475 protein-coding genes, 2 tRNA genes, 1 other RNA gene, 8 pseudogenes and 3 riboswitches (2 of these 489 only partly in view) are annotated in these 461,373 nt (G+C 44.2%); of the genes and pseudogenes, 97 read left to right on the forward strand and 389 right to left on the reverse strand.

Annotated features, from left to right (window positions below; genetic code table 11):
• From smc to MNQ98_RS19925, 11 genes are all read right to left on the reverse strand, one after another.
• Window positions 1-1,136, reverse strand: partial view of a chromosome segregation protein SMC gene (smc, locus tag MNQ98_RS19875; protein WP_241929791.1) — the 5' portion only. 2,434 nt of this gene lie to the left of the window's left edge; the window shows 1,136 of its 3,570 coding nt (coding positions 1-1,136); it begins with the start codon at window positions 1,134-1,136; its stop codon lies off the left edge, out of view.
• A gap of 215 nt (window positions 1,137-1,351) precedes the next feature.
• Window positions 1,352-2,050 carry a ribonuclease III gene (rnc, locus tag MNQ98_RS19880; RefSeq protein WP_277883673.1) on the reverse strand — a complete coding sequence of 233 codons (699 nt, stop codon included), beginning with the start codon at window positions 2,048-2,050 and terminating at the stop codon, window positions 1,352-1,354.
• 12 nt (window positions 2,051-2,062) lie between these two features.
• Window positions 2,063-3,301, reverse strand: coding sequence for a beta-ketoacyl-ACP synthase II (fabF, locus tag MNQ98_RS19885; protein WP_241929792.1), 1,239 nt, complete (start codon window positions 3,299-3,301; stop codon window positions 2,063-2,065).
• A gap of 158 nt (window positions 3,302-3,459) precedes the next feature.
• Entirely contained in the window at window positions 3,460-3,693 is a 234-nt protein-coding gene (gene acpP, locus MNQ98_RS19890; RefSeq protein WP_046677908.1) for an acyl carrier protein, read from the reverse strand.
• A gap of 111 nt (window positions 3,694-3,804) precedes the next feature.
• Window positions 3,805-4,554, reverse strand: a complete 750-nt coding sequence (fabG, locus tag MNQ98_RS19895; RefSeq protein WP_241929793.1) for a 3-oxoacyl-[acyl-carrier-protein] reductase — start codon at window positions 4,552-4,554, stop codon at window positions 3,805-3,807.
• Window positions 4,555-4,639: 85 nt separating this feature from the next.
• Entirely contained in the window at window positions 4,640-5,569 is a 930-nt protein-coding gene (gene fabD / locus MNQ98_RS19900; protein ID WP_241929794.1) for an ACP S-malonyltransferase, read from the reverse strand.
• Between the two features lie 34 nt (window positions 5,570-5,603).
• The gene (locus MNQ98_RS19905) at window positions 5,604-6,596 is read right to left on the reverse strand and encodes a beta-ketoacyl-ACP synthase III (RefSeq protein ID WP_241929795.1); all 993 of its coding nucleotides are present in this window, start codon (window positions 6,594-6,596) and stop codon (window positions 5,604-5,606) included.
• Window positions 6,597-6,604: 8 nt separating this feature from the next.
• Entirely contained in the window at window positions 6,605-7,591 is a 987-nt protein-coding gene (plsX, locus tag MNQ98_RS19910) for a phosphate acyltransferase PlsX (RefSeq protein WP_241929796.1), read from the reverse strand.
• A gap of 26 nt (window positions 7,592-7,617) precedes the next feature.
• Window positions 7,618-8,190: a transcription factor FapR gene (gene fapR / locus MNQ98_RS19915; protein ID WP_241933983.1), complete on the reverse strand. Its 573-nt coding sequence runs from the start codon at window positions 8,188-8,190 to the stop codon at window positions 7,618-7,620.
• A 171-nt stretch (window positions 8,191-8,361) separates the two neighbouring features.
• Window positions 8,362-8,535: a 50S ribosomal protein L32 gene (gene rpmF, locus MNQ98_RS19920; RefSeq protein ID WP_006211382.1), complete on the reverse strand. Its 174-nt coding sequence runs from the start codon at window positions 8,533-8,535 to the stop codon at window positions 8,362-8,364.
• 53 nt (window positions 8,536-8,588) lie between these two features.
• On the reverse strand, window positions 8,589-9,098 hold the full coding sequence (locus MNQ98_RS19925; RefSeq protein WP_241929797.1) for a YceD family protein: 510 nt from the start codon (window positions 9,096-9,098) through the stop codon (window positions 8,589-8,591).
• 188 nt (window positions 9,099-9,286) lie between these two features.
• Between MNQ98_RS19925 and MNQ98_RS19930 the strand changes: the two genes are divergently transcribed.
• Entirely contained in the window at window positions 9,287-10,522 is a 1,236-nt protein-coding gene (locus MNQ98_RS19930; protein ID WP_241929798.1) for a nucleotidyltransferase, read from the forward strand.
• Here the strand turns inward: MNQ98_RS19930 and MNQ98_RS19935 are convergent.
• Window positions 10,512-11,552 (reverse strand): SepM family pheromone-processing serine protease, encoded by a 1,041-nt coding sequence (locus MNQ98_RS19935; RefSeq protein WP_241929799.1) that lies wholly within the window; start codon window positions 11,550-11,552, stop codon window positions 10,512-10,514. The two genes, MNQ98_RS19930 and MNQ98_RS19935, sit on opposite strands and share 11 nt — an antisense overlap.
• 116 nt (window positions 11,553-11,668) lie before the next feature.
• Between MNQ98_RS19935 and MNQ98_RS19940 the strand changes: the two genes are divergently transcribed.
• Complete coding sequence (locus MNQ98_RS19940; RefSeq protein WP_241929800.1) at window positions 11,669-12,892, forward strand: nucleoside recognition domain-containing protein; 1,224 nt, start codon at window positions 11,669-11,671, stop codon at window positions 12,890-12,892.
• Here the strand turns inward: MNQ98_RS19940 and coaD are convergent.
• The 6 genes from coaD to MNQ98_RS19965 form a co-directional block, all read right to left on the reverse strand.
• Window positions 12,870-13,385, reverse strand: a complete 516-nt coding sequence (gene coaD, locus MNQ98_RS19945) for a pantetheine-phosphate adenylyltransferase (RefSeq protein ID WP_241929801.1) — start codon at window positions 13,383-13,385, stop codon at window positions 12,870-12,872. The genes MNQ98_RS19940 and coaD overlap by 23 nt on opposite strands.
• A gap of 5 nt (window positions 13,386-13,390) precedes the next feature.
• On the reverse strand, window positions 13,391-13,981 hold the full coding sequence (gene rsmD / locus MNQ98_RS19950) for a 16S rRNA (guanine(966)-N(2))-methyltransferase RsmD (RefSeq protein WP_241929802.1): 591 nt from the start codon (window positions 13,979-13,981) through the stop codon (window positions 13,391-13,393).
• 219 nt (window positions 13,982-14,200) lie between these two features.
• Complete coding sequence (locus MNQ98_RS29650) at window positions 14,201-14,329, reverse strand: hypothetical protein (RefSeq protein ID WP_277883674.1); 129 nt, start codon at window positions 14,327-14,329, stop codon at window positions 14,201-14,203.
• Window positions 14,330-14,965: 636 nt separating this feature from the next.
• Window positions 14,966-15,091, reverse strand: coding sequence for a YjcZ family sporulation protein (locus MNQ98_RS19955; protein WP_241929803.1), 126 nt, complete (start codon window positions 15,089-15,091; stop codon window positions 14,966-14,968).
• Between the two features lie 182 nt (window positions 15,092-15,273).
• Window positions 15,274-15,513: a helix-turn-helix domain-containing protein gene (locus MNQ98_RS19960; RefSeq protein ID WP_241929804.1), complete on the reverse strand. Its 240-nt coding sequence runs from the start codon at window positions 15,511-15,513 to the stop codon at window positions 15,274-15,276.
• A 90-nt stretch (window positions 15,514-15,603) separates the two neighbouring features.
• The gene (locus tag MNQ98_RS19965) at window positions 15,604-16,197 is read right to left on the reverse strand and encodes an HD domain-containing protein (RefSeq protein ID WP_241929805.1); all 594 of its coding nucleotides are present in this window, start codon (window positions 16,195-16,197) and stop codon (window positions 15,604-15,606) included.
• A 199-nt stretch (window positions 16,198-16,396) separates the two neighbouring features.
• Here MNQ98_RS19965 and MNQ98_RS19970 point away from each other — a divergent pair, with 199 nt between their 5' ends.
• Both MNQ98_RS19970 and MNQ98_RS19975 read left to right on the forward strand, forming a co-directional pair.
• Window positions 16,397-18,388 (forward strand): elongation factor G, encoded by a 1,992-nt coding sequence (locus MNQ98_RS19970; RefSeq protein ID WP_241929806.1) that lies wholly within the window; start codon window positions 16,397-16,399, stop codon window positions 18,386-18,388.
• Window positions 18,389-18,412: 24 nt separating this feature from the next.
• A complete protein-coding gene (locus MNQ98_RS19975) occupies window positions 18,413-19,084 on the forward strand; it encodes a tetratricopeptide repeat protein (protein WP_241929807.1) in 672 nt (223 codons plus the stop codon).
• 102 nt (window positions 19,085-19,186) lie between these two features.
• Here MNQ98_RS19975 and MNQ98_RS19980 read toward each other — a convergent pair whose 3' ends face one another.
• From MNQ98_RS19980 to rpiA, 8 genes are all read right to left on the reverse strand, one after another.
• Window positions 19,187-19,822: a GDSL-type esterase/lipase family protein gene (locus MNQ98_RS19980; RefSeq protein WP_241929808.1), complete on the reverse strand. Its 636-nt coding sequence runs from the start codon at window positions 19,820-19,822 to the stop codon at window positions 19,187-19,189.
• 119 nt (window positions 19,823-19,941) lie between these two features.
• Window positions 19,942-23,106, reverse strand: coding sequence for an MMPL family transporter (locus MNQ98_RS19985; RefSeq protein WP_241929809.1), 3,165 nt, complete (start codon window positions 23,104-23,106; stop codon window positions 19,942-19,944).
• Entirely contained in the window at window positions 23,090-23,569 is a 480-nt protein-coding gene (locus tag MNQ98_RS19990; RefSeq protein ID WP_241929810.1) for a MarR family winged helix-turn-helix transcriptional regulator, read from the reverse strand. Before MNQ98_RS19990 ends, MNQ98_RS19985 begins: the two co-directional genes overlap by 17 nt.
• A 399-nt stretch (window positions 23,570-23,968) precedes the next feature.
• Entirely contained in the window at window positions 23,969-25,498 is a 1,530-nt protein-coding gene (ahpF, locus tag MNQ98_RS19995; RefSeq protein ID WP_241929811.1) for an alkyl hydroperoxide reductase subunit F, read from the reverse strand.
• A gap of 9 nt (window positions 25,499-25,507) precedes the next feature.
• Window positions 25,508-26,071 carry an alkyl hydroperoxide reductase subunit C gene (gene ahpC, locus MNQ98_RS20000; RefSeq protein ID WP_208918801.1) on the reverse strand — a complete coding sequence of 188 codons (564 nt, stop codon included), beginning with the start codon at window positions 26,069-26,071 and terminating at the stop codon, window positions 25,508-25,510.
• Between the two features lie 201 nt (window positions 26,072-26,272).
• Entirely contained in the window at window positions 26,273-26,701 is a 429-nt protein-coding gene (locus tag MNQ98_RS20005) for a GNAT family N-acetyltransferase (RefSeq protein ID WP_241929812.1), read from the reverse strand.
• 38 nt (window positions 26,702-26,739) lie between these two features.
• Entirely contained in the window at window positions 26,740-27,189 is a 450-nt protein-coding gene (locus tag MNQ98_RS20010) for a MarR family winged helix-turn-helix transcriptional regulator (RefSeq protein WP_208918799.1), read from the reverse strand.
• A 22-nt stretch (window positions 27,190-27,211) separates the two neighbouring features.
• Window positions 27,212-27,904, reverse strand: a complete 693-nt coding sequence (gene rpiA / locus MNQ98_RS20015) for a ribose-5-phosphate isomerase RpiA (protein WP_241929813.1) — start codon at window positions 27,902-27,904, stop codon at window positions 27,212-27,214.
• 83 nt (window positions 27,905-27,987) lie between these two features.
• Between rpiA and MNQ98_RS20020 the strand changes: the two genes are divergently transcribed.
• Complete coding sequence (locus MNQ98_RS20020) at window positions 27,988-28,185, forward strand: hypothetical protein (RefSeq protein ID WP_208918797.1); 198 nt, start codon at window positions 27,988-27,990, stop codon at window positions 28,183-28,185.
• Between the two features lie 60 nt (window positions 28,186-28,245).
• Here the strand turns inward: MNQ98_RS20020 and MNQ98_RS20025 are convergent, their stop codons facing one another.
• The 8 genes from MNQ98_RS20025 to MNQ98_RS20060 form a co-directional block, all read right to left on the reverse strand.
• Window positions 28,246-28,800: an O-acetyl-ADP-ribose deacetylase gene (locus MNQ98_RS20025; RefSeq protein ID WP_208918796.1), complete on the reverse strand. Its 555-nt coding sequence runs from the start codon at window positions 28,798-28,800 to the stop codon at window positions 28,246-28,248.
• Between the two features lie 90 nt (window positions 28,801-28,890).
• Window positions 28,891-29,337 (reverse strand): hypothetical protein, encoded by a 447-nt coding sequence (locus tag MNQ98_RS20030; protein ID WP_208918795.1) that lies wholly within the window; start codon window positions 29,335-29,337, stop codon window positions 28,891-28,893.
• Between the two features lie 70 nt (window positions 29,338-29,407).
• Window positions 29,408-30,151, reverse strand: a complete 744-nt coding sequence (locus MNQ98_RS20035) for a TraX family protein (protein ID WP_347272223.1) — start codon at window positions 30,149-30,151, stop codon at window positions 29,408-29,410.
• A 68-nt stretch (window positions 30,152-30,219) separates the two neighbouring features.
• Window positions 30,220-31,197, reverse strand: coding sequence for a diaminopimelate dehydrogenase (locus MNQ98_RS20040; protein ID WP_241929814.1), 978 nt, complete (start codon window positions 31,195-31,197; stop codon window positions 30,220-30,222).
• Between the two features lie 418 nt (window positions 31,198-31,615).
• Entirely contained in the window at window positions 31,616-31,879 is a 264-nt protein-coding gene (locus MNQ98_RS20045) for a hypothetical protein (RefSeq protein ID WP_241929815.1), read from the reverse strand.
• A 91-nt stretch (window positions 31,880-31,970) separates the two neighbouring features.
• Window positions 31,971-33,176 carry an SLC45 family MFS transporter gene (locus MNQ98_RS20050; protein WP_241929816.1) on the reverse strand — a complete coding sequence of 402 codons (1,206 nt, stop codon included), beginning with the start codon at window positions 33,174-33,176 and terminating at the stop codon, window positions 31,971-31,973.
• A 4-nt stretch (window positions 33,177-33,180) separates the two neighbouring features.
• Window positions 33,181-33,918 (reverse strand): glycerophosphodiester phosphodiesterase, encoded by a 738-nt coding sequence (locus MNQ98_RS20055; RefSeq protein ID WP_241929817.1) that lies wholly within the window; start codon window positions 33,916-33,918, stop codon window positions 33,181-33,183.
• Window positions 33,919-34,185: 267 nt separating this feature from the next.
• A complete protein-coding gene (locus tag MNQ98_RS20060) occupies window positions 34,186-34,950 on the reverse strand; it encodes a DsbA family protein (RefSeq protein WP_241929818.1) in 765 nt (254 codons plus the stop codon).
• Window positions 34,951-35,167: 217 nt separating this feature from the next.
• On the opposite strand from MNQ98_RS20060, the gene MNQ98_RS20065 reads away from it, so the two are divergent.
• On the forward strand, window positions 35,168-35,608 hold the full coding sequence (locus MNQ98_RS20065; protein ID WP_241929819.1) for a MarR family winged helix-turn-helix transcriptional regulator: 441 nt from the start codon (window positions 35,168-35,170) through the stop codon (window positions 35,606-35,608).
• 17 nt (window positions 35,609-35,625) lie between these two features.
• Complete coding sequence (locus tag MNQ98_RS20070; RefSeq protein ID WP_241929820.1) at window positions 35,626-36,849, forward strand: MFS transporter; 1,224 nt, start codon at window positions 35,626-35,628, stop codon at window positions 36,847-36,849.
• Between the two features lie 56 nt (window positions 36,850-36,905).
• Here the strand turns inward: MNQ98_RS20070 and bcbE are convergent, their stop codons facing one another.
• From bcbE to MNQ98_RS20095, 5 genes are all read right to left on the reverse strand, one after another.
• Window positions 36,906-38,186 carry a bacillibactin exporter BcbE gene (bcbE, locus tag MNQ98_RS20075; RefSeq protein WP_241929821.1) on the reverse strand — a complete coding sequence of 427 codons (1,281 nt, stop codon included), beginning with the start codon at window positions 38,184-38,186 and terminating at the stop codon, window positions 36,906-36,908.
• A gap of 91 nt (window positions 38,187-38,277) precedes the next feature.
• Entirely contained in the window at window positions 38,278-39,978 is a 1,701-nt protein-coding gene (locus MNQ98_RS20080) for a methyl-accepting chemotaxis protein (protein ID WP_241929822.1), read from the reverse strand.
• A gap of 270 nt (window positions 39,979-40,248) precedes the next feature.
• Window positions 40,249-42,576 carry an RNA polymerase recycling motor HelD gene (gene helD / locus MNQ98_RS20085; RefSeq protein WP_241929823.1) on the reverse strand — a complete coding sequence of 776 codons (2,328 nt, stop codon included), beginning with the start codon at window positions 42,574-42,576 and terminating at the stop codon, window positions 40,249-40,251.
• A 273-nt stretch (window positions 42,577-42,849) separates the two neighbouring features.
• On the reverse strand, window positions 42,850-43,908 hold the full coding sequence (locus tag MNQ98_RS20090; RefSeq protein ID WP_241929824.1) for an FUSC family protein: 1,059 nt from the start codon (window positions 43,906-43,908) through the stop codon (window positions 42,850-42,852).
• A 93-nt stretch (window positions 43,909-44,001) separates the two neighbouring features.
• Entirely contained in the window at window positions 44,002-44,580 is a 579-nt protein-coding gene (locus MNQ98_RS20095) for a phosphatase PAP2 family protein (protein WP_241929825.1), read from the reverse strand.
• A 254-nt stretch (window positions 44,581-44,834) separates the two neighbouring features.
• Between MNQ98_RS20095 and MNQ98_RS20100 the strand changes: the two genes are divergently transcribed.
• Together MNQ98_RS20100 and MNQ98_RS20105 are read left to right on the forward strand one after the other, a co-directional pair.
• A complete protein-coding gene (locus MNQ98_RS20100; RefSeq protein WP_241929826.1) occupies window positions 44,835-47,108 on the forward strand; it encodes a glycosyl hydrolase in 2,274 nt (757 codons plus the stop codon).
• A 43-nt stretch (window positions 47,109-47,151) separates the two neighbouring features.
• Window positions 47,152-47,574 (forward strand): HIT family protein, encoded by a 423-nt coding sequence (locus MNQ98_RS20105; RefSeq protein WP_241929827.1) that lies wholly within the window; start codon window positions 47,152-47,154, stop codon window positions 47,572-47,574.
• 83 nt (window positions 47,575-47,657) lie between these two features.
• Here MNQ98_RS20105 and MNQ98_RS20110 read toward each other — a convergent pair whose 3' ends face one another.
• The 4 genes from MNQ98_RS20110 to MNQ98_RS20125 form a co-directional block, all read right to left on the reverse strand.
• Window positions 47,658-47,852, reverse strand: a complete 195-nt coding sequence (locus MNQ98_RS20110) for a hypothetical protein (RefSeq protein ID WP_241929828.1) — start codon at window positions 47,850-47,852, stop codon at window positions 47,658-47,660.
• A gap of 58 nt (window positions 47,853-47,910) precedes the next feature.
• Window positions 47,911-48,945 (reverse strand): tRNA 2-selenouridine(34) synthase MnmH, encoded by a 1,035-nt coding sequence (gene mnmH, locus MNQ98_RS20115; RefSeq protein ID WP_241933985.1) that lies wholly within the window; start codon window positions 48,943-48,945, stop codon window positions 47,911-47,913.
• Between the two features lie 46 nt (window positions 48,946-48,991).
• Window positions 48,992-50,041: a selenide, water dikinase SelD gene (gene selD, locus MNQ98_RS20120; RefSeq protein ID WP_241929829.1), complete on the reverse strand. Its 1,050-nt coding sequence runs from the start codon at window positions 50,039-50,041 to the stop codon at window positions 48,992-48,994.
• 124 nt (window positions 50,042-50,165) lie between these two features.
• Window positions 50,166-50,327: a hypothetical protein gene (locus tag MNQ98_RS20125; RefSeq protein WP_241929830.1), complete on the reverse strand. Its 162-nt coding sequence runs from the start codon at window positions 50,325-50,327 to the stop codon at window positions 50,166-50,168.
• Window positions 50,328-50,507: 180 nt separating this feature from the next.
• On the opposite strand from MNQ98_RS20125, the gene MNQ98_RS20130 reads away from it, so the two are divergent.
• Together MNQ98_RS20130 and MNQ98_RS20135 are read left to right on the forward strand one after the other, a co-directional pair.
• Window positions 50,508-51,740, forward strand: coding sequence for a peptidyl-prolyl cis-trans isomerase (locus MNQ98_RS20130; protein WP_241929831.1), 1,233 nt, complete (start codon window positions 50,508-50,510; stop codon window positions 51,738-51,740).
• Between the two features lie 138 nt (window positions 51,741-51,878).
• Complete coding sequence (locus tag MNQ98_RS20135; protein ID WP_241929832.1) at window positions 51,879-52,226, forward strand: LytTR family transcriptional regulator DNA-binding domain-containing protein; 348 nt, start codon at window positions 51,879-51,881, stop codon at window positions 52,224-52,226.
• Window positions 52,227-52,304: 78 nt separating this feature from the next.
• Here the strand turns inward: MNQ98_RS20135 and MNQ98_RS20140 are convergent, their stop codons facing one another.
• Together MNQ98_RS20140 and MNQ98_RS20145 are read right to left on the reverse strand one after the other, a co-directional pair.
• Window positions 52,305-52,919: a YdcF family protein gene (locus tag MNQ98_RS20140; protein ID WP_481856778.1), complete on the reverse strand. Its 615-nt coding sequence runs from the start codon at window positions 52,917-52,919 to the stop codon at window positions 52,305-52,307.
• Window positions 52,920-53,028: 109 nt separating this feature from the next.
• Window positions 53,029-53,640, reverse strand: a complete 612-nt coding sequence (locus MNQ98_RS20145; RefSeq protein WP_241929833.1) for a TetR/AcrR family transcriptional regulator — start codon at window positions 53,638-53,640, stop codon at window positions 53,029-53,031.
• A 156-nt stretch (window positions 53,641-53,796) separates the two neighbouring features.
• Here MNQ98_RS20145 and MNQ98_RS20150 point away from each other — a divergent pair, with 156 nt between their 5' ends.
• Both MNQ98_RS20150 and MNQ98_RS20155 read left to right on the forward strand, forming a co-directional pair.
• On the forward strand, window positions 53,797-54,465 hold the full coding sequence (locus tag MNQ98_RS20150; protein ID WP_241929834.1) for a DUF2306 domain-containing protein: 669 nt from the start codon (window positions 53,797-53,799) through the stop codon (window positions 54,463-54,465).
• A 186-nt stretch (window positions 54,466-54,651) separates the two neighbouring features.
• Window positions 54,652-55,329, forward strand: a complete 678-nt coding sequence (locus tag MNQ98_RS20155; RefSeq protein ID WP_241929835.1) for a YwaF family protein — start codon at window positions 54,652-54,654, stop codon at window positions 55,327-55,329.
• Window positions 55,330-55,400: 71 nt separating this feature from the next.
• Here the strand turns inward: MNQ98_RS20155 and MNQ98_RS20160 are convergent, their stop codons facing one another.
• From MNQ98_RS20160 to MNQ98_RS20175, 4 genes are all read right to left on the reverse strand, one after another.
• Window positions 55,401-56,390, reverse strand: coding sequence for an aldose 1-epimerase (locus MNQ98_RS20160; protein WP_241929836.1), 990 nt, complete (start codon window positions 56,388-56,390; stop codon window positions 55,401-55,403).
• A gap of 131 nt (window positions 56,391-56,521) precedes the next feature.
• Window positions 56,522-58,198, reverse strand: coding sequence for a glycerol-3-phosphate dehydrogenase/oxidase (locus tag MNQ98_RS20165; protein ID WP_277883675.1), 1,677 nt, complete (start codon window positions 58,196-58,198; stop codon window positions 56,522-56,524).
• A 167-nt stretch (window positions 58,199-58,365) separates the two neighbouring features.
• Window positions 58,366-59,856, reverse strand: a complete 1,491-nt coding sequence (gene glpK / locus MNQ98_RS20170) for a glycerol kinase GlpK (RefSeq protein WP_241929837.1) — start codon at window positions 59,854-59,856, stop codon at window positions 58,366-58,368.
• Window positions 59,857-59,972: 116 nt separating this feature from the next.
• Complete coding sequence (locus MNQ98_RS20175; RefSeq protein WP_241929838.1) at window positions 59,973-60,536, reverse strand: glycerol-3-phosphate responsive antiterminator; 564 nt, start codon at window positions 60,534-60,536, stop codon at window positions 59,973-59,975.
• A gap of 335 nt (window positions 60,537-60,871) precedes the next feature.
• On the opposite strand from MNQ98_RS20175, the gene MNQ98_RS20180 reads away from it, so the two are divergent.
• Both MNQ98_RS20180 and MNQ98_RS20185 read left to right on the forward strand, forming a co-directional pair.
• Window positions 60,872-60,997 (forward strand): Gfo/Idh/MocA family oxidoreductase, encoded by a 126-nt coding sequence (locus tag MNQ98_RS20180; protein WP_241929839.1) that lies wholly within the window; start codon window positions 60,872-60,874, stop codon window positions 60,995-60,997.
• A 24-nt stretch (window positions 60,998-61,021) separates the two neighbouring features.
• The gene (locus MNQ98_RS20185; protein WP_241929840.1) at window positions 61,022-61,861 is read left to right on the forward strand and encodes a sugar phosphate isomerase/epimerase family protein; all 840 of its coding nucleotides are present in this window, start codon (window positions 61,022-61,024) and stop codon (window positions 61,859-61,861) included.
• A gap of 114 nt (window positions 61,862-61,975) precedes the next feature.
• Here MNQ98_RS20185 and MNQ98_RS20190 read toward each other — a convergent pair whose 3' ends face one another.
• The 5 genes from MNQ98_RS20190 to MNQ98_RS20210 all read right to left on the reverse strand — a co-directional run bounded on the left by MNQ98_RS20190 (window position 61,976) and on the right by MNQ98_RS20210 (window position 67,312).
• The gene (locus MNQ98_RS20190) at window positions 61,976-63,400 is read right to left on the reverse strand and encodes an NAD-dependent succinate-semialdehyde dehydrogenase (RefSeq protein WP_241929841.1); all 1,425 of its coding nucleotides are present in this window, start codon (window positions 63,398-63,400) and stop codon (window positions 61,976-61,978) included.
• A 126-nt stretch (window positions 63,401-63,526) separates the two neighbouring features.
• Window positions 63,527-64,486, reverse strand: a complete 960-nt coding sequence (locus MNQ98_RS20195; protein WP_241929842.1) for a siderophore ABC transporter substrate-binding protein — start codon at window positions 64,484-64,486, stop codon at window positions 63,527-63,529.
• Window positions 64,487-64,669: 183 nt separating this feature from the next.
• On the reverse strand, window positions 64,670-65,428 hold the full coding sequence (locus tag MNQ98_RS20200; protein WP_208918768.1) for an iron ABC transporter ATP-binding protein: 759 nt from the start codon (window positions 65,426-65,428) through the stop codon (window positions 64,670-64,672).
• A complete protein-coding gene (locus MNQ98_RS20205; RefSeq protein ID WP_241929843.1) occupies window positions 65,425-66,369 on the reverse strand; it encodes an iron chelate uptake ABC transporter family permease subunit in 945 nt (314 codons plus the stop codon). The genes MNQ98_RS20200 and MNQ98_RS20205 overlap by 4 nt, the downstream gene beginning before the upstream one ends.
• Window positions 66,359-67,312, reverse strand: coding sequence for an ABC transporter permease (locus MNQ98_RS20210; protein WP_241929844.1), 954 nt, complete (start codon window positions 67,310-67,312; stop codon window positions 66,359-66,361). The genes MNQ98_RS20205 and MNQ98_RS20210 overlap by 11 nt, the downstream gene beginning before the upstream one ends.
• Before the next feature lie 482 nt (window positions 67,313-67,794).
• Here MNQ98_RS20210 and MNQ98_RS20215 point away from each other — a divergent pair, with 482 nt between their 5' ends.
• Together MNQ98_RS20215 and MNQ98_RS20220 are read left to right on the forward strand one after the other, a co-directional pair.
• Window positions 67,795-68,400: a nitroreductase family protein gene (locus tag MNQ98_RS20215; RefSeq protein ID WP_241933988.1), complete on the forward strand. Its 606-nt coding sequence runs from the start codon at window positions 67,795-67,797 to the stop codon at window positions 68,398-68,400.
• A gap of 165 nt (window positions 68,401-68,565) precedes the next feature.
• A riboswitch (TPP riboswitch) is annotated at window positions 68,566-68,666 on the forward strand.
• Window positions 68,667-68,741: 75 nt separating this feature from the next.
• The gene (locus tag MNQ98_RS20220) at window positions 68,742-69,341 is read left to right on the forward strand and encodes a Ykof family thiamine-binding protein (protein ID WP_241929845.1); all 600 of its coding nucleotides are present in this window, start codon (window positions 68,742-68,744) and stop codon (window positions 69,339-69,341) included.
• A gap of 192 nt (window positions 69,342-69,533) precedes the next feature.
• Here the strand turns inward: MNQ98_RS20220 and MNQ98_RS20225 are convergent, their stop codons facing one another.
• Window positions 69,534-70,247: a nucleotidyltransferase domain-containing protein gene (locus tag MNQ98_RS20225; protein ID WP_241929846.1), complete on the reverse strand. Its 714-nt coding sequence runs from the start codon at window positions 70,245-70,247 to the stop codon at window positions 69,534-69,536.
• 142 nt (window positions 70,248-70,389) lie between these two features.
• Here MNQ98_RS20225 and MNQ98_RS20230 point away from each other — a divergent pair, with 142 nt between their 5' ends.
• Both MNQ98_RS20230 and MNQ98_RS20235 read left to right on the forward strand, forming a co-directional pair.
• Window positions 70,390-71,112: a class I SAM-dependent methyltransferase gene (locus MNQ98_RS20230; protein ID WP_241929847.1), complete on the forward strand. Its 723-nt coding sequence runs from the start codon at window positions 70,390-70,392 to the stop codon at window positions 71,110-71,112.
• Between the two features lie 199 nt (window positions 71,113-71,311).
• The gene (locus tag MNQ98_RS20235) at window positions 71,312-72,562 is read left to right on the forward strand and encodes a methyl-accepting chemotaxis protein (RefSeq protein ID WP_241929848.1); all 1,251 of its coding nucleotides are present in this window, start codon (window positions 71,312-71,314) and stop codon (window positions 72,560-72,562) included.
• Window positions 72,563-72,834: 272 nt separating this feature from the next.
• On the opposite strand, the gene MNQ98_RS20240 is transcribed toward MNQ98_RS20235, so the two are convergent.
• From MNQ98_RS20240 to iolC, 28 genes and pseudogenes are all read right to left on the reverse strand, one after another.
• Entirely contained in the window at window positions 72,835-73,284 is a 450-nt protein-coding gene (locus tag MNQ98_RS20240; protein WP_241929849.1) for an NUDIX hydrolase, read from the reverse strand.
• Window positions 73,285-73,459: 175 nt separating this feature from the next.
• A complete protein-coding gene (locus tag MNQ98_RS20245) occupies window positions 73,460-73,597 on the reverse strand; it encodes a hypothetical protein (RefSeq protein ID WP_241929850.1) in 138 nt (45 codons plus the stop codon).
• A 47-nt stretch (window positions 73,598-73,644) separates the two neighbouring features.
• The gene (locus MNQ98_RS20250) at window positions 73,645-74,538 is read right to left on the reverse strand and encodes a protein kinase family protein (RefSeq protein ID WP_241929851.1); all 894 of its coding nucleotides are present in this window, start codon (window positions 74,536-74,538) and stop codon (window positions 73,645-73,647) included.
• 97 nt (window positions 74,539-74,635) lie between these two features.
• Window positions 74,636-75,616 (reverse strand): hypothetical protein, encoded by a 981-nt coding sequence (locus tag MNQ98_RS20255; protein ID WP_241929852.1) that lies wholly within the window; start codon window positions 75,614-75,616, stop codon window positions 74,636-74,638.
• Between the two features lie 15 nt (window positions 75,617-75,631).
• Complete coding sequence (locus MNQ98_RS20260; protein WP_241929853.1) at window positions 75,632-76,630, reverse strand: BtrH N-terminal domain-containing protein; 999 nt, start codon at window positions 76,628-76,630, stop codon at window positions 75,632-75,634.
• Between the two features lie 10 nt (window positions 76,631-76,640).
• Window positions 76,641-77,576 (reverse strand): helix-turn-helix transcriptional regulator, encoded by a 936-nt coding sequence (locus MNQ98_RS20265; RefSeq protein WP_241929854.1) that lies wholly within the window; start codon window positions 77,574-77,576, stop codon window positions 76,641-76,643.
• Between the two features lie 93 nt (window positions 77,577-77,669).
• Window positions 77,670-77,861 (reverse strand): hypothetical protein, encoded by a 192-nt coding sequence (locus MNQ98_RS20270; RefSeq protein WP_241929855.1) that lies wholly within the window; start codon window positions 77,859-77,861, stop codon window positions 77,670-77,672.
• A gap of 199 nt (window positions 77,862-78,060) precedes the next feature.
• On the reverse strand, window positions 78,061-78,273 hold the full coding sequence (locus MNQ98_RS20275; RefSeq protein WP_208918753.1) for a hypothetical protein: 213 nt from the start codon (window positions 78,271-78,273) through the stop codon (window positions 78,061-78,063).
• A 290-nt stretch (window positions 78,274-78,563) separates the two neighbouring features.
• The gene (locus MNQ98_RS20280; RefSeq protein WP_241929856.1) at window positions 78,564-78,749 is read right to left on the reverse strand and encodes a hypothetical protein; all 186 of its coding nucleotides are present in this window, start codon (window positions 78,747-78,749) and stop codon (window positions 78,564-78,566) included.
• 152 nt (window positions 78,750-78,901) lie between these two features.
• Window positions 78,902-79,429 carry a DinB family protein gene (locus MNQ98_RS20285; protein ID WP_241929857.1) on the reverse strand — a complete coding sequence of 176 codons (528 nt, stop codon included), beginning with the start codon at window positions 79,427-79,429 and terminating at the stop codon, window positions 78,902-78,904.
• 238 nt (window positions 79,430-79,667) lie between these two features.
• Complete coding sequence (locus tag MNQ98_RS20290) at window positions 79,668-80,144, reverse strand: GNAT family N-acetyltransferase (protein ID WP_241929858.1); 477 nt, start codon at window positions 80,142-80,144, stop codon at window positions 79,668-79,670.
• Between the two features lie 12 nt (window positions 80,145-80,156).
• Window positions 80,157-80,951, reverse strand: coding sequence for a lipid II flippase Amj family protein (locus MNQ98_RS20295; protein ID WP_241929859.1), 795 nt, complete (start codon window positions 80,949-80,951; stop codon window positions 80,157-80,159).
• Between the two features lie 86 nt (window positions 80,952-81,037).
• Window positions 81,038-81,895 (reverse strand): aminoglycoside 6-adenylyltransferase, encoded by an 858-nt coding sequence (locus tag MNQ98_RS20300; RefSeq protein ID WP_241929860.1) that lies wholly within the window; start codon window positions 81,893-81,895, stop codon window positions 81,038-81,040.
• Window positions 81,896-81,912: 17 nt separating this feature from the next.
• Entirely contained in the window at window positions 81,913-82,659 is a 747-nt protein-coding gene (locus tag MNQ98_RS20305; protein ID WP_241929861.1) for a GNAT family N-acetyltransferase, read from the reverse strand.
• Window positions 82,660-82,723: 64 nt separating this feature from the next.
• Window positions 82,724-83,512, reverse strand: a complete 789-nt coding sequence (locus tag MNQ98_RS20310; RefSeq protein ID WP_241929862.1) for a class I SAM-dependent methyltransferase — start codon at window positions 83,510-83,512, stop codon at window positions 82,724-82,726.
• 11 nt (window positions 83,513-83,523) lie between these two features.
• Window positions 83,524-84,426: a sugar phosphate isomerase/epimerase family protein gene (locus tag MNQ98_RS20315; RefSeq protein WP_241929863.1), complete on the reverse strand. Its 903-nt coding sequence runs from the start codon at window positions 84,424-84,426 to the stop codon at window positions 83,524-83,526.
• Between the two features lie 22 nt (window positions 84,427-84,448).
• On the reverse strand, window positions 84,449-85,423 hold the full coding sequence (locus MNQ98_RS20320; protein ID WP_241929864.1) for a S66 family peptidase: 975 nt from the start codon (window positions 85,421-85,423) through the stop codon (window positions 84,449-84,451).
• Between the two features lie 20 nt (window positions 85,424-85,443).
• The gene (locus MNQ98_RS20325) at window positions 85,444-86,508 is read right to left on the reverse strand and encodes a Gfo/Idh/MocA family protein (protein WP_241929865.1); all 1,065 of its coding nucleotides are present in this window, start codon (window positions 86,506-86,508) and stop codon (window positions 85,444-85,446) included.
• A 16-nt stretch (window positions 86,509-86,524) separates the two neighbouring features.
• The gene (locus MNQ98_RS20330; RefSeq protein WP_241929866.1) at window positions 86,525-86,995 is read right to left on the reverse strand and encodes an SRPBCC family protein; all 471 of its coding nucleotides are present in this window, start codon (window positions 86,993-86,995) and stop codon (window positions 86,525-86,527) included.
• 108 nt (window positions 86,996-87,103) lie between these two features.
• Window positions 87,104-87,199, reverse strand: a pseudogene (locus MNQ98_RS20335) (DinB family protein); the annotation flags it as partial.
• 325 nt (window positions 87,200-87,524) lie between these two features.
• The gene (locus MNQ98_RS20340; protein ID WP_241929867.1) at window positions 87,525-88,142 is read right to left on the reverse strand and encodes an NUDIX hydrolase; all 618 of its coding nucleotides are present in this window, start codon (window positions 88,140-88,142) and stop codon (window positions 87,525-87,527) included.
• A 15-nt stretch (window positions 88,143-88,157) separates the two neighbouring features.
• Window positions 88,158-88,697 (reverse strand): hypothetical protein, encoded by a 540-nt coding sequence (locus MNQ98_RS20345; protein WP_241929868.1) that lies wholly within the window; start codon window positions 88,695-88,697, stop codon window positions 88,158-88,160.
• A gap of 261 nt (window positions 88,698-88,958) precedes the next feature.
• Window positions 88,959-90,548, reverse strand: a complete 1,590-nt coding sequence (locus tag MNQ98_RS20350) for a solute:sodium symporter family transporter (RefSeq protein ID WP_241929869.1) — start codon at window positions 90,546-90,548, stop codon at window positions 88,959-88,961.
• Window positions 90,549-90,617: 69 nt separating this feature from the next.
• Window positions 90,618-91,664, reverse strand: coding sequence for a Gfo/Idh/MocA family protein (locus MNQ98_RS20355; RefSeq protein WP_241933989.1), 1,047 nt, complete (start codon window positions 91,662-91,664; stop codon window positions 90,618-90,620).
• An 84-nt stretch (window positions 91,665-91,748) separates the two neighbouring features.
• Window positions 91,749-92,645, reverse strand: coding sequence for a myo-inosose-2 dehydratase (iolE, locus tag MNQ98_RS20360; RefSeq protein WP_241929870.1), 897 nt, complete (start codon window positions 92,643-92,645; stop codon window positions 91,749-91,751).
• Window positions 92,646-92,802: 157 nt separating this feature from the next.
• Window positions 92,803-94,737, reverse strand: coding sequence for a 3D-(3,5/4)-trihydroxycyclohexane-1,2-dione acylhydrolase (decyclizing) (iolD, locus tag MNQ98_RS20365; protein ID WP_241929871.1), 1,935 nt, complete (start codon window positions 94,735-94,737; stop codon window positions 92,803-92,805).
• Between the two features lie 44 nt (window positions 94,738-94,781).
• A complete protein-coding gene (locus MNQ98_RS20370; RefSeq protein WP_241929872.1) occupies window positions 94,782-96,233 on the reverse strand; it encodes a CoA-acylating methylmalonate-semialdehyde dehydrogenase in 1,452 nt (483 codons plus the stop codon).
• Window positions 96,234-96,290: 57 nt separating this feature from the next.
• Entirely contained in the window at window positions 96,291-97,289 is a 999-nt protein-coding gene (gene iolC, locus MNQ98_RS20375) for a 5-dehydro-2-deoxygluconokinase (RefSeq protein ID WP_241929873.1), read from the reverse strand.
• Between the two features lie 411 nt (window positions 97,290-97,700).
• On the opposite strand from iolC, the gene iolG reads away from it, so the two are divergent.
• The 3 genes from iolG (at window position 97,701) to MNQ98_RS20390 (ending at window position 100,694) form a co-directional block, all read left to right on the forward strand.
• Window positions 97,701-98,726: an inositol 2-dehydrogenase gene (iolG, locus tag MNQ98_RS20380; protein ID WP_241929874.1), complete on the forward strand. Its 1,026-nt coding sequence runs from the start codon at window positions 97,701-97,703 to the stop codon at window positions 98,724-98,726.
• A gap of 24 nt (window positions 98,727-98,750) precedes the next feature.
• A complete protein-coding gene (gene iolB / locus MNQ98_RS20385; RefSeq protein ID WP_241929875.1) occupies window positions 98,751-99,554 on the forward strand; it encodes a 5-deoxy-glucuronate isomerase in 804 nt (267 codons plus the stop codon).
• 132 nt (window positions 99,555-99,686) lie between these two features.
• Entirely contained in the window at window positions 99,687-100,694 is a 1,008-nt protein-coding gene (locus MNQ98_RS20390) for a LacI family DNA-binding transcriptional regulator (protein ID WP_241929876.1), read from the forward strand.
• A 158-nt stretch (window positions 100,695-100,852) separates the two neighbouring features.
• Here the strand turns inward: MNQ98_RS20390 and MNQ98_RS20395 are convergent, their stop codons facing one another.
• A complete protein-coding gene (locus MNQ98_RS20395) occupies window positions 100,853-101,713 on the reverse strand; it encodes a MurR/RpiR family transcriptional regulator (protein WP_241929877.1) in 861 nt (286 codons plus the stop codon).
• 281 nt (window positions 101,714-101,994) lie between these two features.
• Here MNQ98_RS20395 and MNQ98_RS20400 point away from each other — a divergent pair, with 281 nt between their 5' ends.
• Together MNQ98_RS20400 and MNQ98_RS20405 are read left to right on the forward strand one after the other, a co-directional pair.
• Window positions 101,995-103,056 carry a Gfo/Idh/MocA family protein gene (locus tag MNQ98_RS20400; protein ID WP_241929878.1) on the forward strand — a complete coding sequence of 354 codons (1,062 nt, stop codon included), beginning with the start codon at window positions 101,995-101,997 and terminating at the stop codon, window positions 103,054-103,056.
• A 20-nt stretch (window positions 103,057-103,076) separates the two neighbouring features.
• The gene (locus MNQ98_RS20405; RefSeq protein ID WP_241929879.1) at window positions 103,077-103,919 is read left to right on the forward strand and encodes a Gfo/Idh/MocA family oxidoreductase; all 843 of its coding nucleotides are present in this window, start codon (window positions 103,077-103,079) and stop codon (window positions 103,917-103,919) included.
• A 64-nt stretch (window positions 103,920-103,983) separates the two neighbouring features.
• On the opposite strand, the gene MNQ98_RS20410 is transcribed toward MNQ98_RS20405, so the two are convergent.
• The 48 genes from MNQ98_RS20410 to MNQ98_RS20645 all read right to left on the reverse strand — a co-directional run bounded on the left by MNQ98_RS20410 (window position 103,984) and on the right by MNQ98_RS20645 (window position 153,904).
• On the reverse strand, window positions 103,984-104,514 hold the full coding sequence (locus MNQ98_RS20410; RefSeq protein ID WP_241929880.1) for an HXXEE domain-containing protein: 531 nt from the start codon (window positions 104,512-104,514) through the stop codon (window positions 103,984-103,986).
• 34 nt (window positions 104,515-104,548) lie between these two features.
• On the reverse strand, window positions 104,549-107,818 hold the full coding sequence (locus MNQ98_RS20415; protein WP_241929881.1) for a DEAD/DEAH box helicase: 3,270 nt from the start codon (window positions 107,816-107,818) through the stop codon (window positions 104,549-104,551).
• Between the two features lie 174 nt (window positions 107,819-107,992).
• Window positions 107,993-109,102: a GerAB/ArcD/ProY family transporter gene (locus MNQ98_RS20420; protein WP_241929882.1), complete on the reverse strand. Its 1,110-nt coding sequence runs from the start codon at window positions 109,100-109,102 to the stop codon at window positions 107,993-107,995.
• A 14-nt stretch (window positions 109,103-109,116) separates the two neighbouring features.
• Entirely contained in the window at window positions 109,117-109,359 is a 243-nt protein-coding gene (locus MNQ98_RS20425) for a hypothetical protein (protein WP_241929883.1), read from the reverse strand.
• Window positions 109,360-109,365: 6 nt separating this feature from the next.
• Window positions 109,366-110,568: a Ger(x)C family spore germination protein gene (locus MNQ98_RS20430; protein WP_241929884.1), complete on the reverse strand. Its 1,203-nt coding sequence runs from the start codon at window positions 110,566-110,568 to the stop codon at window positions 109,366-109,368.
• A 23-nt stretch (window positions 110,569-110,591) separates the two neighbouring features.
• Window positions 110,592-112,190 (reverse strand): spore germination protein, encoded by a 1,599-nt coding sequence (locus MNQ98_RS20435; protein ID WP_241929885.1) that lies wholly within the window; start codon window positions 112,188-112,190, stop codon window positions 110,592-110,594.
• A 267-nt stretch (window positions 112,191-112,457) separates the two neighbouring features.
• Window positions 112,458-113,567: an ethanolamine utilization protein EutH gene (gene eutH / locus MNQ98_RS20440; protein ID WP_241929886.1), complete on the reverse strand. Its 1,110-nt coding sequence runs from the start codon at window positions 113,565-113,567 to the stop codon at window positions 112,458-112,460.
• A gap of 24 nt (window positions 113,568-113,591) precedes the next feature.
• On the reverse strand, window positions 113,592-114,134 hold the full coding sequence (locus tag MNQ98_RS20445; protein WP_208918715.1) for a BMC domain-containing protein: 543 nt from the start codon (window positions 114,132-114,134) through the stop codon (window positions 113,592-113,594).
• Window positions 114,127-114,402 carry a EutN/CcmL family microcompartment protein gene (locus tag MNQ98_RS20450; RefSeq protein WP_241929887.1) on the reverse strand — a complete coding sequence of 92 codons (276 nt, stop codon included), beginning with the start codon at window positions 114,400-114,402 and terminating at the stop codon, window positions 114,127-114,129. The genes MNQ98_RS20445 and MNQ98_RS20450 overlap by 8 nt, the downstream gene beginning before the upstream one ends.
• 15 nt (window positions 114,403-114,417) lie before the next feature.
• Window positions 114,418-115,125 (reverse strand): ethanolamine utilization protein, encoded by a 708-nt coding sequence (locus MNQ98_RS20455; protein WP_241929888.1) that lies wholly within the window; start codon window positions 115,123-115,125, stop codon window positions 114,418-114,420.
• A 27-nt stretch (window positions 115,126-115,152) separates the two neighbouring features.
• Complete coding sequence (gene eutD / locus MNQ98_RS20460; RefSeq protein WP_241933990.1) at window positions 115,153-115,779, reverse strand: ethanolamine utilization phosphate acetyltransferase EutD; 627 nt, start codon at window positions 115,777-115,779, stop codon at window positions 115,153-115,155.
• Between the two features lie 10 nt (window positions 115,780-115,789).
• Window positions 115,790-116,590, reverse strand: a complete 801-nt coding sequence (locus MNQ98_RS20465) for a cobalamin adenosyltransferase (protein WP_241929889.1) — start codon at window positions 116,588-116,590, stop codon at window positions 115,790-115,792.
• A gap of 137 nt (window positions 116,591-116,727) precedes the next feature.
• Window positions 116,728-117,018, reverse strand: coding sequence for a propanediol utilization microcompartment protein PduA (pduA, locus tag MNQ98_RS20470; RefSeq protein WP_106766209.1), 291 nt, complete (start codon window positions 117,016-117,018; stop codon window positions 116,728-116,730).
• Window positions 117,019-117,094: 76 nt separating this feature from the next.
• Window positions 117,095-118,549 (reverse strand): acetaldehyde dehydrogenase (acetylating), encoded by a 1,455-nt coding sequence (locus MNQ98_RS20475; protein ID WP_241929890.1) that lies wholly within the window; start codon window positions 118,547-118,549, stop codon window positions 117,095-117,097.
• 26 nt (window positions 118,550-118,575) lie between these two features.
• The gene (locus MNQ98_RS29655) at window positions 118,576-119,298 is read right to left on the reverse strand and encodes a BMC domain-containing protein (protein ID WP_277883676.1); all 723 of its coding nucleotides are present in this window, start codon (window positions 119,296-119,298) and stop codon (window positions 118,576-118,578) included.
• A gap of 12 nt (window positions 119,299-119,310) precedes the next feature.
• On the reverse strand, window positions 119,311-119,964 hold the full coding sequence (eutL, locus tag MNQ98_RS20485) for an ethanolamine utilization microcompartment protein EutL (RefSeq protein ID WP_241929891.1): 654 nt from the start codon (window positions 119,962-119,964) through the stop codon (window positions 119,311-119,313).
• Window positions 119,965-119,985: 21 nt separating this feature from the next.
• A complete protein-coding gene (gene eutC, locus MNQ98_RS20490) occupies window positions 119,986-120,942 on the reverse strand; it encodes an ethanolamine ammonia-lyase subunit EutC (protein WP_241929892.1) in 957 nt (318 codons plus the stop codon).
• An 18-nt stretch (window positions 120,943-120,960) separates the two neighbouring features.
• Window positions 120,961-122,325: an ethanolamine ammonia-lyase subunit EutB gene (locus MNQ98_RS20495; RefSeq protein ID WP_241929893.1), complete on the reverse strand. Its 1,365-nt coding sequence runs from the start codon at window positions 122,323-122,325 to the stop codon at window positions 120,961-120,963.
• Window positions 122,326-122,354: 29 nt separating this feature from the next.
• Entirely contained in the window at window positions 122,355-123,785 is a 1,431-nt protein-coding gene (gene eutA, locus MNQ98_RS20500; RefSeq protein ID WP_241929894.1) for an ethanolamine ammonia-lyase reactivating factor EutA, read from the reverse strand.
• 135 nt (window positions 123,786-123,920) lie between these two features.
• Window positions 123,921-125,339: a sensor histidine kinase gene (locus tag MNQ98_RS20505; protein ID WP_241929895.1), complete on the reverse strand. Its 1,419-nt coding sequence runs from the start codon at window positions 125,337-125,339 to the stop codon at window positions 123,921-123,923.
• Window positions 125,332-125,904 carry an ANTAR domain-containing response regulator gene (locus tag MNQ98_RS20510; protein ID WP_241929896.1) on the reverse strand — a complete coding sequence of 191 codons (573 nt, stop codon included), beginning with the start codon at window positions 125,902-125,904 and terminating at the stop codon, window positions 125,332-125,334. Before MNQ98_RS20510 ends, MNQ98_RS20505 begins: the two co-directional genes overlap by 8 nt.
• Before the next feature lie 70 nt (window positions 125,905-125,974).
• Window positions 125,975-126,406, reverse strand: a complete 432-nt coding sequence (locus MNQ98_RS20515) for a EutP/PduV family microcompartment system protein (RefSeq protein WP_241929897.1) — start codon at window positions 126,404-126,406, stop codon at window positions 125,975-125,977.
• A gap of 11 nt (window positions 126,407-126,417) precedes the next feature.
• On the reverse strand, window positions 126,418-126,771 hold the full coding sequence (gene eutS, locus MNQ98_RS20520; RefSeq protein ID WP_208918701.1) for an ethanolamine utilization microcompartment protein EutS: 354 nt from the start codon (window positions 126,769-126,771) through the stop codon (window positions 126,418-126,420).
• Window positions 126,772-126,967: 196 nt separating this feature from the next.
• Window positions 126,968-128,110, reverse strand: coding sequence for a 1-propanol dehydrogenase PduQ (locus MNQ98_RS20525; protein WP_241929898.1), 1,143 nt, complete (start codon window positions 128,108-128,110; stop codon window positions 126,968-126,970).
• A gap of 394 nt (window positions 128,111-128,504) precedes the next feature.
• Window positions 128,505-128,656, reverse strand: a riboswitch (adenosylcobalamin (AdoCbl) riboswitch).
• A gap of 76 nt (window positions 128,657-128,732) precedes the next feature.
• Window positions 128,733-129,125, reverse strand: coding sequence for a VOC family protein (locus MNQ98_RS20530; protein WP_241929899.1), 393 nt, complete (start codon window positions 129,123-129,125; stop codon window positions 128,733-128,735).
• A gap of 38 nt (window positions 129,126-129,163) precedes the next feature.
• A complete protein-coding gene (locus tag MNQ98_RS20535; protein WP_241929900.1) occupies window positions 129,164-130,063 on the reverse strand; it encodes a PhzF family phenazine biosynthesis protein in 900 nt (299 codons plus the stop codon).
• A gap of 124 nt (window positions 130,064-130,187) precedes the next feature.
• Complete coding sequence (locus MNQ98_RS20540) at window positions 130,188-130,919, reverse strand: serine hydrolase domain-containing protein (protein ID WP_347272267.1); 732 nt, start codon at window positions 130,917-130,919, stop codon at window positions 130,188-130,190.
• A 222-nt stretch (window positions 130,920-131,141) separates the two neighbouring features.
• The gene (locus tag MNQ98_RS20545) at window positions 131,142-131,741 is read right to left on the reverse strand and encodes a superoxide dismutase family protein (protein ID WP_241929901.1); all 600 of its coding nucleotides are present in this window, start codon (window positions 131,739-131,741) and stop codon (window positions 131,142-131,144) included.
• Between the two features lie 292 nt (window positions 131,742-132,033).
• Entirely contained in the window at window positions 132,034-132,516 is a 483-nt protein-coding gene (locus MNQ98_RS20550) for a GNAT family N-acetyltransferase (protein WP_241933992.1), read from the reverse strand.
• 107 nt (window positions 132,517-132,623) lie between these two features.
• Window positions 132,624-133,088: a GNAT family N-acetyltransferase gene (locus tag MNQ98_RS20555; protein ID WP_241929902.1), complete on the reverse strand. Its 465-nt coding sequence runs from the start codon at window positions 133,086-133,088 to the stop codon at window positions 132,624-132,626.
• A 254-nt stretch (window positions 133,089-133,342) separates the two neighbouring features.
• The gene (locus MNQ98_RS20560; RefSeq protein WP_241929903.1) at window positions 133,343-134,215 is read right to left on the reverse strand and encodes a sugar phosphate isomerase/epimerase family protein; all 873 of its coding nucleotides are present in this window, start codon (window positions 134,213-134,215) and stop codon (window positions 133,343-133,345) included.
• On the reverse strand, window positions 134,212-135,522 hold the full coding sequence (locus tag MNQ98_RS20565; protein ID WP_241929904.1) for an alpha-L-fucosidase: 1,311 nt from the start codon (window positions 135,520-135,522) through the stop codon (window positions 134,212-134,214). The genes MNQ98_RS20560 and MNQ98_RS20565 overlap by 4 nt, the downstream gene beginning before the upstream one ends.
• Window positions 135,523-135,546: 24 nt before the next feature.
• Window positions 135,547-137,217 carry an ABC transporter substrate-binding protein gene (locus MNQ98_RS20570; protein ID WP_241929905.1) on the reverse strand — a complete coding sequence of 557 codons (1,671 nt, stop codon included), beginning with the start codon at window positions 137,215-137,217 and terminating at the stop codon, window positions 135,547-135,549.
• 35 nt (window positions 137,218-137,252) lie between these two features.
• Window positions 137,253-138,149 carry a carbohydrate ABC transporter permease gene (locus MNQ98_RS20575; RefSeq protein WP_241929906.1) on the reverse strand — a complete coding sequence of 299 codons (897 nt, stop codon included), beginning with the start codon at window positions 138,147-138,149 and terminating at the stop codon, window positions 137,253-137,255.
• 13 nt (window positions 138,150-138,162) lie between these two features.
• Window positions 138,163-138,978, reverse strand: a complete 816-nt coding sequence (locus tag MNQ98_RS20580; protein ID WP_241929907.1) for an ABC transporter permease — start codon at window positions 138,976-138,978, stop codon at window positions 138,163-138,165.
• Between the two features lie 258 nt (window positions 138,979-139,236).
• Window positions 139,237-141,534 (reverse strand): helix-turn-helix domain-containing protein, encoded by a 2,298-nt coding sequence (locus MNQ98_RS20585; protein WP_241929908.1) that lies wholly within the window; start codon window positions 141,532-141,534, stop codon window positions 139,237-139,239.
• Window positions 141,535-141,697: 163 nt separating this feature from the next.
• The gene (locus tag MNQ98_RS20590; protein ID WP_241929909.1) at window positions 141,698-141,907 is read right to left on the reverse strand and encodes a GNAT family N-acetyltransferase; all 210 of its coding nucleotides are present in this window, start codon (window positions 141,905-141,907) and stop codon (window positions 141,698-141,700) included.
• Window positions 141,904-142,137: a hypothetical protein gene (locus tag MNQ98_RS20595; protein WP_241929910.1), complete on the reverse strand. Its 234-nt coding sequence runs from the start codon at window positions 142,135-142,137 to the stop codon at window positions 141,904-141,906. The genes MNQ98_RS20590 and MNQ98_RS20595 overlap by 4 nt, the downstream gene beginning before the upstream one ends.
• A gap of 26 nt (window positions 142,138-142,163) precedes the next feature.
• Window positions 142,164-143,375, reverse strand: coding sequence for a VWA domain-containing protein (locus tag MNQ98_RS20600; RefSeq protein WP_241929911.1), 1,212 nt, complete (start codon window positions 143,373-143,375; stop codon window positions 142,164-142,166).
• A 2-nt stretch (window positions 143,376-143,377) separates the two neighbouring features.
• Window positions 143,378-145,729 (reverse strand): DUF5682 family protein, encoded by a 2,352-nt coding sequence (locus MNQ98_RS20605; RefSeq protein ID WP_241929912.1) that lies wholly within the window; start codon window positions 145,727-145,729, stop codon window positions 143,378-143,380.
• Window positions 145,726-146,829 (reverse strand): ATP-binding protein, encoded by a 1,104-nt coding sequence (locus MNQ98_RS20610; protein WP_241929913.1) that lies wholly within the window; start codon window positions 146,827-146,829, stop codon window positions 145,726-145,728. Before MNQ98_RS20610 ends, MNQ98_RS20605 begins: the two co-directional genes overlap by 4 nt.
• A gap of 14 nt (window positions 146,830-146,843) precedes the next feature.
• Window positions 146,844-148,709, reverse strand: a complete 1,866-nt coding sequence (locus tag MNQ98_RS20615) for a HEAT repeat domain-containing protein (protein WP_241929914.1) — start codon at window positions 148,707-148,709, stop codon at window positions 146,844-146,846.
• 25 nt (window positions 148,710-148,734) lie between these two features.
• Window positions 148,735-150,168, reverse strand: coding sequence for an SWIM zinc finger family protein (locus tag MNQ98_RS20620; protein ID WP_241929915.1), 1,434 nt, complete (start codon window positions 150,166-150,168; stop codon window positions 148,735-148,737).
• Between the two features lie 633 nt (window positions 150,169-150,801).
• The gene (locus tag MNQ98_RS20625; protein ID WP_241929916.1) at window positions 150,802-150,957 is read right to left on the reverse strand and encodes a hypothetical protein; all 156 of its coding nucleotides are present in this window, start codon (window positions 150,955-150,957) and stop codon (window positions 150,802-150,804) included.
• Window positions 150,958-150,990: 33 nt separating this feature from the next.
• A complete protein-coding gene (locus MNQ98_RS20630) occupies window positions 150,991-151,209 on the reverse strand; it encodes an STM3941 family protein (RefSeq protein WP_347272224.1) in 219 nt (72 codons plus the stop codon).
• Between the two features lie 146 nt (window positions 151,210-151,355).
• On the reverse strand, window positions 151,356-151,949 hold the full coding sequence (gene pgsA, locus MNQ98_RS20635; protein ID WP_241929918.1) for a CDP-diacylglycerol--glycerol-3-phosphate 3-phosphatidyltransferase: 594 nt from the start codon (window positions 151,947-151,949) through the stop codon (window positions 151,356-151,358).
• Window positions 151,950-152,076: 127 nt separating this feature from the next.
• Entirely contained in the window at window positions 152,077-152,964 is an 888-nt protein-coding gene (locus tag MNQ98_RS20640; RefSeq protein ID WP_241929919.1) for a TIGR01777 family oxidoreductase, read from the reverse strand.
• 223 nt (window positions 152,965-153,187) lie between these two features.
• Window positions 153,188-153,904 (reverse strand): RNA polymerase sigma factor, encoded by a 717-nt coding sequence (locus MNQ98_RS20645; protein WP_241929920.1) that lies wholly within the window; start codon window positions 153,902-153,904, stop codon window positions 153,188-153,190.
• A 172-nt stretch (window positions 153,905-154,076) separates the two neighbouring features.
• On the opposite strand from MNQ98_RS20645, the gene clpP reads away from it, so the two are divergent.
• Complete coding sequence (gene clpP / locus MNQ98_RS20650; RefSeq protein WP_241929921.1) at window positions 154,077-154,661, forward strand: ATP-dependent Clp endopeptidase proteolytic subunit ClpP; 585 nt, start codon at window positions 154,077-154,079, stop codon at window positions 154,659-154,661.
• A 94-nt stretch (window positions 154,662-154,755) separates the two neighbouring features.
• Here clpP and MNQ98_RS20655 read toward each other — a convergent pair whose 3' ends face one another.
• The 13 genes from MNQ98_RS20655 to yqeK all read right to left on the reverse strand — a co-directional run bounded on the left by MNQ98_RS20655 (window position 154,756) and on the right by yqeK (window position 163,357).
• On the reverse strand, window positions 154,756-155,220 hold the full coding sequence (locus MNQ98_RS20655) for a double zinc ribbon domain-containing protein (protein WP_241929922.1): 465 nt from the start codon (window positions 155,218-155,220) through the stop codon (window positions 154,756-154,758).
• 76 nt (window positions 155,221-155,296) lie between these two features.
• Window positions 155,297-156,109, reverse strand: a complete 813-nt coding sequence (locus tag MNQ98_RS20660; protein ID WP_241929923.1) for a class I SAM-dependent methyltransferase — start codon at window positions 156,107-156,109, stop codon at window positions 155,297-155,299.
• Entirely contained in the window at window positions 156,084-157,097 is a 1,014-nt protein-coding gene (locus MNQ98_RS20665; protein WP_241929924.1) for a phosphotransferase, read from the reverse strand. The genes MNQ98_RS20660 and MNQ98_RS20665 overlap by 26 nt, the downstream gene beginning before the upstream one ends.
• Before the next feature lie 19 nt (window positions 157,098-157,116).
• A complete protein-coding gene (locus tag MNQ98_RS20670; protein ID WP_241929925.1) occupies window positions 157,117-157,572 on the reverse strand; it encodes a VOC family protein in 456 nt (151 codons plus the stop codon).
• 20 nt (window positions 157,573-157,592) lie between these two features.
• Window positions 157,593-157,757 carry a hypothetical protein gene (locus MNQ98_RS29930; RefSeq protein WP_481856779.1) on the reverse strand — a complete coding sequence of 55 codons (165 nt, stop codon included), beginning with the start codon at window positions 157,755-157,757 and terminating at the stop codon, window positions 157,593-157,595.
• A 231-nt stretch (window positions 157,758-157,988) separates the two neighbouring features.
• On the reverse strand, window positions 157,989-158,561 hold the full coding sequence (locus tag MNQ98_RS20675; RefSeq protein WP_241929926.1) for a TetR/AcrR family transcriptional regulator: 573 nt from the start codon (window positions 158,559-158,561) through the stop codon (window positions 157,989-157,991).
• A 209-nt stretch (window positions 158,562-158,770) separates the two neighbouring features.
• Complete coding sequence (locus tag MNQ98_RS20680; RefSeq protein WP_241929927.1) at window positions 158,771-159,313, reverse strand: GrpB family protein; 543 nt, start codon at window positions 159,311-159,313, stop codon at window positions 158,771-158,773.
• Window positions 159,306-159,962, reverse strand: coding sequence for a hypothetical protein (locus MNQ98_RS20685; protein WP_241929928.1), 657 nt, complete (start codon window positions 159,960-159,962; stop codon window positions 159,306-159,308). The genes MNQ98_RS20680 and MNQ98_RS20685 overlap by 8 nt, the downstream gene beginning before the upstream one ends.
• Before the next feature lie 60 nt (window positions 159,963-160,022).
• Window positions 160,023-160,568: a nucleotidyltransferase family protein gene (locus MNQ98_RS20690; protein ID WP_241929929.1), complete on the reverse strand. Its 546-nt coding sequence runs from the start codon at window positions 160,566-160,568 to the stop codon at window positions 160,023-160,025.
• A gap of 80 nt (window positions 160,569-160,648) precedes the next feature.
• The gene (locus MNQ98_RS20695) at window positions 160,649-161,137 is read right to left on the reverse strand and encodes an NUDIX hydrolase (RefSeq protein ID WP_241929930.1); all 489 of its coding nucleotides are present in this window, start codon (window positions 161,135-161,137) and stop codon (window positions 160,649-160,651) included.
• A gap of 40 nt (window positions 161,138-161,177) precedes the next feature.
• On the reverse strand, window positions 161,178-161,495 hold the full coding sequence (locus MNQ98_RS20700) for a GNAT family N-acetyltransferase (protein WP_241929931.1): 318 nt from the start codon (window positions 161,493-161,495) through the stop codon (window positions 161,178-161,180).
• A gap of 109 nt (window positions 161,496-161,604) precedes the next feature.
• Window positions 161,605-162,717 (reverse strand): transposase, encoded by a 1,113-nt coding sequence (locus tag MNQ98_RS20705; RefSeq protein WP_241929932.1) that lies wholly within the window; start codon window positions 162,715-162,717, stop codon window positions 161,605-161,607.
• A 19-nt stretch (window positions 162,718-162,736) separates the two neighbouring features.
• Window positions 162,737-163,357 (reverse strand): bis(5'-nucleosyl)-tetraphosphatase (symmetrical) YqeK, encoded by a 621-nt coding sequence (gene yqeK / locus MNQ98_RS20710; RefSeq protein ID WP_241929933.1) that lies wholly within the window; start codon window positions 163,355-163,357, stop codon window positions 162,737-162,739.
• 267 nt (window positions 163,358-163,624) lie between these two features.
• On the opposite strand from yqeK, the gene MNQ98_RS20715 reads away from it, so the two are divergent.
• A complete protein-coding gene (locus MNQ98_RS20715; protein WP_241929934.1) occupies window positions 163,625-164,137 on the forward strand; it encodes a DUF1572 family protein in 513 nt (170 codons plus the stop codon).
• 75 nt (window positions 164,138-164,212) lie between these two features.
• Here MNQ98_RS20715 and MNQ98_RS20720 read toward each other — a convergent pair whose 3' ends face one another.
• The 12 genes from MNQ98_RS20720 to MNQ98_RS20775 form a co-directional block, all read right to left on the reverse strand.
• On the reverse strand, window positions 164,213-165,310 hold the full coding sequence (locus MNQ98_RS20720) for a sensor histidine kinase (RefSeq protein WP_277883677.1): 1,098 nt from the start codon (window positions 165,308-165,310) through the stop codon (window positions 164,213-164,215).
• On the reverse strand, window positions 165,307-165,981 hold the full coding sequence (locus tag MNQ98_RS20725) for a response regulator transcription factor (protein WP_241929935.1): 675 nt from the start codon (window positions 165,979-165,981) through the stop codon (window positions 165,307-165,309). The genes MNQ98_RS20720 and MNQ98_RS20725 overlap by 4 nt, the downstream gene beginning before the upstream one ends.
• A gap of 31 nt (window positions 165,982-166,012) precedes the next feature.
• Window positions 166,013-167,782 (reverse strand): ABC transporter ATP-binding protein, encoded by a 1,770-nt coding sequence (locus tag MNQ98_RS20730; protein WP_277883678.1) that lies wholly within the window; start codon window positions 167,780-167,782, stop codon window positions 166,013-166,015.
• A gap of 659 nt (window positions 167,783-168,441) precedes the next feature.
• Window positions 168,442-168,798, reverse strand: a complete 357-nt coding sequence (locus tag MNQ98_RS20735; RefSeq protein ID WP_241929936.1) for a Rieske (2Fe-2S) protein — start codon at window positions 168,796-168,798, stop codon at window positions 168,442-168,444.
• A gap of 32 nt (window positions 168,799-168,830) precedes the next feature.
• Window positions 168,831-169,886: an amidohydrolase family protein gene (locus MNQ98_RS20740; RefSeq protein WP_241929937.1), complete on the reverse strand. Its 1,056-nt coding sequence runs from the start codon at window positions 169,884-169,886 to the stop codon at window positions 168,831-168,833.
• 27 nt (window positions 169,887-169,913) lie between these two features.
• Window positions 169,914-171,461: an extracellular solute-binding protein gene (locus MNQ98_RS20745; RefSeq protein WP_241929938.1), complete on the reverse strand. Its 1,548-nt coding sequence runs from the start codon at window positions 171,459-171,461 to the stop codon at window positions 169,914-169,916.
• A gap of 41 nt (window positions 171,462-171,502) precedes the next feature.
• On the reverse strand, window positions 171,503-172,363 hold the full coding sequence (locus MNQ98_RS20750; protein ID WP_208918651.1) for a carbohydrate ABC transporter permease: 861 nt from the start codon (window positions 172,361-172,363) through the stop codon (window positions 171,503-171,505).
• Between the two features lie 13 nt (window positions 172,364-172,376).
• A complete protein-coding gene (locus tag MNQ98_RS20755; protein ID WP_241929939.1) occupies window positions 172,377-173,297 on the reverse strand; it encodes an ABC transporter permease in 921 nt (306 codons plus the stop codon).
• A 196-nt stretch (window positions 173,298-173,493) separates the two neighbouring features.
• Window positions 173,494-175,797, reverse strand: coding sequence for a helix-turn-helix domain-containing protein (locus MNQ98_RS20760; RefSeq protein ID WP_241929940.1), 2,304 nt, complete (start codon window positions 175,795-175,797; stop codon window positions 173,494-173,496).
• A 517-nt stretch (window positions 175,798-176,314) separates the two neighbouring features.
• Window positions 176,315-176,614: a hypothetical protein gene (locus tag MNQ98_RS20765; RefSeq protein WP_241929941.1), complete on the reverse strand. Its 300-nt coding sequence runs from the start codon at window positions 176,612-176,614 to the stop codon at window positions 176,315-176,317.
• Window positions 176,615-176,760: 146 nt separating this feature from the next.
• Entirely contained in the window at window positions 176,761-177,999 is a 1,239-nt protein-coding gene (locus MNQ98_RS20770; RefSeq protein ID WP_241929942.1) for an acyl-CoA thioesterase/bile acid-CoA:amino acid N-acyltransferase family protein, read from the reverse strand.
• A gap of 230 nt (window positions 178,000-178,229) precedes the next feature.
• Window positions 178,230-179,474 carry a serine hydroxymethyltransferase gene (locus MNQ98_RS20775; protein WP_241929943.1) on the reverse strand — a complete coding sequence of 415 codons (1,245 nt, stop codon included), beginning with the start codon at window positions 179,472-179,474 and terminating at the stop codon, window positions 178,230-178,232.
• A gap of 244 nt (window positions 179,475-179,718) precedes the next feature.
• Between MNQ98_RS20775 and pdxR (MNQ98_RS20780) the strand changes: the two genes are divergently transcribed.
• The gene (gene pdxR / locus MNQ98_RS20780; protein WP_241929944.1) at window positions 179,719-181,149 is read left to right on the forward strand and encodes a MocR-like pyridoxine biosynthesis transcription factor PdxR; all 1,431 of its coding nucleotides are present in this window, start codon (window positions 179,719-179,721) and stop codon (window positions 181,147-181,149) included.
• Between the two features lie 48 nt (window positions 181,150-181,197).
• On the opposite strand, the gene MNQ98_RS20785 is transcribed toward pdxR (MNQ98_RS20780), so the two are convergent.
• From MNQ98_RS20785 to MNQ98_RS20800, 4 genes are read right to left on the reverse strand one after another with little or no spacing between them, the layout of a single operon-like run.
• Window positions 181,198-182,412, reverse strand: coding sequence for an acetylornithine transaminase (locus MNQ98_RS20785; protein WP_241929945.1), 1,215 nt, complete (start codon window positions 182,410-182,412; stop codon window positions 181,198-181,200).
• A 58-nt stretch (window positions 182,413-182,470) separates the two neighbouring features.
• A complete protein-coding gene (gene pdxS, locus MNQ98_RS20790; protein WP_241929946.1) occupies window positions 182,471-183,352 on the reverse strand; it encodes a pyridoxal 5'-phosphate synthase lyase subunit PdxS in 882 nt (293 codons plus the stop codon).
• Window positions 183,353-183,366: 14 nt separating this feature from the next.
• Complete coding sequence (locus tag MNQ98_RS20795; protein ID WP_241929947.1) at window positions 183,367-184,593, reverse strand: benzoate/H(+) symporter BenE family transporter; 1,227 nt, start codon at window positions 184,591-184,593, stop codon at window positions 183,367-183,369.
• A 21-nt stretch (window positions 184,594-184,614) separates the two neighbouring features.
• Window positions 184,615-185,358, reverse strand: a complete 744-nt coding sequence (locus tag MNQ98_RS20800; RefSeq protein ID WP_241929948.1) for a YggS family pyridoxal phosphate-dependent enzyme — start codon at window positions 185,356-185,358, stop codon at window positions 184,615-184,617.
• 303 nt (window positions 185,359-185,661) lie between these two features.
• Here MNQ98_RS20800 and pdxR (MNQ98_RS20805) point away from each other — a divergent pair, with 303 nt between their 5' ends.
• Both pdxR (MNQ98_RS20805) and MNQ98_RS20810 read left to right on the forward strand, forming a co-directional pair.
• Window positions 185,662-187,089, forward strand: coding sequence for a MocR-like pyridoxine biosynthesis transcription factor PdxR (gene pdxR, locus MNQ98_RS20805; RefSeq protein ID WP_241933994.1), 1,428 nt, complete (start codon window positions 185,662-185,664; stop codon window positions 187,087-187,089).
• Window positions 187,090-187,110: 21 nt separating this feature from the next.
• Window positions 187,111-187,404 carry a hypothetical protein gene (locus tag MNQ98_RS20810; RefSeq protein ID WP_241929949.1) on the forward strand — a complete coding sequence of 98 codons (294 nt, stop codon included), beginning with the start codon at window positions 187,111-187,113 and terminating at the stop codon, window positions 187,402-187,404.
• Between the two features lie 85 nt (window positions 187,405-187,489).
• Here the strand turns inward: MNQ98_RS20810 and MNQ98_RS20815 are convergent, their stop codons facing one another.
• Together MNQ98_RS20815 and MNQ98_RS20820 are read right to left on the reverse strand one after the other, a co-directional pair.
• Window positions 187,490-188,587 carry an alpha/beta fold hydrolase gene (locus MNQ98_RS20815; protein WP_241929950.1) on the reverse strand — a complete coding sequence of 366 codons (1,098 nt, stop codon included), beginning with the start codon at window positions 188,585-188,587 and terminating at the stop codon, window positions 187,490-187,492.
• On the reverse strand, window positions 188,584-189,177 hold the full coding sequence (locus MNQ98_RS20820; protein ID WP_241929951.1) for a TetR/AcrR family transcriptional regulator: 594 nt from the start codon (window positions 189,175-189,177) through the stop codon (window positions 188,584-188,586). Before MNQ98_RS20820 ends, MNQ98_RS20815 begins: the two co-directional genes overlap by 4 nt.
• Before the next feature lie 385 nt (window positions 189,178-189,562).
• On the opposite strand from MNQ98_RS20820, the gene MNQ98_RS20825 reads away from it, so the two are divergent.
• Window positions 189,563-190,474 (forward strand): AraC family transcriptional regulator, encoded by a 912-nt coding sequence (locus tag MNQ98_RS20825; RefSeq protein ID WP_241929952.1) that lies wholly within the window; start codon window positions 189,563-189,565, stop codon window positions 190,472-190,474.
• Window positions 190,475-191,065: 591 nt separating this feature from the next.
• Here MNQ98_RS20825 and MNQ98_RS20830 read toward each other — a convergent pair.
• The 15 genes and pseudogenes from MNQ98_RS20830 to MNQ98_RS20900 form a co-directional block, all read right to left on the reverse strand.
• A complete protein-coding gene (locus MNQ98_RS20830; protein ID WP_241929953.1) occupies window positions 191,066-191,983 on the reverse strand; it encodes an aminoglycoside phosphotransferase family protein in 918 nt (305 codons plus the stop codon).
• Between the two features lie 338 nt (window positions 191,984-192,321).
• Window positions 192,322-193,167, reverse strand: coding sequence for a sulfurtransferase (locus tag MNQ98_RS20835; protein ID WP_241929954.1), 846 nt, complete (start codon window positions 193,165-193,167; stop codon window positions 192,322-192,324).
• Between the two features lie 26 nt (window positions 193,168-193,193).
• Window positions 193,194-193,967 (reverse strand): ABC transporter ATP-binding protein, encoded by a 774-nt coding sequence (locus tag MNQ98_RS20840; RefSeq protein ID WP_241929955.1) that lies wholly within the window; start codon window positions 193,965-193,967, stop codon window positions 193,194-193,196.
• A gap of 21 nt (window positions 193,968-193,988) precedes the next feature.
• Window positions 193,989-194,993 (reverse strand): ABC transporter substrate-binding protein, encoded by a 1,005-nt coding sequence (locus tag MNQ98_RS20845; RefSeq protein ID WP_241929956.1) that lies wholly within the window; start codon window positions 194,991-194,993, stop codon window positions 193,989-193,991.
• 41 nt (window positions 194,994-195,034) lie between these two features.
• Window positions 195,035-195,811: an ABC transporter permease gene (locus MNQ98_RS20850; protein WP_241929957.1), complete on the reverse strand. Its 777-nt coding sequence runs from the start codon at window positions 195,809-195,811 to the stop codon at window positions 195,035-195,037.
• 4 nt (window positions 195,812-195,815) lie between these two features.
• Complete coding sequence (locus tag MNQ98_RS20855; RefSeq protein WP_241929958.1) at window positions 195,816-197,162, reverse strand: LLM class flavin-dependent oxidoreductase; 1,347 nt, start codon at window positions 197,160-197,162, stop codon at window positions 195,816-195,818.
• A 70-nt stretch (window positions 197,163-197,232) separates the two neighbouring features.
• Window positions 197,233-198,213, reverse strand: coding sequence for an aldo/keto reductase (locus MNQ98_RS20860; RefSeq protein ID WP_241929959.1), 981 nt, complete (start codon window positions 198,211-198,213; stop codon window positions 197,233-197,235).
• Window positions 198,214-198,431: 218 nt separating this feature from the next.
• Window positions 198,432-199,016, reverse strand: coding sequence for a DJ-1/PfpI family protein (locus tag MNQ98_RS20865; RefSeq protein ID WP_241929960.1), 585 nt, complete (start codon window positions 199,014-199,016; stop codon window positions 198,432-198,434).
• A gap of 28 nt (window positions 199,017-199,044) precedes the next feature.
• Window positions 199,045-199,992: a GNAT family N-acetyltransferase gene (locus MNQ98_RS20870; RefSeq protein ID WP_241929961.1), complete on the reverse strand. Its 948-nt coding sequence runs from the start codon at window positions 199,990-199,992 to the stop codon at window positions 199,045-199,047.
• 25 nt (window positions 199,993-200,017) lie between these two features.
• The gene (thyX, locus tag MNQ98_RS20875) at window positions 200,018-200,674 is read right to left on the reverse strand and encodes an FAD-dependent thymidylate synthase (RefSeq protein WP_481856780.1); all 657 of its coding nucleotides are present in this window, start codon (window positions 200,672-200,674) and stop codon (window positions 200,018-200,020) included.
• Between the two features lie 170 nt (window positions 200,675-200,844).
• Window positions 200,845-201,474, reverse strand: coding sequence for a pyridoxamine 5'-phosphate oxidase family protein (locus MNQ98_RS20880; protein WP_241929963.1), 630 nt, complete (start codon window positions 201,472-201,474; stop codon window positions 200,845-200,847).
• A gap of 34 nt (window positions 201,475-201,508) precedes the next feature.
• On the reverse strand, window positions 201,509-201,967 hold the full coding sequence (locus MNQ98_RS20885) for a GNAT family N-acetyltransferase (RefSeq protein WP_241929964.1): 459 nt from the start codon (window positions 201,965-201,967) through the stop codon (window positions 201,509-201,511).
• A gap of 111 nt (window positions 201,968-202,078) precedes the next feature.
• Window positions 202,079-202,171, reverse strand: a pseudogene (locus MNQ98_RS20890) (HAD family hydrolase); the annotation flags it as partial.
• A gap of 47 nt (window positions 202,172-202,218) precedes the next feature.
• The gene (locus MNQ98_RS20895; RefSeq protein ID WP_241929965.1) at window positions 202,219-202,713 is read right to left on the reverse strand and encodes a GNAT family N-acetyltransferase; all 495 of its coding nucleotides are present in this window, start codon (window positions 202,711-202,713) and stop codon (window positions 202,219-202,221) included.
• 143 nt (window positions 202,714-202,856) lie between these two features.
• The gene (locus tag MNQ98_RS20900) at window positions 202,857-203,717 is read right to left on the reverse strand and encodes a helix-turn-helix transcriptional regulator (RefSeq protein ID WP_241929966.1); all 861 of its coding nucleotides are present in this window, start codon (window positions 203,715-203,717) and stop codon (window positions 202,857-202,859) included.
• 132 nt (window positions 203,718-203,849) lie between these two features.
• On the opposite strand from MNQ98_RS20900, the gene MNQ98_RS20905 reads away from it, so the two are divergent.
• The 3 genes from MNQ98_RS20905 (at window position 203,850) to MNQ98_RS20915 (ending at window position 206,885) form a co-directional block, all read left to right on the forward strand.
• A complete protein-coding gene (locus MNQ98_RS20905) occupies window positions 203,850-204,908 on the forward strand; it encodes a Gfo/Idh/MocA family protein (protein WP_241929967.1) in 1,059 nt (352 codons plus the stop codon).
• Window positions 204,909-205,114: 206 nt separating this feature from the next.
• Window positions 205,115-205,993 carry a sugar phosphate isomerase/epimerase family protein gene (locus MNQ98_RS20910; RefSeq protein WP_241929968.1) on the forward strand — a complete coding sequence of 293 codons (879 nt, stop codon included), beginning with the start codon at window positions 205,115-205,117 and terminating at the stop codon, window positions 205,991-205,993.
• Window positions 205,994-206,024: 31 nt separating this feature from the next.
• Window positions 206,025-206,885, forward strand: coding sequence for a sugar phosphate isomerase/epimerase family protein (locus tag MNQ98_RS20915; protein WP_241929969.1), 861 nt, complete (start codon window positions 206,025-206,027; stop codon window positions 206,883-206,885).
• A gap of 111 nt (window positions 206,886-206,996) precedes the next feature.
• Here the strand turns inward: MNQ98_RS20915 and MNQ98_RS20920 are convergent, their stop codons facing one another.
• From MNQ98_RS20920 to MNQ98_RS20940, 5 genes are all read right to left on the reverse strand, one after another.
• Window positions 206,997-207,563: a DUF1697 domain-containing protein gene (locus tag MNQ98_RS20920; RefSeq protein WP_241929970.1), complete on the reverse strand. Its 567-nt coding sequence runs from the start codon at window positions 207,561-207,563 to the stop codon at window positions 206,997-206,999.
• A 132-nt stretch (window positions 207,564-207,695) separates the two neighbouring features.
• Window positions 207,696-208,919, reverse strand: coding sequence for an FAD-dependent oxidoreductase (locus MNQ98_RS20925; RefSeq protein WP_241929971.1), 1,224 nt, complete (start codon window positions 208,917-208,919; stop codon window positions 207,696-207,698).
• A gap of 66 nt (window positions 208,920-208,985) precedes the next feature.
• Window positions 208,986-209,546: a YeeE/YedE thiosulfate transporter family protein gene (locus MNQ98_RS20930; protein WP_241929972.1), complete on the reverse strand. Its 561-nt coding sequence runs from the start codon at window positions 209,544-209,546 to the stop codon at window positions 208,986-208,988.
• A gap of 20 nt (window positions 209,547-209,566) precedes the next feature.
• The gene (locus MNQ98_RS20935; protein WP_208918612.1) at window positions 209,567-209,794 is read right to left on the reverse strand and encodes a sulfurtransferase TusA family protein; all 228 of its coding nucleotides are present in this window, start codon (window positions 209,792-209,794) and stop codon (window positions 209,567-209,569) included.
• 72 nt (window positions 209,795-209,866) lie between these two features.
• On the reverse strand, window positions 209,867-210,556 hold the full coding sequence (locus tag MNQ98_RS20940) for a YeeE/YedE thiosulfate transporter family protein (protein ID WP_241929973.1): 690 nt from the start codon (window positions 210,554-210,556) through the stop codon (window positions 209,867-209,869).
• Window positions 210,557-210,706: 150 nt separating this feature from the next.
• Here MNQ98_RS20940 and MNQ98_RS20945 point away from each other — a divergent pair, with 150 nt between their 5' ends.
• Complete coding sequence (locus tag MNQ98_RS20945; protein WP_241929974.1) at window positions 210,707-211,591, forward strand: LysR family transcriptional regulator; 885 nt, start codon at window positions 210,707-210,709, stop codon at window positions 211,589-211,591.
• A gap of 7 nt (window positions 211,592-211,598) precedes the next feature.
• On the opposite strand, the gene MNQ98_RS20950 is transcribed toward MNQ98_RS20945, so the two are convergent.
• The 24 genes from MNQ98_RS20950 to MNQ98_RS21070 all read right to left on the reverse strand — a co-directional run bounded on the left by MNQ98_RS20950 (window position 211,599) and on the right by MNQ98_RS21070 (window position 228,178).
• The gene (locus MNQ98_RS20950; RefSeq protein ID WP_241929975.1) at window positions 211,599-211,814 is read right to left on the reverse strand and encodes a sulfurtransferase TusA family protein; all 216 of its coding nucleotides are present in this window, start codon (window positions 211,812-211,814) and stop codon (window positions 211,599-211,601) included.
• Window positions 211,815-211,929: 115 nt separating this feature from the next.
• Window positions 211,930-212,823 (reverse strand): GNAT family N-acetyltransferase, encoded by an 894-nt coding sequence (locus MNQ98_RS20955; RefSeq protein ID WP_241929976.1) that lies wholly within the window; start codon window positions 212,821-212,823, stop codon window positions 211,930-211,932.
• Between the two features lie 382 nt (window positions 212,824-213,205).
• Complete coding sequence (locus MNQ98_RS20960) at window positions 213,206-213,736, reverse strand: SMI1/KNR4 family protein (RefSeq protein WP_241929977.1); 531 nt, start codon at window positions 213,734-213,736, stop codon at window positions 213,206-213,208.
• A 120-nt stretch (window positions 213,737-213,856) separates the two neighbouring features.
• Window positions 213,857-214,297: a GNAT family N-acetyltransferase gene (locus tag MNQ98_RS20965; protein ID WP_241929978.1), complete on the reverse strand. Its 441-nt coding sequence runs from the start codon at window positions 214,295-214,297 to the stop codon at window positions 213,857-213,859.
• Window positions 214,298-214,450: 153 nt separating this feature from the next.
• A complete protein-coding gene (locus MNQ98_RS20970; protein WP_241929979.1) occupies window positions 214,451-215,035 on the reverse strand; it encodes a Type 1 glutamine amidotransferase-like domain-containing protein in 585 nt (194 codons plus the stop codon).
• Between the two features lie 20 nt (window positions 215,036-215,055).
• Window positions 215,056-215,274, reverse strand: coding sequence for a helix-hairpin-helix domain-containing protein (locus MNQ98_RS20975; RefSeq protein ID WP_241929980.1), 219 nt, complete (start codon window positions 215,272-215,274; stop codon window positions 215,056-215,058).
• Between the two features lie 426 nt (window positions 215,275-215,700).
• Entirely contained in the window at window positions 215,701-216,096 is a 396-nt protein-coding gene (locus tag MNQ98_RS20980) for a VOC family protein (protein WP_241929981.1), read from the reverse strand.
• Between the two features lie 182 nt (window positions 216,097-216,278).
• Window positions 216,279-216,875 carry an HAD family hydrolase gene (locus MNQ98_RS20985; RefSeq protein ID WP_241929982.1) on the reverse strand — a complete coding sequence of 199 codons (597 nt, stop codon included), beginning with the start codon at window positions 216,873-216,875 and terminating at the stop codon, window positions 216,279-216,281.
• Entirely contained in the window at window positions 216,872-217,189 is a 318-nt protein-coding gene (locus MNQ98_RS20990) for an NUDIX hydrolase (protein ID WP_241929983.1), read from the reverse strand. The genes MNQ98_RS20985 and MNQ98_RS20990 overlap by 4 nt, the downstream gene beginning before the upstream one ends.
• A 160-nt stretch (window positions 217,190-217,349) precedes the next feature.
• Window positions 217,350-217,730 (reverse strand): isochorismatase family protein, encoded by a 381-nt coding sequence (locus MNQ98_RS20995; RefSeq protein WP_241929984.1) that lies wholly within the window; start codon window positions 217,728-217,730, stop codon window positions 217,350-217,352.
• A 215-nt stretch (window positions 217,731-217,945) separates the two neighbouring features.
• On the reverse strand, window positions 217,946-218,497 hold the full coding sequence (locus MNQ98_RS21000; RefSeq protein WP_241929985.1) for a YfiT family bacillithiol transferase: 552 nt from the start codon (window positions 218,495-218,497) through the stop codon (window positions 217,946-217,948).
• A gap of 189 nt (window positions 218,498-218,686) precedes the next feature.
• Entirely contained in the window at window positions 218,687-219,067 is a 381-nt protein-coding gene (locus MNQ98_RS21005; protein ID WP_241929986.1) for an AAA family ATPase, read from the reverse strand.
• 39 nt (window positions 219,068-219,106) lie between these two features.
• Window positions 219,107-219,682, reverse strand: a complete 576-nt coding sequence (locus tag MNQ98_RS21010; protein ID WP_241929987.1) for a hypothetical protein — start codon at window positions 219,680-219,682, stop codon at window positions 219,107-219,109.
• Between the two features lie 86 nt (window positions 219,683-219,768).
• Window positions 219,769-220,545: a Cof-type HAD-IIB family hydrolase gene (locus MNQ98_RS21015; RefSeq protein ID WP_241929988.1), complete on the reverse strand. Its 777-nt coding sequence runs from the start codon at window positions 220,543-220,545 to the stop codon at window positions 219,769-219,771.
• 98 nt (window positions 220,546-220,643) lie between these two features.
• The gene (locus tag MNQ98_RS21020) at window positions 220,644-221,150 is read right to left on the reverse strand and encodes a hypothetical protein (protein ID WP_241929989.1); all 507 of its coding nucleotides are present in this window, start codon (window positions 221,148-221,150) and stop codon (window positions 220,644-220,646) included.
• A 98-nt stretch (window positions 221,151-221,248) separates the two neighbouring features.
• Window positions 221,249-221,626, reverse strand: coding sequence for a VOC family protein (locus tag MNQ98_RS21025; RefSeq protein WP_241929990.1), 378 nt, complete (start codon window positions 221,624-221,626; stop codon window positions 221,249-221,251).
• Window positions 221,627-221,649: 23 nt separating this feature from the next.
• Window positions 221,650-222,099: a GNAT family N-acetyltransferase gene (locus MNQ98_RS21030; protein WP_241929991.1), complete on the reverse strand. Its 450-nt coding sequence runs from the start codon at window positions 222,097-222,099 to the stop codon at window positions 221,650-221,652.
• A 271-nt stretch (window positions 222,100-222,370) separates the two neighbouring features.
• Window positions 222,371-223,351, reverse strand: coding sequence for an alpha/beta hydrolase (locus MNQ98_RS21040; RefSeq protein WP_241929992.1), 981 nt, complete (start codon window positions 223,349-223,351; stop codon window positions 222,371-222,373).
• 96 nt (window positions 223,352-223,447) lie between these two features.
• Window positions 223,448-223,984 carry an NUDIX hydrolase gene (locus MNQ98_RS21045; protein WP_241929993.1) on the reverse strand — a complete coding sequence of 179 codons (537 nt, stop codon included), beginning with the start codon at window positions 223,982-223,984 and terminating at the stop codon, window positions 223,448-223,450.
• Window positions 223,981-224,910, reverse strand: coding sequence for a GNAT family N-acetyltransferase (locus tag MNQ98_RS21050; RefSeq protein WP_241929994.1), 930 nt, complete (start codon window positions 224,908-224,910; stop codon window positions 223,981-223,983). Before MNQ98_RS21050 ends, MNQ98_RS21045 begins: the two co-directional genes overlap by 4 nt.
• Window positions 224,911-225,075: 165 nt before the next feature.
• The gene (locus MNQ98_RS21055; RefSeq protein ID WP_241929995.1) at window positions 225,076-225,522 is read right to left on the reverse strand and encodes a GNAT family N-acetyltransferase; all 447 of its coding nucleotides are present in this window, start codon (window positions 225,520-225,522) and stop codon (window positions 225,076-225,078) included.
• 119 nt (window positions 225,523-225,641) lie between these two features.
• The gene (locus MNQ98_RS21060) at window positions 225,642-226,556 is read right to left on the reverse strand and encodes a diacylglycerol/lipid kinase family protein (RefSeq protein WP_241929996.1); all 915 of its coding nucleotides are present in this window, start codon (window positions 226,554-226,556) and stop codon (window positions 225,642-225,644) included.
• Window positions 226,557-226,714: 158 nt separating this feature from the next.
• Window positions 226,715-227,785 carry a hypothetical protein gene (locus MNQ98_RS21065; RefSeq protein ID WP_241929997.1) on the reverse strand — a complete coding sequence of 357 codons (1,071 nt, stop codon included), beginning with the start codon at window positions 227,783-227,785 and terminating at the stop codon, window positions 226,715-226,717.
• A gap of 48 nt (window positions 227,786-227,833) precedes the next feature.
• Window positions 227,834-228,178, reverse strand: a complete 345-nt coding sequence (locus MNQ98_RS21070) for a winged helix-turn-helix transcriptional regulator (RefSeq protein ID WP_241929998.1) — start codon at window positions 228,176-228,178, stop codon at window positions 227,834-227,836.
• Window positions 228,179-228,315: 137 nt separating this feature from the next.
• On the opposite strand from MNQ98_RS21070, the gene MNQ98_RS21075 reads away from it, so the two are divergent.
• Window positions 228,316-228,939, forward strand: coding sequence for a flavin reductase family protein (locus MNQ98_RS21075; RefSeq protein ID WP_241929999.1), 624 nt, complete (start codon window positions 228,316-228,318; stop codon window positions 228,937-228,939).
• A gap of 97 nt (window positions 228,940-229,036) precedes the next feature.
• Here MNQ98_RS21075 and MNQ98_RS21080 read toward each other — a convergent pair whose 3' ends face one another.
• Complete coding sequence (locus MNQ98_RS21080) at window positions 229,037-229,483, reverse strand: acetyltransferase (RefSeq protein ID WP_241930000.1); 447 nt, start codon at window positions 229,481-229,483, stop codon at window positions 229,037-229,039.
• 97 nt (window positions 229,484-229,580) lie between these two features.
• Window positions 229,581-230,486 (reverse strand): helix-turn-helix transcriptional regulator, encoded by a 906-nt coding sequence (locus MNQ98_RS21085; protein ID WP_241930001.1) that lies wholly within the window; start codon window positions 230,484-230,486, stop codon window positions 229,581-229,583.
• A gap of 74 nt (window positions 230,487-230,560) precedes the next feature.
• On the opposite strand from MNQ98_RS21085, the gene MNQ98_RS21090 reads away from it, so the two are divergent.
• Both MNQ98_RS21090 and MNQ98_RS21095 read left to right on the forward strand, forming a co-directional pair.
• The gene (locus tag MNQ98_RS21090) at window positions 230,561-231,088 is read left to right on the forward strand and encodes a dihydrofolate reductase family protein (RefSeq protein ID WP_241930002.1); all 528 of its coding nucleotides are present in this window, start codon (window positions 230,561-230,563) and stop codon (window positions 231,086-231,088) included.
• Window positions 231,089-231,361: 273 nt separating this feature from the next.
• Window positions 231,362-231,766, forward strand: coding sequence for a RidA family protein (locus tag MNQ98_RS21095; RefSeq protein WP_481856654.1), 405 nt, complete (start codon window positions 231,362-231,364; stop codon window positions 231,764-231,766).
• Between the two features lie 200 nt (window positions 231,767-231,966).
• Here the strand turns inward: MNQ98_RS21095 and MNQ98_RS21100 are convergent.
• The 14 genes and pseudogenes from MNQ98_RS21100 to MNQ98_RS21165 all read right to left on the reverse strand — a co-directional run.
• Window positions 231,967-232,359, reverse strand: a pseudogene (locus MNQ98_RS21100) (HD domain-containing protein); the annotation flags it as partial.
• An 11-nt stretch (window positions 232,360-232,370) separates the two neighbouring features.
• Complete coding sequence (locus MNQ98_RS21105; protein WP_241930003.1) at window positions 232,371-232,970, reverse strand: class I SAM-dependent methyltransferase; 600 nt, start codon at window positions 232,968-232,970, stop codon at window positions 232,371-232,373.
• 56 nt (window positions 232,971-233,026) lie between these two features.
• Entirely contained in the window at window positions 233,027-233,548 is a 522-nt protein-coding gene (locus MNQ98_RS21110; RefSeq protein WP_241930004.1) for an 8-oxo-dGTP diphosphatase, read from the reverse strand.
• Window positions 233,549-233,601: 53 nt separating this feature from the next.
• On the reverse strand, window positions 233,602-234,714 hold the full coding sequence (locus tag MNQ98_RS21115; protein WP_241930005.1) for a Gfo/Idh/MocA family protein: 1,113 nt from the start codon (window positions 234,712-234,714) through the stop codon (window positions 233,602-233,604).
• A 603-nt stretch (window positions 234,715-235,317) separates the two neighbouring features.
• Window positions 235,318-236,433, reverse strand: a complete 1,116-nt coding sequence (locus MNQ98_RS21120) for an aminopeptidase (protein WP_241930006.1) — start codon at window positions 236,431-236,433, stop codon at window positions 235,318-235,320.
• Complete coding sequence (locus MNQ98_RS21125) at window positions 236,414-236,977, reverse strand: GNAT family N-acetyltransferase (protein ID WP_241930007.1); 564 nt, start codon at window positions 236,975-236,977, stop codon at window positions 236,414-236,416. The genes MNQ98_RS21120 and MNQ98_RS21125 overlap by 20 nt, the downstream gene beginning before the upstream one ends.
• A 141-nt stretch (window positions 236,978-237,118) precedes the next feature.
• On the reverse strand, window positions 237,119-237,448 hold the full coding sequence (locus MNQ98_RS21130) for a low molecular weight protein tyrosine phosphatase family protein (RefSeq protein ID WP_241933996.1): 330 nt from the start codon (window positions 237,446-237,448) through the stop codon (window positions 237,119-237,121).
• 86 nt (window positions 237,449-237,534) lie between these two features.
• Complete coding sequence (locus MNQ98_RS21135; RefSeq protein WP_241930008.1) at window positions 237,535-238,077, reverse strand: histidine phosphatase family protein; 543 nt, start codon at window positions 238,075-238,077, stop codon at window positions 237,535-237,537.
• Window positions 238,078-238,138: 61 nt separating this feature from the next.
• On the reverse strand, window positions 238,139-238,603 hold the full coding sequence (locus tag MNQ98_RS21140; RefSeq protein ID WP_241930009.1) for an NUDIX domain-containing protein: 465 nt from the start codon (window positions 238,601-238,603) through the stop codon (window positions 238,139-238,141).
• Between the two features lie 100 nt (window positions 238,604-238,703).
• Entirely contained in the window at window positions 238,704-239,483 is a 780-nt protein-coding gene (locus MNQ98_RS21145) for a Cof-type HAD-IIB family hydrolase (protein WP_241930010.1), read from the reverse strand.
• 199 nt (window positions 239,484-239,682) lie between these two features.
• Window positions 239,683-240,048, reverse strand: a complete 366-nt coding sequence (locus MNQ98_RS21150) for a hypothetical protein (protein ID WP_241930011.1) — start codon at window positions 240,046-240,048, stop codon at window positions 239,683-239,685.
• Window positions 240,049-240,111: 63 nt separating this feature from the next.
• Entirely contained in the window at window positions 240,112-240,495 is a 384-nt protein-coding gene (locus MNQ98_RS21155) for a hypothetical protein (RefSeq protein ID WP_241930012.1), read from the reverse strand.
• Window positions 240,496-240,501: 6 nt separating this feature from the next.
• The gene (locus MNQ98_RS21160) at window positions 240,502-240,945 is read right to left on the reverse strand and encodes a hypothetical protein (RefSeq protein ID WP_241930013.1); all 444 of its coding nucleotides are present in this window, start codon (window positions 240,943-240,945) and stop codon (window positions 240,502-240,504) included.
• A gap of 292 nt (window positions 240,946-241,237) precedes the next feature.
• Window positions 241,238-241,639 (reverse strand): VOC family protein, encoded by a 402-nt coding sequence (locus MNQ98_RS21165; protein WP_241930014.1) that lies wholly within the window; start codon window positions 241,637-241,639, stop codon window positions 241,238-241,240.
• A 469-nt stretch (window positions 241,640-242,108) separates the two neighbouring features.
• Between MNQ98_RS21165 and MNQ98_RS21170 the strand changes: the two genes are divergently transcribed.
• On the forward strand, window positions 242,109-242,906 hold the full coding sequence (locus MNQ98_RS21170) for an anti sigma factor C-terminal domain-containing protein (protein ID WP_241930015.1): 798 nt from the start codon (window positions 242,109-242,111) through the stop codon (window positions 242,904-242,906).
• A 109-nt stretch (window positions 242,907-243,015) separates the two neighbouring features.
• Here MNQ98_RS21170 and MNQ98_RS21175 read toward each other — a convergent pair whose 3' ends face one another.
• The 7 genes from MNQ98_RS21175 to MNQ98_RS21205 all read right to left on the reverse strand — a co-directional run bounded on the left by MNQ98_RS21175 (window position 243,016) and on the right by MNQ98_RS21205 (window position 246,665).
• Window positions 243,016-243,426, reverse strand: coding sequence for a GNAT family N-acetyltransferase (locus tag MNQ98_RS21175; RefSeq protein ID WP_241930016.1), 411 nt, complete (start codon window positions 243,424-243,426; stop codon window positions 243,016-243,018).
• Window positions 243,427-243,510: 84 nt separating this feature from the next.
• Complete coding sequence (locus tag MNQ98_RS21180; protein ID WP_241930017.1) at window positions 243,511-244,173, reverse strand: 3'-5' exonuclease; 663 nt, start codon at window positions 244,171-244,173, stop codon at window positions 243,511-243,513.
• 67 nt (window positions 244,174-244,240) lie between these two features.
• Window positions 244,241-244,675: a serine hydrolase family protein gene (locus tag MNQ98_RS21185; protein WP_241930018.1), complete on the reverse strand. Its 435-nt coding sequence runs from the start codon at window positions 244,673-244,675 to the stop codon at window positions 244,241-244,243.
• Window positions 244,676-244,685: 10 nt separating this feature from the next.
• Window positions 244,686-245,144 carry a serine hydrolase domain-containing protein gene (locus MNQ98_RS21190; protein ID WP_241930019.1) on the reverse strand — a complete coding sequence of 153 codons (459 nt, stop codon included), beginning with the start codon at window positions 245,142-245,144 and terminating at the stop codon, window positions 244,686-244,688.
• A 180-nt stretch (window positions 245,145-245,324) separates the two neighbouring features.
• Entirely contained in the window at window positions 245,325-245,741 is a 417-nt protein-coding gene (locus MNQ98_RS21195; protein WP_241933997.1) for a GNAT family N-acetyltransferase, read from the reverse strand.
• A gap of 81 nt (window positions 245,742-245,822) precedes the next feature.
• Window positions 245,823-246,230 (reverse strand): 3-hydroxyacyl-ACP dehydratase FabZ family protein, encoded by a 408-nt coding sequence (locus MNQ98_RS21200; protein WP_241930020.1) that lies wholly within the window; start codon window positions 246,228-246,230, stop codon window positions 245,823-245,825.
• A gap of 177 nt (window positions 246,231-246,407) precedes the next feature.
• The gene (locus tag MNQ98_RS21205) at window positions 246,408-246,665 is read right to left on the reverse strand and encodes a histidine phosphatase family protein (RefSeq protein WP_241930021.1); all 258 of its coding nucleotides are present in this window, start codon (window positions 246,663-246,665) and stop codon (window positions 246,408-246,410) included.
• A 31-nt stretch (window positions 246,666-246,696) separates the two neighbouring features.
• Here MNQ98_RS21205 and MNQ98_RS21210 point away from each other — a divergent pair.
• Window positions 246,697-247,188 (forward strand): annotated as a pseudogene (locus MNQ98_RS21210) (IS256 family transposase); the annotation flags it as partial.
• A 73-nt stretch (window positions 247,189-247,261) separates the two neighbouring features.
• Here MNQ98_RS21210 and MNQ98_RS21215 read toward each other — a convergent pair.
• From MNQ98_RS21215 to MNQ98_RS21245, 7 genes are all read right to left on the reverse strand, one after another.
• Window positions 247,262-247,606 carry a DDE-type integrase/transposase/recombinase gene (locus tag MNQ98_RS21215; RefSeq protein WP_481856655.1) on the reverse strand — a complete coding sequence of 115 codons (345 nt, stop codon included), beginning with the start codon at window positions 247,604-247,606 and terminating at the stop codon, window positions 247,262-247,264.
• A 598-nt stretch (window positions 247,607-248,204) separates the two neighbouring features.
• Window positions 248,205-249,926, reverse strand: coding sequence for a MutS-related protein (locus MNQ98_RS21220; RefSeq protein ID WP_241930022.1), 1,722 nt, complete (start codon window positions 249,924-249,926; stop codon window positions 248,205-248,207).
• 509 nt (window positions 249,927-250,435) lie between these two features.
• On the reverse strand, window positions 250,436-251,254 hold the full coding sequence (locus MNQ98_RS21225) for an aminoglycoside phosphotransferase family protein (RefSeq protein WP_241930023.1): 819 nt from the start codon (window positions 251,252-251,254) through the stop codon (window positions 250,436-250,438).
• Between the two features lie 276 nt (window positions 251,255-251,530).
• Window positions 251,531-251,797 carry a hypothetical protein gene (locus MNQ98_RS21230; protein ID WP_241930024.1) on the reverse strand — a complete coding sequence of 89 codons (267 nt, stop codon included), beginning with the start codon at window positions 251,795-251,797 and terminating at the stop codon, window positions 251,531-251,533.
• Between the two features lie 148 nt (window positions 251,798-251,945).
• Complete coding sequence (locus MNQ98_RS21235) at window positions 251,946-252,137, reverse strand: hypothetical protein (protein ID WP_241930025.1); 192 nt, start codon at window positions 252,135-252,137, stop codon at window positions 251,946-251,948.
• Window positions 252,138-252,473: 336 nt separating this feature from the next.
• A complete protein-coding gene (locus MNQ98_RS21240; protein WP_241930026.1) occupies window positions 252,474-252,722 on the reverse strand; it encodes a hypothetical protein in 249 nt (82 codons plus the stop codon).
• Between the two features lie 124 nt (window positions 252,723-252,846).
• Window positions 252,847-253,230 (reverse strand): contact-dependent growth inhibition system immunity protein, encoded by a 384-nt coding sequence (locus MNQ98_RS21245; RefSeq protein ID WP_347272268.1) that lies wholly within the window; start codon window positions 253,228-253,230, stop codon window positions 252,847-252,849.
• A 1,000-nt stretch (window positions 253,231-254,230) separates the two neighbouring features.
• On the opposite strand from MNQ98_RS21245, the gene MNQ98_RS21250 reads away from it, so the two are divergent.
• Window positions 254,231-255,010, forward strand: coding sequence for a prolipoprotein diacylglyceryl transferase (locus MNQ98_RS21250; protein WP_241930027.1), 780 nt, complete (start codon window positions 254,231-254,233; stop codon window positions 255,008-255,010).
• A 515-nt stretch (window positions 255,011-255,525) separates the two neighbouring features.
• Here the strand turns inward: MNQ98_RS21250 and MNQ98_RS21255 are convergent.
• From MNQ98_RS21255 to MNQ98_RS21355, 21 genes and pseudogenes are all read right to left on the reverse strand, one after another.
• Entirely contained in the window at window positions 255,526-255,945 is a 420-nt protein-coding gene (locus tag MNQ98_RS21255; protein WP_241930028.1) for a GNAT family N-acetyltransferase, read from the reverse strand.
• Between the two features lie 75 nt (window positions 255,946-256,020).
• Entirely contained in the window at window positions 256,021-256,437 is a 417-nt protein-coding gene (locus tag MNQ98_RS21260) for a hypothetical protein (protein WP_241930029.1), read from the reverse strand.
• 256 nt (window positions 256,438-256,693) lie between these two features.
• Complete coding sequence (locus tag MNQ98_RS21265) at window positions 256,694-257,260, reverse strand: histidine phosphatase family protein (RefSeq protein WP_208918554.1); 567 nt, start codon at window positions 257,258-257,260, stop codon at window positions 256,694-256,696.
• 896 nt (window positions 257,261-258,156) lie between these two features.
• A complete protein-coding gene (locus MNQ98_RS21270; RefSeq protein WP_241930030.1) occupies window positions 258,157-259,962 on the reverse strand; it encodes a vWA domain-containing protein in 1,806 nt (601 codons plus the stop codon).
• A complete protein-coding gene (locus MNQ98_RS21275; protein ID WP_241930031.1) occupies window positions 259,962-261,023 on the reverse strand; it encodes an AAA family ATPase in 1,062 nt (353 codons plus the stop codon). The genes MNQ98_RS21270 and MNQ98_RS21275 overlap by 1 nt, the downstream gene beginning before the upstream one ends.
• A gap of 458 nt (window positions 261,024-261,481) precedes the next feature.
• Window positions 261,482-262,021 carry a histidine phosphatase family protein gene (locus MNQ98_RS21280; protein WP_241930032.1) on the reverse strand — a complete coding sequence of 180 codons (540 nt, stop codon included), beginning with the start codon at window positions 262,019-262,021 and terminating at the stop codon, window positions 261,482-261,484.
• Window positions 262,022-262,235: 214 nt separating this feature from the next.
• Window positions 262,236-263,099: an alpha/beta fold hydrolase gene (locus MNQ98_RS21285; protein WP_241930033.1), complete on the reverse strand. Its 864-nt coding sequence runs from the start codon at window positions 263,097-263,099 to the stop codon at window positions 262,236-262,238.
• 257 nt (window positions 263,100-263,356) lie between these two features.
• A complete protein-coding gene (locus tag MNQ98_RS21290; RefSeq protein WP_241930034.1) occupies window positions 263,357-264,250 on the reverse strand; it encodes a GNAT family N-acetyltransferase in 894 nt (297 codons plus the stop codon).
• 710 nt (window positions 264,251-264,960) lie between these two features.
• A complete protein-coding gene (locus MNQ98_RS21295; RefSeq protein ID WP_241930035.1) occupies window positions 264,961-265,386 on the reverse strand; it encodes a GNAT family N-acetyltransferase in 426 nt (141 codons plus the stop codon).
• 341 nt (window positions 265,387-265,727) lie between these two features.
• Window positions 265,728-266,465 carry a WecB/TagA/CpsF family glycosyltransferase gene (locus MNQ98_RS21300; RefSeq protein ID WP_241933999.1) on the reverse strand — a complete coding sequence of 246 codons (738 nt, stop codon included), beginning with the start codon at window positions 266,463-266,465 and terminating at the stop codon, window positions 265,728-265,730.
• Between the two features lie 1,399 nt (window positions 266,466-267,864).
• A complete protein-coding gene (locus MNQ98_RS21305) occupies window positions 267,865-268,191 on the reverse strand; it encodes a hypothetical protein (protein ID WP_241930036.1) in 327 nt (108 codons plus the stop codon).
• 290 nt (window positions 268,192-268,481) lie between these two features.
• Window positions 268,482-268,775: a hypothetical protein gene (locus MNQ98_RS21310; RefSeq protein WP_241930037.1), complete on the reverse strand. Its 294-nt coding sequence runs from the start codon at window positions 268,773-268,775 to the stop codon at window positions 268,482-268,484.
• Between the two features lie 15 nt (window positions 268,776-268,790).
• Window positions 268,791-270,383 (reverse strand): oleate hydratase, encoded by a 1,593-nt coding sequence (locus MNQ98_RS21315; RefSeq protein ID WP_241930038.1) that lies wholly within the window; start codon window positions 270,381-270,383, stop codon window positions 268,791-268,793.
• Between the two features lie 156 nt (window positions 270,384-270,539).
• Window positions 270,540-271,097 (reverse strand): TetR-like C-terminal domain-containing protein, encoded by a 558-nt coding sequence (locus tag MNQ98_RS21320; protein ID WP_241930039.1) that lies wholly within the window; start codon window positions 271,095-271,097, stop codon window positions 270,540-270,542.
• Window positions 271,098-271,358: 261 nt separating this feature from the next.
• Window positions 271,359-271,865 (reverse strand): DinB family protein, encoded by a 507-nt coding sequence (locus MNQ98_RS21325; RefSeq protein ID WP_241930040.1) that lies wholly within the window; start codon window positions 271,863-271,865, stop codon window positions 271,359-271,361.
• 414 nt (window positions 271,866-272,279) lie between these two features.
• Window positions 272,280-272,807: a GNAT family N-acetyltransferase gene (locus tag MNQ98_RS21330; protein ID WP_241930041.1), complete on the reverse strand. Its 528-nt coding sequence runs from the start codon at window positions 272,805-272,807 to the stop codon at window positions 272,280-272,282.
• Window positions 272,808-272,876: 69 nt separating this feature from the next.
• Window positions 272,877-273,494: a zinc dependent phospholipase C family protein gene (locus tag MNQ98_RS21335; protein ID WP_241930042.1), complete on the reverse strand. Its 618-nt coding sequence runs from the start codon at window positions 273,492-273,494 to the stop codon at window positions 272,877-272,879.
• Between the two features lie 135 nt (window positions 273,495-273,629).
• On the reverse strand, window positions 273,630-274,160 hold the full coding sequence (locus tag MNQ98_RS21340; protein WP_241930043.1) for a GNAT family N-acetyltransferase: 531 nt from the start codon (window positions 274,158-274,160) through the stop codon (window positions 273,630-273,632).
• 383 nt (window positions 274,161-274,543) lie between these two features.
• Window positions 274,544-275,669, reverse strand: a pseudogene (locus MNQ98_RS21345) (aminopeptidase).
• 221 nt (window positions 275,670-275,890) lie between these two features.
• On the reverse strand, window positions 275,891-276,166 hold the full coding sequence (locus MNQ98_RS21350) for a hypothetical protein (protein WP_241930044.1): 276 nt from the start codon (window positions 276,164-276,166) through the stop codon (window positions 275,891-275,893).
• A complete protein-coding gene (locus MNQ98_RS21355; protein WP_241930045.1) occupies window positions 276,153-276,359 on the reverse strand; it encodes a hypothetical protein in 207 nt (68 codons plus the stop codon). The genes MNQ98_RS21350 and MNQ98_RS21355 overlap by 14 nt, the downstream gene beginning before the upstream one ends.
• 228 nt (window positions 276,360-276,587) lie before the next feature.
• Between MNQ98_RS21355 and MNQ98_RS21360 the strand changes: the two genes are divergently transcribed.
• A complete protein-coding gene (locus MNQ98_RS21360) occupies window positions 276,588-276,725 on the forward strand; it encodes a sporulation protein YjcZ (RefSeq protein WP_241930046.1) in 138 nt (45 codons plus the stop codon).
• 395 nt (window positions 276,726-277,120) lie between these two features.
• On the opposite strand, the pseudogene MNQ98_RS21365 reads toward MNQ98_RS21360, so the two are convergent.
• The 8 genes and pseudogenes from MNQ98_RS21365 to MNQ98_RS21400 form a co-directional block, all read right to left on the reverse strand.
• A pseudogene (locus tag MNQ98_RS21365) lies at window positions 277,121-277,933 on the reverse strand (DUF2785 domain-containing protein).
• A gap of 201 nt (window positions 277,934-278,134) precedes the next feature.
• Complete coding sequence (locus tag MNQ98_RS21370) at window positions 278,135-278,665, reverse strand: GrpB family protein (protein WP_347272227.1); 531 nt, start codon at window positions 278,663-278,665, stop codon at window positions 278,135-278,137.
• A 230-nt stretch (window positions 278,666-278,895) separates the two neighbouring features.
• Window positions 278,896-279,375, reverse strand: a complete 480-nt coding sequence (locus MNQ98_RS21375; protein ID WP_241930048.1) for a hypothetical protein — start codon at window positions 279,373-279,375, stop codon at window positions 278,896-278,898.
• A gap of 184 nt (window positions 279,376-279,559) precedes the next feature.
• Window positions 279,560-279,955, reverse strand: coding sequence for a zinc ribbon domain-containing protein (locus MNQ98_RS21380; protein ID WP_241930049.1), 396 nt, complete (start codon window positions 279,953-279,955; stop codon window positions 279,560-279,562).
• 417 nt (window positions 279,956-280,372) lie between these two features.
• The gene (locus tag MNQ98_RS21385) at window positions 280,373-280,945 is read right to left on the reverse strand and encodes a DinB family protein (RefSeq protein ID WP_241930050.1); all 573 of its coding nucleotides are present in this window, start codon (window positions 280,943-280,945) and stop codon (window positions 280,373-280,375) included.
• 229 nt (window positions 280,946-281,174) lie between these two features.
• The gene (locus MNQ98_RS21390; RefSeq protein ID WP_241930051.1) at window positions 281,175-281,357 is read right to left on the reverse strand and encodes a hypothetical protein; all 183 of its coding nucleotides are present in this window, start codon (window positions 281,355-281,357) and stop codon (window positions 281,175-281,177) included.
• Window positions 281,358-281,602: 245 nt separating this feature from the next.
• Window positions 281,603-282,064, reverse strand: coding sequence for a GNAT family N-acetyltransferase (locus MNQ98_RS21395; RefSeq protein ID WP_241930052.1), 462 nt, complete (start codon window positions 282,062-282,064; stop codon window positions 281,603-281,605).
• Between the two features lie 230 nt (window positions 282,065-282,294).
• Entirely contained in the window at window positions 282,295-282,819 is a 525-nt protein-coding gene (locus MNQ98_RS21400) for a GNAT family N-acetyltransferase (RefSeq protein WP_241930053.1), read from the reverse strand.
• A gap of 1,338 nt (window positions 282,820-284,157) precedes the next feature.
• On the opposite strand from MNQ98_RS21400, the gene MNQ98_RS21405 reads away from it, so the two are divergent.
• Window positions 284,158-285,366, forward strand: coding sequence for an IS110 family RNA-guided transposase (locus MNQ98_RS21405; RefSeq protein ID WP_241930054.1), 1,209 nt, complete (start codon window positions 284,158-284,160; stop codon window positions 285,364-285,366).
• 163 nt (window positions 285,367-285,529) lie between these two features.
• On the opposite strand, the gene MNQ98_RS21410 is transcribed toward MNQ98_RS21405, so the two are convergent.
• From MNQ98_RS21410 to MNQ98_RS21450, 9 genes and pseudogenes are all read right to left on the reverse strand, one after another.
• Window positions 285,530-285,910, reverse strand: coding sequence for a hypothetical protein (locus MNQ98_RS21410; protein WP_241930055.1), 381 nt, complete (start codon window positions 285,908-285,910; stop codon window positions 285,530-285,532).
• 227 nt (window positions 285,911-286,137) lie between these two features.
• A complete protein-coding gene (locus MNQ98_RS21415) occupies window positions 286,138-287,061 on the reverse strand; it encodes a DUF7638 domain-containing protein (RefSeq protein ID WP_241930056.1) in 924 nt (307 codons plus the stop codon).
• A gap of 291 nt (window positions 287,062-287,352) precedes the next feature.
• Window positions 287,353-287,838, reverse strand: coding sequence for a hypothetical protein (locus MNQ98_RS21420; RefSeq protein WP_241930057.1), 486 nt, complete (start codon window positions 287,836-287,838; stop codon window positions 287,353-287,355).
• A 431-nt stretch (window positions 287,839-288,269) separates the two neighbouring features.
• Window positions 288,270-288,365 (reverse strand): competence inhibitor ComI, encoded by a 96-nt coding sequence (gene comI, locus MNQ98_RS21425; protein ID WP_019419116.1) that lies wholly within the window; start codon window positions 288,363-288,365, stop codon window positions 288,270-288,272.
• A gap of 409 nt (window positions 288,366-288,774) precedes the next feature.
• On the reverse strand, window positions 288,775-289,296 hold the full coding sequence (locus tag MNQ98_RS21430) for a DUF6933 domain-containing protein (protein ID WP_241930058.1): 522 nt from the start codon (window positions 289,294-289,296) through the stop codon (window positions 288,775-288,777).
• Between the two features lie 143 nt (window positions 289,297-289,439).
• Window positions 289,440-289,991: a GNAT family N-acetyltransferase gene (locus MNQ98_RS21435; protein WP_241930059.1), complete on the reverse strand. Its 552-nt coding sequence runs from the start codon at window positions 289,989-289,991 to the stop codon at window positions 289,440-289,442.
• A 234-nt stretch (window positions 289,992-290,225) separates the two neighbouring features.
• Entirely contained in the window at window positions 290,226-290,756 is a 531-nt protein-coding gene (locus MNQ98_RS21440; protein ID WP_241930060.1) for a GNAT family N-acetyltransferase, read from the reverse strand.
• A 146-nt stretch (window positions 290,757-290,902) separates the two neighbouring features.
• A pseudogene (locus MNQ98_RS21445) lies at window positions 290,903-291,052 on the reverse strand (tyrosine-type recombinase/integrase); the annotation flags it as partial.
• Window positions 291,053-291,368: 316 nt separating this feature from the next.
• Window positions 291,369-293,951 carry an adenosylcobalamin-dependent ribonucleoside-diphosphate reductase gene (locus MNQ98_RS21450; RefSeq protein WP_481856781.1) on the reverse strand — a complete coding sequence of 861 codons (2,583 nt, stop codon included), beginning with the start codon at window positions 293,949-293,951 and terminating at the stop codon, window positions 291,369-291,371.
• Between the two features lie 362 nt (window positions 293,952-294,313).
• Between MNQ98_RS21450 and MNQ98_RS21455 the strand changes: the two genes are divergently transcribed.
• The gene (locus MNQ98_RS21455) at window positions 294,314-296,140 is read left to right on the forward strand and encodes a DEAD/DEAH box helicase (RefSeq protein ID WP_481856656.1); all 1,827 of its coding nucleotides are present in this window, start codon (window positions 294,314-294,316) and stop codon (window positions 296,138-296,140) included.
• A 1-nt stretch (window position 296,141) separates the two neighbouring features.
• Entirely contained in the window at window positions 296,142-297,101 is a 960-nt protein-coding gene (locus MNQ98_RS21460; RefSeq protein WP_241930063.1) for a YqhG family protein, read from the forward strand.
• A 112-nt stretch (window positions 297,102-297,213) separates the two neighbouring features.
• Here MNQ98_RS21460 and MNQ98_RS21465 read toward each other — a convergent pair whose 3' ends face one another.
• A complete protein-coding gene (locus MNQ98_RS21465; RefSeq protein WP_241930064.1) occupies window positions 297,214-297,513 on the reverse strand; it encodes a hypothetical protein in 300 nt (99 codons plus the stop codon).
• A gap of 85 nt (window positions 297,514-297,598) precedes the next feature.
• On the opposite strand from MNQ98_RS21465, the gene MNQ98_RS21470 reads away from it, so the two are divergent.
• Entirely contained in the window at window positions 297,599-298,405 is an 807-nt protein-coding gene (locus MNQ98_RS21470; protein ID WP_241930065.1) for a hypothetical protein, read from the forward strand.
• A 299-nt stretch (window positions 298,406-298,704) separates the two neighbouring features.
• Here the strand turns inward: MNQ98_RS21470 and MNQ98_RS21475 are convergent, their stop codons facing one another.
• Complete coding sequence (locus MNQ98_RS21475) at window positions 298,705-298,902, reverse strand: YqzE family protein (protein ID WP_241930066.1); 198 nt, start codon at window positions 298,900-298,902, stop codon at window positions 298,705-298,707.
• A gap of 154 nt (window positions 298,903-299,056) precedes the next feature.
• Here MNQ98_RS21475 and MNQ98_RS21480 point away from each other — a divergent pair, with 154 nt between their 5' ends.
• Window positions 299,057-299,860 carry an N-acetylmuramoyl-L-alanine amidase gene (locus tag MNQ98_RS21480; protein ID WP_481856782.1) on the forward strand — a complete coding sequence of 268 codons (804 nt, stop codon included), beginning with the start codon at window positions 299,057-299,059 and terminating at the stop codon, window positions 299,858-299,860.
• 116 nt (window positions 299,861-299,976) lie between these two features.
• On the opposite strand, the gene MNQ98_RS21485 is transcribed toward MNQ98_RS21480, so the two are convergent.
• Together MNQ98_RS21485 and MNQ98_RS21490 are read right to left on the reverse strand one after the other, a co-directional pair.
• Window positions 299,977-300,924, reverse strand: coding sequence for a divergent polysaccharide deacetylase family protein (locus MNQ98_RS21485; protein ID WP_241930068.1), 948 nt, complete (start codon window positions 300,922-300,924; stop codon window positions 299,977-299,979).
• Window positions 300,925-301,044: 120 nt separating this feature from the next.
• A tRNA-Leu gene (locus MNQ98_RS21490) sits at window positions 301,045-301,128 on the reverse strand.
• A 174-nt stretch (window positions 301,129-301,302) separates the two neighbouring features.
• On the opposite strand from MNQ98_RS21490, the gene MNQ98_RS21495 reads away from it, so the two are divergent.
• Window positions 301,303-301,707: a YhjD family protein gene (locus tag MNQ98_RS21495; protein ID WP_241930069.1), complete on the forward strand. Its 405-nt coding sequence runs from the start codon at window positions 301,303-301,305 to the stop codon at window positions 301,705-301,707.
• A gap of 137 nt (window positions 301,708-301,844) precedes the next feature.
• Here the strand turns inward: MNQ98_RS21495 and MNQ98_RS21500 are convergent, their stop codons facing one another.
• The 4 genes from MNQ98_RS21500 to MNQ98_RS21515 form a co-directional block, all read right to left on the reverse strand.
• Entirely contained in the window at window positions 301,845-302,174 is a 330-nt protein-coding gene (locus MNQ98_RS21500) for a carboxymuconolactone decarboxylase family protein (protein ID WP_241930070.1), read from the reverse strand.
• Window positions 302,175-302,236: 62 nt separating this feature from the next.
• Window positions 302,237-302,458 (reverse strand): hypothetical protein, encoded by a 222-nt coding sequence (locus MNQ98_RS21505; RefSeq protein ID WP_241930071.1) that lies wholly within the window; start codon window positions 302,456-302,458, stop codon window positions 302,237-302,239.
• A gap of 186 nt (window positions 302,459-302,644) precedes the next feature.
• Complete coding sequence (locus tag MNQ98_RS21510; RefSeq protein ID WP_241930072.1) at window positions 302,645-302,974, reverse strand: hypothetical protein; 330 nt, start codon at window positions 302,972-302,974, stop codon at window positions 302,645-302,647.
• Window positions 302,975-303,096: 122 nt separating this feature from the next.
• Complete coding sequence (locus MNQ98_RS21515) at window positions 303,097-303,669, reverse strand: xanthine phosphoribosyltransferase (protein ID WP_241930073.1); 573 nt, start codon at window positions 303,667-303,669, stop codon at window positions 303,097-303,099.
• Window positions 303,670-303,840: 171 nt separating this feature from the next.
• Between MNQ98_RS21515 and MNQ98_RS21520 the strand changes: the two genes are divergently transcribed.
• A complete protein-coding gene (locus tag MNQ98_RS21520) occupies window positions 303,841-304,884 on the forward strand; it encodes a YkvI family membrane protein (RefSeq protein WP_241930074.1) in 1,044 nt (347 codons plus the stop codon).
• 529 nt (window positions 304,885-305,413) lie between these two features.
• Here MNQ98_RS21520 and MNQ98_RS21525 read toward each other — a convergent pair.
• The gene (locus MNQ98_RS21525; RefSeq protein WP_241930075.1) at window positions 305,414-305,614 is read right to left on the reverse strand and encodes a hypothetical protein; all 201 of its coding nucleotides are present in this window, start codon (window positions 305,612-305,614) and stop codon (window positions 305,414-305,416) included.
• Window positions 305,607-307,196, reverse strand: coding sequence for an MFS transporter (locus MNQ98_RS21530; protein ID WP_241930076.1), 1,590 nt, complete (start codon window positions 307,194-307,196; stop codon window positions 305,607-305,609). Before MNQ98_RS21530 ends, MNQ98_RS21525 begins: the two co-directional genes overlap by 8 nt.
• Before the next feature lie 228 nt (window positions 307,197-307,424).
• Here MNQ98_RS21530 and MNQ98_RS21535 point away from each other — a divergent pair, with 228 nt between their 5' ends.
• A complete protein-coding gene (locus MNQ98_RS21535; protein WP_241930077.1) occupies window positions 307,425-308,297 on the forward strand; it encodes a LysR family transcriptional regulator in 873 nt (290 codons plus the stop codon).
• A gap of 439 nt (window positions 308,298-308,736) precedes the next feature.
• Here the strand turns inward: MNQ98_RS21535 and MNQ98_RS21540 are convergent, their stop codons facing one another.
• The 3 genes from MNQ98_RS21540 to MNQ98_RS21550 are packed head-to-tail and all read right to left on the reverse strand — an operon-like array spanning window position 308,737 to window position 314,390.
• Window positions 308,737-311,943 (reverse strand): AAA family ATPase, encoded by a 3,207-nt coding sequence (locus MNQ98_RS21540; protein ID WP_241930078.1) that lies wholly within the window; start codon window positions 311,941-311,943, stop codon window positions 308,737-308,739.
• Complete coding sequence (locus tag MNQ98_RS21545; protein WP_241930079.1) at window positions 311,940-313,250, reverse strand: metallophosphoesterase family protein; 1,311 nt, start codon at window positions 313,248-313,250, stop codon at window positions 311,940-311,942. The genes MNQ98_RS21540 and MNQ98_RS21545 overlap by 4 nt, the downstream gene beginning before the upstream one ends.
• Window positions 313,251-313,265: 15 nt before the next feature.
• A complete protein-coding gene (locus MNQ98_RS21550) occupies window positions 313,266-314,390 on the reverse strand; it encodes a glycosyltransferase family 4 protein (RefSeq protein ID WP_241930080.1) in 1,125 nt (374 codons plus the stop codon).
• 106 nt (window positions 314,391-314,496) lie between these two features.
• On the opposite strand from MNQ98_RS21550, the gene MNQ98_RS21555 reads away from it, so the two are divergent.
• Window positions 314,497-315,663, forward strand: coding sequence for a GGDEF domain-containing protein (locus tag MNQ98_RS21555; protein WP_241930081.1), 1,167 nt, complete (start codon window positions 314,497-314,499; stop codon window positions 315,661-315,663).
• A 147-nt stretch (window positions 315,664-315,810) separates the two neighbouring features.
• Here MNQ98_RS21555 and MNQ98_RS21560 read toward each other — a convergent pair whose 3' ends face one another.
• The 3 genes from MNQ98_RS21560 to MNQ98_RS21570 all read right to left on the reverse strand — a co-directional run bounded on the left by MNQ98_RS21560 (window position 315,811) and on the right by MNQ98_RS21570 (window position 319,010).
• Entirely contained in the window at window positions 315,811-316,611 is an 801-nt protein-coding gene (locus MNQ98_RS21560; protein WP_241930082.1) for an HAD family hydrolase, read from the reverse strand.
• A 69-nt stretch (window positions 316,612-316,680) separates the two neighbouring features.
• A complete protein-coding gene (locus MNQ98_RS21565; protein WP_241930083.1) occupies window positions 316,681-317,427 on the reverse strand; it encodes a pseudouridine synthase in 747 nt (248 codons plus the stop codon).
• Window positions 317,424-319,010: an RsmB/NOP family class I SAM-dependent RNA methyltransferase gene (locus tag MNQ98_RS21570; RefSeq protein WP_241930084.1), complete on the reverse strand. Its 1,587-nt coding sequence runs from the start codon at window positions 319,008-319,010 to the stop codon at window positions 317,424-317,426. The genes MNQ98_RS21565 and MNQ98_RS21570 overlap by 4 nt, the downstream gene beginning before the upstream one ends.
• Window positions 319,011-319,148: 138 nt before the next feature.
• Here MNQ98_RS21570 and MNQ98_RS21575 point away from each other — a divergent pair, with 138 nt between their 5' ends.
• Together MNQ98_RS21575 and MNQ98_RS21580 are read left to right on the forward strand one after the other, a co-directional pair.
• On the forward strand, window positions 319,149-319,673 hold the full coding sequence (locus MNQ98_RS21575) for a thioredoxin family protein (protein WP_241930085.1): 525 nt from the start codon (window positions 319,149-319,151) through the stop codon (window positions 319,671-319,673).
• The gene (locus MNQ98_RS21580; RefSeq protein ID WP_241930086.1) at window positions 319,670-320,128 is read left to right on the forward strand and encodes a PCYCGC domain-containing protein; all 459 of its coding nucleotides are present in this window, start codon (window positions 319,670-319,672) and stop codon (window positions 320,126-320,128) included. Before MNQ98_RS21575 ends, MNQ98_RS21580 begins: the two co-directional genes overlap by 4 nt.
• A 137-nt stretch (window positions 320,129-320,265) precedes the next feature.
• On the opposite strand, the gene MNQ98_RS21585 is transcribed toward MNQ98_RS21580, so the two are convergent.
• Genes MNQ98_RS21585 through MNQ98_RS21595 form a run of 3 tightly spaced genes read right to left on the reverse strand, consistent with a single transcriptional unit; the run spans window position 320,266 to window position 322,652 of the window.
• Complete coding sequence (locus tag MNQ98_RS21585) at window positions 320,266-320,718, reverse strand: DUF309 domain-containing protein (RefSeq protein ID WP_241930087.1); 453 nt, start codon at window positions 320,716-320,718, stop codon at window positions 320,266-320,268.
• On the reverse strand, window positions 320,708-321,532 hold the full coding sequence (yjbM, locus tag MNQ98_RS21590) for a GTP diphosphokinase (protein WP_208918501.1): 825 nt from the start codon (window positions 321,530-321,532) through the stop codon (window positions 320,708-320,710). Before yjbM ends, MNQ98_RS21585 begins: the two co-directional genes overlap by 11 nt.
• Before the next feature lie 25 nt (window positions 321,533-321,557).
• The gene (locus MNQ98_RS21595) at window positions 321,558-322,652 is read right to left on the reverse strand and encodes a quinone-dependent dihydroorotate dehydrogenase (protein ID WP_241934000.1); all 1,095 of its coding nucleotides are present in this window, start codon (window positions 322,650-322,652) and stop codon (window positions 321,558-321,560) included.
• Window positions 322,653-322,837: 185 nt separating this feature from the next.
• Between MNQ98_RS21595 and MNQ98_RS21600 the strand changes: the two genes are divergently transcribed.
• A complete protein-coding gene (locus tag MNQ98_RS21600; protein WP_208918500.1) occupies window positions 322,838-322,975 on the forward strand; it encodes a hypothetical protein in 138 nt (45 codons plus the stop codon).
• Here the strand turns inward: MNQ98_RS21600 and MNQ98_RS21605 are convergent.
• From MNQ98_RS21605 to MNQ98_RS21615, 3 genes are all read right to left on the reverse strand, one after another.
• Window positions 322,972-324,375, reverse strand: coding sequence for a L,D-transpeptidase family protein (locus MNQ98_RS21605; RefSeq protein ID WP_241930088.1), 1,404 nt, complete (start codon window positions 324,373-324,375; stop codon window positions 322,972-322,974). The two genes, MNQ98_RS21600 and MNQ98_RS21605, sit on opposite strands and share 4 nt — an antisense overlap.
• Before the next feature lie 195 nt (window positions 324,376-324,570).
• Window positions 324,571-324,807, reverse strand: coding sequence for a ferredoxin (locus tag MNQ98_RS21610; RefSeq protein WP_241930089.1), 237 nt, complete (start codon window positions 324,805-324,807; stop codon window positions 324,571-324,573).
• A 129-nt stretch (window positions 324,808-324,936) separates the two neighbouring features.
• A complete protein-coding gene (locus MNQ98_RS21615) occupies window positions 324,937-326,235 on the reverse strand; it encodes a DNA polymerase IV (protein ID WP_241930090.1) in 1,299 nt (432 codons plus the stop codon).
• 183 nt (window positions 326,236-326,418) lie between these two features.
• Here MNQ98_RS21615 and cimA point away from each other — a divergent pair, with 183 nt between their 5' ends.
• Window positions 326,419-328,038: a citramalate synthase gene (cimA, locus tag MNQ98_RS21620; protein ID WP_241930091.1), complete on the forward strand. Its 1,620-nt coding sequence runs from the start codon at window positions 326,419-326,421 to the stop codon at window positions 328,036-328,038.
• A gap of 69 nt (window positions 328,039-328,107) precedes the next feature.
• Here cimA and MNQ98_RS21625 read toward each other — a convergent pair whose 3' ends face one another.
• Window positions 328,108-328,662, reverse strand: a complete 555-nt coding sequence (locus tag MNQ98_RS21625; protein ID WP_241930092.1) for a TlpA disulfide reductase family protein — start codon at window positions 328,660-328,662, stop codon at window positions 328,108-328,110.
• A gap of 569 nt (window positions 328,663-329,231) precedes the next feature.
• On the opposite strand from MNQ98_RS21625, the gene MNQ98_RS21630 reads away from it, so the two are divergent.
• Window positions 329,232-329,741: a M67 family metallopeptidase gene (locus MNQ98_RS21630; RefSeq protein ID WP_241930093.1), complete on the forward strand. Its 510-nt coding sequence runs from the start codon at window positions 329,232-329,234 to the stop codon at window positions 329,739-329,741.
• On the opposite strand, the gene MNQ98_RS21635 is transcribed toward MNQ98_RS21630, so the two are convergent.
• Genes MNQ98_RS21635 through MNQ98_RS21645 form a run of 3 tightly spaced genes read right to left on the reverse strand, consistent with a single transcriptional unit; the run spans window position 329,727 to window position 333,016 of the window.
• A complete protein-coding gene (locus MNQ98_RS21635) occupies window positions 329,727-330,467 on the reverse strand; it encodes an exonuclease domain-containing protein (protein ID WP_241930094.1) in 741 nt (246 codons plus the stop codon). The genes MNQ98_RS21630 and MNQ98_RS21635 overlap by 15 nt on opposite strands.
• Entirely contained in the window at window positions 330,464-331,543 is a 1,080-nt protein-coding gene (locus tag MNQ98_RS21640; protein WP_241930095.1) for a DUF294 nucleotidyltransferase-like domain-containing protein, read from the reverse strand. Before MNQ98_RS21640 ends, MNQ98_RS21635 begins: the two co-directional genes overlap by 4 nt.
• A 36-nt stretch (window positions 331,544-331,579) precedes the next feature.
• Complete coding sequence (locus tag MNQ98_RS21645; protein WP_241930096.1) at window positions 331,580-333,016, reverse strand: ammonium transporter; 1,437 nt, start codon at window positions 333,014-333,016, stop codon at window positions 331,580-331,582.
• A gap of 284 nt (window positions 333,017-333,300) precedes the next feature.
• Between MNQ98_RS21645 and MNQ98_RS21650 the strand changes: the two genes are divergently transcribed.
• Entirely contained in the window at window positions 333,301-333,732 is a 432-nt protein-coding gene (locus MNQ98_RS21650) for a MerR family transcriptional regulator (protein WP_241934001.1), read from the forward strand.
• Between the two features lie 29 nt (window positions 333,733-333,761).
• On the forward strand, window positions 333,762-334,439 hold the full coding sequence (locus MNQ98_RS21655) for a zinc metallopeptidase (RefSeq protein ID WP_241930097.1): 678 nt from the start codon (window positions 333,762-333,764) through the stop codon (window positions 334,437-334,439).
• Window positions 334,440-334,527: 88 nt separating this feature from the next.
• Here MNQ98_RS21655 and gltC read toward each other — a convergent pair whose 3' ends face one another.
• Window positions 334,528-335,460 (reverse strand): glutamate biosynthesis transcriptional regulator GltC, encoded by a 933-nt coding sequence (gltC, locus tag MNQ98_RS21660; protein WP_241930098.1) that lies wholly within the window; start codon window positions 335,458-335,460, stop codon window positions 334,528-334,530.
• 77 nt (window positions 335,461-335,537) lie between these two features.
• A complete protein-coding gene (locus MNQ98_RS21665; protein ID WP_241930099.1) occupies window positions 335,538-336,155 on the reverse strand; it encodes a rhomboid family intramembrane serine protease in 618 nt (205 codons plus the stop codon).
• 123 nt (window positions 336,156-336,278) lie between these two features.
• Between MNQ98_RS21665 and tpx the strand changes: the two genes are divergently transcribed.
• Window positions 336,279-336,797, forward strand: a complete 519-nt coding sequence (gene tpx / locus MNQ98_RS21670) for a thiol peroxidase (RefSeq protein ID WP_241930100.1) — start codon at window positions 336,279-336,281, stop codon at window positions 336,795-336,797.
• Between the two features lie 62 nt (window positions 336,798-336,859).
• Here tpx and MNQ98_RS21675 read toward each other — a convergent pair whose 3' ends face one another.
• The 3 genes from MNQ98_RS21675 to MNQ98_RS21685 all read right to left on the reverse strand — a co-directional run bounded on the left by MNQ98_RS21675 (window position 336,860) and on the right by MNQ98_RS21685 (window position 338,459).
• Window positions 336,860-337,252, reverse strand: a complete 393-nt coding sequence (locus MNQ98_RS21675; RefSeq protein WP_208918487.1) for a DUF1499 domain-containing protein — start codon at window positions 337,250-337,252, stop codon at window positions 336,860-336,862.
• 170 nt (window positions 337,253-337,422) lie between these two features.
• Window positions 337,423-337,613: non-coding RNA, 6S RNA (gene ssrS, locus MNQ98_RS21680), on the reverse strand.
• A 36-nt stretch (window positions 337,614-337,649) separates the two neighbouring features.
• Window positions 337,650-338,459, reverse strand: coding sequence for a DUF624 domain-containing protein (locus MNQ98_RS21685; RefSeq protein ID WP_241930101.1), 810 nt, complete (start codon window positions 338,457-338,459; stop codon window positions 337,650-337,652).
• Between the two features lie 188 nt (window positions 338,460-338,647).
• Here MNQ98_RS21685 and MNQ98_RS21690 point away from each other — a divergent pair, with 188 nt between their 5' ends.
• Complete coding sequence (locus MNQ98_RS21690) at window positions 338,648-338,758, forward strand: YjcZ family sporulation protein (protein ID WP_481856657.1); 111 nt, start codon at window positions 338,648-338,650, stop codon at window positions 338,756-338,758.
• A 141-nt stretch (window positions 338,759-338,899) separates the two neighbouring features.
• On the opposite strand, the gene cshA is transcribed toward MNQ98_RS21690, so the two are convergent.
• Window positions 338,900-340,492, reverse strand: coding sequence for a degradosome RNA helicase CshA (gene cshA, locus MNQ98_RS21695; protein WP_277883682.1), 1,593 nt, complete (start codon window positions 340,490-340,492; stop codon window positions 338,900-338,902).
• 289 nt (window positions 340,493-340,781) lie between these two features.
• Here cshA and MNQ98_RS21700 point away from each other — a divergent pair, with 289 nt between their 5' ends.
• The 4 genes from MNQ98_RS21700 to MNQ98_RS21715 all read left to right on the forward strand — a co-directional run bounded on the left by MNQ98_RS21700 (window position 340,782) and on the right by MNQ98_RS21715 (window position 345,209).
• Window positions 340,782-341,603, forward strand: coding sequence for a YitT family protein (locus MNQ98_RS21700; protein WP_241930104.1), 822 nt, complete (start codon window positions 340,782-340,784; stop codon window positions 341,601-341,603).
• 181 nt (window positions 341,604-341,784) lie between these two features.
• Window positions 341,785-341,973 (forward strand): hypothetical protein, encoded by a 189-nt coding sequence (locus tag MNQ98_RS21705; protein WP_241930105.1) that lies wholly within the window; start codon window positions 341,785-341,787, stop codon window positions 341,971-341,973.
• A gap of 281 nt (window positions 341,974-342,254) precedes the next feature.
• Window positions 342,255-343,424, forward strand: a complete 1,170-nt coding sequence (locus MNQ98_RS21710) for a putative glycoside hydrolase (RefSeq protein ID WP_241930106.1) — start codon at window positions 342,255-342,257, stop codon at window positions 343,422-343,424.
• A 417-nt stretch (window positions 343,425-343,841) separates the two neighbouring features.
• Window positions 343,842-345,209, forward strand: a complete 1,368-nt coding sequence (locus tag MNQ98_RS21715) for an MATE family efflux transporter (protein ID WP_241930107.1) — start codon at window positions 343,842-343,844, stop codon at window positions 345,207-345,209.
• Between the two features lie 42 nt (window positions 345,210-345,251).
• Here the strand turns inward: MNQ98_RS21715 and MNQ98_RS21720 are convergent, their stop codons facing one another.
• From MNQ98_RS21720 to MNQ98_RS21730, 3 genes are all read right to left on the reverse strand, one after another.
• The gene (locus tag MNQ98_RS21720) at window positions 345,252-345,452 is read right to left on the reverse strand and encodes a DUF3906 family protein (protein ID WP_241930108.1); all 201 of its coding nucleotides are present in this window, start codon (window positions 345,450-345,452) and stop codon (window positions 345,252-345,254) included.
• An 85-nt stretch (window positions 345,453-345,537) separates the two neighbouring features.
• Entirely contained in the window at window positions 345,538-346,509 is a 972-nt protein-coding gene (pfkA, locus tag MNQ98_RS21725; protein WP_208918479.1) for a 6-phosphofructokinase, read from the reverse strand.
• A gap of 20 nt (window positions 346,510-346,529) precedes the next feature.
• Window positions 346,530-347,612 carry a tetraprenyl-beta-curcumene synthase family protein gene (locus MNQ98_RS21730; protein WP_241930109.1) on the reverse strand — a complete coding sequence of 361 codons (1,083 nt, stop codon included), beginning with the start codon at window positions 347,610-347,612 and terminating at the stop codon, window positions 346,530-346,532.
• A 296-nt stretch (window positions 347,613-347,908) separates the two neighbouring features.
• Here MNQ98_RS21730 and MNQ98_RS21735 point away from each other — a divergent pair, with 296 nt between their 5' ends.
• Window positions 347,909-349,078: an MFS transporter gene (locus tag MNQ98_RS21735; RefSeq protein WP_241930110.1), complete on the forward strand. Its 1,170-nt coding sequence runs from the start codon at window positions 347,909-347,911 to the stop codon at window positions 349,076-349,078.
• Between the two features lie 205 nt (window positions 349,079-349,283).
• On the opposite strand, the gene MNQ98_RS21740 is transcribed toward MNQ98_RS21735, so the two are convergent.
• Window positions 349,284-349,481 carry a cold shock domain-containing protein gene (locus MNQ98_RS21740; RefSeq protein WP_208918476.1) on the reverse strand — a complete coding sequence of 66 codons (198 nt, stop codon included), beginning with the start codon at window positions 349,479-349,481 and terminating at the stop codon, window positions 349,284-349,286.
• Window positions 349,482-349,665: 184 nt separating this feature from the next.
• Here MNQ98_RS21740 and MNQ98_RS21745 point away from each other — a divergent pair, with 184 nt between their 5' ends.
• The 5 genes from MNQ98_RS21745 (at window position 349,666) to MNQ98_RS21765 (ending at window position 353,590) form a co-directional block, all read left to right on the forward strand.
• Window positions 349,666-349,899 (forward strand): hypothetical protein, encoded by a 234-nt coding sequence (locus tag MNQ98_RS21745; RefSeq protein ID WP_208918475.1) that lies wholly within the window; start codon window positions 349,666-349,668, stop codon window positions 349,897-349,899.
• A 5-nt stretch (window positions 349,900-349,904) separates the two neighbouring features.
• On the forward strand, window positions 349,905-350,087 hold the full coding sequence (locus MNQ98_RS21750; protein WP_241930111.1) for a hypothetical protein: 183 nt from the start codon (window positions 349,905-349,907) through the stop codon (window positions 350,085-350,087).
• A 200-nt stretch (window positions 350,088-350,287) separates the two neighbouring features.
• Entirely contained in the window at window positions 350,288-352,078 is a 1,791-nt protein-coding gene (gene pepF, locus MNQ98_RS21755) for an oligoendopeptidase F (RefSeq protein ID WP_241930112.1), read from the forward strand.
• 84 nt (window positions 352,079-352,162) lie between these two features.
• A complete protein-coding gene (locus MNQ98_RS21760; RefSeq protein ID WP_241930113.1) occupies window positions 352,163-352,486 on the forward strand; it encodes a LapA family protein in 324 nt (107 codons plus the stop codon).
• Window positions 352,487-352,555: 69 nt separating this feature from the next.
• Window positions 352,556-353,590: a M42 family metallopeptidase gene (locus MNQ98_RS21765; RefSeq protein WP_241930114.1), complete on the forward strand. Its 1,035-nt coding sequence runs from the start codon at window positions 352,556-352,558 to the stop codon at window positions 353,588-353,590.
• Window positions 353,591-353,712: 122 nt separating this feature from the next.
• Here the strand turns inward: MNQ98_RS21765 and MNQ98_RS21770 are convergent, their stop codons facing one another.
• The 7 genes from MNQ98_RS21770 to hemE all read right to left on the reverse strand — a co-directional run bounded on the left by MNQ98_RS21770 (window position 353,713) and on the right by hemE (window position 360,716).
• The gene (locus MNQ98_RS21770) at window positions 353,713-355,662 is read right to left on the reverse strand and encodes an ABC-F family ATP-binding cassette domain-containing protein (RefSeq protein ID WP_208918470.1); all 1,950 of its coding nucleotides are present in this window, start codon (window positions 355,660-355,662) and stop codon (window positions 353,713-353,715) included.
• A gap of 74 nt (window positions 355,663-355,736) precedes the next feature.
• Window positions 355,737-356,537 (reverse strand): DUF92 domain-containing protein, encoded by an 801-nt coding sequence (locus MNQ98_RS21775; protein ID WP_241930115.1) that lies wholly within the window; start codon window positions 356,535-356,537, stop codon window positions 355,737-355,739.
• A gap of 31 nt (window positions 356,538-356,568) precedes the next feature.
• A complete protein-coding gene (locus MNQ98_RS21780) occupies window positions 356,569-357,192 on the reverse strand; it encodes a fumarylacetoacetate hydrolase family protein (protein ID WP_241930116.1) in 624 nt (207 codons plus the stop codon).
• 1 nt (window position 357,193) lies between these two features.
• Entirely contained in the window at window positions 357,194-357,973 is a 780-nt protein-coding gene (locus MNQ98_RS21785; protein ID WP_241930117.1) for a glycerophosphodiester phosphodiesterase, read from the reverse strand.
• Window positions 357,974-358,227: 254 nt separating this feature from the next.
• Window positions 358,228-358,488: a hypothetical protein gene (locus MNQ98_RS21790; protein WP_241930118.1), complete on the reverse strand. Its 261-nt coding sequence runs from the start codon at window positions 358,486-358,488 to the stop codon at window positions 358,228-358,230.
• Window positions 358,489-358,651: 163 nt separating this feature from the next.
• A complete protein-coding gene (gene hemH / locus MNQ98_RS21795; RefSeq protein ID WP_241930119.1) occupies window positions 358,652-359,602 on the reverse strand; it encodes a ferrochelatase in 951 nt (316 codons plus the stop codon).
• A 58-nt stretch (window positions 359,603-359,660) separates the two neighbouring features.
• A complete protein-coding gene (gene hemE, locus MNQ98_RS21800; RefSeq protein WP_241930120.1) occupies window positions 359,661-360,716 on the reverse strand; it encodes a uroporphyrinogen decarboxylase in 1,056 nt (351 codons plus the stop codon).
• 183 nt (window positions 360,717-360,899) lie between these two features.
• Between hemE and MNQ98_RS21805 the strand changes: the two genes are divergently transcribed.
• Window positions 360,900-362,162: an MFS transporter gene (locus MNQ98_RS21805; protein ID WP_241930121.1), complete on the forward strand. Its 1,263-nt coding sequence runs from the start codon at window positions 360,900-360,902 to the stop codon at window positions 362,160-362,162.
• 533 nt (window positions 362,163-362,695) lie between these two features.
• Here the strand turns inward: MNQ98_RS21805 and MNQ98_RS21810 are convergent.
• From MNQ98_RS21810 to MNQ98_RS21840, 7 genes are all read right to left on the reverse strand, one after another.
• On the reverse strand, window positions 362,696-364,180 hold the full coding sequence (locus MNQ98_RS21810) for an N-acyl-D-glucosamine 2-epimerase (protein ID WP_481856658.1): 1,485 nt from the start codon (window positions 364,178-364,180) through the stop codon (window positions 362,696-362,698).
• A gap of 30 nt (window positions 364,181-364,210) precedes the next feature.
• Window positions 364,211-365,071 carry a Gfo/Idh/MocA family oxidoreductase gene (locus MNQ98_RS21815; protein ID WP_241930122.1) on the reverse strand — a complete coding sequence of 287 codons (861 nt, stop codon included), beginning with the start codon at window positions 365,069-365,071 and terminating at the stop codon, window positions 364,211-364,213.
• Window positions 365,071-366,147 carry a Gfo/Idh/MocA family protein gene (locus MNQ98_RS21820; RefSeq protein ID WP_241930123.1) on the reverse strand — a complete coding sequence of 359 codons (1,077 nt, stop codon included), beginning with the start codon at window positions 366,145-366,147 and terminating at the stop codon, window positions 365,071-365,073. Before MNQ98_RS21820 ends, MNQ98_RS21815 begins: the two co-directional genes overlap by 1 nt.
• Window positions 366,148-366,163: 16 nt before the next feature.
• The gene (locus tag MNQ98_RS21825; protein WP_241930124.1) at window positions 366,164-366,988 is read right to left on the reverse strand and encodes a carbohydrate ABC transporter permease; all 825 of its coding nucleotides are present in this window, start codon (window positions 366,986-366,988) and stop codon (window positions 366,164-366,166) included.
• 1 nt (window position 366,989) lies between these two features.
• Entirely contained in the window at window positions 366,990-367,943 is a 954-nt protein-coding gene (locus MNQ98_RS21830) for a carbohydrate ABC transporter permease (RefSeq protein WP_241930125.1), read from the reverse strand.
• Between the two features lie 75 nt (window positions 367,944-368,018).
• On the reverse strand, window positions 368,019-369,341 hold the full coding sequence (locus MNQ98_RS21835; RefSeq protein WP_241930126.1) for an ABC transporter substrate-binding protein: 1,323 nt from the start codon (window positions 369,339-369,341) through the stop codon (window positions 368,019-368,021).
• Between the two features lie 203 nt (window positions 369,342-369,544).
• Window positions 369,545-370,477, reverse strand: coding sequence for a helix-turn-helix domain-containing protein (locus MNQ98_RS21840; protein ID WP_241930127.1), 933 nt, complete (start codon window positions 370,475-370,477; stop codon window positions 369,545-369,547).
• Between the two features lie 179 nt (window positions 370,478-370,656).
• On the opposite strand from MNQ98_RS21840, the gene MNQ98_RS21845 reads away from it, so the two are divergent.
• Window positions 370,657-371,856, forward strand: a complete 1,200-nt coding sequence (locus tag MNQ98_RS21845; RefSeq protein ID WP_241930128.1) for an acyltransferase family protein — start codon at window positions 370,657-370,659, stop codon at window positions 371,854-371,856.
• 141 nt (window positions 371,857-371,997) lie between these two features.
• Entirely contained in the window at window positions 371,998-373,014 is a 1,017-nt protein-coding gene (locus MNQ98_RS21850; RefSeq protein WP_241930129.1) for an alpha/beta hydrolase, read from the forward strand.
• Between the two features lie 80 nt (window positions 373,015-373,094).
• Here MNQ98_RS21850 and MNQ98_RS21855 read toward each other — a convergent pair whose 3' ends face one another.
• The gene (locus MNQ98_RS21855; protein ID WP_241934003.1) at window positions 373,095-373,721 is read right to left on the reverse strand and encodes an O-methyltransferase; all 627 of its coding nucleotides are present in this window, start codon (window positions 373,719-373,721) and stop codon (window positions 373,095-373,097) included.
• A 174-nt stretch (window positions 373,722-373,895) separates the two neighbouring features.
• Here MNQ98_RS21855 and MNQ98_RS21860 point away from each other — a divergent pair, with 174 nt between their 5' ends.
• Window positions 373,896-375,044, forward strand: coding sequence for a THUMP domain-containing class I SAM-dependent RNA methyltransferase (locus MNQ98_RS21860; protein WP_241930130.1), 1,149 nt, complete (start codon window positions 373,896-373,898; stop codon window positions 375,042-375,044).
• A 105-nt stretch (window positions 375,045-375,149) separates the two neighbouring features.
• Entirely contained in the window at window positions 375,150-377,132 is a 1,983-nt protein-coding gene (locus MNQ98_RS21865; protein ID WP_481856783.1) for an LTA synthase family protein, read from the forward strand.
• A 121-nt stretch (window positions 377,133-377,253) separates the two neighbouring features.
• On the opposite strand, the gene MNQ98_RS21870 is transcribed toward MNQ98_RS21865, so the two are convergent.
• The 6 genes from MNQ98_RS21870 to racE form a co-directional block, all read right to left on the reverse strand.
• Window positions 377,254-377,520: a hypothetical protein gene (locus MNQ98_RS21870; protein ID WP_208918454.1), complete on the reverse strand. Its 267-nt coding sequence runs from the start codon at window positions 377,518-377,520 to the stop codon at window positions 377,254-377,256.
• 129 nt (window positions 377,521-377,649) lie between these two features.
• On the reverse strand, window positions 377,650-377,871 hold the full coding sequence (locus MNQ98_RS21875) for a YuzB family protein (RefSeq protein ID WP_208918453.1): 222 nt from the start codon (window positions 377,869-377,871) through the stop codon (window positions 377,650-377,652).
• Between the two features lie 27 nt (window positions 377,872-377,898).
• On the reverse strand, window positions 377,899-378,201 hold the full coding sequence (locus MNQ98_RS21880; RefSeq protein ID WP_241930132.1) for an iron-sulfur cluster assembly accessory protein: 303 nt from the start codon (window positions 378,199-378,201) through the stop codon (window positions 377,899-377,901).
• Window positions 378,202-378,281: 80 nt separating this feature from the next.
• Complete coding sequence (locus tag MNQ98_RS21885) at window positions 378,282-378,557, reverse strand: hypothetical protein (protein WP_241930133.1); 276 nt, start codon at window positions 378,555-378,557, stop codon at window positions 378,282-378,284.
• Between the two features lie 124 nt (window positions 378,558-378,681).
• Window positions 378,682-379,884, reverse strand: a complete 1,203-nt coding sequence (locus MNQ98_RS21890; RefSeq protein ID WP_241930134.1) for a M14 family metallopeptidase — start codon at window positions 379,882-379,884, stop codon at window positions 378,682-378,684.
• Between the two features lie 160 nt (window positions 379,885-380,044).
• On the reverse strand, window positions 380,045-380,851 hold the full coding sequence (racE, locus tag MNQ98_RS21895; protein ID WP_277883683.1) for a glutamate racemase: 807 nt from the start codon (window positions 380,849-380,851) through the stop codon (window positions 380,045-380,047).
• Window positions 380,852-381,283: 432 nt separating this feature from the next.
• Here racE and MNQ98_RS21900 point away from each other — a divergent pair, with 432 nt between their 5' ends.
• Together MNQ98_RS21900 and MNQ98_RS21905 are read left to right on the forward strand one after the other, a co-directional pair.
• A complete protein-coding gene (locus tag MNQ98_RS21900) occupies window positions 381,284-382,369 on the forward strand; it encodes a nitric oxide synthase oxygenase (RefSeq protein WP_241930136.1) in 1,086 nt (361 codons plus the stop codon).
• A 472-nt stretch (window positions 382,370-382,841) separates the two neighbouring features.
• A complete protein-coding gene (locus MNQ98_RS21905) occupies window positions 382,842-384,686 on the forward strand; it encodes a stalk domain-containing protein (protein WP_241930137.1) in 1,845 nt (614 codons plus the stop codon).
• Window positions 384,687-384,750: 64 nt separating this feature from the next.
• Here MNQ98_RS21905 and MNQ98_RS21910 read toward each other — a convergent pair whose 3' ends face one another.
• The 5 genes and pseudogenes from MNQ98_RS21910 to MNQ98_RS21930 all read right to left on the reverse strand — a co-directional run.
• Entirely contained in the window at window positions 384,751-385,095 is a 345-nt protein-coding gene (locus MNQ98_RS21910; RefSeq protein WP_241930138.1) for a YtxH domain-containing protein, read from the reverse strand.
• 21 nt (window positions 385,096-385,116) lie between these two features.
• The gene (locus MNQ98_RS21915) at window positions 385,117-385,569 is read right to left on the reverse strand and encodes a DUF948 domain-containing protein (protein ID WP_241930139.1); all 453 of its coding nucleotides are present in this window, start codon (window positions 385,567-385,569) and stop codon (window positions 385,117-385,119) included.
• Between the two features lie 225 nt (window positions 385,570-385,794).
• Complete coding sequence (locus tag MNQ98_RS21920; protein WP_241930140.1) at window positions 385,795-386,214, reverse strand: DUF86 domain-containing protein; 420 nt, start codon at window positions 386,212-386,214, stop codon at window positions 385,795-385,797.
• A 70-nt stretch (window positions 386,215-386,284) separates the two neighbouring features.
• Window positions 386,285-386,572: a Dabb family protein gene (locus MNQ98_RS21925; protein WP_241930141.1), complete on the reverse strand. Its 288-nt coding sequence runs from the start codon at window positions 386,570-386,572 to the stop codon at window positions 386,285-386,287.
• Between the two features lie 152 nt (window positions 386,573-386,724).
• Window positions 386,725-387,363: pseudogene (locus MNQ98_RS21930) on the reverse strand (FAD-dependent oxidoreductase); the annotation flags it as partial.
• Between the two features lie 205 nt (window positions 387,364-387,568).
• Window positions 387,569-387,668, reverse strand: a riboswitch (purine riboswitch).
• Between the two features lie 291 nt (window positions 387,669-387,959).
• Here MNQ98_RS21930 and MNQ98_RS21935 point away from each other — a divergent pair.
• A complete protein-coding gene (locus tag MNQ98_RS21935; protein WP_241930142.1) occupies window positions 387,960-388,568 on the forward strand; it encodes an XRE family transcriptional regulator in 609 nt (202 codons plus the stop codon).
• 122 nt (window positions 388,569-388,690) lie between these two features.
• Window positions 388,691-388,885 carry a hypothetical protein gene (locus tag MNQ98_RS21940; RefSeq protein ID WP_241930143.1) on the forward strand — a complete coding sequence of 65 codons (195 nt, stop codon included), beginning with the start codon at window positions 388,691-388,693 and terminating at the stop codon, window positions 388,883-388,885.
• 54 nt (window positions 388,886-388,939) lie between these two features.
• Here the strand turns inward: MNQ98_RS21940 and MNQ98_RS21945 are convergent, their stop codons facing one another.
• Complete coding sequence (locus MNQ98_RS21945) at window positions 388,940-390,193, reverse strand: WD40/YVTN/BNR-like repeat-containing protein (protein ID WP_241930144.1); 1,254 nt, start codon at window positions 390,191-390,193, stop codon at window positions 388,940-388,942.
• Window positions 390,194-390,424: 231 nt separating this feature from the next.
• Here MNQ98_RS21945 and MNQ98_RS21950 point away from each other — a divergent pair, with 231 nt between their 5' ends.
• On the forward strand, window positions 390,425-390,964 hold the full coding sequence (locus MNQ98_RS21950) for a glucosaminidase domain-containing protein (protein ID WP_241930145.1): 540 nt from the start codon (window positions 390,425-390,427) through the stop codon (window positions 390,962-390,964).
• An 84-nt stretch (window positions 390,965-391,048) separates the two neighbouring features.
• Here the strand turns inward: MNQ98_RS21950 and MNQ98_RS21955 are convergent, their stop codons facing one another.
• The 7 genes from MNQ98_RS21955 to MNQ98_RS21985 form a co-directional block, all read right to left on the reverse strand.
• Entirely contained in the window at window positions 391,049-391,762 is a 714-nt protein-coding gene (locus MNQ98_RS21955; RefSeq protein WP_241930146.1) for a stalk domain-containing protein, read from the reverse strand.
• A gap of 216 nt (window positions 391,763-391,978) precedes the next feature.
• Window positions 391,979-392,449: a hypothetical protein gene (locus MNQ98_RS21960; RefSeq protein ID WP_241930147.1), complete on the reverse strand. Its 471-nt coding sequence runs from the start codon at window positions 392,447-392,449 to the stop codon at window positions 391,979-391,981.
• Window positions 392,437-392,955, reverse strand: a complete 519-nt coding sequence (locus MNQ98_RS21965) for a MauE/DoxX family redox-associated membrane protein (protein WP_241930148.1) — start codon at window positions 392,953-392,955, stop codon at window positions 392,437-392,439. The genes MNQ98_RS21960 and MNQ98_RS21965 overlap by 13 nt, the downstream gene beginning before the upstream one ends.
• Complete coding sequence (locus MNQ98_RS21970) at window positions 392,924-393,349, reverse strand: TlpA family protein disulfide reductase (RefSeq protein ID WP_241930149.1); 426 nt, start codon at window positions 393,347-393,349, stop codon at window positions 392,924-392,926. Before MNQ98_RS21970 ends, MNQ98_RS21965 begins: the two co-directional genes overlap by 32 nt.
• Before the next feature lie 52 nt (window positions 393,350-393,401).
• The gene (locus tag MNQ98_RS21975) at window positions 393,402-393,674 is read right to left on the reverse strand and encodes a helix-turn-helix domain-containing protein (RefSeq protein ID WP_241930150.1); all 273 of its coding nucleotides are present in this window, start codon (window positions 393,672-393,674) and stop codon (window positions 393,402-393,404) included.
• Entirely contained in the window at window positions 393,671-393,832 is a 162-nt protein-coding gene (locus MNQ98_RS21980; RefSeq protein ID WP_208918433.1) for a YvrJ family protein, read from the reverse strand. The genes MNQ98_RS21975 and MNQ98_RS21980 overlap by 4 nt, the downstream gene beginning before the upstream one ends.
• On the reverse strand, window positions 393,829-394,476 hold the full coding sequence (locus MNQ98_RS21985; RefSeq protein ID WP_241930151.1) for a sigma-70 family RNA polymerase sigma factor: 648 nt from the start codon (window positions 394,474-394,476) through the stop codon (window positions 393,829-393,831). The genes MNQ98_RS21980 and MNQ98_RS21985 overlap by 4 nt, the downstream gene beginning before the upstream one ends.
• A 427-nt stretch (window positions 394,477-394,903) precedes the next feature.
• Here MNQ98_RS21985 and MNQ98_RS21990 point away from each other — a divergent pair, with 427 nt between their 5' ends.
• Window positions 394,904-395,629 (forward strand): hypothetical protein, encoded by a 726-nt coding sequence (locus MNQ98_RS21990; RefSeq protein WP_241930152.1) that lies wholly within the window; start codon window positions 394,904-394,906, stop codon window positions 395,627-395,629.
• A gap of 126 nt (window positions 395,630-395,755) precedes the next feature.
• Here MNQ98_RS21990 and MNQ98_RS21995 read toward each other — a convergent pair whose 3' ends face one another.
• On the reverse strand, window positions 395,756-396,580 hold the full coding sequence (locus MNQ98_RS21995) for a hypothetical protein (protein ID WP_241930153.1): 825 nt from the start codon (window positions 396,578-396,580) through the stop codon (window positions 395,756-395,758).
• A gap of 110 nt (window positions 396,581-396,690) precedes the next feature.
• Here MNQ98_RS21995 and MNQ98_RS22000 point away from each other — a divergent pair, with 110 nt between their 5' ends.
• The gene (locus MNQ98_RS22000; protein WP_208918429.1) at window positions 396,691-397,275 is read left to right on the forward strand and encodes an N-acetylmuramoyl-L-alanine amidase family protein; all 585 of its coding nucleotides are present in this window, start codon (window positions 396,691-396,693) and stop codon (window positions 397,273-397,275) included.
• 140 nt (window positions 397,276-397,415) lie between these two features.
• On the opposite strand, the gene MNQ98_RS22005 is transcribed toward MNQ98_RS22000, so the two are convergent.
• The 10 genes from MNQ98_RS22005 to MNQ98_RS22055 all read right to left on the reverse strand — a co-directional run bounded on the left by MNQ98_RS22005 (window position 397,416) and on the right by MNQ98_RS22055 (window position 408,545).
• The gene (locus MNQ98_RS22005; protein WP_241930154.1) at window positions 397,416-398,501 is read right to left on the reverse strand and encodes a helix-turn-helix transcriptional regulator; all 1,086 of its coding nucleotides are present in this window, start codon (window positions 398,499-398,501) and stop codon (window positions 397,416-397,418) included.
• A gap of 192 nt (window positions 398,502-398,693) precedes the next feature.
• Window positions 398,694-400,439: an ABC transporter ATP-binding protein gene (locus MNQ98_RS22010; RefSeq protein WP_241930155.1), complete on the reverse strand. Its 1,746-nt coding sequence runs from the start codon at window positions 400,437-400,439 to the stop codon at window positions 398,694-398,696.
• Complete coding sequence (locus MNQ98_RS22015) at window positions 400,432-402,228, reverse strand: ABC transporter ATP-binding protein (protein WP_241930156.1); 1,797 nt, start codon at window positions 402,226-402,228, stop codon at window positions 400,432-400,434. Before MNQ98_RS22015 ends, MNQ98_RS22010 begins: the two co-directional genes overlap by 8 nt.
• 18 nt (window positions 402,229-402,246) lie before the next feature.
• Window positions 402,247-403,041, reverse strand: coding sequence for an energy-coupling factor transporter transmembrane component T family protein (locus tag MNQ98_RS22020; RefSeq protein WP_241930157.1), 795 nt, complete (start codon window positions 403,039-403,041; stop codon window positions 402,247-402,249).
• The gene (locus MNQ98_RS22025; RefSeq protein WP_241930158.1) at window positions 403,038-404,774 is read right to left on the reverse strand and encodes an ABC transporter ATP-binding protein; all 1,737 of its coding nucleotides are present in this window, start codon (window positions 404,772-404,774) and stop codon (window positions 403,038-403,040) included. The genes MNQ98_RS22020 and MNQ98_RS22025 overlap by 4 nt, the downstream gene beginning before the upstream one ends.
• 5 nt (window positions 404,775-404,779) lie before the next feature.
• Entirely contained in the window at window positions 404,780-405,391 is a 612-nt protein-coding gene (locus MNQ98_RS22030; RefSeq protein ID WP_241930159.1) for an ECF transporter S component, read from the reverse strand.
• Between the two features lie 76 nt (window positions 405,392-405,467).
• Window positions 405,468-406,466 carry a helix-turn-helix domain-containing protein gene (locus MNQ98_RS22035; RefSeq protein WP_241930160.1) on the reverse strand — a complete coding sequence of 333 codons (999 nt, stop codon included), beginning with the start codon at window positions 406,464-406,466 and terminating at the stop codon, window positions 405,468-405,470.
• A gap of 536 nt (window positions 406,467-407,002) precedes the next feature.
• Window positions 407,003-407,311, reverse strand: a complete 309-nt coding sequence (locus tag MNQ98_RS22040; protein WP_241930161.1) for a MazG-like family protein — start codon at window positions 407,309-407,311, stop codon at window positions 407,003-407,005.
• Window positions 407,308-407,709 carry a GNAT family N-acetyltransferase gene (locus MNQ98_RS22045; protein WP_241930162.1) on the reverse strand — a complete coding sequence of 134 codons (402 nt, stop codon included), beginning with the start codon at window positions 407,707-407,709 and terminating at the stop codon, window positions 407,308-407,310. Before MNQ98_RS22045 ends, MNQ98_RS22040 begins: the two co-directional genes overlap by 4 nt.
• Before the next feature lie 287 nt (window positions 407,710-407,996).
• On the reverse strand, window positions 407,997-408,545 hold the full coding sequence (locus MNQ98_RS22055) for a pyridoxamine 5'-phosphate oxidase family protein (protein WP_241930163.1): 549 nt from the start codon (window positions 408,543-408,545) through the stop codon (window positions 407,997-407,999).
• 485 nt (window positions 408,546-409,030) lie between these two features.
• Here MNQ98_RS22055 and MNQ98_RS22060 point away from each other — a divergent pair, with 485 nt between their 5' ends.
• The gene (locus tag MNQ98_RS22060; RefSeq protein ID WP_241930164.1) at window positions 409,031-409,210 is read left to right on the forward strand and encodes a hypothetical protein; all 180 of its coding nucleotides are present in this window, start codon (window positions 409,031-409,033) and stop codon (window positions 409,208-409,210) included.
• Between the two features lie 83 nt (window positions 409,211-409,293).
• On the opposite strand, the gene MNQ98_RS22065 is transcribed toward MNQ98_RS22060, so the two are convergent.
• Window positions 409,294-409,377 (reverse strand) — tRNA-Leu (locus MNQ98_RS22065).
• Between the two features lie 309 nt (window positions 409,378-409,686).
• Here MNQ98_RS22065 and MNQ98_RS22070 point away from each other — a divergent pair.
• From MNQ98_RS22070 to MNQ98_RS22080, 3 genes are all read left to right on the forward strand, one after another.
• Window positions 409,687-410,442: a Gmad2 immunoglobulin-like domain-containing protein gene (locus MNQ98_RS22070; protein ID WP_241930165.1), complete on the forward strand. Its 756-nt coding sequence runs from the start codon at window positions 409,687-409,689 to the stop codon at window positions 410,440-410,442.
• A 76-nt stretch (window positions 410,443-410,518) separates the two neighbouring features.
• Window positions 410,519-411,037, forward strand: coding sequence for a sigma-70 family RNA polymerase sigma factor (locus tag MNQ98_RS22075; RefSeq protein ID WP_241930166.1), 519 nt, complete (start codon window positions 410,519-410,521; stop codon window positions 411,035-411,037).
• A 13-nt stretch (window positions 411,038-411,050) separates the two neighbouring features.
• Entirely contained in the window at window positions 411,051-411,962 is a 912-nt protein-coding gene (locus MNQ98_RS22080) for a DUF4179 domain-containing protein (protein WP_241930167.1), read from the forward strand.
• Between the two features lie 114 nt (window positions 411,963-412,076).
• Here the strand turns inward: MNQ98_RS22080 and MNQ98_RS22085 are convergent, their stop codons facing one another.
• From MNQ98_RS22085 to MNQ98_RS22130, 10 genes are all read right to left on the reverse strand, one after another.
• Complete coding sequence (locus MNQ98_RS22085; protein ID WP_241930168.1) at window positions 412,077-413,048, reverse strand: copper amine oxidase N-terminal domain-containing protein; 972 nt, start codon at window positions 413,046-413,048, stop codon at window positions 412,077-412,079.
• Between the two features lie 135 nt (window positions 413,049-413,183).
• Entirely contained in the window at window positions 413,184-419,516 is a 6,333-nt protein-coding gene (locus MNQ98_RS22090; RefSeq protein ID WP_241930169.1) for a glycerophosphodiester phosphodiesterase family protein, read from the reverse strand.
• A gap of 100 nt (window positions 419,517-419,616) precedes the next feature.
• Entirely contained in the window at window positions 419,617-420,336 is a 720-nt protein-coding gene (locus MNQ98_RS22095; RefSeq protein ID WP_241930170.1) for an MgtC/SapB family protein, read from the reverse strand.
• A 44-nt stretch (window positions 420,337-420,380) separates the two neighbouring features.
• Window positions 420,381-420,998 carry a glycerol-3-phosphate responsive antiterminator gene (locus MNQ98_RS22100; RefSeq protein WP_241930171.1) on the reverse strand — a complete coding sequence of 206 codons (618 nt, stop codon included), beginning with the start codon at window positions 420,996-420,998 and terminating at the stop codon, window positions 420,381-420,383.
• A gap of 85 nt (window positions 420,999-421,083) precedes the next feature.
• Window positions 421,084-421,878 (reverse strand): HAD-IIA family hydrolase, encoded by a 795-nt coding sequence (locus tag MNQ98_RS22105; protein WP_241930172.1) that lies wholly within the window; start codon window positions 421,876-421,878, stop codon window positions 421,084-421,086.
• Window positions 421,879-421,906: 28 nt separating this feature from the next.
• Complete coding sequence (locus MNQ98_RS22110; RefSeq protein ID WP_241930173.1) at window positions 421,907-422,656, reverse strand: MBL fold metallo-hydrolase; 750 nt, start codon at window positions 422,654-422,656, stop codon at window positions 421,907-421,909.
• An 11-nt stretch (window positions 422,657-422,667) separates the two neighbouring features.
• Complete coding sequence (locus tag MNQ98_RS22115; protein ID WP_241930174.1) at window positions 422,668-423,480, reverse strand: carbohydrate ABC transporter permease; 813 nt, start codon at window positions 423,478-423,480, stop codon at window positions 422,668-422,670.
• A gap of 18 nt (window positions 423,481-423,498) precedes the next feature.
• Entirely contained in the window at window positions 423,499-424,344 is an 846-nt protein-coding gene (locus MNQ98_RS22120; protein ID WP_481856660.1) for a carbohydrate ABC transporter permease, read from the reverse strand.
• Between the two features lie 187 nt (window positions 424,345-424,531).
• Window positions 424,532-425,839: an ABC transporter substrate-binding protein gene (locus MNQ98_RS22125; protein ID WP_241930175.1), complete on the reverse strand. Its 1,308-nt coding sequence runs from the start codon at window positions 425,837-425,839 to the stop codon at window positions 424,532-424,534.
• Between the two features lie 265 nt (window positions 425,840-426,104).
• Window positions 426,105-427,838, reverse strand: coding sequence for a glycerol-3-phosphate dehydrogenase/oxidase (locus tag MNQ98_RS22130; protein ID WP_241930176.1), 1,734 nt, complete (start codon window positions 427,836-427,838; stop codon window positions 426,105-426,107).
• A gap of 655 nt (window positions 427,839-428,493) precedes the next feature.
• Here MNQ98_RS22130 and MNQ98_RS22135 point away from each other — a divergent pair.
• A complete protein-coding gene (locus tag MNQ98_RS22135) occupies window positions 428,494-429,843 on the forward strand; it encodes a lytic polysaccharide monooxygenase (RefSeq protein WP_241930177.1) in 1,350 nt (449 codons plus the stop codon).
• A 115-nt stretch (window positions 429,844-429,958) separates the two neighbouring features.
• Here the strand turns inward: MNQ98_RS22135 and MNQ98_RS22140 are convergent, their stop codons facing one another.
• The gene (locus tag MNQ98_RS22140; RefSeq protein ID WP_241930178.1) at window positions 429,959-431,095 is read right to left on the reverse strand and encodes a 5-methyltetrahydropteroyltriglutamate--homocysteine S-methyltransferase; all 1,137 of its coding nucleotides are present in this window, start codon (window positions 431,093-431,095) and stop codon (window positions 429,959-429,961) included.
• A 547-nt stretch (window positions 431,096-431,642) separates the two neighbouring features.
• Between MNQ98_RS22140 and MNQ98_RS22145 the strand changes: the two genes are divergently transcribed.
• From MNQ98_RS22145 to MNQ98_RS22170, 6 genes are all read left to right on the forward strand, one after another.
• Window positions 431,643-432,068 (forward strand): VOC family protein, encoded by a 426-nt coding sequence (locus MNQ98_RS22145; RefSeq protein WP_241930179.1) that lies wholly within the window; start codon window positions 431,643-431,645, stop codon window positions 432,066-432,068.
• A 178-nt stretch (window positions 432,069-432,246) separates the two neighbouring features.
• Window positions 432,247-433,275 (forward strand): helical backbone metal receptor, encoded by a 1,029-nt coding sequence (locus MNQ98_RS22150; protein WP_241930180.1) that lies wholly within the window; start codon window positions 432,247-432,249, stop codon window positions 433,273-433,275.
• A gap of 16 nt (window positions 433,276-433,291) precedes the next feature.
• Entirely contained in the window at window positions 433,292-434,284 is a 993-nt protein-coding gene (locus MNQ98_RS22155; protein WP_241930181.1) for a FecCD family ABC transporter permease, read from the forward strand.
• Window positions 434,285-435,088, forward strand: a complete 804-nt coding sequence (locus MNQ98_RS22160) for an ABC transporter ATP-binding protein (protein ID WP_241930182.1) — start codon at window positions 434,285-434,287, stop codon at window positions 435,086-435,088.
• Window positions 435,072-435,581: a HugZ family pyridoxamine 5'-phosphate oxidase gene (locus tag MNQ98_RS22165; protein WP_241930183.1), complete on the forward strand. Its 510-nt coding sequence runs from the start codon at window positions 435,072-435,074 to the stop codon at window positions 435,579-435,581. Before MNQ98_RS22160 ends, MNQ98_RS22165 begins: the two co-directional genes overlap by 17 nt.
• Before the next feature lie 23 nt (window positions 435,582-435,604).
• A complete protein-coding gene (locus tag MNQ98_RS22170) occupies window positions 435,605-436,063 on the forward strand; it encodes a DinB family protein (protein WP_241930184.1) in 459 nt (152 codons plus the stop codon).
• 160 nt (window positions 436,064-436,223) lie between these two features.
• Here the strand turns inward: MNQ98_RS22170 and MNQ98_RS22175 are convergent, their stop codons facing one another.
• The 7 genes from MNQ98_RS22175 to MNQ98_RS22200 form a co-directional block, all read right to left on the reverse strand.
• A complete protein-coding gene (locus MNQ98_RS22175) occupies window positions 436,224-437,132 on the reverse strand; it encodes a LysR family transcriptional regulator (RefSeq protein WP_241934005.1) in 909 nt (302 codons plus the stop codon).
• Between the two features lie 124 nt (window positions 437,133-437,256).
• Window positions 437,257-437,742 carry a competence protein ComJ gene (gene comJ / locus MNQ98_RS22180; RefSeq protein WP_241930185.1) on the reverse strand — a complete coding sequence of 162 codons (486 nt, stop codon included), beginning with the start codon at window positions 437,740-437,742 and terminating at the stop codon, window positions 437,257-437,259.
• A gap of 44 nt (window positions 437,743-437,786) precedes the next feature.
• Window positions 437,787-438,437, reverse strand: a complete 651-nt coding sequence (locus tag MNQ98_RS22185; protein ID WP_241930186.1) for a hypothetical protein — start codon at window positions 438,435-438,437, stop codon at window positions 437,787-437,789.
• Between the two features lie 26 nt (window positions 438,438-438,463).
• Window positions 438,464-439,090 carry a hypothetical protein gene (locus MNQ98_RS22190; RefSeq protein WP_241930187.1) on the reverse strand — a complete coding sequence of 209 codons (627 nt, stop codon included), beginning with the start codon at window positions 439,088-439,090 and terminating at the stop codon, window positions 438,464-438,466.
• 125 nt (window positions 439,091-439,215) lie between these two features.
• The gene (locus tag MNQ98_RS22195; protein WP_241930188.1) at window positions 439,216-440,526 is read right to left on the reverse strand and encodes a WD40 repeat domain-containing protein; all 1,311 of its coding nucleotides are present in this window, start codon (window positions 440,524-440,526) and stop codon (window positions 439,216-439,218) included.
• 19 nt (window positions 440,527-440,545) lie between these two features.
• Complete coding sequence (locus MNQ98_RS29775) at window positions 440,546-440,704, reverse strand: hypothetical protein (protein WP_347272229.1); 159 nt, start codon at window positions 440,702-440,704, stop codon at window positions 440,546-440,548.
• Complete coding sequence (locus MNQ98_RS22200; RefSeq protein WP_347272230.1) at window positions 440,704-441,036, reverse strand: SMI1/KNR4 family protein; 333 nt, start codon at window positions 441,034-441,036, stop codon at window positions 440,704-440,706. Before MNQ98_RS22200 ends, MNQ98_RS29775 begins: the two co-directional genes overlap by 1 nt.
• Before the next feature lie 376 nt (window positions 441,037-441,412).
• On the opposite strand from MNQ98_RS22200, the gene MNQ98_RS22205 reads away from it, so the two are divergent.
• On the forward strand, window positions 441,413-442,567 hold the full coding sequence (locus MNQ98_RS22205; RefSeq protein WP_241930189.1) for an acyl-CoA dehydrogenase family protein: 1,155 nt from the start codon (window positions 441,413-441,415) through the stop codon (window positions 442,565-442,567).
• A 167-nt stretch (window positions 442,568-442,734) separates the two neighbouring features.
• Here MNQ98_RS22205 and MNQ98_RS22210 read toward each other — a convergent pair whose 3' ends face one another.
• From MNQ98_RS22210 to MNQ98_RS22260, 11 genes are all read right to left on the reverse strand, one after another.
• On the reverse strand, window positions 442,735-443,250 hold the full coding sequence (locus tag MNQ98_RS22210) for a hypothetical protein (protein ID WP_241930190.1): 516 nt from the start codon (window positions 443,248-443,250) through the stop codon (window positions 442,735-442,737).
• 64 nt (window positions 443,251-443,314) lie between these two features.
• Window positions 443,315-444,622 (reverse strand): DUF1963 domain-containing protein, encoded by a 1,308-nt coding sequence (locus MNQ98_RS22215; RefSeq protein WP_241930191.1) that lies wholly within the window; start codon window positions 444,620-444,622, stop codon window positions 443,315-443,317.
• Window positions 444,623-444,803: 181 nt separating this feature from the next.
• On the reverse strand, window positions 444,804-446,177 hold the full coding sequence (locus MNQ98_RS22220; RefSeq protein WP_241930192.1) for an ABC transporter substrate-binding protein: 1,374 nt from the start codon (window positions 446,175-446,177) through the stop codon (window positions 444,804-444,806).
• A gap of 81 nt (window positions 446,178-446,258) precedes the next feature.
• Window positions 446,259-447,083 (reverse strand): carbohydrate ABC transporter permease, encoded by an 825-nt coding sequence (locus MNQ98_RS22225; protein WP_241930193.1) that lies wholly within the window; start codon window positions 447,081-447,083, stop codon window positions 446,259-446,261.
• A complete protein-coding gene (locus MNQ98_RS22230) occupies window positions 447,080-448,012 on the reverse strand; it encodes a carbohydrate ABC transporter permease (RefSeq protein ID WP_481856661.1) in 933 nt (310 codons plus the stop codon). Before MNQ98_RS22230 ends, MNQ98_RS22225 begins: the two co-directional genes overlap by 4 nt.
• A 265-nt stretch (window positions 448,013-448,277) precedes the next feature.
• The gene (locus MNQ98_RS22235) at window positions 448,278-448,862 is read right to left on the reverse strand and encodes a nitroreductase family protein (RefSeq protein WP_241930194.1); all 585 of its coding nucleotides are present in this window, start codon (window positions 448,860-448,862) and stop codon (window positions 448,278-448,280) included.
• 223 nt (window positions 448,863-449,085) lie between these two features.
• On the reverse strand, window positions 449,086-450,099 hold the full coding sequence (locus MNQ98_RS22240) for an AI-2E family transporter (RefSeq protein WP_241930195.1): 1,014 nt from the start codon (window positions 450,097-450,099) through the stop codon (window positions 449,086-449,088).
• Between the two features lie 179 nt (window positions 450,100-450,278).
• A complete protein-coding gene (locus tag MNQ98_RS22245) occupies window positions 450,279-451,193 on the reverse strand; it encodes an aminoglycoside phosphotransferase family protein (protein WP_241930196.1) in 915 nt (304 codons plus the stop codon).
• A gap of 149 nt (window positions 451,194-451,342) precedes the next feature.
• Entirely contained in the window at window positions 451,343-452,176 is an 834-nt protein-coding gene (locus MNQ98_RS22250; RefSeq protein ID WP_241930197.1) for a carbohydrate ABC transporter permease, read from the reverse strand.
• Window positions 452,177-452,212: 36 nt separating this feature from the next.
• The gene (locus tag MNQ98_RS22255) at window positions 452,213-453,103 is read right to left on the reverse strand and encodes a carbohydrate ABC transporter permease (protein WP_241930198.1); all 891 of its coding nucleotides are present in this window, start codon (window positions 453,101-453,103) and stop codon (window positions 452,213-452,215) included.
• 92 nt (window positions 453,104-453,195) lie between these two features.
• Window positions 453,196-454,596, reverse strand: coding sequence for an ABC transporter substrate-binding protein (locus MNQ98_RS22260; protein WP_241930199.1), 1,401 nt, complete (start codon window positions 454,594-454,596; stop codon window positions 453,196-453,198).
• A gap of 236 nt (window positions 454,597-454,832) precedes the next feature.
• Between MNQ98_RS22260 and MNQ98_RS22265 the strand changes: the two genes are divergently transcribed.
• The 3 genes from MNQ98_RS22265 (at window position 454,833) to MNQ98_RS22275 (ending at window position 457,216) form a co-directional block, all read left to right on the forward strand.
• A complete protein-coding gene (locus MNQ98_RS22265; protein ID WP_241930200.1) occupies window positions 454,833-455,165 on the forward strand; it encodes a ribosomal protein L7/L12 in 333 nt (110 codons plus the stop codon).
• Window positions 455,166-455,277: 112 nt separating this feature from the next.
• Window positions 455,278-455,958 carry a G1 family glutamic endopeptidase gene (locus tag MNQ98_RS22270; RefSeq protein WP_241930201.1) on the forward strand — a complete coding sequence of 227 codons (681 nt, stop codon included), beginning with the start codon at window positions 455,278-455,280 and terminating at the stop codon, window positions 455,956-455,958.
• Between the two features lie 226 nt (window positions 455,959-456,184).
• Window positions 456,185-457,216 carry a YdcF family protein gene (locus MNQ98_RS22275; RefSeq protein WP_241934007.1) on the forward strand — a complete coding sequence of 344 codons (1,032 nt, stop codon included), beginning with the start codon at window positions 456,185-456,187 and terminating at the stop codon, window positions 457,214-457,216.
• A 49-nt stretch (window positions 457,217-457,265) separates the two neighbouring features.
• Here the strand turns inward: MNQ98_RS22275 and MNQ98_RS22280 are convergent, their stop codons facing one another.
• Window positions 457,266-459,224 (reverse strand): stalk domain-containing protein, encoded by a 1,959-nt coding sequence (locus tag MNQ98_RS22280; RefSeq protein ID WP_241930202.1) that lies wholly within the window; start codon window positions 459,222-459,224, stop codon window positions 457,266-457,268.
• A gap of 258 nt (window positions 459,225-459,482) precedes the next feature.
• On the opposite strand from MNQ98_RS22280, the gene MNQ98_RS22285 reads away from it, so the two are divergent.
• Window positions 459,483-460,676: an oxalate decarboxylase family bicupin gene (locus tag MNQ98_RS22285; protein ID WP_241930203.1), complete on the forward strand. Its 1,194-nt coding sequence runs from the start codon at window positions 459,483-459,485 to the stop codon at window positions 460,674-460,676.
• An 11-nt stretch (window positions 460,677-460,687) separates the two neighbouring features.
• Here the strand turns inward: MNQ98_RS22285 and MNQ98_RS29660 are convergent, their stop codons facing one another.
• Window positions 460,688-460,819: a hypothetical protein gene (locus MNQ98_RS29660; protein WP_277883685.1), complete on the reverse strand. Its 132-nt coding sequence runs from the start codon at window positions 460,817-460,819 to the stop codon at window positions 460,688-460,690.
• A gap of 39 nt (window positions 460,820-460,858) precedes the next feature.
• A protein-coding gene (locus MNQ98_RS22290; protein ID WP_241930204.1) for a Gfo/Idh/MocA family protein crosses the window boundary here: on the reverse strand, window positions 460,859-461,373 show its 3' end. 757 nt of this gene lie beyond the right edge of the window; only the last 515 of its 1,272 coding nucleotides appear in the window; the start codon falls outside the window, past its right edge; the stop codon is at window positions 460,859-460,861.

Genomic DNA, 461,373 nt, shown 5'->3' on the forward strand with positions numbered 1-461,373 from the left:
TCTTGCTGCTGGCTAATTCCGCCAGTAACGCCCACCAGCTTTGCTTCCTCTGCAGAAAGATTATCTCTCAGTTCAGCCAGCTCTTTCTGCAGAGCGCCAAGCTTGACCTTCATTGCGGCCAGTTCTTCCTGCCGGTCGTTCAGGCGAGTATCTCCAGATTCTACGTTCTGGGATAACTGATCGCGAGTCCGCTCCAGATTGCGGCGACGCTCCTTTAGAACTTCACCGTAACCCTCATTTTTTTCGAATGATTCACTGTACTGCAGCAACTGGTTCTGGATTGTTTCAACTTCCTCTTCCAGCTGACGGAGTGCTGAACGATCGTTCTCCAGTTTGGCATCATGTGCAGACACCACCGTAGACAACGCCAGCTGTTCTTCCTTCAGCTGCTCTAGCTTGGCGTTCGCCTCACTCCATGCGCCATGTATCTGTTCGATCTGATACACATACAACGATATTTCTTGGCGCTTCAATAACTCTTTAAGTTCCTTATAACGTATTGCCTTCTCCGATTGATCCTTCAATGGTTCAATCTGGTCCTCAAGCTCAGTTACAAGATCGTGGATACGAAGCAAGTTCTGCTCCGTCTCATCCAGCCTGCGTACAGATTCCCGCTTACGGGACTTATATTTCACAATACCCGAAGCTTCCTCAAATATACCCCGGCGATCCTCGGAACGAGTACTTAAAATCTCTTCAATCCGGCCTTGTCCGATAATGGAATAAGCCTCTTTACCGATACCAGTATCCATAAACAATTCAGTTATATCTTTCAGTCGGCATGACTGTTTGTTAATTAAATATTCACTATCACCGCTGCGATGTACACGACGGGTTACAGTCACTTCATTAAAATCAAGCGGGAGCACATGGTCTTCATTATCCAGAGTCAAGGATACTTCGCCATAGTTCACAGCCTTACGCGCATCACTTCCGGCAAAAATAATATCCTCCATCTTGCCGCCACGAAGCGATTTAGCACTTTGTTCACCCAAAACCCAGCGGATGCCGTCAGAGATATTACTCTTACCACTTCCATTTGGGCCGACGACTGCAGTAATTCCCCGAACGAACTCCATTTCCGTCTTGTCGGCAAACGATTTGAAACCCGCTAATTCTATCCGTTTCAAAAACATATATTCCAAATCACCTCTACCGTTATTGTACCATATCGAATAATCTCAAGCTGTCGTTAAATCCCTGTATGTAAGGAAGCTTCTCTTAACATGAAGTTCCCTTCATCTTCTAAGTGAAGGACAACGAAAAAGAGCAAAAAACAGTCGTGAACTCGGGTTTCCGGTTGTCCTCTTGACTGATCTTTGCTCTTTGTTTGTCCTCACATCGGCGAAGCTTAGGCGTTTGCGCGTTTCAGCTGCTTTAAGGCTACCGCCGCTGCCTGCTGCTCGGCTTCTTTCTTGGATCGGCCACTGCCGCGTCCAAGACATTCGCTTCCCATAAATACCTCAGAGACAAACTCACGTTCATGCGCAGGTCCCCGCTCTTCAACGATACGATATTCCAGCGTACCCATACCGTGATGCTGTGTTAGTTCTTGAAGCTCGGTCTTATAATCGCTCATTTGAGGCCGGCCGTTCACCGTGACCGATCGGAATACATGATCACTCAAAAATGAACGAACTGCCTCTAATCCTTGATCGAGATAGAGCGCCCCCACAAAAGATTCGAACACGTCGGCAAGAAGAGCCGGGCGGGTTCGTCCGCCCGTCATTTCTTCTCCCTTGCCTAAGAGCACATAACGGCCAAAATCCAGTCTTTCAGCAAATTTGACCAACGAGGGCTCGCAAACGATTGCGGCCCGGAGTTTTGTCAGTTCCCCTTCTGGACGATCTGGGTAAAGGTTGTACAAGAACTCACTCACCGTGAGTTCCAGTACGGCGTCACCCAGAAATTCCAGACGCTCGTTATCCTGACTCTGGCTAAAACGATGTTCGTTGACATATGAGGCGTGGGTAAAGGCCTGCTTCAGCAGCATCCCGTTACGAAACTGGATTTGAAGTTTATGCTGTAACTGCTTCAGATCTCCACTCAACACACTGTCCCCTTACTCGGCGTATTTTTTCAGAATAATGGTGGCGTTGTGGCCCCCAAATCCAAACGAATTGGACATAACGATGTTCAATTCGGCTTTTCTTGGTTTATTTGGCACATAATCAAGATCGCATTCTGGATCCTGATCCTCAAGATTAATCGTAGGAACGATCGTCTGGTTTCCAAGGCTCATTGCACAAATAACGGCTTCCACACCGCCTGCAGCACCAAGCAAATGGCCTGTCATCGATTTGGTGGAGCTCACCGCAACTTTATAAGCATGATCGCCCAACGCCATCTTGACTGCCTTGGTCTCCGAACGGTCGCCAACCGGTGTGGATGTTCCATGAGCATTGATATAATCAATGTCTTCCGGAGTAATACCTGCATCTCGAATAGCCATCTTCATACAACGTGCTGCACCATCCGGATTAGGCTCGGTAATGTGGTAGGCATCAGCGCTTAATCCATAACCGATAACCTCAGCGTAAATTTTGGCACCGCGCTTCTGTGCATGCTCCAAAGATTCCAGTATCAGCACCCCAGCACCTTCACCCATTACGAACCCGTCACGCCCAGTATCAAACGGACGGCTTGCCTTCTCAGGCTCATCATTACGGGTTGACATCGCACGCATCGCGCAGAAACCGGCCATGCCTGTTGGACGGATGGTAGCTTCAGCACCACCGCACACCATTACGTCAGCATCTCCGCGCTGAATCAAACGGAAAGAATCACCGATAGAGTGGCTGCCGGTAGCACAGGCGGTCACCTGAGTTGTGTTCGGTCCTTTGGCACCCAAGTTAATCGACATTTGGCCAGAAGCCATATTAGCGATCATCATCGGAATGAAAAACGGACTTACACGCTTAGGGCCCTTTTCCAGCAATATGTTATGCTGGTCTTCCCATGTTCCCAATCCGCCAATGCCGGAGCCAATCGATACACCGACACGTTCTGCTTCAGCGTTAACACCAATCTTAATTCCGCTGTTTTCAAGCGCTTTACTGCCTGCTGCAACCGCAAACTGGACAAAACGGTCCATCTTGCGCGCTTCCTTGCGATCCATGTAATCTTCCGGATTAAAATCCTTTACTGATGCGGCAATCTGTGTCGTATAGCCACTGACATCAAAGGCTTCAACATGCGACACACCAGATTTACCACTCATCAGACTATTCCAAAATGTTTCGAGGTCTTGACCCAAGGAGGTCATGACACCCATTCCTGTTACAACCACTCTTTGATTCAAACAGACTCACCTCTATATGGACTGCCCCTACTTTTCCAAAGACTGCAGAAAGTTCAGGGCAGCAATAATCTATCAAATTGATTTAATACATGAAATTCATTTTCTTGAAATGTGGAGAAGTCCCGCCTTACAACAAGAACGGGACTCAACTTTAAGACTTAGGTATGAGATTGTATGTACTTAACAACTTCACCTACGGTCGTAATTTTCTCTGCATCTTCATCAGAGATCTCCATATCAAACTCATCTTCCAATTCCATCACCAATTCTACTACGTCGAGAGAATCAGCTCCAAGATCATCTTTGAAAGATGCTTCTAATGTTACGTCGGCTTCGTCAGCACCCAGGCGGTCGACGACGATGCGTTTCACGCGTTCCAATACATCGGACATCCGGCTCACCTCCTCTTTGGTAATTATACGAGATATGATTTCAAATTGCCATAGAAGGCAATTGAAAACGTTATTTATTGCGACGGATTTGCTGTCATGACGAAACCGTCCTTACATATACATCCCGCCGTCTACATGCAGGACCTGCCCCGTCATATATGACGCTCCGGAAGAGGCCAGGAAAGTAACGACATCTGCGATCTCTTCCGGCTTTCCAAGACGTGCAAGCGGGATATCTCCCATAAGCTTTTCACGCATGTCTTCCGGCAGCTCCCGCGTCATGTCTGTATCAATAAATCCAGGCGCAACCGCGTTTACTGTAATTCCACGAGAAGCAAGCTCACGTGCTGCCGATTTCGTCAGACCGATGACTCCTGCCTTCGCTGCAACATAGTTGGCTTGTCCCGGATTACCGAGCGCTCCTACAACAGATGAAATATTAATGATGCGCCCATAACGCTGCTTCATCATCGGACGGGTTACCGCTTTGAGACAGTTAAACACACCCTTTAGATTTGTTTCGATCACTTGATCGAATTCTTCTTCTTTCATCCGCATGATTAAATTATCTCTAGTAATCCCCGCATTATTCACCAGAATATCAATTCTGCCCCATGCATCGATTACTTGCTTAACGAGAGCATCAGCTTCAGCGCTGATTCCGACATTGGCTTTCAAGGCAATCGCCTCTACGCCTTTGGCCCGTATTTCAGCTATAACTTCATTGGCGGCAGCCTCATTACCAGAATAATTCACAGCGACATTAGCCCCCATGCCCGCTAATGCGAGTGCAATACTGCGCCCGATACCGCGGGAAGCGCCTGTAACCAGAGCCGTTTGCCCTTTTAAAGCTTCGATCATGAATGTACCTCCTTTCCTCGAGTTTACCCATCTAACTGCTGCTTCAACTCATTAGAGGTTGTTCAAAATTTTTTTGAACACGAACTTAAAGAGTTTCAAGCTCTTTAATGCTGCTTAGACTGTTAATATTGATAAGCTTCACACTTTTATCAATTTTCTTAATTAATCCGGTAAGAACATTGCCCGGCCCAATCTCTACAAAGGTATCGACGCCTTGACTGATCATCCATTCCACACTGTCCTGCCATAAAACCGGGGAATAGACCTGTTCCACCAGCAGTTTCCGGATTTCTTCAACGTCGCTGACCGGAAGAGCAGTCACGTTGGCTACAACAGGCACAGCCGGAGCAGACAACTTAACATCTTTCAGCTTCCCAGCGAGACGATCAGCTGCATCTTTCATCAGAGATGAGTGGAAAGGACCGCTGACTTCCAGCGGAATAGCCCGCTTGCCGCCTGCTTCTTTCACACGTTCTGCAGCAGCGCCCACACCTTCTGCGGAACCGGAAATGACGATCTGACCCGGACAGTTCATGTTAGCAAGCTCAACAGGTGTTCCATCCTCTGAAATACTGCAGCACAGATTGCTTAACGCTTCACGGTCGGCTCCCAGGACAGCAGCCATAGCACCTTGTCCGCCTGGTACAGCTTGCTCCATATACTCACCGCGCGCACGGACAATCACCACGGCCTCCTCTAAAGACAAAACTCCTGCAGCTACCAGTGCACTGTATTCACCAAGGCTGTGACCGGCCACATAATCGGGAGTGATACCCTTTTCGCGGAAGGCCTCCAAATATGCCACGCTCGCAGCAAGAAGTGCAGGCTGTGTGTTGTAGGTTTGCTTCAGTTCCTGTTCGGGACCTTCAAATATAATAGAGCTAAGCGAAAATCCAAGACTTTCATCGGCGGTTTCAATGACTCGCCGGGAAGAGGGAATCTCTTCAAACACATCTTTAGCCATACCTATCGACTGTGCACCCTGTCCGGGAAACACAAATGCTATTTTGCCCAAATGTACGGCTCCTCTCAGCTGATTTAATTTAAAATTACCATTTAAGTACGGATGCTCCCCAAGTCAGACCCCCGCCAAAACCAACCATAACGACGGTATCGCCTTCCTTTATACGGCCCTCTTCGCGCGCCTCTACCAGAGCCAACGGAACGGAAGCTGCCGAGGTGTTGGCATACTTGTCTACATTGATCATAACTTTTTCATCCGGGAGATTTAAACGCTCCTTTGCGGATTGAATAATCCGGACATTTGCCTGGTGAGGAATAAACAGGTCGATATTTTCTTTGGTTACACCCGCTTTGGACAATACCGTCTCTGTTGCAGAGCTCATGACCCGAACAGCGAATTTGAACACTTCACGTCCGTTCATATAGATAAAATGCTTATTTGCTTCCAGTGTATCCGCTGAAGCTGGCAAACGGGAGCCGCCTGCTTCGAGATACAAATGAGCGCCGCCAGCGCCCTCTGCTCCAAGGTCAAACGCTTGGAAGCCGCGTCCTTGCGGCACTTCACCAAGAATGACTGCACCTGCACCGTCACCGAACAAGACGCAAGTATTGCGGTCCGTGTAATCTGTAATTCGCGACAGACAATCTGCGCCAATCACGAGCGCATTGTTGTACATTCCTGTCTGCAAGAAATTCGTTGCCGTCGCCAGCCCATAGACGAATCCTGAGCAGGCTGCCGACAAGTCAAACGCTGCCGCTTTTTTCGCGCCAAGACGATCCTGAAGCAAGCAAGCCGTGGAAGGAAAGGACATGTCGGGCGTAACGGTAGCTACGATGATCAGATCCAGATCCTGTCCCGTCATTCCAGCTGACTCCAATGCCTTTACAGCGGCTTCGTAGGCCAGATCCGAAGTTGCCTGATCCGGTGACGCGATATGCCGCTCCTTAATGCCTGTGCGAGAGACGATCCACTCATCGCTCGTTTCCACCATTTTTTCCAAATCACTGTTCGTTAAAATTTTCTCAGGGACATATTTGCCAGTACCAATAATACCAACCGAACGTAAATTGTTGTTCATATTCTCACTCACTTCCCGCTAATTTCGTTTGAAATGCTTTCGACCAAACGATTTTGCATGGCTACTCGAGCTTGACGAACCGCATTTTTAATTGCGTTGCCGTCTGCTGAGCCGTGGCTCTTGACCACAAGACCGCTTAATCCAAGGAGAGGTGCCCCTCCGTGCTCTTTGTAATCCATGACTGACTTTAGATTTTTTAGCTGTGGCATCATCATGGCGGCTGCCAATTTTGTCTTCAATGACTGACTGAACTGTTCCTTAAGCAGTGAGAATAGCGCTCCAGCGGTTCCTTCGATCGATTTCAACAGGATGTTTCCCGCGAATCCGTCGCAAACCAGTACGTCGCAAACGCCGTTCATTACATCACGAGCCTCCACATTGCCAACAAAATGGATCGGGAGTTGTTCAAGCAGAGGGTATGCATGCTTCGTCAATTCGTTGCCTTTGCCTGGTTCCGTTCCGACATTCAGCAAGCCTACACGAGGCTTGGAAACTCCGTGAACCTTTTCACGGTACAAGCTTCCCATCAGTGCATACTGCTGCAAATGCTCCGGCTTGGAATCCATATTCGCACCCAAATCCAATGCTAGTACACCTTTACCGTCCAGTGTAGGAATCATCGGTGCCAGTGCAGGACGTTCAATACCCTGCATCCGTCCCACAACGAGCAATCCGGTTGTCATCAGTGCACCTGTATTCCCTGCCGAAATCATGGCTTCCGCTTCACCCTCACGGATCATTCTTCCGGCAACAACCATCGAGGCATCCTTCTTGCGGCGCACTGCCTTAACGGGCTCGTCTTCCGCCTCAATGATCTCGCTCGCATGGCGCAATATCAGGTTCGAGGGCCGCTCCTTGAGAAACGGCTCCATTCGTCCCTGATCGCCGACAAGAATGATCTCGGTGTCTTTCCATTCCTGTGCTGCAGCTACCGCTCCTTCCACCGTGCTCTGCGGAGCGTTGTCACCGCCCATGGCGTCTATAGCAACTCTCATGTTGTATCCTCCTTTGCTTGGCTCTGTTACTCTCCTGTCGACCGGTATACGATGAAATTACCCTGGAACACCATTTCATCACTGACATAAGTGAACACTTCAACTTTAGCCTTGTCCTTCTGGCCTGCGTTTGAACGCACATATGCTTTTGCAATACACTTCTCTCCAAGCCGAACCTGCCGTAAAAAACGGATATCCGCCGAGGAAGTGAGCGCAATTTCATCATTGATAACGGCGACCGCCAAAGAATTAGCCTGAGCAAAAACATAATGTCCTCTCGCAATCAGCGTCTTACTGAATACATGCTCATCCCGGATCTCGAATATCGATATGCCGCTCTTGTCCAACTGTAAATCCACCACATCACCGACCACCTCATCCAGTGACAGTGAACGGACCTGATCGTATGAGTGCTCCGCCATCTGTTTCATCCGCTCTCGAAGCTCAGGAATGCCGAGTTCCATCCGGTCGAGGCGAATCGTCTGTATGCTCACTTTAAGCTGGCGCGTCAGCTCACGGTCCGTGACAAAAGGGTTATCATCAATCAGCTGAATCAAACTCTGGTGCCGGTCTTTTTTGGTTAGACGTTCGATGATGATACAACTCCTTCTGCCGCAAGGGCGCCATTCTCATAATATATGTAAAAGTTAAACCTTAATATTAGAACCTGGTACTAATGTGTAGTATAAATCATGTTAGTATAAAAAGAAAGAGGCAACCAGACAAAAAAAATAGCACCTCACCAGAGATGAAGTACTACTTGTTAAAAACTATTGTTTGATGATCTCTCTTGCTTTGTACGTTCCGCACACTTTACATACGCGGTGAGCAAGTTTCAATTCTCCGCACTGTTCGCATTTCACCATACCTGGCACAGCCAGTTTAAAATGAGTACGACGCTTATCACGACGTGTTTTGGACGTTCTACGTTGAGGTACTGCCATGTTCCCACCTCCTTATCAGTTCAACCCGCTTTCACGGGATGTCATATCCATCATCATTTAAAAAAGTCCTTCAGCCCAGCCAGCCTCGGGTCGATCACTTCTGTGTCGCAATCGCAGGAGTCTTGGTTCAGATCTTTACCACAACTTGGGCAAAGTCCCTTACAATCCTCACTGCAAACCGGGGCCAGCGGCAAGTAGAGCACCAATGCTTCTTCCACATACTGAGCGAGATCCACACTCTCGCCTTTCACGTACGTGATGTCTTCATCTCCATCCTGAACATCGTCAGGATTCTCTACCGGCTGGAATACTTCATGAAAAGGGATGTCCAGTTGTTCAGTAACCGACTTAAGACAGCGAGAGCATTTTATCTCAAGCTGACCTTGTAACCGTCCACGAACGTCTACCGAGCCCGTGATGGATGGAGTCGCCTTTAGGTCCACTTCAAGCGGTGTTACGGCGATAATCTCCTTCCGGCCTTTAACAGCACGGCTTACATCCACGGTTTGATGGAACTGTAACGGTTGATCGCTGGTTGTCAATTTTCGAAATTGAATAAGCATATCCATCACTCCAAACAAACAAAGATTATTATACCGATTTATAGAGACTTTTGTCAACAGCATTTCCTGCAAGTTTCACGCTGAACTTGTTATTGCAGTATAGTACTGACATGGCCGTGTACCTTCAATTATTCTTGCAGAACAATCAAAGAATTATGATATATTTTTAGCACAAGGAGTTGGTATTGGTGAAAACTGTTGGAATTATCGTGGAGTACAACCCGCTGCACAACGGCCATGTGCTTCATTATACAAGATCCAAAGAAATAACGGGTGCCGAAGCCGTAGTTGCGGTCATGAGTGGCCCATTTCTGCAGCGCGGAGAACCTGCGCTCGTTAATAAGCGGGCCCGTACAGAAATGGCTTTACGAATGGGTGTTGATCTTGTCATCGAGCTGCCAACAACCTATGCTGTGCAGCCTGCAGAATGGTTCGCATACGGTGCTTGTGCTCTTCTGAATGCAACCGGGGTCGTGGACTGCCTTTCCTTCGGCTCTGAAAGCGGAACACTCCAGGATATCCTTCCGCTTGCTGAAAGGCTTACCGAGGAAAGCGGAGAGCTCCGTCAGGAAATTGCAAAGCGCATGTCGTCCGGGAGTAATTTTCCATCCGCATATGCCGCTGCAGCCGCAGCCGTAACCGGTGCCTCAGAAACATCCATACATACTTTAACACAGCTGCTATCTCAGCCCAACAACTCGCTGGGTCTGCATTACTTGATAGCACTTAAACGACTCGGTAGCCAGATCGTTCCTTATACAATTCCACGGGACAGTGCGCAGTATCACGATTTAGTACCTGCTGCCCCATCCATTGCCAGCGCAACTTCCGTCCGGAAGCTGATTCTGGAAAGAGGGCTTGATTCAGTAGCTTCGTACGTCCCGGATTATACCCTTGATATTCTTCACCGGGAATTCACTGAAGGACTTGGGCCCATGGACTGGGAAAGGTTCCGTCAGCCGATGTTCCATGCTCTTTTTACACAAGATGTCGCTAAGCTGGAGTTGTATCATGAAGTTACCGAAGGTTTGGAGCACCGGATTCATCGGCTTCTCCCCCAGCTTGCGGAGCCAACTGTGGAATCTTTACTGGACGCGTTAAAGACCAAGCGCTATACCCGAACTAAGCTGCAGCGTATGCTTCTGCACATTTTGCTTCATCACAACAAATCCGAGATGACGCGTAAGCAGCTCGAAGAAGGACCGGGCTATATCCGTATCCTCGGATTCAGCGCAACAGGACGAGCTCTGCTTAAGGAAATGAAAGAGACGGCCTCACTCCCGGTGATCGTGAGACCGTCCACCTTCAATCATCCCCATCTGGCGCGGGATCTCGAAGCGGCAGCCATATATGCTAACGCATGCCCGAAACCCTCCGTATCAGCGATGTTCAGCGATTATTTTCTGCCTCCGGTTACCCTTTAGGAGGCAGATTGTTCATGTAATCGACTGCATCCTGCAGCTTGTCAACCGGGACCAGTTTCATGGCGGTACCAATGCGGTCTGCTTTGGCCTTCGCTTCGTCGTAATTTTTGCGCGGAACGAAGAATAGCTCCGCCCCTTCCCGATGGGCGGCCACGATTTTATGTTTCACTCCACCGATCGGCCCTACCGTTCCCTCTTTATCGATGGTTCCGGTTCCGGCCACACGGTAGCCTTTACTCAAATCCCCAGGTGTGAGTTGATTGTAAATCTCCATCGTAAACATAAGACCAGCTGAAGGACCACCGATCTTGGTGTCGGTGAAGGTTATACGATCATCCGGATTGTCTGGTTCGATCTTCTGCATTGTGGCGATGATTACGCCTAAACCGGGCCGTTCGGATCCGGTTTTGTCGTCCTTAATCGCGACCAAATGCACCTGTTCAGTTACAGGTTTACCGCCACGCTCTAGTTTCACTTCAACAACGTCTCCGACCTTTTTTGCAGACATCAGCTCTGCTAGCTTGGCATTGTCTGAAGCCGGATTCCCATCCACGGACAGAAGCTTGTCGCCAGGATGAAAAAACTCCTTATTCGCCGAATCCCTCGGAACCGAAATGACAAACATGTAAGCCGGGATAATCCTGTAATCAATACCCGCCGCATGATAAGCTGCTTCCATCGCCAGAGACTGAGAGGAATTCATGTAATACACCTGGGTAGCCGCATACTCCTCTTTACTTTGGTTGCCAAGCTTCTCTTCTTTTTGTACCACTTCCGCATTTGAATTAAACGCAGCCATAATCAGCAGTGCCGTATTGGCATAACTCGCCGAGACCGTTGTCAGCATAAAAGTACCCTCTTCAGCTGGGTCACCTTTTTCAACAGAAATCATCGGTCTTATTTCCTCAGCGCTACCCGGCTGATACACCATGTAAGGTGTGGGCATGTACACAACCACGTACAGCAAAATTCCAACAAGCACAAGATATAAAAGTACTCTTAATCCACTTGGTTTAACGGTTTTTTTCATGGTTTTCCCTTCCCTCTGGTATGTCTCTCGCCACTCCTGACACCGCATATGGTCTGACGGTTGTCTCCTCTGCATAAAATGGTACTAGCCATGTTTACGCGGAGAGGAGAATCCTTATGAATAAAGCTAATGCCGTCAACCGGTCTTCCAGCCTGTGGACCACCGTTCTTCTTGGAGCCGCAGCTTTTCTGCTGGTACTGGCTGTCGTCAGCGCTCCTGAATCTGCGTTTCAAGCCTCTCTTCAAGCTTTAAAACTGTGGTGGAACATTGTATTCCCCGCCCTGCTCCCTTTTCTTGTCCTTGTAGAGATTATTATTGCCTATGGCTGGGCTCACGGTGTCGGTATTCTTCTGGATCCCTTCATGCGAAAAATATTCAAAGTGTCTGGTAGCGGGGGCGCGGTGCTGATTACCGGAATGATTGCAGGCTTTCCAGCAGGGTCCCAGGTTACTGCCAGTATGGTGAAACAAGGAGATCTCGGTGCCCAAGAAGCCGAAAGACTCGCCGCTCTATCGCATTTCTGCAACCCGATGACCATCATGGTCGTGATCGGCACCGGACTTCTTCATCAGCCTGCGGCCGGATATTTCCTGCTGATTGTTCACTGGTCTGCCGGTTTGCTGGCAGCGTGGACATACTCACTCAAGCGAAGAGGTCTGGACCGAGCGGAACTTGAACACCCAGCAGGATCAAATAAATTCATAAAACAGACAAAAAACGCCTCATTACTGCTTCGTGCGGCAAATGCAGCTTCCGAGGCACGTACGCGTGATGGACGCAGCTTCGGCAAGCTGCTTGGTGATTCCGTTACACGTTCGGTCCAGACGCTAATGATGACCGGCGGCTTTATAATGATTTTTGCGGTCATCGTTAAAGTGTTGTCCACTTATTTGTTTCCGTATGCTCCTTCCTACACAGCAGGCCTGTTGGAAATTCATATTGGAGCCCAGATCATTAGTGAAGGCACTTTTTCATCCTCTTCATTCCAATTGGCAATTCTGTCAGCCATGCTCGCATGGAGCGGTATCAGCGCACACCTTCAGAGCCTTTCGGCGCTTGCAATAGGCAGCACGAAATGGATGGTGTTCGCTGGAAAAAGACTTCTGCATGCAGCTTACGCCTTCTGCCTCGCTATCATCTTTTGGAAACCCGTCGGTTCCATTACTTCCGCAGTGCTTCCGGCATTCGGTGTTGTACCGCAAAAACCTCTGCAAGATGAGCACATATTTAACCTATGGGGCGGTTTTCATGTAGTTCTGAAGTGGCAAATTTTAACCGCTCTTATCTTAATGTGCTTATTTTGGATCGGCTCCCGTTTTATTTCCCGACATTCCCGTTAAACTTCTGACGGAGCGCTTTATCAACCTCCGGGCTCACCAAATCGGTCGTGTCTCCGTTGAAATGGGCAATTTCTTTAACAAGACTGGAACTGAGATAAGAATACTTCGGATTGGTCATCATGAATATCGTTTCTGCATCAGGATTCAGCTTGTGGTTCGTGGATGCCATCGTCAGCTCGTATTCAAAATCAGTAACCGACCGGATTCCGCGTACAATAACTTGGGCATTTTTTTTACGGACATAGTTAGCAAGCAAATCCCGGAAGCCGTCCACCTCCACATTCGGCAAATGCGATGTGACTTGGCTGAGCAATTCCTTTCGTTCCTCTAAGGTAAAGAGGGGGTTTTTGCTTAAGTTGTTAAGCACGGCCACGATCAAAAGATCGAACTGTTTAGAAGCCCTTGTAATAATATCCATATGCCCCATCGTTACAGGATCAAAGCTGCCTGGATAAACGGCAACGCGATATGTACTTTTTTGCTGTCTTTTCATTGATGTTATTCCTCCTCGCCGGATTTCTCCGACTCGCTTTCAAGTTGTTCATACTCATATATCGATACGGTGGTCTCACCATATTTGGCTGTTCGCAAATGGCAGAAGCCGCTAATTTCCTCGGGATACGAATAGCTTGACTCGTATTCCAGCACCAATAAGGCTCCTGCACTTAGCAGCCCCCGGGTTGCCATCTCAGTCATCAAGACATCACCGTTTTTCATTCGATAAGGAGGGTCCAGGAACACGAGGTCGAAGATATACTTCCTCTTTTCCAATGCTTTTATTGCCCTTCCCGCTTCATTACGATACATTTCAGCACAGGGTTCAAAGCCCGTTGATTTCAGGTTAGCCTTGATCGTATCAATGCTCTTCGGTTCCATATCGATAAATACAGCCCGCTCCATTCCCCGGCTCAGCGCCTCAATTCCAAGTCCGCCTGTACCGGCAAACAAATCCAGAACGGTCCCTCCATCAAAATACGGACCAATCATGCTGAAGATCGCTTCTTTCACTTTATCCGTCGTCGGACGGGTACCCATGCCCGGCACGCTTTTCAGTGGCCTGCCTTTGGCTCTTCCCGCTACTACTCTCACTGCAAATCTCACCCGTTCCATGTCCAAATGTTGAATGCCGACAAACAGAAACGACTTCGTCGTACCTCTCAAATGACGACGGCGTTTCTGCGAGAAATATAAGCCAAGTATAAGTGAATTCTTAAACTTGCTTATATTTTGAAAAAGGCATTTTATGAGATTATCGTAACACAATCACCCCGCATATGAAAAATGAATCATACCCGCCTTCAAATATTTTTAATAAACAGGTATATTTCCATCTGTGAGGGGCATCCTTGAACTATCGACATCAACGTATGTCGTAGACAACCGCGGAGAAGACTTACGTTTCCCCATAAGCTCTTCGTCCGGTTTCTCCTCTCCCATGATGGAACCTCCTCGGAGGTTCCTGAACAAAAGCCCTGTAGAGTCAAGATTTTTACAGGGCTTTTGTTCTTTTTTATCTTAGGGGTAAGAACTGTATAGAAGGCTTTATGTATTAGGATACATGGCTCAGTAAACATTATGATGGTTGGATGATTCGCTGGGTTAAAGACGATTATTATTTCAAAATGAATAGCGATCAATTGAATTTAGATGAAATGATTGCTATAGCTACTCAAGTAACGTGATGTGATAAGTAATGTTGTATGTAATACAACATTGGAGAATCAGAATGTCTGAACCTACTGATATTGTTGTAGATTCTACAACAATCCCTTCTGGAAAGAGGTGAATAAATGATCTCCTCTCTTACTTATTGTATTGAATACAACAATTCGTCCTTCGCCACTTTATAACGGAATAAAATTGCACTTTATACAACACTGACTTAAATCCTGTTGGATGATATGAGCAGTCACTTTCCACGTATGGGGGTTCATTCAAGTTCATATAGGTTTTCCATATGTGTATCAGTGATTTAAGCAATAAAACCCAGCCTATATGGCAGGGTTTTATATCGACGGTCTCTACTCGTCACAGTTTGGCCCGCGTTCGTCTATCGTGGGCCAGTATCAAGGATTAGATAAATGCGCCTGTAATAATCACCATGAACAATTCCAAAATGGCACCTACAGAAGAGCCCATTCCGTATCCACCGTAACCTCCAGCTGCTCCGCTCTCATTAATCCCTCCTCTTTTGATCATAAGATTGATGAATTCGCCTATCAGCTTTAGCGCCGACGTAGCTTAAAGAAGAAAGTAGTTTTTCTTGCGAGATGAGGTTGCTGTTTACTCCGAAGTTTATACTTTCTTATCTCATAAAAAAAAGCGTGCCGATATATTCATCGGACGCGCTGATCCATATAACATTCTATATATCTGCATAATTACTTTACCGCTTCATTCACAGAATTCTTGTCAGGTAACTCAGAACGTCTGCGCCGATCGATGAGCCCTTCTTCTCCATGTTCCCGATATTTCCGCATCCACACCTTCAGCCGACCGATATCAGATATCTCCAAGGCTTCTGCAACTTCTTTTTTTGTCATTCCATCCAGCCGCATGGCGACTGCCTTCTTTTTAGTCTCCAGACTGTAATAATGAAAAATCTGTCCCTTTTTCGCCATTGATATCACCTCTACCGATATATATCGGCTTAATCAGGCGTTTTTTCAATATATGTTGACTTTATCTTACTAGCCTTTATGCGTTTACAATTAGGGCAGCAAATATCCTCTGCGTACCGCATCGTCAATCAACTCTTTCGCCCACTCACAAATGCCAGGCACAGAGGAGGATATAGATTCAATTCGCGACAATACTTGTGCGGAGGTCACGCCATGTTCGCGCCATGACTTCCCTTCAATCGCATAATTGTGCAGCAAAGGCTGAAGCCGATCCATCGCACAGGCGAATTGTGCATCCCGAGAGGAGCCTTCCTCAAATTCGAGCCACAACGCCATCATGTCCTTACACTGATCTTCAGGCAAAATACTGAATATCCGCTCCGCTGCGGCTCGTTCACGCTCAAACTTCCCCACACTTCCCTGAACGTCATACGCAAAAGTATCACCCGCATCAATTTCGACCAGATCATGTATCAGCAGCATTCGAAGAACACGCAGAAGATCCGGTTTGATTCCTCCTACAGCATACTCCTCAAGCACTGCTGCCATAAGCGCAATATGCCAAGAATGCTCCGCATCGTTCTCCCGTCTTGTACCATCGGTAATATACGATTGTCTAACGATATTTTTCAGCTTATCCACTTCACGAATAAAATCCAGTTGTCTTAAAAAACGTTCATTCATGCTTGATTCCCCCTAAAATATCTTGCTTCCACATAACCTAAGCATACTTAAAAACAAAAGGCAGTCCAGAAAAATCATTTTCTGTTCTGCCTAATGCTTCTTTACGGTCCTTCTGGAGATTCATCATGCTGCTGAGAACGATAATAAGTGTGATATACTTATCTAGTATTAAAACAACAATTCGTAGGAGCCTAAACAGATGCACAAGACCCCGATTCGTAATGTTGGTATCTTCGCTCATGTCGATGCTGGAAAGACGACAACCACCGAGCATTTGCTGTTTTGCAGCGGAGCTATACGCAAGCTGGGCAGCGTTAATGATGGTACCGCCCAAACCGACCAGTTGGAGGTGGAACGCGAACGGGGCATATCGGTAAAATCCGCCTCAGCCTCGCTGGAATGGAACGGTACAAGGCTCAACCTGATCGATACACCGGGACACGTCGACTTTCTGTCCGAGGTGGAGCGGCCGCTCAGGGTCATGGATGGTGCTGTACTTATCATCTCCGCAGCCGAAGGTATTCAATCCCAGACCGAAACCGTCTGGCAGACCTTGCGTTCGCTCAGGATTCCAACCTTGCTCTACATAAATAAAATGGATCGGACAGGTGTCGACACCAAGAGTCTGATGGATGAAATCCGGCGTGTACTCTCCCCTGACATCTTTCCTGTAAACTTACCACTTGGTGAAGGAGAAACTTTTCATAGCGTGTCCTCTATCTGGAGCGATAGTGACAGCAGCAACCCTGCTGTCGAGACCAGCCTGCATTATGCAACGGAGCTGGCTGCCGGACTCGACGAAGACCTGCTGGAGCGTTACGTTGAAAACGGCACTCTTCCGAAAGAAGACATTCGAAATAAACTTAAAGAATATACCCTTATTGGTCAATCCTTTCCCGTCTGTTTCGGAGCTTCTCAACGAGGCATCGGTATCCGTGAACTGCTGAATCATATGACCGAATACCTGCCGGAAGCCGGCGGCAATGAAGGTGCTGAGCTGTCAGGCGTCGTATTTAAAATCGAGCGTGACTCAAATATGGGCCGGAGAGCATATGTACGCCTCTATAACGGTATTTTGAAAAACCGCGACTCCCTCTTTAACTCCACCAGAAACATCACCGAGAAAATCACCCAGATCCGCAAAATGGATAGCGGCGGTAAACTGGTAGACACCGGCCAGGCGGCAGCAGGCGACATTGCGGCTGTATATGGTCTGGTACAGACCCGGATTGGAGACATCCTCGGAAACATTGAAGGCGTTCCTGCCTCCCCTGAGATGGCGGTTCCGCTACTAACGGCGCAGGTCCGAAGCAAGGAAGCTTCACGATATCAGGAATTAGCAGAAGCACTCCAGGAGCTTACAGATGAAGATCCGTTGCTGGATTTTCAATGGATGCCGGTTGAACGGGAGCTTCATTTGAAAGTGATGGGAACCATTCAGCTGGAGATATTGGAAAACATACTTTTAAACCGATACCACCTTGAGGTCGTCTTTGATCCGCCTTCGGTCATTTACAAAGAAACGCTGGCTTCGACAGCCCAAGGCTTTGTCGCTTACACGATGCCTAAACCTTGCTGGGCGGTGCTGCGTTTCGACATGAAACCCCTTCCCCGCGGCAGCGGTCTAGAGTACAGTTCCATTGTCCGGAATGAGAATCTTCTCCAGAGTTATCAGAACGAGGTCGCAAGACGAGTACCGGAAGCCCTTCGCCAAGGACTATTCGGCTGGGAAGTAACCGATCTTAAGATCACACTCGTAGAAGGCGAGCATCATGTGTGGCATACACATCCACTCGATTTTGTCATTGCCACACCGATGGCAGTAATGAACGGGCTTGCAACTTCAGGAACCGTACTGCTTGAACCTATGCTCCGCTTCCGGCTGACTGTGCCTGAGGAGAATGGCGGACGTATGCTCAGCGACCTCGTCCAAATGAGAGCCATATTCGACAGCCCAGTCATCTCCGGAGACCGCTGTATCGTAGAGGGGGTTGTACCCGTAGCCGAATCACTCGATTTCCCTATTCAAGTTCGCTCTTTAACCGGCGGACGGGGCGTGTGGACTACTTCATTTGCCGGCTATGAAAAATGTCCGCCCGGAAGTAACGTCTCACGCGAACGCCGGGGTGTTAATCCGCTGGACCAGTCCCATTTTATTCTCAGCATGCGGAATGCTTTATCCAATGTGTAACGAATTAATAAATGGAGGATAAAAATGGGTAACTTTATTGGGTTTCTTTTATTATGGAGGATTTTGGGTAACCCGGTCTTAGCCATACTGGTCATACTTCTTATCGTTTATTTATTGGACCGCCGATTTATCGGATTGTTTCCAAGCTTCACCCGCCCTTTCAAACGGATGCGCAACATCTCCAAACTTCGTACCATAATTTCGAACAGTCCAAGTGATGTATCTTCACGGCACGAGCTTGCCAGACTGCTCATTGAACGCCGCAAATACAAGGAAGCTTTGGAGCTACTTGAATCCATTCATGCCAGCTCTGAAGATTCCGCGGAATATTGGGATGATCTGGGGACCTGTCACCTGAACACCGGGAACATTCCGCAAGGTGAGCAATATATTTTACAAGCACTCGAGATGAATCCCAGAGTAAAATACGGACGGCCTTATTTAAGGTTGGCGGGGGCTAATAAAACTAGTGATCGTGAAAAAGCAATCTCCTACGTTCAACAATTTCAAGCCGCACATTCCTCCTCCAGCGAAGCTTATTACTTACTCGGATCCATGTACAAGGATCTTGGAAGAAACGAAGAAGCGAAACAGGCCTTCAAGGAATCCGTGGAAGTGTACAAGTCATTGCCAAAGTATAAGAAGCGCCAGGAACGAAAGTGGGCTGTTCGAAGCCTTCTAAAAAGCACCCTATAAATCTGCATGGATAGACTTTTACCAATTCAAAAAAATCGGCTCCTTCAATCAAGGAGCCGGTTTTTTTATACAAATATGCGGTGAGGCGCCGTGTACTTACCTCTACTTTAAAGGCTTGTACCCAAGCTGGTTCAGCTGCTCTGCAATAACACGATGTCCTTTCGTGCTTGGATGGACGCCATCAATAGAGAGCATCTCTTGCTCCCGGCCTAAAAACCGGGAATATACATCGGCTACACGAAAATAACCCCCATCTCCCAATCCTATCAAGTACCTGTTAAAGCGTGTAACATATTCTGCTGCATCTCCCCAGGAAGGATACGGATTGTACAAGCCCACTGCCCTAATCATGTATGGCTGTCTGCTGCCTGTCTTTAATTTACGAATGGCGCCGAGACTGCCGGACATATTTTGCTGACAACGAATTAGAGCTATATCCAGCTTCGATTTGTCTAGATGACCTCCTGACGACTTTACAGCACGGATCAGATCATTCCCTCCAATAGAAATGGTAATGATATTCGCTTCTTTTAAACGACTCCGGAACCTTGGATCTCTCATCACCCGTTCATATAGCTCCTCTGAGGTTAACCCGTTGATCCCCAAATTGTCATAAGCTACAAACTGCTGAAGATGTATCTCGGACATCCGCCTGTATAACGGCACAAAACCGCTGCCAGGCATAGCCCCAATCCCGAAGGTCAGGGAGTCGCCAACAGCGGTGTAATGGTACACCACCCCATTCACCTCCCCCCCGCTCATGTTAGATATCATATGATTGATCCGCGGTATCCGAAACGGAAAGTAGCCTCGTTTGAACGGAAAACCTTGGTAAGGGGGGGGGAAGATGATAGGAGTTACATATTTAAGCTTTGATGATGATCATCAGACTGTGATTTAGCCCCGCTAAATGGCCACCAATTGCCTTTACCGAACATTTTCACCATCACGGGCACAAAGAACGGCAGGAACACCAATGCGTAGAGCACAAGACCGGTTAGTACAACTGTTGCTATCTGCATCATAGACAGGACGCCTGATGGATACATGGCTGCAAAGGTACCGCCCAGGATCAAGACCGCTGATAAGATGACCGTACCCATATTTCTCATAGCATGGAGTATTGCATCCTGCACATTCATCGTTTTGTTCTCGTTAAAACGGTCCATCAAGAAGATACTGTAATCCACACCAAGTGCCGTAAGCATAACGAATCCAAAGAACGGAGTCGCCCAACTTATGCCCGAGTATCCCAACAGATCAACAAAAACAAATTCGGTCATTCCAAGTGACACATAGTACGTAATGATCAGTGAGAATAAAAGATAGATCGGCATAATGATGGACCGCAGCAGAACGATCAGAATCAGCAGTATTCCTGTCATCATCAGGATGACTGTCCGGTTATAATCCTCATCCGAAATCATTTTCAAATCCGCAAATGTGCTAGTTACACCGCTGATTGCCCGTTCGGCATTTTCCAGCTTTGTACCTTTTACTGCACGAGTCACTGCATTTTCTATTTCTTTCACACTGTCCAATGTATCGGCAGCATATGGATTTCCTTCAAAAACAACATCGATAGTCATGATTTTCCGGTCCGGTGACAAGTAATTGTCAAAAGCCCGCTGCATATCCTTATGGCCAAGCGCCTCCTGTGGAATAAAGAACCCACTTAATTCTTTATCCGGCGCTGCTTGAATTTGTGCAAGATAATCTTGCGCAGTACCCAGTCCTCCGCTGATCTTCGCAAGTCCATCGACGCTTTGATTCAGGCCATCTGTCAGCTGAGAAATCTGGCCTGACAATTGGCCAAAAGCTTCCTGAATTTGCTCCTGTCCTCCCTGCAGTTGCTCCATACCGGATTGAATCGAAGGAAGTTTGCCTACGACTTGGCCTTGACCGCTTGCCGCTTGTTGAAGCCCTTTTTGTAATGCGTTCATGCCGGAAATCAACTGGTCAAAGCCATTGGCGAGTGCCTGTTGACCGGATGCCGCAGCTGCAAAGCCTTTATTGGCTTTATTCAAGCCGTCTGCTGCTTGTTTAATCTGCTGCTGCATTTGGGTCAGCCCTGCAGCAAGCTGAGAGGTACCTTTACCTGCCTCACCGACAGTACCGCGTATCGTTAAGTAATCCGCATCCTGAAGAAGTTCCGGTCGAGATGCCTCCAAACGTTTAAAGGAAGCCTCTAGTCCGTTCAGGGCTCCGGCAACGCCGCTAAGTTTCCCCTGAATTTCAGTCATCGCGGTGCTCAAAGCACCTACCCCTTGAGCTGCCTGCCGGTAACCTTTAAGCAGCTCGTTATTGGCGGTCGCAAGCTGCTGGGCACTTTGTTTTGCCGTTTGAAGACCTTTCTTAAGCTCACCACCCCCAACAGAGCCACTCTGTACGCCGTCCTGAATTTGCTTGAGTGCATTACCTAGCTCCCCGATCCCTTGATTCAGTTCAGCAGTACCTTGAGTCAGTTTGCCGCTGCTTTCTGCCGCTTCTCTAAGTTTAGGCTCATTTTGACTTAATTGTCGGCTGGCCTCGGACAGTCCCTTTTGAATTTCTGATAAACCGTCCGTCGTCTGATCCAGCCCTTCATTCAAAGTTCCGACCTGTTCGGAGATCTGGAAATCCTGGATTTCATCTCCAGTCGGACGAGACAAGCTTCGGACAGAGTCTACGTCATTTACCTTCAGCAGCTCACGTGATATTTTTTCCGTCAAAGCCATATATTCGCCTGTATCCATCCTGTCATCATTTTTGATGACGACCGTTGCCGGCATGGATTGACCTGCACCGAAGCCCGCTTCTATGAGGTTAAAGCCTTTAACGGATTCATAATCTTCACTGATTTCTTCCATACTGTTAAACGACAGCTGCCCGTTATACGTAAACAGAAATGGTGCGCAAATGACGGCAACAATCAGAAGCGCTGCCAATGGACGCTTGAGCGAGAAGGAACCCGTAAGGCCCCAAATCCGGCTCTCTTTATGCTCCAACGAGCCTTTTGAAGGCCAGAACAGCTTATTGCCAAGCACCGCCATGAAAAAAGGCACCACCGTATACAGCGCTGCGAGCATAACCGCGATGCCGATCGCTACAGCTACCGCAGACCGGTAAAGGATAAACTGCGATAGTCCGATGGACAGGAACCCAATAAAAACGGCAAGGCCCGAGAAAAATACCGTTTTACCGGCTGTTCGATAGGTTTCCACGATCGCTGAAACAGTATCTTCCTGACGCATCAGCTCTTCCTTGTATCGACTGATCAGCAGGATACAATAGTCTGTACCGATCCCGAACATGACCGCAACCATAAAGATTTGCGTAAAGGTGGACAGCGGAAAATCGACCGTGTCCACCAGAAAAGCCACGACGGACTGCGACACCAAATAACTGATACCTACCGTCAGCAAAGGGACCAACGGAGCAACAAACGATCGAAACACGGCAAATAAAATTACAAGGATAAATATAATGGTTATGTATTCCGTCTTTTTGAGTCCATCTTCCGAGCCCTGAATCGTATCCTCATTAATCAGTTCATTACCAGTAAGAAAATATTCCACACCGATATCGCCAAGTGTTTCATGCACCTTCGTTCTCAGTTCTTTAACCGGCATCTTATCCATATCTGCTGAGACAGCGATCATAATGGTCTTGCCGTCTTTGGATATCATCTTGTCTTCAAGAGCAGGTTCGTCAAATGGATTCATAATCGTATCAATACCTAATACATACTGCTGTGCTTTTAAGTCGGAAACAGCTTTCTTAACCTTACTTTTTCCAGCTTCCCCCAAACCGTTTGAGTCATAAAAAACCATGGCGGATTGAACCAGATTCCCTCCGCCCTTGCCTGTATTCATCTCTTTCAATATCTGGGCTGCTCGGGTTGAAGAATATCCATCCGGAACAGACAGCTGTCCTTTTTCCCGGACCAGATCACCGATCGATGGAGCAGTAAACAGCATTACAACAGCAGCAGCCAACCATAATACGACGACAACCCATCTGGCTTTAAGTATCGTTTTCATTCTCTAGCCCCCCTCCATGCTCCTGCATCAGTCTGGCCAGCTTTTCATACAATGTAATAAAGTGCTCCACTTCCCCCTCGTCAAAATGGGTCAAATACGACGACACAAGTGACTGCAGCTGAAGCTCGGCCTGTTGATGCATACTGCGACCATTTTCTGTCAATGTCAGATAGACCACTCTGCGGTCTTCCTCATCACGTGCTCTCTCAATCCAGTTCCGCTCCACCAATCTGTTGACAATCGCCGTAATGGAGCTTTTGCCGACAAACAATAAATCCGCCAAAAAAGTAGATGTACATCGTTCATTATTGTGGATCAGACACATCACTTGATACTGCTCGCGCGTCAGCTCAACGCCGATCCCTTCACGGGTATCCGCTAGTATTCGTCTGCTAACCATCATATCTGCCTCTATATAACGTTTGATCCAGCTCTCCGCATGTTTCAGATCGATGTTGCTCACCCCTGTCCTATTTAGTTCACTAATCAAACTATTTTATGATGAAACTATATCCACTTATGAAACAATTGTCAAATTTTATGAAAAGGTTTGTTTGTTCGTTGTTGAAGGAAGTATATATGAACTACCACTTGGAGCTAACAGTAAATTTTTCATGTTAAAATGAAAAAAACGCAGTACGTAAATATGCAATCAAATGCATAATGTACGTACTACGTTTCAACCAATAAACTAAGAACGAGCGCGGCGCCACTAGCTGTTAGTCCATATGATTATTTAATACAGAATATCTCAGTTACTTAATGGGATAGCATAACAATAGCCCACACTTTGTGAAAAATGAGGGCCACTGTTCGCTTACCTACCAAGAGATTAAGCACTTGCTCTTCATAACAATATCGATTAATTGCGGATCAGATAATCGAAAGCACCTAAAGCTGCAGTGGCGCCAGATCCCATAGAAATGATGATCTGCTTGTATGCACTATTCGTACAATCGCCGGCAGCAAATACTCCAGGTACGTTGGTATCACCGTGGCTGTTTACAACGATTTCACCCATGCGAGTTCGTTCAACCGTGTCAGCTAACCATTCTGTATTTGGTAGAAGACCGATCTGTACAAACACACCCTGCAATTTGATATGATGAGTTTCTTCTGTCTCACGATCGATGTAGGAAATACCATCAACCTTGTCCGTTCCGGTAATTTCTTTTGTTTGCACGTTCTTAAGAACAGTAACATTAGGCAGGCTGTAAAGGCGATCTTGCAGCACAGCATCAGCCTTGAGCTCTGGCGCAAACTCTAGAACCGTTACATGTCTCACAATACCTGCCAGATCAATCGCAGCCTCAACACCTGAATTACCGCCGCCAACAACCGCGACATCTTTGCCTGTGAACAAAGGACCATCACAGTGCGGGCAGTAAGCTACCCCTTTGTTCTTGAACTCTGCTTCACCAGGTACACCGATATTCCGCCAACGCGCGCCTGTCGATACGATTACTGTCTTACTCTTTAGAACAGCACCGTTTTCGAGTTCAATTTCGATGAAATCTCTCTTTTCCAGACGCTTAGCACGCTGTGATTTCATAACATCGATGTTGTACTCTTTCACTTGCTCTTCAATACTGGCTACGAGCTTAGGACCTTCTGTATATTTCACACTGATAAAGTTCTCAATGCTCAACGTGTCATTGACCTGACCGCCAAATCGTTCAGCAACAATACCTGTGCGAATCCCTTTACGCGCTGCGTAAATCGCCGCACTTGCACCCGCTGGGCCACCGCCAACAACAAGTACATCATACGGATCCTTATTGTCAAACTCAGATGCGTCCGGACCAGTACCCAGCTTAGAAAGAATGTCTTCAACCGTCATACGACCGCTGTCGAAAAATTCACCATTGAGGTAAACGCTTGGCACAGCCATTACTTCCTTGCTCTCTACCTCTTCTTTGAATACCGCACCGTCAATCATCGTATGAGTAATACCAGGATTGAAGATACTCATCAAGTTCAGAGCCTGTACAACATCAGGACAATTATGGCAGCTCAGGCTGATATAAGATTCAAACTTATATTCGCCTTGAATGCTCTTGATCTGATCGATTACACTTTGCTCAACCTTTGGAGGTCTTCCGCTAACCTGTAATAGAGCCAATACTAATGAAGTAAACTCATGACCGAGCGGAGTTCCAGCAAAGGTTACTCCAGTATCTTCACCTACACGATTTACACTAAAGCTTGGAGTTCTAGATAACTGTGTCTTTTCTACCGTTATCTTCGTAGACATGCTGGCAAGTTCATCTACCAGAGCCATCATCTCTTGCGATGCATCATCCTCGCCTACACTAACTTTTAGCACCACATCGCCTTCCAGGAGCTGGAGATATTGTGCTAGTTGAGTTTTTATTTCTTGATCTAGTGTCATCTTGCCACCTTAAATCTTGCCTACGAGATCGAGGCTTGGCTTCAGTGTTTCTCCACCTTCTTGCCATTTCGCTGGGCACACTTCACCTGGATTGTTGCGAACATATTGTGCCGCTTTAATCTTGTTAATAAGAGCACTTGCATCACGGCCAATGCCACCTGCAGTAATCTCAACGGTTTGGATAACGCCGTCCGGATCAATGATGAATGTACCGCGATCTGCAAGACCTTCAGCTTCGATCAATACATCAAAGTTGCGGGAAATCACATGGGAAGGATCACCAATCATAATGTACTCAACCTTGCCAATTGCAGGAGAGCTTGCATGCCATGCTTTATGTGTGAAATGAGTATCTGTAGATACAGAATATACTTCAACACCAAGTTTCTTTAAAGTTTCGTATTCGTTCTGCAAATCTTCGAGCTCAGTAGGGCAAACGAATGTAAAGTCAGCTGGATAGAAGCAAACTACGCTCCATTTACCTTTGAAATTTTCTTCTGTAACATCGATAAAATTACCTTTTTGAAATGCAGATGCTTTGAATGGTAGTACTTCTGTTCCGATAAGTGACATATTTATAATCTCCTTTAGATGTATTTTTGTGAATAGAGATATTCAGAAGCTGTAGATAACATATTCTGAACTCACTTTATAATAATTATTATTAGATAGTTAGTCGAACTTGTCAAGTTGTTTTAGAATAATTATAATTAACAAAACAGTGAACTCTTTAAATTAGTTTATTCATCATTTTACCAAATTCATATCAACATACTACTCTTCTTCCTCTTCCACTTCATATACACAGCGGTAACGTTCAACCCCAGGGTAAAGCTCTCCAAGACTGTAAATCTCAAATCCGATGCTGCGGTAAAAGCCTACGGCTTCCTCATCCGTTTCTGCAATAACACGCGCAGGCTTTTGCTGCAACAGCAATTCCAAAATCATACCACGGCCGTAATCTTTGCCTCTGTTTTCCGGTGTTACCGCAATGTGCTTGATCGTCATTTCATCTTCTACTTTGTCGACACCAATGATGCCTACAAGCACTCCTTCTTCTTCATATCCGTACAATTCCAGTCCATTAGGTTTACGGTAAGCTTCTACCGCTTGATCCAATCTCTCCGGATCCGGGAAGACGGAGTAAGCAAGCAATTCCTTAACCTCCAGATCCTCCAGACGGGAAGAAATTTGTTTTATCATCGTCATAACTCCATTCCAAATAGTATCTCAATCTCATATTACTGCAATTTCTGTGAGGTAGTACCGAGCTTCCTGAGTAGAGCTGACGCCTGCAGCTTCTCTTCATCCGTCAGACCGCTTACCGCGTGCGCAATCTTCTCTTTATGTACGGAGAATATACGTTCAAACAGCTCCCTGCCCTCATCGGTCAATTCAGCGTAAATTACACGGCGATCCTCTGCCGATGCTCTTCTGATGAGCAAATTCTTTTTTTGGAGCTTGTCCACTACATACGTAATATTTCCACTAGAAATAAGTACCTTCTCGCCAATTTTTTGCAGTGGCTGCGGTCCTTTGTGATACAACACGTCCAGTACTCCAAATTCAGTTGAGTTGAGCCCATGACTTTGAATGCTCCGGTTAGAGTGAGCCATCACGGAGTTGTATGCCCGTGAAAGCACTACTAATAAGTATAATGACAAATCTTCATGTTCCTGATTATCCGACATGCTTTTTTAACCTCCGAAATCATTATCCCGAGTTGTTTTTTGTTGTTATTGCCATGACATCCACAGACCCGTCACTACGCCCGATAAAAGCTATGTCTGCCATGCCGATGAACAAGCCATGTTCCACAACACCCGGAATTCCCCTCAATTCCTGCTCCAGCTGTTCAGGAGAGTTTATTATACCAAATTCACAATCCGCAATGTAATTGCCGTTATCCGTTACATACAAGTTCCCCGCTTCTTCCAGCCGAAGCCGCACGCTGCACCCCAATCTCTCCAATGCAGCGTAAGTCCACTCCCTCGCAAAAGGTACAATCTCAACGGGCAGCGGAAAGTTCCCCAATGAAGAAACTGACTTACTCTCATCGGCCACAATAAGAAGACGATCACTGTGGAAGGCGGTAATTTTCTCTCGAAGTAGAGCACCTCCACCACCCTTGATCAAGCGAAGCTCTGGATCGAGCTCATCCGCGCCATCAATCGTGAGGTCAAGTCTGCCGATTTGGTGAAGGGGGGTTAGTGTAATTCCGTGCTCAATTGCCAGCTTTTCCGAAGCCTTAGACGTAGCAACCGCTTCAATGGACAGCCCTTCCTTCACACGTTCTCCGATTCGGACGATGGCCCAATAGGCAGTAGATCCGGTACCGAGACCAACCTTCATGCCATCCTGAATATATTCAACTGCTTTTTCTGCGGCATTCTTTTTCATATTCATGCTGTTCTTTCTCCTTTGTTGTTAAAGAATATCGTTTCTGGAGGTATAATAGTCATGACTATTATACCTACGGAGGAATGAATATGCGTACCGGGAATCAGATACAATCCAAGATTAACGAATTATCCATGCAAAAGAAAATGCTTCAGTCCAGAGCAGCTTCCCTGCCTGAAGATAGTGTCGAGCGTCGCAATTTAAACCAGCAGCATTCACGGCTTGATGATATGATCACCATGCTGGAATGGGTGCTGGATGAGCCGAACGGCAAATACCATATGTAGTTAACAATTTTAAACGGGGCTGCGCTCCGCAAGCCCCGTAATAACGTTGTAGACAGCCTGTTAAACATAGTGTTCCAACCACTGAACATACAAATCCGTATTGTCTGATTCGAAACATACAAAATCAATCTGCTCGAGTCGGTTATCCTGCCGATCTTCTCTGAGAAATTCAGAGACCGCTTTCAAAGCAACATCACAAGCGGGCGATTTGGGATATCCGTAAATACCGGTGCTAATATTGGGAAACGCAATGCTTCGTGCTCCCACTTCATTCGCCAGCTGCAAACTACTTCGGTAACAATCTGCCAAGGTTTGTGCTTCACCACGGCCTCCGCCTTCCCAAATTGGACCGACGGTGTGGATAACATGCTTGGCGTCCAAATTTCCTGCACCCGTAATTACTGCGTGACCTGGAGGACATCCCCCCTGGAGCTTTCGGATTTCCTTGCACTGCTCCATAATCTCAGGACCGCCTATCCGGTGAATGGCTCCGTCAACACCATTACCGCCCAAGAGGCCGGAATTCGCTGCGTTTACGATAATGTCACCCGTCCAAGCCGTAATATCGCCTGATAATACGGAGATCAGTGTCTTTCCGATGGTTATCGTTTTCATACGGAAAATCTCCTTTCGGCCTTATTCCTGTTCATTACCCCCTCAGAGGGGAGGTTGACTCTATCCACAGCATTGTTATTTTAACAGTTCCTATTTCGTTTGGCTTGCAGCCGCCTCTGAACGATTGGCAGCTTCAGAGAGCCGATCCGCCATTCGTATTTCATCCTCACTCTGCAAAGCTTCCACTTCCGAACGATAACCGATAAACGTTCCTCTTTGATGAGCCTGAATCATATGTCTCATCATTATCGTTCCTGCCTCTTCTAATTTCAAATCCCCGCTGCTTTCGTGAGTAACTCTGCACAAAACAGCCTTCATTATTCCGTTCAAGTCACGGTATTCCATGATCCCCAGCGGCACCATAGTCCTTCGGTCCTCTTCGGTTAATTCCCTCGTCATATAAAGTGTATATTCAGAGGAAGGCACTGAAATGTATGCTGCCTGCTTCTTTTCGGCAATCAATTTTGAATTCCGAAAAGCTAAATATCCTGCCACAGCAAGCAACAACAGACATACCGCGATTCCTACCTTTAGCATTAAATCCTCTCCTTATTAAATGCAACTCCAGACTAAAGCTTTATAGTCATGTAATATCTTCCGGTTCCAGTTATTTCCACAGCTGTATTGTGGCGAGTAGTAACATATGCAGCGGATAAAACGATCTCCATATCCAGGAAGGCACGCGGAACGACTCAATCCGCTTCCACACGAGCGGGCCGTAAGCAATCAGTATGGTCGGCAGCAAACTCCACAGCTGCAGTTCCCAACTATTTAAGAAAAGATACAGCATATTCAGCATCAGATGCCACGGTACAAGTAAGTAGGCTGGAGAGTACCTGAATATCAGAATGAGCAGTAGACCATAGGCGCCGTAATCAAAGGGAAACATCTCCATAACGATACTTGCGGCAGCGACAATTCCGATGGACAGCAGCAAGGAATCAGAGCGGTCCAATATGTGCAGTACAACCGCACCGGCCAAAAGTGAAACGACCACATTCAATCCATAGGGATTGATTGCAAGCTGATACGGAATTTGGGACAATAAAGCGATCATACCCAGACGAAACATATAGCGAGGCCTTGATGAAGTGTGGATATAACCCTGAACAAGACCATAGACATAAAGGGGAAATGCAATACGCCCGATGATTCTCCAAATTTCCTGTCCGGAAAAAAAGACAAGTCCAACATGATCAATCAGCATCGTTAGCATGGCCAGCAGCTGCACAACATCCCTCCCCAGCTTATAACGCAAAATAGGCTCATTTCTTGTTGCAATCTTTATTCCATTATGAGTTGCTTTTCCTTTGTCTGCAAGCTCAAAACAATCTATGAAATTATCGTTCATTCATCCAGAAAAACGCCCGTCCCCCTTGAAGGGTACGGGCGCAGATTAAATCCGTTATATACCTACTATTATAAAAGTTCCTTACGAAGCTGCTCCGGTGATTTCGGAGACAACAGTCCGAATGGAATATCAAACACGGTTTTCGCACCGGCGTCACCAGCTTGTCCCAACTTAAAAGCGGCACGTGCATAAGCCACGAGCACACTTGCGGTAAATTCGGGATTGCTATCCAGCTTCAGACCGAATTCGATAATCTGCTTGCTGTTTTCTCCAGTACGGCCGCTGCGCAGCACTGTACCCCCGTGTGGCATGTTGGAATGGTCGCGCTTCAGCTCTTCTTCACTGATAAAGTTTACTACCGTATCATAATCAGCGAAATAGTTCGGCATTTCTTTAATTTCAGTCTCAATCGCAGCTTGATCCGCTCCTTCTTCAGCTACGATATAGCATTCACGAAGATGCTTGTCGCGGGTGCTGAGTTCCGGATTCTCACCGCTGCGTACACGCTGAACAGCTTCTTCACGAGGAATCGTGTACTGCACACCATTCTTCACGCCGACAACACGGCGAATGGCATCAGAATGGCCCTGACTTACACCCTTACCCCAAAATGTATATTCGTTTCCTTCTGGAAGTACTGCTTCTCCAAGCAGTCTGTTCAAGGAGAATAATCCCGGATCCCAGCCTGTTGAGATCACGCTGATTTTACCGCCCTTGCGTGCGGATGCGTCAACACTTTCGTAATAAGAAGGAATTTTAGCGTGTGTATCAAAACTGTCTACTGTATGAAACAGTCCTGCCAAGGCCGGACCCTGTTCCGGCAAATCAGTAGCCGAACCACCGCAAAGGATCAGTACATCGATTTGTTCTTTATAACTATCCAGTTCAGATATATGTACCGCTTTCGCTTCCGAGGATACCCCTTCAGGATCACGTCTGGAAAATACGGCTTTCAGTTCGAAGTCACTATTCTGCTTAATGGCCTTCTCTACCCCGCGGCCCAAGTTTCCGTATCCTACAATCCCCACTCTTATCTTTTGTGTCATATTACGCCTCCTTATATTTTGCTTCCGCTATTGTACCAATAGTTTCGTCATTTTTAAACAATAGCCAGCATATTTATCGGATTTTTTTTATTATTATACCTTGGTGCTATTTCGTTAAAGTCAACGTTACTCGGCCTCGACAAATTCTCCCGTAACAACTCTGCCATTCACATGAACCGTACTTCCATCCCAAACAAAGGCCGCTTCTATGATTTTACTATCTAGTCCCGTTAGCACAACTAAAGGGCTACCACGTGGTGGCAACCCCTTATTTTCATGTTATTCAACTATTTATTCCCAATTTATAATAATTATAATTCCTGTTTTCAATATCAATATCGTTTTGAAATTCAAAATTGTATCTCTACACTCTATAGTAAAGATGTTTTTGCTCGTGACTTAATTCAATAAGCTAAACCTAGTGTCCATAGCTATGTGATTCCGCAGCGAAGTTCTGTAGTACTCCATAAACAACAAGAAAAATAGTCATCACAATAAGTCCATAACCTGTCCAACGCAATATTTTACTATTCAGGCTATGTTTCTCATTCAGTTTTGTTGTTTTGATAAATAGCCATCCGACACATATCAATAACGCCATTACAAATGCAGATTGTGCAAAGGTTTCCACAGGAGACTCCTTTCGTTTAATTTTGACGATAATAATGTGGTAAATGTTCAAAATCCCCCTAAAGTATCAGCGGTTTCCCATATAGGTTTTTCAAATGTCTACTTTAAGGGGTACACTTCAAATCAGAACGGTGGTTTCAGTTTTAAGAGTTAACTGCTGTGTCTCCATGCCCAGATCGATTCATCGTCTCCGGATGACGGATCATGGATACACAGAACAATGCAATCAACATACTGCCCGCTGCACAATAGAACAGAACTGAATATCCAAATGCATCAATAAGCTGACCCAGCAGCGGCGGTGAAGAGATGGCGGCAAGTGAGGATACAAGATAGTACATCCCGGTGCGTGTACCAATACTCTCTTCCGATCCGGTAGATACGATGAACGGGTAAGAGTTAATGTTGATACACGCCCAGAACAAACCTCCGATCGTCAGCAATATCCGCAGCACCAGCAATGAATTGATCAACGGGACGGATGCAAATACGACCAAGAGTCCTGCAACGCCGATAAATATTACCCGCTTCTTCCCAAATTTGCTTCCGAGCCACCCGCTTGGAATAGCAAATAGTACAAAAGCAAGTGAAAAGAATGTCAGCGAGAACGACGCTTCTGATTTCGTCAGTCCCATTTCATTTTTGCCGTACAAGGTAAAAAGGGTTTCCACACCTTGATAAGCGACAAACCAAAAGAAGATGGCTAAGAGCAGGAGGATCGTTGTACGATTTAACTGACCCTTAAACGATATTTTTGTTTTGGCCTCGGCTTGTGCGACATAACCCGGTGCATCCCGCTTCTCTTTAATAAAGCGCATCAGAATAAACATGGAGATCAGAGTGACGCAAGCCGCCGCAATGAACGGGAACGAAGGATGCGCTTTAAACAATACCGATCCGGCACCAAATGCAATGATGGAACCTAGGCCCCCCATAAAGTTAATAACACCGTTGGCCCGGGTACGGTTTTTCTCGGCTGTGATGTCGGGCATGAGCGCAACCGTTGGAGAACGATAAAGGCTCATAGCGAGATTCATCAGCACCATAAATAGAATCAAAGTTACCATTCCGGTGTGAAATGGAATGATTGCTGTAAACAAGGCGCCTAGCGGCATGCCGATGAGCAGATATGGCATTCTTCTTCCGAAGCGGGTATGAGTCCGGTCGCTGCGACTGCCTATCCATGGCTGTAAGAATAGAGCAAAATAATTATCGATGGTCATAAAAAAACCGATCCATGCAACGCTCGATATGTAGTCCTCAAGAAAAAAGGGGACAAAAGCGTTATATAATGCCCAGGTAATACTGATACTGAAAAAACCGAATCCTAACAGCCACGTTTTTTTCACATATTCACGCTCCTTCAGTACGAAGCAGTCCGTCAAGCCGATCCGGGTAGTCGGTAATTATACCGGCTACTTTAGCCGCAATCAGACGCTTCATTTCTTCCGGTTCATTAACAGTCCACGGATGGTACACGATACCGCATGCTTTGGCTTCCTCAACCCATTCAGGTAGCACAGCATATTTTAAAGCATGCAGCGCATCAGCGCCTACAGATTGGCCGTATTCCCAAGCCTTGTACAGTCCTTCTACATACAAAATACCTGTACGGATTTCAGGGGCAATGGACTTGCATTTTACGAGTGAATAATGATTAAAGCTGGAGATGACAACCCGATCCTCCATCCCGAAACTTCGGATACTGGCGATTACCTTTTCTTCCAGCTCTGGATATTGGATGCTCCCGTTTTTCAGTTCAATGTTTACAATGGTACCCCGATCTTTTGTCAGCTCAAGCAGCTCCTCCAGCGCAGGCAACCGCTCTCCACGGAATTCCTCACTGAACCAGGAACCCGCATCGAGCTTCTGGATTTCTTCGAACGTGTAATCTTTAACAAATCCCTGTTCACCAGTCGTTCTGAGAACCGTTTCATCATGAATTAGAATCAGCTTTCCATCCTTAGTCATCTGGACATCTGTCTCGATTCCTGTTGCTCCGAGCTCCAGTGCCTTGCGGAATGCCGACATTGTGTTCTCTGGGCATACGCCAGATGCCCCCCGGTGTGCAAAGTTGATAATTTGTGTCATGTTGAACTCCTCCTGATCGTCTTATGGATTTATTTCTATAGTAGCCCCTAATTGTTAAGGCTGTGTTTAATGAGAGCAAACAAACTCAAGCAGGTAATTCGCTCCCTCATCCTTATTCCACATGTATGATCCAAACCCTGTAAAAATCCGTTATAAAAACGATTTATTTTTAGGTATCACTACTTTCTTCCCATTATTCTTCATGACAAAAAGCCAGACGCATTCTCTCGCGTCTAGCTTCATTACCGGAAAATAATCCAAACTTCATTACTTCCCGTTTTTCTCGATATATGCCTGTATTTCTTCAAACGTAGGATCTTCAAACTTTACACCATTAACAAAGACAGTCGGGGTTCCTTGAACCCCCTGCTTATTCGCGATATCCAGATCACGTTTGATGTTCTTGATATACTTTTCAGACTTCAGATCTTCTTTAAATTGTTCCAATGGCACTTCGGGCATTTCTTGCTCCACCAGATCAGTAATAAAAGAATAGGTCGCCCATTCTTTACTTTCGTCACCTTGTCGTTCCGTCATCAGTTCATGATACTTCCAGAAATAAGCCGGGTCCATTTGATACAGTGTCTCTCCAGCTAAAGCGGCCAAGATGGAGTCCGGACCGAGAAACGCCATATCAACATATACAAAATTGGCTTTCCCTGTATCAATATACTCTGTTTTCAATCGGGGAAATACCTCTTCTGTCCATATTTTGCAGTAAGGACATTTATAATCCGAAAATTCTACGATTTGAAACGGCGCTGATGAGTCCCCCAAAACTGGTTGATTCTCAACATCAAAGTCTTCCGGCACTTCACCGGCCTGGACCTGGTTGAGATCAGGATATTTCATGCTCTCTTCTCCGCCTGATTTATTATTCAGGACAAACAATGTAGTAATAGCCGCAATAACGAGGAGACCCAAAATAATTCCAGTGAACACCCTTTTACGCTGTGACAATGGATTTACGGATTTTGACGGTTTTGGCTGTGAACCGGAATGATTAGACTTTTTACGCTTGCTTTCCCCCAAGTTCTCTCCTCCTTTTTCCTATTGAGATTTAGAATTATAAATAAGCTATCAAACTGACTCTAGGACAAATCTCTCTTTCATCACATAAATATCGCATAAATATGGGCAATTTAATCACATAAACATAGGCAATTTATTGACAATCATAACTTGTTATGAATACAATTGTTTAGACAACTATTTTTTTGGAAAATGACTGAAAGCGGTGAGTTATTTCTTGAACAATCCTGAAAACAATCCTTCGATCGGATTCCAGCTCGGTTTAACCTACCGAAGAGCCACGAATCTGTTTGCACACAAATTAAAACCTTTTGATATTACACCTGAACAGTGGTCTGTGCTAAACCAGATCGCAATCAGCGAAGGATTGAATCAAAAAGAAGTTGCGGCAAGAGCCGATAAAGATCAGCCGACTACGACACGCATACTCGATTTATTAGGAAAAAAAGGGCTCATTCGGAGAGAAGTTTCACCCCATGACCGCAGAGCCTTTTTGCTGCATATTACGGAAACCGGCAAAGAGCTGATCGCATCCACAACTTCCATAGAGCAGGAGTGCAGCCGTATTATTGCCGAAGGTATCGATCCGAAGCAGATAGAACTGTTCTGGGACATCATCTCTCGTATGAACGCAAACATCGAACGAAATCAGACATAACAGGAGAGATAAAATCCATGAATGACCTAATCAAAACAAACAAATTGTGGACCAAAGAATTCGTCACATTAATGCTAAGCAATCTGTTCTTGTTTCTCACCCTTCAGATGCTTTTGACCACACTGCCGGCTTATGCAAAGGAAGCCTTCGGGGCCAGCCCGACACAGGTTAGTCTCATCACAAGTGTATTTGCATTTAGCGCTATTGCATCCCGGCTGTTTTCCAGTAAAGCTCTGGAAAAGGGAAAACGCAGGCAGCTGCTTTACATCGGCCTCTTTATATCTCTGATTGCAACTCTTGGCTATTACTGGGCCACTGGCATTGGTGTTCTGTTGCTTATGCGCGTTTTATTCGGCATCGGCTTCGGAATGACCAGCACTTCCTTCCCGACGATGGCTTCGGATGTAATACCGGCTAAACGCCTCGGAGAAGGAATGGGTTATTTCGGCTTGTCTACCACCCTTGCCATGTCCATTGGACCTATGATTGGTTTAACTCTTCTACAGGGCGGAGGATTCACTCCGCTTGTTATTATCACATCAACCATAAACATTCTCATATTTCCGTTAGCTTTTTTACTTACCTCGAGAACACCTAAAAACCATAAGGAGCCGGCACCTGAACCTATTCAGGAAGGCGGGAAAACTTCCGTCATACGTCGTTTACTCCTCCCTTCTGTTTTGAACTTCTTGACATCAGTTACATATGGTGGACTTCTAAGTTTTCTCGCTGTATACGGAGATGAAGTCCAACTGTCCAATCCGCAATATTTTTTCCTGTTTAATGCCCTTGCCATTATTCTGATTCGTCCCGTATCAGGCCGATTGTATGACCGATATGGACACAAAGCACTATTAATTCCAGGCGCCTTGTTGATGCTGGCTGGTCTTGTACTCCTTACTTATGCATCTTCGACCGGAGGTCTGCTTATTTCCGCAATTTGCTACGGCCTTGGTTTCGGTTCTATGCAACCTTCACTGCAAACCTGGATGATCCAGGAAGTTCCTGCCCAGCAGCGTGGTATGGCCAATGGGATGTTCTTAAATTCATTAGACTTCGGGGTGGCCATCGGCGCCATGATTCTAGGAGCGATTGCCCGATACTCCAGCTACACCATTATGTATCGTTATTCTGCCATTGCCATGGTTTTATTAATCATCATTTATGCGGCAGCTCTCATCAAAAGTTCCGTCTCCCGAAATCCAGATATCAACCAGACCGAAGCAGATCAATCCATTTAATTGTTCAGCTTGTTGAACTAAACATTTCTCACGAAATAGAACATAAAAAAACCTTGCTACTTACGGGCAAGGTTTCTGTTGCTCAATCCATGCGGCTTTTTAAACTGCATCTTCCGGGAACTTCCTCCACCACGACCCTGTTCTCTCTCCTCAGGCTTCACGGCAAAGAAAGTTAATAGCGCTCCGATCCCTGACACTGCGGCCAGCACAATAAACAGTACCCAATGATTGGCTCCAAGCAAAAGAGATACGACGGGTGGCCCCAATGAGACCCCTATGAAGCGCATACTGCTGTAAAGTGATGTAATCGTTCCTCGCTGCTCTTTCTCCACACCCTCGGTCAGAAGGGTGTCCATACATGGAAGCGTAAGCCCGATACCAATACTTCCAATAGTCATCAGACTTATAACAAAATATATCTGATCACTGAATCCTGTTATGATCAATGAGGCTGTAAGCAGTGTCATTCCCGTAAATCCGGTCCACTTCATAGCTGTCTTATTATTTCCTATAAATTTCCCTGCCAAAAAAGAAGCTAAACAGAGTCCAGCGAGCGGTATAGCCAGAACAAGACCTTTCAGAACACCCTTTAATTGATACGTTGATTCCAGTATCTCCGACAAATAAAAGAGAACTCCAAACACTCCAAACATAGCAATGCCGCCAATCGCAAAAATCGCATACAGCCATCGGCCCTTTTCATGAAGTACCTCTTTCGTGGTTTTCAAAAATTCACGGACTGACTGCTTGTTTTCTTTATGCTTAGGCGGTTTTACAAGAAATATGACCAATAGAATAGAGATTAAGCATAACGCGGGTATCGCTATAAACGGAAGATACCAGATAATACTTCCCAAAAAGGCTCCTAATATCGGACTTACAACTTTACCGAACGTATTCGATGTTTCGATAATTCCTAAACTTTTACTAACTTCTTCTTCTTCCTTAAACATATCACCTACAAGTGGAATCACAATGGGAAAGGCACCGGCCGCTCCTATACCCTGAAGCAGCCTGCCTGCCAAAATTACGGTGTAAGCTCCCATTCCATCCATCAGCCAGGCGGCAACCGCTGAAACCCCACCTCCTGCAGCAGCAATAATCAAGCTTGGTATAATTATTTTTTTGCGCCCGTAACGGTCTGAGAGATACCCGGCTATGGGAATAAGTAGTATGGCAACAACGGCATAAACCGTGATCAGCATACTGACCATAAACGAGCTAATACCTAAAGCTCTTGAAATTTGGGGTAAAATGGGAATTAGCATAGAATTGCCTAACGTCATGATTAACGGTATGGATGCAAGGGCAACCAAATCCCATTTCTTGTTTTCCATGAGAAGACCACCTTTAACATCATTTGCTTCACTCTATATTGTGGGTTCTTTCTCACGTAATATTCATGGCAAAAAGGTGGTTTACAATTGATTACACTTTAAAACCGGACATGAGTTGCTGCAGATGATTTGAAAGTTCATTTAACGTTTGAATACTGTTTGTGATTTCCTCCATCGAGGCCAGCTGTTCTTCAGTTGCAGCGCTGACACTTTGAGTACCTCCAGCCGTTGTTACCGTAATCTCAGAAATCCGTCTAACCGATTTAACAATCCCATCCGCACCATAATTCATCTGTTCCGTAGCTGCACTCACTCCGGCGATTTGATCGTTCAGTTCCCCAATCGATTGCTCGATATTTTGGAAAGCTTCTTCAGCTCCCTTTGCAACATTCATGCCTTCCATTACGGATTGGAGCCCGTTCTCCATCACTAGTGTCAGATCCATAATGTCACGTTGAATTTGTTGAACGAACTGACTGATTTCTTCTGATGATGCCGATGATTGTTCCGCCAGCTTTTTCACTTCCGAAGCAACTACAGCAAATCCTCTTCCATGCTCACCAGCCCGGGCTGCTTCGATCGAGGCATTCAGGGAAAGCAGGCTCGTCTGGGTCGCCACATCCTTAATCATGTCACCCATAGCTCCAATACTGGCGGCTTTTTGGCCCAATGCCTTCACAGCCTCAGTTGACTGACTTACACTACTGCGTATATTTTCCATCTGCTGCATCGTATGAATAATTGCCTGCTCACCCTCTCCCGCGAGTTGATTCGTTTTGCTTGAGAGTTCTGCAGTTACCTGAGCCGTTACTGCGATCTGTTTCATTCCGTCTGCCATTTCATAGACAACGGCTGAAGTAGCCTCCGTGTCCTGAAGTTGATTTTCTACCCCCGCCGCCAACTCCTCCATAATACCCGAGGTGTGCTGTGTAGCCTGACGGATCTCCTCTGAACTGGATTTGAGCATCACAGTAGATTCCGCCACCTGACTGGCAGCATCTTGAACTTGGAGTACAATTTCCCGGAATCCTTCATTTAGCTTGTTGTAGGCACCAGCCACTTCTCCGATCTCATCCTTCGTCTGGATGCTGACCTTCGTTATCAGATCCCCTCCACCTTCTGCAATCTTCAAGAGTTGCTCACGCATCCGACTTAGAGGAGAAATCGATCGAACTAGGAAAAAGCTCTGAAGTGCGTTATATACAACCACGGCTATACCAACAACCAGAACAATTCCGTTTTGAATATTAGCCTGTTTGCTGATTGCATCCTGTCGTTCTGCCATCTCTTTATCTTTTTCTTCCGTGAATTCTTTTATCATAGGTTCAAAGGATTTGCGAATTTCCCTTTCAAGCCCAAAGGCCTCCTTATAATCGATAAAAGGATTGAGCTTTTTCTGTCCAAGACCTGCCTTGATTAACACTTCTTCTACCGCATCATTGTAAATGGAATATCCCATAGAGATCTGATGAAACCTCTTTAACTCGGCAGGCTCTGAAGACGCCATCTTTTTCGTCTCTTCTAATAACTGAACAAAAGAATCTTGTTTCTTTCTCAGATCGTCTATAAATAACTGATCTCCAGACAGCAAAAATCCTCGTTCATCATTCGCTATACCCGCAAAATACAACTGCATTTCATTCAGATTGTAGACAATCTGCTGATCCAATTCGATGATCGATGTGAATTTCCGTTCCGTTGCTTTTGAAGAAATAAATGCACTAATGATCATGCAAGCTATCACCGTAGTTACAACGGTTGAGGAGATTATTAATTTCGTTCTAATTTTCATTTGACAGCACCTATCCTTATGTAAGTTTCCCATCCATATATATCTTTCGACAGGATAAGCAGTGAAATGAATAGGTTAGTTAAAAGCCTCAATGTGTGTTCAGAGTGATTGTGAATATTTTGTGAACTTTCTGATATGTGATTTCGCTTTCAAGGAAAAATTTATTATTTATTCAAATCATAAACATCCTGAGCCATAAAACGAAGCAGGCCTCCCAGGAATGAATTCTCGGGTGACCTGCTTTTGTTTTTTGGATAACCTTATTTAACATTAATTCTGAGGGAGAAAAGTGCTCTTTTCACCCACGTGGTAAATGTGAAGCTCATGCATCGCTCGCGTGCAAGCAGTATAAAACAACTTCCGCTCACTTTCTTTGCTGTACACTTCATTCGATCCATTATATATAATCACAGCATCAAACTCCACGCCTTTGGCCAAATAGGCCGGCACGACAAGTGTACCTTTTTCAAATGCAGGGGTGTTCTTTGTAATGAGTCTTACCGGAATTTCCGCCGACAGCTGCTTTTGAACACGCCGGCTTTCCTCTTCCGTCTTACAAATGACTGCCACATAATGATATCCCTTGTCATGGAGACTGCGAATATCGGATATGACCGACTTCGTCAATTCAGCTTCTGTCTTTACTGGAATAACACGAGGCTCCTCGCCAGGGCGGTTAAACGGAACGATGACCTCTCCCCCCGGAATCATCTTCCGTGTAAATTCAACGATCTCATAAGTGGACCGGTAACTCCGTGTTAGGTTGATCACTTCTGTCTCTTCTTTTCCGTATAAGCTGACTAGATTCTCCAAACTTCCCAGCGCTTCACCGTGAGCATAAATGGCCTGATTAAGGTCGCCTAGAACCGTCATTTTTGCACGTGGGAATAGCCGTTTGAGAAATTCCAGCTGAAAGGCTGAATAGTCCTGCACCTCATCCACGATAACATGGCGGATCGATGTGTTCGTCCGGAAGCCTTGCAGCAGCTCTTTCAAATAAAGAAACGGAGTTGCATCTTCATAAAATAGTTCCTTATGTTCGATCTTCTGCATCGTCTGACTGCACACTTCACTCCAGCTGCCAGGCAAAGCCGCTTCATTTCCTGCCAAACGTCTGAACAACCGTTCGTCCGCAAACAGCTTTCGATACAACCCTTTAACATCAACAAACCGGAACCGCTTGATCCAGCGCCGCAAAGGTTTGAGACGGTCACTAACCACCATACGCCCGAGAAGTTCCTTCTCCTGATCAAAATCGTTAAAGCTGTCTTCCTTCTTGCTCTGTTTTCGCCGCATCGTTTGATAAGCACGGTGATAATCATCCGGATCCATCAACTCGATCTGATCCTCAACCCATGGCGCTTTTCTCTCTTCATGCGAAAAATCGGATAGCCTCTTCAGCATCCACTCTCTCATTAAGTCGAGTCTTCCGGCGAGTTTAACCGCAGAGTCATAACCATAGAACTGAGCAGCCATCTCATCTCCACTTATGATGACCCTGCCCTGAAAAACAACGGGCCTAAACATCATGCCGTCTCTCTCTAACAGGTCTTTATACGAACGAATAACATCCAGATAAGGCACGGAAGACTTATAAGCTATTCCCATTAGACGCGCCCGGTGAGCCGGTGTATCTGGTGCATTCAACAAAATTTCGGTCTGTGTAAACACATCTTCCAGCTCGAATTCCCTTCCGAGCCGATGCTCCAGATAAGATTGGAATGTTGTCTGCTGCATGTTCTCTTCCCCGAGCTCTGGCAGAACCGTTGAAACATAACTGTTAAAGAGGGGGTTCGGCGAGAACAGGATCATCTGATCGGCCTGCAGCACCTCCCGGTATTTATACAGCAAATAAGCAACTCTCTGAAGGGCAGCCGAGGTTTTCCCGCTTCCGGCAGCACCTTGAACGATCAACATACGTGTCTTGTCATTCCGAATGACTGCATTCTGCTCTCTTTGAATCGTAGCCACGATACTTTTCATACGATCATCAGCGCTGTGGCTGAGCACCTGCTGCAGAAGCTCATCACCAATGGTCACTCCTGTGTCAAATAGGACCTCAATGACTCCATCATGAATAACAAACTGCCGCTTCAGGCTCATCTCTCCCGTTACAGTACCGGAAGGCGTCTCATACCGGGTTATTCCCGGTGCTCCATCATAATATAAGCTGGAAATCGGAGCACGCCAATCATACACAAGAAAGGTCTCCGAGTCGTCGTCCATAAAGGAACCGATCCCTAGATAAATAGACTCCTCCTGGTTCATTCCTTCTTCTCGGAAATCAATCCTCCCAAAATAAGGTGAGTAAACGAGCTTCTTATATTTTTTCAAAGCTTTGCTGGACTGCAGGTGGGATCTCTCTCTTTCGGAAAGAACCTGGGCCTGCTGCCGCAGGTTGGTTGACGTCTCGCCCAAATCATCAGGGTTACTGAAATTGACGGTCACCTCATCCCAGAATTCTTTACGCATGCCAATGACATCACCACGCACTAAACCGACATCCGCCTCAAGTTGAGTAATTTTACTGCTGATTTTAGCCGTGACATCCGTTACCCGCGTTTGTTCGTCTTTCCAATCCTGATCGCTGATAGCCATCTTTTCATCCCCTTATGCACTGGTTGACAGCGTGCTTAATCCATGATATAATTGGATTGCATCAGACATAACATTGATATATCTGTACAATCAGACCAAGATTTATTTTATCAGTCTACACCACATTAATCAATATGGTAACCCAGAAGTCGGCTAAACTAGCCGGTTTTTTTGTGTTTACTTATAAATAAACAGGCTGGACTTTCTGTGCCCGCCTGTTTATTTATATAATCGCACTTCATTATGATTCGTATAACGACGTCTTTACTACCCTTATTTCTTGAGCCAGGCCAGTATTCCTCCGTTGTTATCCTTATCCTCCACGAAACGGCTGATGTGATCCGCAACTCTGTTTAACCGCTCTAATGTATGGCCATAGTCATACATTGCCGCTGCAACAATCGTCAACCGAAATCCCCCGGGCTGCATACCCGCCCCACATATCACCTGATCCATAAAAGCCTCGTTCTGTTCTGCCATACACTCGGCCTCATCCCCATTAGGCTTCAGTATATCTTCAAACTTCCACAATATATGCTCATGGAATTTGATGAGCCGTTCGAGATTCGCATCAAATTGCTCATCAATTTCCTCACTACGCTGAACCTGAAAATAGTGATTCTCCACGGCGTTAAGCACTTCATACCCTTTTTGGAGCGAGCTTAACAGGTGCTTATACACAACCAGCTGTCTGGAGTGGCTGAATTTTGCACGCTTCATTTTTTTCTGCTCTTCCTCAAACAAATTGTACTTGTCAGTCAGAGATTTAATCGTCCCCTCCAGACCGTTCAATTCATCCCGGTAAACGGAGTCCTTGATTTCGTGGGAGATAGCGGTTCGGAGCAGCAGTGACATTTTACCGAATACGCTGTTGATTTGCTTGAAATATTGCTCTCTCGGCTTCGGGGGAAAGACCAAGATATTAATCAGAAATGCTGAAACGATACCTATCAGTGTCAAAAAGAACCGGTTGATGGCAAAATCCCATTGTCCGGATGCTTCCATGACCGAAATGACTGTGACCAGGGTCAGACCGATCGTCTCTCCCATATTCAATTTAATACAGATCATAATAACCAGAATACACACAAGTCCTACGGAGATAGGTTGATTGGTAAGAAAATATCCTCCAAGCATCGCGATAATAGCACCAAGTGTGCTGGTCTGCAATTGGTCAAGGAAATACTTCCAAGACCGATAAATTGAAGGCTGCATTGCAAATATCGCTGCGATTGCAGCACCGACCGGCGAAGTAATGCCGAGCAGCATCGTCAGGTAGAGGGCTAAAGTTACAGCCAAGCCCGTCTTAAACATTCTTGCACCGAAGGCCATCGACAGCCCTCCTTAACATATTTCTATGGTCACTATTCATGTATAATGGATAAGAACTGACCATTGCAGTAACCCATCTCATATACGAAGTAATTACCCTTTGGGTTCCACTGTTATGCAGTTTCTGCTTCTTAGAGACTCGTACATACCGATAGAGAACATTAACCATGAACAACTTGCCAAATACCCACCAATGACATCACTTGGGTAGTGAACTCCCAGATAAATTCGGCTTAGTCCAATGCCCAAAATCATCACACTGAATAAAATCAGAACAAAAACTCTGCGTAATACGTTATCTAAATGCTTCCACAGCAAATAGGTTAATATCCCGTACAATGCAAAGGCAGCCATCGAATGTCCGCTCGGAAAACTATATCCGGTTACTTCTACCAAACGGTTTATATCGGGTCTTATTCGGCGAAACGACATTTTCAATACCATATTCAATATTTGAGATCCCAATACTACAGTAAAGAAGAGTATTATTTCTCTCCGAAGCCGCAACGCATATAACAAGACAGATACGGCGGCACAAATCACAATAATGGGAACTGTGGAACCAATGTATGAGAAGCCTTTGGCGATATCCGTTATCGCAGGCTGTTCAAATCCACGGACAAGCTCTATGAAAAAGGAGTCGAACCCGAACACTCTATCTAACACAACCATGACGGCTACTCCTGCGAAAGCAAGAAACGAAAGAAAAGATAAGATCCAAAACCGTCTAATCCGGGTATTAGAATATGTATGGTTGTGACTCATGATGTCATCTCCCTAATGCTTGCCTCATTTATAATGTGGACCAGAAACAAGATAGTATCATGTTCCCCAGCTGTTGTACAGCTATTTCCAATATGTTTATTTTTTCGTAAAAATCTAATTATTATCACCAATTCATCGAAAAACTTTTTTAGGAGGTTTATATGCAATACAAACGCTGGATCACTGCCGCTTTAGGAGCAGTTATATGTGTTTCATTGACCGCTACTGCCCATGCAGACACAGGAGAAGTGCTTACCGGAGCCGGATCTTATACTACTGTTCTTCCGCCTGGAGCCGCTGAAGCCCAGCCTGACATTTACAAAACATCCAGGGTGACCGGTAAAATGCCTACAAATGACTGGTGGAGTAGCCTTGCATGGGATACCTATTCGGAAGCACAATACCCCCATCCTCTTGCGATAAAGAACGAGGAAAGCGGCATACAAATTTTTAATCCGAGCCCGCGAATATCGGCAGACAACACTGCGATCTCTGGCACGTTGGATGATACTCGTGATTTTACGGTTGGACATTCAGGTATAGCCACCTTTCCGGATGCCAAGGTCGATGATTATAACGATTGGTTTGTCAGAGCCGAGTACAAGTCCGGGACGAAGTCAATGAAGGTTACATATGGTCACGGTTCGCCATTCGTATATTTCACTTATACAGACGGAGATCCGCAAATTTCATTTCACTCCACGCCGGAAGTCTGGTACGGAAATGCGTCCAGTTCAGCTATAGGAGTAACCATTGATGGTGCCCATTACGGGCTTTATGGACCGACAGGCAGTACTTGGAGTGGTATTGGCAGCCGTAAGCTGACCAATTCGCTTCATGGCAGGGACTACTTCTCTATTGCCGCATTACCGGATAACAAACCTGCAATCCTTGAAAAGTACAGGCAATATGCTTATTCACATGTTACAGATACCAAGGTCAGTTGGAAATATGACCCTTCAACCAGTGAGGTCACAACGACGTATACATATGATACGGAACCAAAAGAAGGGAGCCAAAATGGGACCATTTTCGCCTTATACCCCCACCAATGGAAACATTTATCCAGCACTTATCTTCTTCCATACATATATCCATCGGTTCGCGGCCAAATGAAGACGGGTGAAGGCAGCTCTTTTCAAACAAAAATGAAGTTTACAGGTGTGCTTCCCTCCCTGCCGGACAAAGGTTCCTACGACCGGGACAAGCTCGCTCAATATATAGAAGAAGCCAAAGATGAAGACTATTACGGTGCTCCTGACACCTATTCGGTCGGAAAGCATCTTGGAAAGCTGACAGCTCTTGTACCGATTGCTGAACAAATAGGAGATACGATAGCCGCAGAACGGTTTCGCAGTGAAATCAGGTCGCGTTTGGAGGATTGGTTAAAAGCCAGCGATATCTCGGGCAATCCAAATCCCTCCGAGTTGTTCTATTACAACAGCCAGTGGGGCACACTCATTGGTTATCCCGCAAGTTACGGTACGAATATAGAACTGAATGATCATCACGTTCACTACGGATATTTTTTGAAAGCAGCCGCTGAAATCGCAAGGACGGACAAAAGGTGGGCCAGCGACAGTCAGTATGGTCCCATGGTTCAATTGCTGATTCGGGATATTGCGAGCATGGACAGAAACGACCCGCTGTTCCCGTTTCTTCGCAACTTTGATCCCTATGCAGGACATTCCTGGTCTTCGGGTCATGGCAGATTCGGTGATGGGAACAACAACAGCTCCTCTGCTGAGACCATGAACGCCTGGGCAGCGCTTATTTTGTGGGGAGAAGCAACTGGAGATACAGATACACGGGATCTCGGCATTTATTTATATACAACAGAAATGAATGCTATAAATGAATACTGGTTTGATACGGCTGGCACGAATCACTCTTCCAGCTTTACACGATCTAACGCGAGCATCATCTGGGGTGGTAAAACGACCGGAGATTCAACGATGTGGACTGCCAATCCGGAAGTGGTTCACGGAGTGAACTGGCTGCCAATCACGGGTTCTTCTCTATATCTGACCCAGTACCCTGCCTATGCCGGTAGGAATTATGAAACCATGGTTGAAGAAAACGAAGGAACAGATTTCAATGCATGGGAAGATCTCGTGTATATGTACTTAGCTATTTCAAACCCTACGGAAGCTGCAAATATGTTCGCTGCTCAAGCGAGTTCCATGGTACCGGAGCAAGGTAATTCAAAGGCAAACGCGTATCATTGGATTCACAATCTAGAGGCCTTAGGTACCCAAGACCCGGACATTACCTCAGACTATCCGCTGTATGCTGTTTTTGATAAAAACGGGCATAAAACCTATGTGGTCTATAACATGACTGATTCTGAGAAAACCGTATCTTTCTCAGATGGTACAGTGATAACCGCTTCTCCAAATCGTTTTACGATTATATCGAAAAAAGAGAGCCCTTAATACGGATCTTTCGATAATTGGGTACTATATGGAGGGAATCTAAATGAATTGTTTAGGCTGTGATTTGGCAAATAAGCGAGAACCAGTCCACCTGGTATATGAAGATAATTATGTTACTTGCTTCTTAGACCATGCCCCATTTAATGAAGGGCACGTTTTAATATTGCCTAAAAGACACATCAGATACTTTGATGAGCTTGACGAATATTCTGCAAATTCATTAATAAAAGCATCCATGCTTATATCACATGTCATAAAAAGAGTATTTCATCCTGATGGCATTACCGTATGTCAAAATGGTGGAATGTTTGATGAACTAACTCATTTCCATATGCATGTGGTTCCAAGATATGAAGGACAAAACTTTGCGGATTTTTATACAGAAGATGGAGACGATCGTATTGAAGAAGAGACTAAGTTAGCAGAGAGTAAAAGAAAAATTATTGATGCCATTAGAGCTAATTGAATATTTACAATAGACTAAAAATTAAAAAGGGACAGTCCCAGGTCAATGGACCTTTTGGGACTGTCCCTTTTTTGATTGATGATTCAATTGTATATAACCCAAATGGTCACAAATGCGGCCAAAGCAAGTACATAGAGCAGTACCAGTCTCACCATATTCGTTTTCGTCCTGCGCTCATATTTCGGGCTAGACTTCTTGTTTTCCTGAGATAAGCCTACCATGACAGTGGCTACACCTCCGATTAACGCTAAAGCAATGACAATGACATAGGATATCACGTCATATCCCCCTTCATCTGTAGTCGATAGTCGGAGATGTGCTTACATCGATGATGAATCAGAACCGCCCATCCAAAATATCCTTAACTGCCTGCACTCCTTCTTCGATACTGCCGACGTGCAGGACAATCTGTGTGCTCTCGTCATAATGACGGGAAGAATGATCATACTTCGGATCATAATAATGTGTCAGCAGCAATTGTATAGCTTCCGGATACCGGTCTTCGGCAAGACAGCGTCCAATCTCTGCGGCGACAGGTGTATGGATCCGCTCTTTGATCCGCTTGAAGGCCTCTACATATTCATCTTTGAATTCGGCTGGTCGATAATCCTTCATAATCTGCGAGACGCGTTCTTCCATAGGCATATCCATAACGATGGCCGTACCGGCCTCCTTCTTCTCAATAAGGAAATCCGGGATGACAACCTTACCGACTCGTTTACTTTCCGCTTCAATTAGAACATATGGTGATCTTCCAACTTCTTTTAACCGTTCAAGCAGCAGAGAGTCAAATGTCTTCTGATTGCGGGAGCTGAGACCGATATGTCCGAAGATCGATCCACGGTGACCCGATAAACCTTCCAGGTCAATGACCGGATACCCTTCCTGCTGCAGTTGCTGTAGAACAGCGGTCTTGCCGGTTCCGGTGAATCCATGAAGCACAAAAGCCTCTGAGTCCAGTTTCGTCTGCTCCAGTGTTTCGACGACCAGCTTACGATACGCTTTAATCCCGCCTTGCAACCGGTACACATGAATATCCATCAGGGAGAGCACGGTGGCTGCTGTCCGGCTGCGCATACCGCCCCTCCAGCAGAATACCGCCTTATTGCCTTCAATGCCCTTAAATTCCTTCACAAAAGCTGGAAGCTTAGCAGACATGATTTCCAGACCGCGCTCTTTGGCCGCATCGACACTAACCTGTTTATACAGGGTCCCTATCTCCGCTCTTTCCTCATCATTAAACACCGGAATATTACTGCTGCCTGGTATGGTTGACTCCTTGAACTCCGATGGAGATCTAACATCGATCAGACTGATTTTTTTACTGCTCTGAAGTTCAAGCAGTTCCTCCACACTGATGTCTTGAAACATATCCGTACGCTCCGCTCCTTTGATCCATGCAGGACCACTCTGGTTGTTATTCGACAACAATTCTTCCCGGATGATCGGCTGTTACACGTCCGATCAAGCCTGCCTCAACGCCTGCATCCAAAAGTTCTTGAAGCAGCTTTCCTGCTTCGCTCTCCTCAACCGCAATCAGCAGACCTCCTGAAGTTACTGCATCACACAAAATCCAGCGGTCAACTTGGTCCATCTGTTCAGGGAAATCTACAGAATCGCTGACGTGATTGTGGTTATTTTTCGTACCACCGGGAATCACTCCAGCTTCGGCCATCTCACGGACACGCGGAAGTACAGGCACTTGGTCTTTTACGATTCTGATACCTGCCCCGCTGCCTTTTGCCATTTCAAGTGAATGTCCCATCAGACCGAAACCTGTTACGTCTGTACAAGAATGCACATTATAGTGCTCCATGATTTCAGCAGCTGTCTTGTTAAGCCCCGCCATTACTGAAGTCACCCGAGCAATCTCTTCTTCACTGAGCAGATCTTTCTTAATGGAGCTTGTCAAAATACCTACACCAATCGGCTTTGTAAGGATAAGTGCGTCGCCAGGCTTCGCTCCTGCGTTGGTCCGAACCTTGTCTGGATGAACGATACCGGTAACGGCCAAGCCGAATTTTGGCTCTTTGTCATCAATGGAATGTCCTCCGACAAGAGTCACCCCTGCTTCTTTCAGCTTATCTCCCGCTCCGCGTAATATATCAGAGAGAACTTGCTTGTCCAGTGTCGAGATCGGAAATGCTACAATGTTTAACGCTGTAAGCGGTTTGCCGCCCATTGCGTAAATATCACTTATCGCATTAGCTGCTGCAACCTGACCGAATGAATACGGATCATCAACGATCGGAGTGAAGAAGTCGACGGTTTGTACTATAGCAAGATCATCCGTCAAACGATATACACCTGCATCGTCACTTGTATCCAAACCGACCAGTAAATTCGGATTGTGTTCCGCAGGCGGAAGTGTGCGAATAACTTCGGCCAGATCCGCCGGTCCGATTTTGCAGCCGCATCCCCCTTTTGAAGAATAAGAAGTCAGTTTGATTTTTTCAGGTTGGTTCATATGATGGATCATCCTTTCATGACGGTTATCATCTGTACTTTCAACATACAACAACCCCGGAAATGCTATGCTGATCTCGCAGCATGAAGCACCTCCCGGGGGCTAATCAACAAGGAGTCGTTTTTTAGTTAATTTCATTATATGAAAATGCCGGCATTAAGTCTATTCGTTTCCACTCCCTCAAATTGGTGAAGCTAAAGGAAACAGCAGCCTCGCCTTCATCTTTTTTGCGGTTATGGGCATGCTGTTTGTTATTCCAGCTACGGCAAAAATTCCAATCTTCCATACATTTATCTCATTACTGAGCGGAATACTAATGCTATAAAAAGCTATACTTCCTAAATATTGGTTTATTTTTTCAATATTTTTATCATTTCTTAAGGTAAGCCGTTTGTTTATCTGGTAAAGTGATAAAAGATAATAACAACTCATTATTAGAAGCAGTTGAAGGGAGTCAATGATTTTAATGAAAGAAAATGATGATCTACAGCCAACGAACAACGGACGTCCGGAGGATGATAGGGGACAAGCCCAGGATCAGAACCCGAATGTAACGCCAGATCCTGTCACACCTGATGAGAATGAAATCCTGCCGGAAACGCCGGATTCAGACAAAAGCTCCGAAGAAATATCTGATTTGGAACCTGCTCGGGACGAACTTACTCCACTGGATGATGTTGCGGTCCAACCATCCGAATCTGCAGAATCTCTTACAACTGACAGTGGTGATATAAACGAAACCCCGGCATCAGGAAACGGAAGCGGCGGCGGAGGCAAAGGCTGGATGATCGCATCTCTGCTATTGGCGGCCGCACTGATTGTCGTCCTGATCGTGAATCCATTTGCTAAGAATAGCGGCAAAGAAGCAGTAGCCTCCATAAATAATGTCGACATTACAAAAGATAAATTGTACGACTCACTTGTTAAGGCTGGTGGAGAGCAAACCCTGGAGGCTCTCATCACAGAGGAACTGCTCAAGCAAGAGCTCAACAAGAAATCCATCAAGATCACAGATGCTCAAATTAATGAAGAAATCAAATCCTTAAAGAGCATGTTCCCATCGGAAGAAGATTTCAATACAGCTATGAGCTCCAGTGGAATGACGATGGACATACTGAAAGACCAGACCAAAATGCAACTTGAGTTGACTCAACTGATGGGCGACAAAGTGAAAGTGACAGATGAAGAAGTAAAGGAAGTTTACGACCAGTATAAAGACAGCTTTGCTACACCTGAGGAAGTTCGTGCTTCCCATATTCTCGTCGAGACGAAAGAGGAAGCCCAGAAGATCATTAAGCAGTTGCAAGACGGTGCCGACTTTGCGGCCATTGCCAAAGAGAAAAACCAAGACGCTACGAAGGAAACCGGGGGCGACCTTGATTTCTTTGCACGCGATTCCGGTATGGATAAAGCCTTTGAAGATGCAGCCTTTAAGCTGAAAAAGGGTGAAATTACCACTGAACCGGTAAAAAGCTCCTTTGGATACCACGTCATTAAAGTGACTGACCGCAAAGAAGCAACGAATCCAACGTTTGAAGATAAAAAAGAGGAGATTCGCAAACAGCTCGTTTCTACGAAAGTGAACGAACAGTCCGTTGCGTTTATCCAAGAATTGAAAGACAAAGCGAAGATTACGAACAGTCTTGAAAAGAAAGAAGATAAAGGCGCTAGTGAGTCGGGTAAATCTTCAGCGAAATAATATTCAAAAGTACCCTATGCTATCAAAGGCATAGGGTACTTTTTTGTTAAATTTTAAAAATCCCTTTTATGCACCCGGAAAACGTGTTAGAATGAAAGCGTTATCAAAAAAATGATAATTGAATAAGGGGGAATCAGAATGATGAGGTGCGCACCAGAATCCAGAAATGTGTATGAGGACTTCGTGGTCGAGACGGACATTCTGTTCTTTAAAACCGGAACCCACGGGTTGGTCAGCTTTCACGGCAGAAATTATAATATAAAAAAAAGAATGACTGCCGAACAAATCACCTCGCTTTTATCCGGAAAACAATTCTTTAATGTTGGCGGAAACTGCTACGTTAATGTAGACAAAGCTACGGATGTCGAACAAGGAATTGTTTTTTTTGGCGAAAAGGCACCGTCCTCAAAATTTCTTCGTATTCCAAGAAGAAAGCAAGAACCGCTCAAACGACTCATGGCGGGGGTCAAACAGCCTGTTACATAGTCCCTGCTAGATGAAGGGGGTGTCCCAAAAGGTCCATTGACCTGGGACGCCCCCTTTATCTTTCGCATAGTTCTTATGTTAACGAAACGGCGAAACCGCTTGATAACCGATATAGAAAAATACTTCCCTAAGCAAGAATGGCAGCTTGGTGCTCCAGCTCTTATAAGCACTGTTGACAGCAGGTGATGAATAAGCAACCAAATTCAGGTCGTCCGCCATAACCATTGCTCGTTTCATATGAAGCGGGTCGCTGACGATGATGAAAGAGGTGATTCTTTCACGTTCTGCAACGATTTTAGCATTATATAAATTTTCTTCGGTAATAGTAGAGGTTGTCTCAGTTAAGATATCCTCGGTCTTCACTCCATGACGAAGTGCATATGCTTGCGCGGCTTCCGCCTCGCTAATCTCGCCTTCTCCTCCACTGCCTCCCGTGAAAATCAACTTCTTCACATTTCCAGTATCGTACAGCTTAATAGCATGGTCAATTCTCCCCTTCAAGACAGGCGAAGGCTCTCCGTTAACAATGCCTGCACCCAGAACTATAGCTGCATCGGCTTGAACAAGGTTTGTCTTCTGTCCAAAGGACCAGATAGAATAGGCTGTATACATGACGTATATGAACAGAATGATTACCAGCATAAGAAGAAATCGCAGCGTTCTGCTTTTCTTTAGAGATTTTTTCCGACTAATGAAATCGCTGGCCATACATGCCCTCCTATGCGTTATGGGGTTTATCCCCCTAAGAAGCTCACGTTCTCCCGGCAATCGCCATCTTAAAACGCCTGGCTGCAGTGCTTGATTAGGCTTCGTTATCCGATTTTTTCGTGCTGTATGCCGTTAAGAGTTGCTCGATATAACGGATTGTATATAAAGCATGCTTATTCTCCTTTGTCAATCTGCTGATCATAATTCCGCCTTGCATCGTGGATAAAATGAAAGAAGCGACCGATTCGGTATCCAGATCCGATCGAAATTCTCCGCTCTCTACCCCCATTTGCAAAATTTCGCGAATGAACGCAAGCATGCGATCGAAAGAAGCGACCGTAAGCTCCCGAAGAACCGGGGTTGAATGGTCGCTCTCCACTGCGCTGATCAGGAACGGGCAGCCGCCTTTTAACGGAGGATTGTGAACAGGATCGTTGTAGACGTTGCAGAAAGCGAGGATTTTGCCCGCTGCGGTAGGAACTCTCTCGATTGCCTGATTAAAGTGACGCCCTACTAACTCGCACGCATAAGCAAATGCCTCCAAAGCAATCTCGTCTTTGCCGGAAAAGCTTCGGTAAATTCCTCCTTTGGTAACGCCTGTCGTTTCGATGATATCTTGTATCGACGATCCCGAGACTCCCTTTTGGTTAAAAAGCTCCGCGGACTTCCGGATGATATGGAGTCGCGTTTTTTCTCCTTTGCGCATGGAACGTCCCCCTTTGCCGTAACTCGTCAGAAACTCGTCCTTATTTTGTAACATTTGACGAATAAATTATAGCACGAATCGGTATATGATCGAAAAAAAGAAACCGAACGGTACGGTTTTTTAAATCCAACTCAATTAGAAAGAGGTTAGCGAAGGATGAACAAGAATAAGAAGCTGTACGGGGTCGTGGCTATTGCCGCATTTGTGTTTATTTTTTACATCGTGTACATGTATTTTTTTCGCGACCCGAATGCATCCACGTTTCTAAGCAGCAAAACCGATACGAGGCGTCCGCCCGACGTCGAGGCCTGGTTAAACGTCATGCGAGTCCATGCCATTCTCGCCTGTATCGCCATGGTACTTGGAATCGTTAACTTTTCCAAACGATTTCTCCGGAAATTTCGAACGTGGCATCGCATAAATGGCTATCTGTATTTATTGTGCGTCGTCGTTGTCGTCGTGACCTCCGGTTACATGGCGCCGTACTCGACCGGAGGAAGAATAACGAGCATCGCGTTTAATCTATTAAGCATGGTCTGGCTGGCGATGACGATCGCAGCGATCGTGAAAATCAAGAAGAAACAGATCGTTCGGCATCAAAAATGGGCCGTTCGAAGCTTTGCGTTCTGCTTTACGAATATGTTCATCCATTTGTACACTTCAATTTTGCATTACGGGTTCGGTGTCCCCTATGTAGACAGCTATACCGTCGGTATTTTCGCTACGATCGCCACTCTATTCCTGCTAGCTGAGTACGTTATCCGGAACATTCTGGAGCTCCACACGCACAACGCTTCAACTGGCATTAATTCGAATGTACATTGAGACGTTATTAATTTTAATGATTTTAAGCTCAATTTTTTCAGTTCATGGTAATATTCATATATAGAAAAAGTTCATCACCCGTACTCTAAGGGAGGTCTCTCCATCAAATCGTTATTTGATCCAAATTATCCACATGCTTTCAAGGCTTTCTCTACAGAACATTGGATTATTCTTGGCTTACTACTTGTGCTGATCTTGACTCTATTCTTTTGCCGGAGAGTAATCTCGTCAAGACCCGCTGTTCGATCCACCCTGAAATGGATCCTCATTGCAGCGCTGCTGCTGCCTGAAATTAGCCTTCAATTATGGTATGTATCGAGCGGCATATGGGACCGCACCACATCCCTGCCGCTAGAGCTATGCAGCCTGACGATGTTACTTTCCGCAATTATGCTGATGACTGGCAGCCGTAAAATATATCCGTTGGTGTACTTTGCTGGCATTGGCGGTGCACTTCAGGCGGTACTCACCCCAAGCCTTGATTATCCATTTCCGCATTTCCGATTTTTCCATTTCTTTGTGGCCCATCTCGCGATCATTATTGCACCCTTATATATGACGTGGATACGAGGATATCGCCCTAACTGGAAGTCCATTGGCTGGACTATGGTGTTCCTGAATGCTGCCGCACTTGTTGTAGGACTATTCAATCTTGCGTTGGATTCCAATTACATGTATCTGATGAGCAAGCCATCCACACCATCTATTCTGGACTTGCTGGGACCGCATCCCATCTATATCCTTGTGGAAGAATTGTTCGCACTCGCCCTGTTTATTGTCATGTTTGCCCTGTTCTTTGCCATACCGGACCGCTTAAGGAAAAGCCGAGCCAACTGTACCAAGTCGCTGGAACGTTCTGTGTAACAACAAAAAAGCGTATGGGATCTCTGCTTAAGACGCGAAGATTCCATACGCTTTTATAATTGAGCGTGATTCTACTTTACATAAAACCGGGATATCTCTTCCCATATTTCACCTGGTGCGAGACTGAACAGACCAATTTCATCACTCGGGAGATCCACATGCGGTGCATTGACTAAATTAACCTGAGGCTCAGGACAGAAATACTGTTTGCAAGCTTTGTTGTTCCAAATCATCCACTGCTTATATGAAGTGCCGACATCGTAAACCAGGGTCTTTCCGATCTTGGAATCCGTCAGCTCCATACGGTTTCTGCCGTTTTGCGGAACTGCTGTGTAGTGATTGTCCATCTCATCGAAATAAGGACTAATCCCTTCTCCACGCATCTGCTCCTCTTCTACCGTCAAAGCTTGATACTTGCCTGTCGGCAGCATGCGTTCATTCAATTCCCAGCGCTGCCCAATCGTGAATTTCACCTTACAGTCATCTGAAGTACTTCCTTCCGCAAATGGTGCGTTCACTGTCGTATGGAAGGCCAAAAGGCAAGGCATCAAGTTATCTCCATTATTGCGGATGAATACCTGCTGTGATAATCCGGCAGCACTCAAGGAGTAGCGGAGCCGAAAGCTAAACTTATGTGGCAGCATCGCAAACACCGGATGCTCTTCATCGATCTTCACACTCACAGCAACATAACTTTCTGATGGGGTCGTTCCAAACTCCTCCACAGTCCAAGGAATGGTATGTAAAAAACCGTGCAAGTGATTACCCGTAGCCTCTTCATTTACCGGGAATTGATATGTTTGTCCGTTCCACGGAAACTTTCCGTCCTCATAACGGTTCGGCGGGAACAACACAGGTATACCGTGTACTCCTGGATTATCCTTGAATTGTCCCATCTCTGACTCAGCAGGCTCCCGTAGGAATCGGTAACCGCTTTCCTTATCGCGAAAAGCAATCAGGTTTCCCCCAATTTCCGGCAAAATAACGGCCTCATATGGACCGAACTGCAGCCATACGGCTTTCTCTCCCTGATATGGTCCTTCGAACGCCTTGTGGTTCATCGGTTGATCTCTCCTCTCAATGTGACATATATAGATTACCATACCCTACCTTCCGGTCAAGATTCTATATGTCACATGAATCTGTCACCCTGGTCAGAAATGACCGAGGGTGAGTTTCATGTATATGAACGTTACTCCGTCCGTGCCGGTCTTGTAACTTCTGCGAGTTCTCTTTCCAGTTCCCCTGCAAACGTTTCTTTCTGCTCTGGGGTCCAATCCATTACCGAAGCCATGTACTGAATCACCGGTTCCTTCCACTTCAATGTCCATTCGATTTTAAAAAGCAGTGAACCAGTTCGGCGGATGAAGAAATCTACAGGTTTGACAGCCATTTCATGCTGAATCGCATATACAAGCGGAACAATTACAGACAAGGGAAGATCGTTTTCATCTCTGTTATTACCGATCTCATGCGCCAGCTGGAACAGCTTCTCGGCATTGGTACCATACGTCCTTACCCAACTTTCGGCAAGCTTGGAATCCAATCCTTGACTTACGCCAAACTGTGTCTTTTCGCGAATAAAAGCAGGGAAATTAGCAGCCCCCCCCACATTACCGCCGGAGATCGGGAGATTTTTCGTTTTGCAAGAGCCAAACGCCTGACCGCCCCCTTCTTGAATTCGCTTAGCAACCAGATTAACAACGGTATCAGCCATTTTCCGGTAGCCTGTCAGCTTCCCTCCAGCAATGGTGATCAATCCAGATGGTGATTCCCATATTTCATCCTTACGTGATATTTCGGACGGGTCCTTGCCTTCTTCCAGAATAAGAGGTCTAACTCCTGCCCATGCAGACTCAACGTCTGATCCAATTAACTTCACATTTGGAAACATATAGTTTACCGCTTTTAGAATATAGTCCCGGTCTTGAACGGTCATGAATGGATGTCCGGGATCATTTTTGTAAACCGTATCGGTTGTTCCTACATAGGTTTTTCCGTCCCGCGGAATGGCAAAAACCATACGTCCATCAGGCGTATCGAAATACACAGCCTGCCTTAAAGGAAACTTTGACTGATCGATAACAAGATGTACCCCTTTGGTCAGTTGGAGCGTTTTCCCCTTTTTAGAGCCGTCCATTTCACGTACCCGATCCACCCACGGTCCGGTGGCGTTCACTATTTTATGGCCCGACACCGTATGAACCCCCCCGTTCAGCATATCTTTCACGGTGATTCCCGTAATCCGTCCGCTTGCGTCATAGTTCAAGGACTCTGCTTTCGCATAATTGATCAATTCAGCACCGTGTGCTGCTGCTTCTTTGAGCACTTCAAGCGTCAGACGGGCGTCGTCAGTCCGGTATTCGACATAATAACCGCCACCTTTTAACCCATCCTGTTTCAGGAGCGGCTCTCTGTTTAAGGTTTCAGTTGGGGACAGCATAGTACGCCGCTCGCCCCGCTTAACGCCAGCCAAGAAATCATAAACCTTAAGTCCGATAGATGTGCTGAATTTACCGAATGTCCCTCCTTGGTGAATAGGCAGAAGCATCCACTCCGGAGTCGTGACATGCGGCCCATTCTCATAAACCACAGCCCGCTCCTTACCGACTTCTGCCACCATACCCACCTCAAACTGTTTCAGGTAGCGTAGCCCTCCATGAACAAGCTTGGTCGAGCGACTGCTCGTTCCTGCTGCAAAATCTTGCATCTCCAGCAATAGAATACTTATGCCGCGAGTCACCGCATCCAAAGCGATCCCAGCCCCGGTTATACCGCCGCCAATGACAATCAAATCATAGGTGCTGCCTGCCATATCCTCAAATTTCTGTTTCCGATCCATACTTGAAAAAGATTTCGACTGCTTCATTTTTGTATGTCCTCCCCGAACAAACCTCATTTATTTGCGCAAAAGACTGCAAAAAAAAGAGACCACGAAGTACGCGGAAACGCCAGAATAAACGGCGTCCGCGACATGTGGTCTCTCCTAGTCTCCAGACGTGTATTAACTTATGGATTATTATAACACATAAAATTTTAATGAAAAGCCATTGCTGCAAAAATAGCCTTTTTCCAACCTTTGTAAAGCTGCTCCCGCGTCTCTTCACTCATGCCAGGATCAAATCTCTGCTCTACACTCCACTTGTTACAGATCTCGTCTTGGTCCTTCCAGTAACCTACAGCCAACCCTGCTAGATACGCGGCTCCTAGAGCTGTTGTTTCACTAATAACAGGGCGTTCCACAGGCACGTTTAATATATCACTTTGAAATTCCATAATAAACGTATTGGCTACCGCACCGCCATCTACACGCAGCGCTTCAATCTTGTATCCCGAATCCTCTTCCATGACGGACAGAACATCCCTTGTTTGATATGCAAGTGATTCCAGCGTTGCCCGGATGAAATGCTCTTTAGTCGTCCCTCTTGTCAATCCGAACACTGCCCCGCGGACTTCACTATTCCAATAAGGGCTTCCTAGTCCGACAAAGGCAGGAACCACATACACGCCTTCTGCAGATTCAACCCGTCTAGCATAAGGCTCGCTATCCTTGGCTTCCCGGAACATACGCAGTCCGTCTCTAAGCCACTGGATCGCAGATCCGGCTACAAAAACGCTGCCTTCAAGCGCATACTGAACTTTTCCGTCTATCCCCCAGGCAATTGTCGTAATCAGTCCATGCTCGGATTTTACCGGTTTATCACCGGTATTCATCAGCATAAAGCTACCTGTACCGTACGTTGTCTTTACCATTCCTTCTTTAAAACAGGTCTGGCCGAACAAGGCAGCCTGCTGGTCACCTGCCGCACCGGCAATCGGCACTTCCCGGCCGAAGAAATGATAGGCAGCCGTATTGGCGTATACCTCGGAGGATGGTCTGACTTCCGGAAGCATGATTTTTGGGATATCCAGCATCTCCAGCAGCTCGTCATCCCACTTCAAGTCATGAATGTTATACAGCATCGTGCGAGATGCATTGGAGTAGTCTGTTACATGCACCTGACCGCCGGACAACTTCCATATAAGCCAGGTATCAATGGTACCGAAGAGAAGTTCCCCCTGCTCCGCACGTTCGCGCGCCCCGTCAACATGATCAAGAATCCATTTGATTTTCGTTCCGGAAAAGTACGGGTCAACCAGCAGCCCGGTTTTGTCACGAACTTTTTGGTCATGCCCTTCCGCAATCAGCTGCTCACAAATATCGGACGACTGGCGTGACTGCCATACAATCGCATGATAAACCGGAACTCCTGATTTGCGGTCCCATATAACGGTGGTCTCCCGCTGGTTGGTGATGCCGATCCCGGCAATCTGCTCGGTTTTCACTCCGGCTTCGGATAAACAGGTTGCAATGACAGCCAGGATGGAGCCCCATATTTCATTTGCATTTTGCTCAACCCAGCCGGGTTTGGGAAAGTACTGCGGAAACTCTTTCTGAGCTGAATACACCATATTTCCTTCCTGATTAAACAATATCGCGCGGGAGCTGGTTGTGCCTTGGTCCAGCGCTAGTATGTATCGCTCCATTTATGGTTTCCCCCCTTTGCAAATCGTCACATAAAAGATTAAGGTTTCATGTAAACGATGTCAAATAAGTCATTGCAATTTCTTGGACCCATCTCTCACGGAGAGCAAGTAAGGAACTAGCGGCCCGGGTAATAATGCTCAAACAACTCTTTGCTTGAAGTTGTAACTGCCGTAGCTCCTGCCGAAACTGCTTCCTCCACCTGCGTTGGAGTCCGGATCAAACCTCCAGCAAAAATCGGGATTCTGGTACGCTGGTGCACCTCTTCAATCATATGCGGCATTGCTCCAGGCAACACTTCAATATAGTCGGGCTGGGTCTTCTCGAGTAAGGCGTAGTTCTTCTCCAGAGCTAGCGTATCCAACAAGAACACTCTCTGAATCGCAACAATACCTTTCTGCTTTGCCTTCAAAATAACGCTGGATCGTGTGGAAATCAACCCGTCCGGACGAATTTCCTGACACAAGTATTCTGCAGCGTATTCATCGTTTTTCAATCCCTGGATCAGGTCCGCATGAAGAAACATGCGTTTCCTTGCTTCGCGAATTAGCCGATACATATGGCCCAGACGGGCGACGTGCGTATCCAACAGGACACCGTATTGGTATGTGCTCTCCAAAATTTTATCCAGCTGCTTCATCTGTTTTGCAGCAGGAAGTATTTTCTGTCCGTGAAAGCTCATGTTCTTCACTCCTCAGTTTTATGTTCTCTATTTATTAGCTCGCGAATCATCTATCGGCAAGAACCACTGAGTTCATATCGTTCTCAACCCAGGTGTATCCCAGGGACTTATTCTATTATTTTTTAGAAAACCCCTGCAAAATATATTAAAATCAATTGGTTTTTTGACGAAAAGTTTGTGCTTTTCTCCATCGTCATCGTCAGTGTGTAGAAGCAGCGTTGCTATTAACTATTTCATTGAGGGAATCGCGATGTACCGGAATTAAAGGGTAACTACATGTATATATTGTACAGACACCGACAGGTAATGTTCGATTTAAAAAAGGAGCATCCTGAATGATAACAGTTCTAATCGTTGGTGCCGGTACAATGAGAAGCATGCATGCCTCTGCTTATGCGACCATGCCAAACGTGCAACTTGTTGGGATTGCTGATATTAACGAAAATGAGCTTATGCCATAATCGGATGCAAGGAGGGATATAATCATGCTGAAAGGTATCAATCAGTGGGGATTTCCCGAGGGAACTTCTTTGGAGGACATGTTTCATCATGCCAAATTGGCTGGATACGATGCGGTGGAGCTTAACCTTAATCCATCCGGTGGAATCGGGCTGACGATGGAAAGCACAGCTGCTGATGCAGAAGCAATTCTTGCACTTGCCACAAAGCATGGAGTTAAGCTTCGGAGCTTATCTACCAGCTTGCTGTGGCGTGCACCTTTATCAGCAACAGATCCGGTAGTCAGAGCTGAAGGTGCTGCTGTTGTAACGAAGCAAATTGAACTAGCTTCTCTACTCGGTCTGGATACGATTTTAGTCGTCCCCGGTGTTGTAAACGCTGACAATCCTTATGATGAATGCTACAAGCTGAGTCAGGACGAAATCAGGAAGCTGCTTCCTATCGCTGAACAGCATGGTGTATACATTGGTATCGAAAATGTGTGGAATAAGTTCCTGCTCTCTCCGCTGGAAATGAATCGGTACATTGATGAACTGGATTCTCCAATGGCTGGTGTCTATTTCGATGTAGGCAATATCCTGCAGTATGGCTATCCCGAACAGTGGATCCGGATTCTCGGACACCGCATCAAGAAGGTTCATGTTAAAGATTTCAACACGAATATCGGCAATGGCACCGGGTTTGTACCGTTACTTTCAGGAAATGTGAACTGGAGTGAAGTTCGCAGGGCACTGCATGAAATTAGTTATAACGATACATTGACTGCAGAGCTCAGTCCTTATGATGCAGATCCTTTCCAGATGGCATATGACACCTCCCGACAGCTTGATGTTATTCTCGGCAGCCCAAATCCCTCTCAGGAGTAACAAGGAAATGATTAAAGCAGGCCTGTCCTGCTTAGTGTATAAATATTATATGACAAAGAAGCCGTGTTGGGCCTGCCCTGAACGGCTTCTTTGTTTGTTCTTTAATTCAATCAGCTATAAACCAAGTGAAATGTACTTGGTTTCAAGAAACTCCTCAATTCCATAGTGTCCACCTTCTCGGCCAAGCCCACTTTCTTTGAAACCACCGAATGGTGCCTGTGCCGTGGAGGGGAGAGGATCATTTATGCCGACAATGCCATATTCCAGCGATTCAGCGATCCGTACAGCTTCTCCCAGATGTTCGGTAAACACATAAGCTGCAAGACCATATGGGCTGTTGTTCGCCCGTTTCACCACTTCCTCGACGGAAGAAAATACAGCAATGGGAGCAACTGGACCGAATGTCTCTTCATTCATACATAACATGTCATCGGTCGCGTTCATAATGACCGTAGGGTGAACGTACTGACCGTGACTTCCAACAGAAGAATCATTTCCGGTCAAAATAACTCCGCCTTTTTCTGTCGCATCTTTGATCTGACTTCTAACTTTCTCTGCTGCTTTTGCGTTGATAAGTGGCCCAATATCTATCCCTTCATCCATCCCGTTTCCAACCTGAAGTGTCTTGGTCCGTTCAGCCACCTTCTCAGCAAACACGGACGCCACAGACTCCTCCACATATATACGGTTGGTACACACACATGTTTGTCCGGCGTTCCGGAATTTGGACAAGATGACCCCATCTGCAGCTTTGTCCAGATCTGCTCTCGCTGTGACGATAAACGGAGCATGTCCGCCCAGTTCCAGTGAAAGCTTCTTAACATTACCTGCTGCCCCAGCCATCAGTTTCTTCCCTACAGCGGTTGAACCTGTGAACGACAGCTTTCTGACCCGGCTATCCTGCTGCCATGCCTCAGCAATCTCGCTCGCCTCACCTATTACAACATTTATGACACCAGCAGGTATTCCCGCTTTTTCTGCCAGCTCTACCAGCTTGAGCGCAGTATATGGCGTCTCCTCTGAAGGTTTAATGACGATCGTACAACCGGCGGCCAGTGCAGGTGCTGCCTTTCGGGTTATCATAGAAGCTGGAAAATTCCATGGCGTAATTGCAGCGACTACACCAACAGGCTGCTTTGTTACAATGATTCGTTTATTGGGAGAGGAAGACGGAATGGTCTCGCCGTAGATTCGTTTCCCTTCTTCTGCATACCAGCCAATAAAGCTGTTGGCATAATTAATTTCTCCTGCAGCTTCTTTCAGTGGTTTGCCCTGTTCAAGGGTCATGATCTTCGCCAGTTCATCCGTATGCTCTGCGATCTGTTCATACCAGCTTCGCAGCAGCTTTCCTCGCTCATCGGCTGTTAACCCCGACCAGACCGGGAACGCATCGAAAGCTGCATCTACCGCCAATTCAGCTTCGGTCCGTCCGCCTTTAGACACTATTCCGATGATTTCACTGGTAGCTGGATTCACAACATCAATTTGTCCGGATGCGTTCACCCACCGTCCGCCGATATACATGCTGTTAGGATACATGTTATAAACCTCCTCTTCAGTCTTGAGTATTCATTATCCTCTAATAGTAACCGGCTTTTCAAACAAGCAAAACAACGAAAACACCGATGCCTGAGGACAGACACCGGTGTTTCTTGTCGTATATTGTTATTTCACACCTGCGTTTACTTCTTTAACCATTTCCGATACGGATGTCAGTCCACCGCCGGAAAGGTACCAGTAGTTTGGATCCAGGTAAACAATATTTCCTTCTTTGTAAGCATTTGTTGTCTTCACAAGTTCGTTCTCTACCACATCTTTTGCACCAGAAGCTTCACCGCCTGTAGTTACGACAGCTCCACGGTCAACAACGAACAGATAGTCTGGATTTTTCTCTACGATATATTCGCTGGAAATATCCTTACCGTGTGTACTGATTTCAATACCAGGGTCAACAGCTGTAAATCCGAATACGTCATGCAGGATGCCAAAACGGGATCCAGGACCATAAGCACTGATCTTTCCTTCGTTCGCCAAAATAATTAGAGCGTTCTTTCCAGTAGCTTTAACCTTATCGTTCAGTGCTTCAATGTCTTTATCAATGGTTGCCAATTCTTCTTTAACCTGGCTTTCTTTACCGAAAATTTGGCCGAGAGTATTCATATTTTCTTTGAAAGAATCCATATATTTCGTTGTGTCTACGCCCATGTAAATCGTTGGCGCAATTTCAGAAAGCTCTTTGTATGCATCGCTCTGTCTGCCGGAAATAATAATGAGATCTGGGCTAATTTTGTTGATTTTTTCAAAATCCGGTTCTTTCAATCCACCCACGTTCTCATATTTACCTTCACTATATTTGGACATATAAGGTGGAACATTCTTTTGAGGAACACCTGTAACCTCTACGCCCAGCTTATCCAGTGAGTCCAATACACCAAAATCAAATACTACAATTTTCTGAGGATTTTTCGTAATTTCAGTTTCTCCAAGTTCATGCTTAATGGTCATTTTATCGCCTGTAGCCTCTTCCTTATTACCGCTTGCACCCGTTCTCTTCTCATCAGAACCACATGCGGCAAGAGCTAGTGTAAGTAAGGATACCATGAACAACATCAACATTTTCTTCATTTCTTAACACCCCTGTTTTATTTAGTTACTATATTTAATATAAATATTAGAAAATAAGGTTAAATTTTACATTTTCATGCCATAAGAGATCCCTCCGCTTTGCTAAGCAGACCCCTTTAAATTTATGAACGAATAAGCTCATTCGCATATCTTATTCCTTTTTAACTTTGTCCCAACTAACGCTTATGCGTAGTAAACACAAATCTTGTTATCGTTAATCTCTTCAATCTCAATGTCCATATCATAGATTCCTCTAAGCACATTGCTCTGGATAATCTTATCTGTTCTGCCCTCATTCTCAATTTTGCCGTCTTTTAGAGCTACGATATAATCCGAGTAGCAGGACGCAAAGTTGATATCGTGAATGACAATCACAATCGTCTTATCCAAATCCGTCACCAATTTTCTGAGGATTTTCATGATTTGGACAGAATGCTTCATATCCAAGTTGTTAAGCGGCTCATCAAGCAAAATATAATCTGTATTCTGAGCGATTACCATGGCGATATAAGCACGTTGAGTTTGACCGCCGCTCAGCTGATGCAGATATTTATCCTGCATGTCTTCCAGCTCCATGTAACGAATGGCTTCATCGATATATTTCTTGTCCTCATTCGTTAATCTGCCCTGAGAGTAAGGGAAACGCCCGAAGGATACCAGTTCTCTAACGGTCAACCGAAGACTGATATGATTCGACTGCTTCAAGATCGAGATCTTCTTGGCAAGGTCGCCACTCTTCCATTGGCTAACTTCCTTACCTTCAATCATGATCTCTCCACTGTCTTTCGTAACCAGTCTGCTGATCATGGACAAGAGGCTACTTTTACCGGCACCGTTCGGTCCGATAAATGACGTAATCTTACCTTTAGGTATCGAAACCGATACATTATCCACGACTTTTTTGCCGCTGTAAGCTTTAGATACGTTAGTTACCTGGATCATGATTTACTCTCCTTTAATAGCAGATATATGAAATAGATGCCGCCGATAAAGTTAATGATGACACTCAGCGTTGTTGAGAATGTAAACACTCGTTCAACAATTAACTGACCTCCGACCAGAGCTATAATGCTGATCAAGATGGAACCTGTAATTAAGTAGGAATGACGATAAGTTTTCATAAATTCATACGCCACGTTAACAACAAGGAGTCCCAGGAATGTGATTGGACCGACAAGGGCTGTTGCCACCGAAATCAGAACCGCCACGATAATAAGCATTCTTTTGACAACATAATCGTAATTCACACCCAGGTTGATCGCATGTTCACGTCCTAGCGCCAGTACATTGAGATACTTGAAATACCTAGCGAAATAAATCAGGGTAATCGCCACTACTATGAAAGCGATGACTAACAATTCTGTTTTTACATTGTTGAAACTGGCAAACATTTTGTCTGAGACAAACTGGAATTCATTCGGATCGATCAACACTTCCATAAAGGAAGATAAGCTTGAGAATAACGATCCGAAGATCATCCCGATTAATAGAAGAAAATATATATTATTTCCTTCCCTTCGGAACAAAATCTTGTACAAGACTCCCGAAAAAAGAATCATGCCGCCGACATTGATCAGAAAGTTTATGTTACCCAGCTCATACAGCTTAAAAGAACCGAAAGCGAATATGACAAATGTCTGTATTAAGACGTATAAGGAGTCCAGTCCCATGACGCTTGGCGTTAAAATTCGATTATTAGTGACCGTTTGAAACACCGTGGTAGACAGCGCAATTGAGCCGCCTGTTAGAACAATCGCCAACACCTTCTTGATTCTTCTCGGCAGCGCGTAATCCCAGTTACCTCCAATATCAATGAACAAGAAGAGGCCTATCAGGATGAGTGCCACCGCGGCCAGCAGACCGGTTTTGGCTTTATATGTCATATGCCTTTCTCCTCATCAGTAAGTAAATGAATATACCGCTTCCGATTACACCCACGGTTAAGCTGATCGGAATTTCATAGGGATAAATGATAATTCGGCCGATGATGTCGCAGAAGAGAACAAATGCGGCCCCGAGCAGTGCGGTATGCGAAAGGCTTTTTTTCAAATGATCCCCCAAGTAAAGACTCACGATGTTTGGTACAATCAACCCCAGGAAAGGTATCATACCTACAGTCAGAACTACTGAAGCTGTCACCAGAGCCACAATGATCAAACCGATGTTAACAACTCTCCGGTAACGAAGTCCCAGATTTGTTGCGAACTCCTCTCCCATGCCCGCCACTGTAAACTTATTAGCGAACAAGTAAGCCAGAATGACCAGAGGAACACTTATGTACATCAGCTCGTACTGCCCCTTAATGATCATCGAGAAGTCACCCTGCAACCAAGCAGACATGTTCTGAATAAGATCATATTTATAGGCAAAAAATGTAGCGATCGAGCTAATAATATTCCCGAACATCAATCCAACCAACGGGATAAATACGGCATCCTTGAATTTGATCTTGTCGAGGATCTTCATAAAGATCATCGTACCTGCAAATGCAAACAGGAATGCAACCAGCATTTTGATCAGAGGACCCGTGGTTGAGAACACCAGCATCGCTACCAGAATACCCAGCCTTGCGGAATCCATAGTCCCTGCCGTTGTTGGAGATACGAATTTGTTCCTGCTGAGCTGCTGCATGATCAAGCCGCAAATACTCATACTGACTCCCGCCAGAATTAGACTGATAAGCCTCGGTATACGACTGACTAGCATAATATGCTGTTGTTGCTCCGTCATGCGGAACAGGTCAAGCGGTGAAATGTCCTTTACTCCTATGAATAAGGAAATAATGGATAACACCACTACTGCTGCAATCAAGTATCTTTTATTCATAGCTCTTCCTTCTATGCGGGATGCAGTTCCGGTATGATCCGGCTGGATGTGGATATCACTCTCAATGAGATTGATTATCATTTGCGATCTAAAGTGAATTATATCATCACATTCTCAACCCGACAAGTATAATTGAGAATCAAACTCAATTATATTTTTAATTTTTAGAATATCTGTTCATCATTTGTTCATAATATTAAGTTTCTTACATGATAAGATCACTTGTTTAAATCGCTTGGTTCAATTATTTGTTTAAACTTCAAAAAAAGTGATTAATAAAAATCTTGACAAAGCATTCTGTATTATACTAAGATACTTACGTATCAATCATTTCTTACAAAACGTAAGTTAGTGAACGTTGTGAGAACTCCATACGATTGATCCGAGTATTAGAAACCAAGATGCATAATCACAGGTATATCAAGGAAATGCTTATATCAGGTGAAAATGCAAAAATGATAATTTTAGGAGGATTTTATTTTATGTCAACAGATTTCAGCACTGCCCTCAAGAATCGCCGCTCCCACTATGCAATCAGCAAAGATTCCGTTATTTCGGATGAGCGTATCCAGGAAATCGTAAATGAAGCTGTAAAACATACTCCGTCTTCTTTTAACTCCCAAAGCGCCCGTGTGGTTGTACTTTTAGGAGAACAACACGATAAGCTGTGGAACATGACAGAAGGTATTCTTAAAGAAGTTGTAGGCGGAAGTGAGGAGCAATTTGCACCCACCGCTCAAAAAATGGCTGCTTTCCGTGGAGGTTACGGCACTGTTCTCTTCTTTGAAGACAGCAGCGTTATTTCACACCTGCAAGAAAACTTTGCTCTTTATGCGGATAACTTCCCAATCTGGTCTCAGCAGTCTTCCGGAATGCTTCAGTTCGTAGTATGGACAGCACTTGAAGCAGAAGGTCTTGGTGCTTCCTTGCAGCACTATAACCCACTGATTGATGAGAAAGTAAGAAACGAATGGAACCTTCCTGAAAGCTGGAAGCTTATAGCTCAAATGCCTTTCGGCAAACCTACAGCCAAGCCTAGCGAGAAAGAATTCCAACCTCTTGAAGATCGCGTAAAGCTGTTTAAATAAGAACCTATTCAAGAAAGCACCGATTATAATCGGTGCTTTCTTTCATTATTTATAGTATCTTATACATATTGATATATCCTGGTCACGGCGCGTACAATATCGCTATAACGATTTTATCTTCAATTCATTGAAGTTCATTTTCACTCAACTTACTGACTCATTTTCAAGCTGAACTAGGGGTGCCTCGTGCTGAGAGACGAATTGTTCGTCAACCCTTACTACCCGATCTAGGTCATACTAGCGTGGGGAAGTGGAGCTTTATGTTTATTTTGCTATAAGCATAAAACTGCACTCCTTCACAGGGTGCAGTTTTTTTATATCTTATTAGGAGGTTATTATGTATGAATAATCCAGCATGCGGGACCAGCAGGATCGTAGGCTGCCGTTTCTCTGTATTTCCGATGACAGACAGGTTCGTTCAGGTCATTACAGAAGCATTGGCGTCCGTAAACACGGACAAGGTATGGATGTATACCGATGATTTATGTACTTGTATTAGAGGCAGAGCTGAACATGTATTTGACGTAACCCGTGCGATATTCGCGCATTCAGCGGCCACTGGCGTACATACCGTATTTAATGGAACATTCTCCATTGGATGTCCAGGCGACAGCAAAGGTGATGTGTATATGTCTGAAGATGATACACGTATGAACGAAAGTCTTGCGGGTTCCGCTAATATTGAAACTGCTTGTCATTTCTCGCTCTATCCACTCGGCACAGAAAATTATATGGACATCATATACCAAGAGGTTGAGCGAGCAAAATCAAAAGGGACTTTAACACAAGGCATCCACTATGCCAGCCGACTGGACGGCACATTATCAAGGGTGTTCGACACGCTCGAAGATGCCTTTATGCATGCAATTCAAACTGACCGAAGCCATCTGGTTATGACAGTTGTGGTATCGGCCAATAGCCCTTCACCAAAAGAAATCTAGCACATGATACTATCACACAAAACAAAGATGAGCTCGGCCTGATTGCAGGCCGAGCCTTGTTTCTTTTGTTCTGCTTAGTTGCTTATACCCATGTGGATTCCTCCTGAGTTTAAGTTTCGTGTGATCTAAAATCACATTATAAATGTATTGAGATGGAAGCGATTTGGTAACGACCAATACCCCCAATCTCGGCTATTCTTCATACCCGATTAAATGAGGTCCTCCATAAGGCTGTAGGAGTTTCGGCACAAATTCAAGCAAAGCTCCCCGGTCATCGTGAACATACAGCATCTCAAGTGCGTCCTCCAAATCCGTCGCGATGCTGGAATTAAATGCAGACAGCAAGCGATATAATGTCTTTCCTTCACCCGTCCAATGTTGATTTGCTCTAAGAATAAACTCGCAAAGCAGCATAGTCAATTTTTGAGCGATAAACCACATTTCTACACGTTTGTCTGAGGCTTTTAAATCCATCATAAATTCGGTTACAGCATAACGGGCTACATCAATATCAAATGAAGTATAGGGCAACGGGCCATAATCCAGATCGCTTTGGGCTTCTTCTCGAATCTTCTCCCCTTCCGGGCGGGAAAGTATTACCCTCCCTTCTGCAAGTATCCGCTGCAGAGTTGGATTTCCGGCCATTACACCTGCATCAAACTGCTCCCGGTATCCTGACGTTGTCAGGAAGAACAGTTCCACGACCCAGCCGAATGATTCAATCGTTTTTCGATTGAAGTCTTCCACACTGTCATCTATAAGCACAATATCGAGATCAGATTGTTCGTTGTGCTCTCCTCTGCCTGCACTTCCTCCTAAAACAGCTATCAAGCAATTCGGATAGTCCCGAAATATCAGTTGTTTGGCTGCCTCAAACGGCTCAGTTTTCACGATGCGTTCCCCCATTGTTTGATAAATACCTCCTCAGCCGAGAAAAACGGGCTCAAATTATTAAATTCAGCTAAAACCCCAAAGGTACCTTAAACATATGGTAAATAGACGAATACACTTTACACCGAATAAAGGAAGAATTGGGGGACTCAAGATCATGAACTATATCAACATGCTATCCAAATTAGGAATGGGAAGCGCTCATCCGGGAGGATTTGAAGCAACCCTAAGGTTATTCCGGAAAGAACCAATTCCCCTAGGCAGCCGTATTTTAGAAGTAGGCTGTGGGACCGGTAGAACTGCATGTCACCTGACCGAGCAAGGATATAGCGTTACCGCTATTGATCTGCATGAGAACATGCTGAATAAAGCCCGAATGCGTGCTGAAGCCATGGGTCTGGATATTAACTTCCTTCAGGCTGATGTGTGCTCTTTACCATTTGAGGATGAGCAGTTTGATTACGTGATTGCAGAGTCAGTCACGGTATTCACCAATGCAACCGAATCGTTATCCGAGTACTGCCGGGTATTAACCAAGGGAGGCACGCTGTACGACCGTGAATTGCTGATGGACAAACCGATGCCGTCTGAAAAGCAGAAAGAATTAGAACAGTTTTTTGGCATCCCTCGTCTCATGAATCGTGAAGAATGGCGCAGTCATCTCATGGAGAGTGGATTTTCCTTTGAGGAAGCTTTGGAATACAACCACTTTACAGATCAAATGAAACAGGAACAAATCCGACACCTGGATACGCTTGAATGCCGGGATGAAGGCGCACTGTTTGATCTGTCCCTATGGGAAACATTATTTCAACATGACCGGATGATATTGGACAATACGAATTTTTTGGCTTCCGCCTTGCTCAAAGCTGTAAAGTGATGATTTGAGGTTCATATCCAAGGGGAAAAGAATTGTAGACCCACCTTCTTTTCCCCCTCTGGCTTTTTACCAGATAGACTATTTGGACTATTTTTTATTATTTTAAATCCATACAATGTAATTCGTTATATCTACTCATGTCGAACAATGTTATAATCGTGGTAAATATATCCTATGCTTAAAGGAGGAACTCTTTCTCATGTCGTGGTTCAACAAGCTACCGATCTCCAGTAAAATAACAGCTGCTTGTTATGCGATAGCTGTTCTATTTGCAGTTCCAATGCTGCTAACCCTAATCGTTCTCGGCAAAACCGTAATAGGGATTCTGCTTGTCGCTACACTCGCCCTTCTTACATACCCGCTTTCGCGGATAATCGAGAGAACGCTTACACAATCTTTCGCTGATATTTCCAATGTTTCATCCAAAATTGCCAAAGGCGATTTCACTTTTAAAGTGGAAGAAATCGGAGGCATGTCAGATCTGAGCCGAACTTTTAACAGTATGGTTGAGAGACTTCGAAAAATTTTGCAGGAAACTTCGGATATCACTCGTACAGTCATGAGATCCAGTCGTGATATATCAGACAAGAACCATAACCTGATCGAAGTTATGAACCAAGTGTCCCTTTCTTCCAACGAGTTGGCTGTAGGAGCGAATGAAATATCGGAAGATGTGTCCGAGATGAGTGAGTCAATCCGTGAGATTGAGCAGATGGTCAGCAATTATACAGATTCCACAAAAGAGATGAACCAACGTTCTATAGAAACACTCGGCTTAGTGGAACAAGGACGCATATCCGTTTCGAAACAGTCTGCCGGAATGAATAGAAACATTGAAGCCACCGAAAAAGTAGCGGAATCAATTGATGCCCTCTCCAAAAATGCTAGGGGGATTACCAAAATCACCGAAACAATCTCGGAACTTGCTGAGCAGACTAACCTGCTGTCGCTAAACGCCTCGATTGAAGCTGCACGAGCTGGGGAGCATGGCGCCGGGTTTGCAGTTGTTGCTCATGAGGTTCGCAAGCTCGCGGAAGAGTCGACTTCTTCCACACGTGAAGTGTTTAATCTTGTACGCAGCATTGAGCATGACATTAAACTTGCCGGGCAGAACATTAAAATTAATGAAGAAGTGGTTCGTCAACAAACTGAAATGATTCATGAAGCGGAACAAGTCTTTTTGGATATCGTTACAAGTGTGCAGTACATAACTGAGCAAATCTCCGCCTTCTCCAAAGAAAGCGAATCGATGCTGGAAAGCGCTCAAAGTATATCTGCTGCGATACAGAACATATCAGCCATTACTCAGGAGTCAGCTGCCGGCACCGAGCAGGTATCCGCCTCCATGAACGAAGGAATCGTATCCATCAAGAAAATGGCGGAAGAAGCGGAAGCTATGAATGACGCTGTATTCCAGCTCCAAAAGACGATCAATGTCTTCAAATTTTAAAAGAGTTTAATGTTATGAGGGTGTCCCAAAAGCTGCTCGTTGAACAATCCGAAATCAACAGGGACAACAAAACAAAGCAAGCCACCTAAGGATGAATTGAAGTGCCCCCTGTCTACTTGACAGGGGGCACTTCATTTGGTTTGCTTTTTCTTTATTTTTGAAAGATATCCTTCAGCAACGAATCCAAGTACCCATTTCCCCGGAAATATTTCATAACAATATTTAAACCACTGAGCTTGTTTGAATCGGGTTGAGCTTGCTGATTGCGAGATTCATTGTTCATGATCTCCTTCAGTAAACAACTGCTCCGTTATCATTTCAACAAATGGAGTGATCGGGATAAATTCCAGCTTTTCCAATGGTATCCACTCCGCACCGAGTGAGTCCTGCTGATCACCTTCTCGATTGATCGGGGCTTTGTCATCCTCTAACTCCACCTGATATATAATACCGATATGGTGCATCTCCTCCAGCTCATCTTCGGTCCGCTGATAAATGATCGTGCAGGAAACAGCGGTTTTCATGATCCCACGAATTGCTGTCAGTCCAGTTTCTTCGTGAAATTCACGCTTTAATGTCTGTTCAGGTTCTTCTCCGAACTCAATCGAGCCGCCAGGCAAATCCCACTTGCCTAAATAAGGTCCTCTCGCTTTACGTATCAACAGTATACGACCATCCTTAATCAGAACCCCATAAACACCGAGATGCGTATATTTTTCCACTGAACTCACAACCTTTTACTTAAAAATCTGTTTCTTCTGTTCTTTATTTTTCTATGAATCCGGTTCATCTTTAAAATTTTCTAATCGGAATGCTGCTTCTCCCCACACCGCAGCCTAAGTCTAACACTTGCAGATCCCTATAATCCAGCAGTTCAACTGTAACGCTATATTTTTTTCACAAACCTAGATCCTTAAATTTCAACACCCGGTTATCTTTAACAGCTACGAAAGTAAAATAAGACGATTCTTCCATAATCCTCTTCATCCGACTGCCCATCTGCTCACGCTCTGTCGGGTATCCCAGATCGTCCATTAAAGCCGCCAGATCTTCCAGATCTTTCTCCTAATAGCAGCGTATGTTTAGCATATGTTTCCCTCTCTCATGTGACATGCCTCTCTCCAAAATGAAACAAACTCGGCAACACTCTTATACCGCTCGTCTCTGTTCGGGCTGACAGCTTTAACCGCAATTTTATGTAAGGCCTCCCCGGCATCCCATCTGTCCACCGAACGGTCCAGCTCACCTCCGAGTAATCCAAAGGCAATCGCGCCCATATTAAACACATTGGTCACGCTATCAATTACCGCACCGCGTTCAAACTCTTCAGGTGACATAAACCTGGACGAGCCCCAGAGTCTTCCCATCGAATTATAAAATGGTTTCTGCTGATACATGTCAATGTCACATACGCGGACCGTGTGATGGATGAAATCATATAAAATACTGCCGTCATAAAAATCGACGGCAACAACGTTATTCTGTTCCACATAGACATGAAAATCAAAAATATCATTTAAAGATTGCAGCCTTAACTCGACCGGCAGCTGTCTAAAACGGAAGTAGGGAGAATCTGGATGGGTGTATTTTGCCGGAGGTGGATATGTTTCATGCGGATGCAGATTTTCTCCTGCAAACCATTCAAATACGGCAGCATATCCCGATCCGACAGGATAATGGTTCAGCAGCTTAATCAGGGAAAGATGACTCAGCTCCTCATACAGGTGAATTCCTTTCTTTAAACGGTTTACAGCATCGCCCGGTTCTCCATTAAACTCCAACGTTCGTGCCCCTGCATATTTTATAAACTTTCGCGTGCCATCCGCTGATTCCACTCCAAAGCTGATATTTCCGGAATCCTGCTGGGAAAATACCTGAAAGACACGTCCCTCATCCTGAATCCACTCGAAGTTATGGACTTCCCTTAAATCAAAAATAACATCACCCATCTTGATCGTTACATTAGAATTTTTCATCCTGTGCCCCCTTATAGAAACAAAATAGACCGTTCTCATCCAGAAAACGGCCTTTATACTAATCAGAACTGTTTATTATTATATTCCAATAAATTACTTATCTCAATCCAATATCCTCAAACCGATTATGTATGTTCTCACTTAACATTAGTCTCAATTCTTGTACTGCTTCCTCTTCCCGCTGCTGGGCTTCCATAAATAGCGGAATAAGCTGTTTGGCTCTCGTTCGACTCCCCGCAAGGCTAGTACCAGCTCGGGGTGTCTTTTGAACAATATCATCAAATCGTTCAGCCACATTGCCGTACAGCTCAGCCGCATTACTGTACACAGGCCACATATTTTTCAGAGAGAACATATATTGGGCGATATCCTGCTTCGCGGCCCCGTAACAACGAAAGGTTTCCAAGGCGCCTTCCTCGTCATAATATCCGCTTTGAAGAGCTTCTATAATGGCAGCATACGCCTGCCTGCCGCAAGCATACTCACTTGAAGGCAGCATAATGTCATGGGTCTCCCATTTGCTTACCGCCTGCATCAGCGACTCCTTATAAATCTCATCAATGTCCATGGCGATTTGTTTTTCATACAGCTGATAATACCAATATGGGGAATGGTTACAACCGAAATCCTCATATCTAATCGTTTGATACTCATCACTAATTCCATCACAATAAAAAAATGTCTGTTGTTCATCATCATAACCCGTAACGACAACAAAAGAATCCTTCCATACCAGTGCTCCCGTTCCCCGGGTAATTGATTGCTTGATATCTTGTACAGCAGCCTTTTGATACAGCGAAAAGGTAGGCTGAAAATGAAAACCTGCATGTTGTGTTGTCGTTAGCCCCAGAAGATCAGCAGCTACAAAATGCTCAGCCATCCAATTGTAGGCTGTGGCGGAGTCAACGGATAATCGGCGGTTTACCGTAAAGCGGAAAGCCATCGCCGTCATACCCGATAAAACAGACTTTGAGCAGTTCACTGAACCTCTATGCATCAAAATAGCATAAAGAGCGTCGATGTAGGAAAGGGATTCTCGTCTCATATGTAAATCGGATAAAATGATCCGTTCCATCATTTAGCACTCCTTTCGTTATCGAACCATATGTGCGCCCCACCTTGGAATCGTGCTTCGCTTAGAGTCGGGGTAACGTCTGGAAATATCTCTGAATTGATTGACAGCCTGATCTTCTATATCTTTAGCCGCAAGCAGAGCTTCAATAAGTACCGGGATGTACGCCCTGTTTATCTGTCTTCCGTTTTGCGAGTCCGTTAGGTAATTCGCCAGCTCTCCTATGACTTGTGTCAGCTGTGAATACAGTTCATAAGCTGGCTGAAGATCAGGCCACAGCACGACTGCTTCCCGTAAATAATTTTTGATCTCATTTCTCGAATATATATAGGAATCCAAAATATAGACGGCGCCAAATTCGTCATAAATGCCGTTCTCCAGTCCACGGATAAGAAAATCGTAAGCCAGTTTGCCTGAAGCGATATCCGTCGAAGGTAGTGTTTTATGAGGGATATCCCAATCTTGTATAGCAAGCCTCAAAGATTCCAGTATCATATCTTTTAGCGGGACGTCTACTTTATCTCCCAGCAACTGAATAGACCAGAAATCTGTGCTATTCAATCCAAAGTTGTCGTAGAGTACAATCTGATCTTCGAAAGAATAACCGTCTTGTATAAAAAAGACCTCATCTTCATCATCATATCCACGAATCACGCCGAATTCCGGAAGCCAGTAAATGACACCTATGCCTTGGTTCAAGCTTTCTTTTACCCATTGTACAGCCTCTTGCTGATAGCGGTGAAATGTCGGATGTCTTGTATAGCCTCCATCGCTTACGGTATAAATTCCAAGGTTATCTATAGCCGGCAAATGCTCTGTCCCCAACTGTCCGTAGGCCGACACAGACATCGGCAGCAATCTCTCATGCACAGTAAACTTAAAGGCCATTCCTGTAAGACCTGACAACATATACTTCGCTCCCTGAAAAAGACCCCTCGATGTAAGTACAGCATAAAGACTGTCTGTAAACGATTTCGACTCTCTTTTCATATCGAGATGATCCAAATATATCCCGCTCATAACACCCACATTACTCCTTTAATGTGTCAGTTGAATGTGCATTCGTTAAATCCAATTGCTCCATTATGGACTCGCAGCGGCTCCTAAGCTTAGTTCTTAGCCATTTGGGTGAGGACAACTCCTGCCATTCGGTCATATGAATCATCAGATCCTGCAAAAACAGCTCTGCTTCATAAAAATCAATTCGGTATGTACGATCTTCGATTTCATGAGCAGGATACCCATACCACGTATTGCAGGCAATCGGCTGCCTGAACACCATCTGTGCCTGAAAAGGTTTTGATCTTATACGCAGGGCATCTGCGTTTCCATACAAATAACTGGGCGTGATCATTTCGACCTTCTCCTCAGTCACTTTCAAATGCTTGATTCGGTCCAGACGCAATTCAACGTCTGTTTGTTGTTCAATGCAGTTTATACGAACATAATCTGCACTATATTTAGATAAAAGCTGAAGCGGGCATCCTATAAAAAATATTTCGCCCTCTTCTCCTCTATACAATATTTGCACAATAAGTGAATCCCGAACGGCATGAGTCAGCAGCTCAAAAAATCGCAACACTTGCGGGCTAACGTTAAATACCGGAAGACGGGTACTTTCCAGCTGCTCGTCCGTAAAACGCCCAAGTAAATGCGCAACCCTTCGGACGGAAGACGAATTCTCATAATCATAGCTGCGATAGCGATGGGCAAGGTAGTTAAGTACTCTTTTTTCTTCTTCGGTCATGTAAAGGAGAGGGAGAAGAAACGTTTTATCTTTATAGCAATAGCCTCTTTTTTTGGCAACGTACGTCAGAGGAGCTCGCAGCGAGATTTCTAAATATTCAATATCACGCTGCGCCTGGCGTGTGGATATCTCAAACTCCTCGGCCAATAAACGGCTGTTCGGGTATTTTCCTTCCCGAATCTGCTGATCGAACCAGTGTATCCGATGCATATTGCTCATAACGGTGTCAACTCCCCTCTGCCATTGTAACCAACATAAAGCGCCCGCTCCCTCCATAGGGAACGGGCGACGCCTTCAATTCAGCCTGTAGAATCAGCTGGCTGAAATTGCATCTACCTTCGACTGTGGTGCCTTATCACACCGTTTACATACTTTAACGGCTGTTCCGTCTGTTTTCGTCCGAGGATATAGCAGCTTAATTCTGCTGCTATGACAGACAGGGCATGTACCTCTGCCACGTGAAGGTAAGTTCCAGAGGGAGCGCCCTCTTTTTGGTTTGGACATTCTTTGCTAACCTCTTTTCATCTAATCTCATCTTAGAACGTCTTCCTTAATATGGGAAGCAATTTTATTATATTACATGTGCTACGACATAAAATGTCGTAGCACTAAGGCAATTAATAAATTAAAAGGCTTTGTTAAATTATATTGTTGATTTTATAGTGAAAAAGAGACCCTCAAGTTGCGAAGGTCTTTTAGTTAATCAATTATTCATCTTTCGGTTGTAAACAACTCTTGACCAAAAGTAAACAGCACAACCTATCAATAAGATTGTCATCTGCCAACCAGAATCACCCTTAATGAAAAAACCATAAAGTGACCAAATCAATAATGCTAAGGTATAAAAGATAAATCCATATTTTGCAGATTGGTCACTCTGATATTTCTCCATTTCATCAGCTTTTCGTAATTTCATTTGACTTCCTCCTCATAAATAAATAATGTAACGCCACATATATTTGCGAGTTCTTCCTGAGAGAGTTTCATATTTCTTCGTTATAAATGTAAAAAACTTTTTACACTCATAATTATAATACATCGTCTCAGTATGTCAAATTGTTTTTACATTCAGATTGGACAAATTAAGAAAACCGCCAGCTGCTCGATGAACGAGCGCTGGCGGTTCTAAAGTGCACAATTACCGATGGTCCTTCCCATCGATATGCAAAAAATTTATTGTGTTATCGACCTTATGCAGGTACCCTATTAAATCGCCGCATCAATCCTGGTCTGCGATGCTTTGTCGCACCGCTTGCATACTTTTAAAGACGTGCCGTCGGATTTGGTTCGTGGATACAGCAGTTTAATGCGGGTACTGCGGCATACCGGGCACGTGCCCCGACCGCGGGCAGGCAAATGCCATAGGGAGTGTCCTCTTTTTGACTTGGCCATTTTTTCACAAACCCCTTTTCCTCAAAATTTCACCTGAAACGGATAACCGGACCGAGTTGAAATGTGATGAGCGTCATGGGAAGAAAAAAGTCTATCTACGTACCTCTAAGAAGGCTGGCCGCATTTAGGGGTAGTTATTCTGCTGATATATTCTAATGTCTCGTATCTGTAATCGGGCCTTTCCCTTCAGCCAAAAGCTTTGTCAAATAAACAATTTGTCCGGTATGATATCCGTAATGCTCAGCCACATAGAACAGATGGCTTTGAATCGGGCGTACATAATAAGAATCTGAGCTTTCCGTATTTCCAACTCTCATTCGCTTCCAATCCTCAGGGTCGTACCATATCTGTACTTCACGTTGTAAATCCTGATCTAGCAACTCACCCAATACAGATTCCGATTGCTGACGGACATCTTTCATCCGGGTAAGAATCGCACTAACATTCATTCCACCGTTCATCGTAAATTCATTAGAACGTTCTCGGATAAACGGCTTGTTTCCGATTCCGCTCACGAAATGCTGGTATTCGTTACCGGCCAGATGAATGCACAAATTTCCGATGCTTAGCATTTCTCCGTTTACTCGCTCCCAGATCTGTTCATCCGAGAGCCGATTAAGGCAAACTTCAATTCTCGCCAATTGGGTGTTCATCTGTTTCAACACGTCTTGGACAAACATATCTTATACCTCCTCATGTGTACCATATTTATGTTCATTTTGTTGATTTAGTCATGATGGTCGTTATTTTCATAAGGAATAATAGTATATTTATGTTTCCGATCCCGGCTTTCCCTTCAGTCTCCATCTTATCGTACCGTATATAATGGCAATCAAGATAAACCCTCCGGCGGAATAAATCAATCCACCAGCCGAAACAAATGACAGTACTAAACACTACAGATTCAATCACAATCTGCTATAAATCTTTAATAAAGGTCACACGTGAGAACCCTTTCGTATAATAATCCGTTTCGTACTTCAGTTCCTGATAACCCAAAGAACGATAGAAGGCCAGTGTCTCTTCATTTCCCGGGTGACCTAACGTAGATAACATGACACTGCTAATTCCTTGTGCCTTTAACAATAGGGATAGCGATTTAAGCAAGTCCTTTCCGATTCCCTGTCTTTGATGTTTAGGAGACACGACTACACCAACGAATTCATACAGCCTTTGGTCATCGTTATGAATGTATCCCGCATGACCTACCACTTGGCCCCTCTCATGTTCAGCCACAACGTACTGCGACTTTGTCAAATCACGATCAAATAAATAACTAGCCCAACGTTCTGGGTACATATCAAGCACAAAATCCGGAAACTGAAGAGGATACTCCTTCATTAATTTTTTTACGGATTCCTGATCCTGCTCCTGTAAAAAACGAAAATTAATCATCGAGATCCCCCCTTATAGTAAAGTAGTAACTGCCATACTGATCAGATAGGCAGCAGGTACGATAACAAGCTGTGCAAGCATCGTTCCAAAAAAACGTGTGACCATTAAAAGTGTATATACCTTGCCGAGCTGATCTCTCGTTTCCGGTTCATGAGTCGCTTTATCTGTAATGAGGCCAAGCTGGGGATCGATAAATATCGTTAGTATAATGGTGGCTATACCATTGATGATACCCGAGGCTTGTGAAGCCGTTGTGCTTAACTCAGGTACGATATGGGCCGCATATAAAGATGACAGCACACCTACTGTATAAAAGGCCGTTACCAAGACGTTCAGCAAGATAAACCGCTTGGGAATACCCAAATATCGGAACTGACTGATCTTAAGTGTTGGTCTTCTAAAATAATGCTTCGTATTTTTGAGCTGACCTATCGTTACGCTGGAAATGAGCTTGGGGATCGATCCAGCCACTTCCAGCTTCGCTATAACTCGGGCGAACAGGTTCACGAACGTGGGAAACAGCACAATGGCAATCAAGGTGCCAACAGATGCTGCAAGCAGGATAAATCGAAAATATCGGAGCACATCAAAGGAAGGATCTATTCGGGCATAGTCTACAAATTTGGCTGTCAGCGGAGCCTGAATCAGGTTAGAGGTTCTCGACACGAGCACAATAATACCAGTCAGAGACAAGGCGACAGCAATTTTGTTTAACTTCACGCCGGCATACCGGGCGGAATAGGACAATGTTTCCGCCGTGTGGATGACCATCGTCAGAACAAATACGATTATGAGGCTGTTCACCATAGGCAGTACTCCTCTCCCACTCTAGAGAACATAAAGGGTTTCATCTGGACAAGCCTGTTAAGTTAATCCAAAGATTTCGTTTCATATCATTGTTGTTCTTGCACCCCGGTAACCCATGCTGTGACCCTTAAATCAAGCTCATCCGGGTAGTCTATATTCAACTTCTCTGCCGTTTCCAGAGAAATGTCGCGGAACAGATTCATGGTTGAGATCAATGCTGTCCAGCTGTCCTCCTGATTGAAACGACCAAAGACACGATCAAGCTGATCCATTACGTCAGCTTCGACCCATTCACGCATAAATTTACCGGCATGCCATATATCCTGCTTATGGTACACAGCTACTGCATGCCATTCCATCATTTTCAAGAGCAACTGTTTCATATCTGTATCTCTGGTTTTGGCGATCCATAATTCATTGCGCAGTATCTGCTTAGCGACATACATGGAAGCGAACCAGAACATATTCACCACCTGAAGAAACTCCTCATTGTGAACAGGTTTAGGATTAATAGATAATACCTCTGGCTTTCCATCAGTAATCTGAGCTAGACAAGAATCCTTATCTACAATAATCCGGAATCCTCTGTTAAAACCTTCGGGTATGCTTCCTTCTTGTATCTTGATAAGTTCGGTATCCGATTTAATTACAAAGTCAGCTTGCAACCCGCCTGAAAATAACACTAACCGTTCAACATCTCCACCTGAAGTGGTGGATACAAAACTGGTCCAAGGATTACCTATCTCTTTCAACCAGGCATCGTTGCCAATATAAAAATCCGATCGAGACGTGAATATGACGATATCCAAGTCAGACCATTCATCTGCTGGATGATCTAATCTAGCTCTGGATCCAACAATTACTGCGGCTCTGATATCATCGACCGTGTCAATCCAATGAATAAAGTCACTTTCAAGCTCCTTATAACTTCCATTCACGTCCATGAAAGTAGGCACTCCTCTCACTCCACCGTAATATTAAAATCCATCCCATACGGATGAAGTCCTAACTTTTGAGCTACTCGTTGAGAATTCAAATTGTCCCAGGACGTACTGTAGAGCGGTATGCGACCTTGCTTTAATACTTCGCAAATCCATTGGGCAGTTACCTTTGTAGCCAGTCCTCTCCCCCTGAAATCTTCTACGGTTGAAAGACTTGCTTCAGTAGCTCGGTCTGAGATTCGGGCGGAGCAACATAGCGAGACCACTTGACCCTCCCATACGTAACCGACTATCGGCAGATGTTCTGTGAGCTTAAGCGTTAAATGATCAAAATGTCTGCTAAGCATATGAGCATTATTTTCGTTGATCACCATTACCTGTTCATCTTCCATAGGCGGTGGGGTGCTGTGAAGATATGCGTAAGCTGGACCAATCCATACATTTTTCACTGCACTATATTTTCCGATGATTTCACAAAGCTTTACAATGTTTATAGATGATTTGATATGATCATTTAGCTCTTCTGCAATCGCCTCGGGTAAGCGATCACTTATATACGTATGCATGGAATTACGTGTTTTCCCAATAAAAAGCGTAGGTGAATCTGTCTCGCCCGGTTCGTTTATTCTAATCATCCGCCCTGTTTCATCCAAAACATACAATGTCGAAGCCTGAATCTGCATCAGCTGATCGTCATTTAGATCAATGCTCTTCATAAAACTACCTTTATAATCATCCTGCTTCGCTTCTCTAATGATAAAATCCATGGTGTCCTCCAGTAGTTTGATATAAATCCGTATCAGAGTTTATCTAATGTTGTTCCACATGGATTTAACAGCTCTTCCGTTTGGCAATCCATAGGGTCCATCGGTCTTGTTCCTTTATTTCATCGTCTTGCCTATCTTGCAATTTTTCAAGTATATAGGCAACGAGCTCCCCAAGTTCATGATCATTAAGGTCATGAAGAATAGATCGGCCTGTTCGATTCAGCAAGTCCTGCTCCAGTTCGGCTATATCATGATAGGTTCTACGCGTTTCCCAGAAGGAAATCTCTTCAATCTGTTCAAATTGATTCGCAGAAAGGCTTTGTGCTACGACAAGACTCGTATGCCTGCGCCCCGTTTCCTTCTGAATCAATCTAGGGTATCTCTCGAAAAAATATCCACGAATGTGGTTCACACTTCCAGGAAGAAGACAATCTGCCTGGGTCCTGTCCTGCACAATGATCAATCCGCCCGGCTTTAGCACACGAGAAGTTTCCCTGAAGCAGGCATCTAGATCCGTAATGTGATGAATAAGAGCCCGCTCCAAGATCAAATCCACGCTCTGCTCTGGCAAACCGGTATCAAGCGCATCCCCCTGCATAAAAGTTATATTATCGTAAGAGCTGCAGTTATCCCTTGCTCCATCCAGATTGGATCTGGAGAAATCCATACCTATGACACGGCTCGCTCCCAAATCTGCCAATGCTTTGCTGTATATCCCGCCACCACATCCGATATCGAGTGCAACCCCAGGATTTTTACCGACATATGGTCGCATAAGTTCAATCCACTCGTGATCGGCTGTTCTTGCAGCGTAAGTATGTTTATTTTTTCCGTCATGAAAATCAATGGTCATCGCCGTATCTCCTATAAGTGTCGATATGACACTGATGTTAGTCCGAGCAGCCGTGCAGTTCTCTCATATTCTTCAAACAATTGATCCTTACTGATCAGTTCATGGTTATGCTCGAAAGTAAGGTGGAACTCTTGATTCCGCTCAGACAAATATTCAAGATATCGATGGGAATCTCCGTAGCTTTCATCCTCGTCATGCTCAGGCAGCACCGGCAAATGATGTTTAAAAGTATCATCCGAGTAAACGACGTTGCTGTAATGCACCAAATAAACCTGAGAAGCCAAAGTCTCCATGAAGTTATACGGATCAAAACCCTCAAACGCTCGGTGTGCGATATCCAGCCTTGCCGTGTCGATGACCAAGCTGATGTCGGGATTATTTAAGAACGATTGAATAAACACATCTTCGTAATCCCCGAAAAAATCATGCTCCAGCACAATACGTTGTCTGTACTGCTGCTGCAGCTCGGATAACCTCTCAAACAGCCGTTCGGAAATGTCCCGAAATTTGGATTTACTTAATTGATCATACTCATATCGATTCAATGAATCTGGTAGTTTCAGATAAGGGACATAAGGCTGCTGATAAGTCGGATAGAATGGATAGTGGAACAAAATATAATCCGCCCCACACTCTGCCGCAAGCCTAACTTCTGTCGTTATTCGTTCTAATGCCTCTCTATATTGCTCCGGGTCAGGAGAATTCAGAGTAGGCATTGAGTAGCCATATGTACCGAGAATAGGACCGTGAACACCAAACTTGAGGTTTTCGTTCATGCAGAATCGGCTTACCTCTTCAACGGCTTCTTTGCTCGGATACTTCGAAATCTCCATTCCGCTAATGAAATCATTCGATATATCATTCCATCGATCCAGCGTAAATTGATGCCACATTCCTATCTGAAGACGTCTCATCTTTTATTACCTCCATCCTTACCTACTCTGTAATACTCAGCTTCACTTCTCCACCAATTGCTTCGAGAGTTGCTTCTCCACCGACTGGAATCGTAATTTGCGGTGTTGTATGTCCAAAGTTAACGTCGGCTACTACAGGCAGGTGCTCCAGTTCTTTCTTGGATTTGATAATATCGTGCAGGAGTTGTCCGCTCATCTGTGATTCACGTTGAAACCGTCCGATAACGATTCCTTTAACATCATGAAAACCGGGCTGATGAATGAGTGATTGCAGATCACGATCAAACGTCGGTGGCTGCGATTCCAAGTCATCTTCAAGAAACAAGATGGCGCCCGCTAAACTCGGCATAAACTCTGTCCCATGCAGCAGGTTGAGTGTACACAGATTAGCACCGATGATTACACCTTCCGCTTTTCCTTCATTAATGACATAAGGGCCATCGTTCTGAATAAATGTCCGGTTCTCCTGATCCATATACCAGGCGTCATCACTCCATTCCGCTGATGAAAGTACCGATACAGGCGCCTCTTGGAACATCATTTTGTAAAAATATTCGGTCGTATATTCAATCCCGTGAAGCATGCCAAAGGTTGAATAATGCGGACCAGAGTACGTGATTAACCCTGTCTTAGCGTATATAGCGCTGCTCAGTGCCGTGATATCTGAATATCCGCACAATCTCTTAGGATTCGATGCAATAATATCATAATCAATATAGCTCAACAGCTGATTGCAATTGTAACCGCCAATCGTAGTGAGAATGCCCGAAACATTTGGGTCCAGAAATGCTTCATGTAAATCTTGAATTCTGGATTCGATAGACGAAGAACTAAACGCGTCACTTTCCTCGCAGTACTTGGAGTATGTTACAGTGAGCCCCATCTCACTCAATCGTTGCTCAGAAAGCTTACGTTGTTCTTTTGCGATAATAGACATACTCCGTGAAGGTGACAGGATACGGATCTCATCACCTGGCTTGAGCTTTTGTGCTTTCATATTAACTCCTCCTCTATGTTCTAGCGACTATAGTTCACTTGTATTCTTGAATGTGTGTTCGCGGATGCAATGATTGCATCAAGTACAGATTGAACTTTATGTCCATCATCGAAAGTTGGTAAATCGACTAGTCCATCATCACCGTTTATCGATTTATGTAGTAAATCTACCATTGGATAAAACCCACTATAGTAATGTTTAAGTGGAGCTTTTAATTCATATGGCGGTTCCATTTGGTTGATCTCAAGCTCCTTAAAATCCCCACCAAAACTTAACTGAATGGACTGGTCATTCCTCATGATCAAAGTTCCTCTACTTCCGTAAATCTCTAGAGTCCAACCCGTACCTCTAATACCGGGATAAAAGACATCAGCCGTAAAAGAAGCATCGTTTCTAAAGTTACCCATGATTGAAAATGCATCATCTGTGTTCCTATTTTCTATTTCAGTAGCTCCTGAAAAGCTAGGGACAACCGTTCTCATACTAGCGTATACATGGTCGATTTCTTCTTCCAACCACCACATCATTGAATCCAGCATATGCGAGCCTACAGCAAATAAATGTCCTCCACCAGACTCTTTTTGCCCTTCCCATCCTCTAGGTTGAGTCGCTAACGCTTCATATCCAGAAAAACTCCCCTGGTACTTCATATGATGTATACTGCCAAGTTCACGATTCTTCAAAATTTGTTTGATCCGCTGCCTAACAGGTGTTAATCTCCATTGGAAATTTACAAATCCTTTGCGCTTTGTTCCGATGATTTCATTCATCATCAGCCGAGTCTGATCCGAATTCATTCCTAGTGGTTTCTCACATAATACATGCAATCTGTTCTTCAGTGCTTCCATTGTCATTGAACAATGATGTACTGGAGCAGAAACAACAGATACTAAATCCAGTTCCTCCGCTTCAAGCATCTTATTCCAATCGGTGTATTGTTTAATGTTGGGCATATCCTTTTCACTGAGACCTCGATGCACACTGGCAATACACTTCACTTCAAAACCCTCATGCATTTGAAATATAGGAGCGTGTACTGACGCCCCAAACCCGCCTCCAATGATACCAACGCGAATTTTTTGCATGTATTCTATCCCCCAGTTAGTAGTATTCTCGGCTGTACTCCTCGATTCTGCTCTTTAATTCTCGATTTCGGTACATTAAAAACTGGCGCATATACGCCTTCAGCACAACTCTCTCGGCAATCCATCCGAACGGACCTAATGGCGCCTCCAGATAAAGAACATCCTGCATTATCGTCGTAATCCCTAAATCGATGAAATGATGCTCATGCTTCAGGCTTTTGAATGCTCCACGGCTCATCGTATCTACAAAAAGATACGGCCTTTTGTACTCCGTAATTTGTGAAGCCAGCCTCTGCCGGATCAGAAAGTGGGTCGCTTCAAAAGTGACAAACTCTCCTTGTCCGATCATGCCGCTCGTGACTCCCTCGACCGCATGTTCTTTTGTATGAGGCCACACAGTCTGTGTATGAAGATCGATATCCCTGGCAAAATCAAAACAAATGTGAATAGGTGCCATGATTTCAATTTCTGTTGCAATCTTAATCAAAAGATTTACCCACCTTTATGTATTCTCTCTACTACTTAACACGACAGATGTTTCAACTTGTCTCTCAGGAATATTCCAGTACGTTTGAAGCAATGCCTACTAACTTTTTCACTGCTTCAATCTTTTTCGGATCATTCGGATCTGTCCCCGATGGTTTATCTTATCCTCGAACACATGAAACCACATGAAATAATAGTTAGCCGGAATAAACGGCTATCTGCGGAGTAAAACCATCGAGATCCGTTACCGGGTAAATGCTATCCATATCCATATTCATCATCAATCTATCACTCCTTACCTAGTAAGAAGAAACGCCTTCGACGTCCTTATTAAAGGACGTCGGTGTTTCTTCGAGAAATATAAGCCAAGTATCAATCTGAAATTTATTCTTTCTTATATTTCAAAAAAGACACCAAGCACGATTAAGCTTGGTGTCTAATATAAATCTTATCTTAGGTGTTATCTGCTGTTAACAGTATACATCAAATGGCTTTCCCCGGAAATGCCATTACATTCATCAGGTGCAATGCTAGTCAAACCACACATCTTTTGCCGGATTCCGAAGATACTCGAACATCTGCTGAAGCTGTTCCTTGGAGTTGCGTTCCAGCGATAATTCCGGCAAGTTATTTTCGCTAAAGAAACCAACCTCTGAGGTCTCTACTCCACCTGCCGCTTCTCCCCCAGTTAGTTCGCATTGGATAAACATCTTATATACATGCTGAGATGCAGGCGGATGATTATGGAATTTCTTGTCCAGCACTGCCAGCAGTCTGACAGGCCGAGCATCATAACCGGACTCTTCCTTGATCTCTTTTACGACAACCTCTTTCGCCGATAGCCCAATGTCCGCCCATCCGCCCGGAAGTGCCCATACTCCATCGAGCCTCTCCTTGACTAGAAGAATTTCCCCCTCTTGAAAAACAACCCCGCGCACATCCACCTTCGGCGTTGGGTATCCAGTGTCACTTGCAAACAATGTCCGAATCTTCTCATGCTTCATATCGGTGTATTCATGTAAAATCGAAACGCTTAGTTCCCGCAACTGCTCAAATCGTTCTTTATCATAAACATCCTTGGAATAGGCAAGGCCCGCCTGGCTGATCGCCTGAATCTCCTTCGCCCACTCAAGCCACTTCTGAGTCATTGTACTTCCCTCCATTTATTCTAGCGGTTTAACCTGATCTTTCCAGCGTGCCATAAAATATCGATTGGATATTTTGAGGGCTTCCGTACGATCACTCGCCGGTGCTGAAATCATTAGTCCATCTCCCCCGTTCCAGCCACTCCGGTCTGGACCGTATTGCTCATTTACCTCTATCGAGAACTCGCTCATATCTGCATTTGTGTACATTGAACCGTAGTTATAAGCATATAAGCTGTCATCACTATAACCTCTGTAAGCAATTAACGCGGGACTGTTATCTCCGAAAAATTTTATAACGAGCTCTCTCTGATTGACAGGTACGGGAAGCTCTTCATTTTCAATATGGATGGTCCCAGTAAATATTCTTTCCCCTTTGAAATTCCGCTTCATCTTACCATTGATGTTGACGGTGACAGACTCTTCGAAGTCCTTGTTCTCTATCCCTAGCCTATACTTCACCCCTTCTACTGTATGATGAATAGACTTCGGAACCATATACCAAATGACGCCAGCCACGGCAGCAATCAACAGACCCATCAGTATAGATACGGTCACTTTTCTGATACTCCACTCTCTCAGGCTAGACTCACCCCGATTCCCATAAATTTCATTATTAATATATCATATGAAAAAAAATAGAGGGTGTTCTAAAGATAGATTTTTATGAAAATGGAGTCCTCACTCATTAGTTGATTGCGCTGCTAAACGCACAAGAGGGCGTCCGTCCCTCAAGACAGACACCCTCCTCTATTTACAGTTAACTAGTAAGCGGTTTCAAATATTCTAATAATGGCTGCTTCTTAATTAGACATATCCTCAAGCCGCAATCCCAAGCGGGGAGAACAGCACATACATTGCGATCATCAATATAACCATGACAACCGTAAATACTCTCGCATGTTTCCATGGTGTCAAGTCTACCTTGCCTGAGTTGTACAGTTCGAAATCTTCATCTCGCGGCGCAAACTTGCCAACAATAAGCATAACAAGCACACACACAGGGAACAGCACACTTAAAATATACAAGAAGTTAATCTCACCTAAGAAGAACTTGGACAACGCATAGAGTACAATGTGCGCACACAGCGCAATTTTCGGTGCAATCGCTGGTACTCGCTTCGTGAAGAATCCGACCACAACCGCCGCGATAATCGGCACATTATAGAATCCGAACATTTCTTGCAAATAATAGTACAAGCCTGATGGTGCGAATAGAATAAGCGGTGCTATTGCTACCGATACGAGGCCGAGCACGATAGCAAATATACGGCCAGCTTTCACCAATTGCTTCTCTGTTGCTTGCGGTTTGAACATCGGCTTGTAAATATCCAACGTAAACAACGTCAAAGAGCTGTTCAATGCTCCGTTGAAGGAGCTTAGGATTGCACCGAACAATACAGCCGCGAAGAATCCGGATAACAATGTTGGCAATACTTCGATAACGAGCGAAGGATACGCCATATCCGCATTTGATAATGAGTTATTGAACAAGTGATACGCAATGATACCTGGAATAACAAGATAGAAAGGTCCAATTATTTTGAACATACCTGCATACAGAACGCCCTTCTGGCCTTCCTTCAAGTTCTTCGCACCTAATGTACGCTGCACGATCGCCTGATTTGTACACCAGTAGAACAAGTTGTTGAATAGTAGACCGAAGAAAATCGTAACGAATGGAACAGGTGAACTGCTGTCACCGATAGAATTCAGCTTTTCAGGTTCCTTTTGCAGCAATGTGTTGACACCATCGACAAGGTCCCCTCCCCCTAGTGCAACAAGACCAAGAACCGTAATTAACAGTCCGCCTACAATGAGACCTACCCCATTCAATGTATCTGACAAGGCACAGGCCCGCAGACCACCGAGAACAACATACAGGATACCGACAATACCAATCACCAATGAAACGACGAGTACCATTCCAAAGTCACCGAAGCCAAAAATAGAGGACAAGTTAAAAATCGTATCTAACACAAGCGCACCTGAGTAAAGAACTGTTGGAAGATACGCCATCGCATAACCGAGCAAGAACAAGATCGAAATAATTTGACGTGTACGCATGTCATAGCGCTGCTCCAGGAAGTCTGGAATCGTTGTAATACCTGCTTTCAAATAACGGGGCAGGAAGACAAACGCCATGAAAATTAACGCGATTGGCGAAGTAACCTCCCACGCCATAACGACCATGGATGAGCCATAGCTCTGTCCATTCAAACCCACCATTTGCTCGGTGGATAAGTTCGTCAGGAGTAGGGAGCCCGCAATGACGATCCCCGTCAAACTGCGTCCGCCTAAGAAATAACCATCTGAACTGTTCAAATCTACCGCTTTCGTCTTATGCCACGAATACCACGCTATGAAGCACGTATACAGTAAAAAGGTAATGACCGTGATGTACAGCATGCCTTTATTCCCCTTCCGCTCATCGAGTAACGATAGTAGCCTTTCTGCTTGCAACTTGCGATTCTGTATCTATTTTCTAACGACAGACTGCACAGCGACCAACTGGCCCGTCTCGAACGATTGCTTGCACGCATATCCTAAAATCGTCGACTGAACACCATCCGCTACCGTTACTTCCGGCTTCCGATCTTCACGGATATAGCGGATGAATTCAATCACTTCATCCACATAAGCCTGTTCGAACCGCTCCAGGAACCCGCTCGCACACTCGCGTACGACTCCGCGCTCATCCATTAGCGCAACTTGATTCTTCTCTGGTATCGTACCAATACGCAAAGAGCCATGTGTCCCGATAATTTCTGTCTCGATATGATAACCATGGACACAGTTCCGACCTGCCACGAAAATCCCCATCTTCTTGCCCTCGAATTGCACGAGAGCTGCTCCTGTCTCTGCATCCTGAAGCTGTTCAAGATCTGGATAACGATGTGAACCGCCAATCGCCCATACCGTTTCCGCCTCAGCGTCAAGATACCAACGTGCTAGATCGAGATCATGAATCGCCATGTCGAGGAACAATCCACCACTGTAGTTGCTCTTAGCGAACTGCAGGAAGCTAGGCATCGCCTGAGCAGGATCGAGTCCATAACAGCGGACAAGCACAGGCTCGCCAATTGCTCCCGCTTCAATCTGCTGCTTGGCATAAACGTAAGAGCGGTCATAGCGTCTCATAAATCCAAGCATAAATACTTGATCAGGATGACGCAGTACAGCTTCCTGCACACGCAGCGCTTCTCCCACATACAGGCCAAGCGGCTTCTCGGAGAAGACGTGGAAGCCTGCTGCCAAGGCTTGCTCGATCTGCTTACAGTGGAAGCCAGATGGAGAAGCGATGAAGATCGCATCAAGCTCATTATTGCGCAGCATTTCTTCGTAATCTGTATATCCGTACGGAACGTCAAGATCACGCTGAGCAGCTTCCACTTCCTCTTCCTTCACACTGCATACAGCCGTCAATGTGCAGTGCGGTATCCGGAATGCCAAGTTCTCTGCATGCTGCCTTCCTAATCGGCCTAAGCCGACTAAGCCAACCGATATGTGCCTGTTGTCGTTCAATTGCACGCTCCCACTCCCTTTTCCCAGGTTACACTCGCTTTGCTAGAAGGATTAAACCCACTTCAGCGGTTGAATTCCCCTCGTCTATACGCCTGCTTTGTCACGAATATAACCTCTCGCCTTTATTGCATATTCCAACGGATTCGCCTTCGCCGGGTCCTGTTCTGCCTCTACGAGCAGCCATCCTTCATACGAAGCGCCCGATAATTCCTCGAATACAGGAGTGAAGTCAATACAGCCATCTCCCGGAACTGTGAACACACCGGACTTCACGGCTTGCAAGAAGCTCATCTGCTCCGTACGAACTTGATGCGCAACGTCCGCCCGCACATCTTTCAAATGTACATGCTTAATACGACTCATGTGACGCTTCAGCACATCTATATGGTTCTCGCCCGAGAACACGAGGTGACCGGTATCATACAGCAAGGATACAAGTGCTGGGTCCGTACTCTCCATAAGACGGTCGATCTCTTCTGTCGTCTGTACGCCTGTTCCCATATGATGGTGGTAGACGAGATGCATTCCCTTCTCCCGAGCCAATTCCCCGAGCCCGTGCAACCCTTCTACGAGACGATTCCATTGTTCATCTGTAAATACAGGCTTGTTTGCGAATAACGACGTCTCCATTTGACCTTGGATGCTGTGACCTTGCTCTGAAACAACGATCACCTTCGCACCCATTGCATGCAGGAAATCACGATGTTCGATGAACAGTCTAGCCGTCTCTTTATAGTCCTGGACGGTCAAGTGTGCGCTGAACCACGCACTTGCCACTTCTAAGTTTCTTAAGTTTAACGCCTTATGTAAAGCGCTTACATTTTTGGGGTACTTATTACCGATCTCCGTGCCTATGAATCCTGCCAGAGCCATCTCACTAACACACTGCTCAAACGTATTGTCGCCGCCCAATTCAGGCATGTCATCATTCGTCCAACCGATAGGGGCAATTCCAAGCTTTACGGTACCTGCTGCAAACATGTCCATTCCTCCCAGCTTAAGTGACTATCTTTTTAATCCCTTTAAAGAAGACGGAGGGTTAAGGTGATCTCCTTTTGATCTTGTAAAAGCTCGATCACCTTTCCTTCTTCCGCTATTCACTGAACTGCATACCAGTTCCCTGATTATTGGTGTTTCATTAGTAAGGTCTTGCCTGTTTCAAATGGTGCTCTCGGTCCACCGACGCCTGCTTAATTCCAGCCTGATCTGACATTTGAGCAACACCTACATTCCACCAAGCGCCATAACCATCTGTCATTGTCTTTGGTAGTACCTTAATGTCCAAGAGCGTTGATGTCGTCTGTTCTTTCGCCCACTCAATCGCTTCAGCGAGCTCGCCCTTCGTACGTACGGTACGAGTTGCGACACCATATCCAGCAGCACTTTTGGCAAAGTCGATCAGCAGTAGCTCCCCGTCGAGCTTACCTGTCGTCAGGTTGCGTGCTCGGAATTCTGTACCAAAGCTCCCCATGCCATGACCCATCTGCAAGTTATTAATACAGCCGAAGCCGATGTTGTCAAAGAGCAGTACGTTCACTTTTTGCCTTTCCTGCAAGCTTGTGACCAGCTCGGAATGCAACATCATATAGCTGCCATCCCCGCAAAATGCATACACTTCCCGCTCGGGCTCCGCGATCTTTACACCGAGAGCTCCAGAGATTTCATAGCCCATACAGGAATAACCATATTCCATGTGATACGTGTTCGGTTTCTCCGACTTCCACATCCGTTGCAGATCTCCCGGCAGACTGCCTGCTGCACCAACGATGACCGCCTCTTCATCAAGCAGATCATTCAATGCTCCCAGCACCTGCGTCTGCGTCAGATGGCTGTTCAGCACCTGCGCATATTCCGGCAAGGCCTCATTGAGATGACCTTCAATCTCTGGCTTGAAGTTGCTTGTGTCATATTCGATCTGTGCCAGCCTATTCCACTCTGCCGTCCACGATTTCTTCGCAGCTTCAACCTCAGTCTTATAGGTCGACTTATAGCCAACCTGCACAAGGCGCTCATGCAAAGTGAGGAGTGCGGTGCGGGCATCCGCTACGACACTGACCGCATCAAGCTTACCAGCATGGAATGGCGAGGCATTAATCGTCAACACCGCTTTGTCAGGGTGCCCGAACAATTCCTTCGAACCCGTAGTGAAGTCGGTGAACCGTGTGCCGACACCGATAATGAGATCGGCTTCGCGTGCTAGCTTGTTAGCCGCTTCATTACCCGTAACCCCAATCCCGCCTACATTCCACGGATGGGATGCAGGAATCGCGCTTTTTCCAGCCTGCGTCTCGACGATCGGGATGCGGAACGCTTCCGCGAACGCTATCAAGGCTTCTCCTGCCTCGGAGTAGCGAACACCTCCGCCGCACACGAGTATCGGCTTCCGTCTCTCGCGGATAAGATCTTCTGCCGCCTTGAGCGCCTCTTCGCTCGCAGGGCGGCGCTCGATGCGATGTACTCGGCGCTGAAAGAAGGACAGCGGATAATCGTACGCTTCCGCCTGCACATCCTGCGGAAGTGCGATCGTGACTGCTCCGGTATCCGCCGGGTCCGTCAGTACGCGCATCGCTTGAATCATCGCTGACATCAACTGCTCAGGACGAGATATGCGATCCCAGTACTTACTAACTGGGCGGAATGCATCGTTCGTCGAGATCGTCATGTCATACGTCTGTTCGATCTGCTGAAGCACCGGATCTGGCTGACGGGAAGCGAATGTGTCACCCGGCAGCAGCAGCACCGGGATCTGATTCGCTGTAGCCGTTGCGGCAGCAGTTATCATGTTCGCTGCACCTGGCCCGACAGACGAGGTGCAAGCGCAGATTTGTCTACGACGCTTCTGCTTCGCAAAAGCAACAGCAGCATGTGCCATGCCTTGCTCATTCCGGCCTTGGTATACTTCAAGCTCCCCAGACGCCTCCTCCAGCGCCTGTCCTAGACCGAGCACGTTGCCATGCCCGAATATCGTAAAGACTCCTTTTATAAATCTCTCCTGCTGTCCATCCAACTCTATATATTGTTGATTCAAGAACCGAACCAGCGCTTGGGCTGTCGTCAATCGAATCGTTGTCATCGTTAGAACCAACCACCTTTCGATCACCGCTTACAGGTGTGGGATTACCACCGAGTCGTTACCATCTTCTTGCGTGTATAGAACTCCACTCCGTCCGTGCCATTTGCATGCAAGTCGCCGTAGAACGAATCTTTCCATCCTGAGAACGGGAAAAAGGCCATTGGAGCCGGAACGCCGACGTTCACGCCAAGCATACCTGCATCGATATTTTCACGGAACTGGCGCATATAAGCACCGCTGCCTGTGAAGAGACAAGCACCGTTCGCAAATCGGGACTCATTCGCCCACGCAATCGCTTCATCAAGACCCTTTACTCGCACGATGGAAAGCACTGGAGCGAATATTTCATCCTTCCATATCTTCATCTCTTGCGTCACTTCATCGAAGATCGTCGGGCCTACGAAGTAGCCTTCACCAGACGCCTGAGCATCGTTACGACCGTCGCGCACGAGACGTGCTCCTTCTTCAACACCAGCCTCAATATAGCTGAGAGTGCGTTCCTTGTGTGCTTCACGAATAACTGGACCTAAAAATACGTCTTCTTCTAACCCGTTACCAATGTTCATGTCATTAGAAGCTTTTACTAGTCGGGATACGAGTTCATCTGCCACCGCTTCATGTACGAGTACTACGGAGCAAGCCATACAACGTTCGCCAGCAGAGCCAAATGCCGCATTAACGATTTGGTTCGTTGTCACATCCAGGTCCGCATCTTCCATGACGATGGAGTGATTTTTCGCCCCGGTCAAAGCTTGGACGCGCTTTAAGTTCGCCGTACCACGCTTGTACACATACTCCCCTACTGGCTGCGAGCCAACGAAGGAAATTGCTTTTACAAGTTTATGATCCAAGAGCCCGTTCACTACATCGTGCGCACCATGAACAATATTCAAGACACCTTTAGGTAAGCCTGCTTCTATGAACAGCTCAACGAGGCGAATCGCCAATAGCGGTGTGCGTTCAGATGGTTTCAGCACGAACGCGTTGCCGCAAGCAATCGCAAGCGGAAACATCCAGCAAGGCACCATCATCGGGAAGTTGAATGGAGTAATACCACCGACAACACCGATCGGATAGCGATACATACCAGATTCGATGTTCGTTGCAATATCTGGAAGCTGCTTACCCATCATTAATGTAGGCGCACCTGCTGCGAACTCAACGCACTCGATCCCACGCTGAACTTCACCATACGCTTCCTTAAAGTTCTTGCCGTTCTCCTGTGTAATTAGCTTCGCCAGCTGGTCCCAATGTTCTACCAAGAGCTGCTGATAACGGAACAGAATGCGCGAGCGGCGCGGAACAGGTGTGCGGGACCATGTCTTGAACGCCTCGGCGGCAGCTTGCACAGCCTCATTTACTTCTTCTGTTGTGGAGAGCGGCACATGTGCAATCACTTCTCCTGTTGCTGGATTGTATACAGGTTCAATATGAGTGGATGAAGAGGATTTCCATTCTCCTCCGATAAAATTGCGAACGGTCATTTCTGCTGTCATGATTATTGTTTCCCCTTTCGCTTATTGGATTGGATAAGCATTATCTATATAAATTCGTTACAGTTGAATACGTTCTGTTGTCTCCATGAAGGTCCGCAGCTCTTCTGCTGTTGGCATCGCTTCTGAGCAGCTGTGGCGCGAAATAACAATTGCAGCGGAAGCACTGCCATAATCCATCGCCGTTGCCACATCATGTCCTTGCATCAATGCATAGATCATAGCTGAAGCGTAAGAGTCACCTGCTCCGAACGTCTTAAGTACTTTCGTTTTGAAAATACCGCCCTTGAACGACTGCCCTTCCTTCGTATAAGCAATCGATCCCGCACCGCCATGTTTGATAATAACAACCTGCGCATGATGGTCGAACCAAGTCTGAGCAGTTAGTTTGTCATCTGCCTGCTGGCCATCGAACGATTCCATCATGTCGAACTCCTCACGTGTTCCGATGATGAAGTCGCAGTACTGCGCCGCCAGCTTATAATAAACCGCTGTTTCTGATGTATCCTTCCACGTGTACGGTCGGTAGTCCAAGTCGAAAAACACGAACACACCGTGCTTGCGGGCGTAGGATAGAGCAACAAATACCGCTTCCCGAGACGGGCTTGCAGCTAGTGCAGTCCCGGAGATTAGCAGTGCCTTCGCCTTCTTGATGTAATCTTCGGAAACTTCCTCAGGACACAGCAACAGGTCTGCGACATTGTCACGGTACATCAAAATGCTGCAATCTTCGGGACTTTTAATCTCTGTGAACGCCAACCCTGTCACCGCTCCTGTATGATCAACGGCTAACTGAGTCGCATCGATGCCCTGCTCCTCTAAATACTGCTTGATAAATCTTCCCATTTGATCATCCGCAATTTTGCCTATGAACCCGCTCTTCAGCCCGAGTCGTGCTACACCAATGGCGATATTAGCCGGAGATCCTCCTACATATTTCGTGAACGTCCGTGTCTGTTCCATCGGACGGTTGAATTCATTTGCATTTAAATCAATACATAGTCGGCCCAGCGAGATAAAGTCGAGCTGTCGCTCCGCTGGAAATTGAATCGTATTCATTTCAGTTCGCACCTCCATGGTCAGATACCGTATGTGTTGCTTCTCAGCTATACCCTTTCCTTCATGTGACACATTGTTCTGTGATCGACTAAACGATCTGTCTGAAATCCTGTCATGTTCATGTCGTGCTGTGATGTTATGAGTTGGAGTTAAGCGCTTACCTTATGGCTCATTATAAACATACAATTTCGCCAATGTAAACGCTTTTTCACAAGGTTCTTAAGTTCTTTATTTCACAATCCCTATTTATTACCTTTATAAAAAAACAGCCTTACAACAAGCAAAAAACGTTGTTTAACTACGTTATTAAATTCACAACTTGAAAAAGAAAACGTTGTCACGTATGCTAGTGGCATGAGTTAAGCGCTTTCCCTAAATAATCATTCTATGTCAGAGAAAGCAGGAGATATTATGTTTCAAGTAGGTATAATTGGCGCCGGACGAATCGGCAAACTTCACGCTGAACATATTCAACGCACATCGATGGCACGTGTCCGTGCCGTATCTGACGTCAATATGCAAGGTTTGGATACTTGGGCATCCAGCCTTCATATTCCGGTAGTAACTGACAACTATCAAGACTTGTTAAATGACCCTGATATTGATGCAATATTCATCTGCTCGCCAACGAGTACACATGCGACGATCATTCAAGAAGCAGCACGTGCCGGCAAGCATATATTTTGCGAAAAGCCTGTAAGCTTCTCGGTAGAAACTACGGAACTGGCACTGCAAGCTGTGTACGAAGCGAATGTGATGCTGCAAGTCGGATTCAATCGCCGCTTCGACCATAACTTCAAGAAAGTTCGCGATACCGTACAAGGCGGTGTCATTGGCGAACCGCATCTTTTACGAATTACATCGCGTGATCCTGAGCCGCCTCCAGCTGAGTATGTAGCGAAGTCCGGCGGTCTGTTCATGGATATGATGATTCATGACTTCGATATGGCTCGGTATGTCGTGCAGAGTGAGGTTGTGGAGGTATATGCACAAGGCGCAAATTTGATCGATCCGAAAATTGGCGAACTGAACGATGTTGATACAGCTGTCGTTATGCTAACTTTTGCGAACGGCGCGATCGGAATTATCGAAAACAGCCGTAAAGCTGTTTACGGCTACGATCAACGTATCGAGGCATTCGGCTCCAAGGGCTGCATTTCTACGGAAAATGATCGCCCTTCAACCGCAGTCATTTCGACAAGTGATGGGGTTATGATAGATAAGCCCCTTTATTTCTTCCTGGAGCGCTATACACAAGCGTATGTGCAGGAGATTGAAGACTTTTTCCGTTCAATTCAAGGAGAGTTCCCTATCGTATGCGATGGCAATGACGGTTTGCAGGCGGAACGACTCGCGCAAGCAGCCAAGGAATCCCTTCTTACGGGTCGTCCGGTCAAGCTTAATCATGTGACTGTGTTAGATCGAAAATGTTTATAAACAGCACAAAGGAGGCAAATCCCTATGTCTAAGCTTATCGTCTCTCCGCATACACGCGATGCGAAAGGAAATATTGTTCGCGTCACACCTGAGAGTGCGGGCTGGAAATATGTTGGATTCGAGGTATACTCCTTGAAGTCCGGCGAGACTCTGCAGCGAAATACGAACGATCAGGAAGTTTGCCTAGTACTCTTGAGTGGAAAAGCAAATGTGAGCACAAAAGAAGAACAATTCGGAGTTATTGGACAACGTATGAGTGTGTTCGAACGCATTCCTCCGTATTCTGTCTACGTCCCTAACGACGATCAGTACACAGTCGTAGCAGATACTGATCTTGAACTTGCAGTATGCGCAGCACCAGGGCGCGGCACGTACCCAGCCCGTCTTATCCGACCAGAAGATGTCGGTGTCGAGACACGTGGTTCGGGAAGCATGGAACGTCACATTCAAAACATTTTGCCTGAGCAAAATGCTGCTGATAGCCTGCTCGTCGTGGAAGTATATACACCGGGTGGACATTGGTCTAGTTACCCACCGCATAAACATGACCAAGATAATTTGCCGCATGAATCCTACTTGGAGGAAACGTATTACCATGAAGTAAATCCAGGCCAAGGGTTCATCATGCAGCGGGTATACAATGATGATCGCTCGCTCAACGAGACGCTTGTCGTGCCTAACCGTAATGTCGTGCTGGTGCCGGAAGGGTATCACCCTGTATCTGCGCCTCCAGGGTATGATTCGTATTATTTGAATGTAATGGCAGGCCCGACTCGGACGTGGAAGTTCCATAACGATCCTGATCATGAGTGGTTATTCCCTCGATAAGTACATCTGAACTATCTGCAGTAAAGCTATAATATTAAACAAGGGAGAATGGGTGTAGTCCATTCTCCCTTTGTCCATTCTCCCTTTGTTGCTTATAATAGATTTAAAGGATGACGTATGAAGGAGAAAGCTATGAAATCAACAATATACGATGTGGCCAAAGCGGCAGGCGTCTCTATCGCAACGGTATCCAAAGTTGTGAACAAAACTGGTAACATAAGTCAAAAGACACGCGAACATGTACTCAGTATTATGGATGAGCTGCAATATCAGCCTAGCGTCGTCGCTTCCGCACTGACAGGGAAGAAAACATCTACCTTTGGACTTCTCCTGTCAAATATTGCAAACCCATTCTTCGCAGAAGCAGCACGCTCCCTTGAAGATGAAGCACGAGCGGCGGGCTATAGCATCGTAATGTGCAGTACCGATAATGAGGACGAGCGGAGCGTGAATTATCTTTCTCTCTTGCAGCGCAAGCAGGTCGATGGGATGATCATTGCGTGTCACTTCACGGACTGGTCACTGCTTCAACCATATTTGGCAACCGATATGCCTGTCGTACTCTTCTCAAAAGATATTCCTTCCTTAGACGTACATACCGTAACGGTAGATGATTATAAAGGTGGCTATCAGGCGATCGAGCATCTTATTCACAATGGGCATCAGCATATCGGTATCGTAGCCGAAGCAGGTCCGAGTGGCGATCACCGGATTCAGGGTGGACAGCAAGCGATGAAAGAAGCCGGCATTACATACCGTTCGGAATGGATCACAAACGTTCATTCCTCCATTCGAGATGGCTACACCGGGGCGCGTCAAATGCTAGAGCAATCTGAACGGCCAAGTGCTATCTTTGCCTGCAACGACATGCTCGCTGTCGGTGTACTGCAAGCAGCGCAGGAGCTGGGACTGCAAGTTCCAAGTGACCTCTCTATCATCGGCTTTGATGATACGTTGCTGTCGCAGATCGTACAGCCACGGCTTACGACTATTTCGCAGCCCATTACAGATATGGCACATCACACGATCCAACTGTTACTGCGTCATGCAGGTACACCCGATATGTCTAAGCAAAAAGCTATTTTTCAGCCGAAGCTTATTGAGGGGCGTTCGACGCAAGCCATCACACCTACATCATAACTCAGTCTTGATTCGTCGAGTGCTCTCGTATATGTGTAGCGTAGATTGCTGAACACAAAGAATGGTCTGGCCGATACTTCAGCCAGACCGAGGGGAAATTGAAAGTTTACTTGCAGAAGCCGAAATGGGCTTCATTTTTTAATGCCCATTACAACAATTTAATACAGCTTGTCAGAAGTCGCCTTCGCGGTGAGCTCCTTGAACTTCAACGCTTGATCCTTCATTCGAAGCGATACGCCTACATTCAACAGATCAATAATGGAGAGCTGCGAAATTTTAGCCGCAAGGGAGCTGCTTGAAAGCGGGTTTTCACGTGCAACCATAATGAGTACATTATCGGCTATTTTGGTAATAGGAGAACGGGCATTACTTGTAATCGCGATGACCTTGGCTCCAGCTTTTTTAGCCAGCAGCAGGTTCTCATTCGTATCCTTCGTGCTGCCAGATATCGAAATACCCACAGCGACCGAATCATCTGAGAGCAGAGCTGCCTCGACAGCCTGAAAGTGAGTGTCAGTACTGGCGCCTCCCCGTTTGCCTATACGCAGAAAGCTTTGTGCTGCCTGCATTGCTGTAAGTCCAGAGGAGCCTACACCAAAAAACTGAATCTGGTTCGCATGATGAAGAATATCTATAGCCTTGCCAAGCTCTTCGGGATTTACGAGCTCCCGTGTCTGTTCCAGTGTTTGAATATGTGCCGTAATAATTTTGTTCGTTAGTGTGGAAGGGTCGTCCTTCTCGGTAACTTCCGTGTGAAGATAATCCATAGGCTGAACTAAATCCTGAGCCAAGGATAGCTTAAAATCTTGAAATCCTTGGAACTTCAGCTTCCGGCACAATCGAAGAACCGTTGTCTCGCCTACATCCGCTTTACTTGCTAATTCAGTCACCGACTGATAAATGATCTCTGGTGCATGCTCCAGTATATATTGGGCTGCTTTTTGCTCTGTTTTGGTAAGACCATTGTAGTGACTTCGTATGTGCAGCAAGGTTTTACCTGCTTCCTGTTTGACATCCACTCCGTTCAACCTCCTTGCTTAGATGTCCAGTAAAAATTCCATGGACACGCCAGATACTGTACATCAATATAACCTAATTTGTTGAAATTTTCATCCTTGCGTTTCATGCATAGGATGAAATGACGGAAAGAGTCTGAAGCTTACACAAGAATGGAAATATCGATACCGTTCGGCCTAGTCAATTTATAAACCAGAAACGATTCATATTTTTGGGCATGATCCTTCCTGTGCAGAAATATAAAGAAACTAGAACTATTGCCAAACTTACAGGAGGGATTAAGATGGGAACAACGAAAGTGGCCATCATCGGATGCGGAACGATAGCCAAATCGGCTCATATTCCTGCATACCTGAATAACCCAAACGCTGAAATAAAATATTTCTGTGATTATAACAAGGAAAATGCAGAGCGTTTCGTGAAAGAGTATGGGTGTGGTTTAGCAGTACAGAATTACCACGACATTTTGGATGATCAGGAAATCGAGGCTGTCTCGATATGTACCCCGAACAACGCACATGCTATCGTCTCAATCGATTTTTTACGTGCAGGCAAAAATGTGCTGTGTGAAAAACCTGCTGCACGTACATATGCCGAAGCACTGGAAATGCAAAGAGTGCAGCACGAAACGGGCAAAGTGCTCAATATCGGAGTGGTCAACCGCTTCAACAAAGGTGTTAATATTATTAAAAGTCTGATCGAAAGTGGCGAGCTTGGAGAACTGTACCACGTCTATGCCAGCTTCCGTGCCCACCGTTCTATCCCTGGTCTTGGAGGCGCTTTCACAACAAAAGCCGTTGCAGGCGGCGGTGTGATGATCGATTGGGGGGTACACTTTCTTGATGTGGTTATGTACTGTTCAGGAGATCCAACACCGAAAACGGTAACTGCTCAGACTTATTCCAAGCTCGGACGAAAAATGAAGGATTACACCTATATAAACATGTGGGCTGGCCCTCCCAAACACGAAGGCACTTACGACGTCGAGGATTTTGTCACAGCCGTCATCCGTACAGAAGGTCCGAGCATAACAATGAACGGAGCCTGGGCACAAAACATTGGTGAAGAAGAGATGTATATTGATTTTCTGGGGGACAAAGCAGGAATCCGTCTGCAATACGGCAGTGACTTTAAAATGTACAGCGCAAAAAACGGCGTCCTGCTGGAAACCAGTCCGAAATTCAACGCCGGTGACCATTTCCAAAATGAAATCGACGCCTTTCTGGAATGCATCCATACAGGCGAAAAGCTGCCATCACACATTGACACCGTTATCGTTACCGCAAAAATGATTCAGGCCATTTATGATTCATCAGAGCAGCAAAAGGAAATTATTTTCGACTAACCAGCTAGGAGCGTGAAGAAATGACGAAAAAAATCGGCTTCATCGATTATTTTCTCGATGAATGGCATGCAGAAAAATACCCGGAATGGATTGAGAGCGCCTCGGGCGGCTCGATGAAAGTGACATACGCCTACGGTAAAATAGACTCTCCAACCGGACGAAGCAATGCTCAGTGGTGTGCGGACAAGGGCATTCAGCTCCGCTCTTCCATTGAGGAAGTCATCGAGGAGAGCGATTATCTGATCGTTCTCTCTCCCGATTACCCTGAATTCCATGAAGAGCTGTCGCAGCTTCCGCTCCGTTCAGGTAAACCAACTTACGTTGATAAGACGTTTGCCCCTGACAGGCAGACTGCGATCGCCCTGTTCGAGACTGCACGTGAGTATGGTACCCCACTTTATTCCAGTTCCGCTCTCCGGTTTGCAGCCGAATATATGGAGACCGAACGCATCGGAATCGAAACCATTTGCAGTGTCGGGCCCGGACGGTTTGAAAATTACTCGATTCATCAGATTGAACCGATTGTGTCTCTCATGGGAAGTGACGTCAAACGGGTGATGTATATCGGGACAGCGAATTCGCCTGCACTGCTCATTGAATTTGGTAACGGCCGACAAGCAACGATTAACCATTTTGGATGGGAGTGCCCTTTTACACTAACTTTGAATTACGAGTCCGGGCAGGCCAAAATCGTAAAGCCTGAGTCTAATTATTTCGGCTCGTTCATATCTCAAATGCTGCAGTTTTTTGAAAGCGGTGAGCCAAAGGTCGATCCTGCGGAGACGGTTGCCATTATTACCATCATCGAATACGGCCTGAAAGCAGCCGCTATACCCCATCAATGGGTGGAGCTACCGTCCTGATCATCATGAAAACAACAAAAACCGTCCAGATCATCGGACGGTTTTTGAAGGTCAGTTCATACAGTTAGTTCACAACTTTTTTGCCGAGCTTATGCCCAACCAAGACGACCGGTACCATAAGCAGCCCTAAAGGAATGCTCCATAAAACCTGACTCCACGTTACCAATCCATCAGAGAGCAAGCGGTAAAACAAGAACAGGCCATACGGAAGTGTGATGATTACAGCCGTAACAACCCCCGGCGTATATCTTCTTAAATAAATACTTTGACCAAGATGAGTAAACACATGAATGAAAAACAAACTGTTAAAGGCCAGAAACATTAAAAACTTCCCCTGCTCCGCAGCCATAAACGTAAACGGGATGAACACAATCAGCTCCAATAGTACGGCAACGGCAAATTGACTGCTATTAATTTGGAACAGGTTCTCTAGTCTCTTCTTCATGAAACCCGGCACTTTCTTAATAACATCCGTCCGGTTCTTCTCAATCCAAGGACCAACCCAGATAATCTCTTCGAGATCATGAATTAGAAATGCAACAACAAACAGCCATACTAACGTTGGTATACTCATTTCCATAAATAATTCCGGCATATTATCTCCCCCAGACCCAGATCTATTAAACTGCTTAGATCATCAATATTTCCCGGATCTCCTGTTCCGTAAGTGCTGTCAATACTTCCTCTCCAGGTTGAATAATTTCCTCGATTAAATCTTTCTTCTTCTGCTGGAGCTCGTACATCTTATCTTCCACGGTACCTTGCGCAACAAGACGGATCACCTGCACTATATTCTTCTGTCCGATGCGATGTGCACGATCTGCCGCTTGCTGCTCAACGGCAGGGTTCCACCACAAGTCGTACAAAATCACTGTATCTGCGCCAGTTAAATTCAGTCCAGTACCGCCTGCTTTCAGAGAGACCAGGAACAAATCCCTCTCCCCTTCATTAAATCTACTGCATAAAGTAACCCGCTCCGCAGCTGGCGTCTGGCCGTCCAGATAAAAAAATGAGACACCCTGATCCCCTAGCTCACGGCCAATGAGGCCCAACATCTCTGTAAACTGCGAAAAAATGAGCATCCGCTTTCCTGCATTCCGGCACTCTTCTATAATTTCCATCAGTTGCTCGAACTTGGCAGAACTACCCTCATACCCCTCCACAAACAATGAGGGATGACAACACAATTGACGAAGTCTGGTTAAGCCGGCAAGAATCTTGATACGGTTCTTTTGAAATCCTTTCTCGTTCAAATGCTTCAAGGTTTCATGTTGCAGCTTGGCCAGATAAGCGGCATACAGCTTCTTCTGCTCTGGCAGCAGCTCGGAAGCTTGCAGCGTCTCGATCTTATCAGGCAGCTCCTTCAATACATCGGATTTCAGCCGGCGCAGCAGGAATGGCCGAATACGCTTTGCCACTGTTTCCCTAGAAAGCTCATTAAAGGCCCTCCTTTCCGGAAACAATTGTGGAAACACAGCATCGAATATGGTCCATAGCTCTTCCATTTTATTCTCTACCGGCGTTCCGGTAAGTGCAAAATGGTACATCGCATCAATTGCTTTTACGGCGTGTGCTGTCTGGGTAGCATGATTCTTAAACGTCTGGGCCTCATCCAAAATTACCGTATGAAATGATTTCCCTACATAAATAGTAATATCTCTGCGGAGTAGCGGGTACGAAGTAATTACAACATCTACTCGTTCGGTATTCTGCAGTGCAGATGCCCGCTCACTTTTCGTGCCATCAGCGATGACGACTTGGACCTCAGGCGCAAACCTTTCCAGCTCATTTTTCCAGTTGTACATAAGTGATGCCGGAGCGACAACCAACGCAGGTTGCTTTCGTTCTCGAATCTCAGACAGAACCGAAACGATAAACGCGATGCTCTGCAGTGTTTTGCCGAGACCCATATCATCCGCCAGGATACCTCCAAATCGGTAGAACGCCAACGTCTTCATCCACTGATAACCGTATACCTGATAGTCCCTCAGGACATGAGACAAACTTTCAGGTACCGGGAAATCCAAATGGTCCGGATTCCGAACATGCTCCAGAAGACGTCTCAAAGACTTTTCCAGCTTTATGGAGTTCCCATGACTATCGGAGTCCATGAAATACAACGCGCGAACCGCAGGCAAACGCATTTCGGTACCATTCAGATCCGATAGATTGATCCCCATCCCATTCATAAAATGAAGCATTCCCTGAAACTCTGTACTTTCCAGCGGCATTAGAGCACCGTCCGGCAGCTTGTGAAACTTGCGTTTCTCTTCCAGAGACTTCAGAAGCTTGCGTACTTCCGCCTCTGGTATTCCATCCATATCAAACTTAAACTGCAGCCATTCCGTCCGTTCATCCATGCTTACCGTCACTTTAGGAGGAATAGCTCCTTTAAACAGCCGTACCTTCACCGCAGAGGTAGCATAGACCTTCAACAACTGTTCCAGCTGCGGAACAACATGATACAGAAAATCGTACTCATCATCCTCGTCATCCAGAAAATATCCGCCCTCTGTCTTACTGAAACGGCTTTGTTCCATAAGCTCCAGAATTCGATTTTCCTGATCTCCGTTACGCATCAGAATCCGGCCTTCGCCCCGCTGTTGGTACGTTTCCTGAAGAGGATTCATAATAATATCGCCGTATTGAAATTCAAGACCCGCCAACAGCCGGTCCTTTACCCGATCCAGATACAAGCGTGCTGCAAGTGGAGTCTGTACGATCCGGTTAGAGACGACCTGAGAAACACCGACGCTGCCGAGCTTTCTTAATCCTGGTATGACCTTTTCCATAAAAGGTTCCATCTGTTCCGGAAGGATACCCATAGTGTTCCTGCCTGAGTTCTCAAGCATATGTTTCATATCCGAGAGTTTTGCGCATTGATCCCCAGGCAGCTTCCACAGCTTCCCTTCCGCAAGGACCAGCTCATACGCTTCCAAAACCATCATATTCTCCAGCCCTTGTACGTGCAGCTGATAGCCTTCAGTCTCCTCACGGACTTGGTCAAACTCAAAATGAGGCGGAATCGCGCCATCACTCAAACCGAGACCATCATACGTAACCCCATCCTGCTCCAGCTTTATGGATGGTGCTTTTACAAGCAGCGGATATAAATCTCCCCAGACAAATGGAAGAATTAATAACATCCGCTCACCACTGAGCTTGCTCGGCTGAACATTGGCAAACGTACCGGACGTCTCAAGGTACATTTGCTCGCTGCTGCATATTTCAATAAACTGCCGAATAATATCGTCATCCTCTTTTTTAAAGCTGTGAAGCTCAGGGTCGTACGTGAAATGCTTCGAAAAAGCATAACTTTCTTTACGCTGAACTCGATCGAGAAATTGCCGGATGTTTTGCACGATATACATTCGCTTGGGACCGATCTTCATCTCAATGCCAAACCTATATTTCCGGTATCCATAAGAGATCACTCGGCATACAAGCTCAATATCAAGTACCGTTCTAGTATCAAAATAGGTCTGCGAACGGCTTGGACGCAGGTGCTTGTCTTCAAAGAGTTCCAACATCGTCTTCGTAAGCATAATATCTACATCCGAGACACCTGTTTCCTCCTCAGAAGAGCGCATTTCTGAATACAAATCCCCCTCTATTTGAATATCTAATATATACAACAGTAAGGCAGCTGTATGTTTGCAGTGCTTATCAAATGAAAAAAAAGACGAGCAGGTACATGCCGCCTCCACTTCTCCATTATCATAAATCTTCACTTCTACATCGCAAATCTGGTCACCATCGACCCTCGCATAAAAAACAGATTCACTTGGATTAAAACTTGTAATCGAAACTTTGCCAGACCGAGCGTACATTACTCCTTTGTTAAAAGAGGTCCGTCCGCACAACGATTGGATGACTTGTTCATTTATTGGAAAGCTCATCCCAAATCCTTTCTTTTACCTTATCAATTGGACAAGCCGGTATGGATTGCCAAATCTACTATAACAGAATAAGCCCAGTAAGAGCCACTGAAGAGCGGCTCTTACTGGCTTATGGTTGAATCTTTTTTTTACCGGAGCCTAAAGCCAATATCATCGTTCCCCGGGATGAGCAGATCATTTTTTCTTTTTGGTCCCAGCTAACTTTCGTAACCCATGGATCAGAAGCAGCAGCAAGGGTAGCAGCAATCCAATAGTCAATATATAAGGAATCCATATTCGGGAATCGAAGTTCTGCTGGTAGGCGACATTGGGGTAAACGATGACCGAAATAGCCACTAGAAGGATGCCCAGAGGTAGTACCAACGGCCGATAGTCACTTAGATTGAATATGTAGGCCAGGGCGAGCGCCATGAAATACAGATACAGGGTCAATCTAAAGTAGAGTGATATGAACCATATGATCGCCATAATCACTTCAATTCGTTGCAAAAAGTTGCCGATATTAATTTTTTGAGCTAGCAGGTAACTGGGAAAAAAACTATGTGAAATAATCTCGGGGCCGAATACCAATATCGATAATGCCACGATCAAAGCAATCACAAGCCCGCCAATCAAGCTTCCCAGAACAAAAGCTTTTCGGGCTTCCCGAGGCTGATTCACGGCAGACGAATGAATCATCAGCATCAAAAAGTGTGGGAGAAATACTAATGAGACGAAGGAAAGAACTCCTGGCCAAATGGGGCCGACTCCCCGTTCGAACACAGGCTGAACATTCTCCAGTTTGATCCGTGACGCTACTAAAATAACTAAAGAAACGTAAAGCAGTATAAACCAAGGGAACATCAATTCGGCCGAGCGGGCCAGCGTTTCCAGACCGAGCCTTACGCCCATGACCACCACAATGGCAAATAGAATATTTACAGCTTGTACCGGCGTTTCGGGCATTATCTGAGTCGTCAAGAAGTTTCCGAGATAATGTAATACTCCGGGAACAATGATGATTAAAGTAATGATGATCAGCAGAGATAGAACTTTTCCCAGCCATTTGCCCAAAGCTTTCTCCATGATTTGAATCAGATTCATCTGGGGATACAGCCCGGCTAAAATATTATACAACACGGTTAGACAGAGCCCGCAGGCCACGCCAATGAGGGAGGCGATCCAAGCATCCTGCTTGGCTATATAAGCTACGCTCGATGGAATGACCAGAATAGCGCTGCCGATTGTGAAAAAAATCGTTAAGATCGTAAATTGTCTTGCTGAAATTTTGACCGGTTCTTGCATAAGTTCACCTCAGTTCATTTAACGATTAGACCGATTGCGGCCAACAGATCACTGAGCGGTTTAAACATTACAGTGATCCATTCCAGAGGGCTGGGAATATCGCGATTAATATTGACAATAATACTGCTCACGACACCGAAGAGCAGCAGGATGGAGAATACCCAAAGTTCCTTTTTTTGTTTTTTTTTGATTAAAGGGGGGATCTCCAGCCAGACAATGAGAGCCCCAACCGCAATGATAACCGCAATAGCGAGCATATTAAGCTACTCCTTCGTATTGTTCAGAAATGAATCTCCAACCGTTCCGATTCGTCGAATTTTGACTTTGACCTTGATATGAACCGGTAAATCGGTAAAATAGCGCTCATCCCAGTCCTCTTTCATTTTCTTCCATGCTTTCGGATCGGCCCGTCGAATCGCTTCACCGAATCCGAAAATATCCGCGCCGAAAGAGTTCTGCGCCTTCTTGATTGCTGACTCCATCAACGATATGATTTCGGCTTCCGACTCTTTTTCAATCTGTCGAATCGTTTCTGTTTTGATCAGTTCCAAGTTTCTGCACTCCACTGCGGCGATATTTTGCTCCGCTTGGAGGGTGACATTCACTTGAGGCTGCCCCTGTACAACACGGCCTTTTATCTTTGCTTTTGTCCGAACGACCTCTGTAGTAAGCTTGCCTCCCCCCAGACAGTCCACATGGCCGGCCGTGCTTTTGACATTCCCGCGGATATAGTTATAACCCTTGCTCTCTTCCTCGTTTAACCAGCCAATCAATTTGTCTTCCTTAAATGCGGCAAGCCCCGAATCTTTCAGTTCAGTGGAGATATCGATGTTTTCGACATTTTTCTTTGAAACTCCGACCTTCGGGTCTCCAACGATTCGAAGTCCGGACAGGACAGGGTGCTTGCCATCGTCGATAAGATCCCTGATCGTTTCATCCAGCGTGTCCGTCAAACTGGGAGACCAGTATTTCTCGGATGTCTCCAGTGTGTTAAATAGTTTGTTTGCCGGGACTTTCTCCAGTGGTGTCATGATTTTTAACACCTCTTCCGCAGAACTGTTCTGAGTCACTACAAGGTAAAAATCGCTCCGGATTTCTTGATCCCGTTGCAGGAGATCCAAGCTTTCGGCCATTCCTTCCCGGGCAAGGGATTCACCGATCAGGAGCATCCTCAGGTGGGAAAAATAAATTTTTCGCGGACTGAGGGTGCTCATCCTCCGCACGGCTTCCAATATGGTGTCGCCCTCCGTCGTATACAAGATGGCAGGAGATAAGCCTTGCCCTTTACCGGAAGCCACTTCTTTAGGATTCACCACCTGAACCGATACCCGATATTGTTTTCCCACCTTATCGAGCCCCATCCCTACCGCAATGGCGATCTCATTTAGTTCCCGGCGATTCCAGCATCCTGTCAGAAAAGAGGTCAGAATAAGGAACAAGAACAGACTGAGTACGTATCGTTTCATCCTCCTCTGCCTCCTTTCGATGTTTACTTTTGTGATTTACGGGAAGTAGCGCTGTTTTCCCGCTTGATATTTTTCTGATTGGTCAATCGCGGACGGGTAAGCAACAGGCTGTGAGGAAACCGGAAGAGCGCATCCTTGTTGTCACTGGGAATCAAAGGTGCAAGTGGCGCCATATAAGGCACGCCAAAGGTTCGCAAGCTGCAAAGATGCAGGACAAGAGCGATGCAACCTACGAAAATGCCGTACAATCCGAAGGAAGCGGCAAGTCCCATGAAAGGAAAACGCATCATCCGAAAAGCGATGGACATGTTGTAGGCAGGCAGCACAAAGCTTGATATGGCTGTGATTGAGACGACAATGACCATGGCGGCGGAGATAATTCCGGCCTCAACGGCCGCTTGCCCGATAACCAGCGTGCCTACAATGGAGACGGCTGCTCCAATGTACTTCGGCATGCGGACGCCAGCTTCACGCAGAATCTCAAAGGTAACCTCCATCATGAGCGCCTCGATGAAGGCGGGAAAAGGAACGTTTTCCCGCTGCGCTGCGAGCCCGATCAGCAAACTAGTCGGCAACATTTCCTGGTGAAATGTGGTAATGGCGATATAGAGTGATGGAGCCAGCAAGGCGATAAAGGCCCCACCATAACGAAGCAAGCGGACAAAACTGCTGATATCTGCCCGTTGATAGTAATCTTCCGCAGCATTCATGAAGGAGACAAACGGCGCTGGGACCATAAGCACAAACGGAGTACCATCGACCAGGATCGCCACTTTTCCTTCTAAAAGCTCAGCTGCAATGACATCAGGCCGCTCGGAGTTATACACAGTCGGGAAGGGAGTCATCGTTTCGTCCTGAATCAATTCCTCGATATATCCGCTCTCCAGAATGGAGTCTATGTCGATGCGGTCAAGCCGGGCATGAACTTCTTCTACGATTTTGTCGTTCGCTATGCCTTTGATATACATAATGCCTATATCCGTTTGAGTGACTCGGCCGATTTGTTTGGATTCCAGCCACAGACGTGGGTCCTTGATTTTACGCCGGATCAAGGCTGTATTGGTACGCAGGACTTCCGAGAAGCCTTCACGCGGACCTCGGACCACGTTCTCCACGGCAGGTTCACCAACACCGCGATCTCTCCACCCTCGCGCACTCGCTGCTATTCCCTTCGACTCGCCATCGATGAGAATAATTGCATCTCCGGATAGCAGCGAGTGATATAAGGCTTCAAAGTTCGAAAGATCACGGATGTCGCCAAAAGTCAGGGCTTCATCTTTTAAAGTCTGAAAAATATCTGATGAGGAATCAGACTCCCGATCAATGGGATCGGAATCATCTCCTTCTTCTTTTTGCATTAATGATTCCATAATATAGTCGTTTACGACTTTTCCTTCTGCCAGCCCGTCGGTAAACAAGATTGCAACGGTTCGGCCGCCAGCGGGCGCGTATGGAATTTTCCTTATAATGAGATCGGTGCTATTGCCAAGGGTCTCTTGAATTTTCTGAAGGTTTTGCTCCACGCTCTTGCTGAGCACGTCGGCAGGAGGATCCGTCTGAACCTCGCTATTTATGGCAAGGGATTTTTTGATCTTATGAGGGCTTCTTTTCCGAAAAATCATGATGTTCTTCCTCTCGCGGTCATCTTTACCCCCATTATTACCTTAGTGGCTTTTGATAAACCCCAGAAACAGAGGAATAGGAAATTCATTTTCCCTCATTCCGGTTCAGCCGAGCAATTTGTATGTAGTTTCAAAAACATTATTTGTGGTATAAAAAAAATGCCCCGCAGCCGATTGCTCGGCATACGAGACACAAAGTATGAGAATCCCTTAGTAGGAGATGAACCACTATTCAACGGTTCAGCCGATTAGGCTGAATCCCAGGTCTTAAACAGCCTCTTGCTGTTCAACCTTCGGTTCGGCCGCCATCTTTTTAGACAGATAGACGGCAACCAATATCGCGGTAATCCCGCCAACGAGTTTCCCAACAATCATCGGGAAAATCATCTCTTTGGCTACCCCTGCTGTAAAGCCGAGGTGATCACCGAACACAAATGCGGCGGACACGGCAAAGGCCACATTGATGACCTTACCCCGAGCGTCCATGTCTTTCATCATGCCAAACATCGGGATAACGTTGGCGAGTGTAGCTACCAAACCCGCTGCTGCAATCTCATTCATGCCGAGCAGCTTGCCCAGCTTCATCAACGGTTTATTAAACACCTTCGTAATAACAAATACCATAGCAAAGGCACCAGCCAGCACAATGGCAATGTCGCCGACAATTTGGATACCTTCCTCAAGTGGAGCCATACCAGGAATAATCGTGATATCCGTCAGCTGTTGTGTAATACCAACAGCAAGTCCCAGTGTTGCAACGATAACAATAAACTGTCCAAAGATAGTGAAACCTTTGATCATGCCTTGCGGGAATTTCCACAAGCCAAGCACGATGAGCACCGCGAACAGGATGATTGGCACCAGATTAGATAAAATCATTCCGATGGAGAATCCTGCCACAAGACCCCCGATCAAGCATCCAAGAGGAATCGTGACAATACCAGCCAACACACCGGTGGCCATAAATTTATGGTCTTCCTTTTTGATGATGCCAAGCGCAACCGGAATAATAAATACAATTGTTGGTCCCAGCATGGCGCCCAAAATTGTACCGGCAAACAAGCCTGCCTCCGGAGTCTGCGCTAACTCAACTGCCAGTGAAAACCCGCCCATGTCATTAGCTAACAACGTGGTCGCGAACATCGCGGGATCAGCTCCTAGCGCGCTATACAAAGGAACGACAACTGGGCTTAACAGCTTAGCCAATACCGGAGACAGGGAGATGATCCCTACCATTGCCAGCGTGAGCGAACCCATGGCCATAATCCCTTCATCGAATTGGTGGCCCAACCCGAATTTGTACCCGATTGCCTTATCAATGGCACCGAGAATCATGAAAATAACCATGCCGTAAATGATGATTTCATTTATTTCCACGAACGTGCTCCTCCATTCTTACTATCAGAAATGTTGTTTGATTTCCTCGGACGGGGAACGCAGCACGGTATTGTGAATAATCCGTTTCTGATCTATGGAGGAGACAAACACCTTCATCCCCTGCTCGACGTCGCTGACACTTCCCGTGAACACAGCGAGAAACTTGCCGCCAATCGCCATGCCGAGATTCATTTTTTTCACGCGGATATCGCATTGCTTCAAAGCTTCATTTAACGCATAAATTCCGGAAGAAACCGTCGATGTCTCCACGATTCCGATGGTGTCCACAGACTGGGAAGAATAACGTCGCTTCAAGCCCTCTATGATGTCAGGATGAACGCCATGCAGTACAAAATCGGTTATTCGGAATTCACCTGCCGCCACCTTGGCTGTATCCATCGCTTCTTGCACGTCTGCCGTATCGCCGCTCATGATAATGAGGAACTTTCCCGGGCAAATCGGCTTTAAATGATGTATGTTGACAGGAGAAGTCTTCAGCATGTGATCTGCCGTCTCGTATCCTTTACTTATGCTGCGCAGCTCAACAACACCAATTGCACTACTCATGGGCTACCTCGATGGAATCGACGATGCCCACAATAACTGCGTCAACAGGTACGTCCGAATTGGCGAACGATGTTCGGGCAGCGCTTCCAGTCGTCACGAGTACGGTGTCCCCGATGCCTGCTCCCGCGTTATCCGCAGCAACGAAATAGTCGCGCTCTACGGGTGCATCATTATACGATAACGGCTTGACCACTAGGAAGGTCAGACCGTTCAGCTTATTGTCTTTGCGGGTAGCCCATAGACTGCCCATAACTTGTCCCATGATCATAGGTTCACCTCACCGTTATCTTCTGTGTACCTGCATCTGCTGCATACGCAAATAATCCTGAGCGAGCGGCGTAATAATACTGTGCCGATCGATCACAATCTCTTTCCAGTTTTGGTTTTGGAGACGATACTTTTTCAGTTCGGCTTCGGTAATGACTTTGCGGGTCAACACTTCCGGCTGTAGGAGCACTTCAGCATGTTCAATAGCGGGAGACGATTGCTGAATATCCTCCGATCGCCCATCTTGCTGACAAGCCATCAGCAGCCCCGACTCTTTGACCATCTGAATGCCGTAGCTGCTCAGTTTGTCTACGAATCCGTCATACTGTTTGTACAATAAGACAGGTGCTGTTGACTTGTATTTCCGGTAAAGCAGACCCTCTTCCAGAGCGATAACCTGTCTTCCTTTCAACAGCATGGTCAGCACGAACCGTTCACGCTGGCCCGCGCTTATGCCGTTGCCAAGATTGGACAGCAACTGAAGGCACAGCTTCGGAATGATCAGTACATCGCAATCTCTGAGTGTCTCGTCGTAATATCGCACCTCATAGTGTTGATTCAGCATGCTCTCCAATTCCGGTACCGGTTCCGAAGCCAGCAGAACCGCTTGCTTCTTGAGTATGGGTACAGTCGCTTTGTCCGACTGAGCCTGTTCCAGCCTCTTGATAACTTCAGACGTAACTGCTTCAATAATCGCAGCCCGATCCAGAGCTTCTATGTTCATTTTTTCACACCCCTAAACCTAGATGCTCTATTTCAAAATTTTTCCCTTAGTACCCTTCATAAAGCCACATGCGTTAGCCTCGTCATAATCGATATGCATGTATGTTTCATAGTTAGGGCTGACACGAACCAGCACGTCGTCGAAAATAAGCGGGCGCTTGCCGTTTACCTTCACTTGCACGATTTCGCCGTTCGTAACGTTTAATTTCTCCGCATCCTCTGCTTTGACATGAATATGCCGCTGAGCTGCAATTAAACCACAATCCAGACGAATCACATTTCTGCCTGAAGCGATGACGATACCTGGCGTTCCTTCCAGCTTGCCGCTTTCTTTCACAGGAACGGGTACTCCAAGCACAACAGCATCCGTAAGGGACACTTCAACTTGTGATTCTTTACGTTCCGGTCCAAGCACAACAACATTATGCAGCGAACCTTTTGGCCCAATTAGCGTAACGCGCTCTTTGCAAGCATATTGTCCCGGTTGGGAAAGATCCTTCGCTTTGGTCAATTGATATCCTTCACCGAACAAGGAATCAATGTCCTTACGGCTCAAATGTACATGCTTACCGGATGCTTCAACCTCGAAGCAAGTTTCTTCCTGCACCCGCTTGATTACTTCATTTACGATGCTCTCTACCAGTTGATTATCCACCATTCTCACCTCATGAATTGTACTGTCCTACACGGATTCGGAACATGATAATCCAGAATAATGAAGACAATCGGTTCAGCGTCCGAATGATATCTTCACGCTCTGCTTCTCCATGTTCCTTCTTAAAGGCTTGATAAGCCAACAATTCCGTTTCCCTCGTCAATGTGCGCAACGCATTTATAACAACAACCGCTTCGCCCATTTCATAGCTGGGTTGAAAATGTTCCAATCCAAAATACTTCTTGGGAAAATGAGACTGCTCGCGCAATTCCTTATGCGTCATCCCAAGCAAGTGAAATTCCTCTATACTTTCGCTTAACACTTCACACCGTACGATTCGCCGTACGAATTGCAGTATTTCTTCCAAATCTTCAACCAGCTTCGTCATATTCAGCTTGAAACAGCTAATTTGTGCTTCTAATAGTTTGGTTTCTAATGAGTCCAGCTTGCCGCGGAATAATATCCGAGGATGATCTTTAAATACAAGCATATTTCCATACAGATGCGTCATATGCTCTGGCTTCGTTTCTAAAAATCCGCCATATAGCGTTCGAAACCTCTTTTTTCCTTCGGTTTGTGGTTCAGTGTCCAAGTTCTTAGTAATTTGAAGCTTGATTTCTTTCTTGGGCGCCGGGATATCCACCGCAGTAGTTGGAGACTTCACATAACGAAGCTCAATCTGATGATCGGTCAAAAAGCTTTTGGCCGATGGTGTCAAAATCGTCCCTGCCGCTGTTTCAAATACGGCAACATCTTTCAAATTCTGATTTCGAAAGTGCTTGCGCAATTCGCTTTCCGTAATCACAGCCATATTCTCACATCCTTATACACGCGGTTGTTTCATCCGCTGGCGATGGGGTTCATGTTGACAGGTGGAGCACAGGGTGCGGTAGTAGGCCGCACCCTGTATCCATCCTAGTCTTTTAGGCTTGTTTTACGAATCAGCAATTATTCTGCGATTTTAGTCTTAGGCAGAATTGCATCTACTTCTGTGTGTGGTCTTGGAATTACGTGTACGGACAGCAATTCGCCAACACGCTCTGCTGCTGCTGCGCCTGCATCTGTAGCTGCTTTAACAGCGCCTACGTCACCACGAACCATTACTGTTACGAGACCTGCACCGATTTGCTCCTTGCCGATCAATGTAACGTTTGCTGCTTTAACCATTGCGTCTGCTGCTTCGATTGCTCCTACCAAACCTTTTGTTTCCACCATTCCCAATGCGTTTGCGTTTGCCATGATAAAATTCCTCCTAATAAATTGTTTTGTTTATGTTAAATTTTTGAATCAACGTTAGTTGGTATTGCCTCTGTACTTACATTTTTTCGAGAATACGATTTACGATCATGTTGATTAACTGTTCTTTATCACCAAGATCGATGTTTGCCGCTTCGGGCTGACCCGCCAAGTCTTCCATTTCCATAAGCCCATATGCCACTCTGCGGATGTTGAGCAGATTGAACGGGTTGATGTTGTCGGATGTCGAGCTTCCACCAACTGCACCGCATCCTAGCGTAAGCGCCGGTGCGAGTGCTGTCGTTGCACCGATGCCGCCAAGCGTACCCGGCGTATTTACGAGCAAGCGGGATACCGGCTTCTTCAGAGCGAACTCCCGAACGATGTCTTCATTTTCAGAGTGAATAACCATCGTATGTCCGGCACCTTCACCATTCAGAATCTCGATGCAGCGCTCGCATGCCGCTTCCCAGCTGTCTTCAGTGTAGAAGGCCAGAATTGGGGCCAGCTTCTCGCGTGAATATGGAACCTTTGCTCCGACACGAGTTTCTTCAGCAATCAGCACACGCGTACCCGCTGGGATATTCAGGTTCGCCAGCTTGGCGATGTGCTCTACGCTGCGGCCCACAATTTGCGGGTTCATCGTGCCGTTGGCACGCATGATGAATTTACCGAGCTGAGCTGCTTCTTCTTCAGTAAGGAAATAAGCTCCTTGCTTTTTGAATTCAGCAACAACTGCTTCCTTGCTGCATGCTTCAACTACAACCGATTGCTCCGATGCGCAAATCGTGCCGTTGTCAAACGTTTTGGAATCCATAATGCGTTTAACGGCAAGCGGAATGTTTGCACTCTTTTCGATAAAGGCTGGACCGTTACCCGGACCAACGCCGATCGCTGGTGTACCGGATGAATAAGCCGCTTTGACCATCGCCGTTCCGCCGGTAGCCAGAATCAAGGCAACATCGTTGTGCTTCATCAATTGATCGGTTCCTTGAATCGTCGGAACTGTCATGACTCCGATAGCACCCTCTGGGCATCCAGCTTGGACAGCTGCTTCACTGATGATCTTCACCGTTTCCAAAATGCTCTTGAGCGCATTCGGATGCGGGGAGAACACGATACTGTTCCCGGCCTTGAGCGCAATGAGCGCCTTATAGATAACAGTCGATGTTGGATTGGTGGACGGAATCAAGCCAGCAATAACGCCGACAGGTACAGCAACCTCCATCACCTTATGCACTTTGTCTTCCTTGAGTACTCCGACCGTCTTCATATCCTTGATCGATTCATACACATGCTTCGAAGCAAATGTATTTTTGATGATTTTGTCCTGCCAGCGGCCAAAGCCCGTTTCCTCATTGGCCATCTTTGCCAGCTTCTCGCTATGTTTATAGCCAGCATCGGCGACAGCTTTGACGATTGCGTCGATCTGTTCTTGCGTCATGTCGGCCAATTGGGCTTGTGCCTCCTTGGCCTTCTTGATTAGATCTCGGACTTCTTGAATGGATCTTAGGTCTTTATCCAATGTTTCCATCAATACTCCTTCTCTCTGTTACATTTTTACGAACTGGCTTTTTTCTTGTTCTTGGTTCGCTTCGCTGCCGGTGCTGGCTTCACATGCGAATTGTTGCTATTATTCTGGTTTTTCTGTGCACCGGTTGGCTTCTCCACAGTTGCTGCTATGTTGACTGCAGGCACGGCGTCCGTCTGGTCGGAAGCCGGCTTGACTTCCTCAGCTCCCTTGATCGCAGCATCGGATACCAGTTCCGCCGTATCAGCTTGTGAATCCTCTGCAACGACAGGTTCCTTCGACTCAGCAGCCTGCTCCACCTTAGCCTTCGTGGCCTCAACGGCCTTTTTTGCCTCAGTTTCCACGTTTGCCCCAGCCTTATCCGATTCTACAGCTTCGGAGGTTGCAGATACTTCTTCACCAATCGAACTCCCTGCGTGATCTCCAGCAGAGACTTTGGCAGTGTCTTCTTGATGTTCTTGTCTTCCGTCTGTGTCAACTGGATTCGCAACCATAGCGGCCGTTTCTTCATGCAATCGTGCAATCACATGCCTTGTTACCAGCACATCCAGTTGAGTAGCCGCCTCTGCTCCCGCTTCCACGGCAGCTTGCACAGCACCGACGTCACCGCTCAGCTTGACCGTCACCAATCCGCCCTTGATAATCTCCACGCCGATGCAAGTAACGCTTGCCGACTTCAAGGCAGCATCAGCTGCAGCGACTGCTCCCAGATACCCTCTTACTTCAACCAACCCTAACGCGCTATGTCTCATTTGCCGCTACCCTTAATAACTCGTCGGGTTATCTGCGACGAATTGGACAGCATCTGCAAATGCATCACATGCTGCCTTGCAGGCCGACTGGCTGCCTGTCAATAGTGCGCCACCGAAGTTGGTTTCGGAAGGTGGGCCGTAGAAGGCTGCAATCGACACATCGGCGGCCTTCAGCGCTGCATCGAGCGCGTACATCGCTTCCAGAGGAGGAGCGATCAGATACGCCAGTGACTCGCCTTCTTTGATGCCCGCGGTCTGGGACAAATACGTGCCAGTACGTGAAACGCAATGAGCGAAATAAGTAATGCTATCATCCTCATTGGCACTAACAAAATGAGCGCCACTCTCGATAAAATCAACAACAGCATTCAAGCCGCTGCGAACTTCTTCCGGACTTGGTCCAGCCAAAATCCCGATCACTTCGCCCGCCAGCTTGGTTGAAGCATTAGCCGATCCGGCATAGAAGCTTTTTGCATAGACGACATCTACTACTGCTGATTTTGTCGCTTCATCTAATGCCGCATAAGTGACATCGTCGATGTCAGCGGTAATGATCCCCAAGCTTTTATGGTACGGCTTCAGCTCCAGCTTGCTTGCCATATCCTGACTTACGTTGGAAATGAGCTTTATGCCGAGCACCTGTGCATGAATCGGTTCGTTTCTCATACGAGCGCCTCCTTGCCTTCCCTATAATTTCAAATCAATGCCTGATGCTTTGCGGTCAATCATCGTCTTGATCAGTTCTGCAATATGCGCGCCCGCTTCCACCGCAGGTGTTCCGCCTGAGTGAATGTTGGAGATAACCGTGCGTCTCGCTTCAGGCATACCCACAGTCGGTTTATATGCGATATAAGCACTCATGGATTCTGCTGTTACGAGTCCAGGACGTTCTCCAACTAACAAGCACACTACATCCGCTTCAGTTACATCGCCAATTACATCCATCGAAGGAACACGGCAATGCTTAACGAACAATATATTGCCTACCTCAAAGCCATACATTTTGAGCCCTTGCGCAATGGCTGGCACAATGTCGCGCAGATTGGCTTCAATCGCAGCTGAACTTAAGCCGTCTCCAACCATAATCTGCACTTTGGCCTGCTTGGTCGTATGCTGCTTGATATGCTCGATGGTATCTGCAGAGAACTGACGGCCCAAGTCCGGACGTGTAATGTATTCATCTTTGTCCCGGCACTTTGTTTCCACCGGCACAAGGTTCATTTCCTTTACGAACTCCTCAGACACATAGGAGAACACAGCATCTTGAGCAGCGGCATGGTCGGCACGGAATCGAAGCGACGTAATCGTCTTGTAACGCGGGCCTGCACGCCACACTCCAAGACGGGCTGGCGTCTTTTCCTTCATTTTCATGTACCCTTCGCGATCCGCTGGTTCAGGAACGAGCAGCAACTTGCGAAGGTCAATCTCCGTAATGTCATCCAAACATTCGCCATCGTCAGTTTGCTCTTCTGCTGGCATGTTTGCCTGCACAAGCCCGCCTACGTTCGGCTTCGTTTCCTCTGTTTGCACCACAGGAGCTTCAGTTTGCAAAGGTTCTACTGCTACTGCTTCCTGCTCCGACTTGTTTCCTACCATTTCGTTCAAAATCGATTCAATCATCGATTTCAGATCCTTTTCGTTCATGAAAGCTTCCTCCTTCCCTTACTTGAGAAACACTGACGCGTCCCCAGCTCTTTTAGTCAGCTTGCCATTTTCGATGAAGCCCATTTTTTCCATCCACTGTTCAAACTCCCGGATTGGACGCAAGCCGAGTAATTCACGCAGCGTCGCGGTCTCGTGATATCCGGTTGTCTGATAGTTGAGCATGACATCGTCCCCATGCGGGATACCCATGAAGAAATTGCAGCCTGCTGTGGACAGTAGAACCGCCAAGTTTTCCAAGTCGTTTTGATCAGCCTTCATATGGTTCGTGTAGCAAGCGTCGCAGCCCATGGAAATGCCCGACAGCTTACCCATGAAGTGATCTTCCAGTCCAGCGCGAATAACTTGCTTCGCATCGTACAAATATTCAGGACCGATGAACCCAACCACGGTATTAACAAGGAATGGGTTATATTTCTTCGCAAAGCCATAGCAGCGTGCTTCCATCGTCACTTGGTCAATCCCGTGATGGGCTTCGGAAGACAGCTCCGAACCTTGACCTGTTTCGAAATACATTACATTGGGACCGGCCACCTGACCGTGTTGCAGCACAAGCTGCTGTGCTTCCTCGATTGTAGCTGCATTAAAGCCGAACGCTGCATTACCTTTTTCCGAGCCTGCAATCGATTGGAAGATGAGGCCTGTTGGCGCGCCTCGCTTAACGGCTTCCATCTGAGTGGTAACGTGGGCCAGCACGCAAGTTTGCGTCGGAATCTCCCACTTCTGCCGGAACTCTTCGAACCGCTTCAGGACGCGTGTCACGCTCTCCACAGAATCATCCACCGGGTTAAGCCCTAATACCGCGTCCCCGATACCAAAGGTCAAACCTTCCATCAAGGAGGCCATGATTCCATCGGGATCGTCGGTCGGGTGATTCGGCTGCAACCGTGCTGACAAGGTGCCCGAACGGCCAATCGTCGTATTGGCGCTCGCCGTAATTCGGATCTTCTTCGCCCCGTACATCAGGTCAAGGTTGGACATAATCTTGGCGACTGCTGCCACCATCTCAGCCGTAAGCCCACGGGACACACGCTTGATGTCGGCTTCGGTTGTGTTCTCGTTCAAAATCCACTCCCGCAGCTCCTCCACTGTCCAGTTCTGAATTTCGCTATAAATGAGTTCATTCACCTGATCCTGAATAATGCGGGTAACCTCATCCACCTCATAAGGTACCGCTGGATTGTTGCGCAAGTCCTTCAATGTAATTTGGGACAGTACCACCTTGGCGGCCACTCGCTCTTCTGATGAAGTAGCCCCAAGTCCAGCCAGCATATCCCCTGATTTTTCCTCGTTTGCTTTCGCCATAACTTCCATCAGCGTATTGAATTGATAGACTCGGCCAAATAGTTTAGTTTTTAAAATCACAAAAGCTCCTCCTTTCAAATACAACTCAATTAGTGAAACACAAGCGTTTTAATGACGACGGGCAATACTTTGCCGTTCGCAATCGGCTTGCCGATGTCGATATAGTCGCCATTGTCAACTTGAACGCTGTCGATGCAGACGACATCCTTCTTATAATCAAGTAAGCCATACAGACTCTGCCCCAGCACCTTCGCCATATCGTGATGGACAATCACAATGAGAGGGTACTCTAGCTGCAGCAGTTCTGACATTCCTTTGTACAATCCTTGGGCATATTTCTGCACCTCTTGGAAGCTTGGACTGTTCTTCCCTTCCAGCGCAATGGCGACCCGCTGGAGATCATTGTTCAGCTTGAACCAATTCAGCTTGTCGGCAATGGCTTGCGCCAGCACATCACTGCTTCCCGACTCATCCATCACAGCAAGTTTCAGAATCGGAATATTCTTGATCGGAAAGCTCTCTTCCGTATAGGTGATCGTGCTTCCGCTGATCTCGGTCGTGTGGGAACCGGCCCCTACGACGGTAGCCCGAATGGTCTCGGCTGAACGCGCTACTGTCATCTGCTGCGTCAACGGAGAAGCGGCAATTGCTCTTCCAAGCAATATCCCGATATCTCCATACTGGAACACATCGCCCGACGCTTCCTGATAAATGTAGTCGGCCACCCCTCCGGAGAAGGAAATACATGGAATCGACCGATTCAGCTTCAGCCCTTTGTTCGTGACGATAGTATCGTAGAAGTCACTTGGCGGCAGGAGGCCGACACTTTCTTCGAGCAGCTTCACCATCTCGGCGATAATCGGTTCCAGATCAACCGGGGTTACCCGCTGCCCCAAAGCCAATTTCAATCCCCGTCGCTCTGCGAGCTTCTTGATCTTTGGTGCTATATAGGTGATTTCATGTGTTCCCTGGTCAACCTTGATCAGGCGGCCTCCGATGTCTAGACATCCCGTGTCCAGCAACTCGCCGTTAGCGAACAGCGCCAGATTGCTCGTACCGCCGCCAATGTCGATATTAACAATGGAGGTGGAATGCTCTTTGGAGTACGTATGGGCACCCGCTCCTTTAGCGGCAATAATGCTTTCCAGATCCGGACCCGCGGTAGCGACCACAAAGTCTCCGGCAAAGCCGCTTAACGACAGCAGCACTTCATTCGCGTTTTCCTTGCGAGCGGTCTCGCCAGTAATAATGACGGCACCTGTCTGAATCTCATCCTTTATGATGCCTGCCTTCTCGTACTGTTCCTGCACAAAGGTCTGGATCTGCTGCATATCGATCCGATTATCTTCAAGCACGGGCGTGAAACAAATATCGCTGCGATAGACCACTTCTTTATCCGTAATGACCAAGCGTGGCACCGAAAAAGAGGATGCCATGTTCTGAATATGGAGCTTCGACAACACGAGTTGGGTTGTAGATGTCCCCATATCGATGCCAACACTTAGCAATTGCTCGTTCACTTCTCTCACCCCCATCGCTTGATTTCCAGAACATAAACATAAAAAGGCTTAAAGTAATAACCTCCCGGTTGACCGGAAATGGTTAACTTTAAGCCTCATTGCTTATTAGACTACACCCTTGTAGCCCGATTATATTTATTTTTTGAACGTAAACGTAACAGCCGTACCGTCACCGCCCGATACAATCGCGAGCTTGCCTTTGAGCTTGTCCTTCACATAACTGCGGACAATCGACAACCCCAAGCTTTTGTACGAACCTTCTTTAACGGCGAATCCAACTCCGTCATCGACTACGCCGACTGTAACCAATTCACCTTCTAGCTGCACAGTCACCGTAATCGTGCCGTCCTTGCAATCGCCAAATGCATGCTCATAGCTATTATGCAGTAACTCGTTTACAATAAGCGCAATCGCAACAGTACGGTCACTGTCCAAGTAGATGCTTTGCGCAGCCGTTATCTTGATATCGATCGCATTGCAATCGACAAAGCAGCGTTGAATGTTCGAAGCCATGAGCCGAATGACATCAAGTAGATCTACCTGCGCTTCGATCTCCATTGATAACAGTTCATGGGTCGCCGCGATAGCGAGCACCCGGCTGACACTGTCATTTAAACATTTTTTGGCTTCTGGACTCTCACATTGGCGGCCTTGAATACGGAGCAACGAAGCCACCGTCTGCAAATTGTTTTTCACCCGGTGGTGAATCTCTCGAATAGCCACCGATTTGGAGACGATCTGTGCTTCCTTGTCTTTTATCTCGGTAACATCATGCAAGATGACGCCTATGCACAGATCCTGCTCTTCAATAAACAGTCGTTTCACTTGATAATAGCGTTCGGCTGCCTTCACATCTGTCGTCAACGGACAACTTTTAGAGATAGAGCGCTGCTTCATCACGCCAGAGAACATCGTCTGATCCAACGACAAGTTGTCATAATGCAATCCTTGAATATCCTCCAAATAACCAAGTTGCCGATAGTAGATGTCTGCCTTCTTGTTTTTCATCTTCAAAAATCCGTGCTTGTCGAACACCAGAACGGCATCTTCCAACTGGTTGATGATCGAGTCTTCGAAACGCAGCATGGCGGTCAGCATGAAAGACATCTCGCTATCTTCGTACTGTGCCACATTGAAGTGGGCTTGAATGTTATCGCTCACATCTTTTTCATAAATGACGACCGCAATAACACTCTCTTGATTCTTGATCGGATATACCGTTTGCCTGACCAGATGATTTTCCTGAGTATTAGCGACGAGCCCCTGTGACATTACGCCAGTTTCCAACGTCCTCAGGACACCGGGTTCGTTCTCGCGCAGCGCTTTCTCACCAACAACCGAGCGACCATACAGCGATTTGCCCACGACCGGACGATAGTGGTACACCACAATCGCCTCATTTTCCACGCTGGACAGTACGTCGATGAATACGTCATCCTGTCCATCAGACTTTTCGAACGACTCAGCCATTTCCGTAATCCGGGCGATGTCGGCGTCGCTCAATCCCGTATGGCGCTTGCAATGATGCATAATTTGTTCTTGGAAATCAATCATAGGAAATGACGATCGTAGTTGCAATTTCCATCATCGGACATCGTCGATCCATACTGAGTTTGCGCAAGGTTTGATAGGCTTCCTCTTCGGTACAGCCGTTCTCCTTCATCAGGATCCCTTTCGCTTTCTCAACTACTTTTCGTTCTTCCATCTTTTGCGATAGCTTCGATAAATCTTGTTCTAGCTTGCGTACTTCCCTACCTTTTGCAATCGTCACTTCAACCATAGGAATAAACGATTTTTCATCAAGCGGTTTCACAAGATAACCAAGCGCACCGATAGAGGATGCTTTTTCAATCGTTTGTTTATCACTGAATGCGGTTAAAAGAATAACTCCGCCAGCCAGTTGCTCCGATATGATTCGTTTACCCGCCTTTAGCCCATCCAGGATAGGCATTTGAACATCCAGAATGACCAAATCGGGCAGATGCTTTTTACATAATTCAATGGCCTCAAAACCATCAGAAGCTTCACCTACTACACTGTAGTCCGCCTCTTCAAGCATCTCACGAATATCCATTCTTGTAATAGGTTCGTCGTCGACTATCACAATTTTTCCATTCATGCGTCATGCACCTCGTTGTCTACCGATTTTTGCTTGTATCTCGTGAACTCTCTATCATATGATGAACCGCTTACGCTTTCAAATAAGCTCGCAGCTCATCCACACCAACATGCTGCATAGACGAAACCTCAAAAATTCGCTCCACTCCCGCCGCTTGCAAAAAGGATCTCGCTTCCGCGATGTCCTCATCCGTCTTAGCCAGTTCCACCTTGGTTACAATTCCAATGACCGGCTTGGCAAACATGGTCGCAAAGGCTGGTGGAAAATAACTTTCTTCCTTTGTACAATCTTGCACTAGCCCGATAACATCCGCATCAACGCTTGTGACAAGCAACATTTTGTATAAATACCGGTTCTCAATACATTCCCCGGGCGTATCAATAGCTTGCTCAAAATTCTCAACGGCTTGCGTCTTCTTATAGGCAATCTCTTGTCCATGCAACCGCTGGCACAATGTCGTCTTGCCCGATCCGGTGCTTCCGGCAAATATAATTTTCCTCATAGCACAATCCCCTACGTTCTCGTAATCTTCGCAGCCGAAAATCCGAGAATGTTCTGCAAACCAAGCAACACTTCACTCACCGCAGATTCCACGGATGATACATCACCCGTAATAACGAGTGAACCACTGAAGCGATCAACGAAGCCGATCTGCACGCCGGCTGCTTTGGTTGCAATGTCGGCCGAGATAATAGATGCTTCGCTCGGCGTAATAGTCATAATACCAATGGCATCCCTCGCATCGCTTCCCAAGCCCAGCTTCTTGTAAATATCCGGATTAGGGTTCGCGATAATATGAGCCAGCGTTACCTGTTTCCCCGGCACATACTCTTGAATGACACGTTGTTTTTCGCTATGTTGATCCATACCATCATCCCATCTCATGAAAGAAAAAGACACATATAGTTGTAAAAAAACATAAAGACCCCTTAAAAAGTTCACACGGAATTTTTAAGAAGCCTCTTCGCTTTTATTTGTATGCAACACGCCGTTGTGTTACTTTCACTATATTTTAACCTGCAAACAATGTCAATATCATTACGAACGAAACTTAACTCCAGATTCAGGATTGAAACATTTTGTTCAAAATTTCAACAATATCTGCTTCGGCAGGAACGCGTGGATTCGTGGCCGTACATCCGTCTTGTAGCGCTCCTTCTGCAATTTCCTCTCTCATCTTTTCAAGTGTAGATAATTCCACGCCGCATTCTCTCAGCGTTTGCGGCATATGCAATTGCTTCTGAAGCTGCTTGATCGCCTGCACCAGACTACGAACGCCGCTCTTTGCATTAGGAGCCGACAGCCCCAAGCTTTTGGAGATTTCGGCATATCTTGCCGCTACTGCACTACTCTCTTCTCTACCATAACCCGGTTTGTAATCCGCATTGAATTCAATGACATGCGTCAGAAGCAGTGAATTCATACGCCCGTGCGCAATCTTGAATTTAGCTCCAGCCACATGAGCGATCCCATGATTAAGCCCGAGCGACGTAATATTAAACGCCATACCAGCCAGACAAGAAGCATTGTGCATTTTCTCTCGTGCTTCGAGATCATTACCGTCATTATAGGCTCTTGGCAAATAGGCAAAGACCAGCTTGATTGCCTTCTCAGCCAGCGCATCGGAAATATCGTTCGCCTTGGTGGATACATACGCTTCAATCGCATGGGTCAGTACATCCATTCCTGTGTCGGCGGTTATGAAATCAGGCACGCTTTTGACCAATTCCGGGTCCAAAATGGCTTCTTGCGGTAGCATGTCATCGGACACCAGTGGATACTTGATGTTCTTCTCCTTGTCACTGATGACGGAGAAAGACGTTACTTCTGATCCCGTTCCACTTGTTGTCGGAATCGCTACGAACGGAATATCGTACTTTTTCAATATTTTTTGAGCGAAAAGCTTCATCGCCTTGGCCGCATCAATAGCGGAACCCCCGCCAATCGCAATAATTAGGTCGGCCTGAAACGCTCCGAGCGCTTCAACGCCCTCAGTTACGATTTCAACTGGGGGATCGGGCACGATATTGCTGAAAATGTATTGTTCGTTGCTGTCATGCAGCCGTTCAAACAACATGTTAATCATACCCGACTTGATCATAAACGGGTCTGTTACAACGAAGATCCGTCTATTTCTCCATTCCGTCAGGCGATCCAGCGCACCTTGTCCGAGATAGATGTCGGTTTTAATCGATATTTTGTCCATGTAAGGCACCTCCAAGGAATAATTGACAACAAAAAAAGAGGCCTCTAAAAGGAACATATCCCTTCAAAGCCTCTTTGCTTGTTATATATTGTGCACGCCATTGTGCAGCTTATCATCATTCAATTGTCCATCTCTACTGTACAACGTAATTCGGATACTCGTCAACCGAATCTTGTCTGCCATTCTCGGCAAGTGAGCGGTTCATTATAAAAAAAAGGGGACATGCACGCCATTGTGCATATTGTTCTTCATCATTGAAGAACCTCCCGCTTGCTTGTTGTTATACCTCATTGTATATGTTCGGCGGCGAGCACCTGGCCTTGCCGACAGCAGTGTCGGCAGCCTATCTTGCAACGTAAAAAAGCCTAGTGAGGCGTTATACGTCACTAGACTTGTAAACCAGTCACTTTCGCCTCGAAATGACTGGCCAGACAAAGTTACTAGGCAAACGACCTGACTTAAGATCGAGCATTCGATCTATCACAGTGGCGGGACCGCGTTGGATTTGCACCAAACTTCCATTACCTATAACTTTTTCTATTGTGTATGACGTGAATGGGTGTCCATTCGACATTATTATAGCATAAACATTCGGGTTGGCAATATGCAAAAATAATTTCCATTATTGTTTTTTACCAGAGCCGAAACCAATAACATAGTTATCAGGATCACTGACGGCAAATTCCTTCCATGCTCCCCAACCCATTTCCGTCAATACAGGTTCCTGAGTAAATTGGGCACCCTTAAGCTTCAATTCTTCATATAGCTCGTCCAACTCGGTATGTGTATCGATATAGGCGTATGTATCCCAAGCAACCTCCTGATCTTGTCCTGCTTTGTTAGGTGAAACATCATCCGGTGAGTTGGCCTGAATCAGCTTGAATCCGAGAGCAAAATCATCACGAACAGCCCAGAAATCGGTAACATCACAGCCTAATACATTGGAATAATATACTTTGGATTGTTCCAGATCAGAAACAAGTAGCACCTTTACTGAAGATTGAATTTTACTCATCCTATATCATCCTCCATAAAATGTTATCAAAACTGTTATCACATTCGTATAAAAGGGAGATATTCCACTTCAAACTCTTTAACCAAGACCGCTGTGCCTGAAATGAAAATATCCATCTCATTTTGTCGTATGGCGTGTACATGCACTTTTCCATCCCTATTGATCTCTTGCCCCTGCTCTACGATAAATTGAATATCATTCGAATCTTGATCTATATAGGTTAAATAGTAAGCGCCCATTACGCCCGAGGCCGTACCTGTTACCGGATCTTCAACTGTACCAGAGTAAGGGGATGAAAAATGTCTCGCATGCATAAACGCATTCTCGTCATAGGTTTCAAAACAAAAAGGATGTACAGACGCTTTGGGGTTCTGGGCTAATATTTCAGGAAACTGTTTATTGTTTGGCTTCATGATTTTGAAACTATCCAATTGCCTTATTGGAACTAATAAAGTCCAAATTCCTGTACTACCATAAACAATGGGCTTCGTGACATCCAAACAGTCTTCAGTTAATCCCATGGACTCTGCTAGTTTTCGGGTATCTCCACCAAAAGGAATAAATTCCGGCTTCTGCTGCTTCATGCCTATTATTAGGTGATCCTCAGCGTTAAATGAAGTGGGAAGTATGCCACCATTGGTTTCTATCTGGATTGAATCCCGGCCTTCGAAAAAACCTCGTGTTTTCAAGCAGTATAATGATGCTATGGTTGCATGCCCGCACAGATTGATTTCATGCCCTGGGGTATAATACTTCAATTTCAGGTCAGCGATCTCAGATTTCAATACAAAAACCGTCTCATTGAATCCAACCTGAAAAGCGATTTTCTGCATATCACCAGGCTTCAAATGATCGGCATTCAGAACAACTCCTGCCGGATTTCCCTGATTGGCTATGACAGAGAATGCGTCAACATGATACACGGTAACTTTCCCCACAGACTCCCCACCTTCACATTTAGACCCGGCCCAAGTTTAAGAATCAACTCAAAACTAGGTCATATATTTTATTGAACAGGTATCGAGTATTGATTCATATCACTAACCATAATGCAGATCAGGATCAAAGATGGTTGTATAAATAGGGAGTAAACATAGCTTCAAGGCTGCTTCGACTCAGAAATTTTCCTTGAAACAGGGCGTCACACCAAGTATCCAAGTCATGTGTAGTTGAATAGAATTCACCCGGACCATCGATACCGCTCAACTTATCGTTGTCTGCATGGATCATTAAATTGTTCTCAGACGTATGTCCGAATGCTCTCCCTACATTAATGCTCCGCGGATCATCCACTCCTGTAGACGTCATATGTAATGGGGCAAAAAATAACTCGTCGAATATTTGTTCATAAGGCATACCGGAAACGGCTTCTAATATAAATCCCAACATAATGAAACCGGTACTATTATAGCTCCAGCGCTCACCAGGTTGGAAATCTTGACTCATACTACATAAGTAATCCAGAAAACGCTTATTCTCGTGTATTAACTTGCTCATCTCATACCTGAGATTAGAAACACCGTATATATCATGCAATCCGGATGAGTGATTCAGCAGATGATGAATTTTAATATTGGGGTGGAGAATGGTGAAGTCATCCAAGTACTTACCAGGGTGAGCTTCCAAATTTATAAGTCCCTGATTACAATAATGAAGCGTAGCTGCAGCAATAAACATCTTCATTACGGAGGCAATATGAAACTTAGTATCCGGTTGATTAGGCATTCCTAGTTGGATACTAGCTTGTCCATACGAACGGTTAAATAACTCTTTTCCACTTCTAGTGATCAGAATGTTCCCGCTTAAAAATGCTCCTTATGGTATGTGTCTACGATGTGTGCCAGCTGCTCGGTCATATCCACCTCTACCTCATTTCACCTTAATTTTTGTAGACTGATTATATCCTATAAATTGTAAATAAGTATAGATATATATGGAAAAATAATAAAAACGCATCTCCGTTGGGAAGATACGTTTTCTTTAACTTCTACATATTCATGAAACAATTCTGATCCGTTATTTAGGGATGTTCCCACCCATTACTCGATCACCTGAATTACCAGAGGGGTCAGTTTTACCATCGTCTTCGCCTTCATGGATTATGAGCGATCGCCCAAGCAAGGAGTTAGCCTGATTCTTTTCCAGCGTTGCATGTTTAATCAGCAGTTCGGTTTTAACCGTACCATCTTTTTCAACTACCAGATTAGGCATATCGCCAACGTGACTTCCTTGCGGGTGTTCAAGGCCATGGTGTTTATCCGTCGGATTGAAGTGCCCGCCAGCAGACTTAAAATCAAACGACTGGATTGCGTTCTCATGAACATGGAATCCATGTTTTCCCGGGGTCAGACCGGAAGCGGAAATCTTCACTTTCACACCATCGTCCACCTGTTCAAATGAAGCTAATCCTGTAGGTTCACCCGCTGCATTAAACAGCTTAACAGAAACCAAACTTGTGGATTCTTCCCGAAATACCGGTTTGTCAATAATTTCCGTAACCATTCGATCCGGAATATTAGTTGTGCTATTATGAGTGAGTGAATCGGGAGCTACAGCAAAGAAAAATGCTGAAATCAATATTACCCCGGCAAGAATTTGATACGTTCTTTTCTTCATTTCATCGCCTCCTGTCTTTAGTACTCACCTATGCCCCATTTTTTTGGAATATAAACGGTTATTACAGGTGATTTAGCACTTTCGACATGGAGGGAGGTCATGTAAGATCCAATTCCTCTGACAAAACATCTAAAACATCTAAAAATTTTCTCTTTGCATGTTTCTCTAACCACGGTGTGTGACCGCATTGTTTCAATATAATGCATCTGAAATCTTGAAGTTCGTACTCCGGGTTTGATAAGGCGGCTCACCATAGGTAAAATACTTGCTCATGCCTTACTCCCTTCATTCTTTATTCTTCGGTTAACTGTTTATAATACAACACGGTTTCATCCAAACTTCCATTTGATGATTTGGCAAAATGGGGAATGCGGCCTCCTTCCGTATAATCCATCGATTGATATAACAGATTTGATAGATCACCTGCTCGTGTATCCAAAACGATTAAAGCTCTTCCTTCGATCACTGCTCTCTGCTCTGCCGTGTGCATAAGAAGTCTTGCGATGCCTCTTTTTCGAAAATCCGGGTGCACCATCAATTTCGCGATTTCTGCACGGTGGGAGGCGTTGCGCTTCATAGCCAAATGCAGTTGTATCGTGCCAACTATTTTTCCGGCGATAGAAGCAGTGAACATCATAACGCCAGTTTCCGTCACACTCTCCCAATAAGCTCTAGCTTCTTTCTCTTCAACAGGCGCAAGAAAACCTATTGAGGCCCCATCTTCCACAACGCGAATCAACAAATCTGATAGTTCTTCCACTATAGCGGCATTCATGGATGTTACTTCGGATATAGTGATCCCATTCTTCAAACTCGCTTCCTCTTTCTTCGATATGATGCCGGCTGATCGGTTTCCTCTTCCCCAAAGCTCACCTGCAAAAACTACTCCAGCATAAGCTCCATCGGTTCTACACAGTGCTTGTAGCCGTTGCGCTTGTAAAATTCTATACTCCAATCACTAGGCCATACGATAATAAATTCATGATTCCCTTCTCTTGACCAGCTTTCAATCTCTTTAAGCAGCTGACTCCCCAGCCCCTTTCCCCGCTGTTCAGGGAGTGTATACACATTTGTCATATAGGCAAAAGGCTCTGTCTTTCTTCCCGGTCTAGGCACTTTATCTATTAATTCGATAAAGATGTGCGATAAGATCTTTCCATTCGCTTCAGCCACCCAGATAAACCATTTATCCCCCTGAATAGCTTGATCCAAAAACACGCTGCACTCTTCATAAAAATCTCCGTAATGCTCTTCCGCTATCTTAACTTCGTTATATTCGTTGGTGAAATCCCACCTCATTCTCACTAGCTGATCGATATCTTTCGCGGTTGCCAAACGAATTTTCATATCATTCATCCCCCTACTTCCTTCAGTCAGGTTTATCGGCATCTATTCGATATATATGTCCATCATCATTTCCTAAATTATACATCATGAAGGATTTCTTTAAATATTCCATCGTTTCATAGATCGCAACAACCAACAGGCTAACCAAAAATTCTCGGTTAGCCTGTTTCATGGCAAATGAACATAATTTTAAATAATCCGCTTAATATAAGCAAACTATAATAGCAGAAGCCCATCCTAGCTAGCTTAAGTGATTACACTTCATCCCAAATACGTCTCAGATTTTCGAGACCAATCCGTGTACCTTCGCGGCACTCTTCCATGCCTTCGAATTCCAGTGTGATATCTCCATCATAACCGGATTCCTTGATCATGCGCAGCACTCTGCGTACATCGATATCCCCATGACCAAAGATGGAACCGCGCAAATAGTTGCCGTGTGACGTGCGGAACCAATCGCCGCCGCCCGGGTTCTGATCGAACGGACGAATATAAAAATCCTTCACATGGATAAGTGAGGCATATGGCAAGTTGCGTTTCACACCGACGAGCGGCTGTTCATCGACACATAAGAAGTTACCGATATCGAGAGTTGTCTTGAAGTTCGGACGGTTGACAGCCTGCAACACACGCTGTACCCGATCACTGGCCTGGACACTAACTCCATGGTTCTCAATCGTCGTGGTAATGCCGAACTGAGCCGCATAATCAGCAATTGTCCGGCATCCCGCTACGATCTGTTCCAAGTTGTCTTCCAGGTAATTGATACCGTGCTTCTCCGGCGGAAGTGTAAATAACGTTACATCATGTCGTATATGCTTCATGCCAAGCCTGTGGACGGTATCCACATGCCGCTTAACCCGCTCCATCTCGGCCTCGAAGGCTTCTTCTCCCTCCTGCACAAAATTCGCAGGCATCGAATAATTGGACAACCCGATCCCAACCTTTGCTGCACGCTCACGGACAGCATCCGCAAGCTCGGGTTGATCCTCCAGAGTGAAGCCATAAGGAACTATCTCCATATGCTCCCCGCCGTTTTCAGCGATCCAGTCAATCACATCCAGTACCGTCATCTCTCCCGACTTTATTGCGTTCAAAAGACTATAGGTGCTGACCCCGACTCTCATGGTTGTTCACCGCCTGGAGCAGCAGACACATTATCGATCAGTTCGAGTTCGATGACTGTATCCAGCTCATCTGGAAGTTCACCGCCAGCCAGGTGGATAAAAGCACCGCTTCCCGTGTCGGAATACTGCTCCGCCATCCAAGGCGTCTCGACCCGAAGCTCAGTTCCGTCCGCGAGCAGACGCGCTTTTTTGATTCTTCCCTTCAATCCCTGGAAATAAATAGGGCCAATGCCGCGATCAAAGATGTGGGCATACAACTTATTTCCCCGCTGTGTATAACGTCCCCATTCCGGCTTATCCAGCTCCGCTATTCCACAGCCATAAATGCTGTCTCCATTACGGCGTATCCATTCGCCGACCTTAGATAATATTTCAAGTGATTCCTGAGATATTTCCCCTTCTGCATCGGGTCCGACATTCAGCAGCAGGTTTCCGTTCTTGCTGACGCATTCCACGAGTGCCCTTACAACCTGGCGTGGTGACTTATATGCATTGTCGGTGGCATGGTAACCCCAGTTTCCGTTCAGCGTAATGCATGCCTCCCAAGGTACCGGCTCTCCAAGCTCATTCACAATCCCGCGAGGAGGAATAATCTGTTCAGGTGAATAAAAATCACCAGCATATACTTCCGGTTCAGCTGCCATAATGTTACCGCCGAGCCGGTTATCAATAACAATATCCGGCTGTAGCGATCGGATCGTTTCCATCAGCTCTGTTGCTCGCCATTTTTCTCCGGTCATATCGTCATAAGAGAAATCAAACCACATGATATCGATTTTTCCATAATTCGTTAGCAGTTCTTTCACTTGACCATGCATATAGTCGAGATAACGGTTGAAATTCTGTTCCTTATCTTTGAAAGACTCCACTCCGCGCATCGGATGAATGCGGTCACCGTAGGCCGGATAGTCGTCATGATACCAGTCGATGATAGAGTAATAAAATCCGACGGCAATGCCTTCCTCACGGAATGCATCAACGTATTCTCGAATCAAATCTCTTCCCGCAGGTGTGTTAGTCGCCTTGTATTCCGTCAGCTTGCTGTCAAACAGGCAGAAGCCATCATGATGCTTGGTTGTCATTACCGCGTATTTCTGACCTGCGGCTTTTGCGGCCTTTGCCCAGCTGCGCGGATCATAGCGTGATGGATCAAACTCCTCGAAATAAGACTGATACTGTTCATTCGAGATGCGCTCCTGGCTCCTTACCCATTCTCCTCTTGCCGGTATGGCGTACAGTCCCCAGTGAATAAACAGCCCGAAACGGTCGTTCATAAGCGTAGCGGTTCGATTAAATCTCGGATTCATTGATTAAACTCCCTCCATCTGCTGTTATTTGCTTTTCGCATCATAAGCTTGCTGGTAAATTTCCAAGTAGCGTGCGAGATTCATGGCCTCTAACTGCTGAACATATCCGTCCCATTCGCTGTCCAAATCAGCATCTCCGATGACAAAACGTGCGATCATTTCGTCTACGTAATCGTTTACAGTTTTGGCCAGATCTGCAACCTCTGAAGCCTGCTCATTGGTCAAGAAGAGAGGCGGTACCGTGGAAACATCCTTCGGCTCATATGGTTCATATTTATTCTTCGTCTCGTTGTACAGAATTACCTCTAAATCATCGTCACCTTTTGCTACCGCACTCAGACGGAATTCATTGGTACGCATAGCTGGTCCTGTCTGAGCCCAGTTTACGTTCTGAACGGTACCAAAAGATTTCAATTCGGACCATACAGCCTGTTCACCGTTAATCCCTTTCTCTCCTTCTTTTGCATCACGCCACTCCTCATTCGGACGACCATAAACGCTGCGAAGCGTATGCTCTTTTTCATATAAACCGTCAGCCCAGCGCAAGGCAAGCTCTGGATTTTTCGCTTTTTTCGTAATAACAAAGGCACCCGGTGTTAACGCTGTTGTATCGTTAGCTGCATACTGAACACCGCCGGGACCCTTTAATGGGGGAACCGCCTTGTACTCACTCCATCGTCCGCTATCACCCAGCAGTTGGGTGAAGACACCCTGATGTCCTCCTGTAGACGCGCCCAGAATAACCGTATCCGGATTTTCGCCGATCTGAATCAGTTGGTTATCATCCTGCGTGAACGACTCCGGAGCGATCAGACCATCCTGATACAGCTTATTCATATAACGTAGCCCTTCCTTCCACTCCGGTTTGTTATAAGCCACATCCATTTTCCCGTCTTTAACAAAAATATGTTTATAGCTTGATCCGTAAACCGGATTGTAGATAAAAGAGTTCATAAGGAACGCATCGATCGAGGATCTCCATGATTTTGGCGAGATGGACAGCGGAATTTCATCAGCCTTTCCGTTCCCGTTCGGATCCTGCTCTTTAAATGCTTTCAGCACATTGTACAGATCGTCTGTTGTTTTTGGCATTTCAAGATTCAGCTTTTTGAGCCATGGCTCATAAATCCACATTTTCTGGCTCATGGAGCAGTGGTAGCAATCGTTGATTTCCGGAAGGGCATAGATGTTGCCGTCGAGCGCGGTAATCGTTGATTTGATTTCCGGGTAATCCTGGAACAACTTTTTCGTCTGCGTTCCCTGCTTCTCAATCAATTCATTGAGCGGAATAAAAGCACCCTGCGAGCCGTAAATCATCTGCTGCGAAGGAGAAATGTTCAGACCCATAATGACATCCGGATAGTCCTCACTTGCCAGCACAAGATTCAGCTTCTCCTGCATACTTTGCTCCGGAACAACCTCCCATTCGATATGCACGTTCGTCTTTTCTTCGTACCACTTCGTAAACTCATTCGTTGCAAAATTTTCGACCAACGGGTTTCCTCGAACCATGACCTTCAAGGTCTCCTTCTCCGTTACAAGAGGATAAGTACCTGGCTCCGACAGCTTAACCGCCTGCGCTGCGCTGTCCTTCTCCTTGTCCGTTCCAGCCTTATCCGTGCCTCCTGAGCATCCGGCCAGCAGAATGCTGAGCGCCGTAAATGCGCTGAACGCTACCTTTAATCTTTTTTTCATAATGACCCTCCCTGATTTCAAATGGAAATGGAACGTTATCCTTTTATGGAACCGATCATAACGCCTTTAACAAAAAACTTCTGAAGAAACGGATACACAACAAGCAGCGGAACCGAGGTCACTACAATCAGTGAATATTTGAGCAATTCTCGCAAACCTTGGCGGGCTGCTGCGGTCTTGGCATCACCGAGCATTTCGATATTAACCTCGTTCTGAACGAGAATATCGCGGAGCACCAGTTGCAGCGGATACAAATCCGCCCGTTTCAGATAAATCATGGCGTTGAAATATTGATTCCAGTGTCCGACAGCGTAGAACAACGCAATGACTGCCAGAATGGGACCTGAGAGCGGTAGTACAATACTTCGCAAAAAGCGGAAATCCGTGCATCCATCCAGTTGAGACGCTTCGAGCAGTTCACTCGGAATCGTCGTCTGGAAATAAGTACGCATAATAATGACATTCCACACGGACAGTGCCCCCGGGATCAACATAGCCCACACGGTGTCGATCATGCCAAGATCCTTCACGATCAGATAAGTCGGAATGAGTCCTCCGTTAAACAGCATCGTGAATACGAACAGCAGCATAAAGACATTGCGTCCCTGAAAGTCTTTACGTGAGAGCGGGTATGCCGCCATGACGGTAAGCACCAAGTTAATAGCAGTACCGGCCATTGTGTAAAAAATGGTGTTCATGAAACCTTTGACTACCATGGTATTTTTAAATACAGCTTTATAGCCTTCCAGCGTTGGTTCAACGGGCCAAAGCCACACTCTACCGGACAGCACCGCACTGCTCGAGCTGAATGAAGCGCTTACAACATAAATTAACGGATAAAGCACAACGATGAGAACAATGGAGAGCATGACGTAATTAAAGATCGTAAACAGGCGGTCGGAGCCCGATTCTTTTATGGTCTTCGATTGCATATGTTTCGCCCCCCTACCATAAGCTTTCCTGTTTAAGCCGTTTGGCTGTTTGATTAACAATTAGCAGCAGAATAAATCCAATGACCGCTTTGAACAGACCGATCGCTGTAGCGTATGAAAAGTTCATGGCCTGAGAGACCAATCCGACCTTGTACACATACGTATCAATGACTTCCGATGAACGCAAATTCAGCGCATTTTGCATAAGTAGTATTTTTTCAAAACCTGTCTCCAGCATTTGCCCCGTGTTCAGTATGAGCAAAATAACCGCGATCGGCATAATACCCGGCAGATCAATATGCCGCATACGCTGAACTTTGGTTGCTCCGTCGATAACAGCCGCTTCATGTAGAGCGGGATCAATCCCTGCAAGCGTTGCCAAAAAAATGATGCAGGAAAATCCTACGTTCTGCCATACATGAGACCAGACATAGATAGACTGAAACCAGGACGCCTCCGCCATAAAATGAAATGGTCCGATGCCGATCCAGCCAAGAATGGTGTTAATCAGCCCTGTTCTGGGATCAAGAAACTGAAGGAGCAGACCGACAAGAACAACGAGTGAAATAAAATATGGTGCATACGTCACCATCTGAACCATGTTTTTGAATCTCTTGTTTCTTACATAATTCAGTCCTAGCGCAAGCAGAATCGGGAACGGAAAACTGGCAATCAGTGTGTAAAAGCTAATGGATAGAGTATTCCGCAGCAGTCTCCAGAACTCGTGTGAGTGGAAGAACCGCTCAAAATGAGCGAAACCTACCCACGCGCTCCCTCCGATTCCCTTGGTTACATTAAATTCTTTAAAGGCAATCGACGCTCCGTACATAGGCACGTATTTGAAAATGATAATGTACAACAGCGGCAGTGAAAAGAGTGCGTACAGCTGCCATTTGACTCTGATATTCTTCCAGCCCTTCAGTGCCTATCACCCCAATCTATAAAATGGTCATACCAACCGGTCCGGTGATTTGAAGTATAGATGGGCTTGGTTTTTGCGTAAATCACCTCATTTTTAAAGTTATTCCGTTCTTTAGAATCTCCATTATTCAGCATTCATGAACTTAACTTTTCTTTAGAAAACACCTTATCCAGCCTCATGATTTCGCCTATATTCCGTGGCGCTCATGCCATTGGCACGCTTGAACGCCCTGCTGAACGTATTCAGCGATAAATAGCCGACAGCAGCCGCGATTTCACTGACCGGCTTACCGCTCTCTAATAAGAGCCGCTTAGCCTCTCGCATGCGAATGTTCTCTAAATAATCAGAGAAATTAAGTCCTGTTTGTTCCTTGAAGAAATACGACACGTACGCCTCTGAGGTACGCGCTTCACGTGCCAATACGGTCAAACTTAACTCACTCTCCGGATAATGCACATCGATATAAGCAATCAGACGGTTTGTTAAATCATCATTATGGCTTTTTTTCCGCTCTTCGTTCTTACTGCACAGACTCAGCAGCGAAGAAGATAACATTTCAATGGCCTCAACAGGAGGAATAGCCGGATCCGCAGCTTTTAAAACCGTTTCCGCTTCTTCGGCGATGTCCGCACCCGCAGCTTGTTCACAGCACTTTATCAATGTGCCGCATAATTCATGAGCAAACAACCTTTCCACGACCAATGGTAGCTGCCGATCCCCCGCATTTTTCTCCTGAATTTGTTGAAGATGCTGTTCTGTTTCCGCTTTGTTGCCCGATTTCACAAGCTGAATCAATCGTAACTCCACATCTGAAGGATAAAAATAGCTAGGAACCGTTAGTTCTACATCCTTATGGTAAAGAATCGGATCACTCTCATGCCATCTGGCATGCTGCAGAACAAATTTGGCTTCACTGAAAGACCGGTACAACTCCGTCAGCCGGGTCTGTACGCCGCCAGCAGCCAAATAAAGTCCAGCACCCGTTTCTCCTGTAAGATCTTCATAAATTTCTCTCAGCAGTGACCTCATCTTAATCATAAAATCATCCGAGTTGATTTCTGTATCATGCAGCATTAGCGCCAACAAGTTCTCTCCTAAATCATGCACGATGACACAGTGATGTAAAGACTCCTCAATCCGGTCACGGATACCCAGCTTCACGATATCCATCTCTGTCAATATTTCTTCATTATAAGGAGCATGGTAGCCACGGAGGCGCAAAATAACGACAGCATACTGCGAACTACGAAGATCGATCCGAGAATGCTCCAAAGCTGCCTCTACATCCCGCATGGAGGTATATCCTCCCTTAAGAAGCCGATCGAAAAAGACACTCCGCATTTGTGGAAGCTGCTCATCAAGCCGTCCTTTCAGAGCATCATGCCTTTCAATCAGATCAGATACCGAGCTGCGGATATAATCCACCGTGTTACGAAGCATATAAGGATTGTCCTCCGTGCGGGAAACTGGAAGCATTTGCAACAGCTTGAGAAACGGGCGACTGCTCCGGTAAGCAAAATAGGCTGCGATCATGAGGCCCAAAATAAGCGCAAGCAGAAATACGGTTAACGTAAGCTCTTTAATGTAATACGCTTTTTCGAGTACAACCGCTTTCGGCTGTGCGGATACATACGTCCATCCGTTATAAGCAGACGTGGTCTCAGTCACAAGCATTTCCTGACCGTTCCATGTCAGCTGGGAGAAGCCCCCTTTTGTGGGAAGCGCTTTCAAATTAATCGAATCTTCGTCCAATCCGATGTGGCTGATTAAGTTTCCGTTCTGATCAGCAATATAGGCGAATCCTCCCTGTTCAGAATCGATGTTTCGAAGCATCTCTTGAATCTGCTCATTGTTGATGAGAACCGTGATTACCCCACCGCTGCCTTTAAGCCCAAAAGATTGCATAAAGCTCACAACGGAATAATGTTTCCCTTCATATACGACCGGGGTACCCGGCATATAGGTTTTATAGTGATAGGTGTCAAACAACCGGCTCCGCCACTCTTCCTGCGTAAGACCGTCATAATGAAGCTGCAGGTCATAAAACTGCTTCATCGTATATACTTTTCGCGGGGAGATAAACATCCCATTGTTTTTGAAAGCAACATAGTAATCCACAATAAAATGATTGAACATACGGTAGTCAAACAGGCTTTTCTCCAAGTCCCATAAACTGTATGGATTCTTGCCTCCGAAAGGGTCTTTAACGAATTGAAAAGATTGTACCTTCGGTTCACTGGACATCTGCCGCGCAATCGTCTCGATTTCGGCAAGACGCCGGTCGAGCGCTTCCCGGATTTGGCCTAATACGGCGGTGCTGCTCTTCATCGTCTCGCTCTCGACAAGGTCGGAGGTCTTATTATAGGCGAACCAGCCGACAAGCAGCGCGCTGAACAGAATTAGCGCATAAGGAATAAAAAAACGGATAAGTAATGATGCTTGTTTGCCGGACGTATCTTTCACTGATTTTCCTCCTTCTCAGAGCTAGCGGTATTCTCAATATAACAAAGTTATTGAGCTCCGTCAGTAGCAAGCGAGGTCTGTTTTAACGAAAATAAAAAGGATCTAGCCCCAGGATATAAAGTCCTTGGGCAGATCCTTTTCAGACTTAGTTTGATTCGTTTGTTCAGACCATGAGATCCAACACGGTCTCTCCGTCAATCTCTTCTCCGGTCTCCACAAATCCAAATTGTTTATACAGATGATTCACCACAGAATTGTCGGGCACGTGAGATATTCGAATCTTGGTGCATGTAGGATGGCACTTCATTTTGCGTAGAATTTCTCCAAGTGCCGCTCTTCCGTACCCTTTCCGCTGGTATCTCTCATCGATCATAAATCGCAGATCCAGAAATAGCCGTCGTCAGGATAAGGCTCTTCATCAAATAAAGCAAAACCAACCATGACATTCTCGGCATAAATACCGTAGGGTCTAGAGGTAGGCTCTTGCTCCGCTTTCTTTAAAGAGTTTGCATTGGAAGCTACAAATCTCTCTTGAAATTTCTGCGGCCTTAGAAGCAGGCATTCCTCTTTATTCTCATCCGTAATTAACTTCAAATTGATCATCTTCATTGGCCCCTTAGCATACCAATTTAAATTCCCTTCGTGCCGAGCCGCTTCGCGAGCTCAGCCAGGTCCTGCCCTTTAAGCGCTCCTTCCACCAGCTGCGGGAGCAGCGCAGGGGTGCATGCGAAACACGGCGTACCATCACGAGACAATGATTTAGCGACCCCCTCATCGTAGAATGGCTTGCCTTCATCGGACAACGCGAGCAGGCACATCGTTTTGACTCCCGATTCCCGCAATTCACGCATACGCCGGATCAGACCTGCCTGATTGCCGCCCTCGTACAAATCCGAGATGATAATAAACAGTGTCTTCTTCGGTTCTTCAATAAACTGCTCACAATAAGCTACTGATTTATGAATATCCGTACCGCCGCCGAGCTGAATTCCGAACAGCATATCCACCGGATCATTGGCACACTGCTCAGTCAAGTCGACGACTTCCGTATCAAATACAACCACACGGGTGTCCAGCGACGGAATACTTGCAAATATGGAGCCGATAACCGAAGCCCAGATGACGGATTCCGCCATCGATCCGCTCTGATCGATATCCACAATGACGGTCCACTCTTTGCTGCGCTTTGCCCGGTCGAAATAGTAAAATCTCTCCGGCACGATCTGTCTACGGTCAGAATCATAATTTTTCAGATTCCGCTGAATCGTCCGCTTCCAGTCTATGCCGCTAAGCGAAGGAAGGGGTGTATGCTGCCTACGGTTCAACGCGCCGGTAACCGCTCGGCGGATATCTTCCTGCATCCGCTCGACCAGTTCATCCACGACTGCCTTTACAAGCAAACGAGCCGTATCCTTCGTCTTCTCGGGAATTTTGCCTTTCAGTGACAACAGCGTGCCAACCAATTGAATGTCCGGCTTGACCGTGGCCAGAACCTCCGGTTCAAACAACAGCTGCTTCCATCCCTTCCGCTCCATAGCATCATTCTGAATGATAGATACGACATCCTCCGGGAAAAATGATCGAACGTCCCCTAACCACTGAGCGAGGCGGGGGGCTGATTTCCCTTGTCCCGCTCCTCTCTGACCAGAGGACGCGCCTCTGGCTTCCGCTGCGCTATCCGTATTATCATAAATGGCTGCCAGCGCCCGGTCCATAATCAACTCTTCCTCCGACAGTTGTATATTTCCTTCAGAGCTATAGCCCGCTAACTGTGTTTCCGCCGACTGGCCGAGTATGAGTCGCCATCGTGATATCATTGTGGGATCTGACATCGTACTCATCGTCAAAAATCCTCAAAATCAAAATCATTCAAATCGTCAATCATCTTTACTTCTTCCTCCTTCAAGTCGCCGGTCAGAATTTCGGCAGCCTGCTCTGAATTCACACCCCATAATTCACCCAGCAGCTCGGCAATCATCGTTTTCTCCTTCGGAGAGAACGTACTGAAGGCCCGACGCAAAAAAACAAGCGCACGTGTGAATTCATCATCCTCGAGAGATAAAATATACTCATTCAGCTGCTCCCACAGGCTGAGCCGAGATAGAAGCCCGTACCGATTGCGCATCGACATACCCTCGAACCATCCTGCTCCAAGATCTGCCGGAATGCCGGGAGACAATCTTCGCGACACTTCCTCCGCACATTGCTGAGCCGAAATCGCATTTCGCTCCATCAAAATAGCGCAGGCATATCCTGATAGACGTGGATTTCGGTCATCCCGCTCCGACAAGTGCTGCAGCTCCTGCAGCCACAGCCCTTCGTCCACCTGCTCCGTATGTTCCATAGCCACACTATTCAGCTCATTTAAGGCGGTAATCATCGAACCCGACACTTCATCACTGCACTGACTTCCATCCAGCAAAAATAAGCAAGCGCGCATAAACAACTGTTGCAGCAGTGGTACAAGCGGCTGCGTATCCATCCGCCTGATGCCGCCATAGCGGATAAGAATGGACAGTTCTTTGGATGCTGCGGCGATCCCCATCACATCCCGACTGTCCACAGCAAGTCTCTGCAGGGTCTGACGTCCTTCTTCCATCTGGTGTATCATCCCGCATTCATAAGCTATACGGATCAGAGATGAGGCTTCCTCAATCGAACTGCAGTCCGTCAGCCTCTGCTGAAGCACATAAGCTGAAGCGACTTCTACCGTCTCCCCGAGCAGCGTCGACTCCACAATCTGAATCTCAACCTCTGGCGTCCACTTTACAACCCAATGTTCCGCCCATGCAGCCTGCTCTTGCCCGCTCGGTCTGGCACTTACAAAATCAATCCCGAGCAGTTTCAATCGTTGAAACAGAAAAGAGCGGTTCAGATCAAGATAGGCCGACTCTTCCGACTTTACCCTCCGGTTCTCGCGCAAGTCCAGTATCAGATCATTGGCTACAACCGACTTATATTTCTCCAGCTTCAATCTCTTAAGTTGGCGGTTCAGGTCATCCTGTATCGGTGTTTGACTGACGCCTTCAGCAAGCTCCCCAATAGATGTACCTATATCTGTCCTTGCAAGCTCTTCAGCTACGACCGCAAGTTCCCCGCGTCCAAGCAAAGTCTGGGCCGCATCCCGCAGGTCACGAAGTGTCGGTGCACTGCCTCCATGCAGAGCCGCGAGGGACTCCGCGAGCCGAACCGCTTCAATAACTTCCGCTGTTGAGCGATGCGTTCCATTCTTTCTCATCGAACCCGCAACCATAGACAAATAATGATGCGGTAATTCCGCAAGCGATCCTTGAACCATCCGATTCCACATCATCTCAAAATACTGAGGAGCTATATTTCCGGCACCATAACCTGAGAGAGATGAGAGCTTGTAGTAGGAATAAGGCATAAGCGTCAGCTTTGTTCCGCGGGAAGGCAGGTTTTTCAATTCCTCATCGTCCATCCGGTCAGACAGATCCGTAAGGGCAGAAGCATGGTATGCCCCGCACACGACCACAATTTGTTCCGGTTTATGCCCTGCTTCGATCACTTCAACAATTTGCCGACGCATATAGGACTCTCTGATGGCATTGTAGGCATATTCCAATGTATCTTCACGCCGTTCCTTCTCCTCCGACAGCTCCCGCATTTGCTTCGAAAAAGCGAGTATGGATTGTTGATAAGCGCCGGTATTCAGGTTGTGCTCATAGCTGCGTTCCCAATACATATCGTAATCGTATTCTCCGGCCAGTTCAGCGATCTGACAGTATATCGAATTCTCCGCAGGCTGACTTTCATCTATGGGTTCTGCTGTAACTGACTCTGCAGATGTTCCCTCATTTTCTCCCCCATCAGGGGTATCTCTCACTACGATTGAACGCAGATCCTGCAGACATACCGCCGACGATGACGGCAAATCAATAAATGCGGTATAAGCACCCTGTTTCTGTGCCCACTTCATTGCCTGATACTCCGGAGAGTACACCGCAAAAGGCCACAGAACAGTCCTTACAGGTAAGTCTTCAGTAAATGCTAAAATGGCTATGGGAGGTCTGGTCGTCATGTTGGTCAGATGACGGATTTCCGATGTCGCATCAGACGGTCCTTCAATGAGCACGGCCGTTGGGCGGATATCGTCCAGAAAATCTAATAAATGTTTAGCACCGGCGGGAGACAAATGCCGAACTCCAAAAATATGTACGCCAGCAGCATTCACTGGTTTATCTCCTTGCAAGCGTTATACAGGCCCCGCCACTGCGCCCCGCGTTTCTTCATAACATTATCGAGATATTCCTTCCACACCAGCCGGTCCTTATCGTCATCCTTAACAATCGCGCCCTGAAGTCCCGCTGCTAAATCTTCATCTGTCAGCTCACCGCTGCCAAAACTGGCCGCCAGCGCCATGCTGTTCGTCAGCAGTGAAATGGCTTCCGCCGTTGAAATAACTCCTGCTGGAGACTTCACTTTCTCTTTTTTATCCAAAGTCATACCGCTGCGCAGCTCCCGGAATATCGTAACGACCTTGAGCAGTGCTTCATCTGCAGGAGCAGCAGCCTGCAAGTCATAAGAGCCAGCAATCTCAGACACACGCTTTTTCACGATTTCAATCTCCGTATTCAGATCCGCAGGAGCTGGCAGAACGATAATGTTGAAGCGCCGTTTAAGTGCCGTCGACATCTCGTTAACTCCCCGATCTCTTGTGTTCGCGGTGGCAATAATGGAGAAGCCTTTTCGGGCATTCATTTCTTTGCCAAGCTCGGGCACTGATATCGTCTTTTCGGACAAAATTGAAATGAGAGCATCCTGTACCTCTGATGCACAACGGGAAATCTCCTCGAAACGGGCAATTCCTCCTGCTTCCATAGCCCGCATGATTGGGCTTTGGACCAGTGCTTCAGGTGTCGGCCCCTGCGCGAGAAGCATCGCATAGTTCCAAGAATACCGGACATGCTCCTCACTGGTTCCGGCTGTTCCCTGTACGACCAGACCCGAATTCCCATAGATAGCTGCCGACAAATTTTCTGACAACCATGATTTGGCGGTTCCCGGTTCTCCTATTAACAATAGCGCTCGATCGGTTACCAGTGTCGCAATCGCCATCTCAATCAAACGTTTGTTACCAATATATTTAGGGGTGATATCTGTCTTTCCTGCTTTCCCGCCAACAATGAATTTAAGTACAGACTGAGGTGACATTTGCCACCCTGCCGGGATTTTGCCGGTGTCCTCTTTACGAAGCGCCTCCAATTCATGACGAAACAATATTTCCGCGGGTTGACGCATGATATCCTGTAATTGCTCTTGACCTGCTGCCATGTATTCCACTCCTTTTATGTTCTTACTAAGCCTTTCATATTCCGTAGTACATATTGAAGCTGATCTTCTGCATTAGCCTTAAAGTTAGGTAATATCGCTTGGACGCGATCATAATAGCTGGATGGTAGACGACATAGCTGCTGAAATATAAAGGGTTCAATCTCATAACAATCCTTGTTACGCTCATCCTCCATGGCTGTGATCAAAGCTTCATATAAATTTTCGTCCTTCATTCCCGAACGAACCAACCCCATGATTATCAGATTGGCGAACCGGTTGCGGAATTCGGGAGAGTTCTTCAGCTTTTCCAGCAAATACACTTCCGCAGCCTTATGTCCTTGTCGGGCAAACGCGCTTACAAGCGTGAACTCATCCTGCTCAATAAAAAGTTCCAACCATCTATGATCCCAGCTCATTTCCATCTGCTCCTGCGACAGCATCTCAACATAATAGGTGTAGCTTCCTTTGTCCGCAAAAGACACGATATCCTCATAAGCTCTGTATTCCCGATGAATAACCAAATCCCCAATGGTGCCCAGCAATTTTTTTCGCTCTTTGGCCACTTTGCTTAGTGTAGAGGATGCAAAGCCTTGAACCAGGACTTCCTCATACTGTTCAAATAAGCGTTCAGGCGAGAGCACACGATGGGCTTTACTGAACACTTTATTAACATAGGAATCACTGCGTTTGAAATACTTCAAATCATGCTCCGCATTGTCACGAAGCAGTTCCCTGGCTTCCTCCGTATCGATCCGGCCCATGTAAATGACCGCTTGATTCACAAGATGACCCCAACCCAAAGACGTCATATAAAAGGAATATTGGTTGAGCACATCCCGGTACAACTCTTCCAGCTGTGGACTCTGTTTATCACCCATTGCCCATAGAAGTAACCTCACCCTAGACCAGATCTCCTCAATCTTCTGTTTATCATCTTTCACTTCAGAAACAGATTGAAGCTCAGCAGATAAATCACGGACAAGCCAATCTGTTAACAGGGCGGAATTGCATTTGGCCAGTACTGGATTCACCAACTCTTTGTCTTTTCCTAAGGAAGCTTCATACAACCTCTCCACAGACGTATCTGAACCGTTCTCAGCAAGCGCATCATATGCGGCTTCACGGATCACTTTCTTCTTATTCCGGCTCCATTCAATCAGATCGGATTCATACTCCTCATAGCCTGCTAGCAGCTTGATAGCCGTAGAACGCACATCATCCGTTCCCGTTTCGGTGGCTTGATAGATCAGATCAAGCACATCCTTGCCGCCTGTCTTCGCTATGACCTGCAACTTGCGGGATTCCGACTTTCCACCCTTCGGATCAAAGCTCTCAACGAGGAAAGGGACAATCTCGGGGCCATACGACGGCAAAATATGATTACCAACGAGCTCTGCTATTTCTACATAGGGATCATTCAGCGCCTCAATTGCTAAGTGAACCAAGCGGAGATCCTGAAATAGACCTTCCTTCCAAGCATCAACAATAATCTCATATCGCCCGCCGCCTTTTGTTGTTAGAGCCACTTGGACAGCGGAAAGCTTACGATATGACAAATGTGATGACAGCGAAATAGGATGGCTGTTAACAGGCGTAAGCTCGCCTTCCAGGTTCGTTGTTCCCTGCGTATGCAAGACCGAACTGAGCAGTAAGTTCAAATCCTGAAGAAGCTGTGCGGAGCGAGAATCCTTGCCGGATGCAGGTTCAATCAGCGCGCTAATGCCTTCACCTAATCTTTTGAACACAGGAGCTCGTTCTCCCAACTGTTGGAACTGCGGCAGCAACCGCTTCAGTCGGAAATCGCCGACAGCCAGTTCGCTTCCTGCAATATATAAACGCCTAACCTCCTGGTTAAGCTCCTGTAGTAATGCTGTACTCATTGTCGTTCCCCTTTCGTTAACTGCTCTAGTACAGCAGCCGGATCATTTCCTTCTCCGTGATTATGGTTAGCGGTTGTGCCAACAGGCGGCCTGTAACAAGGCAATGCTCAAACATAACAAGCATAGAGACCCCGCTCAATTTCTCCTCCGGAAGATATCGCAGCAGAGGTACCGTAGGCTCTAAGTACACATCTCCCAATCCAATCGACTGACCGGATCCATCAGTAATGGCATACTGACCTTCTGTGTTTTGGCAGACCCGGGAAACTTGTAGCAGCATAACCGGATTTTTATCACTTAGTGGATTTTTCAGCTGATTCTTCACCTTTTTAACAGCTTCTGTATACGAATTGGCTGAGAAGGCCTTAATCCACTCCAAATCCTGTGTTGTCACTGGTTTAGAGTTCATCTCTTCAAAGCGTACCCGCCGGTTCATGTCTCCCGGATAGCGGTATAACACAGAAATATGAGCTGCTTCGAAGAAGCTGTCATCCTCACGCATTAGCTTCGCAGCCTTATAAGGACGGTACTGGATCGTGCGGTGGATTTCTCCACTGTCCTTCTGAATCCAGTATCCAATGTCCACATACTCCTGCCGCGCATCATCCGCATAACTGAGAAAAGAAAGCTGGATCAGTTCCACCTGCTCACTAACCAGTCCAAAGTTTTGCAGCTCGGTCAGCTGCCACGCGTGCCCCAGCCACTCTTCGATCGTCGATTCATGATCAAGCGCCATCTCCGGATCTTCCAGCTTCGCGGTTAAATAGAGTCGCCCTTTTTTAATAAAAGCGTTCATGACCGCAAGCTGCTCGGCAGCATAGGTATAGGCCTTCTCTTGATCCTCAGAATCCAACAACAGCAGCGACAGACGGCGCAACTCATTCTGAGCGCCTGACAAATAATAATTGCCCATTTGCTTTACATGATCTTGAATCAGCTTCAATTCTTTTTTATCCATGGTGCCAAGCCCGTTCCGGATCAGTGAGTGGATCAGCTTCTCCAGTACGTCCAAGCCCTCCAATTGAGTAGTGATTTTCTTTTTAAGTGCGGATTTATTAACCTTCTTGGGCTTGGGTGCTACCCCTTCTGCAGCTTCCTTGATCTTCCGCTCTTCCCGTTTCTCGGCCTTCTCCCGCTTCGCCGCCAGATCTTCCGGCACCACACCAGACGAAAACGCTGCACCATCTGCATAAGCATATAGCAGCCCAAGCACATGCTTGCAGGGAAGCTGTCTGCTAGGACATGTACAGCGCATGACCGGTTTCTCAGGTATCGCAAAATCAGCGGACGGTTGGTAATAAGAGCTACCGCTGCCCGCACATGTACCGAACAGTACGACTTTATCCTCTGAGTGATTCAGCTGCAAGAACCGCCCCTTTTTAACAAGGCCCTGCCCATTCTTAATGGCTGCACTATTCGGTGCAAGCGAATCGATCCATGTCTCTGTAATTTCAACCAAACTCATACCCTCCTACATCAAATCGCTACTGGAACATAAATAATAATAATATCCTTTACCTTAAATCATACCTAATCTCTGGTAATCTCCGTACCCTGCTTTAGACCTATTTAAGAACACTCATTCTTATTTTTTAGGATTCCATTTCTTTTAATGGTCAATAATGGAACATAAATGTGCATTACAGGGGTCTTGGCTCCCACTTTATACGATGTTTGGTAATACGATATATGGCCGATTTCATTAAATCGCTCTTCCCCACAAAACTCCTGCCTAATAAAAAAACGCAACCCTATTCAGGCTGCGTGTAACATTATATGTTGAAGGTCAATCACTTACCGCCACGATAACACACTATCTTTGCGGATGCTTGAGGACAGACGTTCCACTATTTCTCCATGTTTGGCTTTTGGGGAGTGGACGCGGACAGGAGATCCGCTATTATCCATCAACCAAGGAAAGTTTGCTGCCATCCTCTTCATGTTTATATGTACAGTACGCTTTAGACTCAGATAATCTGAATTTCTCAACGCCATTAAAGCGCGTGATCGTTAAAGTTCCCATGATGTTACTCCTTCGGCATATCGGTTTTCGTTATCGTTTTGGATCATTATGGTCTAAATCACTGTATCGTTATGGTTTGTTTCTCTGATCGTTCATCGCTTTAATGCTTGTATTAACCTCATCCAGCGTCTTTTGCAGCTTCTCCATTCTTCTCAGCCCAGAATATTGATTACCAATAATCCCGAATAGCCCGATCAGCAAAATAACAAACACAAAAAACTCCATCAACACGTCCTCACTTTCTGTGCGTAAAAATGCTTATTGAGCTTCTCTTTCTTTTTGAGACAATTTCCATTTCTTTAGAACGATCAAATACAATTTATCTATGCTCATTGGCAGACCCGATTCGGCGATATTGATTGGAGTATCTACCAATCCTTGATTCGCACGCATCAACAGCTTCTTAAAGCCGGTTTGTTGTAACATAAACTTTTCCGGATGATACAACTTAATTCCGATCATTCTCTGGTTCATCATGCTGTAAAGTTCAATGTTTTTGATCTCTTCCCATTTGATTAACCTGCTTGAATGTATGAGGACTGATCCGTTATTCCTTCATCGTTAATGATCAAGGAAGGCGCCTCACATATCATCCAGTTGTTGTTGTCGTCATATAATAACGATTATTGATCACCTATCAATTTAAGCTCTTTATAGTTTCTTACAATATAGTTGAAGCCTGAATAGATCGTCATCACAACTGCCAGCATCATAATCACATAATCGATTGGAATGGTCGTGAAGAAGCTAAATGGAACGTTACCCAACAATACGGCAGTTATACCCATGACCTGAAGAACCATTTTAAATTTACCATACTGATCAGCCGAAAGAGCGATTTTCTGGGCAGCCGCAACCATCCTTAGTCCTGTGATAACAAATTCCCGGCCAATAATAACGACAGCAACCCAAGTTGAAATCAACTCTTGCTGGACCATCATGACAAGTGCCACAGAGATCAAAAGTTTATCAGCTAAGGGGTCGAGCAGCTTGCCAAGGTTCGTAATTTGATTGTATTTTCTGGCTATATACCCATCCAATTTATCTGTAGCAGAGGCCACAACAAATAACACAGCAGCGATATACACGCCATTTTGATTGACAAACTGGAAGAAAGATAGACGGTCTGTCAACCAGCTTGGATACTGAACAAAAAATAACATGAAAAACGGTATGAGCAAAATTCTGGATATTGTGATCTTGTTGGCTAAGTTCATGACCTATTTCTCTCCTTCCTTGAACTACTTATTAAACTCAATATAGAAAGGATCTTTATGATTCAGACAATACTCGATCCGCTCCCTGAAATTTTTCCATGTTACCATTTGCAGCGCTTCATCGATTTCATAATAGAATATGAGCAAGGGCTTGACCGATATCCTTGTGTTTAAAAGTGTATCCAGCTCTCTCTAACCGCTCAGGAATAACCCAGCGGCTTTTCATAATGAGCTCGGTTTCCGTTTTAATCATGATCGCCCCCATTTCAAGCAGCCATTTAGGAGAAGGCAATCCAATTTTCACATTCATCGTTTCCCTCAGCTGAGCCATCAGCTCACGGTTCGTAACCGGATGTGGGGATGAGCAGTTAAACACGCCATTCAGTTCTTTCCGTTCCTGCAGGAACTGTATAGTGCCAAATATATCTTCAATATGGATCCAGCTGAACATTTGGTTTCCCGGACCTTGGACTCCACCGAGCCCAAATCGAACGAGATTTTTGAAAGGGGTCATCACACCGCCGCCTGGCCCAAGCACGATAGCAATTCGCAGCGCAACCTGTCTTGTCTGTGGCAGCTGAAAAGAGAAAAATGCCTTCTCCCATTCCTTAGCTACATCCACCGAAAATCCCGTTCCAATTTCCCCACTCTCTTCGGTCATGGGGCGATCCTCGGCATGCCTGTATATCGTAGCTGTACTTGAGTTAATCCAAAGTTTAGGAGGGTTCCCACACTTTTTTAACGCTTTTCCTAGTATTCGTGTTGTTTCCGTTCTGGATCTCAGTATTTCTTTCTTGTTCTTTTCATTGTACCGACAGTCCACGGACTTACCTGCAAGATTGATTAACATATCGGAGTAATTAATGGCTTCTACAATCTCTTTATGATTATTCCAGGAAATATGCTGTTCCTGCCTAGAAATGATATGGACATCATAACCAAGTGTACGGTACTTGTCTTCGAGAAACTTACCAATAAACCCTGTTCCGCCTGCAAGAACTATTTTTTTTCGCATATGATCAGCTCACTTCTCTTATAGTAGACTAGGTAAAACTGTAACGACTATACAGAAAATGGTGTGCTCTATGTCATAGATATTCGATTCAACAGTTGCCAGTTCCTTCAAAAAAATAACACTGATTCTTCCGTACATGCAAAAAAGGCGCTGCAGTACTTGAACTTCAAACGCCTTGAATGTATCTTATCACATAGTATTCACAATAAATTGTAAACAACTTCTACGCCACCATTCTTGCTTCAAAGTAATAGGATGGATATTCAAACTGGGATTGAACCGAAGTCGAGTAAGCACCCACTACAATAAGAACTTCTTGATCTCCCTGAACAAGCCTCAATACCTCGTCTACTTCTCCATTTACATATGCCGTAGCGATTGCGTTTAGCCTAATCCTAGCTTCTTCTTCCTGAGGTACGACTATTTCATCTTCAATATCATGCTCCACAGCTTGAAGTTCTTTTCGTGCACGATGATATGCAGCCTTAACGGCCCCTTCTGTCGACTGAAGTTTCTCGGCTGTCTCCGCCACAGAATAACCTAATACACTTCGCATCAGCAATACCGTTCTCTGAAGAGGAGACAAATGTTTCATCAGAAAATGAAATGCCATTTCCATGTTGAGGGTACTACTATCCATTACGGCATCCCCATCTTCCTTAGCCTGCTCCCGTTCCTTATCCAGTATCCGTTCGAATACTTTTCTTCGACGTATTTGATCAATCCACGCATTCTTGGCTGTTCGCAGGAGCAAAGCCTGAGGGTTGTTATGCTGCTGATCCTTTATCTTCTCCAGGGATTTTAACCATGTATCCTGTACGAGATCTTCGGAATCCCACACGGATTGAGTAAGGGAGAGACAGTACCTGTTGAGAAGAGCGTTCAACTGTTCCAGATTATTGTCTTCCGGCTCATGCAATGTATTTAATGGATTGGTCATCTTTCACAGTCAGCTCCTTATCCGTTCTTTAGATTATCTTATATGTAAACGAACAAAGCATTCATTACGTTACGCTATTCCTATAAACTTTTTCTGGTGCATACTCCGTACCTTTTAGCATCACCTAATCGTTTACCTGTTGTTAAATATCTTAAACACAGGAGGTAATACCATGTCCAATTATATCCCTTATGTTGTTGAGCAAAGTAGCCGAGGCGAAAGATCATATGACATCTATTCAAGACTTCTGAAAGACCGGATTATATTTGTAGGCTCTGAAATTAATGATGCAATCGCTAACAGCGTAATTGCTCAGCTTCTGTTGCTCGCGGCCGAAGATCCGGAAAAAGACATACACATGTATATCAACAGTCCTGGGGGCTCGGTTAGCGCCGGTTTCGGTATTTTTGATACGATGCAGCACATTAAGCCACAGGTTCAGACCATATGCACAGGCTTAGCTGCTTCGTGGGGATCCATGCTGCTGCTCGCTGGTGCCAAGAGTAAACGCTTCGCACTCCCAAACAGTGAAATTATGATACATCAACCGCATGGGGGCGTTCAAGGTCAGGCAAGCGATATCGCCATCAGTGCGAAACGGATTCTTAAAACCCGTGAAAAAATTGTCCAAATCACAGCAGATCGGACGGGACAGCCCATAGAAAAGATAGAAAGAGACATGGACCGGGATTACTTCATGTCTGCAGATGAAGCTGTGGAGTACGGCATCATTGACAAGGTAATAACATCGCTCTAGCCTGATTTGAAAAAAGCCACCGAAAGGTGGTTTTTTGTCTCGAGATGGATCACTTCGTCAACAGGCTTAGTGTATTGGTCATTATTCTCCCGATTCATGCGAATATCCACCAGAACAAAAATAATTGGACTACAATCATCACTAATCCAAGAATCAACAGCATTTTGCCGGTATCCTGCTTGTCACGGTCATCACTGAAAGAAACAACGCCCCCTACAATAAGTCCAACGATCGGAATCACAATGGTAGAGATTACAATCAGTGTCATCGCAACATTGTCGGGAGTTGGTGTCAAATCCTCATCGTACTGATAATACGGCTGTGGTGATGAAATTCGGGATACCAACGTCCCACAGTACTTGCACTTCAAAGCACCTTCCTCTAATGATTCATGACAATGACTGCAAACCGATGATTTTGATAAAGACCCACTATATTTTTTATCTGAATTTAATGTACCCTGGGGGACAACGTCTCTTAACGAACTGCTGCATACAACACACACATGAGCGGTTTCTTTATTGCCTTCGCCACATCCGGGACAGACTTTAACAGCCATGAGGGAACCTCCTTTTCATTCACCTTGCTCTTTAGGGAATACTGAGTCCTTCCACACCATAGCAAACTTCTTTCCGCTACTTCCTCCGTCCAATATAAAGTAAATGTGAAGACGTCCCTAAAATATACGGATTCCCCGCTTCCTTATATATAACCTCCATAACCTCTCTGAACTCATCATCCCCACGAGAACGCCAATAATCGAACTGCTCGGACTGAAATGAGCCAGCAATGCTTGAAGAGGCAATCAACTGAATACTTTCAAAACCATGTGATTCCATAAACGGCTGGATTTCATCAATATTAAAATAGTAGGCTCCCGTAAATCTTCCTTCATCGCTATGATTAAAAATGCCCGTTTCCATAAATGTGGAGATATCATGGATATTATCATTGGGCTTCCAGTGTTGAGGATATAAGAGTGAAGTCGTTAAGTGTCTCGTTCTGGTCATAAACGCCGCAAATACAACACCGCCACCCTTCGTCACCCGATAAAGTTCCTTCACTGCTTGATTCCGGTCCTGCTTCTCTTGCAGATGATACAACGGCCCTAACATTAAAGAAGCATCGAATTGCTCATCTTCAAACAGGTCAAGATTTCTGGCATCGGCCGCTTTAAAAGCTTTGAATTGATCAAGTAATTCAAAATCCTTGGCTTTCTCATAAGCAACTTCCACCAAACGGGGTGTCAGATCTGTTAATGACATATCATATCCTCGCTTCGCCAGTTCCATAGCATATTTCCCCGGCCCGGCTCCGTTATCCAATATATGACCATGGAGCGGCAGATACTTCGTGATATAGTGCAGATTTATAAGAAACTCTATAGGCTCCCGATCCAGACGGCCCCATTCATCGAATTGATTATAATATTTCAGGATATGATCCATATAAATGCTCCTTTAATTGTTTAAAATAATCCAGCTTCTCATCAATGAACTCATCACCGTAATCTATGCTGCCGGTAATATGCGGATCACTAAGACATAGTCCCATCAACCATAGCTGTCTGATACCAACAAAGATAGGCACAGCCCGAAGGTCATTTTCCGATAAAGCTCTAATCGAATGGTAACCTTCAATAAAAGCACTCCATAACCGCTCTAATTGATCGGGATCATGACTCAATCGAACCTCTCTTGCTAGACGGAATTCTGCAATATCATATGCACGCCAACCATATCCGCACAGATCAAAATCATAGTGAGTCATGACTAAATCTTTGGTGAAACTGACGTTGGTATTTCCGTGCAGATCTCCATGGCATATCCCCCAATCTAATTGATTTAATGGGATATCCAGCAAGGCTTGCTCCAGCGCTTTCCCAACCTCTTTAATAAATTCAAAATCATCTTTTCGATACCCCATGCCAGCTTCAATGATATCAAGTGATTGATTGATTAAATAATACAAATTGAGCTGCGGTCTGGCATAATCGCTTTTAAAACTGTCACCTTGTAAATGAATATTTGCAACGGCTTTTCCAAAAGCACTGCTGATTTCTTCATTATCTATTCCTCTTTCGCTTCCTTCTGCAAAGGTGAACAATACACCAAATCGTCGACCTTCCGGAGCGTCAATGGCTTGAATAAACTCCCCATGAATGTCCGCTATAGGTAAAGAGACTGAAATCCTATTCTGACTAAGATGACGTAATAGCTCCAATTCAAAAGCGATTTCCGAATACTCTTTCCTCCAATCTCCACGATAAACTCTAAAGATGAATTTTTCATCGGATGTGGTGGTTACCAAGTAGGTGTCATTCATTCCTCGTAGGTAGTAACTCGTCTTCAATAAATTTTGTATGCTGTACTGCGTTCTTAAATATTGTGCAAGCGCTTTATCAGAAAGCGTTGAATAGGTTACTGGAAAATACATATGCTGAACACATCCTTAGTTAATTTTCCGCTGATTCCTTCACAAAATCTTCTTTCATCTCTTCTTCTAGATCATAAATAGACCACGCTGCTTCCAGCAGGTTCCCCTCATTGTCTCTAAAATAAAAATACATGGCTTCTCCAGCACCGAGGGATTGCAACGGTTGCACATCAACCCCATTAGTCTTAAGGAATTCGTGCGTTTGTTCAATATCTGGGCAATTCATAGCCATAATCGGAAAAAGTTGACCGTTTCTGGATATTTGCAATCTCTCCTGATCCTCGGTTTCAATCAACAATAAAGCAATCGAATATTTGCCGGGATGATGCAGTACCGCGAGAAATGAGCCCCGATCCTGAAATTTATCGATTAGCTGAAATTCAAGATGTTTGGTATACCATTCAATGGAAGCATCAATATTGGATGTAGGGACATACACATACCCAACTCTAGTGAATAAAAATTCATTTTTCATAGTACACTCTCCCATAAAAATTATTTCTTAATAATTGGAAAATGCAGTCTCATTTCGGTTTCATTACGTTCATGAGCGGAGTGAATTTTCATATACATTTCAAAACCATAAGTTCCTGCAAGTTCATACTCTGATGTACTAACCCATGTGTATATTTGATCATAGGCCGAACCTGCGTTATCAATGTTTCCGCTTCATTATGTAACTGCTTTCATTATACGTTATATAGAAACCTAAATTCCATATTAAGCTAATGCATCCTATGTTTTCTGCAAATCTAATAGATTAAAGTTCAAAATAAAAAAGCCTGGAACACAAAGTTCCAGACTGCTTTTACTCTAACCGCACCAATATTATGATTGATTCAACGTGTACAAATAGAAGCCATAATCGGTTGGAGTCCCGGATGACCAAGCTTATTTCGACTCACCATATGTACGGATACCCTTAAGAAAAAAATCAATCAACAGCTGTAAACTGCAATCGGGATCAATTGGAATATTGAAGTTTCCGGTTTGCTCCAACGATGCAAAACCGTGTAGGAGACTATGCAATCCGCGAACAGTATGGATGGCTGCATCTCCCTCCAATCCGTATGCGCCAAGTACACGAACGAGAAGTTCTACGGGCTGAACTGCAATTTTTTGGGTTTCTTCATGCTGCCAATCCGGTGTACGAACAAGAGCGTCATATAATCCCGGATGCTCCCGAGCAAACGTTATGTAAGCTTTAGCAATGGCATGTACGGCATCGTCTTGCGCACGTCCTACCGCTGCATGTGTCATCACATCATTCAATCGTTTCATTCCATGCATCGCAAGCTTATGACGAAGTCCAGGCAGTCCATCCACGTGATTGTACAATGAAGGCGAACGAATTCCCAACTTCTTGGAGAGGGAGGCCAATGTTACCTCATCCAAGCCTTCTGTATCCGCAATTTCTGTGGCCGCTTGTAATATGATCTGCAAATCCAGCTTCACTCGTGACATCTGTACTTTCATCTCCTCAAAATAATCATTCATTTATTGATAAATAGGGCAGGACCCAAATATTAATACTAATAATAATTTAACTAATATGATTAGTTAATGTCAACTAAAAAAGCAACTTCGCGCTTTTATTTTTTCTACTCCATGTTTAGTGTTGTAAGCATACAGGCTATTTATTAATTTTATAAAATGGACTCTTGAAAAATCTATTATATATCTGTCTTCCCTGGTTTCCAGCCAACCTGCTGACTCCACGAATGTGCCTTCCTGGCAATCTCCCAAATGACAGGCTCTTTCTCTTCCACATATCGTTCACGCTCATATTGATACTTCTCTGCCAATTGATATTTCACGTCTGCATACCTCTTACAATCAGCCAGATGTTCACGTAAATAATCTCTAAACAGAAGCGCGAACTGCTCTGGCCAACTGCCCGATTCACGAACATGTATGTGGGTTCTTCTCATGCTGCCGCTCTCCCGAAAATAACGTTTCGTTAGGTCTGGATTGTCAGCTCTATAGATGTAACCGAGTGCCTCTAACCCCAACCTGTAATCCATCGGTTCCAATGAATCTACGGATATTTGAATATCGATGACGGGCTTCGCATCAAGTCCTGTAACAGAGGTTGAACCTATATGATCAATTCGCACTGCAATTTCACCCAGAGCCTGTCTTATTTGTCCGCCAATCATCTGAAATTCATCTTTCCAAGTCTTATCGTAAGGTACTACAATTACGGGATCAGACATCGTTGTCTCCCTCTGCTTCATCTTCTTTCACTACTTTTACTTTTAATAAAAGCACTACGGCATCTTTCTTGATCATTTTATCCATTGCCTGGCTGTCTTGATAATCAAAGCCTTCAATCGTATTATTCTTTCCTTGCCGGTACACCGCTAACAATTTGGTCTCTCCGGATTCCAGGCTAACCTTTTCACTTCCAATGGCATAATCCCAGACGTTAAACGATGCTGAGTTATTTAGGATCTGGTTGTCTATTCGAATAGGTGGTGCTTTCACATTATGTGAATACATAAATATCGAACCTGCCTCACTAATAGGATTAATTAATCCAAAACCCATATGGCCTTCTTCAACCTGTTGTGGACTTTTACCGTAGCTTAGTTCGATTAAGTGAAATGGATCCATTTTTTGACCATTCTGATAACCCTCGACCCAAATATTAACCCAGCTCTGATCCGCATAGGGTAGCTTGAAATCAAAGTCGTACAAAACACCTAAGCCCAATTCCTTGTATACTTTTTCGTATTCCAAATTTTCATTGGCAGAAATAAATGCTACATTATTTTCTGGCGTGGTATCTTTGCTGCAGCCAAGTAGACCTAGCAGTAAGACCATGATAACCACGGGCCAAACTATACGACGTATATTTTTCAAAAACGCTCTCCCCTCCTTATTCTCTTCACCGTTAGTTCGATCTGTAAACAGTAAATTGAATTAAGCCATTCTTAATTGAGGCCATATATCTAACCATTTCTTAGTACTTACTCTGGAATTAAAATATGCTTCGTCTTTAAAATATGGACTTTTACGAACAATCAACTGAAACAAATCTTCCAGTCCATGAGGCGCTATCACTTCAATATTCATATCGTCGTCAAGACGGATTCCAACAGCAGTTACCGTCTCTGGCCATCTCTTCATTGCATCTGCCACAGAGACAAATGGATCATCTTGGTTTTTTGTATGCATGCGGGCTTGATTCTTCACAGACCAGTTATATTTATCGTATTGATTTATTAGCTGGATATCATAATATTTTTCCGACTCTTCTCGAAGATCAGTTGGATCAAAGTATAGAATATCTACATCGTTCAGTGGGGTTCGGTCTGTATAGCCATGAAGGTAATCCCAAACAAAATTTCGTACATAACCGGCCGCTATACACCAATGCGGCAATCCCAATTGCCGTACCCATTCCAGATCTCTCATTAAATTTTCGTTAGTCTTCAAAATATCGATTAGTTTTTCTTCTAAATTCAAATTAAACTCCTCCTTCTAAAAACATTAAATATTTCCTAGGTAATATTCGTGTCACAACCAGCTCTATTATCGGTTTCAGTTCATCTGGAATTTCGATGTTTCAAATAATACATAAGGCCGGCCCGATCCACGTTGGAAAATAGCATCGGATCTTGATTCATCAATTTACGAATGTCATCTACCGGTCTCCAGTGTACCTTCTCCGTGTTATCGCCGTTCTCGGTTAGATCACCTGTCACGGTACAAACAAAATACATACCCATTGAATCAATAGGCCCATTCACCGTTTGATAAACACAAAAAGGCTTTACGCATTCTACCTCGAACTCAGCGTTAATGCCTATGGTGTCAATTCTTGTGTCTTGATCTTCCACCCTGACGACTTTCAATCCCGTTTCCTCGAATACTTCCCTATACAAACCATCGAGTATAGGCTCAAACAGCTCTAATCTTCCTCCAGGCAGTTCTAAAACTTCAGGTTCCCCTGGCTTAACACGGGTTTGAATGATGAGTTCGGTAACTCCGTTATTCTCTCGTTCAATGAAGGCCCTTGCATTAACAAAAAACATATCAAATCACCGCCCTCTGGGTCCCTTTTTAACGATTCTTCTACGTATTTTTATGCAGCTTATAGTTGTTGTATTGCATATCATCTATCTCTAAGACGTTAATCAAAGCGAAGCCACACTTCTGTATAACTTTATTCGAAGGTAGGTTATGTACTAATGCCAGTGCGCAAAGTTCCTCGACATGGGTATTCTCAAATAAATACTTGGTAAGTCCTCGCACAGCCTGAGTGGTATACCCTTGGCCTCGATGATCCTGCGATATGGCATACATAACCTCTCTTTTAGGTTCGGGTAATTCATCTTTAATTCCTGTACAGCACCAACCGATAAACTCACCCGTCTCTTGTGAACTACCCATCACTTAAAACCTCACGGTTTTTGAAGTGGGGGCTTCTCGACTTATCGCTGCTTTTAGTAGCCAGCGAAAACTGACCGAGCCATCCCTCTCGTTCCAAGAGGTCTTTTTGCTATACTAACGCTAATAAGCGCAGTCCTTCATTTTTGATATTGATCGAAGCATTCCAGTCTCGATCTGCTACAAATCCACAATCACAGTGGAATGTCCGCTCAGAAAGAGATAGGGACTTCCTTTTGCGACCGCAACTTGAACAAGTTTTGGATGATGGAAACCACTTATCTATTTTGATAAGCTTCTTACCTTGTTCTTCTAACTTGTATTGTAGATATGTCGTGAACATACCCCAGGCATTATCAGCAACACTTTTACCAAAATGGAGAGCTTGTGACATTCCCTTCATGCTGAGGTCTTCGATCACCACGCAATCATATCGTTTCGCTAATACGTGTGATTCCTTATGTAGAAAGTCTTTTCGCCCATTTGCAATCTTTTCATGTAGCTTTGCTACTTTCAACCGCTGTTTATGCCAGCGATTAGAGCCTTTCATTCTATGCGATAGAATACGCTGTTCCTTCGCTAATTTTTCCAGGGCCTGGCGATAGAAACGTGGATAATTGGCTGTCTTACCCTCATTACTATCGACAAATAAGCCATTCATGGAAAAATCTAAGCCAATAACAGCATGTACTTCTTTTGGTACAGGTTGATGTTCATACTCGGTGAGGATCGAAACATAGTATTTTCCCGTTTTCGTTCGGGAAACGCTGCAAGACTTGATGATATGATATGACGGAATTTCCCGATGCTGCTTCATCTTCATGAGTTTTAGTTTCGGTAATTTAATATAGCCATCCAAAAGCATAATGTTTCCGTTCACCACATTGGTTGTGTAGGATTGTTTTGCCTTACGGTTTTTGAACTTGGGGAATTCAGCACGACCAGAAAAGAAGTTTTGATATGCCTTCTGCAAATTGAGTTGTGCGTTCGCTAGTGCAAGGCTGTCTACTTCCTTTAGCCAAGGGTACGCACTCTTGTATTTTGCAGGTGTAGGTAGTTTTTGCTTCATCAATGCTTCTTTGTCATCCTTGAATTGCTCATAGGTTTCCTTTCGTTCAGCCAGCATTTTGTTGTAGACGAAACGAACAGAGCCGAAGGTTTTTGCAAGAAGTTGCTCTTGTTCTTGAGTCGGGTACAGACGGAACTTATATGCTTTGTTTGCCATATCGAATCACCTCACTTCATTACGCTGTGACTGCAATTTTTAACTCCTCATATGCGTCTCTGAGCCAGGGATGTATCACTTTGAGCGATTCCTTGTGTTCCCATAAGTAATTAATATAAGAAAAAGCACCATGGGCTAATGAAACTTCCAGTTTTCGATGAAGTTCTTGTATGTATGGAGGAGTGCCTGACTGGTCCCATGCTATTTTGTCTGCCACAAATAAAACCTGATCCAGCTTACTTGAATTTCTCCTCAGTGTCGTATGACATCCAACAGCATCCAATATCTCGGCATTCGTGATTTTGAATATTTCTTTAGCCATTACTTTCGATATCTTCTGATGAATAATCATTGGAAAAGCTTCTTCTTCAGCTAGAATATCAATTTGCAGCTCCTTTGCAACCGCAATCCGTTCGTTATTTGGAATTACCGCACTAATATCATGTAGCCATCCTGCGATTTCTGCTTCATCCGGGTTTGCATTAAATAATGTGGCAACTCTCCTAGCCTCCGTCCCGACCTCCATACAATGCTCAGCAGTCTTCGAACAATGATTGGAGATTAGGAACGATTGTATATCCTGCTTCAGGTCGTGTGTGAATTTCATATTACTAGTTAGTTCTTTCAAGATGGCTTGCATTGCAATTCCCCCCTGCATATTCATCTACTTTTATGACAAGGATACCTCTATGATTGTATCAGCTATCCAGTAAAAGCTCTTTTGTTGTGAGAGCCATTATACCTGTACACGTAACCTCCAGCTTCCTTATCGACATCGAGATTTTTTCTTAGAAAGCGCACTCAAATTTCCGGTATATCTATTCAGCTCTGCCCTGGAAGTGTATGCTAATGATGCAGCTATAAACGCCTTGATGACAACACGCAATTCAGAACGGAGGTTGAGTCAATGATACCAGATCCTTCCCATTCATTGGAAGAACATTACTTACATGTTGTAATTGAAAAATTTTTAGAGTTAAAGCAATCTGCGGAACGTACATTTGAACAACTAAATAGTGACGATTGGAATTGGTCTTACAATGCGGACTCGAACAGCATCGCTGTCATCGTGAAACATATGAGCGGCAATATGATTTCGCGATGGACAGATTTTCTAACGACGAATGGTGAAAAGCCGAATCGCAATCGAGATGAAGAATTTGAAAACGAGCTTATGTCTGAAGAAATGCTGCTTGAGGTGTGGAACCGCGGATGGGAAGTATTTTTGAACACATTACGTACCCTAGCTCCCCAAGATCTATTAAGCACTGTATTCATTCGCGAGCAACCACACTCGGTCATGGAAGCTATAGAGCGTCAGATGTCTCATTACTCTTATCATGTCGGGCAGATCGTATATGTCGCAAAACTTCGGAAGTCGGATGACTGGAAGTCCTTGACCATACCTAGGAAGAAATAAACAAAGCGCCCATTCCTCATCTATCCGAGAATGGGCGCTTAAGTTTACGTTTACGAAAAGAATAGATTACCCGCTTCATCTAGCTATTGTCGCATGCAGCGGCAGCTTGACAATAAAGGTTGTCCCCCCCCCTTTTGTGCTGGTCACTTCAATCGTACCATTATGAAGCTGTACAATCTTTTGCACAATAGACAAACCTAAGCCATTGCCACCTTGCTCTCGATTACGGGAGGCATCTGCCTTAAAGAAACGTTCAAACACATGTGGAAGATGCGCTTCGCCAATGCCTATGCCGCTATCCTCCACTCGCACCTCAACATGATGTTCCGATACCTTCATATCTATCGAAATAGAGCCTTTATCCGGCGTGAACTTGATCGCATTATGAATCAGATTCACCCATACTTGGCTGAGCATATCTTCATCTGCAAAAATATTTGCTTTATCCAGGTTCAAATCCAACTCCAATTCCTTCGCATTCCATTGCGGTTCACTAACAAGAACGAGATTTCGAAGCTGACTGTCTAAGCGAAAGAATTGTGGTTCGATAGGGTGATGATCCGATTCCAACGAAGTCAATTTAAGCAGATTGTCGCTTAATTTGGACAACCGCATCGTTTCCAATTCAATAATTTGAAGATAATGCTGACGTTCGTGTTCACTTAATTCATCATTTTGCAGAGCTCGCGCAAACCCGCGTATCGAGGTTAAAGGAGATTGAATTTCGTGTGATACATTTGATATAAATTCTTGGCGCATCTTCTCCATCTGCCCCAGTTCACCAGCCATCTGGTTTATGCTCTCGACCAACGTTCCATATTCGTTTTCAAAATCTTCATGCTGCTTAATAGTAACGTCAAAATCACCTTTCGATATCCTTTTCACAGCATCAACTATAGACTGATAGAATGCAAGATGCTTGTTTCGCGCAAATGGTACAAATAGGCCACAAACAGCGCTAAATAGAAGCAAAGCAACAACATTTACCACGACAAATGCCCAATAATCTATCAAGTCCCAGCCTAACCATTTCATTAGCAATGGGGTGATATAGTATGATATGGACCAAGCTGCAAACATCATGAGCAGTATGGTAGCTATGCTAAAAATAAACTTAATCCTTCGCCATGCCTTCGTTTTCATGAACGCCCTTATTCTTTGTATCAGACTCATCCGAGTACCTCTAACCGATAACCAAGTCCTCTGATCGTCTTGATCCTAAAAGCATAGTTGTCTTCAGGGAACCTTTCGCGCAAACGGTTAATATGAACATCCAGTGTTCTCTCGTTTCCCTCAAAGTCATATCCCCATATATCTTCAATCAATTGTTCCCTCGAAAATGTCTTGTCGGGATAACCTCCAAGCTTAAACAGCAATTCGAATTCCTTCATCGGAAGTGAGAACTTCTGTTTGGATGAAGTCACTTCAAGGGTCTGTCTGTTCATACTCACTTGACCGAACTGAACGGTTTGCGATACAGCGATCTGATAACGTCTAAGCAGTGCCTTTACCCGAACGACCAATTCCATCGGATCAAATGGCTTTACCAAGTAATCATCCGTCCCAAGATTGAATCCTTTCACTTTTTGCGTGGTTTCTCCTTTAGCGGTCAGCATGAGCAGAGGAATATCGTACATAGATCTAAGTTCACGACATAGCTCCCAGCCATCCATATTAGGCATCATGATATCAAGTACGACCAGATCGGCTCTGTCTGCCTCCATTTTATCCAGCGCCTCTACCCCGTCGGAAGCTTCAATAGTCCTGAAGCCTTCCTTTTGCAGGAATACAGAAACTAATTCTCGAATGTGAGGGTCGTCATCTACAATTAAGATCGTTATCATGCTGTTCTATACCGCCTTTCCCTATTACCCGTTAAGAGCCGTATTGTTCTTGTATACGCAGCTGCTGCGTCGCGAATTCCCGATACATCGCATGGTTCTCCAACAATTTCTCGTGAGTGCCGTTGCCTGTTAATTTGCCTTTCTCGATAAACAAGATCTGGTCAGCATCAACTACCGTTGACAACCGGTGGGCAATAACCAAGGTAGTACGACCCTTCATCAGGTTGTTTAATGCTTTTTGCACAACGATCTCGGACTTGCTGTCCAAGCTGGAAGTGGCTTCATCCAGCATTAAGATATGCGGATTACGAAGCAATGCTCTCGCTATAGCAACTCGTTGGCGTTGTCCGCCTGACAACTTAACGCCGCGTTCACCGACTTCTGTCTCGTAACCTTCCGTTAACTCGCGGATGAAGCCGTCCGCGTATGCCATTTCAGCTGCTCGCTCCAACTCCTCCTGCGTAACTTCCCGATTCATCCCATAGCAAATATTTTCCCGAATCGTACCATCAATTAATGGACTCTCTTGCGATACATATCCGATCTGGGAGCGCCACGATTGCAGCGAAAATTCGTTAATCCCGTCCTGTCCTAACTTGATTATACCTGAAGTAGGCAAGTAGAAACGTTCGAAGAGCGAGAATAAAGTCGTCTTTCCGCCGCCACTCGGTCCAACGATAGCCGTTACTTTCCCAGGCTTGATCGTAAAGCTGATATCTTCAAGAATGGGCTCACCTTCAACGTAAGCAAAATGCACATGCTCGACTGCGATCGGTTGATTGGCCTTAGCGACCTCTTTGCCATTCACGTGGTCCTCTTCCTTAGTATCAAGAATAGAGATCATGTGCTCAGTTGCACCAATAGCTTTTTGAAGTTGTGTAAAGAACATGGACAATTGGCTCATTGGCATCACAATTTGAATCAGATACAGAATGAAGGCAACCAACTCGCCCGCAGATAACGCACCAGAAGAGACTCGCATCCCGCCATATCCAATAATGACAACCAGTAGGACCATAAGTACAAAGGACATGATCGGGGATATCAGCGCTTGTACTACACCTTCCTTAACCCCGAACCGAAATAAACTTTGGATGCCTTTGTTACCGTTCTCGTACTCCCGCGACTCCGCGTTGGATGCTTTCACAAGTCGGATCTCAGAGAGTACTTGGCTTAATACAGCCGTGAAGGATGCCGTTTCATCTTGGAGGCCTTTTGATATTTTAAACATTTGCTTTCCGAGGGGGAATAAAACGAGTGCCGAAAGCGGAATAACTACCAGCATAATGAGCGTCATCTGCCAGTCTAAATACAGCAGCACGATAAACGAACCAATAACAGACACGATACCTGTAAAGAAACTTGCAAGGTGTTCAGTAATAAATCCTTTAATAATGCCTGTATCATTCGTAATTCGGCTAACGGTCTCTCCGGTCTTATTCTGATCGTAGTAGGATACCGGAAGTACCAGCATCTTTTTCCATAGCCGATCCCTTAAGCTCGCAACCACCTTTTGCCCAATCAGATTCAACATATAAATAGACAAACCTGCGGCAATTGCCTGAATAATAAACGCAACCGCCAGCGCGACGATCTGCATCGTATCCAACTTAGCTATGGAGAAATTGTCCACCATGCCCTTCGTAAACATCGGGATAACCAACGCCACAGCAGTTGAGCCTATACTCATAAACAAAGCGACCATTAACATTAATTTCGATGGCTTTGTCTCGTTAATTACGTTCATAAATTGGCGCCAGTTGCTGATTGAACCTTTTGTTGATTCCATTTCTAATTCCATGACTTCCACTCCTTCTTTAGCACAGCATCAGCTATTGCATACATTATAATCCACGAATTTAAACGGAATTTAAACGGCCAAGTAGAAACGTCTTCGTCGTTTCTTTCAAAGGACGACGGCGTTTCGTTTACGCAAACTGATGATTTTAGTCGTGAGTGGATTAAAATAACCTGCGATATGTATTTTCGCACCGCGTGTAGCTCCCAGCGCGCGGTACGGTGTTGCATGCCAGCGATCGACTATATGCGGACGGACTCAGGTTCCGTTATTTCGAGGAATTTCGTCATTAAACATGAGGTTGCGGACTGACAGGCCGTTATTTGCGCCTAATCAAGCGGAACCGGGTGTATTTTGAGGAAATAGCGGACTCTCAGTCCGTAACGATTGCAAAACTCGTCGATTGCAGCAAATAACGGAATGTAAGTCCACCAGATTAATCCGGTTTATCGCAGTGGAAGCAATTGCTTTTGCAATAGAGGCCGGACTAATCGGACTTATCCGGAATGCGCTCCCGCTCCGGGTTCAGGGCGTTATCTCATACGAATCACTATCGATAAACGCCGATTAACTGGTCAAAAACTTATTTTAGATTGGAGCCTCTTATATTAAAAAAAACCTTCTCAAGCCTTGTTAAGGCTAAGAAGGTTTTCGCGGATATGTTACTTCCCCAGCACAATTCCGATTCTCCCATCCTGAATCTCTACATGATACTTCTTCACTCGAATTCTGTCGCTGAATAAAGACTTGCCCGTTTGTAAATCAAACTCCCAACCATGCCAAGGGCAGCGGATAATCTCGCCTGCTCTTCCATATTCGTAATCATATACATCCGATGGAAGTGTAGTTCCGGAGACGAGCCCCGCACAGATCGGTGCTCCTTGATGCGGGCAATAATTATTTATGGCATGATACTCTCCATTCACTCGATAGACGCCGATCTCACGTCCCTCAATATGCACGACTACGTGACCGCCCTCTGGAATTTCATCTGCATTCAACACATAATGCACCAACATAGTGACCCTCCCCAAGCCCCCACACAAGTTAATCAAGTCAACTGATATAGCTGCTTTGCATTCTCATAAAAAATCTTCCGCTTTGCCTCCGGTTTAAGTTTGCGTAAAATATGACCAGGCGAGTCGAAGTCCCAATGCGGATAATCGCTTGAGTAGAGCAGTATGTTTTCAGCATCGATCATATTAAAAAGATCGATGAGATGCTGCGGGTTGTCAGGCTCCTCAATCGGCTGCGTAGATAAGTAACAGTGCTCTCGGATGTACTGGCTTGGCATTTTCGTCAGCCATGGAACAGTCGAACGGAGCGCTTTATAATTTTTGTCCAACCGCCACATCAATCCCGGCAGCCAAGCGACCCCGCCTTCAACCAACACCACTTTCAGCCTCGGGTACTTCACAAAAACCCCTTCGCATACCATACTCACTAGATGTGCCATAAACATCTGAGACAAACAGGTATGCCACTCAATGTAACGGGTCGGGTAACCGGCAGCGGTAGGAGCCGTTGAGCTCCCCCCACCCTCCGCTCCCGGATGAATCGCGACAGGCAGACCGTTACGTTCCGCTGCTTCGTAAATCGGATGATAGTGGCGCTGTCCCAGCGGCGAGCGCGCCGCACTGGAGATCATAACCTCCACGATGTCCGGATGCCCACCAACTCTATCGATCTCCCGCGCTGCAAGAAGCGGGTCTTGGGTCGCTACAACCATCGCTCCCTTGAACGCCTTATGCTTACCAAGCCATTCAGCAATTAAGAAATCGTTATAGGCTGAACATATGGCTGCTGCGTAATCAGGGTCATGCGTTGATGAGATGTTGTAAACGACCCCAGTCAGTACGGCATAATCCAGATTATACCCTTCGATCAGCTGCTTGATCATGAAATCAGGATCAGAGCCCGCTCTCCCTCCACCTGGGGGGATCGAATCCTTCTTCATGACGCCGATCGGCGAATAGTAGCCGGAGCCGGCATAGCCGATGCCTGATGCAGCGACCCGCGAACGCCAGGGCTCCTTCAGATAAGGGAGCAGGGCGGTATCCTCTTGTTCATTATGAACATCGACATCGATAATTTTGTATCCGTCCATCACCTGTCCTCCGTCTCCATTACAAAATTACTTGCTGTACGTGCGTGTATATGCAGTGTTGTACATGTTAAGGAGTTCATCAGAACCGAACTTCTTTGCTTGGTCAATAAATTGCTGATAAGTTGTATCGTTAATCGGTGTTTTGCCTGTTACAAACTCTGTAATCTTCTGTTCAAGATATTTATTTAAATTGTTTAGCTTTGACTTTTCAAGTTCAAGCTCTTCTTCTGTTTTGACGATCTGTTTCGGAGCAGGAATTATATATTGCTCGTACCGAGCATTGATGTCCTTGCTCTTCTCACTTAAACCTCGCTCCCATACTTCACGGGATTTCGCATTGTTCAGTGTTATAAGGTCATACCAGACACCCCAATCCTTACGCAGCGTATTAAAAGGGGATGCTCCAAATTCCTTATTGTACACCGGTTTACCGTCCTCTATGGTATACGTCTTGCCTTCAATCCCTAAGGAAAGGTAATTACTTCCCTCTTCGCCAACTAAATAATCGAGAAATTGAACAGCCCGCTCCTTATTCTTCACTTTTGCTGAGATGGCTCTGCCAACCGTGCCAACTACCGGACGAGAAAACTGATAGTTTTTAATTCCCTCGGCTGCAAAAGAGGGGATCGCATCCAGTTCATAATCAGCTGTACCGGCACCTCTCGCCTTTGCCACCAATGATTCCAAATCTGCCTTCCAGAAATAGGTAACTAGTGATTTACCGGTTAAAATTCTCTCCTCCCACTGCGCTTGAGTCAGCAGCGAATATTCAGGATCCAGCAGTTTCTCCGAATAAAGCTTATTCAAGAATACAAGCATATCCTTATAATTCGAATGATATGGAGCGAATGCATATTGTTCCGTCGTCGGATCAATATTGTAGAAACCACTGATGCCCGTGAATACTCTTCCAAAAGTTGTATACAGCCCTGTGTCACCAACGATGGTGTTTGAAATAAGTGGGTAAGAATCCGGATAGTTTTGTTTAAGTGTTTTTAAATATTGATAAAATTCATCGACCGTTGTCGGAGACTTAATTCCATGTTTATCCATAATATCTTTGCGTGCATACCAGATAAAGTTAAAGCCTTTCCCCTCTGCATCACCTTCTAGTACAGGTACGGTATATAGTCCTCCATCCGTGCCAGTTGCCAGTGCCTTAGCTTCAGGATACTTATCGTAAAACGCTTTCAAATTTGGAGCCTTATCCAAATAATCCTTTATGTTTAAAAACACCTTCTCCGGTCCATGCTCCCTTCCGTCTTGAGTCGGTACTTGGATAAAATCGGTTGCTGTGTTCGTTGCGATCATAATTTGCCTTTTTTCCTCAAGTCCTTCTTGGCTTACGATTTGAAACTCAACCTTGACACCTGTCTTAGCCTCAATTTCTTTGAATATTTCCCAGTCATCACGAACCTTGCCTTCCACCCGATCGTAGACGAGCCATGAGAATTTAACTGGATTGTCTGGGCTTAAGGTGCCATTATCTTTATTCTTCCCGCTGGTGCAGCCAGTTACGAGGATGGCCCCGAGCAATAGAATCGTAAGCACCGTTCTGAATCTCGTTCGCTTCATTCAATAACCTCCTTTTTTTAGGTAAAGCAAGGCTTCCATATCTATCCCTTAATACCTCCAATCATCGTACCCTGCACAAAATACTTCTGGATGAATGGGTAGACGCACAGAATAGGCAGTGTCCCAATGATAATCATGGCATATTTCAATGTTTCCAAATGGGTCAGATCTCCCTCGCCCTGCACATTCGTGCCGGCGATCAGAATGTTACGCATCATAATTTGTAGCGGATACATATCCCGGTCATTCAAATAGATTAAAGCGTTAAAAAAAGCATTCCATTGATTCACAGCGGTAAAAAGGCCAATCGTGACCATAACCGGCAATGATAACGGCAGTACGATGCGCACCAGTATTTGCATAGATCCGCAGCCGTCGATGGCAGCTGCGTCCTCAAGTTCCTCAGGCAGCGCCTCGAAAAACGTCCGCATAATAAACAAATACCATGTACTAATAAGCGATGGGAGCACGATGGCCCATATCGAATTCAAGAGCCCAAGCTGCTGCACGATCAGGAAGGTTGGGATCATCCCCCCGCTGAAGAGAAGTGTGAAGGCGGCCATGAGCAGAATCACTCTTCGACCGGGCAACCATCGTTTCGCGAGCGGATACGCCATAGCAGACGTCACAATAAGCGTCAGCACTGTTTGAACAAAAGCATACCGAATCGTATTCCAATAGCTCACCCAAAGATCAGGGTTATAAATTAGCTGCTCGTAGGCGATAAACGTTATATCCTTCGGCCAGAACAGTACAGCGCCGCTCGCTACCAGCGCATTATTGCTGATCGATGCCGAGAATACATACACCATCGGGTATACCATAACGATAACAAGCAAGATCATAAACAATATATTTAGCACATCAAACAGCTTGGAGGCCAAGCTTTCCTGCTTCTTCATTGCACACCTCCCTTTACCAAAGGCTAGTCTCCGAATGTTTGCGAACTATTCGATTCGCCGCAACGACCAGAATGAAACCAATCGCTGATTGAAACAAGCCCACCGCTGTTGCAAAACTGAAATCGGCATCGAGGATACCTCGTCGGTAGACAAACGTGTTAATCACATCCGAGGTTTCATAATTCATCGTGTTGTAGATCAGCAATATTTTTTCAAAACTCGCTTCCATAAAGTTACCTAACGACAGTACGAACAAAATAATCATGACCGGTACCATGCCTATGAATGTGATGTGGCGCATCTGTTGCCACCTATTCGCTCCATCCATCTTGGCCGCTTCATAAAGCGTCGGATCAATCCCCGCGATAGCTGCCAAATAAAGAATGGTACCCCAGCCCACCTTCTGCCATATCTCAGAGCCAACGTAAACCGTTCGGAACCACTCCGGTATACCCAAAAACATAATGGGCTCGATGCCAAACACCTTTACGAGAAAATGATTTACAACCCCTGTTGTCGGAGAAAGGAAGGTAACGAGAATGCCCGCGATAACTACCGTAGATAGAAAGTGCGGCAAATAGCTTATATTTTGCACAAATCGTTTGAACCACTTGCCCTTCAGTTCATGGAACAGGATTGCCAAAATAATCGGCGCTGGAAAATGAAACAATAGATCGTACACATTCAGCATGATCGTATTGCGAATCAGCTTCCAGGCATCTGGTGTGACATAGAAAAATTCAATGAAATGCTTCAATCCAACAAACTTACTTCCGAAAATACCTCGGCCGATCGAATAGTCCTGGAAGGCGATGATAATGCCATACATCGGCGCGTACTTGAATATTAAGTAGTACAAAATGCCAGGCAGCATCAACAAGTACAACGCTTTATGCTTTTTCAGAACATACCCAATTCGTGATAGCTGCGCCAATCATCCCCACCTCCATTTGTAAGCGCTTTTATTTATTTGTTGTCCTTCACTATACGAGTAGCACTTCAGGGCGTAAAGCGCGCATCTTTTCCTCAAGTCACTTGTTTTACATGGCCTTATTACATCAGGTTTTTCACCTGTTATCGCAAAAAAAGAGACTTTAGAAAAAAAGAAGTCTCTTCTTCCCCTTATTGATTTATTGATGGATGCTCCGGTACTTTGCAGGTGTAATGCCTTCGTATCTGCGGAAAGCCCGAATTAACGAGTTCCTGCCCCAATACCCCACCTTCTCGGCGATCTCATCAATTTTCATATCGGTTTCGAGCAAAAAGTGCTTGGCCTTCGTCAACCGGCATTTTGCGATATACTCCACATATTTCTCACCAACCTCCTCCTTGAAGGTACGGCTGAAATGCCCAATGGACATATTCGTCATTCCCGCAAAATACTCGATAGACAGCTCTTGGTCATAATGTTCATGAATGTAATTTACGATTTCTAAAAATTGCTGCCTTCGACTGCTGGTCTCTGTCTTTCGGAATAGAAAACCATGAATGTCCTCGAAGCAGTGCTTCAACTCGTCCCAAGTCATACAACGATTCATCCTTTCAAAAAGACCGGAGTAATAAGGGACGTTCAACTCGTTATGTTCCGATTCCACAGCACGGATCCACGTGTTCAGCACATCAGCGAACAAATATTTCATTTGGGCAGCTGCCGCATCTCTGCGCTTTCCTTCCTCCAGCAGATCTAGCACAGATTGAAGCAGCTTGTTGTATTCTCTTGTTTTGTACTGATTGAGAATCCGGTTAACTTCCTGAACCGATAAGAAAGAGTCCCATTGCTGCAGTTCCCGGGAAGGCTGACTCCTGCAAATTTCAACGGTTGAATGTAGCCCACGATACTTAAGCACTGCAGCAGCATGCTCATAGGACAGATGCAGCTCTTCCATGGCGTGAACAGTTTTGCCGATTCCGATTGTTGCTTTGTAGTAAGTACTATACTCCAATAATACAAGTCTAATCATGTCAGCCATATGCTCTGGATTGTCCTCATTCTGATCATGCTGAACGACACAAGCCAGTAGATCCGGCTTTGTCTGACATAGCCAAATCAGACCAGGTGCCAGCTTATGTATCTTGTCCTTCAACTCAATTAGGAGAAACGTTTTCGTCGATTCCGATGCAGAATCGTAAACGTGAGGATCATAGTGAAAGGAGATGCACAGTACTGTTCTTGCAGCCTTATTGCTGTAGGCAAACTCAATCTCCCTGGCGTAATACTCGATGGACAAGGCGTCACGATATTGACCTAGAAGTATTTTTGAAAAGAATTGCTCCTGTACAATCGGCAGCATCCCGTTCACCATTTGGAACAGCTCTTTATTCTCCGTCATGATTAACTGCGAGTAGCGTTTAATGACATCAAACTCATCCCCTTCGTTCCGAAGCGCCTCAACCGAGAAATGATGAGACTTCAGTCCATCCTTTATTTCTCGAATTGGCCGATATAAGCGACGACTTAAATAATACGAAACAAGGCCGCCGACCAATAGGAAGAAGATGACGAACAGCCAACTGATAATGCGGGTAAGGTATACCGGCTTCATCAAAGTACCTAAATCAATCATGCTGATATAATGCCAGGAGTCGTCAAAGCCCGATTGCATAAAGGACAGCCCTGTCTTGTCTGATATCGTAAATTGTGAAGCTATTCCATCTGTACGTATACGCTGCTGCAGCGTTAGCTGATCCTGTTCAGTTAAACCGGTTTGTGATATCAATCTCCCCTTATCGTCAACTATAGCAGTGGCTGTGACCCAGTTTTCAGGCATATAAATTTGCTCTTTGAGCTTGTCAGGCTTCACATCAACCAAAAGATAAACGTCAGGGGTGGTGGTATTAAATGGGTAACTCATCAAAGCGGTTATTGTTGCTGGAGAATCAATAAAGTCCATCATTTTCTTACCAGTCAGTTCAGCTTCAAGCTTATTGCGCCAGCTAAGATCCATGGTATTACGGGAGGTAAAATAATACGATTTATTCGTATATGTTTCAGCATCAACGATAAGGTCCTCGTGTACAAAGTAATAATATGCTTTCTGGACCAAATCAACCGATTCCAGTTGCTGAAGTTGCTCCCGAAGCGAATGAAGCAACTCCGGAAGCCGTTCACTGTCCGCAGATGATGCCATAGGAGTAAGGAGAGCGCTACGCAATCTCGATGTACTAAGGTTATGAATCATATTATTCTTTAACGATTGAAGTTCTGTATCGGTCTGCTCGGAGAATCGGCTCATCATCACGTTGTTGAACCGCTCAGCATCCTCTTCAATGATACGAACGACGAGCACATGTGCGAGTACACTCGCGGCAATAACCGGAATGAGGATCAGAAGAAAATAGTTAGCGAACAGTCGCCAAAAGAGAGTATGCCTTCTGAGAGGTGGAGAATGAGTTGCTCCTAGCTCAGGCAGTCGAGATGGTGCGGTTCGCTTCAATAGAGATTCCCCTTTTCAGCCATATTTAAAATGGAACAATTAATGCGAGTACACTGGTGGCAATAACCGGTATGAGGATCAGAAGAAATTAGTGATCCCCCTTATATTTAAAATGACAAGTAAATAACGTATATGGACGTGTACCGGTGCACGTTATCCATTTTGACGAACAGTAAAACAGGTTTCATGCCTTCCGTCATTTTTACTATATTTTGATGTAAGTTATATTATTCTTAATAGAAACTATCTCCGGGCAGCACGATAATTTTAAAAAAAACGATGTACAACAGAGTTCATGATGCACCAAAAGACAACCTTTCTCAGACTGTCTTTTGACTTTATATTAGAATTCATTTTGCTTATCCATAATTTTATCGCATTCCTCTAAGAATTCCTGAGGCTGATCCAGTTCGCACATACGGCTTTGTCTTCCAAGAGAACAAAGCGTAATACAACACAGATAGTTCATGAGTAAGCACCGGAACTATTTTGGAATGATTGAAGGTGGTATCAAGGCTTACATATATTTCACAACATCAAGCGTTCCTTGTGCCGTGTTCGGCATCATGAATACCAATGCGATATAACCTAAGAGCGCGAACGGAAGAACGGACAAGATTTGGTTGTTTATTTTCCGGTAAACAAGGAAGTACAGTAGCAAAGGGATAACCACCACAAAATCTAAGGTAATTCCTATCGCAAGAACTTGATCGAACTCTTCATACAGAACAGAGTTAACTAGAATAAGATCAACCAAAATAATCAAGAAACTTGCAGCAAAGAAATAACTCAAGTTATTTCTTTGAAGTTTGACCATCGTTTCAACCACTCCCCCTTTAGTGCCTTCTCACTCTAATATAGAGCAAAATGATATATTTTCCAATTTATTGATATCAACCTCTAAACGACCGCTCCCCGATTGAATACCGGGAAACAGTCGCTTCATAGTAGCCTTTTTGAGGATTACGTTTGCATAAACGAAATCACTTTCCACCAAGCGTCGCGTTCGGCCTTGGCTATATCGCAAGCCTCTGCCTGCTTGCTTAGAACGATTGGGGGCAGACCCGGGATGAAGAAGCTGTGGTCGGCTTTCGGGTAGCGTAGGTGACTCGTTAAATAAGGGTAATTTTGCTGCTCCAAAATTTGCAGCGTTTCGACGGACATCTCTGAAGTCGGCCCGAGCGCATCAAGATCGCCAGTGACGAGCATTAGGCCACATTTCATTCGCTCGACGGGAATTCGCGCGTTTTGAACGGCTTCTTTGTCCCGGAGTGCGTGTATATACATATCTCGCAAAGTAGTTTTGTCGAAATCTTCCCGCGCTTCGTAGTCGGGCGGATAGGAAACGTACTCAAAAGGTTTACCGTCGTAAGACCACGAAGAAACGGCTTCCTTCACGCCGATTTGAATTCCTTGAAACACATATAGCGATGGAGCATAAGCGACAACGGTGCAGATGTCATCGGGAAAGACCGAGCCGAGCAGCAAGGCGAGCTCCGCCCCTTTTGAAATGCCCATTACGCGAATCGGACGACCATCCGTTTCTTTCCGTGCTTTCAGCCATTCCGCCGCTTGACGGAACTGCTCGATCCGTATTTCCGCCAAACCGGTTGGAAGGTCGTACTGTCCGCGGTAATCGAAATAAGCGACGGCCAAAGCCGCATATCCGCGCGACGCAAGCAGAGCCGCTACCTGCTCGGACCATTGGAATCCGCCTCCCGAACCGCCGACGACAAGAAGAGCCGGTAAATCCGAAGCCCGATCGGGTGCGAAATACTTTCCGACGAAACCGTCCGTCACAAAAGTCTCCTGAACATCGTCGGATCGGAACGTTAGATCGAATTGCCGTTCCGCAAGTCTGTCGCCATTTTTGTCTACAATAACCGTTACAGTCTGCGTCTCGGTATTGATTTTCATAAAATACGGCATTTTATCCGAAAGGTCATTTAAGCGCATCGACCAAAACAGCCCCATAGCGTCCTGACCTTCGTATGTCCCTCTTTCCGGGACGGCGGACTGCAAATCGATGCATCCGTCCCCGTCGGCGGTGAACTCCGCTAACGCTTCCCATACTCTGCCGAAATCGTCGCGCATCGCCGTTTTCAGCAAATACGTTTCTGCTGGCTCCAAGCCGAAGATACGCAGGTGCACTGGATCGTCGGCCAAGGAACTTTTTCTGTTTACTTCAATGGTTGGATTCACTGATATCACTCCTTTATTCAACGTTGTATATACAACGTTGGGTATTGTGAGCTGATTATAGAACGGAAAAATTTACCTGTCAATACTTCAGAATAACAAGTATTAAAAACCAAAAGCGGAGCGCCCGAGGCACCCCGCCAATAAACCGGAACTATGAATGGCTTCATACTCTTGACGTGTAAGTCATCGATCGTCACTCCTGTAATGAAGCGAATTTACGTACTATTAAACTATTGAAGTCCTTCATATAAAGGAAACTGAGACGTAATCTCACGTACACTTCCTAATATCTGTTCTTTAATAGTTGGGCTATTGGGATTTTTAAATGCAAGTACAATAAGATGAGCAATTTCTTTCATTTCTTTAGGCCCTAATCCTCTCGCCGTCATAGCGGGTGAACCGAAGCGAATGCCGCTCGTTACAAGCGGGCTTGCCGTATCATGAGGAATGGAGTTTTTATTAGCTGTAATCCCCACTTCGTCCAGTATCTTTTCAGCTTCTTTACCGGTAAGTCCAATATTTCGCAAATCAAGCAGTACAATATGGTTGTCTGTTCCTCCAGAAACAACGGTTAACCCTTCATTTATTAAGGTTTCCGCCAATACTTTGGCGTTCTCAAGAACTTTTTCAATATATGTTTTAAAATCTGGTTGCAACGCCTCACCTAGTGCAACTGCTTTTGCTGCAATGACATGCATAAGCGGGCCGCCTTGTGATCCGGGGAATATCGCTTTATCAATCGCTTGCGCCCATGATTTGCGGCACATGATGGCACCACCTCTTGGTCCTCGCAATGTTTTATGCGTTGTCGTAGTAACAAAGTGCGCGTGCGGTAACGGATTGGGATGCAATCCCGCTGCAACAATTCCCGCAATATGAGCCATATCCACAAAGAAAAGGGCTCCGACTTCAGCCGCAATTTGTGCAAACAACTCAAATTCAATCGTCCGTGGATAGGCACTGGCACCAGCAACAATCATGCGTGGACGATGCTTATGAGCAAGTTTGCGTACATTGTCGAAGTCAATGCGGCCCGTTTGTTCATCTATGCCATAAGGTACAAAGTTATAGAGTTTACCCGAAAAATTAACCGGACTGCCGTGCGTAAGGTGGCCTCCATGGGATAAATTCATGCCCAATATCGTATCACCGGTCTCGACTGAGGCAAAATAAACCGCCATATTAGCCTGCGCACCGGAGTGCGGCTGCACGTTTGCATGCTCGGCACCAAAAAGCTCCTTGATACGTTGTATGGCAATTTCCTCAACGAGATCTACATAGGCACAGCCCCCATAGTATCTTCTTCCTGGATATCCTTCAGCGTACTTGTTTGTCATTACAGTACCCGTTGCTTCCATTACGGCCTGACTGACAAAATTCTCCGATGCAATCAGTTCTATTTTATCCCGCTGCCGTCCAAGCTCTTGCCTAATAGCGTTGGCCACTACTTTGTCTTGCTGTTCTAAATTAATCATGAGAATCTTCCTTTCTGTCTCCTTATTAGTTGTCCAATACTCGCTATACGATGAAATGGATAATTTTCCCGTTAATCCTGTCATTCCCTGTTCAGGTACGTTAATTTCGCTTATGTATCATTGCTATCTTGTTGCTAAGGCTACTATCATCATGTTAGTATATCAATTATTGGAATGCCCTTAAATATCCATAAATCAGTGATTTAAACAATCCATATTTTAAAGTACCTTGGAGGTGAAACGAATGCTAAAGGTCAACCGTGACGACGAACGCCCAATATGGCAACAATTGCTGGACCAAGCTATTCATAATATCACAACCGGAAAATGGCCTCCGGGCGAATTGCTGCTGCCATCTCGCGAACTCGCTCTATTGGTTGGTGTCTCTCGCTCAACCATACAGATTGTTTATGAAGAATTATTCAGTCGCGGTTACACCGTTACATCTCGGCGCGGCGGAACAAGGGTAAGTGATTGGACCTACATGACTAGTTTTACGAAGGATGTTAAACCTCAAGGCCCTGTCACCCCCGAGTTACCTTTATTAGACGCTGCAGTCGGCCATTTGCATAGCTGGTTAAGAGGCAAAGATTACCGAAGTGTGGAAATCGATTTTAGCCCGCATGAACCTTATTTGGATGAACATTTTCAAAAAAATTGGAGACAATCGTTTCTACAAGCTTCCACAGAAACAGACCTGGCCAGTTGGGCTTACGGCAACGCCTACGGTTTCGTACCGCTGCGAGAACAGATTCAGCGTTATTTGTCACTTGAGCGAGGCGTTCACGTGGATATCGATCAAATTATATTAACTTCGGGCGCACAGCATAGCATAGATTTGATCGCCCAAGCACTTTTAAGTGAAGGAGAAACGGTTTCTGTTGAGGATCCCGGCTTCCCCGCTGCCTGGATGGCGATGAAGTATCGGCGGATGAATGTTGTTCCCGTCCCTGTCGACGAATACGGACTGCAAGTAGAGCATATTCATCCACAATCCAAACTAGCCTTTGTTACGCCTTCACACCAGTGCGCAGTTGGAGTGATCATGTCGGAACCCCGTAGGCAGCAATTACTGCACATGGCCGCTCAACATCAATTCTGGATTGTTGAGGACGACTATGATAGCGAGTTTCGATATCGCGGCGACCCGCTCCCAACTTTGTTCAGCCAGCAACCTCAGAATACGTTGTATATGATGAGTTTTTCCAAAATGATTGCTCCTGGTATTCGTATATCGGCGATCATTGGCCCAAAAGAGGCCATTCGCCAGATTGCTCAAGTCCACGAGTTAACTTATCGCCATCTTCCGATTATGGAGCAATTAACGCTTGCTCATTTTATCGAACACGGTCATTTCATGCGCCATATGAGAAGAGTCAGAAATGTATATCGGCGCAGGCACGAAGCCATGACGAAGGCCATCCTTGCGACCGGTCTAGGTGCACGCTTCAAACTGAGCGGCGTAGAAACGGGATTGCATATGCTTCTTGAAGCTGAAGACTACTTTGACGAAGAAGCCGTGACGAACCAAGCGCTCGAAAAAGGGATCCGTGTTTATCCACTCAGCACTTATTGTTTGGAAAGCAATCGAAAAGGATGGGTACTGGGTTTTGCTAAAGTAGATGAGGCAGCAATTAATGAAGGCATTTATCGTCTTGCGGAGATGCTTTTATAATACAAGCATCCCCGCCTATTTATCTTTATTGTCGGTCTCCCTTTTGAATTAATAAACTTGTGCTGCTTTCCATTTACTCAGCACATGACATAGAATTTCGATTGCTTTATCCATTTCATCATGGGTTACGTATAAGCTTGGCATGAACCGTATAACGTGGGTTCCACCCTGCAGGACAAGCAGCCCGCTCTGATGCAATTCCTGAATGAATGGCGCAACAGGCTCATCAAACTCAATGCCAATGAGTAGTCCTAACCCTCGAACAGCTCGAATGACAGGATAGTCTTGCAGATCATTTCTCAGCTTGTCTAAGGCATACGCCCCTGTTTTTTTAGCTCGTTCAAACAGCCCGTCCTCGATCAGTGTTTCAATTGTCGCCAGCCCAGCTGCCATGGGAAGAGGGGAGCCACCAAACGTAGATGCATGGCTCCCGGCTGAAAAAGCATCCCTGAGTTTTTCCATTCCCAGCATGGCCCCGATCGGCAAACCGCTAGCCAGTCCCTTTGCTAGTGTGATGATATCCGGTTCGATTCCATAATGCTCGTAAGCAAACATATTCCCCGTTCTTCCTATTCCGGTCTGTATTTCATCAACGATAAGAAGAATTCCTTTTTCTCTGCATAAATCAGATAGAGCACGGACGAATGCTGGCTCTGCAAGATGAACACCACTTTCTCCTTGCACCAGCTCCAGCATAATGGCAGCTGTTTTCTGTGTAATCCTATTTCTAACACTCTGAATATCATTAAATCGAGCATGAACAAAACCTTCCGGAAGTGGAAGATAACCATCCTTTACTTTCTCTTGCCCCGTTGCTGTCAAAGTTGCCAGTGTGCGGCCATGGAACGATTGTTCGAACGTAATGATCTCATATCTCCCATTCTCCAGCACGCGTTGGTGATACCTACGCGCGCATTTAATTGCCGCTTCATTTGCTTCTGCACCGCTATTACAGAAAAAGACGAGATCCGCACAGCTGATTTCCACAAGTTTTTCGGCGAAGTCTTCCTGCGCTTTGGTATGGAACAAATTGGACACATGCCATAATTGCTCTAGTTGCTCCTGAATTCGCATTTTTACCTTTTCAGGAACGTGGCCCAAATTACAAACAGCAAGGCCGCTCATAAAATCCAAATAGGTCTTTCCTTCATCGTCCCACAGTGTCGTTTTTTTCCCCTTAGCTATGGTGACTGGATATTTATTGTAGGTCGGAAATAAATAACTTTTTTTCAACGAAACCACCACCTTCCGCCATTGTTGCATACACACGTTACTCGGCTTTATTTCCCATTGCAATCGAAAGCCGATTCCTTCAGTCCTATTACTGACCGCGCTCCTGCATCCGTTCATGCTCCCGCAGGCTCGATATTTCAATACCTTTCATAGGTGTTCCTAAATTTTTAGATACTGCTGCAATTAATGCATAATCCTCATAGTGTGTTGTGGCTTCAACAATCGCATGCGCAAATTTTTCGAGACTATCTGATTTGAAAATGCCCGATCCTACAAAGACGCCATCAGCGCCGAGGTGCATCATTAAAGCTGCGTCAGATGGTGTAGCTACCCCGCCTGCAGCAAAGTTGACTACCGGCAGCTTACCGGATTCATGAACCTGCAGCAGCAGATCATATGGTACACCAAGCTGCTTGGCTTCGTTGTACAGCTCATCCTTCGACAGGCCTTGTACCTTGCGGATTTGACCGTTGATCAGTCGAAGGTGGCGTACTGCCTCAACAATGTTGCCTGTACCCGGTTCGCCCTTCGTACGCAACATCGCAGCTCCCTCTTGAATACGGCGAAGCGCCTCGCCAAGATCCTTTGCTCCGCAGACGAAAGGAATCGTGAATTCGTTTTTGCTGATATGGAAAACCTCATCTGCAGGCGTCAACACTTCACTTTCATCGATATAGTCTACGCCTAGCGATTCGAGTACTTTTGCTTCGACATAGTGGCCGATGCGGGCTTTCGCCATCACCGGAATCGATACAACCTTCATGACCTCCTCCACAATGGTTGGATCAGCCATACGGGCTACACCGCCAGTTGCCCGAATATCAGATGGCACACGCTCCAGTGCCATAACGGCCGTTGCTCCGGCTGCTTCCGCGACCTTGGCTTGCTCAGCGTTCATCACGTCCATGATGACGCCACCTTTTTGCATTTCCGCCATGCCTCTTTTGACCCGCTCTGTACCTGTATTCATTTTCATGCCTCCTTTTATTTCTCCACAGTTCGTTGAACGACACTTGCACTGTCTTGCTTTTTACCAAATTTACCATGCATCAATAGATGTGCCGCCAAGCCTGCGACAAGCCCCCAGAATGCGCCCCCGACTCCAAGTAAGGTTACATTTGCTGCCGTTGCCAAAAACGTAATCAGTGCTGTTTCGCGGCCCTTCGGATCTGTTAATGCATTGGCGAGGCTTCCGCCAATTGTGCCGAGTAACGCCAGTCCTGCTAACGTGGCTATGAAAGTAGCAGGGAGGATCAGGAAAAGTGCAGCCAATGTCACACCAAATATGCCAACAGTCATGTAAAAGATGCCACAGGCAATGCCTGCAATATAACGTTTTTTCGAATCCTCGTGTGCGTCTTTTCCTGTACAAATCGCCGCAGTAATGGCTGCTACATTAAAGGGAGATGAGCCGAAGGGTGCTGTAAGGAGCGAGCCTAAACCCGTTACGGTCAAAATCGGATTCGCGCTTGTCTTAAATCCGTCATTTCGCAACACAAGCATTCCAGGCATGTATTGTCCCGTCAATGTAATAATAAACAGCGGCAATGCAACGCCCAATAAAGCATGAAACGAAAACTCCGGATAGACAAATACCGGTGAAGCGAACGCCAATTTAATATTGCTGAAATCTGTTTTCCCCGTACTAATCAAATAAATAAGTCCGATTAACAAAATGCCGACGATCGCATACCGGGAGGTAAACCTTCTTAAAATGATATAGGCAGCAAACAGGACCACTACAAGCAATGGGTCAACTTTCGCGCCACCAAAGGCTGAGATACCAAACTGCAATAAAATACCTGCCAGAAGCCCAGAAGCAATGCCTGGAGGAATAAGCCGAACGAAACGTTCGAACATTCCTGATAACCCCAAAATAATAAATCCTAAAGCAGAGATGATATAGGCGCCAATCGCTTCCGGATAGGGGGTTACCGCTAGCGCGGAAACGAGAAACGCCACGCCTGGCGTCGACCAAGCGGTAATGATCGGTTCACGGTACCGGTAGCTTAGCCATACACCGGTTACGCCCACACCAATGGATATCGACCATATCCATGAAGCGGTCATTTCGGGACTCAAACCAGCTACTTTTGCTGCCTGAAACACGAGAATAAAGGTACCCCCATAGTTGACAATGACAGATATTAAAGCTGCGATGGTGGGCGATATCAAATCGCGGCCACGAAGTGATGATGACGTTGTGTTCATAAATACTTTCCTGCCTCTCCCCTAATCATCCTGGCGGGCGTGTTCGTTCCAGTAATACCCGTCCGGTAAATAACGTTGACCAAATACACTTGTCCCAACTCTTATGATGGTAGCTCCTTCCTCGATGGCCACCTTAAAATCCCCGGACATGCCCATCGAAAGAATATCCATTTCTACACGCGGAAATTTTTCCTCCATAATTTGTGATTGAATTTGTTTTAATAATCGGAAGCAATGCCGGGTCTCTTCGTTCGTGGCATTCAGTTTCCCAATCGTCATCAAGCCTTTAACGTTCAACGTTTCAAACTGAGACAATTGTTCTACCAACGCCAGTGCCGACTCTGGAGAAGCACCGAATTTGCTTTCTTCGTAGGACGTATTGATCTGTACCAAAATATCCATGGTCCTGTTCTCTTTGACGAGCTGATGATGCAACGCCTGCCCCAATTTCAATCGGTCTACCGAATGAATGAGCGTAACATATTTGACAACGTCCTTCACTTTATTCGTTTGCAGATGACCGATAAAATGCCATTCCACTTGGTTGTACTGCTGCATAAGTGGAAATTTGTCCCGAAGTTCTTGCGCTTTGTTTTCACCAAATAATACCTCGCCCGCTTGAATGGCAATTTGTAATTTCTCAAGCGGTACGGTTTTTGTCGCCAACAACAATTTCACATCTTCTATCTTGCGCCCTGAAGCTTGGCATGCTAATTTCATCTGCTGCTTTACGGTTTCGAGATTTTCTTCGATTAGATGGCCCATGTTCTCCCCTCTTTCTGCTCTTTATCCGCGTTTGTCAGCTGCTGTAATCCAAAGTCACTAATGGGATCTGACACCAAAATTTTAAACATCTTTCTCCCTCCTCTATGTCTAACTTGTACGATATTCAAGTTGTGATCTTGTACGGCAGTGGATACCAAGTTTTAACAACATTGCATGTATCGAGAACACTATGCTAGTATAACAACGGATGGATTGCTCATGAACATCCATAAACGCCATCTTTCAGCAATCCAAAATAGATGAACAATTTCATTCCAACATGTAAAGGGGGGAGTGGATCAATTGATGAAAGTAAACCGCACTGACAAAAGGCCAATGTGGCAACAATTGCTTGATCAAGCTATCGATCATATTACGAGAGGTATTTGGAAGCCCGGTGATTTCCTGACCCCTTCCCGGGAACTCGCTCAGCAGTTAGGAGTCTCCCGTTCAACCGTGCAAATTGTTTATGAGGAACTGCATAGTCGTGGCTATACAGTGACGTCACGCCGTGGGGGAACACGTATAAATGATTGGAATCAGTTCACGGGTCAACAAAAAGAAGGTGCTGTCCCCCCTGTTCAGCCACCGCTCCCTGTGCTGTCTCCATCAGTCGATCTATCGCAACATTGGTTCAGAAGCAAAGATAACCCTGAAACAGTCATTGATTTTAGCCCATACCAACCTTATTTGGACATGCAGTTTCAAAAAGCTTGGCGCAAATCGTATCTGAATGCCTCTGCGGAATTAGACTTATCCACTTGGTCATACAGCGATGCTTATGGATTCGAGCCTTTGCGCAAACAAATTCAGCGTCACTTGTCGCTTGAACGGGGAATTCACGTAGAAACGAATCAAATTTTGCTGACATCGGGGGCCCAACATAGCATTGATCTCATCGCGCAAGCGCTATTGACCAAAGGAGATACCGTTTCGGTCGAAGATCCTGGTTTTCCCATTGCTTGGATGACTATGAAATACCGACAAATGAAGATTGCCCCTATCCCTATTGATGAACATGGGCTTGTCGTGGAGAAAGTACCTTCTGAAGCTAAACTTATCTTTGTTACCCCCTCTCATCAATGCGCGGTTGGTGTGATCTTATCAGAACCACGGAGGCAGCAGCTTTTGCATAAAGCCGCGCAGCAACGAGCATGGATTGTCGAAGATGACTATGACAGCGAATTTCGATACCGAGGCGATCCCGTGCCTAGTTTATTTAGCCAAATCCCACAAAATTGTCTATATTTAATGAGCTTCTCTAAATTGACTGCGCCAGGCATCCGAATATCCGCTGTTATTGGACCTGAGGAAGCCATTGCTCAACTGGCGCGCGTTCAAGCGTTCACCTATCGTCATCTTCCCGTCATGGAACAAGTGACATTGGCGCATTTCATCGAGCACGGGTATTTTATGCGCCATATGAGACGAGCAAGAAATATCTACCGACGCAGGCACGAGATTATACAAAAGGCTATTGTGACAAGTGGCCTAGGGGACAAGTTTACATTGCGAGGCATTGAAACCGGTCTGCATGTGTTACTGGAGGCTGACGAATCTTTTGACGAGGATACAATGACCCTTCGAGCACTTCAAGATGGCGTTCGTGTCCATCAGCTCCATTCCTACTGTTTAGAGAGTAAACGAAAAGGGTGGGTATTAGGATTCGCAAAGGTGGATGAGGCACTCATTGGAGAAGGGATATATCGACTTGCTGAAACGGTTTTATAAATTCATCATGGCTTCGACGTGATGAATTCAGTCGTCTTTAAAGAGGTTAATATAAAAGGAACCATATGCTATCGCAATGTTTTTCCAGCGGTTATCGATATGATTGCCAGTGGCGCGCTGCAGTCCGAGAAGCTCATTACAAGCAAGATTAAAGTAGATGATATCACTGAAAAGGGCTTTGAAGCATTACTTAAAAATAAGAACGAAATTAAATATTGGTTAGCTCGAAAGCGTAAGCCAGTATATTTTAAGCCAAAGAGCGCCTGCCTGCACAAGGCGGAGCTCTTTGGCTTCTTTGTGTACCTTCCAATATGATAATAAGCCATTTCGTAAAATTGCATGGATATTGACCGCGACAATAAGCGCATCCGCCTGTATTAACGAAGCACCGTGCAGAGACTCACTTGGCCGTCGCCATAACATTCGTTCGCTCCAAAATATCAAATAATGCCTCGTTGAATTTCTCCTTACGGTCAAGCATAGCAATATGACCCGCATCCGGAATGGAGTAAAACAGCTTGAGCGGCGCTTTTATTGTTGAAAATAATTCCTGTGCCAACGGATAAGGTGTTTGCCAGTCCTGCTCGCCGTGTATATAAAAGACAGGTATTTCAAATGTAGCGCCCATAGACGACAGATCGAATGATTCCATTAAATATTTCCAAATATGACGCTGTCCATCGCCAAATGCTCCGGAGATGAAAAAATAGCTCATATCCTTGAGAGTATAAAATGGTGAACATAAAGCATTGATGATAAGCTTTGTTGTTGGACCAGCCGATAACTTATATTTTCTTTGAAATTTTCGAACCTTCGTAAGTTTCCTGATCATTTCGTCATCGAATGCGAGCGGAGGGTAAGGTTTCAAATGAAGAAGAGCCCGATAATCATTGTCGTTTCCCGCTTCTTTCGCCGATCCCAGTACTTTTTCATAGCCGACGCGCTCATTGTCAATCATATTGACAACCTGCCCAACACCGATATAAGCCTGCACAAGCTCCGGATATTTTTTACTGAACAAGCTACCTAGCACCGAGCCCCATGAATGCCCCAAAATGATAATCTTCTCTTTGTGATACTTTTTTTTCAAATATTCCACAATTTCATAAGTATCCTGAACGATACGGTCAACCGTGGTTGTTGGCGTAACTTGTTTCGGATCATTATTGAAATAGGTTTTGCCGCTGTTTCTTTGATCCCAATGTACGACCGTGACACGCTTCTCCCACGGGATCTGAAACTCTTGGGCAAACGGCAGTATAGGCTCTCCCGGGCCGCCATGCAAAAACAGCATCACAGGATTGTCAATGTCCTCTCCCCGATGATGCAAATATTGCGAGATGCCGCCGATGGTTACGAATTCTCTACAATCAATGCCATTACTCATGGGAGTAATCCGAATTTGATATGCCTTCTTCTTTTTCTTGTACTGGACAAACAGAACCAAGCAAATCATTAATATAAGTAATCCACCTAAAACTATCAATAAAACGATCATTTTTGGGCTCCTTCCGCCATGTAGTCGGCAATGGAATGGACAAGTATATCCAAGGCCTTCTCTCTTCCCCGCTCACCAAAAGGCATATCTGTCGAACCAATAAAATGGAGCGCATTCATTAAATAGGAAAGCACATCCATCTCGCATCCCGATTCGTCAATGCCGCAAAGCGACAGCGTCCTACTAAAATAGTCGTTTGATTTTATTGCTTCCCAGTCTGCCGCCTCATCTGGAAGCTTACGAAGCAGATACTCTATATCCGATGGAGAAACGTAAAGTACAATGCTGTCCGCTGCCAGATAGGTTTCCTTCAATGCCTTTACAAGCCTTTCTTTCAATTTTATTTTTTCGGACAAAATGGACTCGACTCTCTCAAACATTCTTTTCTCGCTCTTTTTGATAATCGTGTAGAGGAGTTCTTCTTTGGAATTGTAGTACGAGTAAAAGGAACCTTTACCGATATTTGTCGCAATGGTGATATCCTCCACAGTAACCCGCTTTATGCCTTTTTTGCGAATCAGTTCAACGCCTTTTGTATGCATCGCTTCTCTCACCATTTCTTTTTCATGTTCGGTGACAATCTTAGGCATAATCCCCCTCCTTTTATTGACTATAAATTCATTATTCAGTCATTAAAAATATATTAACCTCTTTTTCTGCTTCTTACAAGATGTTTTGTTCTTTTATTTATTTTCCGCATGGAGGTAATGAGGTACTCGTTTGCTCTATTAAGACAACCATAGTCCCAATATAAAGAACCCACGTCCAACGTGGGCTCTTTATATTGGATCTATAGTATTGTATCACCGTATAAGGTGGATCGATTCCGTTGAACGAACAAAGTCGCTGCTACTCCTGCCACTTCAAAGCAGGAAAATCACAACGAATCATCTGTATTTTGTTGCTTAAAAAGCAAAAAACATCAAGAACAGAGGTTCCTATTCGATTATAATGAAGCAGAAAGGATGCGAATAGATGTCAACATATGAAAGCGTGACTGGCGTGGTACAACGAGTGGTAGATGAGATCGAGGCAAGACTTTGCGAGGATCTAACCCTTTCTTATCTGGCTCAGATCGCCAATTTTTCAGACTTTCATTTTCATCGGGTCTTTCAATCCATTGTAGGTTTGCCGGTAATGGAATATGTCCGCAGACGCAGACTGTATCATGCAGCATGCCGAGTGGTCGATACAAGTGAAAAGCTGACTAATATCGCTCTGGATTGCGGTTTTGGCACACCAGAAACATTTATCCGCGCTTTTCGCAAATTGTATGGCATGACACCGGGAGAATTTCGAAAAAAGGGCTGTCGCCCCCATACCTCTGGGAAAGCAAATGTGCTTGAACGGAGATTCAATCCCTATTCAGGAGGAGTTCGAATGGAATTTCGTATTGTGACTAAACCGAGCTTTGATGTTATTGGCTACTCGATTCGCACCAGAAATGTGGATGGTCAGAACAATCGGGACATACCGGCGTTCTGGCAGCGCTACTTACATGAGAAGTTAGGCCAGCGCCTATATGAACAAGCTGCTTCGAATGTAGAGTATGGCATCTGTGATGACTTTGATATGGATTCGGGTGAATTCAGCTATATTATAGGCGTGGAAGCCAAGGAGGATGCTGAACTGCCCGAAGGGGCCACTCGCTGGTACTACCCGGAGCAGACCTATGCCGTATTTACAACCCCGAAGGCCAGTCATGGGCAATTTACCGAATCCATTCAGAACACCTGGGCCGCCATTTTTAACGAATGGTTGCCTCAAGCCGCTTATGAGCATGGAGGAACCCCTGAGTTTGAATATTATGACGAGCGCTGCTGGCAAGACCGCAACGAACTGTTGGAGATGGACATCTACATTCCTGTCAAACCTAAAAAAGAGTAAAATCTGCTATAACGTCGCCATTTCAGTAGCTTGGCAAATCAATGGGCATGTATTCAGTCCTTTCGTCTTTTTTGAAGTAACTCTGTAATTTCCGCTAGCAGAACGAGATTAATCGGCAGATCCGTTTATACCACAACATGTTGTAGTGTTCCTGAAAGTAATTACACCATAATGGAAAGCAGAGCGATTCGATTAGTTATTCGGACAATTCGGTGGCATTTTAGTTGCAATCTGGTTATCCTCGTAAGAAATCCAATCGCTCCAGCTTCTTATCCCCCCAGCTCGAAGGGTTCCAAAACGAAAAAATGGGGGTTCGGAGCAACGCGGCGGGAATGCCTCTGAAGATATGCTCATGTCGATGTTGAACTGCTCACCTTGGCTGCGCTTGGGAGGACTTAGGGAGCGAGGAGCCCGTAACCGACGGGGCTTGTGCAACAGTGGGGTCAGCGCCGAGGCAAGGCAACCCAAGGTAATCGAGTGAGGTGAGAGGAACGCCAAGAAAGGGCAAGTGAAGCAAGGTAGCACCCGGAAGGCGTGGGTGGGCAGCTACGCTGTTGTTTGCAGGTTATTGAATGTTGTTTGCGAGCGGAATCAAGTATTCAAAATTGTTTCTGCGAAAGCAACATTTTTTATAAGACTCGGATATTCCTCAGGGGTTGAGCCGTCTTCTACGCTCCAGCAAACTCCCATTGCAGTTTCCACATAAAGGCATTGCTTTAATATGTCGTTTGGAATATTAAGATTTTTTTCTAAGATGCATATGATATCATTTATTTTCTTATATAATTCCGTAGTTATTTCACCACTAAATTCATTTAATATAAAACGTGGAACATCAAATACAGGATCACCTATTACGCCCTTAGGGTCGATAATTATATACTTTCCATCATTACCAAGTAAAATATTATCATGATGAAAGTCGCCATGAAGCAGCATCTTTTGTGAATACAACGTAGAAACCGATAAGCAAATATCTTTTGCTTTTTTCATATACGAATACAATTCTTTACAATCTTGTCGCTTGCTCATGTATTCTGTTATCCTACCAACCCACTCTGTGTAAGTCGGATATATTTCTTCTCTAGCGGGCGTTATATGTAAACCTTTATATAGGGAACAAAATACAGATAGTCTTTTATCAAGAGAACTCTCATCCCTTAAAGGATTCCCTGGCTGCACACACTCTTCAAGTATGGCGCCGTTTTCAATATCAGCGTCGAAGACTCTGCAAAATCGTCTGCCGTTATATTGACACAAAGTATTAAATTCTGTAAATAGTTCTCCGAAAGAAGGATTACCTAATTTAAGCACTACACTTCCAAAGTTTGCAGAATCGCATATAAAAACTAAGTTTGCAGAATATGAAGGAATAAATTGAAAAAAGGTTAACGTCCACTTTTCAGCATATACTTCAATATCCCTCAAAACTTTTTCATAAAAATCTTTACCAAAACGGTTAATTATATTTTCGATTTCGTTTTGCTTGAAACTATAACGCTTGTTCATGTTTAGGATCAACCTCCACTCCTCGAACAGATCGAGGACTATTTTGTACAACTAATACCATTGCATGGCTCCTAATTATTATTCGTGACTATGTGCTGCTCGCCCTGCTTCCCCTGTGCGACGACCTCCCTTGGCTACGCTTGGGCGCAAGTTGGAAGCAAGAATTCCTGTTTGTCCCGACTGTATGACTGTGGATGGCTCTAGAATTCTTGCAACTGCTATCTCCGAATTCTTGTTTGCAGCCTGTTGAACGGAAAGCCCAAAAAGGCCACAACAGCCCGCCTCCCGGCAAACCTGTCACAGCCCCCAAACCCGCGTTCGGCGCAGCCTCTTGGCCCTTACTCTTCTCCCGTCGCAATCGGATTCTCCTCGTACGAAATCCAATCACTCCAGCTTCCAGCATATAATCTTACATTGCTATATCCCGCTTCCTGCAATGCCAAGACATTAGGGCAAGCAGACAGACCGGAACCACAGTACACGATGACTTCATGGTCTGGATCGACACCAGTAAACCGCTCATGCTGCGCTTCTGGCGATTTCAAGCGTCCATGCTCCTGAATACCATCCTTCCAAAAGGCATGAATGGCTCCTGGTATGTGACCGGCTACCGGATCCAATGGCGCGGATTCGCCTGTGTATTGCTTCCTATCCCTTGAATCAATAAGAGTAACCTCACCCCTACTGTCCAGAGCTGCTCTTACATCGTTTACATCTGCCAGCAGTTCGGTGCGCAGTTCCACTTCAAAGTTCCGGGGTGTCACTTCAGTCTCCTCCGCGGTTAGAGGAAGACCGGCAGCAGCCCATCCCTTGAATCCTCCATCCAAAATGTAAGTCTGCTCATGTCCAAGATACTTCAATATCCACCACAACCGGGCAGCCTCTGGCCTTAGGTCATCATCATATATGACTACGGGAGTGCTCCGGTCAATGCCGAGACTTCCGAATGTCGTTGCAAGCCGCTGCGGGTCAGGCAGCGGACTCCTTCCGCCATGCTGACCTGGATGGTCGGTCAGATCTTTTTTCAAATCAACAAACACTGCTCCCGGCAGATGCTGCAAAATAAATGAGCTTATACCGTACTCCGCATCTCCCGGTTGAAATCTGACGTCCGCTATAACAAACTGCCCATTTCCTGACTGAATCCGTTCAAGCACCCATTCCTGACTGACCAGATTAGACATCAGCTTCTCCTCCTGTCACCTTTTCGCTAAATGGTAAATTCCAAATGTTCCTCGGTTTTCACATCATAAATAGCAGAATATATGTCATTCTGAATCTTTAGGAGACCAGCATCATCAAGCTTACGCGGACGGGCAAGAGTAATATTGAAAATACGGTGAATACGTCCAGGTCGCGGTGACAGCAGCACAATCCGATCTGCAAGAAAAACCGCTTCCGAGACATCATGCGTAACAAACACCACCGTCTTCTGCTCCTCCTCCCAAATCCGCAATAGATCACTCTGAAGCTGCAGCCTCGTGAGATGATCTACGGCACCAAACGGTTCATCCATTAACAGCACTTCAGGGTTACCGACAAGGGCTCTGGCAATGCCTGCACGCTGTTTCATTCCACCGGACAGTTGGTGAGGATACTTGGCACCAAAGCCTAGCAAGCCAACCATCTCTAAATATTTATCAACGCGTGCCTTACGCTCAGCTTTACCAACACCCGCAAACTCAAGCCCAAGACCTACATTTTGATCAACTGTACGCCACGGGTAGAGAGAAGGGTCTTGAAAGACGACGCCTAATTTACGGTCAGGTCCCTTCAACCGCTCTTCGTCTAGCAATATACTTCCCTCATTTGGTCTTTGAAGTCCCGCAAGCAGCTCTAGTAGTGTACTTTTCCCGCAGCCGCTCGGACCCAGAATGCAGAGGAACTCACCATCTTCCACGGTCAGATTGATGTCCTTCAGCGTTACCGTTGGTACGGCTCCGTCATAGACTTTGGACACGTTATGCACGGTGAAACCAGCCATGTGGATCCCTCCCAAGCGGTATTATTTTTGTGGTATAAATCGCAAGTCCAAAATGCTCTCCACGTCATATATTTCATCCTGGAATCCTAATTCCTTCTGGATCTTTTGTGTATCTTTCAACGCATCAACATTTACATCGGGATTATTCTCCCACAGAACGTCTTCACGCTTTAAAGACTGATCAAGTACATCCGGATCAATATCTATATTCTTCAGATAATATTCCTTAAACTCCTCCGGGTGGCTCTTCGCATATTCCTGTGATTTGAAGTAAGCACGAATTAGTTTCTCCACCAGTTCCGGTTGGTCTTCTAAAATCCCTTGCCGGGCAGCAAGAACCCCTGTATGAAACGTCGGCAGGTAATCCCAACCGGTGGCAATAATTTTTCCTTTCCCTTCCTTCTCTACCGACGAAGCGAACGGTTCGTGGATAATGGTGGCATCTACCTGTCCTGTTTCCAAACTTGCATAAGCTGCTTGGTGTGTACTGTTAGCAACCAGCGTAACATCATCGGCATTTATTCCGTGCTTCTCCAGAATTACTCTTGTATACACTTCAAGACCGCTTCCAAAGACGGCAACCCCGACTTTCTTCCCTTTCAGGTCCTCAACCCGATCAATGCCAGGCGATGCAATTAGATAGAACGGGCCTTTTGTACGGAACATAGAAGACACAATCTTGATCGGCGCCCCCTTTCCTGCGGCTACGATTGCTGTGGTCGTGGCTACATCCACCACATCGATATCTTTACTCGTCAAGCCTGCAATCGGATCTTTGGTGCTAATGAATTCAACGTCCAGCCCTTCTTCTTTAAAAAATCCTTTTTCTGCGCCGAACGACACAGCCAGCCCACTTACACCGCTAAGCGGCGCATAACGGATCTTCTCTAGCTTCTGCTCCACTGACCCATTGGAAGACGGATTAGCCGTATTCGAATCGGCATTGCCTGCGCATCCTGCGAGCAGTGAGAGAAGCATGACTGATATAGCAATTGTAATGAAAAGACGATTTCTCTTTCTATTCATGCAACATTCCCCCTGCCAAATTTGATTCTCCGTTCTTCTATTTAAGAGGACTTCCATTTCATAAAAACTTTCCGTTCGAGCAGATCGATCAGTGCGATAAGCAGCACAGATACGAGTGTTACCAATACAACAATGGCGAAGGCCTGCGCCGTATTATATAGAGACGTAGCCTTGACCAAAATATTACCAAGACCGTCTTTTGATGCCAGCATTTCACCGAACAGCGCCCCGACAAGACCGGCTGCAGCCGAAATTCGCAGGCCGGCGAATATCGTCGGTGCGGCAGAAGGCAAAATCACCTTCATAATGGTCTGATAACGGCTGGCTTCAAACACCTGGGCAACTTTCATATGCTGATCCGCCGTTTGTTTAATCCCCGTGATCGTATTCATCGCAATCGTAAAGAAACAGAATAAAAAGACAATCGAAATTTTGTGAATCACTCCAATGCCGAGCCAGAGCGCCAGCAGAGGAACAATCGTTACTTTTGGAATCGCCATCAGCGCGGATAAATATGGACGGAAGAATTTTTCAGCCCAAGGCACAAGTACCAAAAACATGCCAACAGCTATTCCCGTAATAACGGAGACACTGTAACCGACCACAAATTCACCCAGTGTAACATAAATATGTTTATAAATTTCACGATCTTGAAACAGCTCTACCATTGCTTTACTTACCTGAGTTGGTGCCGGCAGATAGAGGCTGCTTACCACTTCCGTTCTAACCAGTAATTCACAGAGGGCAAGAAGGATTAATAAGAGTACAAGCTGACCAACAAGAATTCCCCGGTATTTCCCTGATGTCTGTGTACCCATATGTTCACCCCTTTAGTTGAAGCTCAAAGCGATTGCCCGGTCGCCCCAAACCAAGATGATCCCGGAATGTGCTCCCTTCATATTCTGTGCGGAATATATCTCTACGTTGAAGCTCTGGCACGACCAGTTCCAGGAACAGATCCAATCCGCCAGGCATGTACGGAGGGCATACATTGAAGCCATCTGCAGCCTCGTCAACGAACCATTCTTCGATCAGATCGGCTATACGCTCGGGACTTCCTACAACAAGTAAATGTCCTCTCACGGTCACCGTAAAGAAGTAGAATAAATCCCGTAACGTAATATCCTCGCGTCCATTTGCCTTTTTTGCCAGCTCAGCCCAATGGAGTGCAACTTCTGAAGAAGATAAATCCGGCAGGGGAGCATTCAGATCAATACCGGTCAGATCGATCCCCAATTTATCGGATAAAGGCTTAAGATCATAGTCCGTGACAACCAGACTGTTCAACTCATTGTATTTGGCCCTGGCTTCTTCATCTGTTCTGCCAACAATCGGTACGAGACCAGGCAGTACTTTCAGATCCGAGTCCGCTCTGCCAAACTCACGCAGCTTGCTCTTCACTTCCTTATAAAAAGCCTGTGCAACCTCCTTAACGTTCGTACCAGTGAACACCATATCAGAGTATTTGGCCGCCAATAATTGGCTGCGCGGTGATGTACCTGCTGTAATTAACGGGAGCTGTCCTTGAATCGGACGAGCTACATTGAGCGGACCTGCTACAGAGAAATGCTCGCCACTGTGATTCAACTCGTGCACCTTGCTGCCATCCGCAAAAACACCGGATTCTTTGTCTCGTGGTAAGGCATCATCCTCCCACGTATCCCACAACCCGCTTATCACATCAATGAACTCTTCGGCATAGTCATACCGTTTGGCATTGTCCCAGTGCTTCTCGCGGCTGAAGTTTTGGGCGGCTCTAGTATCCGATCCTGTTACTACGTTCCATGAAGCTCTTCCTCCACTCAAATGATCTAAAGAAGCCGTCATGCGAGCGATATTATAGGGCTCGGCATAAGTCGTGTTCACCGTGCCGATCAAACCGATTTTCTCCGTTACAGCCGCCAAATAGGACAGCATCGTAAACGGCTCCAGACGGTTCATTTGGGACGGGAATAAAAACTGCATGTCTGCACTCGTTGCCAGACGATCTCCAAGGAAGAAGAAGTCAAATTTGGCCTGCTCCAGTTTTTGCGCAATTTCCTTCAAAAAATGTGGATCGTATGCACCGTCTGTGCGCCCTTCTGGAAGTCTCCACCCGGCGGGATGATAGCCCGTTCCAAACAAAAATAATCCCAGATGCAATTGACGTTGTTGCTGTTGTGAACTCATTCTAGTCACCTTCCTGTATGTAATAGTTGTATGAAAAAATATTGGGATGAACAGAAGTTACTCTGACGTGCTATTCAAGCGTCTCAATGGAAAGGCGATCAATCTCGGCTAATTCTTCCGAGTCTAGCCGCTCATCTGAGTAACGAAGCGTCTCCTGTAGTTGCTCAGGTTTCGAAGCACCCACGATAGCAGATGTAATGCCAGGACGACTCAACACCCAATTCACAGCATACTGAGGAAGGCTCCAACCACGCTTCTCCGCTAAGGGACGGATGATATCAACCATCTTTAACGCATGTTTTTGATTTAGCAGTGCTTGTAATCGCTGCTCTCCTGCCGCCAAACGCGATTCCGAAGGCGGGGCTTCACCGAATCGATATTTTCCTGACAAAATTCCTCTTCCAAGCGGACTGTACACAATAACCCCCACCTGCTCAGATTGTGCAAAAGGGATCAGTTCCTGTTCTATTCCTCTGGTAATCAGACTGTACTCTGGCTGCACACTCTCAAAGCGGCGCAAATGAAAGAGTGCGCTTATTCCATGCGCCTTGGCAAGCTGCCACGCGGCATAGTTAGAACAACCGATATAACGGATCTTCCCCTCTTTGACGAGATCATCCAGCGCCTGAAGCGTTTCTTCTAGTGGCGTCTGGGGGTCGAAACGGTGTACCTGGTACAGATCGATATAATCCGTCCGAAGACGCTTAAGACTGCTTTCCAGCGCACGGTAAATATGATACCGGCTCTGTCCCTGATCGTTCACTCCCGGCCCCATCACATTATGCAGCTTGGTTGCCAGCAAAATATCATGACGTCTGTTTTTTAATACGTTGCCTAGTATCTTCTCCGACTCCCCGAGCTGAGATAGGCTGCCATTATCCATGCCCCTACCATATACATCAGCTGTATCCACCAGATTGATACCCATGCCCAGCGCCTGATCCAGCACCCTGGCCGAAGCCTGTTCGTTAATCCAACGGCCAAATGCCATCGTTCCAAGACTTACTTCGGAGACTTTCAGTCCTGTTCTTCCAAGTGTTCTGTATTGCATCTTGTTGACGCCTCCTAAAAAAAGACAGCCGGAAATACATCTCAATCGAGAAGATGCATCTCCGGCTGTCCGGTAGAATGGGTTTATTTGTCTTTAACTTATAATTCCGATAAGTTAAGTGGAGTATAGCATTGACACTTTTTGTCGTCAACCATTTTTTAAAAGAAAGGAGGCAGAGGCTTGCCCCCACCTGATATAAAATTTGAGAGTTTAAGGTTTCAATTAACCTCCACAATACCCTCAGCTTCATATGGATAATCAATCTGCTTCTTCACCTGTACTACTCCATCTTCCCCTCCAAATAACTTGATCAGGTATAACCCCAAGTCGATGGACGTTGCTACTCCGCCGGCTGTAATGATATTGCCATCTCTGACAATTCTGGATTGAATAACTTCCTTGCAATATGGTTCAAGCAGATCATAGGCACCTGGATGTGTTGTTGCAGCTTTGTCTTTCAAAAATCCGGCGGCACCCCATAACAGCGAACCTGTACATACGGACACCTTATATTTGCACGGCTCGGCTGATCGCAACCATTCGATAAACTCCTGATCATACCGTAACTTTCTCGTCCCTATTCCCCCAGGAATGAACACCATATCATACTCAGACAAATCCGGCTTAATTTTATTCACTTTTATGGTCAACCCTAACTCATCCGTAACTTCTTCCGTTAGTCCACAAATATCCCACGTCGTTCCCTTGGTTTGTTCAAAAAGATTTAACCGATAAATGACATCATAAAAACCAATAAAGTCTAAAAACGTAATATCGTTAAAAAGAATAAACCCAATTTTCATCGTATTTCCTCCTTTAGAATGCTGTTTTCTATTTGTTTGGCAAGTGAAACCTTTGAACTTCTAATGGCCCTGGTTTAAAGCCTAAATTATAATACACAGACTCGGCAGAGTTCCCTTGCATCACATATAATCTCAGTATTGGAAAATGAGGTTTTAACATGGTTAGCGCTTTTTTCAACATATTCGTAGCTAATCCCCTACCTCGATATTCTTGAAGAACACCTATATTATATATAGCTGGAAAATAACCTTCCCACGAAACTAAGCAGGCTCCTATAAGACGATTACTTTGCCGATCATATACTAACGTAGAAGCTGCTAAAGTTAATTCATTGGTTTGATAAGCGTAGGAGCCAATCATGTCCTTATAACAATCCGCTGATTCCTGCTTTCGTCTAATGGCATCAATGCTGCCCATATTACATTCGTAGAAAAAACGCTCTATATCAGGACTGTTTATTAGCTTTCTTGTATCATCATTCTCAGCTGCAAGCTGCGGTTCGATAGCTATCATATCTTCATCCCAATTCAATGCATACAATTCTGTTGGGCGCTGCATCCACTTACATCTAAATTCATCAGGCCAAAACCCTGCCCGCGAAAAGAAATCCACGTGATCCTGCAAAATTTCATAAACAATAATAGGTTTCGAAGGATCTGACCATCTAAGCAATGCTTTTTTCAGTAAAGTAACAACTTGAAACTCTTCATGAAACGGAGGAATAAAAAACAATAAATATAAGACATTTGGCGCAATAACGACTCCACCTATCCTCTGTTCACCTTTATAAATCCAGAACGGGTCTCTTTGGAGATGAAAATCATACACGTTTTCCTTAAAAAAACCGTTATATTCAGAGTTGTAATAAACCGAGCTATAAATGCCCCATTCATCCTTATCTGCTTTGATCAAGGAAAATTCTTCGGATAACTGATATACCTGCTGGTCGCTGGACCATTGAATGATTTGATACATAATGTTCTCCTTTGTTTCACCTTTTCTAGCCAAGCTCTATTAATTCATCTATTGAATGCGGGTACAGTGGTTTGATTAGCTCTAATATAGCTTTCGCATAATCCTGTATTTCTTTCTGCGCATCATGTTCAAGCCTTTGATTCAGAAAATGGCATACGGACTGAAGTGAGGCGGTCCAATACCACCTAACATACATTCCATAGGCAGGCAGAAACAACCGGGCTTGTTCTGCACATACCCCGTTGTTTAATGCAGCTTCATACTTTTGAATTCCTGAATCTATGTATTCTATCAATTCGGATGTAAGTTTCATTCCAACCGTTTCATCTAGAATTTCTCCACTGCCTTGTTTAGAATTTTCCGGTTTGCTTCTCCATTCTCCTGATGCTGGAATATAAAATGTAGGTTCCTCCGTAATATATCTCCGACTTGATTCATTCCAAGCCTCAAAACTATCACCGGTACCTTCAAAATGAGCCGAGCCAATCACATATTTCCACCACTGTCTCGCTACCATTAATGGAGCATATATTTCAAATTGTACAAGCACATGCCTGAATGGCGACGTATGGCCTTCTCTAGCCAGAAACTTTATGAGTTTAATGTCTTTGTCGCTAAGTTCAGATGATTCCTTCGCATAAGAAACTCGTGCAGCGTTTACAACAGTCAAATCCGATCCCATATGATTCACAAGCCGTACATATCCCTTATCCAATACATTTAGAAATGACAATAGTATCTACCCCTTATGTTGTAATTGAATTTTCTTGAAGCACAGTATCTGCATACTCCTTTATTGCTCGGGCCACTTCTTCAGGTTATTTTCTACATCATCAATAGTACTAAAAAAACTCAGTATAATCTCTTCTCGTAAGATTCCTTTAACGACTTCCGGACATCCTCTTCTCTTGCTCCAGTATGGGCTGCCAAGATTTCTGAAGGCTTAGGTAATGTACTTCGATCTGGCCAGCTTTCGTGATCCCATAGCTTTGATCTTTTAAAAGACTTAGCACAGTGTATGTAGCATTCCTCGACCGTTACACCGATTCCGACCGAGGGTATTTTTCCGTTTGCCATCATGGATTCCAAAATACTTATATCTTTAGTAACACATGCCTTCCCATTGACCCTTAATGTTTCTTCAATCTGTGGAATCACAAATACAATTCCGATGTGAGGATTACTTAGAATGTTTAATATAGAATCCATGCGGCGGTTTCCGGGACGTTCAGGAATAACCAGATGCTTACTGTCAATCATATGAACAAATCCGGCGGCGTCACCACGCGGAGAAACGTCGCAAGCCCCTGAAACATCTGAGGTGGATATAAAAATGATTGGCGATTGCCGAATAAAGTTCATCGCATGACTGTCAATGTGATCGATCGATTTTTTCACGACCAGTGGACTTGGGTAACCTAACATTTCCCGAAGTTCTTCCTCACTCGTTATTCGCTCACTCTCATGAAAGAGTTGATGCATATTCGTTATCCTCCTCTATAATTTTTTATCCCGTTTATACATTTAAATCATAATGGAAAAATCCCTCGTCCTTCACATATCCATTTCTCTCATATAGCTTCTGTGCTATAACGTTATCTGCTGCTGTAGAAAGAGATAGACCCTTCGATTTCGTTTCTTGGGCATAGCTTTTGGCTGCATCTAACAATAATTGCGCTACTCCTTGCTTGCGGTAATCCTCATGTACATACAGATCATTCAGAATCCAAGATCTCTGCATGGATATGGACGAGAATGAAGGATACAGCTGCGTAAATGCGGCATACTGATCTGATGATCTCTCGATGATCGTAAATATGACGGACTCCCGCTGTTCAAATCGTTCACTCAGATATGCCTTGGCACCCTCCAGATCAGAATCCTGCTTGTAAAATGTTCGATAATGATTAAATAAGACAGCTATCCCGTCTAAATCTTCAATCGTAGCTTCTCTGACAATGAACAACTCACTCATCTTTCTCGCCCCTTTTTATAGGTATAATATAACATTTCCCCATGATGCATTCTCTGGGATATTATTATCATTTATGTGTAGTTGCCCTCTATTCGTGCCTTGTAAGCCTGTGATCCTGTCATATTGATTTCCTACAAAATCCTTTAATGACCTGTCTCGATCAAGCAAGGTACCGTCCAGATCAAAGATAATTCCTTTAATCATATGCTAACCTCCTTTTCCGCTTCACCGACCGGCTTACCTAGTTCCGTTTATTTCTGTAAAGTATAGTAGTAGAGGCCGTCTCTTAGTTCATCTTCTCTTGTAAAATTCATTTTAGTCAATAGTTTCTGTGATCGGATATTGTCTTGTTCAACAGTGGCTTCGATGATATCAAGCTGCATGTCATCAAATCCAAGTTTCAGAATTTCAACAAGGGCTTCCTGCATGAAACCCTGCCCCCAATATGAACTAGACAGATCAAATCCGATTTCAGCTCTCGAAGGAACTTCTTTCACCCAACAATGATATCCGCAAGTTCCTGCTAACTCACCACTCGACTTGATAAACAATCCATATCTACAACCCGAATCATCCATGTGAAATTGGATAATCTCCTCGGCTTCTTCAAGCTTTTCACAAGGGTCTATATCCATAAATCGAGTGACCTCTGGATCGGAAAAATGTCTAAAGACCGAATCTGCGTCCCTCAAACTTAGCTCTCTTAGTAAAAGTCTACTTGTTGTAATCTCTTTAAAATGATTCATATTCTGAACTCTATCCTCCCAACTGTATACAACAAGACCCGACCAGCATAGATACTACTTGAGGTCGGATCTTGTTCGCTCCTGTAACCCTTTATTACATGTCACGGAGCATCGCCCTGATCCGGAAAAAATCATTCTATCGTCTACTGCCCGACCCTATCGCGGTAGATCCTTGGAGAGACACCGGTAATTCGTTTGAACACTCGAGAGAAATAAAATGTGTCTTTATACCCGAGAGCTTCGCCAATCTCTTTGACCGTCAGTTCTGTGTTGAGCAAAATATTTTTCGCTTCCGCTGCTTTAAGCCGGTGCAGAAATTCATTGAGCGGATAACCGGTATACTCATGAACAATTCTGCGGAGTGTGGAAACGGAAATATGATGTCTCGAAGCCATATCTGCGGGTTCCTGCTTCATATATAATGACTGCGAAATATCGTCGATCACTTTTACCACGAAGCTTTCCCGGTTGTTCAACTCGCTGCGGTCCGATTGGGATACAAGATCATAGAGGAAGGCCTCCAAAATTAATGCAGCGCGGTCCATATTGCTTGGAACTCCACTATCAATCAGCATAAACATCATTTCCATCCGATGGATGAGTGAATCGTCAAATGTAGCCTTTTTGATCATTTCCGGATTAGGAAGCCAGTGCTCCAGCCACTCGATAACTCTGTAACCGTCCACGGTAAAATAATATTCATCCCAGTGCCCATCGGTATATGGTCCATAATCAAACGATGCGCCGGGGAACAGACAAAACCAGCTTCCTGCCTCTACCTTCTGTATTTCTCCACCATTCACCTGGTAATAACCACTCCCGCCTGTGATCATAACAAACGCCCAGTTGTGGAATTTGGCATCCTTTCTCTGTAAGGTTCTGCCTGGCAAATGACCCGCATTTATAACCGTCAGCGACTTGATCTTCTGCTTACTGGGATCGATCATTGGATTAAAGACTCGAATGGGATGAGAACTGATCATATAATCCATGTATTTTGTCATCCTGCACATTCTCCCTTTAAAACAACTATGTTAAATTGTACTTACTTGAATAAATATAACATATCTGCGTTGTAAATATCGCATTATATAGCAGTTCTACGGCGTAGATAACGAGAGGATGTAAGCGTAAACATGAGTAAAGTGAAAATTGGTGTAATTGGCTGCGGCTCGATCTCTGAATGTCATTTCCAAGCTTATCAAAATAATCCTAATGTGCAGGTGGTTGCTGTCTGTGATTTAAAAGAGGACAGAGCCCGCGAAAAGGCTGAAAAATATAACGCTTCCCACGTATATACCGATTATCATGAGCTGCTGGCGAACACCGAAATCGATGCGGTCAGTGTTTGTACTTGGAACAATACTCACGCCGAGATCAGTATTGCTGCACTTCGTGCAGGCAAGAACGTTCTGTGTGAGAAGCCGCTGTGCAAAACAGTAGATGAAGCTCTTCAAGTTGAGCAAGCTGTACGTGAAACAGGCAAATTCCTTCAGGTTGGTTATGTGCGCCGTCATGCGTCCAACATTTCTGTACTGAAGAAGTTCATTGATGCAGGCGATCTCGGGGAGATTTATTTTGCCAAAGCCAGCTTGATCCGTCGTCTCGGCAATCCGGGTGGATGGTTCGCAGATAAAGAACGTTCCGGTGGAGGACCGCTGATTGATATCGGCGTGCACGTCATTGACCTTTGCTGGTATCTGATGGGCAGACCTAAAGTGAAATCCGTAAGCGGGAATACATACAACAAGCTTGGAAACCGCTCTAATATTGAACATTTTGACTTCTATCAAGCTGCAGATTATGATGCATCTTTCAATACGGTTGAAGATATGGCGAATGCACTCATTCGTTTTGAGAATGGAGCATCCATTATGGTTGACGTCAGCTTCTCTCTTCATGCCAAAAAAGAATCAAGTCAAATTAACATTTATGGTGACAAAGGTGGCGCTGAAATTGAGCCAGCGTTGTCTATCGTTACAGAACGTCATAACACGATCATTAATATTGATCCTCAGATCACTACACCAGGCTTTGACTTCCAAGGAGCCTTCGACAACGAAATCAATCACTTTATCGACAGCTGTCTTGGAATTATCGAAACCAACAGCCCTGCAGAAGACGGTGTGGAAATGATAAAAATCCTGAACGCGGTTTATAAGTCCGCCGCAGAAGGTATCGAGATCCACTTCTAGTCGACTTTTGATCACGAAGTAACTCGAGGAGCTCATCGACATCGAATTTTGCGTTCACCCTCGAAGTCCGGTGCTCATGTAGGTTCATCCTACACTCCGCTCCTCCTTCTTCGGGTTCTCATAAACTTCTCGGTGCTGAAAAGCCGACCACTTTTGATCACGAAGTAATTCACACTATCTTTTATACTTAGGAGGCTAAAGCCGCTATGAATTTGAATAACAAAATTGGTGTTATTGTAGATAGCTTCGGAGTAGGCGTTATGGAAGGCCTAAAAAAAGCAAAAGAAGTTGGAGCCGATGGCGTTCAAATCTACGCCGTATCCGGCGAGATGGATCCTGCAACCCTTTCGCCAACCAAACGCAAAGAACTTCGCAGCTACATTGACGGACTAGGACTAGAGATTTCTGCTCTTTGCGGTGACTTGGCCGGACATGGCTTCCAGGATGCTGAAGCTAACCCTGAGAAAGTGGAAAAATCCAAGCGCATCCTTGATCTGGCTGTAGAACTTGGCAGTTCCGTCGTGACCACTCATATCGGTATCGTTCCTGACGATAGAAACGGCCGTATTTATGACGCCATGCAGCGGGCTTGTGACGAACTTGGCATATATGCAAAGAGCATGAATGCCTACTTCGCCATTGAGACTGGACCAGAACCGGCTGCGCATTTGAAGAGCTTCCTGGATACGCTGAGCACGAACGGCGTCTCAGTCAACTTTGACCCCGCCAACATGGTTATGGTTACAGGCGACGACCCTGTAGAAGGCGTTAAGCTGTTGAAAGATTATCTGGTTCACACCCATGTCAAGGACGGAAATCGTATTCGCCCGGTTGATCCTAGAGACGTATACGGTTTTCTCGGATACGGAGCGATGGATCACGAGAAGATTGCCGAGATGGCAGCCTCCGGTGCCGCATTTGAAGAAGTACCGCTGGGTGAGGGAAAAGTGGATTTTCCAGCCTATTTTGCAGCACTTCAAGAAATCGGGTATGGCGGCTACTTAACCATCGAAAGAGAAGTCGGCAGCAATCCGGAGCATGATATCCGTAAAGCCGTTGAGTTCATCAAATCTTATCGAGGCTAAATGAAGTTAACATCTGAAGGGAGCAAACAGCATGAAGTTAGGGATTAGTTCTTATAGTTTATTTCAAGCGATGCATGCGGAAAAAATGAGCATCGCGGAAGTGATTGAGTGGACAGCCGAGATTGGTGCCCAGCATATTGAAATCGTGCCAAAACTCGGTTTCGACTTTGATGTGAATCCCGAACTCGAAGAACAAATCGTAGAGAAGGCCAAATCTGTAGGCATTGATATTTCCAATTACGCGATTGGGGCGAACTTCATTACAGAAACGGAAGAGCAGTATGAAGCGGAAATTGCCCGTGTTATAAGCGAAGTAGATCGTGTTAACCGCCTTGGCGCTAAGCTGATGCGTCATGATGTAGCTTCCCGCCCGGATACATCCATTGCTAACTTTAACAAGGATTTGGAAAAGATCGCACTCGCTTGCCGCCGAATTGCCGATCATGCGAAGCAGTATGACATTACAACCAGCGTAGAAAATCATGGCTACTATGTTCAAGCCAGCGACCGTGTACAATCTCTGATTCACGCGGTAGATCGGCCTAACTTCAAGACGACACTGGATGTCGGCAACTTCGTATGTGTAGACGAAAATCCAGTAGCCGCCGTGAAAAACAACTTGAAATACGCTTCGATGGTTCACATTAAGGATTTCTATATCCGTCCATCGTACCGTAACCCAGGTGAAGGCTGGTTCACCAGCGCAAGCGGTGACTACCTTCGTGGGGCTATTGCAGGACAGGGTGACCTCGATATGTATGAAATATTGCGCATCGTGAAGCAGTCTGGATACGACGGCTACATGTCGATTGAATATGAAGGTATGGAAGAGTGCACCCGAGGTACCAAGATTGCTTTCGACAATGTAAACCGCATTTGGAACGAAGTGTAATACACTCAATCATCCATAAATGATACTAACAATCCCCTCGAGGCTGACAACTTCAAGGTCACATCTGCTCAGATGTCCTTGTAGTTGTTAACCGAAAAGGGGATTTTTATTTCATCGAGATTCTTCCATGGCACTTGCAAGCGTGATGAGCTTGTTAATTGTTTTCCAGTTGCGAACCGTCGCCGGGACATTTAACTTATGAAGATTGTTTGCAAGTTTGGAATTGCGTACGCTATGGCCGAATAACAGAAATACCTCTCGCCCATTTATCCGGAACTGTTCGTTATCGCTTTGATAAACCCTCAGCCTTTCTATCCCTTCCGATGATGGTTCTTCCTGCAGCAATGAGACGTATAAGCACTCTCCCACAGACGAAGCTTCCGCTGCAGTAACTTCTTCTTCGGAAAATGGGTTATTCGCGGCAATCTTTTTCAATTCCTCAGAAGTTCTTATAATAACGTTTACTGAAAATCCAAACACGGCTTCAATCTCATTCTCCATGATCTTTCGTAATGTGCTCTCCTCTTCTTTTGATTCGAAAAGAACATTTCCGCTTTGAATATACGTCTGAACTCGATTCAGACCCAAAGCTTCACACATTTTTTTCAATTCAGCCATCTTGATCATATTCTTACCGCCTACGTTAATCCCTCGTAATAACGCGATATAGATCGCCACACCTCTCACTCCCTTAAACCGCATTCATTCTTCTATGATTATACATCTGATAATCACTAGATTGTAAGACCAGAAGCTATACAACAAGAAGCCCTTCCGATTTCGGAAAGGCTTTATTACTTGATATAAGATTTACGATAAAAGTCGATTTAAAGCGTCCTCATTTATATTTTCGGTGATTACGGATTGAATTTTTCCGTCAGCCAGATAGACGATAGAAGGAACAGAATCTACACCTAACTTGGCAGCAAGCCCAGGCGACTTATATACATCGATTTTCGTAACCCGTACTTCTGACGAATGAGTTTGTTCAAATTTTTCGATAACGGGTAATAATTCACGGCACGCGGCATCCGTAGCGTTCCATAAATAAACAACCGAAGGATGGCCATGATTCTGAATCTGGTTCTCGTAAATTTCACATTCAGAAATATACTTTTCTGCACCATATCCTGCAATCGCACCATCACCAACCGCAGTAGCCACTTGCTTAAGAAACTTATCACATACATCTCCTGCCGCAAAGACACCAGGTATGTTCGTTTCCATTTTTTCATTAACAAGAACATATCCGTTCCGGTTCATGTCCACGACGCCGGTTAGTACTTCCGTATTCGGTGTGTATCCGATAAACAGGAAGCAGGAATCAACCTTGACGGGTTGCCGTTCATTGGTTTTTAAGTTTTTAAGTACAACGGTATCCAGATGACCTTCCCCTTCAAAAGAATCCACCACCGTATTCCAGATGAATTCCATTTTAGGATTTTCCAGCGCCTCGGTTTTTGCGATTTCATTACAATCCATTTTGCCATGATCATGCATGACAGACACAATTACTTTATCCGCGAACTTGGTCAGGAACATCCCTTCTTCAATCGCTGCATCCCCGCTTCCAATAACCATAACGGTTTTACCCGTATTGGCTGCCGCATCACATGTTGCACAGAAGGAAATCCCTTTATCATATAAAAATTGATCCTCATTCGTTGCACCAGTAACCCTTGGTTTACCGCCCGAGGCAATGATAATCGCCTTGCACTCATAATTCGTCCGGAAGGTTTCAACTGTTTTTTTATCCTCGGTTACACTTACCGCTTTGACATCGGTCATTTTAAAGTCCACGCCGAATTTTTTGGCCTGCTTATGAAACAGTCCCATGAGCTCCGTACCTGTCGTTCCTTCTGGAAATCCAGGATAATTTTCTATTTCATTGGTATACGTGGCGAGTCCGCCTACCAGAGATTTTTCTAATAGAAGTGTCTTCAGTCTTGCACGTCCACAGTAAATACCAGCAGTTAAACCTGCTGCTCCTCCGCCGATGATGACAACATCGTAATGCTCCGTTTTCTTATTCATTTCCTTCCCCCCTCTTGTACAACAGGCTGACTTGCGTCAGCCCTGAATCTTGATTCATTCTCGGTTCTACATAAAAAACTTAGCTAACAATTTGCTGCCTATAAATGCACCTACAAACAGGAACAGTCCAAAGATCCAGCCTGAAAGGGATAAAGAAGCGATCGCTGTAAACAGTGCACCAATATTACATCCATTAGCCAATCTGGCGCCGTATCCCATGAGCAAGCCACCAAGAACAGCAGCCGCAACCTGTTTTTTCGACTTAATCTTTTTCAACTTGAACTCGGATGCAAACAGTGTTGCTAGTAATGCTCCCACGATAATACCCAGATTTCGAATTGATCCGCCATCATTCAGAAACCCGGAGGATAGCGTTTCTTGGGATTTTTCCGAGCTAAAGTAGGACCAGTTGTCAACATTTCCGCCAACAAGCTGATATAACCATGCTCCCCAATCCGCAAATGTACCCGTAACTCCCCATCCTTTAGAGAAAACGGCCAGATGAGCAGTAGCAAACACAGCGAGAAGTACAGCTCCGGTAACATAAGTTAACGGCTCTTTCAGCAGCTTTTTGTAAAAGCGGTTAGAGGATATTTTTAACCAGAATTCATTCACCGCTTCACTCACCGTCCTTTCTCCCCGGAATTCTATTTCGCCTTCTCAATAACAACTTCCCATTCGCCATCATCAATCTCTTCGATCTCAACATTATGTCCTTGTTTTCTTGCCCACTCTGGAACATTCTTCATCGCACAGCTATGGTCTATGGATACAATGAGAACGTCGCCTACATTTAGTTCAGCCATTTTCTTCTCTGTTCTCATCAACGGAACCGGACAAGCTTCTCCCATACAATCAAGTGTAAATTCAGCCATCTTGATAACCACCTTTAATAATTATTTTTTTGTTCATTTTGATTGTGAATATATTCACTTATAAGACTAAACTTATTCGGCGCTGCCCATCTTTTTCTCCTGCCATTTTACTGCCGCGATATATAGCAGAAGAATAATTAGAAACTGGACAATTAACGCACCAAGCCATCCGAACACATCGGGCAAAAATACAGCCGGCGAGTCCTTAATGACGTGTGCCCGCCACCAGCCCATATCATGCGCTCCCCAAAGCGAGCCAATGACAAAAAACAAAAGTGACAGCATCTGCATCGTAAACCCTTCCCCTACACGCATCAAGGTTCCTGACGCACAGCCTCCAGCAATAACCATACCTATACCAAACAATACAGCCCCAATGACCAAGGCAAAGCTGATCTGACCGACATTCCCCATGCCCGGAATCGGATTTCCATCCATGAACGCTGAGTACTTAATCGCTGTAAATCCAATCGTAGCAAGAGAGAATGCGATTAATACAGCTCTTGTAACGGAAGTGCTGCCTGTAATACATGGGTCCCTCATAGAAGCGGTAAAGCAGAAACGGGATCTTTGTAAAATAACTCCAAACGAAATACCGAAGAGCAAGTAGATACCCATTTTGTCGTTGTACTGGTTTAAGAAGAAAGCTAATACAATGACGAGGACCGTTACCGACAAAGCAATTGGCAATTGACTTTTCTTAGGCTTTCTCGGTGTTCTGGTTCGGGTTGACTTCGTTTCGGGACGATCGATTTGTCCCATGGTTACACCCCCAACATTTGTATTCATTTGACTATGTGAAAATAGTAACATACTTATTAAGGACGTAGTTATATGCTTTATTTATGCTGTATAAGTTTTGCTAATGGCACTTTAAAATGTTCAATTTCGAGCATCAGGAGGAATGGATTTATGAATTTGGAATCGCTTAAAATATTTCTGGATATTGCTGTATTAAAGAGCATATCAAAAGCTGCCCAGAAATCTCACCTCACCCAATCCGCACTTAGCCAGCAATTGAAATCTTGGGAGAATACACTCGGAACGGAGCTTCTTCACAGGAGCAATAAAGGGGCGAGCCTTACGGATGCGGGAATCATTGCTGAAAAATACGCTGCCCAAATCTGCAAATTGTATGATGATATGATTACAGAGATCAATCATTTGAAACCGAGCCAACATTGTTTGTCTATTTATGCCATTCCGGAAGTATGCAATTATGCCCTTCCTTGCACTTTGTATGAAGTAAAGAAACAGTTTCCGCAATGTCATATCTCTCTGAATGAAGGCTCCTCTTCCATGATCGAAGAGCGTATTCTGCTGGAAGATGGCGATATCGGGTTTATTTCTGGACCTTCATCCAATCCGGAACTAAGTTCCTATAAGGTGTTCGCGGATAAGGTCATGCTTGTAACAAGCCGTTCGACCCTTTGTCCCGATGAGATTACTTTAAACGAGCTTCCCCGTTATCCGCTGATCTGGTCGGCTCAGCTCTGCTATGTTCATAAGGCCATAAATAGCGCTCTTGAAAGGGAATTAAACTTAAATATACTTTATAATCTGGACTCTATTGAAGCGGTTAAACTCGCAGCTGTCAAAAGCCATGGAGCCGCTTTTCTTCCGTACATATCCATAAAAAAGGAGCTGTATAGTAAACAGCTCAAGATCATAAATATTGATCAATTTCAAATATGTAATGAGGTCTATATGATAAAAAAACAGAATCAGCGTGGCGATAACGACACGAAGCAACTACTCCGATATATAGAAAAAACACTGATTGATACATTGTGTTGAATCGCAATCACACTTGGATGGTGATCTCCCATACTCCGTTGATCACTTCATCAATGGAGCAGTTCATATTGGCGCTACGACAATAATCAGCAATTGTTGTTTTCGCACAGCTATGATCCGTGACTAACATGACCTTTTCGCCGCTCTGGATCGCATCTCGATGTTTTTTTAACATCATAACAGGGACGGGACAGATTTCACCCAGACAATCAATTTCAATCATATGTCCCCCTCCTGCTGTTTCACGGTAACGACTTCCAGCACTCTCTTCTTATGATCTTGTTCTGCAGACATAGTCGATCCTCCCGCAATGTTAGACCTCATTTATTCATTGGTCCTCATACTATATCCTTAACCATAAGCAAGTGTATATCGATTAACTCATATCCCAGTGATTTATATAATCGGATTGCCGCTTGGTTGCTTCCCACTACACCTAGAGTTGCTTCGTTTTTTTGTTTCTCATCTCTTAAAAATCTCATGGTTTCAATAATGGTTGCCCTCGCCACACCTTTCCTTCTCCAATCGGGATGTGTAAAAATCTGTTCCGTTGCACTTCTGTCCGAGGAAATTCCCCACGTCATACAGCTGCTGATTGGTTTCCCATGATGAAATGCTGTAATGGTATCCCATTCCGACCCAGCCATAAACCAGTTTAGTCTAGCCTTACTCCACGACTCTCCAGAACTATCCTCCTCAGCCTGCAAATACAGCTCTTTCTCAGCTTCTGTCCCCATCGCCCAACGTTTGATTTCAATCTCATGGTTTAGACTGTATTCTGGCATTGGCAGAGTCAAATCACGCTTCATTATGAAGTAATTTAAAGAATGGTAGAACCCTTTGGAAAATAGAAAATCAATAGACTCCAAATCAGTATGTTCACAGGCATGGCTGATCTGGATTTTTTTATGTGGGTACGATTTCTTAATCTGTGTTGCTCTATCCAAAATTCGCTCAAATATCTCCTGCTCCAGCTGTTCGTACCCATGGGAATCTGTCTCCAATATAAAACGGTGAACGTAGTTCGAATCCTTCCCTTCCTTGTCCAAATATTCGCATGACTCCGTCGGTTCCAAATAACCTGTTGCAACAACCCGATTATCGATTTCTGCGCAAAAAATATTTTCCGGTTTGTAATCTCCATTATATTGATAGGCCAGATTAAATAGAAAGTTAATTTCCGCAATATCCTGTGCATCTTTAGCATAATAGTTACGAATGTTTACATTCATTAAACAGGCTCCTTAACGTTTAATATGAAGCATCACTACGAATATGGATTATTCTTCCGATCACTGTTGCCCCCAGATTTCTTTTGAATATTATTCAATTGTTGAAAATCCGGTGACAGTTTATGCTTCCGATGCGAGCTTTCCTGTGGAAAGCTTTCGGGCGACCGCTGCGCTTCTCCAGAATAATTCCATCTTCTCCGTTGAAGTATCGTCGTTTCAATAGATCATTCTATGTGAACTGGAATGAATTAATTTAAACTTAATGTCACGATCATCGAACAATATATCTTTTTCTTCCTTACAACCAACTAAAACGAGTAGTAGAAAAAAAAGGTTAGAGCATACTTTTTCTTCATAGCACCCTCTCTTTAAGACAATATCTTCATTCGTGCAAAGAATCTTCACCCAGACAAACTTCGATGAATTCAAAAAGATTGCTCGCTTCAACAGATCGCTTTCCCCAGTCGTGCCAATGATATAATACTTGTCCTGTTACACCAGTTTCGGATGGATCTGTGTCAAGACAGAGATAATCGCCACCACCATTTTCTGCAATCGGAATCCATTTGGCATTCCACAGAAGAGGCTTAATACCGCTTTCTATATCTGCTTCCATATCCTCAGGATCAAATTCATCCTGCAGAAACTGCCAGTTATCAATAATTTGAGAAATAGGAGAGAGTGTCAGATTTCGCACGAAAGGTTCAACCCCCAGATTCCATTCCTGGCCGTTATATATTTTGTGAAAAGCCTTCATTTGCTCAGGAAGTATAACACCCAGCGTGTTCTCAAGCAGCTGGAATTCTTCATCCTTCGCACCAGGCTGCAGATTTAATGCTTCTGCAAAATTTTCATTTATGCCTATCCCTTTTTCAATAATACGCTCCCATAATAACTCAGCTTCATTAACCATAACTTATTCTCCTAGTACGTGATGACCATGAAATAGACCGCCCTTGGTAGTAACGGTCTATTTCCATGCTTAATTGTGCGAATGGCTGCTCTGTAGAGCTATTACCATCCTCAACTCCTACTACTTAAAGGTGTATCTTGCTAATTCCTCTCCCCAAGGAGCCAAGCCCATCTCTTCAAATCCTACACTCTTATACAATCTTCTTGCACCTTCATTGTCAGGATTATAACCGATCATGATTACCTCTGTTCGATTATCGGCCTCTTCTATTTGTTGTATTAACAGGTTCATTGCCGCTTTCCCATAGCCCTTTCCCTGAAACTGATCATCAATCATAAATCGATAAATCCAATAATTCTGATCATCAGGATCGATACCGAACATGAGGAAACCAATTGTCTTATTATCGAGGAAAACGGCTCTCGTCATAAATCCAGGAAGAAATTGAACCTCAGCGATGGAATAGAGATTTGAAGCCATAAACCGTTCTTGCTCTTCTCTTACACGGAGATGAATGCATTCTTCCCAATTTGAACGATCAATTTCTCTTAAACTAATCATATAGACTCCTCCTATTGAATAGAGAAATCTGTTAGCAAATTCCTCTACTCTGATTTACACAGCAACTGACCTTCACACACTCTCAACTTTTCAACATTTATTAACAGGATGGATAAGTTACTCATACCACATCACTCCTTTCAAAATTTCAATCTATAATATCAATAATTCACCATCAGCGATTCTTAGTAATTCGCCTTCTTCGTGCAATTCAAACTCCGATAACCGTTCTTCTTGATTTGTATAACGATTGCTATGTGGTAAAACGACGCCTTGAATGATCCCTAATGCATCAAAATTCGTTAAATCTATATCATTCCATTCTGGATGTAACAAGTGCACATGTCTTATTGTCTTCCCGAGCACAGCAGCTCTAGCGCTATGTCCTACGATAAGCTTGCCAATGCTATGAAGTTCAGATAATATACTATCTGTTTGAGACTTTTTAATTAGATCCAGCAAAGCGAACGGATGGCCACCAAATAAACAAATAATAGGATATTCCTTCATCGTATGCGGATCGTCAAATTCCACATCCAGAAAATCAACCTTCCAAAATCCTACTTCCTTCAGTGCCTTTTCTGTTTCTGCGATGTGGAATTTTCGATCATGCTGATCTCTTATCGCCGTTGTAATCATGCAAATTTCCTTTGGTATGTTTTGTTTATTAATATGTTCAATAAATCCTTGAAGAACTTCAGGAACGTAGAACCCTTTTGATGTTAAAAATACCGACATCCAAAGCCCCTCCTCATTCCTTAGTTATTGGCAAACTTTAGGCCTTTCACCTCTAGAGCATCACGAAGCTGTTCGACTGCTTTAGGTCCTATACCATGCAGCCCCTTTAGCTCGGTCACACTGAGCTCAGATACCTGTTCTAATTTCGAAATTCCTGCATTGGTGAGTGCTCGCTGGGCCGGCTTAGATAATCTGGTCGGGAGATCACTTTCCTGTTTATACGCGTTGTCCTTTTTCAACTTCATTCCCTCCACATCACTAAACATTTTTTCAGACCGTTCCTATCGTTTTCTTTAAGAAATATCTTTTATGGTTCTTAGGGTTATTGTCCAATACATCGAAGATTTCATATCCATGTTTCAAATAAAAATCCAATGCCTGAAAATCAAAGGTTTCTAAATAAATTACTCTTCATCTATATCACCTTTTTCATTATTGTGTTGAATTTTGCTATCTGTAAGATTCTGTACAAAGAACTTTCTCAAAACATCTCCCGCTCTCCACCTGCTAAGCTTCCGAAAATCAGTATTGTCCGTAATCTGGTCAATGCCACCAATCAGACGATTCTCTGCTAACCAGCGAATATCCGGTCTCACATATTAATAACGAAACCCGGCATTTGTTTGTTTCTTTTTTCGGCCGGGTTTCGTTTAATCTTATTTTCATCAAAAACTACAGACGCCCATATAATGTCCGTTGAATTCAAAAAAATTGAAAAATTTAAGATTTCCCTCGTCTACAATTGGTTCTACCTTTAATCCCTTATCCGTTAGCACTTGATGAGCACTTTCGATATCCTTAGTGAAGAAATTCATATAAGGATGTACTTCGCCATTCTTATAGAAACAGAGAGGGTTAAAATCCTCAGCTTCTACCAAGGTGATCATCGCATGTGCTTTATGAATTCCTTCAGATGGTATGGATACATGCAGAGCAGCATACCCGGTGTCCTCTTCCCACGCAAATTTACATCCAAACACTTCGACATACCATGTTATTGATTCTTGTAAATTGGAAACGGGTATGAAATTACAATCAATTCGTTGAAAGATGTTATTCATTTTAATTGCTCCTTTTCCTTTAAATTCTCAGCCTGAACATCACTACGAACGCGGATTATTCTTCCGATCACTGTTGCCCCCAGATTTCTTTTATGTATTTATAAAATTGTTGAAATCCAGGGACAAAGACGAACGCTGCGCTTCTCCAGAATAATTCCGCTTTCTCCGTTGAAGTACTTCTATTACTTTAGTTCTTTGTGTTTCTCTAATATATTGGTTATCCCATCTGTCCACTTGCCTTCCTGATCTGCGATCATAGCGATCCCCCCCAGATGTCTGGCTGTATCCAAGTTTTTCTCTTGATCATCTACATAAATGATTAACTCACTTTTGATCCGGGAATTAACAAGGTTATAGATCGAGATATCGGGTTTGCAAAAACCGACCTCACTAGAGATCGTTATCGTTTGTATGTATGGTTCAACCGGTTTTAGAAGATCGACTAGCCATTCATGACGGTGATTGCTCAGCAGATGAATATCTGCGACCTGACTCCAATGTTCGAGATGTTTTATGGCAGGCAAAACCTTCAAATGTTTATCCATTAATTGCCTTGCATATTGAGTTTCAATTGTCGGACAATGCAAGGTAAGCCATTCCCAAAATTGCTGCTCGCTCGTTCTCCCCGTCCATAATGCATCCCGAACCTCTTGCTTAAATAATTCTTTTATTTTGTTATACGAAATGTCGGCAATCTGAGCAATCTCTTCCCAATACGAAGGAGAAAGATTAGTTACGATAACTCCTGCTATATCGAGCACAAGCTGTGGTTTAATCATTTTTCGAGTTGGCCAGATATAATTCCTGCTCTTCTAATGACCTCAATCCGTTCTTCTCTACCTTCGATTTTCTTAATCATATCTATCGCTGTTTCAAAATTCATGATGACATAACCGGTCGTTTCATAACCTTTTGGCAGCTCAACAAAATTCTTAACTTTTGCTAAATAATAAAGCCTATAAGCGTCAAATTCTTTCCAATACCAGCTTGCAAAAAGAGTTCTTTCGTCCGATAGTTCTATCCCAGCTTCCTCCATAACTTCTCTATTCAAGCCATCAAATAATGATTCATTCTCTTCTAATCGCCCCCCCAATTGTCGTTAATACCTGTTCATATTTATCCCAGACCATCACCAGGTTTCCATTCTCAAGGATCGGGACGCAATGAACTCCACCTATTTGCTTATTTCTTGGCACCTCCGTAATAAATTCCAGCATTGAACCCACCCTTTCATCAATACTCATAATGAATGATCAGAACATAATTTCATCACTGTATTTATTAGTGGAAAACCAACGTAACACATCGTTATGATGGCTAATGATCTGTGACGCAGTCAGATCTTTTGTATCCCATGTGCTATGGGCGTCTTTTACTAGAGTAACGTTATACTCCGGACTGAATGCTCTCCTGCAAGTCGTATCTACACATACCTCTGATTGAATCCCAGTAATAATAAGTTCTTGAATGCCTTTGTTTTCAAGCTCCTGTTGCAGCGTAGTGTTATAAAAAGAATCCGGGGTCTTCTTTTCGATGACGATGTCTGTATTGATCGGTTCTACGGAAGGATGAATATACCATCCTGGTTGTCCAGTGTGAACATCACTACGAACGCGGATTATTCTTCCGATCACTGTTGCCCCCAGATTTCTTTTATGTATTTATAAAATTGTTGAAATCCAGGGACAAAGGCGACCGCTTCGCTTCTCCAGCATAATTCCGCCTTCTCCGTTGAAGTACTTCTAATTCAATTAAATCTTGGATTTTCAAGAGTAATATTTCCCCTTGATACACGGGATCAGACTCATCAAACATGCCGACTTGTACATCGATTATTTATAAGGCTTTTTTAGTTGTCATTCATATAACCTCCCGAAGCTTGTAAAGTGCTGTCTATGAATGCCTTGATCTGGGACATATGATGTTGGTTGTGCCACACAAACCTCTGGAGAGCTGTATCTAAAGTGATTTTACCTAGTACTTGAGTTCTAAACTTTCGATTATAATCTTCTGGGTTTAATCCGTTGAGTAAGATGAGAAACCGACTGTGGAGTATTTCAAGAAGTGAAATTGAGGTTTCGATGGGGACTTCTCTGTAATCGTTCAATTCTGCCCACAAGTCTTCACGATATGAATCAGATAGAGGTTCATCTTCAGTTAATGCTCTTTTGAACCGTAAGTATGCATTCATGTCGTTATCGGCTAAGTGATGTACGATTTGCTGAATTGTCCAACCGTCTGGACGATATGGAATTCGGACCTGGTCAAATTCGAGGTTCTTCAAAAGATTTCTCAGTGTTATTGTGATATCAGGGATCTGATTGATGAAGTTTTTTCGTTCTTCACTCGTAGGATTAAGTATCGGTTCAAAATGACCGAGGGGAAACCGAATTCGTTCCATACGCTTATAACACCCCTATTAAAAAGTAATGAAGGACAAGTATTTCTATGCGATGTCATTGTCTTTACGTGCTGAACCTATATAGTCCTGTATATGTTTAATGGCATCCTTTTTTTTCTTAATATAAAATCTCTTATTTGAATAGGTTTGAGTCAAGTCTGATACCTCTTTTAAGTCATATCGATGATTTCACTCCACCATCATTTTTATTAGATTGCTGAAAGTCTGTTTATAATTCCATGCTTCAATCCCGGTTCTTGATCTAATAAATCTCTTTATTATTCTATAATCTCTCACCCAGACGTTAGGAACAAGAATGAAGATGATATCCGCATATCTGAAGCTTTCCCCTGTCCATTTGGATTGCGCACCTTCCACGATCCATGACTCAGAATGTACTATTTTGAAAAATGTTGCGTTGCGTACTTCCTCCGGAAATCTAAGATCTTCCTCACTTCTATCCCAGATCATATTATCGATCTCATAGTACGGGATATTAAATTCATTAGATAATGCTCGAGCTAAACTAGATTTCCCGCTCCCACAAGGACCAACAATGCGTATTTTCAAAGAAACCGACTCCTTAGATCAATAATAAATAACAAATATCTAATCTTCCCAATAGAAAAATGCATCAAAAATTTTGTAGTGGCCCTCATCCAGGACTGTCTCAATATCAGCTGAAAAAGGCAAAGGGCTGTCCAAATATTCTTTAAAAGGGATTACATATTGATATTCATTCAATCGGTTCTGAAGATTTAAGATCATACTTCTCCACTGCTCACCTTCTGGACTTGTTTCCAAACCTTTTGGTCGCAAAAATCCATGGCTTCTCCCGTTGTTTCCAATATTCCGTGTTACCGATCCCGTACCATATACCGCAACCGGATATAATCTGCAAATATATAGATGTATTCCCTCAATGAGCAAATAATCCTTTTTCTGCTTCGTTGAAGATCCATCCTTTAACCACATGAACACATCCACATATGATGAAAAACCACTTCCATAATGGTTGTAATCTGCTTCAAATTCTACATTTTGATTATTTTTCAATCCGTTCACACATGCTTTGATATAATCATCAACTGCACTCAGGCTTAGAACTCCTATGTTATAAGGGTAAAAATCCCCCTCAGGATTACCCTGAATGACGTTCTTTAAAATGGTTTCATCTATATCCATATGTACTTCCTCCTTTAGAGAATGAATGCATCATTTCAGATGCATTTCCCCAAAGTGATGGGCCGGGTTCCCTTACTCAACTTGATTTATATCACACCAAACTTTTTCAAAGCGTAAGAGATTCCGTCTTCACTTGCCTTTTTGGTAACAAAATCAGCCTTTTGTTTGAGCTCTTGCTCAGCGTTTCCCATGGCAATCCCCAGTCCTACATATTCCAACATATCGATGTCGTTTCCGCCGTCACCAAAAGCGATAGCTTCTGACCTGGAGATGTTGAAGTGCTCTAGTACTTGCTTAATGGCATTCGATTTGGAAGCCTCTGTTTCTTCAAATATGCTCATCACGTAGCCATGCCATCGCTTAAACTTGAGTGCAGGGAATTTGACTATGAATTTTTGAGCCTCACTATCGTCTGCATATAAACACATCCCGTATACCTGTTCTGTTAGAGAACTCATTTTTTCAGGATACTCTGTAAGACTCAATGTTTCTTGTAAGGCACTCATAATTCGCTCATTATCAGAACCTATACCGTTCATGGAATACCGCTCCGTAAAATAGGAAATGCCGTGACCATTTAAGGCAGCAAAGTACGTGATTTCCCTAACCGTTTCTGTCGTCAGCACTGATTTATAAATCGTTTCATCATTACATTTTATTAGCGCGCCGTTAGCGGAAATAATAGTATCAATCCCTATCGCTATAAGCTCTTCGCAGAGATTGTAAGGTCTGCCTGTCGCAACTACCACTTTAATTCCTTTATCAATCAGTTTTTTAATTGCTTCTAGCGTGCTTAGTGGCATACTTCTATCAATCTCACTGAATAGGGTCCCATCAACATCAAAAAATACAACCTTGTACATTGTGTAACCCCCCCCCCCCAAATGTTTCTCAATAACTATAACTCGGCCCTTATCAACAATAATCAATATCTATCCATTCAGTATGCTATTGATCACTTTCATTTCATTAAAAACTCTTGCTTTCCCTTTATCTGTTCTATTCCAGTATCCTTGTCAATTCCTCTATGATCCAACAGCGGTAATACATCGAATATTTTATTAGAATCAGCGTGAAGAGTTGCCAAGATTAAGAAGCGTCTACAGAAAAATGCCTTGCCTGCCAACAAAATATTCCTCATGTCTTTGTCTAGTTGCTGAACCGCACCAATAACAACATCACATCCATCATTAAACTCTCCTGTTATGGGATGAATGATATCGGCTGGTATACCAAGCTCAGCTAATAGAGGAGTGTGGTATTCATATTCGTTGGCCTGCAAGAAACTATTGTATACATTTGGGATAAAAAGATGATTAAACCCTTCTTCATGAAACAGATTAGATATCTGCTCATTTAACTCAGGAAAGTGGCCTGGATGATAAATAACCGCATCTGCTCTGGTAAAAAGTTGTTGCCTTTGAATAAAAATAATATCACTTATGTTTTCGACAAATTGTGGATTCACTTCGACCCCTCCGATCTATCCTACAATGAAAATAATATAACTATTTCTATAAGAAAGCGTACTGTCATATTTAGTCCTTTAACTATGAGGTACATCCTCTAAAGTTTGTTCCCAACTGCGATCCATCGCCCGTCAATATCCTCGAATACAAATTCACGATTGTTATAATCCGTTGTTGATAATGGTCGTACTATCTTAATTCCTAAATCCATTAATTCTTGCTCTAACGCCTTCTGCTCATAAGAAACAAAGTATGCGTCGTAACCATAACCATGGCTTATTCGATTCGGAATAATTTCATTATTCTTGGATTTGGTTAACACGATCTCTATGGAATCCCTATAAAGACAAACATGAGGCTCAGCCGATTCAAGGTAATAGTCAGCCCTAAATCCAATCCCTTCATAAAATTGAGCAGTCTTATTTAGATTCGGTGCCGGGAATATTTGTAGGCAGTGCGAAAATCCTTGATTCATATGTGCACCTTCTCTCGAGTAATTTATATTCTCAATTCTAAATAATGAGTGACTTTCTCATCCTCCATAACTTCCTTAAATCCGAGGGCCTTATAAAATTCACTCGCATTAGGATTATCCGTTTTTAATACAAGCTTTCGGTAATGACTTTTTGCGGTGTTTATTACTTCTTCTGAAAGCCTTCTCCCAATACCATATCTCCTGAATTCCTTCAGAACATAAAGTCTTCTAACCCTACCAATTACTTCTTCAGAGTACGGATCTCTATTCAATCCACATATTCCTATGACCCTGTTTTGTACTCGACATTCAAACAATGCTTCATCTTCGTTATGAAATCTATTAATCCCTGTAATATAATCATTTATCAATCGATTGATATGTTGAAAACCTTCTGCAGTACTTTGAGCTAACAATTCGGCAAGATCTTCAGGCTTAAAATCAGTCACTCTTTGATAGATAAATTTATTCATATCCTAGCGTTTCCTCCAGCAAAAAGCCTATTATAAATTGACCTGATAATATCCTGCTTCTCCTAAAAAATCAGTCCTTGTTAATCCTTTTTCCCTCAACAATTGTCTATAGCTATTTATAGTTCCGTCGTGGGATGTATTTTATCAGTCGATCAAGATCTTCTGTTAGATAACTTGGATTATTCCCTTGGCCGTTAAAGTCGGATGTTTAATATTTAATCGATCAGGAACATCTAAATTATGCTCGCCCTGTCCATGTCCCAACAAGCATTCATCGCGAAGTGTTAGATGTTAGTTGTCCCCCTCCATCTACCATTTCTCTAATGGATTTTATTACAATGTCGGGATTATGTATTTGGATCGAATGCCAGCTATCTTCAACAATGATTTGTTTTGTACTGTCTGTTAAGCTCAATAACTCAGTTTGTTGTTTTTTCCAATCCTCATCCTGCTTCCCTGCAGTTAGTACGATAACAGGCAATTGGGCTGCTAATTTCTTAACACTTTGAAGCTGCCGACCACTTTCCATTGAATTTATGAGCTCTAAATACATGGCTCTATATGCCTTTGTTTGATAGCCTAACGCTTTAACCATTCTTTGTTCAGCAGAAGGCAATCTTTTAGATCCGACAAAAGAAGATTTCATAAACCTTGGAATGCCAAGAGGAGACAGCAGGTAACCGAGTCTATACAATTTTTTGGCTTTATTCCATTGTTCTTTTCGTTTTAAATCCATGAATTCATGTAAAAATCGGTTTTCGTGAGTAGAATCAACTAGCACTAATCCCGCTACCTCTTCTGGATACTCCGCAGCAAATAAACGCATGATCAAGCCACCGTACGAATGACCCACTAAAACATATGGAGGTTTCAAATTTAAAGCGGACAATGCTTGACGAAGATCATCAACATAATCCTTACAAGTTGACTTTTTATGGGTCGCTGAACTCCAACCAAACCCTGCTCGATCGTATGAGATCACAGTTGCAAATTTTGAAATCTCAGGCTGCACCAAGCACCAATCCAATGAGAAAGCACCCATTCCCGCTTCGAGAATTACAGTTGGCGATCCTTGACCAGAGACGTTCACATGCAGTTTATTAGAACCGATATGAACAATCTGACCTGTAGGTTTGAATTTAGTTCTATCTTTTTTGGACAAAATAAATTGTGTCACTGATAATGGAAATCCTACGATAGATAATGCGGTTCTCAAAAAATGGTCAAGGTAATCATTCCTTGTTACTTTCAAGTTTCCACTCCTCTTCCGTAAGGTTATAAAAAGTGCTTGTATTTACAACGAAGCCCGACTCTAAGATATCTCTTATCATTGGCCGGGTCTTGTTTATCAATTTGAGATCAAATACTTAGCTAAAAATGCTTCTCTAATCCCTTCGTTTGTTTCAATTAATGGGTCTATTACAATAGATGTATGTTCAATTAGTTTTCCATCCTTATACTTACATTGGTGTTGGTAACAAAGAGGATCATTTAGGATCAGTTCTAGAGACTCCGGAATGTTCGCAGCAATTCCTACATTGTTTTTATCCATAATCCATGTCGTTGGTTTCCAGTCTAATATTCCTTCAACCGTTTTTATCGGTGTGTCGTATACGTATTGTTCAGAAACTTCAGCAAGATAAAGGTACATTCCCCCAACGATTTTTTCATCAACTACCCAAGTAACAACGCCTTTAAAATGCAATGTATATTCTTGAATATTAGTTTCTTCATATATTTCACGTCTCATCGAGTTTCTTGGCAATTCATTGTTATCCAGCTTACCGCCTATTCCATTCCAGCATCCCATCCAAGGTTCGAATTGACGATTCAATAACAGAATCTCGTCACCTCGACTAATGAAACAAATATTGTACTTTATCATACAACAAACACCTGTGAAATGGTTTTATGTTCCCCTGTTAATCCATCAATCTCAATCAACTCTTCTTGCTCAACATACTTTATATTTTTGTTTTTATAATACTTCTTCCAAAATGCAACTGCGGCCTTATTTCGTTCCAATTGATCTACTTTGAATGTTCCTGAGAATTGATCCAGAACTAAACTTACGGCTTCTGCTGCTAAATTTAACCCTCGATATTTCTTTAATAAGAATAGCTCCTGGATCGTATAATTGACTCCTTCCGGTACATATGGAGGAGAACACACTAGAATAAATCCAATGTTTTTGCCATCATAATTGATGAAAAATGGATGCAATTCGTTTCGTTCAAGATATAAATATGTATTCGTTGGATCAAACTTCCCATCATCTTTCGGATCTTCACCAGTAAATTCAGATAAATCGTATAAATATAAATTGTACAAATTTAAAAATAGCTCTTCTTGTTCTTTATTAATTCTTGTAATTTGAATTTTCACGTCGTCAGCACCTTTTTTTGTTTGTATTGCACTAATCAAAGCATCCCTATCTCTGCGTCTACCCTTGATTGTTTTGGTTAAATTAATCTTTTCGAATGCTTCCTCTATGTGGAACCATCTTATTTCCTGAGTCTCCTCATCATAACCGCTTACTCTAGCCAATGGCTTCATTAAAAAATACTTTGTGACACATGTATCAGATTCAAACTCTCCTGATATCGGAGCCATGATTGTGCATTGATATCCCGTTTCTTCTCGAACCTCTCTTATTGCTGTTTCTTCAGGAGACTTATCGCTAGGATCAGCCCCTCCCTTTGCAAAAGTCCATACATATCCGCCCCAATATCCTGCTGGACTTCTCATCAAAACCTTTCCTTCATCATTAAATACGATTCCACCATATGCGTATTCGCCCTTCTCTTTCATTTAGACTCATCACCCTCGTTAACAAGTTTAGGGTTTTAGATAACGACTGTGAATAGTCGTTAATATGAGCTCGTCATTTCGAGCCACCTAGCAACAACTTCTTTGAGTTTGTCTTCCTTCTCCACCAAATCACTCATATTTAATATTTTTACAATTGCCCTAACTCTATATGTTTAGAACAAATCCCGTTTTCTTCCCCTTAACAAACCCTGCTCTCTCGTAAAATCGATGGACTTCTTCTTCGTCTCTTCCTGTCAAAAGTATAATTTTATAACAGTTCTTTCCCTTTGCCATCTCGATAGCTTTATCTAGTACCATTTGTCCAAATCCATTCTTTCGATATTCCTCATGTGTTATGACATTTTCAATTAATCCATATGGTCTTGCATTTCTCGTTAAGTTTTTAACGATGGCCAAGACGCACGATGCAACGATGATTCCTTCATGTTCAACTACAATGATGTTCATGTTCCGATCATTTAAGATGTCGTTCCAATGATCTAATAAATCCTGGTTTCGATCTAGATCCGGATCTTCTGGCTGCAAAAATTTGTATAGAGTTAACAGACCCTCCAACTCATCTTCACGTATAAGCCTACTTATTGTACTCAACTCGTTGCACCTTCTCTCTCCAAGTATTACATTTATTTCGTTGTTATCTGATGTTAATTCCTAAAATGCGGCGTTTGCATGTATATGGATGTCCGAGCTATTTTCTCACATCAATTCTTTCAACCCACTCGCCTATTTTCTTGACACATGATATGTATTGCTTGTTTACGAATCGAAATATCGATAGGCGTTTCACCGATTATTTCCCCATCTCCAGTAGCCAGCATAGGAGAACTCGATGAAATTTCAACTTCTTGCCCCTGAAGCATCGAAATCCCAGGACGAAAAATATGTTTTCCTAAAAATACCCGCGGAAGTAGTCGTAACGCTTCAAAACGGGAAATTCCGTGCACAATACAAATATCAAATACCCCATCCGTATAAGAAGCCTCGGGACAAATGTTCATTCCTCCACCGTAATTCGGGATATTAGCCACGGCAATGAGCCATACGTCCGAAAAAATCGTTTCTACTTCGTCTACTTTAATATTTACCGTATGAGGGCGATAGCGGGCTAATATCTGAAGCAAGCTTATTACATAAGCCAAACGACCCAATCTGAGCATGTTCAACCATTTTTTATACCTCGAACGATTTACAGTTTGTGCTATTTTTCCATCAATCCCGATACCAACAATGGTTGTATAAGTTTTGTTACCGCTTTGTGCTATGTCTATTTTTTGGATCGCTCCGGTTAGTAAATAGTCCAGCGCTTTTTCGGGAGTTAATGGTATCCCTAAAGCCCTGGCAAAATCGTTACCCGATCCTGCTGGAATTATGCCTAACGGGATATTGCTTCCTGCCAATTCGCCGACAATACTTTGTACCGTGCCGTCGCCTCCTATAACCGCAACAGCTTTCACTTGATCCGATTCATTCACATTTTTCAGTAACAATTGCACGGCATGAACCGGATTATCCGGAAACTCAACCCGATAATGGATCCCTTTTTCCTGAAGCAAGGGTTGTATTCGTTTCCACACCTTTAATCCTTGTCCGTTTCCGGACAGACTGTTCACTATGAAGAGAATCATTCCAGCCTCCTATTTTGACTACACCTGTATTACACCACAAGAAGAAGAGGCCATCGAAGCTGACGGGCCCGTTACTATGCTCCAAAATTGCTTTTAGCCTTCTCGACTATTCAGGATGTTAGGGATAGATGATATACTATATTAGATTAGATATTAAATTATTTGCTGCTGCTTACAAAGGCCTGTAATTCTAGCTCTTGCCTCATGCCCATTTCCATCTTCATTCGTAATTGCATATACTTCTCAAGCAGCAGATGACGGTAACCCAAGTAACTGCTGATTCTGCCTGTCACCGAGTCATCCGTATGCTCATTACTCCATTGAAACAACTCTTGGTAGAGGTCGGTTATCCTCTCTTGTTTGAGTGGGGCAAACCTTACTGGGTGTGGATCACCAACCAGCTTCAATTCTAGCAGGTCGTGTAATACATCAAACCTGTGTTCTATCATTCGCTCATCCTCGATGCCATCCTCATTGTTCTCACCAATAGGTGTCCGATCCTTCAGATCCGAAATAAGTTCTATGAATGTCAGTTCGACCATTTGCATGGCCATATAACCCCACCAATGGCTACCCGTTCCTATACTGTATATTTCCCAATGAGGTTCCATTAATATATATTTTATTTGTTCTTTTTGTGTACTGCCAAACATGGAAATACCCAGTACCAGCCCCGCATTACAATCCGTAGATGCCTGTTGCCCCCACGAAATCAGCCTAGGAACGATTTGTTCATTTGCAAATTTAAAACTTAGAGCTGGCAGAAATTCAGGAAAAAGCGGCTGCCCGTATACCTTTTCCAACTCATTCTCCAACCTTGCCTGATACAATTCACAAGGAAGATGCAGAAGACCTAGACAGGCATCTTTGGACAAATACCAGTCGTTTGCACAAATGCAATTTACCATATAGTCAATATATTTTTCATACCCCATATATCCCAGCACATGTAGAACTTCGCTGGGCATACCTTCTCTGAGTAGCCCCTTCTCAAAGCAAAAATAATTTAGTTTCTCAGCCAGTGCTAAGTCTCCGCATCTCATAACAGAATCCAGCAGCAGTGTGCGCCTGTAATCGGCGGGTTGTTCTGAGAAGATTTCAAATAATGCCGCTGCATCCTCCTTATCTCCGTACATAGATATAATATGGCAATAGGATGTAAGAATGCTAGCATCAATCTTTTGTTCAGACCTGAACAGTTGTACAAGTTTTTCTGTAGTTTGAATCATCTCTACACTCCTGTTTTCATTAAGTATACTGTTCCCAGCAATCCCGACTCAGTTCGAAGGCATTTGGTTACGCACTCCCCATTTGCACATCTCCTCAAGTATTGGCATCAAAGTTCTGCCCCTTGGAGTTAATGAATATTCCACCTTTGGAGGTGTTTGTCGGAACTCTTCCCGTTTGACAATACCGCTGTCTTCCAATTCTTTCAATTGGGAGCTTAACACCTTGTGAGTGATTTCCGGAATGCGCCTCTTAAGCTCTCCGTAACGCGTAACCTTTTGGCAGGTTAATTGATACATAATTTTCATTTTCCATTTTCCGCCAATAATGCTTAAGGTATAGTCAAACGGAGTCAGGTTATTTAGTTTTTCCGTAGTTTGGGTCTGTTTGATCATCAGAATCCTCTCCTTAAAGTAAGTACGCACCTAAAAGTGCGTACTAGTTTATATTGGGCACATGTTTATACTTAAGGCTAGCCGAAGTGTTATATGAGTTCCAGATGCTGACGGACAGCAAAGAAAGGATGATGACTATGCCAAGGCATGATGCGAACGAATTTACTACAAGCGATTTAAGCGAGCAGGAAATGTACAAGCTGATGATCGGTTCGGTTGTACCGAGACCTATTGCATGGGTTTCCTCCAAAAGCAAGGATGGCGTTCTCAATTTAGCGCCCTTTAGTTTTTTTACCGTAGCTTCTCGCAACCCACCGACACTGCTTATTTCCATCGGTCCGGGCGTAGGAGAACGGGAAGGTACAGTCAAGGATACGCTGACCAATATTCGCGAGATCGGAGAGTATGTCATTAATATGGTCTCCGAACCTTTGGGCGAGGCGATGCATCGTTCATCCGCCAATGTCGGGCCGCAGAAGAATGAGTTTGAACTTGCAGGAGTCACGCCAAAGCCTTGCAAGAGCGTCGATGTGCCGGCGGTGCTTGAAGCGCCAATCGCTTTCGAGCTTAAGCTAGATCGAATTATTCCTGTGGGCGGGGATCATCTGGTACTTGGAATCGTGGAACGTGTGCAGCTGGACTCCGCCGCCTATGCAGGAAATTATAAAACAGCAGTGGATAGCTGGAAGCCATTGGCAAACTTAGCCGATGACTTTGCCAGATTGACGTCTGCATTTCCGCTCGGACCAGGCAATCGTTAAGAATATGGATTTTATCAAGAAAAGAAGCAGCGAAGAACTAGGACGAAAAAAATCCTAGACTGCCGCTGCTTTTATTGCGCTTTCATGTTCCGGTGGTTTAACTTTTTAATTCTAGATGAAGCAAGGGGAATGGCCGACCTGTTCCATCTAATTCTGATCGTCCAGTTTGCACAAATCCATACCGTTTATAAAAAGCGCACGCTCCCTCATTTTGCTCATTGACGTCAACCTTGAGATGGCTACCTTTCAATTTTTCAGTATTTTTTATTAATCGACTACCCGTTCCCTGGCCGTGGTAATCAGGGTCAATAAATAACATCTCTATTTTCGTACCATTAAGTCCAATGAACCCAATCGGTTCGTTATTTCCGTTCACTTCTACCCAAATTTCAACTTCATGTAATGCTTCATTTTGAACGATATGATGATAAAATTGAATGTCCTTTTCGGACAAAAAAGTGTGGGTTAGAACCACAGCACGATACCAAATATCCACCAATTTTTCATGATAATTTTGTTCATAAGAAACAATTTTGTTATCCATGATTAATCCCCCCACATTTATATATATATTTATTATACCATCAGCCCATCTCCCTGGTGAATACTTCCTCTGAGAACGTGAATGAGGCCACTAGTGCTCATTGAACGTACTGGCTTAAACTACTCTTCAACATCTCCATTATTAATTCTTGCAGTTGTCTAGGGGCGATGACCTTTGCTTCGGGACCATAGGAGAGCAATCTCCGTGCTATAAATGGAAACTCCTCTGGAGGGACTTGACCTCGCCATTCGTTATATTGAACAGAGTTGAATAGAGTATCCGACCCTGCGAGCCTTGCTCCAAAGTCCGTAAATTTCAATACCACTTCTACACTTACCCTCTTATCCTCTGAGTCTAACCAATCTTTTAGAGTTGGAATTGAATTGTCCAATCGATTAAGTATATTCAACTGCTGCATCCGGTCGACACGATACAGTAACACGCGTTCATGTTTCATAGCAGGCATATACCAATATCCGTTCTCATAATAGATGCCAATGGGACAAGCTACCACATTCTTCGTTCCACTGCGGGATGAATACAAAAATTCAATTTCTCTTTTTTCAACTGCAGCACTTAATATTTTCGTTGTTAGTGACTCTGGCTGTACCGAATGATATTGATGAAATGTAATGTGCTGTCTCATGCGAATAATCATATCTTGTACATCGCTGGGTAAACTAGAAAAATAATGTTCTGCTAAATGGGCACGAATCGATCCATATGGAAAGTCGGGGACTTTTTCCAAATATTCAATCATCATAAATAAACCAAACGCCTCATGCTGTGTAAGTTGAAGTGGCGGCAAAATTCTGTTCGGCAGAACACGATACCCCCCGTGTGCACCTACCTCTGTATAAAGAGGTACACCCATCTGCTGCAAATAATCCAGGTCACGTTGAATTGTACGTACCGATACATTAAATCGTTCAGCCAGTTCACGGGCAGTGAATTTTTTCCTCGAATCTAATAATCGCATTATCGTAAGTCTTCGATCATTCATTTCCATCACCTAATTACGTCATTTTTTGTCGTAGTTATAATGTATCATAATCCTTAGAAGGGAGCGATTGATAAATGAACAATAATAAAGTAGTACTGTACATCGCCATGAGCTTAGATGGTTATATCGCCAAACCCGACGGTTCCGTCGATTGGCTGTATGATGTCGAAGGGGACGGGCAGGATAACGGATATGGTGAATTTTATAATACGGTAGGCACACTCGTAATGGGGCGGCTCACGTATGAGGAAGTGCTAAAGCTCAGTGATGACTTCCCCTATGCCAACAAACCATGCTACGTCCTGTCGAGATCGAAGCAAGCCCCTGCCCCGCATATTATGTATACGGATGAGGCTATAGATACTCTTATTCCAAGGTTAAAGCACGCATCGGATGGAGACGTTTGGCTTGTAGGAGGAGGACAACTTGTATCTGCTTTTTTGGAAGCAAAATTGCTTGATGAACTTTACATCGCTGTCATTCCGAAAGTACTCGGAGAAGGTATCCCACTGTTTCCAAAAGGAACCATACCAAGTACTTTTCAATTAACTCATATGGAGAAGATCGGACAAATCGTTTCATTGAGTTACAAAGTAATTTAGCATTAGAGACTTGCTACTATCATTTTTCTTGAATTAATGTTAATATTCTTCTGTATGTCATTTTACTTTTAAATATGAAGGAGGGAATACCTAATGAAAAAGAGATCGATTAAATATTTATCTTTCGGTATTGGGTATTCTACTGCTGTTTTTTTCTAGAATTAATTTCTGATGGGATAAGTCCGTCTAAAATTAAGAAGTATTAAAAAAACAGTGAAAATATATAACATTTCCATAAGTTGTGTATTTTCTATTTAAAAGGAGACTTTACAGATGATGAACTTAAATAATAATGTAGTTAAAAGATATAATCCAGAAAATATAGCAAAACCTGTTGGAAACTATAGCCATGTAACAAAAATAAGTAGAAATGCTGAAATGTATGTATTTTCCGGTCAAATTGGTATAGATCAAAACAATGATATCCCAGCAGATTTCAATCAACAAGTAACAAATACGATGAACAATATTGTTGCAATCCTTTCTTCTCAAAAGTTGACTCCTGATCATGTAATTAAAATCAACATTTGGGCCACAGAAGAAATTGATTGGGATCATTTCTATGAAATATGGGATAGAGTTTTCGGTACTACACATCCTTCTATGACGATTGCTTATATTAAGGGATTAGGTTTACCAGAATTAAAAATTGAATTAGATGTTTGGGCTGCAGGTTGATTTATAAAGTCCAATAAGTGACTATGTGATATTATCCCCTCATGGTAGACAGTATAAAAAGATCTCATGTTATGATGAGTTCAAAGACTGTTGATCAGAGGGGATTTTTCATCTAAACGGGCTATGGTTCGTTCCTCCCTTTGACAAGAAGTCCTCTACGAGCTAGTAAAGACGATGCGCGTTACAATACCTCAACATCTTTACTCACCAGTAATATCTCTTCTTTCCCACTCCTTATAAAATTGATCTAAAAACTGCTCTACGAATTGATGCCTCTCTATTGCTATTTCCTTAGCTTTTTCTGTGTTTAGCAGATCTTTGATTTTTAACAGCTTCTCATAAAAATAATATATAGCTGTCTTCTCATTCGACCTGTAATCTAAGTTGCTAAAATCCCCATCTGGATTATGAAGCATCTGGCCTTTCCAGCCTGCATAAAGAAATGTTCTTGATATTCCCATTGCTCCAAGAGCATCTAGCCGATCTGCGTCTTGAACGACTTTGCCTTCAATTGATTCCATAGGTGGATTTTCCCCACCGTTATAAGACATTGTTGAAATAATTTTCATGATCTCTGCAGATGTGATAATGTCTTCTACACTTTTCACAATCCTACCTCTTTCTTTTTGCCTTTAATAATTGTCGCATATTTACTTTCAGTTTCCTGAATCGACTGGATTTGGAACCCTGTTGATTGAAAAAGACGCACATATTCATCTACATCGATCGGGTAAATCTTTAACTTCCTACTGCCATAATCCAACCACTCATCGTCTTTACTAACCGACAACACAAATGATCCATTATTCTTAAGCGAATTGTAAATGTTTTTCAATGCTATCTCTTTATCCTCTATGTGTAAAAAAGTCAATACACTGTAGGCTGCATCAAAGGTATTGGGACGAATAAATTGATGTGCATCTGCCATTTCAAGCTCCATGTTTGAAAACATACTTAGATTAGACCTGGCTCTTTCTAAGCTCTTTGGTGAAATATCAATTCCAACAAGAAACTGACATCCTGCATTCAAAACCGATTTAGCTATTCTACCTGTTCCAATTCCCACATCTAATACGACTTTGTTCTCAGCTTTTAATGCCTCGAAAAAAATGTCACCATCCCATCTGTTCATATAAGCTTGAAGTGCTGGAGGATCTTGCACAGGATCATTTCCCTCGTCAATCAACAATTCATAATGCTCCAAAGCAGTAACCACCTTCATGGCTATACACGCTTCCTTTTCTAAGTTTTTTTTCAGTATTACTTTCCAGTGTTTACAACGTCCCACCGATTGATTTCGCTCTCGATATAATGCTTAATGGTTTTATTCAATTCGATATCCTTATTTTTATCCCATACCGTACTTACTTCAAATATTCCTGGTCTGAAAAACAATGGTATTCTTTCTCGAAACCAATCCTGCATAGGAAGTTCATTCAATTGATCCTTGTTGACCCACATCAATTCCCCTTCGGGAGGGTTTTTAAGTAGATCGCCCTCAAATGAAGTAACCAAATAATTAAAAACCATGTAACGAAGTCCAGAATTAATTTCGCAGAATTCATTTAGTCCCTTATATATGATGTCTTTTACAATTAAGCCTGTTTCTTCTTTTACCTCTCGAATTGCTCCATCTACAATACTTTCTGGGAAATCGACTTTTCCACCTGGTGCAATATATCCTGGGAACCCTAAATGATTCGGACGGTTCATTAGCAGTATCCTATCCCCATCTTGAACCATGCTCATCGTCAGTATCTTGTGATTTACTTCATTTGGCATTCAGACCAGATCCCCATTCATGTCTTTTATTGTTCGTTCTCTTCTAAAATCTATTATACATAACGACTACGAGTATCAAATATGAGGGAATCCACTTTAGTCCACGGAGTAAAGGTGGTCGTTAATGGGTAACGCTGACCAGATTCCGCTGATTGATATGCACCGAACATAATCTCATGTACATGCAGCTGCTGCTTAGCCGATTGTACCGGCTGCTCCCCGGTTCTAAGGCAGTGAACAAAATGGGAAATGACACTCTCATTTTTTTGCTTAGAAAGCTTACCCTGTGGGACATAACAATTCTCGATCCCACGCCAATTGACTTGTTCTGAATCTGGTATACATTCTCTTAATGTATGGATAACCAGCGGATAACCACTATCATTCAAAGCTATAGTCCCGTTACGTCCATAAATAATTGTATTATTCTGTTTGAACGACAGTCCCCATAATGAGCGAATAACCGCATGTTGTCCTCCCGCAAACTGGAGGATTATGGACACATTATCATCCACATCACTACACACTTTCTTACCATCACCGACAATACGATTCGGGATTAAGGTGTTTACTTCTGCCATAACGCTTACAGCCGGTCCTAACAAACCAATTAGTCGGCTAATCGGATATACCAAGCAATCAAGCACGGCCCCTCCATGAGATATTGATTTATCATAATACCAGTTGTCACGCCATGGTCCCGGAAGGGAAAGTTGTGCCTCGGCTCCCGTGATTTTTCCGATATATCGCTCATCAACATATTCTGAGGCCGCCAGAAAAGCGGGATTCAGATCAAACGGTAAACTCATGAAGATGACATTTTTCTTCTCTGCAAGGGATACCATCCGTTTACAATCCTGAAAGTTAGTAGCCATGGGCTTCTCGTTTAGAACATTCAACCCTCGTTCTAGTGCAGCAAGCACCGGCTCCGTGTGCATGGAATGCGGTGTGGTGACGACTACAGCATCAAGCTCCTCTCTGTCCATCATGACCCGATAATCGTCGTACCATCTTGGAACTCCATAGATTAATGCCTTCTTCTCCGCATTTTCCAAATGTTTTGAGCAAACTGCAGCAAAACGTACTCCTTCTAATTTGGACGCCTGCTCAAAATATCGATTACTAACATGTCCGCTGCCTATCATGCCTAAATTGATCGTTTTCATTAAAGGTCTCCTAATGTAAACTTTTCAACTATCCTCGTATTTGTATATCTCTCGTGCATTTTCTGATAAAGATTAGCGCCCCAGCCCTAGATAAATCTTACCTAGGGGCTGGGGCGCTTGCCGACTGTTATTCTTCCTTTATTATACATACAGTAACCAAGAGAGTTAAGTCCAAAAGCATGAATACACTGTTACATTTAATCACCTAAAAAATATTACTAACTATCGGTAGCCCTTTCTCTAATCTTCTTCTACTCTCATTAAGATATGTACTAGTCCAATCATTTAAATTACTAAAATCAAAGCTGCGATACATGCCAATGTAAACTATAAGTTCCCTTATGTCCCCATGTATTAAACCGCAACTTTTTTCTTTATCTATATTATTTACTTTTACCTTAAGTTGACCGAAGCTTTTATAAACATCAATTTGGCTAGAGGGTATGAACTTGCTCATGTTCTTCAAATAATAATTATCAGTCCAGTCATGACGTGTCGTGCCTTTACTGCTAGGGGAATAAATCCTCGATAATCCGTGGATTTTCCCTGTAATCTCTCCACACAGCTCCGATATTATCAAAAAGACAAGCTGTGCCGACATCTTCACTTTAGGTTCTCTGGGTTTAATCCCTGTAATTTTTCAGGAATAAACAACCCGTCTTTTCGGATTAAAATATCATCAAACCATATTTCTCCTCCGCCGTATTCCGGCCTTTGGATATTAACAATATCCCAGTGTAACTCGGACCAATTTTCATTTCCAGGTGAACCAAGAGGAACACATCCAGGAGTGAGGTGGAAACTTCCCCATACTTTTTCATCGAACAAAGTATCTTTCATTACATTTTCAATATAAGGGTTAAGACCTATTCCAAATTCACCAAAATACCTTGAACCTTCATCAGTATCCAGTAATTTATTAATTCGATATGAGTCATTTGCGGTAGCTTTAATAATTTTACCATCCTTGACTTCAAGACAAATATTATCGTAAGTAAAGCCTTCTTTTAAAGAAGGTGTGTTATACGAAATCACTCCGTTGACAGATTCTTTAACCGGCATTGTATATACTTCTCCATCCGGAAGATTCATGATTCCTGCATCTTTAATTGAAGGCATGCCCTTGATCGAGAAGGTTAAATCTGTTCCTACACCCTTAATTCTAACTTTATCTGTTTGATCCATAAGCTCAACTAGATTATCCATCTCTTTATCCATTTTTGAATAGTCCAAATTGCATACGTTAAAGTACAAATTCTCAAAATCCTCAGTTGACATGTTCGCCTGTTGAGCCATCGCATGGTTCGGATAACGAAGAATGCACCATTTCGTATGATTATAACGTCTGCCGTTGATAGGCTGGGAATAATGCTTTCGATACAACGCCATCTTCTCAGGACTAATACCACTTAATTCACTCATATTCTCCCCGGCTCTAATGAGTATATAGGCTTGCATATCATTAACTCTGTTTAAGTCGTATGATGCCATTGCTTTTAATTGTTCCTCGGTACAATCTTTTAATATTTCTCTTAATAATTCATGATTGTTTATTAAAAGAAATGGAACTCCACCGACACGATAAGCCTGTCTCACCAATTCTTGTGCTAAAGGAATTTCCAATCCATCTACTTCAATTAGTATTTTTTCCCCATGCTGTAGCTTCACCGAATATTGAATGAGATTTTTAGCGAGTTGTTCAATTCTTGGATCTTTCATCGTTAGTCACTTCTTCCTTTATGATTGAGAAAATTACCGCGTCAACAAATCTTTGCTTCACATAATAATATTTTTTTAAGTATCCTTCTTCACTAAATCCAGACTTCTCTAACAGTTTTCTAGATTTGATGTTATCTGGATATGTAAAGGCCTCTATGCGGTTTAACTCAAGTTCTTTATGTCCAAAATTAATCACTTCTCTTAGAACTTCAGTCATGATTCCTGATCCCCAATACTCAGGGCTTAGTTCATACCCAATCTCAGCTTTAAAATGTTTCTTAGACCAATTGTGAAAACCACATGTCCCGATAACACTATCTTCTGTCTTAAGAGTGATTCCCCACCTAATTCCTTGCTGAGTAATAAATCTATCATTGAATATTCTTATAAGACTTTCTGCTTGCTGCAATTCAGTGAAACTATCTAAATCATAAAACTCTGTCACTTCATCTTTGGAAAAATAATTATACAGATCGACGGAATCCTCTGGTCGTAATTGTCGGAGTATCAATCTTTCAGTTTCAATCATAGGAAACGTTTTCATTATTCTTTCCTCCCATGAGAATCATTTCGTTTAAACGTTGTTATATTCATGAACCGAAAGCCTTCATCAATTTACACTCAAAAATAAACTGATTTTTAATTTACATTGTTATATATTGTCATGTCCTTCTTATATCATTATTCATTCAGGAACTTCAATGATCTCAGATACCCGTATTTTTAATATTTCAATTAACTCTTCATCCATAAATGTATATTCATCAGGTATATCAAGTCTTATTACTCGTTTCCCGCTGATCTCTTGACTAAATCTTTCTTTAAGTCTCCGCTCATGCTTTTTCTCCATTACAAATATCAAATCTGCCCACCCAATATGACCAGCGTTTACTTTAATCCTTGCATTCTGTTCTGTTCCTGCAGATCTGACCTGATACATATCATAGTGCTCAAAAATCTTCTCAGCCGTAAAACTTCTCCACTTATTTCTACTACAAACAAATAATAATTTAATACAGATCACCTTCATTAATAATTGAGTCTAGCCCTGAAACAAATATAACACTTCTCATAAATATTGGTTATAGTTCGAAAAATTCTTTAGTTATTACGAGCCGTATTGAAGTTATATACTTTATATTCCCCGTTATTTGATGAGAACCTGAGAATATTTCGATCCTCGGGAATACCCTCGAAATAAGCGCCAATACATCCCGTTGTGCATCTGTGACCAGACAATAAAATGTTTACTTTTTTCACGCTATATTCAGCTTCAAGTTCATGCATAAACTCAAACACTCTTTTAATATAATGATGGATGTTTTCAACACCTTTATAAATTTTTGAATCAGGAACTACTCCAATCATTTTCACTTCGTCTTTTTTTAACCCATCAGCTTCTCCCAAATCAAAAACATCCAATCTTGGATCTATTTTTACTGTTTTACCCGCTGCTATCTCTGCTGTTTGAATAGCTCTTTCTTGTGGGGAGGTAAATACATAATCAAATTCTACATTTGCAAGTTTATCTCTTAAATTTTGCGCTTGAATTATTCCATATTCATTTAATGGGAGTCCCCGTCTTCCTTGGAGTCTTCTTTCTTGATTCAAATCTGTTTGCCCGTGTCTAATCACATAAATCATGCAAGAACCTCCTTGAATCACATCTTATAGAGTTCTCCTATCTCCCGAATACACATCGTACTCAGCTCCTAAGAATCCCCATTCGTTCTTCTTTTAAATCAAAAAATACTGGTTTCTGTACTCTATTAATAGTTTCAAGATTAATTTCATCAAGATGTTTAAATATAAGTTGTAACGATTCATTATTACTATCTGTATGGATAAGTGTCGATCCATCTTCTGCGAGTTTCCCTTTTAAATCGGCTTCTACATTAAATAAGAACATAACAAAAACGACTTCATTTCCATCAGGATATGTATACATCATTCTTGATCCAGAATAAATAGAGTTTAGATTGTAGTGTATAACATCAAGCCCGGTTTCTTCCTTAACTTCTCTAACCATCGTCTCTTCGATTGATTCCCCTGGTTCCATACCTCCGCCCGGTAATCCCCAATCTCCATAATCAGATCGTTTCTGTAATAATATTCTTCCCAAACTGTCTGTAATAATTGCTCCGCCTGTTACGATAATACGTCTGGTCATTTAATCATTCCTTATCTAATATTTTATAAGTCCTGCTTCTTACTGGTTTCGCCTTACTTATATATTTATAAATGTATTGTTAGATGAAGTAATCCTTGAATTACTTACACAAACGTTCCAAAACCATTGCCACTCCATTTTGGTCATTACTTCCCGTTATTTCATCAGCAATCTCTTTCAATTCAACAACCGCATTTCCCATCGCAATTGAATATCCAGCTGATTTAAACAGACCTAAATCATTATGGTCATCTCCAAATACAATTACGGATTCCATTTTTTCATTGTAGATATTACATAACCTAGTTACTGCCGCCTCCTTCGATGCTTGAAGTGGCATGATTTGAATTAATTGTTTATTGTCTGTTACCAGTATGTTTACCTTATGTCCGAACATTAAAGTAAGCCCTTGAATATGATTGTTTCCAGATAATAATATTTTGGTAGCCTCATATTGTTTTAACTCTTCCAATGATTTTACTGTAGGGTTAGACTCGGCATTCATCGTGTTCATATAATTAAGCTCCCTAAAGCTAAACCATTGATCTTTTACTTCCATAGTCAGTTCGATTTGAGAGTCATGAAACAAACAATAATCGATGATTTCAGAGGTAATATCAGCAGGAATGGATTCACAAAATTCGGTTTTCGATTTCCTACAAATGACTTGTGCTCCGTTATAATATACAAATGCTCCGATATCTAACAACTCATTTGGAAGGAATACTTTAACTGTTCTAGGAGGACGAGCTGTTGCAAAAATAATTCTTATATCTTTTCGATAACAAGAAAGTACTGCTTCATAATTCCGCTTAGAAACTTGCTTTTTCGAGTTTAAATATGTGCCATCTAAATCTAAGACCACAGTCGAAAACTTCAATGAAGCTGCCTCCCCCAAAAATGATTAGCACTATCACATAACGTTACATCAAGCGTAGTATCCTCAGAATAACTAAGTAATTTTTCAATCTCAATATTTGTGATTTGTGAATTAAATGACATCGTATCCTCCGTTGATGGTATACTTATGTGTTACCCCTGCTTTTTTAAACATATTAACTCCGATTGGCCTTGACCGATTATTTTTTCCAATCTAAAATCACTTTGTACTTGTAGTCTGAATCGCCTCCATACATTACTTCTCCATAATTGACTTTCACGCCTAATTGCTCCGCAATGCTATGCCCAATCTCATCAACTTCCAGTCCTGAGTTTCTAAAGATTAAAATTACTGGACAATCATACATTCCGTGTCTCCAGTTGTGTTCTCTTGATATATTAATATAGATGTCTTTGCTCTCCTGATCTGTTGCTCCGTACTCATACCACTCCCACGTATCCTCATAATCTCTATGAGATTCATTTAGAGTTAATATTGTATCAAGCTCTTTAATAATATCTTTCATTTCTTTCTCAATAAAAAACCAAAACTTATATTCAACCACTACGTCTCTCTCCTCGGTTAAACTAGAAGATCCATGTGGTTTTAAAAGTATCTTAAAAGACGCTTATCTCTCATTGACTAGCCAAGTTTTTGCATCTTCAGGATCTTTATAAAATGATATCCTTTGTGTTATCCCCAACTTTTTTATTCTTCTTCTTAGTCTCCATATATTGATTCCTGATAGCCCGACAAACGAAAGTTTATCAATATGAGCTCTTAAGTTATTAATATTGTTTGATAATTCTTGCAGTACCCGATTCGTTACCGAGGTTTCGTACATATCTACCCATATTTTCAGTTTTTTATTTGTGTTAAAAATAAACTCTTCTTCTTGTTTCATCAATTCAAAAAGTTTTTCTTCGTTATTGTATTTACTCCCGTATTTTAAGCAATGAATTTCTCCACCTTTATAATAGTAAGGAAATATTGAACCTCCTGGTGATTTCATTAAATCTCACTCCCTCAGGTTTTTTTCATTTTCTTTTACATAACTGATTGGTTCGTCATCCCACACTTGTACTTCAATATATCTTTCGGGACCATATAAACCATCCTTATTCCAATTTTGAGGTAAACCATATTTTTGGATGAGTTTTAAGATTTCTTCATATGTATAAATCTGTTTTCGATACTCCCGGCCATCATTTATACGAGGACTAAACGTAGGAAATAAATCACCATAGGAAAATGATAGGGCCTCAACTTTAAATTTAGATATGTTAAATTTTAAGTATTTACCTTCACTATACCAAGTATTAAGCCAATCGCATTCGCCTACGACCATATAATGGGGTGCTTTTCTTTCTGGTTTTCCACCTTTTGATATGAACATGTCTCGAGCCATTTGTTCCAATTCATATCTTCTTTCAAGGTATCCATCATTTCTATGAGTAGCCATAACATCACTTTCTCTTTTTAATTTATCTCAAACATTTTGCGCTTGATTCAAGGTTAAATCTGATAAATTCATGAAGGGACCTTTCGATTTCTCATAATAATGATATAAATAATTCATCTCTACAGCGTCACTCACATATTCACCCCATCTGATGCACTATTAAATCATGTGATTATTTTACCCTTCAAATTTCTTTTTTTAACTTTTTGAATCCTCTTCACTGCCAGTTGTTTCTCAGGTGTATAAGCTTTAATTCATTGTTATCAGATGTCAGTTACTTCTTCAAATATACCTACTCGTTACGAAGTGGTTCAAATATTGTCCAACCTACGTCGGGGTAGTCACCCCAAAGTTCAATAATGTTTCGATCTGGATCAAAAAACTTAAAAGATAGCCCTTGATAATCAGTAATTGGTGTAACTTCAATCCCTTTAGCAACAAGGTCACGAAAAACTTCAGTAATATTATGTATTACAAAACCATATGCCGCCTGTGTCCCAGTAGAATAATTCATATGTGAGGTAATGTTCTGCTCATTATCAATTAACATCACTCTCACACCCGACGCTGATCTAAGTTCTAGATACAAATCATCCTCTTTGACAGTTATCAATCCAAAGTTTTCTTTATACCATTCTGCCGATAGCCGTAAATCACTGACAGGTATATAAATGTAGCTGCCCATAACTTGCATAATTATCTCCTCCATAAGGTTTTATCAATTAATACATTGTTATATGATTCGGGTTCCTTCTTCAACAACCTGCACGACTGCTCTTCTGTTTTTAATTGTACTCTCGTATAACAGTTATTCAACATTTAATTGCATAAATGAGTGTATTTCGTTACGGTTGCAAATGCGTTTTTTGCAGACGTGACGATTTTTTATTAGACTGTAACATTTTCCAGATCAAACCGTTGTCTTAATGAGAAGGGGAGAGGATTTCGATACCGAACCTCCGAAATGGAGTAAGAAAAAATTTAATCGAATGATCTGGCGAATGCGAGTTAAGATGCTTGTAAATACGGCATCTGCTTTGGTGTTATTATTTTTGTTGTATACGGTCTACATCTCTGTTATTCACATCTATTTTGATACTACAGAAGTAAGAGGTAAATTTATTAGATCAATAATTTCGGTAGTAGAACTCCACGAAGATGGCATGAAGGTTGAAAAACCAGCAAATCCAACCATCGAAGTTACACCATTTCTTACACAAAAAACAACACTTAAGCTATATAGAGATGTGGGTAAATGGCAGGTCATTACGGGAGAGATTCGAGCGGAACAGAGCTTGTCAGGCAAGCTTATCTATTCCATCGTAAATACCGGCGCTTATTTGAATAAGGATAGTCAGGCTGCATTTATTTTGCCGTCATCTATTATGTTTGATAAAACGATGAAGGACAGATCTCGTCAGGAAGGCGACCTTGAACAATTAGGAAAGATTGAAGACGGAAATGTGGCCGAGTTATCATTTTCTATAAATACATTAATGTCACCGGAGCAGCTCATGGAAATGCTCGATAGTTATGACATTGCAGTGACCGGAATGCCCGTATATGCAGGAGAGCTTAAGGATTTTGACACTCCTCATACCGTTGGCGGAGGTACGGATTATTACGTTCCTCACTTAACCCTGAGACCGATGTCTGTGTTTGAGGAGAACAACAGGCTTACCATGTGGCAACTGTATTTTTCAGCTGAAGACAAGGGGAGAATGTCAGAGCATATAGATTATATGATGTCTGATCTAAAATGGATGACCTCAAACATTAGATATTACGGTGTGGATCAAGATAAACAGCGACTTGCTTATTTACAGAAAGAAGGAGTTCAGGTTTACGGTGCGACCGTCACAGGACCTGTACGGGAGCTCGAAAAACTAAAGGAACAACCGGAATTCCGCGAATTCCGATTGGGGCGCATTGAGGTATGGAATTGGGAGGAGAGACAGTAATTACTTTACGATTTGTTAACGAATAAAAATGAAGAAGGAGAGCTCCTCAAGAGGTGCTTTCCTTTTTCATTTTTTCTCTGAATTTTCACCCAATAAATATTCAAGAGATTTATCGAGCTCTTCTTACCATGAAGCTTTCAGCATCCTTTACAAATCCATATTGTTCATATAATCGGTGTGCATCAGCTGTTCCTAAGAAGCCAGTTATATCTTTAAGCTCCTCACTATGAATTATGGTTTCTACTAATTTTTTGCCTACTCCTTTTCCTCTATACTCATCATCAATAATGACATCACATAACCAGTATGCAGTTGCCCAATCCGTAATCACTCGAGCAAATCCAATCTGTTTCTCTCCGTGATATACCCCAAAACAAAGTGAAGTTTCAATCGCTTTTTTAATTTGTTCAACCGGCCTTTTATTTGCCCAATATGTCCCCGCTAATAATCCACAAACATTTTCATAATTTAAGAGTGTCTTGTCTGTACTTATTAAATAGTCTTCGAATCTAACTTGCATGATTTCACCCTCCTAAATATTTTAAATTTGAATATTACTAAATACTCCGTGTAGGCCAAGGGCCGTATAGGTTTGAATACAAACTTACACTAAGGGTATGATTTGAAATCTCTTTACTACTACTGGGTCTATAAATTCAATATCCTTTATGTCCCTGGCTTGAAATTCTTCTAGTATTCTCAGAAAAATTCTTCCAATTAATATACTGTCTCCTAATGCATCATGCCTTCGTAAATCCTTATCATGAATGTTATAATGCTTAATCAAATAATCTGTCCAAATTATGTCCGTTACTTCTGGATATAGATAAGAAAATAAAGCTTTAGTATCTAAACAAGGATTCGTAATTAATGGAAGATTGTTTCTCTGACATTCATTTTTTAGTAGGGGTAAATCAAATTCATATCCTGCATGTGTTATTAAGATACTGTCCTTAGTAAATTCTAAAAAATCACTATATTTGTCCTTTAATAAGGGCGCATTCTCTAGTTGAGTATTATAAATCCCCGTAAATTGTTCAACCGATTCAGGAATTGGCTTTGGCGATTTAATGTATGTATTAAATGTCTTAGACTCCTGTATACAATTGTTCTCTATTATAACTGCACCAATCTGCGTAATATGTTCTGTTTCATGATTTATTCCTGTCGATTCAAAATCAAATACACAATATCTTTGTTTTACTGCATCTTTAATATGTACTCCTGACACAGTATATTCGGTGTCCGATATAAATCTAATCTCCATTGAGAGTTCGCCTCCATTTATTAATTACTGTGAAGTTTTTAACTTCGTTTAATTGCTGGTAAAGCTTTTACGACTTAAGACATTCGTAAAACTTTTCATTGAAAAACATCTGATCTTCAAGATAGTTTTCAGTATATTTGTTGAGCATTCGAACTCCTACTGCATTTAGCTCTGGTACAACTACGCAATGACAACCAGCTGCACCCGTAGCATAAAACCAATTCTCTTTAAAGTACCAACCAAAAATTCGGTTTTTATCTTTCGTTTCAACTCTTAATTGTTCCATCAGTCGAAAAACTTCGAGTGGCACGAGTTGCTTATTATGAATGCCCCCTTTATTTAAAAACAACTCACCCCAGATCGCCAAATCTCTTGCACTAGCGTATAAATTTCTTTCATGACCTTCATTTGATTCAATTCTAATGGATGCATAGCCATCTGCAGCTTGAAAATCACAAACTAATTTCTCTTTCGGTACTGAAACCCATTCAGTATTAGACAATCCAAGTGGTTTAAAGACACGCTCTGGAAATTAGTTGAGCTATATTATTACCAGTAATTTCTTTAATTACTTTACATGCCACTTCTTCTCGTTCGATTCGATTTGCTCCAAAATATTTAACACTTGATTTTGTGGCTAAATCCCTAATAGTTGTACCTTCCAAATCTCTTTCTGGCATATCTGTAACGATATCAGAAACCTTAGTGTCTACTGATAGTTTGCTCTCTACAATAGCAATTGCTGTAGCAAGTCCGACATATGTCTTTCTTGTTGAATATAGATTAAACATGGAGTCAGGTGTAACTTGTAGTGCTCCACTCTTAAAATGATGCTTCCCTGAATACCATTCGGTTACAATTTCATTATTTTCAATTATTACAACAGAAGAAGCTGAAGCTCCATACTTTTTTGCTGCTTCTTGAGTATATGAAATTAGTGCTTCAAATTTATTAGTAGCAATCTTCTCCATGACTTTACCTCCGTTTATTTGGTTATCAAAGACCGAACATTAAGTATCGTCAATGTGTTGTTATGTGATGTATATGACAATCTCAGAAATATCCTCAACTCTAAGTTTTATCTACTTAATTCTTGTTAGAATTCTATCAATAACACTCATGGTGTCTAGCTGGTCAGTAATAACTTACACTTAGTTAAGGCACTTCTTATAATAATAATGTTTATTTCCCAACGGAGCATTCTCGATGATTGCCATTACCTCGTAACCATATTTCTTATAAAATTTGGGAGCTTGGAAACTGAAAGTATTTAACTTAAGGAAAGTACAATTCTTCGCTCTAGCAATTTGCTCTGCTTCTTCCAATAACCTTTTACCAAGTCCCCGCCCACGATGTTCATCATCTACCCATAAAATATCAATCTCCATCCAGTTCCAACATACTACGCTAATGAGACCGGCAATTATTTCTTCTTGGTCATCCTTTAAACATAAATTAATTTCTTCATAAATGCCGTTTGGTACATTTTTAGAATTGAACTCAATAAGTTTTTTTCTAATATAATTTGCTTCATCATTTGTACCTTTAATTATCTTTGTTGTATACATCATTAGATCCTCCCGTAGGTTTTCCTCATTCACTGCATTAATTTCGTCTAACGTTTCTTGTGTTCACGACGTCTATAAACACTATCTGGTTGGTTGTATGTATATCATGATCTCGTGGGCCTTGACAATAACTTTTTTTCCTACAGAGGCTTCTCCCCTACCTAAGACAAAACTTCTTTTGTTTTTAGTAATTTCATAATACAAATCAATTCTATCGCCTGGAGAAGCTTGCCCTAAAACCTCGATACCATTTAAAGATGATAAAAATCCTAATCCGTTATCCTTCGTCATTGATGCAAATGCACCTAACTGTGCTAAAGCTTCAACTATCAATGTGCTTGGCATATGCTTATTTCCTTCAGTTATATACCATTCGTTCCATGTCACATTCTTATAGCCCTTGACCCATTTATTTGGCTCGACCTCTAGAACTTTATCAATCATCAAAAAAGGATATCTGTGAGGAATTACATTAGGGATATCAATCATTATTTTCTCCTTTATGTATTGAAGTTTTCTTTTACATTTGCAAATGTTCTATATCATTATATAGAATACACTTCCGATAATCCGATTAACGCACCATGACTTTCAACGAGTACTCTCATATCTTTATGAAAAATAACACCGCGACATGCTACGTCCTCAAATCTCTCCATACCAAGGTCAATCAATTTCACGTATTCGAACATCTTCAATAATATGATTGACCCCTATTTCATAGGCGATAATTTCTGCAGTCTCTTTGGCACGTATTAAATTACTTGTAATGATAAGATCCCAGTTTTCACTTTTCAATTTCATTCCCAAATACTTCGCTTGCTTTCTACCTTCTTCGTTCAACGGAATATCGGAGAGTCCTTGTGCCTTCTCTTGAATATTCCATTCGGTTATTCCGTGTCTAATCATTCCTATAATAGCCACAGCTTTCCCCTGCATTGGTATATTGCTTGGAATAGAAGCCTGCTATCCTCAGACAGAAATCCAGAAGTGTATCATTCATCAAATTCGTAACTCTACAAGGTATGTGTCCTATAAAGACTTGAAGAAGGTCACCGCTGATCTAAAGCCTATCTACAAGGCAGCTACCGAGGAAGCTGCGCTATTGGAATTGGATCGATTTGAGGAGGTTTGGGGCAGTAAATATCCTCTCATCATTCGCTCTTGGCGGAACAATTGGGATGAACTGGCGACCTTTTTCAAGTATCCGAACGAGATCCGCAAACTCATCTACACTACCAATATGATTGAAAGTTACCACCGGCAGCTTCGTAAAGTAACGAAGGGCAAGAGTATTTACCCTACCGACGAAGCCTTACTTAAAATGCTCTACTTGGCAACGATGGATGTGACTCGGAAATGGACTGGCCGTGTCAAGAATTGGGGTCAAATGCTGCTTCAATTCTCTGTAATATTTCCGGATCGGGTTGGTCACCACTTACGCTAATTTAACGCCGCTTTCCCCTCGGGGGAATTCCTTGATAATTGAGTTTACACAAAATAATTGACAGACCCTCCTTTTACTGCTTCCTGATATGCTGAGACGTGTGCACGCTGCCCTGATCGCTGTGCAACATCATACCTTGCTGATCTAGAAGCTGATTTAACGTATTCAACACAAAGGCTGTATCTTGCTTATCTGCAATATTGTAAGCGACAATCTCTCCGTTATACAAATCTAAAATGCTCGATAAGTACAATGTCTTATTACCAAATGGCAGATACGTAATATCCATCACTAGCTTTTGCATGGGTTCAGTTGCTTGAAATGGACGCTTTAACAGATGTTCTGCAACCTGAGCAGGTTGACCCATTGGTTTACGTTTCTTCACTTTTACTCGGCATTGCAGTTGCTCTTGTTGCATAATCCGCTGAGCCCGTTTGTGATTAACTCTCTGTTCTAAACGAAGTAATGCTGTAATTTTTCGATATCCATATCTGAATTTATGTTATATAGCTCACGTATTCTCTCAATGATCTTGCATTCATTTACGTCCTTGTTTCTAGCTTTCCTACGATAGCAAGTCGAAAGAGGAACCTCCAGCCATGTGCAAGCCTTAGTAATGCTTAGTTCTCCTCGAATGGATTCTACGCAGGTAATAACGGTTTCAGCTTCTCTAATTCCGAAGTCATTTCAGTACCTTTGCCGTAACTGTATTATTTGCCAACGGGCTGCTCTAGTCTATACATTCACCATGTCGATATCATCTCATCCATGTTTTCAGTTGTATCTTATTCCTCATATTAAGTTCTTCCATTACGTCTTTCGCTGATGTACCAGTCAATCTCATCTCGACCGTTTTCATTTTCACTTCAACTGGGTAACTCACTTTGATGCCATAGTGAAAACACCTCCAAGATTGTCTCTATATCTTACGACATAGTAGATTTCACTTGAAGGTTGATCATTGGTGCTGTGGTGGATTTGTAGCTCGTAAGCATACATATTCTCAAACCAACCTGTTATTCGGAGGGGATTGTAACAAGATTTCGTTCATGAATGGTTTGGGTAAGTTGCTTCAAACTTATGCCGTACTGCTGAGCGATATCTCTTGCAAAGCTTTGTCCTTGCGGCTTCCCGGGAGTTACTTTATATGAGCGATTGGACTCAGTTAATTTATGTTCTATTTCTTCTTTAATTCCTGCTACCATACTAATGAGCTTGCTTTCACCGGCTTGTTGGGAATTAATTTCATTAATGCTTTCTGCCAGCTCATGAAGATGTGTGGCGATAACAGCGCGTAGTCCCAACAATTTAAGCGCACAAACAATATCTTTCATTAAATAGAAACTTTCCCCTGGACTGGTTGAAGAAAATGATTCATTAAGCAAGATTAAACTGTTTGGTGTTGCGTTCTGGAAAATTTCACCTATTTTTTTGGATTCAACGCCTAGCCGTCCCGTTTCCATATTGGAGTTTTCCTCAACGTTGAAATAAGGATAAAGTCCATCTACAGGGCTAATTTCCGCTTCAACACAAGGGACATATAGCCCTGCTTGCATCAAAACTTGCGTCAAACCGATCGCTTGGGCATATGTCGTTTTTCCTCCAGAGTTAGGACCCGTTAGAATAAATATGCGACCATGATCATTAAAGATAACGTCATTGGTTACGATATGGTCTCCAAATTTGCCATCCTCATATCGTGTAGACATTCTAAGTGCAAGATTAAGATTATAATTCCCTTTCAAGTGGGCCTTTCGCTCGTCTGATGGAAGCAGAGTAGGTCTGCACATCGGCATGCCCCAATCTCGCAATTTATGGATGAATTTAACAGCACCAACATAAAAGGCTATATCCGTCTCTAGCGAGAGAATCCAGTTGAAATGCAGATATGAATATCTTTCAACCATCGGTTGAATAGGCTTCAAAACATTTTTAAGCACCTTTTTCAAATCACGGAACAATAGTCTTCGCAGTTCGGTCTCTTCAGGCGACATGTCGTAAGTGGAAGTATCATTTTTAGAAATATGTACGGTTTCAACATGCTCTGGGTTTTTGTACAACTCGGATACGCCTTGGTACTCATTACCGCTTGCAAAAAGTTTGCCGAGAAGAGAGTTCCCGGAAAATCTCTTATCATTAATAGAGACGAGTATTGCTTCAACAGGGTTCAATTGAGCATCAAAATTAATGCCGATGGTCACGCTCGAAATTGAATCAAGCCCTTTTTGCAATTTAGGAAGCTGTTCGGATAGGTTTTTGAAGTCGAAATCTTCCGAAATTTGAATAATACGATCTCTCAGACGAATAAGTCCTTCAGATTTTAAGTGGGCCTTTTCGGTAAAGGCTTTGCGTAATTGTTTAACAAAATCTACATAAATACCTAATTCCTTGAGTCTCGATACCGTTTGCAACATATCGACGCTTACGCTGGAATACTTTCCAGATACAAACCGCATATCATCAATAATAGACAAACTCTCCTCTAGGCATAGCAACAATTCAAAGTTATTCAACAAGTCCTCTATAATATCTAACCTAAATTTTATTGTTTCAGGATCATAGCTTAGTTGTCTAAATATATTTCGAATATCGTTAAAGTGTTTGCGGTTATTGTCTATCATATGAATGATAGCGTTAAGTTCAAGCTCATTGAAGTCTTGCTCAGTTAATCTCACTCCTTTCATTTCTATTCCATGAGGAAAAATAAGATTAATACTCTCGTTTGTGAGGAGGGACATTTGTATCGATCTCCTTTTTTTGTATATTATAGTATATTTGACTAATAAATAACAATGGAAGGCAATTGTCCGCCTTTATTTAGGGAATAAATATATATTTAGAGATAATATTATTTACAATGTTTTCCATCTGGGTCTCTAAACCAAAAAGAGCGTCTTCCCCATGGATAAGTTTCAGGTCGCTTGCAGAATCTCTTTGTAAAATGCAGACATATAAGATACATCTTCAGTTATCAAACATATTCCATTGAATTTCATAATTCCCCTCCAATTTGTTGAAGTTCAACAAATTGGTTCGCATTGTTTTGTATTAATGGCTTTCCTACATCGAGCTATTTAAAAAAGCTCTCTTTATATTAGTGAGAATTTCTTTCCAATATGTAAGATAAAGTATTCTCCCTAACAAATGTCTTAATATTTGTTTTGATCTAAGTAAGAAGAACAAGATTGCTTATTCGCTGTTTCGATGACAAATTTGCTGGCTAGTATTATACACAGTACTGTCACTTCTATGAAATCTCCCTCAATCGTTCTCTAATAATGTTTAATAAATTTTTCTTTTCTTCATCAGGTAACCATTCAGTTAATCTTGCAGCGGCTACAGGCAAAATCCATCTATCAATCTCCAAAAAATCAAGTCCACTCAGTTTCAAATATTGTTTTACATATACCGATTTGATTCTGTTTCGTAAAATGCAAATGAGTATTGTAACTATCTTTGGGGTCCCCTTTGGCATTGCTCCAAGACTTAGCAATATAACCGTTCTAGCAACATCTCCTGCCGGTTTACCAATCATACCGGTCATCCAATCAATTATTAAGTTATCTTCACCAACTAGTACATTATCCGGATGAAAATCACCATGACAAAGCTTGTTATCAGTAGGAAGTTCTTGAAGATAATCTACTATCTCCTCCTTTTCATGTTCGCTGAGAAAGGGAGCTTGATTAATATTGTGAATTAACACTCCTTCCTGATGTCTAAGTAATTCGATCCTGTCATGCATTTGATGACGATGTATTTCAAAATGTAACTTTGCAAGTTTCTTTGAATGTTTATCAATTGACCAGGGTTTCATGGTCATTACTTTAAGTAATGAAATTCCAAATACTCGTTCAAATATGACTCCTGTTCTACTGTTTACTTGGATTAATTCAAACGGACGAGGTGTCTTAATACCAAGAGAATAAACAAATTTACTTACTGCAAACTCTTGATTAATTGCATCTAGAGGAAAATCCTGCTTATAAAGCTTAAGTACCTTTCCATCTTGGTGTTCAAAAATATCAGCTGTCCTGCCCTGACCAATAAGCTTAAAATCCGTCATCGTCAAAACTCCTAAATAAATTATGTTTGGCAATATTGTGTATAACGTTTCCACATCTGCGACGCGATTCGCCTTCCATGAATATAGAAATTAGCGCTGATTTCTTATAACGTTTTTGTATTCACGAAACGCCCCAGCCATAGATAGCTCTTATCTTAGGCTGGGGCGTTTGCTGACTGATCCTCTTCCATTATTATATATACGTCAACCAATGGACGATAGTCCCTAAAGCGTGAATCGGTGTTAATTAATGTTTATGGCCTTTTGAGAATATCCTCAGGTCATATCTTTCATAAAACATTCTTTCATTTTTAAAATCATTTCATAAGCTATTTCTTGGTTACGTAAATATATCCAGTTAAATAAAGGTTTTTCAATGATTTCTAATAGATCATTTCTCGTCTTCTCTAGGCACTCTAAGAGTTCTTCGTATTTGTAATCAATATAATATAGTTTTTCTGGATCTGTTGATTCTGGATCATTCGATAATACCCTAGCGCAATCGTCCCCATACACAACTCCAGGATTGGGATCATGACCCAACCAGGGGCTCATCCTATTTCTTATGGATTCATAAATCTCCTCTATTTCCTCTAGTCCACAACAACAACTTGGCATAATTACTTTCTGCTCATCTTCAAAAAAGGCAACTCCACCTGATAGGACAAGCGACTCTTGTTCAAATAAATCATTAAAAGCTTCTTCTAGAGATTTGTTTTACATCAATATCGTTATAACCAAACAAATGCAATAAAAACAACTCGACTTCTTCGCTATTGCACTGAGCAGATAGAGGGAGATATTCTTTTATTGGTACTTCGTGATCGATCCATACTGGAGTTCCATAATAAGGTTCTATAGTTACTGGCTTGGTATATGGCATGCTATGCTGCCCCTCACTATTTCAATATTATACTTCAGGAATTTCAGTTAACGTTATTGTATTCACGACGTCCATTCCCCTTAGATAGCTCTCTATCTTAGGGGAATGGATGTGTCCGCCTGCTTCTTTTAACTGCATATTTTTTAACATATTGATCACCGGGGCATACTACTCTATTCCTACAAGCCGTTCTCTTTAGGAACGTTTAACAGGAATGCAATTTCCGTTTTTGGGGATTGGGGCAACGCCCACTAACAAGCTATTCTTCTTGAGTGCATATACACTCTTCCTGTTTGCCAATATTATCACTTCCTAAATCTTTGCATAGTGTTATGTTCATAGCCTTGTCCAAAAGCTTTTGTAGTCCTCAAACTCACCATCTTTACCCTTCATGCAATACTCCGCATGGAAGATTTCGTCTACGTTTTTTTTATTATTATCATAGAGCGTATAGGGATAAAGAAACAACTTATCGCACTCTTCATTTTCCTCCTCAATGACGTTTTCTTCGCAGTATCCTTCTTCAAGAAGAAATTCAACCGCCCCAGAAAAGGATAGTCCTTTAAGAATATTTATGTTAACCAACCTATTACCTCCCGTTCTATAAACAATCTGTACATTTAATTACAGTTTAATATAGCTACAAAATGCTTTAAATGAGAATGATTACCGACCTTCATCGAGTTACTCTCTCAATCTCATATTTTCGTTATTTGTTTCTATACTTCTTTATGTATTCATCAATCACTTCTACAGTGTTGTTAAATTCATTCAATAAATCATCTAATTCATGTTTAAAATCTTGCCTATCCGTCCAATAGGCTTTATCTACTTTTAAGATTGAACTTAACAAGTCACCAGTATACATCTCTCCTGATCTTAGAGGATTATTAATTAGTCGTTCAAACGCAATTGGTAATAAATAATCCAAACTAACTTGTTGCAAGATCATTAATCTTAAATCTTCATCTGAAAAATTTTTTAAAGGGGTTTTTCTAAGTCGGTGAACGTTGACTACAAGACTAGAACAATATTCTGGTTCACCCCAATCACAGTCTTCCAGTTCATCTAGCGATCTATTTATATCAAAAATTCAATAACATAATTTCATCTCCGCATTTATATAAGCTTGGTATTTCACATAAGGTTCTTGTGTTCCTGACTGCCCTCTTCGAATATTCCCACACATTTCTTTCATGTATCGACATTTATTAGGTTGTCATTACTTTGTTTTTTCAGTTTTTCGATTTTTAGTTCTTAAAAAGAGTATCTATGTTCATAACAAACTCGTCAATATTTACACAATTAAACCATCCGCTCTCTTCGTTGACGATGGATTCTATTCTGTCTATCGCAAGTGATTTGTTGTCCACGGTCGCTGTATCCTTCATCCCAGGAATCTCGCTCTTAGTTGGTGGCATTGGCGTGATGAATATTATGCTGGTTTCGTTACGGAAAGAACCCGTGAAATAGGTACCAAGATAGCGCTCAAGAAGCTCGATATCGAGATTCAGTTCATTGTTGAAACTGCTGTGATCTGCAGAGTTGCCGGGCTGCTTGGTGTTATCTTAGGCGTAACCATCGCTAACATAGCTCAAGTTATCTTGGATATCCTGTACTGACATCCTTCCCGTAATCCTGCCTTCTTCTTTGACAATAAAGTTCGCGTTCCGGTATACTTGGGTCATATTTCCACCAAAGTGGAAGGTAAAGTCTGGAATCGAAGTAGCTACTTCCACTCAAGTAGAAGGATATAGCAAACAAGCCATAAAAATGATGACTGCATTGAAAAATGTGGTAGATAGCAGACAGCATTCGCGCAATGGCAATAATGGCACGTTTACCCTGATGCTTTTTAAGCTGTAGGTAGCAGGTTCGGATCTCGGGATAAACGAGTTCTTTATACAAAGATAAGTCTGCGTGCTCGAATACACACTTATTTGTGCTTGGAATGGCAATCTACACATATAACCATGCTGTCCTCCAATACATGAGATGACCCACACACCTCCACGTGATTTGTAGTTAACCGCTATCCTGCTCTAGACTAAAAAGATTTCATTAAGTTTTGTGCCTTGAGCGAGGCGAAAGGAATGGGTATAACCATGAAGAATGATTTACTCCATATTGGTCCATTAACCATATATGGATATGGATTGATGATTGCGATCGGTATTATTACAGCATATCAGGTCTTGGTAACGCGAGCAGAGAAAAGGCAAATGGAGCGTTCCCATATTTCCTCGATTACGCTTTGGGGACTATTGGGTGGATTTTTAGGCGCAAAGCTCCTATATTGGATAACCCAAGGCAAAAATATCATGGATCATCCTGAAATTTTATGGGATATGTCTACAGGCTTTGTGGTATACGGTGGCATTCTGGGCGGGATTCTCTCGGGTTATATCTACTGCAGGATGAAAGGATTAAATTTCCTGCAGCATCTCGATCTGTTTGTCCCCTCTATTGCCTTGGCACAGGGATTTGGAAGAATCGGATGCCTTCTGGCAGGCTGCTGCTATGGAGAAGAGACGCACGGCTGGTTTGGCATTACCTTTCACGAATCTGAGTTCGCTCCAAACGATGTGTTGCTGATTCCCACTCAAATTCTTGAAAGTGTATTTAGCTTCGGCCTCTTTTTTGTACTGATTTATTTAGCAAAGAGTAAGAAAACGGACGGATTCATAACAAGTCTATATCTGCTGCTCTACAGTCTCGGTAGATTTATTATCGAGTTCTATCGAGGAGATATTATTCGCGGCAGTGTCGGGATCCTGTCTACTTCACAATTTATATCACTCCTAGTAATTGTAATTACGTGTCTGATCATGGTGGCGAAGTCCTATCAAACCTTGAAATATCGGAATACTTAATTCTCAGCATCCTACAATCCCTCCGTTTACCAGCTGGAGGGATTTGCTTTATGTACAAGATGCTAGCTCTATAAAATCAGAGGATTATCAAAGTTCATCACTATATAAAGAGTCCTATGAAGTCATCAATTCTAAATTTTATGAATAAGCCGAAAACACTCGTGATTTTAATCATGAGTGTTCTCGGCTTCGGATAGGGCGTGTCATTTGACACGTCAATTATCCGACTTCTTCTTGAGTTACCAACAATGACTGCTATAATTAACTTAACTTGTACAGATTGCTCATTGAAAACTGAACATATCGGGTTACAGGTGGAAAAGTTCACCTGTGTAAAATGTTCAAGCACACTTTCGTCCTCTCTGATCGAAAAGCGAAAACCAAGCAGTAGATTAGAGAGCTGAGTTTAACGTACAAGTTCTTGACTTAACCGCAGGAACTGCGGGGTTAGCCTACTTTTCTTCGCTCGTTAGAGCGTTTAGCGTAGGAATCTCGTGGCTTTAGCCATGAGAGGTTCAATCATATACCATAACCCAATACTTTTCTCCAGGTTTACCTTCTTCAACGACCTTCTTCCAACCATTATTCTCATAGAAATTCAATGCTTTTCGATTTTCTGATACACACTTCAATCGTACTGGTTTATTCATTTTTTCTACAGCGGAATTAACTAACTGAACGCCAACACCCTTACCGGAGAAATCAGGGTGCACAAATAAATTATGTATAAAATTATCGGGCAAGTACAAAGATGTAAATCCAAGAATGTGAAAATCATCCTCTGCTAATAATATATACTCTCCAACAGTATCCCTATCAAAATCTTCTAAAGTCATTTCTTCTATATTCGCCCAATAAAAGCTTTTACGACGTGATTCCAGATATGTAAGTCTTAAATCAGGGTAGTCAAGTTCACTTGCTTCTCTAATATTCATAGTGTCAATCTCACTTTCTCCGTTTTCATCTGTAACTTCCTTACTTCAAGCAACAGGACGTTGCGATTGAGTTACCTACAAAATAGTCTTTGGGGCCTTTAATTTTAATTCGAATTCTTGACATGCAATAACGAAAACGTCGTCATATGTATATATTACATATTGCTTTAACTCCAGATCTCTTGCAGTCTTTATATCTCTAAGTATTTTTGTATTAAATATTTCCCCAAAACTACAACACTCATTGTATGGATTATCAAACATCTGTAAACTTACATCTAACTCAACCATATTAAAGTAATAAACTTTCTTGAATAGCAATTCGTATCCAATAAACTCATCATCATCTGATTCTGTACATAATTGCCCATTTATCTCACCAATTAATTTAACTTCATTCTTTTGATAATTGAATTGAATATCATCAAGGAAGATCGCGTCTCTTCCATGAATTTCACCTAATTCGGTTTTTATAGCTTTGATTTTTTCCATCTCTTTCATACCTCTCAGATTTATCTTAACCAATATTATTTATTATCAGAACTTCATATAACGTTCTTGTATTCACGAACCCGAGAGGCTTAAAGGAGCGCATGCGACTGGGTGGCTTAGCCACCTAGCCTCGTAGGGTTGTCTGCCTGCTCATACTTCACCGAATTGCTTCGGGCAGACCAAGGGGGCTTGTCCCCCGCAGCGTGAATACTCTGTTATGTGATGTCACAGTCCTCTTCGATAAACCTTAGGAAATCTAATCATTCCACATTCTTGTTACTTCTTCTAATTCTAAGTCCTCGAATTGCATTTTATAAATATCTGGTTTCTTTAATTGATCCAAAAACTCCAAGCCAAAAGCTGAATCAAAATGATTCATCATCAAAGTCATTACAAGACCATGAGTCCCGATTGCTATTTTCTTCCCTCTGTGCTCTTTTAATATGGGTTTTAGAACTGAGATTGCTCTTTTCTGACAATCAGCATTAGACTCTCCACCCGGCAAGGTATAATCAGGGTCATTAAAACTCTCTCTGATACTAGACATTAACTCTGCATTTTCAATAATATAAGATGCAAAATGTCGTTCTCTAAGATCTTCAAATACTTTAATATCTAACTTTAAGTGCTCGGCCAATCCCTCAACACTAAGAATTGCTCGAGTATAAGGACTTGATATAATCATGTCTATTCCTTCACCTATAAGTAACTTCGTTACTTTTTCAATATCGATCTTTCCTTTTGGGGTAAGCCCTCTTGTTCTTTCATTTCCTTCATTGTATGGTGATTCTCCATGCCTAACCATATAGATAATTGTCTTCATACAAGCCTCCTTTAGATGCTTTCATTAAGTGTCACACTGTGATTTCACATAACGTCTTATCTACGAACTTCGTGAATACTACCATATTACGTGTATTCCCGTACTTCGTAAACACTCCTTTCATCAGGATATCTACGAACTCCCCTCCGTAATACCCCGATTTCAATAATCTAGCGGGCTATTAATCTATCTGGCGTCCTTCATATACACATGAGTTTAACGCTCTGTTGTTCGCCTGCTTTGGTACCCCAGTAACTCTTGTATATAACCTTAGCCTCCTTACAGTAAATGCTTTGTAAAGGAATGTCTCAACACGTGAATACTCACCTTTTCGCTACATTGGACCGGTTTTTCGCATGTTAAAACACCTTCTACACAGAACGCTCTGTCAAGTGCCTTTCGTACGATTGGCCCGAGAAAATCCATTACTCCGGTTAATACAACTCCATATATTGCGAAGCAGCTAATACGCTGTATCCGATAAGATCGTAAAGGCGATCTTACTTGCCGTTGCAAGTTATCCACCAATATAACAACACATTCTTACAAAAAAGACCCGCAGATCACATTTGTGACACCTACAGGTCTCCTGTCTCCGAAGCCTTTTATTCATATCTCTTTGACTGTGCCGTTTATCTCTAAACATTTATCATTTGATATTACGAATGTTGAGACAGATTTCTCGTGAAAATAGATTTTTTGCATTCGAGTTTAAAAAATTATAATTCCTTTTATCATTTCAACTGTTCAAGAGCGTACTCCGTTGTAATCGTAATATTATCTGGCATGTCATGAATAAGAAACCATTGTACTTCCTGTAAAGCATGAGGCTCCTTATTAATTACTTTTAAACCTCAGCTTGCTCAGTGCGTAATTATTCTTTCTGTTATTGTTTCTTAATCAATACGGAAAACAGGACCTTTAGGAGAAAAAGGTAGTTCATTTCCTTTTGGCAATAAATAAGCATGTTCTCGTCGAATGGTTAGTTTGTCGCAATAACCATCGGTAATAATTAAAAGTGGTCCATTTTTCGGAAAATCCTCAGCATGAGTAATTAAATCAATCGCAGGCTGCAAAACGGTTCCCCCTCTACCTCTAACTTGCACACGATCGGCGATGGTCTCTGGGGCAACATAACCCGCATCGTAAGGAGCTGCATCGCAAAACACAAGACGAGCAAAAGGTACATCTCTAGCTTGTGCGTAACTAGCAATAGCACCAAGCGCCTTAGCGAGCAACTTTTTATCCATTGAACCAGACGTATCCAAGATCACACCAAACGTACGACCATCCTCAGATGAACCGCTGTGAACCCATTGAGGTCTTGGGATATCTGGCGTTGAAGATTGGCGACGGCTGACACGGGCATAGGAGCGCGTTTTTTCAAGTGGAGAAAAATATGAATCAAACCATTTGGCAAGCTCAACGTCCCATTTAATCGGAGGTTGACCAAGTGCTCTAATTTCTTCAACAAGCCCAGAAGGAAGTAAGCCCCTAGCTTGTTCTTCGTGATACATTAAACCTTGTTGAAGAGCATTTTTGCAAAAATCATCGAGCGTTTGCCCATTTCGAACATCCCAGAGCGCCGGATCACCTTTGCCAATCATATCGCCTAATCCATTGCCGCGAAGCGTAGCTAGTTTTCTATATAAGCGAATATCTCCAACCATTTTGTCGTAAATCGATTCTGCAGATAAACCTTTCAACTCTGGGTCCAAAAGTAGACCGATTTTAGGATATTCACCAACTTGCATTTCAACCAACCATAGGTTGATGACATAATCACAAGCGACATTCCACAAATAAGGATCGCGACCATGGCAGCGTTCATGATGCTGAAGACCTGCGTGTAATAACTCATGCGCCATCACAAAAATACATTCTTCGTCCGTTAATCCAGCTGCTGGATTCATGTAAATTTCGCGTTCTACAACATCAATAGCCGCAACGGAAATACTTAATCGTTGACAGACGGCTTGGTCTTCAATAATTGTAAAACCGGAAGCAAGTGCGCCGAGTAATGGATAACGGTCCATAAACCAGCGTTTTGCCCGTTGCGAAGCACTTTTAACATTCGTAGAATCCGATAAAGAAGTGGAGTGACCTCCCGCCACACTTACAGCACTTGTGACCGCATTAGATAACCCAATTGCAAAGTATTTTTCCCATTCGGGTTCTCCCCCCCAATAACTACGCGCTGCTGTATCCCGAACATCCATATCCGAACTTGCTACACCTGCTGTGCCAAAATATTTCAAAACTTCCGGCACGCCCCGTGCACAAAATTCCTCATAAAGAAACTCCTCATCCTTTACGGTCATATCTGTCCGTGTTTCCATATCAGAAGGAGGTGTTCCTAGTTTCAAATCAGCAAGAAATTTGGCAATGTACAAATCACAAGCTGCATTCCATGCCACTGGATGTTCTTTCGTTTTCAAATGACCAAGTCCTAAATGCAACAAACAATGAGCAAGCACATAGACCCACTCCGAGGTTTCGCCTCGGCGTTTAGGGTGCGTGTAAATATATCCACCTTTTGTAACGGTTGCCCAACCATTTATTGGATAAGGGGTCCCATCACGATGGACAATACTCGTTCTTGAACATAAAGGCGAAAATATAGGATGGTTTTCAATAATCTCTACTGCTGCTTGGTATTGTTTTAAAGCTGGATTTCCATGTGTCGATTTTTTTGACATCATTACCCCTTATCTTTAACGGCGAGCCGTGGTAAATCACGAACAATTTCCACCATAAGCCAGTCAGGAATGTTAGAGGATTGTTCATTTTTCGCAACAACGAGCTGTGCAATTTCGAAACTGATGGCAGACAAGTCTTTAATCAGTTTTTTCACCGTGTGAGCAAACTGCCTATGGCTTCCACTGATATCATCTTTTCGAGCAGGAAGTTCTTTAATAATTTGTGCTCGAAAAGATTGAGCTAGAAAATAGAGAACATCACGATCTTCTGCAGCAGACGGAAATGAAATTTTGCCCTCTAAAATAGCATTTAATTGATATTTACCACTTAGATTTTTGTAAAAAGCTTTAAATTGTGTTGCATGAGCAGGAGTTAAAGAACCACCCGCTAAAATACCAACCACTTCTGGTGACAAATTTTCGCCAAACTCACGAAGTGCATCCGAAAGCATATGCCAGGATCGGGGTGTGGAAAACGGTTCTTCCGTTTTCGGAGGGGCACTCCACAGATGATCGGGGCGAGACTCTAAATATTCAATAACGATTGGATGAATTTCGTTTTCGTACGCCCAAGTAATCCAGTCTTGAAACGATACATTAAGTTGGACATGAAACATACGGTTAATGAGCGCAGAGGACATCGGTTTTACAATTGCACTATCTTGCGCACGGTTGCCTGCACCGATTACAATCGAGCCTTCTGGAAGATGGTAATCACCAATTCGACGCTCATGAATAAGACTGTAAAAAGCTTTTTGGACTTCTTGCGAGCAAGCATTAAGTTCGTCCAAAAATAAACAGTAAGGCTCATCCCGGGCAATCATTTTGGGTGGACAAAATTGACTTTTGCCCTCAACGATCTGAGGTACGCCAATAATATCTTCTGGCGCAAGCTGAGAGCCTAAAAGCGAAACACATGGAAGTCCGACTTGATCGGCAAATGATTCAACTAAAGCTGATTTTCCAATCCCTGGGGCACCCCAAATAAAGACAGGGCGAATAGCGGAAACGTTAAGCAATATCTGCATCAATTGTGACTGTGTAACAGGAACAGCAAGATTCAATAGATATACTCCTTTTTTTGAAAGATAATCTTATTATAACAAAAACCGCCATCACAGCGGTTTTAAGGAGAGCGTAAAATCCAGCTCCGCCTCCAGGTAGATTATAATGTAGTTCGTCTTTATTCTCGCTATATTCTATGAGTAAAACATGGCCATCATTTATGATCAGAGCTGTCGGTCTAATTCTAATATGAAATGACATTGAAACACCTCCAATATAAGTGTTTTTTATACGTTTGGTTTAAACAATCTTTAGCCCCAATTTCTTATAACGTTGTTGTATTCACGAACCCTCACTGGCTTAAGGGGCGTAGCCCGGGTCCCGACGGACTTAGCCAGTGCAGGGTTGTCTGCCTGAATTCGCTTCTTCGGAAATCCTCTGGCAGACCAAGGAGCCGCTAGGTTCCGCAGCGTGAATATAGTGTTATATGAAGTATGGCGACATTCTCGAATTACTTTCAAAACTCTTTCATGTATGTATATATCTTTCCGTTAATCGGTTTAGTAAATCTATCTCCTTTATATCCTCTTCGTAATAGTTCCCGTCTCAATAACGTCATGAATGCTCCGTGTGAAACGATCAATACTTCCCTATCACCTCTTCCTTCTATTGTATCTAACAACTTCTTAGCTCTAATGAATGTAGAGGTTTTATTCTCTTGTGAACGATGTTTAAAAAACCAACCAAGTCTCCCAAAAATCAACCACATATTTATATGCAATTTGTGATTAGATTGAAACAAAGGACCAATCTCTATCTCTCTAAGAAGATCCGTTATAATTAAATCACCATTATAGATACTCTCCGCTGTTCTAATCGCTCTAATCATGTCACTTGAATAACAACGTTCCCAATTCTGGTGAGTTGTTATTTTATTTTGAAGATAAATGTCTGCAGTATTATATTGAGTAATCCAGTCAGTAAAATCTTTCGAGGACATCCAGTAATTCGTTGTATGATCAATTACTTTGTAATGTCTCACTAAACCAACTCTCATGTGTACCTCTTGTTTTATAAGTTTTCGCCATATTTCATATAACGTTGTCATATTCGCGACGACCATTCCCTTTAGATAGCTCCTATCTTATCTTAGGGGAATGGATGTATCTGCCTGATGTTCTTCTTCGAAAATACCTCCGGCAGATCAAGGGCCGAGTGGACCGCAGCTCGAATATTATGTTATACGACAGACCTCTTGAATAACTCCCAGATTAATTATTAGTATGTAGAAAACCGAATAGCTCTATATTCATTTCCTCTACTCCTTGTCCAAACCATATTAGGTGTCCCCATGTGTTAAGGATACATAGTTTGGAATTTGAAATATTATTATGGGCATTATACGCATGCTCGATTGAAACAGCCCCATCATTTCGGCTATGCAGAATAAGAGTCGGGCACTTAATTGATTGCAAATCTGAAAGAGTGATATTACCTGTCTGTGATAAATCTATAAAAAAACCCTGTCCTGAGCGTTGGCGTTCTATCATTTCCTTAAACTTATTGATATCCTCATCACTAATATGGCTTTTTAATTTAGCATATGACAATTTACTAAAAGAAGGAGCCATCTGCTTAAAGATAAGTTTTGGAAATATGTTAATCATAGATCTGAGTAACTTCCATGTATATTTCTCCAATGAAGGGTGGAAAAGCATTTTAGCTGCTTTATATTCTTTATCTTTAGGTGTAAGCCATTCTTTAGATACAGCAGATTGTAACGTAAGACTTTTTACACGCTCTTGGTATTTAGAAGTGAAATAAATCGCACTAGGTCCACCTGCAGAAATTCCAATTACATGAACCTTGTCTAGCTTAAGATGATTTAAGAGCTCAATGTATGAACTGCAAGCCGTTGATAGGTTTAAGCCATTATTAGGAGATGTTTTCCCGTACCCTGGTCTAGAAGGTGTAAGTATCGAATATCCTTGTTGTTCTAACTCCGCATATCCAAATTCTTCATTACAATTTGAATGCCCTCCGTGCATTACGAGAATGGGATTTCGACCTTTATTAACAATTGAGTATTCAATTGACAATTCATCGTTTTTATATATTTCAGTCGTTCTTTTCATATTTTGAATCACCTTCTTTATTCAACTGTTGGAGTAATCTTTTAGATATATGTTTGCTTCAGTCTGTCGTATAACGTTGTTGTATCTACGAACCCGAGAGGCTTAAGGCGCATTGCGCCGGGTCCGTAGGACTTAGCCTCGCAGGGTTGTGAGCTGATTCACCTTCCCTGCCTAGCTCATCTTGCGAACCAAGGGCAACACCCGCTGCGTAGATACTTTGTTATAGGATGTCAGCGTACAAATATTCTTCACAAAAATTACAATATATCCTCGTCGGGCGGTCTGCTTAATCGGCTGTCCGGTCTATAATATTTTGTTACGATATGGTGCAAGGATTTTTCCTTGAAACCTAGACTCTCATACATTGTTTTCGCAGGATTGCCTTTAACAACCTCGAGCTTCACGATTTTTTCGCCGCGGTGCATCATCTCATTCACAAGAAATGAAACGAAACCTCTACCGTATCCGCGCGATTGCATATCTGGCCGAACGGCGACCTGGCGCAGCTCACTGCCGTCAATAACCCCGACTGCCGCCATTTCACTATTGACAAGCAACACAAATCTGTTGTTTCTGTCTTCTAAAAAGTTCTTCCGTTCCCATTCTGAAGGAGCATAATAATAAGATGGGAGAATACCCACGCGTTCACGCATTTTGTAAAAAGCCATTTCGCGAATACCGTGCCACATAAGATAATCATCATCTTCATACTGCCTAATAGGAAAATGACTTTCAGGAAGATTTTCGCCTTTACGCACCATGATGTAAGATGAATGAAGTATATGATAACCGTTCTTACACATAAATTGCAGAGAAGAACGATCGCCATCTATACATGCACCCATCGAACGTTCGACTGCCTCGTATTGATTAAGCAATTGTTCCGCCCTTTCAATAAGCTTGCTACCGATACCCATTCTTCTGTATTCCTTGCTTACAAAAATTGTAGTCTCAGTTCCTCTCCCCTTTAAACTGCTAAAGGAAAGAAAACCCACGGTCACACTGTTGTAATAAGCAACAAATATACCTTCAGGAAATTTCATTTCGTCTTCCTGAAACTTTCCCTCAAAGTATTCATCTCCACGCAACATGGTTCGGATAGAGGATATATCCCTTTCGGGTTTGTAGGTTTCTATTATCAGATTGTCCACCTGCATACTCCTTTCGATTGTTAGGAACATATCTTTCACCACTTCTGTGTAATATCCACTCGTTATCACAATGACAACAATGTATTAGATGATACTATTTATAAAGGTTTTTACTTTTGCGGCTATTTCATCTAACGTTCTTGTATCTACGAACTTCTTGAATACTCCCATATTACGTGTATTCCCATATTTCGTAAATATTCTATATCATGAGGATATCTCCGAACTACCTTCCGCAATCATTCCCACTCTCAATAATGAACGGACTCTTAATTCGCCTGGCGTCCTTCATAGACACATGAATGCTGACTTTTTTCGTTACAGCAGATCAGCTTGCCGCCTGTTCAAGCACCTTCTGCACAGAGCTCTCTGTCAAGTACCCGTGCGATTGGCCCGGGAAAAGTCATCTCTCCGATTAATACAACTCCATATATTGTTGAAGCAGCTGATACGCTGTATCCGATAAGATCGTAAAGCGATCTTTCCAGCCATTGCAGGTTAACCACCAATTATATCTTATATAAAAGTACAGCTCCCTGATACATTGATCGACATAAGCATGTGAGTAAGCAAGCAAATCAGGCAAAACAACATACCCGTTCCTCCAACGACTCATTCCTACCAAAAAACCCGAAAATCACGTGTTACTCACAGAGAATCCCCGTCAACCTTGTGTGGTCGGTGGGGATTTTGTCATGTATTTTTGAAGTTTAATAATTTATAATTTTCTTTAAAAAGTACTGTTTAGCTCCGTCACAAGGAGAATCTTCCAAGATTCCAAAAACGGTATATCCTCTTTTTTTATAAAAATCAGGAGCTTGAAAACTAAAGGTTTCTAACTGAATATATCTACAATTATATTGTCTGGCAATATCTTCAGCCTTAGCAAGCAATTCAGAACCTTTATTTTGTCCGCGTAATGATTCATCTACCCACAAAAAATCAATGTGCATTTGTTTCCAATATATAGAGGCAGTAATACCCGCCACCAAAACATCGTTATCGTCTGTGATCGTAATTTCAATAGTATCAACATGATCAGTTAGTTCATCTGTTACTTGTGATAGATTATAATCAAGTAGCTTCTTTCGTACATTACTATTTTCTTTATCTATCCATGATTCTGAAATTTTCATTTTAATACCTCTATTTCATATATTGATGCAATTCATTAGACGCCAACTCTTTACGTTACAGGGTTAATAATTAATTACCGTAGGAATTAAAGAACGAGTACGATTAATGACTAACATATATTCAGGCTTTTGTTTGTAATATACCAGTAGGTGAAGCACTTAATAACTTTTCTTTTTGTCCTTCTCCCCATAATGCTCCAAAACTTTTGATACCTGCTACATTAGCAGCTAAAACATCTGTAGGCGGATCTCCTATAGATTGTCAGCGACTTCTTTGAAAAACTCATACAATTATTAAGTAATCTATCATCGTTTCCGTTAGCTCATGTACACCGATGAAATTATTTGCGTTCTCTAAATAATAATGCTCTTATAGCAAAGCGCGGCAAAATCAATTGTCTTCTCCATCTCGATGGTTGATGAATCAATCTATAAAGCCATTCAACATTCATTCTCTTCCAACTTTCGGGTGTTTCTCTTACTTTTCCGGCAATTACATCAAGGCTTCCCCCAACGCCAATAGCAATTTTACTATTTAGTCTTGATTTATATTTATGTATCCACCGTTCTGCGTATGGGGCTCCAAGCGCTACTATCAAGATATCAGGTCTTAATGAACCAATTTCCTCTACAATTTTACCTTCTTCTTCTTGATTAAAGAATCCGTGGTGCCTTCCTAGAATTAGAACGTTCGGATACTTATCTCGAATAACCTTACATACTTTTTCATTCGTTGACACATCTGCACCCAGAAAATAAAATGACCATTGCTTCCGGTTCCCAGACTCTAGCAATCTTAAAAGAGTATCGTAACCGGTAACACGCTCAGGAAGATTACCTCCTCTTAAGCGAGATATCATTACAATCCCAATTCCATATGCTGTAATTAGACCAGCTTCATCCACTATGGAGCGTAACATAATGTCCTTTTGACAAGCCATTGTGATCTCTGGATTAACCGTAATAACATGAAAAAGATCTGTTTTACTCTGTTCTATTTGATTACCAATAATTCCTACGGCACGGTCAAGTGTAATTTTGGGGAAGCGAATTCCCATTACTTTAGCAAAGTTCTCCACCAAAACATGTCCCCCTTTTAACTTTTTATCAATTCTTAACAAAAGTTTTTTGGACCCTTACTATTCGTCAGTTGATAAATAACTAAGTATTAGACAATACTGACTATTCTTTCTCGCTGATTTCCAATAACGTTCGTGTTTTTACGAAACCCGAGAACCTTAAGGCCCCGGAGGATCCGGCCGCGACGCGGTTAAGTTCGCAGGTTTATTCGCCTGCTCCACTTCCCTGTCAAACTCTTCGGGTGAATCAGGACCGTCAGGCTGGTAGCGTGATTACAGTGTTAAGGTGAAGTTAATACCTTCTCTGATTACTAGTAGGATTCTTTTTAGACCTTAAAATATTGAAATATTACCTCATGTCCATCTTCTAACTCTTCTTTTTTATAAAATTCAATATTGAATGATTTGTACATGCTCTTCCAAAAATGAATTGCCGATGTATTCGTTAATATTTGACTTATAGCATACCTTCCTGGATATTGATTGAAAAATTCTTTGCAAGCTTCTCTTCCCAATCCCTTCCTACTTGTGTTTACGAACCTTGCACATGCAAGGTTGTCAGACAGCAACTACTTCTCCGAAGTACCTCAGAAGTAATACCCTCATCTTTTAAATCTATTTGAACTAAAAAGTTCAGGTCAGTAATATCCGCTTTTCTTATCATCATCTCACCACCAAAATTTGTGATTAAAAATAGTTTTTTCAATTGTTTTCGGGGATTTCATATAAACGTTCGTGTATCTACGAATCCGAGAGGCTCAAGGGATCATCAACGCCCGGGGTCCGACGGACTTAGCCTTCCAGAGTTATCCGCCTGATTCAGCTTCCCGAAGTGCCTCGAGCGGATCAAGGGAGACAATTGCGACCACAGCGAGAATATATTGTTAGATGATGTATATGCCATCTTGATATGCAATAAAAATATTTAAGTTTAATCTATTTACTTATTTTCCTTCGACTGCTTATACATGCTAATAAAAATATTATTTGAAAAAAACCAAATATTATTGGTATAAAAAGTTCCCATAAGCCCCAATCCCATGGAAAACTTACCCATCCGCCTGTACCTTCGTGAAAACGAGAATATAATATAAAAGCTATTCCAGGTATTATTGATAATAATATCCATACATATAAAGTTATTAGATCAAATTTATTCACAAGATATGCGTTGATTATAGTAACGATAAATAGTAAAAAATATACAACAAAAGTAAACCAATCAAACTCTTCAAATATATTTGACTTGAGACTCAAACTACAAATTAAATAGCTAAATATAATTGAGATCAAACCAATAAATCCTCTCAACTTTACACTTCCTTTCTCCCCCCATAAAAGCTTGTCATTCTATTTATTGCAGATGTTACTGCTCTCCTGAGATGCTATATAGTTGTAGTTATTTTATTGTATATTCTTCTAATTTTCTGATATATCCTGGTATTCGTTCTTCTACAGCGCTTCTATTACCCACTCGCAATACAAGCCCCTCATTAAATTCTCTATTCAACAAGTTGATATGATTATAAGTTAGATCAAACAACATTAAAAACTCTTCAACCATTACAGAGTAGACCTTATCTTGATCCTCTTGCACATATCCGTCAAGAAAGCCTTCTGCAAATCCACCCAGTTGATCCTTAAAATAATCGCAGAATCTTACACGGAAAAAGAAAGTATGACTTCTTGTTATAACATTTAAAATATCCTTGCACTGATTTCGCATAACCTCTTTTTTACGAACTTCGGTTAAAATGCAATTTATGCTATTTAGCGAACTAACTACATTCTTACACATTTCACCATATAAGTTCCATCTTTGTTCAAAACAAAAAAAGAAAATAACCGGCTTGTTGGGCACTATTCAGTAATCGGATTATATTGTTGACACTCGCCACGATTAAGAAAACTACATATTATGTCGTATTTCTATTATGCTTCATCAACACAAGAAAAGGGCAATCGCTATTCTCAGCGAATGCCCTTAGGTTATGGATCAAGAATGAATTATAGTTCTTACAAGGCCCGATTCCCTTTGATCGCAAGCTTGCCGTATTTCGTATCGGCTACAGCCGTCAAGTTATCTCCGTCAATAGTGCCTTTTGCCGTATAAGGAATCTTAGTAATTAACTTCTTAATCTCCCCTGAGAATATGAACTCATTCCCTTTGATGTTTCCACCCGAAAAAGCGTTACTGCCTCTTAAGATGTTTAATGATCCGCTAAGTTCGTCACCATCCTGCGTAAAGGTAATGGTTCCTTTTTCCATGCCCATGGGGGTTTGCATTGTGATGTTATATGTTCCGTTCATCGATTGCTTCCTCCCTTATCTGTATGAGGTATTCAATGCTTTCAACAAGGTGCGAACATCATACTTATGAGGTGTTACCGGGCACACCTTTTTATTCAATCCCAGCAAAGTATAAACAGCAATTCTGGCTGCACGAATCGAATATTCTTCCGTGAACACCATGTCCTCTGGAATTTCAACGAACTGACTAATCATTGCCAGGTTCGTGGAGCCATCTGGCACCACTTTTGGACGATCGCTCATTGCACGCGGCTGGAACTGAGAATCAATATATGGCATCATGCATGGAATGACATTTACGACGCTATCCATGATTTCATCCATATCTTCTTCCATATGCAGATGGTGCAGCAGTTCAACCAGCATCTCTTTGCCTGTGCAATCTCGCATTGGCTTCTTGACATAATCGCCTTCTTTATCCGTGTACAAGCCGTACCCCCAGAATATTGTCGTGTCTGCCGGTTGATTTTTAAAGTGAGGCTGTGCGGCAACTACAATCGACATCAACCAATTAGAATCTTTGAATGTCATTAAAGCACCACTGCCCGGTTTGTTGCGGGAATATTTCTCGATCATCTTAAGCAGCTTGTCACCTTTGCAAGTAACCGTGAAGGATTCCCAGTTCGTTTCCTCTGCATTGCCGAAGAATGGAGCCGGATTACCGAGTCCCTCTTTCTTAGCTGCGATCTTCGCCCACAGATTACCTGACATCGGATTCTCTGGCACCATCTTAGCAGGAGTGTTCAGATCGCCTAATGTCGCATTATCAGTCATACAGCCATTAGTCACGATACACAAATCGCCCTCACGAAGTTGAATAATACCCGGTTTTCCATCTTGCTCATAATGGATCGCTGTTACCGTGATACCATCGCCTTCTTCAAAGTCGAGATCTGTCACTGTATATTTCAAGCTGAAATCAACGCCGAAACCATCAAGGTACTTATTGATCGGCAAAATGATCGAATCATATTGGTTATAAGGAGTACGTGTAACCCCTTCAAGAGTTTGAATACGAGAAAATTCAAATACCATACGGTTCATATAGCGTCTGAATTCAAACAAGCTGGACCATTTTTGGAAGGCAAATGTCGTCTGCCACATATACCAGAAGTTAGTTTCGAAAAAATGAGGTGTTTCCGCAAACCAATCGCAGATCCGCAGGTTATCCAATTTCTCCTCCGGTGTGATCATTAATCTTCCAAGCGCTAATCGATCCGCTGTATTAAAGCCCATGGACATAACATCCAGAACCTCGCCGTCTTTGTTAATCAAGCGAGCATTCGCATGTGTAGGGTGCGCATGGTCAAAAGCAAGAATTTCGTCGCATACGGACACACCTTCTTGTTCAATGGAAGGAATGGAAGATAGCAGCTCCCATGTATTTTCATAGGTTTCTTCGTTCAACATACGACCGCCGCGGCATACGAAACCATTGGTTGTATCACCCGCACCGTCATTACTTCCTCCGAGAATGTGCATGCCTTCTAAAATATGAATATTTTCACCTGGAAAATCACAATCTCTTACAAGATAGGATGCGCCTGCGAGTGATGCCAAACCGCCGCCAACAAAGTAAACTTGTCTGTTTCCGTATTCTTTTTTCATCGATGTAACCTCCATATGTTCATTTATTTTTGTCCGTGAAACCAATATACTGCACATACGGATCGTCTACCTTAGACACTAAAAGGGCTATGTATAAAATTTATACACAGCCCTTACTTTGTCTAATTATATAGGGTAAAGTGAGTCCCCTTGTTTTCATCTCTTTACGTACTTGTTGATTGCCTTTTCCATATCGCCTTCAATTAGGACGCTCAATCGATCAATAATAACCTCTGGATTTTCACTCATGTCGTTTCGGATCCAATCCAGCATAATTCCGATAAAAGCATAGGTGTAAAAATTCGCGATAAAATCCTTATCTTCCCCCCTCACCTGCTTATCTACGTTAACTTCTTCGATAACGGACATCAGCAGCTCGAATACTGCTTGGTGGAGAAATAATTCCAAATGTTCCCGCCCCATCGACCGGAACGTGCTCATGCAAAATTTCTTGTTGTCCAGTACATAATGAAAGATCTTCAGAAATCCCTGCTGCCAAGTATCGTAAGTACGATAATTAGATATGCTATCAATCGCTTCCGTCTTATAAATCCAACCTAGTAGATCATATACATCTTGAAAATGATAATAAAACGTCTGTCGATTCACTCCACAGTCAGCAACGAGATCTTTAACAGTGATTTTATCTAGCGACGATCGTTCCATCATTGCTTTTAAAGAGGAAGATAAAGCTTTTTTGGTCAACCCGGACATGTTGCACAGCTCCTTCCCAGCTATAAAGAGTTATCATAAAAGACAGTACACTCTCATTCATTATAACTGCGCCGTGCCAAGCGGTACAAGAACCTTAAACCTGGTTTAAGCATGTGAAAACCTCTTGAAAAATGAAGGGAGGTGATGCCCATGGAGGTCAAAGATGCTATCTCCTTAGGACCCGTGTGTCCAGCACGGCTCCTTACTTATGCTTACCTCAACATAGCTCATTTTATAACGGTTTTATATATGCAAAGAGCCTTACTTACATCCGTCTTTAATTTCATTAATTTGTTTAATATGTCTTTGCTCATGCAAGTACAGTGATCTAACCCATTCAATTAATAACATCTCTTTAAAGACTGGGTGTATAAAATGTCTTCTACTCAGCAGTGATGGGTCTTCTACTGTGTTTAATATTTCGTTTAACTTCTCTCTTGAATTGTTTAGTTTTTCAATGATTTCTTGATATTCTAAAATTTCGTCAGTTGGTTTAGCAATGTCAGGAGCTTCTAATTTTTTACTTCTATCAAGTAGAAATTCTAATGGTTTATTCTCTATGAATGAATCTTCTTTGCTCTTTAATCCTTTCTTTATTGCTAGGACATATAATTCTTCTGTCTTAATTAAGTGTTGACATATCTGACTAATACTCCAACTGTTTGAGTCTTTCCGTTTGTTTAATTGATCTCCACTCATTCCATTAAGAATTCCTAGTAATTCGTCTCTTGTTTCTTTTAATTTTTGATTGATTTCTTGAAGTTCCATGGAAAACTCCCTTTCTTTAATTTTTTGCGGATATTTCTTATAACGCTGTAGATTTCTCTAACACAATAATTTTGTAATTTCCGTTTAATACAGAACTTTCTTGATGATTAATATTCAATGGAGTACTTCTTAGTATTTCATCAAACCTTCTATTTATATCTGTTACAAAAATTGATGTGATCATATTCAAAGCTTTACGCAGAATGTTTGGTTTTTATTCTCATCTAAAAACTTATCAAATACCAATATGGTACCAGAAGGTGAGAGAACTCTTGTTGCTTCTAACAAAGCTTTTTTGGGGTTGTGCGTCCGCCTGATCAAACTCCCCGAAATCATCTGGCGGACCGAGGGTCAACGTAGTCAGTCCAAATTGTGAATAAGTTGTTATGTGACGTATCCTCACTTGAATCACAATTATAATTCCTTAATCATATGTATATCATTGGGTTCTTCATTAAATAATTCTTCATCTACTTCATCTGTTAGCTGACTTCCATGGCTCTTATAAAAATAAACCGCAGATCTTGTTTCTGTTGAAGAAATATATAGGTACTTTGCTCCTCTTCTTCTCGCTTCATTACTTAATTCATTCATAATTAGTGATCCAATACCTTGTCTTCTATATTTTCTCGAAACAAACATCAAAGCAATTTGAAGTTGATCTTTTTGTTTGCCCCTGAATTTATGCGCTAACACCCCAAATCCCACCAGTAATTCCCCATCAAATGCTCCGATAGCTAATCCCGTATTCTTCAGTTCATATACAAATCGATCTTGAATTCCTTTAGTTATCTCATCATTCCAATTTGGACATTCGTGAGGTGCATTAATTTCCTGGATATTTCCATTATTTATTTGGTAGATGAAATCAATTGTCTCTGAACGATCGATTTCCGTTAGCTTTTGTACTTCATCAATCTTTAATTCTCTAAAAAATAGCATGATAAACCTCCCCATAGTGTTATATGCTGTCTCTACCCTCTTCGAATGTGCTAAGAATTTTTGACCTATCTAATTGATATCTGTAAGTATAGGTTTTATATTCAATAACCCCATATCTACTGATGTCTCTATATAACCAACTATCTGAATAAACGTAAATACATTAAGTTTTTCATTTATAACTTCCTTATCATACTCCATATCGCCTAATACATAAGGAATGAATTTTTCAACATCTTTGGACTTAACCTCTTGCAAATCAAAGATTGTTGGAAGATAACTGAGCATTTTTCTCAATTCATCTGTAAAACCATAGTATTCTAATAATTTCCCATTAAGTAATCGGAAATCATTATGGTATAAATTATATATTTCTTTATTAGCTTCCATTCTGTTTTTCAACCAAGGAAGATTAAAACCTTTCAGCCATACATCATCAGCGATTAAATGTGTAAAATATCCCAATATATAATGACTTTCTACTTGCGAACTATATTTATCCAGAAATCCTTTATAATCAATGTATCTTGAATAATCTTGTACTTCACCTTTAAAGAAATGTGATAAGTCTTTAGGTGAAACAGCATCTGGAGCAATGCTTCCAAGTAAAAATGGTGTTCTATCTTCTATCGACAGACACTCTGTAATTCTATTAGCAATGACCAAGTGCATTATTCTTGAACCCATAATTCCCACCACCCTTCAATAACTTTCTTAACTATTCAACATTGAATGACTTCTAACTTCTGTCCGGACCAAGGTCCGAATTTCCCGCAGCTTGAATATGGTGTTAGCTGATTCCGGTGTCATCTTGAACAACTTTCAACCATTATTGTCTGTTTCAATCCAGTATCTTTGTACTTCAATTCCATTGATTACTTCCTCAGAATCCAAAACCCCTCCATTATTTGTAATAGTTTTTACTGAACCTATATTATCTTTATCACAAGTAATTAATACTTTATCTATCCCTAATCCTTTGGCTTTTATTAATGCTTGTTTTAATATTTCAATTGCAAATCCTTTCCTTCGTTCGTTTGGTCTAATTCCATATCCGATATGTCCACCTCTATTAAGAAGGCCTTCATTAAGTTTGTGCCTTATATTAACAACGCCTATTACTTTCTTGTTCCTCATCACGAGCCAGAAAGTAGAACTATTAACTTTAGTATAATCAACTCTTGGGATATCTCTTAAATCCATCAGTTCCTGGATCAACATATCAAAATCACTGTAATCATATTTAAGTACAAAAGGAACCATCATCTCTCCGGTTCCCTCCCACTCTTGAATCATTCCAATGTATTCTTCCTTATAATCATTTGACGGTTCAATTAGAAAATAATCTGTCATTATGATTTACTCTCCTTTCTATGCTCTACACCGGTTTCAGCTAACGTCGAAACTTCTATTTGAATTCTATCCATTATAACTATATACTTTATCATTTTTAATCTTCAACTTATGTCCAAATCTGAATACAATATTCTGACATTCCTTATTGTAGTATTCTTCACGTTTATCAGACCATTCTGATTTTTCAACAGAAAATCTATTCATTTATGTTTTCATCCTTATATTCATTTAAGAGTTTCCTTTTATCTAAGAGAGTTTCACCTAACATTCTTATATTCATGGGCCCTCACTGGCTTAAGGGGCGCCAGTCCCGGGTCCGACGGACTTAGCTAGTGCAGGGTTGTCCGCGTGAATATGATGTTAGGTGGTATAACGAACTTCTATGAATTCACGATAAAAATCTCTGGATTTAATCCCTTGAGTTTTCATCAATTACAAAATATCCATCTTGTCTAACCAGAACATCATCAAACCACAACTGTCCTCCACCATATTCCGGTCTTTGTATGTATACAATATCCCAATGTATCGAAGATAGATTTGCATCTTCACATTGAGTAGGAGTGGTCCCAACTGCAAGATGAATACTTCCCCAAATCTTCTCATCAAATAATATATCTTTCATTGGATTTGTAATATATGGATTCAGACCAATTCCGAACTCTCCAATATATCTTGAACCTTCATCTCTATCTAGTATCTTATTCAATTTTTCAGTGTCGTTAGCAATTGCTTCAACAATTCTTCCGTCTTTATAATGTAAATTTAATATTTTCAAATGTAGTTCCTTGAAAGACCACAGGGGAGTTAAAAGAAATAAATCCATTGATTGAATGTTTCCTAGGAACACTATACACTTCACCATCTGGAAGATTTTGATGGCCAGCATCCATCGAAACAGGCATGTTTTTTATAGACATGGACAAATCACAATCCGGTCCTACAATTCTTACTTTTTCTGTTTTTTTCATAAAATCAACAAGTTTCTGCATCTGTAATGAAAGTTTGGAATAATCTAAATTACAGACATTAAAGTAAAATTCCTCAAATCTATCTGTCGACATATTAGCTCGTTGAGCTGCCGAAGCATTAGGATAGCTCATAATACACCATTTGGTATTACTCCATCGATGTGCGTGGACTTCATGATAATAGTTCTTCCAGTAAAGATCGATCTTCTCACTTTGCACCTCATTTAGTTCATTAATATTCTGATCCGCTCTGATGAGGATGTATGCATCCATATCTTTCATTCGCAGCCTATCATAAGTAGCCATGGATACGATCTGTTCTAGAGAACAATTATTTAGCTGAATAGCTAATATTTCATTGTCAAGAAACACAACAAAATGAATTCCACCCACATTATAAGCTTCCTCAACGATTGCCTTTGCTAAAAGGTTCTCATGTCCTTCTACTTCTATTTAGAAGTTTCTCGTTCTTCTTAAGATTAAGTGAGTAATTTACTACGTTATAAGCAAGCAATTGTATTCTTTGATCCTTCATGAATATCCTCCAATTAATTTGTCGTTATTTCACCTAACGTTCTTGTGTTCACGACACCCCCGTGTCATTGATAAAAACCCTACAAGCTACTTTTCAAAAAAACAGCTAAAAGTTGCTTGTAGGGTTTGATAAACGGCCGCTCTAACAAAAGGGGAGCGTTACTTACTTTAAGCTCCTACCTAAGTTTCAATTCGCTCCCAACTGCATTCTTCCTTCTTACCTCAGTAAAACATCCAATAATCTAAACCACTAAATTGCTCGTTCGCCTGCTGTGGAACGTCTTGACTGTCTTTCATCACAACAATGCTCTGAGTCGTGTTCTCGTCTTGCAAAAAAATATATCCCTTACTCTCCAAACTCTGCAACCCCTGAATAGTTTCAGCCCTCGTTCGTCCGATCATATGCTCGATCAAATGCATTGTCGGCATCTTGCGCCGGTGAGCCGGGTAGTTGACCAATATCCGTAGCAACTTACGTTCGAGATCAGGAAGCAGCATTGCTGCCACCTCCGATCGGTTTCATTGCCAATATATTCTCTGAAAGTAACACCCGTGGCGCATCGGAAGACAAACAGGTCGCCCTGATATGTCCATCCTTTACCCCCATTACCTCAATCTTACGCTGAGTGATCTTCCCTTTGCGGTCCTCATAAATGATCTCGACGATCTCACCGATGTATTTATCCACCATGTTCGCCTCCGAATAAGAACGACTTATACTTGACTTATATTTCTCACAGAAACGGCCTCCGTCTTTAAATGACGGCAAAGCATTTCTACTTGTTGGGTGGAGAGCGTTTATAGGCGGATTAGGCTCAGGAGATTAGTGAAGTAAAAACAATTGTTACCTAAACGCCCTAACCGTTCAATTTAATCATCATAAGATAAGGTGTAGTTTAAAACGAAGGAGGAATCATTCATGGGTGAAGTGATAGGTGGATGCGGATGCGGCGGAGGACTCGTCGGAGGATTCGACGGATTCGGTAGAGGAATAGGATTTATTCTGGTATTGTTCATCTTGCTGGTTATCGTCTCATGTCATTGTGGTTTCATCTAATAAGACCTAGCATCCACAAAGCTGAAGAGAGGCCCTACCAGTATATAGGCCGGTAGGGTCTTCGTATTCTTTTAAGCGCTTGGCAATTTAGATTGGGATTCGATGTTCTTCAGATGCTTCTCCAGTTCCTCGATTCGATCAGTATTACCTCCGATCAATGAAAGGAAATTTCTGCGCATGCGGTTAAGCACGGCAGCTGCTTCCTCCCTTGTAATAGGCGCGCCTGGTCGTGTACCATCAAAGTGGGAACGGGTCGTCAGACTTAGCTGGTTGAATGTATCGCCTGAATATACTTCCTGGAGCTCTTCTTAGCGATCAAGGTCGAACGCCCACAGTATGAATGCTATGTTATCGGATGTTCGGTACTTCTTCGGTTTAACTAGAGTTTAATTTTTTTAGAGCTGATTTAATGTTTTAAGTATTTCTTTAGTTATAACCTCAGAACCGCTAATATTCAGTAATTTAAAATATACACTTCGCAAAAGATTCTTGGTGTTTCCTCTAATTATGTCATCTTCAGGATACGATTCTAATCTTTCAATGCTCCCAAGCTGTTGCACCCAATTAATCAAAATATCTTTCTTAAGGATATTACGCTTTACAATTTGAATTACTACTTCTGCCATTCTCTCATCTTCATCGTTTATAAAATAATAGTTACTAACACAAGCCTTTTCCCCTATCAACTCCAAAATAACCAATAAATGTTTCTGAGAATAATAAGATGAGGCTGAAATAGAACCTAAACCATCAGCTGCATGTGCAATCGAATGTGCCCATCCCTTATCTAATATATATCCTCTAAAATCCTTTTCAAGTTCAAAATATTATGTCATTCTAGAATAAATATATTCATATTCGTGTTCAGTCAAATAATTAAAAATATCGTTATAATGTAAAGCAAGCGGAATAAACAGGGCTGAAAAAGAACGTGTAAACACTGTATCTTGATCGTTATCACCTATTCCATAGAATAAATGATCATCATCTAAAGTCACGTATAATACTTGTCTGACTAATTCTATACTTAGTTCTTGATTCATTATCCATCTATGTAAAGTTCCATAAATGAGCTTATCCCTTAATTCGTCATCAATCGACCCAATGTGTTGAATCATTTCATGAACTACTTGATCAATGTCTGTTCCTTTAGGAACTTTATAATTATTATCTCTTACATCTCTTAGAAGGCTTTTAATGCTGTTCATTTTTTCCTCCTTATGTTTAGGGTTTCCCCCGAATTTCTGGTAACGTTTATGTATCTACGAACCCGAGAGGCTTAAGGCGCGCCAGCGTCGGGTCCGACGGACTTAGCCTCTCAGGGTTGTCTGTCTGAAACCGTTTTCGATAATTCATCTGGAAGACCAAGGAGCGTCATTGACGCATCGTGAACATGATGTTATACGCAGTTACTGCCTTCCTCGCTCAGCTTCCAATATAATCTTATTAATAAAATCCGTTTTTGAATCAGCATAAGCAAACTTATTCATTGAGTGTTCCTTTGTCAATTTTTCTGTTAATTCTTGATATTTTTTTCTTGCGTTTTCATTTGTTCTTAAATAATCTCTCAACGTCAGTTGCTTATATAGATATTCGCTTTCGGTCTGATACATATGAATTTGATGCGTTCTTGGTTCCCCTTTATTAAAATAATAGCGATCAGGTAGTACATCAGTTCCTTTGTAAGAGTATCCAATCTTCTCTAATCCAGGTACACATCTAATCCCCTCTTCAAATGATTTTATTTCTATTGCAATGTCTATTATGGGTTTTGCACTTAAACCCTTTATTGCGGTACTTCCAATGTGATGGATAGCCCAGATGCTTTCATTAATTTCGAACCTTATTTTTTTCTCTTCTTCTTTAAATTCAATTTCCCATTGTTCAGTCCAAGGAACGAGGAAAACCTGACCTTTAGGTAACCCGAGCACTCGTATCATCCTTTGTCATTGTAGGTTTTTGATGAATGCAGTAATTGCGTATAACGTTCCTTATCTACGAACCCGAGAGGCTTAAGGCGGTAGCGCCGGGTCGAAGACTTAGCTTCGCAGGGTTGTCTGCCTGGCTCAACTTCCCGAATTATCTTCGGGCAGACCAAGGAGCGTAGCGACACAGCGTAGATACTGTGTTATAGGATGTAGGCATCTTCTCAGAATAAACAAAACAATATCTATTCGAACTTAATACAGTAATTTATTCTCTTCAATAATTCCAAGTCAGATAATTTCAAATCTAATAATCTCAATTTGATATCTTCAATCTCTTGTGGACCATCTCCAAACCATATAGACCATATTTCAAGCTCATCCTTAACATGCTGTACTCCTTTCAGATAATCATATAGTTGTTCATTCCAAGATGCTTTAACAGGACTTCCTTCCATCCAGTAAATATATTCTTTTTTGATGTATTCTTCTAATCCATATGGTCGATTTGTACAAAGGATTATCTTTAGATCATGCATTTTTGCGGGATCTGCTACATACAGTATTTCTATCTCGTCGTCTTCATCGTCTAATAGATTTATTATGGATTCATTTTTGGGTTGAATATTCAATTTTTTATATTCTCCATACTTCATTTTTACCATACCAGTTAGGTCTATTTCAGGTAATGAACTATTCGATACTATAAAAGAATATTTACTCATTTTTTACCTCTTTTTTGTTTTATGCCTATTTCCTATAACGTTCAGGTATTCACAACGTACGACGAATGTCGGATGTGTCCGACGGCCCACTTCATCGAAAATCCATCTTCTGGACCCAGGTCGAACGCCCGTAGTGTGAATACAGTGTTAGAGAAAGTAATCACCTTCATTGAAATACCTAACATTAATCCCTAATTTCTTTTCCACATTTAGAACAATATTTATACGAATCACCAAATACTTTGTGACCGCAATAGGGACAGTAATTCACATCGCTTTCTTCAAGTATTTGATTATCTATTTTTTTAGATTTGTTAATGTAATTATCCAATGGATCTGGTTCTTCATTACTGTCAGTAATGTCTAGCAAAGACATCCGATTAGTTCCTGTAGCATTTTTAAAATGAAATATGCCTTGAATAATGGCTAATCCAACAAAGATAATACCAAAGAATACAAAAAAAGTAGGAGCACCCATACTTGCTGCCCCAATTGTCCAAAAGATTCCGAATATCCCAACGGCCACACTTCCAATTGCCCCCATTGCAGATGGGCCCCGCCCAGGCTTAATACTTTTCATGGGAAGATACACCTCTCGATATCAAATTTTATGTATTTTTTTACCAATTACACTATAAGTTCACCACAAGCAGGACAAAGGCCATATCTAAGTTTATAACCTTGTCCAGTATTTGCATCTTCGTCATCCCAAAGTTATTGAATTGTTTCTGTAGTCTCATAGTTAAGGTTGATACCAATCCCACAGTGAGAACAAATCATGAATTTTCACTCCGTTTTTAAGAATTTATGTATTTTCCCGAATTTCTGATAACGTTCCCGTATTCACGACGTCCCACCGACTTAAGGAACCTCCAGGGTTCGGCCGCGATGCGGTTAGTAGGTGCGGATTTGTCCGCTGAATCCACTGCCCTGCTTATCGCTTCCCGCGGACCGAGGAGCCGCAGGCTCCGATGCGTGAATATGATGTTATCTGATGCTACTCGTCTTCCTTGAAATTACTAAACTCTTCTTTAACTTTTTGCATTTGTACGATATGTCTTTTAGCATGCTGACACAAAAAATAGATATATTGATAAACATCAATCTTGCCTAAGTTATTTACTGTCATTGTTGTTTTATATAGTATTCCTTCTCCATTTCTTATTTCGTACAAAATCTCTATACATTCATTAATTTGATCGTCGAGTAACACTCTTATTTGTCCTAGTTCTTTATCTCCCTTAGGCTCCATATGCTCCGGTCTAAGCCAAGAAAAAGATTTATGTTCAGCAATTGCTTCTAACTCATCTAAATTGTATGTGTATGATTCTAATAATGCTTTCAAATCTTTCTTCGATGAAAGTTCAATTGCTTTTCTCTTTCCTTTTCTAATTAGAATCAATAAAAAGTGGTTTGTTAAAGTCACATGCTCTAAGATTTGTTCAACACTCCACCCAACTCTGGGCTTAAAAACAAGCAAATCAGGACGCACTGCAAACCAAGCCTGATAGTCAATTAATGTTTGAGATAATTCATTATCTATGAATTCAATCGTTTGTTTGATATACATAGACTTACCTTCTTTCGAGTAGTTTCAGATAACGTTCTTGTATTCACGAACCCGAGAGGCTTAAAGGAGCGTAGCGACTGGGTCGAAGACTTAGCCTCGCAGAGGTTGTCTGCCTGATTCCACTTCTCCGAAATGCCTCGGAAAGACCAAGGGGCGTTAGTACCGCAGCGTGAATATGGTGTTATCGGATGTTCAGGCCTTCCTCGAATTACATTCTACTATTCTGAAATCAATATAAAATATCAAATAAAATAATTAATGGACTTATTACCAGCCCTAGATAACCACCAAGTTTTACAGCTTCTACTGATCGTACTCCAAGAGGCCTGAGTTTCAATATAAGTTCAGGGTATTTTATTTGTATTATCGCACTTATCAAGCCTAACAAACCGATTAAAGATAATGGACTCATAATATAATTTCACCCGTTCAAAATTATTAATGGTCCAAAAACATAATTTGATTTAAATTTTTTTGGTTTTTAGTAGTATATGTCGCCTGAATTTCCGATAAGACTTAGCCGGTTGGATGTGTCGCCTGATTTAACTTCTCCGAAAATCCTCTCGGTGACCGAGGAGCGTTAGCAACGACGCAGGAATGTAATGTTAGCTGATGTCAACGACCTCTTCGAGTAACCTAGTACAAGTTCTTTATAGTTTATTTTAACTTTAGTTTATATATAATCTCGCCATCTTGGTTCTCTTTATCTTGATTGACAAATCCTAATTTCTCGTAAAGCTTTCTAGCATGATTATTACTTTTTTCGATTGTTAGAGAGATTACTTCGCATTGTCTGTGCATTTCCTGAATGAATTCTAATATTTTTTTAAGAGATTGTGTTCCTAATCCCATCCCTTGATATTCCTTGTCTATTTGAAAACCACCGATCCAGTAATTATTCGTACTATTAGGTGTATAGGAAAGATAAAAAAATCCGAATGTTTTATCATCCTTGCACAAAATATATGGATCAAAAGCCTCATCCCACGGTTTTATATAAGCCCATGCTAAAGATTCGATAACAGAAGGTACAAGCTTCTCTTGTGATTTGAGTAAAGATATCGAGTGAGCTTCTTCCCAGTTATTTTTATCAATTGGTTCTATGCGGATTAGATTCATTTTTTATATTCCTTTCGATTTCCATTACAATTTCGTTGATTTCAGCTAACGTTTGTGTATCTACGAACCCGAGAGGCTTAAGGAAGCGTCAGCGACCGGGTCCAACGGACTTAGCCTCGCAGGGTTGTCTGCTGTGTCGCTTCTTCGAAACGCCTCTTGCAGACCAAGGGCCGAACGGCCTGCAGCGTAGATACGTTGTTATGCGCTGTACCCTCTTCTTTAAACTAGTTTCAAGTATTCTTAATCCAATATCTCTTAATTACGTTTCCATCTTCTTCTATGTAATCTGTATCGGACTTCCCACCGTTCTTAATAATGGTCTTTTCAGATCCCACATTATAAGCATCACAGACAACTAATACATCTTTTATTCCCAGTTTCTTGGCCTCAATCAAGGACAGTTCCAATAGTTTTGTCGCATAGCCTTTTAATCTCTCTGACGGGCGGATACCATAACCTATATGCCCACCAGCATTATACAAATGTTCAGTTAATTGATGTCTAATATTAACCGCACCTAATACTCTATTATGTTTATCGACCAACCAAAACGTTGAATCTGAGACCCAACCTTCAGGTAAGCCAACACCCTCCTCATTATTAGACAGTGACTTCAACATCCCTTGAAAATCACTTGGATCCATATTTATGACCCAAGGAACCATATCCTCACCAGATTCTTTCCACTCTTCATAAAATGATAAATACTCATTTTCAAGCTCTATTTGAGGCTTTACTAATTTTAAGTTGTTCATATGTTTCCACGTCCTCTGATGGTTTTTGTGACCTTAGGGTTTGCACATAACGTTCTGCATTTACGACGCCGACGTAGTCGGTGTGTCCCGGCATACGCTTCCTTGCTTCTTAACTTCCGGGATCAAGGGATGGCAAAGCCGGACCGCAGCGTAAATGTTATGTTATATGCTGTCGAGTCTTCTTAGACTTATCTAATCAAATGTCTTCAGTCTTTATAGTCTTGTTCATCTTAATAGAGGTTCGGACTTTATCGTGTTTATAGTCTTTCTATGATTTATAGTCTTGTCCGCTCTTGTCGTCCTTTCTTTCACTTGTCTCCTTCAAATTTTTCGTATTCCTTTAGTTTTATCTTTATAACCATTCCTAACCAAATAAATAGAGATGGAATAAGTGATGCTATGATAATTGCTTTTGGTGGACTATAGAGAAACTCCGATAATGTAAAATATTCGTATATCTTTAAAATTGGGATAAAGTTTGAATATTGGTAGAAATAATAAATTTCCCATACTAAATATGATAAGAATGAGCCATCATCTAATCCTAAACAGAGTAACCATACTACAAATCCTAATAGTGAGACAAAAGAAACAGAAAAAAGATTTTTTATAGAATTACGGTAATCTATTAGTGGAAAAAAGTAACCAAAAAGAGAATAAAGAACGCTTATTACCACTAGAGTAATAGAAGCACTGACTATGCTAAATTCCACCTTAAGAGAATATATAGGAATAAATAATAAGCAAATTACTAGATGTATTAGTAGAGCCTTGAAATTATTAATAAAAACTCCTCCAATAACATATATGTCTAATCTGCATGTAAGGCTTTTATGTCTTAAACGATCTAACTGCTCGTGGTCTTGATTAGTCTGTTAAGTATTCATGCAAAAATACGACAAACCCCAGTAATCGGTAAAAATAGTTATGCAGGTCCTCTCGATTGCATATAACGTTGTTGTATTCACGAACCCTCACTGGCTTAAGGCGCATAGCGCCGGGTCCAACGGACTTAGCCAGTGCAGGGGTGTCGCCAGAATGCACTTCCCCAAAATGCCTCTTGGCGACCAAGGGCCGTCAGGCCCGCAGCGTGAATACGGTGTTGGTATATTAAGCTCATCCCAGTTCATCGGGGATGAGCTTTTCTTTTATACTCAAAAGATCACCACTGGGTTAAAAACGAATGCGGTGTTGGGACTTAGATCTCGTCGCATAAAGTGTTTCAGCCCTAGCAGTGCTCATACCCCGTTTTAGCTGGTTGGGCCAAAGAGCCCGTATCACCGTGCCAACCTGTGGAGAGCATTTGTTTTGGGTCCTAGTGTCATCCAAGGAGGTCATATGAATCAACCTGTTTTAAGTATCGATATTGCGAAGGGGAAGAGCGTTGCCGCTGCCTTCACTTCCTATGGTGTACAAGTGAAGAAGCCCTTCTCTTTCTCCCATTCACCTGATCATGTTTCGTCATTGCTTTCAGTTCTTGTTCAGCTTGAAGAATCTACAACGCTGCGACCAACTGTCGTTATGGAGGCGACTGGTAATTATTCGAAGCCTATTGCTTCTTTCTTTTTCTCGCACGGGTATCCCGTTTTCTTGTTAAACCCCTTAACGACTCATGAGCTCAAAAAGCGCTCTACTCGTAAGGTGAAGACCGATCCTATTGATGCAATTCGAATTGCTAATGCATTCTATTTAGGGGAAGGTACGCCACTCATGCCAATGGATGAAAAGGTCACTGAACTGCGGTTTCTCTGTCGCCAACATGCCCAGTGGAAAGCTCTTCTTGGTGAAGTTCAACTGCAATTCCGTTCCATTCTGGATTTGGCTTTTCCGGGCTATGACAAGGCTTTTCAGAACATTTTCAACCCTTCATCCATTCAGCTTCTCACTAAATTCCCTTCCCCCTCAGCTTTACTGACTGCGGACAAAGAAGACGTATTAACCATTCTTATGCTGAATCGAAGAGGTCGTACTTGGAATGAAGAAAAATACGCGCAGCTTCTAGAAATTGCGCGCAGTAGCCTTCCTGATCCGTGTGGATCTCTGGCACATATATTTGCAATGCAGAATTTCATAGGGTTATTCAAGGCTTACCAAGGAGGAATTACAGCACTCGAAAAACAAATGGAAAGCTTAGCCCAAGCATTTTCTGCCTACCACCTATTACGCTCGATTCCTGGGGTGGGACCGATTACTGCGGCAATGATTCACGCTGAAATTGGGGACATAAAAAGGTTCCCTTCCGTGAAACAGTTGACCGCTTTTGCAGGGCTGGATTCATCTGTTTACGAGTCAGGAACCTTTAAGGCAAACCAGAATCGTATCTCAAAACGGGGCTCTGCATATCTCCGTACAGCACTTTACCAAGCAACAGTTGGAGGTATCTCAAAGCAAATCCACGGCCCTCGAAATCCGATTCTATGGCAATATTACCAGCAAAAACGGCTTGAAGGCAAACCTTCTAAAGTTGCAATTGTGGCGACTTCAAACAAACTTTTGCGCATGATTTACGGAATTTTGAGTAACGACGCGCCCTTTCAGAGCAAATAACGGATACTAATAGTTATATTTTACCATTAACTTACTTCCTGGAGTAGGCTTATTTAAGTCTGCATTCTTTGGAGTTCTGAAATCTTAAACTTAATAAACATTGACTTTGATTAGCTGGTTTATTTTGCAGTACTACGGCTTCTATGAAATACAAAAAAAAGCCTTATATTAATTCCCTTAGCTTCATTATTTCTGAATTCATATCATCACCTATAAAAGGACAATGCCCCATAAAGTACCAAGATGCAATAAATTCGAGTAATTCATATGCTGATCTATAATATTCTTCTGAATAGTTATTACTTTTTCGAAAACTCCCATGTGATGTCCAATGGGGGATGAAGTTTGTAACGTACCAAATCCCTGCAGATAGCTCCCGTTCCAAGTAATCTCCTGCTTCATTTGTTTTTAAGAATTCGTTCAACAGTAATAAAAGATTTTGAAACTTATAATGATCCCAATTCAGTTCAATTCTTATTTCAATTAAAAATGAACCTTCTCCAGCAGTCACTTCGTCCAAAATTTTTTCTTTGATATTTTTCATCTTCTGTTTCCTTTTTTTTGTTTTTTTAAGGTTTGTCGTAGTATTGCATATAACGTTCCTGTATTCACGACGTCCCACCGACTTAAGTCACCATCAGGTGCCTTAAGTCGGTGCGGATGTGTCCGCTGAATCTGCTTCCCTGCCGATCGCTTCTCGCGGACCGAGGAGTAGCTAGGCTCCGAAGCCTGAATATGATGTTATAAGATGTCCCCGCCTTCTTGGAATATTTATACTTCACGTTTCTCTTTTGATCTATAAATAATTCTTTGATAATCCAAATCTTTAGAATCCATATCTCCTAAATACATTCGTTCGTGTTCAGGGACTAGTTCATATTTTTCCTTTAGATATGCTCTATTGAACTCACTTGGATTAGCGAGATAGTTAAAGTACGCTTCTCTACAAATTTCTAATGTTGTTTTGTCTCCTTTTATTTCTGTATACATGTCTAAGAGTTCTTTTAGTTTTTCATCTAAGTTTGATGCATATAACACTTCTGAAAAGGTAACCTGACCTAATTCTGAAATAAAAACTTCTATTGGATGATTAAATTCAGTGAACAATATTCTGTTATTAAACAATTCAACAACTTCTTCTAGTTGATATATTTTTTCGAAACTAGAATTGTAAATACCAACTAAACCATTTTCATAAATCACTAAATTAACCAAATAATTCGTTTCATTATATCTCATGAAAATGAAATATCCTTTTCCTTCAATCGTTTCGTAGAACATTTCACGCACAACATAAAAATCAACAGCTGTTGGCGAATGTAAGATCTTTCTAGTCTCAAACAACTTTTTTTCTGACTTTGTGATCGTATATATATTTTTAAATTCAGGATTCAGTATTTTTATTCTGTTCTCAATAAATTGATAATATGTTTTCTTATTAAAATTCCAAATAGCAGACTCAATTTTATACTCCCCTAACCCATGAACCGATAGAGTTTCGCCTGTAGGAACTGTCGGTGTCAACCAACCAGAATTGATTTTTACTTTGAGTCCTTTCAAATCCACAAGTTCCCAACAATTTGACATGCCGTCTTCATAGATATCAACGTTAATATAGAAATAATGGCCACCATTATTTATGATGCCAGGAACTGTAGTTCCTTCTATTTCTTTTTTTCTGCGAATTCTTTGCAAACTTATCACACCTCAGACATTTATATTCTATTTTGCGGGGATTTCTTATAACGTTCTCGTATTCACGGATCCTCACTGGCTTTAAGTGAGTGTTAGCGAACGGTGGCGCAGCCACTTAGCCTTGCAGATGTGTCCGCCGATTACGCTTCCCTGCTTACTGAATCATCTCCGTAATGAATTCGCTTCTTCTGGTTCGGGCGGACCGAGCGACGAACGTCGCGATGCTGTGATGCCTCGGACATCTTCGAATTGCATGCATAATTCTTAATTAGTTCTTATTCAACATATTCCTCAATCTTTATTTAATATTGTTTGATAGACCCTTAATATATAAGGTTTGAATTCTTCTTCTATATTATCATTGTATCCTTCAATAGGTATCCCATCATGGAATGGAGAATTCAAAAAAGTTAAAATTATGTCATCCATATGCTCTACTATCTCAACATCACATTGAAATGGAAGTTTCTTATGTAAAACAGATATTAAATTAAACCTTATCTGACATGCCAACTGGTCAAACCACAAATAAAAAATCATTCCATGATTCGAAGTGGAACCTATTATTTGTTCTCGTCTATTCTGGATTACTCTATTAAAAAAAATTTTATAGTCATTTACAGTCAATACTTTTTTAAGTTCTGCATCGAAAGAAATTCGCCACATGTTGTTATCAATCTCTTCATTTAAATCGTCTTCCGAGCTACCAATTAAAATTGGATCTGTGATTATTTCTTCTAGATCCTTGAAATAAAACTCTTTACTATTCATACTCATCTTGGATTCACTCCACTTTAAAAATACTTTATAAATTTCTCCGAGGCTTCACATAACGTTCCCGCATCTATGAGACGACCGGGCCTTAGATAGCTCCTATCTTAGGCCGGGTCGTGTGTTGTCTGAACATGCTTCTGCGTTTAACCCCTGACAACCAAGGGGCAAATGCCCCGCAGCGTAGATGCATTGTTATATGATGGGGATGCCATCTTTGAGTCACTTTCAATCTTCATTTATAAATCTTTTCAATTTATTTTCGATCTTCCTTTATTTATTCCATGCTTTGATTCATCTTTTCTAATATGATAGTATATATTTAATAAAGACCAAGTGCGCTAACACTTGGTCAGTACAATTGGCTTGGATGGTTATCCCTTCTAGGTCATAAAAGGATTAAAACCCACCTTCGGCTTCCAATCTTAGGGTGGGTTTTACTTTTTCTTGTTGTTATTATTGATGTATGTTAAAAGAGCAAGAATGAACGTTCCAAAAAGGAACATAATCGTTAATGCATCTTTCACTTCCATGGCTTCACCTCCTTTCGAAGGAAAACCATGCCCACCCAAGATTCAATTGTAGTTATATTTTACCTTTATTATACATACGTACAAGCGTTCTTATAGATTGTTCATATTGCTCTTGTTTTTTATTTAAAAGTTTTATTATCAGCGTCCCTTTCATATAACGTCGTTGTGTTCACGATGTCCCACCACCTTAAAGGAGCGCATGCGACTGGTCGCGATGCGGTTAGGTTGTGCGGATATGTCCGATGAATTTACATCCTGCTGCTGAAATGCCTCTTCGAAACTTCATCTAACTTCTCTCGGACCAAGGGGCGAATGCTCCGACGCGTGAACATGGTGTTATGCGATGATAGTGCCTTCCTGTATTACATTCACACTGTGTTTGTAGTTCTTATGATCTTTGATTAATTCTTTAAAAGAAATATATTGGTTCCTTGTAATCTATTGGCTTATGAATTAATCTATTCAACCACTTCAATCGTTCAATATTATCGTTAAAATCATCTTCGGTAAAAAACGTTACTTCCTTCATCGTTCCTAGTACGCTTCTATTATTTGTCTTTAAAATAACTATTTCCGAGCCATATTCTAAATATGTATTGATCAAATTTTCTTTAACTCCCTCTCGGAGTAAGTACTCCCGAAGAGTCAAAATGAATTTCTCTTTCAATCCTTTTAATTGCCCTGTTCTTATTCCATCAACAATTACAGTTAATCTAGTCAAATCATTCACAAAGACGATGTGTTTTCGTTTGTTTAAGTTATAGATATTTACATGCCAACTTAAAAGCGGAGGCACAATAATCTCTTCAAGTGAAGTTGTTTTCATATCTTTCAGTAGATCTTTAGTCAGTCTTAGAGTAATCAATTTTGTTTTTTCCTTTCTCGCACTGGTTTCGCATAACGTTGTTGTGTTCCTGACGTCCATTCCCATTAGATAACTCTTATCTTAGGGGAATCGATGAGTCTGCCTGACTCTGCTTTCTGAGATTCCTCTGGCAGACCGAGCGGCGGATGCCGCGAAGCAGGAACACGGTCTTATATGATGCCGATGCCTTCTTAGAATAACTTACAAGATTACTGCTTATTTAATTCTTCATATTCTCTTTTCAATATGCCCATATAGATCGTATCTGAATATCGGCCATTAACAAAATTCTTCTCTCTTAATCTTCCTTCTTCTTTGAATCCACACTTTAAATAACATCTATAAGCTCTTTCATTAAAATCATGTACTTCCAGCTGTAATCGATTTAAATTTAATCTATTAAACACAAAATCCTGTAGTATTTTTATTGCTTCAGTGCCATATCCATTGCCAAGGTACTCTTTAATTCCAATTACTATTCCAAGTTCAGTTGATCTATTCTTCCAATCAATTCTAAATAAATCAATTTGTCCAATGTACTCCTCAGTATCTTTGTGTGCAATTACAAATCCTTTCTGCTCTGTATTCCCTTCAAGTATTGAATTTAAATATTGTTCTGTTCCATTTACTGTATGCGGAAATAAGAATATATCTGATAGATTATCAACGATTTCCGGATCATTACACCATTGTCTCATAAACTTTAAATCTTCCTTGCAATACTCTCTTAAAATTATTCGATCACCAATAAGTCGTGGCATTGAGACACATCCTTTAAGTCTTTATTATCATTGCATCGGTTTCATATAACGTTCTTGTATTCACGACGTCCCACCGACTTAAGGCAGCGAAGCTGCCGGCTGCGCTTGCGCAGTTAGTCGGTGCGGATGTGTCCGCTGAATCCACTTCCTCGAAATGCCTCGCGGACCGAGGGCTGAATGGCCCGAAGTGTGAATATGGTGTTAGCTGATGGCGGTGTCTTCTTCGAACAACATTCAATGATCCTTAGGTATTTCAATCCAGTATCTCTGTATTTCAATTCCATTGACAACTTCTTCGGAATCTAGAGTCCCTCCATTATTTGTTATGGTTTTTACGGATCCGATGTTGTCCTTATCACATGTAATTAGGGCTTTATATATTCCTAATTCTTTGGCCTTTATTAACGCTTGTCTTAATATTTCTGTTGCATTTCCTTTCCTACGTTTACTTGGTCGTATCCCATATCCAATATGGCCACCTCTAAAAAGGAGGGCATTATTAAGTTTGTGTCTTATATTTACAACGCCTATGATTTTCTTGTTTCTATCCACTAGCCAGAAAGTAGAACTGTTTACTTTCGTACTATCTTCTCTTGGGACGTCTCTTAGATTATTCAATTCTTGTATCAGCAAATCAAAATCACCACAGTCAAATTTTAGGACAAACGGAACCATCATCTCTCCGGATTCTTCCCACTCTCTAATCATTTCTATGTATTCATCTTTGTAATTAATGGACGGTTCTATAAGAATAAATTCTGTCATTTTTGTTTCCCTTCTTTCTTATGCTCTACATCGGTTTCAGATAACGTCTTATCTACGAACTTCGTGAATACTTCCATACTACGCGTATTCCCGTACTTCGTAAATACTCTGTTCATAAGGGTATCTCTGAACTCCCCTCCTCAATTTCAATAATCTAACGGACTCTTAATCCGCCTGGCATCTTTCACAGATACATGAGTATATCGCTCTGTAGTTCGGCTGCTCTGATGTCCGAGTAACTCTTGTATATATCTAAGATCCGTATCGCCTTCTAGTAAATGCGTGGCAAAAGTATGTATATGGAATGGAACATTTCCATCCTCCTACCTTCTTCGGTTTATCGTACATTCCATCAAATCAAGCAAAGTTTACAATCCGGCTATCCCCAACCACTACATCCCTCTTATATATAAAAAAAGACCCGCAAGTCACTTTTGTGACCTGCAGGTCTCCGATCTCCGAAGCCTTTTATTCATATCTCTTTGACTATAGATTCTTTCTCTATAGACATTTATCTTTAGATTTATCTTTAGGTATATCTCTTTAAATACTTATCTTCTTAATCTCTAACTACTATCTATAATTCCTACCGCTCTTCTCTAACCTTTTCCCTTAAGAACACTTGCTGTAACCGCAGCTGCTGCATGTTTTGCAGCCTTCGATGTTAATCAGCGAAGCACCGCCGCAGGACGGGCACAGATCACGGGAAGTGGCAACATGGCTACCATGACCGCCTTGTCCGTGGCCACCCAACTGCTCGGCAGGAGCCATCGTCGCGGCTACCGGAGCGGGATCATGCTCATGATCATCGTGGATTCCGCTTGCCACATGGGTTTCCAATGCTTTAGCGACTGCATCCGCAATAGATTCCACACGGTTCGCGCCGAAGCCGATGGCGCCTGATCCGCCAATGCCTTTGAGATGCTTGATCAGCAACTCCACCTTGTTGCCATGGTCTCCGTAACGCAGGAACAGGGAGCAGACACGACCCAGAGCTTCAGCCATAGCGAACACATCCGAACCGGCTTTACCTACGTTCAGGAAGATTTCTCCCGGTGTACCGTTCAAGTCGTTTATCGTGATGTACGCCATACCGAACGGCGTATTGATCTTGTAAGTCGCACCGCGCAGTATCTGTGGACGACTCTTGTACTGCTTATCCAAACCACTCTTGCTGGAAACAGTAGGTGCCGCACTTACAGCAGTGCTCGCGGACTCATTCACCTGTACAACACTTTCTGGTGCAACAGCAGGAGCTTCTGCTTTCTCTTCCTTCTTCTCTGTCTGCAATACTTGAACATCACGGCTGCCGTCACGATAGATCGTTACACCTTTACAGCCCAGATCGAAAGCCAGCTCATACAGACGTTCCGTCTCTTCCACTGTGAAATCAGCCGGGCAGTTCGCCGTCTTCGAAATCGAGCTGTCCACCCAGCGCTGAATAACAGCTTGTGCACGGATATGATCCTCAGCGGACAGATCCATCGCCGTTACGAAGTAATCCGGCAGATTCTCGCCTGGATGGCTGTCGAGCCAATCCTGTGCAATCGGTACGAACTGCTCATCGAAGCCAAGACGGCTTTGACGGAAGTATTTAAAGGCGAAGTACGGTTCGATACCGGTAGATGTGCCTACCATTGTACCTGTGCTGCCTGTCGGCGCTTGAGTGATCACCGTTACGTTACGCGCGCCTTTCGAGCGCACCGCTTCTTCTACCTCTGGGAACGTTTCGGACATATTTTTCATAAATCCGCTTTGCAGGTAAAGCTCTGCATCAAACGCTTTGAAGGAACCCTTCTCTTCAGCGATATCCGCAGATGCCAGGTATGCTTCACGAGCGATAAACCCGTACAACTTATCCAGGAATTCCAGCGATTCCGGACTTCCGTAACGGATATTCAACTTGATCATAAGCTCTGCAAGACCCATCGTACCCAGTCCTACGCGGCGTTCTTTTTTCTGATTGGCTTCATTTTCCGGGAAATGATACGGAGTGGTATCGATAACGTTATCCAGGAAACGAACCGAGTAACGAGTCGTTGTCGCCAGATCGTCCCAAGCCACATCATGATTTTCTTCATCATAAAACTTGGACAGATTCATCGCAGACAGATTGCACACACCCCAGCCTGGAAGCCCCTGCTCACCACATGGGTTCGTGCAGATGATCGGGTTGAAATACCAGCTGTTGGACATCTGGTTGTAGTACTCCATGAACACTACGCCAGGCTCAGCCGATTTCCACGCTGATTCAATGATCGTATGCCAGATATCACGTGCCTTCACCGTTTTGTACGTGATGACTTTACGACCCGCTTTTTTCCACTTGTCCAAATCGCCATCCCAGATTTCATCATAATCCGGATCAGAAGTATCCGGGAATACGAGATCCCAATCCAGATCTTCCTTCACGGCCTTCATGAAATCATTGCTCACGCATACCGACAAGTTGGCATTGGTCACCTGACCCATCGTCTGCTTCACAGTGATGAAATCCATCACATCCGGATGCCAGTCGTTCATCATCAGCATGAGCGCGCCACGTCTGCTACCACCCTGCTCAATGAGCCCAGTTGTATAACTGAACAATCCGCCCCAGGATACAGCGCCGCTAGAAGATCCATTAACACCTTTAACAATCGAACGACGAGGACGGAGAGATGACAAGTTAATACCTACACCACCACCGCGGGCCATAATTTCTGTCATCTCAGACAGAGTTTCCATAATGCCACCACGGCTATCCTTCGGCGAAGGAATAACATAGCAGTTGAACAATGTCAGTTCATCGCTTGCTCCTGCCCCTGCTGCAATACGTCCACCTGGAACAAGTTTCCAGTCATCAAGAATATGACGGAATTTAGCCTCCCACTCTTCCTGCAGTTCTGGCGTTGCTTCTGCCGATGCCATTGCAGCTGCCAAGCGGTCCCACATTTCCTCAGGTGTCTTCTCAATCGTCAGCGTCAGCTTCTCCACATCAGTCTCCACCAGCTCACCCTTACGGGTCTTCACTGTGACTACCCGGCCATCACGCTTCACAATCTCTCCAACTTCCTTGGTCGGGAACTTAGGATCATCTTTGGTAAGAACCAGAACCACATCGCCCACCTTGGCGTTATGGGAATTCGCGTCCTTCCACGCATACCTGTCCAAAAAGATCTTCTCACTTAAACCTTCCAGCCGCTGATTTTGCATCGTACTCAAGAACAACTACCTCCTATATAAACTATAAATTCTATAAATCTGCGTTTAAGCCGCTATAAGTCCGGTCTATTACTACTTAACCCTATATGTATACCGGTTAAACGAGAAAACATAAGGTTTCACACCACATATTGTGGGCGAGATTCATTATACTACACTACATATGGTAAAAACTATGCCTAAGATGTGAAATTTAAGGCTTGTACACCTTTCTGGAGCATCCAGCCTTCCTTTTTCTTATTCTCTCTCCTTTTTTCGGCCACCTGTCTATGAAAAGAACTTGAAAAATCGCCAAATGTAGCATCCGTGCGACCTCCCGGGTATTTTGGGACAAGGTAAATATTCGGAAGGTTATGAAGTCTTCTTTTTTCGTCCATACTACACATACACCGTTCGTCTGGAATCGACATCTAGGAGGAGATTTTGTGAACTACCAACCACCCGGCAGCCCGGGTTCTTTAAATGATCCGCGTCTCCCTGTCCCACTCCATGTGGACCGCTCCTGGCTTGAAGATTTAGAGAACCGTCTCGACAAAGGCGGGCCATGGGGAGATTGGACCCTGTCGCGGCTGGCTGTACAAGGAGAGCAATCCCGTCTTGTTACAAGCTTCGAAGAGCTGCAGTGCCTGAAGCATATCGGCAGCCTTTCCCCGCTTCCGCATCAGACGGATACGGCGCGGCGCGTGCTGTTCGAAATGTCCGGCAGAGCGATTTTAGCCGATGAGGTTGGCCTGGGAAAAACGATTGAAGCCGGTCTTATTTTAAAAGAATATATCGTACGCGGGCTAGTCTCCAAAGTGCTGATTCTAGTTCCCGCTTCACTTGTGTTGCAGTGGGTTCGTGAACTCAATTCCAAATTCGGCATTTCGGCAATCGCGCAAAAAAAAGCCTACTCCTGGGGCAACGATATCGTTGTTGCATCCATGGATACGGCCAAGCGCGATCCGCATCAGGAAATCCTATTAAATGAAGAGTATGACATGCTCATCATCGATGAAGCGCACAAACTGAAGAACAAGAAAACATCCAACTATCAATTCATACAGAAGCTGCGAAAAAAATACTGCCTTCTTCTTACCGCAACTCCCGTACAGAACGATCTCAGCGAGCTGTTCAATCTCATCACGTTGCTGAAACCGGGACAGTTGGGACGACAAGGCGATTTCTCGGCCAATTTCGTTGTAGACAAACGCATGCCGAAGAACCAGGACCAGCTTAAGGACGAGCTGTCCAAGGTCATGATTCGCAATCGTAGAGGTGAAGGTCCAGTAAAATTCACCAAACGGACCGTACGCAATGTCGGTCTCGAACTTTCACCCGAAGAACAGTCATTATACGACGGGGTCACATCTTTCGTCAAAGATCAGTATCAGGCATCCGGGGGAAATTTAAGCAGTATGCTCTCACTGGTCACCCTTCAGCGTGAAGTATGCAGCAGCCGGGATGCGGTCTTTGTCACACTCGTCAACTTATCCAAGAAAATGCCCGAGGACTCCCCACTGCGCGATAAAGTATGGGAGCTTGTCCACCTGATCAAAGCGATCAAGGCCAACACCAAAGCGGAAAAAGCCATTGAGCTGATCAAGCAAATGAACGAGAAAGTGATCGTCTTTACCGAATATCGGGCTACTCAGGAATATCTGCTCAACTATTTCCGGGATCACGGTCTCGTGTCCGTTCCATACCGTGGTGGAATGAACCGTGGCAAGAAGGACTGGATGATGGACCTGTTCCGCGGAAAAGCACAAGTGATGATTGCGACCGAGGCTGGAGGAGAAGGCATCAACCTGCAGTTCTGTCACCATATGATCAACTTCGATCTGCCTTGGAACCCCATGCGGGTCGAGCAGCGGATCGGACGGGTTCACCGTCTCGGCCAGACCAACGATGTGCGGATCTTTAATTTATCTACTGCCGGCACGATCGAGGAACATATTCTGAACCTCCTTCACGAGAAGATCAATATGTTCGAGATGGTCATTGGCGGTCTTGACGTTATTCTGGAACGGTTCGAGAAGAAAGAATCCATTGAAAAGAGTCTGTACAAAATCATGCTTGAATCCGGCAACGATGACGAAATCCGAAACCGGGTCAGTTCCCTTGGCGACTCGCTTCATCACATTAAGCGGGATCTGGAACAAGAATCATCCGCAGAAACCTTAAGAGAGGAAGAAGCCTAATATGACCATGACGCCGCAGGAGGTGCAGCAACATTTCATGGCCTATCTGGAAGCCACCGAATGCACCGTCATTGAAAAATCACCCGAGCACGTTACTGTCAAACTGTCTCCCCAAGCGGACAAAATGCTAACCAACCGCCCTTATTATTGGGGCTTCGTGGAGCGAACCGGAGCACCGGCCGAGACACTGTCGTTCAGCTTTGTGTTTGACCCACCCAAATATGACGAGCGTTTAGCCAAACAAGCTGAATCCATACAGGTTTCACAGCCAGGGGGAGGACAAGATCCCCTCCTCTCCCGCTATTATGGCAGCGCTCCGGTTCTCCCGGTCATCGGCCCTGGACGGATTCAGCGGGAAGATATTATCTATGGCAGCCGCAGACTCGCTCAAATTTGGGACGCCTCCCGTGAGGAAGGTAAATGTGTATACCTGTTCGAGCAGCCCGGTGAAGAACAGCGTCCTAAAACACGCTCTGCTCCATACGAGCAGTGGCTCGGTATCTGTTTTAAGGTTGAGTTCAGCTGCGACTTGAAACGGGAAGAGCTTCATTTTCTCGGCATTTCCCTTTCCCGTAAGACGATTATGGATAACTTTCCTGCACAGCTGGAAGCCCGTAACATGACTCCCCGTCTTCCTGAGAATGTCCATGTAAGGCCTGCTGCCTTAACACTGCCCCAAGCCGCCGCAATGCTGGAGGACTATCTAATCAGCAAACTTGGCAAGTTGGATTACACCTGGGCGGAACAAGCTCAAATCCGGCTTCAAGAGGAACTGGCTATCGTGGACAGTTATTACGAGGACTTGCTGAATGAACCCGACGAAGAGAAAAAGATGGCAATTCAAGAGCAGTATCAAAGCCGCCGTTCTGAAATGGAATGGCAGTATTCGCCTAAAGTGAGTTTGTCCGCCATAACTTGCGGGCTGTTCCACCTATGTTCGTCTAGTAACGGGACCTCTTGACCCGCATCAACAAAACAAGGCAAAAAAAGACCCGTTATTCAAGCCCTGACCGCGACATCTTGTAACAGCCTTTTCAGGGCTTGTCCATTAAAATAAATCTAACTTACAAGTTTCATATTTGTTGTTTCTTGGAAAGGCGGTTGCCTATGATAGACTTTTCATCCACATTAAGTATTAAAATAATTCGTGCCACTTTGTCAGCCATTCTGCTTGCAACAACTGCGCTTTCTTGTTTTCCATCAAATACAGCATTTGCAGCTTCAGAGCCAGCCGGCACTACGTCATCCAATACTACATCATCCACAACAGTGTTACCCAGCACAGCGCCATCAGGTACAACGTCGCCTAGTTCAACATCATCTACATCAACAGCTTCCGTATCACAGTCCGGATCATCCGAAATATCCCTCAAGCAAACGGCTTCCGCATCTGAGACCACGGTTCCAAGCCGGCTTGAGACATTCGCGGAACAAACGATTGGCGACCTGGCAGACCATTTGCCTTTCAAAAGCTGGCAGGATGCCAGCCTGGATTATACACCGCTTGGACCGGGTACACACAGCTGGCTTGTAACCATTGAAGATGGGGCTAAGCCTCTTGGTTACTTGATCATTACTTCAGACGATCTCGGAGGTTATATCCTAAGTGAGTACGGTATCGGATCCGACCTGCCATATAGTCTCGCTCCATTGGAAAATACACTCGCAGCCGCAGGCATCTTAAAGGGAAAACCGCAAAACGGTAAAGTTCCGCTTAGCTCCCTCCCTCAGGGAAGCCGGGTGGAGGCGTTGTACAGTTCTATTTCTCCCTACTGGAAAGTAACGCTCAAAGGGAAGACACCGGTCTATGTTCATGCTGTGACATACGATATTGTCCCTTCCCCACCAAACGCAAAGACTCCGTTTACGTCAGGGAAGAAAAACGTTAAAGCTATGGCCCTGAATTCTTCTGGTGCTTGGACAGCCGCCTCCGTCATAACCACCCAAGGGGAACAGGACCCTTACCAAAACCTGATGTGGCTTAGCAAACCGACACTGCCCATTAAGAATGGAAATGATCTGATACATCTGCTCCCAGCAGGAAGCCAAAAATCTCTCGTTTTTACAGCGGACAAGCAGAACGAAGCCTTCGGCGCCCCATTCAATCTTACGGGATGGCAGCGCTGGTCTCACAATGACAAGCTTGAATCCGAAGCGATTTATGTAACCGTACCGCAGCGGAATACCGACTTGATCCGTTTTGTACCCGCTGATAATCTGATCGGTCCTGGCAAGTTCCGCGAGGAATCGAATACATCAGAGTAACAGCTCCATCCTTCATCTCCATATAGGTCACCAAGAACTTATTAAACATCATCCGACACGGAGCTGTCCCAGGCCGCCCGAGGATTCCTCTTTGGGCGGCTTCTCGCTGTTCTTCTTGTTTCATTGCTTGAAGCAACTCGCTCACCTTTTCTTGCAGCCTTGCCTTGTGTTCACCACCGCGTAGGAATGATTTCAGCTCACAACAGACAATGGGGATGCCCTAGGTCAATTGACCTTTTGGGACATCCCCACTCTTACGACTTCCAGCTCCTTTGATGGTACGCAGCGATTTCGCTGATTTACTTGGCCCTGCGTTTTTTGCTCTTTTTGGACACCAGATCATCCTTCCATAACGAGACGGAGAACGGGATCATACCGAACCAGCGAACAATCCAAGGTTCCTTTACTCGCCTTCCCTTCCTCACTTCCTTCGGTGTATCGATATATGTCACTACACGTTCCGTTATATATTTAATGAGGTCATTACTATTTGCCATATTAACCCTCCTCAAACGCCAATCTTATTGTATTCCTTATCAGGATGCACCGAATCCCAACAATCTAGACCCTCAGCATGTTTTCCCGTTTTTTGCACAAAATATATCCAAAGGTTTATGACTTGAGAACCCACACTATAACGAAAGAGGGCGCATCATGACCAATCGAATATCACTGGCTGTACTAGTGGCTTTATCTCTCGCTCTCTGCCTTCCTTCCCTTCAGGTATACGCGGACAACCATATTGTTGCCTTGACTCTATCCCCGACCGGTTCGAAGGATGGAAGCACACAGCAGCATAATTCTGCACTCCAGTTCGAAGACTACCTGCATCAGGAATCGGGGAACAGAGGAACGCAACAGCATCACCCTTTTCCTCATGATGTCATTCTAATTGATGTCGGACACGGTGGAATTGACGGGGGCACATCCTATGGCGATATTTTGGAAAAAGACATCAATCTGCAGATCTCACGTCGGTTGTTTATGTTATTGCGCAGTGAAGGATATCATGCGGTATTAAACCGGGATACAGATTATGCCCTTAGTGATGATAACCGCTGGCATGCCAGCCGATCCCGCCACATGAAGGATTTGGCCCAGCGTAAACAGCTGAGCAGTGAGATTCCTACAAAAATGGTTGTAAGCATCCACGTGAATTGGGGCAAAAACAAATCCAAAACGGGCGGTATCGTTCTCCATCAAGCAGAGGGACGAAGCTCCATTCTGGCAGAATCCATACAACGCGAGTTAAACATTCTGTATAAGAGCAATCACCATACTTCAGTTGGCAAGCCCTTTTATTTGCTAAACCGGATCGAAGTTCCCGCCGTCATTGTGGAGACCGGCTTTATCAGTAATTCCCATGACCGGGAAAAGCTGTGCAGCCGAAACGGCCAGATGGGAATTGCCGAAGCGATTGTAGATGGTATCGCCAATTATCTAACGGCCCTTTAATCAAGGGCCGGGCCGTTTTTCATTTTTTTGTTTATTTCAACTAGCTCATTTTTATTTATGCGTTAATATCACCTAAAAAAGCGTTTCCACTCATCATACAGAGGGAAACGCCTTTTTTAGTAGGAAAGCACCGGGTCAGGCCTCCAATTGGATCTGTCCTGTACAAGTTCTTGAATACCAACGAACTGCACCTGTCTTTGAAGCTCGGGGATCGAACCCTTCAATGCGGCAGCTGTCCGATCGCCGAAGGTTCCCACATGTCCAATCGTAATGCATGACTTATTCTGTACCGCCTGCTCTGCAGCTGCCTTAAGCTGTTTGGTAACGTGTTTGACTGTATGCACATCATCCAGGAAAATCTCATTATTTATATTCGGCATTCCTTTCTCGGCAGCGAGCTTACTGGTGACAGAATGGTAATTGGTCTTGCTATCTATAAAGAACAGCCCCCGTTCCTTGCAAACATCGAGCACGATGGACATAATCCGCTCGTCTCCTGTAATTTTGGAACCCATATGATTATTCATACCAACAGCAAACGGAACATGATCAATGGCTTTTTCCAACTGCTTTCGAATCTCTTCGTCCGTCATCTTGCTCGTTATGGCACCGGGCCCGAGCCAGTTAGCTCTCCCCTGCTTCGGTTCCATCGGCATATGGATAATTACATCATGGCCAAGCTTATGTGCCCGTTCCGCATCACTTTTGCTTGTCGGCAGAAAAGGCATTACAGCAACCGTAATTTTTATCGGCAGGTTCAATATTTCATCGGTACCTTTTTGCCCGTTACCAAAATCATCAATAATAACGGCTAGCTTGTTACCCGGCGTAGACTCTTTCTCTTGTTTTGCTGTTTCGGACCGGACCGAATCCTTCTTCAAGCTACTTCTCGTGTCAGACTTCATATCACCTGCTGAAGTATCAAGCCACCAAACCTCATGACCCAGACTCTGTACATCATGCGAAGCAGCCTCAGCCACCTCTACGGACAGAGCTCCCACTAGTAAAACTGTCAACAAGGCGGACCATACTGCCGCTACATACTTCGACCCCATGTTACGCATGAAATTCTCCTTTCACTGTAGAAACCTGTTCTATAGTGTTTGAGAAAGAAGCAGCAATTATGTAAGAAGAAACAACACGCACAAAAAAGACGTCTCCGCAAGGAAACGTCTTCTTAAGGATGCGGTCGAGAGGACTCGAACCTCCACGGGGGTTAGCCCACACGGACCTGAACCGTGCGCGTCTGCCAATTCCGCCACGACCGCATATATCTTGCCACTTCGATGAGATATCATCGCGGCGACAAGATATATCATACCATGCTAACTAACTGGAGTCAACATTTTTTTAGATCTTGATTAAACAATCGAAAACGGGTTAAAATAAGAACGTAAGTTCGTATTTATTAACGATTTTCTATATAAAGGCGGTGAGCATCAATGGCAATCACAGGAATTACACCAGAAGAAAGATCCTTGATCAAAAGCTACCTGCTCCTTATGTTCATACACAAAGTTTTCGAAAGAGATTGCCGGATTATTCAGGAAAGCGGCGTATTCAAAACGCCTCAGTTGTACGTTGAAGTGGTGGAAAATGGTGCAAAGCGTGCTGCAATTCTGCTAAGGGAGGTTAAACAGGAATTTGCCTCCAGGACTATCAAAGTATTTGATATACACCGAGGTCACAATGGAATCGAAGCACGTTACGCCTGTCGCGGTTATGTCGGAAGCATGGAAATCTTGTGGCCGTCCTTCCGTGAAGAAATGATGTCCCGAATGCGCGTTTATCTTGGCCTATCTCCTTCGAACACCAGACCTCCCCAAGTCGCAGCAGCTGGTCATTAAGACCATTGCAAAGTCAAATCAATTCACTCTATTTCCCGGCCTGCTCCTTCTCGTCACCACGTAAAAAACCGTCTCCTTTCCAGCACTCAGCCAGTCAAGCGAGACGGTTCATTCACTCATCAGCAGAAATCTAAAGTCTACTGAAGGTTGGGCTGCACACGCATTAATCCCTGAGCCAATGCATGTCCTGCGCCTGCTGCTGACGCAACAGCCACAGCTTCCATAATCTGCGTGTCGGTAGCGCCCTTTGAGCGCGCTTCTTCCATATGATAGAACGTGCATAATTCGTTGTTTGCGAACAACCCGATACCGAGCGCAATGAGTTGTTTCGTCATTTCGTCAAGCTCGCCGTCTTGGAAACAGACCCCTGTAAAATGATGATAAGACTCAGCCACTTTCGGCATGGCTTCTTTGAGATGAAGGATCTCATTTTTGTACGTGCTGATTTTATCATTGGATAAATCCATCTCGCAAAACACCTCACTGGTTCATCTGATTTCCTGATTAAGGTGTCCCTATTGATGAGGATCTATGCTTCTAAGCGTGGGCTTGTCCTCGGTTCTCCAAAAAGTTGATAGCTATAGTTGCGGTCCAGCTTCACCACACGGCGGTTTCGGCGGCGGATAAGCACATGTTGCGAATCCCATGCAACCACGATGCCTACAACATCATTGCTTTCTAGATCGTCCCGTACAACCCGGACTCTCTCACCCGATAATCGCAGTGCATCCAACTGTTCGTCACTTATCATAGTCCTTATCTCCTTCTATTCGGCAGTATAATACCCATATAATGATCCTGTTGTCGATATATACGACAAGAATCGGTGTCTGCGGGAAATATATCATATTTCAAAAAGAGACCTAAATGGAATCATTTAGGTCTCTTGAGTGTGATATGGTTTAACATCCCGGCTGAGATGCTTCCTGTAAGTTCACTAACGCTGTGCCGGCTCGATGCTATCGTTTTTTTCAAACCAGAAATCAAGCACCGTCGACGACATCACCCGTTTCTCAACATACTCCACTTGCTGTGATGTAAACCGTTCTCTCCATTCGTAGGAGAGCTCCTCACACAGACCAGCGATTGTAAGCAATTCAGACCAAGCAACATAACGCTTATACCAGAAAAACTGAGGATGTTCAATCATATAGGGATAAAGATCATCAAACTCCGTATGTTTACAATCCAAAGCACGTTCAAAATGTACCTTTGCACCATTCAACTTCTCAATCAAAAACGGCTCGGTTACCGGTTCTTTCCCCATTGTGTTGCCTCCTCTCTCTTTCCTACCCTTTTATTATATGACAAAAAAGTGGGTCCGAAAAGAAGTTGTTAAGATTTTAGGTTCGGTTCAATGAAATAGAGAATATGCCAACTCTTGAACAGCTAGTCCCCAAAATTGATCTTCCCGTCTTCAAGCGAAGTGATGCGGACAAGCGGTTCGACCTCAACACCCTGTTCTCGAAGCGTTCTTGCTCCTGCCTGGAAGCTCTTCTCAATAACAACACCGAGACCTACCAACTCGGCACCCGCACGTTCGATAATTTTGATCAACCCCCGGGCTGCATCTCCGTTTGCAATGATATCATCAATAAACAGCACTTTATCGAACTCTCCGATATATTGGCGGGACATCATGATATCCGTAACGATCCCTTTCGTGAAGGAAGGCACACGCTCACACAATGCATCCGGATCGGCCAGCAGTGTTTTTTTTCGCCGGGCAAACACCATCGGGACCCCAAGCTCATGCGCCACCGCAAAGGCGACAGAAATACCGGAAGATTCGAGTGTGACAACCCTCGTCACACCCTTGTCCTTAAAACGGGCCGCAAATTCCTTGCCCATCTCCATTATTAATGCAGGATCTACCTGATGTGTCAGGATAGCATCGAGCTTAACAACCTGATCCGATACAACCACGGCTTCCTCCATAATCCGCTGTTTCAACCAATCCATTCTATGACCTCCCACGACAATCCTTTGTCGTAAAAGTACCATATCCGAACTAGTCCGGCAAGTCTTATAGTTACGGTCTAAGGACAAGTGGCAGTCATGTCCGGAGCTGTCCAGGCATACCTTGTACTATGCAGTATGAAGCGCAACCACACCCGACAAGGAGGCTGCTACGTGAAAAATCGGATACGCGTCTTCCAGATAGCTTTTACATATATCGGTACGATCGTTGGCGCAGGTTTTGCTACAGGACGTGAGATATTACAGTTTTTTACCCAATATGGACATTGGGCAACCATCACCATATTACTCGCAACGGTGCTTTTTATTTGGCTGGGAACCAAAATGATGACCCTCTCTAGAAAGATCGGCGCTAAGTCCTACGAGGATTTAAACAAGCATTTATTCGGTGAACGATTAGGCGGGTCCATCAGTCTGATCATGCTCGTTATCTTGATGGGGGTAAACTCCATTATGCTGGCCGGCGCTGGCACCGTCTTTATGGAAAACCTCAATCTTCATTACCAGACAGGATTGATTCTGACCATGGTCGGAACCTTTTTTATCCTTCGCAAAGGGATCCAATCCATTATGATTATGAACAGCCTTGTCGTCCCCATGATGCTGATCTTGTCCGTGTTGATCATTTCCCAAACCATGAATACACCTGGTGCCACTCGGTTTCTTACGCTGACCACAGAGCACAGCCTGCCTTCAGCCTGGCTTGCTCCTCTGCTATACACGGCCTTCAACCTGGTGATGGCTATGCCGGTTCTTGTACCTCTTGGAAGTCAAACAGGCAGTGCCAGGGCTGTAAGATGGGGGGGAGTCATCGGTGGAGCGGGGGTAGGATTTATGATTATGTCTGCCCATTTCGCGATGTCGGCTCAAATGCCCGGTATTACCCAGTTTGAAATTCCAATGGGGAATATCGCTAGCCAGTTAGGCTGGTTTGTACAGACCGTCTATATCATTCTCATTTTCCTGGAAATATTCAGTACGTTTGTGGCCGATGTCTACGGAATAACGCTGCAGCTGCAGCAAAGAACTTCACTTTCTCCACAGACCATCACTATAGGCATTATGCTGATCTGTTATTTCTTCAGCCAATTCGGATTCAGCTCTCTCTTGTCTGTGCTCTATCCTCTGTTCGGGTTGGTCTGCCTCTTCTGGGTGGTTCGTTTATCCACATTCAGCATTTCACCTTCTCGGAGGTAAGACGAATTTTCAAAATAAGTAATTCCATGAACTGCCCTTTTGGCTGTTATACGGCGCTACGTGTACGAATCGTTCCTACAATCGCTCTTGCCCCCGAATTTCTCTTTATATTTTCCTTGGCGGAAGAAATTCGGGGACAAAGGAGCGTATGCTTTCGATGCGAGCTTTCCTTTGGAAAGCTTTTACCGCTCCGCTTTTCCGGAATCGATTCGTCCTCTCCGCTACTTCGTGCAAGGCTACTACGAAAACATCCAACAAATCATCTCGTACGGTTGTCAATGAAACTGTAAAATGGTAGACCACCCGTTGTTTACTAGCACCCCAACCAGCGGAAGCAATCACAACTTACACTCCAAATGCTAATTACAGCATAGAGCACAAAACCAGAGGCTGTCCCCAAAGCGGTAACTTTACTTTAGCGTTGGCTACGTTTGAATTAAAATGATTAAAAAATAAGAAATAGCGGTGCAGAAATAACATCTGCACCGCTATTTTATGATTTGGCTATATTGCTGCTTTCTTATGCAGTTTATGGGGAAGTGAGGGCCAACTGACCTCCGGGCTTACTTTTGGCAAGTTCCGGGAGCAAGAACGTCGGAACCCCGACATAAACACTCTCAGGCTCAATCATACGTCCGACCAACAACGTATAACCTTCTATAGCTTTGAGCCCTTCCCGCACATGATTCTCCAGGGATGATCTCCCGGTCTCCCTCGGTCGGCTAATCATCTGTTGCGTCCTCAATGGTATTGCCGGAGCTTCCGACGTGCCTCAACGCTACAATTGTAATAATTGCCAAGATCGCGACGCTGACGGCACTGAAGATTGCTGCCCCATTGAAGCCCGCCGTGAAGGCAGCCTGTGCCTCTTCGATCAGGCCATCCGGAAGTTCCGTAGCTACTGAAGACGCTCCCCACAAGCTATCGCTGACCGCCTTGCGTGCTTCATCCGTCAGATCGTCGGGTATACGATCGAGCAGCGTCTGTCGATAGACCGCGGTGGCCAGGCTCCCTAGCACGGCGATACCGAGCGATACACCGAGATCCTGAACCGTTTCGGTCATGGCCGAGGCCGATCCAGCCTTCTCCGGCGGTGCCGATCCGACCACGAGGTCGGTGCCGAGTGCGGCAATAGTGCCGTTCCCGAGATAGGCCAGCGCGAGGCCGGCAACGACTATAGCCACACCGGAAGCATCGTTGCCCAGTTGGGTGAGCATCAGATAGCCCACAACCGACAGGCCGAGCGAGCCGGCAACCACGAAACCTGGCCGGACATACCGAGCAATGAGTGGTGCTGCCACGCCGCCTGCGATCATGGCAAGCGCCGCCAGTCCCATCCATAGACCGGCGACGGAGGGGGAGTATCCAGCCACCAGTTGCAAGTATTGCGCGACGAGCAGCATGGTGCCGCCAACCGCCACCAGCCCGAACAGCAGCACGATCAGGGCCACGGAGAAGGTCCGGTTAGCAAAGAGCGTCATGTCGAGCAAAGGATCGGCAAGCCGGCGCTGCCGCTGCACGAACAAAATGCCGAAGATCAGCGCTACTACAATCGCACCGATTGCATCGAGAGCGAAGCCGTATTTAGCGATCTGCTTGATGCCGTAGATCACCGGCAGCATGACGGCCAGCGAAAGAGCGACGCTCAATAGGTCCAGCCGCCCTCTGTTTGGCGCGCGATATTCCGGCAGCAGGAAGGGTGCGAGCAGAAGCAGCAGGCCGACGGTTGGTACGGCGATGAGGAAGGCCGCGCCCCACCAGAAATGCTCCAGTAGTACACCGCCCACGACTGGTCCCAGCGCATAGCCGATCCCGAACATCGTCGCCCATATACCGAACCCTACGGCTCGCTCGCCCGGATCGGCGAACAGCGTGCTGATAAGGGCCAGCGTCGAGGGCATCAGCGTCGCACCGGCCACCCCGAGCGCGGCCCGCGTGGCGATCAGCATGACGGCGCTGGTCGAAAAAGCCGCGATCACCGAGGCCGCGGCGAAGGCGGCCGCACCGATCATCAGCAGCTTGCGACGGCCGATGCGGTCACCGAGCGTTCCCATAGTGATAAGGAAGCCTGCGATCATGAAGCCATAGGCATCCATGATCCACAGTGCTTGCGTACTGGTCGGCTGCAGGTCGGCTGCCAGCGCCGGAAGAGCTAGGTGCATAAGCGTAAGGTCGAGCCCGAGCAGCACGGTCGGCAGGGCCAGTAGTGCGAGCCCCAGCCATTCACGAGCTCCGGCCTTGGCGGGCGGTGAGGCTATAGCCTCGACCGCCGCACTGGAATGAGAAAAATCAATATCGTTATGAGAAGTCATGTCGCCTCCTTGCCGGGGGTAGATGATACCCAAACGACTTCTAAAGATCTAGCTAACCATAAGAGCCACCTTTCTTTTCGCATAAATCTATTCGTTCCCCCCATATCCTTCATTTTGGAGCCATTTATGATAGCTCTGCTTCATTCTAATTGAATATAGGTATATAGTATAATGATTAGAATTCATAACTATATCATTATTTTTGATAACTAGTGAGGTGGAATCCCATTGGAACTGACAGATCTAAAAATTTTTATGAGCATTGTGGAGGAGGGAAGTATAAACCGAGCGGCGCAAACACTGGATTACGTACAGTCGAATGTTACCACCCGTATGAAAAAGCTAGAAGAAGAACTCGGAGTATCTCTATTCCATAGACATCCTAAAGGGGTGACCCTAACGGAGAAAGGAATCGTGTTTCGAGAATATGCCCTTAAAATCCTGAGCTTCTCAGAGGAAGCGCTTAGAGCGTTAAAGGAAACAACCGATCCAACCGGGCCGTTAGCAATTGGGGTTGTTGAAACCGTAAATTGCGGTATTTTTATGAACATCTTATCCGATTTTCAAGCCCAGTATCCTAACGTGTCACTTTCTATTTTGGTGGGATCTTCTGCTGAGTTGTTGACCAAAGTGCTAGACTATCAGTTGGATGGTGCCTTTGTAATCGGAGATGTCAATTCACCAAAATTGACGACCGAATATATGGAAGATAATGAACTGCGATTATTAACTCAAAAGACGGAAGTCGATTTTCCTGATATTTCAAAAATGAGATGGGTAATTGCGCCAAAGGGATGTCCTTTCCGCAACGTTTTGGAACAATGGCTACTCCGTGAAGGAATCGTGCTCACGAATACCATTGAAATCAGTTCATTGGAAACGTTACTTAGCTGTGTCCGCTCTGGACTCGCTTCTACCCTGCTACCTTCATCCGTACTATATGGAGATTTCAAGCAGCTCGGGTCCTACCCGATTCCCCCCGAATACAGATTTACGAAAACAAGCCTAGTTCGCCGTCACGATCGTTTTTCTACTAAGGCTTTCTGTGCTTTTGTTGAGATAGTGAAAAAATGGAATGAACAAGATCGCCTGAATACGTGAAATACAATTGTTTAAACGGATTCCACGGGTTCAGGTTACAGTTATGCACCTATGTTCCAAGATTTAGTTAAAAAGATTAGAGGGTTAGTCGCATTGTGGCGTGTGCAGATGTTTTTCCATTTTAACCCTCGTTTTGCTCGCTTTCTGATTCGTCAACCACTAATTATGGTCTTGACCCCCTTTTTTATCTATGTTTTTAAGATGGTCATGCACGAATCAGCGGAGAGGACGAATCGATTTCGGAAAAGCGTAGCGGTAAAAGCTTTCCAAAGGAAAGCTCGCATCGAAAGTATACGCTCCTTTGTCCCCGAATTTCTTCCGCAAAGGAATAATTTAAGAAATTCGGGGGCAAGAGCGATTGTAGGAACGATTCGTACGCGTAGCGCCGCATAAGGCGGGCCCAGGTCAATGGACCTTATGAAACACTCTCGGCCCTTTTTTACATCTCAATTATTTGAACTGATGAATGAAGCTCCCGCATCATCTTTACCACATGATCATGACAGGTCATCAGGATGATCTGTCTTGTGGAAGATACCTCTACAAGTAGCTGAAGAGCATACCCCAATCGTTCCATATCGAAATTCACGAAAATATCATCCAGCACCATCGGTAGCTTTTCTTTATGCGGCATAAGCTCCGCCAAGGCGAGGCGCATCGCCAAATACAGCTGTTCTGCCGTTCCCCGACTTAGACGCGCACTCTCAATAACGGTTCCGTCTTTCTGCTCAACCAGCAGCATCTGATCCCCCATCCGCATCAGTACCCTGATATAAACACCACCAGTTAATCGCTCTACATATCCGGAAGCGAGTCTTAGGACGTGAGGCTGCTTTTCTTCTTCGTAAAATTTACGGGTCCGGCTGATCAGTTCTGTTCCGATCGAACGAACGGCATACTGAACAACAATGTCTTTTAAGGCCGATTGCTTCTCCTCCAGCTGCTGAAGAGCGTCCTCCTGCAGCCCTTTTTGTTCCAGACTCTCCTTCTCCTGCAAAAGACGGCCGCGTCGTTCCTGCAGCTCGTCTCTCGCTATTTCATCTGCAGATGATGCCTCTTCTTTGTCCTGACACAGTCTATCAAGCTCAGAAGCATCAGACTGCTCCAGTATGAACTCCAGCTGCTCCCGGTCTTCCGAATTCCAGCCGCTGAACATCGCAACTTCCGCATGACGTATGCTACGCTCCAACTCGGCACACCGGATAGCAGCAGCACCTAGCCGGAGGAACTCCTCCTCCTGCTCTACGCCGCAAGCTTTTAGCAGAACTTGCATCCGTTCTTCCAGCCTGTGGCTCTCATCTGTAACTTCGGCAGCCTCTGTCAACAACTCGGCAGTCCTTGCAGATAACAGTTTCCGTTCTTGCATCGTCTCCTTGTATCCAGCCCACTGTTGATAAACGCCTTCTAGCAGAGATGGCCCCGTTGTTTCTTCCAGGCCCAACTCACGGATAACAAGAAGGCAATCCTCCTCATAACGTTCTTCTTCACGCGACAGCTTCTCTATTTTGATCTTCAGACTCTCCAGCTGTCTGATCAGCTCATTCCCCTGTTCGGTCCAGTTAAGTATGTCCATGACCGCTTCCGGTGAGAGACGGTTCGGTAACAGCCGCGCTTTAAGCCAACTATCCCACTGCTGTTCCAGCTCGAGAAAACGCTTCTCCTCTTGCTGAATTACCCGCTCTGTATGCATGAGCTCGGAATTTTGCTCGGATACCCGCTCTTCTGCCGTACTCACTTCAGCTGTAAGCCGCCCCAGCCGTTGCTGCCAAAACTGCCAATCTTCCATCAATTTTCGCAATTCGCGCAGACGGGCCTCGATCAATACAGGATCCACAGAAGAGCGGTCTTGTCCGCTGCTCTGTCCACGCCGAAGTGTGTGCTCTGCTGCAGAAGCGGCATAGGGATCTTCAACAAGGGCGTTCATCAGGCTAGAAACTTCTTTCTCACCCACATTACCGATTTCCCCGTCCACTCCATGAACATTTCCCGAACTTGTAAGCAAGGATTGCTCACGTCGACCATTCCACCACATATAAAGGTCGCTTCCAAGAAGAAGTACTGCAGAAGCTGCCGCTGCCTCCACCGCTCCCGTCCACAGCAGCACTCCTGGGAGAAGTACAGTCAAGATGATTAACCCTGTCAATAACTTACGGTAAGACGGCAGCATTCCCTTCTTATGCAGAGATTCCTGTAATGTTGATGGACCCGACGCAGAACGGGTCAGCCGTTCTTCCCTCCAGCGTTCCGCTTCAAGCTGAAGCTTGCTCCATACGGTAAGTGTGTCCCGTGGATTGGAAGGCTTGATCATGAAAAAGAGGGAGCTCCCTCTTTCCGTCTCTTCTCGGAGACTCCGCTGCGCTTCCCGTAATGATGATTCTGCAGCCGTTAGCGCCCGCACAGCGCCTCTATGCTCAAGAGACAGTGTCTCCATTCGGCGGTCATATCCGGCAAATGAAGCCCCCATCCGGCGTATATCCTCCCGCTCGGAGGCTGACACTTTAAGCGATGCCAGATGATCTGGAGTCCATGAGTCATCAATATCTTGTAAAATGCGATAAAGGCGGCCCTCCAGCAATCTGTACTCGATCTCCAACTCGTCTTTCTCTGTCTGACCTGCTATATAGAGTGGTCTTTTTGACCACAAAGCTTCGATTTGAGACCCGAGCCCTTCCAGCAGTGGATTCTCAGGCAGACTTTCAAGACGGGAAGAAATGTCCCCACGCGCTTTCTGAATCCGAAATGACTGCTGCTCCAAATTTCTATGCTCTTCGGCCATCAGTTCCCAGCGATTAAGTCCATCCAGAGGAAAAAAAGAGCTGTCAGGAAGAGTAGACCATTCGAGATTGTCCTCCTTCCAGGATAGCCATAGCGGCCGGATTTCCATCGATTTGCGATATAAGACCAGCTCATGCATATTTCTATGACGTCTTATCTCCAGCGTAGACAGACCATTATCGATCTCGCTTAACTCGGAGATTACCTGATTGTACTGCTGAAGATATGAACGGCTCTCCGCAATACGGCCTCGCAGCTGCTCGATGTCTTGAACGATCTTCGCGCTCTCTTGAACTCTCCCCCTCGGTTTAAACAGCTTGTCCATTTCCTGGCTCAGCTTCCGCTCAGCCCGAACAATACCATTTCCACCTCCAATTCCAGCATGAAATAAATATCTGTTCATCTCATCGGACTGAAGTGTACGAATCTCCTGTAATTCGCTGAGCGAAATGGCAAACAACTGTCGGAACATGCTCTCCGACACACCGCAGAGCAGATCTCGTTCCATCTCCTGCTGACCCACTTCCGTGACCATACCCGCAGAGTCTCGCACAGTTACACTCACACGTTCCATCTTCCCCCCAGCCGCCGATCCTTCGGGAAGACGATTGAAACGCCTGATTACCCATGTACTGTCGTTCTCATCCACCAGAGACAGTTCGCCTCCATGAACGCCCCCATCCTGCGGCTCTCCGCGCTGAGCGGATTGTGTACGGCCCGGAAAGCCGTACAGCATCGCTCTAATGAAATATAAAACACTGCTCTTTCCGGCTTCATTCGGTCCATATAATACGGTCATGGGGCGGCTCAGCTCCAACTCCTTGTCATGTACCGCACCGAAACCGCGAATGTTGACCCGTTGTATTCTCATGCCGAAGCACCTCCGGCTTCCTGATCGTCGAGCAGAAGAAGAACCGTAAGCTCCATCGCCCTTCGGAGCCATTCACGCTGTTCCTCCCGTGTAAGACCCGTGAGTAAAAGTCTGATTTCCGGTTGATCCATCAACGGCCTTAAGGCATGACCGATCACATTCTCACTTCTTATATCCCCAGCGAGTTCCGCTTCTGCCAAACGAAGCAATTCTCCAATAAAGCTATCTTCCTGCAGCAGCGTCTCCAGCTGAATTTCCGCTCCAGACGAAAGACAAAAGCTCTCTACCCAGACGCAGCCTGCAAAACCGACTGTTCCGGCTTGATTATCAACTTTACGGCGAAGATCGATTAGGAGATCCTCCAGAATAAAACCGTCTTCAAGCTCCCGGTGAATTGACCCTCTGCCGGTTATACGTATCCGAACCATGCTAAATCCGGTTGTATAGGATTCTGATATGTCGGCCAACAGGCGCTCCACGTTCAGTCGTAAGTCCTCCGGATGACGGCAGCCTCCGATGGAAACCTCCATATCGAACCACCGGACCGTATCCAGTTCACGAAAATCCATTGCGACAGCTCCGGTTTCATCCACATCAACCAGATAGCAACCTTTCGGACCGGTCTCTCGAATGTTTCTGCCCTGTATGTTGCCCGGATAAACGATGTAAGGCGACTCTTGCAACGTCCGGCGGGAATGAATATGACCCAGTGCCCAATAATGATAGCCCCCAGCATTCAAATCCTTCTTCGAGCAAGGAGCATATGTTTCGTGCTCCTGGTTACCGTCCACATTCGCATGAAGCAGCCCGATATGAAACAGCTCGGAAGCCGTAGCCTGTTTGTTATACCGAAGCGATATATTCTCTTTCACCTTGGACGTCGGATAAGACATGCCAGTAATGACAGCCACCTCCTGTCCATCTATGCGGCGGACCACGGTCACCGACTCAGGTACAGGTCCGAATACATGCACAAGTGGTGGCAAGGTTACAGCCAGCCTTGGACTGTCCAGCGGATCATGATTACCATGAATGATAAATACAGGGATATGTTCCCGGTCCAGCATCTCAAGCGCCTCCATGAAGCGGAGCTGTGCTCGTAAAGACGTGTTTGAACTGTCATATACATCCCCGCTTATAACGACGAAATCGACCTTCTCACGGACCGCCAGCTGTACCATCCGGTCCAGCGCGATAAAGGTCGATTGCTGCAAATACTTGCGTACACGATCTGTTAAACCGGACATACCCGCGAACGGGCTGTCCAGATGCAGATCTGCTGCATGAATAAAACGGAAGGGAAGCATGATATGTCCTCTTTCTTAAGGTTGATATTTCAAATATAATTTCTTAAGCTCATTTACTGATTTGGTAAGTGAGTATCGATTCTTGGCATTATCCCAAGCTGAACGAGCAAGCTCGTAGCGATACTGAGGATCTGAGATGACCTTCTCAAGTGCCTCACCAAGGGCCACATAATCCTCGGGAGGCACGAGCAGCCCGTTAACACCGTCTTCAATCTGTTCAGCAATCCCGCCAACATTACTTCCTACAAGCGCAAGGCAGCTCAGCGCGGCTTCCGCAAAGACAGAACCGAACGCCTCTGCCCGTGACGGAAGCACAAAAATATCAAAGAACGGCATAAATTCTTCCGGATGCAAGGTATACCCATAAAATATCGTTTCCTGATATATACCGAGATCCTTGGCCATATCCTCCAACTCTTGCCGGGACGGTCCGTCCCCGATAATATGAAGCACATAATCATAGCCCTTACGTTTCAGCTCTGCACAAGCTTTGAGTAGCACATCTAGTCCTTTTGCAGGAACTAGGCGGCATACCGTAATGAGCTGCGGGATCTCATTCTCATGCGGCACAGGCTTAAAACGCTTTTCATCAAATCCGTTCGGAATAATTGCAATGGACTCTGGCAATTCAACGTAAGAAGACATATAGTTAGCAAAAGACCGAGACACCGTAATCAGCTGCTGACTGACGTATTCTAGCTCCCGGTACAACGATATGAGAAAACGATGCTCCAGCCCATTCTCTTCGATCCTACCATTTAAAATAAGCTCCCGCTCGTAGCTGGAATGAATCGTCTGGATGAGCGGCGTATCCGGAAATACGGTTCTCATGGCCAGACCAGCAATGGGGTGATGCGCATGGATCAAGTCATAAGGCTTCTGGAGCCGAAGCCGGATCCACCATATGTAGTCGACATACGTTTGAATATATTTGAGAACAATAGGGCTCTGTTCGAATTCTTTCCAGTCAAAAGTGTGAAATACGGGCTCCTCTTGTCCTTTGTTGCGGATCCTTTTAGGCAGCCAGAACATCTCCATGTCCCAGCGAGAAGAATGAAATCGGTCCTGCAAATAAGGAATCATCGAAGAGACGCCTCCCGGCTGTTCAGGAGGGAAAAATAAGGCTTGAAGTAGTTTCATGGAGATCTCCCTTTCTGTAAGTCTCTTTTCAGACACTTTTCAATTATGATATATTAGAACATATGTTTCAGTAAAGGAAAATAAATCCTCCAGGAGTCTGATACCATTGTCCAATGATCCAACACTGTGGTCCGCATTTCCGATATTCAGCATTACAGCCGTGTGCGGAGCTTTTTTGGCTGTCTTGATGCTGATTATGTGTCTGCTGATGTACAGCAAACAACGTAAGAAAGCTTATGTTTACATGGCCGCCGCATTCTTCTTCATTATGACATATGAAAGTCTGAACATCCATCAAGCTTTCTCTGGACGTGCATGGCAGCCAAGCGGGATCGGCATGCGTTCGCTTCAGCTTTTTTCCTTTATTCTGCTTAACCTCTCGGTTCTGCTTCTGTACCGCCGTACCAGGAAAGTGCATTATGGGCTTCCCGCAATAACTGCCGCAATGCTCCTGGCTCCGTTCTTCCTTCCGTCATCCATCAATCCTGTATGGCCGGATCTTTATTTAACCGTTATAGAGTGGGTTGTTATCTATTTGTCATTCTCCAAGATTGCTCCCCGTATCGGACAGCGATTTAAATACTCCCTGGGACTTTCCATCTATTCGATTTGGTCTTCTATACATATCATATATAAATACTTAAGCGGTGGTGACGAACCCGGTCTCCCGCTTCAAATCTCAGCTTTACTTCCCCTCGTATTTTACAGCATTATCTTTTTTATTCTGTTTCAGCGCATCATCGAGCTGATGCAGTCCATTTACCGCTCTTCCATAACGGACGGGCTGACTGGACTATATAATCGGCGCTATTTTATGAAACATCTGAATCATTACGTTTCGAACGGAACAAAGATCTCAGCCATTTTCTGCGATATTGACAATTTCAAAATGTTGAACGACACGCATGGCCATGCCCATGCAGATGAAGTGCTGCAACAGGTCGCTACGATCATGGAGGAGGAACTGGACGGTATCGGTATTACCGGACGCTACGGCGGCGAGGAACTGGTTGCGATTGTCACAAGAAAAGGGAGCAAGGCGTCACAAGTAGCAGAGAATATCAGGTTCCGCATAGCCGAAGAAACGATAGTCACCGTTAGCGTCGGGTACAGCACGCTCCGCAAAGGTGTGACCGCTGACAGCCTGATGAAACAGGCAGATCAGGCTATGTATCATTCCAAGAGTAGTGGCAAGAACCGCGTCACCGATTACCGAGGCATACGCGCCGGCTCCAGAACTACAGATGAAGCCGCTAACTTAGGTTCGCTATAAACGAAATTATGGTTATCACTAACCACGTCGTGCATCTATCCAAGACCACGACAAAAATCCTCCGTTACCATCATTCAAGACGGTGCGGAGGATTGGTTGCAATACCCGCGGTAATCAACAATCACCGCAGGTCTTTAATTTTGTATTTTATGACAAACAGTACTTCACTAACGCTTCGTGTACGCCGTCATCATTGTTCGATGCCGTCACCACATCTGCTGCTGCTTTCACTTCTACTGGGGAATTGTCCATGGCAATGCCCATACCGGCAAACGTTAGCATCGTAATATCGTTATAATAATTGCCGATGGCCAAAACCTCTTCCGGCTTGAGCCCACGTTTAGCCGCCAGCTGTTTAAGAGCATTCCCTTTCGAAGCCTGCTCATGCATAAGATCAATGAAATACTCACCGCTGCGAAGCATATTAAAGGGCAGTGTCCACTTGCTCCAGTCTGCGAACACGGCTTCCATGTCCGCAACCTCCCCAAATGCCGTGAACTTCACGACAGGCTCTTTAAGCTCTTCCCAGGTCGGCAGGTTGGAAGGCAGCATCAGATAGTTCTCGTACATATGGCGGACAGGACCTGCCAGTGTCTCTACGTTGTCGACATACATGCCAAACGCTGTATTGACATCAAAATGAACTCCCTTTTCCCGGCAATAATCCATAAACGGATTCAGGGCCTTCTCGTCCATACCAAACTGGTGAACGATATTACGGGTCTCCACTTCAACCGTTGCAGCACCATTGTGGCTGATGACGTAACCGGTCAAGCCCATTTTCTCCATAAATGGAATGGTGTTTTGCGGCCCCCGTCCAGTACATAACACAATTTCAATTCCCTTATTCGAAGCTTCCATGACCGTATTCATCGTCCGCTCCGTCATCACGTGATCGTCGTTTAACAGCGTTCCGTCTACGTCCAGTGCTACCAGTTTATAAGTCATGTCTCCACCCATCCTTTTATATGTATATATGTTCTCTATTAAGTTGTGTCTGTCAGGGCAACTTACTGGCTACTTACCCAAAATCGCCAACTCTTCCGGTGTAAGCTCCCGATATGAACCGATAGAAAGCAACTCATCCAGCTTCAGTTCTCCCATACTGACCCGCTTCAGGTAAACCACCTTTTTGCCCACCGCTTCAAACATCCGTTTGACTTGATGGAACTTACCTTCGTGAATCGTAAGCGAGATTTTGGACAACGTTCCATTCTCCCGTTCTTCAACCGATAACACCATCAGCTCCGCAGGCAGCGTTACATATCCATCATCCAGCGTGACACCCTGAGAAAAAAGTGTGACATCTTCATCGGATACCTTACCGGCCACGTTCGCTTCATACGTTTTCGGTACATGCTTGCGCGGAGATAGCAGCTCGTGAGCGAGCTTGCCATCATTGGTTAGCAGAAGCAATCCCTCTGTGTCTTTATCCAGCCTTCCAACCGGAAACGGCTCATAGATCAAATAGGACTTGTCCAGCAGATCCAATACGGTACGGTCTCTAGCATCTTCTGTCGCTGAGATAACACCCGGCGGCTTGTGCAGCATTAAGTAAATAAACTCCCTGTAAAGAACCTTTTCCCCCTCGATCTCTATGGCATCCTGATACGGATCCACATGCATTCCCGGATCCTTCACAGATGCGCCATTTACGGTAATCCCTCCCTGCCTAACGATCTTTTTCAGTTCAGCACGGGAACCGTAACCTAGATTAGAGAGCACTTTATCCAGCCTTTGGGTCGTTCTGCCCTTGGCACTCATACTGATGTCCACCTCCAACCTGCTGGGTACTCATTTTTTAGCATTCCAGATTGCCACTTGCCCCAGCCGGCAGAATACCCATCTATACATACTAACACATAGCCTTTGGTATCGGTGACAGACTCGTAATGAATTCGGTCCGAGGGAATCTCTAGCGTTTCCCCCTTCAGATATCGCACAGCTTCCCCGTCCTGAGATGACAGGCTGACCGATCTACGAGCCTCACTAGGATTCAGCGCTGTTGCAAGCGGATGACCCGGAACAAACCGCCCATTCTTGATCTGACCCATATACCAACCCGCACGTACCGTCTTTAATCCTTGCAGTCGGCTCTCCGGCAGTGGAGACAAGTAAATATAGTTTCCGTACATTACAGGATAGCCTGCGGATAGGTCCAGATTCAGTTGTTCGCGGACAAAATCGTAAAAAACCGTAAGTGAACCCGGCTCACTTTCTTTGCGGTAAGCCTCGGTCCGTCCACCGGATCGCTTTGAGCCGGATAACTTTTTTTCTTTCAGACGATCACCATTACTTCGTGACTCTTGACGTTTCTTTCTTGGAGAGGATACCGGCAAGGCTCTTTCTTCTCTCATTTCAACCAAATCAGCCTGCTCCTCCTGCTCACCATCCCGGCGGAGAACGGCGAAGAAATGCCCTTCTCCTCTAACCCGGTGCGGCCACAGACGCCCTGTACCCAGGGTCTGCTGAATGCATGAATCGCAGTCCAACCCAATCATCCCGCCCTGCGACTTGTTATGCTCCTCAACCCACTGCGCTTCTCCCGGTGAGAACCACTCGGAGTCACCAATAGGGACTACTGAAAACTCCGAATGGTCCTTCAGAAAAGCTGCAATCATCCCTTCGTTCTCTTCAGGGGAGAAGGTACATGTAGAATAAACGAGCCTTCCTCCTCTACATAACATTTTGGCGGCGGAAGACAATATGTCTCTTTGCATATCTGCATATTTAAGTGGAGAGGATTCGTCCCAGTACTTTAGCATATCCTCATCTTTACGGAACATCCCTTCTCCCGAACACGGAGCATCAATCAGGATTTTAGTAAAAAACTGTGGAAAAGCTTCAGCAATACGTTCCGGATTTTCATTTAGCACAACAGCGTTCCTTACCCCGTACATCTCTACATTTTTAGCCAGCGCTTTGGTCCGGTCCGGATGAAGATCATTGCTGACTAGAAGTCCCGCGCCTGCCAGCTTTGCGGCGATCTGGGTCGATTTCCCGCCAGGTGCAGCGCATAGATCCAGTACACGGTCACCCGGTTCCACCTCTAGCAGCTCAACGGGTGCCATGGCACTAGGCTCTTGAATGTAATATAGACCAGCATGATAATACGGGTGCCGTCCCGGCCGAACCCCTTCTTCCACATAATATCCGGTTCCACACCAAGGAATGGGCTCCAGCTCAAACGGAGAGATCTCATTAAATTGTTCTTTGCTAATCTTTAATGTATTAACCCGGATGCCTGCATGAGGAGTCTGTTCATAGGATTGTTTAAACTGTTCATACTCATCGCCAAGGAGCGACTTCATCTTCGCCTCAAAAGGCGCTGGGAGTCGTAATGCCATATATCTACCTACCTATCCTTTAGAATAATGAAGAGCGGATGCTATCATGTTCCGCTATGACATTTATTATTGTATAATAAAATACATTAAAAGGGACATGCCCTAATAATACTATTTCAATGATATGGGGGTGAGTAATTGAACCGCAAGAAAAAGAACTATACAGGCCTTTATCTGTTTGGCGGCATTTTGCTTGTTCTCATCGGCTTGCTTGCTTTTCTGAATACTCAAGGTGAGAAAAGCGAGCTGTACGGTGGTAAAAAAGTCGCTGAGCTGAATCCTGCCACGAAGGAAATCCTTGATGATCCCAACTATCAACAAGTTATCCTGCCTAAAGAATTAAGCAAGAAAATAGACAACAAAGAAAGCTTCTTTGTTTACTTCTTCGCATCAGATTGTCCTAGCTGCCGTGCAACAACACCAGAGCTGATGCCACTTGCGAAACAAAGCGAAGCGTACCTTCACCAGTACAACCTTCGTGAATTCCAGGACGGGTTCAGAGAGTACAATATTGAGTATACCCCTACGCTTGCATTCTTCGAAAATGGAGTAGAGAAAGAACGCCTGGTCGGCGGTATAACAGCGGAAGCGAGGGAAGGCGGAAACACAGCCGAAGCTTTCACGCAATTTTTCGATAAATATAAAGGGAGTGTAACGCCATGAAGCGAGCACATTCCATCCTGATTACAGGATTAGTCGGCATGCTTCTGCTTTCCGGCTGTGGAGGCAAGCCATCAGCTTCCACCCATCATCATGGCTTGGACTCCGAGAGATACGAGACAACCGCCTCTGTTACCGTTATGCCCGAACTTTTATCGGTTTACACGGATAACACCCAAGCATCTTATGCAACTGTGGGAGATCTCGAAGATATTCTCAAGGAGCTAAAATGTTACTGCGGCTGTATGGATGATGGAAAACTGCACGATTCCCTGCACCGCTGTTTCATCGCCGAGAAGAATGATGACGGTGTGAAGTGGACAGATCACGGTGCACAATGCGGCATCTGTCTATCTGAACTGCAGGATGCGAAGCGTCTGAAAGACGAAGGCAAGTCCATCGAGGAAATCAAGAACTTCATCGATAATAAATACAAAGGTACAGCACCGCAAGTATAATTAGAACTTGACGCTGCCCTTCTCTTAAATCAACAAACCCGCTGCGGTCCATATGCAGCGGGTTTTGCTATATTCCATCGGTACAGATGATCTGTACCTGTTCATATCAAGCCATGGAGGCCTGCTTCCCAAAATGGTTACTCCACTTTATGTTTTTCAGCACGCTGCGGACCTCGGCGCTGAGGTACATTAGGCTGGATCTCAGCGGATGCCTTAGCTACAATCGCCACCAATTCCGAGTCCACAATCTCGATTGTGAGATCATGATATGGAAACGGCTGCGTATCATATGATGCTAACCGAGCAGCATAGACGCTGATCTCAGAAACCAGCTTGGCCATACGGATACCCAGTTCTTCGGCAGGATACGGCTGCAGACGGGCATGGGCGCTGCGCATCATTTTGTAACTGCCACGGACGTTTCCGTTCCGGAAATGATATAGACCTACGGCCGCCTGGAGCAGTCCTTTATAACGGGGGTCCCGATCCCTGGCAAGCCAAAGTTCTTCAAGCACCTCATGGCATTCGAAATAATCTCGGTCTCGGTTGAAATAAACCAGATAGGCAGCGTAAAGCGGATCATATTTCATGATCACGGACTTTCTTTTTGGCTGTATCCAGCAGTTCCTTAACCTCCGTTAACAGCTCTTTCACCGCTTCCATATCGTGATCCTGACCTTGCTGCTGCCAAATGGTGTTGAACCGCGCCTGATACTCGATAGCCTCATTAACCATGTGATAGAAATACAGCTGATGCATCGCGTTGAGCAGCTGTGAAGTAATATTGGAGTTATCCTCAAATTGCTTCTGAGCCTCCAATATATCCTCACGGATACTCGACATTTCATTATCCAGCGTATTGGCAGCTTCCCCCGCTTTTTTCAGACGATTACGGATTTCGTCCGGTAGGCTCTCACGATATTTATAGCTTAAAGAATGCTCAATCGTTGCCCAGAAATTCATAGCCAGCGTACGAATCTGGATTTCAGCAAGTACGATTTTTTGACCGAGCGCGGTCTGAACCGGATACTCCACAATCATATGAAAGCTTCGGTATCCGCTATCTTTATAATTGGTTATATAATCTTTCTCATATAAAACCTTCAAATCTTTTCTTCCGCGGATGTATTCAGCTACCCGCCGAATGTCCTCAACAAACTGACACATGATGCGGATACCCGCAATATCCTCGATTCCTGTTTCCAATTGATCCATTGGGACATTAAGCCGTTTGGCTTTGTCCAGAATGCTTGATATCCGCTTAATCCGTCCGGTCACGAATTCGATTGGTGCATACTCTTCTCGTTTCTTTAACTCAGAGCGCATTGTCTTGAATTTCACTTTCAATTCTTCAACGGCCTGCTCATACGGAAGCAAAAATGTCCCCCAGTCTCTACCGTCCATCGTCGTGCCTCCTGTCTTTAACCCTTTAGCGGTGATTCGCTCCTACAGCTTCGGATATATGTGTATACCCGTCACGTTTTAGTAATTCTCTCAGGCCGGCATGCAGCCTTCGATTTACTTCAGGACCCTCATAAATGAGTGCTGTATAAATTTCAACCAGGGATGCCCCAGCGCGAATTTTTTCATAAGCATCTTTGGCAGTGAAAATCCCCCCAGAGCCGATGATCGGCAGTGAGCCACTGGTCTGCTGATATATCCTTGAGACGATCTCTGTGGATCGCTCACGCAACGGCTTACCGCTAAGTCCTCCGGTTTCTTTTGCATTTCCGTGACTTAAACCAGCCCGGGACAATGTTGTATTCGTCGCAATAATGCCGGATACTCCGCTTCGGGAAATCGTATCCACCATATACTCAAGCTCCTCGTCGCTAACGTCTGGAGCGATTTTCACGAGAACTGCTTTTTGCGTTCTGTGGAGCTGGGCCTGATGTGACATCTCACTCATGACCGCATCCAGCAATGAGGACAGCTCACTGCCATGCTGCAAGCTCCTTAAATCCGGTGTATTCGGAGAACTGATGTTCACAACAAAAAAATCTCCGTATGGAAACAACTCCCGAATACAGGCTTCATAATCGCCATGTGCTTCCTCATTCGGTGTCACTTTGTTTTTTCCGATATTGACGGCTACCGGAATCCGCCGCTCTTTAAGCAGGGATAATCGGCGAGCCATCGCTTCTGCGCCTTCGTTATTGAACCCCATCCGGTTAATTAATGCTTCATCCGGAGGGAGCCTGAACAACCGGGGAAGCTCGTTGCCTGGCTGTGCCTTAGGTGTCACTGTGCCTACTTCCATAAAACCAAAGCCGATGGAAGAAAATCCCCTTACAGCTTGCCCGTTTTTATCTAATCCAGCTGCAAGGCCTATCGGTGTAGGAAAATGCAACCCGAATAAGTCTACTGCAAGATCGGGTGTTTCGTTCACTCCGTATATCCCGCGCATGGCGGCCTCAGCCCCAGGCAGCAGCGATGTGCGCCCGAGCCCCCCTACCACAAGATGGTGGGCTTTTTCCGGATCCAATTTGAAAAATAAAGGCTTGCCTATATTACGGTACAGCACATCCATTCTTCCTCTCATGGCTTATAATTTCTCTATCACTCAGTTTATCTGTTTCTGAAGTAAAAAGAAAGTTTTCTTACCTCTTTTGGGCACCTACCCTTTCGTCTCATGTTATAGCATTTTTTGGACAAACCCTTTACAATGTAAGGTAATTAACGACTATTCAAAAGAAGAGGGGTATGGACATGTCAGCTAAGCGCAGACCACCGACACTGCAGCAAAAAAAAGAAGAAGTTAACAAGAAGGCCATCCTGTGGATCGGCACAGGTATCACCCTGCTGATCATTCTGATCATCGTTCTGATCATTATATCTCAGCCTTAATCCAGCCAATGATAAACCTTTTGGGGGTTCGTCTGGCCTTTGGTAAGTTTGAGTGTAAAGCGCTCATCCGGTATGACCAGGCCATTTGGCAGAACCCCTTCCTCAATCCTCACTTTGGTTCCCATGGGCACGAGGTCGAACAGCTCCTCCACATCCTCTCCATACATGCGGATGCATCCTTCCGATTCATTGCCACCAATACTCCCAATATCTTGAGTACCGTGAATCGCATAATTGGAATCCGATAGCTGCATCCCGCGGGAACCATAGATGCCGTTTGCAGACCCGTTTGGATTCACTACCTTGTCGCTGATGTTAAAATTCCCCAGCGGGGTTTTATTGTCACGACCAAGCCCAACCTCATAATTTCTAAGCAAAACTGAACCACTAATTACCCCTAAACGGTGATTTTTGCGGTCTATAATGACCTCCAGCCGCTTGGTGAAAAAAGCCTGACCATCCGGGGATGAACCCAGGCCTTCCGGCATTTGCTGTCCTACTGTTTCTTTCTTCTTATGTATACCATCTTTATCTGCGGCACCATTGCCGGTTAGAATCGGAAACAGAATCTTCATCGCCGGTGATTTTCCAGAAAGCCAGTTGTTCGGAAACGGTCTCATCAGCTCATCCAGACTTCCAGGGAGTTTACCGTTTCGCTCACGGTAGCGCTGAATAGCCTCTGTTAGAACAGCATTATGCACCTGTACATCCGCCCAACGTTCTGCAAGACCTTTCAACTCGGTACCATCTGCTGGAGTACAATCGCAATCTGCCCGGCTTCCCTCGTAGGGCTGTATTCCAATGACACCGCTTGTATCCCGATAAATGCCGTAGAGGATCGGCATGTTCTCAGACCATATCTCCCAATTCCCTGACCGTTCCATTCCGAGAGCCACTGTCCACGGCGGCAGCCGGTCCGGCTCGGTCAGCAGCTGAGGTAGCACACTAGACCAGCTCTTCCCACGAATTGCCGTAGCGGTAAATAAAGGCCCCTTTCGATCCTTCTGAACTTTTGCATCGGCTATGGCCAGATGGATCTCATCTGGATTATCCACCTTAACCTTTGCCAGGCTTGCTCCCGGCCCTCCCGGAGCGTTCACTGAAGGAAGCATAATCAGAAGCATCAATACAGCTGTCAGAAGTACACGCCGGATTCGCTTTCCCCTTTTATCCTTCTCCCTCTCGATCTGTAAAAGCCTAAACTCGTAATTTTTCCATATATCTGAAGGAACTTTACTTAGTTCAAATGCTTCATACACTTCTTCAGCACGGTTAAAGCAGTAATTTGCTTTTCCTTGCTCACCGTTGGTCTCGTAATCCTTCCCGAGCAGGTACCAGGCCATTTTATTGTCAGGATGTGTCTCCACATAGCGCTTGAGGTGCAGCGAATTGTTCAACATGAGAGCCTCCGTCTGTTCTTTTTTCATATATTCTGTTTATCGGCACAATGTCCTCCATTATGTATTATCCCATTTACATAACCTTACAAATGTAATTCTGTGTACAAAAAAACAACGTCCCTGCCCAATGAGAGCAAAGACGCTAGGTCACTTCCTTATAATAAAACCTGCGAACCCGTCCGCAGAAAATGATTACTATTCGTTAAAAGGCTCGTCCGCAATCCGAATGGAATCCGTAGGGCATCCGTCACACGCATCTTCCATGTCTTCATACATGTCCTCAGGAATTTCCGTTACTCCCCGGTTGTTGTCACCTTCATAGATGACTTCAGCAAGACCCTCATCATCATAATCATAAATATCGGGTGCTGTTGCGCCGCAAGCGCCGCAAGCAATGCAGGTATCTTTATCTACCCATGTGTACTTCGCCATAGTTTCCTCTGCCTCCTGTATATCTAGAACATAGCTAACGGTGCAAATATTGCCCTGCACCATCTACATATTAATACAATTTTTTTGGTAACACAAATGATTTTCATAACATTTCCCACTAGAAAGCGCTTATTCCTGTTCCGGTTTCCGATCCGTGTTTCTAACAAAGTCCATCTGTAGAGAAGTTCCCCTGACCTTATGATTACGGATCAGAGCCGAAGGATCGTCCCCAAGCATTCCGGCCGTCAGCACTGCACTTTCCCCGAATTTGTTACGAAGCTCGTCCATCACCTTGGTTAGTGATTCCTTCTTCGGCTGCTTCTCATAATCAAAAAGGTCCATCTGGATTGCCGAGTCCTCACGCGATGTTAGCTGCTGTAGCGTAATCCCAAGCAATCGTAGCGGCTGTTCCCGGGTCCAATGCTTCTCGTACAATAAACAGGCTTCCCGGTAAATATCTTCTGTATTCTCCGTAGGTGTGGCAAGCTGGCGTGATCTTGTAATAGTCTTCATGTCCGGTGTCCGCAGCGTGATTTGAACACCTCCTGCGATCAGTTCCTGTCTTCTGAGACGCCGTGCCACCTGATCGCTCAGATTAAGCAGTACACGTCTTACATCCTCCGGAGAAGTAATATCTACGGGCAGCGTTGTTGTATGGCCAATCGATTTACTTTGCTCCCGCTCAGCATTGACCGGGGCATGATCCAGACCGTTTGCCGCTTGCTTCATCCAGTTTCCCATGACACCAAAAGTACCGGTTAGCAATCCTTCGTCGGCCGCTGCCAGCTCGCCTATGGTTACGATATTCAACTTCCTCAGCTTGTCCGCTGTCTTGGAGCCGATACCGAACAGTTCCGCGCAGGGACGGCCCCACAACACCTTCGGCACATCCCGGATGCGAAGCACCGAAATACCGTTCGGTTTTTTCAGATCGGACCCCATTTTGGCCAGCAGCTTATTTGGGGCGACACCGATTGAGCATGGGAGTGACAACTCTTCCCGAATTCGGCTCTGAATTTCCTCCGCAATCTGAAGCGGCGTCCCGAACTGCTTGGAGCCTGTAATGTCGAGATAGCATTCATCAATAGAAGTCGCTTCAAGCAGTGGTGTATAGGCATATGCTATATTCATGAATGCATTGGAATATTTGCGATATAAATGAAAGTTTGGCTGGATAAGAATCAAATCCGGATAAATCTTCAGCGCCTGACGAACATTCATCCCGGTACGGATTCCCATCCCGCGTGCCGCATAGGAGCAAGTAACAATAACCCCTTTGCGAAGCTCCGCACTGCCAGCGACAGCCGTCGGTTTCCCACGATAGAGTTCCGGCTCCTCCGCCTCGTGAACAGAGCAATAGAAAGCGTTCATATCCACATGAAGAATGACACGGCCGCTTGCCGGATAGTAATCGTTAATGTTTCCCACGATAGATTCCTTCTTCTTTCATAATGTCTGACTCCTCCAGCATACCGCTGCCCGTGAGTCAGGGTCAAGAAAGGGCCAGGGCGGAAAATTTCAATTCTTTGTCACTTTGCCGTAAAGAAATGCTATAATGACAACATTATATCACTTCCACGGTCCATCCCGGACTTGCAAAAGGAGGACATCATGTCTAAGTCTATTTCCATCTTTGATACGACACTTCGCGACGGTACCCAAGGCGAAGGAATCAGCTTATCGGCGGATGACAAGATCAAAATCGCCAAAAAGCTGGATGCTCTTGGTGTCCACTATATTGAAGGTGGCATCCCGGGAAGCAACAGCAAAGACATCGAGTTTTTTAAAAGAGTACAAGAACTAGGTCTGACTTCCAAAGTAACAGCTTTCGGCAGTACACGCCGCAAAGATTCCATCGCAGACCAGGACGCTAACCTTCACCGGATTTTGGAATCCGGCGTAAGAGCAGCAACACTTGTCGGCAAATCATGGGATTTCCATGTTCACACCGCCCTTCAGACCACTCTTGAAGAAAATCTCGCCATGATTTTTGATTCCATTGCTTATCTGAAACAACAGGGCCTTGAAGTGATTTTCGATGCGGAGCATTTCTTCGACGGATTCAAGAACAATCCGGAGTATGCTGTCTCTGTTCTGTCCAAAGCCCGTGAAGCCGGGGCCGACTGGCTCGTCATGTGTGATACCAACGGAGGCAGTCTTCCTCATGAAGTACATGGAATCGTAACTTCATTAAACAGTCACCTTCCTGGAGCCCCGCTCGGTATTCATACCCATAACGATTGCGAGTTAGCAGTTGCTAATACACTAAGTGCTGTGCAAGCCGGTGTAGGACATGTTCAAGGAACAATGAACGGATACGGGGAGCGGTGCGGCAATGCCAATCTGTGCTCCATTATCCCGAACCTTCAACTTAAGCTCGGCTATGATTGCATTGGCGAAGATAATCTTCACCATCTCACGAACACCGCACGTTATGTAAGCGAGATCGCTAACGTTAACATGCCTGTGAACCAGCCATACGTCGGTAATGCGGCATTTGCCCACAAAGGCGGCATTCATGTCTCTGCCATTTTGCGCGATTCTAGAACGTACGAGCATATCGAACCGGAGAAGGTTGGCAACAAACAGCGGGTACTCGTCTCCGAGCTTGCAGGACAAAGTAACATTGTATCCAAGGCGCATGATATGGGACTCGATTTCGATCCAAGCAGTGAGCAATACAAGCTTGTCATCGGAAAAATTAAGGATCTTGAGCATCAGGGTTATCAGTTCGAAGGTGCGGATGCTTCTCTGGAGCTTCTCCTTCGGGAAGCAAACGGTGAGTTACAGGAATTGTTCACCTTTGAATCCTTCAAAATGCTGGTAGAGAAAACAGCAGGCCGACCGGTTGTATCCGAGGCTTTCGTGAAGATTAATGTGGCAGGGCAGAGCATTTATACAGCCGGGGAAGGTAATGGACCTGTAAATGCGCTGGATAATGCACTACGAAAAGCGCTGCTGCAGTATTTCCCTTCCTTGAAAGACATGCATCTGTCGGACTACAAAGTACGTGTACTGGACGATAAAGACGCTACAGCGGCAAGAGTACGGGTGCTGATCGAATCCAAAAATATTGAAAATTCCTGGAATACGGTCGGTGTGTCAGGCAATGTCATTGAAGCCAGCTGGGAAGCGCTTGTCGATAGTATGCGGTATGCACTACTGGGACAGATTTCACCCTCAGAGACCGAGGGCGATTCCTTGCCGCGGCAGGGAATCGTCAACCATTAAACCAAACGCCTCAGTAAGCAAAGAGCACGTTCCCTTCTTATTTACGGGAGCGTGCTCTTTTATGATTGCTCAAGATTTAATGAGCTTTTTAATCTTTTTCTCTAGATCTTCCGGGTCAGGCGCTCCCAGAATGATTTCTGTAATGACTCCTCTGCGGTCAATCAGAATGTTGGTCGGAAACACTTTGCCCCTATAAACATCCTCGAACACCTTGCCCTCCTGATCAAACATAATCGGATAAGTCAGGCCAAAATCCTTAACAAACTCCCGTGCTTTTTTCTCATTATCATATTTCGTGACGTTAATCCCGTAAACATCCAGCTCCTCTGCGTATGCAGAAGCAAACTTCGACAGCTCCGGCGCCTCTTGCTTACACGGATCGCACCAGGAAGCCCAGAAGTTAATAATGAGCGCTTTGTCTCTTACTCCGTCGCCGGTGTATGTTTTGCCGTCCAAACCTTCCAGTGAGAATGTGGGTGCAAGCAAACCTGCCTTTGCGCCGGTTTCGGTAGGCAGAGGTTTCTCAGCCATAAACACGGATTCAATCTTGTCCCCCGCCTGGTTATAGATCACCAAGACCCCTGCCAGTAAAAGTATTGCCAATATGGTCAAATTACGCTTCATGGGTAGTTTCCTTTGCTGATAGACTTTTTATAGTCACTATTGTACCCTGAATAGCATAACTTTCAAACCAGCTTAAGATGAATTTCTACATAATATAAGTGGCTCAAATCCAAAATCAGTGCTTGCATTAAGCAATGAAGCCGCTACGTGTATGGATCGTTCTTACGATCGCTGTTGTCCCCAAATTTCTTATGAATCAACTTTTAAAGTGGATGAAATTCGGGGACAAAGGCGAACGCTTCGCTTCTTCAGATCGATTCCATCCCCTCCGCTACTTTGCTTTTATGTCAAGAACGGATTATAAGATTGAGCCATTTAAGTTGAACTAAAGATTCTTAAGCCTAAACATCACTACGAATGCGGATTATTCTTCCGATCGCTCTTGCCCCCAGATTTTCTTTTATGTATTTATACAATCGTTGAAATCCGGGGACAGCTTATGCTTCCGATGCGAGCTTTCCTGTGGAAAGCTTTCGGGCGACCACGTACGTTTCTCCAGAATAATTCCGCCTTCTCCGTTGAAGTTCTTCCATTTCTTTAGTTCAATTTATAAAAAAGGAGAATAAACCATGAGCGTTCATACTCACGATGAGTTCTCATTACAACTTACTGCCGAGGTCCTTTATAAGATACGTGAACAAACCTTCACCTGTCTTCCCGAAGAGGCATGTGGCGTATTGTTGGGAACACCGTCAGACAAGAGACTTCTCATTGATGACTATATACCCGTCCGTAACACGGCTGCTGACCCACAGCACCATTTCTCACTAGACCCTGCGCTCTGGACCTCTCTCCTGTTTAGCGAGCAGCGTATATGCGGCCTATTCCACAGCCATCCCACAAGCCTCCCGCTTCCTTCTCAGGAAGACTTCAGTCAATTGCATTCATTCGGTAGTCTGCTAAAGGTGTATCTCATAGGATCGCCTCAGCTCTCCCAACCCGATAATTTTCTGCTGAACGCCTACCGGATCGTTAAGGATTATTCACCGCCGCAAAATCCATCTAGGTCATCCCAAGAAACGAAACATTGGGCGTGGACGTTAAGGCAAGAAGACTACACCTTATTACGTTCCACTTAAATATACATACAAATCACCCAAAGTCTCTGCATGTCCTCGTCGCTGAACTTCTTCTAGATAGGTGGCCCAGAGCTTCGCGGTCATAACCGCATCACATAACGCATGATGACGCCCTTCTATTGGGATGTTCCCACGTCGAAGCAATTCGTTGAGACTGTAATCTGGATAGCTGGGAAATAAATGCTGAGCCAGCATCATCGTATCCAGCAAGCGGTGAGTTAAACGTACCTTGGACGTTTTCCAAAGGGCTGCGTTCAAGAACGCTCGATCATGGCCGGCGGCATGAGCCACAAGTACCTTTCCTTCGACAAATACCATAAAATCATGCAATCCGTCCATCAAGGGAGCGGCAGCATCGACCATCGGTTGCGATATTCCGGTCAAGCCAGTAATATGCTCCGGTACAGACACACCGCTGTTAACAATCATATAAAAGCACTCATCCTCGATGATTTTCGTCCCATTTGTTCGCACAGCTCCAATGGACAGGATTTCATCACCATGCTGATGAGAGAATCCGGTCGTTTCCAAATCGAACACAACAGTTTCCAATTGATTCAGCGGTGTGCCCAGCATCTCAGGCCGTCTCTGTTCTCTCATCTGTGAGCGTATATAGGCGATCTGCTGAGCCGAGGGGTTCCCTTTCATGGATGCAATCGCCGAATTAATATCACCCATACGCAGAGACCGCCAAAATCCGGCTCCGGACTCTCTCGGATCCCTCACAGTCCTTTTCTCTCCGCAAAGCGCAATTCTCTTTGAAGCGAACGGTGTACTCGGCGTACCACACCTAAGGTATCTCTCAGCTCATATTGAACCTTTTTGTTCTTAAGCTGTTCTTTCAGCATATAACCGCTGCTGCCTATGAGCCCATCTTTCATGTGCAATGGGGTCTCCATTCTCATCCGGAGAGCTACTTTTAAGGCATGCTGTACATTTTCCAGCAGCAGCCCGCCCCCTTCGAGGAATATAATCTGCTCCATCCGTTTTATCGATGAAGATTCCGTTATTCCCCGCTGTAAGGCCAATGTACGGATACTGTTCACCAAGGGAATATACAAGCCGTATTTTACGTCAAAATCTCCCGCATGCTCTCCAAATCGCTCAGTCACAATCCTTCCCATTACATTAAGAGTCGCCTTATGGCGGACGGTATTGCGAAGGAGTGCTGGAATGATGTCTGGCTGCTGCAAAACACAACTTCGATAATGCGCCATCCAAGACTCCGACAGCTCCCTACTGCCGGCAATATGTCTCATGTCGGAAGCAATGATAAAAAGTCGGGTCGGTTCCCATGTGTGATCAGAACTCCACTGCGAAAGCTGCTGTTTCCAGGCTGTAAGTGACAATCTCCAGATCGGCTCGGAGCACATAACCTTTCCTGTACATTTCGGATATCCCGCAACTTCAAGAATGTCAGACAAGCAGCTTCCGAACTTCTCGAAGTAGATTTCTGCCCCTTCCTCCAATTCATCTCCGACAATCAAACCGTTATCCTGGTCACTCCACAATGTGGCCTCTTGTCTGCCAGCACTTCCGAATGCAACAAAAGCATAACAGACTGGGGGCCGGCCGAAGCCAGCCTCTACCATCATCTCTTCACATAACACAGCTGCACGCTGCCCGATTTCATCATGCATCCGGTTGACCCAGGAGATCCAAGTATCCAGATCCGTATCACTTTTCATTTCTAAAAGTTTGTCTTGTCCGGCTATCCGAGCATTTCTCAATTCTCGCCCCGTTCTTGCCTCCTGTATTTCCGGAAATTCCGGGAACAGATCTATCGATTCCAGAGGTTTCATATTGCGCCCCTCCCTACAACGAATTTCTCCGTTCTGCTACATTGCCGATTCGCTTCCAGATGCTGTTTTGGGTGAATTCCGCAGTTCGGCAGGCTTAGACTCTGATTCTGCAAGCAGCTTCATTTGCTCAGGATATCCATACGTTCCATGCTCACTAATATCCAACCCCATAAGCTCCTCTTCCTCAGTAACCCGAAGTCCTATCGTCATTTTGATCAGCCCAAGAATCAGGAAGGAGATGACCAGCACGAAAGCAAAAGTTCCGATTAAACCGAGAAGCTGTACGCCGAGCTGTCCAAAACCTCCGCCATAGAACAGCCCTGCATTACCAACGCCTGTTATTTCAACAAGTCTAGGTGCGGCGAATAGACCGGTAGACACCGCTCCCCACATACCTGCGATACCGTGTACTGAGAAAGCATACACCGGATCATCTACTCCTTTGCGCTCAAACCACTGTGCAGAGAAAAACGTGACACTACCGGCAACCGCCCCGATTACAACAGCTGCCCAAGGTTCAACAAATGCGCAAGCTCCTGTAATTGCGACAAAAGCGGCCAATACGCCGTTCAGCATGCTCGGAATGTCGGCTTTTCCAAGAACCGCCCAAGATATGAACAGAGCAGCCAGTGCACCCGCAGCCGCAGCGATATTTGTATTCAAAGCTACAAATCCGAAAAAGCCGTCCATCAATGCCGAGATCGTGCTGCCTGGGTTGAATCCGAACCATCCGATCCAAATAATCAGTACACCCAGAACAGACAAGACTTGGTTGTGACCAGGAATGCTATTTGGTTTACCATCCTTATTGTATTTGCCAAGACGAGGTTTAAGCAGAATCGTAGCAACCAAAGCTGCTGTGGCACCTGTCAAATGGACTACCGTTGAACCGGCAAAGTCCTGCATACCGAGGCTTCCAAGCCATCCGCCGCCCCAAACCCAATGAGCAACAACCGGATAAATGACAATCGTAAATAAAATACCGAATATGATATACACACTTAACTTTGCCCGTTCCGCCATACCTCCACATGCAATCGCAAGCGATACGGCAGCGAATGAGAGATGGAAGAGAAACATAATCGTTGTCGGCACATCATAGCCGGATAATGAGCTGAAGGATGCCGCCATGTTGTCTCCGCTTAGAAAGAAACCTTCTAATCCGAAAAAACTGTTGCCGTTTCCGAAAGCCAGCCCGAATCCCAAAGCCCAGAAAGCGACGACACTAATACCGAAAGTCAGCACCGTTTTACCCGCAACGTGACCAGCGTTCTTCATTCTTACCGAACCTGCCTCAAGCAGTGCGAATCCGGCCTGCATAAAGAATACGAGCAACGCAGCCAGAAAAACAAAAACCGAGTTTAAACCTGCTTGCAGTTGAACGTTTGTCGCTCCCTCATCAGCAAAAGCGCTCACCGGAAAGGCGAACAAGGTGCCCATTGCAATTAATGAACCTAGCCATCTTTTTTTCATGCTGCCACTCCCTTTTGTCATATAATCTAACACAATAAAATTATTAATGTCATTATAAGCAGTGATAAATCAAATTCGCAATGGATTTTAACAAAAATGTCGTAATAATCCATTATATATGTAAGATAATATAACATTAAAATTATTCACAATAAAGAAAGCGTTTAAAAAGCATGACGTTTGACTGTATGGTTCACGATCATGTATCATATTTCTATTAGGATTTAATATCATAATCATACAGGCCTGCGAGGTGATAAAACGTGAGAAGTTTGAGTGCACGCATGAATCTGTATCGCATTGGTGAGTTGGCAAAGGCTGCCGGAATCAGCGAAAGAACCATCGATTATTATACGAAGCTTGGTCTTATCCACCCCGAAAAGCGGACTTTGAAAAATTACCGTCTGTACAGTCATGAAACCTTAGACACGTTAAAACGTATTAATCAACTAAAACAAGAGAAATATACCCTCGAAGAGATTAAAGATACGCTGGAGCGTTGGAAATCAGTTGCTGAAGATGCTGAAGTCACGGATAAATTGACCAAACTGGAAATTCAAATCCAGCAGCTTGAACGGGATGTCAAGGAACTTAACCCTCTGCTGAAAGACTTAAAGCCGAATCAGGCACGCGCAGTGTTAACCAATATCCTCCCGAAGGGAGCGGCTTGTATCGAGTCGCTGCAAATATTACTCAATCAATTTACTCCCATGTAATACCTATACTAAATTTGGAGGTATGAACAATGTCAGACCCAATGTTTATTCTTATTATTATCGCATTTATTTTCACACTAGTCGCACAGTTCCGAGTGAAAGGAACGTTTAGCAAATGGGCTAAAGTAGAAAATTCGAGTGGAATGACAGGCTACGATGCAGCTCGTCATATGCTCGACAGCAACGGTCTCCACGATGTGCCGATTGAGCCAGTACCTGGCGCTTTGTCTGACCACTACGACCCAATACATCGTGTTGTGAGATTGTCCGAACCCGTCTACTATGAGCGTTCAATTTCTGCTGTCTCTGTTGCCTGCCACGAAGTTGGTCACGCAATCCAGCATAAAGTAAGCTATCCGATGCTGGTTGCCCGTCACAAGATGTTTCCTATCGTTAACTTTGCATCCGGTATCGCGCCTTTCTTGTTCATCGCCGGATTCTTGTTCCAAGCCTTCAACCTGATCGGCCTCGGCATCATTTTCTTCTCGGCCGCCGTTGCTTTTCAGTTGGTTACTCTGCCAGTCGAATTCAATGCCAGCAACCGTGCTCGTGAAATCATGGTTTCCGAAGGCTACATTTCAAACGAGGAAGAACGCGGTGTAGCTAAGGTACTGAACGCCGCAGCCTTAACCTATGTAGCTGCTGCCCTTCTGTCCCTGCTTGAATTGCTTCGTTATATTATGATCTTTTTAAACAACCGCGATTAATCTCATCGTTCTCAGCGTTACAATAATAAAAAGGTTACCGTTCATCATGAACGGTAACCTTTTTGTGTATATGATAATTAATCTAGTACTAAGAGCGGGACGGGGTGCTGTCTTTGGTTGGCTGTGCAGCCGGACCAAGACCGAAATATTGCAATAGAAACGTCCGAAATGCCTGAGCGACTGGCGGTAGCTTCTCATCAGCCCGATGAATAAGCCCGATTGAGCGGGTTACTTTCGGTTCTGTGATGCTTACTCTCGCCGGCTGTAGCGGGTTTGTCTGGAACAGTGCCATTTCCGGCAGCAGACTTACTCCCATGCCCGCAGCGACCAGACCTCGGATGGTATCCGTTTCCTCTCCCTCAAAAGCGATTTTCGGAGTAAAACCAGCCTCCAGACAGGCATGCCAAACAATCGGGCGAAGAGAATAGCCTTTGCTGAAGAGTACAAAGCGCTCATCTTTAAGCTGTTCCAACTTGATGCTCTTCTCACCCGCAAGCGGGTGATTAGGAGGCAGGATCGCGAACAACTCCTCAGTCAGTACCACATCCCCCCCCACCTGATCATGACGCTCAGGGAACGGAGATACAAAAGCCAGATCAACTTCCGCAGAGATAACATCCCGGATTAGCGTTGGGAACATGCCCTGTTTGAAGCGGAACTTCACATTCGGATACTTCTTCCGAAATTCCGCCACGACAGACGGTATCAGATGAATACCGAGGCTGTGAGGAAATCCGATCCGGATTTCCCCCTGCTCCGGATCCAGAAATTCATGAATTTCTATTACCGCACGGTCCAGATCTTTCATAATACCTTCCACCCGTTTACAGAACAACTGGCCGACAGGTGTCAGCTGTAGATTACGCCCCTTCTGCATAAACAGATTAACACCGAGCTCTTCCTCCAACTGATGAATCTGCCGGCTAACCGCAGACTGGGCCACGTGAAGCTCTTCTGCCGCTTGGGTAACGTGTTCCTTCTGCGCAACCTTTACGAAGTATTGTAACTGTCTTAATTCCACGCGATAATCGCTCCATTCTTAATTCCCTTGCTACTTTTACTTATTATCAAATACAATTTGACCGCGCCCTTACCGAGTCACATCTGGCGTTGTTTTCCGAGACGAATCAGCAGGCCATAAATAAAGAAACCGCCAACCATTCCACTTAAATGAGCCACCATGCCGATTCCAGGGGCAAACGAAAAAAGAATCCCCATTATAAGCAGGGTATAGAGCATCTTTCTAGAAGCTTCATCCATCATGTTGCGCTGGAATAAGGCAATATACAGAAACGCTCCATACACCCCGTAGATCGCGCCTGAGGCTCCTACAAGCAACGTCAATTCACCTATCTTGTCATAATAGGAGACACTGACTATGTTTCCTAAGATACCGCTTAACAAGTAGAGCAGCGCATATTTGAACGTACCCAATATCCGCTCCAGCGGCGGCGCGATCACCAACAGACCAAAGCTGTTAAAGAACAAGTGATCGAATCCATTATGCAAGAAAACAGCTGCGATATACCGCCACCATTCACCACGGAACGGTTCTCCATTCGTAACAGCTCCATATTCCAGCAGTGTCCCATTGTTTGTCGATCCGCCGTTAAACGTCAGAATAAAGAACATGACGAGGTTCGCAATTAATAGCAGTGAGGTGAACGGATAATAACGTAGGTAGCTTTTCCAATTTTCATACCGAATAAATATCATGGCATCCTCCTAACCCATCATCGGACACAGGAGTATCCTTAGGTGGACATTCCCTTTTTAAAAAGATTATAATGTACCATGAACCTGATCACCAAACTTAGATATTCAAGGAGGAGATTTTTCATGGCTCAAGAACGTACAGGCGTCGCTACATTTAAAGGCAACCCTCTTATTCTCATCGGACCTCAACTTCAGGTAGGCGACACAGCTCCTGATTTCACGGTCAGCAAAAATCTGCTGGAAGACGTATCTCTTAAGGATTTTGCAGGCAAAATCAAGCTGATCAGCGTCGTTCCTTCCCTCGACACCGGCGTATGCGATGCGCAGACCCGCCGCTTTAACGAGGAAGCAGCCGGACTGGGAGATGACGTAGTCATCCTAACCGTTAGCGCAGACCTCCCATTCGCTCAAGCACGCTGGTGCGGAGCAGCCGGTGTAGATCGTGTCATTACATTGTCTGACTATAAATCCCGTTCCTTCGGGCAAGCCTACGGCGTGCTTATTAAGGAATTCCAGCTAGACATGCGCTCCATCTTCGTTGTGGATCAGAACGATAAAGTTACTTATGTGGAGTATCTCAGCGAAATGACAGAACACCCTAACTATGAAGCAGCCATTGAGGCCGTCAAGTCTCTGCGATAATATTCTGCTTACATATTGCCACACTTTTAAAGCGGGAGAGCAGCTCTCCCGCTTTTTCGTGTTTAACTATCGATTTTATACTTGTTGAGCTTTTTGTCCAAAACTGAGAATAAATTTAAAATAACACGATAGTTAGCTCCCAGGTCACCCAGAGAGCCGCGGGAAGCCGAATACATATCGACAGCGGACCTTACTGGATTGGTTCCAAGCACCGATACCGTAATATCCAATGTACGTCCGAATGAGGTTTTTTTCTCCAATGTAATTTCTCCGACTGAAGGCACCTCATGAAGCACTTTGTAACCCGGAATTTTTTTGAGCGTTGAGGATACTTCTTCAAAACATTTCTCTTTAGAGAGATTGTAATAACGCGTTTTCAGCTTGGGGTCTTTAGCACGGTCGCTTGTGCCGTCATAGCTGCGCACGATACCCGTTAGAACTCGTTTTAATGACAAAGACCGTTCCTCCTTTATAAATGACCGTTCCCTTTTCACTCTCTAGTGTAACAATTGTTTATGCTTTCAGCAAACCTTTATTGTATTTATATACAGGATCTTATAATTTCAAAAAAGCGCCCCTTACCTTCGACGAAATCGAAGGAAGAGGCGCTCATTCATAAGCTAAATAAAAACCCGCCTATGCCGTCCGGTAACATTGTCTTCGAACCTGCGTAAACAGGTGGGTGACCTCAGATTCGTATATGAATTCCCCTTGTCGTATAGACAGGGCTTTTCAGCCACGAAACGATGTTGATCTCCCGAGACATCGTCATTGGTTCAAAACAACGGAATACCGAAACGCACATCGCAGGATGTAGTCTTATTATAGGGGCTTTTTTCGAAAAAGTAAACCCTATGATTTTCGTGATTTCGACTCTTTTTCGTCGGATTTAACATTATCCATGCTTTCCAGCAAAGCTTGTTCCGCCGATTCTTCCTCTTCAATCTGCTTCAGGCGTTCTGCCTGTTCCTGCATTTTCAGGTATGTCGCATAGAAATTAAAGAAAGCAAGCAAAGCCATCAGAGAGAACAGGAAAAAAACGAACAGCACCGGCATTTTCGTGCCGATAAATACCAAGACAGCGCATCCAGCCAGCGTCGAAAAAACACGAAACGGACGAATCAGTGTGAGCAAGATCGCATTTTTTAGCAGTTGGCGGGTCTTCATTTCATAATGAACGGTCATCGAGAAGAAATTGAACATGGAAACGAACAGTACAAGAAGCAGCACCAGCATGACAATTCCAACAAGCTGGAAGTCTTTAAGCTGTGTCATATACACGGTGTAGTCAATATACATGATGACAAACAGCAAAGTATATACAAAACCGCCGATCATCGCTTGTTTGTAGTTTTCCTTATACCCCTTGAAAAATGTCTTAAAAATCGGAATATCCGGATCACCCATAACCCATTTTCTCACAACCGTAAACATTGCTGCTGTTGCGGGGAATAGCAAGAATGGGGCCAATATCCCCATGATCCAATTCGCCAGAATCTGTTCATTGTGTGCATTCGGCGTCTGCATCGCCATCAAGAACTTTGTCAGAAGCATAAATAAAAATGGCGAAGAACATAAAGCCCACAAAATATTGGTAAAAGCGATACGGGTTATCCATTCGGTAACTTTATATAAGCCACCCATGGCTCCTTTCATTTCCAAAACGTTTCCTCCTCACTCAATCACATGCATGTATCTAATAATATACCTTATTTTGCATACCCATGACCAGAGCCTAATTTACAGAGGATTTGGGTTGACGTCCAATCCATACATGCCATCTCCCCATAGTATATGGACGTAATCATAAACAACCATTAACAACCTAACGGTAAAGGAGTTGAATGTTCATGTCCTGTGGTACTGTCGGCGGTTTTGGTTTCGGTCCTTCAATAGGGACCATCTTGGTCCTCTTTATCTTGCTGGTTATTATCTTGCGTTGTACTTCTTGCTTCATCTAATAATGATCTAAGTCCGTCTAACAAGGGTGCTGTTACTCAGAAGTTTATACTTTCTTATCTCTAAATCAAAAAAAAGACGGAGCACCCGCTGTTTAGCGGATCTCCGTCTTCCTTTATTGCTTACGCATCAATCAAAGCCGATTAACCTCTGTAAGAATCGTCACCGCTGCGGTTAGGGCGACGGTCTCCGCTGTTACTCCGAGGCTTGCGGTCTCCGCTGTTGCTACTGCTACGGTCACGGTTGTAGCCGCCACTGCCGCCATCACGTCCGTAGCCGCCTTTGGAGTACCCTCCGCGTCCACCGTTTCCGCTGCTATTGCGATCACGGTTGTAACCACCGGAGTTGTTACTGCGACCATAACTACCGCTAGGCTTGCGTCCACTACGGATATCCGGTTTCCGACGCTTCGCGCGAATCGGATCTTCCGGTGTAAGCTGGACATCCGCTTCTTTTTTGAAGTCACCAGTCAACAGTTTCATCGCTGCTGCAAGCAATTGTACGGAATCATACTGCTCCAGAAGCTGAATAGCCAAACCTTTGTACTCGTTAAGTTCACCCTTCTCTACGATATCAAGCACACGCTCCGCAGTTACGCGCTGTTTGCCCTCAATAGCTTCTGCCATTGTTGGGAGCGGCTTGCGCGGAATACGGTGACGGGTTACCCGTTCGATGAAATGAAGGTGATCCATTTCCCGTGGAGTTACGAAAGACCATGCCGTACCTTCTTTACCAGCACGGCCTGTACGGCCGATACGGTGTACATAACTCTCAGGATCCTGTGGAAGGTCAAAGTTCACGACATGTGATACACCCGATACGTCGAGACCACGGGCAGCTACGTCGGTTGCTACCAGAACATCAATGCTACCGTCACGGAATTTACGCATAACTGTATCACGCTGATGCTGGGACAGGTCACCATGAAGTCCGTCTGCGGAGTAACCGCGTTTCTGCAATGCTTCTGCCAGTTCATCTACCCGGCGCTTGGTACGTCCAAAGACGATGGCAAGTTCAGGAGATTCCATGTCGATCAAACGGCTCAGAGCTTCAAATTTCTGACGCTCAGGCACTTCAATGTAAGCTTGGTCGATCAATGGCGCACTTACGTGCTTAGGAATAACGGATACATGCTCAGGGTTTTTCAAGAATTGCTGAGCAAGCTTCTGAATGTTAGGGGGCATTGTTGCCGAGAAGAGCATTGTTTGGCGTTCGTCAGGAACGAGTTTAAGAATAGACTGAATGTCTTCCATGAAGCCCATATCCAGCATTTCATCCGCTTCATCCAGAACAACGGTCTGAACATCATCCAAACGAATTGTTTTTCTGTTAATGTGGTCAAGTAAACGTCCTGGTGTACCGATAATAATTTGAGGCTTCTTTTTTAAAGCCCGAATTTGGCGTCCGATGTCTTGTCCGCCGTAAATTGGGAGGGAACGGATTCCTTTAAAACGGGATAATTTACCGATCTCTTCAGCTACCTGAATAGCCAGTTCCCGGGTCGGTGCCATAACGAGAGCAACAATGCGATCCTCATCTTTGGAGATCTTGTTGATCAGGGGAAGACCGAATGCTGCAGTTTTACCTGTACCGGTCTGTGCTTGTCCAATCATATCTTTTCCGGAGATCGCAATCGGAATGGATTGGGATTGGATCGGAGTGGCTTCTTCAAAGCCTAGCTCTGTTATTGCCTGGAGTACCTGAGGCTCCAGACCAAATTCTGCAAATGTTTTCAATAGGTTCATGCTCCTTCTATCTAGTGGACATCCCACTTTCTTCTCTGTATTCTTAAGTAGCGGTAACGTTTATAGGCTTTCCCGGCCCGCAGGATTTTCTGCATGAGGTGGACCGTTTTTTTTATCTTGCCGCCAGTCCATAGGTCGGCTAATGTATAATCATCCTGTTAAGCATGCAAAGTTTTCATTGTAACGAACTACTCAAGAATATCCAACACATTATATCACAAAACAATTCTGGAATACCAGCAAGCTCCTATAACTAATACTACTTGCAGAGGTGAAGCATTTGATAAAACAGATATGGAGCTATCTCGCCATTTTGTTCGGCGGGATCGTTATTGCATGCGGCTTTAACCTATTTCTCATCCCCCATCATCTACTCAGCGGCGGTGTTTCCGGACTAGCCATGCTGATTGGTTATTTTTCCCCTTTTAATATTAGTGTCATGTACTTTGTACTTAATATCCCGATTCTGATTGCCGGGTGGATTAAGCTTGGCAAACGGTTTATCTGGTTTAGTATATTGTCCGTTATCGTTGTCACTTTATTGCTGGAATTTATTCCTGTTAAAGCTGTCGCTTCCGATATGCTGCTCTCTGCTGTATTTGGCGGAGTTTTGGTCGGTCTTGGCGGCGGATTATCTTTTCGGGTCGGCGGCTCCACAGGCGGCTTTGATATCATCGGCTCCCTTGTGACGCGTTATCGTGATTTCCCGGTCGGGAATGTGCTTGTTGGCATGAATACTTTGGTTATTCTAGCAGTTGCTTACTTGGAAGGAGATTGGAATCTGGCCTTGGCTTCCATGCTGTCCATTTACGTTACGGGAAAGGTCATTGATCTTGTTCATATAAGCCACATTAAAGTTACGCTGTTTATTGTAACCGACCGGACGGAAGCTCTGCTTGAACAATTGCTGAAGCGTCCACGCGGTGTCACAAAGATTAAAACCGAGGGAGCCTTCAGCCACAAGGAAAAAGATATGCTGATGACCGTAACAACCCGCTATGAGCTTGCCGAGTTAAAAACGATCATTACCGAGACGGATCCTGAGGCTTTTGTTAACGTTGTCGAGACTGTAACGGTCATGGGACAGTTCCGCAGGAGTTAGTTTTCCCCACTTCAAAAGATAAAGATTAATAATTGTGGTATAATATTAGTGCGCGGTCCCTACAATATTCATGAGGTATTCTTAATTCAGCTTTCCAGGCAATTTTTATAAGCTTTTCCGTTTTACTGCAGATGTCCTGCCTAACCTAACGTCAAGGAAGGAAAGGGTGATTTTTGTGGAAATGGAAACTGTAAAACTGTCAGAAATCGTCTTGAAGTGGTTTCCGGACATGATGCCTTTCTTTAGGCAGAACGAGCTGAATTCCATGATCGTTCTAAGGGATGGGCTGAATATTCTGGAAGAGGACGACGCCTTGGAGATTATTCAATACAGCATTTACGAACATCAGAACCAAGCTTACCTTCACTGAATCGTGATCAAAAATCACAAGATTTTGTTAGCAATGCCGTTTTCCCCGGAATATCCCGTGGAGAAACGGCATTTTTTATCCTCGTTAAAGTGGTTAGCATCCTCACCTCAGGCTTTTTCGTTTAAATCACTCCCATTTCGTTTAAAAACACTAAGTACAGGGTTAAAATAAAAAGCCCTCTGTTACATATCAGTATTGTTATTGTAACAAACCTGTTCTTTTTATTGGCAGCGGTTCCTTTATAATCATGTAGTGAATGTACACAAGGGAGAGAAGCAATTATGAACATCATCTTAGCTTTACTAATTTGGACTGTAGGAGGAATGGGAGTAACCAGCCCGCTGGACGGTCAGGTGACCAGCTTGCTCCAGTCCACGGTTAATTCCACCATAACCCAGCAACAAAACACCAGAGATATCAGTCCCAAGCGAACAACTGTGAAAAGCGACCCACAGGAAGAAGCCCCCAAAGTAAAAGGTGTCTATGTAACAGCTTACAGCGCAGGTGGTTCACGTATGGACCAACTCGTGGATCTGCTTGATAAGACCGAATTGAACGCCATGGTTATTGACATTAAAGACGATGAGGGATACATAACTTATAAGACGGATAATCCTAAGCTTAAGAAGCTTGGAAAGTCGCAGCCTTTTATCAAAGACATCGACAAAATGATGCAGCGGCTGAAAAAACATGACATTTATCCGATCGCCAGAGTGGTTGTATTCAAAGACACGATCCTCGCCAAGAAAAATCCTGAACTTTCCTTCCGTAAAAGCGACGGCAGCGTGTGGCAAAACGGCAGAGGAGAAAGCTTTGTTAACCCGTACAGCAAAGAAGTGTGGGACTATAACATTGAAATCGCCAAGGAAGCGGCTAAACTCGGGTTTAAAGAAATCCAGTTCGACTATGTTCGTTTCCCTGAAGGATTCGAAAAACGAGCCGATTCCTTAAAATATACGAAGAGTAATCAATCCCGTGTTGATGTCATATCTGAGTTTGTTAAATATGCCCGTAAAGAACTCGCCCCGCTCGGCATTCGGGTATCGGTCGATATTTTTGGATATGCAGCTTCTGTACCGGCAGCAGAGGGTATCGGTCAGGACTTTGTTAAGATTTCCAAGCATGTGGACGTCATCAGCCCCATGGTTTATCCGAGTCATTACACGACAGGCTGGTTCGGCTCCAAGGTGCCTGACAAAGCGCCTTATCAGACAATCAAGGGTTCTATGAAAGACACGCATACAAAACTCGATCCGCTCGGCTCCTACAAGCCAATTATCCGTCCTTGGATTCAGGACTTTACCGCCAGCTGGCTCGGTAGCGGTAATTATGCCAAATACGGCAAAAAAGAAATTGAAGAACAAATCCGTGCGCTTCAGGATATGAATGTAGATGAATACCTGCTCTGGAATGCGGCTAATCGCTACACTCCAGGTGTAACTTACAAGTAAACCGCCATTATGATCCATTCTCGAAAGGTCCAGCCACACGTGCCGGACCTTTTTATTTTCTTATTGAGGTTGTTCAATAAGTCCGCTTTTGATCACGAAGTGAATCAGGAAGTGGGCTCGGCATCGAATCTTGAATTCAGCTAAAATGTTTCCTACGGAAACATCTTAGGTGCTCACGTACCCAAAACAGCTGATGCTTCCGAAGACGTTTTCTACGAAAACGTGCAGCTCCGCCCCTCAGTCCATAGCTTCATCCAACTCAAGCGTTTTGAAAAAACGCACATCGGAAGCATATGCTTCGGTGCTGAAAACCGACCTTTTTGAACACGCACTTATAGATTGTTATATCGGAGCAGATTGATTACAATAGGAAGTTGTGCTTAAAAATATAATACCAGCAAAGAAGGCTCTCATTCTATGAATAAGACATTTACAACCCGGCAGAAGCTGAAGCAATTTGCTGTTATCCTGCTTCCTATTCTCATCACACAGCTTTCTCTGTCTGCCATCACTTTTTTCGATACGAATATGTCCGGTAAATTCAGCTCGGCAGATCTTGCCGGGGTAGCTATTGCAACAAGTATTTGGATACCTGTTCAGACTGGACTCAGCGGTATTCTAATGGGTATTACTCCGATTGTGTCTCAATTTATGGGCGCCCGTAGGGAGGATAAAGTAGCTTATCAGGTTATACAGGCCCTGTGGCTGGCCGTTATCCTAGCTCTGGTTGTACTCGGTATTGGATATCTCGCCGTACCCAATATACTGAACGCCATGACGCTGGAGCCTGCTGTCAGAGACATCGCTTCCCGTTTCCTAATCGCTATCTCAACCGGTATTGTTCCGCTGTTCGGTTATACCGTACTCCGTAGCTTCATTGACGGTCTCGGACAAACCCGAGTATCCATGGTTATTACGCTTATTTCCTTACCAGTCAACGTAACACTGAATGCACTTTTCATATATGGTAACTGGGGCTTCCCGAGACTTGGCGGCGTTGGTGCTGGCATTGCTTCAGCCATCACTTACTGGGTTGTCTTTCTCGTTGCAGCTGTTGTTGTTCACAACATGCATCCATTTTCCAGCTTCCGTATGTTTCGAAGCATTCCGAAGATTTCAATTGCCGCCTGGAAGGGTCACTTGAAGATCGGTGTGCCCATCGGTTTCTCGATTTTTTTTGAAACGGCTGTATTCGCTGCGGTTACTCTGCTGATGAGCGATTTTGATACGGTCACCATTGCAGCTCATCAGGCAGCTATGAACTTTGCAACAACCTTATACATGATCCCCCTTAGCATCTGCATGAGCCTGACGATCTTGGTTGGATTTGAAGCTGGGTCCGGTCGTATGAAAGATGCTAGACAGTATGCCAAGCTTGGAATCGGACTAGCCATTATCCTATCTTTGCTTACTGCGGTTATTCTGATGCTGTTCGGTCGTCAGGTAGCAGGCCTCTATTCTAATGAGCCGGGCGTTGTAGAACTGATACAACAATTTCTGCTATACGCTATCTTTTTTCAAATATCCGATGCCATCGCCACACCGACCCAAGGGGCATTACGCGGATATAAAGACGTTAACGTGGCATTTATGCTCGCGTTTCTCTCTTACTGGGTCATCGGCCTGCCTGTAGGTTATGTGCTGGCTAACTTTACCTCTTTGGCCGCCTTCGGATATTGGATCGGATTAATTACAGGCCTTGCTGTGGGGGCCACCCTTCTGCTCATCCGCCTGGTCAAAGTTCAGCGCAAATTTGCCCGCGGCAAGCTTGCTGATGCACAATAAATTCACCAACAGTAAAGGGACCGCCATCAGGCAGTCCCTTATTTACGTTTCTATAACATATGCTGCGCCGGGAGAAATCCGTTTCTTTTCAAGTAAGGTCACTTCCCGTATATCCGGCATCGTTAGAAAATGTCGCTCAACATGCTCATCCACCGCAGAAAACGCTTTTTCCTCATCCTCTGCAGCCGTTATCACTACCAGCTTGCCTTTGTCACACTCCACTTCCAATCGGTATAAATACATCACTCTCTCCCCCTTTCTGGTTAAGAATATATTTGGAAAAAACCCCGCAGGATTTCCTGCAGGGTCGGTTCTGGAAAAAAGTCGCTTATTGAGACAAGCGCAGTGCCAGCTCATACATGTCCATGTCGAATTCTTTTTTCGTGTTGACGACTTTGTCAATATCCGTAAGAACTAACTCGCCTTTAATAATACCGCAGCCCTTATCCGACTCACCTTGAATCAGACTGCGAACCGCGAAGTCGCCAAGGCGGCTTGCGAGGTTACGGTCAAACGGAGTTGGTGCTCCACCGCGCTGAATATGGCCCAGTACGGTTACACGCGCATCGATAGAGGCATGACGCTCCTTCAGAGCGTTCGCCACATCTTCGCCTTTGCCGACTCCTTCAGCCACAATCACAATACTATGACGTTTACCGTTGCAGAAGTTATCCTTCATCCGGTCAGCAATTTCATCCATGTTATACGGTACTTCTGGCACCAGGATCGTTTCCGCTCCGGAAGCAAGACCCGCATGCAGTGCAATATCGCCGCAGTGCCGTCCCATAACCTCTACAACGGACGAACGAGCATGAGAGGACATTGTGTCACGCAATTTGTTAACCGCGTCCACAACAACGCTCACAGCCGTGTCAAAGCCAATCGTATAATCGGTAAATGAAATATCGTTATCAATCGTACCTGGAAGCCCCATCGTCTTAATACCCAGCTTGCTCAACTTGTTAGCACCCTGATAAGAGCCGTCTCCGCCGATCACAACAAGACCGTCAATTCCGTGCTGATTCAATACGTCAGCACCCTTCTGCTGGCCTTCCAGTGTCTTGAATTCAGGACAGCGAGCGGATTGCAAGATCGTACCACCGCGCTGGATGATATCGCCCACGCTGCGAAGATCCATTTTATAAATTTCATTATTGATCAAACCTTGATATCCACGTTGGATACCATATACTTCTAGCCCGTGATACAAGCCGCTTCGAACAACGGAACGCAGTGCCGCGTTCATCCCCTGGGAATCTCCCCCGCTTGTTAGAACTGCAATTTTTTTAACTTCTGCCATGTTCTTCTTCCTCCTTATTGTCACTCATTCTTATGCTTGCGGATCCATCGACTATTGACAAAAAAGAAAAGACGCGTCATCGGACTTCTCTTCATCAACCGTTTGGATACGGAGCGAACCAATTGCTGTTCGCTGACTTTGGGATCGGATAAATATAAAGCCAGTAATCCCTCAATGATCATACGATGAAAAGGAGTTGAGGGAATTGCTGTAACATCCTTCCGGGCCCATTCAACGATGGAAGCGATACGGTTCAGCATCGTATCGGCGTCTTCATAATAATTGCAGAAGTTAAGATCGCCGCCCAACCTGTCTTCGTCTTGATCGATCAGATAATCCAGCATAATGTGGAGACTGCATACATTGGGAAAGTAAGACGCATGAATGGAAGATGCATCCTGTTCATCCAGAAATGGATCCGTTGCAGCCAAAAACAACATGAATACCCCAAGGGTAGATCCTGTTGCGGCAGCAAACTCATTCCACCTTAGATGAGGCGTCCGATGGGCTTGCTGTGACCACCATTCCAGGAGTGCAGCTTCCCTTTTTTCCGGATGAATATGCTTGTACACCTGTAAGTCAATATAAAGCTCGGCCAAATCCCGAATATACGGCTTGGCAGCTTCGTATCCCGAAAGCTGACTAATGCAGTCCCGGCAGGTCTGTACAAGACGCCCTAGGTAACCGCCATCTTCTTTTTCCGAACGATATGCATAGTAATCCGCCGGCTTCGTACCCGGAGTCACCGCATCCAGCATCGACTGGTGAAGCTGCCTGAAGTCGACAGGATCCAAGGAAGTACTGCGGTCGCATAAATTATCGAGATAGTCGCTAATGGTCTGATAAGCCACTATTAACGGAATCAAAATATGCTTATCCGGTAGGCTTGCTGCGGCATAAACTGCCCCGCCCTGGCAATGAAATTGCTTCGTCTCAATGCTGGCAAGTGCCTGCTTTCGGAGCTCCTCATCGGGAATTTGTTCGGCGTCAAGGCGCCACTGGTCCAGCTCGGCAGCCACTTCCGGGAGAATGAACTTATACACCCGGGTCATGAGGCCGACCGGACTACGCGGAACTTTACGGCTTAGCTCTTGATCATTCAATGAACTCTGCCTCCACATGGTTGTCATTTTTATACCTATCCAAATCAAACCTATTATAATATGATCGACTCTTTTGTACAAATAACACACATCATTGAAGAAGTAATTCTGGTGATTTACGTAGCTTTTTTTCATTATTTTTCGTGAAAAAGACTTATTTTCTGAAATTATGTAAAATTATGAATAACAACACTTCACCTCACAGCACTATGCTATACTTAGCGTTGTCATACAACCATTGTTCTAAACTAAATTTCTTCATGTTAAAGTACAGAAATGAAATGGAGTTTACTATCATGAAATTAACCAGGCCGGATCAGAACTGGCTTCGCGCTTTTATGTTTACCATCTTCGGAACAACAGCGCTCGTCATTTCCTACTTCCCCCTTTACTATAAAGAACTCGGATTCACAAGCAGCCAAATCGGTTACCTATATGCTGTTGGACCGCTGATCTCGATGTTTTCCAACATGATTTGGAGCTTGGCCAGCGATAAATATCAAACACTCAAAAAAATTATGATTATTCTGATTGCCGGACAGCTGTTCATGCTGCTTGCGATGACCGGCGCATCCGGGTTTACTCCTGTTTTTTTGATTATCACGATTTTCTACTTCTTCTATTACCCTGTCTATCCTCTAGCCGATACAATGGCTATTCAAACTGCTCAGCGTTATGGTCGAAGCTTTACGGTCATTCGGGTGTTCGGCTCTTTAGGATATGCCTTTTTTGCATTGGGGATTGGATATGTTATCAGCGTTGCGGGCGCATCTTGGACACTCGGGATCGGTATCGGAATCGGTATAGCTGCCCTACTCTCCTCTCTGCTACTGCGGGACGGTGTTATGAAAAGATCAGAAAGTATGGGGATGTCAGATCTACTGAAAGTGCTTCGCTCCAAGGAAATCTTGTGGTTTTTCGCCTGTGTCTTCTGTCTTGCCTTGGCACACCGGATGAACGAGGCTTTCCTGACGTTGACGCTGTCACAGCTAGGGGCTGGCGAAGGCTTGATCGGTTGGTCGCTCATGATTTCTGCCATTAGCGAAATCCCGATCTTCTATCTCCTTAGTAAGTACGGCGACAAGATCAAAGAGCTCCCACTGCTTGGCTTCGCAAGCTTGATGTACGCCCTTCGCTTCCTACTCATGGGGCTCGCGAACGATCCCATAAGTGTACTGGCAATTCAGACCTTGCACAGCGTTACCTTCGGCGTGTTTTATGTTACTGCGGTCCGTTATATCACCCGACTTGTACCAGGCCGTTACCGGGCGACCGGGATAGCACTGTTTACGGTGTTCTGGTCCAGTGCATCCGGGCTGATCAGCGGTACCTTTGGCGGGATGATGTTTGAAACAGCCGGCAGGGCTTACTTCTACTATCTAGCCACTGTCCTTGCTTTCGTGGCTGCACTAGGATTTCTGGGAAGACATCTGTTTGCCAAGCCGATGGATACTTTTGTGGAATAATACAAAAAAGGTAAGCTACGTCCGAAAGACGATGTGCTTACCTTTTTTTGTGTGAAACGCCTTATCCTATGCCTATTGTTTAAAAAAACACAGCATAAGACAAAAAGGCACAGCTCTCAATGAGAACTGTGCCTGATGCCTTAGTAAACAAATATCCTGATTAAGATCACTCTTAATCTATAAGATCTCCGTTATAGGAGTTAACTTACAGTTTTGTTACGTTGGCTGCTTGAGCACCACGGTTACCTTCAGTGATTTCGAACTCAACCGCTTGGCCTTCTTCCAAAGTTTTGAAGCCGTCTCCTTGGATTGCGGAGAAGTGTACGAATACGTCTTCGCCACCTTCAACCGAAATAAAGCCGTAACCTTTTTCTGCATTAAACCATTTAACTGTACCTTTCAAATGAACAACCTCCTAAAAATACCGCCATCTATGGCGAATATCCATATTATATCCCATGTTTTCTGACAATGCAATCCATCATTTTGCTGTCTCAGCTTTTTTTAAAGCGTTTTTCTTATTTGCTTTTCAGACCACGAGTGCGTTATCATTTACACAAAAAGCCCAATAGTAACGGAGAATGCATATGATAAAAAAACATGAAATATACAAAAAAGACAAATGGAACATGATGACAGTTGAGGTGCAGGGTCGCTACATCGTTCTTCGTGAAATTTCCGACCAATGGGGTGAAGAGACACATACCTTCATGAGCCGTCCAGCTTTGATGCACTGGGCACAAAACCGTTTTTCGAAACAAGAGTATGAAGGACAGGAAGATGAATGGCGGCGCATAATGGACGCCTTCAAGCAGGTATAAAACAGATGAACTATACCAACGCTGTTATCTTCATTATTCTTGCTTTCAGCCTTGGGCTCATCATGATCATGAATAAGGACAGTATCCCTCAGAAGATCCGGAGAGGAATGGCCTTGACCGCTGTCGGCTTGATCTTGTTTGCCTTCTACATTATTGTTTACAGTTTATACACCATGGGTTCCTCCTAAAGTAAAGGATGAAAGAGACAGGGACGCGGCATACTATCGCTCGAAGCTATTTTTCGAGGAGGTAATGCCCAATGAAGCGTGCGAGAGCACTCTGCCTGACTTTAGCGCTAAGTCTCCTGCCACTTCCCGCTCTTCACTCAGACGTTTTAGCTGAAGGAGCCCGATCTATATCATATTCTCATCAATCAAGGAGGATTCCCATGGAAAAAGTAATGAAACGTTCGGAAGTCCCTACCGAACACCAGTGGAAGCTACAAGATCTGTTCACAGATCAGAAAGCTTGGGACAATGCTTACAATGAAGTTCAACGTCTGATTAAGACTGCCGCCGATTTCCAAGGCAAGTTAACCAATGCGGAATCGATCAAACAGTGCTTCGATCTTGAAGATGAAGTGGGGCTTCATACCGAGAGACTATTCGTTTACGCACATATGCATCATGACGAAGATACGGCCAATCCTACATACCAAGCTCTTACCCAAAAGGCAAAAAAGCTTAGCGTCGAAGTCGGTGAAGCTCTTTCTTTCACTACACCGGAAATTCTTGCTTTGTCGGAAGGTGAGCTTGATAAGCTGATCGCTGACCCAACACTTGCAGACTACCGGTTCACCTTGACAGAAATGAAACGTGAGAAAGCCCATATTCTGTCCAAGGCCGAGGAAGCTCTTCTTGCTCAGGTCGGCAACATGTCCTCTGCACCGCAGACGATTTTTGGCATGCTGAACAATGCAGATATGAAATTCCCGAAAATCAAAGACGAAAACGGCAAAGAAGTAGAATTAACGCACGGCAGCTACATCCAGTTCCTTGAGAATCCGAACCGTGAAGTGCGCGAAGCGGCCTTCAAAGCGGTTTATGAAACCTACGGTAAGCAAAAGAACACCATCTCCGCCACACTAAGTGCCAACGTGAACAAGAACATATTTTATTCTCGTGTGCGCAAGTACCCTTCCGTACTGGAAATGTCCCTATATGGCGATAACATTCCGAAGGAAGTGTATACGAACCTGATCGATACGATTCATGAAAGCTTGCCTCTGCTGCATCGTTACATGAATCTCCGTAAAAAGCTGCTGGGCGTGGATGAGCTTCATATGTACGATCTGTTCGCTCCGCTCGTGGAAGAATACAAGATGGACATCACTTACGATCAAGCGAAACAGACGATCAAGGATGGACTTCACCCACTTGGAGAGGATTATCTGAAAAACCTTCAAGATGGTTATGACAATGGCTGGATCGATGTCTATGAGAATGAAAGCAAACGTACCGGCGCATACAGCTGGGGAGCTTACGGCACACATCCTTACGTGCTGCTGAACCATAAGGACAATCTGAACAGTATGTTCACACTTGCTCATGAAATGGGTCACGCGCTGCATTCGTTCTACTCGGACACCAACCTGAAGTACCGTGATGCCCAGTATACGATCTTCCTCGCTGAAGTCGCTTCTACAACCAATGAAGCGCTGCTGATGGATTATCTGCTGAAGAAATCTACGGATCCAAAGGAAAAAATGTACCTGCTTACCTACTATGCAGATCAGTTCCGCACTACCGTGTTCCGTCAAACCATGTTCGCAGAGTTCGAGAAGATCGTACACGAACGTGCTGAAAGCGGCGAATCGCTCACTCCTCAGGACCTCTCGGATATCTATTATGACCTGAATGTGAAGTATCACGGCAAGAACATGACTGTAGATAAAGAAATTGGCATGGAATGGGCACGCATACCGCATTTCTATAACAGCTTCTATGTTTACAAATACGCAACAGGCTTCTCGGCGGCAACCAGCTTCTCGAAGCAAATTCTTGAAGAAGGCCAACCAGCCGTTGACCGCTACCTCGGTTTCCTGAAAAGCGGCGGAAGTGATTTCTCCATCAATATTTTGAAAAAAGCCGGAGTCGATATGTCTTCCCCAGAGCCGATCCGCGAAGCGATGAGCGTATTCGAAAATGTGATCTCCCAGATGGAAGAACTTACAAAATAAAACCCGGACCTGTAGAAATCCGTAATAAAATCCCTTGCCCCCTGCGGCAAGGGATTTTATACTGTGATGAAAGGAGGTGTCCAGATGAAAATGCAATGGTCACTTATTGCAGGACTCCTGTTCGCACTGCTTACTGCGGTGTTCGCCGTCATCAACGTCGACCCCGTGGATGTAAACCTATTATTCGGAATGGTTCACGTCCCTCTTATCCTGCTGATTATCGGCTGTACGCTGATTGGTGGCATAATTGTCGGCTCATACGGAATATACCGTCAGTACCAGTTGCAAAAGGAGATTAAATCCCTTGCAGGACAGCTTATACATATTCAAGAAGTAACAGGCTACACGCCGGATCTCACGGAAGAGGCTGAAACAGCATCTCAGGACCAGGAAAACATCCCCCAATAGTACGGCGATGAATCATCCATCCTGTTCAGCCGAGTCATATTAATTCAATCAAGTTAGGAGCGCTTTATCGTGTCTATACAACCTAATGAAAGCTATATTCTATCTCTGCTCAAAGATTTACTGGAAACGCCAAGCCCTACAGGCTTTACCGGACATATCATGAAACGAATTGAACAAGAAGCTACAAATTTGGGAGTATCTTTGACCCGTAATGAAAAAGGCGGAGCCATCCTCTCCGTTCCGGGGCAGGACGAAACCCATACCATTGGTCTTAGCGGTCATGTGGATACGCTCGGCGCCATGGTCCGTGCGATTAAATCCGAAGGAACATTGCGGCTGACAAAAGTCGGCGGCTTCATGATGAACAGCATTGAAAATGAATACTGTGTTATCCATACACGCAGCGGAAAAACTTACACCGGTACAATTCTGTCCACCCAGCCATCCGTTCACGTATATGACGATGCCCGGACTTTTGAGCGTCAAGAAAGTCATATGGAAGTCCGCATTGATGAGGTTGTTGAAAATGCGGACGATGTCAAAAAACTCGGCATTTCTGTCGGTGATTTTATATCCTTTGATTCCCGAGCTGTCATTACACCGAGTGGGTATATCAAATCACGCCATCTTGATGATAAAGCCAGTGTAGCTGCTCTGTTCGGACTGCTTGAGTCCATGAAACGTGAAAACTGGAAACCACGCTGTAATGTAAAAGTACTCATCTCCAACTATGAGGAAGTCGGACATGGAACGGCATACATCCCTTCTGATATTAAAGAATTCATCGCTGTTGATATGGGCTGCATCGGTGACGACCTGAGTTGTAAAGAAACCGACGTATCGATCTGTGCCAAGGATTCTTCAGGTCCATATGATTATGATATGACAGGCCGTCTCATTCAGCTTGCAGAGGCCGAGGGAATTCCGTATGCGGTCGATATTTATCCACATTATGGCTCTGACGCTTCTGCAGCTCTGTCTGCAGGAAGCAACATCCGGGCTGCACTTATTGGTCCCGGTGTTCATGCCTCCCATGCAATGGAAAGAACACATAAACAGGCCGTTTTGAATACAACTAAATTGCTTGCAGCTTATGTGAAATAAAATCTTATACTGAACCAAGCAGCACAAAGAGGGGCTGTCCGAAATAGGTCTATGACCTTTAATTCGGACAGCCCCTGCTGTATATTCCATGATATAAAGGCTATCTAACCAGCACAACCCATCTAGCCTTTGCTCTGTTCAATTTTTTCAGCCAACTCATTAAGATAAGTCCAGCGGTCCATTAAACGTTCCAACTCCGCTTCACTGGCTTGCAAAGCGTTCATCAATTCCTGTAGACGTGACGCATCACTTGCAGCGGTCTCCATATCGGATTGAATTTGTACCATCTTAGCCTCAGCAGCCTCAATCAACTCATCAATCTGTTCAAACTCCCGCTGCTCGTTGTAACTGAACTTGAGCTTCTCCCGCGGCGTTTCTTTGGCTGTTATTGCAGAGGCTGGATTCGTCTGACCCTTGCTTCCTGCTCCGGACGAAGGATCACTCTTTCGGGAGGATGACGACGATCCACTGGCGTTACGGGACATCCACTCGGCATACTCGCTGTAAGAGCCCACATGAACGCGAACCTGCCCCTCTCCTTCAAATGCCATAATCTTGTCTACGGTCCGGTCAAGAAAGAATCTGTCATGGGATACAACGATAACTACTCCTGGAAAATCATCGAGATACTGTTCCAACACGGACAAGGTTTGGATATCCAGATCATTAGTCGGTTCATCCAGTAGCAGCACATTCGGTGCGCTCATCAGCACCCGCAGCAAATACAGCCTCCGCTTCTCCCCACCGGACAGCTTAGCGATAGGCGTCCACTGCATTGCCGGCAGAAACAAAAACCGTTCCAGCATCTGCGCTGCTGTGATGGAAGCACCTTCGGCCGTCCGCACCACTTCCGCTTCTTCCTTAATATATTCAATAACACGCAGGCTACCATCCATCTCTTGATGTTCCTGTGTGAAATAACCAAGTTTAACCGTCGGGCCCGTAATAACCTCCCCGCCATCAGCCTGCAGACTGCCCGAAATGAGGTTCAGCAACGTAGACTTCCCGCTCCCATTGGGCCCCACAATACCAATCCGATCTTCAGGAACTGCAATATAGGAAAGGTTCTCAATAAGAACTTTGTCACCTACACGCTTAGTGAGATGCTCAATCTCTAAAATTTTACGCCCAAGCCGCGTGGAAGCCACAGAAACATCAATTTCTCCGGTCGAATGAATAAGTTCCTGCTCCTTCAAGCTTTCAAAACGATCGATTCTTGCCTTCTGCTTGGTCGTCCGGGCTTTGGCCCCTCTCCGCATCCAGGCAAGTTCATTTCGGAACAGGTTTTGCCGTTTCTGTTCTGCAGCAGCTTCCCGCTCCTCTCGATCGGCCTTTAACTCCAGAAATTTGCTGTAGTTCGCTTCATAACGGAACAGACGCCCATGATCCAATTCCAGCATAACGTTGGCTACGCGGTCAAGAAAATAACGATCATGGGTAATCATGAGCAGCGCGCCGCGCCGTTTTTGTAAATATTGCTCCAGCCAAGCCACCGATTCATTATCAATATGGTTAGTCGGCTCGTCCAGAATAAGCAAATCGGATGGTTGGATCAAAGCAGCAGCAAGCGCCACTCGTTTCCGCTGCCCACCGGATAGCGTACCCATTTTGGCATCGTAATGGCGAACGCCCAGCTTGGATAGAATCGTCTTGGCGTCACTCTCCAGCTGCCATGCTTGCAAGGCGTCCATACTCTGGTTCAGCTTCAGCAGTTTCTCCTGCAGCTCCGTGTGATCGGGATTGATCTCCAGCAGCTCCATCGTTTCCGTGTAATCACGAACGAGCTTCATCTCTGGAAGATCACCTGCGAACACCTGCTGCAGCACGGTATTGTCCGGATCAAAATCCGGATTTTGGGCCATATACTGAATCTTGATCCGATTGCCTACAGCAATTTTCCCGGAATCGGCCGGCTCTAGGCCAGCTATAATCCGCAGGAACGTAGATTTCCCTGTTCCGTTCACTCCAATAACACCGATTTTATCTTGATCCTCCATCCCGAAGGAGGCATTCTGAAACAATATTTTATCACCATAGCTTTTGGTCAGTTGTTCAACAGTCATGATATTCATCGATTTATTCCCTACTTATTATGAATTTACTTCATCATATCATGGCAGAGGTCTGCTGTCGAAACACGCTGCTCTTACAAGAATGCTGCTGCCACCCAAGCGGCAAATCCCCCAATGAGCGAGCTGATCAGGTTCACTGCGTCGTTTGTCATCCAGTCCCATCCGCCGGAACGCTCCGTAGGCTGACCGCAATGCCGATGAACCTCGACATCCTTGCCGCAAGTGGTACAGCGGTACATTTTCTGTACGGTTGCGCCCATCCATGAATCAGTAAAAGCTCCTACTAATCCGCCGATAAGACCAGCTATTGCATATGTAATCAGATCTGGCACTAAACCAGACCATACACCGAACAGCCATGCTCCCGCTCCTATTATGGCTCCCCCAAGGGCAGCGGCCGTTGAACCGAGCCATGAGACACCACCGGACGTTCCAGGCGGCAGAGATTTGCCGTTCAGGATCGATCTCGGCGGTCTGCGGCTCAAACTCCCGATTTCTGTAGCCCATGTATCAGCTGTCACCGCAGCCATTACCCCTATAAACAAAAGCTTCCACGCTTCATGAGGATACATAAAGTGAAGGAGACACAGGACCATGCCGATGCCTCCGTTGGCAAATACCTGTCCCGCATCACGCTTGCCGGTCTTGGCATAAGACTTCTCTAAATCTTGCTTGCTTCCTTGACGATATTTCGATAGCAGTGTAGACGTCATGAAAAAAAGAAGCAGGGTTCCGAACCAAAACAGGTTCCCTGCTCCATAATAAACCGTGCCCATCATAACGGCTGCTGCCGCTCCTGATAATGACAACGATTTTTTCAAGTATGCTGCACCTGCTACTATCAGTGCACCCATGGCACCAATCAGCCAGTTCAATGCTTAACCCCCTTACATTTTTGCGAAATCTCTATTCAATCTCGCAGCGTCCAAGACGCACTTCGCCCCAGATCAGCTCAAACACATCTCCGCTTTCCGCAAGTCCCACTCCGGCAGGTGTCCCTGTAAAGATCAAATCTCCTTTACCAAGTCCGTAATGATGCCCAATGTAATCAATAATGTTCTGAAGAGAGAAGATCATATCTCCTGCATTTCCACGCTGAACCTCTTCTCCGTTCTTCAAGACCGTAAATTCTGTTTGTAGTAATTGATCATTTCCCGGGAAAGTAATATACGGGGTCAGAGGTGCCGAATTCTTAAATCCTTTAGCCGCTGTCCAAGGTTGTCCCTTTTCTTTAATGACGGACTGCACGTCTCTCAGCGTAAAATCGATACCAAGTGCCATTACCTCAACCAACTCGTCCACCTTCATGCCAGGGGTATAATCCTTAGCTACCTGAATAACAAGCTCTCCTTCAAAATGGACAATCCCGCGTCCTTGCGGCATCGTCAGGCGGCTACCGTCCAGCGGAACAACCGCATGAGATGGCTTTAGAAATATCATAGGCTCATCCGGTACCGCATTACCTAATTCTGCAGCGTGAAGCCGGTAATTACGGCCGACGCAATAGACGTTGTTTACTAAAGCACACATTCTAAAACCACCCTCTCCATTTTCTGCGCCAAAACGGAATCCGCGGTGCAATCTTATTCAAAAAAAGTTGACCCCACGTGTCAGGCCGATTGGTACATATCATAATTTCAGGGCTCATCTTGGCCAAGGAGGCCATACTACGTTTATCGTCCACAGTCCAAGCCATCGGCGTAATTCCGTTTCTGATCAATTCATCAGCAAAAGCCGCGTCCAGATGAGAGTAACCTATGGACAGAAAAGAACAGCCTATTTTTTTCAGTCGAGACAACAGATCACGTGGGTGTGCATCAATGATGAGACCAACCTGTACTTCAGGGTCTATTTCCTTAGCTCGAAGAAGCGACTTCGGTTCAAAGGATGTCAGAACGATTTCCGATATCATTCCATGGGCATGAATCCGATCCAGTACAGCTTCTTCCAGCCCGGGATACATATCCCCGCTGGTCTTCAGCTCAATATTCAGCTTTAATCGGCCTTTGACAAGCTGTAACACTTCGTCCAGTGAAGGGACTTGTTCACCTTGAAACTCCCGTCCTTTCCAAACACCAGCATCCATCCGGCGTATTTCCTGCCAAGTAAGATCCTTTACCTTACCCTTGCCGCTTGTCGTCCGGTCAACGCTGTAATCATGAATAACAATAGGAACGCCGTCACGCGTCAGCTGCACATCAATTTCCATCCAGTTTACAAAAGGCTCATTCATCGCCATTTTAATGGCTGCATTCGTATTTTCAGGCGCTTTGGCTGAAAATCCACGGTGAGCCACGCATAAATTGTTCATGGCAAGACCTCCTATGTGTCTCTTTATGGTGCGTGTCGAGTCTGCAACGTACCTTGCTGCTTTCCAGCACCCAGACACCGCCGCTTAAGCGATTCTACATTTAATTACGAAGATGTTCAGAAGGAATTCGTCCTCATTAACTGTTTTGCCCAAATATTTATACGGATAATATTTGCCATTGGCTTCAAAAACTCATCAAACTTGTCTGGAAAATGATGTATCCCCGGCAAAAGGAACTTCAGATTCTCAGTCTTCTAAAAACGAATACTGTTTATCGGCATAAGCATAGGCCCCGGGGCGAATACTTGATTCACTTCTGGAAAGTCTGGCATGGCCGGATCATAGAATGAGAGTTCTGTCCCGGTCTGCTCCTCCTCCTTGAATACAAAATAATAAGTAAACACAGCAGTGATCACAACAATGAGGACTAAATTAATAACAGTCCAGACCCGCAACTGGTGGTTCTTTCGGGCCTGCTGCTTGGCTTTTTTTATCTCTGTACGTGATGGGTACATAATTCACCCCTTTTTCTCTCTATGCGGCTTTCCATGAACTCCCTTCATTATACCAAGATCTGTAGAAAAAATAGAACCCCCCGGCTTGCCGGAGGGTAGCTTATCTTTATGTTAATAACCAGATTAGAGCTTGGCTCCAGTTATCTTGGGGTGTATACGGATTTTATTGGCCGATCCCCTGTTTCCAGCTTGTAATAACACAGTCGCTTAATGTTTCCATATAAAGAGGGTCGCTGTTTAAGGAATCGATACGTTCAAGACGCATATCCATTTCTTTCGCAATAGCTTTTGCTTCGATGTCCAGATCGTACAGTACCTCCAGATGGTCGGACACAAAGCCGATGGGAGCGACAAGCACATCCTCCACCTGCTCTCGTTTAAGATCCTGCAGCGTCTCCAAAATATCTGGACCGAGCCACGGTTCATGTGTACGGCCAGCACTCTGCCAAGTGAACTGCCACTGTCCAACCTTAGCTTGTTCGGCAACGGCCTTTGACGTTTCTAACAGTTGATCCTGATATGGGTCACCCATAGACAAGATCCGTTCCGGCAAGCTGTGCGCACTGAACAATACACGTACACTTTCACGAAAAGCGCCGGCTTCCTCGAACAGATCGAGTTTGGCGCTTACCCGCTTTGCAAGGGCCTCAATCAGTAGAGGATGCATATGATAGCTTTCAACAAAGGAAATCTGAAGCCCGGCTTCCTCTGCTTTAGCCTGTGCACGCTTCACATAAGTACCGACACTCATCACAGAATAGTGAGGAGCAAGAACGATACCGATTGCCTGCTTAATGCCGTCTTTCACCATTTGCTCCACTCCGTCTTCAATAAACGGAGCCGCATGCTTCAACCCTTGATAGCATACAAACTCTATATTCTGTGCGCGTTCATCGCGGTTAAGTGTATCCTGAAGCGTCCGAACCTGCCGGTCCGTATTTTCACGCAGCGGAAATACGCCGCCCACGATAGCCTCATACCGGTCTGTTAGTTCTTTCAACTGCTCATCGGAAGGTTTGTTGCCGCGGCGGATATGCGTGTAATAAGCCTCTATTCCTTCCATACTTTCCGGTGTTCCATAGGACATAACCAATACGCCAATTTTGTTACTCATCCAATTCACCTCTGGGCTATTTAGAGTATTCTATCTATTCATTTACCCGTATTATGGACTATTGACGGGCGCCTACTTTAATTGCTTCTGCAGAATATTCGTGGATATATGCTGTCAATTCGCGAAGCTTTTCCAGAGATGCCTCAGGGAACAGCCCGTGACCCAGATTGAAGATATATCCCGGTTCAAGGATGCCCTGATCGACAATATCCTTAGCATACTGTTTGATGACTTCCATAGGAGCGGTCAATACGGTTGGATCCAAATTTCCCTGCACCGCGAATTGTCCATTTAAGCGCTTCCGTCCTTCAGTAATCGATACTCTCCAATCCAGACCAATGACTTCCGCTTTTAGTCCGGATAAGGTTGGAAGCAGTTCTCCCGAGCTGACACCAGGGAAATATATTTTCGGTACATTCAAATCTTCAAGTTCGGCAAAAATACGGGTAACGGTTGGAAGTACGTACGTCTGGAAGTCACGTGGAGATAGAGCGCCTACCCAGCTGTCGAACAGCTGAAACGCCTTGCCTCCGTTAGCAACATGAGCCCGCAAGTAAGCAATGACCATATCACCTAACTTGTCCATCAGAGAAAACCATACCTTCGGCTCACTGTACATCATCTCTTTGGTGCGTATGTAATTTTTGGATGGACGACCTTCAATTAGATAGCTGGCAATGGTAAATGGGGCACCGGCGAATGTAATCAGCGGAACTTTCAGCTCTTTATCAAGGATGCGAATCGTTTCCAGCACATGGCCAAGATCACCCTCTACATCAATTGGCTTAAGCTTTTCCACATCAGCGGCACTCCGGATCGGATTATCGATGACGGGCCCGATATCTTTCACAATATCAAAGTCCACACCGATCGATGCCACTGGGTTCATAATATCCGAATAAAGAATAGCAGCATCCACACCGAGCTTACGAACCGGCATTAGCGTCACCTCTGCGGCCAGCTCAGGCTGCTTGCAAATTTCGAGGAGTGAATACTTTTCCTTAATCTTGCGATATTCCGGATCGTAGCGGCCTGCCTGCCGCATATACCATACGGGAATATGATCTACTTCCTGCTTCCGGCAGGCTCGAATAAACTGATCATTGTAAGTCATGATTAGGCCCCCATTAATGTAATAAAAAGTTTCCTAAATTACATTATGCCCTTTTTAAAAGTAAGTAACAACCATCACTCCGAATCTCATATGAACATCAGATGACAATACTATGACATTGTTGCCATCAGGAAAATACAAAATATGTTATACTAATAAGATGGCATTTTTTCTGAGAGTTAAATGACCCGGTTATTCCGGATTGGACAGCTTAGAAAGGAAGTGAAGAGCACATTGAAAACTTGGAAAGTGAACCTCATTGTGCTTTGGTTCGGACAGTTTCTCGTCAATGCGGGAATGACTATGATCACTCCATTCCTGACGTTATATCTAGCACAAGACTTGAATGTCGTTGGGGAGCGTGAAATTGGAGTATGGGCTGGTCTAATATTTGCTGCCAACTTCTTGACCTCATTTATATTCCAGCCTATCTGGGGAAAAGTTGCGGATAAGTATGGCCGTAAACTAATGCTGCTCCGTTCAGGCTTTGGTATGGCACTCGTCATTGCGTGTATGGGGTTTGCAACTCACCCATGGCATCTCCTCGTGCTGCGCCTGCTAAACGGTACCATCTCCGGATTCAATCCGGCAGCAATTTCTCTCGTATCCGGCACCACACCGAAGAACCGAATGGGCTTTGCGATGGGCATTATGCAATCCGGTCAGGTGGCTGGTACAATTCTCGGCCCGTTAATCGGTGGATTAATGGCGAATTGGATTGGATTTCGTCCGATATTTTACATTACAGGCGTTCTCATCTTCGCAGCCTCCATGCTCGCATTGTTTCTCGTTAAGGAGAACTTTAACCGTGAAGAGGCGCTGGCGACTCCGCAGGTCTCGGTTATTGCCGGTTTGAAAGAGCTCAGCCATACACCGCAGTTACCTGCACTGTTTGCCGTTACATTTCTGCTACAGTTCGCGATGATTAGCCCGATGTCCTTGCTGCCGCTATATGTACAGAAGCTGCATGGCTCATCCGTAGACATTGCGCTGTGGGCCGGTTTCGTCATTGCGGTGACCGGATTATCCAATATGATCGCCTCCCCGATACTCGGCAGATTAAGTGACAAGGTCGGAGCTAACCGAATCTTGACCTACGCCTTGATCGGAACCGGGCTTACACTGATACCGCAAGCGTTCGTACAATCCGTATGGCAGCTGATTATCGTGCGTTTTATGATGGGTGTGTTTATGGGTGGTCTGCTTCCGAGCGTGAATGCGCTCATCCGATCGTACACTCCGGACGGCATGGAGAGCCGGGCATTTGGCTTCAACACCAGTGCACTCGCCCTCGGCAACATGCTCGGAGCCATCATCGGTGGGTTTTTATCCGGGTTTATCGGTATTGAAGGACTGTTCCTCATATCGGGAAGTCTGCTCATCATTAATATGCTCTGGGTCAGACTGAAGCTGTACGCTAACAAACCGGCGCCCCATTTCAGGTGATCCCTAATGCTAAAAACCCAGAATACAAAGGAGCTGTCCCAAAAGATCTTTAGATCTCGCGGGACAGCTCCTTTTTTTTGCGTGAAAGACGCTCCGTGTACGAATCGTTCCTCCCATCGCTGTTGCCCCCAAATTTCTTGGAATCCTTCTAGCTAAGGAAGAAATTCGGGGGCAAAGGCGACCGCTCTCGCTTGTCCGGAATCGTTTCGTCCTCTCCACTGTTTCGTGCAGATGCAAACGTTCAATTAAAACACAAAAAGAAACCGCCCTCTGGTAAAATGGAAGTACCATCAACCATCTCAAAGGAGCGATTTCTTTGTACATTCAATATACTATGGACCAACGCTAGAAACAGCGAGCCCGGTAGCTGCTACAAAGCGAAGAAGGGTATCGCTTGGCGGTTCATATAGGTTGTGAATACAATAATATTATCATAAAATTGGTAATAATGTGAGTTGGTGGCTGAATCTGTACAGAGAACATCGTCAGAATCAAAGCCATCATCCACTTAGCAACAATCTTACGAAAAAGCTTTACTTTTTCTTCTTATTCACCTGAACAACCGTGCCGTCGGCAATGACATTAGCAGGCTGATTTTTGTTATACAGCCAATAGGATGGTGTATCGGTTATATGTTGAATTCGTAAGCGAAACTCCTTTTTCGGCAGCTGATTGGATTGGATAATTAGCATATTACCGTCAACGGTTATGTGTTCGGGTGCGATTGGAATCTCGCCTGCCTCCGTCATGATGATTAAACTGCCGGGAAGCTTAGCAGAAGACTCGTCAATCCTTTTCTGAAAGGAAATGATCACGTGATCGTGATGCGGACGAGCGATCGCGACCGGCTTAGGTGCTTCTTCATACATATATTTTCCAAGATGATATTCATACGCAGTCCAAGTTTGAAAACCCATGTTCAACGCCACTTGACCTAACGAATTATACCACTCACGATCTTTAACCATCCAGAGCCCTGAGCCAATGTCGGCTTGAACGCCGAGCGGGATATCCGGATGAACGGCACGAATTTGATCAACAAAATTTTGATATTGGTTAATATACGTCGGCGGCAACGCTTCTTGTGATTTCATCCAGTCCGGCCAATGGGTCTGCAAGAAGTGAACATCAGGACGGACAGTTGAGATCATTTCTGCTGCATCGAGACCTTGAATTTCCCGCAACTTATCAACGGAGTCGTCTCCTGCATCTATAGCAAGCGACCAAGTAGCAACGCGTATATCCTTCCTGGTGTCCCGGACACCACCCTTGCCGTTAATCAGTTCATTAAGAAAACCATTCACCGTATCTACTCTAAACTCAATCCATTTCCCATAAAGCTCTCTGTTCGTCAAATAATAATCAGGATGACTTGAATCTGTAAAATTCGGAATGGAGGAAAGACCATACTGCTGTTGAAATGCCGCTCTAGCTAGCGGTCCGACGTCACCGTAAACCCCTCGATTGATACCATCCCATTCCGGGAAATAAGGCTCCGCAACTTCAATACCATCAAAAGGAATATTTCTTACGAGATCAGCAAGCTTATTTTTCTTCCATTCCACATAGCTCGCACTGTGAGGTGAGAAGCGGTAGTAACCGTCATTGACGGGAGTCAACAACTCCATCTGCCAGGTCGGCCAATCCGAAGGGAAGCCTTCAACGGAGTATGAGCCGTTACCTAAGACAAGTGCCCAGACGGATAATCCCCGACTTTTAAGCGTCTCTACAAGTTCACGGTTAACGTTGTTCTCATTCACGACAAAATACCGCACGGTAGTGAACCCATTTTGTAAAAACTCATCGGCTATACTTTCTGCTGAGCGATTTTGATAATATGAGAAACTGGGATCGAACTGAATCGTAGGACCATACAGCTCTGCTGCCTTATGTTTGCCTTGAATTGAATTATCGGCGTGTGCATCCCTTATAGGAAGCAACGTAAAAAGGAAGCAAATGACTAGCAAGCATATTCCTAACTCGCGAGTGAAGCGGAACTTACGAGAGTTGTTGTACACTAGTAATCCCCCTTTTCATATCAGCATGGTTTAATTGAAAACCTTCACAAGTCCCTGGGGTAGTTCTATCCATTGATAAGGACAGGCAGCCGCTTTCAAGCCGTACTCTATAATCGTAATAATGGATATCGTTTGGGTACTAGGCACATTGATGTGCCCGGTATTAAAAAAGGCTACTAGATCTTGAATAAACAATTTGAAAAAATCCGATTCCGGTTTCAATATTTTACAGCTGCCAGATTGATAATTTACCGCCATGGTGAAAGGACAATCTTCACCAAGATGATGAATGATCGCCTGTCTGCCATCGGTGAATTCGATGAGCAATGCCGGAGTCGTGTCTGTTCCGATATACATGACTCGTTTCGCATCTGGCCCCAGCATAGAAACGATGGGTTCAATTTGATGTATGGAGTAGTTCTCAAAGGCTCCAGGTCCCCAACTGGAAATGACTTTCATACCGCTCCGCTCAACATTGACATACTCCGCTGCGAACCGTAAGGCTGATGATGAATACAGCGGTGTACAGTGCTGTGCTGCAAGCTCAAACAAGCGGATCGCCGCCTTCCGGTCGGGGGCAAAAGTCTTATCCATGTAAGTCGGTTTTCCCGATTGCAGCGGCAGCTGAGCGAGTGCTTCATGCTGCTCCGGGTGATCAGGAGACAGTACGATCAAATAATCACTCTCGTTCACAACTTCTTCAATGGTATTCATCAACTTGACGTTATTCCTTCTGCACCACTCTGCATTACTTAACCCATTCTCTGCATCCTTCACGCCGTAAGCGTATGCGACCTGCATTTCCCCACCAGATTCGCCCTGGATCAATTCCGGATACTTATTCGCATGCCATTCGTCCAAATAATAATCGATAAATCCAATCTTTTTCATTACATCACTCCTTGCTTTATGAACGAGACTTCTTCACCTTGCTCGGAGGAACGATAAATTGCCTGGATAATCTTCGATGTTAAAATAACGGTATCGATATGCGACGGTAACTTCTCCCCCGACTTTATACAGGCGAGGAATCCGTCAATCTCGTTCTGAAAGTGATTAGTCTGTGTAAATTTAGGCGTACTATCCAGCAATGCGCCATGTTTTGCGCTATAAATAGTAAATTCAGCCCCATATTGTAGCCGGATTCCCGCTTTATCACCCAGGAAGTCGATGTACATTTCTTCAACTCCAATATTTTGTGCCCAAGCCCCGTTTACCGTTATAGAAGGCCCAGCAGTTCGAATCAATGCGGTTACGTAATCATCAACATCATAAGTACCTGTATAATCCGGTGGCCCCGCCCACATGTTGAGATATGTGTAATTTTCTATATCCTTACCCAATTTGGAGTAGGTCTGTCCTGAAACTGTTGTGGGATCCGGATCACCTGCGCAATACATCACGAGATCAAGGAAGTGAACCCCCCAGTCAATGAGTGCTCCTCCTCCCGCGACTGCTTTCGTAGTAAAGTCCCCACCTAGCCCCGGAATAGAGCGATGGGCGCGAAAGCTTACATATACATGATACAACTCTCCCAGTTCCCCATTTTCGATCATCTTTTTAATGATATTAACGCCAGTATTAAAACGGTTTACGACGCCAATATTCAAAATTTTCCCGGTTGCGTGTTGGACTTTCTGCATCTCAAGAGCTTCCTCATACGTTCTGGCAGCCGGCTTTTCACACAGTACATGCTTCCCTGCCCGCAAACAATCGATAGCGATCGAAGCATGGCAATTGTTCGGGGTACATATGGAAACTGCATCAACATCAAGGTCATCCAAAATCAAGCGGTAATCTTCAATTGCTACACCACAGCCATATTGATCTACCGCCTTCTCTGCCCGATCCTTACGTATATCGCAAAAATACTTGATCTCAGCATCTAGATTGGCAAGATAGGCTGGAATATGAGCATTGTTAGCAATGGTGCCGCATCCTATGATCGCTATTATCGTCTTACTCATCAATGTGTCCCTCCAATTATTTGAATCCGGTTAACGCTGATCCGGATTTCATGAAATATTTTTGTCCGAAGAAATAGATTAGGATCATAGGTATCGCCATGATTGTAGACGCAGCCATAAGTTTCTCCCACTGAGCCCCGTGATCCTGCTGGAAACTTTGCAGACCGACAGTTATCGTCCATTTCACAGAATCGTTCAAATAAATAAGCGGTCCCATGAAATCCACGTAAGACCATACGAAAGAAAACAGTACAACGGTTGCCAGTGCCGGTTTCAGAATCGGCAAAATTATTTTCAGATAAATCCGAATCTCAGAAGCCCCGTCAATCTTTGCAGCCTCTGACAGTTCCATCGGTACTCCCAGCAAAAATTGACGAAGCAGGAAGATGAAGAACGGTGCTCCAAAAAAGGCTCCGATGGTAAGCGGCATAATCGTGTTGACCCAACCCAGTTTCGTAAAGATGATGTATTGCGGAATCATTTGCACTTGAGCTGGCAAAATCATGGTTGCTACAACGATGGTAAATATAATTTTCCGACCTTTCCATGGTATTCTGGATATCGAATAAGCCACTAGCGGTGCTGCAAACAACTGACCGATAATATTAATGATGCAGATCAGAAATGTGTTCATCATATATCGTGTGAAAGGAATTGCCTCAAAGGCTGCTTTATAATTGGACCACTGAAATGTCTCCGGCAAAATACTCGGTGGAAACTTAAGTATCTCTTCCGGCGTCTTAAGCGAGGTCATAACCAACCACACGAATGGAAACAGAAAGATGACGGAGAATAGAATAAGCACACAATGCGGTAAAATAACTCGCAACCTGATAGCCATGTTACTCACCTCCGTAGTAGACCCAGCGGCCTGAAGTTTTTAATAAAATGAATGTAATCAGCAATACGATAATAAACAAAATCCAGGCAAGTGCCGAAGCGTAACCCATCTTCAGAAAGACAAATGCCTCCTGATATAGATTGACTGCATAGAACAGTAGTGATTGTTCCGGTCCTCCCAATGAATTACCTCCACCGACCTTTCCGCCAGCCAAAATATACGATTCCGTAAAGATTTGAAATGCTCCGATAAGCCCCATGATAAGTTGAAAAAGAATGATCGGCGACAATGCCGGTATTGTAATTTTCCAGAACCTGTACCACCAATTCGCTCCGTCAACTTGGGCCGCTTCATAATATTGCTTTGGAACACCTTGCAATGCAGCCAAAAAAATTAAAGCACCTGCGCCGGAGCCCCATAAACTCATTAAGATGAGTGAAGGTTTTGTATAATGCGGATCAAGCAACCACGCCGGATCAGGGAGACCAAGTGTGCGCAATACCATGTTGATCAAGCCGAAGTCCGGGTTCAGCATCCATGTCCACAATAAAGCGCTTGCAACAATCGGAATAACCGACGGAAGATAGAAAATTGTCCGGTAATAGTTAATCCCTTTTACTTTGAAGTTAAGTAGTACAGCGATCAGAAGAGAAATCGACAGTGTGATAGGCACGGATATAAACGCCATAAAAAATGTATTGCCAAGCGATTTGTAGAAGCGGTCATCCGCTAATATTCCCTCGTAATTTTGAAACCCTACCCACTTAGGAGAACTGAATAAATCGTATTCCGTCATACTCAAGTAGAGTGATCCGAAGAAAGGATAAACGGTAAAAGCCAGAAAGCCGATAATCCATGGAGAAGCGAATGCCAAGCCGAGGAAAAAATAATGACGTTCCTTCCTCGACCAACCCGATTTCGTTCTTTGTTGATTAACTGGTGTGGAGACTCTCATCTTCGCGATTCTCCTTCCGTTCATTGTAGTGGTCTCGGCCCCGCCCAATATTGGACAGAGCCGAGTTTACAAACATCATTTTACCAACGGCTGAATCTTTTCCTTCACTTTGTTTAACCCTTCCTCGATACTAGCCTTCCCTCTTAAAATCGCGTCATATTGTGCGGTGAATTCCGTCATATACTCGTTCGAGAAGGAGGTAGCCGGAAAGGACTTCAGGTTCTTGCTTTCAGAGTAATCTAAGAACTCCTTGAATCCAGGCACATCAGCATAGGATGGGTTGGAAAATGCAGATGTCCGGGTCGGAAGGTTACCGATCGCAGCTGTGAATTCCGCCATTTGTTCCGCCTCTGTAATCCATTTTAGAAACTTCCAAGAAGCATCCGGATTTTTAACGCCTTTCGGAATATAGAATACGCTTGTTGTCACGTTCCCCGAGTTTTTAAGATCAGGATTGTTTTCATCGTAAGGAATTGGCGCAATGCCATAATTCAGATTAGGGGCAAACTGTTTAATGAAGGTTGGCAGCCATTCTCCGTCAATCGTCATCGCATACTTGCCTGAGAAGAACGGATTCTGGGCAGACATATATTGTCCAAGTCCGGATGAGAACCTGTCAAGGTTCTCAGAACCATATTGATCCCATATTTCCTTTGAGAGTTTAATGGCAGACTTTACGCCTTCGTGGTCAGGTGTCACCTGCTTGGCCGTTTCATCATAGAACGATCCATTAAAAGCGTAAGAGAAGGTGTATGTGTCCATTCCCGGCCATAATCCCAATCTCTGAAGACGCCCTTCACCCTCGACGATGCTCAATTTTTTGATGTATTCTTTCAATTCGCTAATCGTTTCCGGAGGACCGTCATAACCTGCCTCTTTCAAAATATCTTTGTTATAAAACAACATCGTTACGTGCATCGCAGTCGGAATAGCGTACGTCTTGCCTTCATGCTGTGAAGTACTCAATGCCGCAGGTACAAAGTCTTTAAGGTCCACGCCATCCTTGGCTATATAATCATCCAGTGGCATCATCGCACCGCGCAGTCCCCAAGGAACAACATCTTGCCCAAACTGAGAGGCGATATCCGGCGGGTTTCCTCCAGTGATCGCAGTAAGCTGCTTCTGATAATCACTTTGGGACAATCCCTTAACCTTGATGTCTGGATTGGCTGCATTCCATTTGGTAATCAATTTTTCCAATGCCTCGGCTTCTGGCCCTGTCCATCCGTACCAGAAGCTGAGCTCTACCGCTTCCTTGGGAGAATCGTTGCCCGATGTCGCGGCCTTTTCACCCGTAACACCCGTATCACCGCCTTTTTTTTGAGTCCACCCGCCTGAGCATCCTGATATGATCGTAAACAAAAGAACAAGACTCCAGATCAACGATTTTCTTTTCATTCCTCTTCCCCCTCTAAACGATGATTTACTATTTGTACTAGCTACTTTGCTGTGTTAAATCTCCCCTCCCCCGAGCGTTAGATGATTCAACAACCGGCTATTTTTTGTGAGTTGCAATAATTATTCATAATATTAGCACTTAAAAATTCCATTTCATTTCACTATCGTGTTCAAAAATAGGATTATCGTATGTTCTTATCAGCCTACTTGATCGCTTGCTTTCGAAAATCTGTCGGTGATATTCCCGTATACTTCTTGAATATTCTGCAAAAATAAGACAGCTCATTGAATCCGGTAGAAAAGCAAACATCTGTTACAGATAATTCGGGCTGCTTTAATATCATCATGGCCTGAAGGATACGAAGATCCGTCACGTACCGGTTAAATGTCCTCCCTGTCCATTCCTTGAACAGGATGCAAAAAGTAGACCTTGATAAATTGGATAAAGAGCATAACGAATTCAGTTTCAAATCTTCGTGATAGTGGTTATGGATATAATCAACAACTCTCGTCATGATTCCTCTGTACTTTTCTGATTTTTCGAAGCCTGCCCTAACAAGCTCACCATTTACTTGCCGCACCAAAATGGAGAGTAACAGAAGCAGATTGGCTTTAAGCGCAATTTGAAAAAACGGAAATCGTCTCTCGTATTCCGTAAGCATTTCATTCATCACATTTCTAACCGTAACCTCGGTTACGCTATCTAACGTAATTTTTGACTGCGCATTACTTTCCTTTCGCAAAAAATATTCAAGGAAAACTACATCAAAGAAAGCAGGATCCGTAGGCATATCCACCAATCTTTCATTTACAAAAGAAGGCATGAATTCACACCCGTAAATTTCAATTTCCTGATCTGGAAAGATTTCAACACTGTGTAATGTGAACGGTGGGATAACAAAAATATCTCCTTTCGATATTTCGTAAACCTGACTGTTTACCGTATGCACAAATGATCCTTTAGCCAAATACCAGATTTGAAAATAATCATGACAATGCGTCCATAAGCTGTTCTGAGAAGTCAATTTATACATTTTGCAAGGTAAATCTTCCAACATTTCCATCTTTGAGTTAAAATAGACCACACCCGAGCTCGTTAATTCTTCAACATTTACTTTCTCCCAATGAATACCCACTAAATTTCCTCCCTTTTCGACAAAGTAAGCGCTTACATAACAATCGGCAAAAGCTGTGAGTGCATATAAACATTATCCATAAATTTTTCTTTTCTGCACGAAACATTTGTTGAATCATCTTTCTATTTAAATCGGTATTAATCAAAATCCCAATTAACGTCAGGAGTGGGTCGTTTGACATGAAAAGTAAAATCGTATATTTGGATGGCTTGAGAGGTTTGGCTGCCTGTATCGTTGTCATATCTCATTTTTTTCAAGTGTTTGCGCCGTCTGTCTTTGAAGGCAGAAGGGAGATTGAACATTTCGCATTTGAGAACATTGCCGCCCGCACACCCCTCAATCTTGTGTTTAATGGTAATTTTTCAGTTTGTCTATTTTTTGTTTTAAGCGGATATGTGCTTAGCTGTAAATTTTTCCAAATGAAAGATAGGCACATTATTTATTCTTCTGCGACCCGCAGATACTTTCGCTTGGCCGCACCTGCCTTCCTCTCCGTAATCCTTGCTTATTTGATCGTGATATTTGGTCTCGGGGCTTTTGATAACATTCGCGGAATCACACTATCTTCCATGCCGGATCCGTTTGTTGCCAACACCGGCCTGCTGACCATGTTAAAGGAAGGCTTATTCTATACCTTTTTCACATACGGCTCACAGTACAATCCTGTACTCTGGACCATGACTTATGAACTATTTGGATCCTTTTTAATCTTTGCGTTTTTGTTGATTTTAGGCAGACGCAGCATACGCTTTGCGGGATACGCAATCCTTATCTATTTTTTTATCGATTCATACTACCTGGGCTTTGTACTCGGCATGCTTCTGAGTGATTTAAAGAACAGCAATAGGGATTGGCTAGCGTATATCAACCGTCCCTGGGTTAACTTCCTCATGTTATTCACTGGTATTTATGCAGGTTCCTATCCTTATATCAATCCTCAGGGGACATTATACTCCGTTCTCGTCTGGGAATCGGCTAACTTCTCTTTCTTCGTGTTCTATCATGTCATAGGATCATTCTTGATAATTACGGCTTTGTTGAATTCGAGCCGCATGCAGTCTCTGTTTAACCTCAAGCTTTTCGCTTATCTCGGCAAAGTGTCTTTCTCGGTGTATCTCGTGCACTTTACTATCATTTGTTCATTCGGAAGCTTTATCTTTTTGCAATTCAGTACTTTCCTTCCTTACGGGATCAATGTATTGCTTACAGCCGTTATCACTCTATTGGTAATTTTCGCAATTGCGCATGTATTCTATAGATTCGTTGATGCTAAGACTCTTTTCTTGCTGGCACGATGGAATGAGCGGATGTTCAACGGTGAGAAAAATAAGGGAATGAAGCGTCCTGTACAGGTAGAAAAGTCAATTGAGGCTGATTGAAGAAATTTAAAAGTGTGATTCGTTTTGGGGAAGTATCGCGAATACATTTATAATTTCATCCATTTATTGATACTGTGAACCATGATATACTTTTACATCTATCGATAGACATGGAAAAATAATTAAAATGAGGTATTATCAATGAAAACAAATAAAAAGTTTTACCAGAAAAAACGATGGATGATTCCGATTACTATCATAGTGATTCCTATATTAATTATTATTATTGTTGGTAAGTTTACACCTGCACTTAATACCTTTATGATCAAGCAACTTTTCGAATCCGATTCTTTTGCATCCCCTAAAGACATTGAAACTATAAAAAAACAAGTCCATGTCGATAAAGATATTAATTATGATATACATGGAATTGAGAATAGTCTTTTAGATATCTATTATCCACAAAATATTAAGGAACAGCTTCCAGTTATCATGTGGATACATGGAGGTGCATTTGTTTCAGGTAGTAAGGAACAAACTCAAGAATATGGAATGGCATTAGCCAATGAGGGATATATTGTAGCAAATATAAACTATGCCATTGCTCCAGGGAAAAAATATCCAGGTCCAATCATACAGGCTAATGAGGCTCTCAAATATTTACAGGAAAATATTGCGAAATACGGCGGTGATATGAATCAATTATTTATTGGAGGCGATTCAGCAGGTGCTCAAATCGCTAGTCAAATCATTGCAGTTATAACTAATGAAGCACTAGGAAGTTCAATGGATATTCAATCTTCTGTAAATAAAGAACAGTTAAAAGGAGCTCTTTTATACTGTGGAATTTATAATATGGATAATATGGGTACTCAATCATCCCCAATAATAAAGAAGGGAATTCAGTCGGTTTTTTGGGCATATACAGGTAAAAAAGATTTCAAATCCTTCTCTAGACTGGATGAGATGTCTACAGTTAAAAATATTACACCTGATTACCCACCTACCTTTTTAACAGTTGGAGATGCCGATCCACTGGCACCACAATCAGCAGAACTTATAGATGTTCTCGACAAGAATAACGTGGAAGTGGAAAGTGTTCTATTCGATGGTACAAATACGGACTTAAAGCATGAGTACCAATTTGATTTTAGCATTCCACATGCCGAACAAACATTCGGTAAGACACTTGAGTTCTTAAAGAAACATAGTAGATAATGATTGATGAAAATCGATGAAAATCCCTACCGACCCATAAAGGTTAGTAGGGATTTTCTGCAGATCACGTAAATATCCACCTATTTCACTCGGGCAAGAATCAATCCGTCGTAAGCAGGCAAAAGCGTGCTGACCAGCCGTTCATCACTGGCTATCGTCTCATTGAAGCTTCGAACAGCTTGCACGGATGGTCCGTTTTTGTCACTGTCCAGCGTCCGCCCTCTCAGAAAACAGTTATCCCCTGCAATAATGGCACCGGGATTGGCAAGCTCGATCGCATAGTCGAGATAAAGCGGATAATTCTCTTTATCTGCATCGATAAAGAAGAAATCGAAGCGGCGTCCTTCAAATTTGAGCTGCTCCAGGCTATCGGCTGCCGGCCCGATTCGGTATTCCGTCTTGTCCCTGAATCCTGCCTTCTCCAGATGAGACCCGGCGAGTGAAGCATACTCTTCTTTCAACTCCAGCGAAGTCAGTCTTCCGCCTTCACCTAAACCGCGGCAGAGGCAGATGCCGCTGTAGCCACCCAGAGCGCCTATTTCCAATACTTCCTTCGCACCAGATGTCTGGACCAGCAGAGTAAGTAGACGGCCATATGCAGCCGCGACGGACACTTCAGGCATACCTTGCTCCCGTATCACTTCTTTTACAAGCTGCAATTCTTCATCTTCGGGGTATAATTGGCTAACATAATCATCAGGTGTCATATGCAAAGAGATATCCTCCTTTAAATAATATCAAAGATAACGTGCTAAAAATGTGAATCTGACGAATCCTATCATATGATAATTGTCTTGCCTTGTACAATCGCATATACTATATAAATTGAACCGGCGGTGCTTTTCGCGCCGTACACACCGTAAATGGAGTTGACTTTGTTAATGTCTCGATTACAACTAATCGCTACCGCCCCCATGGGCCTTGAAGCTGTAGTTGCACGTGAATTGAAAGAACTCGGATATACTGACACCGAAGTGGAGAACGGAAGAGTAACATTTTCCGGGGATTTGATCGACATCTGCCGCTGCAACCTGTGGCTTCGTACGTCGGACCGGATTCTTGTCAAAATGGGAGAGTTTAACGCGCTCACCTTTGACGAACTATTTGAAGGGACCAAGGCTCTTCCTTGGGAAGACTGGATTCCCGCGAATGGCGAATTTCCTGTTGAAGGACGTTCACACAAGTCACAACTGAGCAGCGTTCCAGCCTGCCAGGGTATCGTTAAGAAAGCGATTGTAGAAAAGCTTAAGCTTTCCCATCATACAGAATGGTTCCCTGAAAATGGTGCGCGATATGTCATCGAAGTATCCTTGCTCAAGGACCGCGCTATCTTGACCCTCGACACAACGGGCCCCGCGCTGCACAAACGGGGATACCGCAAGCTCATTACCGAAGCACCGCTAAAGGAAACGATGGCTTCCGCTCTGATCCAATTAAGCCGTTGGGGCCCGCATCGTCCGCTCTATGATCCATGCTGCGGTTCAGGTACGATTCTGATCGAAGCGGCTATGATGGCATGGAATATCGCTCCAGGCCTGCGTCGTTCATTCCCTTCAGAGCATTGGGACATCATTGGCAACGATCGTTGGGCGGATGCGCGGGATGAGGCCTTTGATGCTGTCACAGACGACATTCCGCTCGAACTGGCTGGCAGCGACATTGATCCAAAAGCTATTGAAGTTGCCAAAGCTGCTGCTAAAAGCGCAGGGCTCGCTGGGGTCATCGATTTCCGGGTGCTTCCCGCTTCCAAAGCGTTGCCAGAAGGCGACTATGGCTGTCTCATTACCAATCCGCCTTACGGTGAACGCCTGAGCGAGAAGGAAGAAGTGGAACGTCTCGTCCGGCAGCTTGGCGGAATGGCCAATCGGATTCCGACATGGTCCTTTTTTGCCTTGAGTCCGACAAAGCAATTCGAGCATTACTTTGGCCGCAAAGCGGACAAGCGGCGCAAGCTGTTCAACGGACGGATTGAGTGTCAGTACCTGCAATATCTCGGCCCGCTTCCGCCTCGTCCACGCCCGGCTGAATAATTAACAACATCGTCTTGTTACAACAGCCGCCTGCATAGGCGGCTTTCGTTCTTTAGTATTCATTAGATATGAAAATAAGGCTTTTACAGCCGCTTCAAGGAGGGTATCCATTTGCTGACATTGTCGCCGGGAGGCTTTAAAGACCGACTGAGCCGTAGTCTGCAGAACCGGTACGCGGCCTACATTTTATTTATCATCATCATGCTTATCAAACTTGTCTTGATGCATTACAACCTGCAGGTAAAGAATATCGACATGAATCCGGTCGATTATATCATTGCCATCGGTTCACTCATCCTAGTATCATTCTGGACCTTTTGGCTTCCAATGAGAGGCAGGCTCAGCGCATTAATGCTATTGAACCTAATCCTCACGGGAATCATTTATGCCGATCTCGTCTTTTACCGTTATTTTGAAGATTTCATTACCGTCCCGATTCTTATGCAAGCCGGTCAGGTAGGATCGCTGGGAGAGAGCATTAGATCACTGATACATTGGCGGGATCTGTTCTTTTTTATCGACTGGATCGTCCTGGTTCCATTAACGGTGTCCCTTGTCTTTCGTAAACGCCGAGTACGGGGGTATATGGAAGGGCCTATCTTTGGCACTACCTCTCGCCGCAAAGTCGCGGTTCGCAGATTCATTACAGGTACAATAGCACTTCTCCTTGGATTCGTTCTCACTTTTGTACCGATTAAAAAGATATCCAAAACATGGGCTGTCGGTCTGTTTGAGAGCAATTGGTGGAACGTTACCCTATATAATGTCACTGGACTAATCGGATTTCATGGCTACGACATCTACCGATATGCCAAAGACCATTTAGGTCTCCAGCCTGTCTTAGATCAAGAGGAAGTGGATCAGAATCGGAAATGGTTTGACAAGAAGCAAAATGAGCTGAGCACAACGAACGCAACTTTTAGTAAATATCAGGGAAGCAATGTAATCATGATCCAAGTCGAAGCGTTCATGAATTTTATAGTAAATCAAACCATTAACGGACAAGAAATCACTCCGAACTTCAATAAGCTTATAAATGAAAGTATGTATTACAGCAACTTTTACCATCAAACGGCTCTTGGACGGACTTCGGACGCAGACTTTGTAACACAGAGTTCCCTGCTTCCGCTTCCGGCGGGTTCGGTATTTACACGCTACCCTCTCCATGAGTACGACACCATACCAACGATACTCAAGGAACACGGTTATGCAGCAAATGTATATCATTCCTATGACAGCAGCTTTTGGAACCGGCATACTGTGTATAAAGAAATGAATTATGACCGCTATTACAGTAAAAAAGATTTCGAGCAGGATGAGATGATCGGTTGGTCGGTCAGCGATGAATCCTTTTTCAAACAGTCGCTAAACATGATGAAGGACGTACCGGAGCCGTTTTACTCATTTTTAATTACATTAACCAGCCATCATCCCTATGCATTACCGAAAGAGAGACAACAACTTGATACCGGTGAGTTTCAAGGGACCATGTTTGGGGATTATCTGCAGTCCATGCACTATGTTGATCAAGCACTGGGCAAGTTCGTGGAACAGATGAACACCCAAGGACTGTGGGATTCTTCGATATTGATTATTTATGGGGATCATGATAATTCCATCAAGGATAAGGCCATGTATGAACAGTTTATGGACCGCCCACTAAACGATCTTGATATGGAGCAGATCATGAATCAAGTACCGCTTCTGATCCATCTACCTGATGGGGGCAGTGCCGGTGTTTATCCGGAAGCAGCAGGCATGATGAACACGGCACCGACGATTTATCATCTGCTCGGAATTTCTCCGAAGCCGTACTTCCTGATGGGAGACAGCCTTCTGGGAGAGCAGAAACGCCTAATTCCTCTCCGCAGCCGTGTATTCTCGGACAATGAAGTATTCTACATTCCGGCGGAAACAGGCAGTTTTGAGAATGGCACCTGCTACAATTTGTCGACACGTCAACCAACCGATATCAATGCTTGTCGCCAAGGGCATGAGGAAACTAACAAATTATTAAAAATATCCGATCAGGTTATCACATATGATCTGCTCAAGCAGTATAAAGCTTCCGCTCGAGATAAAAAATAAACTCCCTTTAGCGCACGAACCGTTCAGCAGTATATGGTTCGTGTGTTTTTTTATACTTTCTTATCTCTAAAAAAAACCCGTTAAGAGTCAGACTCTTAACGGGCAGCACAGGATCGTGCTCTTACCTTTGATTTGAATGAAGCTTGGACAGACGTTCCTTCTCTTCGCCGAGCATCTCCTCCGCCAATTCAACAGCTTGCTTATTAGCGTTTCCCCTGATTTGACGGACAGCCTGTTCGGCATGAGCCAAGGAATTGTTCGCTTGCTGAATTAGCTGCTCTGTGGGATGAGACAAAGCTGAAGAAACTGAACGATGCAATTTCTCTGCCGAGTCCATGGCGCTGTTGGCCGGATTGTTCGACTGAAGACTGGAATCGTGACTGTTCATGACGGTTGCTCCCTTCTCATTTCAAGGTTCCTGTTGCATCCTTAGCATGGATGTGTTCGAGAGGAACTATTCACTAAAAGGGGAAATATAAATCCAGAGCAACCGTTCATAGCCAGACCATTAAGAAAACTACTTAATAAAGGGCTTTACTTTCTCCAGCACTTCATCCTCTGTCGGAGCACTGATGTAACGACCGTTCACATAAACAAAAGCACGTTTCTTGCAGGGCCCACAGTACGATTTACAACCCACTTTAATGTCGGCATCGGGCGCCAGCTTTTTCAACTTAGGAATTATAGTCTTTAGTGAAGTAGTCTTGCATTTTTCACATACGCGAATATCATTTGCCATGTCTCGTAACCCTCTTTACTAAACGACCTAGTGGTCGCCGTGATTTCCCTTGGACGGATTAGTTATAACGAACCCTTCTTGTGGGAGGTACAAATAATCGATCTTGACGCCATCAAGGAGTTCCTGCCCGGACTCCAAAATCACATCGATTTCTTTATCGGTTGATACTACCTCGTCGTTTTCCTTCGGCGTATCTAGGTCAAGCCCGTAATGAGCATGATCACCGTGGGCGTGTGTAATGACAACACGGAGTTTTTTACCTTGATTTTCTTCCTTGTCCAATTCTCTCTTTATCACTTTAGCCGCATTGCGGGTAATTTTACAGTTCATTTATGTTCATCTCCTCAAGTTTCAATCACTCAATATTTTATTTTAGTCCCCACAGAATGTTTTCGCAAGCGACGTTTCCGTTAACGAACTGGCGGGATACGCTGGGGGTTGTCCGAATTCAGTTCAGGATACTTTCGCTCAATCCGACCTACGAACCAGTTCATGAGCAGCATGGTCACTCCGATGTCATCGATTGGCATAAACGGCATAATATCAGGCAGCACCCAGTACAGCACAGCCGGTATAAAGAATAACAGCTTGTCTCCGATAGGAACATGTGGTGAGGACAAGTATTTGAATATACGCTTAAAGACGTGAGACCAACGCCGAAGCGATAGCAGTTTTCTCCATTTCATGGCGCTTCCTCCATCTGAATTATCAAAGAAGAGACAGCCACCGGATCATCAAAATACTCAAACATGGCGGCTGTCTCCCCTTGTATAGCTTACGCATTTTTACTGAAAAAGTTTCATTCCCATTTCAATCCAGCGACATGAAAGCAGTCATTATTGAACTCACCTCGACACACAAGTCCTCGAAGTCCTCTACTGGAAGCGGATTGAATCCCCGTCCGATTTCAACCGTGAATCCCGGCCTACGAAAATGCTGTATAAACCAGTCTTTATATCCCGCATCGCTTCCCTGCAGCTTGACCGGACGGTAGCTGCTAGCCTTACCTAATGTAACTGCCCATCTCTCACTTTCCTGCGGCTCATATCCCCGGTAATTCCAGTATATTTCTTGACCTTGGCTGTGGAGTGATACGGCACGGACAGGAGAAATTTGGAGCGTGTGCCGGGCTAAAGCCCCTGCTTCGGGCTCACACAGCGGGGCTGCTCCTGCATAATCCTGCGGGCAGGGAGCTGTCTTGCCCCGTCTCTCTACCTCTTCCTCCCAGTGAGCAGGAAACTGGTCACCCAGGTCCACGCCATGAATGTTTGCTTTCCACCGCCGGAAATCGTCCCTTCCACCGTTCCAGTGCAATAACTGATCGTAATACCTATGATCCGGTAAAACTCCCTCCTGGACAAGCTCAACGCCATCCGGGTTAGCCATAGGAACAAGCCACAATGTATAGTTCTGATACCATTTGTCCGGCTCATAGCCATCAAAATGGTAACCTTCTGTTAGAGCCGATGCGTAATTTTCCAGAAACCTAAGAAGACATGGAGTAGTGATCCATTCATTCGCATGTAAAGACGCATTCACATGAAGATGCCTTTTACCGACGCCTATTTTGACCGCATGCAGCGGTTTACCCATAACGCTAACTCCAATTGTGCTGCATTCGATCTTGGGATATTGTACCGTCAGCACATCCAAGTCTACCGCCAAATCCCGGGGTCCATATTCACCGGACAACCTGATCCTATGTCTCGGCTCCGAGGGCGGAAGAACGATCGTTTTACCGATGGGAAAAGTATAAATCGACATCCCGGGGTTCATGTCCTCCAGCGTTTCTGGCTGGAAATGAAATGTACGGGCAATACTTTCCGGACTGTCTCCTTCCTGTATTACGTATCTTCGGCGTAATGACGTCGGAAGAAACATCATTTGACCCGGTAGCAGATAAGGCTGCTGTCCAGCCCATGGATTAGCAGTAATAAGTTGTTCCCTAGCTAAGCCATATTTCGCCGCAATCCTTAGAAGTGTATCCCCTTTTTGCACGATATACTGCCGCATGACGTTATTCCTTTCTGGCAGCCATAGCCGCCGCCTTTTTGCCATCTACTGCATATGTATGTGGCAGAGGTTGTACGAAATGTCGTCGTTAGTGCTTTTAATGTGAAAAACCGGACTCCTAAAGGAATCCGGTTTGCGTTTGCATTATTAATAGATGGGATTAGAACTTAGTGATCTGCCATACTACAGGAGTCCGCTTTATTTGTTCTCCCAGCCACTCTGTTGCGATGCTTTGGAACATCTCAGCGTCACCTGAGCAAAAAAACTGATGAATCGGCGTATCCTCACCACTCGAAAGCTGGCCCTTGTCATACAAAATCGTGCTGATCTCCCGAGCTGTTTCATCTGCTGAGCTAATGAGTTTCACTCTTGGCCCCATAACCTGCTGTATCGTATCAACCAGAAATGGATAATGGGTACAACCAAGAATTAGGCAATCAATGGTGGTTTGTTTTATGCCATAGAGAGAATCCTGTACGATCCTAAGCGATTCAGGCGAACGAAACAGGCCTTGTTCAACGAGTGGTACTAATGTTGGACATGCCTGGCTTTCTACCTCTACGTATGGCGACAGTTGTTTAAGTGCCGACGTATATGCACCGCTATTTATCGTCCCTACTGTTCCGATTACACCGACATGCCCGGTCTTCGTTGCGCTGATCGCCGCGCGGGCTCCCGGATGGATAACGCCAATCACCGGAACAGACACTTTTGCTGAGATATAATCAAGCGCCGCTGCAGTTGCCGTGTTGCACGCGATGACAATCATTTTGGGATCATATTGAAGTAAGTAATCTACGATTTGTTCCGTAAATAAACGGACTTGTTCCTTGGTACGGGGTCCGTAGGGTGCACGGGCAGTATCTCCGAAGTAAATAATTTTCTCTCTTGGGAGCTGTCTCATCACTTCTTTAACGACAGTCAGCCCACCTACACCCGAGTCTAGTATTGCGATTGCTTGCTGCACGAACACACCGCTTCCTTCTTGTCATTATTCTTATCGTTTAGCTGTGTTACCATATGTCGTTTCTACATAAAACGTACCTAGATCTTAACCCAATTCTGTCTCTTCTTCAACTTTGAGAGGTTCTGGACATAGCGTTTTTCAAGGGATTGTCCACAGAATGGAAAAGATCACCCGGCCTCGAGAGTCACCAATTATCGTATACTATAAAGATTATAGAGCCTACAAGTGCGTGTTCAAAAAGGTCGGTTTTCAGCACCGAGAAGGTTGGATGAAGCTAGGGACTGAGGAGCGGAGCGTACGGTTGGGTACGTGAGCACCGGAAGGACCGGCTGAATTCAAGATTCGATGCCGAGCCCACTTCCTGATTCACTTCGTGATCAAAAGCGGACTTTTTGAACAACCTCTACAAGAGAAAGACAGGTGAACTACGATATGCTTGACAGATTGGAATTACAAGAAGTCGCTGAACAATTCATCTTTCGCTGTTACGAAGAGCTGAACCGGACACCCGAAGAGGCGGAAGAAAGAATCGACAACATCCGGAACGAAATCGAACGAACCGGTACATATGAACATACTTTTCAAGAACTAGAACACGGTGCGAAAATGGCTTGGCGGAACAGCAATCGATGTATCGGAAGATTGTTCTGGGACAAACTCCGCGTCATAGATGCCCGCAATTGCAGGGCAACTGAGGATTCAGCATTCCAGCTTCTTCATCATATTAACAGCGCCACTAACGGTGGAAAGGTCATACCCACAATTACCGTATTCGGTCCTTCAACTCCGGGACAGGACACGATCCGGATCTGGAACCATCAGCTTATCCGCTATGCGGGCTACGAAACACCCGAAGGAATCACCGGAGATCCGGCCTCCGTTTCATTTACACAACAATGTCAGCAGCTCGGCTGGTCCAGTGCTGGAACTGAATATGACATCCTGCCCCTTGTCATTCAGAAGGGGCAAGATACACCAAAATGGTATCGCATTCCCGAGGAAGCCGTCCTGGAAGTTCAGTTAGAGCATCCTGATATTCCTTCCTTCTCCTCTCTCGGATTGCGGTGGTATGCCGTGCCCATCATTTCGGATATGTCTTTGGAAGTTGGCGGGATTACATACCCTTCAGCACCTTTTAACGGATGGTACATGGGAACGGAGATCGGGGCGCGCAACTTAGCGGATACTGATCGCTATAACAAGTTGCCCCTTCTGGCCGGGCTTATGGGATTGAATGTTAGCAGCGAAACAACACTGTGGCGTGACCGGGCGTTGGTCGAGCTGAATTATGCCGTTCTCTATTCCTACAAAAAGGCCGGCATCAGTATCGTTGACCATCATACGGCTGCGACGCAGTTCCGTACCTTTGAAGAACGGGAGGACAGAGCAGGGCGTGAAGTTACGGGAGACTGGACATGGCTCATTCCCCCGGTATCTCCGGCAACTACCCATATTTTTCACAAATCATATAAAGATGAAATTCAAAGCCCTTCCTTTCAATATACGAAAAAACCTTAATGACTGGTTTATTAACCTCCGATATTTCCTTCAAATGGGGGTGTCCAAAAGGCCGTTGACCTGGGACACCCCCTTAGTCTGTTATGAGACGCTACGCGTACGAATCATTCCTCCAATCTCTCTTGCCCCCGAATTTCCTGAGTCATTTATTAGCGGAAGAAATTCGGGGACAAAGGAGACCGCTACCGCTTTTCCGGAATCGCTTCGTCCTCTCCGCTGCTTTGTGCCCATATTCACTTCAAAAACAAAAAATTTCCGTAGATACGGCCAAAAACTTGCTTTATAAGAGAGAACAAGAGTAAACCAAACAGCGGTTATTGAAACGAAGCTCTCTCCCTATTCATTTGGAAGTAAAAATTTCATTTGAATCACAGGGGGATTTTACCATTCCAGACGAGAATCTATTATTCATAACATCATGATCTCAGACTATGGACGTTTCAAAATAATAACGGAGTCCGAGGTGATATTTATGGGTAAGAAATATTCAAATGCGCTGTCCAGACCTTTAAAAAAGTTAACAGTTCTCGCGCTCACCGCTGCGCTATCCGGAAGTTTCATCGGGACGGTCCAGGCCGATCGCTCTCCATGGGAATATAAAGCCAGTATGTCTGAATACGGCTCCCCTGCATCAGTATATTTTGACAATCTCAATATTTATGTGGGGTGGCAGCCAATAAACCATAAAGGAACGGTCATGGTTCAAGCGGAACCGCTGCTAAAAAGTCTCGGGTATCAAATTACATGGGATGTTACAGAGAAGAAACTTACCGCTGAGCAAGCCGGAAAGGTTTCCCTTACTTTTTGGGCGCAGCGTGCTGAGGCGGAAGTAAATGGCCAATCCGTTCATACTCTCCCCGCGGCACCATTTATGCACGAGGACCAGCTTTGGGTTCCTCTCCGCTTTACTGCGCAGAGTTGTGGATTAGTAGTAACCTGGACTGCAAAAGGGTCTTTTGTTTCAGTCCGTGATCCCAATGCCCAGATTCATTTACGTGTCGGAACACGTGCAGATCATGAAACTACCGGGCAGCCCTCCGCCCTTATTCAATACATGAAAGAAAATTGGGAAACCAATGTTCAAATTAACCTCACAAGCCCCAAAGACTTCTCCAACAAAACTAAAGTTAAACTTGCGGCAGGGGACATGGAATCATTAATGCTGCTTGGCGACGCCTATGAATTTCGAGATGATCTGCTGGAGTCGATAGCCCTGGATCTCAATGAAAGCCTTCAGTCTTATCCATCCTTAAAAGAGCTTACTGATGATTCCAATATAGCCGTGCGTAAAATCGGCGGAAAAGTGTATGGTATTCCAAGGCCCGCTGATCTTAACGATGCGCCCTTCCCTGCTCTGCGCCAAGACTGGATAGATACACTGGGAAGCAAACAGCCCGTAACAATGGACGAAATGTTTAACTTGCTGAAACAATTTGTGAATAAAGATCCCGATGGGGATGGCAAAGACAACACAATTGGCATGTACGGATATGTGAACGCTAATAATCTGGGCTCCCTCGCATGGGTAGAGCATGCGTTTACAGGAAGTCCGGAACGGTTTAGCATTTCTGAATCAGGTACCGTCGTGGATCATGCGTTAAGCAAAGGCCAGCGCCAAGCCTTAGAATGGCTGACCCGTGCGTATGCCCAAGGTCTTATAAACAAGGATTTCGCCACGATTGATCCAGAGACGGCTATGGAAGGAGTTAAGAAAAAAAATGTCGGCCTCGCAGTGCTGAAATTCGATGAGGCTGCCAAGCTAACCCTAGACAAAAAAGGTAGCTGGACACCGCTATCAGGACTGAAGGCTAGTAGCAATGCACCGGAGATTTCTCCTTGGAATTCTGCAGGCGGCGGTATGTACATCGTATCAAGGATGGCGAAAGTGGAAGTCTTGAAGGTGCTGGAATGGCTGGACCGAGGAATTGTGATGTCGGAAACCGGCAAATGGGCGGAAATTGAGGGATTGAAAGAAGGAGACCACTCCGCCATTCAAAATCTGTTCGGCCGTAAGGACTTACTGAAATCCAACGCTCTGCTGAATGACCTTGCCCCTGAAACACAGAAATTGTACGAAGGAGCAGCTACACGATGGCATCAGATCTCCTATGAAGGCCAAACACTACCCGAAGCCAATCTATTGTGGAGCCAGGGTCAGCACACCAAGTTCATTCACAAACTGAACGAAACGAAAGTTAAGGTCATTATGGGGGAAATTTCATTAGATGAATGGGACGTATACGTAAAAAAAATGGCGAGTAGTGAAGATTATAAGAGCATGATCAGAGACTTTAACAAGTTGATTCATTCAAAGTAAGTGAAACAGCCCTGAAAGATCCGTTTCCCGGATTCAATCAGGGCTTGCTTAATTAACGGTTTAACTACACTTCTTCTTCAGCCTTAATAATCACATCGTCATCGTTAAAAGAAGATACCTGGACAGCTCCCTCTTCATCAGCGACCCAGCCTTCTTTTTTGTTCCGCCATGTCTGAATGTCAGAGATTACGCCTTCAGCCCGATCTGTTACCACGCCAATTAGATTGATTCCCTGTTCGCCTACTTTTCCGGCAACCTCCTGAACCTTACCTCCGACCTGGCGAGCGCCGTCCGCAATATCCTGACGCAATTCTCTGCCGGATTTTGGTGCCAAAAGAAGTGCAGTCACAGAGCCGGCAATACTTCCGATCAAAGCTCCCCACAAAAGACCCTTGCTCTTCTCTTTCATTGTTCATCTCTCCTTCTTCGTCTAATCGGCATGCCCGTCACCTGACTTGGAAGTGCGGCGGTTCCACGTGTACCAGAGTGTCATACCTGCATCGAACCAACGAAATACTTCACCGATGCGGCGTTCGTTCTCCAGACGGGCCCGTTCCATATGCTCGACTGCAGCCAGCGATGCCCGCTTGCTGACCGAATGCACAGCATTGGCAGTTTTCACTACAACAGAGGCTGCCTCGCTAATAGATATCGCTATGGATTCACCTGCCGCCAACTGACGCTGGATGCTATCCAAAGATACCGAGGCCCGCTCCAGCACCCTTGAGGCTTCCTTCGACAGCTGTATGCATTCGCCTTCCAGCTTTCCAAGCACTGCCTCTGTGCGAAGCAGCATTCTTCTGACAGACAGCATAATACCTATAATCGCGGCAGCAATTAACAAGATGCCTATAGCAACAGCCAAGGCGCTCCATTCCGCCATATGTCCACCCTCCCCAATGTCCGGCTGACCGGGCGAATGCCTAGTCGCATGATGCATTATAAGCAGGATGGGCTTGTATTGACACAAGGATTGTAATTTTTTTATGAGGAGGTACTGCCCGCTCTCCAGATAACCAAAAAAAGCCCCGCACAGTAATTTCCTGCGCGAAGGCTAATTAAGTAACGATGATATGTAACTGTGTGAATGCTGATTACATCATGCGGTTTAAAGTTCCTGCTTGAGATAATCACGCACATTCACTGCAAACTGCTCCAGTACATCAGGAAGAACGGATGACAGCGGGTGAAGGGTATGGCGTTCCCAATCATAATATTCCTGAACGAGCGGTTTACGCAGCCGTACCAGTTCGAGCAGCACAGTATGGACCTCACTTGTCATCACTTTTTCTTCATGAGTAATATCCATAATGTCCTCGTAGCTACTAGCATCCCTCATAATAAAGCCATCGATCAGATAACTGCCTACATCTGTCACAACTTCAATCGCCAAATGAAGAGCCCGCTCCTGGACTAGTCCGAATACCAGACCTCCGTCCCAAGATTCGGCCGCCTGCTTCAGTCCACTGGCAATTTCGGGAATGGCGTTTAGACGCCGTTCAATTTGTTCCTGGTTAACATAATACACGGCTGATCTCCTCCAGCATGTCTTATATATGATCTAACAATTGTGTTCAATGCAAATATGATTACCGTAATTATACTTCGAAGTCCACACTAATCGAAACTTCCTTCACTTCGTTGATGTAACGAATGACTTCCTGGTGTACAGGATGCACATTATACGCCTGTAAATCTTCCAGTGAATCCACCTCCGAGATCAAAGCTAAATCATATGACCGCTCCGAGCGGATGATATCACTTCCTACCTCAAGAGAGCGGAGCTGGGGGATCTTACCCTGCATATCTCTCAGCACTTGAACGGTCCGTTCGATATTGTCCGTTGTGGGCTCTTTTAATTTGAAAAATACGATATGTTTAATCATGATCTGTTCCTCCGTCACTGAAATGTTATGTCTCCTATTCTATCATACCTTTACCAACCAAAAAAAGAAATCGCTGTCATCAAGAAGGCCTTTGCACATTAAGTGGATTCATTGCTTACGCCTGCCCCATCCGTTCTATCATGTTTCGTGCGATCACGGATTCTGCCTTCCGTAGATCTGCGGCCCCTAAGCACATCGCCATATTTTTGCACGATAACACCCCCGCTTGACAGATCATTCGCTCGTTTGCATACTTCACGTGCATATTCGTTCGGTTTATCAAACGGCTCCGTAAACTTATGCGAAACGAGCAGTGCAAAATTCGTATTGGATGATCCAAGTGCCGGATCTTTATAAGAATGCCCATTAGCAGCCATAACGCCGCTATGATTTTCCACCACCACATGACCGGACGGATTACTACAGAACGTACGCACACGGGTTCCAACCGAGGTATTGTAAATGAACTTGCCTTCATACAGATGTTCGTTAATTTCTCTCATCACGATATCAGAGGTCTCTACCCGGACACCGACATCTACCTGATTGTTATGCATTTTGAGCCTTCGCTTTTTCAGCACACTGCTCAGCCATGCAGATCCGTCACGCCCGGGAGCCACCATAACCAAATCGGCTTCATGAATTTCTCCGCCTTTCATGGTAATGCCCGTAATTCGGTGTCCGCCGTCCTCTTTAACAGTATTCAAATCTTCCACTTCAGCTCGGAAGACCATATCAATTCGCGTTGTTAAATACTCATATATGGATTGCAAAATCTCAAGGTTCTGCTCCCAGCAATACCTTGCTGTGTGGTGACTTCAACGTCAATTCATAACACGCGAAAATACCGGCCGGACCCGCTCCAACGACAATCACATCATAATTACTCATCTTATCCCCCTGTATGACTATACTGTTCTGGCAGATGGGCGCGTAAAATTTTCGGCCAACCAATGTAAATATGCAGGCACAAAAAAATCCCAGCTATGAATAGGTATGCAAAAGCACCCCGTTCGTAGCCAGGAATTTACGGTCCCCTGTAGAAACCCCCAAACCATATTTTTAGGGATATACGAATTTGTACCAATTTCCAAGTTAAATACTCATCCATAATTTAAGTTATTAATACGAATGTGTCAACAAAAAAATATAATATAATTCGTATTTAGAGTCTGATGAGAGAATGAAGCAACGAAATTCGACTATATCAAGGGCTAAAAAACGAACATTAACTAAGAATAGCAAAATGAAATACATCTTCTAATTTCCGGGACTAAATCAGTCCCGAAGCCTCAAATACATGAGATGGAAACAAATGATAGACGAAGCCTATTGAAAGTACCTTGTCGAATATTGTAGTATGGTGGTAAAAAAAGTCGGAGGAATTATGCCTACTAAACCGCAACAAGAAAAACACTCCATCGAGGCGTGGTCCCTGATCAATCGCAAATATTTGGGAAAAGGCGTACGCGTTAAACGTTTCCGTAAGCCAACCCGCTGCCAGATTCGTAACCGCGTACTGCTTGCCATCCTGATGGCCAATGATATTAAATTATCCCAGTTAGCCGAGGAGCTGGGCGTTTCTTCTCGAAGCGTCAGCGCTTGGGTATATGAAGGTCGTATTCCTGGAAAGAACAATCTTGAGAAAGCTTGCGATTATCTAGGATACCCACGTCATATTTTATTCAGAGAGGAACTGCTGGAGAAGTCGCCGCTGATTTGTCAGCCCGAACCTTCCCGCTTTATGAAAAGAACACTGACACGTTCGCCTGTGAGCAACCGGATACTGACCGGACTTTGCATGGTGCATGATTTGTCCGTTAGCGATGTAAGCCGTTGGATCGGTGTTCATCCAGGAACATTTCGCAAATGGCTGCACCAAGGAACTCTGCCATCCTATGCTTTTCAGGAAAAAGCAGAATTGTTCTTCCGTATTCCAAAATCCGTATTGTTCGCTGATTGCGTACTACATCCGGATACGAAATCATCCCGTTAATTCATACAAAAGCTCCGATTCAGGTTTCAACGCCAAGAATCGGAGCTTTTGTTATGGCTTATACATATTTAGCTCCTCTTAGGGAATACAAGTAACAAACAATTAAAGGAGCAACTGCATACATGATAGATAAAGATACTGGTATGGCACTCGGGCTTCTAGCGGGAACGACATTTGGAAGTGGGATTGGATTTCTACTAAGTTGGCATTCCTATAATCTAATTTGGATCGTAACCATTTGTGGCGGAATAGGCGTATTGGCTGGTCTCTTGTTCGCATTTAGATCACACCGTACACGCAGATCGCGACAAAATTAACAAGTTACCCATCCGTTGATGAATCGACGAGTGAGGGCAGCTTGACATTCATACCTACAACCTCAACACACCACTCTTTTTCCAGTGCATGCCTCCGTCTGTCGTCTTGTACAGAATGGCTGGTTTCTCGCTGTCTAATGTGATCATCCACCCATGGCTTTCGTCTGCCATAGCGAGCAATTGTCCACTGCTTCCTTCCAGCGCCTGCTTACCGTTCTCCCACGTCTTCCCGCCGTCTGTCGTCCGCCCTACGGTGTTCGGCTTGTCACAAGGCGCACAGTAGCCTCCCATCACGGCTGTGTTCCTGTCCACAACATACAGCGGTCCTGGGGCAACACCCTCGTTCTTAGGCGCATCTGTCTTATCGGGCGGATATCCGGGAGCCGGACCGCCGCCGGCAGTAGAATTGGCAACAACCGTAATCCACGTTTTTCCGCCATCGGATGTATGGAACAGAGAATATGCCGTCTGACTCATTCCGCTGCCACCGATCACTTCCAACCATGCATCCTGTTTGCCCATGGAACGGATAATTACCCCACCCAGCAGGTCTGTTGTCTCCTTTGAAGTAGTCTTTTTCCATGACGCCCCACCATCGGCTGTTTTCATAATTTGAAACGAATCATCTTTGAGCTGACGGACAACCCATCCAATGGATTCATCATGAAAATACACCTCACCGACAGTCCCTTTCGGTATTTGAAGATTGCTCCATGTTTTACCTCCGTCCCGGGTTAATGCATGACCGACAAAACCAGTCTCTGAGGAAGTAAAATGAAGAAATCCATCGTTCGGCGCTTTGCTCAACTGTTTCCAGCTTCCTCCTCCATCACGGGTACGATAGATTTCAAGCTCCTCCGTAACCGCCCAGGCCTCCTGATCATTCAATGCGAAGATTTGCTTTACAACGCCTTGCGGTTTAGCTTGAATAACCCAACTTTCTCCCCCATTATCAGTGCGGGCAATCCAGCCATCCCCTCCTATCCAGCCGGATTGATTGTTTATCAGCCGAAGTGCTGCGACATTGTTCAAGCTGGTAACCGGACCCTTCTCCTCGTTCCCCGTTATTGGAGCGGGATTCGGTTTAATATCTTCTGTATTTTTGCTGCTTCCTGTATCCGAAGGCGTGGAATCCACTGCTCCCGAAGGAGTTGTTCCACTGTCACCTGGTGCAGAAACTGTCTCCTGTGAATGATCCTGTTCCACAGATTCGGCGTTCGTCCCGTCTGTCTGGCAACCTGTTACAAAGAGCATCATCATGATGATCAGTAATGAACCCATGGAAATCAGACGTTTTGATTGTGACATGCTGACTCCTCCCTTCGATGTATTTTGTTCTTGTTATGATCCTCCCTTATTCTACCATGTATCCATTTTCGGGAAATTCACTCATGCATATTATAGTTTATAAACTGGTTGTTTATCTTGAACTTCATCACACTGTATTTAATCATAAAGGAATTCCGGTAGGCCAAATGGGGTGATTTAGGCTGCTGGACACCCCTCCTTTAAAAATGAACATTTAAGGGAGGACTTTTTATGGCAGTAACTGCAATTCCAACATCTTCTGCTACATGTGGAACAACAAAGGATACGAATGTCGGCCTCAATCCCAATACAAATGCAAATGATAAAGTTCAAGCATTTGCTGATGCTTTTAGTTCCGCGGCGAGCACCGCAAGCTCGAATTGCCACAACTTGCCGGGGAAACTCATTCTCGGCCTGTGGGGAGGAGAATCGGGCTGGGCTACCGGGAATACCCAGAAAAACAACCAAAACTGGGCCAACATGACTTACACGAATGACTCGAATCCCCCTGGTAATATCGGTAAAGGTAGTAACGGTTGGGCGAAATTTTGTGGTAGAAATACTTTTGCCACAGGTTTTGCTGGATTCTTGAAGAACAACTCTCGTTATTCTGATTTAATCAAATATCTTAAAGAAACGAACAGTCCCGATGCCAACACATGCGCAAAGTACATTGCAGATGCTGGTTATGGTGGCTCGGATCATAAGGCTTATTATGATCTCTTGGTTGGATACATGAGCACCCTCTGCAATAGAAGTGATTATTGCTAGGATAAAATTTCGACGATAGACTAAAAATGCCTGTGACCCCGTGTCTCTCTAGAACACGCGGTCACAGGCATTATATGAGTCAAGCTATAATCCCCTTGAACCATATACGTAAATATCAATTTCTTTTTGCAGCCAACTCCCATAACCTTTTACTTTATAAACTTTCCATTCTTTTAACTTTTTTGGATTCTGAACTGCTAAGAAAAGGTCCTCAGGCTTTTTATCATCTACATAGAACAAAATATCTTTACTGGCTGGAGCATTCTCACCAACTTGAGGCACATAAGATGGCTTATTTAGTCTTACATAAGTATAGCTAGATGAAACGCTCCCTTCCTGGGTGGCTTCACTATATTTAATAAAATCCAATTCATCTTCAGTTTTCACACGAATGTCGCTTTCCACATCTGTGGTCAAAAATCCTCTGTATACTTCATTGTACAACGTTGTTAAGTTATAAATAATCGCCCGATTAGCCTCTTGCCCTGTACTCGAAATTTCTGGAAACTCAGTTACAAAAATGTCCTTATCTCTCTGAACAACAATCCCAGTGATTAGGGAAGACTGCTCCTTTTCATCAATGGTTACTGTCTTTGTTTGCTGGTTCCAATTTACATTTTGATTCAAGCCTTCTGCAATTACACGCAATGGAACCAATGTCGTTCCATTTTCAATTTTTACGGCTTCCGAACTGATTTTCTTTCCATTAATCAAGATGGTCACTACGTCTGCAGCATATGCAACATTAACAGCTCCAAGGATAAGCAAAGCAGCAATGGACAATCCCATTTTTTTCATTAAAATCTCCCCCTTACTTAAAAGTATTCGCCCTCAAGATAATACACATGTAATATATTGCACTTATATTCAAGTGTCAACCATATTTAGACATAATTACCTGATATTATTGCAAGATCGAAACAACAACTGTATCTACATAAAAATCACCGCTCTATTTCCGTCAAGGAAAGTGGGCGGTGATTTTTATTGCAAAGAATACCCGTATTCTGGCGCTCATCCTTTACCATTGATTTTTAATCGAGAGAGAAACCTGGTTTTTGCATTTTGATAGTCAAGAAATTCAAGGGGTTTCGAATAAAAAAATACTTTTCCTGGCTTTTTGTAGTGTACAAGCCCCTCATTTGCCGTAGTTAAAAAGAAATTCTTTCCATCTATCACGCTGTGCTGTTTCCAAATGTTGCTCTTTAACTTAAATAACCATTCAGGTGAACGTAAAACAATAATAAATCGATCGTTTGCATTTGTAATCTGGGCATCAATTTCGCTGAACAGATCCGATTTTGTATCTAGAAAAACAATGTTAATAGAATGTTCTGTATTAATCCGCAATGAATGATTGTGTTCAATGACTGCTTTTAATATCGAATAGTCTGATAGAGCTATTACCCTATCTATTCGGAATTTAATATAGCCTAAAATAAGAAGAATAATTGACAAATATAGCATTGCGCCTACTGCTTCCAATGTGCCCACTCCTTTTTATCTCCAAAGAATAAGGAGATATTAATTAGCAGCATAATTATGGAAATACCTAAAACCGTGTATATGGACTCTATGACGGTTGCATGATAAAAAGGCAAGAAACACTTCAATACTACAACACTGATCAAAATGAAGTTTCTAAGAAATGGATTATTATTCAATACTTTAGCTTTACCAAAACATCCGCAAGTGGAACTACCTGTTCTTCTCTTCTTTATCCATAAAAATGTAGTGAAGAAAACCAATAAAGCTAACACTAAGAATTCTTTTATAATAGACGGATAGCTGATTGAATAAGCTATGAAAATTGCAAATTCAAGGATCAACACACTATATGCAGCTAATGCTACCAAATACACAGGTAAAACTTTATAAGAGAAAATTTCAGACTTAAACACGGTGATTAGATTTACTTTTGAAAGAAAAGAGAAAAGAAAAACACTGGCTATAAAAATGTCAAGATAATGAGCGACTACGTGCAATTTCATCACCTTCTCTCCATAAGTCCAGAAGATCATTGACTTGCCGAATAGCTTTGTAACTGATTACTTTTCCTCGAGTGTCAATGAAATACGTTTGAGGAGTTCCTCCTATACCAATATCTACAAATGGTCTATCAGCAAAAGAAATAAGATGAAAATTATAGCCAAGTTGCTCACGAACCACCTCATTATCTTCTTCTGAACCATTCGTTATGAGAAGAAACTCGAAGTGGCTGCTCTCATTAAACATTTTGAGTTCTGGCATCAGTCGAAGGCAATGACCGCAACTTAAAGAGACTGCACAAACTAATCGAATCTTTTCTGATTCTATTGGAAGTCCTAACAAATCAAGCGGATAATTGCTGCCGGTCGAAAGAATTGATTGTTCAAGATTAGACATTTTTTATCCCTCCAAATTAAATAATGGATTTATGTGTCTGATGCATGTGTATCTATGCTTCTTTATGTTTTTCATTCATAAAAGCTTTAATACTCTCTTCGAAATGAGATAAGTCTATTTCCATATTCAAATCGTACAAAAGAATTGCGCGAATTATTTTCTCCAATAGTTCTTGTTCCAAATCTTCCTGTTCTTGAGATCTTATCTTCTTCTTTACTTTTTTTATAGCAGGGTAAAATCGATGTATGATGGCCAATAAAGCTTTCTGGTCTCCACTTTGTGCTTCTTTCACCAGATCAATCAGATATTTCTCTGCCTCAATCATTTGTTTCGACCTCCATCTCTTATAACCTGAGCCAGAGCTTGAATAGAGTCATTAAGGTTTTCGATTTTTTTCTCAAATCGTATGAGTAAATATCCTGTAATAACAATGGGGAAACCAAAGTTGCTTATTGCCGTTATTAACCATTCTGAGCCATTCATTTTATTTTCCTCCCTTCTATAAAAAGCTCTGGATAAATAATAGACATTCGCCTTCTGATTTTTTCCAAAGCTGTGTTCCTAGACTTGGATACGGCTTGAGGAGATATAGATAATATTCTTGAAATTTCTTTATCTAAATAACTCATGGAGTACGTGTACGTAAGAATTTTTTTCTGAGTAATTGTTAGATCAGAGAAGGAATTGAATACGCTTTCATCTGAAATTGAATCAAGAAGGTCCTCAGGGTTCGGGCTTGCATTAACTTCATCATTAATGCTTTGAGGTGAATATTTTTCGCCAAAACTTTGATTATTTTCCTCATTCAATTCCATATCGAAAATTACCGGATTTCGTTCTTCTCTACGCTCCTTTTTCCTTTGATAATCAATAAAAGCATACTTTATCGTAGAGCTCAAATATTTCGTAAACCTGACTTCGAAATAAAAGTCACAAAATGCATTTTCTAACTGCTTCCAGTATTTCAGGGATTGACCATTTAAGAACAAACTGAGAAGGAGACAATGTTCTGGATATGAAAAAAACCGCTGGACAATAAAATCATTGGAAAATAATAAAAACTTTTGAGGTGATACTGTTATTCTCTCTACATTTGAATGATTAAGTGATTGCCATGATACTGCCATGGGACCTCCCCCTCTCAAATTCAGACTATCTATATATTTACATTGCTGGAAGTTCATAAAAAAACAACCTGCAATCCAAATATTTTAAATTTTGTCTTTTTGAAGGTCATTTTATGTGGATACAAACAAAGAGAGTGAATTATATAGGTCTATATGCTTATATCATTCTAAGACTAAGGTTATCCTAAAATGGAAATTATTTCATCATATATAATGATTAGAATTTCATATGAGGATATGAAAAAGCTTGTGACCGAGAAGAGGAGCATCCACCCTCTGCGATCACAAGCTTTTTTTACAAATATATCAATATGGCAGTACTGGTTGTTTTTTGGGGGAGTTCAAACAATGTAGTGAACAAGAGCGATTTAATGGCTCAGGGGCTTGAATACATTTTTTCGTTCTTCAAAAAAGGAGGTAGGGGTATATGGCAATATTAGAACTCACCGTTCCAAAAGTAGTTACAGCCGAGGGGACTCATCCCGGTAGCATCATTGCTCGTCAAAATTTCACCGTTTCCGTCATTGCTCGTAATTCTAACGGAACAATTGATACTGCTTATAACAGCACTCTGACCGTCTATGCAAACTCAACATCCAGCGACACTGCATTCACAATTGGAACAATTAACATGAGCTCAGGGCGGGGAACGTCTTCAAATCTTAATATTACATCCGTTTATACAACAAGTAGCTCTCGAAAAATTACCGTGAAGGCATCGAATGGCGACCTGGCAAGCAAGCTGGTCGGAGTATGGTTTAAGGGAAAAGCATCCGAATTTAATGATACAACGGTCTCATGTTCAGGAACTTTACCCTCCCGTTATATTGCGTTGCCTCAGACAGGTCATTGCAGCGATAATGTTATTGTTCATAATACAGGTACAAGTAAATCGGTTACAGCTCTGGTAAAAGATGTGGGGCCTTGGGTTCCCTGCGGCACTTGTTCAGCAGACCCATATTGGAATACGGGTACGGTTCCTTGGGCCGAAACCAATAAAGATAAAGATCGCTCAAACTTATGCGGATCGAACTGCAAATATACAGTGAATGGCGCAATCATTGATTTGAGCAAATTGATCATGGACGACTTGGGCGTCACTGGTACAGCCAACACTCGATCACTCAATAATGCTTTGTGGCGCTGGGCATAAACGTCTATCGACGTACCTCTAAGAAGACAAAGCACACTTAACGGTAGTTTTTCTTGCGAGATAAGGATGCTGTTCACTCCAATGTTATTACTTCCTTATCTCTTAAAAATAGGAGGAGCCCCCCTCCTATTTTTCTTTTATATGCGTGTGAAGGTCAATATTTGTTATAAAGAAAATGCCTCCCGTAATCTCTGATGATTCTGCCGTCACTTCGTAAAAAAAGTTATCATCAAACTTGATTGTTGCTAAAGCACTATTATCTGTTCGTTTTTTTATTTGAATGAACTCTTTTTTAATCTCATCATCTTTTTTATAAGCTGCGGGAACTAAATTGGAAGCTTTGATACTAATGAATGTTTCGGCATGTCCTAACCAGGGATGATGACCTTCCTGAAAGGATTTAACCGTCTTTTCTGTAATGTTTTCAATCTTACCTAGAGAATAGAATGGAATTTCGCTTACAGTTCTATAATCATTCAAATTTATAGTGTAGAGCGTGGTTACTATTTCTGTGTCTTCCTTCTGGCTTTCATTCATATCTTTGCTTTTGGAAAGCGGAATTACAATAGACTTATGAAATGTAAGTTCGTAGGAAGCTAAACGTTGCTCAGTATCAAGTTCAACATCAAATACCCCATTGCCATTTGCATCCGAATAGAATGTAAGCTCTCCAAATTCATTCGTGGGCGATTTTATTGTAAGGCTCGTTTTAAAAGTTCCATTCTTCTGCACATCAATCTTTCCCTCAGACAAAAACCCATGTCCATCTTCTATTTGATAAAAAAAGTAATTTTGCTTTAGTCCTTTTACTTGGCCTGAGATCGTGAAATCCAAGCCAGAAATGAGCATAGATTGCTCATCCAGCTCAACAGTTACTTGGTTATCGCTGTTGCTATTGCAACCCGCAATAATAAATAAACTCATGAACACCAGCAATAAAACTTTATTCATATGTTCCTCCTTTATTTAACTAAATGATCGAAACAGGTTGTTTTTCTAGATAGATAACACACTGTACATTAATAGATTCAAAAATAATCAAATCGAAAGGAATGAGATCAATGAGTTTGTCGGGAAAAAAGATTCTTATTGATGCAGGTCATGGAGGAAGTGATAGTGGTGCCAGCGGTACAGTAAACGGACAAACAAAGTATGAGAAGGATTTGGCGCTTCTGTTTGCGCAATCTGCAAAGTCGTATATTGAAGGTGCCGGTGCAACTGTCATTATGACTCGCAATAGCGACACAGCCGTCGGAATAAATGACCGATGGAAAAAAGGTCAAGATAACGCTGTTGATGCTGTGATCAGTATCCATTTTAATAGTGGCAGCACTTCTGCTAAAGGCACAGAAACCTTCTATGCACAGACTAGATCTGGGGACAAAGCTTTCGCAGAAAAGCTTCAGAAAAGAGTTGTTGAATACCTCGGAACGAAAAATATTGGAGTAAAAGATGACACGAAAGCCGCCGTTGGAAGTTTAGGAGTCCTTCGTTACCCAACCAACAAAAATTATCCAAGGGCACTGGTTGAAGTTGAATACATTTCGAATTCAGCCGCTATGAAAGTTCTTGATGACCAACCCATGTATGAAGCATCTCTTGATTTTGCAGCAGGAATTTTAAAAGGCCTGGAAGATCACTTTTAAACCCAATCGAACAGTTTTGATTAAGTAAATACACTTCAACTCATAACAGTAAAGATGGCTCAGGGGCTTAATTCCCGTTCAAAATTGAACAGGATAAGCCCCTCTTCATGGAATAAAAAAATCAAGATCTGGTAAAAATGTTATGCTTCTCTAATAGTTTTAATGATTCTTAAATATTGAATATCTCCTAGACCGTAATGCGGGAAAAGATGAAATAAATGTTTCAGCAAGTCATCCTGAGACTTATCTAGATGCTTTTTTATATACGCTGTAATTTCGTTATCTTCCTTTAAATACTCCAAATAAAGTTTTATTCCCTGATACATGACGGGCATTAGTTGAACATCAGGAATACGATGTTGAATCAAAACCTGCTCATAAATTTCTTTATAACCTTCTAGTCGTACTTCAGTTTCTTCCACATCATAAGTCGTTTCCTTTACCATATGATAGTATACTTTTCCTTTATACCCCATTTGTTCCAAATATGCTAGTACTGTAAGTAAATTCATCTGACAAAACATGTCATCACCAAACCATAAAACAATACATTTGTATTGTTTTTCAAATAGAGGTTTTAAAATGTTAATGGTAATTTTCTCATATTCCTTTAAAGATACTTGATGTCCTGACGCTCTTATTTTATTAAATTCGTCACTGAATATTGTAGAACAGGTATCATTGGAACACATAGCTTCATTAAAAGGAACGTAGTCGCTTTTCCCCATTAGCTGCTGTGTATAAAACTCTTCATACATCATCTGTCCATTTAAAATATTCAATATATCCTGATCAAACTGCCCAGCGATTTTATTCTGTAAAGTTTCAATTTTTAATTTCAGTGAAATATCCAACATAAACCCCTCCATTATACCATTCATATTAAGTTTCACATAAGATTGCAGTGGCTGCGGATTTTTTCTAAAGGCATTAGGACTAATACCAAATGTATGTTTAAAAGTTCTTGTAAAAGCTTCCTGAGATGAATACCCATATTTAAACGCAAGATCAATCGTTTTTTGATTTGTTTGTTTAAGTTCAATAGAAGATAGATATATTTTTCTAAGTGCTATATATCTCTTGATCGTGATTCCTGCCATTCGATGAAACTTGAAAGAACAGTAATAAGGTGAATAACCTATATCATTCCCTAAGTTCATTAAAGAAAAATCATCAAAAAGATGGTCTTCAATCCAATCTATCATCTCCTGCATCATATTGTTCACCCCCTTTGCCCTTACATTAATGATAAATGAAAAGAAAGCGAAAGTTTTGATATAAGTTGTGTAATATTCGGCCCAAGTGATGACTAATACCGCCTAGCTCCCTATTATCCACCTCTGTACTAAACCTCATGAAAATCGCCCTTCATCTAGCCTAACAGGCCAATTGAAGGGCGATGAAATCAAACCTTTTAATCATAAACTCCAACCTTCTGCTCTTTTTCTTATTTGCAAAAAGTTCTTATAAATTCCGTCTTCTTTTATTAAGTCTTCATGCGCTCCCCATTGAGCGATTCCGCCATGATCAAGCACAATAATTTGATCCGCATGTTGGATGGTCGCCAAGCGATGCGCAATAATAAGGATCGTCTTTCCTGCAACTAGCGCACTGATCGCTGCTTGAATTTCATGCTCGTTTTCCGGATCCATACTTGCCGTTGCTTCGTCCAGAATAATAATAGGCGCATCTTTCAGCATCGCTCTTGCAATGGAAAGCCGTTGTTTTTCGCCGCCCGACAACGTTGATCCGCCTTCTCCAACCATCGTGTCATAGCCATCCGGCAATGCCATAATAAACTCATGGCAGCGTGCCTTTTTAGATACCTCCACGACTTCCTCCAAGGTGGCATCCGGCTTTCCGAAGCGGATATTGTTTAGAATGGTATCATGAAACAAATACACCTTTTGGAATACGATACTCATATTTTTCAACAAGCTTTCACTCGTAACCTCGCGGATATTTACTCCGCCGATTTCGATCTGCCCCTGATCCACATCATAAAATCTCGCGATCAGCTTGCACAGCGTCGTTTTCCCGCTTCCGGAAGGTCCGACGATTGCCGTAGTTGTATGTTCCGGAACCGTAAAGGAAACGTCCCGAATCACCTGCCGCCCTTCATAGCCAAACGATACATTCGAGAATTGAATATCAAATTTCTCCAAATGAATTTCTTTACTAAGCTTATCCAGAACCTCCGTCTCATTTATCTCTTCCAGCTTGTCCAGCGTTGCGTCAATCACCTTCAATACATGGGAGGCGTTATTCATCGCTTCAACCTGATTAAAGATCACGAATGAAAAAATAACCATCATGATCATCGTCGATAACGGAATGATTTCATTCATCGCCAGCCATGCCGAGACGGCAACGATGCCAGTTGAAGCAGCATGAAGGGAGAGCAGATGCAGACTATTGTACGGCATATAATTTTTTTCGATTTTGATATTGATCTCTTTGCCCATTTCATACGCCTTATGAATACTTTCTTTCGTAACCCCCTGCTGATGATAGGCTTTCACTTCAGGCATTCCCCGAATGTACTCAATCGTCGCTGAAACCATGCGATCTTTAATTTGCTGATGAATCGGCGCGTTCTTCTCACTTTTGCCGCGCAGCAATGTTAAGAATAGAGCAGAAAACGCAATGCCTGCAATAGCCACAAGCGCAACTGCATAATGATAAAAGGCCAAGCACAGAACTAGGGTAAATACACTGATGTAGCCGTTTACGATGACATCAATCATCTTCATGCCGTGCATTTCGATAAAGGATAAATCTGTCGTTACAGCCGAAGTAATATCTCCCGCTTTTTTACGATGAAAAAAGCCCAATGATACCCGCTTTAAAAGTCCGCCAATGTGAATTCGTTGTTCAGCCGTTACTTCATACCCCACGCTTTCTTGAGTGGATGCACGAAGATAGCCAAACATAAAACGGCCGGCCACAGCGATCACCATAGAAATGGCGATATACACGATAGAGCTTGTCGCGAGCGACTCCTTGCCATTCATATCTTCCAGAATCAGCTTTAAACTATAAGCGGCAATGATGACAGGCAAGGCGGTGAAGAGAGTATGGAAAAAAGAATAGACAAACCCGATATAGATACGCTTTCGCCGAGTACCCGTCCAATTCAGCAACCGCTGGATCGATCTAACCATTGGCATGCACCTCCTTGGCACCGCTGCTCGCTGCCCATGCTTTTGCGCCGATATGGGCCTCCCACATATGCCGATACAATTCGCATGTCTGAAGAAGCTGGTTATGACTTCCTGTGGATTCAATCTGTCCATGATTGAGCACGATAATTTGATCCGCATGCTGAATCGTTGATAATCTATGGGCAATGACGAACAAAGACTTTCCTTTTGTTAAAGCGGCAATCGACTTCTGCAGCTTCTCTTCATTCTCGGGATCAGTAAAAGCGGTCGCTTCATCCAAAATGATAATGGGAGCATTTTTTAGCATTGCTCTGGCAATTGCCACTCGCTGCTTTTCTCCTCCGGACAGCCTGCCCCCTACCTCTCCGGCAAGAGAATGATAGCCATGCTCTAATTGCTCGATAAAATCATGGCAGCAAGCGGCCTTAGCCGCTGCAATCACCTCTTCATCTGTCGCATTCGGATCTCCGAGCCGAATGTTGTCTATCAAGGAGCAATCGAAAAGAAAATTGTCTTGCGATACGAAACTGACGGTATTCGCTAATTGATCCAGGGGAATTTGTTTGAGCGGAACATTTCCAATCGAAATCTCCCCGTCCGTTACATCCCAAAACCTCGCAATCAATTTGGCAATGGTCGATTTCCCGCTTCCCGAAGGGCCTACCAGTGCCGTAAAGCTTCCTTCCGGAAACGTTAGATTGATCGAATTGAGCACCTTGTTTTGTGCGGACACTGTGTCTTGCGAATGCGCTGAATACGAGAAGGAAACATCGGTAAAGATTACTCCGTATTGATCGAATTGGACTTGTTCTGATGCATTCTCCAGCTCTTCTAACTGTAAAAATTCATTTACTTCCATAACGGCATATTCGATCGTCTTCGCGTTATTCACAAATAAAGTGAAGCTCGTGAGCGGTCCAACAATCCCTAAGGATAAAATGAAGCAAATCGCCAGCTCGGAAGGACTCAATGTCCCGGTCTGATACAAATACATCCCGATAGGTACAGTGCCGAGCAAGGTTGAAGGTAAGACAGCATTGGAGAAATTCATCAGCTTCCAGGTATTGCGAAACCAGCTCAGCGTATAGCCTTTAAAAGATTGAATGGCTTGCTCAAACTTTTCATAAGAAGAGGAGGATTGATTGAATGTTTTGATGACTTCAATTCCTTCTACATACTCCACAATGACACTATTGACGTGATTGCTGGATTCCATGTAAGACGCATATTGCTTATTAAAGGATTTCATTAAATAAGCAAAGGCGATTGCCGCAATAGGTACGGTTAGCAGGGCTGCAAATGCCATCCGCCAATCGATAAACAGCAAATACGCAAACACGCAGACCGGCAATAAAAGGTTTGAAATGCCTTCAGGGATGATATGCGCAAGCGGCAGCTCGATCGTTTCTACCCGATCGATCATGACATTCTTCAGCTTTCCTACCGATTGGTTCTGTACAGTTCCTAACGGAGCTTTCATTAGCCGTTCAGCAATCCGAACACGCATGGATTCCAGGATTTGATAAGCTGCATGATGAGCTAGTGTCGTTGAAACAGCATGAAAAATGATTTTCACCCCATAGCCGCCAAGACAAACACCAGACCAAAAAACAATGTCGCGAAACTGAACTTCATGAGTCATAAACAAATGAATGATCTGATAGACGCCGAAATAAGGGATAATTCCTCCGACAACACTAATGATTGCACACGCTACCGAGAGCGCCAGCCGATTTTTACAGCCATCGGCGAACGACCAGACAATGGAAACCCAATTTGAATTTTTCATAAATATTATTCACACCCGCTAATGATATGTCTTCAATAAAGAAAGCTTGCCGAGCATGTCAAATTGAAACAGGATGAGGACTGCCAAGGCTGATCCGATCCAAAAAGCACCTATAAAGAAAATATCCTGCCTCGCCATGGATGATCGGCGAAAATACGTACGCGTCCGGTAAGCTCCGAAGGCGCGCGAATCCATCGAATAGGCCATACGTTCTGCATGACGTAAGGATGAGGATAGGAGAGGCAGTGCATATCTTTGAGTTCGTTCTAGGATTTTGCGAGCCCCTTTCCCTGTATAGCCGCGAACCTGGTGAGCCATTTTGACAAGCTGAAACTGCTGCATAAGAATAGGAATAAAACGAAGAACAGCCATTGTACCGTATCCAAAGCGATAGCCTACTCTCCATTGTTGAATGAGCGCGCGAATAAGATCCGCTGTATCTGTCGTTAAGGTGAATAACAGCGATAGAACGAGCATGGCAAGCAATCGCAATCCTGTAGCTAACCCGAATAATGCCCCCGCTTCATATACCTCAATGAATCCGAAAGAAAATAACAGTTCCGAGCCTTCGTTGATCTGATCGCTGACCAAGAGCGGATACAGAAGAATGAATCCAAGAACAATGAACAGCATGGGTGCACATACTTTGGCATAACGCATCAATGGAATTCTCCCCAGCATAAGCGTAATGCCTATCGTTAGAATGATAAACAGCAGCGGTGTCCAGACATTGGTCGTCAAGGCCAGGAAAATGGCTGGCGGGCCTATTGCCAATAATTTGCTAAGGGGATTCAGACGATGCAGATAACTCATACAGATGCCGCCCGAAATTGCCGTTCGATTTCCACAGATGGCGGCAAGTTAAGACCTGCTTCGACAAGCAACTCCTTCCGGTCAAACAAAGCTTGTACCGTTCCGTGGAAGATTAGCCTGCCTGTCTTCAACACTGCTACGTGATCGGCATATTCAGCAATCAAGCCCATATCATGCGAGATGATGATGATGGTATGGCCCGTCTCCTGTAATTCCTTCATCAGTTGCATAAGCTGATGTGCATTACGCCCATCTTGTCCGAATGTCGGTTCATCCAGAATAAGCAGCCTTTGTCCGGTAATGAGCATGGAAGCTGTGCTTAAACGCCGTTTCTCGCCATGACTTAATTGAAATGGATTGGCTTCGATATATTTCTTAAGCCCAAATCGATCCAGCATCTGCTCAACTCGTGCATAAATTTCATCTGTAGACAGCTGCATCCCTTTCAGTCCAAAGGCCAGTTCGTCGAACACTCGATTCGTGACAAATTGATGTTCGGGATTTTGAAAGACGTATCCAACCTCTTTCGCTATGTCATGTACAGGCCATTCCACAAGATCGCGTCCGTGTAAATAGATGACCCCTTTACCCACCTGTTGCAGCTTGATCATGTAACGCGCCAGAGTCGACTTGCCCGCTCCGTTCTTTCCAACAATGGCCAGAAAATCACCCTTGGGCACACACAAATGCATGGGCTGCAAGATGCATGCATTCTTGCGTTTGAATTCAGCCGACCGGATTTCAATGGCAAGCTCCTTTTCCGCTGCTGCCAGACCGGGCTGCATGTCTTCCGCAAAGATATGCGTTGTATCTGTATGGTTAGCAGCTTCAGCAATTCTGAAAACAGTTCTTGCTGCAGCTTGGAGCGCAAGCTCCTCTGTCTCGCCTGTCAAGCGGATCTTTTCCAGCATGCTTATGGTTTCTTTTACGGTAAGCGGACTTTCGGCTACGGCAATCCCCCGTTTCCTTAACTCATGGGTGAATGTAACGCTATATGGCAGCCAAACGCCTTCTTGTATTAATTCATCGTACTCGTGGTAAAAAACTTCACGAGGATGACCATCAGCTATGATCCTTCCATTTTTTCCGAGGACGAGGACACGATCCGCTATAACCATTAAATCGTCAAGCTTATGTTCGATCATGATGATTGTATAATTGCCGCTCTTTCGAAGATTTCGCAGAACGGCAAACAATTCCCTCGTGCCCTCTGGATCAAGATTTGCCGTTGGTTCATCCAGGACGAGAACTCGCGGCTGCATACATAATACAGAGGCCAGAGCGAGCCGTTGTTTTTGTCCGCCGGAGAGCTTGTCGATCTGCCATTGCCTGAATTCCGACAATCCGGTTTGCTGTAACGCCGCCTCGATTCTCCCCTCCATTTCGCTGGGATCCAGGCATAAATTTTCCATACCAAAAGCGATCTCATCTTCCACTTTCATGGTGACCAGTTGTGCTTCCGGATCTTGAAAAACAATGCCGACTTGTCTTGCCAGTTCCGCAATCGGCGTGTTAGATGTATCTTTCCCTCCCACTCGGACGACTCCGCTGAACTCCCCATGAATACTATTAGGAATCAAGCCATTCAAACAGAGCACGAGCGAGCTTTTCCCCGCTCCGGAAGCGCCAAGCAGCAAAACCGTTTCATTATTGCCGATCATTACATCTATGCCGTCCAGTACAGGCTTGATTGTTCCCGCATAAGTAAAGTGAACATCGTGCATTTCAATCATGAGTTTCACTTCCTGTAAGTATGATCTAATGATGATCTGCGATAATCTGCTAATAAACCTAATTTCAACATCGACTCTGCCAACAGTTTGGACAATATTCCACCGATCGCTCCGCCTATGGCACTCACCGCAAGCATGGTGATTTGAACACCGATCGATAACGCCGCATGGCCGTATAAGGGGTATTCAAGAAGAGTGCTTAAAATGGTGGCGACCGAGCCGCTTATCATCAAAAACAGAGTTGAATATTTTCTATACAGTACCGCTAAAAAAGGCACTTCACACTCAGCCCCGGCCAGGGCTGCCCATACAATTCCGATTAAACCATAGGGTGAAAATGGCAGCATAACAAGGCCGCCAATCGTCATCGAAATGAGAGCAGCACCAGGTTTTCGAATGAGATAAAGAGCCATGAGACCGGGAATCATAAAAATCCCGTCCGTTATTCTCGAATACGCCGGACCTAATATGGCAGCAAGCGGGAAATAAGCAAACGTCACGGCAAGCAAAACAAAAGCAAACACAACGCCAATCATTCCTGTGATCAAAATATCTTTTGTATTCCAAACAGCCCTCCTGCGCTGTACAGGGTTGCTATAAGCCAGATCTTTCTCCATGCCGTCCACCATCCTCTTTCTCATTGATAATCAATATCATTCACATAGTTAATATCATAAATAAAAAAAGAGCGGTTTAACCGCTCCAATCCGTCTGAGTATGCTCCATTCGGACAACGTCTTTCTGATACATCGCTGGTGTCAACCCTTTAATCTCTTTAAATGCCGCTGCAAACTTGCTCGGATTGCTATAGCCGACCTTTCCTGCGATGATCGTTATTGTATCGTCGCTGTGTCTTAGTAAATAGGCAGCTCTTTCCATTCTGTACTTTCGTAAATAGGCATAGATGGATTGCCCGTAAATAGCCTTGAAGCATAGCTTCATCGCCGTTTGCGAAATATGAAATCGATTTGATAATTCTTGCAATGTCATATGCCGATCCAAATGGTTACGAATATAATCCATAATTTCTTTCACCGTCTCCACTTGCTTTTTAGGAAAATAGGGTCGGCTTTCCCCATCTTCGGAAACGTCTACGGCACTTAAAATGAGCAGCAACTCTATAATTTTAATTCTAAAATACGGAATTCGGATCGGTTCTGGAACAGCATATAACTCTGTGAAAATTTGTCGGATCGGTTCTGTAGTTCGCATCAGAAATGAGCGGTCTTCATGGCAAAACTTTGCACACAGCAAACGCAGATTGACTGAAAATGGTTCAAATATAGAAGCAGATGCTGTCATGGCCTCATCCAGATAAATACCAATAGTAATGCCTCTATACTCATTCAGCGGAAATCCAAACGTCTGATCAGGATGATTTTTTGTGCTGATTTGCAAATCTCCTTCATCTAGGTACATATAAGAACCATTTTGAACTTCACATTCAATCCGACCTTCACGACAATGATCAATCGTAAGCATCTGTGCATTCGGCCGGAACTCGGAAAAACAGCTTTTCATTTGAAAATCATTATACATGAGCTTAATGCCGGGAAACACATCGTAGCTCGTCATGACGCCTGTACCGCTATCATCCTTCATCATAAATATCGTACACTCTTCATCCTGCCTATGTATCTCAATACTATTACCGTAAAATACGTGTTTATCGTAACCGCTGGCTATAATCATCTGCCTCCCTCTGCGATAAAACTGATGCATCTCCAATAAAAAACTGTACAGTTCTCATATCGCAAGTATACAAATAAAAGCCCTCAGGTTCCATGACCCAAAGAGCTTCTATTCGCCAATCAAATACATGCTATCAAACTATTGAAGTCCTTCATATAAAGGAAATTGAGACATAATCTCACGTACACTTCCTAATATCTGATCTTTAACCGTCGAACTCTTGGGATTTTTAAAGGCAAGTCCAATAAGCTACGATGACCCTTCGGGCGCTTCAAGGCGGGGTTCGTGTGCATCAACTCCATTCCTATTGTCTGGAGAGTAAACGCAGAGGGTGGGTATTGGGCTTTGCTAAGGTGAACGAGGGATTAATTGAGGAGGGTATGTACCGACTTGCTGAAACGGTCTTATAGAATGTAGGGAGATTCATTCATCAAGGCCATGCCGTGATAAATTTCGTTTCCTTGCTCAAAAGTCAATAATAGAGCCACCGTCTCTGCTATCAGGACTCGTGGCTCTTTGTTTTTGCTCGACTTGATTTATCTTTCAGCCCAAGTTCTGTGCTTGTTGAGCTCCATCTTTTTCTGACATGCTTCTTCCAATTCAACTTCGAGTTGGTTGGCGAGATCTAAAATATTGAAGATGACATCATACATCTCCAAGCCTATATTCTCCTTTGCCAGCCGCACTTTTTCCTCCGTTGGGAGGAATGAAATGCTTAAAATTTCTTCTGCCAACTCTCCAACTTCCGTCATTAAATACAAGGTTCGGGTCTGGATCATATTGACACCGAATCCCTTTTCCTCACTGAACTGCTTGGCATATTTTTGCATGCTTGAAATATTCATTGATTTGTCCTCGACCTCATAAAACCATTCTCTATTTTCTCAAAGCCGACTTTAGGGTAGTACGCCATTGCACTTGGTGCGGCTAATAAAATCAGTGCGACTTCTTCCCCAATTTCTTCTCGTACCTTGGCAATGAGTTCCCGTCCTACTCCGGATTTCTGAACTTCTTTGTCAACGGCCAGATCAGACAGATAACAACAATAACTCCAATCTGTTAGTGCTCGGGCCACACCGATCATTTTATCCCCAAGCCAGGCGGTCAGCAGAATATCCGCGTTGTTCATCATCGCTTGGATTCGTTCAGATTGATCAATTGGTCGTACAATCCCGCTATTTTTAAACACCCGAATCACATCTTCAACGTTCACATCTTTATTGTTCCTGTAAGTGATATTCAACTCTTTTCGTCTCCTTTAAAAGTTGTATTTCACACAAGTTAGCTTTCTGCCTTGGCCGCGCGACAAAATGTTCCAGTGCACGTTGCAATGTAGCTCGGGGACACGCCAGATTGATTCGTAAAAATCCCTCTGCCTCTTCCCCGAAAACGGAACCTTCGGAAAAAGCAACCCGGGCTTGATGATACATCAGATGCTTCAATTCTTCCACGTTGCGTCCCATGCATATGGCAAACTTTTTTCATGTCGATGCTGTCATTGCGGCGTAATTCGATGATTTCGGAGAGACTCTACAGGTTCTTATGTACGGTTTTTCCAGGTTTGAACATTTTTTCTTCTTCAATCGGATTTTCTTTCGCAGTGATATGATGTGGATCTATTCGGTACACCTGAACCGGACCACCGAATATTGCTGACCGGTATTTGTCTACGTGCTGCTGGGGTAACGGCCGATTATAGTAACCAGGCACATACTTATATATCATTTCTTGCAACATGTGTGTAGCTTCATCCAGATCGACGATGGGCTGTGCCTTGCCAAAAATCATTACACTCATATACGCTGTGTCTGTCTTGGCTGGCACCAGATCAGTAATAGTTCCATATTCCTCACAAACAGTAAAACAGACCTCCGGATTAGCACCCATAACCTGATTTCTTCTCCCACCGGTGGCTCCATGGAAATAAAGCTTCCCATTTGTCCAAACAAAATTGAGCGGAACAACATACGGCAGATGACCATCGACCATTCCAAGATGTCCTATTCGAGCTTGCTGCAGAAATGTCTCAATCTTGCTCTTGTCCAACACTTCTCTTATCTTGTAACGCACTCCATCCATTGTTATCGCTCCTATTGTATTGAAGTATTATTATGTAAGTTTATCAGCCATTGGAATGAATATAAAAGTCCATAATTACAGAATTGTGGCAATCCATATCTGACATTCGCTATGAACAGGAGGATAACACCCGCTTTTTTTCTAAGTTCATTTTTCCACATCTCACCTTAGCAAGGAAGCCGTGGAAGGCGGAAATGATTACATCGCCAAACTGGAAGATTTGTTAGCCGAATACTTTCAACAAGCCGCCTCATAAAATTTAGTTAGCTTGCGCTAACTCCGTTACTCAGTCTTCTGTAACTATATCCAGCGTCCTTTTTTGTTAAAGCTATGAAGTAGTCGCCGATTTCATGGTGGAATGGCTCGAAATGATGAAGTTTCAGGTTGAGATCACGACCCATGCTGCCTATAGCTTTGCTGTGTCGGAAGCTACTACACCAACGAAGAATTGAACCAGTTGTTCGAAGTTGTGAAGGGTAATACGGTTGAATTGGCGGTGTTACTGGCTGCGTTCTACGACCTTCGGCGAAGCGAAATTGTCGGACTCAAGTGGAACGCCAATTAACTTTCAGCATCAAACGATTACTATTAAGCATACGGTCATCCCTGTTTATGCTCATCTCGATTACAGCTCGAAGATTTCACCCGGCCCAAGTGATGAGTAATACTCTGCTAATCCTGACCACATAAAAAAGGGCCCATAAATTACTTATAAGTAATTTAAAGACCCTTTTGGTTTATAAGGTGATGCGGTCGAGAGGACTCGAACCTCCACGGGGGTTAGCCCACACGGACCTGAACCGTGCGCGTCTGCCAATTCCGCCACGACCGCAAGTATGTATCTTCCTCATAAATATGATGAAGATGTGATTCCGGAATCAAAAACACTCTCTTATTTATGAGTATGTTTCAATTACCGTAATTAAGAGTATATTCCGTTCGTTTAAAAATTGCAAGAGTTTTTTTCGAATAACTTCCTTATTCTTTACTTATTGTTTTTATAGTCGATTTCAAGGACAATATTTCCTTAAGCTTTTGCGTCCTTTTGATATCTCTCTGCGTCTAACCTATGTAAACATCATGAAGCTACAAAATAAAAAAACAAGTTAGGCTGTAAGCTACGCAAAGGAGAGTATATAAAATGATGAAAAACAAAACAATCGCACTCTTAACAGCAACTATTTTGACAGGTTCCGCTTTCGCGGGCTTTATGAACACGACTTTGGCAGATCAAGCACAACCAAAATCCGTTACACAGCAGCAAGTTAAAAAAGCAACTGATAAACAGCAACAAAAAATGTTCCGGAACATTAAAATAATGGAGTCGGCTTTCACATTTACGGTGAAAGGTGAAGCAAGCTTATTTGAAGGAACTTATCAATATGCGGTCAAGCAAGGTAATAAGATTGTAGCAAAAGGCTTCGGAACAGCATCAAAGGGTGGTCCAGAGTGGGGAACATTCTCACAATACATCTCCATTCCGAAAAGCAAGCTTTTCGGTGATAAGCCGATGACACTTGAACTGTTTGTAATAGATCAAGCTACTGGCGCTAGCGTAAACAAACTTACAGTTCCTATGAATAAGATCGGCGAAGCAAAACAAAATCAGGTGTTTCGTAATACAAAAGTAACATCGTCAGCTGTCGTTTACACTGTAAAAGGCGAAGCAAGCTTATTTGAAGGAACTTATCAATATGCGGTAAAGCAAGGTAATAAGATTGTAGCAAAAGGCTTCGGAACAGCATCCAAAGGTGGCCCAGAGTGGGGAACATTTACCCAAAAAATTTCAATCCCTGTCAGCAAATTGTCCGGTGACAAGCCGCTCACAGTTGAATTGTTCGAAGTAGATCAAGCTACTGGAAAGATCACCAATAAAGTGGTTATGCCTGTGAAGTAATGACATATTCCCGCAGTGCCTATGCACTGCGGGTTTGTCATAAACACATACATTCAGAAGGAGGGTGTGTAACCGCGTGAATCAAACAGAACTAGCAAAAAGAGCTATTGCCGGTGACGAAGACAGCTTTACCTTGCTAATAGAAGAAAGAAGAGAAAGTGTATACCGGATGGCGTACACATATGTAAGAAATAAAGAAGATGCGCTGGAAATTGTACAAGAGGCTGTATATCGTGCCTTTATCTCAGTACACAAGTTAAAGCAGCCGCAATATTTTAACACGTGGCTGACGAGGATTGCTGTAAACTGCGCACTAGACTATATTCGCAAATCTAAAAAAGTTGTGTATATGGATAAGGAGCACGAAGGCAGCTACACGCAGGCGGAAAGAGACGATGCGCTGGATTTGCGCGAGGCATTGGAACAGCTTGATGAAAAATCAAAAACGGTACTTATGCTACGGTACTTTGAAGATTTAACGATCAAGGAAGTTGCAGAGGTGCTGAATACGCCTATTAGCTCGGTAAAGTCCATCATATACCGTGGGTTAGAGAAATTAAAAGTAAACCTTGGGGAGCGTGAATTTCTTGGATAAGGAGCTTAGTCGTTTGAAACAAGCCTATCATGATATTGAGATTCCAGCAGAGCTTGCTGCTGTTACGCAGCAGGCGATTGAAAGAGGCAAGAATCAGCGGAAACGTACAATAACAAGAAACCGTTGGATGAAGACGATGAGTGCAAGCACCGCTGCAGTATTGGCGCTATTCGTAATTAGTGTAAACACGATGCCGTCCTTTGCAAGTAGTCTGGAAGATGTGCCCGGTCTTGGCAAGCTGGTGAAAATACTGCAATTCAACAAAGGCAGTGCCGAAGGCGGTACGATACAGGATTCGACGGACGTTAGTTTTATCACAATAAGACAGCAAGGCAACAGCGAAACGATTACGTTGAATTTTACGAAGCAGAACCAAACGCAGGAGAAGGTAAACGCATTTCATGTCAAATTTACGGAGTATCCGAATACGATGACCTTTTCGGTGGGCGGTGCGCGAGCATTTTCCGCAGTTAAAGACTTTGAAACATTAAAGAAGAGCGAATACATTCAAGACGCTTACGAAATTATTACGCTGGACGACTCTTTAATTCGATTCAATGTGACGTTCAATAAAGCGATAACTTATGATGTAAAAGAATACGCAGATCCAGCGCAGGTAGTCATAACGATTACACCTGATGACGCTAAGGATAAGCAACGTCAACCTGTATATTCACTGCGGACGGCTTCTCATCCGTATGGCGAAACACAAGGTGCTGCTGAAGAAGCGTTGTTGGGATGGGAAAACATTCGGATATTAAAGGATAAAGAAGGTACTTTTTTTGTTGAAGCAGGGTATTATGCGACTGAAACTGAGGCTAGAGCCAAGTTAAAACAGCTAGAAGAGCAAGGTGTCATCGGAGAGCGGATGTATGTGGAAGAAAGGGAGCCTATGCAGCTTCCTAAGGTGATCTCCCCTGAGTAGTGACTAGAAGTCAGCCATTGATCGGAACTTTCACCCCAAGGATGACGCCCATGTTGTGTGAACATTAAAAAAGAGAGGCCCTTATCGATCAATAAGAGCCTCTCTTTCAGTCTATCAGATGGTCCATTCATCATGTATAATGCCGGACAATACCCAGCTGCTACCTTCTTTTTGGAACACAAGACGAAGGCTCTGCCAATCTATCCCTCCGTATTCAGGGTTAATGCCATCAAAGTAATATTCAACGAACACCGCTCCAGGATAGACTTTGCTCGCATTATTAATCGTGTTCCCTTGACTCTTCGATTCGTTATACCCAACGTAAGGGGCCTTGGCAAAGTCCTGGCTGTAAACAAACTTCTTATAAAAGTTCTCAAAGCTCATGGATATCGGTTTACCGCTGCCGTCAAACTTGCCCCACTGATATGTCTTTTTATTCTCAAAGCCTTCAGATAGTTTTTCTCTACTAAGATTAACATCCTTTGTACGGTCAACATATGCGTACGGCGAGAAGGTTACTCCCTTCGAGTGGGACAGCTTAGCCAGTTGTTCAAAATCCTGATCCTTTAGAGAATGAATAACCTGGTCTGCCAACTCTTTCACGGCTTGCTTCGCTTGTTCAGGAGTCAGATCTGGATATATATTGATTTCTTTCGTTGAACTATTCCACTTTGCAGTACCGCCCAAACTTTCTGCCGAGAATCGCAGTGGAATGAACAAATGTCCTTCTTTCATAACTGGTTCTGTATCCAGCACAATCGGGCTACCATTTCGCAATGCTTTCAACTGTCCGGCCGAAAGTTCAAAGCTATGTTTACCTTTTACTACCGAAGCGGATTTCTTTGATGCATTCCATTTCACTTTGGCACCCATAGCCTCCGAGACGGTTCGCAGAGGTACCATTATACGGCCATTGCGAATAAATGCTTCTCCTAACTGCTGCGCACCATTCACTTTTATAGAGAGCATTTCTACAGGCTTAGGATCAACTGCAGCAAAAGCGGCTGTATTGCCACTACTGTTTCCAGATAACGTCAAGCACAGCACGAGGACTATTGCCAACACGCCGGGTAACTTCTTCAACATCTAATCACCCTTTCCTTCTCCTTTGACAAAAACCATATTCCGGGCTTCGTCATGTGCTTAGTATACATTGGCAATGTTCCACCAATCATCTCATTATTGTCAAATCCATCTTCCGCATTTATTACTTGTTAGGCTTTAAGGAAGCCATTTTAAAGATGCTATTAAATTGTATAGAGCCTGCACGCTTTCAGCCCGGGTTGTCATTGCTTTGGGCGCTATATTACCATCTTTGCGCCCTTGCATCAGTCCCAGTTGAGCAGCTTTTCGAACGGACTCCTGTGCCCAGGCGCTGATGTCACCCTCATCGGCAAAATGTATCTGCTGGGCGTTTGTACCGTTTTCCTTTGATACATATCGATAAGCACGCACCATAAGGACGGCCATCTCCTCACGGGTTATCGTCTGGTTCGGTGCAAACCTACGGGCCGAAACACCCTCGATCAGACCCGCTTCATGTGCTGCAGCCACAGGTCCTGTAAACCACTGTCCCGTAGGGACATCAGAGAATGGCGTCTTTTGCCCACCCTGCAAATTGAGCGCTCTAGCCAGCAGCGTTACGAACTGAGCACGGGTTACTTTGTCTTGAGGGGAAAACCGATCCACAGCCGTACCTTCCACCAAATGTTTAGCCGCAAGCTGCTGGATCACCTTAGCCGCCCAGAAAGATTCTGGAACATCCGTAAAAGTCTTACGATATTCCAGAGCTGTGTATTTACCGAGAAGAGAAGTTCGCCCTTCTAGAATTTCATTAGTTATCCGACTAGTAACGTACTTGAATCGGCCATCCTCCTCGATATGGTACAAACCAGCCAGCCAAGGATCCGTATTGTCGTTAAGCGGCAATTTGATTGTCACAGGCTGTTTCAGCTCCCCAATTGGAATGGTTACTCCATCCTTCGTGACAACTTTCATTTGAAATTCTGCCATCCTTGAGGCAGCCTTAACATGAGCTGAAGCTAGACGACCTAACTGCTCAGCCCCTTGTTTACTTTGTTCAGCATCCAGAAGGCGGATAGAGATCATTACTTTCTCAGCTGCTCCTGAAGACGGGTCAATCATTCCGAAAGCACCTTCCAGAACGGTCTCAGGGATGGTAAGTACAAACCCATCACGTTGTACTTGAAGCTGATTTGTGTTAAGCCAGCTCTTGAACTCCGCAGGAATGATCAACGTGTGCTGATCTCCGGTAAGTGTAAAACTTCCTTTTGCAGCCTTACGTTCCTGTTCAGTCGGCTCAAGCAATTCTTTCTTCGTCGAACCGGTTCCCTGTGGCGGTACGTTTATTCCGCCCGTAGAAGGGGCAGACGAACCCGGTTCTTCCGGTGGATTTCCGGGTCCTTCGGGATTGCCTCCATCACCCTTTTTCACTATTACCGTTACGGGTTCAGAATACATACGCCAAGTATTGTCCAATACGACTGGATCTCCATCAACCGGAATGCTAAACGGCTTATAGTCCAGATGCAATTGCACTGATACCGTTCCTGGCTTCAGTCCTTTAATCCCCCCGCTGTTTTCCAGAGACACTGCTCCCTCATTGCCGGTAACTATTCGCATGCCACCTGTAAATGGAACAGGTTCCATAGCTCTGAAATGAACCAAAGCGTTCATATCTTCCAAAGATAATGTTTCTCCCACTTTCAACTCATAGGAATCTTTCCCGCTGGATATGTTTACAGCCACTTGGTCCATCCAATGTGCATAATCGGTAATTAACCCGGTAATCCCCATACTTACAGCATCCTGAAGTCCTTGCTTGTTGTTAATGGTCCAGGCAATGACCGGAAGTCCGCGATGTTTGGCGTAGCTTATCAACTCTGGTGTGAGCATGGAATAATTAGCAAAATAAAACGTTCCGAGCTGTACATGATCCGTAACAACCTTTTCTGCATCCTGAAGTGCTTCCTCCGGGTACGGTTTACCCCCATCCAGAGTAAAACCTCTGCCAATCTCCGGATTCTCCAGTTCAACCCGCTGCAGCACATCTTGACTGAAACTTGTCACATAAACATCCGACTCCATATGATACTTCTCAACCAGATCAATTACTTTATCCTCATGACCGAAACCTTTCATTTCAAGAGCAAGGACCACATTTTTACCCTTGGCAAAGGCCAGTACTTCCTCAAGTGTCGGGATCTTAGCATCCGGATACTTGTCATATTCTTTTTGCCAGTCCGGATTGTTCGTTTTATTCGCAGTCAGACTCTTCAACTGCTCTAAGGTAAGCTCACTCACCCTACCCTTCCCGTTGGTTGTCCTGTCGACTGTATAATCATGAATTAGAACAAGTTCACCATCCTTGGACTCCAAAATATCCAGCTCGATCACTTCCGCGCCCTTCTCTACCGCAAGCTCAAAAGCGGGCATCGTATTTTCGGGTGCCAACGCGCTCATACCGCGGTGAGCCACTATGATCGGTTGCTGTGTAATACTGTCTGTAACATCGTACTTACCTAGTACTGCAGCAACTGCTGTTGAATCTGATGCTTCAATCCCTGATACGCCCATCGAGATCAGGCGGTGAGCCTCACTCTCCGACTTCACACCGTATCCCCAAACGGATACAGAACGGACAAACAGACTTCTTACATGTTCCTTGGTCAAAGCCTGCTGATCAATGAGTGCAACCAGTCCCGTGCTTCGGCGCACGGTACGGACGATTTCTTTAATATCCCGTTCACTAAGCTTGGAACCTTCAAATCGTACAGCACCTCGGTATTCATCATTCAACCCTCTGATCTGCTTAATAATGTCCGGGTTTGTTGAAACAATGAGCGCATCTGTCATTCCACGGGTACTTAAAAGCTGATGAAGTGGCTGAACCATGCTATTCTCATTGATTTCAATGACAGGAATCATCCTTCCATCAATACGGTCCAGTGCTGCCGAAAGTGACATCTTCCGATTGGCTGCATACAATTCGCTACCTGACCAACGAACCTGAATCAGAAATGAAGGGATATTTCCAGGAAGTTCATCCGGCATGCCGTTGGAAGCATCGATAACGGTCGGTGCTGCGGCGACGGCACTCTGTGGTTCCTTAACCTGAAGAACGTTGTCCTTCAGATCGGATACAGGAATCAGGTCTTCTCTTCCCTGAGGGCCAAACAACAGCACACCTGGTGTCGGATGGGGCTGATCCACAAAATCGGCGGCACTGTTTTTCGTATCTTTTCCGCTGATCCTCTCGAGCGAGTGGCCGCTGTTCACACCGCGATGAGCTTTTATCCCCATGTACATTCCAGATTTGTATACAAAGGCGTCAACGAGTTTTTTGTTCCGGTTGAGCAGCAGGACCTCATCTCCCGTGTTGGCAAGCTGCATTGTGCCGCAGCCCCAGCTGCAGTTTGGCTCCATTTTCGCGACTGAAGAATCCGAATCCTCCAATTCAAAATCCGCTTTCCTTCCGTAAAGATCCTCGACTCCTTTAGCGTTGCGTGCAATGAGTAACACCTCATAAGGCTTGATGACTGTTCCTGCTGGAAAATTGAACATTCCTTCAGGTGACGCTTGACCTTCTGTCTCCTCATCGCCCAAATAGTAACCGCTAATATCGACAGCCTGATCAGAAATATTCGTTATCTCCACAAATTCGCCCAAGACCTCGTCAAACAACGGATCATACATGACCTCAGTGATCAGCAAGTTGTCACTGGTCGGAAGCGGTATTGGACGATCTCCGAGCGATGGTGGCGCTGCGGCAAAATCGGCCGGAAGACTTCCGGTTCTACCTATCCGATGAATCGCATTTCCATCTCCCGGTGCCGTTGCCGTTACCGCCTTATAAAAAACGTCACGGTATGTCCGGTCGATGATATAAGGCACAAAATCCACAATGTCGGTCTTGGCGTTCATCAACAGAATTTCATCTCCGCCATTAGCCAACTGGATGATTCCCGTCGACCAGTCTGTTGGCAGCAAATCCGGAATATCAGGATCATCCACCGGTCGGGTCACCCCGATCCAAGGTGTTTCAAAGTCCGGTACAGTACCGTAAATCTGCTTGAAGCGTATACCTGACTGCGCTAGAATAATTTCTTGTCCGGGATTTATGATCGTACCCGGAGGAAAAGCAGCCATGCCTTCTCCTTTAGTTTGATTGATGCCGTCTCCAATCATAAATCCGCTAATATCGACTGGCTTCTCTTCATAGTTCTTGATCACAATATATTCCGCCCCGTCATCAGTCCCCGGTACGTCGTACATAAACTGGGAGATTAGCACTTGAGGAATTCCCGGCTCAACCGGCGGCTCTTCTAGACCATACTTTGCCCAGCGATTCAGGTTGATTTTAACCATCCGGTCCATAATATAAGTCGTTGTATATCGATATTTCGTTGCACCAGATTCTAATTGAATGTACAGCTCACCATCCACATCGACGATCCCCTCGGACATCGGCACGATGCTAAGTCGGGAGTTATGCTCTTTCTCGGCCTGAGTATCCAGGAACCATACCGGCACATCACGGCCATTGATGGCTGCTGTAGCATGGGCACTCTCTTTAACCTGATTGTTGTACCTATAGAGCAAACTGTCATTTCCTCTGCCCCATGAAGTGCTCAAGATGACGCCGTCTTCTCTTACAACAGCTCCCTGCACCTTACCAGGTATGGATAACACCTTATCAGGAGTAGCCGGTGTGATTGAACCTGGAATCCAGTCTTCAGAAGAAATACTGCCTGTCGTCGGATCAAGCTCATATCCTGCCATCCAGGCATAATACGTTTCACCTGTTCTATTGGTCATATGGTGGCTCGCATCCGTTGGATAGCTGGCCTTCTCATAGAACTCGCCGACCCACAATACGCCATCTGCATAATAATTGAATGAGGCCTGAACAGGAACAGGCACAGAGTCGATGAATTGAATTTCTCCATTGTCTTCAGCAGCTACCAGATCCTCCAGCTTGATTTGGAACAGAAACTCCCCGGAAGCAATCCATACATATCCGGGACTGACGGCAACACCGCCCGCATGTCCGGTATAAGGAGTTCCATCCTCATTCATCAGGATAACTGACTTCAGGAGCTCACCGCTGGCTTCATCCATAACAGACAAGGTTCCCGGTCTTCCATCATCCATATAATAAACCGCAAAAATCCAGTTCTTTTCCTTATAATAACCAAGCCCTTGCGGAACCAGATCCTGTTTCAGTCCAGGTATAACGGGCCCCACTCCGCTTACGTCCCACAGCATTTTATACTTGCTGTCTAATGGATTCGGAGTTCGCTCGACCTGCGTGACCTTCTGATGGTAAGGGGTAGCAGTTACGACATCCGACTTCGGTGATTCCAAATCCGAGCGGTCTACACCCGTAACCTCGAAGTTGTACGCTACATTCCCGGTCAGACCGTACACTTCAAAAATTTGTTGATCCGCCGGAACAGAAAATTCCAAGGTACCGTCTTTATAAATGTTGTACCGTTCAATGTCCGGCTCGGTATTCGGATCCCAAGTAAGCTTGACTGTTCCGTTACCTGCCTCGGCATTTAATCCGGTCGGCTTCACAGGCGCTTGATCATCCTTCTCTCTTGGAGGTGCTTGCCCTTCAATGACCCATCCTGGTGTCGGCTGCTGTTTGGAAGCGAGCGGCCTCATCTGCTTACTACCTTCCTCAGGATAAGTGAACGTAATCGATTTGCCTTCCGCCACATCGCCGCCTATATAAGGCGCCCTTACCACCTCGTTTCCGGCAGAGTCCTGCAAAACGACCGATTGTGTGCCGCTGTTTACAAGGCCTCCGACGTTGCCGATGATGAACGATCGTTCATTCGGCACATATTTGCTGGTGTAAGAGGTGAAATAATAGCTATTAAATGCTTCCCAAGTCAGCGGCTCGATCTCCGCTCTCCGGGTCCAGAACACAACACTCTCCCGCGCCCCGATGACAATTGACGTATCGATGACCTTATTCCATTTATCCGATAATATCCGATAATCCTTCAGATCAATTGCCCCATCGCTAGCGTTGTATAGTTCGATAAATTCAAAAGCATCATAACTCGCAAAATTGGATGTATCAGGCACCAGCTCTGTAATGAGCAGATTCGGAACAGTGACCGGAAGAGCTCCTGCAGGGATTGCCTTCACCGTAACTTTTTCCGATTCATTGTCGGATCCGTCCACGGCACTCAGCGCAAGATCATATTCCCGTCCCGCTTCCAGCGGCGACACATTGTAGGTATATACCGAGGACGTAACCGTTCCATGTTTTACTCCATCGACATAAATCCGGTATTCTGACATGTCCTCCTCTTGATTAGCCCCCCAGTTTAACGTGATCTGCTGATCACCCGGTATTGCCGAAAGTCCGCTCGGAGCTGCTGGAGGTACCGTATCTGTACCGTGTTCCGTGTTCACTGCAGCTTCTGCAAATTCAAAGGGTGTTAGAAATGTCATGTTTCCTAAAATCAAAATAAACGATAAAGTATAAACGGTACATTTCTTCATCCAATTCCTCATAATCTACCTCCCAATATAATGTAAACGCTTACATTCGTTTATGGATCATGGCAGCCTTGTGCCATCACCTACGTTATTTAAGCGCACTTCAACAAACCTGCTATTCTTTATCCCTCCAATTCATGCGGACCTGCTTAATACCTTCGACCTGCCACAATCTTTCAAATAAAGTATCGATCCCTTTGCTGTTAAAAGAAAACACCCGAAATTCCATCGTTACTTTCGATGAGTCTTCTTCAGTCCCATCATCATTTACGATCATTTGCTCCACCGACATGTTTGATTTCTGCAAAAGTGATGTAATCTTACTGACCTGAACCGGCTGGTCTCCCGCTTCAATCGTAATACGCAAACTTCCGGATTTTTTGATGAACAAAAATCTGGACTCTAGTTTATTTAGTATCAGGGTGCTGCATAAAACGATAGCCGTCGTGATTACCGCAGGCCAGTAAAAACCTGACCCCACACTAAGACCAATAGCTGCCGCGACCCATAACGTAGCCGCAGTCGTGAGACCTGAAATAATATGATTGGAACGTCGCAGTATCGCACCCGCCCCTAGAAAACCAATACCACTTACTACTTGGGCAGCCAGTCTTGCTGGATCAAATCGGGCATTCGGATGATTAATCAGCGAATTATCAAAACCGTATATGGATGTAAGCATAATTAATGTAGATCCCACAGCCACGAGCAGATGCGTCTTTAAACCAGCCTGCTTATTTCTCCGCTCACGCTCCCAACCGATCAAACCGCCAAGCAATGCAGCCAGCAGCAGGCGCATTAGCAAGGTTTCTGTATCTAGCTGTATAATAACCATTGAATCCCTCACCCATCTTTCAAATGAACTGTGAAGGCAGGTTGCTAACACATATTCTCATCCTGCCAGCGCCAGAGCTCCTTACTGGAAGTTGAAATTCCAATGACTCCGCTTTTCAGCGCCGTATCAAAATCCTCCAGATCAATCATCAGTCCGCCTGCAATAACAGGTACATCGACTTCCATGCGAATTCTGTCCATAATTCGCTGGCATACCATGCCAGGCAAAACTTCAATTGCGTCCGGATCAGATGCCTTTGTCATTTTGATTCCGTTATCCAGTGACACCGAGTCAAACACGAACAGCCGCTGCACTGTAAGCAGCCCTAACTTCTTCGCCTCAACGATCGCTGTATTTTTCGTTGTGACAATACCGTCGATTCCAACTTTTTCAGCCAAATAGGCCACACCCATTTTGTCCTTTCCAATTCCGTCAATAAGATCAAAATGGACAAAAGACAATTTACCCGCTTCTCGAATTTGTTCAACAATCGATTCAATGACAAAAATGTCCGTTTTCAGAATGAATACGATATTGGAATCGGTCTCGAGAACAGAAGGTAGTTCATCTATATTCATTAATGAAGTAATAATTGGTTTACGCTTCAGACAATAAGCAATTCGTTGTGCACCATTCACGCTAGCTTTTACATTAGTTTTCATTTATGCTCACCTCTTTGTTGCAACAACTTCTCCGGTTCTCCCGTTGTAACAACATATTTTGTGTAACATGTAACAGATATTAAATTTACGCGTTTTGCAAACTGCTGTTCCGGTAAATATCATGGACAGAATTCAGTACATACGTCGGCTTTACCTGAACAACTGATAAATCCTCCTGCTGGGTTACGCCTGTGAGGACGAGTGCGGTACTCATTCCCGCATTGTTACCCATCAAAATATCAGTCTCCAGCCGGTCTCCCGACATCAGGCAATCCTTCGCATCGACCTGTAATATATCCAGGGCAGCCAGTGCCGTTAACACCGAAGGCTTACCCATGACCACGTTGATTTCCATGCCGGTCGTTCCTTCAATGGCTCCAATCATCCCGCCGCAATCAGGTACATCGCCGCCGGGCATTGGACAGGTTCGGTCCGGGTGGGTGGCGATAACACTCGCACCACTTTTAATCGCTTGGTAGGCGAAATCCAGATGATTATAATGGAATTCCCGATCCCAAGAGACGACCACCACATCGGTTTCCTCAGGGCATGTGGCAAATTTAATTCCGTTCTCACGGAACTCATGCTTTAATATCTCTTCTCCAATGACGTACACTTTTCCTCCGTTATGATTCTTTTGCAAATAATGAATCGTAACAAGTGCAGGATTCAGTATATTGTTCAAGCCAATCTTAATGCCGAATCCGTTCAGCTTCTTCAAATAATTTTCTCTGGACTCGATGGTCTTGTTCGTTAAGAAAAGTAGCTTCTTATCTAGCGATTGCAAATATTGAATGGTTTCTACTGCCCCTTCAATCGCTTGATTCCCAAGATAGATCGTTCCATCCAAATCGAATATATAACCTGTAAAATGATCCATCTAATTTCTCCTCTGCATGTAATTTCCGCTATAATGTGACGGTGGTCAGCTCCTGACCCAACGTAATTTTGCGGGAAATCTCCTCTGGTATCTGCTCAAGGATGTCTGTATAAGGTTCACCATCGGTCGTATGGACGAGAGTCACGCGGTCAACTGCCGCCCAGTTGTAGTAGCTGACAAGCTGTTCCAGACTCGTGTGAGACTCGAGCTCTTTTCGTGCTGTTGTCGCCTCATGAATTAGAAGATCAATGGCTGGGAGCCCCTTAATGCAGGGGTTTATCATCGTATCCGACGAATAGACCAGTACTTTGTCTTCATGAATCATCATTACGCCAACGCTTGGCACACTATGTCTGCCCGGTAATACGGACATCGTCCACTCCGATCCCTCGGCTATAGTGGATTGCTGCTTCCATATATATGTCTTGATACGTATTTCAAACCGGATGGCCCACTCCGTCACCTGCAAATGCTCCAGCCATTGCTTCAACCATTCACGGCCCCCCTCATCACAGTACACATAAAGCGGTTCCGTGCGATGATCAAGCCACATCCCCCACAGCAAGGAAGGAAGTCCATATATATGGTCGATATGAAGGTGGGTAAATACAACCCTCTTCACCTGATGAGTGGATACTTGCAGCTGTTTTAGTTTCCCTAACGGGTTCCCCCCCACATCCACCATCGTACAATCTTCTTCGTTTCGTATGAGCAGATAAGTGTTGTCACGACCTGCTCCGGAAGCCGCACTAGCAGTTCCCATCAGTGTTATCTCCATACTATGTCTCCCTACTTAAGGCCTGAATGCATAAAGCTCTCAACAAACTGTCTTTGGAAAACGAAAAATGCTATTAGAAGTGGAAGGATTACAAGAACCGTAGCTGCAGTAACTGTTCCCCACTGGGCACCCGTTTCAAAAGATTGAGCAAAGATAGCAATCCCTACGGTAAGTGGACGCGATTCCACTGTATTGGTTACGATCAGCGGCCACATGAAATTGCTCCAGTGCGTACTGACCGAGATGAGTCCAAAGGCGATATACGTCGGCTTTGCCGAAGGCAGATAAACATACCACAGCGTTTGCCACCAGCGGCAGCCGTCCACTCTTGTCGCTTCATCCAATTCAAGCGGAATTTGTTTAAACGTCTGACGAAGCAGAAACACCCCGAAAGAAGAAGCCCAGTAAGGCAGCATAATGGCAAGTTTTGTGTCGATCAGATTCAGTTCTTTCATAATCGCATAGTTCGGAAAGATCAAAATATCCGGCGGAATCATGATCTGAACGAGAAATACGATAAAAATTAATCCCTTGCCAATAAAGTTCAAACGCGCAAAAGCATACGCAGCAAGCGTAACGGTCAGCATCTGGACAACTAATATCCCTAGAACGATGACCAACGTATTCCAGTAATATTGAAGAAAAGGAATCGTGTCCCAAGCCGAAATATAGTTCATAAACGTTGGATCTTTAACAGCAAATGGATTCGCACGCGTAATTACTTCAGATGAAGGTGTGAAAGAAGTAATTACAGCCCATACCAACGGAACGAGGAAAATGATGGCCAGAATAATGACGAGCAGTCGGTTAATTACGCGGTACATGGTTCAAATTCTCCTCTCCTAGTAATGGATGCGCTTATCTAGGTAAGCATAGTTGAATATTGAGATTGACAGCAGAATAACAAGCAGAATAACCGTAAGCACGGAAGCCGCACCCATATCCCAAAAGCTGAATGCCGTTTCATATATGTAGAACAAAAGCAGGTTACTTGCGTTGTCCGGTCCGCCCTTGGTCATAATGTATAAGTGGTCGACCAGTTTAAATGAATTTGTTGTCGCGATGACAAGACAGAACAGCGTAGTCGGCATGATTAACGGGAACGTAATTTTGCGGAATACCTGGAACGGTCGTGCTCCTTCAAGCTTCGCGGCCTCATACACTTCACTCGGAAGATTTTGCAATCCGGCAAGATAGAACAGCATAAAAAATCCGGCTTCCTTCCATATAATCATCCCGATCATTGCGTACATAACCCAGGCCGGTTCTCCCAACCAATTCACTCCATCAATTCCGAAAAAGGACAGGAACTTATCCAGCAGACCATAATCGGGGGTGTAAATGAACAGCCAAATGTTGGCGATCGCAATCATCGGAATGATCGTCGGGTAGAAAAAGGCTGCTCTCAATATGCCGTTTCCTTTCATCTTGTTGTTCACCCAAATGGCAAGGTATATCGCCAGAAAAATACTGATTGGCACCGTCCCAATAACCAAAATGAGGTTGTTCTTAATTACTTTATGGAACACTTCATCCTGCAACACCCTGGAATACTGGTCAAACCCAACAAAGGTCTGACTGCCAAACGTTGAATTAAAGAAACTTAAGTAAATCGATTTAAAGGTCGGATAAAAAGTAAACATTCCAAGAAATATTAGTGAAGGAAACAGCAATGCGTAAGCAAACACATTTTCCCTCCAACTGAATCTTCGCCTTGTGCGTCTATGTACGGCTGGTTGTGCCAATTCAATCCCCCAATTCCACCTCAGAGAGTTTTAAGAAATGCAGGCCGCGAATGCAATGTTTACGCTTTCAATTGTGGTTCGATTCACGGCGCTGCGTGAACCTGCTATTCTTTAATCAAAAATTTACGCTCTATTTTTGAAATTGCTTCAAAATCCCCTCAGCTTGCTGCTGTGACTTTTCCAGAGCTTCCTTTGCAGTCATGTTTCCGAGCAGAGCGGCTTGAATGTTATCGTTAAATATCTTAGTTACTTGACCGTTCTGATATGTAGATAATTCACTGTCCGCATATTCCAACTGGTCTCTGGCAATAGCCGCTGCCGGGAAATCGGCTACATATTTCTTGAGTATATCTGTTTCATACGAAGATTTCGTAGTTCCAACATAACCGGTATCGATGGACCACTGAGCTACCCGCTCTGGTTTGGTCAGAAACTCGATAAACTTTGCAGCCGCTTCTTTATTGGCATCCGGAATGTCTTTGAACACATACAGGTTGCCACCACCTGTTGGAGATCCGAACTGCTTGTTGGCAGGTAGGAAGGCCACACCGAAATCAAATGCTGCTTCGTTCTTGACTTTAGTCAGATTGCCTGTCGTATGGAACATCATGGCTGTCTTTCCGCTGATAAAGTCCGAAGGAACCGTTGCCCATTCAATTGTTCCTTTTGGCATAACCTTATCCTTCTGTCCGAGGTCCATGTAGAACTGCAGTGATTCCTCTACATGAGGTTGGTTGAACATCACTTTCGTCCCGTCGTTTGACATGATATTCTCACCCGATTGTAGTGACAGTGCTTGCAGCATCCAGTATTGATAGCCCGTGCTTGGAATTTCGATTCCCCATTGAGAGCCATCTGCTTTCGTCAGCTTTTTGGCATACTCACGAAGCTCATTCCAATTACTTGGTGCCTTCTCTGGATCGAGTCCTGCTTCCTTGAACTTATCTTTGTTGTAGTACATAACAATCGTGCTTCTCTGGAACGGAACACTCCACACGGTGTCTCCTGATTTGGTGTTCCCCAGGAAAGCTTCATAGAAATCATCGAAGTATTCCTTGGAGAAGCGCGGAGTCAAATCCTCAATTGCGTTCATGGAAAGCAAGGTGTACAAGTCAGTTGATAGAAGAACCGCAATGTCCGGCGAGTTATTTCCTTGGACCGCTGTAGCTACTTTTGTCATCGTATCCTGATAACTTCCACCATAAATCGGCGTAATGTCGATGTTTTCATTTTCCTTTTCAAAATCACTGGCCAACTGGTCTATCAATTTTGTAATCGGTCCGCCAACAGCAACTGGGAAATAGAATTGAAGTTCTACTTTCCCGTCCTTTCCACCGCTTTCCGTCTTACCAGCGGATTCTCCCTTGGTATTTCCCCCACTGTTGCAAGCTGAAAGAACTAGTGCAAATACGATGAACAGAAAACCGAATTTTCTCACATATATCCCCCTTTTTCATCGTCCGGGCACAAAAAAATAAGAAGCGCTCTGCACAAAACGACTTTCATTACAAAGAAAGTGTTTTAGTTATGCAAAGGGCTTCTCATCATCTCTACCCAGCTCTAAAACTTATATTGTTATACTACAATCTGTTCACTTGTTTGACAAGAATATTTTTGGTATATCCCTTCTATGACACAAATTATCATTGACATTCATGAATTTTGTAAAATGAATGTTAAATTTAACTCGAATTCATCGAATATTATGCATAAAATCTCGTTTGTGATGGCTCATCCTGATTCTTTTTCTTAGGTCTTCTAACCATAGAATTCTCTTCTCGGATATCCCCAGATAAGTCCCAGGTTGATTTCAATTGTTCCTGCAACATAGACCATTGTTTATCGATCTCACTGTCATCCCAATCCAACAATTCACTCATCATCATCATTGTATTTCCCATGATTACTTCAGCCTTTTGCCGATCAAATAACAGCCATCCTGTTCTTCTTAATAAAAAATCAACCGCGGTTAATGTCATTTCATAATGAATAGAGTACTGAATTTCGGCATGCAGCAGCCGGTCTTTCATTAGTTCATCCCGATCAGATCTTTGTATGTATCGGAATATTTCACTTGTGTTAGAACCGTAGCGTGACATCAGATCAAAGGTATCATCTATATTTACCCCGAGGGCTCGACCTTGTTTCACCATCGCTTTTTTCAGGTCGTGATAGGATCCGTTGTCCAGCAGACCGCCGCTGATCGGTATCCGATCCGTCGTACAGGGCGGAAATATCGTACCATCTTCGTCCTGTAGCTGTTTGGAGACAAGACTGACTACCTTTTCGGCCATTTTTCGAAATCCGGTCAGCTTGCCTCCGGCTATAGTGATAAGTCCCGAATCCGAGACAAAAATCTCATCTTTTCGGGATATTTCGGAAGGATTCTTGCCTTCTTCTCTGAGCAGCGGACGAAGACCAGACCACGCAGCCTCAATATCGGTTAATCTTAATTGGACTTCCGGAAATGTATAGTTAACCGCATTCAGTAGGTATTTACGGTCAGCCTCTGAAATACCTGGACTACCAATATCCCCTTCGTATACTGTATCCGTCGTGCCAATATACGTTTTCATGCCGCGAGGAATAACAAAGATCATCCTTCCTCCCGGTACATCGAAATATGCAGCCTGCTTCACCGGCAGCTTTTTGTAATCCACCACCAGGTGAACTCCTTTAGTCAAAAGTAGTCTTTTTCCTTTTAGCGAGTTATCTTTGATTCTTATTTCATCCACCCATGGGCCGGCAGCATTCACAACTTTTTTGGCGTAAATGGAATAGACCTCTCCACTAATCAGATCCTTTACCTTTACACCAACCACTCTTCCTCCGCGGTAAATAAACTCCGTTGCCTTCGTATAGTTCGTCATTAAGGCGCCATTAACTCGGGCGCTCTTCAACACTTCAATCGTTAAGCGGGCATCATCCGTCTGATACTCATAATAGTAGCCTGCACCTTTTAACCCCTCTTGCTTGAAAAGCGGTTCAAGATTTTTCGTATCTTCAAGGCCGTACATTTTTCGGCGCTCACTGCGTTTCACGCCTGCTAGCCAATCATATAGAAGCAGACCAAATGAGCTTGCCCAATACCCGTATGTTCCTTTTTTATAGATAGGGAGCAGCATTGGGATTGGGTCTATAAGATGGGGAGCGCTTTTATGCAGGAGAGCCCGTTCCATTCCTACTTCACGGACTAGTCGAATCTCACCTTGCTTTAAATATCTAAGCCCCCCGTGAATCAGTTTCGTAGACCTACTGCTCGTTCCAGATGCGAAGTCATTCATCTCCAGAAGGCCTGTTACCATCCCTCTGCAACTTGCATCCCAGGCGATGCCAGCTCCTGTAATGCCTCCTCCGATGATAAGCAGATCCAACTTAACCGCCGACATCTCCTTCAAATACACTGTTCGTTCACTTGACGAGAACCTGCTATCCATTGCCTTACCTCCATTATCGACACCCGTGCGTGCGAGATCCAAGAGGGTACAAAAAAGAACCCTTCCGCCAAGAATACATACTGAAGACAGTATATACTCAGCAAAAAAGGGTTCTCCGTTATCTCCGCCCGTCTATGCATAGATATAATAAGGCCCATTATATGACAACCCGGGTGATAAGTCTATACTCTACAGTATGCTGCCCAAACCGAATTAATACATCATAATGTCACTTTGAAATTTATACTTATTAACGAAATGTTATAATTTTCAATTAAATGGAAAATTATTTCACACAAAATTCACATTTCAGTTTATAATCAGAACACCTTTTCCATAATTTCCATAACATTATCTGATAATTATTTCACTCCTCTATCTTATAACTACTCTTACTCCTTATTTAGGATCTCTTTCTGTCGGATCTATTCTGCCATCCACTCTATCTTATCTATGACCATATCACATTCTATTGATCAATTCCCTAGTGTATAAACTCTATATGAGTTTGTATAAAAGTATATACAGTAAAGGAGGTGATGTTCTACGTGTCTTTCAACCAAGACGACTGATTAATTACAGGTAGAAGGAGGTGTTGAATTTATAGTTTCATCGAATGTACAGGATATTCCAAATTATAAGGAGGCTAATCCCTATGACTTCTATTCGTTTATCCAATCCAAAGTTGGTAAAGCTGCTTGCCCTGTGTGGAATGATGATTGTTGCTACATTAAGTATGTTTCTCTTCTCGGAAAAAGTATCAGCTCACGGCTACGTCGACAGTCCAGGTAGCCGGGCGATTTTATGTAAAAACGGACAGAATACCGATTGCGGAGCGATCATGTATGAGCCTCAAAGTTTGGAAGCACCTAAAGGCTTCCCTGCAGCAGGCCCTGCGGACGGCAAAATTGCAAGTGCAGGCGGCGCCTTTCCGAAGCTGGATGAACAATCAGCTACCCGATGGACGAAGGTGAACATGTCCTCTGGACAAAATACGTTTACATGGAAGCTGACTGCTAACCATGCCACGACCAGCTGGAAGTATTATATAACGAAACCGAATTGGAATCCGAACGCTCCACTTACACGTGATTCCTTCGACCTTACCCCATTCTGCTCCGTCGCTTATGATGGTACTCGGCCTCCGACAACGTATTCGGATACCTGCAATGTTCCACAGCGTACCGGATATCATGTCATTCTGGCTGTTTGGGAAATTGCAGATACGCCAAATGCATTTTACAACGTAATTGATGTGAATTTCAACGGAAGCAACCCGATCGATACGGAAGCTCCGACTGCACCGTCTTCCCTTGCTTCCACAGGCATCACTAGCACGAGCGTATCCTTGGCTTGGAATGCGGCTACAGATAATGTAGGTGTAACAGGCTACAAAGTCTACAACGGAAATACCCTCGTCACAACAGTATCCGGTTCGACCCTGAATTACACTGTAACCGGCTTAACGGCAAATACAGCCTATACGTTCACGGTAAAGGCTGTGGATGCCGCAGGCAATCTGTCAAACGCCAGTAATGCACTTAATGTGACCACGGATCTCGTTGTAGTAGATACCGAAGCACCGACTGCCCCAGGCAATCTGCATGTCATGGGTAGTCCAACTTCCACAAGTGTCAACCTGATGTGGGGCCAGTCAACGGACAACGTGGGCGTAACCGGCTATAAGATTTATCGCGGCTCATCCTTGGTAGGAACCGTATCCGGTACAACTACCGATTACACCGTATCAGGTCTGAGTCCAAATACGGCTTATACATTTACCGTTCATGCGTTTGACGCAGCCGGTAACGAGTCTTCCGCCAGTAATTCAGTAACTGCGACAACGGCAGATGCACCTGCCGTTCAAGCTTGGTCGCCCAACACTTCATATACCGCTGGAACACGGGTAAGCTACAACGGCTCGATTTACGAGTGCCGTCAACCCCACACTTCATTAACCGGTTGGGAGCCTTCTAATGTTCCTGCACTTTGGATGCTAGTATAAATATATTCGCGCTCTAGCTTTTTAGACTAGTTTTCTTAATAAGAACACCCCTTTGAGTGAGAACCGGATATCCTGTAAGGGATTCCATTCTACCCAAAGGGGTATTTCTATTTCCTTATTTCCAGATTTCATCAGCAATCTCTTTAATGAATTCAAGTTTCTTCCACTGTTGCTCCTCTGTTAGAATATTACCTTCCTCGGTAGAAGCAAATCCGCATTGAGGGCTTAGGCAAATATGATTGAGATCCACATATTGAGCAGCTTCCTTGATTCGACGAATAATCTCCTGCTTATCTTCAAGCTCGCCCGTTTTGGACGAAACCAATCCGAGTACAACCTGCTGGTCCTTCAGATGTTTCAGCGGTGTAAAATCCCCCGCACGATCGGTATCAAACTCCAAATAGTATCCGTCAATATGATCAATTCCGAAAAGATATTCCGCAACTGGTTCATAGCCGCCAGAGGATGCCCATGTTGAATGATAATTTCCACGGCACACATGCGTTGTAACAATCAGGTCTTCTGGGAGTCCGGCAATGGCTTGTTTGTTAACACTGGCGTAAAGCTCCGCAATATCAGGTAACTTCGCCCCATCCTCTTGTCTTAATTCCCAATAATTCTTGTCGCAGAGCATTCCCCAAGTGCAGTCATCCAGCTGAAGACTACGGCAGCCCGCCTCATAGAATGCAAGAATAGCTGCATTGTATGCAGCTGCAATATCAGCTACCAATTCCTCCGTGCTGTTGTAATAGGAATTGGTACTGGCCTTGTTATCTGGACGTTGAAGCTCCGCAAGAAATTGGGCCGGGGCCGGTATCGTCTGGCGAGCGATCGCATCCTCTCCAGCCACTTCTTTAAGAAATTTGAAGTGCTCTACAAACGGATGACTGGAAAAGCCGACTTTACCGCACAAGCGGGCGGTTTCTGCACGAGTTTCCTCGCCTTGGAACTGATATCCTCTATCTGCATTTGCTTTCTCGACCCCATCTAGCCCCCACATAAAATCAAGATGCCACCAGGAGCGTCTGAACTCCCCATCCGTTACGGCTTTCAGTCCTAACGATTTTTGCTTAGCTACCAGCTTAATAATTTCCCGATCTTCTACCCTCTGCAGTTCATCCGCACTAATCTCGTTGTTTTGATATTTGACTCTAGCCTCTTTCAGCACCTCCGGACGCAAAAAACTACCGACCGTATCATGCCTGAAAGGTGTAACCGTTCTTTGTTTAGCGCTCTCCAATGAATTGCTCATCTGTACTATCCCCTTTAGCTATTTATCTGTAAAAAATCGTTATAAGAGGTTGTTCAAAAAGTCCGCTTTTGATCACGAAGTGAATCAGGAAGTGGGCTCGGCATCGAATCTTGAATTCAGCCGGTCCTAGCATATGCTTACGAAGTATGTTTCCTCCGGAAACATCTCAGGTGCTCACGTACCCAAAACAGATGATGCTTCCGAAGACGTTTTCTACGAAAACGTGTAGCTCCGCTCCTCACTCCCTAGCTTCATCCAACTGAAGCGTTTGAAAAAACGCACATCGGAAGCATAAGCTTCGGTGCTGAAAACCGACCTTTTTGAACACGCACTATAAGAAAGATAGCACAGTTTTCCAGCTATAGAGTAACTCCAAATAACTATAGCTGGCTATAGCTTAAAACTATATCCAGCTCCATTTCCCAGAAATCATTGGAATAAAATTCTGTGTTTTGTTATTGTTGGACAGTGCATTTTTGATTAAATAATTCCACTTGAGTGATAATGAAATATGAAAACAAATTAGGTTAAGGTGGCTGAAAAAATCATGACACTACGGATGAACCCATATCTTATCCTGGACGGAAATGCGAAGGAAGCAATCTCTTTCTACGAGAAAGCGCTCGATGCCAAAGTTGTAATGATGCAGACGTTCGGAGAAATGCCGGCCAACCCTGATTTCCCTTTACCGGAGGACGCCAAGGATCGTGTATCCCACGCGAACTTGAAGGTTGGAGAGACGGACTTGATGTTCTCGGATACGTTTCCAGGTCAGCCTGTGCATTCGGGTAATCAGGTTCAAATCTGCATTACCACAGTTACAGCGGAGCGCTCTGAGCAGATTTATGAGGTTCTAAAAGAAGGCGGCCAGATTCGCATGCCTCTTCAGAAAACGTTCTGGAGCCCTGCTTACGGAATCGTGACAGATCAATTTGGCGTCACTTGGAATATCACAACCGAAGTAAAGGCGTAGGTAAAAGGCATGGCGGAACCCCGTCATGCCTTTTTATTGCTGAGATTAGATAAAATTCACAAAATAAATTCCATTCATTTTGAATTTATTTTATAAAAAATTAAAATACCTATTGATAATGATAATTGTTATCAATATAATGATTATCATTATCAGTTATGAAAAGGAGAATTATCCCATGAAGCTATCTCGTTTTAAACCAGTACTTATTCTTACCTTGTTCACAATATTCGTCGCTGCCTGCAGTCAGACGCCATCTACCTCTAGCACATCATCACAGTCACAGCCTGCGGCTTCCTCTACTGCTGCATCGACCCCGGAAGCAGCTTCAAGCACTGAAACAGCTCCAAGCACAGAATCACAATCCTCTGTCGCTGTTGATGAGGCAAAAGTTGAGGAAATAATGAAGCAATTTAAAGGGAAGACGCCTGATAAAGTAGTGACGGTATCTGTCTCCATATCGGAATTGTTGAATGAGCTTGGCGTCATTCCTGTGGGCGTTCCAACTACAAGCAGCCAGCTGCCAGCAGCTTTTGACCAAGTACCTCGTATCGGATCATCCCATCAGCCAGATCTGGAGCAAATCGCCAAGTTGCAGCCTGATTTTGTACTTGGCCCAGCTTCCATAAAAGACAATCTGGACAAATTGTTTAAATCCGCATCCTTGCCATCCGCTTACTTACCAGCTGATTCATTGGATGAATTAAAGCTCTCGATGGTCACCCTTGGACGTTTATTCAAGAAAGAAGACAAAGCAGAAGCATTCCTGCAACAGTTCAACGAGAAAGAAAATGCCGTCATTGAAAAGACCAAAGGAAAAGAAGCTCCATCCGTCATGATCCTGTTCGGCTCTGCCGAATCACTCATGTTCATGAATGAGAATACATACACTGGTAGTTTGGTGAAGAAACTCGGCGCATCTAATGTGGTTACTGATGTGCTGAAGCTGAAGGAAACTTACATTCCGCTCAACATGGAAAGCATCGTTGCCGCGAATCCGGATGTTATTTTGTTAGTTGCTCACGGAGATCCAGCTGCGGTTGCCAAAAAATTCGAGGAGGACACCAAGAAAAACGGTGCCTGGGAGAAGCTTGATGCATTCAAGAACGACAAGCTGATCGCGCTCGATTACAGCCTGTTCGGCATTGCATCGATCGTCAAAGCTCCGGAAGCATATGAAGAGATGTTCAAAATTTTGTACAACTGATACGGAGGAATCCAGAGTGACGGAGAAACACATCAGAAAAGCCGTACTGCTCGGGATCACTGCCCTAGCCCTAATAGCCGCCGTTCTGCTTTCTATCGGGCTGGGCAGTGTCCGGTTATCTCCGACTGAAACCGTGAGTACCTTGTTTGGAAATGGGGATGATGCCAATCATACGATTCTGTGGGATATACGAATCCCAAGAGTGTTACTTGCTCTGTTGATTGGGGCAAACTTAGCGGCTTCAGGCGCATTACTTCAAGCAGTCATGTTGAATCCCCTAGCTGATCCCGGTCTGACGGGTGTATCGAGCGGAGCTGCGGTCGCCGTACTGTTCATCTTGCTCGCTCAGCCCAGTTACGCTTCACTGGTTCCATTAGCTGCAATTGTCGGTGGTATGATCGCAGCGGTCCTAGTCTATGTCTGGGCATGGAACCGGCGAACCGGGTTCACACCCATCCGCATCATTCTGTCCGGTGTAGCCGTTAACGCTGTATTCGGCGGAGTCATAGGGCTGTTGTCCTTGCTGTACAGCGATCAGCTCCCCTCTGCCTTGCAATGGTTGAATGGCAGTTTGTCCGGCAAAGGTATGTCAGCGGTAAAGGTTCTACTCCCTTATTCCATTATCGGATGGATTGCTGCCATTCTGTGCATCCGTCAAGCCAATATTTTACGTTTAGGGGAACAGGTCGCACATAACCTGGGGCAAAATTTGAACCGCATCCGGTTTACACTCTCATTTATAGCCGTTTATTTGGCAGCCATCTCCGTATCAACCGTCGGACTTGTCGGCTTTGTCGGACTCATCGTTCCACATATCGCGCGCATGCTCGTCGGTTCTGATTATAAGCAAGCATTGCCGATGAGCCTTCTGCTCGGAGCATTGATCCTGCTCGCCGCAGATACTGCAGGACGTACGGTTTTCGCACCCACTGAAATACCAGCCGGCATTGTGATGGCGATGCTTGGAGGTCCTTATTTTCTATACCTGATGCGCAAGGGGGACACTTAGATGCTTGAGGTTCAGTCTCTGACGATACGCTATGCGGATCGAACAATCATAAATAACTTTTCACTTGAGGTAAACGAAGGAGAAGTTGTATCCATCATCGGACCAAATGGATCCGGCAAGTCAACTATACTCAAAGGATTGTCACGCAGCATTCCTTGTGAAAGTGGACGTATATGCATTGCTAACCGGGAGTTATCCTCCCTTAGCACCAAGCAGGTTTCTCGCATTATGTGCATGCTCTGTCAATCGAATTCATGTCCAGCAGATATGACCGTCGAAGAATTGGTTGGGTACGGGCGGGTTCCACACAAGAAGTGGTACGAACGATTCGATGCAGGTGATGAGGAGGTCATTGGGTGGGCGCTTGAGCAGACTGACATGCTTCAATACAAAGACAGGTTGATCGTCTCCTTGTCAGGCGGAGAAGCACAGCGTGCCTGGATTGCCATGGCACTGGCGCAGCGCCCCAAAGTACTGCTGCTTGACGAACCGACCACTTACTTGGATATCGCCCATCAGCTGGAAGTGCTTGAGCTTATAAGCAGACTAAATCGTGAATTGAACCTTACGGTTGTCATGGTGCTTCACGATTTGAATCATGCAGGTGCCTATAGTGACAAGATCTCTGTCATCCAGAATGGCGTCATGCGCGAATACGGTCCTCCACAGCAGGTGCTCACCCCGCAATTGATCCGTGAGGTATACGGCGTTGAGTCCGAAGTGGAATATGTTGTTGGCAGTTCCGCCCCACGTATTCATATTTTGAAGAAAAGTAGAGGGATCAGTCATGAAGCAATTGGATAAAGAAAAGATCAAGCTGGAGTATTTAACATTTACGGATAGCCTAAAGACAATCATGCTAAGCACTCTGGATGAAAATGGGCAGCCTTTCATCTCCTATGCCCCATTCGTGAAAAAGAACGGTAAACTCTATATCTATATCAGTCAAATCGCCAATCATTACCATCATATCGAGAACAATCCCGCTGTTGACGTCATGTTTATCGAGGACGAATCACAGTCCAGAAACCTATTTGCCCGTCAGAGAGCAAGATTCGCATGTACTGCTATCAAAGTAGGAAACGAAGAAAATGAGGATATTTTCTATTTGTTTGGTCAGTCTTTTGGGGACAGTATGATCCGAATGCTCCAAGGATTAGATTTTTCACTGTTCGAGCTAACCGTACGCGAGGGGCGTTATGTGGTAGGGTTCGGTCAAGCGTTCGATATCGATCTGTCGGGTAACAGATTTGACCTTGTCTCAAGAGACGGACACACGTCCGAAGCACAATTGTAAATCAGACAAAGGAGTGTTACTTGATGACATTTACCACCGTATCTCAAATCTGGAATGCCGTTCAAGACCGATTTCATCAGACAGCCAAAAACCTGCCCGAACAAGATTTACCGCTAAAGCTGGGCAATGCCTCTATCGGCTACATGCTTCGCCATAATGCAGAGGTTGAGTATATGTTCGCCGATTGGTTTTTCAATCGTCCGCTACCAGAAGGACTGGCTATCCATACCGCCCGCGGAGCTGCAGGAGCCGAGAATGAGTTTACTAACTTGCAGGAGCTCCTCGCCATCCTGAAAGCCTCGAACGAGCATATGCTTGACGCAATGCGAGAGTTGCCTGAAGAAAAGTGGAATGAACCCGTCAAGTCTCCGATGGGCCTTTCAACACCGCTCGAAGCTGTTGGCAGACTCATGTATCATACAGGCATTCATGCAGGGCAGATATCGCTCATCCAGAAGTGTGCAACTGTGCAGCGACCATAAGGACAGAGCTGCTGTTCATAGGGCACACTAAAATCACAGCTAATCACGTAGTATCAAATCAACGAGTATGGAAAAACTCGAGACGTATAGCTGATTTTGAACGAAATACAAGAAGGGAGCCACATAACATGGCTCCCTCCCTTTATGTATAGGAGGTGGTCTAACTATCCCCCCCTATAGCCTCATACAGCGCTTCAGTATAAGCGATTGCCAGCTTGGATAGCGTAATATTTTTATGGCTGATCCATCCCACATTGATACTCTCCTCGCTCTCAAGCGGAACCGGAATGATCTCATTTCCGTTCAGATCAGCGCTAAGTACACCTGTAGAAATCGTATATCCGTTTAGCCCAATTAACAGATTAAAAAGGGTCGCCCGATCATTCACCATAATGCTTTTTTTATGTGACAGTGTACTCAAAATTTCTTCCGAGAAATGAAACGAGTTGAACTCACCCTGGTCAAAGGAGAGGTACGGATAGTCTTCCAGCTGTTCAATCTTCACGACGGACTGCTTCGCCAGCGGGTTTTTTATACTAATGAAAATATGAGGTTTAGCCGTAAATAGGCTCTTGAACTGCAAACCGGCGTCTTTGAGCAGCTTGTTGATCACCTTGTCGTTAAACTCATTTATATACAAGATTCCAATCTCACTGCGCAGCGTTTTAACATCCTGTATAATTTCATATGTCTTGGTCTCCCGCAAAGCGAGTTCATACTCCTCTTGTCCATACTCTCGAACCAGGTTTACAAAAGCATTGACCGCAAACGCATAATGCTGGGTAGATACTGAAAAGTGCTGCGGCGAAGGCTTCGCATTCACATAACGGGTCTCCAGAAGCTCCGCCTGCTCCACAACCTGACGGGCATAACCAAGAAACTCAGCACCCTCTTTGGATAATGAAATCCCTTTGTTTGTACGTTCAAAAATCGTAATCTGGAATTCTTCCTCCAAATCACGAATCGCATTCGAGAGGCTTGGCTGAGATATGAACAATCGCCTTGCAGCTTCATTCATTGAACCCCGATTGGCTACCTCAATCACATATTTCAATTGCTGCAACGTCACTGGATTCATTCCTCTCCATAACAATTCTATTTTTTGATTATCCCATTTGGGATATATCCCTATCTGCTACCTCTTATTCTAATCGATCCATATCAGTTCGCAAAGACAGGCAGTAATATCGCTTCTAACAACGGCCTTCCCGTAGTGGTTTCCCCGCTTCACCACCCCATTCGTCTTCCATGAGATACATTGCCTGCAGCGGTTCATGTTCTGGTACAAAAGTCATTCTGTAATAAACTTCTTCATCTTCGCAAATTTCGTAATACAACGCATACCGCCTTAGTTCAAGGGGAAGCTCGATCATCGCACTCATGGGCACAGACAAAAGCTCCAGCTTCTCCGGTTCTATGACATCAAAAGGTACAACCATCCGCCGCTGGGCAAGTGGGTCCTCCTCAAACTTCTCACACAAGGCAAGCTTCACCCAAGCACCAAACGTATCATCCGGGATCGGACCAAAAGTGATGTAACCGGGATGAATAACTGCTCCCTGCTCAACATTATGTTCCCCCCACTGACAGAGGTCCTCGTCAAAATCACGGGAACGCACCTGTATCTGATGATGCGAGATGGCTAAATCCACCTCTTGGGTAACGGATGTTTTGTTCATTTACGCGTTCTTCCCTTCCATTGGATGTATAATCCAGATTCTCTTTATTTCAACGGTTCCATCGAAAGAATGGCCAGCTTGTTCTCCTCATCCAGTTCGACCTTGACCTCGATCCCAAGCTTGTCCCTGAACAATCGGGTAATGTTTAGATAAGGATCTTTTGCTGCACTGCTTCCGCCATTGACGCTGTTTCGTGTCATGCCTGCCGCGATGATCGATTTAATGTACTCCTTATCTGCTCTATCCTTCGGATTATAACGGTAAACCGGCTCTTTTTGCTTATTATAAAAGACATACGTCTCCGTGTAATCATTGGCGTTGATATACTCCTTTTCCTTCTCAACGAATTTGGCATCCATATCATACCGGACATCTCCCGCCAAAAAAGGATTTTCCTTCAACGGAACGGTTTCATATTTTCCATACGCTAGTTGAAGCAGATAATAAGTACTGCTATCTTCAATCCGATAATAAAAGGTCCTGTCGTCTCCCCTCTTATCTACCGCCGCAAAGCTACCGAAGAGAGGCCAGGCATCATACAATTTACCGTCTTCCTCAACAGCGAGCTTGTATTTCGTCAGCACCATTTCCTTCTGGAATACACCGAAAGAACGGGCGACAAAAAAGGTAGGAATGAGCAGAGTCCCCACGACGATAAACAAGATCAATTTCAAAACCGGGTTTCTTCTCCTCATGTTTTCTCTCCTCATAAACGGTGCCGCTATCCACCCTGCGTGTTGACCGGAGCTTTTTGCTGCAATTTCCGTAAAATTTTTACGACCGCATCTCGATTTTTCGCTTCCTTCATATATTTGGGCACTGAATAGGAAGCTGTCCTTTTCATAGCACCGACAGGTTTCTCGCGAAGTGTGGCCGACAAGTACGATTGCAAATAGTTCAGATGTTCCCGGTTCACCGCCCATACCGGTTTGCCGCGCACATAATCCAGATAATAAAGCTCCAAATGAAACACGGGATCCTTTCCATCCTGAATATCAGTACGATACATCCATGATCCGGCTTTTTGCTTTACGGCTACTTGATTAACTGCACCACAATGGGGGCATGGAATATGAATATGCTTATGGGCAAGCTGTTTGTCATCATGCAGTTCCTTATTAAACCATCTTTCACACGTCCCGCATACACTACTGGCTGTATGACGGAATTGCTCTTTTTCCTTCTCATGATAAAAGCAATTCGTGCATCTTACTTCCTTCAAGCATTCTGTTCCGTATATGTAAGCAAGACCGCGACAATACGGACACTTCACGGCCACTTGTCCTCCCTGACGGAGAACATAACAGAACGAATATGGATATCCGAGCTCGTCTACAAAACGCTGCATCGTCCTTCCTCCTTCCCCTTACGCGAGAACAGCCCATAACCAATCCAAGCATTGTCACGCCAAGGATAGCAGCTATAATCGTCGCTTTTTTCATCTCTGCAAGCCACCCTTGTTCACGTTCTCTGCTACCACCGCAGAGGCTTTGCTTCACTCTTCCATACGACATATCGTCCTAGCTCCCGGATCGTTCCGGTTCCAATGCTGTACTCATCCATTGATTCCGCCCGGAGATCAAGCAGATGAAGCATTCCACCGTAAGTACCAACAGCTAACACGCCTTCATCATCCGAAACGGCCATCCCGGAAATCGTACTGCCTACAAAATGACGCCACAGCTCCGCTCCCTCTACATCAATCATACGTAAATAACCGTAGGCATCCCCCAGCACAACGCCGTGAGAAAGTACTCCTGCCGCATATACCCTAGCACCGTCCTCCGCCAGCGGCCATTCCTCCCTCTTATCGGATGCTCCCGATAACACTACATCGAGTGGAACCCTTATAGTCGAACCATTATAAAAATGACAGGAATTGAACCATGCCTGCTGTCCGTCATGAGTAAATACGCTGTAATGCGGATAACTCGACTCTGGATAAATACTATGCACCTTTCCAGTACTCCGGTCCAGTAGCAGATGATCACTCGATTGACTTCCGAAAGCGAGCCACCGCTCATCAGGAGAAACAGAGCCGTGGGCCATAGCGATGGAGGTATTGTCCATTTCGTATTCTTCAAGCTCGCTGGCACTCGGATGAAGCAGCTGCGTCCCATCCTTCTCGAGCAAGTAAATGCCCTGACTGCTAACCAGCAGAAGTCCGCTCCCATCGGAAAAAGGAATAACCTCATCTACACTCTGCTCCGGTCGATCACAATCCGCAAGTGTCTCCAGATTCGGCATCTCTTCCTTCAGCTGCCGCTTGATCGTTGACCAAGGAAAGACGGCAAGCTCCTCTCCTTGCAGCTGCACATCCGGCTTACGAATCAAGCGGATGTCGGCTGGCCCGACCAACGCGTATACGGAGCCTTGAACAGAGCGTCCGGTTAAGCTAAGCTCCGGCATCTTGCAGATTCCATGCTCGCCCGCGATATAGACAGTTCCCTCTTCCCAAGAGGTTCCGGCCCGGAAGATGACCGAAGATCCCACAAATGAAATGGATTTTATCGCTTGTGTATCTTCCTTATAACTCTCGACCAGCGGCCATGTTGCCGCAGGCAACTCTTGACGAAGCTGTTCGACCTCTCCTGATCGATTCGCTTCCCGAACCATTTTCCAGATGTTTGCTGCCAGCTTACTGCGGGAATCGTTCTCCGGCTCTTTCAGTTCTTTGTCCCATCCTGTTTCCATTCCTAGCCGGACATACTCATTGATCTCCTTAGCATAACGATGTCCTTCCGAACGCCAAGCCGCTGCAGTTTCATGGTTCAACCAATTCATCCTTTTTCCTCCCGTATTCTCAGTACTCTATCTCTTCTATGTTCGTTTTCAAATTGTGGTTGGATTCCTTCAACAGATCCGTAAAAGACTTTGCCACATAATAGATAAAATCCGGGTCATGCACGTATACAATGATTTGCCCATGATCTCCGGACTCCGCCGGATCGAAATCCATCATTAAGTAAAGTGAGCCTCCCGCTCACAGAAATATGATTTCGTTTCTTCCATTTCCTCAAGGCTCATCATATAAAACGGAGTGAACTCCTCGTCTAGTTCATCTCCCGGATATAAAATATGAAAGGCATAACCACTGCCATCTTTAAGACCATAAAAACCTCTGAAATCATCAGGCAGTTTCACTCCGAATTTTTTCTCGAATTGGTCCAGGCTTTCCTCGCTTGCACCTTTTCGCAGCTTATAACTCCGATGTAAATCTTTGAGATCCTCCGACACCTTGTCCTCAAGCAACTCGTCCAGCTCTGCCATAAGATCATAGATGGTAGATTTCATGATGATTTGATCCTCCTAATGGTTATTCCATATAAGCATCATTCCTAGTAGTATAGTAAAAACTTCGATAACACCCCCTACCAAAAAGTATATAGAAGGTGTATTACAGAACACAACAGGTCTGGTGGTATACAAAAAAGCGGGCTTTTTACCCGTTTTAAAAAGCTAGTATTTGAGCATTCACGAAAAATTCATCAAAATCCGCAAAAATCAGCGGCATTTCTTGAGATCTTTCGGCGTCTTTGGAACTAGTTTTGTGAAAATACGCAAATCCAGACAACTACAATCCCATTTAACACAACCTGCTTTCTGGGGATTGTTTCATTCTTATGATAAAATGTATGCATTGATACGATCCGAGAAGGAGTGACATACCATGACTCGTTTTATCGATTATTATATACGAAGTGAGGCGGAGTGTGAGCGATTGAAACAGGTGGATGTCTTGGCCGAGCGCTTTGCAAAAAGAGCACCGATCCACGATACAGAAGGGAGCTTTCCTTTTGAAAATTTTAACGATCTTCGGCAGGCAGGCTATTTGAAACTAACCGTCCCCCGCCAATACGGCGGTGATGAAATTACGCTGTACGAGATGGTACAGGTGCAGGAGCGGCTCGCTTATGGCGATGGCTCTACGGCTTTGGCCGTAGGATGGCATCTGGGCCAAATGCTGCATCTGAGAACGACAGGAAAATGGCCGGAAGCATTGTATGCGGATCTGTGCAGGGACGTCGTAGCTCAAGGCGCTATGATGAACGTGTTCGCCAGTGAAGCTGGTACGGGCAGCCCCAGTCGCGGTGGCAAACCCGAAACGACCGCTGTGCGGACTGAAGGCGGATGGCATATCTCAGGCCGTAAAACGTTCAGCACTCTCTCTCCGATACTGGATCGGTTCGTCGTAACCGCTTATGTTCCAGAGGAAGACACAGTTGGAGAATTTCTCATTGACCGGAGTGACCGGACCATCATCGATGAGACCTGGAATACACTTGGCATGCGTAGTACCGGGAGTCATGATGTTGTGTTAAACGGAGCTTTTGCATCCGACAATGCCCGGATTACTGGTAAGGGAACCGATGACGGCGGCGGATGGCTTCTTCACATTCCGGCATGCTACATGGGCATTGCCCTTGCAGCGAGAGATTTTGCTCTGGAATATGCTAAATCATACAAGCCGAACAGCGTGAAGGCTTCCATTGCTACCCTTCCAACCGTGCAACAGTCCATTGGAAAAATGGAAGGTGAACTTCGCATTGCCCGAACGGTCATGTATGAAGCTGCCGATCGGTGGGACCGCAACCCTTCCGTCCGATCGTCCATGCGGGCACAGCTTGGACTCGCCAAATACACGGTAACCAACCATGCGTTATCCGTTGTGGATCTAGCTATGCGTATCGTAGGCGGATCAAGTCTGTCCAAGAATTTTCCGCTAGAACGTTACTACCGTGACATCCGTGCAGGATTGCATAATCCCCCGATGGATAACACAGTGCTGAATCAACTAGCGGCAGAAGCATTGAATGAGAATTAACAGATGCAGTGCAGTACTTCACCAGACAAAAAAGACAGGGAGTCCAAAAGGTCTATCGACCTAGGACTCCCCTTTGTCTGTTTTAGAACGCTACGTATATACAATCGTTCTCCTACAATCACTCTTGCCCCTAATCGACTTTCTGATCTTCTAATAATTAATAGTAATTACAAATCAGCCCAAATGAAATCGTTATGTAAACTTTTGAATTCAGCAGCCGTTTGAAATTCGATACGTAAGTCGACATCTGTTTTACCCAAATGCTCATTTTGATCAACATTATAAAATTGAATGATTCTTACTTTATAAATCCCGTTGTCTAATTGTATTCTCCAAATTTTACAGTCCTCGTCAGGCAAGAGATGGTCCTGAAATTGTGCACTCATCGTCAAACAGTCGTAATTCACAATATGGAGCTCATTATTTGTAACGCAAATATAGCTTTCAGACTCCCTATAGCCTCCATCCGTCTCAGGATCTTGACCAATCCCTACGTTTACTCGCCAATCCACCTCAACACCTTCCGAGGTGAGCTGCCAGACGATGACATTGCCTTTCTTCATTTCCTCTGCAACATGTTGCCGCAGCATATCCAAATCCCAATCTGAATCTACAAAGGATGTATAACGATCGGCATTTACGATCCCCATAAAATTGGTATCACCGTCAATTACATAATTCATGTGTAACTACCTCCTTCAACAAGGTTATATGTAAAAATCGTCATTCATGGCGTTTCCATTCAAATTAAGTTTGCTGGAACAATGTCGCCGTAACCCTGCAATCTGAACACAGGAACATATAATAGATTCCCTCACCGTATTCTTCAACCTCTCCCCAATCCAACTGTCCGATAAAAGTCATGCTCTCAGAGCAGCAGGAACAAGCCGGATATACAGCGTCCTGAATCCAGGAGGGATGACCGCCTATTTGTGAAATGATGGGCTCAAGCGTCCAGTCTGCGGCATGATACCTATTGCGAGTCTTGCTGGCTAATCTCAAGCCCGCATGGATATTTTGATCATCATAATCATCCAGATCCATGTCCGGCAAATATTCGGGCCTTTGATTTGCTGTGCTCCATCTGCTCTCTCCGTTCCTATCAATGTCCATATATATCGTATGGTAACAACTACAATGGACACAGGTGTTTACCTTAAGCCGCTCACCCTCTCCATCTCCACCCATACCTAAAAAAAGAAGTGAAGAATGGTTAACGTCCAGATCGACAAGTGTCGTTAATCTGCTACCGCACCACGGACAGGTCGATGAGTCAGGCTCCATAAAGATTGCAGGTTCATTGATTGTCCTAACGGAATGATCCTCAGCTTCTACCTTCTCTACAGCGTAGCTGCAGGAGTGAAATAAATTCCGGCGCTCCCCACTCTTGGTAAGCTCCCATCCTGCCTCTTGTGAATAACACTCAGGAGATATATAGAGTTCCTCAGCCCACTTCGGTGGCGACTGCCGCCATTGATGAAAATATTCCACGACCTTTTCATCGCCAATCCAGGCTAAAGCCAGTAGCAGATGGTTACGGTGTTCCTGATCATGATATATCTGATCCAGCAATTGATCCCGAACTTTCATGGACGCATCCTTAAACAATATCCCTGGGTAATATATTTCATGTTCCATCAGCTTAGGGATATAATCAGCAATCGACATATTCTTATAACAAACTAGCGACAACAAGATGTCCTGCAGCGTGTCCTTTTCTCCTGAATCCAACAGATCCATCGCATAATCCCGCATCCTGCTGACATCCTCCGATGTCAAGGACAGATAAATTTGTTGCTTGTTCCATTTGTAAGGGACGTAATGAATCAAGGGATCATACGGGGGGTGATGATATATAATCTTGAGGATTTCCACCGGATCCGTTATTCCCGCATACAAGTCCACGTCTCTGCGATTTTGTTCGATATAACGTTGCCTTTCTTTCCGTTCCATCTCCTGCTTGCACGGCATGCAATAACCGCCCGTTCTTGCAGCTGTGTTCGGCAATATCGTTGCTGAACAGCCTTGGTTTGTGCATGGAATTCGTTCTGTCATAGTGTGCCCTCCTAAAAACTATCATTCATATTCCGCCGTTAAAATGATATTACTTCTAAATTGGAAAATTGTGAACAAAGCGATCTTTTAATCAAATTTGTACATCAACGATTTAAATGATTTCTTTCCAACAAAAAAGCCCTTCCCGAATCGAAATCGGGAAGAGCTTCTCACAAACATCTTATTTCACTGTACGGTTGTAATCCTGGATTTTGGACGTAATTTCTTTTGCTGCATCATCCAGAGCCTGCTGCGGTGATTTTTTGTTGTTGAGCACCTCTTCAATCGCACCTTCGACAATCTGTCTCGCTTCCGGGAATACCCCCATCACTGCCCCCTGCGTCGCTTTGTTCAATTTCGTTTGGTGCAGCTGATCAATCGCTGTTTGGAACTGCGGGAACTTCTTCAGGTTTTCCTTCACGCTTTCTTCCTCATACGCTTTGGTTGTAATCGGGAAGTAGCCGGTATTGATATGCCAGTACGCTTGCTCTGAAGGAGAAGTCAGGAACTTGATAAACTCCCACGCCGCTTTTTGCTCCTCGTCCGGACGGTTGTTCATCATCCACAGGCTTGCGCCGCCAACGATAACTCCGCCATCCTTCGCATCCGCCGGTTTAGGAAGAACTGCCGTACCTACTTCAAATTTGCCTGTACTGCTGTCAACCAAACCTTTCAAAACTGCAGTAGAATCGAGAATCATGGCCACTTGACCTGCAGAGAACGCCTTCTTGGAATCGTCCGTTTTACGTCCTAGGTTGTTGGCCGCTTTCGTATCAATCAGGTCCTTCCACCAGGTCAGCACTTTCACACCAGCCTCGGTGTTCACAAGCGATTCAGTAGCAAGGCCGTCCCGGCCGTTACCATTGTTCACATATTCCGCACCCTGGTTCGCAAACAACTGCTCCATAAACCAGCCGTAGATCGCAAAGTTCGCGCCAACCGCCTTTCCTTTTTTCGATATCGTGTCAGCAGCTGCTTTCAGTTCTTCAAATGTCTTTGGCGGATTTTCAGGGTCAAGTCCCGCATCCTTGAACAGGTCTTTGTTATAGTACAAAATCGGATTCGACGTGTTGAACGGCATGGAGTACAGCTTGTTATCAAATGTATAGTATCCGCTGATATTTGGCTCCAGTTGACTGACATCCCATTTGTCCGCATCGATAAAATCCTGCATCGGCTTGATCATCTTGGAATCGATCATAAACCGGCTACCAATCTCATACATCTGCACAACGGATGGTCCATCATTGGTACCCATGGACGCCTTCAGCTTGCTTAACAAATCGTCATAGTTGCCTTGGTACACGGCTTCAACCTGTACCTTATCCTGGGATTCATTAAAGTTAGCTACGAGCTGGTCAACAACCTTCGTATTAGCCCCGCCCATCGCATGCCAGAACACGACCTTCTGAATCCCGGCTTTGGCTTCCGTTTTAGTCCCGGGTTTAGTATCGGTTGGCTGCGGTTTTTCTTCCTCGCCCATATTTACATTGCAAGCCGTTATGAGCAGCATCACAGTGGCGAGAAGCATACTGACCCATCTCATTTTTCCCATCTCTTCATTTTCCTCCCCTTTTTAAATCGTCGACACCTATATGACAAGCCTGACTGGTAGACACAGGCGAATCACCAAAAGTTATCCTTTGACCGCGCCAGCCGTAATGCCGCGCACCAGTTGTTTGACCCCGAAAGCCAGCAGTATAAAGGATGGCAGCAGCACCAGCGTGACCCCAGCCAATATCAGGTTCCACGACATGACCTCGGCATGCTGCAGCATCGCCACCCCGATCTGGACTGTCCGCATGGATGCCTTGTTCGTAATCAGAAGTGGCCACAAGTAATGATTCCAGTGGGTCAAGAACACATATACCGCCAAAGTGGCAATGGCGGAACGCGACAGCGGAAGCACCATGGAAAAATAACTTCGCAGGTGACCACAGCCATCAATCTTCGCTGCATCAAACAGCTCCCCAGGAAGCTGAAGGAAAAACTGCCGCAACAGAAACACCCCGAATGCGCCTGCCATAAACGGCACAATGAGGCCTTGGTAGCTGTCCATCCAGCCCCAATCCTTGATCGTCAAGTAGTTCGGAATGATGGTCACTTCCCAAGGAATCATCATTGTGGAGAGAAAAAGTGCGAACAGCAGGGTTTTTCCTTTAAACTTCAAGAACGAAAAAGCATAAGCCGCAAGACTTGACGTGATAACCTGACAAATCATAATCGCTGTGGATACAATAAAGCTGTTCAGTATGAAGCGCACGATCGGAAATCCGGATACAGCCTCCGCAAAGTTCCCCAGGTATAAGCTTGATGGAAAAAGCGGCGGTGGAAAGTTTGAAACTTCCTGCTCGGTCATAAACGAAGAAAACACGGCGAATATGAGAGGATATAACACTACAAGCGCTAAAACGATCAGCAGCAAATATGTGAAAAGGGACGTTGTTCTTTTTGCTATCATTGATAGTGCACCTTCTTTTCAAGAACTTTAAACTGCAGCAATGTAAGCGCCAGAATGATGACAAACAGAATCAATGCCTGCGCGCTGCCAATGCCGAAACGGAAATTGACGAAGGCATCCTGGTAAATGGAGTACACGATCACGTTGGTCGAATTGATCGGCCCCCCCTTGGTGAGAATATGGATTTGGCCAAATGCCTGAAAAGCGCCGATGACCGATACGATGAGCGCAAAAAAGATCGTTGGCGACAGCAGCGGAAGGACGATTTGAATGAACGTACGAATCGGGCCGGAACCGTCCATTTTGGCACTTTCGTAAATTTCCTCAGGTACCCCCTGAAGCCCACTGGAGAGAACGATGTATAGAAAGCCCATGTTCATCCATATCGTCATCAGCGAGATCGAAATGAGCGCCCATGATGGATCGGTCAGCCAAGGAATCGGACTGATGTTCACCAGACTCAAGAAGTAATTCAGCATGCCTGCTGTCGGATGAAACAGGAGAAACCAGATGATAGATCCTGTACCGACGGATATGACGATCGGCAGAGAAAATACAAACTGGAACACCTTCATACCGCGGAGCTTATTGTGTGTAATTGCAGCCAGAAACAGCGACCACACGAGTGAAGTAGGCACGGTGTACAAAATAAACAGTAAAGTAACACCCAATCCCGAATAAAACGCTTCGGACCCAAACAGCTTCGCAAAATTTTCAAACCATACAAATTCGGCGACCTGCCCCCGCGGATCAGTTATTGTCATACTGAGATACACCGATTTCAGCATCGGGTAGAACAAAAACATAATAAACAGAATGACTGAAGGGGCTAAAAACGCATAGGCTAACGCTTGCTCCCCCCGTTCTCTTTTTTTAACAATCCTACTTTTAGTATTTTTACCAGATAAAACGCTTTCATTATTAGTCAAATCGATTTGCCCCTTTCTTTAAAATCTCTGTCTGTATCTACCCGCGGTATAAGAACCATAAAAAAAGAGAACAAAAGAACACATAAGCCACATGTCAAAAGACACGCAATTTATGTGATTCTCCTGTTCTCCATCACATGTTCATCTTGATCCTATCTTACTATCGCCATCCGAATATTGTCAACAAATATTCATATTTATAATCCGACAATACTTGACAAGTTAGAAATATTATCGGTGTCGGATTGAGCGATAGATCACAAACTTATTCGCCGTAATATGTTACAAATTCTCCGTTCGGTTTGCGATAGCCTCGAGGCCGTTGCTTGCTCGTGTCTTCTTTCCCGAGTGTAATAAGCATGACCGGTACGTATCTTTCAGGAATTTGAAGCGTTTGCCAGATCGCTTCAGGGTCAAAACCGATCATCGGACAAGTATCCCATCCCCGCTCCTTGGCAATCAGCATAAACTGCATAGCAGACAGACTTGCGTTACGGATCGCTTCATCCCGCTTGAAGTTTTCTCCTCTGGATTCATACAACTCATGTACTTCTCGAACGTTTTTATCAAATTCAAATTTATCTATAATGCCGAGATTCAGCATACCTTCATTCATCGGTCCGATGTCATGATAAGCTTCCAGATCTCCCAGAACCACAATAGCTGCTGAACTGGTCAGAACTTTATACTGCCGGTATGTCGCCTCATATACCTGCTCTTTTAATACCGGATCTGTCACGACCGCATAATGGGCATGCTGCAGATTAAATGCGGAAGGCGCGTACTTGACTAGATTGAACATCTCCTCAAGCTCCTGCCGGCTGATCTTCACATCCGGAATGAATTTCATTGCAGATCTCCTGGATTTTAAAAGTTCGGTGAATGAGTTCGCTATTCCGTTCATATATAAACTCTCCTTATGTAATCTGTTATTTTTATTCTATGTTATCACAGTTACTGTGAAAAAGTAAGTTGTTTATTGCTTATAACTGTGTAAATATGAGCTTAACTCTGACATTATTGTGACAACAAAAAAACACGCCATAAATGACGTGATATTTGTGTGGTCTATTTTATTCAGTCGCTTCTTCCGACTGCTCGACACCCAGTACATCCAACAGAAACATGAAGATGGGAATACCAATAATAAGCCCCCATATCCCTAAGTAATGCTGTGAAAAAATAAGAATAATAAACGTATAGAACATCGGAAGTTTCGTTTTGGACGCATACAATTTTGGATTAAGGAAATACGTCTCCATGGCATGAACAGCCAAAATCATAAGGATTGTCCATACCACCAAGCTCAAACCGCCAATCTGGTATCCAATGATACCGATGGGAATAAATGAGATGATCACTCCTGCCACGGGAATGAGACTTAACAGGAACACCATAATCGTGAGCGCGAACAAATACGGAAAACCTAATATCCAGAGACCGACGATCGTTAGAATCGTGTTAAATACAGCAATGAGCAGTTGAACTTCAATTACTTTGCCGAAGGAAGAAGTGAACTTCCTACCATAATAGTAGAACTCTTTATAAACCCAGCTAATTTTGCTGTTGCGGAATTTCTCTGTAAATTGTACAACTTTCTTTTTTTGTACCAGATAGAAAAAGCTTAACAACAGGACGAACAAAATAATCTCCAGCCATTTCCCAAGCATCATAATGTAATTCACTACGTTACCCAAATATTTTTGGAAATCCAGCTTTTCAAGTGCAGCAGCTGTCATCTGTGCAATTTCATCCTGCTGGGAAGAGTTAATGAACCGGGTTATATTATTAAACATATCCACAACTTGAACCACGATCTTAGGTACAAAGTTCAAAAGGCCAAACACCAAAGAGGATACCAAAAGCAGGTATAAGACGATGTTTACCACTAGTGGTGAAACTGGGAACAGGCGGTTGAGCTTTCTCGTTACGAACCCCTCAAGACGCCCCATTACGAAAGTAACCAGGAACAAGAGAAGTAGCAGATTAAGCATATGCCGAAGGCTGTACAGCAAAATAAAGACCAGCATAAGAAACAGTATTCTTTTTACAATAGTTTGAGCAAAAAAAGTTCGCAAAAATTCCATGGGCTTCCCTCGTTCTCTATTTATGTGTCTATTCTATGATTATAGTTTATTCCTTATTCGTAAGCTATATAAGGTGAACTAAAAATTTCTTAGCCCGCATCACTACAAATGCGGATTATTCTTCCGATCGCTGTTGCCCCCCAGATTCCAGAATATTTCCGCCTTCTCCGTCGAGGTTCTCACTCAGCGTAATTCGAAATATACCAGTTTGGTACATGTTGCTGGAATCCATCATACCAATCCATAACCTCTTCGGCTCTTTTCAGCATAAATTCAACTTCTTCTTCCCCGAACGGAATCGCCCAGTGAATCGATGAAAGCTGGTTGCTTGCTATGTATAATGCCATTAATCTAAAAAATGCCTCTGGTACATCATCGTTAAAATATCCGTTAACACGTCCTGATGCGAAGTATCCACTCAAGCTTGCATCGAACGTAATACGATTGAATTCCTCCCATGGATCTCCATAATCAAGTCTGTTAAAATCAATAATTCCCAGCTCACCAGTCGGTGTAATAACCATATTCCCAACATGATAATCTCCGTGTTGAAAAGTTGAGGGGCGGTCATCCAACAAATATCGATTTTGCTCAACATAGTTGATGATGATATCATCTCCCTCTAGATGAATGCCGCAAGCTCTATAGTTGGCTATATATTTATCGATCTTTTGATTGTAATACTCTACCCATGGTGTGTGATTGTTCTCGGCAGGAATTTGATGCATTTTTCTTAAAAACTCTCCTGACCTTACACCGAGCATATATTGATCTTTAGCGCTTAATAAAGGAAGAGTGGCAATAGCATCTTCTCCTTCGATCCAAGTGAGCAAGGAATACACGGACTGACCGTCATTACATACCCCAAAATCAATGGGATGGGACATGAGAACATCAATATGTCGAAGCTGCTTCAACGATTCAAGTTCCCATTTCTTCTTATCATATTGAGAAATGTCAGACATTCGAAGCAGCCTTTCCCCGCCGTCTGCTTCTTGGATATAATATTTCTTGTCATTAGACCAACCTTTATTAATGGCTTCCGCTTTGATCCATGTATGAGAATCCGGTATTCCATTGAAAATGTGATTCATGTTGTGCACCTCCGCTCCTACTCGTTATAATTATCTAAAAGCTGAGAATATGCAACATAATCATTATAAATATAAATTTGTCCACAATCATCAGTACAAAAACCACGTCATAATCGACGTGGTTCCATTTCATTCCGGATGATCCCCCCCTATCCTTTCGTCCCACCCTGCAGCCCGAAGCCTTTGGACATAAACTGCTGTGACAGAATGTACATAATGATAGCTGGAATGGCATACAAGACCGAAAACGCCGCCAAACTGCCGTAATCCACCATACCGTATTGTCCGAAGAACTGGTACAGCTTTAATGAGGCGGGAAATTTCTCGGGTGACTGCAGCAAGATGTACGGCACAAAGAAATTACCCCAGCTTCCGGAGAACGTAAAGATCGCGACCGTGCAAATACCCGGAACCATTAGTGGAGCGACTACTTTTCGTATCCCGGTGAAGATAGAAGCCCCATCCACCCAGGCAGCTTCTTCTAAATCATTCGGCACCGAATCCATAAAGTTTTTCATCATCCATATTCCATAAGGCATAGACGAGGCGACATAAAACAATATAACGCCAAAAATGTTATCATACAGCTTCAAACCGAGGAACAATTGATATACAGGAACCATTACGGCAGTGATCGGCAGGGAAGTCATAAATAATATAGTCAACATGAACGGCTTCTTATACTTCATTTGATAGCGTGATAATGGATAAGCCGCAAGCAGTGCCAACAATACCACGAGTACAGCTTGGCCAATGGACATGATCAGACCAATCAGAAAGGCACGCTGATTTTCACTGCTGGTGATTACATCCACATAGTTATCTCCGGTTACCCGAGTCGGCATCTTTAGGGATTGCATCGCATTAGAATCAATGGATGCAACAAGAACCCACAGAAGTGGCAATACGAAACAGATTCCTATCAGGGTAAGAATCGTATACGGCATCATTCGATAAATCACTTTACGTTGTTTGGCATTCATATGAATTCTCCTCAAAGTTTTGTGAACATTTCACCTTTACTCTTTCATCGATCGAATATAGAGTAGGCTGAGAATAATGCCAATAAGCAGCAGCAATAAGGATATCGCGGTTCCATAACCAAGCTGATAATTAACAAACGCCTGATTGTACATAAAAATAGGCAATGTGTTCGTCGAAGTACCTGGTCCGCCTCCGGTCATCGCATAGATCAGTCCGAATACACCGAGCGTCTGTAACGTAACCAGCATCATATTTGTTGTAATCGTGCCTTTGATATACGGTACAATAATTCTCGTGAAAATCTTCCACTTTGACGCGCCGTCCACAACGGCCGCTTCTTCGATCTCAGTCGGAACGTCGTCTAGCGCTGCCTGAAATACAAGCATGGAGAACGCTGTGCCATGCCAAATATTCGCCAGGATGATAGTAAGCATTGGAACGGTAAACAACCAGGTAACCTCTGAAAATCCGAAGAAGGTAATAATGGCATTGAGTGTGCCTTCATCCGCGAAAAAGCTGTATAAACTTAAAGCACATACGATCTCCGGAGTTACCCAGCCGGCTAATACAATCGTTCCAATCACACGCCTAAACGTCCTGTTTCTTTGCTTCATCAATAGAGCAATGAGGAAACCTAACACTTGTTGTCCAATGACAGCAGAACCAATCAAGAATATGATCGTGTTCCAAATGCTCACACGGACTGTCGGATCTTCAAACATACGAACATAGTTATCAAACCCGATGAATTTCAGCTCTTTGGCTGCTTCACCTGTTAAAGCAAGATTCGTAAAGGAATAGAAAAAAGTTAACAAGATCGGATATATAAAAAACACCAACATAATCGCAATCGAAGGAAGCAAGAAATAGAGCCACGTATAGGTCTGTCTCTTCTTATTAAAATCATTCACTACCAAACTGCTCATGTTCCGTTCTCCTCCCACCCGCTAGATCTGAAAAAAACCGCTTGCCCAAGCGCCTCCGTTCATGAGAATTCGCTTGAGCAAGCTTCTCATCATTATTTTTCCATTACATGATCGCCGCCCGCAATTCTCGTCACATCCTGGGCATATTTATTCATCGCATCCGACGGAGAGGTTCCTGTTGCTACAGATTCAACCATGGTTTGTATTTGAGTGGAAACTTCAGGATATTTCTCCTGGGCAGGTCTAAATTCAGCATTTTGCAAATATTCCGTCGCAATTTCATTAAACGGCATTTTGGTATATTCCGGATCTTTAGCCACGTCTGCACGGACCGTAATATTGCCTGAAGCGATAACAAGCTTTTGAGTGTTCTCTTTATTAAGTGCATATTTGATAAAATTCCATGCCGCTTCTTTGTTCTTCGAATTGCTTGGAATCGATAACGCCCAGCCTCCAGCGAGTGTAATCGATCCCGGCGCTTGACCCTGACTTGTCGGCATCGGAGCGAAACCGAGCACATCTTTATATTCCGGCCACGGAGAAGCGCCCTCTGCGAAATAATTGCCTGTAATCCATGAACCGTCCAGCGATATCGCCAGCTTGCCTTTCGGTAAATATTCTCGTGTCGATGTATTTCCTGCTTGCCCATTCAACACTTTAGACAGCGGAGGACCCAGCTTTTCTTTATTTATCGCCTCAATAAAGGTCAACGCATCCATGATCCCTTTGCTTTTAATGATCCATTTCCCGCTGGCATCGTCATAAAGTCTCTCTCCGGTGCCATACAGAAGCATTTCATAGGTCTGCATGGATGTAGCCTCTCCTGTTGCTCTGCCCATATTCATCCAGATCGGAACAACATCAGGTGCTTTTTCTTTAATCGTTCTGGCTGTATTCAAGACATCATCCCATGATTTCGGCTGCCAATCTTCAGGAAGCCCTGCTTGTTTAAAAATCTCCTTGTTGTACCATAGTCCTCTGGAATCCGTATTATATGGCACCCCGTATACCTTGCCATCACTTGCGGTTACGCCTTTTTTCATAGCTTCAATAAAGGAACCGTTGGTCCAATCTTCCCAACCCTTTAATTGCTCATCCAGCGGTTCCAGAAATCCTGCGCTTGCATCCGAGTTCAGAATGAATGTGTCCTCTGTTACAATATCTGGTGCTGTATCTTTGGATTTCAATGCTAATGCGACCTTAGCAAAATAATCTCCTTCAGACGCTTGAATGGGTGCCGGTTTGATCTCCACATTTTTATCTGGGTAACTTGCAGCTACTTCTTTTATCCATTTATATAACGTTCCATTCTCTCCAATTCCGTCATCTCTAAAGGTAATGGTGATGGTTGTCTTCGGAGTCTGTGTTCCCTCCCCTGTCCCTGGTTTACTGGAATCCGCTGGTTTATCCGTTTTGCTAGTACAACCAAACAACACAGAAGCACATAAGACCGTCATTGCGATAAGAAATATTAACCGCTTACCTTTCTTCATTCTTCACCCTCCTTTTGGTTGCAACATTCTAATTTGTATGCGTTTACACAACACATTACTAAAGCATATTTGATAATCGATATGGATATTACGAACTTTTCTCATACAAAAAATGGGAGTTTCTCATAAGGCCATGCATACTTCAACTTTAAATATTACTATAGCTATGTATGCTAAAATGCTATAATAAACACTTACTATCATTTCTACTAATGGATAAGAAAGGTGACTATCAAATGGAAACTACCGAAATTATCGCGATTGCCGCACTCATCCTCTCCCTCCTTCTATTGATTAAAGTTTTTAGCCTTCAGAGCAAACTAAATGACATACAATCAGACCTCGAGTGGATGAAAAATCGTCCGGAAAACCCACGAACATACAAATCAGGAACGCCTGTAGTCTCCAAGCCGAATACCCACGGCATAGACGCAGATCTGGAAGAACGGCTCCATGTATTACTTGCATCGGATCAGAAGATTAAGGCTATCAAGATGCTGAGGGAAGCGAGAGGGATATCGCTTTTAGAAGCTAAGAACTACGTAGATAATATGGAGCGTGACCATTAACCTCAATCTTTCACTACATTTGTTAACATTGATATATTCTTAACAGAATACCCATTCACCGTCTCTCAGAGCAGCATAATTTATACTATGCATCTTGAGAGGCGGTGATCTAATGAGAATCTATAGTCTTTTAAAACAACAACGACCTTGTGTGATAGAACAATCCGACAAGACTCGACGCAGCCTAAGCTGGTCCTCCAGCAACTGGAGCGGATTCGCTCTCTCCGGAAAAAAAGGAGCATATCATCGGATATCAGCAGAGTGGAATGTCCCCTTCGTTCGGCCTACTCGCTACACTTCTTTTTCCTCCGCCTGGATCGGGATCGACGGCTTTCAGAATAGCAACCTGATTCAGACCGGAACCGGTCATGATTTTGTAAATGGAAAATCCCAATATTATGCCTGGTGGGAAATACTCCCCGCTACAGCAACCATTATAGCTAAGCCTGTTCATCCCGGAGATCGTATGAAGGCCATCATCGTCAAGCGTACCTTCAATAAATGGTTGATTTCCCTCCAAAATTTGACCCGAAACTGGACTTTCCGCACGATTCAACGCTACACAGGTCCGCAAACCTCAGCAGAGTGGATCGTGGAAGCTCCCCAGGTTGGAGGAGTCAATACCCGATTAGCCCGCTTAACTCCCGTGGCATTTACCAACTACCGTGTTAATGGCAAAATCCCAAGGCTAACCCAAGCCGATAGAATTATTATGATTCAGGGTAACAAAATAATCTCCATTCCCACCCGTTCCGACCAGACAGGCAACACTTTTGTCATCAGAGGTTCTTGAAAAAAAGCAGAAAAAGGAATCCAAATAAACCATTTTGGATTCCTTTTGTTTCTTATCGATTATGTAATTTATCTGGTTCTGAGTTTTGAATGATTTTTTATGGTTTGGCAATATTAAATGAAATGCTAACAGTCATCTATATCAATTATTTCGATGGTTTTACAACACTTTCATTATATAATAACAAGACAGATTTATATAAAAAATTGAGGTGTCTGCAAACGTGATGTTTCTTGGAATTATTACTCTTATTTCACTAATTACTTTTCTATGCTTTTATTTAACAGATCCTAGAAGAATAATAAACGGTTTTTTATTCAACATGTTTTTTTGTTCATTTCTTATTTTTTTCTGTTATTTGGCATTTAGCTCCGACATTGCAATTCTCAGGCTAATCGCCATTGCACCATTCTTCATTTTTCTCTTTATATCAACGTTTGGTCTATTTGCTTTAACCGTTGGATTATTTCTTAATGCGAAAATTCTTATGAAAAAAGAAGGACGACGATTTTCTAACTGTTTAACTTTTATTTTGGGGACATGCCTTTTATTATTGATCCTATTCTTAATTATTGATCCCGCTCGTTTTTTATCCCCCAATTTCCAATATATGTTTTCAGGGGCAACTTTAATTGTGATTTATTTCTTTTTTCATTCAACAAATTTCTTAACTGCTTATTTTCTGTATCAATTTAACAGACCAAAAAACAATCAGGATTTCATCATCGTTCTTGGGAGTGGTTTAATTAACGATAAAGTACCGCCACTTTTAGCGAGCAGAATTAATAAAGCTATCGATTTTTATAGGAAACAAGCGACTGTGGCTTCCCCGCCTACAATTATTTTCTCTGGTGGACAAGGACCTGATGAAAACCTTCCCGAAGCCCAAGCTATGCAAATATACGCTATAGAAAAAGGGATTCCTCCTGAGCACACGCTGAAAGAAGATCGCTCTGTAAATACATATCAGAATATGCTTTTCTCAAAACAAATTATGGATTCACTAAAGGGTAGCGAATACAACAGCATCTTCACAACAAACAATTTCCATCTATTCCGTGCTAGCTTATATGCAAAACAAGCTGGGTTAAGGAGCCAAGGAATCGGTTCAAAAACCGCTTTCTATTACTGGCCAAATGCAATGATTCGTGAATATATTGCTATTATTGTGATGAATCGTAAACGGCATAGCATTGTGGGAGGGACGATTTTGGGATTTTCTATACTCCTGACAACTATTAATTTTTTGTTTAAATAAACAAGAAAAGGGAATCCAAATGAACAACCTTGGATTCCCTTTTTTATCATCACATAATTATCAAAAACACCTTACCGTTAACGAAAGAAACAGTATCAAAGTTGCTGTATTCCCATATCTCAATCTTATGGCCGTTAATGGCAGTAACACTCTTGCTGCCTGGATTCCCGATTGACATCCGGACTTGATCTTTCGTCATGCCGAGAGATACTTGTTCAGCTTTTATCAGTTTCCAGGTGGATGCGGACCATTTATATTTCTTGTACGGATCAAACTTGTAAAAATATGTCTCATCACCAAGCAGCTGTGAAACGTTGGAAGATGACATAGAATAGCTCTTCAAAGTTTTACCTTTTGCAGATCTAAAAAGAATCGTGAAAGATCCTGTGTCATCCGGTACAATATCGGTTACTGTAACTTTCGAGAAACGTTCCCATCCTTGGAAATAGTTAATCCAATAGGTTTTTCCAATAAATCTGGATAGACTGCCTTGGGCCGCTTTCTTGATTAACGATGCCGTTTCGGAGGACACAACAGTCATACTTGCTTCTCCAAAAGAAATTTCAGCCTGCTTAAACTTGCTATCCCATTTGATACTAGCCCCTAGAGCGTCTGACAACAGTGAGACAGGGATTAAGGTCCCTTGTTTATCATTTATAGGAGCCGCTTTTAATTGGATTGCTTGTCCGTTCAGCTTGGCTTGGGTATCGCCCGCCTTAAACGACAGACTTGTATCGCCGAGCTTCACATCCAATCCCCCGCCTGATGAAGAAGCGGTGCCGCCTAATGCTTGAAATACCGATTTAGCAGGCACAAACACGATGCCGTCAGCCTGCTTGGAATATTTCAGGTTATTACGCAGACTGGCGGATACGGTCACGGTTTTCGATATGTCATTTGAAGTTATCGTGACTTTCGTCTCGCCTACACCGAGAACTTTGAGCGTGTCGTTCGACTGTAATTGAAGCAAATGCGGCTTTTCAACCTCAATGTTTGCCTTACTAGCAGGAACTTTGATTTTCGCTCCATTTGTGTATGTTTCCTGTATGCTGACATTTAGTTTATCGCCCACAAACGGCTTCAGATCAGAGAAAGACACATCCAATTTTTTTACACTTGGCACGTCGACGGGCTTTACATCCCCCTTGTCGAACATCACCCAGCTACCGCCGCTGCGTTTCGCATAAAACTTCTCGGAATTGTCCAAAGCCGCTGTCTTCTCTATATCATTCAGCCCAGGCACCTGTTTGGCCAGCTTCCAACGATCCTTGTAATTCCCTGTAGTCCAGACCGTACCATCCTTACGAGTTACCAGTAATTGATCTGTTGGGTCTCCCGAAGTATACACGATATGAACGGCGTCTTCTGCAATCGTAACCGGGATAATTTTGCCGTTATCATCAAAGTTGTGGACTTCGTACACAACAACTTTACCGCTGTTGTACAACAAGGCGACACGGCTATCATGTACCGTAAGAGCTGTAACGAAGGCCGCATCCGATATCGTACCCAGCTTCTTATAAGATCCCGGTTTATAGGAGTCTTCCAACAGCACATCACCATTTTGGGTCAAAGCCGCAAATTCCCGATCTCTGTAACTGATTAACGAGATGCTGTTGAGTTCTTTTATTTTACCTGTACTGTGCCAAACGGTTCCGTCCGTCTTAAGCCATGTATTACCCGCCACCTGCTTGACTCCTGTCTGGTCCTTCACAACATGTGGAGCCATTCCTATGTCCCACTGAATCAGCTTGCCATCGCTGGTCACTCCCATGCCCTCGTACTCCGTACCGTGAATCGATGCGATATTCCCCGGAGTGCGAATAACCTGGTTACCATTAATTAATGACCACATGCTGCCGTCTTCCATCAATAATGTTTTCTTGCCTATGATGTCTTTAATCTGGGGAGAAGCGTCCGCAGCGGAAGCTTGCCCGGCTGTCCAAGTGACTGAACCTAAGCCAAGCAGCAAACCGATCAAAATGATATGATATAACGTCTTCCTCAACAATATAACCCCTTTCAAGTTTTGGAATATTTTTCAACATAGTTGATTATTCGACAAAATAAGAGGTTTTCCTCCGCTACTTCGTGCATACTTCCGCTTTAAATATTTGTACATTCAATATGCCATGTATTAACTTTATCTGCCATTAGACCTGGAAGAAGACATTTCTCAACATCATAATGGTCAAGCCATTGCTCATATTAAATACCTTATAAGATTTGATTAATTTGATGTTCGTATATTGGAGGGTCCAGATCCATGAGACAGTCATCCCGAAATAACGGAAAACCTTTTATCGTTCCACAGCCAATTCGGAAAAATGGTACCGGCGGGCCTGACTTCGGTCCACGTGATATTATGAGGGACATCCAAAATCCGGATCTGTTAGTTCCGCCAGTTACAGATGCGGGTTTGCTGCCTAATCTAAGAATGTCATTCTCCGACGCGCATATGCAGCTCAATCATGGCGGTTGGTCAAGAGAAATTACGATACGCGAACTTCCGATTGCCACTACGCTCGCGGGGGTAAATATGAGCTTAACACCAGGCGGAGTACGCGAACTTCATTGGCATCAACAAGCAGAGTGGGCTTACATGATATGGGGCCGTGCACAAATAACGGCTGTGGATCAAAATGGTCGAAACTTTATTACAGATGTCGGTCCAGGAGATTTGTGGTATTTCCCCGCGGGATTACCACATTCCATTCAGGGGTTGGCCGAAGGATGCGAGTTCCTACTCGTGTTCGATGACGGGCATTTTTCTGATCTTAACACTTTGTCTATCTCCGATTGGTTCGCCCATACCCCCAAGGATGTGCTGTCCGCAAATTTCGGTGTTCCCGAAAGTGACTTTGACTGCATCCCATCAGATCAGGTTTATATTTTTCAATCCGAAGTTCCAAAACCTGCGGAAAATCAAGCTGTTCAATCTCCCTATGGGACCGTTCCACTTAGCTTCAGCCATCAGCTGTTAGCCCAGCCTCCTCTGAAGATGTCAGGCGGAAGCGTACGAATTGTGGACTCCACCAATTTTCCGATATCAACAACCGTTGCCGCTGCTCTGGTCGAAATTGAGCCCGGTGCGATGCGAGAGCTTCACTGGCATCCGAACAATGATGAATGGCAATATTACCTTACAGGACAAGGACGAATGACCGTGTTTGCCGGTAACGGAGCGGCAAGGACATTTGATTTCCGTGCTGGAGACGTCGGTTATGTACCTCTTGCATTCGGACACTACATTCAGAATACTGGACATGAAACATTATGGTTCTTGGAGATATTCAAAAGCGACCAGTTCGAAGATATTTCTTTAAACCAGTGGATGGCACTTACACCTCGAGATCTTGTACAGAACAATCTTCATCTCGGGCCCCATACACTAGACGCTTTGCGTAAGGAGAAATCCCCGGTCGTTAAGTATCCCCCTTATACTTATTATCCTAAATAGTTGACATCCTCTTAGTCTGCTTTTACTTCAGTTCTCGCAAAAACGCCGCTACGATCACGTAGCGGCGTTTCATTCATTATTCTTCGCATGGACTGTGAAGCCGCGACCTTAAGATCAGCAGCTTCTTCTGTCTTATCCATCATGAATTTTTCATATAGTGTAATTTTAATATAGTTCTCGGTTTACTTTGTTGTCTCTTCTTTTGCCATCAATTCCTGTGCATATTCATTCAGATTAATGGATTGGCCGTGATTCAACCGAGATTTCTCCGCAGCGAACGCAATGAGATGGCTCCGTACAGAAGCACTGGCCGATGTCAGAGTCTCCTGCCCGTTATAGTTACGGACCTCATTAAGGAAGCTGGCAACAATACCGCTGTCGCCCCCGCCATGTCCGCTGGACTGTGAAGGAATCGTGATCTCCGTTTTTTGTCCTGTTAAAAAATCGAAGACCGTGATTTTCCCTTCCTCTCCCCGGAGCTCTCCACGGGTCCCCATGATCTGAATTCTGCGTTCCTGTTCATACGTAAACCCACACATGCTGAACATGGCGGTAGCACCGCCCTCAAACTCCATATTGACAACCTGATGATCGACCACATTGTTATCACTCCGATACACACAGCGGCCATAGTCCGTTTCACGAAGTCCCTGAATAATGTTCGCCTTGGTTAGCTCCTGGGTAAAATGCCCTGCCC

Origin of the sequence: Paenibacillus sp. N3/727, from assembly GCF_022637315.1 — a bacterium.
GTDB lineage: Bacteria > Bacillota > Bacilli > Paenibacillales > Paenibacillaceae > Paenibacillus_AQ > Paenibacillus_AQ uliginis.

Coding starts and splice junctions, on each gene's coding strand:
- MNQ98_RS20795 (WP_241929947.1), bottom strand. CDS start 184,593: ATGAACACAACGTCATCATCACTTCGTGGCCGCGATTTGATATCGCCC.
- MNQ98_RS20955 (WP_241929976.1), bottom strand. CDS start 212,823: ATGAATGTAAACATTCGTAACTATTATGCTAAAGATGCACAGGATATT.
- iolC (WP_241929873.1), bottom strand. CDS start 97,289: ATGAATACGATTCAATTTCCAGCGGAGCGACAGCTCGACTTTATCTCG.
- MNQ98_RS20720 (WP_277883677.1), bottom strand. CDS start 165,310: ATGAGTCTGATACAAAGAATAAGGGCGTTCATGAAAACGAAGGCATGG.
- MNQ98_RS21255 (WP_241930028.1), bottom strand. CDS start 255,945: ATGAATATTAGAGAAGCAAGTGAACTTGACTACCCTGATTTAAGACTT.
- MNQ98_RS20940 (WP_241929973.1), bottom strand. CDS start 210,556: ATGGGACAAATCGATCGTCCCGAAACGAAGTCAACCCGAACCAGAACA.
- MNQ98_RS21875 (WP_208918453.1), bottom strand. CDS start 377,871: ATGGCAAATGATATTCGCGTATGTGAAAAATGCAAGACTACTTCACTA.
- MNQ98_RS21885 (WP_241930133.1), bottom strand. CDS start 378,557: ATGAAATGGAGAAAACTGCTATCGCTTCGGCGTTGGTCTCACGTCTTT.
- MNQ98_RS21325 (WP_241930040.1), bottom strand. CDS start 271,865: ATGGAACTTCAAGAAATCAATCAAAAATTAAAAGAAACAAGAGACGAA.
- MNQ98_RS21435 (WP_241930059.1), bottom strand. CDS start 289,991: ATGCCACGACTTATTGGTGATCGAATAATTTTAAGAGAGTATTGCAAG.
- MNQ98_RS20655 (WP_241929922.1), bottom strand. CDS start 155,220: ATGGCTGTTAAAGTCTGTCCCGGATGTGGCGAAGGCAATAAAGAAACC.
- MNQ98_RS21070 (WP_241929998.1), bottom strand. CDS start 228,178: ATGATCAAACAGACCCAAACTACGGAAAAACTAAATAACCTGACTCCG.
- thyX (WP_481856780.1), bottom strand. CDS start 200,674: ATGGGATCGGATTTGACTGTTGTAAACGCTGCACGAGTTTCTTATGCG.
- MNQ98_RS20415 (WP_241929881.1), bottom strand. CDS start 107,818: ATGAGCTTTCCAATAAATGAACAAGTCATCCAATCGTTGTGCGGACGG.
- mnmH (WP_241933985.1), bottom strand. CDS start 48,945: ATGTTTCAAGACATCAGTGTGGAGGAACTGCTTGAACTTCAGAGCAGT.
- MNQ98_RS20090 (WP_241929824.1), bottom strand. CDS start 43,908: ATGGCCTTCGGTGCAAGAATGTTTAAGACGGGCTTGGCTGTAACTTTA.
- iolG (WP_241929874.1), top strand. CDS start 97,701: ATGTTTCAAGTAGGTATAATTGGCGCCGGACGAATCGGCAAACTTCAC.
- MNQ98_RS20525 (WP_241929898.1), bottom strand. CDS start 128,110: ATGGACAAAATATCGATTAAAACCGACATCTATCTCGGACAAGGTGCG.
- MNQ98_RS20595 (WP_241929910.1), bottom strand. CDS start 142,137: ATGATCAATTTGAAGTTAATTACGGATGAGAATAAAGAGGAATGCCTG.
- MNQ98_RS21110 (WP_241930004.1), bottom strand. CDS start 233,548: ATGCCAAATGAAGTAAATCACAAGATACTGACGATGAGCATGGTTCAA.
- MNQ98_RS21400 (WP_241930053.1), bottom strand. CDS start 282,819: ATGAACAACTTAAAATTAGTAAAGCCTCAAATAGAGCTTGAAAATGAG.
- MNQ98_RS20445 (WP_208918715.1), bottom strand. CDS start 114,134: ATGAGTAGTGCAATTGGTGTTGTTGAGCTGCGCAGCATAAGTAAAGGA.
- MNQ98_RS20305 (WP_241929861.1), bottom strand. CDS start 82,659: ATGGATTTTATCATTAGAGAAGCGAAGCAGGATGATTATAAAGGTAGT.
- MNQ98_RS20340 (WP_241929867.1), bottom strand. CDS start 88,142: ATGACTCAGAAGTGGCTTGAGTGGGCGAAGGAGATTCAGGCGATCAGC.
- MNQ98_RS20775 (WP_241929943.1), bottom strand. CDS start 179,474: ATGATTAATTTAGAACAGCAAGACAAAGTAGTGGCCAACGCTATTAGG.
- MNQ98_RS20310 (WP_241929862.1), bottom strand. CDS start 83,512: ATGACCATTGATTTTCATGACGGAAAAAATAAACATACTTACGCTGCA.
- MNQ98_RS22000 (WP_208918429.1), top strand. CDS start 396,691: ATGAGTTTGTCGGGAAAAAAGATTCTTATTGATGCAGGTCATGGAGGA.
- MNQ98_RS21115 (WP_241930005.1), bottom strand. CDS start 234,714: ATGAAAACGATCAATTTAGGCATGATAGGCAGCGGACATGTTAGTAAT.
- MNQ98_RS21195 (WP_241933997.1), bottom strand. CDS start 245,741: ATGTATACAACAAAGATAATTAAAGGTACAAATGATGAAGCAAATTAT.
- MNQ98_RS21715 (WP_241930107.1), top strand. CDS start 343,842: ATGAATAAGACATTTACAACCCGGCAGAAGCTGAAGCAATTTGCTGTT.
- MNQ98_RS21260 (WP_241930029.1), bottom strand. CDS start 256,437: ATGGAAAAAATCAAAGCTATAAAAACCGAATTAGGTGAAATTCATGGA.
- MNQ98_RS21405 (WP_241930054.1), top strand. CDS start 284,158: ATGAATCAACCTGTTTTAAGTATCGATATTGCGAAGGGGAAGAGCGTT.
- MNQ98_RS21390 (WP_241930051.1), bottom strand. CDS start 281,357: ATGAGTCCATTATCTTTAATCGGTTTGTTAGGCTTGATAAGTGCGATA.
- MNQ98_RS21250 (WP_241930027.1), top strand. CDS start 254,231: ATGGGTATAACCATGAAGAATGATTTACTCCATATTGGTCCATTAACC.
- MNQ98_RS20260 (WP_241929853.1), bottom strand. CDS start 76,630: ATGAGCGGGATATATTTGGATCATCTCGATATGAAAAGAGAGTCGAAA.
- MNQ98_RS21380 (WP_241930049.1), bottom strand. CDS start 279,955: ATGAAAAGTATTAAGCCTGGGCGGGGCCCATCTGCAATGGGGGCAATT.
- MNQ98_RS20030 (WP_208918795.1), bottom strand. CDS start 29,337: ATGCTAAAGGTAGGAATCGCGGTATGTCTGTTGTTGCTTGCTGTGGCA.
- MNQ98_RS21825 (WP_241930124.1), bottom strand. CDS start 366,988: ATGGCTATCAGGTTGCGAGTTATTTTACCGCATTGTGTGCTTATTCTA.
- MNQ98_RS20230 (WP_241929847.1), top strand. CDS start 70,390: ATGAACTATATCAACATGCTATCCAAATTAGGAATGGGAAGCGCTCAT.
- MNQ98_RS22040 (WP_241930161.1), bottom strand. CDS start 407,311: ATGAATATTTCAAGCATGCAAAAATATGCCAAGCAGTTCAGTGAGGAA.
- MNQ98_RS21845 (WP_241930128.1), top strand. CDS start 370,657: ATGAAAAGTAAAATCGTATATTTGGATGGCTTGAGAGGTTTGGCTGCC.
- MNQ98_RS20390 (WP_241929876.1), top strand. CDS start 99,687: ATGAAATCAACAATATACGATGTGGCCAAAGCGGCAGGCGTCTCTATC.
- MNQ98_RS20735 (WP_241929936.1), bottom strand. CDS start 168,798: ATGTTGGTGCATTATGTGTTGAATGCAGATGAAATTCCAGAGGGCGGT.
- MNQ98_RS20610 (WP_241929913.1), bottom strand. CDS start 146,829: ATGGCAGCAGGTCAAGAGCAATTACAGGATATCATGCGTCAACCCGCG.
- MNQ98_RS20830 (WP_241929953.1), bottom strand. CDS start 191,983: ATGAACAAGCGTTATAGTTTCAAGCAAAACGAAATCGAAAATATAATT.
- bcbE (WP_241929821.1), bottom strand. CDS start 38,186: ATGGAAAACAAGAAATGGGATTTGGTTGCCCTTGCATCCATACCGTTA.
- MNQ98_RS22150 (WP_241930180.1), top strand. CDS start 432,247: ATGAAGCTATCTCGTTTTAAACCAGTACTTATTCTTACCTTGTTCACA.
- MNQ98_RS20840 (WP_241929955.1), bottom strand. CDS start 193,967: ATGGCTGGTTTCACCGTGCATAACGTGTCCAAAGTCTATGACGGAGCC.
- MNQ98_RS20300 (WP_241929860.1), bottom strand. CDS start 81,895: ATGGACGTGAATGGAAGTTATAAGGAGCTTGAAAGTGACTTTATTCAT.
- iolE (WP_241929870.1), bottom strand. CDS start 92,645: ATGTTTGCAGCAGGTACCGTAAAGCTTGGAATTGCCCCTATCGGTTGG.
- MNQ98_RS21190 (WP_241930019.1), bottom strand. CDS start 245,144: ATGGAGAAGATTGCTACTAATAAATTTGAAGCACTAATTTCATATACT.
- MNQ98_RS21320 (WP_241930039.1), bottom strand. CDS start 271,097: ATGTCCGGGTTGACCAAAAAAGCTTTATCTTCCTCTTTAAAAGCAATG.
- rpiA (WP_241929813.1), bottom strand. CDS start 27,904: ATGAATATGAAAAAGAATGCCGCAGAAAAAGCAGTTGAATATATTCAG.
- MNQ98_RS20850 (WP_241929957.1), bottom strand. CDS start 195,811: ATGGGTACACAGACATCAGGGAAATACCGGGGAATTCTTGTTGGTCAG.
- MNQ98_RS21915 (WP_241930139.1), bottom strand. CDS start 385,569: ATGGCGGAATGGAGCGCCTTGGCTGTTGCTATAGGCATCTTGTTAATT.
- MNQ98_RS22130 (WP_241930176.1), bottom strand. CDS start 427,838: ATGGATAGCAGGTTCTCGTCAAGTGAACGAACAGTGTATTTGAAGGAG.
- MNQ98_RS20865 (WP_241929960.1), bottom strand. CDS start 199,016: ATGAAAATTGGGTTTATTCTTTTTAACGATATTACGTTTTTAGACTTT.
- MNQ98_RS20185 (WP_241929840.1), top strand. CDS start 61,022: ATGCTGAAAGGTATCAATCAGTGGGGATTTCCCGAGGGAACTTCTTTG.
- MNQ98_RS21500 (WP_241930070.1), bottom strand. CDS start 302,174: ATGGATTTATCCAATGATAAAATCAGCACGTACAAAAATGAGATCCTT.
- MNQ98_RS20750 (WP_208918651.1), bottom strand. CDS start 172,363: ATGAAGAAGCAGGAAAGCTTGGCCTCCAAGCTGTTTGATGTGCTAAAT.
- MNQ98_RS22055 (WP_241930163.1), bottom strand. CDS start 408,545: ATGGATGGAGTGCGTTACAAGATAAGAGAAGTGTTGGACAAGAGCAAG.
- MNQ98_RS20575 (WP_241929906.1), bottom strand. CDS start 138,149: ATGCAATCGAAGACCATAAAAGAATCGGGCTCCGACCGCCTGTTTACG.
- MNQ98_RS21990 (WP_241930152.1), top strand. CDS start 394,904: ATGGCAATATTAGAACTCACCGTTCCAAAAGTAGTTACAGCCGAGGGG.
- MNQ98_RS22245 (WP_241930196.1), bottom strand. CDS start 451,193: ATGAATCACATTTTCAATGGAATACCGGATTCTCATACATGGATCAAA.
- MNQ98_RS21690 (WP_481856657.1), top strand. CDS start 338,648: ATGTCCTGTGGTACTGTCGGCGGTTTTGGTTTCGGTCCTTCAATAGGG.
- MNQ98_RS22100 (WP_241930171.1), bottom strand. CDS start 420,998: ATGAAAACTAATGTAAAAGCTAGCGTGAATGGTGCACAACGAATTGCT.
- MNQ98_RS29660 (WP_277883685.1), bottom strand. CDS start 460,819: ATGATGGATAAGACAGAAGAAGCTGCTGATCTTAAGGTCGCGGCTTCA.
- MNQ98_RS19970 (WP_241929806.1), top strand. CDS start 16,397: ATGCACAAGACCCCGATTCGTAATGTTGGTATCTTCGCTCATGTCGAT.
- MNQ98_RS22140 (WP_241930178.1), bottom strand. CDS start 431,095: ATGAGCAATTCATTGGAGAGCGCTAAACAAAGAACGGTTACACCTTTC.
- MNQ98_RS20600 (WP_241929911.1), bottom strand. CDS start 143,375: ATGAGTACGATGTCAGATCCCACAATGATATCACGATGGCGACTCATA.
- eutL (WP_241929891.1), bottom strand. CDS start 119,964: ATGAGAAACGAACCGATTCATGCACAGGTGCTCGGCATAAAGCTCATT.
- MNQ98_RS22210 (WP_241930190.1), bottom strand. CDS start 443,250: ATGAATTATGTAATTGACGGTGATACCAATTTTATGGGGATCGTAAAT.
- MNQ98_RS22250 (WP_241930197.1), bottom strand. CDS start 452,176: ATGAATGCCAAACAACGTAAAGTGATTTATCGAATGATGCCGTATACG.
- MNQ98_RS20200 (WP_208918768.1), bottom strand. CDS start 65,428: ATGATCCAGGTAACTAACGTATCTAAAGCTTACAGCGGCAAAAAAGTC.
- MNQ98_RS20100 (WP_241929826.1), top strand. CDS start 44,835: ATGCAATACAAACGCTGGATCACTGCCGCTTTAGGAGCAGTTATATGT.
- MNQ98_RS21950 (WP_241930145.1), top strand. CDS start 390,425: ATGGCAGTAACTGCAATTCCAACATCTTCTGCTACATGTGGAACAACA.
- MNQ98_RS20080 (WP_241929822.1), bottom strand. CDS start 39,978: ATGAAAATTAGAACGAAATTAATAATCTCCTCAACCGTTGTAACTACG.
- MNQ98_RS21165 (WP_241930014.1), bottom strand. CDS start 241,639: ATGCAAGTTATGGGCAGCTACATTTATATACCTGTCAGTGATTTACGG.
- MNQ98_RS21155 (WP_241930012.1), bottom strand. CDS start 240,495: ATGAAATCACCAGGAGGTTCAATATTTCCTTACTATTATAAAGGTGGA.
- MNQ98_RS21510 (WP_241930072.1), bottom strand. CDS start 302,974: ATGGGGAAAGAACCGGTAACCGAGCCGTTTTTGATTGAGAAGTTGAAT.
- MNQ98_RS20950 (WP_241929975.1), bottom strand. CDS start 211,814: ATGATTGAAATTGATTGTCTGGGTGAAATCTGTCCCGTCCCTGTTATG.
- MNQ98_RS20665 (WP_241929924.1), bottom strand. CDS start 157,097: ATGTATTTTCCAGTAACCTATTCAACGCTTTCTGATAAAGCGCTTGCA.
- MNQ98_RS21805 (WP_241930121.1), top strand. CDS start 360,900: ATGACCCGGTTATTCCGGATTGGACAGCTTAGAAAGGAAGTGAAGAGC.
- MNQ98_RS20025 (WP_208918796.1), bottom strand. CDS start 28,800: ATGAAAACGATAACCATCGGAAAGACACTGATCTCCGTATTATCAGGC.
- MNQ98_RS22170 (WP_241930184.1), top strand. CDS start 435,605: ATGACATTTACCACCGTATCTCAAATCTGGAATGCCGTTCAAGACCGA.
- MNQ98_RS20225 (WP_241929846.1), bottom strand. CDS start 70,247: ATGGGGGAACGCATCGTGAAAACTGAGCCGTTTGAGGCAGCCAAACAA.
- MNQ98_RS20135 (WP_241929832.1), top strand. CDS start 51,879: ATGATGAGGTGCGCACCAGAATCCAGAAATGTGTATGAGGACTTCGTG.
- MNQ98_RS22260 (WP_241930199.1), bottom strand. CDS start 454,596: ATGAAGAAAGGTAAGCGGTTAATATTTCTTATCGCAATGACGGTCTTA.
- MNQ98_RS21870 (WP_208918454.1), bottom strand. CDS start 377,520: ATGAACAGTCACGATTCCAGTCTTCAGTCGAACAATCCGGCCAACAGC.
- MNQ98_RS20560 (WP_241929903.1), bottom strand. CDS start 134,215: ATGAGAGTCGGGGTCAGCACCTATAGTCTTTTGAACGCAATAAAGTCG.
- MNQ98_RS20270 (WP_241929855.1), bottom strand. CDS start 77,861: ATGTCCAAACCAAAAAGAGGGCGCTCCCTCTGGAACTTACCTTCACGT.
- MNQ98_RS19975 (WP_241929807.1), top strand. CDS start 18,413: ATGGGTAACTTTATTGGGTTTCTTTTATTATGGAGGATTTTGGGTAAC.
- MNQ98_RS21030 (WP_241929991.1), bottom strand. CDS start 222,099: ATGAATAAATTTATCTATCAAAGAGTGACTGATTTTAAGCCTGAAGAT.
- MNQ98_RS21460 (WP_241930063.1), top strand. CDS start 296,142: ATGACCATGACGCCGCAGGAGGTGCAGCAACATTTCATGGCCTATCTG.
- MNQ98_RS20350 (WP_241929869.1), bottom strand. CDS start 90,548: ATGCTGTACATCACGGTCATTACCTTTTTACTGTATACGTGCTTCATA.
- MNQ98_RS20280 (WP_241929856.1), bottom strand. CDS start 78,749: ATGGCCAAGTCAAAAAGAGGACACTCCCTATGGCATTTGCCTGCCCGC.
- MNQ98_RS21395 (WP_241930052.1), bottom strand. CDS start 282,064: ATGAATCTAATCCGCATAGAACCAATTGATAAAAATAACTGGGAAGAA.
- MNQ98_RS20985 (WP_241929982.1), bottom strand. CDS start 216,875: ATGATTAAACCACAGCTTGTGCTCGATATAGCAGGAGTTATCGTAACT.
- MNQ98_RS21720 (WP_241930108.1), bottom strand. CDS start 345,452: ATGTATTTATACCGATTGGAAGTGGAGTGTGACAAAGGCAAGCTGGTA.
- MNQ98_RS21065 (WP_241929997.1), bottom strand. CDS start 227,785: ATGATTCAAACTACAGAAAAACTTGTACAACTGTTCAGGTCTGAACAA.
- MNQ98_RS21650 (WP_241934001.1), top strand. CDS start 333,301: ATGAATCTGTATCGCATTGGTGAGTTGGCAAAGGCTGCCGGAATCAGC.
- MNQ98_RS21970 (WP_241930149.1), bottom strand. CDS start 393,349: ATGTCTAATCTTGAACAATCAATTCTTTCGACCGGCAGCAATTATCCG.
- MNQ98_RS20250 (WP_241929851.1), bottom strand. CDS start 74,538: ATGAAAAATTCTAATGTAACGATCAAGATGGGTGATGTTATTTTTGAT.
- MNQ98_RS20105 (WP_241929827.1), top strand. CDS start 47,152: ATGAATTGTTTAGGCTGTGATTTGGCAAATAAGCGAGAACCAGTCCAC.
- MNQ98_RS21745 (WP_208918475.1), top strand. CDS start 349,666: ATGATAAAAAAACATGAAATATACAAAAAAGACAAATGGAACATGATG.
- MNQ98_RS21940 (WP_241930143.1), top strand. CDS start 388,691: ATGATAGATAAAGATACTGGTATGGCACTCGGGCTTCTAGCGGGAACG.
- MNQ98_RS21495 (WP_241930069.1), top strand. CDS start 301,303: ATGGCAATCACAGGAATTACACCAGAAGAAAGATCCTTGATCAAAAGC.
- MNQ98_RS22270 (WP_241930201.1), top strand. CDS start 455,278: ATGAGAATCTATAGTCTTTTAAAACAACAACGACCTTGTGTGATAGAA.
- MNQ98_RS21815 (WP_241930122.1), bottom strand. CDS start 365,071: ATGAAAAAGATTGGATTTATCGATTATTATTTGGACGAATGGCATGCG.
- MNQ98_RS20040 (WP_241929814.1), bottom strand. CDS start 31,197: ATGACACAAAAGATAAGAGTGGGGATTGTAGGATACGGAAACTTGGGC.
- MNQ98_RS20275 (WP_208918753.1), bottom strand. CDS start 78,273: ATGAAATTACGAAAAGCTGATGAAATGGAGAAATATCAGAGTGACCAA.
- MNQ98_RS21385 (WP_241930050.1), bottom strand. CDS start 280,945: ATGTATATCAAACAAACGATTGAATTCATAGATAATGAATTATCTCAA.
- MNQ98_RS20825 (WP_241929952.1), top strand. CDS start 189,563: ATGTCAACATATGAAAGCGTGACTGGCGTGGTACAACGAGTGGTAGAT.
- MNQ98_RS21975 (WP_241930150.1), bottom strand. CDS start 393,674: ATGATTGAGGCAGAGAAATATCTGATTGATCTGGTGAAAGAAGCACAA.
- yqeK (WP_241929933.1), bottom strand. CDS start 163,357: ATGCAAGCCATCTTGAAAGAACTAACTAGTAATATGAAATTCACACAC.
- MNQ98_RS21215 (WP_481856655.1), bottom strand. CDS start 247,606: ATGCAACAAGAGCAACTGCAATGCCGAGTAAAAGTGAAGAAACGTAAA.
- MNQ98_RS20220 (WP_241929845.1), top strand. CDS start 68,742: ATGAATAATCCAGCATGCGGGACCAGCAGGATCGTAGGCTGCCGTTTC.
- MNQ98_RS21585 (WP_241930087.1), bottom strand. CDS start 320,718: ATGAAATATGATCCGCTTTACGCTGCCTATCTGGTTTATTTCAACCGA.
- MNQ98_RS20915 (WP_241929969.1), top strand. CDS start 206,025: ATGAAGTTAGGGATTAGTTCTTATAGTTTATTTCAAGCGATGCATGCG.
- MNQ98_RS20815 (WP_241929950.1), bottom strand. CDS start 188,587: ATGATCGTTTTATTGATAGTTTTAGGTGGATTACTTATATTAATGATT.
- MNQ98_RS21375 (WP_241930048.1), bottom strand. CDS start 279,375: ATGAGTAAATATTCTTTTATAGTATCGAATAGTTCATTACCTGAAATA.
- MNQ98_RS21135 (WP_241930008.1), bottom strand. CDS start 238,077: ATGATTTATGTGATTAGACACGGGCAAACAGATTTGAATCAAGAAAGA.
- MNQ98_RS21060 (WP_241929996.1), bottom strand. CDS start 226,556: ATGATTCTCTTCATAGTGAACAGTCTGTCCGGAAACGGACAAGGATTA.
- MNQ98_RS22035 (WP_241930160.1), bottom strand. CDS start 406,466: ATGATTATAGCCAGCGGTTACGATAAACACGTATTTTACGGTAATAGT.
- MNQ98_RS21665 (WP_241930099.1), bottom strand. CDS start 336,155: ATGATATTTATTCGGTATGAAAATTGGAAAAGCTACCTACGTTATTAT.
- MNQ98_RS20295 (WP_241929859.1), bottom strand. CDS start 80,951: ATGGTGAACAGCCTCATAATCGTATTTGTTCTGACGATGGTCATCCAC.
- MNQ98_RS21475 (WP_241930066.1), bottom strand. CDS start 298,902: ATGGCAAATAGTAATGACCTCATTAAATATATAACGGAACGTGTAGTG.
- MNQ98_RS20325 (WP_241929865.1), bottom strand. CDS start 86,508: ATGCAAAAAATTCGCGTTGGTATCATTGGAGGCGGGTTTGGGGCGTCA.
- MNQ98_RS21305 (WP_241930036.1), bottom strand. CDS start 268,191: ATGCGAAATCAGTGCAAGGATATTTTAAATGTTATAACAAGAAGTCAT.
- MNQ98_RS20145 (WP_241929833.1), bottom strand. CDS start 53,640: ATGCGCAAAGGAGAAAAAACGCGACTCCATATCATCCGGAAGTCCGCG.
- MNQ98_RS21085 (WP_241930001.1), bottom strand. CDS start 230,486: ATGAATGATCGAAGACTTACGATAATGCGATTATTAGATTCGAGGAAA.
- MNQ98_RS21410 (WP_241930055.1), bottom strand. CDS start 285,910: ATGAAAAATATCAAAGAAAAAATTTTGGACGAAGTGACTGCTGGAGAA.
- MNQ98_RS20870 (WP_241929961.1), bottom strand. CDS start 199,992: ATGTATCAAATCATTCAATGGTCCAGCGACCAGCAGGTATATCAGTTA.
- MNQ98_RS20195 (WP_241929842.1), bottom strand. CDS start 64,486: ATGAAGAAAATGTTGATGTTGTTCATGGTATCCTTACTTACACTAGCT.
- MNQ98_RS21280 (WP_241930032.1), bottom strand. CDS start 262,021: ATGAGAGTTGGTTTAGTGAGACATTACAAAGTAATTGATCATACAACG.
- MNQ98_RS21335 (WP_241930042.1), bottom strand. CDS start 273,494: ATGGGTTCAAGAATAATGCACTTGGTCATTGCTAATAGAATTACAGAG.
- MNQ98_RS21630 (WP_241930093.1), top strand. CDS start 329,232: ATGAGCGTTCATACTCACGATGAGTTCTCATTACAACTTACTGCCGAG.
- MNQ98_RS21820 (WP_241930123.1), bottom strand. CDS start 366,147: ATGAGTAAGACGATAATAGCGATCATAGGATGCGGCACCATTGCTAAC.
- MNQ98_RS20190 (WP_241929841.1), bottom strand. CDS start 63,400: ATGTATCCTAACAGCATGTATATCGGCGGACGGTGGGTGAACGCATCC.
- MNQ98_RS20285 (WP_241929857.1), bottom strand. CDS start 79,429: ATGTTTGTCCAAGACGTGTTGAAACAGATGAACACCCAATTGGCGAGA.
- MNQ98_RS19965 (WP_241929805.1), bottom strand. CDS start 16,197: ATGAATGAACGTTTTTTAAGACAACTGGATTTTATTCGTGAAGTGGAT.
- MNQ98_RS21860 (WP_241930130.1), top strand. CDS start 373,896: ATGTCTCGATTACAACTAATCGCTACCGCCCCCATGGGCCTTGAAGCT.
- MNQ98_RS21750 (WP_241930111.1), top strand. CDS start 349,905: ATGAACTATACCAACGCTGTTATCTTCATTATTCTTGCTTTCAGCCTT.
- MNQ98_RS21285 (WP_241930033.1), bottom strand. CDS start 263,099: ATGAAAAGAACGACTGAAATATATAAAAACGATGAATTGTCAATTGAA.
- acpP (WP_046677908.1), bottom strand. CDS start 3,693: ATGTCCGATGTATTGGAACGCGTGAAACGCATCGTCGTCGACCGCCTG.
- pepF (WP_241930112.1), top strand. CDS start 350,288: ATGGAAAAAGTAATGAAACGTTCGGAAGTCCCTACCGAACACCAGTGG.
- MNQ98_RS20630 (WP_347272224.1), bottom strand. CDS start 151,209: ATGATGAACCAGAGAATGATCGGAATTAAGTTGTATCATCCGGAAAAG.
- MNQ98_RS21830 (WP_241930125.1), bottom strand. CDS start 367,943: ATGAGAGTCTCCACACCAGTTAATCAACAAAGAACGAAATCGGGTTGG.
- MNQ98_RS20580 (WP_241929907.1), bottom strand. CDS start 138,978: ATGTACGGAGCGTCGATTGCCTTTAAAGAATTTAATGTAACCAAGGGA.
- MNQ98_RS22220 (WP_241930192.1), bottom strand. CDS start 446,177: ATGGGAAAAATGAGATGGGTCAGTATGCTTCTCGCCACTGTGATGCTG.
- MNQ98_RS19935 (WP_241929799.1), bottom strand. CDS start 11,552: ATGAAAAAAACCGTTAAACCAAGTGGATTAAGAGTACTTTTATATCTT.
- cimA (WP_241930091.1), top strand. CDS start 326,419: ATGTCTAAGTCTATTTCCATCTTTGATACGACACTTCGCGACGGTACC.
- MNQ98_RS20700 (WP_241929931.1), bottom strand. CDS start 161,495: ATGGGTAGTTCACAAGAGACGGGTGAGTTTATCGGTTGGTGCTGTACA.
- MNQ98_RS21525 (WP_241930075.1), bottom strand. CDS start 305,614: ATGATTAGCCGACCGAGGGAGACCGGGAGATCATCCCTGGAGAATCAT.
- MNQ98_RS20205 (WP_241929843.1), bottom strand. CDS start 66,369: ATGACATATAAAGCCAAAACCGGTCTGCTGGCCGCGGTGGCACTCATC.
- MNQ98_RS29775 (WP_347272229.1), bottom strand. CDS start 440,704: ATGATGGATTTCGATCCGGCGGAGTCCGGAGATCATGGGCAAATCATT.
- eutC (WP_241929892.1), bottom strand. CDS start 120,942: ATGAACGAAAAGGATCTGAAATCGATGATTGAATCGATTTTGAACGAA.
- MNQ98_RS20400 (WP_241929878.1), top strand. CDS start 101,995: ATGGGAACAACGAAAGTGGCCATCATCGGATGCGGAACGATAGCCAAA.
- MNQ98_RS22105 (WP_241930172.1), bottom strand. CDS start 421,878: ATGGATCATTTTACAGGTTATATATTCGATTTGGATGGAACGATCTAT.
- MNQ98_RS20835 (WP_241929954.1), bottom strand. CDS start 193,167: ATGTCTAATCTGGTCAGTCAGGAATGGGTGCTTGAACGGATTCAGTCA.
- MNQ98_RS22145 (WP_241930179.1), top strand. CDS start 431,643: ATGACACTACGGATGAACCCATATCTTATCCTGGACGGAAATGCGAAG.
- pduA (WP_106766209.1), bottom strand. CDS start 117,018: ATGGCAAACGCAAACGCATTGGGAATGGTGGAAACAAAAGGTTTGGTA.
- MNQ98_RS21995 (WP_241930153.1), bottom strand. CDS start 396,580: ATGAATAAAGTTTTATTGCTGGTGTTCATGAGTTTATTTATTATTGCG.
- MNQ98_RS20180 (WP_241929839.1), top strand. CDS start 60,872: ATGATAACAGTTCTAATCGTTGGTGCCGGTACAATGAGAAGCATGCAT.
- MNQ98_RS19985 (WP_241929809.1), bottom strand. CDS start 23,106: ATGAAAACGATACTTAAAGCCAGATGGGTTGTCGTCGTATTATGGTTG.
- MNQ98_RS20475 (WP_241929890.1), bottom strand. CDS start 118,549: ATGGAAACATTGGATAAAGACCTAAGATCCATTCAAGAAGTCCGAGAT.
- hemH (WP_241930119.1), bottom strand. CDS start 359,602: ATGAGTAACAAAATTGGCGTATTGGTTATGTCCTATGGAACACCGGAA.
- MNQ98_RS20895 (WP_241929965.1), bottom strand. CDS start 202,713: ATGAATCATTTTAAAGAGATTACAACAAGTAGACTTTTACTAAGAGAG.
- MNQ98_RS21340 (WP_241930043.1), bottom strand. CDS start 274,160: ATGACAGATTATTTTCTAATTGAACCGTCAAATGATTATAAGGAAGAA.
- MNQ98_RS21625 (WP_241930092.1), bottom strand. CDS start 328,662: ATGAAGCGTAATTTGACCATATTGGCAATACTTTTACTGGCAGGGGTC.
- MNQ98_RS21925 (WP_241930141.1), bottom strand. CDS start 386,572: ATGATTAAACATATCGTATTTTTCAAATTAAAAGAGCCCACAACGGAC.
- MNQ98_RS22090 (WP_241930169.1), bottom strand. CDS start 419,516: ATGAGGAATTGGATGAAGAAATGTACCGTTTATACTTTATCGTTTATT.
- MNQ98_RS20945 (WP_241929974.1), top strand. CDS start 210,707: ATGAATTTGGAATCGCTTAAAATATTTCTGGATATTGCTGTATTAAAG.
- MNQ98_RS21140 (WP_241930009.1), bottom strand. CDS start 238,603: ATGACCAGACGTATTATCGTAACAGGCGGAGCAATTATTACAGACAGT.
- MNQ98_RS22070 (WP_241930165.1), top strand. CDS start 409,687: ATGATGAAAAACAAAACAATCGCACTCTTAACAGCAACTATTTTGACA.
- MNQ98_RS22015 (WP_241930156.1), bottom strand. CDS start 402,228: ATGAAAAATTCAAATTGGGTTTCCATTGTCTGGTCGTTCGCCGATGGC.
- MNQ98_RS20510 (WP_241929896.1), bottom strand. CDS start 125,904: ATGAATGGAAAAATTGTGATAGTCGACGACGAACCTATTACAAGAATG.
- MNQ98_RS20970 (WP_241929979.1), bottom strand. CDS start 215,035: ATGTCGGTATTTTTAACATCAAAAGGGTTCTACGTTCCTGAAGTTCTT.
- iolD (WP_241929871.1), bottom strand. CDS start 94,737: ATGACAACGATTCGATTGACGACAGCCCAAGCGCTGGTTCGGTTCTTG.
- MNQ98_RS20420 (WP_241929882.1), bottom strand. CDS start 109,102: ATGCAAGAACCGGTCAAAATTTCAGCAAGACAATTTACGATCTTAACG.
- MNQ98_RS29650 (WP_277883674.1), bottom strand. CDS start 14,329: ATGGGAGAGGAGAAACCGGACGAAGAGCTTATGGGGAAACGTAAGTCT.
- MNQ98_RS21235 (WP_241930025.1), bottom strand. CDS start 252,137: ATGCCATATACCAAGCCAGTAACTATAGAACCTTATTATGGAACTCCA.
- MNQ98_RS21760 (WP_241930113.1), top strand. CDS start 352,163: ATGAAAATGCAATGGTCACTTATTGCAGGACTCCTGTTCGCACTGCTT.
- MNQ98_RS20785 (WP_241929945.1), bottom strand. CDS start 182,412: ATGCAACAATGGCGGAAGGTGGTGGTTTCGTTGAAAAAAAGTTATTTA.
- MNQ98_RS21360 (WP_241930046.1), top strand. CDS start 276,588: ATGGGTGAAGTGATAGGTGGATGCGGATGCGGCGGAGGACTCGTCGGA.
- MNQ98_RS21605 (WP_241930088.1), bottom strand. CDS start 324,375: ATGTTGAACAATTCGCTGCACCTCAAGCGCTATGTGGAGACACATCCT.
- MNQ98_RS21180 (WP_241930017.1), bottom strand. CDS start 244,173: ATGGAGATTAGATTTATATCGGACACCGAATATACTGTGTCAGGAGTA.
- MNQ98_RS21570 (WP_241930084.1), bottom strand. CDS start 319,010: ATGGCATTACGACTCCCAGCGCCTTTTGAGGCGAAGATGAAGTCGCTC.
- MNQ98_RS20730 (WP_277883678.1), bottom strand. CDS start 167,782: ATGGAATTAGAAATGGAATCAACAAAAGGTTCAATCAGCAACTGGCGC.
- MNQ98_RS21515 (WP_241930073.1), bottom strand. CDS start 303,669: ATGGATTGGTTGAAACAGCGGATTATGGAGGAAGCCGTGGTTGTATCG.
- MNQ98_RS21600 (WP_208918500.1), top strand. CDS start 322,838: ATGTCAGCTAAGCGCAGACCACCGACACTGCAGCAAAAAAAAGAAGAA.
- MNQ98_RS21430 (WP_241930058.1), bottom strand. CDS start 289,296: ATGGGAATGGACGTCAGGAACACAACAACGTTATGCGAAACCAGTGCG.
- MNQ98_RS21455 (WP_481856656.1), top strand. CDS start 294,314: ATGAAGTCTTCTTTTTTCGTCCATACTACACATACACCGTTCGTCTGG.
- MNQ98_RS20370 (WP_241929872.1), bottom strand. CDS start 96,233: ATGACAGCAGAAATGACCGTTCGCAATTTTATCGGAGGAGAATGGAAA.
- comI (WP_019419116.1), bottom strand. CDS start 288,365: ATGGAAGTGAAAGATGCATTAACGATTATGTTCCTTTTTGGAACGTTC.
- MNQ98_RS20255 (WP_241929852.1), bottom strand. CDS start 75,616: ATGATGGAACGGATCATTTTATCCGATTTACATATGAGACGAGAATCC.
- MNQ98_RS22095 (WP_241930170.1), bottom strand. CDS start 420,336: ATGGTTATTATACAGCTAGATACAGAAACCTTGCTAATGCGCCTGCTG.
- MNQ98_RS20515 (WP_241929897.1), bottom strand. CDS start 126,406: ATGAGGAAAATTATATTTGCCGGAAGCACCGGATCGGGCAAGACGACA.
- MNQ98_RS21050 (WP_241929994.1), bottom strand. CDS start 224,910: ATGAAAGAGAAGGGCGAATACGCATATGGTGGAATCGTATTTAATGAT.
- MNQ98_RS22195 (WP_241930188.1), bottom strand. CDS start 440,526: ATGAATTGGTTGAACCATGAAACTGCAGCGGCTTGGCGTTCGGAAGGA.
- MNQ98_RS20020 (WP_208918797.1), top strand. CDS start 27,988: ATGCGTACCGGGAATCAGATACAATCCAAGATTAACGAATTATCCATG.
- MNQ98_RS21790 (WP_241930118.1), bottom strand. CDS start 358,488: ATGTACCCATCACGTACAGAGATAAAAAAAGCCAAGCAGCAGGCCCGA.
- MNQ98_RS21935 (WP_241930142.1), top strand. CDS start 387,960: ATGCCTACTAAACCGCAACAAGAAAAACACTCCATCGAGGCGTGGTCC.
- MNQ98_RS20450 (WP_241929887.1), bottom strand. CDS start 114,402: ATGATCATGGGACAAGTTATGGGCAGTCTATGGGCTACCCGCAAAGAC.
- MNQ98_RS21010 (WP_241929987.1), bottom strand. CDS start 219,682: ATGGATATAGATGAAACCATTTTAAAGAACGTCATTCAGGGTAATCCT.
- MNQ98_RS20820 (WP_241929951.1), bottom strand. CDS start 189,177: ATGCCTAAGATTGTCACCGAACATGAAAAAGAAATGGTGAGAGAAGCG.
- MNQ98_RS20590 (WP_241929909.1), bottom strand. CDS start 141,907: ATGATCGATGAGAGATACCAGCGGAAAGGGTACGGAAGAGCGGCACTT.
- MNQ98_RS21355 (WP_241930045.1), bottom strand. CDS start 276,359: ATGGTGGATAAATACATCGGTGAGATCGTCGAGATCATTTATGAGGAC.
- MNQ98_RS20005 (WP_241929812.1), bottom strand. CDS start 26,701: ATGATAAAACAAATTTCTTCCCGTCTGGAGGATCTGGAGGTTAAGGAA.
- MNQ98_RS21000 (WP_241929985.1), bottom strand. CDS start 218,497: ATGGAACGAATTCGGTTTCCCCTCGGTCATTTTGAACCGATACTTAAT.
- MNQ98_RS21785 (WP_241930117.1), bottom strand. CDS start 357,973: ATGAACAATTTATGCGTGGCTCACCGTGGATTTTCAGCCAAAGCGCCT.
- MNQ98_RS20555 (WP_241929902.1), bottom strand. CDS start 133,088: ATGAAAATTCGTTTGGCAACCGCGAAAGATATCGATCAGCTAGTGAGA.
- MNQ98_RS20455 (WP_241929888.1), bottom strand. CDS start 115,125: ATGAACATAGAAGCTCTGGATCGGGCTGCGATTATTGAAGCAGTTACG.
- MNQ98_RS19960 (WP_241929804.1), bottom strand. CDS start 15,513: ATGGCGAAAAAGGGACAGATTTTTCATTATTACAGTCTGGAGACTAAA.
- MNQ98_RS20725 (WP_241929935.1), bottom strand. CDS start 165,981: ATGATAACGATCTTAATTGTAGATGACGACCCTCACATTCGAGAATTA.
- MNQ98_RS21175 (WP_241930016.1), bottom strand. CDS start 243,426: ATGCAAGTTAGATTCGAAGACTATTTAATAAGTACAGACAAGACACTC.
- MNQ98_RS20660 (WP_241929923.1), bottom strand. CDS start 156,109: ATGGATCATATCCTGAAATATTATAATCAATTCGATGAATGGGGCCGT.
- MNQ98_RS21645 (WP_241930096.1), bottom strand. CDS start 333,016: ATGAAAAAAAGATGGCTAGGTTCATTAATTGCAATGGGCACCTTGTTC.
- MNQ98_RS21370 (WP_347272227.1), bottom strand. CDS start 278,665: ATGATACGAGTGCTCGGGTTACCTAAAGGTCAGGTTTTCCTCGTTCCT.
- MNQ98_RS21780 (WP_241930116.1), bottom strand. CDS start 357,192: ATGTGTGCTTTAGTAAACAACGTCTATTGCGTCGGCCGTAATTACCGG.
- MNQ98_RS21640 (WP_241930095.1), bottom strand. CDS start 331,543: ATGAAACCTCTGGAATCGATAGATCTGTTCCCGGAATTTCCGGAAATA.
- rpmF (WP_006211382.1), bottom strand. CDS start 8,535: ATGGCAGTACCTCAACGTAGAACGTCCAAAACACGTCGTGATAAGCGT.
- MNQ98_RS20705 (WP_241929932.1), bottom strand. CDS start 162,717: ATGGCAAACAAAGCATATAAGTTCCGTCTGTACCCGACTCAAGAACAA.
- MNQ98_RS21295 (WP_241930035.1), bottom strand. CDS start 265,386: ATGAAAATTTCAGAATCATGGATAGATAAAGAAAATAGTAATGTACGA.
- MNQ98_RS20715 (WP_241929934.1), top strand. CDS start 163,625: ATGATACCAGATCCTTCCCATTCATTGGAAGAACATTACTTACATGTT.
- MNQ98_RS20530 (WP_241929899.1), bottom strand. CDS start 129,125: ATGAGTAAAATTCAATCTTCAGTAAAGGTGCTACTTGTTTCTGATCTG.
- yjbM (WP_208918501.1), bottom strand. CDS start 321,532: ATGGACGGTAGAGACTGGGGGACATTTTTGCTTCCGTATGAGCAGGCC.
- ahpC (WP_208918801.1), bottom strand. CDS start 26,071: ATGTCACTTATCGGAACAGAAGTACTACCATTCAAAGCATCTGCATTT.
- tpx (WP_241930100.1), top strand. CDS start 336,279: ATGGCTCAAGAACGTACAGGCGTCGCTACATTTAAAGGCAACCCTCTT.
- MNQ98_RS20765 (WP_241929941.1), bottom strand. CDS start 176,614: ATGGTCAAACTTCAAAGAAATAACTTGAGTTATTTCTTTGCTGCAAGT.
- MNQ98_RS22185 (WP_241930186.1), bottom strand. CDS start 438,437: ATGAGGAGAAGAAACCCGGTTTTGAAATTGATCTTGTTTATCGTCGTG.
- MNQ98_RS20125 (WP_241929830.1), bottom strand. CDS start 50,327: ATGGAAGATTGGAATTTTTGCCGTAGCTGGAATAACAAACAGCATGCC.
- MNQ98_RS20615 (WP_241929914.1), bottom strand. CDS start 148,709: ATGAGTACAGCATTACTACAGGAGCTTAACCAGGAGGTTAGGCGTTTA.
- MNQ98_RS22010 (WP_241930155.1), bottom strand. CDS start 400,439: ATGGTTAGATCGATCCAGCGGTTGCTGAATTGGACGGGTACTCGGCGA.
- MNQ98_RS21270 (WP_241930030.1), bottom strand. CDS start 259,962: ATGATGTCAAAAAAATCGACACATGGAAATCCAGCTTTAAAACAATAC.
- MNQ98_RS21965 (WP_241930148.1), bottom strand. CDS start 392,955: ATGAAATTGCACGTAGTCGCTCATTATCTTGACATTTTTATAGCCAGT.
- MNQ98_RS21330 (WP_241930041.1), bottom strand. CDS start 272,807: ATGCTATTTTTTAGAGAATTAAAGATTGATGAAGTACAAAAGCTAACG.
- MNQ98_RS20680 (WP_241929927.1), bottom strand. CDS start 159,313: ATGTCTGATCCCGTAATTGTAGTACCTTACGATAAGACTTGGAAAGAT.
- MNQ98_RS20245 (WP_241929850.1), bottom strand. CDS start 73,597: ATGGACGATCTGGGATACCCGACAGAGCGTGAGCAGATGGGCAGTCGG.
- MNQ98_RS19905 (WP_241929795.1), bottom strand. CDS start 6,596: ATGAACAACAATTTACGTTCGGTTGGTATTATTGGTACTGGCAAATAT.
- MNQ98_RS21080 (WP_241930000.1), bottom strand. CDS start 229,483: ATGGATAACAAAATTGTTTCTTATGAACAAAATTATCATGAAAAATTG.
- MNQ98_RS22225 (WP_241930193.1), bottom strand. CDS start 447,083: ATGATAGCAAAAAGAACAACGTCCCTTTTCACATATTTGCTGCTGATC.
- MNQ98_RS21315 (WP_241930038.1), bottom strand. CDS start 270,383: ATGAAAAAAGAATACGGAAACAGACAAGTTTACTTTGTTGGCGGCGGT.
- MNQ98_RS21710 (WP_241930106.1), top strand. CDS start 342,255: ATGAACATCATCTTAGCTTTACTAATTTGGACTGTAGGAGGAATGGGA.
- MNQ98_RS21015 (WP_241929988.1), bottom strand. CDS start 220,545: ATGTACAAGGTTGTATTTTTTGATGTTGATGGGACCCTATTCAGTGAG.
- MNQ98_RS21580 (WP_241930086.1), top strand. CDS start 319,670: ATGAAGCGAGCACATTCCATCCTGATTACAGGATTAGTCGGCATGCTT.
- MNQ98_RS20845 (WP_241929956.1), bottom strand. CDS start 194,993: ATGAATAGAAAGAGAAATCGTCTTTTCATTACAATTGCTATATCAGTC.
- MNQ98_RS21120 (WP_241930006.1), bottom strand. CDS start 236,433: ATGAAAGATCCAAGAATTGAACAACTCGCTAAAAATCTCATTCAATAT.
- MNQ98_RS20565 (WP_241929904.1), bottom strand. CDS start 135,522: ATGAATCCGAGATTTAATCGAACCGCTACGCTTATGAACGACCGTTTC.
- MNQ98_RS22115 (WP_241930174.1), bottom strand. CDS start 423,480: ATGTACCGCGTAATTAACCGACTGCTCGTCATTATTCTGGCCATCATT.
- MNQ98_RS21025 (WP_241929990.1), bottom strand. CDS start 221,626: ATGAATCAAGGATTTTCGCACTGCCTACAAATATTCCCGGCACCGAAT.
- ahpF (WP_241929811.1), bottom strand. CDS start 25,498: ATGACACTAGATCAAGAAATAAAAACTCAACTAGCACAATATCTCCAG.
- MNQ98_RS20675 (WP_241929926.1), bottom strand. CDS start 158,561: ATGTCACGAGTGAAGCTGGATTTGCAGATCATATTACAAGCGGCCACA.
- MNQ98_RS21350 (WP_241930044.1), bottom strand. CDS start 276,166: ATGCTGCTTCCTGATCTCGAACGTAAGTTGCTACGGATATTGGTCAAC.
- MNQ98_RS21735 (WP_241930110.1), top strand. CDS start 347,909: ATGAAATTAACCAGGCCGGATCAGAACTGGCTTCGCGCTTTTATGTTT.
- MNQ98_RS20095 (WP_241929825.1), bottom strand. CDS start 44,580: ATGGTTGTGTTAGATAGAGTGTTCGGGTTCGACTCCTTTTTCATAGAG.
- MNQ98_RS21655 (WP_241930097.1), top strand. CDS start 333,762: ATGTCAGACCCAATGTTTATTCTTATTATTATCGCATTTATTTTCACA.
- MNQ98_RS22285 (WP_241930203.1), top strand. CDS start 459,483: ATGAGACAGTCATCCCGAAATAACGGAAAACCTTTTATCGTTCCACAG.
- MNQ98_RS22020 (WP_241930157.1), bottom strand. CDS start 403,041: ATGAGTTATCTGCATCGTCTGAATCCCCTTAGCAAATTATTGGCAATA.
- MNQ98_RS20265 (WP_241929854.1), bottom strand. CDS start 77,576: ATGAGCAATATGCATCGGATACACTGGTTCGATCAGCAGATTCGGGAA.
- MNQ98_RS20235 (WP_241929848.1), top strand. CDS start 71,312: ATGTCGTGGTTCAACAAGCTACCGATCTCCAGTAAAATAACAGCTGCT.
- MNQ98_RS20165 (WP_277883675.1), bottom strand. CDS start 58,198: ATGAAGCAGTCGAAATCTTTTTCAAGTATGGATCGGAAACAGAAATTT.
- MNQ98_RS21905 (WP_241930137.1), top strand. CDS start 382,842: ATGGGTAAGAAATATTCAAATGCGCTGTCCAGACCTTTAAAAAAGTTA.
- MNQ98_RS21160 (WP_241930013.1), bottom strand. CDS start 240,945: ATGGCTACTCATAGAAATGATGGATACCTTGAAAGAAGATATGAATTG.
- MNQ98_RS21170 (WP_241930015.1), top strand. CDS start 242,109: ATGAAGGTTGAAAAACCAGCAAATCCAACCATCGAAGTTACACCATTT.
- MNQ98_RS21530 (WP_241930076.1), bottom strand. CDS start 307,196: ATGACTTCTCATAACGATATTGATTTTTCTCATTCCAGTGCGGCGGTC.
- MNQ98_RS21985 (WP_241930151.1), bottom strand. CDS start 394,476: ATGGCAGTATCATGGCAATCACTTAATCATTCAAATGTAGAGAGAATA.
- pdxS (WP_241929946.1), bottom strand. CDS start 183,352: ATGAATACAGGTACAGAGCGGGTCAAAAGAGGCATGGCGGAAATGCAA.
- MNQ98_RS20010 (WP_208918799.1), bottom strand. CDS start 27,189: ATGTCGGATAATCAGGAACATGAAGATTTGTCATTATACTTATTAGTA.
- iolB (WP_241929875.1), top strand. CDS start 98,751: ATGTCTAAGCTTATCGTCTCTCCGCATACACGCGATGCGAAAGGAAAT.
- selD (WP_241929829.1), bottom strand. CDS start 50,041: ATGAACCAACCTGAAAAAATCAAACTGACTTCTTATTCTTCAAAAGGG.
- MNQ98_RS20425 (WP_241929883.1), bottom strand. CDS start 109,359: ATGCTCGCTATTGCGGTTATCATTGCGGTTGGGGCTCTCATTGTCTGG.
- eutS (WP_208918701.1), bottom strand. CDS start 126,771: ATGGATCAACATAGCGAAAAACAACGTGTCATTCAAGAGTATGTGCCG.
- pfkA (WP_208918479.1), bottom strand. CDS start 346,509: ATGGCAGAAGTTAAAAAAATTGCAGTTCTAACAAGCGGGGGAGATTCC.
- MNQ98_RS29655 (WP_277883676.1), bottom strand. CDS start 119,298: ATGAGACATAGCGCGTTAGGGTTGGTTGAAGTAAGAGGGTATCTGGGA.
- MNQ98_RS19955 (WP_241929803.1), bottom strand. CDS start 15,091: ATGATCAAAAGAGGAGGGATTAATGAGAGCGGAGCAGCTGGAGGTTAC.
- MNQ98_RS22165 (WP_241930183.1), top strand. CDS start 435,072: ATGAAGCAATTGGATAAAGAAAAGATCAAGCTGGAGTATTTAACATTT.
- MNQ98_RS21505 (WP_241930071.1), bottom strand. CDS start 302,458: ATGATAAGTGACGAACAGTTGGATGCACTGCGATTATCGGGTGAGAGA.
- MNQ98_RS21705 (WP_241930105.1), top strand. CDS start 341,785: ATGGAAACTGTAAAACTGTCAGAAATCGTCTTGAAGTGGTTTCCGGAC.
- MNQ98_RS22275 (WP_241934007.1), top strand. CDS start 456,185: ATGTTTCTTGGAATTATTACTCTTATTTCACTAATTACTTTTCTATGC.
- clpP (WP_241929921.1), top strand. CDS start 154,077: ATGTCCAATTATATCCCTTATGTTGTTGAGCAAAGTAGCCGAGGCGAA.
- MNQ98_RS20960 (WP_241929977.1), bottom strand. CDS start 213,736: ATGGTTAATGAAGCTGAGTTATTATGGGAGCGTATTATTGAAAAAGGG.
- MNQ98_RS20745 (WP_241929938.1), bottom strand. CDS start 171,461: ATGAAGCGAACGAGATTCAGAACGGTGCTTACGATTCTATTGCTCGGG.
- MNQ98_RS21265 (WP_208918554.1), bottom strand. CDS start 257,260: ATGAAGACAATTATCTATATGGTTAGGCATGGAGAATCACCATACAAT.
- MNQ98_RS22200 (WP_347272230.1), bottom strand. CDS start 441,036: ATGAAATCTACCATCTATGATCTTATGGCAGAGCTGGACGAGTTGCTT.
- MNQ98_RS20215 (WP_241933988.1), top strand. CDS start 67,795: ATGTCAACAGATTTCAGCACTGCCCTCAAGAATCGCCGCTCCCACTAT.
- MNQ98_RS20670 (WP_241929925.1), bottom strand. CDS start 157,572: ATGAAAAATGAATTTTTATTCACTAGAGTTGGGTATGTGTATGTCCCT.
- MNQ98_RS22265 (WP_241930200.1), top strand. CDS start 454,833: ATGGAAACTACCGAAATTATCGCGATTGCCGCACTCATCCTCTCCCTC.
- coaD (WP_241929801.1), bottom strand. CDS start 13,385: ATGAAAAGACAGCAAAAAAGTACATATCGCGTTGCCGTTTATCCAGGC.
- MNQ98_RS20410 (WP_241929880.1), bottom strand. CDS start 104,514: ATGCCGGAATTATTTATGGAAATGAGTATACCAACGTTAGTATGGCTG.
- fabG (WP_241929793.1), bottom strand. CDS start 4,554: ATGATCGAAGCTTTAAAAGGGCAAACGGCTCTGGTTACAGGCGCTTCC.
- MNQ98_RS20545 (WP_241929901.1), bottom strand. CDS start 131,741: ATGAAGAAAAGAACGTATCAAATTCTTGCCGGGGTAATATTGATTTCA.
- MNQ98_RS21075 (WP_241929999.1), top strand. CDS start 228,316: ATGCCAAGGCATGATGCGAACGAATTTACTACAAGCGATTTAAGCGAG.
- MNQ98_RS22110 (WP_241930173.1), bottom strand. CDS start 422,656: ATGGAGATAACACTGATGGGAACTGCTAGTGCGGCTTCCGGAGCAGGT.
- MNQ98_RS22085 (WP_241930168.1), bottom strand. CDS start 413,048: ATGTTGAAGAAGTTACCCGGCGTGTTGGCAATAGTCCTCGTGCTGTGC.
- MNQ98_RS20810 (WP_241929949.1), top strand. CDS start 187,111: ATGAATTCAGTCGTCTTTAAAGAGGTTAATATAAAAGGAACCATATGC.
- MNQ98_RS20625 (WP_241929916.1), bottom strand. CDS start 150,957: ATGGAGTTTTTTGTGTTTGTTATTTTGCTGATCGGGCTATTCGGGATT.
- MNQ98_RS20570 (WP_241929905.1), bottom strand. CDS start 137,217: ATGAAAAAAAGATTAAAGGTAGCGTTCAGCGCATTTACGGCGCTCAGC.
- MNQ98_RS22025 (WP_241930158.1), bottom strand. CDS start 404,774: ATGATTGAAATGCACGATGTTCACTTTACTTATGCGGGAACAATCAAG.
- MNQ98_RS22030 (WP_241930159.1), bottom strand. CDS start 405,391: ATGGAGAAAGATCTGGCTTATAGCAACCCTGTACAGCGCAGGAGGGCT.
- MNQ98_RS21910 (WP_241930138.1), bottom strand. CDS start 385,095: ATGAAAGAGAAGAGCAAGGGTCTTTTGTGGGGAGCTTTGATCGGAAGT.
- MNQ98_RS21450 (WP_481856781.1), bottom strand. CDS start 293,951: ATGCAAAATCAGCGGCTGGAAGGTTTAAGTGAGAAGATCTTTTTGGAC.
- MNQ98_RS21900 (WP_241930136.1), top strand. CDS start 381,284: ATGCTTGACAGATTGGAATTACAAGAAGTCGCTGAACAATTCATCTTT.
- MNQ98_RS22135 (WP_241930177.1), top strand. CDS start 428,494: ATGACTTCTATTCGTTTATCCAATCCAAAGTTGGTAAAGCTGCTTGCC.
- MNQ98_RS21125 (WP_241930007.1), bottom strand. CDS start 236,977: ATGAAAACGTTTCCTATGATTGAAACTGAAAGATTGATACTCCGACAA.
- MNQ98_RS20550 (WP_241933992.1), bottom strand. CDS start 132,516: ATGAATGCCGCTATAGTGGAAGAACTATCAGATTTGTTGATTCGCGTT.
- MNQ98_RS21880 (WP_241930132.1), bottom strand. CDS start 378,201: ATGAACTGTAAAATTACCCGCAATGCGGCTAAAGTGATAAAGAGAGAA.
- MNQ98_RS20290 (WP_241929858.1), bottom strand. CDS start 80,144: ATGATTAATTTTCGTTTTTTACAGGAGCAGGATCAGGAATCCGTAAAA.
- MNQ98_RS20435 (WP_241929885.1), bottom strand. CDS start 112,190: ATGATTTTTCGGAAAAGAAGCCCTCATAAGATCAAAAAATCCCTTGCC.
- MNQ98_RS20800 (WP_241929948.1), bottom strand. CDS start 185,358: ATGGGCCATCTAATCGAAGAAAATCTCGAAACCGTAAAGCAGCAGATG.
- MNQ98_RS21850 (WP_241930129.1), top strand. CDS start 371,998: ATGAAAACAAATAAAAAGTTTTACCAGAAAAAACGATGGATGATTCCG.
- MNQ98_RS20900 (WP_241929966.1), bottom strand. CDS start 203,717: ATGACAAAATACATGGATTATATGATCAGTTCTCATCCCATTCGAGTC.
- MNQ98_RS19940 (WP_241929800.1), top strand. CDS start 11,669: ATGAATAAAGCTAATGCCGTCAACCGGTCTTCCAGCCTGTGGACCACC.
- MNQ98_RS20695 (WP_241929930.1), bottom strand. CDS start 161,137: ATGTTTTTTGTTAATGCAAGGGCCTTCATTGAACGAGAGAATAACGGA.
- MNQ98_RS20640 (WP_241929919.1), bottom strand. CDS start 152,964: ATGCGAAAAAAAATAGTTCTTGCAGGCGGAACAGGGTTTATTGGTAAG.
- MNQ98_RS20430 (WP_241929884.1), bottom strand. CDS start 110,568: ATGAAACGATACGTACTCAGTCTGTTCTTGTTCCTTATTCTGACCTCT.
- MNQ98_RS20210 (WP_241929844.1), bottom strand. CDS start 67,312: ATGAATAAAAGATACTTGATTGCAGCAGTAGTGGTGTTATCCATTATT.
- MNQ98_RS21835 (WP_241930126.1), bottom strand. CDS start 369,341: ATGAAAAGAAAATCGTTGATCTGGAGTCTTGTTCTTTTGTTTACGATC.
- MNQ98_RS21045 (WP_241929993.1), bottom strand. CDS start 223,984: ATGATAAAGTACAATATTTGTTTCATTAGTCGAGGTGACGAGATTCTG.
- plsX (WP_241929796.1), bottom strand. CDS start 7,591: ATGAGAGTTGCTATAGACGCCATGGGCGGTGACAACGCTCCGCAGAGC.
- MNQ98_RS21225 (WP_241930023.1), bottom strand. CDS start 251,254: ATGACGGATTTTAAGCTTATTGGTCAGGGCAGGACAGCTGATATTTTT.
- MNQ98_RS21310 (WP_241930037.1), bottom strand. CDS start 268,775: ATGAACGGAACATATAACATCACAATGCAAACCCCCATGGGCATGGAA.
- MNQ98_RS20860 (WP_241929959.1), bottom strand. CDS start 198,213: ATGCAATACAGAACACTTGGAAGAACAGGACTGAAAGTCTCCGAAGTA.
- MNQ98_RS21545 (WP_241930079.1), bottom strand. CDS start 313,250: ATGCTTCCCTTCCGTTTTATTCATGCAGCAGATCTGCATCTGGACAGC.
- MNQ98_RS20855 (WP_241929958.1), bottom strand. CDS start 197,162: ATGAGTTCACAACAGCAACAACGTCAATTGCATCTGGGATTATTTTTG.
- pdxR (WP_241929944.1), top strand. CDS start 179,719: ATGCTAAAGGTCAACCGTGACGACGAACGCCCAATATGGCAACAATTG.
- MNQ98_RS22215 (WP_241930191.1), bottom strand. CDS start 444,622: ATGACAGAACGAATTCCATGCACAAACCAAGGCTGTTCAGCAACGATA.
- MNQ98_RS21540 (WP_241930078.1), bottom strand. CDS start 311,943: ATGAGAATACAACGGGTCAACATTCGCGGTTTCGGTGCGGTACATGAC.
- MNQ98_RS20905 (WP_241929967.1), top strand. CDS start 203,850: ATGAGTAAAGTGAAAATTGGTGTAATTGGCTGCGGCTCGATCTCTGAA.
- MNQ98_RS21095 (WP_481856654.1), top strand. CDS start 231,362: ATGATGAACTTAAATAATAATGTAGTTAAAAGATATAATCCAGAAAAT.
- MNQ98_RS22190 (WP_241930187.1), bottom strand. CDS start 439,090: ATGCAGCGTTTTGTAGACGAGCTCGGATATCCATATTCGTTCTGTTAT.
- MNQ98_RS22240 (WP_241930195.1), bottom strand. CDS start 450,099: ATGGAATTTTTGCGAACTTTTTTTGCTCAAACTATTGTAAAAAGAATA.
- MNQ98_RS21945 (WP_241930144.1), bottom strand. CDS start 390,193: ATGTCACAATCAAAACGTCTGATTTCCATGGGTTCATTACTGATCATC.
- MNQ98_RS21855 (WP_241934003.1), bottom strand. CDS start 373,721: ATGACACCTGATGATTATGTTAGCCAATTATACCCCGAAGATGAAGAA.
- MNQ98_RS21980 (WP_208918433.1), bottom strand. CDS start 393,832: ATGAATGGCTCAGAATGGTTAATAACGGCAATAAGCAACTTTGGTTTC.
- MNQ98_RS19925 (WP_241929797.1), bottom strand. CDS start 9,098: ATGCTTATTCAATTTCGAAAATTGACAACCAGCGATCAACCGTTACAG.
- helD (WP_241929823.1), bottom strand. CDS start 42,576: ATGGCTATCAGCGATCAGGATTGGAAAGACGAACAAACGCGGGTAACG.
- MNQ98_RS20965 (WP_241929978.1), bottom strand. CDS start 214,297: ATGATTAGTTTAAGAGAAATTGATCGTTCAAATTGGGAAGAATGCATT.
- comJ (WP_241930185.1), bottom strand. CDS start 437,742: ATGAACAAAACATCCGTTACCCAAGAGGTGGATTTAGCCATCTCGCAT.
- MNQ98_RS20885 (WP_241929964.1), bottom strand. CDS start 201,967: ATGAGTGAGTTGTTCATTGTCAGAGAAGCTACGATTGAAGATTTAGAC.
- MNQ98_RS20150 (WP_241929834.1), top strand. CDS start 53,797: ATGAACAAGAATAAGAAGCTGTACGGGGTCGTGGCTATTGCCGCATTT.
- MNQ98_RS20175 (WP_241929838.1), bottom strand. CDS start 60,536: ATGAGCTTTCACGGACAGAAAATACTTCCTGCTGCAAAACAGATGAAG.
- MNQ98_RS20740 (WP_241929937.1), bottom strand. CDS start 169,886: ATGGACGGATACAAAATTATCGATGTCGATGTTCATAATGAACAAGAG.
- MNQ98_RS20645 (WP_241929920.1), bottom strand. CDS start 153,904: ATGACCAATCCATTAAATACATTGCATGAGCCGGAAGACAATAATCTG.
- MNQ98_RS21890 (WP_241930134.1), bottom strand. CDS start 379,884: ATGCGGCAGTATATCGTGCAAAAAGGGGATACACTTCTAAGGATTGCG.
- MNQ98_RS20315 (WP_241929863.1), bottom strand. CDS start 84,426: ATGAGACGTCTTCAGATAGGAATGTGGCATCAATTTACGCTGGATCGA.
- MNQ98_RS22235 (WP_241930194.1), bottom strand. CDS start 448,862: ATGAAATTCATTCCGGATGTGAAGATCAGCCGGCAGGAGCTTGAGGAG.
- MNQ98_RS21565 (WP_241930083.1), bottom strand. CDS start 317,427: ATGAGTGCCAAGGGCAGAACGACCCAAAGGCTGGATAAAGTGCTCTCT.
- MNQ98_RS20160 (WP_241929836.1), bottom strand. CDS start 56,390: ATGAACCACAAGGCGTTCGAAGGACCATATCAGGGAGAGAAAGCCGTA.
- MNQ98_RS21485 (WP_241930068.1), bottom strand. CDS start 300,924: ATGCGTAACATGGGGTCGAAGTATGTAGCGGCAGTATGGTCCGCCTTG.
- MNQ98_RS22205 (WP_241930189.1), top strand. CDS start 441,413: ATGACTCGTTTTATCGATTATTATATACGAAGTGAGGCGGAGTGTGAG.
- MNQ98_RS22160 (WP_241930182.1), top strand. CDS start 434,285: ATGCTTGAGGTTCAGTCTCTGACGATACGCTATGCGGATCGAACAATC.
- MNQ98_RS20910 (WP_241929968.1), top strand. CDS start 205,115: ATGAATTTGAATAACAAAATTGGTGTTATTGTAGATAGCTTCGGAGTA.
- MNQ98_RS21610 (WP_241930089.1), bottom strand. CDS start 324,807: ATGGCGAAGTACACATGGGTAGATAAAGATACCTGCATTGCTTGCGGC.
- MNQ98_RS20130 (WP_241929831.1), top strand. CDS start 50,508: ATGAAAGAAAATGATGATCTACAGCCAACGAACAACGGACGTCCGGAG.
- MNQ98_RS21220 (WP_241930022.1), bottom strand. CDS start 249,926: ATGTCCCTCCTCACAAACGAGAGTATTAATCTTATTTTTCCTCATGGA.
- MNQ98_RS21200 (WP_241930020.1), bottom strand. CDS start 246,230: ATGATTGATATCCCTAATGTAATTCCTCACAGATATCCTTTTTTGATG.
- MNQ98_RS20925 (WP_241929971.1), bottom strand. CDS start 208,919: ATGAATAAGAAAACGGAGCATTACGATGTTGTCATCATCGGCGGAGGA.
- MNQ98_RS20880 (WP_241929963.1), bottom strand. CDS start 201,474: ATGCATCAACTCTTTCATGAGAGTGAGCGAATAACGAGTGAGGAAGAA.
- MNQ98_RS20035 (WP_347272223.1), bottom strand. CDS start 30,151: ATGAACGATAATTTCATAGATTGTTTTGAGCTTGCAGACAAAGGAAAA.
- MNQ98_RS21770 (WP_208918470.1), bottom strand. CDS start 355,662: ATGAATATCATGACTGTTGAACAACTGACCAAAAGCTATGGTGATAAA.
- MNQ98_RS20505 (WP_241929895.1), bottom strand. CDS start 125,339: ATGATTGATTTCCAAGAACAAATTATGCATCATTGCAAGCGCCATACG.
- MNQ98_RS20055 (WP_241929817.1), bottom strand. CDS start 33,918: ATGACACAAATTATCAACTTTGCACACCGGGGGGCATCTGGCGTATGC.
- MNQ98_RS20405 (WP_241929879.1), top strand. CDS start 103,077: ATGACGAAAAAAATCGGCTTCATCGATTATTTTCTCGATGAATGGCAT.
- MNQ98_RS20465 (WP_241929889.1), bottom strand. CDS start 116,590: ATGGCTGTGATTACGGAAAGCGAATTGCGCAAGCACTTTCGAAATCAG.
- MNQ98_RS22255 (WP_241930198.1), bottom strand. CDS start 453,103: ATGAGCAGTTTGGTAGTGAATGATTTTAATAAGAAGAGACAGACCTAT.
- hemE (WP_241930120.1), bottom strand. CDS start 360,716: ATGACTTACAATGATCAGTTTATTCGAGCCTGCCGGAAGCAGGAAGTA.
- MNQ98_RS20320 (WP_241929864.1), bottom strand. CDS start 85,423: ATGAAAGCACAAAAGCTCAAGCCAGGTGATGAGATCCGTATCCTGTCA.
- MNQ98_RS21420 (WP_241930057.1), bottom strand. CDS start 287,838: ATGAGTATGAATAGTAAAGAGTTTTATTTCAAGGATCTAGAAGAAATA.
- MNQ98_RS20070 (WP_241929820.1), top strand. CDS start 35,626: ATGAATGACCTAATCAAAACAAACAAATTGTGGACCAAAGAATTCGTC.
- pgsA (WP_241929918.1), bottom strand. CDS start 151,949: ATGAACTTAGCCAACAAGATCACAATATCCAGAATTTTGCTCATACCG.
- MNQ98_RS20935 (WP_208918612.1), bottom strand. CDS start 209,794: ATGGCTGAATTTACACTTGATTGTATGGGAGAAGCTTGTCCGGTTCCG.
- glpK (WP_241929837.1), bottom strand. CDS start 59,856: ATGGAGCGATACATACTAGCGCTGGACCAAGGCACAACCAGCTCCCGC.
- MNQ98_RS21955 (WP_241930146.1), bottom strand. CDS start 391,762: ATGAAAAAAATGGGATTGTCCATTGCTGCTTTGCTTATCCTTGGAGCT.
- MNQ98_RS21560 (WP_241930082.1), bottom strand. CDS start 316,611: ATGACTTATAAACTGGTAGCACTGGACGTAGACGGAACGCTGTTAAAC.
- MNQ98_RS20980 (WP_241929981.1), bottom strand. CDS start 216,096: ATGAATAACATCTTTCAACGAATTGATTGTAATTTCATACCCGTTTCC.
- MNQ98_RS21090 (WP_241930002.1), top strand. CDS start 230,561: ATGAACAATAATAAAGTAGTACTGTACATCGCCATGAGCTTAGATGGT.
- MNQ98_RS21440 (WP_241930060.1), bottom strand. CDS start 290,756: ATGACAGAATTTATTCTTATAGAACCGTCCATTAATTACAAAGATGAA.
- MNQ98_RS21550 (WP_241930080.1), bottom strand. CDS start 314,390: ATGAAACTACTTCAAGCCTTATTTTTCCCTCCTGAACAGCCGGGAGGC.